The sequence below is a fragment of the Acidovorax sp. GW823-FHT05D11 genome, assembly GCF_058795695.1.
In genome coordinates this window covers 2,131,322-2,574,456 of sequence record NZ_CM179502.1, presented here as the reverse complement: position 1 = coordinate 2,574,456, position 443,135 = coordinate 2,131,322, and the positions used below count along the sequence as shown (strand labels likewise).

The 443,135-nt window shown below is 65.6% G+C and carries 435 protein-coding genes, 14 tRNA genes, 1 other RNA gene and 4 pseudogenes (2 of these 454 running past the window's edge); 209 read left to right on the top strand and 245 right to left on the bottom strand.

The genetic code is table 11. From position 1 onward, the window contains the following. Positions 1-29: the final stretch of a tripartite tricarboxylate transporter substrate binding protein gene (locus tag AC3RCE_RS12050; RefSeq protein ID WP_492255263.1), read on the top strand. Its footprint begins 955 nt before the window's first position; the window shows 29 of its 984 coding nt (coding positions 956-984); the start codon falls outside the window, past its left edge; it ends in the stop codon at positions 27-29. 198 nt (positions 30-227) lie between these two features. On the opposite strand, the gene AC3RCE_RS12045 is transcribed toward AC3RCE_RS12050, so the two are convergent. From AC3RCE_RS12045 to AC3RCE_RS12035, 3 genes are all read right to left on the bottom strand, one after another. Next, complete coding sequence (locus tag AC3RCE_RS12045) at positions 228-665, bottom strand: universal stress protein (protein ID WP_218295244.1); 438 nt, start codon at positions 663-665, stop codon at positions 228-230. 123 nt (positions 666-788) lie between these two features. Beyond that, on the bottom strand, positions 789-1,568 hold the full coding sequence (locus tag AC3RCE_RS12040) for a 2OG-Fe dioxygenase family protein (protein WP_492255262.1): 780 nt from the start codon (positions 1,566-1,568) through the stop codon (positions 789-791). 109 nt (positions 1,569-1,677) lie between these two features. Beyond that, on the bottom strand, positions 1,678-2,172 hold the full coding sequence (locus AC3RCE_RS12035) for a hypothetical protein (RefSeq protein ID WP_218338732.1): 495 nt from the start codon (positions 2,170-2,172) through the stop codon (positions 1,678-1,680). Between the two features lie 266 nt (positions 2,173-2,438). Between AC3RCE_RS12035 and AC3RCE_RS12030 the strand changes: the two genes are divergently transcribed. The 3 genes from AC3RCE_RS12030 (at position 2,439) to AC3RCE_RS12020 (ending at position 4,536) form a co-directional block, all read left to right on the top strand. After that, the gene (locus AC3RCE_RS12030) at positions 2,439-2,813 is read left to right on the top strand and encodes a PilZ domain-containing protein (RefSeq protein ID WP_218295247.1); all 375 of its coding nucleotides are present in this window, start codon (positions 2,439-2,441) and stop codon (positions 2,811-2,813) included. 216 nt (positions 2,814-3,029) lie between these two features. After that, on the top strand, positions 3,030-3,323 hold the full coding sequence (locus AC3RCE_RS12025) for a DUF2249 domain-containing protein (protein ID WP_218295248.1): 294 nt from the start codon (positions 3,030-3,032) through the stop codon (positions 3,321-3,323). 22 nt (positions 3,324-3,345) lie between these two features. Continuing rightward, the gene (locus AC3RCE_RS12020; RefSeq protein WP_218295249.1) at positions 3,346-4,536 is read left to right on the top strand and encodes an NnrS family protein; all 1,191 of its coding nucleotides are present in this window, start codon (positions 3,346-3,348) and stop codon (positions 4,534-4,536) included. Between the two features lie 93 nt (positions 4,537-4,629). Here AC3RCE_RS12020 and AC3RCE_RS12015 read toward each other — a convergent pair whose 3' ends face one another. Next, on the bottom strand, positions 4,630-5,721 hold the full coding sequence (locus AC3RCE_RS12015) for a helix-turn-helix transcriptional regulator (RefSeq protein ID WP_218295250.1): 1,092 nt from the start codon (positions 5,719-5,721) through the stop codon (positions 4,630-4,632). 266 nt (positions 5,722-5,987) lie between these two features. After that, a complete protein-coding gene (locus AC3RCE_RS12010) occupies positions 5,988-6,269 on the bottom strand; it encodes a hypothetical protein (RefSeq protein WP_218295251.1) in 282 nt (93 codons plus the stop codon). 326 nt (positions 6,270-6,595) lie between these two features. Here AC3RCE_RS12010 and AC3RCE_RS12005 point away from each other — a divergent pair, with 326 nt between their 5' ends. Further along, positions 6,596-6,718 carry a hypothetical protein gene (locus tag AC3RCE_RS12005; RefSeq protein ID WP_255590824.1) on the top strand — a complete coding sequence of 41 codons (123 nt, stop codon included), beginning with the start codon at positions 6,596-6,598 and terminating at the stop codon, positions 6,716-6,718. Between the two features lie 229 nt (positions 6,719-6,947). Here AC3RCE_RS12005 and AC3RCE_RS12000 read toward each other — a convergent pair whose 3' ends face one another. Continuing rightward, positions 6,948-8,045, bottom strand: coding sequence for a helix-turn-helix transcriptional regulator (locus AC3RCE_RS12000; protein ID WP_218295252.1), 1,098 nt, complete (start codon positions 8,043-8,045; stop codon positions 6,948-6,950). A 37-nt stretch (positions 8,046-8,082) separates the two neighbouring features. After that, a complete protein-coding gene (locus tag AC3RCE_RS11995; RefSeq protein WP_492245391.1) occupies positions 8,083-9,204 on the bottom strand; it encodes a helix-turn-helix transcriptional regulator in 1,122 nt (373 codons plus the stop codon). Positions 9,205-9,516: 312 nt separating this feature from the next. Between AC3RCE_RS11995 and AC3RCE_RS11990 the strand changes: the two genes are divergently transcribed. The 6 genes from AC3RCE_RS11990 to AC3RCE_RS11965 all read left to right on the top strand — a co-directional run bounded on the left by AC3RCE_RS11990 (position 9,517) and on the right by AC3RCE_RS11965 (position 15,418). Continuing rightward, entirely contained in the window at positions 9,517-9,951 is a 435-nt protein-coding gene (locus tag AC3RCE_RS11990) for a hypothetical protein (protein ID WP_492255261.1), read from the top strand. A gap of 236 nt (positions 9,952-10,187) precedes the next feature. Then, complete coding sequence (locus AC3RCE_RS11985; protein ID WP_492255260.1) at positions 10,188-11,438, top strand: IPTL-CTERM sorting domain-containing protein; 1,251 nt, start codon at positions 10,188-10,190, stop codon at positions 11,436-11,438. 74 nt (positions 11,439-11,512) lie between these two features. Next, on the top strand, positions 11,513-13,060 hold the full coding sequence (locus tag AC3RCE_RS11980; RefSeq protein ID WP_492255259.1) for an IPTL-CTERM sorting domain-containing protein: 1,548 nt from the start codon (positions 11,513-11,515) through the stop codon (positions 13,058-13,060). A gap of 445 nt (positions 13,061-13,505) precedes the next feature. Beyond that, on the top strand, positions 13,506-13,817 hold the full coding sequence (locus AC3RCE_RS11975) for an HU family DNA-binding protein (RefSeq protein ID WP_218295257.1): 312 nt from the start codon (positions 13,506-13,508) through the stop codon (positions 13,815-13,817). 145 nt (positions 13,818-13,962) lie between these two features. Further along, the gene (locus tag AC3RCE_RS11970) at positions 13,963-14,874 is read left to right on the top strand and encodes a DMT family transporter (RefSeq protein WP_492255258.1); all 912 of its coding nucleotides are present in this window, start codon (positions 13,963-13,965) and stop codon (positions 14,872-14,874) included. Between the two features lie 100 nt (positions 14,875-14,974). Continuing rightward, positions 14,975-15,418 carry a helix-turn-helix domain-containing protein gene (locus AC3RCE_RS11965; RefSeq protein ID WP_218295259.1) on the top strand — a complete coding sequence of 148 codons (444 nt, stop codon included), beginning with the start codon at positions 14,975-14,977 and terminating at the stop codon, positions 15,416-15,418. A gap of 19 nt (positions 15,419-15,437) precedes the next feature. Here the strand turns inward: AC3RCE_RS11965 and AC3RCE_RS11960 are convergent, their stop codons facing one another. Then, the gene (locus tag AC3RCE_RS11960) at positions 15,438-16,157 is read right to left on the bottom strand and encodes an META and DUF4377 domain-containing protein (protein WP_255590827.1); all 720 of its coding nucleotides are present in this window, start codon (positions 16,155-16,157) and stop codon (positions 15,438-15,440) included. Between the two features lie 423 nt (positions 16,158-16,580). Here AC3RCE_RS11960 and AC3RCE_RS11955 point away from each other — a divergent pair, with 423 nt between their 5' ends. Next, positions 16,581-17,528, top strand: a complete 948-nt coding sequence (locus tag AC3RCE_RS11955) for a helix-turn-helix domain-containing protein (RefSeq protein WP_492255257.1) — start codon at positions 16,581-16,583, stop codon at positions 17,526-17,528. Positions 17,529-17,674: 146 nt separating this feature from the next. Beyond that, positions 17,675-18,859 carry a serine hydrolase domain-containing protein gene (locus tag AC3RCE_RS11950; protein WP_369644018.1) on the top strand — a complete coding sequence of 395 codons (1,185 nt, stop codon included), beginning with the start codon at positions 17,675-17,677 and terminating at the stop codon, positions 18,857-18,859. Between the two features lie 299 nt (positions 18,860-19,158). Here AC3RCE_RS11950 and AC3RCE_RS11945 read toward each other — a convergent pair whose 3' ends face one another. Next, a complete protein-coding gene (locus AC3RCE_RS11945; RefSeq protein WP_492255256.1) occupies positions 19,159-19,827 on the bottom strand; it encodes a helix-turn-helix transcriptional regulator in 669 nt (222 codons plus the stop codon). Between the two features lie 69 nt (positions 19,828-19,896). Between AC3RCE_RS11945 and AC3RCE_RS11940 the strand changes: the two genes are divergently transcribed. From AC3RCE_RS11940 to AC3RCE_RS11930, 3 genes are all read left to right on the top strand, one after another. Then, positions 19,897-21,348: an MFS transporter gene (locus tag AC3RCE_RS11940; RefSeq protein WP_492255255.1), complete on the top strand. Its 1,452-nt coding sequence runs from the start codon at positions 19,897-19,899 to the stop codon at positions 21,346-21,348. Continuing rightward, on the top strand, positions 21,348-21,833 hold the full coding sequence (locus tag AC3RCE_RS11935) for a DUF2165 family protein (protein ID WP_492246371.1): 486 nt from the start codon (positions 21,348-21,350) through the stop codon (positions 21,831-21,833). The genes AC3RCE_RS11940 and AC3RCE_RS11935 overlap by 1 nt, the downstream gene beginning before the upstream one ends. Positions 21,834-21,953: 120 nt before the next feature. Continuing rightward, positions 21,954-22,145, top strand: coding sequence for a hypothetical protein (locus AC3RCE_RS11930; RefSeq protein WP_492255254.1), 192 nt, complete (start codon positions 21,954-21,956; stop codon positions 22,143-22,145). A gap of 675 nt (positions 22,146-22,820) precedes the next feature. Here the strand turns inward: AC3RCE_RS11930 and AC3RCE_RS11925 are convergent. The 3 genes from AC3RCE_RS11925 to AC3RCE_RS11915 form a co-directional block, all read right to left on the bottom strand. Continuing rightward, a complete protein-coding gene (locus AC3RCE_RS11925) occupies positions 22,821-23,498 on the bottom strand; it encodes an IPTL-CTERM sorting domain-containing protein (RefSeq protein ID WP_369644021.1) in 678 nt (225 codons plus the stop codon). A 71-nt stretch (positions 23,499-23,569) separates the two neighbouring features. Next, entirely contained in the window at positions 23,570-24,193 is a 624-nt protein-coding gene (locus AC3RCE_RS11920) for a hypothetical protein (protein WP_492255253.1), read from the bottom strand. A gap of 65 nt (positions 24,194-24,258) precedes the next feature. Then, the gene (locus AC3RCE_RS11915; RefSeq protein ID WP_492255252.1) at positions 24,259-25,566 is read right to left on the bottom strand and encodes a choice-of-anchor Q domain-containing protein; all 1,308 of its coding nucleotides are present in this window, start codon (positions 25,564-25,566) and stop codon (positions 24,259-24,261) included. Between the two features lie 192 nt (positions 25,567-25,758). Between AC3RCE_RS11915 and AC3RCE_RS11910 the strand changes: the two genes are divergently transcribed. Further along, positions 25,759-26,847 (top strand): helix-turn-helix transcriptional regulator, encoded by a 1,089-nt coding sequence (locus tag AC3RCE_RS11910; protein ID WP_255594678.1) that lies wholly within the window; start codon positions 25,759-25,761, stop codon positions 26,845-26,847. Between the two features lie 464 nt (positions 26,848-27,311). Here the strand turns inward: AC3RCE_RS11910 and AC3RCE_RS11905 are convergent, their stop codons facing one another. The 10 genes from AC3RCE_RS11905 to AC3RCE_RS11860 form a co-directional block, all read right to left on the bottom strand. Further along, positions 27,312-27,617 (bottom strand): Dabb family protein, encoded by a 306-nt coding sequence (locus tag AC3RCE_RS11905; RefSeq protein WP_218295268.1) that lies wholly within the window; start codon positions 27,615-27,617, stop codon positions 27,312-27,314. Positions 27,618-27,690: 73 nt separating this feature from the next. After that, positions 27,691-28,470, bottom strand: a complete 780-nt coding sequence (locus tag AC3RCE_RS11900) for an SDR family NAD(P)-dependent oxidoreductase (RefSeq protein ID WP_218295269.1) — start codon at positions 28,468-28,470, stop codon at positions 27,691-27,693. A gap of 15 nt (positions 28,471-28,485) precedes the next feature. Then, on the bottom strand, positions 28,486-29,262 hold the full coding sequence (locus AC3RCE_RS11895; protein WP_218295270.1) for an SDR family oxidoreductase: 777 nt from the start codon (positions 29,260-29,262) through the stop codon (positions 28,486-28,488). 24 nt (positions 29,263-29,286) lie between these two features. Next, positions 29,287-29,577 (bottom strand): hypothetical protein, encoded by a 291-nt coding sequence (locus tag AC3RCE_RS11890; protein WP_492255251.1) that lies wholly within the window; start codon positions 29,575-29,577, stop codon positions 29,287-29,289. 28 nt (positions 29,578-29,605) lie between these two features. Next, positions 29,606-30,643 carry a TRAP transporter substrate-binding protein gene (locus AC3RCE_RS11885; protein WP_369643921.1) on the bottom strand — a complete coding sequence of 346 codons (1,038 nt, stop codon included), beginning with the start codon at positions 30,641-30,643 and terminating at the stop codon, positions 29,606-29,608. 46 nt (positions 30,644-30,689) lie between these two features. After that, on the bottom strand, positions 30,690-31,091 hold the full coding sequence (locus AC3RCE_RS11880) for a cupin domain-containing protein (RefSeq protein ID WP_218295272.1): 402 nt from the start codon (positions 31,089-31,091) through the stop codon (positions 30,690-30,692). Positions 31,092-31,155: 64 nt separating this feature from the next. Beyond that, positions 31,156-32,070 carry a fumarylacetoacetate hydrolase family protein gene (locus tag AC3RCE_RS11875; RefSeq protein WP_218295273.1) on the bottom strand — a complete coding sequence of 305 codons (915 nt, stop codon included), beginning with the start codon at positions 32,068-32,070 and terminating at the stop codon, positions 31,156-31,158. Continuing rightward, positions 32,067-32,768 carry a GntR family transcriptional regulator gene (locus tag AC3RCE_RS11870; protein WP_218295274.1) on the bottom strand — a complete coding sequence of 234 codons (702 nt, stop codon included), beginning with the start codon at positions 32,766-32,768 and terminating at the stop codon, positions 32,067-32,069. The genes AC3RCE_RS11875 and AC3RCE_RS11870 overlap by 4 nt, the downstream gene beginning before the upstream one ends. Before the next feature lie 16 nt (positions 32,769-32,784). Then, complete coding sequence (locus AC3RCE_RS11865) at positions 32,785-34,065, bottom strand: TRAP transporter large permease subunit (protein WP_218295275.1); 1,281 nt, start codon at positions 34,063-34,065, stop codon at positions 32,785-32,787. A 26-nt stretch (positions 34,066-34,091) separates the two neighbouring features. Next, on the bottom strand, positions 34,092-34,649 hold the full coding sequence (locus AC3RCE_RS11860; protein ID WP_218295276.1) for a TRAP transporter small permease: 558 nt from the start codon (positions 34,647-34,649) through the stop codon (positions 34,092-34,094). A 587-nt stretch (positions 34,650-35,236) separates the two neighbouring features. On the opposite strand from AC3RCE_RS11860, the gene AC3RCE_RS11855 reads away from it, so the two are divergent. Then, entirely contained in the window at positions 35,237-35,476 is a 240-nt protein-coding gene (locus AC3RCE_RS11855; RefSeq protein ID WP_492255250.1) for a M20/M25/M40 family metallo-hydrolase, read from the top strand. Between the two features lie 536 nt (positions 35,477-36,012). On the opposite strand, the gene AC3RCE_RS11850 is transcribed toward AC3RCE_RS11855, so the two are convergent. The 3 genes from AC3RCE_RS11850 to AC3RCE_RS11840 are packed head-to-tail and all read right to left on the bottom strand — an operon-like array spanning position 36,013 to position 42,443. Further along, positions 36,013-37,122 (bottom strand): YVTN family beta-propeller repeat protein, encoded by a 1,110-nt coding sequence (locus AC3RCE_RS11850; RefSeq protein WP_492255249.1) that lies wholly within the window; start codon positions 37,120-37,122, stop codon positions 36,013-36,015. Further along, positions 37,119-40,862 (bottom strand): IPTL-CTERM sorting domain-containing protein, encoded by a 3,744-nt coding sequence (locus AC3RCE_RS11845; protein WP_492255248.1) that lies wholly within the window; start codon positions 40,860-40,862, stop codon positions 37,119-37,121. Before AC3RCE_RS11845 ends, AC3RCE_RS11850 begins: the two co-directional genes overlap by 4 nt. 51 nt (positions 40,863-40,913) lie before the next feature. Next, the gene (locus AC3RCE_RS11840) at positions 40,914-42,443 is read right to left on the bottom strand and encodes a choice-of-anchor Q domain-containing protein (protein ID WP_492255247.1); all 1,530 of its coding nucleotides are present in this window, start codon (positions 42,441-42,443) and stop codon (positions 40,914-40,916) included. 176 nt (positions 42,444-42,619) lie between these two features. Here AC3RCE_RS11840 and AC3RCE_RS11835 point away from each other — a divergent pair, with 176 nt between their 5' ends. The 8 genes from AC3RCE_RS11835 (at position 42,620) to AC3RCE_RS11800 (ending at position 50,513) form a co-directional block, all read left to right on the top strand. Further along, positions 42,620-43,297, top strand: a complete 678-nt coding sequence (locus AC3RCE_RS11835) for a response regulator transcription factor (RefSeq protein WP_492255246.1) — start codon at positions 42,620-42,622, stop codon at positions 43,295-43,297. 11 nt (positions 43,298-43,308) lie between these two features. After that, complete coding sequence (locus AC3RCE_RS11830; protein WP_492255245.1) at positions 43,309-45,285, top strand: sensor histidine kinase; 1,977 nt, start codon at positions 43,309-43,311, stop codon at positions 45,283-45,285. Then, positions 45,282-45,482, top strand: coding sequence for a hypothetical protein (locus AC3RCE_RS11825; RefSeq protein ID WP_492255244.1), 201 nt, complete (start codon positions 45,282-45,284; stop codon positions 45,480-45,482). The genes AC3RCE_RS11830 and AC3RCE_RS11825 overlap by 4 nt, the downstream gene beginning before the upstream one ends. A gap of 504 nt (positions 45,483-45,986) precedes the next feature. Then, positions 45,987-46,430, top strand: a complete 444-nt coding sequence (locus AC3RCE_RS11820; RefSeq protein ID WP_492255243.1) for an ASCH domain-containing protein — start codon at positions 45,987-45,989, stop codon at positions 46,428-46,430. Positions 46,431-46,721: 291 nt separating this feature from the next. After that, a complete protein-coding gene (gene hxsB, locus AC3RCE_RS11815) occupies positions 46,722-48,161 on the top strand; it encodes a His-Xaa-Ser system radical SAM maturase HxsB (protein WP_492255242.1) in 1,440 nt (479 codons plus the stop codon). Then, positions 48,154-49,287, top strand: a complete 1,134-nt coding sequence (gene hxsC, locus AC3RCE_RS11810) for a His-Xaa-Ser system radical SAM maturase HxsC (protein ID WP_492255241.1) — start codon at positions 48,154-48,156, stop codon at positions 49,285-49,287. The genes hxsB and hxsC overlap by 8 nt, the downstream gene beginning before the upstream one ends. Beyond that, positions 49,284-49,970, top strand: coding sequence for a His-Xaa-Ser repeat protein HxsA (gene hxsA / locus AC3RCE_RS11805; RefSeq protein WP_492255240.1), 687 nt, complete (start codon positions 49,284-49,286; stop codon positions 49,968-49,970). The genes hxsC and hxsA overlap by 4 nt, the downstream gene beginning before the upstream one ends. 372 nt (positions 49,971-50,342) lie before the next feature. Further along, a complete protein-coding gene (locus AC3RCE_RS11800) occupies positions 50,343-50,513 on the top strand; it encodes a DUF3363 domain-containing protein (protein ID WP_492255239.1) in 171 nt (56 codons plus the stop codon). 13 nt (positions 50,514-50,526) lie between these two features. On the opposite strand, the gene AC3RCE_RS11795 is transcribed toward AC3RCE_RS11800, so the two are convergent. Beyond that, positions 50,527-51,570, bottom strand: coding sequence for a GlxA family transcriptional regulator (locus tag AC3RCE_RS11795; protein ID WP_492255238.1), 1,044 nt, complete (start codon positions 51,568-51,570; stop codon positions 50,527-50,529). Between the two features lie 693 nt (positions 51,571-52,263). On the opposite strand from AC3RCE_RS11795, the gene AC3RCE_RS11790 reads away from it, so the two are divergent. Beyond that, positions 52,264-54,015, top strand: coding sequence for a methyl-accepting chemotaxis protein (locus AC3RCE_RS11790; protein WP_492255237.1), 1,752 nt, complete (start codon positions 52,264-52,266; stop codon positions 54,013-54,015). Between the two features lie 273 nt (positions 54,016-54,288). On the opposite strand, the gene AC3RCE_RS11785 is transcribed toward AC3RCE_RS11790, so the two are convergent. From AC3RCE_RS11785 to istA (AC3RCE_RS11775), 3 genes are read right to left on the bottom strand one after another with little or no spacing between them, the layout of a single operon-like run. After that, positions 54,289-55,044, bottom strand: a complete 756-nt coding sequence (locus tag AC3RCE_RS11785; RefSeq protein WP_492255236.1) for a bestrophin family protein — start codon at positions 55,042-55,044, stop codon at positions 54,289-54,291. A 2-nt stretch (positions 55,045-55,046) separates the two neighbouring features. Next, on the bottom strand, positions 55,047-55,850 hold the full coding sequence (istB, locus tag AC3RCE_RS11780) for an IS21-like element ISThsp10 family helper ATPase IstB (RefSeq protein ID WP_492253781.1): 804 nt from the start codon (positions 55,848-55,850) through the stop codon (positions 55,047-55,049). Then, a complete protein-coding gene (istA, locus tag AC3RCE_RS11775; RefSeq protein ID WP_492253782.1) occupies positions 55,840-57,366 on the bottom strand; it encodes an IS21 family transposase in 1,527 nt (508 codons plus the stop codon). The genes istB (AC3RCE_RS11780) and istA (AC3RCE_RS11775) overlap by 11 nt, the downstream gene beginning before the upstream one ends. Positions 57,367-57,474: 108 nt before the next feature. On the opposite strand from istA (AC3RCE_RS11775), the pseudogene AC3RCE_RS11770 reads away from it, so the two are divergent. After that, positions 57,475-57,909, top strand: a pseudogene (locus AC3RCE_RS11770) (transposase); the annotation flags it as partial. A gap of 137 nt (positions 57,910-58,046) precedes the next feature. On the opposite strand, the gene AC3RCE_RS11765 reads toward AC3RCE_RS11770, so the two are convergent. From AC3RCE_RS11765 to ompA, 5 genes are all read right to left on the bottom strand, one after another. Continuing rightward, on the bottom strand, positions 58,047-59,288 hold the full coding sequence (locus AC3RCE_RS11765) for a tyrosine-type recombinase/integrase (protein ID WP_492255235.1): 1,242 nt from the start codon (positions 59,286-59,288) through the stop codon (positions 58,047-58,049). A gap of 193 nt (positions 59,289-59,481) precedes the next feature. Beyond that, positions 59,482-59,868, bottom strand: a transfer-messenger RNA (tmRNA) gene (gene ssrA / locus AC3RCE_RS11760). 12 nt (positions 59,869-59,880) lie between these two features. Next, complete coding sequence (locus AC3RCE_RS11755; RefSeq protein ID WP_218338745.1) at positions 59,881-60,546, bottom strand: HAD family hydrolase; 666 nt, start codon at positions 60,544-60,546, stop codon at positions 59,881-59,883. Between the two features lie 10 nt (positions 60,547-60,556). Continuing rightward, entirely contained in the window at positions 60,557-61,267 is a 711-nt protein-coding gene (gene ubiG, locus AC3RCE_RS11750; protein ID WP_218297477.1) for a bifunctional 2-polyprenyl-6-hydroxyphenol methylase/3-demethylubiquinol 3-O-methyltransferase UbiG, read from the bottom strand. Positions 61,268-61,364: 97 nt separating this feature from the next. After that, a complete protein-coding gene (gene ompA, locus AC3RCE_RS11745; RefSeq protein WP_218297478.1) occupies positions 61,365-62,009 on the bottom strand; it encodes an outer membrane protein OmpA in 645 nt (214 codons plus the stop codon). 224 nt (positions 62,010-62,233) lie between these two features. Between ompA and gyrA the strand changes: the two genes are divergently transcribed. From gyrA to mnhG, 16 genes are all read left to right on the top strand, one after another. After that, positions 62,234-64,906 carry a DNA gyrase subunit A gene (gene gyrA / locus AC3RCE_RS11740; protein ID WP_492255234.1) on the top strand — a complete coding sequence of 891 codons (2,673 nt, stop codon included), beginning with the start codon at positions 62,234-62,236 and terminating at the stop codon, positions 64,904-64,906. Positions 64,907-65,012: 106 nt separating this feature from the next. Continuing rightward, positions 65,013-66,122: a 3-phosphoserine/phosphohydroxythreonine transaminase gene (serC, locus tag AC3RCE_RS11735; protein WP_218338748.1), complete on the top strand. Its 1,110-nt coding sequence runs from the start codon at positions 65,013-65,015 to the stop codon at positions 66,120-66,122. Positions 66,123-66,254: 132 nt separating this feature from the next. Then, positions 66,255-67,352 (top strand): prephenate dehydratase, encoded by a 1,098-nt coding sequence (pheA, locus tag AC3RCE_RS11730; RefSeq protein WP_218297481.1) that lies wholly within the window; start codon positions 66,255-66,257, stop codon positions 67,350-67,352. 12 nt (positions 67,353-67,364) lie between these two features. Continuing rightward, complete coding sequence (locus AC3RCE_RS11725) at positions 67,365-68,237, top strand: prephenate dehydrogenase (protein WP_492255233.1); 873 nt, start codon at positions 67,365-67,367, stop codon at positions 68,235-68,237. A gap of 132 nt (positions 68,238-68,369) precedes the next feature. After that, positions 68,370-70,400 carry a bifunctional 3-phosphoshikimate 1-carboxyvinyltransferase/cytidylate kinase gene (locus AC3RCE_RS11720; RefSeq protein ID WP_492255232.1) on the top strand — a complete coding sequence of 677 codons (2,031 nt, stop codon included), beginning with the start codon at positions 68,370-68,372 and terminating at the stop codon, positions 70,398-70,400. A gap of 207 nt (positions 70,401-70,607) precedes the next feature. Next, a complete protein-coding gene (gene rpsA / locus AC3RCE_RS11715; protein WP_056063647.1) occupies positions 70,608-72,293 on the top strand; it encodes a 30S ribosomal protein S1 in 1,686 nt (561 codons plus the stop codon). Between the two features lie 85 nt (positions 72,294-72,378). Continuing rightward, entirely contained in the window at positions 72,379-72,714 is a 336-nt protein-coding gene (locus AC3RCE_RS11710; protein WP_492255377.1) for an integration host factor subunit beta, read from the top strand. Between the two features lie 121 nt (positions 72,715-72,835). After that, complete coding sequence (locus AC3RCE_RS11705) at positions 72,836-73,168, top strand: LapA family protein (protein WP_218297485.1); 333 nt, start codon at positions 72,836-72,838, stop codon at positions 73,166-73,168. Next, positions 73,158-74,315, top strand: coding sequence for a lipopolysaccharide assembly protein LapB (lapB, locus tag AC3RCE_RS11700; protein WP_218297486.1), 1,158 nt, complete (start codon positions 73,158-73,160; stop codon positions 74,313-74,315). Before AC3RCE_RS11705 ends, lapB begins: the two co-directional genes overlap by 11 nt. Before the next feature lie 47 nt (positions 74,316-74,362). After that, positions 74,363-74,782, top strand: a complete 420-nt coding sequence (locus AC3RCE_RS11695; protein WP_492255231.1) for a ComEA family DNA-binding protein — start codon at positions 74,363-74,365, stop codon at positions 74,780-74,782. A 116-nt stretch (positions 74,783-74,898) separates the two neighbouring features. Further along, complete coding sequence (locus AC3RCE_RS11690) at positions 74,899-77,847, top strand: monovalent cation/H+ antiporter subunit A (protein ID WP_492255230.1); 2,949 nt, start codon at positions 74,899-74,901, stop codon at positions 77,845-77,847. Next, positions 77,838-78,203 carry a Na+/H+ antiporter subunit C gene (locus AC3RCE_RS11685; protein ID WP_142146595.1) on the top strand — a complete coding sequence of 122 codons (366 nt, stop codon included), beginning with the start codon at positions 77,838-77,840 and terminating at the stop codon, positions 78,201-78,203. Before AC3RCE_RS11690 ends, AC3RCE_RS11685 begins: the two co-directional genes overlap by 10 nt. Before the next feature lie 159 nt (positions 78,204-78,362). Then, a complete protein-coding gene (locus AC3RCE_RS11680) occupies positions 78,363-80,084 on the top strand; it encodes a monovalent cation/H+ antiporter subunit D (RefSeq protein ID WP_255590832.1) in 1,722 nt (573 codons plus the stop codon). Further along, the gene (locus tag AC3RCE_RS11675; RefSeq protein WP_218297489.1) at positions 80,081-80,602 is read left to right on the top strand and encodes a Na+/H+ antiporter subunit E; all 522 of its coding nucleotides are present in this window, start codon (positions 80,081-80,083) and stop codon (positions 80,600-80,602) included. The genes AC3RCE_RS11680 and AC3RCE_RS11675 overlap by 4 nt, the downstream gene beginning before the upstream one ends. Continuing rightward, positions 80,599-80,877 (top strand): K+/H+ antiporter subunit F, encoded by a 279-nt coding sequence (locus AC3RCE_RS11670; RefSeq protein ID WP_055402533.1) that lies wholly within the window; start codon positions 80,599-80,601, stop codon positions 80,875-80,877. Before AC3RCE_RS11675 ends, AC3RCE_RS11670 begins: the two co-directional genes overlap by 4 nt. Then, on the top strand, positions 80,874-81,260 hold the full coding sequence (mnhG, locus tag AC3RCE_RS11665) for a monovalent cation/H(+) antiporter subunit G (RefSeq protein WP_218338753.1): 387 nt from the start codon (positions 80,874-80,876) through the stop codon (positions 81,258-81,260). Before AC3RCE_RS11670 ends, mnhG begins: the two co-directional genes overlap by 4 nt. Before the next feature lie 51 nt (positions 81,261-81,311). On the opposite strand, the gene AC3RCE_RS11660 is transcribed toward mnhG, so the two are convergent. Next, entirely contained in the window at positions 81,312-84,962 is a 3,651-nt protein-coding gene (locus AC3RCE_RS11660) for a hydantoinase B/oxoprolinase family protein (RefSeq protein ID WP_492255229.1), read from the bottom strand. An 85-nt stretch (positions 84,963-85,047) separates the two neighbouring features. Then, the gene (locus AC3RCE_RS11655) at positions 85,048-85,578 is read right to left on the bottom strand and encodes a winged helix DNA-binding protein (RefSeq protein WP_492255228.1); all 531 of its coding nucleotides are present in this window, start codon (positions 85,576-85,578) and stop codon (positions 85,048-85,050) included. 172 nt (positions 85,579-85,750) lie between these two features. Here AC3RCE_RS11655 and AC3RCE_RS11650 point away from each other — a divergent pair, with 172 nt between their 5' ends. From AC3RCE_RS11650 to AC3RCE_RS11630, 5 genes are all read left to right on the top strand, one after another. Beyond that, positions 85,751-86,767 (top strand): TRAP transporter substrate-binding protein, encoded by a 1,017-nt coding sequence (locus AC3RCE_RS11650; RefSeq protein ID WP_218297493.1) that lies wholly within the window; start codon positions 85,751-85,753, stop codon positions 86,765-86,767. Between the two features lie 9 nt (positions 86,768-86,776). Then, the gene (locus tag AC3RCE_RS11645; RefSeq protein ID WP_218297597.1) at positions 86,777-87,313 is read left to right on the top strand and encodes a TRAP transporter small permease; all 537 of its coding nucleotides are present in this window, start codon (positions 86,777-86,779) and stop codon (positions 87,311-87,313) included. A gap of 193 nt (positions 87,314-87,506) precedes the next feature. Next, positions 87,507-88,817, top strand: a complete 1,311-nt coding sequence (locus AC3RCE_RS11640; RefSeq protein WP_218297494.1) for a TRAP transporter large permease — start codon at positions 87,507-87,509, stop codon at positions 88,815-88,817. 134 nt (positions 88,818-88,951) lie between these two features. Beyond that, on the top strand, positions 88,952-89,338 hold the full coding sequence (gene crcB, locus AC3RCE_RS11635) for a fluoride efflux transporter CrcB (RefSeq protein WP_218297495.1): 387 nt from the start codon (positions 88,952-88,954) through the stop codon (positions 89,336-89,338). A gap of 101 nt (positions 89,339-89,439) precedes the next feature. Beyond that, positions 89,440-90,303 (top strand): LOG family protein, encoded by an 864-nt coding sequence (locus AC3RCE_RS11630; protein ID WP_218297496.1) that lies wholly within the window; start codon positions 89,440-89,442, stop codon positions 90,301-90,303. 74 nt (positions 90,304-90,377) lie between these two features. Here the strand turns inward: AC3RCE_RS11630 and AC3RCE_RS11625 are convergent, their stop codons facing one another. From AC3RCE_RS11625 to AC3RCE_RS11595, 7 genes are all read right to left on the bottom strand, one after another. Next, positions 90,378-91,568: an MFS transporter gene (locus tag AC3RCE_RS11625; protein ID WP_218297497.1), complete on the bottom strand. Its 1,191-nt coding sequence runs from the start codon at positions 91,566-91,568 to the stop codon at positions 90,378-90,380. Then, positions 91,565-93,391, bottom strand: a complete 1,827-nt coding sequence (locus AC3RCE_RS11620) for a DNA recombination protein RmuC (RefSeq protein ID WP_218297498.1) — start codon at positions 93,389-93,391, stop codon at positions 91,565-91,567. Before AC3RCE_RS11620 ends, AC3RCE_RS11625 begins: the two co-directional genes overlap by 4 nt. 80 nt (positions 93,392-93,471) lie before the next feature. After that, positions 93,472-94,467 carry a 2-hydroxyacid dehydrogenase gene (locus tag AC3RCE_RS11615; protein ID WP_492255227.1) on the bottom strand — a complete coding sequence of 332 codons (996 nt, stop codon included), beginning with the start codon at positions 94,465-94,467 and terminating at the stop codon, positions 93,472-93,474. A gap of 172 nt (positions 94,468-94,639) precedes the next feature. Then, complete coding sequence (locus AC3RCE_RS11610; RefSeq protein ID WP_369643898.1) at positions 94,640-96,052, bottom strand: sodium:proton antiporter; 1,413 nt, start codon at positions 96,050-96,052, stop codon at positions 94,640-94,642. Positions 96,053-96,069: 17 nt separating this feature from the next. Next, positions 96,070-97,290 (bottom strand): nicotinate phosphoribosyltransferase, encoded by a 1,221-nt coding sequence (pncB, locus tag AC3RCE_RS11605; protein WP_218297501.1) that lies wholly within the window; start codon positions 97,288-97,290, stop codon positions 96,070-96,072. A gap of 192 nt (positions 97,291-97,482) precedes the next feature. Then, positions 97,483-97,968: an acyl-CoA thioesterase gene (locus tag AC3RCE_RS11600; RefSeq protein WP_369642359.1), complete on the bottom strand. Its 486-nt coding sequence runs from the start codon at positions 97,966-97,968 to the stop codon at positions 97,483-97,485. Further along, positions 97,965-98,909: a histone deacetylase family protein gene (locus AC3RCE_RS11595; protein ID WP_218338759.1), complete on the bottom strand. Its 945-nt coding sequence runs from the start codon at positions 98,907-98,909 to the stop codon at positions 97,965-97,967. Before AC3RCE_RS11595 ends, AC3RCE_RS11600 begins: the two co-directional genes overlap by 4 nt. Positions 98,910-99,108: 199 nt before the next feature. On the opposite strand from AC3RCE_RS11595, the gene AC3RCE_RS11590 reads away from it, so the two are divergent. From AC3RCE_RS11590 to AC3RCE_RS11580, 3 genes are all read left to right on the top strand, one after another. Continuing rightward, positions 99,109-99,657: a phasin family protein gene (locus tag AC3RCE_RS11590; RefSeq protein ID WP_094290910.1), complete on the top strand. Its 549-nt coding sequence runs from the start codon at positions 99,109-99,111 to the stop codon at positions 99,655-99,657. A 317-nt stretch (positions 99,658-99,974) separates the two neighbouring features. Next, entirely contained in the window at positions 99,975-101,027 is a 1,053-nt protein-coding gene (locus tag AC3RCE_RS11585) for an extracellular solute-binding protein (RefSeq protein ID WP_218297504.1), read from the top strand. A gap of 132 nt (positions 101,028-101,159) precedes the next feature. After that, positions 101,160-101,918, top strand: a complete 759-nt coding sequence (locus tag AC3RCE_RS11580; protein WP_218297505.1) for a 3-hydroxyacyl-CoA dehydrogenase — start codon at positions 101,160-101,162, stop codon at positions 101,916-101,918. A 166-nt stretch (positions 101,919-102,084) separates the two neighbouring features. Here AC3RCE_RS11580 and AC3RCE_RS11575 read toward each other — a convergent pair whose 3' ends face one another. Beyond that, positions 102,085-102,744 carry a GNAT family N-acetyltransferase gene (locus AC3RCE_RS11575; protein WP_492246203.1) on the bottom strand — a complete coding sequence of 220 codons (660 nt, stop codon included), beginning with the start codon at positions 102,742-102,744 and terminating at the stop codon, positions 102,085-102,087. A 75-nt stretch (positions 102,745-102,819) separates the two neighbouring features. On the opposite strand from AC3RCE_RS11575, the gene AC3RCE_RS11570 reads away from it, so the two are divergent. Next, positions 102,820-103,698 carry a LysR family transcriptional regulator gene (locus AC3RCE_RS11570; protein WP_492246202.1) on the top strand — a complete coding sequence of 293 codons (879 nt, stop codon included), beginning with the start codon at positions 102,820-102,822 and terminating at the stop codon, positions 103,696-103,698. Between the two features lie 188 nt (positions 103,699-103,886). Here the strand turns inward: AC3RCE_RS11570 and AC3RCE_RS11565 are convergent. The 11 genes from AC3RCE_RS11565 to folC form a co-directional block, all read right to left on the bottom strand. Beyond that, positions 103,887-103,963 (bottom strand) — tRNA-Asp (locus AC3RCE_RS11565). A gap of 52 nt (positions 103,964-104,015) precedes the next feature. Next, a tRNA-Glu gene (locus tag AC3RCE_RS11560) sits at positions 104,016-104,091 on the bottom strand. A gap of 30 nt (positions 104,092-104,121) precedes the next feature. Further along, positions 104,122-104,197: transfer RNA gene (locus AC3RCE_RS11555), tRNA-Ala, on the bottom strand. A 64-nt stretch (positions 104,198-104,261) separates the two neighbouring features. Next, positions 104,262-104,338, bottom strand: a tRNA-Asp gene (locus AC3RCE_RS11550). Between the two features lie 52 nt (positions 104,339-104,390). Further along, positions 104,391-104,466, bottom strand: a tRNA-Glu gene (locus AC3RCE_RS11545). Between the two features lie 30 nt (positions 104,467-104,496). After that, positions 104,497-104,572, bottom strand: a tRNA-Ala gene (locus AC3RCE_RS11540). 65 nt (positions 104,573-104,637) lie between these two features. Further along, positions 104,638-106,065, bottom strand: a complete 1,428-nt coding sequence (gene gltX / locus AC3RCE_RS11535; protein WP_492255226.1) for a glutamate--tRNA ligase — start codon at positions 106,063-106,065, stop codon at positions 104,638-104,640. Between the two features lie 128 nt (positions 106,066-106,193). Next, the gene (purF, locus tag AC3RCE_RS11530) at positions 106,194-107,699 is read right to left on the bottom strand and encodes an amidophosphoribosyltransferase (RefSeq protein ID WP_492255225.1); all 1,506 of its coding nucleotides are present in this window, start codon (positions 107,697-107,699) and stop codon (positions 106,194-106,196) included. Between the two features lie 78 nt (positions 107,700-107,777). After that, a complete protein-coding gene (locus AC3RCE_RS11525) occupies positions 107,778-108,266 on the bottom strand; it encodes a CvpA family protein (RefSeq protein WP_218338765.1) in 489 nt (162 codons plus the stop codon). 24 nt (positions 108,267-108,290) lie between these two features. Next, complete coding sequence (locus AC3RCE_RS11520) at positions 108,291-109,118, bottom strand: SPOR domain-containing protein (protein ID WP_218338766.1); 828 nt, start codon at positions 109,116-109,118, stop codon at positions 108,291-108,293. A gap of 22 nt (positions 109,119-109,140) precedes the next feature. Continuing rightward, positions 109,141-110,466 carry a bifunctional tetrahydrofolate synthase/dihydrofolate synthase gene (gene folC / locus AC3RCE_RS11515; protein WP_218297512.1) on the bottom strand — a complete coding sequence of 442 codons (1,326 nt, stop codon included), beginning with the start codon at positions 110,464-110,466 and terminating at the stop codon, positions 109,141-109,143. Between the two features lie 48 nt (positions 110,467-110,514). Here folC and AC3RCE_RS11510 point away from each other — a divergent pair, with 48 nt between their 5' ends. From AC3RCE_RS11510 to argG, 4 genes are all read left to right on the top strand, one after another. Further along, positions 110,515-110,901 carry an arsenate reductase gene (locus tag AC3RCE_RS11510; protein ID WP_218338767.1) on the top strand — a complete coding sequence of 129 codons (387 nt, stop codon included), beginning with the start codon at positions 110,515-110,517 and terminating at the stop codon, positions 110,899-110,901. 134 nt (positions 110,902-111,035) lie between these two features. Further along, on the top strand, positions 111,036-111,689 hold the full coding sequence (locus AC3RCE_RS11505; protein ID WP_218297514.1) for a glycine zipper 2TM domain-containing protein: 654 nt from the start codon (positions 111,036-111,038) through the stop codon (positions 111,687-111,689). 151 nt (positions 111,690-111,840) lie between these two features. Further along, the gene (gene ppnP, locus AC3RCE_RS11500; RefSeq protein ID WP_218297515.1) at positions 111,841-112,158 is read left to right on the top strand and encodes a pyrimidine/purine nucleoside phosphorylase; all 318 of its coding nucleotides are present in this window, start codon (positions 111,841-111,843) and stop codon (positions 112,156-112,158) included. Between the two features lie 39 nt (positions 112,159-112,197). Next, the gene (argG, locus tag AC3RCE_RS11495; RefSeq protein ID WP_218297516.1) at positions 112,198-113,535 is read left to right on the top strand and encodes an argininosuccinate synthase; all 1,338 of its coding nucleotides are present in this window, start codon (positions 112,198-112,200) and stop codon (positions 113,533-113,535) included. Positions 113,536-113,735: 200 nt separating this feature from the next. Here the strand turns inward: argG and murB are convergent, their stop codons facing one another. After that, entirely contained in the window at positions 113,736-114,809 is a 1,074-nt protein-coding gene (gene murB, locus AC3RCE_RS11490; RefSeq protein WP_492255224.1) for a UDP-N-acetylmuramate dehydrogenase, read from the bottom strand. A gap of 73 nt (positions 114,810-114,882) precedes the next feature. Here murB and AC3RCE_RS11485 point away from each other — a divergent pair, with 73 nt between their 5' ends. The 3 genes from AC3RCE_RS11485 to AC3RCE_RS11475 all read left to right on the top strand — a co-directional run bounded on the left by AC3RCE_RS11485 (position 114,883) and on the right by AC3RCE_RS11475 (position 117,218). After that, positions 114,883-115,368, top strand: coding sequence for a YajQ family cyclic di-GMP-binding protein (locus AC3RCE_RS11485; protein ID WP_218297518.1), 486 nt, complete (start codon positions 114,883-114,885; stop codon positions 115,366-115,368). Between the two features lie 142 nt (positions 115,369-115,510). Next, complete coding sequence (locus tag AC3RCE_RS11480; protein WP_492255223.1) at positions 115,511-116,158, top strand: retropepsin-like aspartic protease family protein; 648 nt, start codon at positions 115,511-115,513, stop codon at positions 116,156-116,158. 19 nt (positions 116,159-116,177) lie between these two features. Beyond that, positions 116,178-117,218 carry an HD-GYP domain-containing protein gene (locus tag AC3RCE_RS11475; RefSeq protein ID WP_492255222.1) on the top strand — a complete coding sequence of 347 codons (1,041 nt, stop codon included), beginning with the start codon at positions 116,178-116,180 and terminating at the stop codon, positions 117,216-117,218. Positions 117,219-117,306: 88 nt separating this feature from the next. Here AC3RCE_RS11475 and plsY read toward each other — a convergent pair whose 3' ends face one another. From plsY to AC3RCE_RS11460, 3 genes are all read right to left on the bottom strand, one after another. Next, entirely contained in the window at positions 117,307-117,969 is a 663-nt protein-coding gene (gene plsY, locus AC3RCE_RS11470; RefSeq protein WP_218297521.1) for a glycerol-3-phosphate 1-O-acyltransferase PlsY, read from the bottom strand. Positions 117,970-118,047: 78 nt separating this feature from the next. Beyond that, entirely contained in the window at positions 118,048-118,539 is a 492-nt protein-coding gene (locus tag AC3RCE_RS11465) for an aminoacyl-tRNA deacylase (RefSeq protein ID WP_492255221.1), read from the bottom strand. 54 nt (positions 118,540-118,593) lie between these two features. Further along, positions 118,594-119,553, bottom strand: a complete 960-nt coding sequence (locus AC3RCE_RS11460; protein ID WP_492255220.1) for a LysR family transcriptional regulator — start codon at positions 119,551-119,553, stop codon at positions 118,594-118,596. 178 nt (positions 119,554-119,731) lie between these two features. Between AC3RCE_RS11460 and AC3RCE_RS11455 the strand changes: the two genes are divergently transcribed. After that, complete coding sequence (locus AC3RCE_RS11455) at positions 119,732-120,718, top strand: Bug family tripartite tricarboxylate transporter substrate binding protein (RefSeq protein ID WP_218297524.1); 987 nt, start codon at positions 119,732-119,734, stop codon at positions 120,716-120,718. 21 nt (positions 120,719-120,739) lie between these two features. Next, positions 120,740-122,170: a M20 family metallopeptidase gene (locus AC3RCE_RS11450; protein WP_492255219.1), complete on the top strand. Its 1,431-nt coding sequence runs from the start codon at positions 120,740-120,742 to the stop codon at positions 122,168-122,170. A 141-nt stretch (positions 122,171-122,311) separates the two neighbouring features. Here AC3RCE_RS11450 and AC3RCE_RS11445 read toward each other — a convergent pair whose 3' ends face one another. Then, entirely contained in the window at positions 122,312-123,373 is a 1,062-nt protein-coding gene (locus AC3RCE_RS11445) for an aldo/keto reductase (protein WP_218297526.1), read from the bottom strand. 340 nt (positions 123,374-123,713) lie between these two features. Between AC3RCE_RS11445 and AC3RCE_RS11440 the strand changes: the two genes are divergently transcribed. The 6 genes from AC3RCE_RS11440 (at position 123,714) to AC3RCE_RS11415 (ending at position 130,446) form a co-directional block, all read left to right on the top strand. After that, positions 123,714-124,622, top strand: coding sequence for an alpha/beta fold hydrolase (locus tag AC3RCE_RS11440; RefSeq protein WP_492255218.1), 909 nt, complete (start codon positions 123,714-123,716; stop codon positions 124,620-124,622). A gap of 201 nt (positions 124,623-124,823) precedes the next feature. Beyond that, positions 124,824-125,928 (top strand): peptide chain release factor 2 gene (prfB, locus tag AC3RCE_RS11435; protein ID WP_218297528.1). Its coding sequence is split into 2 segments (ribosomal slippage): positions 124,824-124,904 and positions 124,906-125,928, totalling 1,104 coding nucleotides; the frame shifts between segments, so codons are not numbered across the junction. Continuing rightward, positions 125,928-126,602 (top strand): HAD family hydrolase, encoded by a 675-nt coding sequence (locus AC3RCE_RS11430; protein ID WP_218297529.1) that lies wholly within the window; start codon positions 125,928-125,930, stop codon positions 126,600-126,602. Before prfB ends, AC3RCE_RS11430 begins: the two co-directional genes overlap by 1 nt. Beyond that, complete coding sequence (gene pepN, locus AC3RCE_RS11425) at positions 126,586-129,327, top strand: aminopeptidase N (protein ID WP_492255217.1); 2,742 nt, start codon at positions 126,586-126,588, stop codon at positions 129,325-129,327. The genes AC3RCE_RS11430 and pepN overlap by 17 nt, the downstream gene beginning before the upstream one ends. 23 nt (positions 129,328-129,350) lie before the next feature. Next, entirely contained in the window at positions 129,351-130,358 is a 1,008-nt protein-coding gene (locus tag AC3RCE_RS11420) for a class 1 fructose-bisphosphatase (RefSeq protein WP_218338775.1), read from the top strand. Positions 130,359-130,370: 12 nt separating this feature from the next. Next, positions 130,371-130,446, top strand: a tRNA-Thr gene (locus AC3RCE_RS11415). Between the two features lie 101 nt (positions 130,447-130,547). Here the strand turns inward: AC3RCE_RS11415 and AC3RCE_RS11410 are convergent. The 5 genes from AC3RCE_RS11410 to nirB form a co-directional block, all read right to left on the bottom strand. Further along, entirely contained in the window at positions 130,548-132,302 is a 1,755-nt protein-coding gene (locus tag AC3RCE_RS11410; RefSeq protein ID WP_492255216.1) for a bifunctional protein-serine/threonine kinase/phosphatase, read from the bottom strand. Between the two features lie 144 nt (positions 132,303-132,446). Then, a complete protein-coding gene (locus AC3RCE_RS11405) occupies positions 132,447-133,259 on the bottom strand; it encodes a formate/nitrite transporter family protein (RefSeq protein WP_218338790.1) in 813 nt (270 codons plus the stop codon). Between the two features lie 390 nt (positions 133,260-133,649). Continuing rightward, a complete protein-coding gene (locus tag AC3RCE_RS11400) occupies positions 133,650-134,960 on the bottom strand; it encodes a nitrate- and nitrite sensing domain-containing protein (protein ID WP_492255215.1) in 1,311 nt (436 codons plus the stop codon). Positions 134,961-135,125: 165 nt separating this feature from the next. Continuing rightward, positions 135,126-135,482 carry a nitrite reductase small subunit NirD gene (gene nirD, locus AC3RCE_RS11395; protein WP_255590835.1) on the bottom strand — a complete coding sequence of 119 codons (357 nt, stop codon included), beginning with the start codon at positions 135,480-135,482 and terminating at the stop codon, positions 135,126-135,128. 206 nt (positions 135,483-135,688) lie between these two features. Then, on the bottom strand, positions 135,689-138,223 hold the full coding sequence (nirB, locus tag AC3RCE_RS11390; protein ID WP_492255214.1) for a nitrite reductase large subunit NirB: 2,535 nt from the start codon (positions 138,221-138,223) through the stop codon (positions 135,689-135,691). 622 nt (positions 138,224-138,845) lie between these two features. Between nirB and AC3RCE_RS11385 the strand changes: the two genes are divergently transcribed. Continuing rightward, positions 138,846-139,049 (top strand): hypothetical protein, encoded by a 204-nt coding sequence (locus AC3RCE_RS11385; RefSeq protein WP_218297537.1) that lies wholly within the window; start codon positions 138,846-138,848, stop codon positions 139,047-139,049. A 180-nt stretch (positions 139,050-139,229) separates the two neighbouring features. On the opposite strand, the gene AC3RCE_RS11380 is transcribed toward AC3RCE_RS11385, so the two are convergent. The 10 genes from AC3RCE_RS11380 to thrS form a co-directional block, all read right to left on the bottom strand. Beyond that, a complete protein-coding gene (locus AC3RCE_RS11380) occupies positions 139,230-139,529 on the bottom strand; it encodes a single-stranded DNA-binding protein (RefSeq protein ID WP_218297538.1) in 300 nt (99 codons plus the stop codon). A gap of 245 nt (positions 139,530-139,774) precedes the next feature. Then, positions 139,775-139,851: transfer RNA gene (locus AC3RCE_RS11375), tRNA-Pro, on the bottom strand. A gap of 30 nt (positions 139,852-139,881) precedes the next feature. Continuing rightward, positions 139,882-140,316, bottom strand: coding sequence for a MerR family transcriptional regulator (locus AC3RCE_RS11370; protein ID WP_218297539.1), 435 nt, complete (start codon positions 140,314-140,316; stop codon positions 139,882-139,884). Positions 140,317-140,413: 97 nt separating this feature from the next. Further along, complete coding sequence (locus tag AC3RCE_RS11365; protein ID WP_218297540.1) at positions 140,414-140,740, bottom strand: integration host factor subunit alpha; 327 nt, start codon at positions 140,738-140,740, stop codon at positions 140,414-140,416. A 23-nt stretch (positions 140,741-140,763) separates the two neighbouring features. Continuing rightward, positions 140,764-143,211 carry a phenylalanine--tRNA ligase subunit beta gene (gene pheT, locus AC3RCE_RS11360; RefSeq protein ID WP_492255213.1) on the bottom strand — a complete coding sequence of 816 codons (2,448 nt, stop codon included), beginning with the start codon at positions 143,209-143,211 and terminating at the stop codon, positions 140,764-140,766. Between the two features lie 128 nt (positions 143,212-143,339). Continuing rightward, positions 143,340-144,392, bottom strand: coding sequence for a phenylalanine--tRNA ligase subunit alpha (gene pheS / locus AC3RCE_RS11355; protein WP_218297542.1), 1,053 nt, complete (start codon positions 144,390-144,392; stop codon positions 143,340-143,342). Between the two features lie 101 nt (positions 144,393-144,493). Then, positions 144,494-144,853 (bottom strand): 50S ribosomal protein L20, encoded by a 360-nt coding sequence (gene rplT / locus AC3RCE_RS11350; RefSeq protein WP_005795139.1) that lies wholly within the window; start codon positions 144,851-144,853, stop codon positions 144,494-144,496. Between the two features lie 24 nt (positions 144,854-144,877). Further along, a complete protein-coding gene (gene rpmI, locus AC3RCE_RS11345) occupies positions 144,878-145,081 on the bottom strand; it encodes a 50S ribosomal protein L35 (protein ID WP_056645539.1) in 204 nt (67 codons plus the stop codon). A 184-nt stretch (positions 145,082-145,265) separates the two neighbouring features. Further along, a complete protein-coding gene (gene infC / locus AC3RCE_RS11340; RefSeq protein ID WP_369642341.1) occupies positions 145,266-145,802 on the bottom strand; it encodes a translation initiation factor IF-3 in 537 nt (178 codons plus the stop codon). Between the two features lie 152 nt (positions 145,803-145,954). Beyond that, positions 145,955-147,874 carry a threonine--tRNA ligase gene (gene thrS, locus AC3RCE_RS11335; RefSeq protein ID WP_492255212.1) on the bottom strand — a complete coding sequence of 640 codons (1,920 nt, stop codon included), beginning with the start codon at positions 147,872-147,874 and terminating at the stop codon, positions 145,955-145,957. A 579-nt stretch (positions 147,875-148,453) separates the two neighbouring features. On the opposite strand from thrS, the gene AC3RCE_RS11330 reads away from it, so the two are divergent. From AC3RCE_RS11330 to AC3RCE_RS11320, 3 genes are all read left to right on the top strand, one after another. Continuing rightward, positions 148,454-149,389 carry a glycosyltransferase family 2 protein gene (locus AC3RCE_RS11330; RefSeq protein ID WP_218297544.1) on the top strand — a complete coding sequence of 312 codons (936 nt, stop codon included), beginning with the start codon at positions 148,454-148,456 and terminating at the stop codon, positions 149,387-149,389. 167 nt (positions 149,390-149,556) lie between these two features. Then, positions 149,557-149,949, top strand: coding sequence for a GtrA family protein (locus AC3RCE_RS11325; protein WP_218297545.1), 393 nt, complete (start codon positions 149,557-149,559; stop codon positions 149,947-149,949). Between the two features lie 189 nt (positions 149,950-150,138). Then, positions 150,139-150,411 (top strand): hypothetical protein, encoded by a 273-nt coding sequence (locus tag AC3RCE_RS11320; protein WP_492255211.1) that lies wholly within the window; start codon positions 150,139-150,141, stop codon positions 150,409-150,411. Between the two features lie 183 nt (positions 150,412-150,594). Here the strand turns inward: AC3RCE_RS11320 and aceA are convergent, their stop codons facing one another. After that, on the bottom strand, positions 150,595-151,926 hold the full coding sequence (gene aceA / locus AC3RCE_RS11315) for an isocitrate lyase (RefSeq protein WP_055402695.1): 1,332 nt from the start codon (positions 151,924-151,926) through the stop codon (positions 150,595-150,597). On the opposite strand from aceA, the gene AC3RCE_RS11310 reads away from it, so the two are divergent. Further along, complete coding sequence (locus tag AC3RCE_RS11310) at positions 151,925-152,182, top strand: hypothetical protein (RefSeq protein ID WP_492255210.1); 258 nt, start codon at positions 151,925-151,927, stop codon at positions 152,180-152,182. The genes aceA and AC3RCE_RS11310 overlap by 2 nt on opposite strands. On the opposite strand, the gene AC3RCE_RS11305 is transcribed toward AC3RCE_RS11310, so the two are convergent. After that, positions 152,183-152,605, bottom strand: coding sequence for a gamma-glutamylcyclotransferase family protein (locus tag AC3RCE_RS11305; protein WP_492255209.1), 423 nt, complete (start codon positions 152,603-152,605; stop codon positions 152,183-152,185). An 88-nt stretch (positions 152,606-152,693) separates the two neighbouring features. On the opposite strand from AC3RCE_RS11305, the gene AC3RCE_RS11300 reads away from it, so the two are divergent. Then, the gene (locus AC3RCE_RS11300; RefSeq protein WP_492255376.1) at positions 152,694-153,596 is read left to right on the top strand and encodes a DMT family transporter; all 903 of its coding nucleotides are present in this window, start codon (positions 152,694-152,696) and stop codon (positions 153,594-153,596) included. Positions 153,597-153,628: 32 nt separating this feature from the next. Here AC3RCE_RS11300 and rraA read toward each other — a convergent pair whose 3' ends face one another. Next, complete coding sequence (gene rraA, locus AC3RCE_RS11295) at positions 153,629-154,144, bottom strand: ribonuclease E activity regulator RraA (protein ID WP_492255208.1); 516 nt, start codon at positions 154,142-154,144, stop codon at positions 153,629-153,631. Between the two features lie 366 nt (positions 154,145-154,510). On the opposite strand from rraA, the gene AC3RCE_RS11290 reads away from it, so the two are divergent. The 9 genes from AC3RCE_RS11290 (at position 154,511) to AC3RCE_RS11250 (ending at position 162,448) form a co-directional block, all read left to right on the top strand. Continuing rightward, on the top strand, positions 154,511-154,831 hold the full coding sequence (locus AC3RCE_RS11290; protein ID WP_055402700.1) for an SWIB/MDM2 domain-containing protein: 321 nt from the start codon (positions 154,511-154,513) through the stop codon (positions 154,829-154,831). 322 nt (positions 154,832-155,153) lie between these two features. After that, positions 155,154-157,304: a TonB-dependent receptor gene (locus AC3RCE_RS11285; RefSeq protein ID WP_492255375.1), complete on the top strand. Its 2,151-nt coding sequence runs from the start codon at positions 155,154-155,156 to the stop codon at positions 157,302-157,304. 105 nt (positions 157,305-157,409) lie between these two features. Then, the gene (locus AC3RCE_RS11280; RefSeq protein ID WP_218297551.1) at positions 157,410-158,102 is read left to right on the top strand and encodes a Fe2+-dependent dioxygenase; all 693 of its coding nucleotides are present in this window, start codon (positions 157,410-157,412) and stop codon (positions 158,100-158,102) included. Between the two features lie 75 nt (positions 158,103-158,177). Continuing rightward, entirely contained in the window at positions 158,178-159,305 is a 1,128-nt protein-coding gene (locus AC3RCE_RS11275) for an alpha-hydroxy acid oxidase (protein ID WP_492255207.1), read from the top strand. 114 nt (positions 159,306-159,419) lie between these two features. Further along, a complete protein-coding gene (locus AC3RCE_RS11270) occupies positions 159,420-159,692 on the top strand; it encodes a (2Fe-2S)-binding protein (RefSeq protein WP_218297553.1) in 273 nt (90 codons plus the stop codon). Between the two features lie 98 nt (positions 159,693-159,790). Further along, entirely contained in the window at positions 159,791-160,480 is a 690-nt protein-coding gene (locus tag AC3RCE_RS11265; protein WP_218297554.1) for an energy transducer TonB, read from the top strand. 39 nt (positions 160,481-160,519) lie between these two features. After that, positions 160,520-161,239, top strand: a complete 720-nt coding sequence (locus AC3RCE_RS11260) for a MotA/TolQ/ExbB proton channel family protein (RefSeq protein ID WP_218297555.1) — start codon at positions 160,520-160,522, stop codon at positions 161,237-161,239. A 3-nt stretch (positions 161,240-161,242) separates the two neighbouring features. Next, on the top strand, positions 161,243-161,653 hold the full coding sequence (locus tag AC3RCE_RS11255; protein ID WP_218297556.1) for an ExbD/TolR family protein: 411 nt from the start codon (positions 161,243-161,245) through the stop codon (positions 161,651-161,653). A 567-nt stretch (positions 161,654-162,220) separates the two neighbouring features. After that, on the top strand, positions 162,221-162,448 hold the full coding sequence (locus AC3RCE_RS11250; protein WP_492255206.1) for a hemin uptake protein HemP: 228 nt from the start codon (positions 162,221-162,223) through the stop codon (positions 162,446-162,448). Between the two features lie 251 nt (positions 162,449-162,699). Here AC3RCE_RS11250 and AC3RCE_RS11245 read toward each other — a convergent pair whose 3' ends face one another. Beyond that, positions 162,700-163,107: a GlcG/HbpS family heme-binding protein gene (locus tag AC3RCE_RS11245; protein ID WP_218297558.1), complete on the bottom strand. Its 408-nt coding sequence runs from the start codon at positions 163,105-163,107 to the stop codon at positions 162,700-162,702. 223 nt (positions 163,108-163,330) lie between these two features. Here AC3RCE_RS11245 and AC3RCE_RS11240 point away from each other — a divergent pair, with 223 nt between their 5' ends. Both AC3RCE_RS11240 and AC3RCE_RS11235 read left to right on the top strand, forming a co-directional pair. Further along, positions 163,331-164,026 (top strand): Bax inhibitor-1/YccA family protein, encoded by a 696-nt coding sequence (locus AC3RCE_RS11240; RefSeq protein ID WP_010458089.1) that lies wholly within the window; start codon positions 163,331-163,333, stop codon positions 164,024-164,026. A 120-nt stretch (positions 164,027-164,146) separates the two neighbouring features. After that, positions 164,147-164,524 (top strand): hypothetical protein, encoded by a 378-nt coding sequence (locus AC3RCE_RS11235; protein WP_492255205.1) that lies wholly within the window; start codon positions 164,147-164,149, stop codon positions 164,522-164,524. Between the two features lie 71 nt (positions 164,525-164,595). Here the strand turns inward: AC3RCE_RS11235 and rlmD are convergent, their stop codons facing one another. The 3 genes from rlmD to AC3RCE_RS11220 all read right to left on the bottom strand — a co-directional run bounded on the left by rlmD (position 164,596) and on the right by AC3RCE_RS11220 (position 167,056). Further along, positions 164,596-166,059 carry a 23S rRNA (uracil(1939)-C(5))-methyltransferase RlmD gene (rlmD, locus tag AC3RCE_RS11230; protein WP_218297560.1) on the bottom strand — a complete coding sequence of 488 codons (1,464 nt, stop codon included), beginning with the start codon at positions 166,057-166,059 and terminating at the stop codon, positions 164,596-164,598. A 68-nt stretch (positions 166,060-166,127) separates the two neighbouring features. Then, a complete protein-coding gene (locus AC3RCE_RS11225) occupies positions 166,128-166,466 on the bottom strand; it encodes a hypothetical protein (protein WP_492255204.1) in 339 nt (112 codons plus the stop codon). A 116-nt stretch (positions 166,467-166,582) separates the two neighbouring features. Further along, the gene (locus tag AC3RCE_RS11220) at positions 166,583-167,056 is read right to left on the bottom strand and encodes an Lrp/AsnC ligand binding domain-containing protein (RefSeq protein WP_492255203.1); all 474 of its coding nucleotides are present in this window, start codon (positions 167,054-167,056) and stop codon (positions 166,583-166,585) included. A 143-nt stretch (positions 167,057-167,199) separates the two neighbouring features. On the opposite strand from AC3RCE_RS11220, the gene putA reads away from it, so the two are divergent. Further along, positions 167,200-170,964, top strand: coding sequence for a trifunctional transcriptional regulator/proline dehydrogenase/L-glutamate gamma-semialdehyde dehydrogenase (gene putA / locus AC3RCE_RS11215; RefSeq protein WP_492255202.1), 3,765 nt, complete (start codon positions 167,200-167,202; stop codon positions 170,962-170,964). Positions 170,965-171,038: 74 nt separating this feature from the next. Here the strand turns inward: putA and AC3RCE_RS11210 are convergent, their stop codons facing one another. Next, positions 171,039-171,749, bottom strand: a complete 711-nt coding sequence (locus tag AC3RCE_RS11210) for a 2'-5' RNA ligase family protein (protein ID WP_492255201.1) — start codon at positions 171,747-171,749, stop codon at positions 171,039-171,041. Between the two features lie 235 nt (positions 171,750-171,984). Between AC3RCE_RS11210 and AC3RCE_RS11205 the strand changes: the two genes are divergently transcribed. From AC3RCE_RS11205 to AC3RCE_RS11175, 7 genes are all read left to right on the top strand, one after another. Further along, on the top strand, positions 171,985-172,872 hold the full coding sequence (locus tag AC3RCE_RS11205) for a hypothetical protein (RefSeq protein WP_492255200.1): 888 nt from the start codon (positions 171,985-171,987) through the stop codon (positions 172,870-172,872). Positions 172,873-173,373: 501 nt separating this feature from the next. Then, positions 173,374-173,652 carry a hypothetical protein gene (locus AC3RCE_RS11200; protein WP_218297565.1) on the top strand — a complete coding sequence of 93 codons (279 nt, stop codon included), beginning with the start codon at positions 173,374-173,376 and terminating at the stop codon, positions 173,650-173,652. 119 nt (positions 173,653-173,771) lie between these two features. Beyond that, positions 173,772-173,945 (top strand): hypothetical protein, encoded by a 174-nt coding sequence (locus AC3RCE_RS11195; protein ID WP_218338810.1) that lies wholly within the window; start codon positions 173,772-173,774, stop codon positions 173,943-173,945. Between the two features lie 174 nt (positions 173,946-174,119). Continuing rightward, entirely contained in the window at positions 174,120-174,296 is a 177-nt protein-coding gene (locus AC3RCE_RS11190; protein WP_218297566.1) for a hypothetical protein, read from the top strand. Between the two features lie 103 nt (positions 174,297-174,399). Further along, positions 174,400-175,155 carry a zinc ABC transporter ATP-binding protein AztA gene (gene aztA / locus AC3RCE_RS11185; protein ID WP_492255199.1) on the top strand — a complete coding sequence of 252 codons (756 nt, stop codon included), beginning with the start codon at positions 174,400-174,402 and terminating at the stop codon, positions 175,153-175,155. Continuing rightward, a complete protein-coding gene (locus AC3RCE_RS11180; RefSeq protein WP_492255198.1) occupies positions 175,152-176,024 on the top strand; it encodes a metal ABC transporter permease in 873 nt (290 codons plus the stop codon). Before aztA ends, AC3RCE_RS11180 begins: the two co-directional genes overlap by 4 nt. 1 nt (position 176,025) lies before the next feature. Then, the gene (locus AC3RCE_RS11175) at positions 176,026-176,940 is read left to right on the top strand and encodes a metal ABC transporter substrate-binding protein (RefSeq protein ID WP_492255197.1); all 915 of its coding nucleotides are present in this window, start codon (positions 176,026-176,028) and stop codon (positions 176,938-176,940) included. A gap of 174 nt (positions 176,941-177,114) precedes the next feature. Here the strand turns inward: AC3RCE_RS11175 and AC3RCE_RS11170 are convergent, their stop codons facing one another. Next, positions 177,115-178,017 carry a LysR family transcriptional regulator gene (locus AC3RCE_RS11170; protein WP_492255196.1) on the bottom strand — a complete coding sequence of 301 codons (903 nt, stop codon included), beginning with the start codon at positions 178,015-178,017 and terminating at the stop codon, positions 177,115-177,117. A 130-nt stretch (positions 178,018-178,147) separates the two neighbouring features. On the opposite strand from AC3RCE_RS11170, the gene AC3RCE_RS11165 reads away from it, so the two are divergent. Both AC3RCE_RS11165 and AC3RCE_RS11160 read left to right on the top strand, forming a co-directional pair. Beyond that, positions 178,148-179,014, top strand: coding sequence for a pirin family protein (locus AC3RCE_RS11165; protein WP_492255195.1), 867 nt, complete (start codon positions 178,148-178,150; stop codon positions 179,012-179,014). Between the two features lie 140 nt (positions 179,015-179,154). Then, complete coding sequence (locus tag AC3RCE_RS11160) at positions 179,155-179,844, top strand: hydrolase (protein ID WP_492255194.1); 690 nt, start codon at positions 179,155-179,157, stop codon at positions 179,842-179,844. 119 nt (positions 179,845-179,963) lie between these two features. Here AC3RCE_RS11160 and AC3RCE_RS11155 read toward each other — a convergent pair whose 3' ends face one another. The 8 genes from AC3RCE_RS11155 to guaB all read right to left on the bottom strand — a co-directional run bounded on the left by AC3RCE_RS11155 (position 179,964) and on the right by guaB (position 186,169). After that, positions 179,964-180,728 carry an SDR family oxidoreductase gene (locus AC3RCE_RS11155; protein ID WP_369643894.1) on the bottom strand — a complete coding sequence of 255 codons (765 nt, stop codon included), beginning with the start codon at positions 180,726-180,728 and terminating at the stop codon, positions 179,964-179,966. Between the two features lie 385 nt (positions 180,729-181,113). Beyond that, entirely contained in the window at positions 181,114-181,485 is a 372-nt protein-coding gene (locus AC3RCE_RS11150) for a hypothetical protein (protein WP_369642321.1), read from the bottom strand. Between the two features lie 136 nt (positions 181,486-181,621). Next, positions 181,622-181,801 carry a helix-turn-helix domain-containing protein gene (locus AC3RCE_RS11145; RefSeq protein ID WP_492255193.1) on the bottom strand — a complete coding sequence of 60 codons (180 nt, stop codon included), beginning with the start codon at positions 181,799-181,801 and terminating at the stop codon, positions 181,622-181,624. Positions 181,802-181,819: 18 nt separating this feature from the next. Continuing rightward, positions 181,820-182,065, bottom strand: a complete 246-nt coding sequence (locus tag AC3RCE_RS11140; protein ID WP_492255192.1) for a hypothetical protein — start codon at positions 182,063-182,065, stop codon at positions 181,820-181,822. A 156-nt stretch (positions 182,066-182,221) separates the two neighbouring features. Further along, on the bottom strand, positions 182,222-183,841 hold the full coding sequence (gene guaA / locus AC3RCE_RS11135; RefSeq protein ID WP_492255191.1) for a glutamine-hydrolyzing GMP synthase: 1,620 nt from the start codon (positions 183,839-183,841) through the stop codon (positions 182,222-182,224). A gap of 43 nt (positions 183,842-183,884) precedes the next feature. Further along, positions 183,885-184,319: a type II toxin-antitoxin system VapC family toxin gene (locus tag AC3RCE_RS11130; RefSeq protein WP_218294367.1), complete on the bottom strand. Its 435-nt coding sequence runs from the start codon at positions 184,317-184,319 to the stop codon at positions 183,885-183,887. Continuing rightward, on the bottom strand, positions 184,316-184,576 hold the full coding sequence (locus AC3RCE_RS11125; RefSeq protein WP_218294366.1) for a type II toxin-antitoxin system Phd/YefM family antitoxin: 261 nt from the start codon (positions 184,574-184,576) through the stop codon (positions 184,316-184,318). The genes AC3RCE_RS11130 and AC3RCE_RS11125 overlap by 4 nt, the downstream gene beginning before the upstream one ends. A gap of 117 nt (positions 184,577-184,693) precedes the next feature. After that, positions 184,694-186,169 (bottom strand): IMP dehydrogenase, encoded by a 1,476-nt coding sequence (gene guaB / locus AC3RCE_RS11120; protein WP_056414478.1) that lies wholly within the window; start codon positions 186,167-186,169, stop codon positions 184,694-184,696. A gap of 110 nt (positions 186,170-186,279) precedes the next feature. Here guaB and AC3RCE_RS11115 point away from each other — a divergent pair, with 110 nt between their 5' ends. Further along, positions 186,280-186,819 (top strand): DUF4124 domain-containing protein, encoded by a 540-nt coding sequence (locus AC3RCE_RS11115; RefSeq protein WP_492246281.1) that lies wholly within the window; start codon positions 186,280-186,282, stop codon positions 186,817-186,819. Positions 186,820-186,882: 63 nt separating this feature from the next. Here the strand turns inward: AC3RCE_RS11115 and AC3RCE_RS11110 are convergent, their stop codons facing one another. Together AC3RCE_RS11110 and AC3RCE_RS11105 are read right to left on the bottom strand one after the other, a co-directional pair. Beyond that, on the bottom strand, positions 186,883-187,254 hold the full coding sequence (locus tag AC3RCE_RS11110) for an RnfH family protein (RefSeq protein ID WP_218294363.1): 372 nt from the start codon (positions 187,252-187,254) through the stop codon (positions 186,883-186,885). Next, the gene (locus tag AC3RCE_RS11105; RefSeq protein ID WP_218294362.1) at positions 187,247-187,687 is read right to left on the bottom strand and encodes a type II toxin-antitoxin system RatA family toxin; all 441 of its coding nucleotides are present in this window, start codon (positions 187,685-187,687) and stop codon (positions 187,247-187,249) included. The genes AC3RCE_RS11110 and AC3RCE_RS11105 overlap by 8 nt, the downstream gene beginning before the upstream one ends. A gap of 296 nt (positions 187,688-187,983) precedes the next feature. On the opposite strand from AC3RCE_RS11105, the gene smpB reads away from it, so the two are divergent. The 4 genes from smpB (at position 187,984) to AC3RCE_RS11085 (ending at position 190,501) form a co-directional block, all read left to right on the top strand. Next, entirely contained in the window at positions 187,984-188,457 is a 474-nt protein-coding gene (smpB, locus tag AC3RCE_RS11100) for an SsrA-binding protein SmpB (protein WP_218294361.1), read from the top strand. A gap of 158 nt (positions 188,458-188,615) precedes the next feature. Further along, complete coding sequence (locus tag AC3RCE_RS11095; RefSeq protein WP_492255190.1) at positions 188,616-188,990, top strand: COG4315 family predicted lipoprotein; 375 nt, start codon at positions 188,616-188,618, stop codon at positions 188,988-188,990. A 27-nt stretch (positions 188,991-189,017) separates the two neighbouring features. After that, positions 189,018-189,572 carry an RNA polymerase sigma factor gene (locus tag AC3RCE_RS11090; protein ID WP_492255189.1) on the top strand — a complete coding sequence of 185 codons (555 nt, stop codon included), beginning with the start codon at positions 189,018-189,020 and terminating at the stop codon, positions 189,570-189,572. Positions 189,573-189,592: 20 nt separating this feature from the next. Then, positions 189,593-190,501 carry an anti-sigma factor family protein gene (locus tag AC3RCE_RS11085; protein ID WP_492255188.1) on the top strand — a complete coding sequence of 303 codons (909 nt, stop codon included), beginning with the start codon at positions 189,593-189,595 and terminating at the stop codon, positions 190,499-190,501. Positions 190,502-190,593: 92 nt separating this feature from the next. On the opposite strand, the gene AC3RCE_RS11080 is transcribed toward AC3RCE_RS11085, so the two are convergent. The 11 genes from AC3RCE_RS11080 to AC3RCE_RS11030 form a co-directional block, all read right to left on the bottom strand. Further along, entirely contained in the window at positions 190,594-191,688 is a 1,095-nt protein-coding gene (locus AC3RCE_RS11080; RefSeq protein ID WP_492255187.1) for an enoyl-CoA hydratase/isomerase family protein, read from the bottom strand. After that, entirely contained in the window at positions 191,685-192,560 is an 876-nt protein-coding gene (locus tag AC3RCE_RS11075; protein ID WP_218294356.1) for a DMT family transporter, read from the bottom strand. Before AC3RCE_RS11075 ends, AC3RCE_RS11080 begins: the two co-directional genes overlap by 4 nt. Before the next feature lie 68 nt (positions 192,561-192,628). Further along, positions 192,629-194,452 carry a translational GTPase TypA gene (typA, locus tag AC3RCE_RS11070; protein WP_492255186.1) on the bottom strand — a complete coding sequence of 608 codons (1,824 nt, stop codon included), beginning with the start codon at positions 194,450-194,452 and terminating at the stop codon, positions 192,629-192,631. Beyond that, positions 194,449-195,453: a tRNA pseudouridine(55) synthase TruB gene (gene truB / locus AC3RCE_RS11065; RefSeq protein ID WP_492255185.1), complete on the bottom strand. Its 1,005-nt coding sequence runs from the start codon at positions 195,451-195,453 to the stop codon at positions 194,449-194,451. The genes typA and truB overlap by 4 nt, the downstream gene beginning before the upstream one ends. Before the next feature lie 2 nt (positions 195,454-195,455). Further along, on the bottom strand, positions 195,456-195,827 hold the full coding sequence (rbfA, locus tag AC3RCE_RS11060; protein ID WP_008904004.1) for a 30S ribosome-binding factor RbfA: 372 nt from the start codon (positions 195,825-195,827) through the stop codon (positions 195,456-195,458). A gap of 18 nt (positions 195,828-195,845) precedes the next feature. Beyond that, positions 195,846-198,713 (bottom strand): translation initiation factor IF-2, encoded by a 2,868-nt coding sequence (gene infB / locus AC3RCE_RS11055; RefSeq protein ID WP_492246275.1) that lies wholly within the window; start codon positions 198,711-198,713, stop codon positions 195,846-195,848. 24 nt (positions 198,714-198,737) lie between these two features. Beyond that, a complete protein-coding gene (gene nusA, locus AC3RCE_RS11050) occupies positions 198,738-200,222 on the bottom strand; it encodes a transcription termination factor NusA (RefSeq protein WP_218294352.1) in 1,485 nt (494 codons plus the stop codon). A 77-nt stretch (positions 200,223-200,299) separates the two neighbouring features. Beyond that, a complete protein-coding gene (gene rimP, locus AC3RCE_RS11045) occupies positions 200,300-200,893 on the bottom strand; it encodes a ribosome maturation factor RimP (protein ID WP_218294351.1) in 594 nt (197 codons plus the stop codon). Positions 200,894-201,291: 398 nt separating this feature from the next. After that, the gene (locus tag AC3RCE_RS11040) at positions 201,292-201,702 is read right to left on the bottom strand and encodes a thioredoxin family protein (RefSeq protein ID WP_218338830.1); all 411 of its coding nucleotides are present in this window, start codon (positions 201,700-201,702) and stop codon (positions 201,292-201,294) included. A gap of 78 nt (positions 201,703-201,780) precedes the next feature. Next, positions 201,781-203,058, bottom strand: coding sequence for a c-type cytochrome (locus AC3RCE_RS11035; RefSeq protein ID WP_492255184.1), 1,278 nt, complete (start codon positions 203,056-203,058; stop codon positions 201,781-201,783). A gap of 14 nt (positions 203,059-203,072) precedes the next feature. Then, the gene (locus AC3RCE_RS11030; protein WP_492255183.1) at positions 203,073-203,867 is read right to left on the bottom strand and encodes a c-type cytochrome; all 795 of its coding nucleotides are present in this window, start codon (positions 203,865-203,867) and stop codon (positions 203,073-203,075) included. 151 nt (positions 203,868-204,018) lie between these two features. Between AC3RCE_RS11030 and AC3RCE_RS11025 the strand changes: the two genes are divergently transcribed. Continuing rightward, a complete protein-coding gene (locus tag AC3RCE_RS11025; protein ID WP_492255182.1) occupies positions 204,019-205,488 on the top strand; it encodes an aminotransferase-like domain-containing protein in 1,470 nt (489 codons plus the stop codon). 270 nt (positions 205,489-205,758) lie between these two features. Beyond that, on the top strand, positions 205,759-206,115 hold the full coding sequence (locus AC3RCE_RS11020; protein ID WP_218294346.1) for a hypothetical protein: 357 nt from the start codon (positions 205,759-205,761) through the stop codon (positions 206,113-206,115). A 39-nt stretch (positions 206,116-206,154) separates the two neighbouring features. Here the strand turns inward: AC3RCE_RS11020 and AC3RCE_RS11015 are convergent, their stop codons facing one another. From AC3RCE_RS11015 to AC3RCE_RS10985, 7 genes are all read right to left on the bottom strand, one after another. After that, positions 206,155-206,724, bottom strand: coding sequence for a sugar O-acetyltransferase (locus AC3RCE_RS11015; protein WP_218294345.1), 570 nt, complete (start codon positions 206,722-206,724; stop codon positions 206,155-206,157). Between the two features lie 49 nt (positions 206,725-206,773). Next, positions 206,774-207,940, bottom strand: a complete 1,167-nt coding sequence (locus AC3RCE_RS11010; protein WP_492255181.1) for a Gfo/Idh/MocA family protein — start codon at positions 207,938-207,940, stop codon at positions 206,774-206,776. A gap of 49 nt (positions 207,941-207,989) precedes the next feature. Next, complete coding sequence (locus tag AC3RCE_RS11005) at positions 207,990-209,000, bottom strand: sugar phosphate isomerase/epimerase family protein (protein ID WP_218294343.1); 1,011 nt, start codon at positions 208,998-209,000, stop codon at positions 207,990-207,992. Between the two features lie 115 nt (positions 209,001-209,115). Next, positions 209,116-210,102: a substrate-binding domain-containing protein gene (locus AC3RCE_RS11000; RefSeq protein WP_492246270.1), complete on the bottom strand. Its 987-nt coding sequence runs from the start codon at positions 210,100-210,102 to the stop codon at positions 209,116-209,118. 132 nt (positions 210,103-210,234) lie between these two features. Then, complete coding sequence (locus tag AC3RCE_RS10995; protein WP_200926955.1) at positions 210,235-211,251, bottom strand: ABC transporter permease; 1,017 nt, start codon at positions 211,249-211,251, stop codon at positions 210,235-210,237. Then, on the bottom strand, positions 211,232-212,722 hold the full coding sequence (locus AC3RCE_RS10990; protein ID WP_492255180.1) for a sugar ABC transporter ATP-binding protein: 1,491 nt from the start codon (positions 212,720-212,722) through the stop codon (positions 211,232-211,234). The genes AC3RCE_RS10995 and AC3RCE_RS10990 overlap by 20 nt, the downstream gene beginning before the upstream one ends. Then, entirely contained in the window at positions 212,719-213,966 is a 1,248-nt protein-coding gene (locus AC3RCE_RS10985) for an ROK family transcriptional regulator (RefSeq protein ID WP_492255179.1), read from the bottom strand. The genes AC3RCE_RS10990 and AC3RCE_RS10985 overlap by 4 nt, the downstream gene beginning before the upstream one ends. Positions 213,967-214,307: 341 nt before the next feature. On the opposite strand from AC3RCE_RS10985, the gene AC3RCE_RS10980 reads away from it, so the two are divergent. Next, the gene (locus tag AC3RCE_RS10980; protein ID WP_492255178.1) at positions 214,308-214,838 is read left to right on the top strand and encodes a hypothetical protein; all 531 of its coding nucleotides are present in this window, start codon (positions 214,308-214,310) and stop codon (positions 214,836-214,838) included. 263 nt (positions 214,839-215,101) lie between these two features. Here the strand turns inward: AC3RCE_RS10980 and AC3RCE_RS10975 are convergent, their stop codons facing one another. Together AC3RCE_RS10975 and AC3RCE_RS10970 are read right to left on the bottom strand one after the other, a co-directional pair. Continuing rightward, on the bottom strand, positions 215,102-215,578 hold the full coding sequence (locus AC3RCE_RS10975; RefSeq protein WP_492255177.1) for a cupin domain-containing protein: 477 nt from the start codon (positions 215,576-215,578) through the stop codon (positions 215,102-215,104). A 44-nt stretch (positions 215,579-215,622) separates the two neighbouring features. Continuing rightward, positions 215,623-216,021, bottom strand: a complete 399-nt coding sequence (locus AC3RCE_RS10970) for a tautomerase family protein (protein ID WP_492255176.1) — start codon at positions 216,019-216,021, stop codon at positions 215,623-215,625. Between the two features lie 119 nt (positions 216,022-216,140). Between AC3RCE_RS10970 and AC3RCE_RS10965 the strand changes: the two genes are divergently transcribed. Further along, positions 216,141-217,079: a LysR family transcriptional regulator gene (locus AC3RCE_RS10965; protein WP_492255175.1), complete on the top strand. Its 939-nt coding sequence runs from the start codon at positions 216,141-216,143 to the stop codon at positions 217,077-217,079. Positions 217,080-217,119: 40 nt separating this feature from the next. Here the strand turns inward: AC3RCE_RS10965 and AC3RCE_RS10960 are convergent, their stop codons facing one another. Beyond that, a complete protein-coding gene (locus AC3RCE_RS10960; protein WP_492255174.1) occupies positions 217,120-217,944 on the bottom strand; it encodes a TetR/AcrR family transcriptional regulator in 825 nt (274 codons plus the stop codon). 78 nt (positions 217,945-218,022) lie between these two features. Here AC3RCE_RS10960 and AC3RCE_RS10955 point away from each other — a divergent pair, with 78 nt between their 5' ends. Continuing rightward, positions 218,023-218,535 carry a DUF6022 family protein gene (locus tag AC3RCE_RS10955; protein WP_218294334.1) on the top strand — a complete coding sequence of 171 codons (513 nt, stop codon included), beginning with the start codon at positions 218,023-218,025 and terminating at the stop codon, positions 218,533-218,535. After that, complete coding sequence (locus AC3RCE_RS10950) at positions 218,532-219,203, top strand: DUF5701 family protein (protein WP_492255173.1); 672 nt, start codon at positions 218,532-218,534, stop codon at positions 219,201-219,203. The genes AC3RCE_RS10955 and AC3RCE_RS10950 overlap by 4 nt, the downstream gene beginning before the upstream one ends. Before the next feature lie 48 nt (positions 219,204-219,251). Here the strand turns inward: AC3RCE_RS10950 and AC3RCE_RS10945 are convergent, their stop codons facing one another. Next, a complete protein-coding gene (locus tag AC3RCE_RS10945; protein WP_492255172.1) occupies positions 219,252-219,971 on the bottom strand; it encodes a class I SAM-dependent methyltransferase in 720 nt (239 codons plus the stop codon). A 249-nt stretch (positions 219,972-220,220) separates the two neighbouring features. Here AC3RCE_RS10945 and AC3RCE_RS10940 point away from each other — a divergent pair, with 249 nt between their 5' ends. The 5 genes from AC3RCE_RS10940 to AC3RCE_RS10920 all read left to right on the top strand — a co-directional run bounded on the left by AC3RCE_RS10940 (position 220,221) and on the right by AC3RCE_RS10920 (position 224,488). After that, the gene (locus tag AC3RCE_RS10940) at positions 220,221-220,709 is read left to right on the top strand and encodes an Rrf2 family transcriptional regulator (protein WP_492255171.1); all 489 of its coding nucleotides are present in this window, start codon (positions 220,221-220,223) and stop codon (positions 220,707-220,709) included. Further along, positions 220,687-221,661, top strand: a complete 975-nt coding sequence (locus AC3RCE_RS10935; RefSeq protein ID WP_492255170.1) for an NAD(P)/FAD-dependent oxidoreductase — start codon at positions 220,687-220,689, stop codon at positions 221,659-221,661. The genes AC3RCE_RS10940 and AC3RCE_RS10935 overlap by 23 nt, the downstream gene beginning before the upstream one ends. Positions 221,662-221,861: 200 nt before the next feature. Further along, positions 221,862-222,728, top strand: a complete 867-nt coding sequence (locus AC3RCE_RS10930; RefSeq protein ID WP_492255169.1) for an AraC family transcriptional regulator — start codon at positions 221,862-221,864, stop codon at positions 222,726-222,728. Further along, positions 222,725-223,711 carry an alpha/beta hydrolase family protein gene (locus AC3RCE_RS10925; RefSeq protein ID WP_492255168.1) on the top strand — a complete coding sequence of 329 codons (987 nt, stop codon included), beginning with the start codon at positions 222,725-222,727 and terminating at the stop codon, positions 223,709-223,711. The genes AC3RCE_RS10930 and AC3RCE_RS10925 overlap by 4 nt, the downstream gene beginning before the upstream one ends. 210 nt (positions 223,712-223,921) lie before the next feature. Next, positions 223,922-224,488: a P-loop nucleotide/nucleoside kinase family protein gene (locus tag AC3RCE_RS10920; RefSeq protein ID WP_492255167.1), complete on the top strand. Its 567-nt coding sequence runs from the start codon at positions 223,922-223,924 to the stop codon at positions 224,486-224,488. A gap of 12 nt (positions 224,489-224,500) precedes the next feature. Here the strand turns inward: AC3RCE_RS10920 and AC3RCE_RS10915 are convergent, their stop codons facing one another. Further along, the gene (locus tag AC3RCE_RS10915) at positions 224,501-225,460 is read right to left on the bottom strand and encodes a DMT family transporter (RefSeq protein WP_492255166.1); all 960 of its coding nucleotides are present in this window, start codon (positions 225,458-225,460) and stop codon (positions 224,501-224,503) included. Positions 225,461-225,589: 129 nt separating this feature from the next. Here AC3RCE_RS10915 and AC3RCE_RS10910 point away from each other — a divergent pair, with 129 nt between their 5' ends. Both AC3RCE_RS10910 and AC3RCE_RS10905 read left to right on the top strand, forming a co-directional pair. After that, positions 225,590-226,456 carry a LysR family transcriptional regulator gene (locus tag AC3RCE_RS10910; RefSeq protein ID WP_492255165.1) on the top strand — a complete coding sequence of 289 codons (867 nt, stop codon included), beginning with the start codon at positions 225,590-225,592 and terminating at the stop codon, positions 226,454-226,456. Between the two features lie 178 nt (positions 226,457-226,634). After that, positions 226,635-227,783 (top strand): zinc-binding dehydrogenase, encoded by a 1,149-nt coding sequence (locus AC3RCE_RS10905; protein WP_492255164.1) that lies wholly within the window; start codon positions 226,635-226,637, stop codon positions 227,781-227,783. A 54-nt stretch (positions 227,784-227,837) separates the two neighbouring features. Here the strand turns inward: AC3RCE_RS10905 and AC3RCE_RS10900 are convergent, their stop codons facing one another. From AC3RCE_RS10900 to AC3RCE_RS10890, 3 genes are all read right to left on the bottom strand, one after another. After that, positions 227,838-228,494, bottom strand: coding sequence for a DsbA family protein (locus AC3RCE_RS10900; RefSeq protein ID WP_492255163.1), 657 nt, complete (start codon positions 228,492-228,494; stop codon positions 227,838-227,840). Positions 228,495-228,497: 3 nt separating this feature from the next. Continuing rightward, positions 228,498-228,773, bottom strand: a complete 276-nt coding sequence (locus AC3RCE_RS10895) for a hypothetical protein (protein WP_492255162.1) — start codon at positions 228,771-228,773, stop codon at positions 228,498-228,500. A 76-nt stretch (positions 228,774-228,849) separates the two neighbouring features. Beyond that, positions 228,850-229,716, bottom strand: a complete 867-nt coding sequence (locus AC3RCE_RS10890; protein WP_218338850.1) for an MBL fold metallo-hydrolase — start codon at positions 229,714-229,716, stop codon at positions 228,850-228,852. Positions 229,717-229,844: 128 nt separating this feature from the next. On the opposite strand from AC3RCE_RS10890, the gene AC3RCE_RS10885 reads away from it, so the two are divergent. Continuing rightward, a complete protein-coding gene (locus AC3RCE_RS10885) occupies positions 229,845-230,753 on the top strand; it encodes a LysR family transcriptional regulator (protein WP_218294323.1) in 909 nt (302 codons plus the stop codon). A 221-nt stretch (positions 230,754-230,974) separates the two neighbouring features. Here the strand turns inward: AC3RCE_RS10885 and AC3RCE_RS10880 are convergent. The 5 genes and pseudogenes from AC3RCE_RS10880 to AC3RCE_RS10860 form a co-directional block, all read right to left on the bottom strand. Then, positions 230,975-232,774 (bottom strand): annotated as a pseudogene (locus AC3RCE_RS10880) (alpha/beta hydrolase domain-containing protein); the annotation flags it as partial. A gap of 272 nt (positions 232,775-233,046) precedes the next feature. Beyond that, a pseudogene (locus AC3RCE_RS10875) lies at positions 233,047-233,364 on the bottom strand (alpha/beta hydrolase domain-containing protein); the annotation flags it as partial. A 183-nt stretch (positions 233,365-233,547) separates the two neighbouring features. Beyond that, positions 233,548-234,540, bottom strand: a complete 993-nt coding sequence (locus AC3RCE_RS10870; RefSeq protein WP_492246250.1) for a Bug family tripartite tricarboxylate transporter substrate binding protein — start codon at positions 234,538-234,540, stop codon at positions 233,548-233,550. 312 nt (positions 234,541-234,852) lie between these two features. Next, positions 234,853-235,215 (bottom strand): AtuA-related protein, encoded by a 363-nt coding sequence (locus AC3RCE_RS10865; RefSeq protein ID WP_369642290.1) that lies wholly within the window; start codon positions 235,213-235,215, stop codon positions 234,853-234,855. Positions 235,216-235,229: 14 nt separating this feature from the next. Then, positions 235,230-236,594, bottom strand: coding sequence for an acyclic terpene utilization AtuA family protein (locus AC3RCE_RS10860; protein ID WP_492255161.1), 1,365 nt, complete (start codon positions 236,592-236,594; stop codon positions 235,230-235,232). A 106-nt stretch (positions 236,595-236,700) separates the two neighbouring features. Here AC3RCE_RS10860 and AC3RCE_RS10855 point away from each other — a divergent pair, with 106 nt between their 5' ends. After that, positions 236,701-237,594, top strand: a complete 894-nt coding sequence (locus tag AC3RCE_RS10855; RefSeq protein ID WP_218294318.1) for a LysR family transcriptional regulator — start codon at positions 236,701-236,703, stop codon at positions 237,592-237,594. A gap of 88 nt (positions 237,595-237,682) precedes the next feature. Here AC3RCE_RS10855 and AC3RCE_RS10850 read toward each other — a convergent pair whose 3' ends face one another. From AC3RCE_RS10850 to AC3RCE_RS10830, 5 genes are all read right to left on the bottom strand, one after another. Next, positions 237,683-238,075 carry a VOC family protein gene (locus tag AC3RCE_RS10850; RefSeq protein ID WP_218294317.1) on the bottom strand — a complete coding sequence of 131 codons (393 nt, stop codon included), beginning with the start codon at positions 238,073-238,075 and terminating at the stop codon, positions 237,683-237,685. 85 nt (positions 238,076-238,160) lie between these two features. Further along, a complete protein-coding gene (locus AC3RCE_RS10845; RefSeq protein ID WP_218294316.1) occupies positions 238,161-240,368 on the bottom strand; it encodes an AAA family ATPase in 2,208 nt (735 codons plus the stop codon). Next, positions 240,365-241,603, bottom strand: a complete 1,239-nt coding sequence (locus AC3RCE_RS10840) for a hypothetical protein (RefSeq protein ID WP_218294315.1) — start codon at positions 241,601-241,603, stop codon at positions 240,365-240,367. The genes AC3RCE_RS10845 and AC3RCE_RS10840 overlap by 4 nt, the downstream gene beginning before the upstream one ends. 154 nt (positions 241,604-241,757) lie before the next feature. Next, the gene (locus tag AC3RCE_RS10835) at positions 241,758-242,237 is read right to left on the bottom strand and encodes a hypothetical protein (RefSeq protein WP_492255160.1); all 480 of its coding nucleotides are present in this window, start codon (positions 242,235-242,237) and stop codon (positions 241,758-241,760) included. Positions 242,238-242,257: 20 nt separating this feature from the next. Then, positions 242,258-243,178, bottom strand: coding sequence for a hypothetical protein (locus tag AC3RCE_RS10830; RefSeq protein WP_218294313.1), 921 nt, complete (start codon positions 243,176-243,178; stop codon positions 242,258-242,260). A gap of 359 nt (positions 243,179-243,537) precedes the next feature. Between AC3RCE_RS10830 and AC3RCE_RS10825 the strand changes: the two genes are divergently transcribed. Further along, a complete protein-coding gene (locus tag AC3RCE_RS10825; protein WP_218294312.1) occupies positions 243,538-244,539 on the top strand; it encodes a PhnD/SsuA/transferrin family substrate-binding protein in 1,002 nt (333 codons plus the stop codon). A 29-nt stretch (positions 244,540-244,568) separates the two neighbouring features. Here AC3RCE_RS10825 and leuD read toward each other — a convergent pair whose 3' ends face one another. The 4 genes from leuD to AC3RCE_RS10805 are packed head-to-tail and all read right to left on the bottom strand — an operon-like array spanning position 244,569 to position 248,630. After that, positions 244,569-245,237, bottom strand: a complete 669-nt coding sequence (gene leuD / locus AC3RCE_RS10820) for a 3-isopropylmalate dehydratase small subunit (RefSeq protein ID WP_492255159.1) — start codon at positions 245,235-245,237, stop codon at positions 244,569-244,571. Continuing rightward, on the bottom strand, positions 245,234-246,652 hold the full coding sequence (leuC, locus tag AC3RCE_RS10815; RefSeq protein ID WP_492255158.1) for a 3-isopropylmalate dehydratase large subunit: 1,419 nt from the start codon (positions 246,650-246,652) through the stop codon (positions 245,234-245,236). The genes leuD and leuC overlap by 4 nt, the downstream gene beginning before the upstream one ends. 33 nt (positions 246,653-246,685) lie before the next feature. Next, positions 246,686-247,591: an alpha/beta fold hydrolase gene (locus tag AC3RCE_RS10810; protein WP_492255157.1), complete on the bottom strand. Its 906-nt coding sequence runs from the start codon at positions 247,589-247,591 to the stop codon at positions 246,686-246,688. Positions 247,592-247,616: 25 nt separating this feature from the next. Next, complete coding sequence (locus AC3RCE_RS10805) at positions 247,617-248,630, bottom strand: tripartite tricarboxylate transporter substrate binding protein (protein ID WP_492255156.1); 1,014 nt, start codon at positions 248,628-248,630, stop codon at positions 247,617-247,619. 112 nt (positions 248,631-248,742) lie between these two features. Between AC3RCE_RS10805 and AC3RCE_RS10800 the strand changes: the two genes are divergently transcribed. Beyond that, positions 248,743-249,669, top strand: a complete 927-nt coding sequence (locus tag AC3RCE_RS10800; RefSeq protein WP_369643891.1) for a LysR family transcriptional regulator — start codon at positions 248,743-248,745, stop codon at positions 249,667-249,669. A gap of 101 nt (positions 249,670-249,770) precedes the next feature. Here the strand turns inward: AC3RCE_RS10800 and AC3RCE_RS10795 are convergent, their stop codons facing one another. The 3 genes from AC3RCE_RS10795 to AC3RCE_RS10785 all read right to left on the bottom strand — a co-directional run bounded on the left by AC3RCE_RS10795 (position 249,771) and on the right by AC3RCE_RS10785 (position 252,421). Beyond that, positions 249,771-250,931 carry a DUF4382 domain-containing protein gene (locus tag AC3RCE_RS10795; RefSeq protein ID WP_369642282.1) on the bottom strand — a complete coding sequence of 387 codons (1,161 nt, stop codon included), beginning with the start codon at positions 250,929-250,931 and terminating at the stop codon, positions 249,771-249,773. 214 nt (positions 250,932-251,145) lie between these two features. Further along, positions 251,146-251,775: a hypothetical protein gene (locus AC3RCE_RS10790; RefSeq protein ID WP_492255155.1), complete on the bottom strand. Its 630-nt coding sequence runs from the start codon at positions 251,773-251,775 to the stop codon at positions 251,146-251,148. A gap of 88 nt (positions 251,776-251,863) precedes the next feature. Then, complete coding sequence (locus AC3RCE_RS10785; protein WP_492255154.1) at positions 251,864-252,421, bottom strand: DUF1003 domain-containing protein; 558 nt, start codon at positions 252,419-252,421, stop codon at positions 251,864-251,866. A gap of 290 nt (positions 252,422-252,711) precedes the next feature. Between AC3RCE_RS10785 and AC3RCE_RS10780 the strand changes: the two genes are divergently transcribed. After that, positions 252,712-253,308 carry a lipocalin family protein gene (locus AC3RCE_RS10780; protein ID WP_218294304.1) on the top strand — a complete coding sequence of 199 codons (597 nt, stop codon included), beginning with the start codon at positions 252,712-252,714 and terminating at the stop codon, positions 253,306-253,308. A gap of 180 nt (positions 253,309-253,488) precedes the next feature. Here the strand turns inward: AC3RCE_RS10780 and AC3RCE_RS10775 are convergent, their stop codons facing one another. The 4 genes from AC3RCE_RS10775 to AC3RCE_RS10760 are packed head-to-tail and all read right to left on the bottom strand — an operon-like array spanning position 253,489 to position 259,139. Further along, a complete protein-coding gene (locus AC3RCE_RS10775; RefSeq protein ID WP_492255153.1) occupies positions 253,489-255,165 on the bottom strand; it encodes an ABC transporter ATP-binding protein in 1,677 nt (558 codons plus the stop codon). Continuing rightward, the gene (locus tag AC3RCE_RS10770) at positions 255,162-256,208 is read right to left on the bottom strand and encodes an ABC transporter permease (protein WP_218294303.1); all 1,047 of its coding nucleotides are present in this window, start codon (positions 256,206-256,208) and stop codon (positions 255,162-255,164) included. Before AC3RCE_RS10770 ends, AC3RCE_RS10775 begins: the two co-directional genes overlap by 4 nt. 48 nt (positions 256,209-256,256) lie before the next feature. After that, positions 256,257-257,288 (bottom strand): microcin C ABC transporter permease YejB, encoded by a 1,032-nt coding sequence (locus tag AC3RCE_RS10765; protein ID WP_218294302.1) that lies wholly within the window; start codon positions 257,286-257,288, stop codon positions 256,257-256,259. A gap of 42 nt (positions 257,289-257,330) precedes the next feature. Beyond that, positions 257,331-259,139: an extracellular solute-binding protein gene (locus tag AC3RCE_RS10760; protein WP_218294301.1), complete on the bottom strand. Its 1,809-nt coding sequence runs from the start codon at positions 259,137-259,139 to the stop codon at positions 257,331-257,333. A gap of 114 nt (positions 259,140-259,253) precedes the next feature. Between AC3RCE_RS10760 and fabI the strand changes: the two genes are divergently transcribed. Further along, positions 259,254-260,054 carry an enoyl-ACP reductase FabI gene (gene fabI / locus AC3RCE_RS10755; RefSeq protein ID WP_218294300.1) on the top strand — a complete coding sequence of 267 codons (801 nt, stop codon included), beginning with the start codon at positions 259,254-259,256 and terminating at the stop codon, positions 260,052-260,054. A gap of 76 nt (positions 260,055-260,130) precedes the next feature. Beyond that, positions 260,131-260,979, top strand: a complete 849-nt coding sequence (locus AC3RCE_RS10750; protein WP_492255152.1) for a DNA ligase — start codon at positions 260,131-260,133, stop codon at positions 260,977-260,979. 106 nt (positions 260,980-261,085) lie between these two features. On the opposite strand, the gene AC3RCE_RS10745 is transcribed toward AC3RCE_RS10750, so the two are convergent. Then, positions 261,086-263,458, bottom strand: coding sequence for an arginine/lysine/ornithine decarboxylase (locus AC3RCE_RS10745; RefSeq protein WP_218294298.1), 2,373 nt, complete (start codon positions 263,456-263,458; stop codon positions 261,086-261,088). Between the two features lie 144 nt (positions 263,459-263,602). Between AC3RCE_RS10745 and AC3RCE_RS10740 the strand changes: the two genes are divergently transcribed. The 4 genes from AC3RCE_RS10740 to AC3RCE_RS10725 all read left to right on the top strand — a co-directional run bounded on the left by AC3RCE_RS10740 (position 263,603) and on the right by AC3RCE_RS10725 (position 266,641). Next, positions 263,603-264,028, top strand: a complete 426-nt coding sequence (locus AC3RCE_RS10740) for an NfeD family protein (protein ID WP_218294297.1) — start codon at positions 263,603-263,605, stop codon at positions 264,026-264,028. Positions 264,029-264,077: 49 nt separating this feature from the next. Continuing rightward, positions 264,078-264,998 carry an SPFH domain-containing protein gene (locus AC3RCE_RS10735; RefSeq protein WP_218294296.1) on the top strand — a complete coding sequence of 307 codons (921 nt, stop codon included), beginning with the start codon at positions 264,078-264,080 and terminating at the stop codon, positions 264,996-264,998. A gap of 266 nt (positions 264,999-265,264) precedes the next feature. After that, a complete protein-coding gene (locus tag AC3RCE_RS10730) occupies positions 265,265-266,485 on the top strand; it encodes a GGDEF domain-containing protein (RefSeq protein ID WP_492255151.1) in 1,221 nt (406 codons plus the stop codon). Between the two features lie 66 nt (positions 266,486-266,551). Continuing rightward, positions 266,552-266,641 (top strand) — tRNA-Ser (locus tag AC3RCE_RS10725). Positions 266,642-266,868: 227 nt separating this feature from the next. On the opposite strand, the gene AC3RCE_RS10720 is transcribed toward AC3RCE_RS10725, so the two are convergent. Further along, a complete protein-coding gene (locus tag AC3RCE_RS10720) occupies positions 266,869-267,873 on the bottom strand; it encodes a dienelactone hydrolase family protein (protein ID WP_492255150.1) in 1,005 nt (334 codons plus the stop codon). A 27-nt stretch (positions 267,874-267,900) separates the two neighbouring features. After that, positions 267,901-269,040 (bottom strand): hypothetical protein, encoded by a 1,140-nt coding sequence (locus AC3RCE_RS10715; protein WP_492255149.1) that lies wholly within the window; start codon positions 269,038-269,040, stop codon positions 267,901-267,903. Between the two features lie 108 nt (positions 269,041-269,148). On the opposite strand from AC3RCE_RS10715, the gene AC3RCE_RS10710 reads away from it, so the two are divergent. Further along, the gene (locus AC3RCE_RS10710) at positions 269,149-269,556 is read left to right on the top strand and encodes a helix-turn-helix domain-containing protein (RefSeq protein WP_492255148.1); all 408 of its coding nucleotides are present in this window, start codon (positions 269,149-269,151) and stop codon (positions 269,554-269,556) included. Between the two features lie 17 nt (positions 269,557-269,573). On the opposite strand, the gene AC3RCE_RS10705 is transcribed toward AC3RCE_RS10710, so the two are convergent. Beyond that, on the bottom strand, positions 269,574-269,903 hold the full coding sequence (locus AC3RCE_RS10705) for a hypothetical protein (RefSeq protein ID WP_492255147.1): 330 nt from the start codon (positions 269,901-269,903) through the stop codon (positions 269,574-269,576). A 116-nt stretch (positions 269,904-270,019) separates the two neighbouring features. Continuing rightward, the gene (locus AC3RCE_RS10700) at positions 270,020-270,490 is read right to left on the bottom strand and encodes a hypothetical protein (RefSeq protein WP_492255146.1); all 471 of its coding nucleotides are present in this window, start codon (positions 270,488-270,490) and stop codon (positions 270,020-270,022) included. Positions 270,491-270,661: 171 nt separating this feature from the next. On the opposite strand from AC3RCE_RS10700, the gene istA (AC3RCE_RS10695) reads away from it, so the two are divergent. Together istA (AC3RCE_RS10695) and istB (AC3RCE_RS10690) are read left to right on the top strand one after the other, a co-directional pair. Further along, positions 270,662-272,188, top strand: a complete 1,527-nt coding sequence (istA, locus tag AC3RCE_RS10695; RefSeq protein WP_492253782.1) for an IS21 family transposase — start codon at positions 270,662-270,664, stop codon at positions 272,186-272,188. Next, complete coding sequence (gene istB / locus AC3RCE_RS10690; RefSeq protein ID WP_492253781.1) at positions 272,178-272,981, top strand: IS21-like element ISThsp10 family helper ATPase IstB; 804 nt, start codon at positions 272,178-272,180, stop codon at positions 272,979-272,981. Before istA (AC3RCE_RS10695) ends, istB (AC3RCE_RS10690) begins: the two co-directional genes overlap by 11 nt. Before the next feature lie 112 nt (positions 272,982-273,093). On the opposite strand, the gene AC3RCE_RS10685 is transcribed toward istB (AC3RCE_RS10690), so the two are convergent. Then, the gene (locus tag AC3RCE_RS10685; RefSeq protein WP_492255145.1) at positions 273,094-274,068 is read right to left on the bottom strand and encodes a DUF932 domain-containing protein; all 975 of its coding nucleotides are present in this window, start codon (positions 274,066-274,068) and stop codon (positions 273,094-273,096) included. A 100-nt stretch (positions 274,069-274,168) separates the two neighbouring features. After that, on the bottom strand, positions 274,169-274,501 hold the full coding sequence (locus AC3RCE_RS10680; protein ID WP_492255144.1) for a hypothetical protein: 333 nt from the start codon (positions 274,499-274,501) through the stop codon (positions 274,169-274,171). Between the two features lie 735 nt (positions 274,502-275,236). Between AC3RCE_RS10680 and AC3RCE_RS10675 the strand changes: the two genes are divergently transcribed. The 4 genes from AC3RCE_RS10675 (at position 275,237) to AC3RCE_RS10660 (ending at position 281,068) form a co-directional block, all read left to right on the top strand. Then, positions 275,237-276,166 (top strand): trypsin-like serine peptidase, encoded by a 930-nt coding sequence (locus AC3RCE_RS10675; protein ID WP_492255143.1) that lies wholly within the window; start codon positions 275,237-275,239, stop codon positions 276,164-276,166. A 20-nt stretch (positions 276,167-276,186) separates the two neighbouring features. Continuing rightward, on the top strand, positions 276,187-278,235 hold the full coding sequence (locus AC3RCE_RS10670; RefSeq protein WP_492255142.1) for a S8 family serine peptidase: 2,049 nt from the start codon (positions 276,187-276,189) through the stop codon (positions 278,233-278,235). 14 nt (positions 278,236-278,249) lie between these two features. After that, positions 278,250-279,995: an amidohydrolase family protein gene (locus tag AC3RCE_RS10665; RefSeq protein ID WP_492255141.1), complete on the top strand. Its 1,746-nt coding sequence runs from the start codon at positions 278,250-278,252 to the stop codon at positions 279,993-279,995. 293 nt (positions 279,996-280,288) lie between these two features. Then, the gene (locus AC3RCE_RS10660) at positions 280,289-281,068 is read left to right on the top strand and encodes an HNH endonuclease (protein ID WP_492255140.1); all 780 of its coding nucleotides are present in this window, start codon (positions 280,289-280,291) and stop codon (positions 281,066-281,068) included. A gap of 33 nt (positions 281,069-281,101) precedes the next feature. Here AC3RCE_RS10660 and AC3RCE_RS10655 read toward each other — a convergent pair whose 3' ends face one another. Next, positions 281,102-282,370 carry a tyrosine-type recombinase/integrase gene (locus AC3RCE_RS10655; protein WP_492255139.1) on the bottom strand — a complete coding sequence of 423 codons (1,269 nt, stop codon included), beginning with the start codon at positions 282,368-282,370 and terminating at the stop codon, positions 281,102-281,104. 502 nt (positions 282,371-282,872) lie between these two features. Between AC3RCE_RS10655 and AC3RCE_RS10650 the strand changes: the two genes are divergently transcribed. The 6 genes from AC3RCE_RS10650 (at position 282,873) to AC3RCE_RS10625 (ending at position 286,533) form a co-directional block, all read left to right on the top strand. Continuing rightward, positions 282,873-283,658 carry a hypothetical protein gene (locus AC3RCE_RS10650; RefSeq protein ID WP_492255138.1) on the top strand — a complete coding sequence of 262 codons (786 nt, stop codon included), beginning with the start codon at positions 282,873-282,875 and terminating at the stop codon, positions 283,656-283,658. An 85-nt stretch (positions 283,659-283,743) separates the two neighbouring features. Next, positions 283,744-284,409, top strand: coding sequence for an SMI1/KNR4 family protein (locus tag AC3RCE_RS10645; RefSeq protein ID WP_492255137.1), 666 nt, complete (start codon positions 283,744-283,746; stop codon positions 284,407-284,409). Positions 284,410-284,466: 57 nt separating this feature from the next. Then, positions 284,467-284,736, top strand: coding sequence for a hypothetical protein (locus tag AC3RCE_RS10640; RefSeq protein ID WP_492255136.1), 270 nt, complete (start codon positions 284,467-284,469; stop codon positions 284,734-284,736). Next, complete coding sequence (locus AC3RCE_RS10635; RefSeq protein ID WP_492255135.1) at positions 284,733-285,206, top strand: hypothetical protein; 474 nt, start codon at positions 284,733-284,735, stop codon at positions 285,204-285,206. The genes AC3RCE_RS10640 and AC3RCE_RS10635 overlap by 4 nt, the downstream gene beginning before the upstream one ends. Then, positions 285,203-285,880: a hypothetical protein gene (locus tag AC3RCE_RS10630; RefSeq protein WP_492255134.1), complete on the top strand. Its 678-nt coding sequence runs from the start codon at positions 285,203-285,205 to the stop codon at positions 285,878-285,880. Before AC3RCE_RS10635 ends, AC3RCE_RS10630 begins: the two co-directional genes overlap by 4 nt. Before the next feature lie 80 nt (positions 285,881-285,960). Then, positions 285,961-286,533, top strand: a complete 573-nt coding sequence (locus tag AC3RCE_RS10625) for a hypothetical protein (RefSeq protein WP_218294290.1) — start codon at positions 285,961-285,963, stop codon at positions 286,531-286,533. A 25-nt stretch (positions 286,534-286,558) separates the two neighbouring features. Here the strand turns inward: AC3RCE_RS10625 and AC3RCE_RS10620 are convergent, their stop codons facing one another. Continuing rightward, a complete protein-coding gene (locus AC3RCE_RS10620; protein WP_492255133.1) occupies positions 286,559-287,014 on the bottom strand; it encodes a hypothetical protein in 456 nt (151 codons plus the stop codon). Between the two features lie 248 nt (positions 287,015-287,262). On the opposite strand from AC3RCE_RS10620, the gene AC3RCE_RS10615 reads away from it, so the two are divergent. Both AC3RCE_RS10615 and AC3RCE_RS10610 read left to right on the top strand, forming a co-directional pair. Continuing rightward, positions 287,263-287,979 carry an SMI1/KNR4 family protein gene (locus AC3RCE_RS10615; protein WP_492255132.1) on the top strand — a complete coding sequence of 239 codons (717 nt, stop codon included), beginning with the start codon at positions 287,263-287,265 and terminating at the stop codon, positions 287,977-287,979. A gap of 245 nt (positions 287,980-288,224) precedes the next feature. Then, positions 288,225-289,379 (top strand): GGDEF domain-containing protein, encoded by a 1,155-nt coding sequence (locus AC3RCE_RS10610; protein ID WP_218294287.1) that lies wholly within the window; start codon positions 288,225-288,227, stop codon positions 289,377-289,379. Positions 289,380-289,478: 99 nt separating this feature from the next. Here AC3RCE_RS10610 and AC3RCE_RS10605 read toward each other — a convergent pair whose 3' ends face one another. Then, positions 289,479-290,342 (bottom strand): LysR substrate-binding domain-containing protein, encoded by an 864-nt coding sequence (locus tag AC3RCE_RS10605; RefSeq protein ID WP_218294286.1) that lies wholly within the window; start codon positions 290,340-290,342, stop codon positions 289,479-289,481. 165 nt (positions 290,343-290,507) lie between these two features. On the opposite strand from AC3RCE_RS10605, the gene phnD reads away from it, so the two are divergent. From phnD to ligD, 8 genes are all read left to right on the top strand, one after another. After that, positions 290,508-291,383 carry a phosphonate ABC transporter substrate-binding protein gene (gene phnD / locus AC3RCE_RS10600; RefSeq protein ID WP_218294285.1) on the top strand — a complete coding sequence of 292 codons (876 nt, stop codon included), beginning with the start codon at positions 290,508-290,510 and terminating at the stop codon, positions 291,381-291,383. Next, positions 291,380-292,204, top strand: a complete 825-nt coding sequence (gene phnC / locus AC3RCE_RS10595; protein WP_369642272.1) for a phosphonate ABC transporter ATP-binding protein — start codon at positions 291,380-291,382, stop codon at positions 292,202-292,204. Before phnD ends, phnC begins: the two co-directional genes overlap by 4 nt. Then, positions 292,201-293,016: a phosphonate ABC transporter, permease protein PhnE gene (gene phnE / locus AC3RCE_RS10590; RefSeq protein WP_492255131.1), complete on the top strand. Its 816-nt coding sequence runs from the start codon at positions 292,201-292,203 to the stop codon at positions 293,014-293,016. The genes phnC and phnE overlap by 4 nt, the downstream gene beginning before the upstream one ends. Further along, the gene (gene phnA / locus AC3RCE_RS10585) at positions 293,016-294,257 is read left to right on the top strand and encodes a phosphonoacetate hydrolase (protein ID WP_492255130.1); all 1,242 of its coding nucleotides are present in this window, start codon (positions 293,016-293,018) and stop codon (positions 294,255-294,257) included. Before phnE ends, phnA begins: the two co-directional genes overlap by 1 nt. 10 nt (positions 294,258-294,267) lie before the next feature. Beyond that, positions 294,268-295,377: an iron-containing alcohol dehydrogenase PsrA gene (psrA, locus tag AC3RCE_RS10580; RefSeq protein ID WP_492255129.1), complete on the top strand. Its 1,110-nt coding sequence runs from the start codon at positions 294,268-294,270 to the stop codon at positions 295,375-295,377. Next, a complete protein-coding gene (gene phnY / locus AC3RCE_RS10575) occupies positions 295,374-296,819 on the top strand; it encodes a phosphonoacetaldehyde dehydrogenase (RefSeq protein ID WP_492255128.1) in 1,446 nt (481 codons plus the stop codon). The genes psrA and phnY overlap by 4 nt, the downstream gene beginning before the upstream one ends. 165 nt (positions 296,820-296,984) lie before the next feature. Further along, the gene (locus tag AC3RCE_RS10570) at positions 296,985-297,140 is read left to right on the top strand and encodes a DUF3606 domain-containing protein (protein ID WP_492255127.1); all 156 of its coding nucleotides are present in this window, start codon (positions 296,985-296,987) and stop codon (positions 297,138-297,140) included. A gap of 77 nt (positions 297,141-297,217) precedes the next feature. Continuing rightward, positions 297,218-299,707 (top strand): DNA ligase D, encoded by a 2,490-nt coding sequence (gene ligD, locus AC3RCE_RS10565; RefSeq protein ID WP_492255126.1) that lies wholly within the window; start codon positions 297,218-297,220, stop codon positions 299,705-299,707. Positions 299,708-299,805: 98 nt separating this feature from the next. Here ligD and AC3RCE_RS10560 read toward each other — a convergent pair whose 3' ends face one another. Then, complete coding sequence (locus AC3RCE_RS10560; RefSeq protein WP_218294277.1) at positions 299,806-300,180, bottom strand: glycosyltransferase family protein; 375 nt, start codon at positions 300,178-300,180, stop codon at positions 299,806-299,808. A gap of 275 nt (positions 300,181-300,455) precedes the next feature. Here AC3RCE_RS10560 and AC3RCE_RS10555 point away from each other — a divergent pair, with 275 nt between their 5' ends. After that, on the top strand, positions 300,456-300,779 hold the full coding sequence (locus AC3RCE_RS10555; protein ID WP_218294276.1) for a hypothetical protein: 324 nt from the start codon (positions 300,456-300,458) through the stop codon (positions 300,777-300,779). Positions 300,780-300,826: 47 nt separating this feature from the next. On the opposite strand, the gene AC3RCE_RS10550 is transcribed toward AC3RCE_RS10555, so the two are convergent. After that, positions 300,827-301,420: a low affinity iron permease family protein gene (locus tag AC3RCE_RS10550; protein WP_218294275.1), complete on the bottom strand. Its 594-nt coding sequence runs from the start codon at positions 301,418-301,420 to the stop codon at positions 300,827-300,829. A 412-nt stretch (positions 301,421-301,832) separates the two neighbouring features. Here AC3RCE_RS10550 and AC3RCE_RS10545 point away from each other — a divergent pair, with 412 nt between their 5' ends. Then, positions 301,833-302,015: a hypothetical protein gene (locus AC3RCE_RS10545; protein WP_218294274.1), complete on the top strand. Its 183-nt coding sequence runs from the start codon at positions 301,833-301,835 to the stop codon at positions 302,013-302,015. A 157-nt stretch (positions 302,016-302,172) separates the two neighbouring features. Further along, positions 302,173-302,556 (top strand): hypothetical protein, encoded by a 384-nt coding sequence (locus AC3RCE_RS10540; protein ID WP_369642265.1) that lies wholly within the window; start codon positions 302,173-302,175, stop codon positions 302,554-302,556. A 25-nt stretch (positions 302,557-302,581) separates the two neighbouring features. Here AC3RCE_RS10540 and AC3RCE_RS10535 read toward each other — a convergent pair whose 3' ends face one another. The 4 genes from AC3RCE_RS10535 to AC3RCE_RS10520 all read right to left on the bottom strand — a co-directional run bounded on the left by AC3RCE_RS10535 (position 302,582) and on the right by AC3RCE_RS10520 (position 305,848). After that, the gene (locus AC3RCE_RS10535) at positions 302,582-303,283 is read right to left on the bottom strand and encodes a hypothetical protein (protein ID WP_492255125.1); all 702 of its coding nucleotides are present in this window, start codon (positions 303,281-303,283) and stop codon (positions 302,582-302,584) included. Then, positions 303,280-304,317, bottom strand: a complete 1,038-nt coding sequence (locus AC3RCE_RS10530) for an MlaD family protein (protein WP_218338889.1) — start codon at positions 304,315-304,317, stop codon at positions 303,280-303,282. The genes AC3RCE_RS10535 and AC3RCE_RS10530 overlap by 4 nt, the downstream gene beginning before the upstream one ends. A gap of 57 nt (positions 304,318-304,374) precedes the next feature. Beyond that, a complete protein-coding gene (locus tag AC3RCE_RS10525) occupies positions 304,375-305,175 on the bottom strand; it encodes an MlaE family ABC transporter permease (protein WP_218294271.1) in 801 nt (266 codons plus the stop codon). A gap of 202 nt (positions 305,176-305,377) precedes the next feature. Then, on the bottom strand, positions 305,378-305,848 hold the full coding sequence (locus AC3RCE_RS10520) for a Cd(II)/Pb(II)-responsive transcriptional regulator (protein WP_218338890.1): 471 nt from the start codon (positions 305,846-305,848) through the stop codon (positions 305,378-305,380). 79 nt (positions 305,849-305,927) lie between these two features. On the opposite strand from AC3RCE_RS10520, the gene AC3RCE_RS10515 reads away from it, so the two are divergent. Next, a complete protein-coding gene (locus AC3RCE_RS10515) occupies positions 305,928-306,587 on the top strand; it encodes a cation efflux transmembrane domain-containing protein (RefSeq protein ID WP_218294269.1) in 660 nt (219 codons plus the stop codon). Positions 306,588-306,590: 3 nt separating this feature from the next. Continuing rightward, positions 306,591-307,475 carry a DUF3703 domain-containing protein gene (locus AC3RCE_RS10510; protein WP_492255124.1) on the top strand — a complete coding sequence of 295 codons (885 nt, stop codon included), beginning with the start codon at positions 306,591-306,593 and terminating at the stop codon, positions 307,473-307,475. 8 nt (positions 307,476-307,483) lie between these two features. On the opposite strand, the gene AC3RCE_RS10505 is transcribed toward AC3RCE_RS10510, so the two are convergent. Next, complete coding sequence (locus AC3RCE_RS10505; RefSeq protein WP_218294267.1) at positions 307,484-307,930, bottom strand: response regulator; 447 nt, start codon at positions 307,928-307,930, stop codon at positions 307,484-307,486. A gap of 122 nt (positions 307,931-308,052) precedes the next feature. Between AC3RCE_RS10505 and AC3RCE_RS10500 the strand changes: the two genes are divergently transcribed. Beyond that, on the top strand, positions 308,053-308,328 hold the full coding sequence (locus tag AC3RCE_RS10500; RefSeq protein ID WP_218294266.1) for a hypothetical protein: 276 nt from the start codon (positions 308,053-308,055) through the stop codon (positions 308,326-308,328). Between the two features lie 90 nt (positions 308,329-308,418). Here AC3RCE_RS10500 and AC3RCE_RS10495 read toward each other — a convergent pair whose 3' ends face one another. Genes AC3RCE_RS10495 through AC3RCE_RS10480 form a run of 4 tightly spaced genes read right to left on the bottom strand, consistent with a single transcriptional unit; the run spans position 308,419 to position 313,109 of the window. Further along, positions 308,419-309,012 (bottom strand): DUF2894 domain-containing protein, encoded by a 594-nt coding sequence (locus AC3RCE_RS10495; RefSeq protein WP_492246465.1) that lies wholly within the window; start codon positions 309,010-309,012, stop codon positions 308,419-308,421. Next, a complete protein-coding gene (locus AC3RCE_RS10490; RefSeq protein WP_218294264.1) occupies positions 309,005-309,664 on the bottom strand; it encodes an OmpA family protein in 660 nt (219 codons plus the stop codon). Before AC3RCE_RS10490 ends, AC3RCE_RS10495 begins: the two co-directional genes overlap by 8 nt. Next, positions 309,661-312,342, bottom strand: coding sequence for a DUF802 domain-containing protein (locus AC3RCE_RS10485; protein ID WP_492255123.1), 2,682 nt, complete (start codon positions 312,340-312,342; stop codon positions 309,661-309,663). Before AC3RCE_RS10485 ends, AC3RCE_RS10490 begins: the two co-directional genes overlap by 4 nt. Further along, positions 312,339-313,109: a DUF3348 family protein gene (locus tag AC3RCE_RS10480; RefSeq protein WP_218294262.1), complete on the bottom strand. Its 771-nt coding sequence runs from the start codon at positions 313,107-313,109 to the stop codon at positions 312,339-312,341. Before AC3RCE_RS10480 ends, AC3RCE_RS10485 begins: the two co-directional genes overlap by 4 nt. 337 nt (positions 313,110-313,446) lie before the next feature. Between AC3RCE_RS10480 and AC3RCE_RS10475 the strand changes: the two genes are divergently transcribed. The 11 genes from AC3RCE_RS10475 (at position 313,447) to AC3RCE_RS10425 (ending at position 322,245) form a co-directional block, all read left to right on the top strand. Then, complete coding sequence (locus AC3RCE_RS10475) at positions 313,447-314,070, top strand: YitT family protein (protein ID WP_492255122.1); 624 nt, start codon at positions 313,447-313,449, stop codon at positions 314,068-314,070. A gap of 114 nt (positions 314,071-314,184) precedes the next feature. Beyond that, positions 314,185-314,619, top strand: a complete 435-nt coding sequence (locus AC3RCE_RS10470; protein WP_492255121.1) for a hypothetical protein — start codon at positions 314,185-314,187, stop codon at positions 314,617-314,619. A 163-nt stretch (positions 314,620-314,782) separates the two neighbouring features. After that, the gene (locus tag AC3RCE_RS10465) at positions 314,783-315,175 is read left to right on the top strand and encodes a hypothetical protein (protein ID WP_492255120.1); all 393 of its coding nucleotides are present in this window, start codon (positions 314,783-314,785) and stop codon (positions 315,173-315,175) included. Beyond that, positions 315,172-316,632: a TolC family protein gene (locus AC3RCE_RS10460; protein WP_492255119.1), complete on the top strand. Its 1,461-nt coding sequence runs from the start codon at positions 315,172-315,174 to the stop codon at positions 316,630-316,632. Before AC3RCE_RS10465 ends, AC3RCE_RS10460 begins: the two co-directional genes overlap by 4 nt. Before the next feature lies 1 nt (position 316,633). Continuing rightward, positions 316,634-318,016, top strand: a complete 1,383-nt coding sequence (locus AC3RCE_RS10455) for a multicopper oxidase family protein (RefSeq protein ID WP_492255118.1) — start codon at positions 316,634-316,636, stop codon at positions 318,014-318,016. A 44-nt stretch (positions 318,017-318,060) separates the two neighbouring features. Continuing rightward, positions 318,061-318,558, top strand: a complete 498-nt coding sequence (locus AC3RCE_RS10450) for a cupredoxin domain-containing protein (RefSeq protein WP_218338899.1) — start codon at positions 318,061-318,063, stop codon at positions 318,556-318,558. A gap of 26 nt (positions 318,559-318,584) precedes the next feature. After that, complete coding sequence (locus tag AC3RCE_RS10445; protein ID WP_492255117.1) at positions 318,585-319,163, top strand: DUF411 domain-containing protein; 579 nt, start codon at positions 318,585-318,587, stop codon at positions 319,161-319,163. Continuing rightward, complete coding sequence (locus tag AC3RCE_RS10440) at positions 319,160-319,528, top strand: copper-binding protein (protein WP_218338901.1); 369 nt, start codon at positions 319,160-319,162, stop codon at positions 319,526-319,528. Before AC3RCE_RS10445 ends, AC3RCE_RS10440 begins: the two co-directional genes overlap by 4 nt. 65 nt (positions 319,529-319,593) lie before the next feature. Further along, positions 319,594-320,604, top strand: a complete 1,011-nt coding sequence (locus AC3RCE_RS10435; protein WP_492255116.1) for a P1 family peptidase — start codon at positions 319,594-319,596, stop codon at positions 320,602-320,604. Positions 320,605-320,933: 329 nt separating this feature from the next. Then, on the top strand, positions 320,934-321,731 hold the full coding sequence (locus tag AC3RCE_RS10430; RefSeq protein ID WP_369642256.1) for a lectin: 798 nt from the start codon (positions 320,934-320,936) through the stop codon (positions 321,729-321,731). Between the two features lie 10 nt (positions 321,732-321,741). Then, positions 321,742-322,245, top strand: a complete 504-nt coding sequence (locus AC3RCE_RS10425; protein ID WP_492255115.1) for an EF-hand domain-containing protein — start codon at positions 321,742-321,744, stop codon at positions 322,243-322,245. 31 nt (positions 322,246-322,276) lie between these two features. Here the strand turns inward: AC3RCE_RS10425 and AC3RCE_RS10420 are convergent, their stop codons facing one another. Continuing rightward, entirely contained in the window at positions 322,277-322,939 is a 663-nt protein-coding gene (locus AC3RCE_RS10420) for a gamma-glutamylcyclotransferase (protein ID WP_218338904.1), read from the bottom strand. Positions 322,940-323,239: 300 nt separating this feature from the next. Between AC3RCE_RS10420 and AC3RCE_RS10415 the strand changes: the two genes are divergently transcribed. Beyond that, the gene (locus tag AC3RCE_RS10415) at positions 323,240-324,562 is read left to right on the top strand and encodes a TAXI family TRAP transporter solute-binding subunit (protein ID WP_218294250.1); all 1,323 of its coding nucleotides are present in this window, start codon (positions 323,240-323,242) and stop codon (positions 324,560-324,562) included. Between the two features lie 101 nt (positions 324,563-324,663). On the opposite strand, the gene AC3RCE_RS10410 is transcribed toward AC3RCE_RS10415, so the two are convergent. Beyond that, the gene (locus AC3RCE_RS10410) at positions 324,664-327,123 is read right to left on the bottom strand and encodes a DUF1631 family protein (RefSeq protein WP_218338905.1); all 2,460 of its coding nucleotides are present in this window, start codon (positions 327,121-327,123) and stop codon (positions 324,664-324,666) included. A gap of 58 nt (positions 327,124-327,181) precedes the next feature. Continuing rightward, positions 327,182-328,843, bottom strand: a complete 1,662-nt coding sequence (gene ettA / locus AC3RCE_RS10405) for an energy-dependent translational throttle protein EttA (RefSeq protein ID WP_010460919.1) — start codon at positions 328,841-328,843, stop codon at positions 327,182-327,184. Between the two features lie 242 nt (positions 328,844-329,085). Between ettA and AC3RCE_RS10400 the strand changes: the two genes are divergently transcribed. The 4 genes from AC3RCE_RS10400 to AC3RCE_RS10385 all read left to right on the top strand — a co-directional run bounded on the left by AC3RCE_RS10400 (position 329,086) and on the right by AC3RCE_RS10385 (position 334,834). Next, positions 329,086-330,906, top strand: a complete 1,821-nt coding sequence (locus AC3RCE_RS10400; RefSeq protein ID WP_492255114.1) for a DEAD/DEAH box helicase — start codon at positions 329,086-329,088, stop codon at positions 330,904-330,906. 37 nt (positions 330,907-330,943) lie between these two features. Then, positions 330,944-331,519, top strand: a complete 576-nt coding sequence (locus AC3RCE_RS10395; RefSeq protein ID WP_492255113.1) for a Rossmann-fold NAD(P)-binding domain-containing protein — start codon at positions 330,944-330,946, stop codon at positions 331,517-331,519. Between the two features lie 54 nt (positions 331,520-331,573). Continuing rightward, positions 331,574-332,683: an endonuclease/exonuclease/phosphatase family protein gene (locus AC3RCE_RS10390; protein WP_218338908.1), complete on the top strand. Its 1,110-nt coding sequence runs from the start codon at positions 331,574-331,576 to the stop codon at positions 332,681-332,683. 279 nt (positions 332,684-332,962) lie between these two features. Continuing rightward, entirely contained in the window at positions 332,963-334,834 is a 1,872-nt protein-coding gene (locus tag AC3RCE_RS10385) for a M14 family metallopeptidase (protein WP_492255112.1), read from the top strand. Between the two features lie 64 nt (positions 334,835-334,898). Here AC3RCE_RS10385 and AC3RCE_RS10380 read toward each other — a convergent pair whose 3' ends face one another. Then, a complete protein-coding gene (locus tag AC3RCE_RS10380) occupies positions 334,899-336,650 on the bottom strand; it encodes a cation:proton antiporter domain-containing protein (RefSeq protein WP_218294245.1) in 1,752 nt (583 codons plus the stop codon). Between the two features lie 215 nt (positions 336,651-336,865). Here AC3RCE_RS10380 and AC3RCE_RS10375 point away from each other — a divergent pair. Then, a tRNA-Arg gene (locus AC3RCE_RS10375) sits at positions 336,866-336,942 on the top strand. A 127-nt stretch (positions 336,943-337,069) separates the two neighbouring features. On the opposite strand, the gene AC3RCE_RS10370 is transcribed toward AC3RCE_RS10375, so the two are convergent. From AC3RCE_RS10370 to AC3RCE_RS10320, 11 genes are all read right to left on the bottom strand, one after another. Next, the gene (locus tag AC3RCE_RS10370) at positions 337,070-337,273 is read right to left on the bottom strand and encodes a hypothetical protein (RefSeq protein ID WP_055400780.1); all 204 of its coding nucleotides are present in this window, start codon (positions 337,271-337,273) and stop codon (positions 337,070-337,072) included. Positions 337,274-337,455: 182 nt separating this feature from the next. Next, positions 337,456-337,531: transfer RNA gene (locus AC3RCE_RS10365), tRNA-His, on the bottom strand. 48 nt (positions 337,532-337,579) lie between these two features. Then, positions 337,580-339,508: a SurA N-terminal domain-containing protein gene (locus AC3RCE_RS10360; RefSeq protein ID WP_492245509.1), complete on the bottom strand. Its 1,929-nt coding sequence runs from the start codon at positions 339,506-339,508 to the stop codon at positions 337,580-337,582. A 60-nt stretch (positions 339,509-339,568) separates the two neighbouring features. After that, positions 339,569-339,644, bottom strand: a tRNA-Val gene (locus AC3RCE_RS10355). A gap of 15 nt (positions 339,645-339,659) precedes the next feature. Next, positions 339,660-339,932, bottom strand: coding sequence for an HU family DNA-binding protein (locus tag AC3RCE_RS10350; RefSeq protein ID WP_008906675.1), 273 nt, complete (start codon positions 339,930-339,932; stop codon positions 339,660-339,662). 475 nt (positions 339,933-340,407) lie between these two features. After that, complete coding sequence (pgsA, locus tag AC3RCE_RS10345; RefSeq protein WP_218294243.1) at positions 340,408-340,974, bottom strand: CDP-diacylglycerol--glycerol-3-phosphate 3-phosphatidyltransferase; 567 nt, start codon at positions 340,972-340,974, stop codon at positions 340,408-340,410. Between the two features lie 60 nt (positions 340,975-341,034). Continuing rightward, a complete protein-coding gene (gene uvrC, locus AC3RCE_RS10340; RefSeq protein ID WP_218338932.1) occupies positions 341,035-343,044 on the bottom strand; it encodes an excinuclease ABC subunit UvrC in 2,010 nt (669 codons plus the stop codon). Positions 343,045-343,156: 112 nt separating this feature from the next. After that, positions 343,157-344,137, bottom strand: coding sequence for a Bug family tripartite tricarboxylate transporter substrate binding protein (locus tag AC3RCE_RS10335; protein WP_218294241.1), 981 nt, complete (start codon positions 344,135-344,137; stop codon positions 343,157-343,159). Positions 344,138-344,220: 83 nt separating this feature from the next. Further along, positions 344,221-345,201: a Bug family tripartite tricarboxylate transporter substrate binding protein gene (locus tag AC3RCE_RS10330; protein WP_492255111.1), complete on the bottom strand. Its 981-nt coding sequence runs from the start codon at positions 345,199-345,201 to the stop codon at positions 344,221-344,223. A 47-nt stretch (positions 345,202-345,248) separates the two neighbouring features. Next, positions 345,249-346,229, bottom strand: a complete 981-nt coding sequence (locus AC3RCE_RS10325) for a hydroxymethylglutaryl-CoA lyase (protein WP_492255110.1) — start codon at positions 346,227-346,229, stop codon at positions 345,249-345,251. Beyond that, entirely contained in the window at positions 346,226-347,431 is a 1,206-nt protein-coding gene (locus tag AC3RCE_RS10320; RefSeq protein ID WP_492255109.1) for a CaiB/BaiF CoA transferase family protein, read from the bottom strand. The genes AC3RCE_RS10325 and AC3RCE_RS10320 overlap by 4 nt, the downstream gene beginning before the upstream one ends. Before the next feature lie 132 nt (positions 347,432-347,563). On the opposite strand from AC3RCE_RS10320, the gene AC3RCE_RS10315 reads away from it, so the two are divergent. From AC3RCE_RS10315 to efp, 3 genes are all read left to right on the top strand, one after another. Then, a complete protein-coding gene (locus tag AC3RCE_RS10315) occupies positions 347,564-348,469 on the top strand; it encodes a LysR family transcriptional regulator (RefSeq protein WP_218338936.1) in 906 nt (301 codons plus the stop codon). Continuing rightward, positions 348,466-349,620 (top strand): elongation factor P maturation arginine rhamnosyltransferase EarP, encoded by a 1,155-nt coding sequence (gene earP / locus AC3RCE_RS10310; RefSeq protein ID WP_218294236.1) that lies wholly within the window; start codon positions 348,466-348,468, stop codon positions 349,618-349,620. Before AC3RCE_RS10315 ends, earP begins: the two co-directional genes overlap by 4 nt. A gap of 155 nt (positions 349,621-349,775) precedes the next feature. Further along, on the top strand, positions 349,776-350,330 hold the full coding sequence (efp, locus tag AC3RCE_RS10305; protein ID WP_057223504.1) for an elongation factor P: 555 nt from the start codon (positions 349,776-349,778) through the stop codon (positions 350,328-350,330). A 179-nt stretch (positions 350,331-350,509) separates the two neighbouring features. On the opposite strand, the gene rimO is transcribed toward efp, so the two are convergent. Both rimO and phaR read right to left on the bottom strand, forming a co-directional pair. Further along, entirely contained in the window at positions 350,510-351,901 is a 1,392-nt protein-coding gene (rimO, locus tag AC3RCE_RS10300; protein WP_492255108.1) for a 30S ribosomal protein S12 methylthiotransferase RimO, read from the bottom strand. 143 nt (positions 351,902-352,044) lie between these two features. Beyond that, positions 352,045-352,578 carry a polyhydroxyalkanoate synthesis repressor PhaR gene (gene phaR / locus AC3RCE_RS10295; protein WP_218294234.1) on the bottom strand — a complete coding sequence of 178 codons (534 nt, stop codon included), beginning with the start codon at positions 352,576-352,578 and terminating at the stop codon, positions 352,045-352,047. 288 nt (positions 352,579-352,866) lie between these two features. On the opposite strand from phaR, the gene AC3RCE_RS10290 reads away from it, so the two are divergent. Then, positions 352,867-353,955: a mechanosensitive ion channel family protein gene (locus AC3RCE_RS10290; protein WP_492255107.1), complete on the top strand. Its 1,089-nt coding sequence runs from the start codon at positions 352,867-352,869 to the stop codon at positions 353,953-353,955. Positions 353,956-354,794: 839 nt separating this feature from the next. Here the strand turns inward: AC3RCE_RS10290 and AC3RCE_RS10285 are convergent. The 8 genes from AC3RCE_RS10285 to AC3RCE_RS10250 all read right to left on the bottom strand — a co-directional run bounded on the left by AC3RCE_RS10285 (position 354,795) and on the right by AC3RCE_RS10250 (position 366,628). Continuing rightward, positions 354,795-354,947 carry a hypothetical protein gene (locus AC3RCE_RS10285; protein WP_218294232.1) on the bottom strand — a complete coding sequence of 51 codons (153 nt, stop codon included), beginning with the start codon at positions 354,945-354,947 and terminating at the stop codon, positions 354,795-354,797. A gap of 834 nt (positions 354,948-355,781) precedes the next feature. Continuing rightward, positions 355,782-356,072 (bottom strand): hypothetical protein, encoded by a 291-nt coding sequence (locus AC3RCE_RS10280; RefSeq protein WP_492255106.1) that lies wholly within the window; start codon positions 356,070-356,072, stop codon positions 355,782-355,784. 36 nt (positions 356,073-356,108) lie between these two features. Further along, the gene (locus tag AC3RCE_RS10275) at positions 356,109-356,579 is read right to left on the bottom strand and encodes a hypothetical protein (protein WP_492255105.1); all 471 of its coding nucleotides are present in this window, start codon (positions 356,577-356,579) and stop codon (positions 356,109-356,111) included. A gap of 118 nt (positions 356,580-356,697) precedes the next feature. Then, positions 356,698-357,228: a lysozyme gene (locus AC3RCE_RS10270; RefSeq protein ID WP_492255104.1), complete on the bottom strand. Its 531-nt coding sequence runs from the start codon at positions 357,226-357,228 to the stop codon at positions 356,698-356,700. Further along, on the bottom strand, positions 357,225-357,539 hold the full coding sequence (locus tag AC3RCE_RS10265) for a hypothetical protein (protein WP_492255103.1): 315 nt from the start codon (positions 357,537-357,539) through the stop codon (positions 357,225-357,227). The genes AC3RCE_RS10270 and AC3RCE_RS10265 overlap by 4 nt, the downstream gene beginning before the upstream one ends. A gap of 180 nt (positions 357,540-357,719) precedes the next feature. Beyond that, positions 357,720-357,998 (bottom strand): hypothetical protein, encoded by a 279-nt coding sequence (locus AC3RCE_RS10260; protein WP_492255102.1) that lies wholly within the window; start codon positions 357,996-357,998, stop codon positions 357,720-357,722. A gap of 8 nt (positions 357,999-358,006) precedes the next feature. Beyond that, the gene (locus AC3RCE_RS10255) at positions 358,007-365,128 is read right to left on the bottom strand and encodes an LPD38 domain-containing protein (protein WP_492255101.1); all 7,122 of its coding nucleotides are present in this window, start codon (positions 365,126-365,128) and stop codon (positions 358,007-358,009) included. Positions 365,129-365,137: 9 nt separating this feature from the next. Beyond that, positions 365,138-366,628, bottom strand: a complete 1,491-nt coding sequence (locus AC3RCE_RS10250) for a hypothetical protein (protein WP_492255100.1) — start codon at positions 366,626-366,628, stop codon at positions 365,138-365,140. A gap of 404 nt (positions 366,629-367,032) precedes the next feature. On the opposite strand from AC3RCE_RS10250, the gene AC3RCE_RS10245 reads away from it, so the two are divergent. Then, positions 367,033-367,563 carry a DUF1353 domain-containing protein gene (locus tag AC3RCE_RS10245; RefSeq protein WP_492255099.1) on the top strand — a complete coding sequence of 177 codons (531 nt, stop codon included), beginning with the start codon at positions 367,033-367,035 and terminating at the stop codon, positions 367,561-367,563. An 85-nt stretch (positions 367,564-367,648) separates the two neighbouring features. Continuing rightward, a complete protein-coding gene (locus AC3RCE_RS10240) occupies positions 367,649-368,524 on the top strand; it encodes a hypothetical protein (RefSeq protein ID WP_492255098.1) in 876 nt (291 codons plus the stop codon). Positions 368,525-368,624: 100 nt separating this feature from the next. Here the strand turns inward: AC3RCE_RS10240 and AC3RCE_RS10235 are convergent, their stop codons facing one another. The 37 genes from AC3RCE_RS10235 to AC3RCE_RS10055 all read right to left on the bottom strand — a co-directional run bounded on the left by AC3RCE_RS10235 (position 368,625) and on the right by AC3RCE_RS10055 (position 398,663). Next, complete coding sequence (locus tag AC3RCE_RS10235; RefSeq protein ID WP_492255097.1) at positions 368,625-369,758, bottom strand: tail fiber domain-containing protein; 1,134 nt, start codon at positions 369,756-369,758, stop codon at positions 368,625-368,627. Positions 369,759-369,767: 9 nt separating this feature from the next. Next, a complete protein-coding gene (locus tag AC3RCE_RS10230; RefSeq protein ID WP_492255096.1) occupies positions 369,768-370,367 on the bottom strand; it encodes a GNAT family N-acetyltransferase in 600 nt (199 codons plus the stop codon). Between the two features lie 63 nt (positions 370,368-370,430). Beyond that, complete coding sequence (locus tag AC3RCE_RS10225) at positions 370,431-370,841, bottom strand: tail fiber assembly protein (RefSeq protein ID WP_492255095.1); 411 nt, start codon at positions 370,839-370,841, stop codon at positions 370,431-370,433. Beyond that, on the bottom strand, positions 370,838-372,607 hold the full coding sequence (locus tag AC3RCE_RS10220) for a phage tail tip fiber protein (protein ID WP_492255094.1): 1,770 nt from the start codon (positions 372,605-372,607) through the stop codon (positions 370,838-370,840). The genes AC3RCE_RS10225 and AC3RCE_RS10220 overlap by 4 nt, the downstream gene beginning before the upstream one ends. Further along, positions 372,604-375,408, bottom strand: coding sequence for a hypothetical protein (locus AC3RCE_RS10215; RefSeq protein WP_492255093.1), 2,805 nt, complete (start codon positions 375,406-375,408; stop codon positions 372,604-372,606). The genes AC3RCE_RS10220 and AC3RCE_RS10215 overlap by 4 nt, the downstream gene beginning before the upstream one ends. Before the next feature lies 1 nt (position 375,409). Further along, positions 375,410-376,012 carry a DUF4376 domain-containing protein gene (locus AC3RCE_RS10210; RefSeq protein WP_492255092.1) on the bottom strand — a complete coding sequence of 201 codons (603 nt, stop codon included), beginning with the start codon at positions 376,010-376,012 and terminating at the stop codon, positions 375,410-375,412. Beyond that, positions 376,012-376,527 carry a hypothetical protein gene (locus AC3RCE_RS10205; protein ID WP_492255091.1) on the bottom strand — a complete coding sequence of 172 codons (516 nt, stop codon included), beginning with the start codon at positions 376,525-376,527 and terminating at the stop codon, positions 376,012-376,014. Before AC3RCE_RS10205 ends, AC3RCE_RS10210 begins: the two co-directional genes overlap by 1 nt. Continuing rightward, a complete protein-coding gene (locus tag AC3RCE_RS10200) occupies positions 376,527-378,023 on the bottom strand; it encodes a hypothetical protein (protein ID WP_492255090.1) in 1,497 nt (498 codons plus the stop codon). The genes AC3RCE_RS10205 and AC3RCE_RS10200 overlap by 1 nt, the downstream gene beginning before the upstream one ends. Before the next feature lies 1 nt (position 378,024). After that, positions 378,025-378,300 (bottom strand): phage fiber-tail adaptor protein, encoded by a 276-nt coding sequence (locus AC3RCE_RS10195; protein ID WP_492255089.1) that lies wholly within the window; start codon positions 378,298-378,300, stop codon positions 378,025-378,027. 4 nt (positions 378,301-378,304) lie between these two features. Next, on the bottom strand, positions 378,305-378,922 hold the full coding sequence (locus tag AC3RCE_RS10190; protein WP_492255088.1) for a hypothetical protein: 618 nt from the start codon (positions 378,920-378,922) through the stop codon (positions 378,305-378,307). 12 nt (positions 378,923-378,934) lie between these two features. After that, positions 378,935-379,351, bottom strand: coding sequence for a phage tail fiber protein (locus AC3RCE_RS10185; protein ID WP_492255087.1), 417 nt, complete (start codon positions 379,349-379,351; stop codon positions 378,935-378,937). 24 nt (positions 379,352-379,375) lie between these two features. After that, on the bottom strand, positions 379,376-380,044 hold the full coding sequence (locus AC3RCE_RS10180) for a phage adaptor protein (RefSeq protein WP_492255086.1): 669 nt from the start codon (positions 380,042-380,044) through the stop codon (positions 379,376-379,378). A gap of 7 nt (positions 380,045-380,051) precedes the next feature. Continuing rightward, positions 380,052-380,618 carry a hypothetical protein gene (locus tag AC3RCE_RS10175; RefSeq protein ID WP_492255085.1) on the bottom strand — a complete coding sequence of 189 codons (567 nt, stop codon included), beginning with the start codon at positions 380,616-380,618 and terminating at the stop codon, positions 380,052-380,054. Between the two features lie 3 nt (positions 380,619-380,621). Beyond that, positions 380,622-381,353, bottom strand: coding sequence for a hypothetical protein (locus tag AC3RCE_RS10170; protein ID WP_492255084.1), 732 nt, complete (start codon positions 381,351-381,353; stop codon positions 380,622-380,624). Between the two features lie 86 nt (positions 381,354-381,439). Beyond that, positions 381,440-381,889 (bottom strand): hypothetical protein, encoded by a 450-nt coding sequence (locus tag AC3RCE_RS10165; protein WP_492255083.1) that lies wholly within the window; start codon positions 381,887-381,889, stop codon positions 381,440-381,442. Between the two features lie 76 nt (positions 381,890-381,965). After that, positions 381,966-383,090, bottom strand: a complete 1,125-nt coding sequence (locus tag AC3RCE_RS10160) for a N4-gp56 family major capsid protein (RefSeq protein WP_492255082.1) — start codon at positions 383,088-383,090, stop codon at positions 381,966-381,968. 111 nt (positions 383,091-383,201) lie between these two features. Then, complete coding sequence (locus tag AC3RCE_RS10155; protein WP_492255081.1) at positions 383,202-383,444, bottom strand: hypothetical protein; 243 nt, start codon at positions 383,442-383,444, stop codon at positions 383,202-383,204. Then, complete coding sequence (locus tag AC3RCE_RS10150) at positions 383,444-384,469, bottom strand: hypothetical protein (protein WP_492255080.1); 1,026 nt, start codon at positions 384,467-384,469, stop codon at positions 383,444-383,446. Before AC3RCE_RS10150 ends, AC3RCE_RS10155 begins: the two co-directional genes overlap by 1 nt. Next, complete coding sequence (locus AC3RCE_RS10145) at positions 384,453-386,756, bottom strand: portal protein (RefSeq protein WP_492255079.1); 2,304 nt, start codon at positions 386,754-386,756, stop codon at positions 384,453-384,455. Before AC3RCE_RS10145 ends, AC3RCE_RS10150 begins: the two co-directional genes overlap by 17 nt. Then, complete coding sequence (locus AC3RCE_RS10140) at positions 386,756-387,238, bottom strand: hypothetical protein (protein WP_492255078.1); 483 nt, start codon at positions 387,236-387,238, stop codon at positions 386,756-386,758. Before AC3RCE_RS10140 ends, AC3RCE_RS10145 begins: the two co-directional genes overlap by 1 nt. Next, positions 387,235-387,909 (bottom strand): Gp49 family protein, encoded by a 675-nt coding sequence (locus tag AC3RCE_RS10135; RefSeq protein ID WP_492255077.1) that lies wholly within the window; start codon positions 387,907-387,909, stop codon positions 387,235-387,237. Before AC3RCE_RS10135 ends, AC3RCE_RS10140 begins: the two co-directional genes overlap by 4 nt. Then, complete coding sequence (locus AC3RCE_RS10130; RefSeq protein WP_492255076.1) at positions 387,906-389,435, bottom strand: terminase large subunit domain-containing protein; 1,530 nt, start codon at positions 389,433-389,435, stop codon at positions 387,906-387,908. The genes AC3RCE_RS10135 and AC3RCE_RS10130 overlap by 4 nt, the downstream gene beginning before the upstream one ends. After that, a complete protein-coding gene (locus AC3RCE_RS10125) occupies positions 389,425-390,162 on the bottom strand; it encodes a terminase small subunit-like protein (RefSeq protein WP_492255075.1) in 738 nt (245 codons plus the stop codon). The genes AC3RCE_RS10130 and AC3RCE_RS10125 overlap by 11 nt, the downstream gene beginning before the upstream one ends. 57 nt (positions 390,163-390,219) lie before the next feature. Then, a tRNA-Ile gene (locus AC3RCE_RS10120) sits at positions 390,220-390,295 on the bottom strand. Positions 390,296-390,408: 113 nt separating this feature from the next. Further along, the gene (locus AC3RCE_RS10115; protein ID WP_492255074.1) at positions 390,409-390,873 is read right to left on the bottom strand and encodes a hypothetical protein; all 465 of its coding nucleotides are present in this window, start codon (positions 390,871-390,873) and stop codon (positions 390,409-390,411) included. Then, positions 390,870-391,169, bottom strand: coding sequence for a PadR family transcriptional regulator (locus AC3RCE_RS10110; RefSeq protein WP_492255073.1), 300 nt, complete (start codon positions 391,167-391,169; stop codon positions 390,870-390,872). Before AC3RCE_RS10110 ends, AC3RCE_RS10115 begins: the two co-directional genes overlap by 4 nt. A 180-nt stretch (positions 391,170-391,349) precedes the next feature. Continuing rightward, entirely contained in the window at positions 391,350-391,898 is a 549-nt protein-coding gene (locus AC3RCE_RS10105) for a hypothetical protein (RefSeq protein WP_492255072.1), read from the bottom strand. Further along, positions 391,895-392,308, bottom strand: a complete 414-nt coding sequence (locus AC3RCE_RS10100) for a hypothetical protein (protein ID WP_492255071.1) — start codon at positions 392,306-392,308, stop codon at positions 391,895-391,897. Before AC3RCE_RS10100 ends, AC3RCE_RS10105 begins: the two co-directional genes overlap by 4 nt. Beyond that, positions 392,305-392,730, bottom strand: coding sequence for an HNH endonuclease (locus AC3RCE_RS10095; RefSeq protein WP_492255070.1), 426 nt, complete (start codon positions 392,728-392,730; stop codon positions 392,305-392,307). Before AC3RCE_RS10095 ends, AC3RCE_RS10100 begins: the two co-directional genes overlap by 4 nt. Beyond that, entirely contained in the window at positions 392,727-393,230 is a 504-nt protein-coding gene (locus AC3RCE_RS10090; protein WP_492255069.1) for a hypothetical protein, read from the bottom strand. The genes AC3RCE_RS10095 and AC3RCE_RS10090 overlap by 4 nt, the downstream gene beginning before the upstream one ends. Next, positions 393,223-393,408, bottom strand: a complete 186-nt coding sequence (locus tag AC3RCE_RS10085; RefSeq protein ID WP_492255068.1) for a hypothetical protein — start codon at positions 393,406-393,408, stop codon at positions 393,223-393,225. The genes AC3RCE_RS10090 and AC3RCE_RS10085 overlap by 8 nt, the downstream gene beginning before the upstream one ends. Before the next feature lie 194 nt (positions 393,409-393,602). Next, positions 393,603-393,833 (bottom strand): hypothetical protein, encoded by a 231-nt coding sequence (locus tag AC3RCE_RS10080; protein WP_492255067.1) that lies wholly within the window; start codon positions 393,831-393,833, stop codon positions 393,603-393,605. Beyond that, complete coding sequence (locus tag AC3RCE_RS10075) at positions 393,830-394,435, bottom strand: hypothetical protein (RefSeq protein WP_492255066.1); 606 nt, start codon at positions 394,433-394,435, stop codon at positions 393,830-393,832. Before AC3RCE_RS10075 ends, AC3RCE_RS10080 begins: the two co-directional genes overlap by 4 nt. Then, entirely contained in the window at positions 394,410-395,309 is a 900-nt protein-coding gene (locus tag AC3RCE_RS10070; protein WP_492255065.1) for a YdaU family protein, read from the bottom strand. Before AC3RCE_RS10070 ends, AC3RCE_RS10075 begins: the two co-directional genes overlap by 26 nt. 43 nt (positions 395,310-395,352) lie before the next feature. Then, entirely contained in the window at positions 395,353-397,995 is a 2,643-nt protein-coding gene (locus tag AC3RCE_RS10065; RefSeq protein ID WP_492255064.1) for a DNA methyltransferase, read from the bottom strand. A 198-nt stretch (positions 397,996-398,193) separates the two neighbouring features. After that, complete coding sequence (locus AC3RCE_RS10060) at positions 398,194-398,355, bottom strand: hypothetical protein (protein ID WP_492255063.1); 162 nt, start codon at positions 398,353-398,355, stop codon at positions 398,194-398,196. Between the two features lie 38 nt (positions 398,356-398,393). Further along, the gene (locus AC3RCE_RS10055) at positions 398,394-398,663 is read right to left on the bottom strand and encodes a hypothetical protein (protein WP_492255062.1); all 270 of its coding nucleotides are present in this window, start codon (positions 398,661-398,663) and stop codon (positions 398,394-398,396) included. Positions 398,664-398,784: 121 nt separating this feature from the next. On the opposite strand from AC3RCE_RS10055, the gene AC3RCE_RS10050 reads away from it, so the two are divergent. Then, positions 398,785-398,961, top strand: coding sequence for a hypothetical protein (locus AC3RCE_RS10050; RefSeq protein WP_492255061.1), 177 nt, complete (start codon positions 398,785-398,787; stop codon positions 398,959-398,961). 137 nt (positions 398,962-399,098) lie between these two features. Here AC3RCE_RS10050 and AC3RCE_RS10045 read toward each other — a convergent pair whose 3' ends face one another. After that, complete coding sequence (locus AC3RCE_RS10045; RefSeq protein ID WP_492255060.1) at positions 399,099-399,362, bottom strand: hypothetical protein; 264 nt, start codon at positions 399,360-399,362, stop codon at positions 399,099-399,101. Between AC3RCE_RS10045 and AC3RCE_RS10040 the strand changes: the two genes are divergently transcribed. Further along, positions 399,361-399,570: a hypothetical protein gene (locus tag AC3RCE_RS10040; RefSeq protein ID WP_492255059.1), complete on the top strand. Its 210-nt coding sequence runs from the start codon at positions 399,361-399,363 to the stop codon at positions 399,568-399,570. The two genes, AC3RCE_RS10045 and AC3RCE_RS10040, sit on opposite strands and share 2 nt — an antisense overlap. A 16-nt stretch (positions 399,571-399,586) precedes the next feature. Here the strand turns inward: AC3RCE_RS10040 and AC3RCE_RS10035 are convergent, their stop codons facing one another. Then, positions 399,587-399,844: a transcriptional regulator gene (locus AC3RCE_RS10035; protein ID WP_492255058.1), complete on the bottom strand. Its 258-nt coding sequence runs from the start codon at positions 399,842-399,844 to the stop codon at positions 399,587-399,589. Positions 399,845-399,919: 75 nt separating this feature from the next. On the opposite strand from AC3RCE_RS10035, the gene AC3RCE_RS10030 reads away from it, so the two are divergent. From AC3RCE_RS10030 to AC3RCE_RS10015, 4 genes are all read left to right on the top strand, one after another. After that, positions 399,920-400,645 (top strand): S24 family peptidase, encoded by a 726-nt coding sequence (locus tag AC3RCE_RS10030; RefSeq protein WP_492255057.1) that lies wholly within the window; start codon positions 399,920-399,922, stop codon positions 400,643-400,645. Continuing rightward, entirely contained in the window at positions 400,624-400,944 is a 321-nt protein-coding gene (locus tag AC3RCE_RS10025) for an HNH endonuclease signature motif containing protein (protein WP_492255056.1), read from the top strand. The genes AC3RCE_RS10030 and AC3RCE_RS10025 overlap by 22 nt, the downstream gene beginning before the upstream one ends. Positions 400,945-401,238: 294 nt before the next feature. After that, positions 401,239-402,972, top strand: a complete 1,734-nt coding sequence (locus tag AC3RCE_RS10020) for an AAA family ATPase (RefSeq protein WP_492255055.1) — start codon at positions 401,239-401,241, stop codon at positions 402,970-402,972. A gap of 11 nt (positions 402,973-402,983) precedes the next feature. Continuing rightward, a complete protein-coding gene (locus AC3RCE_RS10015) occupies positions 402,984-403,865 on the top strand; it encodes a DNA adenine methylase (protein ID WP_492255054.1) in 882 nt (293 codons plus the stop codon). 125 nt (positions 403,866-403,990) lie between these two features. Here AC3RCE_RS10015 and AC3RCE_RS10010 read toward each other — a convergent pair whose 3' ends face one another. After that, entirely contained in the window at positions 403,991-404,125 is a 135-nt protein-coding gene (locus AC3RCE_RS10010; RefSeq protein WP_492255053.1) for a hypothetical protein, read from the bottom strand. Positions 404,126-404,829: 704 nt separating this feature from the next. Here AC3RCE_RS10010 and AC3RCE_RS10005 point away from each other — a divergent pair. From AC3RCE_RS10005 to AC3RCE_RS09950, 12 genes are all read left to right on the top strand, one after another. After that, entirely contained in the window at positions 404,830-405,021 is a 192-nt protein-coding gene (locus AC3RCE_RS10005) for a Com family DNA-binding transcriptional regulator (protein ID WP_492255374.1), read from the top strand. 10 nt (positions 405,022-405,031) lie between these two features. Beyond that, the gene (locus tag AC3RCE_RS10000; RefSeq protein ID WP_492255052.1) at positions 405,032-405,541 is read left to right on the top strand and encodes a hypothetical protein; all 510 of its coding nucleotides are present in this window, start codon (positions 405,032-405,034) and stop codon (positions 405,539-405,541) included. A gap of 815 nt (positions 405,542-406,356) precedes the next feature. Further along, positions 406,357-406,536, top strand: a complete 180-nt coding sequence (locus AC3RCE_RS09995; RefSeq protein ID WP_492255051.1) for a hypothetical protein — start codon at positions 406,357-406,359, stop codon at positions 406,534-406,536. Then, positions 406,533-406,730: a hypothetical protein gene (locus tag AC3RCE_RS09990; protein ID WP_492255050.1), complete on the top strand. Its 198-nt coding sequence runs from the start codon at positions 406,533-406,535 to the stop codon at positions 406,728-406,730. The genes AC3RCE_RS09995 and AC3RCE_RS09990 overlap by 4 nt, the downstream gene beginning before the upstream one ends. After that, complete coding sequence (locus AC3RCE_RS09985) at positions 406,727-406,906, top strand: hypothetical protein (RefSeq protein WP_492255049.1); 180 nt, start codon at positions 406,727-406,729, stop codon at positions 406,904-406,906. The genes AC3RCE_RS09990 and AC3RCE_RS09985 overlap by 4 nt, the downstream gene beginning before the upstream one ends. Positions 406,907-406,912: 6 nt before the next feature. After that, positions 406,913-407,749, top strand: coding sequence for an ERF family protein (locus AC3RCE_RS09980; RefSeq protein ID WP_492255048.1), 837 nt, complete (start codon positions 406,913-406,915; stop codon positions 407,747-407,749). Continuing rightward, a complete protein-coding gene (locus AC3RCE_RS09975; protein WP_492255047.1) occupies positions 407,742-408,482 on the top strand; it encodes a hypothetical protein in 741 nt (246 codons plus the stop codon). The genes AC3RCE_RS09980 and AC3RCE_RS09975 overlap by 8 nt, the downstream gene beginning before the upstream one ends. 9 nt (positions 408,483-408,491) lie before the next feature. After that, entirely contained in the window at positions 408,492-409,613 is a 1,122-nt protein-coding gene (locus AC3RCE_RS09970; RefSeq protein WP_492255046.1) for a hypothetical protein, read from the top strand. Between the two features lie 152 nt (positions 409,614-409,765). Continuing rightward, the gene (locus tag AC3RCE_RS09965) at positions 409,766-410,467 is read left to right on the top strand and encodes a hypothetical protein (protein WP_492255045.1); all 702 of its coding nucleotides are present in this window, start codon (positions 409,766-409,768) and stop codon (positions 410,465-410,467) included. A 74-nt stretch (positions 410,468-410,541) separates the two neighbouring features. Beyond that, complete coding sequence (gene ssb, locus AC3RCE_RS09960; RefSeq protein ID WP_492255044.1) at positions 410,542-411,033, top strand: single-stranded DNA-binding protein; 492 nt, start codon at positions 410,542-410,544, stop codon at positions 411,031-411,033. A gap of 9 nt (positions 411,034-411,042) precedes the next feature. Then, on the top strand, positions 411,043-411,471 hold the full coding sequence (locus AC3RCE_RS09955; protein ID WP_492255043.1) for a hypothetical protein: 429 nt from the start codon (positions 411,043-411,045) through the stop codon (positions 411,469-411,471). Positions 411,472-411,484: 13 nt separating this feature from the next. Further along, a complete protein-coding gene (locus AC3RCE_RS09950) occupies positions 411,485-412,375 on the top strand; it encodes a recombination-associated protein RdgC (RefSeq protein WP_492255042.1) in 891 nt (296 codons plus the stop codon). Positions 412,376-412,406: 31 nt separating this feature from the next. Here AC3RCE_RS09950 and AC3RCE_RS09945 read toward each other — a convergent pair whose 3' ends face one another. After that, a complete protein-coding gene (locus tag AC3RCE_RS09945) occupies positions 412,407-413,069 on the bottom strand; it encodes a hypothetical protein (RefSeq protein WP_492255041.1) in 663 nt (220 codons plus the stop codon). A 948-nt stretch (positions 413,070-414,017) separates the two neighbouring features. On the opposite strand from AC3RCE_RS09945, the pseudogene AC3RCE_RS09940 reads away from it, so the two are divergent. Continuing rightward, a pseudogene (locus tag AC3RCE_RS09940) lies at positions 414,018-414,161 on the top strand (DNA methyltransferase); the annotation flags it as partial. A gap of 13 nt (positions 414,162-414,174) precedes the next feature. Here the strand turns inward: AC3RCE_RS09940 and AC3RCE_RS09935 are convergent. Next, positions 414,175-415,146 carry an HNH endonuclease gene (locus AC3RCE_RS09935; protein WP_492255040.1) on the bottom strand — a complete coding sequence of 324 codons (972 nt, stop codon included), beginning with the start codon at positions 415,144-415,146 and terminating at the stop codon, positions 414,175-414,177. A gap of 121 nt (positions 415,147-415,267) precedes the next feature. Here AC3RCE_RS09935 and AC3RCE_RS09930 point away from each other — a divergent pair, with 121 nt between their 5' ends. The 5 genes from AC3RCE_RS09930 to AC3RCE_RS09910 are packed head-to-tail and all read left to right on the top strand — an operon-like array spanning position 415,268 to position 417,876. After that, positions 415,268-415,474 (top strand): hypothetical protein, encoded by a 207-nt coding sequence (locus tag AC3RCE_RS09930; RefSeq protein ID WP_492255039.1) that lies wholly within the window; start codon positions 415,268-415,270, stop codon positions 415,472-415,474. Then, entirely contained in the window at positions 415,471-416,079 is a 609-nt protein-coding gene (locus AC3RCE_RS09925; protein ID WP_492255038.1) for a hypothetical protein, read from the top strand. The genes AC3RCE_RS09930 and AC3RCE_RS09925 overlap by 4 nt, the downstream gene beginning before the upstream one ends. Continuing rightward, complete coding sequence (locus AC3RCE_RS09920; RefSeq protein ID WP_492255037.1) at positions 416,076-416,426, top strand: hypothetical protein; 351 nt, start codon at positions 416,076-416,078, stop codon at positions 416,424-416,426. The genes AC3RCE_RS09925 and AC3RCE_RS09920 overlap by 4 nt, the downstream gene beginning before the upstream one ends. After that, positions 416,423-416,707 carry an excisionase family protein gene (gene xisR / locus AC3RCE_RS09915; RefSeq protein WP_492255373.1) on the top strand — a complete coding sequence of 95 codons (285 nt, stop codon included), beginning with the start codon at positions 416,423-416,425 and terminating at the stop codon, positions 416,705-416,707. Before AC3RCE_RS09920 ends, xisR begins: the two co-directional genes overlap by 4 nt. Beyond that, the gene (locus AC3RCE_RS09910) at positions 416,683-417,876 is read left to right on the top strand and encodes a tyrosine-type recombinase/integrase (RefSeq protein ID WP_492255036.1); all 1,194 of its coding nucleotides are present in this window, start codon (positions 416,683-416,685) and stop codon (positions 417,874-417,876) included. Before xisR ends, AC3RCE_RS09910 begins: the two co-directional genes overlap by 25 nt. A 66-nt stretch (positions 417,877-417,942) precedes the next feature. On the opposite strand, the gene AC3RCE_RS09905 is transcribed toward AC3RCE_RS09910, so the two are convergent. The 3 genes from AC3RCE_RS09905 to AC3RCE_RS09895 form a co-directional block, all read right to left on the bottom strand. Further along, positions 417,943-418,019 (bottom strand) — tRNA-Val (locus AC3RCE_RS09905). 112 nt (positions 418,020-418,131) lie between these two features. Then, positions 418,132-420,342 carry a RelA/SpoT family protein gene (locus AC3RCE_RS09900; protein WP_218340856.1) on the bottom strand — a complete coding sequence of 737 codons (2,211 nt, stop codon included), beginning with the start codon at positions 420,340-420,342 and terminating at the stop codon, positions 418,132-418,134. Continuing rightward, the gene (locus tag AC3RCE_RS09895) at positions 420,339-421,298 is read right to left on the bottom strand and encodes an alpha/beta fold hydrolase (protein ID WP_492255035.1); all 960 of its coding nucleotides are present in this window, start codon (positions 421,296-421,298) and stop codon (positions 420,339-420,341) included. The genes AC3RCE_RS09900 and AC3RCE_RS09895 overlap by 4 nt, the downstream gene beginning before the upstream one ends. A gap of 228 nt (positions 421,299-421,526) precedes the next feature. On the opposite strand from AC3RCE_RS09895, the gene AC3RCE_RS09890 reads away from it, so the two are divergent. Next, on the top strand, positions 421,527-422,309 hold the full coding sequence (locus tag AC3RCE_RS09890; protein ID WP_218294229.1) for a 3-hydroxybutyrate dehydrogenase: 783 nt from the start codon (positions 421,527-421,529) through the stop codon (positions 422,307-422,309). 156 nt (positions 422,310-422,465) lie between these two features. On the opposite strand, the gene AC3RCE_RS09885 is transcribed toward AC3RCE_RS09890, so the two are convergent. Continuing rightward, a complete protein-coding gene (locus AC3RCE_RS09885) occupies positions 422,466-423,182 on the bottom strand; it encodes an SIMPL domain-containing protein (protein ID WP_492255034.1) in 717 nt (238 codons plus the stop codon). 217 nt (positions 423,183-423,399) lie between these two features. Here AC3RCE_RS09885 and ompR point away from each other — a divergent pair, with 217 nt between their 5' ends. Further along, on the top strand, positions 423,400-424,131 hold the full coding sequence (gene ompR / locus AC3RCE_RS09880) for an osmolarity response regulator transcription factor OmpR (RefSeq protein ID WP_010460834.1): 732 nt from the start codon (positions 423,400-423,402) through the stop codon (positions 424,129-424,131). A 19-nt stretch (positions 424,132-424,150) separates the two neighbouring features. Beyond that, positions 424,151-425,689: an ATP-binding protein gene (locus AC3RCE_RS09875; protein ID WP_218294227.1), complete on the top strand. Its 1,539-nt coding sequence runs from the start codon at positions 424,151-424,153 to the stop codon at positions 425,687-425,689. 33 nt (positions 425,690-425,722) lie between these two features. Here the strand turns inward: AC3RCE_RS09875 and gudD are convergent, their stop codons facing one another. The 8 genes from gudD to AC3RCE_RS09835 form a co-directional block, all read right to left on the bottom strand. Beyond that, positions 425,723-427,075 (bottom strand): glucarate dehydratase, encoded by a 1,353-nt coding sequence (gudD, locus tag AC3RCE_RS09870; protein ID WP_492255033.1) that lies wholly within the window; start codon positions 427,073-427,075, stop codon positions 425,723-425,725. Positions 427,076-427,125: 50 nt separating this feature from the next. After that, entirely contained in the window at positions 427,126-428,103 is a 978-nt protein-coding gene (locus AC3RCE_RS09865; RefSeq protein ID WP_492255032.1) for a Bug family tripartite tricarboxylate transporter substrate binding protein, read from the bottom strand. 88 nt (positions 428,104-428,191) lie between these two features. Next, positions 428,192-429,103 (bottom strand): 5-dehydro-4-deoxyglucarate dehydratase, encoded by a 912-nt coding sequence (gene kdgD, locus AC3RCE_RS09860; protein ID WP_218295311.1) that lies wholly within the window; start codon positions 429,101-429,103, stop codon positions 428,192-428,194. A 349-nt stretch (positions 429,104-429,452) separates the two neighbouring features. Further along, positions 429,453-429,596, bottom strand: coding sequence for a hypothetical protein (locus AC3RCE_RS09855; protein ID WP_218294223.1), 144 nt, complete (start codon positions 429,594-429,596; stop codon positions 429,453-429,455). Continuing rightward, positions 429,590-429,763: a hypothetical protein gene (locus tag AC3RCE_RS09850; RefSeq protein WP_369642238.1), complete on the bottom strand. Its 174-nt coding sequence runs from the start codon at positions 429,761-429,763 to the stop codon at positions 429,590-429,592. The genes AC3RCE_RS09855 and AC3RCE_RS09850 overlap by 7 nt, the downstream gene beginning before the upstream one ends. Positions 429,764-429,951: 188 nt before the next feature. Next, entirely contained in the window at positions 429,952-430,578 is a 627-nt protein-coding gene (locus tag AC3RCE_RS09845) for a DsbA family protein (RefSeq protein WP_492255031.1), read from the bottom strand. Positions 430,579-430,584: 6 nt separating this feature from the next. After that, positions 430,585-431,265, bottom strand: coding sequence for a glutathione S-transferase N-terminal domain-containing protein (locus tag AC3RCE_RS09840; RefSeq protein ID WP_218294220.1), 681 nt, complete (start codon positions 431,263-431,265; stop codon positions 430,585-430,587). A gap of 15 nt (positions 431,266-431,280) precedes the next feature. After that, positions 431,281-432,054, bottom strand: a complete 774-nt coding sequence (locus AC3RCE_RS09835) for an enoyl-CoA hydratase/isomerase family protein (protein ID WP_369642235.1) — start codon at positions 432,052-432,054, stop codon at positions 431,281-431,283. Positions 432,055-432,203: 149 nt separating this feature from the next. Between AC3RCE_RS09835 and AC3RCE_RS09830 the strand changes: the two genes are divergently transcribed. The 4 genes from AC3RCE_RS09830 to AC3RCE_RS09815 all read left to right on the top strand — a co-directional run bounded on the left by AC3RCE_RS09830 (position 432,204) and on the right by AC3RCE_RS09815 (position 435,318). Next, the gene (locus AC3RCE_RS09830) at positions 432,204-432,935 is read left to right on the top strand and encodes an NAD(P)H-dependent oxidoreductase (RefSeq protein ID WP_492255030.1); all 732 of its coding nucleotides are present in this window, start codon (positions 432,204-432,206) and stop codon (positions 432,933-432,935) included. Then, positions 432,928-433,761 carry an amidohydrolase family protein gene (locus tag AC3RCE_RS09825; RefSeq protein WP_492255029.1) on the top strand — a complete coding sequence of 278 codons (834 nt, stop codon included), beginning with the start codon at positions 432,928-432,930 and terminating at the stop codon, positions 433,759-433,761. The genes AC3RCE_RS09830 and AC3RCE_RS09825 overlap by 8 nt, the downstream gene beginning before the upstream one ends. A gap of 38 nt (positions 433,762-433,799) precedes the next feature. Next, entirely contained in the window at positions 433,800-434,558 is a 759-nt protein-coding gene (locus AC3RCE_RS09820; RefSeq protein ID WP_218294216.1) for a Crp/Fnr family transcriptional regulator, read from the top strand. 73 nt (positions 434,559-434,631) lie between these two features. Then, a complete protein-coding gene (locus AC3RCE_RS09815; protein WP_369642232.1) occupies positions 434,632-435,318 on the top strand; it encodes a Crp/Fnr family transcriptional regulator in 687 nt (228 codons plus the stop codon). A gap of 4 nt (positions 435,319-435,322) precedes the next feature. Here AC3RCE_RS09815 and AC3RCE_RS09810 read toward each other — a convergent pair whose 3' ends face one another. Further along, complete coding sequence (locus tag AC3RCE_RS09810; protein ID WP_492255028.1) at positions 435,323-437,011, bottom strand: acyl-CoA synthetase; 1,689 nt, start codon at positions 437,009-437,011, stop codon at positions 435,323-435,325. A 22-nt stretch (positions 437,012-437,033) separates the two neighbouring features. Next, a complete protein-coding gene (locus tag AC3RCE_RS09805; protein ID WP_369642230.1) occupies positions 437,034-437,795 on the bottom strand; it encodes a nitroreductase in 762 nt (253 codons plus the stop codon). 374 nt (positions 437,796-438,169) lie between these two features. Here AC3RCE_RS09805 and AC3RCE_RS09800 point away from each other — a divergent pair, with 374 nt between their 5' ends. Next, positions 438,170-439,207, top strand: coding sequence for a LacI family DNA-binding transcriptional regulator (locus AC3RCE_RS09800; RefSeq protein ID WP_218294212.1), 1,038 nt, complete (start codon positions 438,170-438,172; stop codon positions 439,205-439,207). A 37-nt stretch (positions 439,208-439,244) separates the two neighbouring features. Here AC3RCE_RS09800 and ispF read toward each other — a convergent pair whose 3' ends face one another. Together ispF and AC3RCE_RS09790 are read right to left on the bottom strand one after the other, a co-directional pair. Beyond that, on the bottom strand, positions 439,245-439,724 hold the full coding sequence (gene ispF / locus AC3RCE_RS09795) for a 2-C-methyl-D-erythritol 2,4-cyclodiphosphate synthase (RefSeq protein WP_218340843.1): 480 nt from the start codon (positions 439,722-439,724) through the stop codon (positions 439,245-439,247). 61 nt (positions 439,725-439,785) lie between these two features. After that, complete coding sequence (locus tag AC3RCE_RS09790) at positions 439,786-440,691, bottom strand: IspD/TarI family cytidylyltransferase (RefSeq protein ID WP_218294210.1); 906 nt, start codon at positions 440,689-440,691, stop codon at positions 439,786-439,788. A 96-nt stretch (positions 440,692-440,787) separates the two neighbouring features. Here AC3RCE_RS09790 and mfd point away from each other — a divergent pair, with 96 nt between their 5' ends. Beyond that, a protein-coding gene (gene mfd, locus AC3RCE_RS09785) for a transcription-repair coupling factor (protein ID WP_492255027.1) crosses the window boundary here: on the top strand, positions 440,788-443,135 show its 5' portion. 1,126 nt of this gene lie beyond the right edge of the window; 2,348 of the gene's 3,474 nt are visible here — the first part of the coding sequence; its start codon is at positions 440,788-440,790; the stop codon falls past the right edge of the window.

The window sequence follows — 443,135 nt, the reverse complement described above, 5'->3', positions numbered from 1 at the left end:
TCGAAGCCTCGGGCGCGAAGATTGAGTGACCCCCTGAGGCGCTTCGCGCCTTCCCCCTGAAGGGGGACGCAGCCGGTGGCCTGGCAAAGCCAGATCCACGGGTGCACTGGCGAAGGGCGTGCCTGTTCCACGAGCTGTGGAATGTGGGATGCGCTGGTGCGCGGCGCCATCGAGAACTGAAATGAAGAACGGCTCCTTTCGGAGCCGTTCCTCATGGGGGATGGCGCTCAGTCCCTCACGACCAGCACCGGGATGTGCACCACGCCCAGCACGCGCTGCGTGACGCTGCCCAGCACCAGCTTTTCAAGCCCGCGGCGGCCGTGCGAGCCCATCACGATGAGATCGGCGCCCGTGCTTTCCAGCGCGCGCAGGATGCCTTCATGCACTGCGTGGCCTTCGCCCACCACGGTGGTCACCGGCACGCCAGCCTCGGCCATGGCCTTCTTGGTGGCATCCAGGGCGCTGTTGGCCTCGGCGGTGGCCGCGTTGATGTACTGGGCCTGGCCGTAGGCGAAATCAGCCCCCACGCCCGTGAAGGGATAGGGATCGACCACGTAGACCGCCGTCACGGCGCTGCCAAAGGTCTTGGCCAGGGCCGCGGCCTTGGAGACCGCGAGCATCGAGGTATTGGAACCGTCGACTGGAACCAGAATGTGCTTGAACATGGTGCTTCTCCTTGAGTTGAGTGTGGGACCTGGCTTGTGGCCCGGCCATGGACATCAGTTTGAACGCCCACCATACCGCGCATCTTGATTCGCATCAAATCGGACGCACTCCCTTGCCGGCGTTCAGCGGCCCGCAGGGGCCTGCCCGACCACATCCGCCCCCTGGAAACCACCCCGGCGGCAGGTGACCACGAGGGTGTCGCGATGCCCCCCCTCGCCCAGGGGCTGGATGGGCGTGGATTCATGGATCATGCGCGCATCGTCCAGCAGCAGCAGGGACCACGGCTCGGTCAGCGTGAAGCGCTGGCCGCTGGGGCCCGCCGCCTCGAACACCCGCGTCTCGCCGCCCTTGATGCCCTCGCGCCCCACGAGGAACACGGCCACCAGGTCGACGCCGTCGCGGTGGGCGCCCTCGGGGGTGGGCCGGCCAATGCCGTCGGTGGTGTCGATGCGGAACTGGTGGGCCTCGACGAACCAGGATGCAGGCGCCTCGGAGCGCGCAAACACGGCCTCGGACACCCCGGCCAGCGCTGCCAGCAGCTGCTGCCACACCGGCCGGGCGACGGTGGCGGGCTCCATGGGGGCAAACCAGCGCTCCATGCCGCCATGCAGCGCGTTGTACTCCACAGGCTGCCAGTGCGCGCGGTGCGGCACCTGCCGCACCTGCCCGTCCTGCACCACAAAGCAGGCATGGCGGCGGCGGCGGTAGCGCCCGCCGTCCTTGAGGAAATCATCGGGGGGCAGCCCCGCCCAGTCGCCGTTCAGGCCCAGCAATTCCGGCAGGGCGCAGCCCGTCCAGCGGGCCACGTCCGCCGGCGACAGGACGGCAAAGCCGTTCTGCCGCAGCTGGCTGGCGACATCCTGGGGGGCGGTGAAGGGGGGAGAAAAAGTGACTTGGGCCATAGAGGCCCGAGCTTAACCGCTGGTGCCGGCACCGCGTCTGCGATGGCGCAAACGCGGTGCAGCGCGGCGCGGCCTTGCAGGGAGGTGCGCCGCGCGGTCCGTCAGTCAGTCAGTCGCGGTGGCCATGTCCATGGCCCTTGCCATTGTTGCCGCGGCCCCGGTCATGGTCGCGGTCCTGCTTGCCGCCGTGGCGATGGTCGTCATCCCACCGGCGGTCATCGCGGCCAGGGCCCCGGTGCGGAGGGCCACGGCGTGGTGGCGGCTCCTGCACGAAGTACACCGGCTGGCTGCACGCGTTGTAGCGCGCACAGTGCTTGCCCCAGTTCTTGGCATGGCCGGGCGGCACGTAGAGGTAGATCGGCGAGCGCGGCACCACGACCGCGGGGCGGTGGATGATGACCGGCTCGGCATACAGCAGCGGCGGCGGTGGCGCATTGCCGATGTTGATGCGGCCGTACACGCCGGGGGCCAGCTCGCCGCCCACCGTGGCATTGATGTAGGTCTGCGCATGCGCGCCGCCCGCCGCGGCGAGCAGCAGCGCGGCCGCCGCGCCAGACAGGAGGAGACGGATCGTGGACATCGTGGTCATGGTTGTGGTTTTCATCGGGAACTCCTTGCTTGTACCGCCCGGAACAGCACACGATGTGCGGCTGCGGTGCGCGGACCCTGATTTGTAACAAAGCCCGCCCTACCCTAAACCCGAATCCGCGCAAAAGATGTAAGCAAATGGCGACAGAACCGGGCTGCCCGCCGCCGCCCCACGCCGCCTGAAGCAGGTTCATCCGGCGGCCCGGCGTGCCCGGCAAATGCGTGCAGCCGCCGGGCTTGGAGTAGCATGTGCCACCACCCGCTTCGGTCCAGGAGACAGCGATGCCCCACGAACGCCGCCACTTTGTCCGCGTCGGCTTTGACGCGCCGGCCTTGCTGACCACGTCCACCGACGCCTTCAGCGTCCACGTGCAGGACCTTTCGCTCAAGGGCGCGCTGCTGGTGGCACCGGCGCAGGCGAACCTGCAGACCGGCATGCTGTGCCAGCTCACCATTCCCTTGGCCGAAACCGGCAACCACATCGCCATGTCCACCGAGGTCGCGCACGTGGAGGGGCTGCACACCGGTCTGCTGTGCCGCGGGATCGACCTGGACAGCGTGACCCACCTGCGCCGCCTGATCGAGCTGCAGCTGGGCGACCCCGCACTGCTCGAACGCGACCTGGGCGAGCTGACCGCGGCCTCCTCCCTTTCCTGAACAAGCGACGGCCCCCGGCGCCGAAGCCGGCCGGGCTTGCGGCGGGCGCAGGCACAGGCAGGCCCCGCCCTTGACCGCGCCGTGCCTGCCCGGGCTCGGCATGGCGACGGCATTCATCACGGCATCCCTCACGGCATCCATTCATTGACACTCATCAATTGACGTTCCGGCGGCACGCGCCATAATAGATTCATAAAACATGAATCTTTAAGCACCATGCAAGACCAAGCAACCACCGCAGCCACCATCGACGTGCGCGCAATCGCCCCCCGCGAGCGCCATCCGTCCATTTTTCTCGCCTTTGGCAAGCTGGCTGCCGGGCAGGCCATGGACCTGGTCAACGACCACGATCCCCGGCCGCTGTACTACCAGTTCCAGGAAGAACTGCCGGGCCAGTTCACCTGGAGCTACCTGGAGAACGGGCCCGCACAATGGCGCGTGCGCATCCAGAAACAACGCGCCCCAGGCCACGGCAGCGGGCAATGCTGCGGCGCCTGCGGCGGTGCGTAGCCCGGGCCGGGACCCTACCGCCATGGCACTCCCTATCGGCATGGAAGAACCGCGCCCCGCCCCGTCCCGGCGGTTGGCCCTGTTCGCGCTCGGTTTCCGGCCGTTCTACCTGCTGGCAAGCGTGTTCGCAGCGCTGTCCGTTCCCTTGTGGGCGCTGCAGTTCTCCGGCGCGCTGGGCCGCCCCTATCTGGCGGGCCCGCTCTGGCATGCCCACGAGATGCTGTTCGGCTTCGCGCTGGCGGTCATCGTGGGCTTTCTCTTCACCGCCGGCCGCAACTGGACCAATCTTCCCACCCCGACGGGATGGCGCCTGGGTGCGCTGGCCGCCCTGTGGGTGGCGGGACGGATTCTGGTGCTCACACCCTTCGCAGCCACGGCCGCCGTGGTGAACGTGGCGTTTCCGCTGGCCGCGGCGGCCAGCCTGGGCATTGCGTTCTGGAAGGCGCGGAACCAGCGCAACTATTTCTTTGTGGCGCTGCTCCTGCTGCTGGGCGCCGCCATGCTGCTTTTCCATCTGTCGCAGCTGGGCGTCTTTCCCGTCCCCGCAGGGCTCGGCATCCGGATCGCGCTGGACGTGGTTCTTTTCATCCTGGCCGTCATGGGCGGGCGCGTGATCCCGATGTTCACCAACAACGGCGTGGCGGGTGCGCAAGCAACCCGGCGGCCTGCCGTGGAAAAGGCCGCGCTGGGATCGGTGCTGGCCCTGCTCGCCGCGGACGCCACGGGCCTGGGCGGATGGCCACTGGCCACCATCGCGGCATTCGCCTGTCTGGCTCACACCTGGCGCTGGGCGCTGTGGCAGCCCTGGACGGCGCTGCGCGTGCCGCTGGTCTGGGTGCTGCACATGGCCTATCTCTGGATTCCCGTGCACCTGCTGCTTCGCTGCCTGGGCGACCTGGGCCTGGCGGCCTCCTCCCTGGCCACCCACGCCCTGACGGTGGGCGCGGTGGGTGGGCTCATCATCGGAATGATGACGCGCACCGCGCGCGGCCACACGGGGCGGCCCCTGCGCGCGGACCGCTGCGACACCGCCTGCTACCTGCTGGTGCTGCTGGCCGCCGCCGTGCGTGTGGCGGTGCCGCTCGCCAGCCCCGCGCAGACGGTGCACGCCAGCCTGCTGTCCGCCGCCCTCTGGTCGGCAGGCTTTGCGCTGTACGCCGTGCGCTACTGGCCGGTGCTGTCCCGCCCACGGGCCGACGGCCATCCGGGGTAGCGGCCGTGCGCCGCGCCGCCGTCAGGGCCATCTCCACTCCGGCGCCAGCCCACCGGGTCCATGGTGCGTGCGCGCGGCTGGCCGTGCCCTCCCTCATGCCGGTGCGAAGAGGTAGTCCTGCAGCTCCAGCCGGCTTTGCACGCCCAGCCGTGTGTAGATCTGGCGGCGGTGGTAGGTGGTGGTGTTCTCGCTGATGCCCATCCGCGTGGCGATCTGCGCCTCGGGCAGGCCGCGCGCGAGCCAGTACGCAAGCTCGTGCTGGCGCTGCGGCAGGCCCAGCGCGCGCAACGCGGGCAGCAGCTGCGCCACGCGCGAGACCCGCTGGGTGATGTGGATGCCCGCCGCCCGGCCTTCGCCGGCCGCGGCAGCCATCAGTGTCGCGCGCAGCGAAAACGCGCCGCTGGCGTTGCGCAGGTCCAGCTGCGGCGGCGCGCGGACGCTGCCCCCCTGGCGGGCATGTTCCAGGCGCTGCAGCAGCGCCTGGAGCGCGGGCGGCAGTTCGGCACGCCGGTACCAGCGCGGCCCGAACGCCAGCGCCATCAGCCGGTCGGCCTGGGGCGATGTCCACAGCAGCTGCCCTTGCGGCGAGGCCACCAGCATGGCGCTTTCATGCACCACGCTGTCGTGCGCATCCACTTCGCCGGGCTGCAGGATGCGCGCCAGCCACGGCTCCAGCCGGGCCAGCAGGGCTGCGTCTTCGGCCCCGAAGCGCGGCGCCTGCGGCCTGCGATACAGCTTGAGCGCGCCCACGCCCGCCCCCTGTGGCGTGCGCAGCACCAGGCTCAGGCAGTCCAGCAGTTCCGCAGGGCGCAGCGCCAGGTTGTAGAAGTCGCTGCGCAGCAGCTCGCCCATCGGCACGGTGATCAGCTGCTCCATCACCTGCGGCCCATGGTCGTCGCGCACGGCGGCGGCGAAATCGTGGGCGCTGCGGCGGATCACCTTGTGCTCGCTCGCCCTCACCTGCGGCTCGAAGTACAGGTGCATCAAGTCACGCGCCAGCGATGGCTCGATGTACACATCCAACGCGCCGTCGCTGCCAGGGTGGAAGTAGCCGCTCGTGTCGAAGGCGATCAGGTGGTGCAGCTCATGCAGCAGGGGTTCGATGAGCTGCGGACCGTTGACGTCCAGACAGGCCAGCTGTTGCAGGCGCGCCAGGGCGCGCCGCTGAATACGGGAAAAAGGCATGGAGTAGTTGAGTTATGTGCCACAGCGCATCCAGGCAATGCGTGGAGGCAAAGCTAGCACACCGGCCCCCCACAGCAACCCACCCCCAGGGGTGGGGCGCGGCGCCCCGGGGACGCATGGCCTCTGCTTTTTGGCGCCGGGCCCGTGGTGGCGCGGCGCCCCGGCCGGGCCGCCATGCAAGGTTTCAGCGCGGCCACGAACCGCCGCGTGTCTCTTTGGGGGTACCCGCCCCCCCCCGCAAGCCGCGCAGCATCCTCGCGGTTTCTTTAGAACAGGGATGAGGGTGACTGCCGTTCCCACTGGGGGGAAGGCTGCAGCTCGCCAAAATGGCTTGTCTCGGATTCAATCGCATCCTCGACCAGATGCAGCAGGTGCGCTGCCCGCAACTCATCGTGCGGGTCGCGCACACCGGTGAAGTCGTGCCGCTCCACGCGGATGGACAGGCCTTCGAAGTTGGGATCGGTTTCTGGCAACCCCTGGGCCAGGGCCTCTATTCGCTCGAAGGCCTCGCGGGCGACCGTCGGCGCGACGGTGATGGTGATGGACATACCGCACCTTCCATTCTGGGCGCTGCGGTACTTACGGCGAACTGCCCAGCTCCGGTCGCAACCAAGGTTTGTCCCCATCATGCGCGGACAGGGCGAACAATGGTTTCCCCCATACCCCTGCGGACAGCGTGGTCGGCCTTCCAGAGGCAAGGCATCCACCGTCCGCTGCAAGCGGTCCCGCCCTGCGGACAGGCCCCGCTTGCTCTCGCTGATTGCGCGCCCCACCAAACCCGCTCCCGCCAGGCCTTCCCTTCGCGCCGCTGCGGTACATGTCCAGCCAAATACTGTATATTTACACAGTATTCGTATTTCCCTGGAGCGAAAACATGAAAACCGCCGCGCTCAGCCACGCCCTCCCCTGCTGGCTTTTTGCCGGAGCCACGACGCCCCTGCTCGTGGGCCTGTTCGCCGTTGCCCTCGTGCTGCGCAGGATTTGGAAATGGGCATGACCTCCGCACGCCCTGCCCTCCCAGGTCATGGCTTGTTGTCGGGCGCCTTGGGGTCGTCCTGAGCCTGGTGGACCGGGTTCACGCCCCGACGGACCGCTGAGCCCTGCTGCCGGCTCTGGCCGCCAGCCTGCTGTTGCTGGCATGGCTGGCTGGCTACCGCATGGCCAGAATGCTCCCAATTTGATAGCTTATAGCGCTTGATGCACAAGCGCCAGCGGGCCAAAACACCTCAGACAATATCGCCGACCGCCAGGCACTCGAGCAGCTCCGCCCGGCTCGCCACGCCCAGCGCCGCATAGAGCTGCCGCCGGTGGTAGACCACCGTGTTCGCGCTGATGCCCATGCACCCGGCGATGCGCGATTCGGGCAGGCCGCGCGCAAGCCAGTAGGCCAGTTCGCGCTGGCGCGGAGGCAGGCCGGTGCGGCCGAGCGCCTCCAGCAGGCGGGCCGCGGGGGCCACGCGCTGGGTGATGTGCAGGGCCACGGCCTCGCCGGGGCCGGTGGCCGCGGCCAGGGGTGCGGCGCGCAGGTGGAACGCGCCGTGGGCGTTGCGCAGCGCCATTTCCGGCGCGGGCGCACCGGGCAGGCGCAGGCGCTGGATGAGCAGCTGCAGCGCATGCGGCAGCGGCGCGCGGCCCGCGCCGCGCCAGCGCCAGCCCAGCGCCTGGGCCATGAGCGCCTCGGCCTCGGGCGAGGCCCACAGTGGCTGGCCCAGGGGCGTGGCGACGAGCACGCCCTCGCGCAGCACCTCGCCGCCCGCGTTCACGCCGCCGGGCCACAGCGTGCGCGCCAGCCACGCCTGCAGCCGCGCCAGCATGGCCAGGTCTTCGTCGGCAAAGGGCCGCGCCCCGGGAGGGCGGAACAGGAACAGCATGCCCACACCCTGGCCCATGCCCTGGCCTTGCGGCGCGCGCAGTGGCAGGCTGAGCCAGTCGGCCACGCCGGCGGGGCGCATCACCACGTTGTAGTAGTCGCTGCGCAGCAGCTCGGCGGCGGGCACGCGCAGCATCTGCGCCAGCGACTGCGGGCCGCGCGGGTGGCGGGCGATGTCGTCGCCGTGCTGCAACACGTTGTGAAAGACCCGCGCCTCGCTCGCCAGGATGCGCGGGTCGAAGTGGTCGGGCACGGCGGCCTGCACGGCGGGGTGTTCCATGTGCACGTCCAGCTCGCCGCCCGCACCGGGGTAGAAGTAGCCGCTGGAGTCGAAGCCGATGAGCGCGTGCAGCGAGGCGAGCACGGACGCGATCAGCTCCGGACCGCTCGCATCCAGGCGGGCGAGGTGGCGCAGGTGCGCAATGGCGTTCGTCGCCTGGTGGTGCGTGGGCATGGAGGGCCGAATCTATCGGCCCCGCGCGCCGCGCGGCCTACCCCAGGGGGGTAGTTGTCGATGGGGGTGGCAGCAGCCGCTCGGCCAGCCCCTGGCGGCCCTGCACGCCCAAAGCGTCGTAGAGCTGGCGGCGGTGGTAGGCCACGGTGTTGATGCTCACGCCCATGCGCTCGGCGATCTGCGACTCCTGCGCACCGCGCACGAGCCAGTAGGCCAGCTCGGCCTGGCGCCGGGGCAGGTCCTGCGCGCGCAGGTGGGCGAGCAGCCGGGTGCCGCGCGGCACCCGGCGGGTGATGTGGATGGCGGCCGCCTCGCCCGCCCCCGCCACGCCCGCCAGGCGCGTGGCGCGCAGCGAGAACGCGCCGTGGGCATTGCGCACCGCCACGTCGGGCAGCGGCGCCTCGCCGTCCGTGGCGGGCCAGAACAGGCGCTGCACCAGCAGGCGCACCACGTCCGGCAGATCACTGCCGCCGCCCGCGCGCCAGCGCGTGCCCAGGGCCAGCGCCAGCAGCGCCTGCGCCTCGGGCGACATCCATTGCAGCCGCCCATCGGGCGACACGACGAGCAGGCCCTGGCCGCAGACCTCGCTGTCGCCACCGGCCTCGCCCGGATCCAGCGGCTGCAGCGCGCGCGCCAGCACGGGTTCGAGGCGGCCCAGCGCGGCGGCGTCCTCGGGCGTGAAGCGCCGGTCCGCCTCGCGGCGGTACAGCCACAACATGCCGACACCCTGGCCCGCGCGCGTGTGCAGCGGCAGCTTCAGGCCATCGCCCACGTCGCCGGGGCGCAGCACCGCGTTGAAGAAGTCGCTGCGCACCAGCTCGGACAGGGGCACCTTGGCCATCTGCGGCAGCATCAGCGCGCCGCGTTCCACCCGCAGCGCCTCCTGAAACAAGCGCGCACCCCGGTGCATCACCCGTGCCTCGCTCGCCAGGATGCGCGGGTCGAAATAGTCGGGCATCGCGGCCTGCAACACGGGGCTCTCCACGAACACCTCCATCTCGCCGCCCGCGCCGGGGTGGATGAGGCAGCCCGCGTCGAACCCGATCAGGTGGTGCAGCTCGCCCAGCACGGGCGCGATGGCGTGCGGCCCGGTGGCATCCAGGCAGGCCAGTTGCCGCAGATGGGCGGCGGCTTGGGTGGCGCGGCGGGGCGTGGGCATGGTTTTTTTCACGAAAGCGCGAATGTAGCGCGCCGCGCCGCCGCACGACTACCCCGCCGGGGTGGGGCCGCACGGGCGATGCGCCCCTAGCCTTGCGCGCATCCCCACGGCGGGCCGGCCCGGCTGCCTGGATACATCGACAGGACGTGCGCAAACAAGGATGCCACAGCGGCCTTGCCATGGTGCAAACGTCTTTCCGGAACCCGTTCTTGCGTAAATCCTCATCGAATTTGATAGCTGCCAGCGCTTGCACAGCAAGCGCTTCCGGCCATTTTTACTTCAAACCAAAACCTTGTCCTCGTGAACACTGCCATGCCCCTTGCCATCACCCACACCCTCGCCGCGCTGGCGCTGGTCGCCACCACCGCCAGCGCCTGTGCGGCGGGCGCCGCCGACCCGGCGCACTTTCGCCTCACGCCCGCGCTGCTGGACCGCATGGAAGCGGCGGCGGCCGAGCTGCGCAAGCTGCCGCAGGCGCCCGGGAGCAGCGGCGATGAGGACGACGACGACGCCGAGTCGGTCGAGGACCTCGCCCGCAAGCTCGACGCCCACCCCCAGGTGCGCGCCGCGCTGGCGCGCCAGGGCCTGACCAGCCGCGAATACGCCACCGCCACGCTGGCCGCCCTGCACGCGGGCATGGCGCTGGCCGTGGAGAAGGCGCCCGGCGCCCAGCCCGCGCCAGGCTTCACGCCCGAGCAGCGCGCCAACGTGGAAGTGATGCGCGCGCGCCGCAAGGGGCGGCCTTGAGCGCTCTTTTTCACGTCCTTTTCCCAACGACAGCACATCCAGAGGAATGCTTCTTTCCATGCCCGGCCACAGCCAGCGCTGGTGGCGCGCACCCGACGCCCCGTCACCTACCTCGGCGACGAGGACGAATGCTCCATCGCCGCCAAGGACCAGCGGGCGCGATTGGAATCACTCCTGATTCGATAGCTTCCAACGCTTGACAAATAAGCGCCGGTGGCACTTTTTAACCTCAACCCATGACACACGCCATGCACCACCCCCTGCGCCACTGGCTCGCAGCCGTGCTGGCCACTGCCGCGGCCTGCGCGGCGCAGGCCGCGCCGTTCGCCATCACCAGCACCGGCACCATCGACCAGTCCACCTTCGCCGAAATCCGCGATGGCGAGCGCTACGCCGTCACAATGGTCTACGACAACGGGGGCAATACCGCCCAAAGCCAGACATGGCGGCCCGCCGACCTCAGGTGCGTCATCTGGCGCATGAACAATGCCGCCAACGTGGTCTACACGCAGGCCAGCTTCAACGGGGCGCAGTTCTCGGGCCCCTTTACCGCCACGGATGCCAGCGGAGCGCTGCTGCCCAACGGCTTGAACATCACCAGCCTGGCCAGCAACAACAACCCCTACACCGTCGATGGCTTGGTGCTCGCCACCGCCCCGAGCTGGAATGCCGAGTTCAGTGGGAGCATCAATACTTTCAGCGAGGGCATATCGGGCGGTCGGAGCTTCCGGCAGCTCAATCTGGGCCTGCGCATAGGCACCGCCAACCCCGTCGCCGTCGCCAGCGACTGCGAGGCGCCGCCGCTGCCGCCCGGCGTGCCCACCCAGGCCGCCGCCACGCCCGGCGATGGCGAAGTGGCCGTGCGCTGGCAAGCACCCGTGGGCGGCGCGGTGAGCGCCACGTCGGTGAGCTACACCGTCACCGCCCTGAACCTGAGCGCCGTCAGCGGCACCTGCACCGCGCCGCACCCCGCCACCAATTGCACCGTGAGCGGCCTGAGCAACGGCACCAGCTACCGCTTCCTCGTGAGGGCGGCCGCAGCGGACGGTTCCATCTCCCCTCCTTCATTGGCCTTCGCGACACCCAGCGCCAATCCCGCCCCTGGCGCCCCCACGGGCGTGACGGCCCAGCCCGGCAACGGCCAGATCACACTGAACTGGCTGGCACCCGTGGGCGGCACGCCGCCCGTGAGCTACACCGTCACGGCCAGCCAAGGCGGCGCCAGCTGCACCGTGCCAGCGCCCACCACCCGCTGCACCGTGCCGGGCCTGACCAATGGCACGGCCTACACCCTCTGGGTGACGGCCACCGGAGCCAATGGCAGCGTGTCCGCCAACTCGTTCCCGCTGGTCATCGCCACGCCCCGCGCGATGCCTCCAGGCCCCGGTGGTGTGCAACCCGTGCCCACGCTGTCGCAGTGGGGCGTGCTGCTGCTGAGCGTGCTGGTACTGCTGGCAGTCGTTCGCCGCCGTGCCATCCACTCCTGATTCGATAGCTGCCAGCGCCTTTCCAGAAAAGCGCTGGAGCCACTTTTAACCACAAAAAAGAGGATCTCACCCCCATGCACTCACCCACCCACCACCACCGCAGAGCCCTGCGGCGCCTGCTGCACGCCAGCGCGCTGTGCCTGGGCATGGCCGCCGCCCATGCGGGCTGGACCCCCATCGCGCCCATGGACGAGGCCCGCACGCTGCACACCGCAACCCGGCTGGCCGATTCCACCGTGCTGGTGGCGGGCGGCGACACCGGCAACGTGGATGGCGGAAACAACCCCATCGCCCTCGCCACCACCCGCCTGTACAACCCCGCGGCCAACACCTGGAGCAGCGGCCCCGACCTGCCCAGCCCCCGTTTCGGCCACACCGCCACCCCGCTGCCCGGCGGCAATGTGCTGCTGGTCGGCGGGCGGGAGGCCGGCCCGGTGAACAGCGCCAACGCCAACAGCCTCCTCTACAACCCCCTGACCAACACCTTCGCCGCCAGCACGGGCCAGCTGACGCTGCGCCGCTCCCACCACACCGCCACGCTGCTGCCCAATGGCACCGTGCTCGTGGTGGGCGGCCGGGGCATCGCGGGGCAGGAGGCGCTGTCCTCCGTGGAAATCTTCGACCCCGTCACCGGCACCTGGTCCAGCGGCATCGACCTGCCCGCCCGCAGGCGCGAGCACACCGCCACGCTGCTGCCCGATGGCCGCGTGCTGGTGGTGGGCGGCTACGACAACGGCAACATCGCCACCCAAAGCGCCTACCTGCGCGACCCCGCCACGGGCGCATGGACGGAGGTGCCCGTGCCCGCCCTGAACACCTTCTACCGTGCGCGGCACACCGCCACGCTGTTGCCCGATGGCCGGGTGCTGGTGGCAGGCGGCAACAGCCACGTCACGACCACCCTGGTGTTCAACCCCGCCGACAGCACCTGGGCGGCGGGCCCGAATCTCCCCGCTTTCGAGTTCGGCGGCAACAGCGCCACCCTGCTGCCTGGTGGCCCTGGCAACGTGCTGGTGGCAGGGGGCGACAGCGCGGGTGGCGCCAGCGTCATCGCCTCGACAGTCTCCTTTGCCTCCGGCCCGGGTCAAGCCACCCGGCAGCCCGACTTGGTCACCGCCCGCCGGGGCCACACCGCGACCCTGCTTGCTGGCGGCCAGGTGCTGGTGCTGGGCGGCGAAACCACTGGCAACGCCGTCACGAACACCGGCGAGCTGTACACCCACACCGCCCCCCTGCCACCCGCCAACGTCACCGCCCAGCCCGGCAACACCCAGGTCACCGTGCGCTGGCAACCCCCCGCAGGCACCGGAACCACGCCCGCCCACTACACCGTCACCGCCCAGCCCGGCGGCCGCACCTGCACCGCCAACTACCCCGCGACCAGTTGCACCGTGACGGGGCTGACCAACGGCACGCCCTACACCTTCACCGTTGTCGCTTCCGCCCTGGGCGGCATCGACTCGGCCCCCTCGGCGCCGCCCGCCGCCGCCACGCCCAGCGCGGCGGCCCCCGGCGGGCCGGGCAACGCACAGGCCGTGCCCACGCTGTCGCAGTGGGGCGTGCTGCTGCTCAGCGCGCTGATGCTGCTCGCAGGCGTGCGCCTCCGCGCTGTGGGCTCCTGATTCGATAGCTGCCAGCGCAGCCCCGACAAGCGCCGGCAGGGTTTCACAGGCCAGCAGCAGGGCGCCGGCAATTGCCAGCCCCCCTCACGCACAGGGGCGGCCGTGGCCACCGCGCAGAGCACGCCCGAAGGCTTGGCCAACCACCGCCGGTGTCGAGCAGACCCGCACTGGCCAGGCAGACCGGGCTCCCTGTGGGCTCTCTGTGAGCGCCTTTTCTTTTGCCTGGAGGGAAGCGGGTGTGCAAGCAGCCGCAAATCTGCGCGGATCCCGCTCAAGAGGGCTGGGAGGGAAAGACGGTCAACCAACCGATCAGCGGTCAAGCGCTGGCCGAGAGGACCGGGGTGGAGTGCTTGCCAAAGGTGCCGCCCGGCACCGAGCGACGGCGCTCCGGGTGTCTGCGCTATAACTCGACTTTCCCCATCTCTTTGCATCGAGAGCCACCACCATGAACCGCGCCGAACTCGTTGACATCCTGGCCTCCAGGAACAACCTGTCCAAGACCGCTGCCAATGCGGTGCTGGAAACCCTGATCGAAGCCGTCCAGACTGCGGTCAAGAAGGGCGACGCCGTTCAACTGGTGGGCTTTGGCACTTTCAAGTCCGCCAAGCGCGCTGCGCGCACGGGCAAGAACCCATCGACCGGCGCGGCGCTGAAGATCCCTGCCAGCACGGTGCCCAAGTTCGTGCCCGGCGCCAGGTTCAAGGCGGTGGTGGATCCCAGGGCGGCCCAGCGCAAGGCTGAAAAGGCGGGCAAGTAAGCCTGCGTCCGTCGCGCTGGCCCGGGGCCGGCGCGGTCCTGTCTCTTCAGACGCCAGGAGTTTTGCGCGCAGTGCGCGCAACCCTTGCGCTTCCTTGTGTTGTGCGTCGAGACGACCGGACTCCTTCCATCCTGTGCCCCTTCCCATGAAGCTTTCCGCATTCCAGTCCATCCGGCGCGAGACCGCAGGTCTTTGGCTGGGGGTGCTGGGCGTGGCGTTTTTTGGCATCACGCTGCCCGCCACGCGCCTGGCCACCGGCACGATCGATGCGCCGCAGCTGTCCCCCTGGTTCGTGACGCTGGGGCGCGCCGCGCTTGCGGGCATGCTGTCCGTCCTGTTTCTCGCGCTCACCAGGCCGCCCTTGCCCACCCGGGTTCAGTGGAAGCCGCTCGGGATGGCCGTGCTGGGAAACCTGCTGGGATATCCCTTGCTGCTGGCCTATGCCCTGCGCACCGTGACGGCAGGCCATGCGGCAGTGATCACGGCCCTGCTGCCCCTGGTCACCTCGGTGTGTGCCGCCTTGGTGCTGCGCCAGCGCGCGCGCCCGGGGTTCTGGGTTTGTGCCTTGCTGGGCAGTGCGCTGGTGGTGGCGTTCTCGGCGCTGCGGGCGCACAGTGCTGGCGGCCATGGGTTGGGCTTCGAGGTCGCGGATCTGCTCCTGGTCGGGGGCGTCATTGCCGCCTCCGTGGGATATGTCTACGGGGCGCAGGTGACTCCTGCACTGGGTGCCGAGCGTGTGATCTGCTGGGTGTGCGTGATGGCCCTGCCGGTGACGTTGCCCGCCACTTTCCTGTTGTGGCCCACGCAATCCGTGTCGGCGACTGCGTGGGCGGGATTCGTCTATGTGGGAGTGTTTTCCATGTGGGCCGGGTTCTTTGCCTGGTACCGCGGTTTGGCACTGGGGGGTGCGCTGCGCGTGGGCCAGGTACAGCTCTTGCAGCCGTTCTTTGCCATTGCGGCATCCATACCGCTGCTCGGTGAACCGGTGGATGCCGCCACGCTGGGGTTTGCGCTGGCGGTGGTGGCGACCGTGGTGGTGGGGCGAAGGTTTGCGTGACACGGTCGCTGCCAGATGCGTCCCGGGCCGCCGGTGCAAGCCGGTCATGTCGTCAGTGTCGCGCCCTGCGGGGTGCGTGCAGATCACGTACCATCCGCCCATGAATTCCTTCTCGAACGCATTCCGGGCCGAAGTCGTGCGCATGGCGCGCAAGGAGCTCAAGCCTGAGTTGCAGAGCATGCGCAAGGCGATCACGAACCACCGCTCGGAGATCGCTGCCCTGAAACGCGAAGTCAAGTCGCTCGCTTCGCAGCTCAAGGCTGCGAAGCGTCAGCCCCCCGTGGCGGAAGAAACCCCACCTGTTGCCAAGAAGGCCATCGCACAGGGGTCGAAGGCGGAGTTCCACCCCGAGGTCGTCCGGCAGATGCGCGCCGCATTGGGCATCACCCAGGCGCAGATGGCGCAGTTGCTCGGTGCCTCGCAGTTGTCCGTGAGCCGGTGGGAGTCGGGCAAGGCGCGTCCTCGGGCCGCGCAGCTGGCGCGCATTGACGACCTCCGGAGCATGGGGCCGAAAAACGCCCGGCGAAAACTGGGGCACGCCTGAAGTCAGTCGAGAACCTGCCTCAGCGCACGGTCTCCGTCTCCACCACCATGTCCAGCACGTAGGCGTAGGCCGATGCATCGGCCGGCACGTTCTGGCGCTTGAACCGGTTCACGCGCAGCACCGTGCGGGTGCCGCTCTCGTGGGCAAAGCCCTGGATCTCGTCGTAAAACAGGCTCCATGGGCCTTCCGACTGCTTCACGCCGTCAGCGGAATAGCGGATCTCGCGCACGCGCAGGCATTGAGCGCCCTTCATCACGCCGTGGCTGCAGGCCGCCCGCTGGGGCGCGACCTCCAGGAACAGTCGTTCGCCTGCGCTGCCGTACAGTGTCTGCGGCGTGGGCGTGCCCGCCAGCTCCCAGCGGCTGCCGTCGCCAAAGTGCAGGACCATGCGCGGCTGTGATGCCCCGCCGGGCAGCAGATCCAGGCGCTGGGCACCCGGCAGCTGGGCCAGCACCTGCTGCTCCAGGGCCATCAGCGCGCTGTCGGGGCAGGCGCGCAGCGTGCTGGTGGGACGCGCCAGCTGGATGCGATGGCCGTCGAGCTGGTATGCGGCTCCCACGGCATTGCAGAGGTTGCGCACCAGAAGCTGCCCCTTGTCGAACTGCAGCCGGACGGGCGCGCGGCCGTCCAGGCGCCAGTGGGCGGCCGCCCGCCCCTGGCTGTCCACCGCGGACGTCACATCCCACACATGGGACTGCACTGCGCCCGGCAGGCTGGCAGGCGGAAAAGGCTCTGGCATGGGTGCTTTTGGAGGTGGTGCAACCGTGGCACACGCCGACAGCAGCAGGGCTGCAGCGAAGGTGGTCGCAGCCCGAAGGGGTAGCCAGGGGTGATCAAGTCTCGTTGTCATTGCAAAGGGTTGATTTCTGATGGGTGGAGTGCCCGCACGCAAGCTGCGGGGCCGTGAACAGAGGCCATGCCAAGGGCGGCAAAGTACCTTCGATGCCCGCGCTTCCAATTGGTTCACGCCGGGGGGTGTCACGGCTTGCATGGCTTTGACCTGGTGGGCATCGGGAACACCTTTCGCGCCGCCCTGGCGCTGCTGCCAGCCGCCCGTCGCTTGACGGTCGGCCACGCCGACTCCTGGGCCCCACAACTTGCGTCAGGTGGCCAAGCCGGTGGGTGCCGCGTTATGCTTGCCCATCAATCGCCGAGGTCTGAGATGCGAAGCCTGAGCTCCTGGTCGTCGGAAAATCTGCCTGAATCCATGCGGTTGCGGGGCTGGCGCGATGCGCTGCATGCCGAAGTGCTGGAGATGGACGCCTTGCCGCTGCAGCGAGACGGTTTCTTCGGCAGCATTGAGCGCTGCACGCTTCACTGCATCCTCCCGCACCAAGCACGAGGTGCGCCGCAGAAGGTCCTGCGCTCCGCCGCAGAGATAGCCCGCGGCCCGCGCAATGCCTACTACCTGCTATCGCAGCCCCAGCTTCCATGGCGCGCCGTACACGTGGGCCGCACGAGCATTTTGCAGCCCGGGGATTCCATCCTCATCGACTCTCGCGAACCCTACGAGTTCGACTTTGGCGCTGGCCTGGACGACCTGTCGGTCGAACTGCCCATTGATTGGGTTGAGCGGTGGCTGCCCGAGCCTTCGCGGCTCATTGGACGCCCGCTGCGGGGCGACGCTGGCTGGGGACTGGCGCTGCGTGGCATCAAGGAAGCGTTGGTCCCTCGCGGCCTTGTGGATCGACCCTGCTCCCAGGACGAGTTGATCGAAGACCAGTTGGGAGGACTGCTGTCACTGCTGGACGATGTCGATGGTGCGCAGCGCCCCGCCATGCAGGTGGCCTACGAACGGTCCCTCCAGGTCATGCGCGCCCGTTTCATGCAGCCTGGGCTGACAGCGGCAGAGGTTGCAGCCGATGCCGGCTTGTCGCTGCGCACGCTGCACCGGGCGATGGCCGCGCAAGGCCAGGGATACCTGACCACGCTCATGACCCTGCGCGTGGAGGCCGCAGCGGGCCTGCTCGCTCAGCCGCGGTTTCGCCGGCTGGGGGTGGGCGAGATTGGCCGGCGCTGCGGCTTCACCGATGCGTCGCATTTCGCTCGCCAGTTCCATCGGCAACGCCAGATGACGCCACAGGCTTTCCGGGCGCATGCATTGCGCTGACAAGGCAGGCCGTCGCTGGCACATGGCGGCCAGAGACCTGGCGTGATACGGCCAGCCGCAGCGCACTTCGTTTCCTAGACTTTCCTCGCTGACGCCCGCAATGCTGCGGCGTTGAAGCGAGTGACTAAAAATTCCCAGGAGACAACATGAACATGAAAAATGCGCTCGACGAAATTCTTGCCGACGGCGTGAAACGAGGTCACGCACCGGGCGTACTGGCTCTCGTAGCCGATCGGGACGGCATCCTGTACGAAGGAAGCGCCGGTGAGCGCCAGTTGGGAGGCGGTGCGGCCATGGGCCCCGACACGGTGTTGTGGATTGCTTCAATGACCAAAGCGATTACTTCGGTAGCCGCCATTCAGTGCGTCGAGCGCGGCCTGCTGGACCTCGATGCGCCAGCTTCCCGTGTGGTGCCTGCCATTGGCGCGCTGGGGGTGTTGACCGGTTTTGACGCGCAAGGGCAACCGATCACCCGCCCACCGAAGCGCCCGATCACGCTGCGGCATCTGCTTTCGCACAATTCCGGCTGCAGCTACGAGATCTGGAACCCCGACATGCAAAAAGTGCAGGCGGCGCTCGGCATCCCCGGAACCATCGACTGCCGCTTGAAGGCGCTGGAACTGCCTCTGGTGGCCGACCCGGGCGAGCGTTGGGAGTACGGCATAGGCATCGACTGGGCCGGCCGCATGGTCGAGGCCGTGACCGGCCTCACGCTGGGCGAGTTCATGCACCAGAACCTCTGGGGGCCGCTGGGCATGACCAGCACGGGCTTCCATATCACGCCCGACATGCGCCAGCGCCTTGCCGGCGTACACCTGCGCGGCGAAGACGGCGCCTTTGCCCCCTTCCCTTTCGAGATCACTCAGGAGCCCGAGTTCCACATGGGAGGTGGCGCGCTCTACAGCACCGCAGGCGACTATGCCCGCTTCATGCGCATGGTGCTCAACCTCGGCCAACTAGACGGCGAGCGTGTACTGAAGCCGGAGACGGTGGTCAGCCACCTGATGCTCAACCAGATCGGCAACGCGCGGGTGAGCCTGCTCAAGGCTGCCATCGCGCTGACCGCTGACGCGGAGTTCTTCCCGGGCCTGCGAAAAACCTGGAGCTTGGCATTCCAGATCAATGAAGAGGAAGCCCCTACGGGCCGCCCCGCAGGCAGCCTCTCGTGGGCCGGCCTGGCCAACAGTTTCTTCTGGATCGATCCGCACACCGGCATCGCCGGACTGCTGGCGACCCAGACCTTCCCTTTCGCGGATGCAAGGGTCATGGATCTGTTGTACGCCTACGAGAAAGGCGTCTACGACGCCCTGCGCCGGACAAGGAAGGGATAACGGACAAGGTCGTACCGCCAGCGCCACTCAACCGTGGCGCTGGCCAAGTAGGCAAACAGCAAACAGGAAATGCATGCCGCCGTTGGGAAGGAGCAAGGAGCAGGCGGTATGCACCAGGCCGAAACTGAAAAATCCACCCCTGCCGACGAGCCGCCGAGGCCAAGTCTTCGGCTGTGTTTTTTTTGGGTCAGCCCTCAATGGCAGCCGCCGAGAAAAGCAGCCCGTGGACTGCCGGGCTTTCACGACCGCACCCCACCTGCAGCAGGCCGATCTCACCTTTGCAGGTGTTTTGAAAGCACTCACGACTGGCGGTTGACGGCAACGATGCGGTACACGCAACGCGTCGCGCCCTCCAACAGATGTTGCTCACGACTGACTCGGGCATCCGCACCAGCGACTTCCTGGAATAGCTGCAGTTCCGAACGGCAAAAACCCTGGCAGGTGCGCGCGGCGATGCAGATCGGGCAGTGGTCCTCGATCAACAGCCAGCCGCTCCGGTCACGTTCGACACGCGCCATGTAGCCTTCTTCGGTACGAACGGTGGCGAGCTGTTCAAGCCGCTCCTTCAGGGTCCGGCCTTTGCAGACCTGCAGATACGTGGCCCGCGCCTCGGCTTCGCGCTGCGCGATCAGCCGGTCCATCCCTTCTTCGCCAAACAACGCGCGCACCGACCCGATCATCTGTACGGCCAGCTGCGCATGCGTGTCCGGGAACCGGCCGTTGCCGGCCTCGGTCAGCACCCAGTTCTGGCGCGGGCGCCCCACGCCAGGCAGCGCTTCCTGCCGCCCCTCGATCCATCCCGACGCCACCAGTTTCTGGACTTGCTGCCGGGCCGCCTCCGGCGTCAGGTCCATCGCCGTCGCAAGCATGGAAGTGGATGCGGCGCCCTTGGACTTGATGAAAAAAAGGATGCGATCCGCCGTCGGCAGATCTGCCTTATTTTCAAAGTTTTTACTTGTATAAAGCATGGCACCCACTTAATATGCAAGGAATGACTTGGATTTTAAGCCATCCCGTTTTCCCTTCTCCGTGAATCCATGAGTTCTCCTGTGTCCCCTTCCCTTTCTCCTTCTGTTTCAACGGCCACCTGGAGCGACTTGTTCACCGGCACGAATGGCTGGCTCGCCCTGGCCCTCACCGGTGGCGTGGCGCTGCATGCGGTCAACGTGCACATCGTGACCACTGTATTGCCGTCGGTGGTCCGGGACATCGGAGGGCTGGACTGGTACGCCTGGAGCACCACGCTCTTTGTGGTGGCCTCCATCCTGGGGGCCGTGCTGTCGGTTCGGCTGCTCGGTGTGGCGGGGCCCCGCGACGCCTGCATGGCGGCGTTGGCGGTGTTCGCGCTCGGCTCGGCCATCTGCGCCGGTGCGCCGTCCATGCCGTGGATGCTGGCCGGGCGCAGCGTGCAGGGCCTGGGAGGCGGCACACTGGCCGCGTTGAGCTATGCGCTGATACGGATCGTTTTCGCGCCTGCGCTGTGGCCGCGCGCGGTGGCCCTGGTGTCCGGCATGTGGGGCGTGGCCACCCTGTGCGGGCCGGCCGTGGGCGGCCTGTTCGCGCAGGCGGGACATTGGCGATGGGCGTTCTGGACCCTGTTACCCGTGGCGCTGCTACAGGCGCTGCTGGCCGCCCTGAAGCTGCGTCCTGCACGCACCCAGGCCGCGGCCGTCCCTGCGCAGGCGGGCATCCCTTTGGCCCAGGTCGTGTTGCTGATGGCATCGGTGATGGTAGTCGCCGTGGGCGGCCTCTCGTCGGCACTGATGGTGCAGGGGGCGGGTGTCGCAGCGGGGCTGGCGTTGGGCGCCGCGGCGATTGCATGGGATCGCCGGGCATCCGTGCGCTTGCTGCCTTCGGGCGCCACGCGGCTGCGCTCACCTTTGGGAGCGGTCTATGCGAGCATCGCCTTGCTGCTTATCGGCACCACCACCGAGATCTTCGTGCCCTACTTTCTGCAGGTGCGGCAGGGCCTGACGCCACTGGCCGCGGGCTACCTCACCGCCGCCATGGCAGCCGGCTGGAGTGTGAGCTCGCTGGTGTCTTCGGGATGTACCGGAGCCCGCGCCGAGCGCCTGCTGCGCGCGGGACCGATGCTGTGCGCGGCTGCCCTGCTGGCCCTGGCGGTGCTGGTGCCTGCCGGCGCCGGTCTGCCGGCGAGCGCAGGAATGGCGCTTTGCGGTGTGGCGTTGGCAGGCGTCGGCGCCGGCGTGGGCATGGGCTGGCCGCACCTGGTCACCCGCCTGCTGACACTCGCTCCGCCCGGTGAAACCGACACGGCGTCGGCCGCCATCACGACGGTACAGCTCTATGGCATGGCGATCGGGGCGGCGATGGCAGGGCTTGTAGCCAATGCAGCGGGGCTCACCCGCCCAGGAGGCGCGGCGGGCGCACAGTCTGCCGCGCTGTGGCTGTTCGCTACCTTCGCGCTGCCGCCCGCAGTGGCCATACTGCTGGCGCGCCGGATCACCCGTCGGCAAGGAATTTCGTGATGGGGGCCGGTATGTCACAGGAGCTGTTCCTGGCGGTCCATGCCTTGGGCCTGGCGATCTGGCTGTCCATCAGCGTCATCAACAACTGCCACGCGCTTGGCGGCTCTACAGCTGCCATCGGCGCAACGATGTCGATGGCGCCGCTGAAGCAGCAGCCCGCGATCGACACGCCACTCCTTTCACGGGCCATCGATTCGCCCGCCGTTCACCGACTCGCGCTGCTGTGGGTGCTGGCGCTGCAGACCGTGGCGGCAGCCGCGTGCTGGGCGGGCTGCTGGCAACTGCTCGCCGTGGGCGACCTGGTCACCGCCCGGCCCTGGCTGAACCTGGCCTTGAGCACCTTCGCTGCGTTCTTGTTGTCCATGCATCTCGGGGGGCTGTGGTTCGGCTATTGGATCCGGCAACAGAGCCTGCAACTGACCCACATCGCCCTGCTGGTCTGGGTGGCTGCTGCCTTTGTTGTCTTCAATATGGCGTGGGCATAGGCGGGGCAGTACCACGTGCTCCGCCCATCGGTGCCGGAGAACTGGGAAAGGCTCCCCAACAGAGTACACGTCAGGAGCGGAGGCTGACTGGCGGCCTGAAGGACGTTGAAGCGGTCGGGTGTGCCTTACCTGAACCCCTATCAGGTTCGCCACGCCTCTGCCTCCACCCTGCCGACCTCTGGCCAGAACCCCTGGTACACCGCCCAGCAGTTGGGACATGAAGACGTGGAGGTGTTCCGGACCTGCGGAAAGTTCATCCGCAAGGACTACCAGAAGCCCAAGGCCGAATTGCGCATTGTGGGAAGCACCTGATCGGTGCGATTCGCGTGCGACTTCGGTGCGATTCTCAGCACCCTACGAAGACACTTCGGGGCAAAGAAAACCGCCACAGACTCGCGGTTTCCAGTGTGTGGCGGTGTCTTGGATGGGGCACGGGGTACAAAACGATGGATGAGGGCAGCCGGCGGGGTACAGATTCCCCTATGGCAAACCCCCTTCTACAGAGGGAAGTGGGGGTACAAAAGCCCGATTTCACCAGATTTCTGGGTTTGTACCGCCACTTGTACCCCCACTTTTGCTTGGCTGGGCATGGACGGCTGTAGACGGCCATGGTCTGCAAGTTGTTGATTCAGCAAAGAAAAAGGGCGTCCACTGGATTAGTGTGGACGCCCTTGGGCTGGCATCTACTGAATGATTTATGGAAACAGCTTATATAAGCCAACTTTCACGACAAAAACCCGTCTTGTTCCCCGGCTTGTTCCCCGGTCTTTACATCCTTCATTTGGCTCATATTTCAAGCGTTTTGCGGAATCGAAGTTGATGGCATTTGGTCTGCGCGAAGCCTTGGCGCACTAGGTGAATTTGTTCGGGCGATCTCGAAAGACTCCTGCACAAAAAAAGGCGGGCTGTTGCCCGCAAAAGATGGAGTGAACTCACTAACGACTCAATAGCCGCTTACGCCCGCTGCATAGTTGCTTCAGCCTCTTTTTATGCAGAACGCTGCTTGCGCCACCGCCACGCGCCCACCCCCACCATCAGGGCGGACAGCAGCAGCAGCCCCCATTCGCCCAAGGTGGGCACGGCGTTGACGCCGCCCGGCGTGGGCGGTGTGGCGGAGAGTGCCCAGGTGCCGCCCGGTTCGCCGTCCCATTGGCTCGAATAGGCGTCGCCCGAGTCGATGTTTCCACACATCACGGCGCCCTGCACGGTGAGACCCGGTGGCGCGTTGCACAGTCCATTGTGGGCGCCTCCGTAGTGGATGTTCATGAAGTCGATGTGGTCGCCCTGCGCATGCGGGGCGGGCGTTTGCCAGCGCTGCACGGCGACGGCGAGATCCAGCACCCCGCCCATGGTGGTGGCCGTGATGTAGGCCAGCGACACCTGCGGGTCGCTGCTGGCATAGGTGGTCAGTCCATCGGTAAACGAGAACGAAGTCACCTGCGCCATGATGTCCTGGTTGCTGAGATTGTTCGGCAAAGGCGACGCCGTGGAGAACGAGCCTGCCTGCCCCATGGCCGTGGTGTAGGCGCCGCAATTGCCGGCAAGGCAGTTGGTGAAGTTGTGCAGGGCGGGCGCGGTGTAGGCCGGGCCCGTGTAGGTGTAGGTGGCGGCCCAGGCGCCGGCCTGGAGGAAGGCGGCAGCCAGCAGTGTGAGGGTTTTCTTCATGGAAGCGGGTGAGTTTTAAGAAGTGAGATTGCGCCGCCCGCGCAGGGCCAGGCCCAGCAGGCCGGCGGCGGTCAGCGCCAGGGCGAAGGGGTTGTCCACCGGCACGGACTGCACGCCAGCGGAGGGGCCTGGAGGCGCCAGGGCGCCTGGGTCGGCCCAACTGGTGTGTCGTCCCAGGTGCCGTTGCCCTCGCTCTGGGTGCATGTGTCGCCACCCCCAGGCGCTGGGGCAGTGGTCAGGCAGATCACGTTGTGACGGCTGCGAGAGGTCGTGTTGACGTCGTCCAAGCGCATGTTGGCGCCGTTATGCGGCCCGGATTGCTGCCAACGCGTAGCGAGTATCTGCAGCTTTGTCAGTTGGCCTGCGGCATCGGTGGTGGCTTGGGCGAAGTTCAGCGTGACCAAGGGGTCGCCGCTGGCATAGGCGACCAGGCCGTCAAAAATCGAGAACGCTGTGATATTGCCCAGAGGGATGGAGTCACTCGTCATGTTGGGCGGGAGCGCCACGGTGGTGGTGATCGTGGCCGTCGGCCACATGGCGGTGCTGAAGTTGGCGCAATCGCCCGCGCCGCAAGGGGCGGTGAAGTTGTGCACAGTGGCCGAGTCATACAGGTTGCCGGTGTAGCTATAGGTGGCGGCCCAGGCGCCCGTGTGGGCGAATGCGGCCAGGGTGATGAGGGCTAGTTGTTTTTTCATGGCAAGAGGGTGTGGCAGAAAAAGTGCCACCAGCACTTATCTAGCAAGCGCAGAAAGCTATCTTTTTATGAGTTCTTGCGCCGTCCACGCAAGGCAAGGCCCAGTAGACCGACGGCGGTCAGCGTCAAGGCAAAAGGGTTGTCCACGGGCACGGCCTGCACGTTGCCGCCCCCGGCCCAGATGCCCAGGGCCGATTCATAGGCCCCGATGTCGGCCCGCCCCATCTGCACCCGGGCGGTGCCGGGCTGGTCGGTGGCGGGTATTTGCCCTGTGGTGGGGCCGGCGTTAATGGCAGGGCTGCCCGCTTGCAGTGCGTGGATGGGGGCGATCAGGTTGTTGACGTAGGCCAGCGGCCCCAGCAGCGGGTTGGCGCTGGCGATGTCGCCTGCCGCGCCAAAGCCGCAGGTGGTGCCGCTATCGAGGTTGTTGCCGCCGGACTGCAGTTGGTTCGTCGGGTTCGAGCAATTGATGCCCACCGCCGGGTTGGCCACGATGCTGCCGCTGATCTGGGCGGGACCATCTGCTGCCAGTTGGGCACCGCCCAGTTGGGTGGCGGTGTTGGCGGCGATGGTGGCAAAGCGAACGTCGGCAGTGCCGTTGGCCGTCACGCTGATGCCGCTGCCTTGTGGCGCCGCGTTGCCGGAGACGGTGGAGTTGACGAGGTGCAGCGTGCCGCCGACGCCGATGCCTCCCCCGCTACCGGCAGGGCTGGCCACGGTGTTGTTGTCGATGGTGCTGCCGCTGATGTGCGCGGTGTCTCCGACGCGCACCATGACCCCGCCTCCGGCAATACCAGCGGTGTTGCCGGTCACGACGCTGTCGCTCAGGTGGAGTGTGGCCGTGTCGTGCACATAGATGCCTCCGCCCTGCTTGGTGGTGGAGCTCGCTGAAGTGTTGCCTTGCACCCCCACCCGAGTGAGTGTGGCCGTTCCGCCCTCAACGACCAGGCCGCCCCCAAACGCCGAGCCTGCGCCTGTGCCGCCGATGATGGCGAGGTTGGTCAGGTTGACGGTGTGGTTGCCGGTGATTTGCAGCACCAGGCGGTCGCCGCCACCGTTGATGGCGGTGGCACCCGCGCTCACGCCCATGCCGTTGATGGTGAGGTCGCTGCTGATGGTGAGGAGGTTGTTTGCGGGCGCTTGCGTCAGCTCGTAGTTGCCCGAGTACAGAGTGATGGTGTCGGCGCCGGGCAGCGCGTTGGCCTCCTGTATGGCGGCGCGTAGCGAGCAGGTGCCCGCTACGCCCGTGCCGCAGATGCCGTCCCCTGGGGTGGGGTCGCTCAGGTCAGCGGCGGTATCGGCGACCAGGGTGGCGGCCTGCGTCCAGGCGCAGGCAGTGAGGGCGAGCAAAGCGGCGATGCATTGTTTTTTCATGTGATACGGGAGCAAAAACTTCTATCCCAAGCACTGTAGAAAATCTCATCCCCCCCCGCCACGCCCCTAGGGGGGTGAAGCTCATTGCATGCCAGCACCCCCTTGGGGGGGGGCAAAAAAGTTATCCATGTGCTAAGTTGTTGCGTGCGCAGCGCATTGATACGTTGCGACGTACAACTAGATCGCGGCTCCATGTCTCTTCCCCGCATTCAGCAACAGGCCGTGGCGCGCCTGCAACAAATGGCCTGCCTGGATTTCAGCGGGCCGGAGCTTATCGAACCTGTGCTGCATGAACTGCATCGCTTGATCGGCTTTGATACAGGCGTGTACTTCCACCCCGATACCGACGGGGTGTGGGATGCGTATAGCGAACCCTCGGCCGCGCGCGAGTGGATGCACCTCTATTTCGATCCGCAGCTGAGAGCGTCGGAACTCAAGCTGGTGCGCTACAGCCTGCACGACTTCGCTGCCGCCATGCGCCACGAGCATGGAGTGCTATCGATGGAGCAGATCATCACCGTGCCGCGCCATGAGTTCATGCGCAGCGAGTTCTACAACGAGTTGGCGCGGCCGTGCGAGTGGCAAGACTTTCTGAGCCTGGTGCTGCGCACGCCGCAGAGCCAGGGCGTCGGCTCGCTCAAGCTGTGCCGCAAGCCTGGTGCACCCCGCTTCGCGCCTGAAGACGCCGCCATGCTCGGGCGGCTGGAACCTTGGCTGGCGCGCATCCTGCAGCCTGGCGAACTAGATCCGCAGGGCAGCGTATTGGTTGACAGTGCCATGCTGGTGGCCACGCCACAGGGCCGGCTGCTGTGGACGTCCCCCCAGGCAGACAAGTTGATGGCGTTAGCCTTTGGCTTGCGGTGGTATCAGCGCAACGAGCTGCCATGCGCGCTGCGGGTGTTGCTGGAGCGCCTGCGCTCCGTGGTGAAAGGTGCCGCGCCCGTACTGCCGCAGATGGACCTCCATAACGCCAGCGGCTTGTTCTCGCTGCGCGCCACACAGATGGCCGACGTCAAGGGCGAAGACCGGGCGGTGGGCATCCACATCGCGCAGCGGGTACAGCGCGTGACGCAACTGCTGCCTGCGCTGCGTGCGCTTGGGTTACCGCAGCGCCAGCACGAGTTGGCCTACTGGCTGGCACGCGGCCTGCCCGAAGATCAGATCGCTGCGCACATGGGTATCAGCACCCACACTACTACGTCCTATCGACGCCAGATCTACGACCGACTACGTGTCCACAATCGCCAGGAGCTGCAGGCACTCTTGTTTACGCTGCATTGAAGCCCGGCGAAGGGGGATTTGACCTCACGTTTTTCGGCGCAATGCAGTCATCGAAAGATAGGACCGGGCTCTCCGCCGACGGACCCTCTCGGATGCCGACCACCAGCTCCGCGTGCGGTCCGCAATGCGCTGTCTCTCCCGGACTCCAACGATCAGTTCTAACAGCTTGCGAGATCAATTGAGGCCGCCATGGCGGCCACGTTGCACTAGGATCTCCCGTGCATAGCCAGACCGCGAGAAATCCGACCGAGCAGGCTCTGAAGGATCAGGCCCGCACTGTCGTGCCGAGTCTCGAATTGCTGACTACGCTCCCGTGAACTGAATATCGTCGGCCAAATTATTTGCCTTCGCCCAGAGCTGGGCGTCTTTTTTCTGTGTAAATAGCAGCAGCGGAAACAGGCGTAACTTGCCCTCTATGGCCGCCACAGCTGGGCAGAAGTTCGTATGCCAGGTACTACCTAGGACTATTGCAATTGCAGGGGCGCTGCGCCATCGAAAACCACAAGTCGCTGGATGTATGGCCCCATATAGGTCTTCATTTCCACATGGGCCGGACTGGCCTGGTAAGCGTCGTGCGCGGGGCGGCCCTTGAACGCAGACACCACCGCATGGGTGTAGCCATCGGATCGAGCTGCTTCATTGGCGCCAAAGTGGTAGGTCAGCACATCCGCGCATTCTTGGCGAATCCGCACGGCATAGGCCTCCACTTTGTGGAAAAACTCGGGGCCGGCATCGGGAATGAACTCCATCATGACGAGGTGCATGTACATGGGCAGGGATCTTTCTGATTCGTGGGGATGCACGGTGCATCACACAATGGGTAGAGACAAATGGACTGCGGTCCTACATGCGGGCCAACATTCCTCCGTCGATGGCGAGAACATGCCCATTGACAAACGAGCCGGCATTCGACGCCAGATACACCACGGCAGGTGCGATGTCGTCGGGCTCTGCCCATCGACCTATTGGCACGGCGCTCTGCAGGAAGCTGTCAAAACCTTCGCGCTCCTGCAGACCCTGCGTGAACTGGGTGCGCACGAAGCCCGGAGCCAGCGCATTGCTGTTGACGCCAGCGCTGCCGTACTCCACCGCCAACGCGCGGGTGAATGCGGCGATAGCACCCTTGGCCGAAGCGTAGGCTGCGATACCGGGCATACACGCTTGGCCGGCTACGGAAGACATCAAAATGATCCGGCCAAAGCCCTTGCGCGTCATATGCGGCAACACCGCGTGGGCGCAATTGAAGGCGCCGTTCACATGCACATCGAACAGCGACTGCCACTGCACAAGCGTCATCTCGGTCACCAACTTGCGGTTCTGGTTTCCGGCATTGCTGACCATGATGTCGGGCGCCCAGCCGTCGAAGGCCAGTGTGTCAATGGCCTGGCCCACCGCCTCGGCCTGGGATACGTCGAACACAGCATGACGCGCTTCCACGCCTTCTACCGTCAGCAAGCGCACGGCCTCTTCGCAGCGGCCTGCGTCCAGGTCATTGACCACGATGCGTGCTCCCGCTTGCCCCAGGTGGCGGGCGATGGCCAGGCCCAGGCCCGCAGCACTGCCTGTCACACAGGCCACGCGGCCCTGTAAGCCAAAGTTTTTTTCAAAATAGGTCTTTGCCATGTGGATTGCTTTCTTTCAACGCAAGGATTGGATGCCGGCACAAACGTTCAGGCTCTGGCCGGTAAAACTGCGCCCCGCTGAGGACGCGAGAAAAAGCGCAGTCTGTGCTACGTCAGCCAACTGCACCTTGCGGTGCAAGGCCACGTTCGCCAGGATTTCGGTGAGCATGTCGGCCTCACTGATCTGGCGCGCCTGCGCCTTGGCCGCCGTGACGTTCCGGGAGCGCTCGCTGTCCACGATGCCGGGTAGGATGGCGTTCACGGTGATGTCGTCGCCGCCCAGTTCCAGTGCAAGGCTTTGGGTCAGCCCAACGACTGCCCACTTGGATGCAGCATAGGGCGTACGCAGCGGGTACCCCAGGCGCCCGGCCACCGAACTGAGGTTGATGATGCTGGCGCGATGCGAGGTACGCAGCGCCGGAATCGCGCGGCGCACGCACAGGTACTGGCTGCGCAGATTGACCGCAATGGTCTCGTCCCATTGCTGCGGTTCGATTTCCTCGATACGCGCCGTGGGACCAGCAATGCCGGCATTGTTCACCAGTACATCCAAGCCGCCCAGCGTCGCCAAGGCGTGCGCAAACCAGGCATCCACCGCAGCGGGGTTGGACGCATCCGCAATCCAGCCGCCACCTCCCGGCAGCGAGGGCACGGCAGCTTCAATGGCAGACGCCGAGATGTCGCTGATTTGTACCCGAGCCCCTGCTTGCGCAAAGGCCTGGGCAATGGCCAGGCCAATGCCAGAAGCACCTGCGGTGATCATCACGCGCAGATCTTGAAACTGCATGTCCATATTCTGTTTCTCAGTGGTTGCTCTTCAGCGCATATAGGAACCGCCATTGACATCAAGCCTGGCGCCGCAGACAAAGCTGGCACCTGATGAGCACAGGAAGGCCAGCAGCCAGGCGATCTCGTCCGGCGCGCCAATGCGTGGTGCCGGCACATTCTTCAGCGTGACCGGATCGGCCACTGCTACCACGGGGAGTTGCGACGGCACCCGGTGCCACCGCGTTCGCCTTTGCTTCTGGCGCGGTACGCCGTGCCAGCTCTGGGGCAGGAAAGCGACCGTGTTGAGGTCCGCTCGTCCTGTCAGGAAGCGACCGGGCATGGCCGGTCCGGGAGGCGCTATATCAGGTTCAGGGAGTCCTGCGGGCCTTCTCGATAGTGGCCATGGTCTTGTTGACCAAGTCGACACCCAGTTCCGGCTTGTACTTCTCGATCACTGATGCGGTAGCTTGCACCATGCGGGCGTGTTCGGCGGGCTCGATGGTATTGAACTTCATGCCGGCCTTGATAAGGTCCTTGACCACGTCTGCTTCCATTTTTCGGCTCACTTCACGGTGGTAGGTCTGGGCTTCCTTGCACGAGGATTCCAGTACGCCACGCTCGGCGGTGCTCAGGCGATCCCAAAACTTCTTGCTCACCAATACGACGGCAGGCAGATAGAAGTGGCGGGTTTCGGTCAGGTAGGTCTGGATGTCCTGATAGGAGCTGGACTTGGTGACCAGATAAGCGCTTTCCTGCCCGTCGATGGCCTTGGTTTCCAGCGCGGTGTAGGTTTCTGGGTAAGGCAGAGGCAAGGGCGTGGCACCCAGCGCCTTGAACACGTCGATGTACACGCGGTTCTGCAGTGTGCGCAGCTTCAGGTCACGGAAGTCTTCCAGGCGATTGATGGGATGCTTGCTGTTGGTAACCTGGCGGAAACCGTAGTCCATGTAGCACAGGCCAATGAGGTTCTTTTCTGAGAACTTTTTGAGCAACGACTGGCCGACTTCCCCATCCACGACGGCATCGGCTTCCTTCTCGCTGCGGAAGATGAAAGGCAGGTCGAAAATGGCAAGTTCTTTCACGTTGCCGGCAGCGCCTGCGGTGGAGACCACCGACATCTCCAAGATACCGCCCTGGGCAGACGACATCGACTGGATCTCGTTGCCCAGCGTGGCGCCAGGGTAGCCAGTGACTTTGATCTTGCCCCCGGTCTTGGCGCCGACAATCTGGGCAAACTTGTCCACGGCCAAGCCGATCGGGTTGTCCTTGGCGACGGCGTAGCTGAACTTGATCTTGCGGTCCTGGATGTCCTGCGCATGAACTTGCATGCCGCCCATGGCGATCAGGCCGGTCGTGATGGCCAGGCCCAGGTTGCGGATACGGGGGGAAGTCTTTTGTGCTGTCACGTGTGTCTCCTAAAAAAATGGGGCCATCGAAAGGGGTCTACGTCAATTACTTCAGTTCCTGGCCGTCCAGTTCCCCGCCCAGAAACTTGTTCGGCTTGAGGAAGAAACACAGCACCAGCGCACCCTTGGGCGAGCGGGCGACATGGCGATGGCCTCTGGGGCGCCAGGCGAAATTGCCTGCCATGTAGACACCATCGTCGTCTTCGAACTCACCTTCGAGCACATAGCTCTGCTCGATTTCCACGTGTTCATGCAACGCGAGCACCGTGCCGGGCTGCCAGCGAAACAATGCCGTTAGCAAGCCGGTGTCGTCGTCCTTCACCAGCACCTTCATATCGATGCCCGGCGTCGGGGTGGGCTTCCAGGGCAGGTCGTTCACCGCCACGTTGCGCGAATCAAGGGGGCCGTACTTTTCAGCGTTGGGCAGGAAAGGGGTCATCAAGGCCATGTTGTCTCCTCAGGAATAGCGGAAGTTGAATGGAACAGCTGCGTAGCGCAGCTATTGAGGCGTGCTAGGCGACGACGGTATTGGTCAGCTCGCCAATCCCCTCGATACGTGCTCGCACGGTCTGGCCTACCTGGAGGCACCGCTGCGGGCGCTGGGCAAAACCAACACCTTTGGGGGTGCCGGTAGCGATGACGTCCCCTGGCAACAACGTCATGCCCGCCGACAGCTGCGCGATGACGGTGGCCACGTTGAATATCATGGAGTTGGTGTTGTCGTTCTGACGCTCTTCGCCGTCGACTTCCAGCACCAAGTTCAGGTTGTCTGGATTCTCGACGGCGCTGGCATGCGCGACCACGGGGCCAAGCGGGCAGCTGGTGTCCAAGCTTTTTCCCTTGAACCATTGCCCATGCAGGCGCTGCAGGTCACGCGCTGTTACATCGTTCAGGATGGTGTAGCCGAACACATATTCGTGCGCCTTCTCCACAGGGATGTCGCGCCCCCCCTTGCCGATGACGATGGCCAGCTCTACCTCGTAGTCGAGGCTATTGGTCAACTGGCCGTGGCGCAGTACACAGCCGCGGTGCCCCACCAGGGCGGTGCGTGGTTTGGTGAAGAACTCGATGGCCTGCGGAAAGGCATCGGCCGGGCGGCCATTGGCCAAATTCCCTTCGATGATGTGCTCGCGGTAATTGCGGCCCACGTTGAAGATGTTGCGGCCGGTGAGCGCCACTGGCGGCAGGATGGTCGCGCTCGCATAGAGCACGGTGCTGGCGGTATTGCCGCTGGCAAGGGCATCGCCGGCCGTCTGGATGGCCTGCTGCGCTAGTGCGACTGCAGCGTCACCACCTGCGATGAGTTCATCCACCGATGCGGGCGCCGGCTGGACCGGCCATGCAGCTGTCAAGTCGAGGATGTGGGTATCTGCGATCACGGCGCCGAGTCGGACGCCATCACCGTGGAGGAAATTGAGGAACTTCATGTGGACTGCTTCTGTGGGGAAATACTTTGCACGACTTGCTGCGAGCCTCCTTGTTCAACGGCCACAAGCAGTGCGCGCACATGGGCTCGTGCCAGGGCTTCGGCTAGGTCGGCATCTCGCCGCTCGATGGCATCGATGATTTCAAGGTGCTCGCGCAGAGAATCGGCGCTGCGGTGCAGGCGAGCGATGGTCTGGCGGCGGTAACTGGTCTGAGGGTGGCCGAAAGACGCCCACACACGTTCGAGCAGATGGTTGTTGGCCAGCCGAATGACCTCTACGTGGAAGGCCACATTGGCTTGGGAATACTGGGCCGCCTTGGCTTCGGCCACTCCCGGCTCCAGGAAGGGCTCGAAAATGGCGCGCAGTGCTATCACGTCACGCTGCGATGCGTTCAGCGTTGCCTCGCGCGCGGCGAATCCTTCTAGCTGCTCACGCAGCTGCAGCCATTCGCGGTAGTCACGATCGCTCACCGGTTGCAGCAGCGCACCACGCCCCGGGCGCAGGCTGATGACTCCGGTGCTGTCGAGCCGAATCAGCGCTTCACGCACTGGCGTGCGGCTCACCCCTAGTTGGTTGGCCAGGTCTTCTTCGCGCACGCGGACGGGCTCAGTAATGGCAGAACGCAACTCATTGAGGTGCGCGCTCACGGCCTCGAACACGCCAGCAGTCGTGGACTTTGGGGAAAGCTTGGTATTCATTGCAGATCCCTCAGAATCACTTGGTCAGGAAGTTCAGAGGCACCATCACGATCGAGGGGAACAGCACCAGCAGGAACATGACGATGAACTGGGCGATCATGAATGGCACCACCCCCTTGGCCACATCGTCCAAGCGCATCCTGCCCACACCAGCCACCACGTTCAGCACCGAACCCACCGGCGGGGTGACCAAGCCAATGGCATTGTTCATGATGAAAAGCACACCGAAGTAGACCGGGTCGATACCAGCCTCTTTGATGACGGGCATGAGCACAGGAGTGAGGATCAGGATGGTGGGCATCATGTCCATGGCTGTTCCCACGACCATCACCAGCACCATGATTGCCACCAGCAGCAAAGTGGGGTTGTCCATAAAGGGCTTGAGCATGCCGATCACTTGGTCTGGAATGTCGGCTACGGTGATCAGCCATGCCGAGACCATGGACGCTGCCACCAGGAACATGATCACCGCGGTGATCTTCGATGCCGAGACGAACACCGTGTACATCTGGCGCAGGCTGATCTCTCGATAGACCACTGTAGATACCAGCAACGCATACACCGCAGCCACTACGGCGGCCTCGGTGGGTGTGAACACGCCGAACTTCAGTCCGAAAAGCACGATGACAGGCAGACCCAGGGCCCATAGCGACCCCTTGAGCGCTTGGAGCTTCTCTTGCGTCGTGGACGCAGCGGGGAGATTCACGCTCTCGCGGGACGCCACCAGCCACCAGGCCACGGCGATGGCCACCCCCATCAGCAGGCCGGGCACGATACCCGCCATGAACAGCTTGCCGATGGACACGTTGGCCGCAACCCCGAACACCACGAAGCCGATGGAGGGGGGAATCACCGGCGCAATGATGCCGGCCGATGCGATCAAACCACCGGCCCGCGCCTTGTCGTGGCCTGCCTTGACCATCATAGGCAGTAAAAGAGCGGCCAGTGCTGCCGTATCGGCCACGGCCGAACCAGACAACGCTGCCATCAGGCAGGCCGCGATGATCGCAACGAATCCCAGGCCCCCACGCATGTGCCCGACCAGAGTGATAGCCAAGTGCACGATGCGCTTGGACAGACCGCCCACGTTCATGATCTCACCGGCCAGCATAAAGAACGGAACAGCCAGTAGCGGAAAGCTGTCGGCACCGTTGATCACGTTCTGCGCGAGGATCTGTGCGTCGAACAGATCCAGGTGGAACATCAGGGCCAAGCCCGAGAAGAGCAGCGCATAGGCGATGGGCATACCGATCGCCATGGCCGCCAGCAGCGCGCCTACAAAGATGAGCACCGTCATTTCCGTCTCCGATTTCTTATGAATGCTTACTTGCGCCTATCCACAGCGACGACGGATGGAGGCAGCACGAGATGTGCCGTTTCTTCGGATTCCTGCACCATCACCAGTTCAGCGTCTGAGAGCTTCCCGCTCACTGTCAGCCAGAACTGATGCAGCAAGATGAGCAGCGTGGACACCGCGAACAAGACGCCCGCAAAGTAGAAGATGGAGACCGAGAGGCCACTGACAGGTGCCTCCGTTTCGCGATTCACCACCACCTGGCTCCAACTGCCGGTAAACATCAGCCAAGTGATGTAAAGCATGATGACTTGCACCGCCACCAAACAGAGTCGCTGCGCCCAGGCGGGCAATCGCACGACCACCATGTCCGTGCCCATGTGGCCGCGCTCGCGCATTACGACCACAGCGCCCATGAACACCATCCAGACAAACATCCAGCGGGAGATTTCCTCGGAGATCAGCCAGCCTGTGCTGAAGAAATAGCGCAACACCACGTTTCCGAATACCAGGACAACCATGGCGGCCATCAACAACGCACACACAGCTTCCAAGGCCTGGCAATAGGCATCCAACAAGCGATTCATGACCCATCCTTGGCAATCGGCCCAACACGCGAGGCCTCGACTGCCCGCAGTGCTTTTGAGCCATTCAGTATGCAATTCATAGTTTTGTATGCAAAATATAATTTTCGTGCACGGATTTTCATCGTGGATACATAAAACCGCTCTGGGGTTTACCCCAATGGAGAGCCAATGACCTATGGCGGACCTCGCCAACACAAATTGCTCGCGTCACGGAAGCAGGTTCGGAAACTTTCACTGGGCGTGTGAGCGCATTGAGCGCGGCGGGCGCTGAAGCGAACGCCCTGGGTGCATCTACCCCGCATGGGACGGTGGGGCCAGCGGTCGAGGTCATTGCGCAGCACATACCGGATGCCCCCTCTTGTCGAGGTGGCCTGCGCACGCCTAGCGCTCGAAGAAAACAGTGTGCTTTTCACAAAGCCCGCGCAAACGGAAAAAGATGCGGGCCTCACTACCGCCAAGGCAGCAGAGCAGTGCCTAGCGCTGACCGAGACCATCAATGCCCATCCAACTCAGCGGCCCCAGCTCGCTGATGGGCTTGCCAGTGCACCGTGGTCTGGCGGTGACACGTGCGGTGGCAAAGCTCTCGAATGGCGAAGGGCCGAGCATTGCACTACGCGCAGACCCAGTTGCGCTCAACATGCAGGAGCTTGGCCCCACTACACACATCCCAGTGCGCCGGAAAGATGCATGCCTGCGGACACGACGCCCATACCCCCATGCTGCTGGGCGCAGCAGCCTATCTGGCGCGCCACAAGCCCTTCAAAGGCACGGTCTACTTCAATTTCCCCGGGATGCCACGTGGACATTTTGGTATCCGTAGGCGCTAGCCCGCTTCGCGGCCCTGCTCCGCAAGAGCCTCTAACAACCCCAACTCGCAAAAAGCCGCAGCCAAAAACGCCGCGGCTTTTTTGGTTCGCGTGCTGCTCTGCCTTGCCGTGTTCTGGCATGCATGGACATGCGCAGGCTCCAGAAAAGCCTGGGCGCTAGACCCACTTCGTGCGAACTGTGCTCACCGGCCCGGCTAGCTGCGGCGGTCTGAGACGACAATGGGCAATGGGAAAGTTTCAGCGCACTCAGACGCACGCCGAGCCACCCTCCCACCTGCTCAGCCATCGGGCCTGGAAGATCGATCCGAATACCTTCGCCAGGCCCGCAGCGACCCACAGTGCCAGGTGGCGCAAAAGTACAACGATCGAGCGCATGCCAGTGGATCCTGCTGTCCAAACAAGCAGTACAGCGGCGGGTTTGCCGGTGGCGCTATTGGTGTACACAAGAGGATGTGCCAGTGCTGGCAACATATGCGCTCGAGAGCTGCGGGGACGCAAGCCGCGCCGCCGAATGCCCGCGGGCGCGCCCCGAAGCCTCAGCCCGGTCCGGCAACGCCGGCGCGCCGCGCAGGCCGCAGGTGCTTCAGCCCAAGGCCCCCTAGCCCAGCCGCGAGCAGCAGCAAGGCCCAGGCCTGAAGGCTGGGGATCGCGGCGGGAGAGACTGGTGCTGGCACGGGGCCGCCGACGAACAGGCCCAGTGCTCCGGGACTCCACCCCACGGCCACGGTGGTGGTGACGGTGTTTGTGGCCAGATCGATCACCGAGACATTGTTGGAGCCGCGGTTGACCACGTAGGCGCGGGTGCCGGCGGGGTCTATTGCCACACCAAGAGGACCGTCGCCCACTGACACGGTGGCGACGGCAGTGTCGGTGGTCAAGTCGATTACCGAGACATTGTCGGTGCTGCGGCTGCTCACGTAGGCCCGGGTGCCAGCAGGGTTCACCGCCACCCCCATGGGGCCGTTGCCCACGGGCACGGTGGCTGCGACGATATTTGTAGCCAAGTCGATCACCGAGACATTGTCGGAGGTGAGGTTAGCCACATAGGCACGGGTACCGGCCGGATTCACCGCTATGGCAGAAGGGTTGGAGCCCACTGGCACAGTGGCAATGACGGTGTTGGTGGCCAGGTCGATCACCGAGACAGTGTTGGCGGCGTAGTTGGCCACATAGGCATAAGTGCCAACCGGGTTCACCGCCACACCGTAGGGGCGGCTACTCACAGGCACAACGGCCGTGACGGTGTTGGTGGCCAGATCGATCACCGAGACAGTGTTGATGGCGTAGTTGGCCACATAGGCATAAGTGCCAGCCGGATTGACCGCCACTCCCGTGGGAGTGTTGCCCACAGGCACGGTGGCGACAACAGTGTTGGTGGCCAGGTTGATCACGGAAACATTGCCGGAGCCAGAGTTGGCCACATAAGCGCGGGTGCCGGCCGGGTTCACCTCCACGCCGTAGGGGTTGGTGCCCACGTTCACAGTGGCTGTGACGGTGTCGTTGGCTACGTCGATGACCGAAACAGTGCCGGAGCTGCTGTTGGGAATGTAGGCAAACGGGGCCGCCTGGGCGGGGCCGGCCAGGGCGCAGGCGGCGAGCAACGGCCACAGGAAGCGCGAGCGCCGGCGGAGGCGGGGTTGTGTCATGACAGTCTCCTGGTGTGCAGCACCATCAGGCCCAGCAGCACGGACAGCAGCAGCAGGCCCCAGGCCGAGAGCGTGGGAATGGCCTCGGCCGCCAGGGCCATGGGGCCAGAAGGGTCTGCGATTTCACCGTTGGGCGTCCAGTCGTCGTCACCTTGCGCGCCGTCGGTCAGGGTGAAGCGGGCCGTGTGGCCGCTGATGACAAGGCCGGCAGGCTCGAAGTAGCTGGGCTGAGTGTCGGTGCGGGCGGCCAAGCCGTACTTGGTGTAGCCGGCCACGGGCTCGGGCCAGGTGACCTGCATGGCAACGGCGGTGGTACAGCCCACGAGCTTGATGCGCAGCAGGCCCTGAGGCAGCGTGTGGCCCGGCGGCAGCGCGGCGGGCGCGGCCTCGAAGCGGGTGGCGCCCAGGTTGAACCGGCAGGCGGGGCCGCCACCGGTGAAGGTAGCGCTGCCGGTACCGCCCGGGCCGCTGGCGGGCACGGTGGTGCCTTCGAAGTATGGCGCGCAGGCCACCTGCACATTGCCCACGTTGGCGGCGACGTTGCTGCCACTGGCGTTGGCGATGGTGCAGCGCTGGCCCGTGGGCTGGGCCTGCACGGTGACTGCGTAACTGCCGCCATCCACCACGGGCTGCAAGAAGGTGAAGCCGCCGTTGGCCTGCACCGCCAGGTCTTCGTTGCCGTTGCGCAGCACCAGGCCGCTGCCCGTGAGGCCCGTAGCGGTGCCGCCCAGTGTGTGGGTTTGCTGCGGCAGCGGCGCAAAGGTCGCCGTGATGGTGCAGGCGCTGGTGACCGGCGCGGTGGTGTAGTCGTTGTCGCCCACGCCCGTGGGTGTGCCGTTGCAGCCGCTGATGCTTTGCGTGATCTGGCCCGCAGGCGGCGTGGCGTGGCATGTGACGGTGCCGAGGTAGGCAACCGCATTGGATGTGCAGGCCATAGCGCCAGCAGGCAGGGCGGTGACGGCGTAAGTGGCAGCGACGCAGGCCACCTGCACGCTGATCACATTGGCGGTGGCAGTGCCGCTGCCGCCCGTTACCGTGCAGGTCTGGCCCGTGGGCGGGGTCTTCACGGTGACGGCGTAGCTGCCGCCATCCGCCACCGGTTGCAAGAAGGTGAAGCCGCCGTTGGCCTGCACCGACAGGTCTTCGCCACCGTTGCGCAGCACCAGGCCAATACCCGTAAGGCCAGCTACCGTGCCGCCCAGGGTGTGCGCGATGGGGCCGGAGAACTCGGCGCTCACGGCGCGCGCCTGGTCCATGGTGATGCTGCACGTGCCAGTGCCGGAGCAGGCGCCGCTCCAGCCGGTGAAGGTGTGGCCCATGGCGGGCATGGCAGCGAGGGTAAGGAGCTGCGGGGTGCCCTCGCCAGGGTAGTTGTAGCTGCAGGTGCCAGTGGCGCAGGCCGACGGGGCGCCGTTCACGACGCCCATGCCGGTGACGGTGACCGCCAGTTCCACATGGGTCCGCCGCTCCAGCGCACCGATATCGCAAGGCGTGGCGCCCATGCCCTGCGGGCGGGCGATGCCGCGCTGGTCGGTCGGCAGGGTGCAGGCCACGGCGTCCTGCAGCAGGCTGGTGAGATCGGGCAGGTAGCCGTAGAGGCTGGGGAAGCCATCCATGCCGTTGGCGCCGAACGCGCCCAGCTCGGGGTCGGCGTCCAGCGTCACGCCGTTGCAGGTGGCGGTGCCGCCCATGGGGGCCACGTTGCCGCCCGCGCAGCCGTCCTGGATCAGGCTGTCGGTGATGGTGGTGGAGCCCGTGAAAAAGGTGACGGCCTGAGAGCGCGTGGCCGCGCTACCCCACAGCACGGAGTTGCGCACCCCCACCACGCCGCCCTGGGTGAAGAGCGCGTTGCCGTTGCCACCGGCCATGTTGCCCATGAAGGTGGCGTGCACCGCGTCCACGCGGGCATCCCCGTCCACCCCCACGATGGCGATGGCGCCGCCGGGCCTGCCGGCGGAGGACTGGTTGATGGCGAAGGTGGCGTTGCGCACCTGCATATGGCTGGTGCCGCCGCCCTCCGTCAGGCTGTGGATGGCGCCGCCGGACACACCCGCGCCGTTGCCTGTGAAACTGGCCTGCTCGATCACCGGGCTGCTGACGCCGCCGCTGCCCTTGGCGAGGTTGTACATGGCGCCACCGCTGCCGTTGTAGGCGTCGTTGCCTTCCATAGAAACATTGCGCAGCACGGGGCTGCTGGTGCCGCCCTCGCCCCGGTTGTAGATGGCACCGCCGTGGCCCTCGGCGTGGTTGTTGCTGATGAGGACATTCGTCAGCACCGGGCTGCTGACGCCGCCCCCGCTGGCGTCGTTGAACAGGGCCCCGCCATCGCCGTCGGCGTACGAGGCGCCGATGTGCACCCTGTTTATCCAGGGGCTGCACACGCTGCCCACGCCCGCGCCGTTGCAGTACAGCGCGCCGCCGTTGGCCCCAGGCCCGGCCGCCGCGCCCTGCAGCAGATACACGCTGTCGATCAGCGTGTCATCAAGCGGGATGCCCAGGCTGCCGTCCAGGTACAGCACGCGGCTGTTGTTGTTGGCGTCCAGCACCGTCAGGCCGGGAGACACGGACTGGGGCCGCTCGGCCAGCGCGGCCTCGGTGCCAATGAAGCCGCCGTAGAGCTTGACGTTGCGCTCGATGACGAAGCCCTGCGCGCCGGACGGCACGTAGGGAGTGCCAGCGGATTGCTTCAGCCAGACCTCGCTGCAACTGGGTTCGGCCAGCGCAAAGTCCAGGCTGGCGGCCTGCGGCCAGCTGGTGCCGTCGCCGCTGCCGCTGGGCGTGACGCGGCAGGCGCGCGGCGCGGGCGCAGCGCTGGCATGGAGGGTGAAGAGCATGCTGCTCTCGCGCACCTGGGTGGCTTCGTCGCCGCCGTTCGCGGCGGCGGCAGCGGTGCCGGTGGTATCGCCGCTGCGCAGGCTCAGGGTGGCCGTGGCCTGCTGGCCCGCAGTGGCCGGGGCCGGCAGGCGCACGCGGATCTGGTCGCCGCTGGTCACGATGGCCTCGCGCACCCAGGAGCCTGCGCCATTCACGCGCAGGCGGCCATTGCCGCTGATGCGCACGCCGCCCCACGATGCGCCTGCGCCCGACTGGCTGGCCAGCGGGGTGGTGATGTTGTAGATCACCACCATGCCCGCCGGGACGGTATCGGCGGGCGGGGACGCAGGCAGGTTGGCAAACGGCTGTCCGCCGCGCACCAGGCGCGCTTCTCCGCCGGAGTTGGTGGAGAGCCAGGTGCCCACCTGCGGCTGCTGGTCGAACAAGGTCTGCCAGGCGCTGCCCTGGTTGCCCGGCCGGGGCGATGCCGTCCAGAGCGACCCGTGCAGCCCCCCCTGTCCATGCACGGTGGGCAGCACCTCCCGGTTGAGGCGGAAGTCCGGGTCAGGGCAGCCCGCTGCCAGCGCGCTGTTCTCCAGCTTGTAGGGCAGCCGCCAGACGCCGGTGTGCAGGCGGTCTTGCGCCAGGGCCGCGTTGACGCCCCAGTCCTCCTGCCCGGCGAACGGCGTGGGCAGCCAGTTGTTAATCCAGTCCGTCCAGGGCTTTTGCTGATCGGCTAGCGTGCTGCCCTCGATGGCGCGCGACCAGACCAGCCCCGTCTCCCAGTGCATCGCGCTGGCGCGGCCTTCGGCCTGGCCCACGATGTAGTCACTGGTGGCGTTGGGGCTGGCGCAGGTCTGGGCCAGCCCCACGGCGGGCAGCGCCAGGCAGGCGGCGAGGAGCGTGGGAAGAATGGTTTGCTTCATTTTTTATAGCTTCTTGCGCTTATTGGATAAGGGGTAAAGGCCAAAAACACTTCAAACCCTGCGGCGCAGCGCGAGCAGGCCGAGCAGTGCACCCAGCAGCGCCAGTGCGCCGCCGCCCAGCGTGGGAATGGGCTGCGCGCCGCCGGGGCCGGGGCCCGCGGTGGGGGCAAAACGGGCCGACACACTGCGCGCCCCGTCGATCGCCACGGTGCAGGTGGCGCCCGTGCCAGTGCAGGCGCCGCCCCAGCCCGCGAAGGCCTGGCCCGTGCCGGGCGTGGCGGCCAGGGTGACGTGCAGCGGCGCACCCTCATCCGTGTAGGTGAAGGCGCAGGTGGCGGTGGTGGTGGCCGCGCACGGGGCCGGGCCGCCCGCCACGGTGCCGTGGCCGGTGATGCCGACGTTCAGCGGATAGCTGCCCAGGCGCCGCTCCACCGCGCCGATGTCGCACTGGCTGCCTTGCGGGCGGGCGGCACCGCGCTGGTCGGTGGTGGCGCCGGTGGCAGCGCAGTCCACCGCGTCGATGGCGCTGCCCGTGGCGCCGGGCATGCGGGTGAGCGTGGGGCCGCCGTTGTCTTGCAGCGGGCCGAGTTGCGGGTCCAGGGCCAGGTTGCCCGTGCCGGCGAAGCCGCCCTCCACGATGCTGTGGCTGACGGTGGTGCTGGCCTCGATGATGTCGCTGATCTGCGGTCCCGTGGTGGTGGTGTTGCCCCAGAAGATGCTGGCGATGACCTGGGGCATGCTGATGCCGCCGCCGCCGCCGAGGCTGTAGAGCGCGCCGCCTTCCTGCGCCGTATTGCCGCTGAATGTGCTGTGCGTGATGACCGGGCTGCTGTTGCCCAGGTGGCCGCCGTTGCTGTAGATAGCACCGCCGTGCGTGGCGGCGTGGTTGTCGTGAAAGGTGCTGTGGCTGATGGCGGGGCTGGCGATGGCGCCCGGGGCAAAGTTGGCGATGGCGCCGCCCGAGGAGGCCCGGTTGCCGCTGAAGGTACTGTGGCTGATGGTGGGGCTGGCGGGCGCCATGCTCATGGCGCGGTTGAAGATGGCGCCGCCACCGCCAGCGGCAAAGTTGCCCGAGAAGACGACGTGCGTGATGCGCGGGCTGCAGGGGCCGTGGCACAGCAGGCCGCCGCCAGCGTCCATGGCGGCGTGGCCCCGGGCGATGCTCAGGCCGTCGATCACCGTGCTGGCGGTGATGTGGCCGCCGGGCGTGGTGCCGTCCAGGCGCAGCACGCGGCGCTGGTTCTCGCCGTCGAGCACGGTGGCGCTGGCATTCACGGGCGCGGGCCGCTCGGCCAGGGTGCTTTCGGTGCCCATGAAGCCGCCATAGAGCGCCAGGTTGCGCGCGATGCGAAAGCCCTCGGCATCCGCCGTCTGGCTGTAGCTGCCTTGCGCGAGCCAAATTTCGGTGCAGGCGGCATCCGCCAGCGCGGCGGGCAGCGGCGCGGCCTGCGCCCAGGTGCTGCCGTCGCCCGTGCCGGTGGGGCTGGCGCGGCAGACGGCGGCCTGGGCGCTGGCGCCGGACAAGGACAGCAGCAGCGCGGTGGTGAAGGACAGAAGGCGGTGGAGGGCGAGTTGGGTCATTTTTTGATAGCTGCTGGCGCTTGTCCCGCAGGGCCTGTAGCCCCGGAACACCTGTATCGCCTTGCAACACAAGGCTACGGTTTGACACAGCGCAAGGCTACGCAGCCTCCATGCCCCTGTCTGTCACCCTATAGGACGACAGACGCGCGCCGGAGGCTGTGGCAGCATCCGCGGGCATGGACTTGCCCAACAACCCCATCCGCGTCGCCGTGGTGGAAGATGACGCGGCCTGCCGCATCGCCCTGGCCTATGCGCTGCAAGCCGCGCCCGACATGTGCGTGCAATGGCTGGCGTGCAGCCGGGCCGAGGCGCTGGCCGCCCTGCGGGACGGCCCGCCGCTGGACGTGCTGCTGCTCGACCTGGGCCTGCCCGACGGCAGCGGCCTTGACGTGCTGCCCGCGCTGCAGGCGCGCTGGCCCGCGGCGGCGACCATGGTCAGCACCATGTTCGGCGACGAGGCGCACGTGCTGCACGCCATCGAGGCCGGGGCCATGGGCTACCTGCTCAAGGACCTGCCGCCCCAGGCCGTTCTGGACGAGGTGCGCAGCCTGCACGCGGGCGGCAGCCCCATCAACCCGCTGGTGGCGCGCAAGCTGCTGGTGCGCCAGCGCCTCCACGCCCTGCCCTCCCTGCCGCCGCCCGCCCCGGCGCAGATCGACGCCGCCCCCTCCGCGCGCGAGGTCGAACTGCTGCGCCTGGTGGCGCACGGCCACTCGGTGGACGAAGTGGCCCAGGCCATGGGCGTGTCGCGAAACACGGTGCGCACCTTCGTGCGGCGCGTGTACGTCAAGCTGCAGGTGACGACCCGCGCCGAAGCCGTCACCACCGCGCTGCGTCAAGGTTGGCTGGAGTGACCCGCCAATCCATGAAAAATCGGGCCCTGGCGCTTATCCAGAAAGCGCTGGCAGCTCTCTTTTTGATAGTTTTCTGCCACCTGGCCCAGGCCGCCACCTCCGCCCACCTGGCGGCAGCGCAGACTTGGCAGTCGCCCAGTGCCGCCTGGGCGCCGCCGCCCTCGCTGCACGCGGCAGACGACGCGGTGCTGGCCTCCGGCACGCCCTGGCAGGCGGTCAACCTGCCACACGCAGTGCCGCGATCCCTGCGCGTGTTCGATCCGGCGCTGGCCGGTAGCGCGCCCGTGGTGCAGTGGTGGCGCCTGTCACTGCCCGCCAGCGCGCTCGCCGCCACGGCGCAGGGCACGCGCCTGTACATCCCGCGCTGGCAGACCATCGGCACGCTGGCGGTGTACGTGCAGGGGCGCCTGGTCTGGCAGTCGCGTGGCGACCGGCCCTGGAATAGCTTCAACGACCCCATCTGGATCGGCCTGGGCGGCTTGCCGCAGGAAGCCGCGCACACGGACGGCCTGCAGGTGCACCTGCGCATGGCCAGCCAGCCGGGCGTGGGCGGGGCGCTGTCGTCGCTGTGGGCCGGGCCCACGGCGGAGCTGCTCACCCCCTGGCGCTGGCGCATGTTCTGGCAGACCGGACTGGTGTCGTACTGGCGCGCCGCCTTCCTGCTGATGAGCCTGTTCGCGCTGGCGCTGTGGTTCAAGTACCGGCGCAGCCAGCAGGGCGAGGTGCGCCTGTTCCTGCTGTTCTTCGCCATGGCGGCCTGCCAGTCGGTGGCCGCGCTGCCCTACTTGGTGGACAGCGAGGGGCTGGACATGGACTTCGCCTGGTTCACCTGGATCGCCATGGCCGCGCAGTTGGCCGCGCTGGGCTGCATGGTGTGCTTCCTGTGCCTGGCTCACGGCCAGCGCTGGCCGCGCGGGGGCCGGGCGCTGGCGCTGTACCTGGCGGCGGCGGCCCTCGCCGCGCTGCCGTCGTGGTGGCCCGCCTACACCGCCACGCTGCCGCTGCTGCGCCTGCTGATGGTGCCGCCCACGCTGCTGCTGCTCACGGTGGCCGCCGTGGGGGCCTGGCGGCTGCGCAGCGCCAGCAACCTGCTGCTGGCCGCCTGGGGCGCCATGGTGGCACCCATCAGCCTGCACGACATGGCCATGCAGAACTACTGGGGCAACATCGAAGGCATCTACCTCACGCCCTATGTCAGCGTGGGCCTGTTCACGCTGTTCCTGGTCCTCGCGTTCTCGCGCTACAGCCACGCGCAAGACCAGGCCGCCCGCGCCCGCGCCACCCTGGCCGAACGCCTGGCCGCGCAGGAGCACGAACTGGGCCGCACCCACGAGCGCCTGCGCACCGCCGAGCGCGAGCAGACCCTGATGCTGGAGCGCCAGCGCCTCATGCGCGAGATGCACGACGGCGTCGGCGCGTCGCTGACCAGCGCGCTGCGCCTGGTGCAGCACGGCCAGGCCCGCCACCAGCCGGTAGACGTGGCCCAGGTCCTCAAGGAGTGCATCGACGACCTGAAGATCTCCATCGACTCGCTCGAACCCGTGGACGCCGACCTGCTGGCCCTACTGGCGGGCCTGCGCTTTCGGCTGGAGCAGCGCCTGGGCGAGGCCGGCATCACCCTGTACTGGCGCACCAGCGACGTGCCCGCCCTGCCCTGGCTTGATGCACAGAACGCCCTGCACGTGCTGCGCATCCTTCAGGAGGTGCTGACCAACATCGTCAAGCACAGCGGCGCCACGGCCATCACTGTCTCCACGGCCGAGGCCGCCCAAGGAGTAGATCCCGGTGTGCCCGGCGTGCAGGTGTGTGTGCACGACAATGGCCGCCCTTTCTTGCCTCCCGACGCCCTGCCCCCCGGCCGCCGGGGCCTGGGCAACGTACGCAGCCGCACGCTGGCCCTGGGAGGGCACTGCGGCTGGCAGCCCCTGCAGCCCTCCGCGCAAGGCACGGTGTTCACTCTATGGCTGCCGCTGCGGCGAGGTGGATGAGCGCCGCATGGCAGTATCGCGTTGTCATTTTTTGTACTTTTAGCAATCTGGCCGTCTACGGCATCAGCCAACGGCACGGAATTGATCAGGGAACGGAACATGTCCAAATCGCCCTGCGGGCCCCAAACAAGCTCTTCTCCAACGGGGGCATCAAAGGCTGCCGCTTGCTGGGCAAGCGCGTAGTTGCCAGTGGCTGAAAAGCAGGTCGATGACGAGCGCTAGGTCATGCCTGAGACGATCTCCTGGAGCGTCTGCCTAGGCAGCCGGCCTGCCGCGTCGACGAGCCCTTACCGCACCGGTGGCGCCGGATCGTCGATTGAATGACCGCTCGCCACCGTTGTGAAAGCGGCAACGGGCCCGAAGCCGACGCTGGACCCCATTCCCCTAAGCGGTCATTGATTCGTACCCCAGTTGCTTGCGGCCCAAACGCGACTGTCGAGAGACCTGCCTTAGCAAATTCGCAGGCTATAGTTGGGCCAGATGAAGCCTGCGGGATTTGCGGGAATTTTTACACCTGAATGTTTGAGCAGCCCTGCGCTTGCAAACCCAGGCTGCAAGCCGCTTTCAGGAGGAAAAATTGTCCAGAGTATCCCGAACAATCCAGTCCATTCCCCAGGTTTTGCGGTCTAAGTTACGTTAGGCCGCACACTTTCAGCATTATGGTGATCCCCGCAAATGTCCAATCCATGTGGCGCGAGTACTTGGACATCGTTCGTGATGTCGAGGAAAGTCGCTTCTATGAGGCTTTCTCCTTCGGCGACTCTCCTGCAATGGCAGACGAACTCGGACAGTTGGTTCTAAGTCGCATAAAGCGGGCGACCGCCGGCTCCGTCTGGTCGTATGAAGATGCCGGGAAGCCAATTCCGAAGAAAGGCGATCTCAGTGTTGTCACTGACTCCAGCGGAAAGCCGTTATGCATCATCGAAACCATTCAAGTCGATATAGTTCCCTTTGATCGAGTTACATCTGAGTTCGCGTCCATTGAGGGAGAAGGTGATGGTTCTCTCACGTATTGGCGGGACGCGCACAGAGCTTACTTCACGCGGGAATGCGCTTCTTCCATGCGCGTCTTTTCTGACTCTATTCCCTTGGCCTGTGAGCAGTTCAAGGTGGTTTATCCGCTGCCAGCGCAAAGTGCCGGTTAGCTTAAGCGCTAAGCGTTGAGCGTCCGCTTTTGCTTGCCGCCACCAGCTACTTCTGGCCGTTGGCAGACCGTACAACATCGAATCCGTCCTCAATTCGGATTGAACCTTCAATCTCAACTGCTCACCAAGCCGCACATTTTTCGGTGAGATTTTGCGAATTGTTGTTGCACAATGTTTCTGAATAAGAGATTCAGGAACAGGAGGGGGCATGGCTCGCATCAGTGCACTGTGCGTCTTGATCAAGGTCAAGCATCAAAAATCGACTGACAGGCGATCTACGCAGGTGCTCGGGTGAGGTACGCACCTCGGGCTATACAGTCCAGACACCGCCTACTTCCCGATGGTCACATCGTCGTGACCGGGGCAGCCGGGGACTTTGCGTTCTTTGACAGCGAGGAATTCGATCGATTTCGCGCATCCCCGCAAAGGCTTGACCTTCGAAAACAAGCCGACTTGCGTGCCCGCTTTTTGCTCACCGATGGTGCTATATCAAGGGGCATGCAACGCTTGCTGGCTTCGCGGATTGCAGCGAAGCGAGAGACCGTTACCTCAGGTCCTTCGCTTCATATCATCGTGCCCACCCTGCAATGCGCCCACTCCTGCCAGTATTGCCAGGTCAGCAGGTCCCTTGACGACGAGGGGCATACGATGTCGCTCTCGGATCTGAATGCCGCATGCGACACCATTCTCGAAAGCAAATCCGATCAGCTCACCGTCGAGTTTCAAGGCGGTGATCCGCTGCTGCGATTCGACCTGGTCAAACATGCCATCCTGCGCATCCGCGAGGGAGCTGCGGCGAACCGTCGAATTCGCTTTGTAGTCGCTTCAACGCTCCACCAGCTAGACGACGCGATGTGTGCCTTTTTCAAGGAACACAGCGTCTACATGTCGACCAGCTTGGATGGGCCTCGCGCCCTACACAACGCCAATCGACCGACCCCAGGTCGAAATGCATACGAACGTACCCTGGCTGGCATCCAACTCGCACGAGAAAAAATAGGAGCTGATGCCGTTGCCGCCTTGATGACGACAACCAAAGCGTCTCTGGCTTTCCCTGAAGAGATCGTTGACGAATATGTTAGCCAGGGGTTTCGGGAGATCTTTCTGCGACCGCTCAGCAGCTATGGGTTCGCCAAACGCAATCAAAACCTGCTTGGTTACTCTGTCCAGGATTTCGTGAACTTCTACCGGCGCGGCCTGGATCGCATCATGTATTGGAACCAGCGCGGTGTGGAGCTGCGAGAGGTGTACGCATCGATCTTGCTGAACAAGATGCTTTCCACCTTTGATGCGGGCTACGTGGATCTTCAAAGCCCAACAGGCGCAGGCTCTAGTGTCCTGGTCTACAACTACGACGGGTTCGTTTATCCCAGTGATGAGGCGAGAATGATTGCAGAGACCGGAGATCGATCGCTGCGAATGGGGCGCATTGGTGAATCCTTGGGCGAGCTACTCAACTCCCCGGTGCGGCAGCGATTGGTGGAGGCCAGCGATGTTCGTTCCATGAGCGATTGCCGAGACTGCGCCTACAACTTGTACTGCTCGCCAAACCCCGTCGATGCCCAGGCTCAACACGGAACAATGACTGTCGCGGCGGGGGCAACTGAACACTGCCAGCGGCATATGGCTCTCTTTGATGCCATGTTCACGGCCCTGCGCACTGCTGACGAGGATACCTCTGCGCGAATGCACGATTGGGCACAAGTGCGGGAGTCATGCGCCAATGCGTAAAGTGTCTGCAGATCTCGATGAGAGATGCGGCCCGCGCGTGCGTCGGGTGGTGGATTTCGAGGGCTTTGCGGCCCAATGGGAGCCGTCTCTGTATTTCTTGGTTCGAGTTCAGACTTCCGAGGAGAGACGTTCCATTGAGGACTTGCAGAGTACCGGCCTAGACAACCTCGCTTGGGTCGTAAGCGATCAGCTGGAGATTGGGGACATCGTTGTCGCGCGCCCATTCAAGGGAGAGTTGATTGTCCTACTACGTGAATCTGATACCCACCACGCGCTGTTCCTCACAAATCGGTGCAACAGCAATTGCTTGATGTGCTCCCAACCGCCGACCAAAGAAGACGACGGTTGGCTCGTTGAGGAAGCTCTGGAGGCCGTCCGCCATCTGAACTGGCATCCTCAGACCATTGGCCTGACTGGTGGCGAGCCATTGTTGTTGGGAGCAGGCCTGCGGAGGGTTCTGGATGTCATTGGCAAGCGTCTTCCCCAGACAGCGGTAGAAGTTTTGACCAACGGCCGGTTGTTTGCAGAAGCCTCTGTGGTGCAGGAGGTGTTGTCCGGTCTCACTACGAAGGTCCGTTGGTTGGTGCCTCTGTACGGGCATGCCAACTTTTTGCATGACTTTGTGGTGCAGGCCTCCGGCGCCTTTGACGAGACCATTGATGGATTGCTCGCGCTCCAGGAGTACCAACAAGAGATCCAGTTGCGCTCTGTGCTGATTTCTCCTGTCTTGGAGGTTCTGCCGGAGCTAGCCCTGTTCGTCGCTCGGAACCTCCCATTCATCCGAGAGTGGGCATTGATGGGATGCGAGCCGATCGGGTTTGCTCTTGCCAATCGAGAAGCATGCGAAGTGGACCTGGTCGCTTGGAGCACAACACTGGAGCAAACCCGCAGGGTGCTTCGCACTTACCGGATTCCCCACGTCTGGATGAACACGCCTTTGTGCGCATTGCCTCAGCCTCTTTGGCCTCAGGCGCAGAAGAGCATTTCAGATTGGAAGAACGTCTTCGCACCTGAATGTGAGGGTTGTGCAGCAAGACAGAATTGCTCCGGACTGTTCGCCTGGCATGAGCGAGGCTGGAAACCTGCACCCCTAAGAATAATGGAGACAACCGAGGTTTATTTATGAGCAAGTTCGTTCGAAACCTCTCTCTTTTCGTGGCGGGGTTGCCCTTATTGGTCACAAAGAGCGTGTCAGCTGCACCCGCACCGAGAGCAGAGATGGAGCCGCTCGACACGACCGGTGCCGTGCCGTTGCGCCCATTGAACTTGGAATCGGACAATCTGTTTGCAGGGCATCGCTCGCACTCCAGCCACAGATCGCACTCAAGCCACAGCTCTCACTACTCAGGATCCAGTGGGAGCTCTAGCTACCGTGCCCCCGCATATGTAGCGCCAAGCCCGGCTCCGTCGTACGTAGCACCATCGCCTGCCCCAGTATCTCCTCCTGCGACGAACCGCTATGCCCCCGAGCCAGCACCAGCCCCTGGAGCACCTCGACAGTTTCTGGATTCAAACAACGCATCGGGATCCAATACTTCCGCAAAGAATGGCCTGTCTCAGTCATCGCAGCCTGGCAAGCAGTCGAACGCTTCAGAAGAGTTAACTCATCCGGAGAAACTGAGGCTGCAGATCATGCGGGTTCAGATCAAGCTTCGCAGCCTGGGCCTCTACGAGGGATCGATTGATGGGGTGATGAATGACGGCTTGCGTGCAGGCCTGAGGCACTTCCAGGAGCTGAAGGGTTTTCAAAAGACTGGGACAATGACAACACCTACGCTCAATGCCCTTGGCATACCTGCCGTCAACTGATGGCGCACGCTGAAGGGTGCATTGGTGAACCACCTGCTAGCCATGCCGATTGCGGCCAGACCAGCAACAACAATCGCAAATCATGAAACTCACTTGTCGCAGTTCGATCGCAATTACTGGCTTTTGCACTACGTTCTTTTCCGCATCCGCCACCGGACAATCTAGCGTTGGTGCCGCACCAAAGGTGCGATTGACTGCAACAAATGAAGTTCGTCGGAGCAGGCTCACGCAAGTCATTGATTTTCCAAGACTGACGAGGCGGTCCAAAGTTCGTCGGAGACCATTGGCGAAGTTAACCGGCCTACATCGCTACAAACGAAGTTCGTCGGAACTGTCGACGCGCACTGATCTGCAATCTACCGGCGCAATGTCATGCTCGCCAGCGGGCGCTATGCCACGCTTGACGATCGCAAGGGATCTAGCTTGGTGCCGTGGAAGTCGAAAATTGAGCAGCGGCTGAGCCAACAAAGCCTGCCATTGAATTCCGGTTTTCTCGGTAACCGATCCATTCGGGCTGTTCCCAAGCAAGTCAATGCGCTATAGGCCTCATCTAGGTTCACGATACTACGCTCCGGTTCGTGCTGACCGAGATCAATCCGTCGCTCTTTCGATATTCTCCAGGCGTTACGCCCCAATGCTTCTTGAACCCACGCTGAAGCGTGTCTACCGAATCCAGTCCACACCGATGGGCAATTTGATCAATGCTCCAATCCGTCTCGCGCAGTAGCAATGCGGCATGGCTCAAGCGGGTTGTCAGCACGTACTTCGACGGACTACTCCCGGTAGCCCGCTGAAACAACCGCGTGAGATGCCGCGGACTGAGGGATATATGCTCTGCCATGGTCTCCACGCTCAGGTCGTTGGCCAGGTTCTGGTAAATCCAGGCCAGCAAATCCCTCATTGTGTCGCTGGCTTGCGCCTGGGTGTTCAGGAGCGGACTCATCTGCGGAGACTGGCCAGGGCGCATTCCTGACAGCACCAAGAGACGCGCAATTTGTGATGCGCAGTCCCTACCCAGGTCCTCTTCAACCAACGCAAGCGAAAGATCAATCCCCGTCAGGATTCCGGCGGAGGTCCAGACGTTTCCATCACGCACAAATATCTGGTCGCTGACCACTGTCGTGCCAGGGCACAGACGTTGAAGCAGTCCACAGGCACTCCAATGGGTCGTGCAGCGTCGTTCTTGTAGTACGTTGGAATGCGCAAGCGCAAACGCTCCAGTACACACACTCGTCACTCGGCGAGCACTGGATGCAACTGCCTTTATCCATTCAGAGAGATCACTACGTTGCAGTTCATGGAGCACCACATCCTCATGCCCTCCGGCAATGATGAGCGTATCGATCGATCGAGGATCAATCGCAGCCCAAGGTGCGTCGGGCAGGATCGCAAGTCCAGCATTGGAGTTGACGGCCTTGTCATGCGCCGCGAGCACGCGCAGCGCGTAGCTTCCCGGAAGCCAGACGTTCGCCTTGCTAAAGACGCTCAGGGGACCTGCAATGTCAAGCAATTCCACCCCGTCAAAAACCACCACGGCCACCTGTCTTGCCGACCCAACATTGGCTGATTCTGCGGCAATTTTGTCATTGATATTTCTCATGGCCGACTCTACAAACAAGCTGTTGCTGATGGATTTCTTTGCATAGGACTAGTGCGCATTTCAACACCAAATCGCGTCCTGCCGGTCCAAATCTGATAGATATGAATACGCGTTTTCTGAACGCATTTCCTCCAAGGGGAAAGCAGTGCAAGCGCGATGAGGGTGGTTCAAAATTGGCAGTGCAAACAACGGTTGCACTGCTGTTTCGGAATTCCAAGATATCTACGACAACAGGAAATCCGATGGAAAAACACAGATGTGGGCACGCTGCTGCAAAGGACGGATCGTGCGATGTAGGCAGCCGCCACGGGCAAGAGGCGCGTTGGCACAGCAACTCAATGCCGGACCAAAAAAAGCCAGGCCACTCGTACACACCTCCATGCCGCTGGAAGTGCTGCTCCCCGGCGGTTGCACGTTGGGCACGTATTGGATCGCGCCCGCTCGGCCCGCTACAAGGTTCTGGAAGAAACCTAGGTGCAGATCATCATTTGACACAGAAAAGTCGGTCCGAGGCGCCACCAAAGGCCCTCCCAATCATGCAGTTCAAAGGCAACGGCATGCGAACCAGTGAATCTCCTGCCGGTTTAAGGAGATCGAAGTGCTGGTGAACAGGAACGAGAGTGGACAGGTCAAGGGTGTTCCACCACAGGAACGAATGGCAGCCAAATCCAATAAACAACAATGGAGGGAAGAATGAATCGTCTGAATATTTCCACTCGGCTTGTGGCAGCTTTCTCAGCCATGGTGCTTCTGCTTATTATTCTGGGGGGCGTTGCATTAGCACGATCAGCAAGCCAACACACAGAGCTCAATGACATCGTCACCAGGCGGATTCCCATTACCAAATCCATGGGCGCGCTGGCGGATGGAGTAAACGTTCAAGCCATCCAGTTTCGGAATCTTGCGCTGTCGACATCCGACACCGTCGTCAAGCCATCTCTGGAACGAGTGGCGGGTGCGCGGGCATCGATTGCAAAGGAACTTCCTACACTCACCGACTTGATCCGATCTGAGAAAGGGAAAGAGATCCTGGCTCGCATGCAGCAGCACCGAACGGGCTTCCTGGGGTTGGGCGACGAGTACATCAGCTTGATTCAGAAGGGAGAGAGGGACGAGGCGTTGAAGTTGCTTCAAGATCGACTTCGGCCTGTGCAACTGGAGTACCAGAAGACGATCCAGGAACAGGTCGACTACCAATCCCAGGTCACTGCGGCCGCTGGCGAGCGGGCGGAGGCTGCGGCCAGATCCTTGGAACGCGATGTATGGATCACCGGTGCGATAGCAGTTGGATTGGCGATCTTCTTGGCGATCACCATCATCCGCTCCATCATCCGCCCGCTGGCACAGGCAGTGGAAGCGGCGGACCGTGTCGCGAATGGTGACCTCAGCGGCCATATCAGCGTGAAGACAACGGACGAGACGGGTCAGTTGTTGAGCGCGCTACATCGCATGCAGCAGAGTCTGGTGAATACCGTCAGCGCAGTACGGCAAAACGCTGAAGGCGTGGCATCAGCCAGTTCGCAAATAGCCTCGGGCAACAACGATCTTTCAGCCCGGACGGAACAGCAGGCCAGCGCATTGGAAGAAACCGCCGCATCCATGGAAGAACTGGGTTCCACCGTGCGCCAAAACGCGGACAACGCCCGCGAGGCCAACCAGTTGGCAGTGAATGCATCCACCGTGGCGGTGCAGGGTGGCGACGTAGTGGCTGAAGTAGTCGAAACCATGAAGGGCATCAACGACAGCAGCAAACAGATTGCAGACATCATCAGTGTGATTGACGGCATCGCTTTTCAGACGAACATCCTGGCCTTGAACGCTGCGGTGGAAGCAGCCCGGGCGGGCGAACAAGGCCGTGGCTTTGCCGTGGTGGCCGGTGAAGTCCGCAGCTTGGCTGGCCGCAGCGCCGACGCCGCCAAAGAAATAAAAAGCCTTATCACCGCCAGCGTGGAACGGGTCGAGCAAGGCACCCTTCTGGTAGACAAGGCAGGGACAACGATGACCGAAGTGGTCACATCCATCAGGCGGGTCACAGACATCATGGGTGAGATCAGTGCGGCCAGCAGTGAACAAAGCGCAGGCGTCGGCCAGGTGGGAGAAGCCGTCACGCAGATGGACCAGGTAACTCAGCAAAACGCGGCGCTGGTGGAGGAGATGGCCGCAGCAGCCAGCGCACTGAACGCCCAGGCGGGGGAACTGGTCCGTGCTGTAGCGGTGTTTAAGCTGCCAAACAACGGTAGAAGTGACAGTTCCATCAGTTCCCCAACATCCCCTCAACAGAACAAACCTCCAGCGATGCCGCTGCCAGCCCTGCGTGCGGTACCAACCGCTCCTGTGACTAGTCGCGTGGTCGTGCTAAAAACAGGGCAGCGTGCCTCCGCCATTCCACAGGACCAAGCCGTGAAACATCCTTCAGGCAGAAATGAGGAATGGGAGAATTTTTAGAAGGAGACGGATGATGTCGGCAGAGATTTTCTCCGCGTTGCCTCTCACGCCACTCTTCATCGCATCCTGCTTGCGCCGGATTTTCACTTCCTCCCAGAAGACCGTGCGAAAGCATGCAGAGTTCATCGAAACCAGGGGCGTATCGGAAGCGCTGCCTAGACTCAGGAGAGTGAAAACTCCAGGGACGTCGTGCGCCATGCCGGCATGAAGTTGTACAAGGACAAGAAACGACGCAAGGCCCGGGTCTTCAAAAAAATGTCCCGACAAGCCCGATCAAGTCAAGATGATTTCTGCGGCATCGGGCTTCTCGGGCAACTGCTCACCAAGCATCTCACGAAGAGATTCCTCGATCATGCTGGACATTGCATCCAGAGCAAGGTCGTTCGGAGCCATCCCAAATGGCTCCTCGATCTCCGCCGCCACAGCCTCCAAAGCAAAGAAAGTGTATGCAATGAATCCCGCGACAACGGGAGTCATGGCCCCAATGGAGTCAACCAGACCAAAGGGTAGAAGCAGGCAATAGGTAAAGACTGTTCTATGAATCAGTACGGAATATGTGAACGGAATCGGTGTGTTGGCAATCCTTTCACAGCCGCCGAGTGCATCGCAGAGGTGGGTCATAGAGGATTCCATGACCGGGACGAGCACCGGCGACAGTACACCTTCCTGGCGTTTTTCACGAACCCAACGGCTTGCGTGAAGCAGCAGTGCAGCCGGTTTGTAGCGCAAATTCTGCAAGCGGACACAATCACTGTCCGAGAGCAGGCGCCGAAGATCAGGGGAAGGGTCACTGCCGCGCAACTGATGTCTCAGAGCATGGACAAAGGCAATCAGATACATCGCGAAGTCGCGCGTATGTGATGGATCATCGATGTGTGTAAGGGCTTGCCGAACCAACGAGCGTGTGTCATTCAACAGCACCCCCCACAACATGCGTGCCTCCCAGTAGCGCGCATAGTGTTGATTTCCATCCAACCGTAACCCACCATTTCCATCTCGATCTGACCCACCCTTGTTCGTGAACTTCACGCTCACGTTGTGGATAAGTTCTTGGCTATCTTCTCCTTCTTGGTGGTCTGTGGTGGTTGCTGTGCGGAGCTGTTCTTGAACCGGTAGCTGTCGTTGCCGGTTTCCAGAATATGGCAGTGATGCGTGAGTCGGTCCAGCAGCGCCGTGGTCATCTTGGCATCGCCGAACACGTTGGCCCACTCGCTAAAGCTCAGGTTGGTGGTGATCACGACGCTGGTGCGCTCGTACAGCTTGGACAGCAGGTGGAACAGCAAGGCTCCTCCTGACGTACTGAACGGCAGGTAGCCCAGCTCATCCAGGATCACCAGGTCAGCATAGGCCAGGCGGTGCGCGATCTGCCCCGGCTTGCCCTGGGCCTTCTCCTCTTCCAGTGCATTGACCAGCTCCACCGTGGAGAAGAACCGCACCCTGCGGTGATGGTGCTCAATGGCTTGCACCCCGAGGGCCGTGGCAATGTGGGTCTTGCCCGTACCCGGTCCACCCACCAGCACCACGTTGTTGGCGTTCTCCAAGAATTCGCAGCGGTGCAACTGGCGTACCAGTGCCTCGTTCACCTCGCTGTGGCTGAAGTCAAAGCCCGCCATGTCCCGGTACGCAGGGAACCTGGCCACCTTGAGCTGGTAGGCCACAGAGCGCACTTCGCGCTCGGCGGTCTCGGCCTTGAGCAGTTGGGACAGGATGGGCTGCGCCGCATCGAAGGCCGGTGCACCTTGCTCAGCCAGTTCCGCAACCGCCTGGGCCATGCCGTGCATCTTGAGCTCGCGCAGCATGATCACGATGGAAGCGATGGCAGGGTCATGACGCATAGCGCACCTCCCTCAATTGGTCGTAGCGAAGCACATTGGCCTGGGGTTCCACCGCCAGCTTGAGGGCCTGCGGCGACGTGACCGGTGCTGGAGCGGGCTTGCCGTCCAGCAGGCGGTGCAGCACGTTCAGGATGTGCGTCTTGCTGGCAGCCCCTGACTCCAGTGCCAACTCCACTGCAGCGAGCACAGCCTGTTCATCGTGGTGCAGCACCAGTGCCAGTACCTCCACCATCTCCCGGTCGCCGCCGGTTTGCTTGAGCAAGGTGGCTTGCAGTCGCTTGAAGGCCGCTGGCAGCTCCAGGAATGGGGCGCCGTTGCGCAAAGCTCCTGGTTTGCGCTGCAGCACCGCCAAGTAGTGGCGCCAGTCGTACACGGTCTGTCCCGCACCATGGTGGTTACGCTCGATCAGGCGCTGATGCTCGCACACGATCTGGCCTTCGGCGGCAATCACCAAGCGATCCGCATAGACCCGCAGGCTCACCGGCCGATTGGCATACGGCGCCGGCACGCTGTAGCGATTGCGCTCGAAGTGGACAAGGCAGGTGGGTGAGACGCGCTTGGTGTTCTCCACAAAGCCATCGAAGGGCCGGGGCATTGGCATCAAGGCGGGCTTCTCTTGAGCCCAGACATCCGCGACGGTGCCCGGCAGCTTGCCGTGCTCGATCTCGTGCCACAGCGCCACGCAGCGCTCTTCAAGCCAGGCATTGAGATCGGGCAGGCTTGGGAATGGCGGCACCACTTGCCACAGGCGATGGCGGGCATCGCGCACGTTCTTCTCCACCTGGCCCTTCTCCCAGCCCGACGCGGGATTGCAGAACTCGGCCTCGAACAGGAAGTGGCTGACCATGGCCGCAAAGCGCGCATTGACGTCGCGCTCCTTGCCACGGCGCACCCGGTCTACAGCGGTGCGCATGTTGTCGTAGATGCCACGGCGGGGCACGCCACCCAGGACCACGAACGCATGGTTGTGGGCATCGAACAGCATCTCGTGCGTCTGCAGCGGATAGGCGCGCAGGTAGAACGCTCGGCTGTGGCTGAGCTTGAAGTGGGCTACCTGCAGCTTGGTGCGCACGCCGGCGAGAACAGCCCAGTCCTCGCTCCAGTCGAACTGGAAGGCCTCACCCGGGCCAAAGGTCAGCGGAACGAAGGTACCTCGGCCGGTGGTCTGCTGTGCAACCAGGCGCTGCTCGTGCCAGAGGCGCGCAAAGGCCGCCACACGGTTGTAGGAGCCGCCATAACCGAGCGCCTGCAGATCCACGTACATCTGCTTGACGGTGCGCCGCTGCTTGCGGGATCGGCCAGCCTCCGTCTTGAGCCAGCCGGCGAGCTTCAAGGCGAAGGGATCGAGCTTGGATGGACTGACTCGCTTGGCATAGTGCGGCTCGGCCTCGCCTGCGCGCAGGTACTTGCGGATGGTGTTGCGCGAGAGGCCCGTGCGGCGGGCGATCTCCCTGATGGACAGCTGCTCTCGCAGGGCCCAGCGCCTGATGACACTCAGTGTTGCCACGTCTATCACTCCTGGTCTCCTGCTGCTCAACAAAGCAGCAGGTTAGGGTTAGTACGTGGATCAGATTTGGATGGAAATCCTGGGGGTTAGTGGGTCACTTCTGCGTGGAAATCAACAGACTCGGGCCTGGTACATACGGTGCGAGGCACCAGCGGCAACGTGAACGACGTTGTCGAAGCCAATAGCCTGCTGCACGGGCAGGAGGCAGATGCCTTTGGCGATGCGGGCTACCAAGGAGTGGACAAGCGGCCTGACGCCAGACGTGGCGTACGCTGGCATGTCGCCATGCGCCCTGGATTGCGCCGGGCGTTGGACAAGGACAAGCCTGTGGATGGGCTGATTGACCAATTCGAGCGCACCAAGGCGCGCATCCGAGCCAAAGTGGAACACCCGTTCCGAGTGCTCAAGCAGCAGTTTGGTTATGTGAAGGTGCGCTACCGTGGTTTGAAGAAAAACACGGCGCAGATCGTGACGCTGTTTGCGCCGTCCAACCTGTGGATTGTCAGGTACAAATTGCTGGCCCTGGGGCAGGTGCGTGCGCGAGGGGCGTAATGCCAACGAAATCGGGGAATTGCTTCCCCCAGGAGGCGCTTGGACAGTGTTTGGGCGCCTCCTGGGGCAGGCTTCATCTCACGGACGGGCGTAGCTCACTTCCAAGTGATTCGTGCAGACCTTCCCTAGCTCAACATCTATCTCGGCTTAGTCCGAGCTTTCGATTTCGGAGCGTGGCGCAGGCGATCGAGATAGTCTGCCCATGACTGCATCATCTTTGTCCGCTGAGCAAGGTACTGAGCCCGGTTGTAGGCTCGCCCGTTCGCGTCTTTCACAGCATGGGCAAGCTGGGCTTCAATCACCAGAGGATCGAACTCCAGTTGCTCAGCGAGCATAGTTCTAGCAGTTGCCCGAAAACCGTGCCAAGTGTGGATGTCAGGCGTGTAGCCCATGGATATCAGCGCCGTGCGCACTGAGTTTTCTGAGATAGGCCGATCATGATTTCTTTCACCAGGAAACACCAGCTTGTTCCCTCCGGTCAACTTGTGGAGTTCACGAAAGATTTCGAGGGCTTGCTTCGACAACGGCACCACATGGGGCGGACCGTACTCCTTACCCTCCACGCCCCGCTTCATACGCGCTGCCGGAATCGTCCATAAAGCCACATCCATGTCCACTTCCGACCACGCAGCCGCCCTCAACTCTCCTGGCCGTTGAAATAGCAATGGAGCAAGTCGAAGAGCAGCCTTGACAATCGGTCCACCACGATAGTGGTCGATCGAGAGCAATAACTCTCCCAACTCTGCAGGCTCCGTAATTGCGGCGAAGTGCTTGCCTCGATAGGGCGTCAGCGCATCCTTCAAGTCACCGGTGATGTCCCGGTCAACTTTACCGGTAGCAACGCCATAGCACCAAACCTGACGCGCAAGCATGAGCGCACGATCTGCTGTTTCAAGTGCGCCTCGGCTTTCAATTTTTCGCAATACGGAAAGAAGTTCAACAGGCTTGATCTCTGAGAGATTGCGCCCACCAATCCACGGAAACATGTCGCGCTCAAACTGCCTTTCCATGCGCTGAAAATGACCGGGACTCCAGACGGATTTTTGGCGAGACAGCCAGTCCTGCGCGATCTCCTTGAATGTCTCGCCGAGGGTCGTCTCCTTCACCAATTTGGTGACTCGCCGAGCTTCAATAGGGTTGACACCGTCCGCCTTCTGCAGCTTGACTCGATCTCTGGCCTTACGGGCCTCCGTGAGGCTGACGCTGGGATAGCTTCCCAACGCTATCCGGCTTTCTTTGCCATCAAAGTAGGTCTTCCAAAACCATCGCTTGGAGCCTGTAGGACTCACCTCCAAGTAGAGACCATTTGAATCGGTAAAACGCGCCCTTTTCTTGTCAGATGGGCAGGCGGCATTCTTGCATTCTTTGTCAGTGAGCATGGGGACCTTCTAGGCAGCAACCGGGGAACAATCCTCGTTCCTCGCAACATATCCTACCTTGTTCCCCGATTTGTTCCCCGATCCACATCTAGCTGCAGTTAGACGCCCTTGGACCCATTCAGACGCTAAGTTATTGAAAACACAAAGAAAAAAGGCATCCAATGGGTGCATTGGATGCCTTTAGACGGGTTACTGGTGGAGCTGGCGGGAATTGAACCCGCGTCCGCAAGCCTTCATCGGGCAGATCTACATGTTTAGCGGTCTGATTTGAATCTCGCTGCCTGTGTCGCGCAGTCGCACGCTACACAGGCCGCCAGCACCCTATTTTCTCGCCCCAATCCAAGGTACCCGGATCAGGACCAGCCCATGTAATTATCCTTGCAGCCGGGAGGCACTGATTGCTCAGAACCCCCTTGCCCAGCCCATCGGCCAACTGTTGCAAGGCTCACTGGCAATTAAGCAGCGAGTGCGAAACGTTCGTCGTTTGCAGTTAGTTTTTTAAATCGAGATTTACGAGCGTGACTCAAGCTCGACATGCACCACACCGATTCCGAACCCACGTCGAAACCAGGACAGCCCCAGAGCCTCTATTTTAGGTGCTCCCCAGCAATTGCAAGAGCTCGAAGGGAGATTTAATTGCGGCATGGGCGCCCCACTCCATCGGATTGGTTTTTGCACCCAGGTAGCCATAGGTTGCGGCCACGGTCCCCATTCCTGCGGCCAAACCTGCCACGATGTCACGCTCGTCATCGCCAACATAGATGCACTGCCCGGGCTCCACTTTCAGGCGCGCTGCCGCCTCGAGCAAAGGAGCAGGATGCGGCTTCGCATGGGGAGTGGTGTCCCCGCTGACGACCGCCCGCGCAGTGACGAACAGGGGAATGGAGCGGGTCAGCGGGTCCGTGAAGCGGGCTGCCTTGTTGGTAACCACGCCCCATGCCATGTTGCGTTGCAGTATCTGGGATACGAGTTCTGGAACGCCGTCAAAGATGCTGGTGCGCTCCGTCATGCGCGACTCATAGTTCACAAAGAACTCCTCGCGCATGGTCATGAAATCCGGATGGTCGGGAGCCATACCGAAGGCTTCGCCCAGCATGCCGCGCGCGCCGGCACCCGCCATGGGGCGGTAACGCTCCAGCGGCAGCGACGGCAATCCGCGGTCAGTGCGCATCTTGTCGGCAGCGGCGCCCAAGTCCGGGGCACTGTCGATCAGCGTTCCGTCCAAATCAAACAACACCGCACGAATATTGTGAAACATGGGTGCGCCCTCAGGCAGTGCGCCGCGTGGCCACAAGATAGTTCACGCTGGTGTCCGCACTCAGCCAATAGCGCCGCGTGAGGGGGTTGTATTCCAGGCCCCGGGTATTTTGTACATGCAGGCCCGCGCTTCGGCAACTTGCGGCCAGTTCGCTGGGCCGAATCATCTTGGCGTACTCATGCGTTCCCCGCGGCAGCATGTTCAGCACATATTCAGCCCCTACGATGGCCAGCATGAAAGCCTTGGCATTGCGGTGGATGGTGGAGAAAAACACCCAGCCTCCCGGTTTCACGAGCTCTGAGCATGCCCTCACCACCGATCCTGGATCAGGTACGTGCTCGAGCATTTCCATGCATGTGACGACATCGAAGCTGGCAGGTTGCTCCTTGGCCAAGGCTTCCACGCTGATTTCCCGGTACTGGATATTGGTGGTCTGAGCTTCCAGCGCATGCAATTGCGCCACGCGCAGGGCCTTGGAGGCCAGATCGATGCCCGTCACCTCCGCGCCCTTGCGGGCCATGGAATCGGCCAGGATGCCGCCGCCACAGCCGACATCCAGAACGCGCTTGCCCGACAGGTCGCACTGCCCCTGGATCCAGTCAAGCCGCAAAGGATTGATCTGGTGCAAGGGACGGAATTCACTTTCAGGGTCCCACCAGCGATGGGCCAATTCGGAAAACTTGGCCAGTTCGGCCGGATCTGCATTGACGGTTTCACTCATGCCAGAGATTGTCCATGAAGGAAGGAAAATGGAGGATAAAACCCCCAGACGCAAAAAAGCCCCGTTGCCGGGGCTTTTTTGTGAAGCAATCCGAAGATTACTTGGAAGCGCGGGTACCGACCACTTCGATTTCCACGCGACGGTTCTTCGCACGGCCTTCGGCGGTCTTGTTGTCGGCGACGGGTTGCTTTTCGCCCTTGCCTTCGGTGTAGACGCGGTTCTTTTCGATGCCCTTGGACACCAGATAAGCCTTCACGGCTTCGGAACGGCGAACCGACAGCTTCTGGTTGTATGCATCAGAGCCCACGGAGTCGGTGTGACCCACGGCAATGATCACTTCCAGGTTGATGTCCTTGACCTTGGAAACCAGATCATCCAGCTTGGCCTTGCCTTCTGGCTTCAGCACCGACTTGTCGAAGTCGAAGAATGCGTCAGCGGCATAGGTCACCTTGGTAGCGACAGCAGGTGCTGGAGCTGGTGCGGGTGCTGGAGCGGCAGCGGGTGCTGGGGCGGCGGCTGGAGCAGCAGCGGCAGCTGGAGCGGGGGCGACGATCGCGCCATCGCAGCCAGGAGCAGCAGTGGCAGGCGTCCAGTTGGCATTGCGCCAGCAGTATTCGTTGGTGCCGTTCTTCCAGACCAGTTGGCCAGAAGCATCTCTCCAGTTGTCAACGGTTTGTGCGCCAGCGGCGGTTGCGAGCGCTGCAGAGGCAAACAACATCGCCACTTTGTTCAGTTTCTTCATGGTTCTCCTCTTGGGGAAAAAGCCGCAGCCGCGCTGCGAATCAGGACGCTTGGGGTGACCACCACCCGAAGCGTTCAAACGATTGTGCCATACGTAACAGGGCAAAAGCGGTGGAGGCTACCCAGGGCCCGTAGGACAAAACCGGAATTGCTTCGATATGTTGCGTGGTCGCTACACGGTCTTACCTCTAAAATGGTTCTCCTTCGCCGCCACCGCCGTCCCCAATGACCCAGTTTGCCAAAGAAACCCTGCCGATCAGCCTCGAAGAAGAGATGCGGCGCAGTTACCTCGATTACGCGATGAGCGTGATCGTGGGCCGGGCCCTGCCCGATGCGCGCGATGGGCTGAAGCCTGTACACCGCCGCGTACTTTTTGCGATGCACGAGCTCAACAACGACTGGAACCGGCCTTATAAAAAGTCGGCCCGTATCGTGGGAGACGTGATCGGCAAATACCACCCGCATGGTGATTCCGCCGTTTACGACACCATCGTGCGGATGGCGCAGGATTTTTCGCTGCGCCACATGCTGGTGGATGGCCAGGGCAATTTCGGGTCCGTGGACGGCGATAACGCTGCGGCAATGCGGTATACCGAAATCCGGCTGGCCAAGATCGCCCATGAAATGCTGGGCGACATCGACAAGGAAACCGTCGATTTCGGGCCCAATTACGACGGCAGCGAAAAGGAGCCGCTGGTATTGCCCAGCAAACTCCCCAATCTGCTGGTCAATGGCTCGGCCGGTATTGCCGTGGGCATGGCCACGAATATTCCGCCCCACAACCTCAACGAGGTGGTGGATGCCTGCCTGCACATGCTGCGCAACCCGGACGTGTCCATCGACGAGTTGATGGAGATCATTCCGGCGCCCGACTTCCCCACCGCCGGCATCATTTACGGCATCAATGGCGTGAAGGACGGCTACCGCACAGGGCGCGGGCGCGTGATCATGCGCGCCAAATGCCACTTCGAAGACATCGATCGCGGGCAGCGCCAGGCGATCATCGTGGACGAGCTGCCCTACCAGGTCAACAAGAAGACGCTACAGGAGCGCATGGCCGAGCTGGTGCACGAGAAGAAGATCGAGGGCATCAGCCACATCCAGGACGAATCCGACAAGTCGGGCATGCGCCTGGTGATCGAGCTCAAGCGCGGCGAAGTGCCCGAGGTGGTGCTCAACAACCTGTACAAGCAGACGCAGCTGCAGGACACCTTCGGCATGAACATGGTGGCGCTGATCGACGGCCAGCCCCGCCTGTGCAACCTGCGCGACCTGATCAGCGTCTTTCTGCAGCACCGCCGCGAGGTGGTCACCCGCCGCACGGTGTTCGAGCTGCGCAAGGCGCGCGACCGCGGCCACGTGCTCGAAGGCCTGGCCGTGGCCCTGGCCAACATCGACGACTTCATCGCCATCATCCGCAACGCGCCCACGCCGCCCGTGGCCAAGGCCGAGCTGATGGCCCGCCCCTGGGACAGCAAGCTGGTGCGCGAGATGCTCACCCGCACGCGCGCCGATGGCGGCGTGATCAACGCCGACGACTACCGCCCGGACGGCCTGGAGAAGGAATTCGGCATGGGCCAGGACGGCCTGTACCGCCTGTCGGAAACGCAGGCCCAGGAAATCCTGCAGATGCGCCTGCAGCGCCTGACCGGCCTGGAGCAGGACAAGATCGTGGCCGAGTACAAGGAAGTCATGGCGGTTATCGAAGACCTGCTGGACATCCTGGCCAAGCCCGAGCGCGTATCGGCCATCATCGGCGACGAACTCACCTCCATCAAGCAGGAATTCGGCCAGCACAAGCTGGGCGCACGCCGCAGCATCGTCGAATACAGCGCGCAGGACCTCTCCACCGAGGACCTGATCACCCCCACCGACATGGTGGTCACGCTCAGCCACACCGGCTACATCAAGAGCCAGCCCCTGTCCGAATACCGCGCCCAGAAGCGTGGCGGGCGCGGCAAGCAGGCCACGGCGACCAAGGAAGACGACTGGATCGACCAGCTCTTCATCGCCAACACGCACGACTACATCCTGTGCTTCTCCAACCGCGGCCGCCTGTACTGGCTCAAGGTCTGGGAAGTGCCGGCAGGCTCGCGCGGCTCGCGCGGCCGCCCCATCGTCAACATGTTCCCCCTGCAGGACGGAGAGAAGATCAACGTCGTGCTGCCGCTCACGGGCGACATGCGCACCTTCCCGGCGGACCGCTATGTCTTCATGGGCACCAGCATGGGCACCGTCAAGAAAACGGCGCTGGATGAATTCAGCAACCCGCGCAAGGGCGGCATCATCGCCGTGAACCTGGACGACGGCGACTACCTGATCGGCGCCGCCCTTACCGACGGCCAGCACGACGTGATGCTGTTCAGCGACGGCGGCAAGGCCGTGCGCTTCGACGAGAACGACGTGCGCCCGCTGGGCCGCCAGGCCCGCGGCGTGCGCGGCATGATGCTGGAAGACGGCCAGAGCGTGATCGCCATGCTGGTGGCCGAAGACGAAACGCAAAGCGTGCTCACCGCCACCGAAAACGGCTACGGCAAGCGCACCAGCATCGTCGAATACACGCGCCACGGCCGCGGCACCAAGGGCATGATCGCCATCCAGCAGAGCGAGCGCAACGGCAAGGTCGTCGCCGCGACGCTGGTGCATGCCGACGACGAGATCATGCTGATCACCGACAAGGGCGTTCTGGTGCGCACCCGCGTCTCCGAGATCCGGGAACTGGGCCGCGCCACGCAGGGCGTGACGCTGATCGCTCTGGACGAAGGGTCCAAGCTCAGCGGCCTGCAGCGCATTGTCGAAAACGATGCCAACGTCGCAGATGCCGAGGCCGACGGCGAAGGCCATCCGGACAGCGCAGCCCCCACGGCCCCCGACACCCCGGAAACACCCGACGCCTGACCTCCCGGTGGATGCGGGGCCTGCGGGCCCCCTCCAGGAATGCTATTGAAAGTGAAGCTGCCAGCGCTTACGCCATAAGCGCCAGCAGCCTTTTTGACCAAGAAACATGATGCGCCCCTACAACTTCTCGGCCGGCCCGGCCGCCATACCCACCGAAGTCCTGGAGCAGGCCGCCGCCGAAATGCTGGACTGGCACGGCAGCGGCATGGGCGTGATGGAGATGAGCCATCGCGGCAAGGAGTTCCTGTCCATTTACGAACAGGCGGAAGCCGACCTGCGCGGGCTGCTGGCCGTGCCGGCGAACTTCAAGATCCTGTTCATGCAGGGCGGCGGCCTCGCCGAGAACGCCATCGTCCCGCTCAATCTCTCGCGCGCTGGCGTGGTCGATTTCGTGGTGACTGGCAGCTGGAGCCAGAAGTCGCAAAAGGAGGCGCGCAAGTACGCCAGTGAAGTCAACCTCGTCGCCAATGCCGAAGACACCGGGTTCACCACCCTGCCTGACCCTTCGACCTGGACGGTCAGCCGGGGGGCCAGCTACCTGCACCTCTGCAGCAACGAAACCATCAATGGCATCGAATTCCACCAGTTGCCCGACCTCAAGGCACTGGGCAGCGATGCCCCGCTGGTCATCGATTTCTCGTCGCACGTTGCCTCGCGCCCGGTGGACTGGTCGCGCGTCGGCCTGGCATTCGGCGGCGCGCAGAAGAACCTGGGGCCCGCCGGCCTCACGCTGGTCGTGGTGCGCGAAGACCTGCTCGGCCACGCCCTGCCCGCCTGCCCGAGCGCCTTCGACTACAAGACCGTGGCCGACAACCAGTCGATGTACAACACGCCACCGACCTGGGGCATCTACATCGCAGGCCTGACCTTCCAGTGGCTCAAGCGCCAGACCGAAGGCAGCCTGACCGGCGTGGCCGCCATGGAGCAGCGCAACATCGCCAAGGCCGACCTGCTCTACAGCGCCATCGACAGCTCGCAGTTGTATGTGAACAAGGTCGCCGCCAACTGCCGCTCGCGCATGAACATCCCGTTCTTCCTGCGCGACGAAAGCCGCAACGACGCCTTCCTGGCCGGGGCCAAGGAACGCGGCCTGCTGCAACTCAAGGGCCACAAGTCCGTGGGCGGCATGCGCGCCAGCGTCTACAACGCCATGCCATTGGCCGGCGTGCAGGCGCTGGTGGACTACATGCGAGAATTTGAACAAAAACACGCCTGAGAAGGCGCAAAACGAACCCGGCATGCCCGTACGCCCCACGAAAGCGCCCTCGGACACACCGGATTCCTTTGCACCTTCTGAACGCCGGTGGCACACCGGTTGACGAGCAGCCCCGCACAGACATCCCCATTCATGAACACTCCGCAAGCCTCACCCGACCTCGCCAGCCTGCGCGTGCAGATCGACTCCATCGACCAGCAACTGCTCACGCTGCTGAACCAGCGGGCGCTGGTGGCCGAGCAGGTGGGGGAAGTCAAGAAACGCGAAGGCACACCCTTCTTCCGCCCCGACCGCGTGGCCCAGGTCATCGAGAAGATCCAGACCGCCAACCCCGGCCCGCTCAAGGGCCCGCACGTGGCCGCCATCTGGCGCGAGATCATGTCGGCCTGCCTGGCGCTCGAATCGCCCCAGCGCGTGGCCGTGCTGGGCCCCGAGGGCACGTTCTGCGAACAGGCGGCCATCGAATTCTTCGGCGGCGCGGCCGACCTGATGTACTGCGCCAACTTCGACGAGGTGTTCCACGCCACCGCGGCTGGCAGCGCCCAGTACGGCGTGGTGGGCGTGGAGAACTCCACCGAAGGCGTGGTCACGCGGTCGCTCGACCTGTTCCTGCACACCCCCACCCATGTGGTGGGCGAAGTGAGCCTGCTGGTGCGCCACAACCTGCTGCGCACCACGAACTCGCTCGATGGCATCGAGGTGGTGCTGGCGCATCCGCAGGCGCTGGCCCAATGCCAGGCCTGGCTGACCAAGCACCTGCCCCATGCCGAGCGCCGCCCCGTCTCGAGCAATGCCGAGGGCGCCCGACTGGCCACCACCAACCCGGCCTGGGCCGGCCTGTCGAGCGAACGCGCGGCCCAGCAGTTCGGGCTGCACATCGTGGCCCACGCCATCCAGGACGACGCCTACAACCGCACGCGCTTTGCCATCATCTGCCTGCCGCACACCCTGCAGACGCCACCGCCCTCGGGCAAGGACTGCACCAGCCTGGTGGTCTCGGTGCCCAACCAGCCCGGCGCGGTGCACGACCTGCTGGTGCCGCTCAAGACCCATGGCGTGTCCATGACGCGCTTCGAGTCCCGCCCTGCCCGCACCGGCCAGTGGGAGTATTACTTCTACATCGACCTCGACGGCCATCCCGCCCAGCCCCATGTGGCACGGGCCCTGGAAGAACTGCGCAGCCTGTGCGCGTTCTACAAGGTCCTGGGCACTTACCCCGTGTCGTCCTGAGGAGCCACCGCCATGTTCGAACAATTGGGACTGATCGGCTGCGGACTCATGGGCGGCTCGTTCGCCCTGGCCATGAAGAAGGCCGGCCTCGTCAAGCGCGTGGTGGGCTACAGCAAGTCGCCCTCCACCACCGACCGCGCACGCCAGCTGGGCGTGATCGATGTGGAGGCGCCCTCGGCGCTGCTCGCGGTGGCCGGCGCCGACATCGTGCTGCTGGCCGTGCCCGTGGCCGCCACCGAGGCCACGCTCAAGGCCATCAAACACCTCGTCACGCCCCAGATGCTGATCATGGACGTGGGCTCGACCAAGGCCGATGTGGTCCAGGCCGCACGCCGCGCCCTGCGCGACCAGGTGGGCTCGTTCGTGCCGGCGCACCCGATCACGGGGCGCGAAGTGTCGGGCGTGGAACACGCCGAGGCCGACCTCTACAGTGGCCGCCAGGTCATCCTCACGCCCATCGAGCGCACGCTCACCGTACAGCTGCAAAGGGCCGACGACATCTGGACCGCGCTGGGTTGCCGCGTGACCAGCATGTCGCCCGAGTCGCATGACGCGGCCTTTGCCGCGGTCAGCCACCTGCCCCACGTGCTGGCCTTTGCGATGATGAACAGCATCACGGGCCAGTCGACCGGCGACGAATTCCTGTCGCTGGCGGGCCCGGGGTTCCGGGACTTCACCCGCATCGCGGCCAGCGATCCGAAGGTCTGGCGCGACATCCTGCTGTCCAACCGGGAAGAGCTGATCGCCCAGTCCAAGCTCTTCCAGCAGGCGCTGCGCACCATTGAGCAGGCCATGGAAAAAGGCGACGCCCAGGCGCTGGAAGACATGCTGACGCTGGCCAGCGAGACCCGCGCGCACTGGCGCATGGGCGCGAAGAGAAAATAACCCCCTGAGTCGCCTGCGGCGCCTTCCCCCAAGGGGGACGCCACCCGTGGCCTGGCAACGCCAGTTCCACGGTGGCACTGGCCTAGGACACGCCGGTGCACAGGCCATTGGCCTAACCGACAAGATACACCGATGTACAGCACCGCATTCCTCGACCTGCCTCCCCTGCAAACCGCGGCGGGCGAAGTCCACCTGCCCGGTTCCAAGAGCATCTCCAACCGGGTGCTGCTGCTGGCGGCTCTCAGCAACGGCACCACCACCGTGCACGACCTGCTGGCATCCGACGACACCCGCGTGATGCTCGACGCGCTGCGCCAGATCGGCTGCACCGTCGACGAAAACGGCAGCACCGTGCACATCACGGGCCTGGGCGGGCGGGCGCCCCAATCGCCCGCCAAGCTCTTCATGGGCAATGCCGGCACCGCCATGCGGCCCCTGACGGCTGCGCTGGCACTGCTGGGTGGCGAATTCGAGCTGTCCGGCGTCCCGCGCATGCACGAACGCCCCATCGGCGACCTGGTGGACGCGCTGCGCCAACTGGGCTGCCAGATCGACTACCTGGGCAATGACGGCTACCCGCCGCTGCGCATCGCCCATGCGAACGGCGTGCCTGCCCTGGCGCTGGCGGCGCCCATCCGCGTGCGCGGCGATGTGTCGAGCCAGTTCCTCACCGCCCTGCTCATGGCGCTGCCGCTGGCCGCCGGCGCGCAGGCCATCGTGATCGAGGTCGTGGGCGAATTGATCTCCAGGCCCTACATCGCCATCACGCTGCAGCTGCTGGCGCGGTTCGACATCGTGGTCGAACACCAGGACTGGCAGCGTTTCACCATCCCCGCCGGCAGCCGCTACCAGTCGCCGGGCAGCATCCACGTAGAGGCCGACGCCTCTTCCGCTAGCTATTTCATAGCACTTGGCGCAATCGCAGCAAGCGCCAATGGCCTAAAAGGCATCAAGATCCAGGGCGTGGGGCTGGATTCCATCCAGGGCGACATCCGCTTCGTGGAAGCCGCGCGCGCCATGGGCGCGGTGGTCACGGGCGGCCCCAACTGGCTGGCGATCCAGCGCGGCGCGTGGCCGCTCACGGCCATCGACCTGGACTGCAACCACATCCCCGACGCCGCCATGACGCTGGCCGTGATGGCGCTGTATGCCGAAGGCACCACCACCCTGCGCAACATCGCCAGCTGGCGCGTGAAGGAAACCGACCGCATCGCGGCGATGGCCACCGAGCTGCGCAAGCTCGGCGCCACGGTGGAAGAAGGTGCGGACTTCATCCGCGTCACGCCGCCGGCGCAGGTGCAGGCGTGGAAGGCCGCCAGCATCCACACCTATGACGATCACCGCGTGGCCATGTGCTTTTCACTGGCCGCCTTCAACCCGGCAAGCCTGCCCGTGCGCATCGAAGACCCCAAGTGCGTGGCCAAGACCTTCCCGGACTATTTCGAAGCCCTGTTCTCGGTCACGCAGGCAGCCACGGACCACATCCCGGTGATCTGCATCGACGGTCCCACCGCCTCGGGCAAGGGCACGGTGGCCGCTGCCGTCGCGCAGCGCCTGGGCTACCGCTTCCTGGACTCGGGGGCGATGTACCGCATCACGGCCCTGGCCGCCCTGCGTGCCGGCCTGGCCATCCAGCCGGAGGACGAGCCCCGCATTGCCGCCATGGCCCAGACGCTGCCCGTGCGCTTCGAGGGCGGCCGGGTGTGGCTGGGCAGCGACGACGTGACCGAAGCCATCCGCACCGAAGAGGCCGGCATGAACGCCTCCCGCGTCTCCGCCCTGCCCGCCGTGCGCGCGGCCCTGGTGGACCTGCAGCACAGCTTCCGGCGCCTGCCGGGCCTGGTGGCGGACGGCCGCGACATGGGCACTGTGATCTTCCCGGACGCCCCGCTCAAGGTGTATCTGACGGCCAGCGCCGCCTGCCGCGCCGAGCGCCGTTATAAACAGTTGATTTCAAAGGGTTTTTCAGCTAATATCGAAGACCTTCGCGCGGATCTGGAGGCACGCGACGCCCGGGACAGTTCCCGCAGCGTCGCACCCCTCAAGCCCGCGCAGGACGCTCTGGTCCTGGACAACTCCAACTTGACGATTGATGAAGCCGTCGAGCAGGTGTTGGCCTGGTGGCAGGAGCGTCAGCCCTTCGCAGCCTCTGCGCAGGGCTGACGGCGCGGGGCCCTGGCTAAAATCCGGGTCCCTCAGGCAAAGCCGAAAGGCCTTGCAACAGGCCCACGCAGCCCCTCTCGCGCGCCAGCGCACAGGCTGTGTGGATCGTTAACCTAACCCGCGGTTCTACCGCAAAAAACCACCGCAAGCAGCTATAAAAACAGTAGCAATGGTGCTACTGGAATCCTGTTTGTGGCAAGGAAACACATGTCCGAATCTTTTGCCGCCCTTTTTGAAGAATCCCTGCAGCGTACGGAAATGCGCCCAGGCGAAGTGATCACCGCTGAAGTCGTGCGCGTCGAGCACAACTTCGTCGTGGTCAACGCCGGCCTCAAGTCCGAAGCCTACGTGCCGCTGGAAGAGTTCAAGAACGACAAGGGCGAAGTCGAAGTCCAAGTGGGTGACTTCGTGTCGGTGGCCATTGGCTCCATCGAAAACGGCTACGGCGACACCATCCTGTCGCGCGACACCGCCAAGCGTCTGGCTTCCTGGATGAGCCTGGAAAAGGCCCTGGAATCCGGCGAATTCGTCACCGGCACCACGTCCGGCAAGGTCAAGGGCGGCCTGACTGTCCTGGTCAACGGCATCCGCGCGTTCCTGCCCGGTTCGCTGATCGATACGCGTCCGATCAAGGATCTGACGCCGTACGAAAACAAGACCATGGAATTCAAGGTCATCAAGCTCGACCGCAAGCGCAACAACGTGGTGCTGAGCCGCCGCGCCGTGGTGGAAGCTTCCATGGGCGAAGAGCGCGCCAAGCTGATGGAAACCCTGAAGGAAGGCTCCATCGTTCAAGGCGTGGTCAAGAACATCACCGAATACGGTGCGTTCGTGGACCTGGGCGGCATCGACGGCCTGCTGCACATCACCGACATGGCATGGCGCCGCGTGCGTCACCCATCGGAAGTGGTGACGGCTGGCCAGGAAATCACGGCCAAGATCCTGAAGTTCGACACCGAGAAGAACCGTGTCTCGCTGGGTCTGAAGCAAATGGGCGACGACCCATGGATGGGCGTGAACCGCCGCTACCCACAAGGCACGCGCCTGTTCGGCAAGATCACGAACATCGCCGACTACGGCGCATTCGTGGAACTCGAACCCGGCATCGAAGGCCTGGTGCACGTCTCCGAAATGGACTGGACCAACAAGAACATCGCTCCCGCCAAGCTGGTTTCGCTGGGCGACGAAGTCGAAGTCATGGTCCTGGAAATCGACGAAGACAAGCGCCGCATCAGCCTGGGCATGAAGCAGTGCAAGGCCAACCCATGGCAGGAATTCGCACAGGACACCAAGCGCGGCGACCGCGTCAAGGGTCCGATCAAGTCGATCACCGACTTCGGCGTGTTCGTGGGCCTGGCTGCCGGCATCGACGGCCTGGTGCACCTGTCCGACCTCTCGTGGAACGAACCCGGCGAAGCCGCTGTTCGCAACTACAAGAAGGGCCAGGAAGTGGAAGCCATCGTGCTGGCCGTGGACGTGGACCGCGAGCGCATCTCGCTGGGCATCAAGCAGCTCGACGGCGACCCATTCACGACCTTCGTGACCGTGAACGACAAGGGCCAGACGGTGACCGGCAAGGTCAAGACCGTGGACGCCCGTGGCGCTGAAATCGACCTCGGCGAAGACATCGTGGGCTACCTGCGCGCTTCGGAAATCTCCCGCGATCGCGTGGAAGATGCCCGCAACGTGCTCAAGGAAGGCGACGAAGTCACCGCTGTGGTGGTCAACGTGGATCGCAAGACCCGCAACATCCAGCTGTCGATCAAGCAGAAGGACATGGCCGACGAACAAGGCGCCATGGCCAACCTGAGCCAGCAATCGAGCCGCGAAAGCGCCGGCACGACCAGCCTGGGCGCCCTGCTGCGCGCCAAGCTGGACAACTCGGAAAAGTAAAGCGCTGACCCGTTAAACGGTCAGACAGCGGGCGCCTCGGCGCCCGCTCTTTTTTCAGCCAAGACTGCCTATGTCCCAAGATTCCATGACCCGCTCAGACCTCGTCGAAGAACTGGCCGCCCGTTTCGGCCAGCTGACACACCGCGATGCCGAATACGCCGTCAAGACCATTCTGGACGCCGTGGGCGAGGCCCTGGTGCGTGGGCACCGCATCGAGATCCGGGGCTTTGGCAGCTTCTCGGTGAACCACCGCCCTCCCCGCATGGGCCGCAATCCGCGCAGCGGCGAGGCCGTGGCCATCCCCGAAAAGCGCGTACCCCATTTCAAGCCCGGCAAGGCCCTGCGCGAAGCCGTGGACAAGCGCACCGCCGAAATGGAAGAAAACTCCGGCACGGCAAGCAACGCATCCATTCAAAAATGATAGCTATCAGCGCTTGATGAGCAAGCGCTAAAGACCTTTTTGATCTGGATACCAGCCCTCCGGGAGCCCCGCCGCCCCGCATGCGCAAGCTCTTAGAATCGCCCCACCACTGGGGAGACCGATGAAATACCTCCTGTGGCTGCTCAAGGCAGCCATTTTTTTTACGCTGTTTGCCTTCGCGCTGAACAACCAGCAGGACGCCACCGTGCACTTCTTCTTTGGCACCCAATGGCGCGCCCCCCTGGTGCTGGTGGTGCTGACCGCCTTCTCGGCAGGCCTGGCCGTCGGGGTGCTGGGCATGGTGCCGCGCTGGTGGAGGCACCGCGCCGCCGCGCGCCGCGCCCATGCCGCCGTGGCGTCCCCCGCGCCGGCATCGGCACCCGCCGCCGCGGCCAGCACGGCCCCCCCTGCCCCGCCACCACCGCCCGACCTGCCCTCCGCCCATGGAATTTGACCTGACCTGGATTCTGCTGGGCCTGCCCGTGGCCTTCGTGCTGGGCTGGCTGGCATCGCGCTTCGACCTGCGCCAGCTGCGCGCCGAGAACCGCCGCGCGCCCAAGGCCTACTTCAAGGGCCTGAACTTCCTGCTCAACGAGCAGCAGGACCAGGCCATCGACGCCTTCATCGAGGCGGTGCAGAACGACCCCGACACCTCGGAGCTGCACTTTGCGCTGGGCAACCTGTTCCGCCGCCGGGGCGAATACGACCGTGCCGTGCGCGTGCACGAGCACCTGCTCTCGCGCGGCGACCTCTCCCGCACCGACCGCGAGCGTGCCCAGCACGCGCTGGCGCTCGACTTCCTCAAGGCCGGCCTGCTCGACCGCGCGGAAGAAGCCCTGCACCGCCTGGAGGGGACGCCCTTCGAGGCCCAGGCCCGCCTGGCGCTGCTGGCCATCTATGAACGTTCGCGCGACTGGCCCCATGCCGCCACCATCGCCCGCAAGATGCACGACGCCGATCAGGGAGACTTCAGCACCCGCCAGGCCCACTACCTGTGCGAGCAGGCCCTGGCGCTGAGCACCCAGGGGGACCTGCCCGGTGCCCAGGCCCTGCTGGAGCAGGCCGTGGCCGCCGCCCCGGAGGCCGCCCGCGCGCGAATCGAGCTGGCGCGCCTGCAGCGCCTCATGGGCCAGCCCGCCGCCGTGCTGGCCACCCTGAAAACACTGGGCGAGCGCAACCCCGCCGCCTTGCCCCTGGCCGCCGCGCTGCTCGTCGAGGCCGCCACCGCCACGGGGCGCACACCGGAAGCGCAGGCGCTGCTGCAGGCGCACTACGCGCAGGCACCGTCCCTGGACGTGCTCGAAAGCATCGTGGCCATGGAAGCCGCCGACGACGCCACGCGCGGCACGGCACGGCAGCGCTATGTGCAGCACCTGGACAAGGAACGCTCGCTCGTGGCCGCCGCCAAATGGCTGGCCGCCGAGAAGCTGGAGCACGAGGAGTTCCACCCCCAGATCCAGCGTGCGCTGGAGCATGCCGTCAAGCCGCTCACCCGCTACCGCTGCGCGGCCTGCGGGTTCGAGGCACGCCAGCATTTCTGGCAGTGCCCCGGCTGCCAGACCTGGGACAGCTATCCGGCGCGCCGCGTCGAGGAACTCTGAAAGCCGCCGGGCCAGGCCGCGCCACCCCCACCAGGAGACCATTCGCCATGCTGAAGAAACTGCTTGCCCTCTTCGCCGCGCTGTGTGCCGCCGCGGCATTCGCCGCCGTGGACGTGAACACCGCCACCGAGGCTGAACTCGACGGCATCAAGGGCATCGGTCCCGGCCTGTCGGGCCGGATCCTGGAAGAGCGCAGGAACGCGCCTTTCAAGGACTGGGGCGACTTCATCGGCCGTGTCGGCGGCGTGGGACCCAAGAGCGCGGTGAATTTCTCCAGGGAAGGCCTGACGGTCGGCGGCAAGAAATACAGCGCCGCAGCGGCCGCCAGGGCCGAAGCGAAAAACCACCACGGCAGCAGGAAACAAGCCGTGGACCGCAAGCCCCACGGGGGCACGGGGACCGATGCGGCGCCGCCTGCCGCCACGGCGCCAGGGCCCGCTGCCGCCGCCAGCGCTAGCAAAAGCTAAGCACGCTCTTCAGGCTTCAGGCCCGCCTCGGCGGGCTTGTCTTTTTGTACCCACCGGCTGCACAACGGCAAGGCCCGGGCAGGGGCTTTGGAGCGAACCCCTAAAATTGTTCGCGCATGCCCCTGATCACCCTCATTCTCCTTCCCTTCATCGGCAGCCTTCTGGCGGCCGTGCTGCCCGCCAATGCGCGCAACACCGAGTCCACGCTGGCGGGGCTGATCGCCGTGTTCTGCACCGTGCAGGTCGCGCTGTGTTTTCCCGAGATCGCCGACGGCGGCATATTGCGGCAGGAGATCGAGTGGCTGCCCGCGCTGGGCCTGAACCTGGTCATCCGCATGGACGGTTTCGCGTGGATGTTCTGCATGCTGGTGCTGGGCGTGGGCAGCCTGGTGGTGCTGTATGCGCGCTACTACATGTCGGCGGCCGACCCGGTGCCGCGCTTTTTTGCGTTCTTCCTGGCGTTCATGGGTGCGATGGCGGGCGTGGTGCTGTCGGGCAACATCATCCAGATCGCGTTCTTCTGGGAGCTGACCAGCCTGTTCTCCTTCCTGCTGATCGGCTACTGGCACCACCGCAAGGATGCGCGGCGTGGGGCACGCATGGCGCTCACGGTCACGGGCACGGGCGGCCTGTGCATGCTGGCCGGCATGCTGGTGCTGGGCCACATCGTGGGCAGCTACGACCTCGACCACGTGCTGGCCGCCGGCGCGCTGATCAAGGCGCACCCGCTGTACCTGACCGCGCTGGTGCTGATCCTGCTGGGCGCGCTGACCAAGAGCGCGCAGTTCCCGTTCCACTTCTGGCTGCCCCACGCCATGGCCGCGCCCACGCCTGTGTCGGCGTACCTGCACTCGGCCACCATGGTCAAGGCGGGCGTGTTCTTGCTGGCGCGGATGTGGCCCGCGCTCGCGGGCACCGAGGCATGGTTCTGGCTGGTGGGGGGGGCGGGCCTTTGCACGCTGCTGGTGGGTGGCTACGCGGCCATGTTCCAGAACGACCTCAAGGGCCTGCTGGCCTATTCGACCATCTCGCACCTCGGGCTCATCACCCTGCTGCTCGGCCTGAACAGCCCGCTGGCCGCCGTGGCCGCCGTGTTCCACATCATGAACCACGCCACCTTCAAGGCTTCGCTGTTCATGGCCGTGGGCATCGTGGACCATGAAAGTGGCACGCGCGACATCCGCCGCCTGTCGGGCCTGCGCACGATGATGCCCATCACCGCCACGCTGGCCATGGTGGCCAGCGCGGCGATGGCCGGCGTGCCGCTGCTCAACGGCTTCCTGTCCAAGGAGATGTTCTTTGCCGAAACGGTGTACGTGAACACCACGCCGATGCTGGAATGGCTGCTGCCCGTGGCCGCCACCGTGGCGGGCATGTTCAGCGTGGCGTATTCGCTGCGCTTCACGGTGGATGTGTTCTGGGGCCCGCCCGCCACCGACCTGCCGCGCCCACCCCACGAGCCGCCGCACTGGATGCGGGTGCCGGTGGAACTGCTCGTGCTGGCCTGCCTGGTGGTGGGCACGCTGCCTGCCTGGTCCGTGGGCGCCTACCTGGCCGCGGCCGCGCGGCCGGTGGTGGGGGGCGAGCTGCCCACCTACAGCCTGGCGGTCTGGCACGGGTTCAACACACCGTTCGTGATGAGCCTGGTGGCCCTGGGCGGGGGCATCGCGCTGTATGCCCTGCTGCGCTGGCAGCGCGAAAAAGGCGTGCTGGATGCGCCGCCGGTCATGCACCACATCAGCGGCCAGCGGCTGTTCGAAGGCACCCTGGCGGCCGTCACCCAGTGGGGCCGCCATGGCCGCCGGATGCTGGGCACCGGGCGGCTGCAGTGGCAGATGCTGTGGCTGGTGAGTGCCGCGCTGGTGGCCTGCGTGCTGCCCCTGTGGGCTCGTGGCCTGCCCATTGGCGACCGGGCGCAGCTGCCGCTGTCTCCGGCCTTCGCGCTGCTGTGGCTGCTGGGCGGGCTGTGCGCCATGGCGGCGGCCTGGCAGGCCAAGTACCACCGGCTGGCGGCACTCACGCTGCTGGGTGGCGCGGGGCTGTGCGTGTGCCTGACCTTCCTCTGGTTTTCAGCCCCCGACCTGGCGCTCACGCAGATCGTGGTGGAGGTCGTGACGACCATCCTCATCCTGCTGGGCCTGCGCTGGCTGCCGCGCCGCGACGAAGCCCTGCGCAAGCCCACGCTGGCCGAAGAGCGCCGCACCCAGCTGCGCCGCTACCGCGACATGGCGCTGGCGCTGACCACGGGTGCGGGCATGGCCCTGCTGTCGTTCGCGATGATGAGCCGGCCCTTCCCCGACAGCACCTCCACCTTCTTCCTGGAGCGCGCGCTCAGCGAAGGCGGGGGCACCAATGTCGTCAACGTGATGCTGGTGGACTTCCGGGGCTTCGACACCTTTGGCGAGATCGTGGTGCTGGGCATCGTGGCCCTGACGGTGTATGCGCTGCTGCGGCGCTTTCGGCCCGCGCGCGAGGTGATGGACCTGCCGCCCCAGCAGCGCGCGCTGCCCGCCGATGTGGACACCGACCTGTCCAACCCGCGCCAGACCGCCGACACCGCCGTGGGCTACCTCATGGTGCCCGCCGTGCTGGTGCGGCTGATGCTGCCGTTCGCGACCCTCGTGTCCATGTACCTGTTCATGCGCGGGCACAACGAGCCCGGCGGCGGTTTCGTGGCGGGGCTGGTGTTCTCGGTGGCGCTGCTGCTGCAGTACATCGTCTCGGGCACCTCGTGGGTCGAAGCCCACCTGCCCCTGTACCCGCGCCGCTGGATCGGCGTGGGCCTGCTGGCCGCGCTGGCCACCGGCCTGGGGGCCTGGGCCTGGGGCTACCCCTTCCTGACCAGCCACACGGCCCACCTGCACCTGCCCTGGGTGGGCGAGGTGCACGTGGCCAGCGCGCTGTTCTTCGACATCGGCGTGTTCACGCTGGTGGTGGGCTCGACCATGCTCATCCTCACCGGCATCGCCCACCAGTCGGTGCGCAGCCACCGCTACAACAACGCACGCACGGCCGATGAGGTTCAGGCCGCCGCGGCGACACAGGGAGAAGGCCCATGGAACTGATTCTGGCCCTGGCCATCGGCGTGCTCACCGGCTCGGGCGTGTGGCTGCTGCTGCGCCCCCGCACCTTCCAGATCATCATGGGCCTGTCGCTGCTGTCGTACGCCGTCAACCTCTTCATCTTCAGCATGGGCCGCCTGGGCCTGGCCATCGACAAGGAGCCCGTGCTGCAGCCCGGCCTGCCCCAGGACCTGGCCCACTACGCCGACCCCATGCCCCAGGCGCTCACGCTCACGGCCATCGTGATCGGCTTCGCCATGACCGCCCTCTTCCTCGTGGTGCTGCTGGCATCGCGCGGCATGGCGGGCACCGACCATGTGGACGGCACCAAGGGCAAAGACGTGCAGGAAATGCCATGATGAAGAACACCCCCCTGAGCGGCTTCGCCGCTTCCCCCCGCTCTCGCAGCGCTGTGCGCTGCGGGCAGGGGGACGCAGCCCTCGCGGCGGGGCGGCCCTGGCTCGGCTGCCCTGGCCTGAGGCGCGCCCTTTTCATGCGCAGCGCCATGGAGTCCTGACATGACATCCGTGCACCTCCTACTGGAGCGGCTGATGCCACACCTGATCCTCGCGCCCATCGCGCTGCCCCTGCTCACGGCCGGGCTCATGCTGCTGCTGCGCGAGGAGCGCCAGCGCACCAAGGTCACGCTCAACATCGCCTCGACCTTCCTGGGCCTGGTGGTGGCCGTGCTGCTGCTCGTGCAGGCCAAGGACCCCGCCCTTCACAACAGCCTGGCGGTGTACCTGCCGGGCAACTGGCCGGCGCCGTTCGGCATCGTGCTCGGCATCGACCGGCTCTCCGCCATGATGCTGGTGCTCGCCAGCACCGTGGCGCTGGCCACCGTGCTGTTCTCGGCGGCGCGCTGGCACCGCGCGGGGGTGCACTTCCACCCGCTGTTCCAGTTCCAGCTCATGGGGCTGGCGGGCGCGTTCCTCACGGCCGACCTGTTCAACCTGTTCGTGTTCTTCGAGATCATGCTGGCCGCGTCCTACGGCCTGCTGCTGCACGGCTCGGGCCGCCCGCGCGTGTCGGCGGGGCTGCACTACATCGCCATCAACCTGGCGGCCTCGTCGCTGTTCCTGATCGGCGTGTCCATGCTCTACGGCATCACCGGCACCCTGAACATGGCCGACCTGGCGCAAAACATCGCCGCCGTCGCGCCAGCGGACCGCGGCCTGCTGCACGCCGCTGCGGCGGTCCTCGCGGTGGCCTTTCTCATCAAGGCGGCGGTATGGCCCCTCAACTTCTGGCTGGTACCCGCCTACAGCGCGGCCACGGCCCCCGTGGGGGCGCTGTTCGCGCTGATGACCAAGGTGGGCGTGTACAGCCTGCTGCGGCTGTGGACACTGCTGTTTGGCGCCGAGGCCGGCGAATCGGCCCAGTTCGGCGGCCAGTGGCTCATCGGCGGCGGCATGCTCACGATGGCCTTCGGCGCCATCGGCATGCTGGGCTCGCAGCGCCTGGGGCACCTGGCGGGCTTCAGCGCCATCCTTTCGTCGGGCACGCTGCTGGCGGCGGTCGGCTTCGGGCAGAACCTGCTCACGGCCGGGCTGCTGTACTACCTGCTCAGCTCCACGCTGGCCGTGAGCGCGCTGTTCCTGCTGGCCGACCTGATCGACCGCTGGCGCAACGACGGCTCCAACCTCGCCCCCTACGAGCAGACCGACGACGCCCCGTTCCTGTCCGCCGACCTGGTGCCCACCGAAGGCATGAACCTCGACGACCAGGAGGAGGCACTCATCGGCCAGGTCATCCCTGCGGCGGCGGCGTTCCTGGGGCTGGCGTTCATGGCCTGCACGCTGATCATCGCGGGCCTGCCGCCCCTGCCGGGATTCGTGGGCAAGTTCGCCATGGTCCACGCGCTCTTCAATCCGCTGGGCCTGGGGGCATCCCACGGATTCCAACTGGGCGCCGCGGGCTGGATGCTGGTGGCGCTGCTGGTGGGGTCGGGCCTGCTCGCGCTGCTGGCGCTCACGCGCGCGGGCATCCGCCATTTCTGGGCGGCGCACGACCGCACATCCCCCAAGCTGCTGGTGCTGGAAGGCCTGCCCATCGCCCTGCTGCTGCTGGCCAGCGCGGCCCTGGTATGGCAGGCGGGGGCCGTGATGCGCTACACCCAGGCCACGGCCGACGCGCTGCATGCCCCGTCCACCTATGTGCGCGCCGTGATGACCGCCGCGCCGGTGCCCAACCCGCCCCACGCGGATGCGCCCGCACCCCAAGGAACCACGCCCCCATGAAGCCCCGCAACACCCCCGTACAGCGGCCCTTCAAGCGCCTGGTGCCCGCCCCCGTGCTCTCGCTGGCGCTGCTGGCGCTGTGGCTGCTGCTCAACCGCAGCCTGAGCGCGGGCCACATCGTGCTGGGCACGGTGCTCGCGCTGGCCATCCCGCTGCTCACGGCCGGGCTGCGCCCGTTGCCCGTGCGCATCCGCAAACCCGGTGCCGTGCTGCGCCTGGCATTCACGGTGGTGGCGGACACCACCCGCTCCAACCTGGCCGTGGCGCGCCTGCTGCTCGCGCCGGGCCGCCGGCGGCACCCCTCGGGCTTCGTGCACATTCCGCTGGACGTGCGCGACCCCAATGCCCTGGCCGTGCTGGCCACGATCGTCTGCATCACCCCCGGCACCGCCTGGGCCGAACTCTCGCTGGACCGCAGCATGCTGCTGCTGCACGTGCTGGAGCTGGACGACGCCGAAGCGATGGCCGCCAGCGTCAAGCAGCGCTACGAACGCCCCTTGATGGAGATCTTTGAATGACACCGATCCTGGATTGGGCCCTGCCCATCGCCCTGTTCATGCTGGCCCTGGCCATGGGCTGCGCGCTGATCCGCCTGCTCAAGGGCCCTTCCGCGCAGGACCGCGTGCTGGCGCTCGACTGCATGTACCTCAGCGGCATGCTGGTGATGCTGGTGCTGGGCCTGCTGTACGGCAGCAAGAACTATTTCGAGGCCGCCCTGCTGCTGGCGCTGTTCAGTTTTGTCGGCTCCATGGCCATGGCCAAGTTTTTGCTGCGTGGCGAGGTGATCGAATGACCGAAGCCGCCACCATCGCCGTTCTTCCGCTGTGGCTCGAAATCATCGTGGCCGTGCTGGTGCTGTCGGGTGCGGGGCTGGCGCTGCTGGGCTCCACCGGCCTGCTGCGCCTGCCCACGTTCTTCGAGCGTGTGCATGCGCCCGCCATCATCGCCACGCTGGGCTGCTGGCTGATCATGCATGGCACGGTGCTGTACTTCTCGGTGGCCGACCGCAGCCTGGCGCTGCATGCGCTGTTGATCGCCGTGTTCGTGGCGATCACGGTGCCGATCATGTCGATCTTCTTGATGCGCGCGGCACTGTTCCGCGCGCGGCAGATGGGGCTGAATGTGCCGCCGAGCCTGAGCCAACCCAGGGCAGCACAGGAAACCGAAGACTCCTGAATTAATAGCTGCCAGCGCTTGATGGACAAGCGCCAGCGGCCATTTTCATCACTATTTTTGGCCTGAAGATCCGAATCCGCCGCCGCCCGGCGTGTGGATTTCAAACACGTCGCCCGGTTGCATCTCGGCCTGGCCGATGTGGTCCAGCAGCTCCACCCGGCCATCGCTGCGCACCACCTTGTTGATGCCCACGGCACCCGGCTGGCCGCCCGCCATGCCAAATGCGCCATGGTGGCGGCCGTTCGACAGGATGCTGGCCGTCATGGGCTCCAGGAAACGCACGCGGCGGATGCCACCGTCACCGCCCTTCCACTGCCCGGCGCCGCCCGAGCCCTTGCGGATCTCGTAGCCCTCCAGCCGCACGGGGAAGCGGAACTCCAGCACCTCGGGGTCCGTCAGGCGCGAGTTGGTCATGTGGCACTGCACGACGCTGGTGCCTGCAAAACCACCCGCCAGTTGCCCGTTGGCATCCCACACGCCCCCCGCGCCGCTGCCGCCCGAGATCGTCTCGTAATACTGGTAGCGCGTGCTGCCAAAGGTGAAGTTGTTCATGGTGCACTGCCCCGCCGCCATCAGGCCCAGCGCGCCATACAGTGCGTTGGTGATGCAGGTGGAAGTCTCCACATTGCCCGCCACCACCGAGGCCGGCGGGTTGGGGTTGAGCATGCTGCCGGGCGGGATGATGACATTGAGCGGCTTCAGGCACCCCGCGTTGAGCGGAATGTCGTCATCCACCAGCGTGCGGAACACATACAACACCGCCGCCATGCACACCGCCGTGGGTGCATTGAAGTTGTTCGTCTGCTGCGCGCTGGTGCCGGTGAAGTCGATGGTGGCGCTGCGGTTCTTCGCGTCCACCTTCACGGCCACGCTGATCTGCGCGCCGTTGTCCAGGGGCAGCGTGAACGCACCATCCTTCAGGCGCGTGATGACACGGCGCACCGATTCCTCGGCGTTGTCCTGCACGTGGCGCATGTAGGCCAACACCACATCCAGGCCGAACTCGCCGACCATGCGGCGCAGCTCCTGCTGGCCCTTTTCGTTGGCCGCGATCTGCGCGCGCAAATCGGCCATGTTCTGCTGCGGGTTGCGGCTGGGGTATTCGCCGCTTTCGAGCAGAGCGACCATCTCCGCCTCGCGCAGCACGCCGCGCTCGACCAGCTTCACGTTGTTGATCTGCACGCCCTCTTCCTCGATGCGCGTGGAGAACGGCGGCATGGAGCCGGGGGTGGTGCCGCCCACATCGGCGTGGTGGCCCCGGCTGCCCACGTAGAACGTGGGCGCGGCCTCGTCGGCAAGGTAGACCGGCGTGATGACGGTGATGTCTGGCAAGTGCGTGCCACCGTGGTACGGGTCGTTGAGCACATACACATCACCCGGCTGCATCTTGCCCGCGTTCTTGCGGATCACCGTCTTGATGCTCTCACCCATCGAGCCCAGATGCACCGGCATGTGCGGCGCGTTGGCGATCAGGTTGCCCGCCGTGTCGAACAGCGCGCAACTGAAGTCCAGCCGCTCCTTGATGTTCACCGAATACGCCGTGTTCTGCAGCTGCAGCCCCATCTGCTCGGCGATGTTCATGAACAGGTTGTTGAACACTTCGAGCAGCACCGGGTCCACCGTGGTGCCCACCGCATGCTGCACGGCACGGGCCACGCGGCGGTCGAGCAGCAGATGGTCCAGCTCGGTCAGCCGGGCCTCCCAGCCGGGTTCGACGATGGTGGTGGCGTTTTTCTCGGCAATGATGGCCGGGCCGGGGATCACGTCGCCAGGGCGCAAGTCTTCGCGCACCACGAGCGCGGCGTCATGCCACGCGGCCACGCCGTCGATGCCGCCGGTGTACATGCGCACGGTGCTGCGGCGCGGCACGTCGCGCGCGGGCTGCAGCGTGTGGCGCGGCTCCACGGGCGCGTCGCCGGGCAGCACGGCCTCCACCGACACGGCCTCCACCACCAGGCCCTTGCCCTGCATGAGGAACGCAAAGCGCTGGCGGTAGGCGTTCTCGAACGCGGCGGTGATTTCGGCCAGCGAGCCCAACGGGACGATGAGCGCGGAGTCGCTGCCCTCGTAGCGCACGTGCACGCGGCGGTGCACCACGGCTGTGCCTGCACCCGCCTGCTGGCGCTCCAGCTCGGTGCGCGCGGTGGTGGCCAGTTGTTCCAGCGTGGCCTCAATGCCTGCCAGCGCCTCGGGCGCGAGCTTGGCCTCCACCGCCTGCTCGCGGATCACGTTCTGGTCCGCCAGGCCCATGCCGTAGGCACTGAGCACGCCCGCCAGCGGGTGCACGAACACCCGCGTCATGCCCAGGGCATCGGCCACCAGGCAGGCGTGCTGGCCGCCCGCGCCGCCAAAGCATTGCAGCGTGTAGCGCGTCACGTCGTAGCCGCGCGCCACGCTGATCTTCTTGATCGCGTTGGCCATCTGCTGCACGGCGATCTGGATGAAGCCGTGGGCGACATCCTCGGCCTTGCGCCCGGCCTGCGTGGCAAGGCCATCAAATTTCTGCACCACGGCATCGCCATCCAGCGCCTCGTTGGCGCCGTGGCCAAACACCTTCGGGAAATGCGCGGGCTGGATCTTGCCCACCATCACATTGGCGTCGGTGACGGCCAGCGGGCCGCCCCGGCGGTAGCTGGCGGGGCCGGGGTTGGCGCCCGCGCTCTGGGGGCCCACGCGAAAGCGCGCGCCGTCGAACCCCAGGATGGAACCGCCACCGGCGGCCACGGTGTGAATGCTCATCATCGGGGCGCGCATGCGCACGCCGGCCACCTGGGTCTCGAACTCGCGCTCGAACTCCCCCGCGTAGTGGCTCACGTCGGTGGAGGTGCCGCCCATGTCGAAGCCGATCACCTTGGCGTGCCCCGCCAGCCCGGCGGTGCGCGCCATGCCCACGATGCCGCCCGCGGGGCCACTCAGGATCGCGTCCTTGCCCTGGAACACCTGCGCATCGGTCAGCCCGCCCGACGATTGCATGAAGAACAGCTTGACGCCCGGCATCTCGCTGGCGACCTGCTCCACATAGCGGCGCAGGATGGGCGAGAGGTAGGCGTCCACCACGGTGGTGTCGCCCCGGCTCACGAACTTCATCATGGGGCTGGTGGCGTGCGAGGCGCTCACCTGCGTGAAGCCCACCTCGCGCGCGATGCGCGCGGCGGCCTCTTCGTGCGCGGTGTAGCGGTAGCCGTGCATGAACACGACGGCTGCGCTGCGCAGGCCCGCGTCATAGGCGGCCCACAGGCGTTCCTTGAGGTGCGCCTCATCCAGCGGCTCGATCACCTCGCCGCGCGCGCCCACGCGCTCCTGGGCCTCGACCACGCGCTCGTACAGCAGCTCGGGCAGCACGATGCGCCGGTCGAACAAACGCGGACGGTTCTGGTACGCGATGCGCAGCGCATCCTTGAAGCCCTTGGTGGTGATGAGCAGCGTGGGCTCGCCCTTGCGCTCCAGCAGCGCGTTGGTGGCCACCGTGGTACCCATCTTCACGCACTCCACCAGTGCGGGCGTCACCGGCTCGCCAGGTGCAAGGCCCAGCAGGTGGCGGATGCCCGCCACGGCGGCGTCCTTGTACTGCTCGGGGTTCTCGGACAGCAGCTTGTGCGTGACCAGGCTGCCGTCGGGCCGCTTGCCCACCACGTCGGTGAAGGTGCCCCCCCGGTCGATCCAGAACTGCCAGCGGGACATGTGGGAAGGTTGGTTGGACATCTTTTGCTATGTTATTGATAGCTTTTTGCGCTTGTACACCAAGCGCAGGAGCATTGTTGGATTGAAATACCGTGCGTGCCGCGGGTCACAGGGAGGCGGCCGAGCGCGCCGCCTGGTCGTACATGCCGGAAAGCACACGCAGCAACCGGGCCAGCTCGCCAATGTCGCGGTTGAGCGAATCGTCCGCCTGCAGCGCATCGATCAGGCAGCTCTCGCGGATCTCGCGGTAGCGCTGCACGTAGGCGCGGCCGGATTCGGTGGCGGCATAGGTCACTTCCTTGCCATTCTTCTGTGATGCGACGACCCCCAGGTTCTGCAGCTTCTTGAGCGCGTAGTTCACCAGGTGCGTGTCTTCCACGTTCATGATGAAGCAGATGTCGGCCAGGCGTTTGTCGCGCGCGCGGTGCGTCACGTGGTGCAGCACCACCACATCCAGCGGGGTCAGGTCCTTCAGGCCGGCAGCCGACATGCAATGCACCACCCAGCGGTGAAAGGCATTGCCCGCGACGATGAGCCCGAACTCGAACTCGCTCATCTCCGCGCTCTGCGCCGACACCAGGTGCGCGGACGACACGATCGGACCGGAATCGCCCTTGGCCTTGGCCACTGGTTTCATAAACACCGCCTCCACAACAGTCGAATCTGGCACGGGATATGCATAGGCCATTGTAGGCAACTCGACAATGATTTGTTGGCAATTTGTCAGCGTTTAGGCAAAACACCTATGCCACGGCCGATTGCTTTCTATACAGTGGCTTACCCCCACGATCCACCTTGCGGAGCACTCCATGAAGCGTCGAATCTTCTCCACCACTGCCCTGGGAATGGCCCTGGCACTGGGCATGTCTGCCACCTCGGCCCAGGCCCAGGCCAAATGGGACCTTGCGGCCGCCTACCCGGTGAGCAACTTCCACACGGAGAACCTGATGCAGTTCGCCAAGGACGTGGACACCGCCACCGCCGGCAAGCTCAAGATCACCGTGCATGCCAACGCCTCGCTGTTCAAGGCCAACGAAATCAAGCGCGCCGTGCAGGGCGGCCAGGCGCCGGCGGGCGAAATCCTGCTGGGCAACTTCGAGAACGAAAACCCGCTGTACGGCGTGGACGGCATTCCCTTCCTGGCCACCTCGTATGCCGACTCCAAGCGCCTGTACGACGCGCAGAAGGCCTCGCTGGACAAGCTGCTGGGCACGCAGGGCATGAAGCTGCTGTATGCCGTGGCCTGGCCGCCACAAGGCATCTACTCCAAGAAGGAACTGGCCTCGGTGGCCGACCTGCGCGGCATCAAGTGGCGCGCCTACAGCCCCGCCACCGCCAAGATCGCCGAGCTGATCGGCGCGCAGCCCGTGACCATCCAGGCGGCGGAACTCTCGCAGGCCCTGGCCACGGGCGTGGTGGAAGCCACCATGACCTCCGGCTCCACGGGCTACGACAGCAAGATCTATGAAAGCATCAAGCTCTTTCACGACACCCAGGCCTGGCTGCCCAAGAACGCGGTCATCGTGAACAAGAAGGCCTTCGACGCGCTCGACAAGCCCAGCCAGGACGCCCTGCTCAAGGCCTCGGCCGAGGCCGAGACTCGCGGCTGGAAGGTCAGCGCCGAAAAGACCGAGTGGTACAAGAAGGCCCTCGCTGAAAAGGGCATGAAGATCGTCACCCCCGCGCCCAAGCTCATGGCCGACATGCGCCAGGTGGGCGAGATCATGCTGGCCGACTGGCTCAAGAAAGCCGGCCCGGAAGGCGAAGCGATCATCGCGGCCTACCGCAAGGGTGGCCCGGCCACGGCCGCTGCGGCCAAGAAGTAAGCCGTGACCATGCTGCGCCGCTGGCTCGACCGCATCTACCTCGCCGCCGGCGCACTGGGCGCGGCATTCATCGCGCTCATCTGCGTGCTCATGATCGCGCAGAGCATCATGCGCGAGCTGGGCCTGCGCACCGGTGCCATCAACGACATCGTGGCCTGGTTCTGCGCGGCTGCCGCGTTCCTGGCCATGGCGCATGCCTTCAAGCACGGCGACTTCGTGCGCGTGACGCTGCTGCTGGAAAAGCTGTCCCCGCGCCGCTGCCGCCAGCTCGAGGTGGTGTCGCTGGCCATCGGGTCCGTGGCCGTGGGCTACCTCATGTGGGCGGCCTGCAGCTACACCTACGAGAGCTGGGAGTTCAACGACATCTCCCAGGGCCTCCTGCCCATGCCGCTGTGGATTCCGCAGCTGAGCTTCGCGCTCGGCTCCATCCTGCTGTGGGTGGCCGTGGTCGATGAATTCATCATCGTGCTGCGCGGCGGCGTGCCGACCTTCGTGCGCGCCGTCGAAGAGCGCCATGCCAAGGGCGACTTTTCTTCTGATATCTAGAGAAGCCCCCCTGAGGCGCTGCGCGCCTTCCCCCGAGGGGAATGCCACTGGTGGCCCGGCGAAGCCGGCTCCACGGTGGCACTGGCGTTTGGCAGCGCCAGTTTTTGCGGTGCGCTGGAAGCGCATTGCGGTGTGAGTACCGATAACAACAGGCTGCATCGGGCATAGCGCTCATCGGCCCAGAAAGTTCGATATGGATATCTTGATGGTGGGTGGCGTGTTGCTGCTGCTCATGCTGGTGCTGCTGTCCGGCGGTGTGTGGATCGCCATGACCCTGGCGATCTGCGGCTGGGTCGGGCAGGCGTTCTTCACCTCCACGCAGCCGGCCAAGAATTTGTTCTCGGCGTTCTGGGAGAGCAACGCGAGCTGGGAGCTGGCGGCGCTGCCGCTGTTCATCTGGATGGGCGAGATCCTGTTTCGCACCAAGCTCTCCGAGGAGATGTTCGAGGGGCTGCGCCCCTGGCTCAACCGCGTGCCCGGCCGGCTGATGCACACCACCATCCTGGGCTGCGGCATCTTCGGCTCGGTCTCGGGCTCGTCGGCGGCCACCTGCGCCACCATCAGCAAGGTGGCGCTGCCCGAGCTCATGAAGCGCGGCTACGACGAGAAGCTGGCGCTGGGCGCGCTGGCCACGGCCGGCACGCTGGGCATCCTGATCCCGCCCTCCATCACCATGGTGGTGTACGCCGTGGCCGCCGATGCCTCCATCATCCGCATCTTCCTGGCGGGCTTCCTGCCGGGCATCCTCCTGATGCTGCTGTTCTCGGGCTACATCGGCTGGTGGAGCCTGCGCAACCCCGACAAGGTGCCCGCCGCCGACCCGCCCTCCTCCCTGCGCGAGAAGATCCGCAAGTCGGGCAACCTGATCCCCGTGGGCGTGCTCATCGTGTTCATCGTGGCCGTGCTCGTCACGGGCTACGCCACCGCCACCGAGTGCGCGGCCTACGGCGTGGTGGGATCGCTGGGCCTGGCGCTGTGGAGCCGCTCGCTCACCTGGCAGAACTTCAAGGAAGGCCTGATGGGCACCACGCGCACCAGCTGCATGATCATGTTCATCCTGGCCGGCGCCGCCTTTCTCACCAAGACCATGGCCTTCACCGGCATTCCGCGCGAGCTGGCCCAATGGGTCAATGCCATGCACCTGTCGCCGTTCGCGCTCATCAGCGTGCTGGTGGTCGTGTACCTGGTGCTGGGCACCGCGCTCGACGGCATCAGCATGATCGTGCTCACCAGCGCCGTGGTGCTGCCCATGATCCAGCAGGCCGGGTTCGACCTGATCTGGTTCGGCATCTTCATCGTGCTGCTGGTGGAGATCGCCGAGGTCACGCCGCCCGTGGGTTTCAATCTCTTCGTGCTGCAGAACATGACCGGCAAGGACAGCAACACCATCGCGCGCGCCGCCATTCCTTTCTTCCTGTGCCTGGTGGTGTGCATCGCACTCATCACGATCTTCCCGCAGATCGTGACCATCCTTCCCGACCTGGTCATGGGCGTGGAGAAGTAGCCGCCCTCAGCCGGTCCACGCCGCCGCGCCCGGAAGGCTGCGGCGAGGCCGGCCCCACCGCGGGGCGCAGGCCGTGAACGGCCGGCGTGGGCCACAATAGCGCCCGCATCCAATTTACGGGGAGTGATCGCACCATGCTCGCAGTCGTGGCTATCTGCATCGGCGCCAGTCTGGGCGCGCTGGCGCGCTGGCGGCTGGGCATGTGGCTGAACACCGTGGGAGCGCTCATGCCCTGGGGCACGCTGGCCGCGAACCTCGTTGGGGGCTATCTGGTAGGCGTGTGCGTGGCCGTGTTCCAGGCCCTGCCCCAGCTGGACCCGGTCTGGCGGCTGGCCCTCGTCACAGGCTTTCTCGGCGGCCTCACCACGTTCTCCAGCTTTTCGGCCGAGGTCGTGGGCATGCTGCAGCAGCAGCGCTACCTGCTCGCGCTGGGCACCACCTCCGTGCACCTGCTCGGTTCGCTCACGCTGACCGTGCTGGGCATCCACACTGCTACTCTTTTGCTAGCAGGGCGCGCCTGATCGTGCGTGATAATCGGGCACAACGGCCGCCAACCACCCCCCATTCAACCCACTGCCGACCCGCGCTCGCGCACCGGCCGGCCGCGTTTTCCTGATCTGCCATGGATGCCAACACCCAACTGAATGAACGCCGCCTGGCCGATGCCTGGGCGGAGCTGCAAAGCCACGCCGCCAACGGCAATCCGCTGCACGCCGACGCCTACCGGCTCGCGTTTGCAGACCCCGAATTCCTGTTCCGCCGCGAAACGCGCGGCATCCGCTTCCAGCTGGAGATGCTCAAGCCCGACCTCGGCCAGATCGAGCAGGGCATCGAGAACACCATCGTGGTCTACGGCAGCGCCCGTTTCGTCGCGCCCGACGAGGCCGCGTCCCAGCTGGCCGAAGCCGAGGCCAGCGGCGACGAAGTGCGCCTGCAGCGCGCGCACCAGGCCGTGCGCAACGCCCGCTACTACGACCTGGCCCGCCAGTTCGCTCGCATCGTCGCGGAACACAGCGAGCTGCAGCCGCCCGCCGACCGCATCTACATCTGCACCGGTGGCGGCCCCGGCATCATGGAGGCCGCCAACCGCGGCGCGCATGACGTGGGCGCGCTCAACGTGGGGCTGAACATAGCCCTGCCCCATGAGCAAAGCGGCAACCGCTTCATCTCGCCGACCCTGAGCTTCAAGTTCCACTACTTCGCGCTGCGCAAGATGCATTTCATGATGCGCGCCAAGGCCCTGGTGGCCTTCCCGGGCGGCTTCGGCACGCTGGACGAGCTGTTCGAGGTGCTCACGCTGGTGCAGACGAAAAAGGCCAAGCCCGTGCCCATCGTGCTGTTCGGCACGGACTACTGGAAGCGCCTGATCAACTTCGAGGTGCTGGTCGAACAGGGCACGATCTCGGCACAGGATCTGGGCCTGTTCCACTACACCGACGACCCGCAGGAAGCCTGGGGCCTGATCAAGTCGTTCTACCAGCTGTAGATCCGCGCTGCGTAGCGGCACGGTACGGCACCACCACCTGCCGGCGGCCGCGTGCGGGGGCATGCCCCGCCACGCTATTGCGGCCCGTGCGCTTTCTCCGGCTTCTCCCCGCCGATGCGCCACGCCAGCCGGGCGCCGCCCAGCCCCGTCGCGCCCACGGCCCAGAACAGGCCGCTGACCCCGATCACCGCGCCGGCCGACCCGAACAGCAGCGGCATCAGCACGCTCGATGCGTTGATGGCCATCAGCCGCAGGCCCAGCGCCTCGCCCTGGCGGTGCGATGGCGTGATCTGGTGCAGCAGGCTCATCACCATGGGCTGCCCGGTGCCCAGCGCAAAACCCAGCAGCACCGAGCACACCCCCATGGCGAATGCGCTGTCCAGCAGCGGATAGGCCCCGAACAGCACCGCCGTCACCAGCATGGCCCCCGCCATCACGCCGCGCTCGCGCAGGCGCTCGGCGACAAAGGGCATGAGCACGCGGATCACCGTGGCGGCGATCGCAAACGCGCCGAAGATGGTGCCGATCACCGCGGCCGACAGCCCACGCTCGTGCCCCAGCAGCGGCACCGCAAAAGCGTGTACGTCCCAGCATGAGGAGATCAGCCAGTTCACGATCAGCAGGCGGCGAAACGGCGGGTCGTTCAGCAGGTCCCACGCCCGCTGGGGCGGGCCGCCCGTGGCGGCGGCGACGCTGGGCAGTTCCTGCGTGCCGCGCACACAGAACCAGCTGAGCAGCGGCAGCAGCGCAAGCAGCACGAAGGCCGCGCGGTAGCCCTCCAGGCTGCCCGCCGCGCCACCCGCGTGGTCGATGGCCAGGCCCGCGCAAAAAGGCCCGATGAAGTTGGACACCGCCGGGCCGATGGACAGCCAGCTGAACACCTGCTTGAGTTCGGTGGCGTCATGGACCGCGCGGCCGGCGTGGCGCTGCACCGCTATGGTGGCCAGGCCCGCCGCCGCACCGGTCATCAGCGCGGAGACACACAGCACGGGAAAGGTCGGAAACACCACCGCCAGCCCCGCGCCCACGCAGGCCACGGCCACCGAATAGCCCACGGGGCGCTTGAGGCCGCGGCGGTCCGCGTACCGGCCCGCGGGCAGGGCAAGGAACACCTGGGTGAGCGCGAACAGCGCCACCAGCAGCCCCACCGCCGCCGCGCTGTACCCTTCGCGCAGCGCCAGCAGCGGCGCGGCCAGGCGCATGCCGGCCATGCTGGCATGCACGCAGACCTGCCCTGCGATCAGACGGGCCAGTGCCCGGTTCACAGCGGGTCGTCCTCCGCGTCCAGTCCGGGCAGCGCCGCCGTGCCACCGCCCACGGGCAGCGGCAGGGTGGCGCCGGGGGGCGCCGGCAGGTCCTGCACATCACGCAGCTTGCGCTGGATGGCGCGGGTGCGCACTCCCACCTCGTCGAAACGCTTGGCCGCCGCGTCGATGGACTTCTTGGTGGCCTCCACCACGTCGCCAAACTTGGCGAATTCGGTCTTGACCATGCCCAGCAGGCTCCACACCTCGGACGAGCGCTTCTCGATGGCCAGTGTCTTGAAGCCCATCTGCAGGCTGTTGAGCATGGCGGCCAGGTTGGCGGGGCCGGTGATCATCACGCGGCAGTCGTTCTGGATGGCCTCGACCAGGCCGGGGCGGCGTATCACCTCGGCGAACAGGCCTTCGGTGGGCAGGTACAGCACGGCGAAGTCCGTGGTGTGCGGCGGCGAGACGTACTTGGCGAAGATCTTCTTGGCTTCGAGCTTGATCGAGGCCTCGAACGCGTTGCCGGCCGAGGCGATCAGCCCCTTGTCGGCCGCGTCCTGCGCGTCCATGAGCCGCTGGTACTGCTCCACGGGGTACTTGGAGTCGATGGGCAGCCACACCGGATGCTCGTCGCTCTTGCCCGGCAGGCGGATGGCGAACTCCACCAGCTCATCGCTGCCCGGCACGGTCTTGACGTTGCGCGCGAACTGGTCGGGCGTGAGCACGTTGTCGATGATGGCGCCCAGCTGCATTTCGCCCCAGGTGCCGCGCGACTTCACGTTGGTCATCACACGCTTCAAGTCCCCCACGCTGCCCGCCAGGGTCTGCATTTCGCCCAGGCCCTTGTGCACCTGTTCGAGCCGGTCGCTCACCAGCTTGAAGGATTCGCCCAGGCGCTGCTCCAGCGTGGCGTGGAGTTTTTCGTCCACCGTGCGGCGCATCTCCTCGAGCTTGGTGGAGTTGTCGGCCTGGATCGCGGCCAGCCGCTCGTTGAGCGCGTTGCGCAGCTGCTCCGCGTTTTGCTGGCTGCCCTGCACCAGCCCCGTGAGCTGCTGCGAGACCGCATCCTGCAGCACCGAGAACTGGTTCCTGATCTGGAAGCCATTGGCTTCCAGCTGGTCCTTGAGCGCGCTGGACATCGTGCCCAGCTGGGTCTGGATGTCGCCCTTGAGCGAATCGAGCGTGAGGCGCGTGGCCGCCTGCAGGGCCTCGAAGCGCTCCTGGATGCGCTTTTCGAACAGCGCGGCGCTTTCGCCCATCGCCTCGCGCGACTTGACGCTTTCGGCCGCCAGCGCGGCCGTGGTGGCCGTGAGTTCGGTGCGAAAGCCCACCAGGGTGGCCGACAGCTCGGTGCGCGCGGTGGCGGCATCGGCCTGGCCCTGCGCCAGATGGGCCAGCAGGGCCTTGCTGCTTTCTTCCAGCCGCCCGGCCACGGCATTCTGCAAGGCATCGAAACGCTGGGCCAGGGCCGCATCCTGCGCGGCCTGGCGCTGCTCCAGCCGCCCTTCGAACACGCCGAACGCTGCCAGCAGTTCAGCGCGGCCGTTGCGGGACTCGGCCACGGCCTGGGCCAGGCGCTCGTCCACCGCGTGGCGCAGGGTCTCCAGCGTGGCCTGCGTGGTGTGCGTGAAGCCGCGCAGCTGCTGGCCCATGCCGTCCAGCGCGCCATCGTTCTTGGCCACGGCAATCTGCGTGGCCTGGGCGGTGTGTTCCAGCGCCTGCAGGCGGGCCAGCCACTCGGGCGGCAGATCGACGCGGGGGCGGCGCAGCATGAGCAGCACCAGCAAAACCAGCACGAGAGCCAGCGCGGCCAGCAGGATGAGGGTGTCGGTAGTCAAGGCAGGAATACTATGTTTTTGATAGCTGCTTGCGCATATGAATAAAGCGCCAGCGGCCCTTTTTGCTTAAATTCTCGATGTCACTGCCGGCCACGCGGGCCGGGCACCGGCTGGTTCACCGGCGTGAGCGGCCCACGCCCCCCCAGGAAGGCGATCAGGTTGTCGGCCGCCAGGTTGGCCATGGCACGGCGCGTGGGCACGGTGGCGCTGGCAATGTGGGGCGTGAGCACCACGTTGGGCACGGTGAGCAGATCGGGGTGCACGCCGGGCTCGCCCTCGAACACATCGAGGCCCGCTGCCGCGATGCGGCCTTCCCGCAGCGCCACGGCCAGCGCGGCATCGTCCACGATGCCGCCGCGCGCAATGTTGATGAGCGTGGCCGTGGGCTTCATGAGCGACAGCTCGGCGGCGCCGATGGTGTGGTGCGAGGCAGGCGTGTAAGGCACCACCAGCACCACATGGTCCGCGGTGCGCAGCAGCTCTTCCTTGCCCAGGTAGCTGGCCTTGCATTCGGCCTCCAGCGCGGGCGGCAGGCGCGAGCGGTTGTGGTAGACCACCTTCATGCCAAAGCCGTGCGCGCCACGCCGGGCGATGCCCTGCCCGATGCGCCCCATGCCGATGATGCCCAGCGTGCTGCCGTGGATGTCGCTGCCGGCGAACATGTCGTAGCTCCACTTGGTCCACCGGCCGGCGCGCAGGTAATGCTCGCTCTCGGTCATGCGCCGGGCCGTGGCCATCAGCAGCGCGAAGCCGAAGTCGGCGGTGGTTTCGGTCAGCACGTCGGGCGTGTTGGTGCCCTGCACACCGGCCGCCGTCATGGCGTCCACGTCGAAGTTGTTGTAGCCCACGGCCATGTTGGCCGCGATCCTCAGGCGCGGCGCGGCGGCCAGCAGGGCCGCGTCGATGCGCTGGCTGCCGGTGGTCAGCACGCCATCCTTGTCGGCCAGGCGCGCGGCCAGCTCGGCCGGGGTCCAGATCACGTCGTCCGGGTTGGCCTCGACCTCGAAGTGCGCGCGCAGGCGCTCCACGATGTCGGGGAAGATGGCGCGGGCGACCAGGATGCGGGGTTTGCTCATGAATCTTTAGTCTCCAATGTATCGATACGGTTGCCGTGCCTTGCAACTGGCGCGGCCCGCACCAGCGGCCACCGTGCAAGGGCCGCCCCGCTGCACTCTGGTGGCATCCCCCTTCCCATCGCGCAGCGATGAGAGAAGGGGGAAGCGGCGCAGCCGCTCAGGGGGATGGTCACTACCGGAACCAGATGAAGGTCATGACAATGAACAGCGGCACCAGAATGCCGCCCGACCACAGCATGTAGCCGAAGAAGCTGGGCATCTTCACGCCCCGGTCTTCCGCGATGGCCTTGACCATGAGGTTGGGGGCATTGCCGATGTAGGTGTTGGCGCCCATGAACACGGCCCCCGCGGAAATGGCGGCCAGGGTGGGTGCCAGCGTGGTCATCAGCACCGCCGCGTCGCCACCCGCCGTGTTGAAGAACACGAGGTAGGTGGGCGCATTGTCGAGGAACGAACTCAGCAGGCCGGTGGCCCAGAAATACATGGCCGGGTCGGGCGCGCCGTCCGGCCGGGTCACCGCCGAGATGATGGCGCCGAACGGCCCCTGGTTCCCCGCCTTGAGCATCGCGATGACCGGAATGATCGTGAGGAAGATGCCCGCGAACAGCTTGGCCACCTCCTGCATCGGCGCCCAGCCGAACTGGTTGTCGGCATGCACCTGCCGGGGGGTGAGCCACAGCGATGCGAGCGTCACCAGCACAAGCCCCGCATCGCGCACGATGCCCGGAAGCCCCACCAGGGTGCCCGCGACGTCGAACGCCACGCTCGACTTCCAGAAGCCGCTGAGCAGCACCAGCGCGACCACCGCGCCCAGCAAGGCGAAGTTGATCTTCCCGTCGAAGCCGATGGAGCGGCTGTCGGGCGTCGGGTCGGCGGGCAGCACCTCCTCGCGGTGCCGGCAGTACCAGGTGTCCAGCAGGAAGAAGATCGCCAGCAGCGCACCGACCAGGAACAATGTTTCCGGAAAGATGTGGCCCACCGTCCAGAAGAAATCGACGCCCTTGAGAAAACCGAGGAACAGTGGCGGATCGCCCAGCGGGGTGAGCGAGCCCCCCGCGTTGGACACGATGAAGATGAAGAACACCACCACGTGCGCCACGTGCCGGCGGTTGTCGTTGGCGCGGATCAGCGGACGGATCAGCAGCATCGAGGCCCCCGTCGTGCCCATGAAGCTGGCCAGCAGCGCCCCGATCGCAAGCAGGGCGGTGTTGAGCCCCGGGCTGCCATGCAGGTTGCCGCGGATGTAGATGCCCCCCGCCACGGTGAACAGCGCCGTGAGCAGCACCACGAACGGGATGTACTCGGCCAGCAGCGCATGCACCAGGCTGGCCCCGGCCACGCCAGGGCCGAAGGCGATGGCGAACGGCAGCAGAAACGCCAGGCCCCACGCGGCCGCGACCTTGCCGAAATGGTGGTGCCAGAAAATGGGTGCCAGCAGCGGCATGAGCGCGATCGACAGCAGGATGCCCGCGAAGGGCACGCCCCACAGCACCGACAGGGTGCTGCCGTCCACATCCGCGGCCACGGCCAGACCCGGCAACACGAGCAGGGTGATCAAGAGGCCCAGCGCGCGGGGCGCCGGCATCCGGGTGGCGCGGGCCATCATGCCACCGCGGGGATGTCGAACACCTGGCGCAGGTAGGCCAGGTATTTCTCGTCGTCGCACATGCCCTTGCCCGGCGTGTCGGACAGCTTGGCCACCGGCTGGTCGTTGCAGCGCGTCATCTTGATGACCACCTGCAAAGGCTCGTGTGCGGGCGGGCTGCCCAGGTCGTTGGTCAGGTTGGTGCCGATGCCGAACGCCAGCTGGCAGCGCCCCCGGAACTGCTGGTACAGCTCAATGGTGCGCGGGATGGTGAGCGCATCGCTGAAGATCAGCGTCTTGGTCAGGGGGTCCACCCGGTTCTTGCGGTAGTGGTCCAGGAGGCGCTCGCCCCAGGCGAACGGGTCGCCGCTGTCATGCCGCGCGCCGTCAAAGAGCTTGCAGAAGTACAGGTCGAAATCACGCAGGAAGGCACTCATGCCGTACACGTCGGACAGCGCGATGCCCAGGTCGCCGCGGTATTCCTTGGCCCACATCTCGAAGCCGAACACCTGGCTGTCGCGCAGGCGCGGCCCCAGGGCCTGGCAGGCCTGCAGGTATTCGTGCGCCATGGTTCCCAGCGGCGTCACGCCCAGCTTCATGGCATACAGCACGTTGCTGGTGCCCGCGAACTGGCCGGGGCCCGCGGGTGCGCCGGGGCGGCGGTCGCCCGTGCCCAGGCGGGCCACCAGCACCCGCAGCACCTCTTCGTGCCAGGCGCGGGAAAACCGCCGGCGCGTGCCGTAGTCGGCGATCTTGAGGTCCGACAGGCCCTCGCCCTGCAGCAGCGCGATCTTGGCATCCAGGCGCTTGCGGCCTTCCAGGAAGTCGGGCACCTTTTGCGTGTTGCGAAAGTAAACCTCGTTGACGATGGCCAGCACCGGGATCTCGAAGAGGATGGTGTGCAGCCAGGGCCCGCGAATGGAAATGTCGATCTCGCCGTTGTGCTGTGGCGTAACGGTGATGTACTTCTCGTTGAGCTTGAAGAGGCCCAGGAAGTCCACGAAGTCGCTCTTGATGAAGCGCATGGAACGCAGGTAGGCCAGTTCGGCATCCTGGAACTGCAGGCAACACAGCGAGCGGATCTCGTCGCGGATCTCATTGACGAACGGCGCCAGCTGCACGCCAGGGTTGCGGCACTTGAAGCGGTATTCGACCTGAGCCCCCGGAAACTGGTGCAGCACCACCTGCATCATGGTGAACTTGTACAGGTCGGTGTCGAGCAGGCTGGTGATGATCATGGACAGGGCAGGCCTCAGACCGCGGGCTGGTCAGCAAAGCCTCAAAGTGTAGGCCATCGGGGCATCCCGCACCGTGCAGGGACTCTGCCCCCGCGCCACGGGCATGCGACGCCATGCGCTGGGGAAAAAGGCCCTTCGCGCCCTTGGGAGAAGCGCGAGAAGCTAACGGATCAATAGCAGGCCCGCCGGTGCTCAGCCGGCCACCACCAGCTCTTGCAGGACCTTGCGCAGGGCCTCTGGCACCGGCACGGGCCGGCGGGTCTCGCGGTCCACATACACATGGATGAAATGGCCGGCCGCAGCGGTCAGCGGCTCGCCCTGGGCAAACAGGCCCACCTCATACCGCACGCTGGAGCCGCCCAGCCGTGCCACCCGGATGCCGGCCTCGATCGTCTGCGGGAAGGCCAGTGGCGCGAAGTAGTTGCACTGGGTTTCAATGACCAGGCCTATGGTCTCGCCCGCATGGATATCGAGCACGCCTTGGTCGATCAGGTGGGCATTCACCGCCGTGTCGAACCAGCTGTAGTACACGACGTTGTTCACATGGCCGTACACATCGTTGTCCGCCCAGCGCGTGGTGATGGGGCGAAAGGCCCGGTAGGCGCTGCGCGGCTGCGGGGACGGGCGGGCGGCCGGCGCGGACGCAGCGGCAGGGGTGGTGCTGGCGGCAGAAGTCATGGCCGCACATTCTGCCAGCGCTGGTGGTAGTGCCAGGCCACGCGCCAGGTGTTCAGCTGCGCCAGTACCGTGTCTTCCAGATTGCGGCCATAGCCCCCCGCCATCGCGAAAGCCAGGGGGATGCGGCGCTGCCACGCCCAGTCGAACACGCGCCGGTCGCGCGCCTCCAGGCCATCGTGGGTCACGGCCAGCCGCCCCAGGCGGTCTCCTTCGTGCGGATCGGCACCGGCCAGATAGAAAACGAGCTGGGGCGCGAACCGCTGCTCCAGGGTCTCGAGCGCCTGCTCCAGGGCTTGCAGGTAGTCGGGGTCGGCGCAGCCGTCGGGCAGCTCGACATCCAGGTCGCCGGGCTCCTTGCGGAACGGAAAATTGCGCGCCCCGTGCAGTGACAGCGTGAACACGCTGTGGTCGCCCCGGAAGATGTGCGCCGTGCCGTTGCCCTGGTGCACGTCGAGGTCGATCACCGCCACCCGCAGCGGGCGGGCCACACGCCCCGCGCCCTCCGTGCGCGCCCATTCCACCTGCATGAGCCGCGCGGCCACCGCCACGTCATTGAACACGCAAAAGCCGCTGCCCTTGTCCGCATACGCATGGTGCGTGCCCCCTGCGAGGTTGCCCGCAATGCCCTCGCGCAGCGCCACGCGGGCGGCGGCCACCGTCGCGCCCACGGACCGCCGTGCGCGCTCGGCCATGGCCTCGCTCCAGGGGAAGCCGATCTCGCGCTGGGCGGGAGGTGCCAGCGTGCCGTCGGCAATCGCATCGACGTACTCCGGCGTGTGGGCCAGCGCGAGTTCGCTGTCCGACGCGGGCATGGCCACCTGCAGCGACACGCCGGGCAGGTGCTGCGTGATGCGGTCGCGCAGCAGCCGGTACTTGGCCATCGGGAACCGGTGGCCCTCGGGAAGCGGCAGCACGAAATGGTCTGCGTAATAGGCATGCATGACGCGATTGTGGCAAGCGGCGGATTTCTGGGGCGCCGTCCCTAATTTGCTGCAGCGCAACAAAAACCCCTTGCAATACCACGCCAAGTGCCTAAAATTCATCCCATGCTGCACTGCAACATGACTCACCAGGTCAGGGCCAGCGCAGATGTCCGCGAACCACCTTGGCCCCCGGGCCCCATTTTTTAGGAGATATGACATGACGCTGACCGCTGAACAAATCCTGGCCTCGCACAAAGCCAACATCGAAACCCTGTTCGGTCTGACCACCAAGGCCTTCGAAGGCGTGGAAAAGCTGGTCGAACTGAACGTGACCGCTTCGCGCGCTGCCCTGTCGGAAGCCGCCAACCACACCCAGGCCGTCCTGGGCGTGAAGGACGCGCAAGAGCTGCTGGCCCTGCAAGCCGGCCTGTTCCAGCCACTGGCTGAGAAGACTGCCGCCTACAGCCGCCACCTGTACGACATCGCTTCGGGCACCGGCGCTGAATTCGGCAAGGCTTTCGAGAGCCAGGCCACCGACGCGCAAAAGGCATTCACCAACCTGGTGGACAGCGCCGCCAAGAACGCTCCCGCCGGTTCCGAAACCGCCGTGGCCGTGATGAAGAGCGCCGTCTCTGCCGCCAACAACGCTTTTGAATCGGTGCAGAAGGCCGTCAAGCAAGCGTCCGACGTGGCCGAAGCCAACTTCAACGCCGTGGCCAGCACCGCTGCCAACGCCGCCAAGACCGCTGCACCCCGCAAGCGCTGATTAGCCATCTGCGGTCTGGAGTGCAACCTCTAGGCCGCGTTCAGGGAATACCCTGATAATTCAACCACGCGCTGCGGAAGCCCTCCACAGCGCACCAGTTGTCTCCTTGGATCCTCTCGAAACCCCCGTTTCAGGGATCCTTTTAAAGCCCGGTTCATGACCGGGCTTTTTTTTGCCCGTGTCCTGGCAACACCCTTCCGGCTCTTGCGCTGCGTCAGGAATTCCCTCTGAATTCCTTGGCGCGCCCCAGACATTTATTAAGAATAATTCGCGTTTGTTTTATCATCGCCAGAGTTACAACCTTGAAAGACGCATCCATGTCGAAGACTGTGAAAGCCTTGTTGAGCGCGTGCACGCTGGCCGTTGCCGCCGGCGCCGTTTCCGCCCAGGACCAGGTGGTGAATCTCTACTCGGCCCGCCACTACTCCACCGACGAAGCGCTGTACAGCGGATTCACCAAGGCCACGGGCATCAAGATCAACCGCGTGGATGCGGACGACGCCGGCATCCTGGCACGCCTGAAGGCCGAAGGCACGGCATCTCCGGCGGACGTGATCCTGCTGGTGGATGCCGCCCGCCTCTACAAGGGGGAAGTCGACGGCCTGTTCCAGCCCATCCAGTCCAAGGTGCTCAGCGACGCCATTCCCGCCAATCTGCGCAGCGCGCCAGCGGCAGACGGGGGCATTTCCTGGTTCGGGCTGTCCACGCGCGCACGCGTGATCGTCTACAGCAAGATCAAGGTGCAAAAGTCGGACGTCGACACCTATGAGGAGCTCGGCGACCCCAAGAACAAGGGCAAGCTGTGCATCCGCTCCGGCTCGCATCCCTACAACCTGAGCCTCTTCGGCGCCGTGACCGAGCATCTGGGCGAACAGAAGGCGGAGGCCTGGCTCAAGGGCATGGTGGCCAACCTGGCGCGCCCTCCCAAGGGCGGGGACACCGACCAGATCAAGGCCGTGGCCGCGGGCGAATGCGATATCGCCGTCACCAACAGCTACTACCTCGCGCGCATGATGCGCTCGACCAAGCCCGAGGACGTGGCCGTGGTCAACAAGGTCGGCGTGGTGTTCCCCAACCAGGATTCCTGGGGCACGCACCTGAACATTGCCGGCGGCGCGGTGGCCAAGCACTCCAAGAACCAGGCCAACGCCATCAAGTTCCTCGAGTACCTGGTCAGCCCTGAAGCGCAGAACTACTTTGCCAACGGCAACAACGAATGGCCCGCCGCCAAGGGCGTCAGCATCGACAACCCCGCGCTCAAGGCCATGACCGGCGGTGCGCCCTTCAAGAGCGAGACCATTCCGATCAGCGCGGTGGGCGCTAACACGACCAAGGTGCAGCAGATGCTGGACCGCGTGGGCTTCCAGTAACCCGCCCGTGCGGCCCCGCGGCGCGGGGTTTGCGCCAGGCCCGGCCTCGCCGGGCTTTTTTTCGCCTGTCGGAAACCAGGCGGATGCGCCATAATTGACGTTTACGTTAACGTCACTCACTGGAGACAGAACATGGACATCAAAGGCAAGGTTTTCATCGTGACCGGCGGCGCGTCCGGCCTGGGCGAAGGCACGGCGCGCATGCTGGCCGCCCAGGGCGGCAAGGTGGTCATTGCCGACATGCAGGCGGAAAAAGGCGAGGCCGTGGCCAAGGACATTGGCGGTGCCTTCGTGAAGTGCGATGTGAGCAGCGAGGCCGACGGCCAGGCCGTGGTGGCGAAGGCCGTTTCGATGGGCAAGCTGATGGGCCTGGTGAACTGCGCGGGCATCGCACCCGCGGAAAAGACGGTCGGCAAGAACGGTGCGCACGCGCTGGCCGTCTTCAGCAAGACCGTCACCGTGAACCTCATCGGCAGCTTCAACATGATCCGCCTGGCCGCCGAGGCGATGTGCAAGAACGACCCCGAGCCCACGGGCGAGCGCGGCGCGCTGATCTCCACCGCCAGCGTGGCCGCCTACGACGGCCAGATCGGCCAGGCGGCCTATTCGGCCTCCAAGGGCGGCGTGGTTGGCATGACCCTGCCCATCGCGCGCGACCTGGCCCGCAACGGCATCCGCAACATGACGATTGCGCCCGGCATCTTCGGCACGCCCATGCTCTTTGGCATGCCCCAGGAGGTGCAGGATGCGCTCGCGGCCGGAGTGCCCTTCCCCAGCCGCCTGGGAACGCCGCAGGACTATGCCAAGCTCGTGCAGCACATTTTCGAGAACGACATGCTCAACGGCGAAGTGATCCGCCTGGACGGCGCGATCCGGCTCGCACCCCGCTGATGCTATTCAATTTATAGCATCCAGCGCTTGTTGCGAAAGCGCTGGGACCATTTTCCCCCATGACTCCTGAGCCCTGGACTTGTCCGGGGCTTTTTCATGGAAGAACCAGGGCGGAGGCCGGGCGCTTCCCCCAGGCGCCATGGGGCGCGGCGGTGCGTCCGCCAGCCTAGGCCGCGTGCCGCTGCGGCGCCGGGCGCGGCGGCTGCGCGGCGGGCAGCACCGAATCCCCTGCACCCAGCGGCCGCTGCATCAAAACGGTGTCCAGCCAGCGGCCTTTCTTGAAGCCCACGGAGCGCAGTGCACCAATGCGCTCGAACCCCATGCGGGCATGCAATGCCATCGAGCCGGCGTTGTCATCGCCCTGCCCCACCACCGCGAGCATCTGGCGCCACGGCCCCGCCTCGCAATGCCGGATGAGTTCGCCCAGCAGCGCAGCCCCGAGGCCTCTCCCTGAAAGATCGGGCGCCACGTACACCGAGTCCTCCACCGTGTGGCGGTAGGCCACCCGGGCCCGGTACGGCGCGGCGTAGGCAAACCCGGCCACCATGCCGTCCAGTTCCGCCACCAGATAGGGCAGGCCGGCAGCCACCACGGCAGCGCGCCGTGCGCGCAGTTCATCAACCGTCGGAGGTATTTCCTCGAAAGAAGCCAGCCCGTGCAGCACGTGGTGGGCGTACAGCGCCTGGATGGCGGGCAGGTCGTTCTCGCTGGCGCCGCGCACCACGGGTGCGGAGCGCCCGGCGGCGGCTGCTGCGCGAGTCCGGTTCGGTGGCGCTGGCGGGGTGGATTTCAAGATGGGCAGGGGAATGGTCGTCGAGGTGTGCATGAACGACAGTGTGGCCAGCTTTCAGGCATAAAAGAAGCTTTCTCAAATTATGCAAAGTATGAGAAATTCTTTGCCATGGAACGCATCAATCTCGACCAGCTTCACGGCTTTGCCACGGCCCTTGAACTCGGCAGCTTCTCTGCCGCGGCGCAGCGCCTGGATCTCACCCAACCGGCCGTGAGCCTGCAGGTGCGCCAGCTCGAAAAGCGCCTGGGCACGCCTTTGATCGAGCGCGTCGGCCGGGTGCTGCGCCCCACGGCGGCGGGTGCCGAGTTGCTGGCCCATGTGGGCCGCATCGATGCGGTGGTGGCCGAGGCCCTGGAGGCCGTCTCCCGCCATGCCGACGGTGCCACCGGTCGCGTACGCCTGGGCACCGGCGCGACGGCCTGCATCTACCTGCTGCCACCGGTGCTGCGGTCGCTGCGGCAGTGCTTTCCCGGCCTCGACATCACCGTGCGCACCGGCAACACGGCCGACATTGTCCAGGCGGTGGAGGACAACACGCTGGACCTGGGACTGGTCACGCTGCCCGCCAGCGGGCGCATGCTGGAGGTGTCACCCCTGCTGGACGACCCGTTCGTCGCGATCGCCCCGCGAGGCACCGCGCTGCCGGCGCGGATTGGCGCCAAGGAACTGGCGCGGCATCCCGTGCTGCTGTACGAGCCCGGCGGCCACACCCGCCGGATCGCCGATGCCTGGTTCGCGCGGGCGGGGGTGGCACTGCAGCCGGCCATGTCGCTGGGCAGCGTGGAGGCGATCAAGGAGCTGGTCGCGGCCGGCCTGGGCTGCGCCGTGCTGCCGGGCATGGCCGTACGGGACGGGCACCAGGGCAACCTCGAAGTACGGCCACTGTCGCCACCCCTGCGCCGCACATTGGCCGTCGTCATGCGCCGGGACAAGCGCCTGCACCGGGGCCTGCGCGAAACAATGGCGGCCCTGCAGTCACTGGGATGAGGGAAGAGCAGGAGCCCGCCGCCATGCCGTCAATGCAGGGGTGGGTGGCAGTGACAAGACCGATATCCGCCATGAAACCCACAAAAACAACTGGAAATGGGCAAAGAAAAACGGACTGCAGCAATCAATACTGCAGTCCGTTTATTTGGACCACGACACAACCAGCGACGGGCTGTGCCATGTGAATCTGGCGGAGTGGACGGGACTCGAACCCGCGACCCCCGGCGTGACAGGCCGGTATTCTAACCAACTGAACTACCACTCCTGGCAGGCAGCTTTCGCTTGCATTTCATCAACACAAGCCAAGCGCTACAACTTGGCGACCCTACGGGGATTCGAACCCCGGTACTCACCGTGAAAGGGTGATGTCCTAGGCCTCTAGACGATAGGGTCAAAACCTTGGAACTAACCGATAACAAACCTTGGTGGAGGTAAACGGGATCGAACCGATGACCTCTTGCATGCCATGCAAGCGCTCTCCCAGCTGAGCTATACCCCCACGATTCTCTGGATGACACCAAAGAAAAACCCTTGCATATCAAAGACCTGCAAGGGTTTTTGACTGGCGGAGTGGACGGGACTCGAACCCGCGACCCCCGGCGTGACAGGCCGGTATTCTAACCAACTGAACTACCACTCCTGGCAGGCAGCTTTTCGCTTGCATCTCTCAATACAAGCCAAGCGCTACAACTTGGCGACCCTACGGGGATTCGAACCCCGGTACTCACCGTGAAAGGGTGATGTCCTAGGCCTCTAGACGATAGGGTCAAAACCTTGGAACTAACCGACAACAAACCTTGGTGGAGGTAAACGGGATCGAACCGATGACCTCTTGCATGCCATGCAAGCGCTCTCCCAGCTGAGCTATACCCCCACTGAATGACTCGAAACACACTGTGTTTGTTGTCATCATCTGAGCCTTGAATTATAGACAGATTTTTAGCGGTTTCGCAAACGCGCTACAACTTTTTCACGTCCGACCAATTCCAGCACGGCATCGACCGACGGAGTGTGGGCCGTGCCCACGGTCAGAACCCGCGCAGGCATGGCCAGTTGCGGCATTTTCAGTCCCTGGCTGGCAAGCACCTGCTTGAATGCAGCGCTGATGGAAGCCTTGTCCCATTCGCAGGCGGCCAGCGCATCGGCCAGCGCATCGAGCGCCGGGGCAATGGCTTCGGTGACGTGCTGTGCGCGCTCGGCATCCACCGGGGTCACGTCACCGTAAAACACCTGGGCCCAGTTGGCGAGCGCCACCGTCGTGTCGCACCGGTCCTTGAACAGCGCGCAGATCCGCGCGAGCCGGCCGTCGGCCAGTGCCTGGGCCGCAATACCGCGCTGCTGCAACTGCGGCGCCACCAGGACGGCCAGCGCATCGTCGGCCATGGCCTTCAGGTGCTGGGCGTTCACCCAGCGCAGCTTGGCCTCGTCGAACTGGGCTGCGCTGCGGCCCAGGTGGTCCAGGTTGAACCATTCCAGGAACTGCGCGCGGCTGAATATCTCATCGTCGCCGTGGCTCCAGCCCAGGCGCGCCAGGTAGTTGACCATGGCGTCGGGCAGGTAGCCCTCATCGCGGTACTGCGTGACGGGCTTGGCGCCATTGCGCTTGCTCATCTTCTCGCCCTGCTCGTTCAGCACGGTGGGCAGGTGGGCATACACCGGCGGTTCCTTGCCCAGGGCGCGGAAGATGTTGATCTGGCGCGGCGTGTTGTTCACATGGTCGTCGCCACGGATCACGTGGGTGATCTCCATGTCGATATCGTCCACCACGACGCAGAAGTTATAGGTAGGCGTGCCGTCGGGGCGCGCAATCACCAGGTCGTCGAGCTCGTCGTTGCTGATCTCGATGCGGCCCTTGACCTTGTCGTCCCATGCCACCACGCCGCCTTGCGGGTTCTTGAAGCGCAGCACGGGCTGGACGCCTTGCGGCACGGGCGGCAGGGTCTTGCCGGCCTCGGGGCGCCAGGTGCCGTCATACCGGGGTTTTTCCTTGGCGGCCATCTGCTTCTCGCGCAAGGCATCCAGCTCTGCCACGCTCATGTAGCAGGAATACACATGGCCCGCCGCCTGCAGGTCGGCCAGCACCGCCTTGTAGCGGTCCATGCGCTGCATCTGATAGAACGGCCCCTCGTCGTGGTCCAGGCCCAGCCAGCGCATGCCCTCGATGATCACATCCACGGCGGCCTGGCTGGAACGCTCGAGGTCGGTGTCTTCAATGCGCAGGATGAAATCCCCTCCCGTCGCCCGCGCGAAGGCCCAGGGATAAAGGGCCGAACGGATGTTGCCCAGGTGGATGAAGCCCGTCGGTGACGGGGCGAAGCGGGTGCGCACGCGGCCCGTGCTGGAAGCAATGGTGGATGTTTCAGTCATGTCAATAAGTTCTGGCCCCTCTCGGGGCCAGTTTCAAGATTCAGTCCGTCCGAAGGCAGGGGCGTCAGGCCGCGCCCCTGCCCCGGTACCCGGCAATTCAGGGCAGGGCACGAGGCGCCCGCCCCCGGTCACGCCTCCTGCGCGTTCGGAAGCGCCAGGCGGGAAGTATCCTCCTCGCCCTCTTCCGCGCCCACGCGCCCCTCGTTCAGGCGGGCGATGTCGGCGGCGGTGATATCCCCCGTGACGTACACGCCGTCAAAGCACGATGCATCAAACCCCACGATGGACGCATTGAGCGAGCCCACGGCCTTCTTCATGCCATCCACATCCTGGTAGATCAGCGCATCGCAGCCGATGGCCTGGCGGATCTCTTCGACCGTGCGGCCGTGTGCCACGAGCTCGCTGCTGGTGGGCATGTCGATGCCGTACACGTTCGGGTAGCGCACCGGCGGGGCGGCGCTGGCCAGGTACACCTTGCGGGCGCCAGCGTCGCGCGCCATCTGCACGATTTCGCGGCTGGTGGTGCCGCGCACGATGGAATCATCCACCAGCAGCACATTGCGGCCCTTGAACTCGCTGGCGATCACATTGAGCTTCTGGCGCACGGACTTCTTGCGCACGCCCTGCCCCGGCATGATGAAGGTGCGGCCGACGTAGCGGTTCTTGACGAAACCTTCACGGTACGGAATACCCAAAAGGTGCGCCAGCTGTGTGGCGCTCGGACGGCTCGACTCGGGGATCGGGATGATCACGTCGATCTCATTGGGCGGCACGGTGGACACCACGCGCTTGGCCAGCGCTTCGCCGAGGTTCAGGCGGGCCTGGTAGACCGAAATCCCGTCGAGCACCGAGTCGGGACGCGCGAGGTACACGAACTCGAAGATGCACGGATTGAGCTGCGGGTTTTCCGCGCACTGGCTGGCATGCACCTTGCCATCGAGCGTGATGAAGATCGCCTCGCCAGGATCGATGTTGCGCTCGAACACATGCGAGGTGCCCTCCAGCGCCACCGACTCGCTGCCCACCATCACGGTGCCATCCTGGCTGCGCCCCATGGCCAGCGGGCGGATGCCATGCGGGTCACGAAAGGCCAGCAGGCCATGGCCGGCGATCAACGCGATCACGGCGTAGGAGCCCTTGATGCGCTTGTGCACGGCTCGCACCGCCGTGAAGACGTCCTCGGGCTGCAGCGGCACGCCGCGGGTCGACCGCTCCAGCTCATGCGCGAACACGTTCAGCAGGACCTCGGAGTCGCTTTCGGTGTTCGTGTGCCGGTGGTCGGTCAGGAACAGTTCCGTGCGCAGCTCGCGGGCATTGGTCAGGTTGCCGTTGTGCACCAGCACGATGCCAAAGGGGGCGTTGACGTAGAACGGCTGGGCTTCTTCCTCGCTGTAGGCGTTGCCTGCGGTCGGATAGCGCACCTGGCCCAGGCCCACATTGCCCGGCAGCGCCCGCATGTTGCGGGTGCGAAACACATCGCGCACCATGCCCTTGGCCTTGTGCATGAAGAATTTGCGGCCCTGCTGGGTCACGATGCCCGCTGCGTCCTGGCCGCGGTGCTGCAGGAGCAGCAATGCGTCATAGATCAGCTGATTGACGGGCGCTGGACTGACGACGCCGACGATTCCACACATAGTTGTATTCCATCCGTTTGCGGGAACAGCCCCGCGGCAACCTCGCAGCAACAGCCTCTGGCCACTGCCGCATCGATATCAAGAAGGCAGATGCCTTCCAAATTCTTCCGGCAACGCCGGTTTCAAGCCCTTGAGCACTTCGGCCAGCAACGGTGCCCCCTGCGACTCCTGCCACCACGGCGCTTCTCGCAGGGGCGTGAGTCCGGCCACCACGGCCACCGCCAGCAGCAGCATCGCCCCCCGCAGCACCCCGAAAACGGCCCCCAGCGTGCGGTCCGCCGGACGCAGGCCGATGGAGTCCACCAGCTTCTTGATCAGCCAGGTCACGAACCCGCAGGCAAATACCGACGCGACAAACACCACCACGAAACCCGCCGCATAGCGCAGCGAGCCCGCCGATTCGCCCATGGGCAGCACCGCCGCCATGTCCTCGGCAAACCACTGCGCCACGAAGAACGACACCACCCACCCCAGCAGGGACAGCACCTCGAACACCAGACCGCGCCAGGCGCCAATCAGCATCGATGCCAGCAGCACCACCACGAAAATCCAGTCCAGGGCAGCCACGGATACGCTCAGCCTGCGCGCGCCTTACAGCGACAGCACGGACGCGGACAGATCAAGAGCCTTGATCCGGGCTGCCGCCTTGTCGGCTTCGGCACGGTCGGCGAACGGCCCCACGCGAACCCGCGTGCGTTTTCCGTCCTTGGTATCCACCACCTGGGTATAGGTTTTCATGCCGGCGCGCTCCACCTTGGTGCGCGCTTCCCGGGCCTTGTCCGCGTCCGCGAAGGCACCGACCTGCACGATGAACCGGTTTTCATCGGCCTTGGCGGCAGCACCCACGGATTCCGCCGGACGGCCTTCCAGCAAGGCACGGGCGCGCGCAGCGTCGTCCGGACGCGGTGCTGCGGGCTTGTGTTCAGGCACGGGTTTGGGCTCAGGCCTGGGTTCGGGCTTTGCTTCCGGCTTGGCAGGCGTGACCGCCGCGGCCGGCCTGGATGCCGCGGGGCGCGACCCCTGCACCAGTTCCTCGCCCTCCGTCAGGCCATTGCCGGCCACGTTGCCACGTGCGGGGGGGGCCGGACGCTGGGCAGGCGCCTCCGCAGTCGTGGGTGTCGCAGGCCTGGGCGCTGGCGCTTCGGCCACGGGCCCGGGCACCACCAGGGGAGCGACCTTGTTGCGGTCCGGAATTTCGATGGGAATGTCCACCGGAATCGGGCGGGGCTGCGTGTCGAACAGCATCGGAAATCCGATCACCCCGATCAGCACCAGGACGGCCGCGCCGATCAGCCGGTGGCGGGCACGCCGGCGCATCACTTCGATGCTCTCGGCCTGCGGGGTGCGCGGACGCTTGGACGGCTTTTCGGCCTGAGGTTGCTCACCGTGACCGGGCCACCGAAACTTGAAAAATGCCATGGAGTAACGACTCGTGCGGACCTTATGCGCCCAGATGTTTGGCGTGCAGGCGAGGTGTTCCATTGATCAGCACACCGCCCACCGTGTAAAACGAGCCAAAGACCACGATTCTATCAGCGGGGTCCGCCGCGGCGACTGCCGCCTGCAGGGCATCCATGGGGTCCGGGTGCAAGGTCGAGGTGACGTCGCGGCGCCCGCCCGCCACCATCTGCACGGCATTCCATTTCTGCTGCAGCACGGCGGCCGTCTCGGCCCGGGGCGTGGGCAGATTGGTGAAGTACCAGCGGTCGATCAGCGGCCCTACCTTGGCCAGCATGGGGGCCAGGTCCTTGTCGGCCATGGCCCCGAAGACCGCGTGGGTCGTGGGAAAGAAGCCCATGGCGTCCAGATTGGCCGTGAGCGCGGCCACGGAGTGCGGGTTGTGCGCCACGTCCAGCACCAGCGTGGGCTGGCCAGGCACGATCTGGAACCGTCCCGGCAACTCCACCATGGCCAGGCCATTGCGCACCGCCTGGGCCGTCACCGGCAGGCGTTCGCGCAGGGCTTCCAGCGCGGCCAGCACGCCCGAGGCATTGATCAGCTGGTTCGCGCCACGCAGCGATGGATAGGCCAGCCCCGCGTAGCGGCGACCCCGGCCGGCCCAGTTCCACTGCAGCTTGTCGCCCGAGAAATTGAAATCCTTGCCGAACCGCCACAGATCAGCCCCGATTTCGAGGGCGTGGTCGGCGATGCTCTGCGGCGCCATGGGGTCGCTCACGATCACCGGGCGCCCCGTGCGCATGATGCCGGCCTTTTCCCGGCCGATGCTCTCGCGGTCCGGCCCGAGGAACTCGGTGTGGTCGATGTCGATGCTGGTGATGACGGCGCAATCGGCATCAATGATGTTGGTGGCATCCAGCCGCCCCCCGAGGCCCACTTCAAGGATGGCCACATCCAGCCGGGAATGGCTCATCAGGCGCAGGATGGCCAGCGTGGTGAATTCGAAGTAAGTAAGGGAGACTTCATCGCCATTTTGGGTCCTGGCGCTTTCCACAGCTTCGAAATGCGCTATCAGGTCCGAAGCAGGAATGATCTCGCCATGCACACGGCACCGTTCCTCGAAATGCACGAGGTGGGGCGATGTGTACACCCCGGTGCGGTAGCCCGCCTGCAGGGCCACGGCTTCCAGCATGGCGCAGGTGGAGCCTTTTCCATTGGTGCCCGCCACGGTGACCACGGGGCAGTCGAACCGCAAGGCCATCCGGCGCGCCACTTCACGGACGCGGTCCAGGCCCATCTCGATATTGCGGGGGTGAAGCTGTTCGCAGTGGCGAAGCCAGCCTTCCAGGGTGTGGATTTTGGTATGCATACAGGGCGGGATTGTCGCCCAGGCCGCAATTGGCGGATGATGCGCGGCATGACAACCTCACACATCACCGTCTACGGCATTCCCAACTGCGACACCGTCAAGAAATCCCGCGCCTGGTTCACGGAACAGGGGCTGGACTACGCGTTCCATGATTTCAAGAAACAGGGCGTTCCCGCCGCCCGCCTCCCCGGCTGGATGTTGGCCGTCGGCTGGGAGAAGCTGGTCAATCGCCAGGGAACCACCTGGCGCAAGCTGGACTCGAACGTCCAGGCAGCCGTGCAAGGCGAAGACAGCGCCAGTGCCCTGATGCAGGCCCAGCCCAGCGTGATCAAGCGCCCGGTGGTCGAGTGGCAGCAGGGCGGCAAGACCCACATCTCGGTGGGTTTTGCCCCCGATCTGTGGCAAACCTGGATGGAACGGCCTGCGGCCGCGTGAATCAAGCGCACAGACCGGGGAAATTGCACAAATCTTTACGCAGATTTACGGCGACCAGGCCCTGGATTGACCTTGCCGGCCTAAACTTTTCCACAGTCTGGTGCGTTATGTACCGACCCGAAAGGAGTTTCTCCATGAAAAAGATCGTCATTTTTTCCGCCATGGCGGCCATCGCCACCATGGCCAGCGCGCAGGAGCAGGGCCGCGTGCTCTCCGCCACCCCCGTCGTGCAGCAGGTCGCCACGCCGCAGCAGGTGTGCGGCAATGAAACGGTGTACAGCGGCAACCGCACCAGCGGCGCTGGCGCCGTGATGGGCGCCATTGCCGGTGGCGCCGCCGGCAATGCCATCGGCAAAGGCAGCGGCCGTGCCGCCGCCACCGCCATCGGCGTGCTGGGCGGTGCCGTGCTGGGCAACCAGATCGAAGGCGGACAGCCCCAGTACCAGAACGTGCAGCGTTGCACCACCGAGACGTACTACGAAAATCGCACGGTCGGCTACGACGTGGTCTATGAGTACGCCGGGCGCCAGTACACCACCCGCACCCAGACGGATCCGGGCCGCTGGATTCCCTTGAGCGTGCAGCCCGCGGGCCAGACCTACTCCACGCAGCCCGACCCGTACGCTTCGCAAGGCGTGTACAGCCAGCCTGGCGTGGTGACCTCCACCTATCCCGCGCAACCGGTGTACCAGCAGCCCACCTATGTGACGCCGCCCGTCACCGTGATCGAATACGGCTACGACAGCCGCCCGTACTACCCGCACCACCGCAATCCCTACTGGCGCTGAGCCCCTGGCGCCAGCCATCGCAAAGAGCCCTTCGGGGCTCTTTTGCTTGGGCGATCTGCGGGCGGGGGGTTTTTAGTGGGGCCCCGCCGGCCAGGCCGCCGCCCCCCTGCCCTAAAATCGCGGGTTTCCTCCAACCTTATCCAGCGCACCCATGACCACCGAAAAAATCGACGGCGTGTCCGTCACCACCCAGGCCAATGTGTACTTTGACGGCAAGTGCGTGAGCCACGGCATCACCTTCCCCGATGGCACGAAGAAGTCGGTGGGCGTGGTGCTGCCAGCGACACTCACTTTCAACACCGGCGCGCCGGAAATCATGGAATGCGTGGCGGGCTCGTGCGAGTACAAGCTGGCGGGCACCGACAACTGGGTGAAGTCCTCCGCTGGCGAGAAGTTCAGCGTGCCAGGCAACTCCAAGTTCGACATCCGCGTGACCGAGGCCTACCACTACATCTGCCATTTCGGCTGAACCGGCATTTCCATCGACAAGAACAACGGACGACCGCACATGGCCACCATTCTCCAAAACCTGCCCCTGGGGCAAAAAGTGGGCATCGCCTTCTCGGGCGGCCTGGACACCAGCGCAGCCCTGCACTGGATGAAGCTCAAGGGCGCCGTGCCCTACGCCTACACCGCCAACCTGGGCCAGCCCGACGAACCCGACTACGACGCCATCCCCCGCAAGGCGATGGAGTACGGCGCCGAGAAGGCCCGCCTGGTCGACTGCCGCACGCAGCTGGCCCACGAAGGCATCGCCGCGCTGCAGGCCGGCGCCTTCCACATCTCCACCGGTGGCCTGACCTACTTCAACACCACGCCGCTGGGCCGTGCCGTGACTGGCACCATGCTCGTGGCGGCGATGAAGGAAGACGACGTCAACATCTGGGGCGATGGCTCGACCTTCAAGGGCAACGACATCGAGCGCTTCTACCGCTACGGCCTGCTCACCAACCCCTCGCTCAAGATCTACAAGCCCTGGCTGGACCAGCTGTTCATCGACGAGCTGGGCGGCCGCGCCGAGATGTCGGCGTTCATGACCCAGGCCGGATTCGGCTACAAGATGAGCGCCGAGAAGGCCTACAGCACCGACAGCAACATGCTGGGCGCCACGCACGAGGCCAAGGACCTGGAGTTCCTGTCCAGCGGCATCCGCATCGTCAACCCCATCATGGGTGTGGCGTTCTGGAAGGACGAAGTGACCGTCAAAGCCGAGGAAGTCTCGGTGCGCTTTGAAGAAGGCCAGCCCGTGGCCCTCAACGGCGTGGAGTTCAACGACCCGGTGGAACTGATCCTCGAAGCCAACCGCATCGGCGGGCGCCACGGCCTGGGCATGAGCGACCAGATCGAGAACCGCATCATCGAAGCCAAGAGCCGCGGCATCTACGAGGCCCCGGGCCTGGCGCTGCTGCACATCGCCTACGAGCGCCTGGTGACCGGCATCCACAACGAAGACACCATCGAGCAGTACCGCATGAACGGCCTGAAGCTGGGCCGCCTGCTGTACCAGGGCCGCTGGTTCGACCCGCAGGCCATCATGCTGCGCGAGACCGCCCAGCGCTGGGTGGCGCGCGCCGTGACCGGCACCGTGACGCTGGAGCTGCGCCGTGGCAACGACTACTCGCTGCTCAACACCGAATCGCCCAACCTGACCTACGCACCCGAGCGCCTGTCGATGGAAAAGGTGGAAGACGCGCCGTTCAGCCCGCTGGATCGCATCGGCCAGCTGACCATGCGCAACCTGGACATCTCGGACACCCGCGACAAGCTGGGCGTGTACTCGCGCGCCGGCCTGCTGTCGCTGGGTGGCAATGCCGCACTGGCGCAGTTGGAAAACGACCGCAAGTGATGATGCTGGCAAGGGCGCGGGCGGCCGGGAGCACGCCCGCCCCCCGTACCCTGCCTAACAGGCACAAAAACATGCCCTGCCGCTGGACAGGCAAGCGCGAAAAGCTATCAAATAAATAGCAAATCCACCGATCAGGTGGCTTTTTTTATGCGGCTCCGGCTGCCGGTGTTCTGGCGGACTCCGGGTGCCTGTGCAGAAGGCTATACCACCACGGGCTCGGGCTCCAGCCGGATGCCGAAGCGCTCGTACACGCTGGTCTGGATGGCCTTGGCCAGGGTCATCACCTCGCCGCCGGTCACGCTGTCGGCACCCCGCCCCCGGTTGACCAGCACGAGGGCCTGCTTTTCATACACGCCGGCCTTGCCGATGGACTTGCCCTTCCAGCCGCAGGCATCGATCAGCCAGCCCGCGGCCAGCTTGATGCTGCCGTCGGGCATGGGGTAGTGCACGATGCGCGGCTCGCGCGCGATGATGTCGGCGCACTGGTCCGGCGACACCGTGGGGTTCTTGAAGAAACTGCCCGCATTGCCCACCACGGCCGGATCGGGCAGCTTGGCGCGGCGGATGTCGCAGACCCAGCCGAAGATCTGCCGCGCCGTGGGATGCTCCACGCCCTCTTCCATGCGGCGGCGCTCCAGGTCGAGGTAGCCCAGCACCGGTTTCCAGGGCTTGGGCAGGCGAAAGCGCACATGGATGATCACCGCCCGGCCTTCCAGTCCCATGCCGCGCGGCAACCCGCCCGCATCCAGTGCCTCCGACGGCGCATGCTTGAACACCGAATCCCGGTAGCCAAAGCCGCACTGGGCGGCATCCAGCGTGAACGTCCGGCCCGTGGCCAGGTCCATCGCGTCCAGCGACTCGAAGCGGTCCTGCAGTTCCACGCCATACGCGCCGATGTTCTGCACGGGCGCAGCCCCCACGGTGCCCGGGATCAGCGCCAGATTCTCCAGGCCCGCGTAGCCCTGCTCCAGCGTCCAGGCCACGCAGTCGTGCCAGACCTCGCCCGCGCCCGCCTCCACGATCCAGGCCTTGGGCGTGTCCTCCACCAGGCGCAGGCCCTTGATCTCCATCTTGAGCACGACGGGTTTCACATCGCCCGTCAGGATGATGTTGCTGCCACCGCCCAGGACGAATTTGGGCGCCGCGGCCAAAGCGGAAGCGTTCAGCACGGCCAGCACATCGGCCGCCGAGCGCACGCGCACCAGGGTTTGGGCGCGCGCAGCGATGCCAAAGGTGTTCCAGGGCTGCAAAGGGGCGTTTTTCTCGACTACCATTGGCCCGATTGTCGCACCGGGCCCTTCCGGCCCCCTGCGAATTGCACCGTTTCCCCTGAGATTGAGAGCCACCATGCCATCTTTTGACACCGTCTGCGAAGCCAACCTCGTCGAAGTGAAAAACGCGGTCGAGAACACCGCCAAGGAAATCGCCACCCGCTTCGACTTCAAGGGCACTTCGGCCAGCATCGAGATTAAGGACAAGGACATCACGCTGATCGGCGACGCCGACTTCCAGCTCACCCAGATCGAGGACGTGCTGCGCAACAAGCTCACCAAGCGCAACGTCGATGTGCGCTTTCTCGACCTGGGCGATGTCCAGAAAATGGGTGGCGACAAGGTCAAGCAGGTCATCAAGGTGCGCAACGGCATCGAGAGCGAGCTGGCCAAGAAGATCCAGAAGCTGCTCAAGGAGAGCAAGCTCAAGGTGCAGGGCGCCATCCAGGAAGACAAGGTGCGCGTGACCGGCGCCAAGCGCGACGACCTGCAGGCGGCCATGGCGCTCATCCGCAAGGACGTGACCGACGTGCCCCTGTCCTTCGACAACTTCCGCGACTGAGATGGAGCACCCCCTGAGTCGCTTCGCGCCTTCCCCCTCCAGGGGGACGACGCCCTCGCTGCGGGGCGGCCCTGGCTTGGCGTCCCTCACCTGGGCCGCGCCAGTTCCGAGGTACGGGGGAGGCGCACAGCGCCATCGACGAATGACGATCCACTCCTTTGCCCTGGCCGCGCTGGTTGCTCTGTGCTTGGCCCCGTCCTGGGCCCATGCGCAGGCGGTGGCGCTGGCGGGCATGCTGGGCAGCAAGGCCTTGCTGGTGGTGGATGCCAACCCACCGCGCGCGGTCGGGGCGGGCGATGAATACAAAGGCGTGAAGGTGATCGCCGTCACCGGGGACGAGGCCACCGTCGAAGTCAAGGGAGCGCGCCGCACCCTGCGGCTGGGCGAGGCCCCCGTGAGCGTGGGCAGCCGGGGAGGCAGCGGCAAGCGCATTGTGCTGATGGCCGACAGCCGCGGGCATTTCGTCAACAGCGGCACGATCAACGGCCGCGTGATGCAGTACATGGTCGACACGGGCGCCTCCACCGTGGCCATCGGGCGGCCCGACGCGGAACGGATGGGCCTGAACTACCAGAGCGGCCAACCCGTGCGCATGAGCACCGCGAACGGAGTGGCGCAAGGGTGGCGCATGAAGCTCGACTCGGTGCGCATCGGCGACGTCGAGGTGTTCGGGGTCGAAGCCGTCATCACCTCGCAGGCCATGCCCTACGTGCTGCTGGGCAACAGCTTCCTGACCGAGTTCCAGATGACCCGCATCAACGACCAGATGGTGCTGGAAAAGCGCAACTGAGCCCCCGACGCGCACCGCCATGTCCGTCCACCATCACGCCGGCCACCACCATCACGCCGGCCACCACCACCACGCCGAAGGCGAATACGAGGACCTGCTGAGCCTGTGGGCGGACCTGGAATCCGCGCTGTCGGTGCTGCTGTCCCGCCCGCTGCAGGTGCAGGACTTCGCCGCCAAGGTGCGCCAGTTCGATGGCTGGCTGCAAGACCTGGTGGCGCACGATATCGACGCCGCCCTGTACCTGATGTTCCAGCTGGCCTCCACGTCCACCGTGGGCTACAGCGCCTCCCACGCCCTGGTGTGCGGCACGCTGTGCCACATCATGGCCCATGAGCTGGAGCTGCCCGCGCGCGAGCGCGACAGCCTGGTGCGCGCGGCCTTGACCATGAACATCGGCATGACCGCCCTGCAGGACGAACTGGCCGAGCAGCGCGAGCGCCCCACCACGGCCCAGCAGGAGGCCATCAAGAGCCACCCGCTGGAAAGCCAGGCACTGCTGGAGCGCCTGTTCATCAATGACGCGCTCTGGCTGGACGTGGTCGGGCAGCACCACGCCAGCATTGCCGACCGTGTGCCGCTGGCCCAGCAAGAGCCCGAAGACCGCCTCACCCGCGTCCTGAGCACCATTGACCGCTACGCGGCCATGATCAGCCCGCGCAAGTCGCGCGCCGGCCGCAGCGCGACCGATTCGGTGCGCGCCCTCGTGGGCCAGGAGGTGGACCAGCGCGACGAAGTGAGCTACACCCTGGTGCGCTCCATCGGGCTGTGCCCGCCAGGCACCTTCGTGAAGCTCGACAACGGCGAGACGGCCATCGTGCTGCGCCGCAGCGAAAAGGCCAACCACCCTTTGGTGGCAAGCCTGCTGGACCGCAGCGGCCACCACCACACCCAGCCCAGCCTGTACCAGACAGCCAGCGGAAAACCCCGCATCCAGTCCGCGCTGGCCCGCTCCGCCGTGGGGCTGGAGCTCAACCACCGCACCATGGTGCGCCTGGGACTGTATGCGGCACAGCACAGCGCGGGGCTGCGGGGACTCATCACCGGGCCAGGGTCGCTCTGATCCCGATGAAAAAACCGGGTGGGGCAATGCAAAAAAAAGGCGGCTCCCGGCCGCCTTGGTGCCCGGCAGCGGCCAGCGCCGCCCGGCCTCAGCGCTTGCCGGGTGCCGCCTCGGCTCCCGGCTTGGCCTTCTTGCTGCCCAGGCGCGACTCCTTGCCTTCGATGAGCCGCTGGATGTTCTCCTTGTGGCGCCATGCCAGCAGCACGCCCATCACGACGATGGACGCGGCAATCGTGCCTTCGGCGTACCACACCACGCCATCCACCAGCAGGTAGTACACCGGAGCGAATGCCGCGGCCACCAGCGAGGCAAGCGACGAATACCGGAAGAAGAAGGCGATGATGAGCCAGGTGACGGCCGTGGCCAGCCCCAGCCAGACGCTGATGCCCAGCAGCACGCCCAGCGCCGTGGCCACGCCCTTGCCGCCCTGGAAGCGGAAGAAAACCGGCCACAGGTGGCCCAGGAAGGCGGCCAGACCCACCATGGCCACGGTGCCGTCCTCCAGCCCGTAGGGGCGGCCGAACCACATCACCAGCGCCACGGGCAGCCAGCCCTTCAGGGCGTCGAGCAGCAGCGTCACGATGGCCGCGGCCTTGCTGCCCGACCGCAACACATTGGTCGCCCCCGGATTCTTGCTGCCATAGGTGCGCGGGTCGCTCAGTCCCATCACGCGCGTCACGATGACGGCGAAAGAGAGCGAGCCCAGCAGGTAGGCGGCCACGGCGGCGAGAACGGGATAGACGGCGGTCAAAGCAACTCCTCGGTAATCGGATGGTTCAGCCCTTGGAGGCTGTTCAATGGCTATTCATGGGCTGTTTTTCCCGGCGGCCTATTCTGCCAGCGCGCAATGCACGGGCTTCGCCCCCAGCAGCCGCACACACACCTGCGGGTCCAGCTGCACCAGAAAGCCCCTGCGCCCGCCGTTGATGGCGATGCGGGGCAAGGCGAGGATGGTCTCCTCGATGTACACCGGCATGGCGCGCCGTGTGCCGAACGGCGAAGTGCCACCCACCAGGTAGCCACTGTGGCGGTTGGCCACCTCGGGGGCACAGGGCTCCACCGACTTGGCGCCGATCTGGCGTGCGAGGTTCTTGGTGGAGACCTTGCGGTTGCCATGCATCAGCACCAGCAGCGGCTTGGCATCCTGGTCCTGCATGACCAGCGTCTTGACCACGGTGAAGGGGTCGAGCCCCAGCACCTCGGCGCTGTGCAATGCGCCTCCGTGCTCCAGGTAGTCATAGGGGTGCTCGGTGAAAGCCACCTTGTTGGCCTTGAGCAACTGGGTGGCTTGGGTCTCGGAAACGTGTTCTTTCTTGGCCATGGTGCGGTGTGCGTAGGAAGCGAATGGTATCCAGTTGTGAACGCCCCTCGGCGGTCAGGGTGCGGCGGGCCGCATGGCCACCGCGGTCCTGCGCCGCCCCACCTTGCGCTTGCCGTACTGCTCGATGGCCGCCACCAGCGCCTGCGTGAACTGCTGCACCAGGGCCGACGGGACCCGCCCCTCGGCCGCCAGCACCTGCAGGCGCCGCTGCTGCAGCTGTGTTTCATCGAACGGCCTGGCCGCCAGCAGCCCGGCCTCCACCCAGCGCGCAGCCGTCAGATAGCTGGCCAGGGCCACGTCCTGGCCGCTGAGCAGCGGCAGCAGCGCCGAGGAAAAATTGCTCTCCACGGCAGGCACGTAGCGCAGGCCCTGCACCGCGCAGCTCAGGTCAAACAGCTGCCGCCCGGTGATGCTGCTGGCCCCCAGCAACAGCGGGTAGCGCACCACATCGGCCACCGACACGCTGCGCTGGCGCGCGAGCGGGTGCTGCGCCGGCATGATGGCGTAGATCGGTGCAATGGCCGAGTGCAGCAGCTGCAGCCCCTTCTCGGGAGCGACGCTGTATTTCAGCGCCAGGTCGACCTCGCCGCGCAGCGCCAGGGCCGACACCTCGTGCGGCACGGCCACCTGCAACTGCAGCTGCACCTGCGGGTGCGCCTGCCGGAAGGCCGACATCACCAGGGGCATGAAGGTGGCGGCGAAGCCCTCGGTGCAGGCCACGCGCACGCGCACCGCGCCTTGGGCCGACAGCCCCCGCAACTGCGCCATGAGCTCCACGGACTGCACGTCATGGGCGTTGGCATGCGCCAGCAGGCGGGTGCCCGCCTCGGTCAAGGCCATGCCGCGCGCCTGGCGCTCGAACAGCACCACCCCCAGGCTGTCCTCCAGCTTGCCAAGCTGGCGGCTCACGGCGGACGCGGCCACATGCAGACGCTGCGCCGCCTGGTTGACGGAGCCGGTGCGCGCCACTTCCAGAAAGTAGCGCAGGGGCAGGCTGAGCAGTGAAACGGGCATGGTGGGGCAATGAACAAAAAGAGAATGGTCAATTGCCAAATCTCTATCCATGGCAATGGTAAACCGGCGCCCATCTTGCATGGTTTAAGGCTCCAATTCACCCATGGCCGTGTGCCACAGCGGTGCCGCCTTCAAGGTGGCACCGCCTGCGCCACGGGCCCCACCTTCCGGAGTCCGCATGAAACGCCTTGTTCAAGCCTCTTTGCTGTCCGCCGCCCTGTCCTGCGCCGCCAGCCTCTCCCATGCCCAGGCGGCGCCCGCCGATGCGTGGCCCCAGCGCCCGGTGCGCATGGTCGTGCCCTTTCCGCCCGGCGGCGGCACGGATGCCGTGGCCCGCGCACTGGGCCAGAAGCTGTCGGTGCGCCTGGGCAAGCCCGTGGTCATCGACAACAAGCCAGGGGCGTCCACCATCATCGGGACCGAGGCCGTGGTGCGGGCAGACCCCGACGGCTACACGCTGCTGGTGTCTGGCTCCACCAGCTACACGGTGAACCCGGCCCTGCGCAGCAAGCTGCCCTACGACCCCGCCAGGGACCTGGTGCCCGTGGCCACCGTGGCCCGCGCGCCCCTGGTGCTGGTGGTCAGCGCCACCGCGCCCTACAAGGACCTGAACGCGCTGATCGCCGCAGCCAAGGCCGCGCCCAAGGGCATTCACTACGCCACGTTCGGTTCCGGCTCGGGCCCGCACCTGGCGGGGGCGCTGCTGGAGCAGGCCGCGGGCATCAAGCTGCAGGACGTGCCCTACCGGGGCAGCAGCCAGTCGCTGATGGCCCTCATCGGCGGGGAAATCCAGCTCGGCATCGACACCGTGGCCGCCGCCGCGCCGCAGGTGAAGGCCGGCAAGCTGCGCGCGCTGGCGATTGCGGGCAAATCGCGCTCGAGCATGCTGCCCGGCGTGCCCACGGTGGAAGAACTGAAGCTGCCCGATGCGGTGTTCGACGCCTGGTATGCCATTGCCGCACCCGCCAGGACACCGGCGGCCATCATCAGGAAGCTGGTGGCTGACGTGGAGGCCGTGACCCGCGACAGCGGCATGCAGGAGCAGATGCGCGCCCAGGGCATGGAACCCGTGCACCTGGGGCCCGCGGCCACGCGCGCCGTGATCGACGACGAGATCGGCCGCTACCGTGCGCTGGCCCACCGCGCGCAGATCGTGGTGGAGTGAAGCTGACAAAAGGAGAACACGATGAACCGAGAGCAACTGATCCAGAACGTCCAGCGCTACTTCGACGACGGCCGCTTTGCCGGCGACCTGCGCCGCCGCGTGGCCTGGCGCACCGAGAGCGACACCGGCAAGGTGCCGCCTGAACTGCGCACCTACCTCACCGACGAAATGGTGCCGTGGCTTGCGCCCCTGGGCTTCGAATGCCAGGTGCTGGACAATCCCTCGCCCCTGGGCGGGCCCTTCCTCATCGCCCGGCGCGTGGAAGACCCGGCCCTGCCGACCGTGCTGACCTACGGGCACGGCGACGTGGTCAATGGCCAGGAGAGCAACTGGCGCGAAGGCCTCTCGCCCTGGGAACTGACCATCGAGGGCGAGCGCTGGTATGGCCGTGGCACCGCCGACAACAAGGGCCAGCACACGGTGAGCCTGGCGGCCCTGGCCCACGCCATCGAGGCGCGCGGCGGCCGGCTGGGCTACAACGTGACCTTGATCATGGAGATGGGCGAAGAGGCCGGCTCGCCCGGCCTGGGCGCGTTCTGCGAGCAGCACAGCGACGCGCTGAAGGCCGACCTGTTCGTCGCCAGCGACGGCCCGCGCGTGAACGCGGGCCACCCCACCCTCTTCCTGGGCTCGCGCGGCGCGATCAACTTCTCGCTCACCGTGCGCAGCCGCGACAAGGCCTATCACTCGGGCAACTGGGGTGGCGTGCTGGCCAATCCGGCCACCGTGCTCACGCACGCGCTGGCCACGCTCGTCGATGCCAAAGGCCGCATCCTCGTCAAGGGCCTGCTGCCGCCCGCGGTTCCCGGCAAGCTGCGCACCGCCCTCAAGGATGTGGTGATCGGCGCAGGCGCCGACGACCCCGCGCTCACGCCCGGCTGGGGCGAGCCGGGCCTCACGCCGGCCGAGCAGTTGGTGGGCTGGAACACGCTCGAAGTGCTGGCCCTGGGCGCGGGCTCTCCCCAGCGCCCGGTCAATGCCATTCCGTCCGGTGCGGTGGCGCACTGCCAGCTGCGCTTCGTGGTGGGCACCGACTGGCACAACGTCGAGCGCACGCTGCGCGAACACCTGGACGCCCGTGGCTTCACCGACGTGGCCATCGGCATGGGCATGGTGTGCGGCGCCACGCGGCTGGACCTGCACAACCCCTGGGTGGACTGGACGCTGGCATCGCTGCAGGCCAGCGCGGGCCAGCGCGCCACGCTGCTGCCCAACCTGGCGGGCTCGCTGCCCAACGACATCTTCGCCGACCAGCTGGGCCTGCCCACGCTGTGGGTGCCGCATTCGTACCCGGCCTGTGCCCAGCACGCGCCCAACGAGCATCTGCTGGCCTCCGTGGCGCGCGAAGGGCTGGCGGTGATGGCGGGCTTGTTCTGGGACCTGGGCGAGGCGCAAGGCGTGCCGTGGAAAGCCGGCGCGCTGAGCACACCGGAAGCCCCGGCGGCGGCGTGAGCTACTGGCCGCGACCCATTGCGCGTGGCCTGAAAAACTGGCGCGGCCCCAGGCGAGAGACACCAGGCAAGGGCCGCCCCGCAGCGAGTGTGTCGTCCCCCTTCAAGGGGGAAGGCGCCGCAGGCGACTCAGGGGGGGCCCTTACAGTGCCGGGTCGCGCACTTCCCAGCGGATCGCGTCGATCGCCTGCAGCACCTCGGGCGGCAGCTGGGTGCCCCAGGCGTTCAGGTCTTCGTCAAGCTGCGCCACCGACGTGACGCCGATGATCGTGCTGGCCACCTGCCACTTGGTGTAGCAGAACGCCAGCGCCATCTGGGTGGGCGTGAGGCCGTTGTCGCGGGCCAGCTGGTTGTATCGGCGCGCGGCGGCCAGCGCCTCGGGGCGGCCCCAGCGCTGCTTGCGCACGGATTCGTACGTGGCGATGCGCGCACCCTGCGGGGCACCCGGGCCGGTGAGGCCGCTGCCGTCGTACTTGCCCGTCAGCAGGCCAAAGCCCAGGGGCGAATACGCCAGCAGCCCGACATTCAAGCGATGGCAGGTTTCATCCAGGCCGTTTTCCCAGGTCCGGTTGATCAGGCAATACGGGTTCTGCACCGTGGCCACGCGCGGCAGGCCGTGCTGCTCGGCCAGGCGCACGAACTCGTGCACGCCATAGGGTGTTTCGTTCGACAGGCCGATGTGGCGCACCTTGCCGGCCTTGACCAGGCCCGCCAGCGCGTCGAGCTGCTCGCGGATGGGGTTCTGCGACGTTTCCTTGGCCGGGTCGTAGTACAGGTTGCCAAAGGCAGGCACGTGGCGCTCGGGCCAGTGGATCTGATAGAGATCGATCACGTCGGTCTGCAGGCGGCGCAGGCTGCCCTCGCACGACGCCACGATGTCGGCGGCGGCCATGCCCTTGCCTTCGCGCACCCAGGGCATCCCGCGCGAAGGACCCGCCACCTTGGTGGCCACCACCAGCTTCTGGCGCGCGCCGGGGTTCCGGGCAAACCAGTTGCCGATGATGGTTTCGGTGGCGCCAAAGGTCTCGGCCCTGGCGGGCACCGAGTACATCTCGGCCGTGTCGATGAAGTTCACGCCACGGTCGAGCGAGCGCGCCAGGATGGCGTGCGAATCGGCTTCACCCACCTGCTCGCCAAAGGTCATGGTGCCCAGACAGATGGGAGTGACCTGCAGATCGCTGGTGCCGAGTTGGATTTTTTGCATGGGAAGAAGGAGTACGGGCAAACGAAGGACTGCGCAGAATAATGGATTTCGCCGTGCTCTGCAGGCCGCCTCGCCATGCCCGAAGGCCCCTGCCCCGCCATCCCGCGCGAGCTGGCTGCCGCCCTTGCCGGCGGGGCGATCGAGGGCTCCGACCACAACACGTCCATCGGCAAGGACCGTCCGGGTCCACCCGCAAGTCCACCGCATCGCCGCTGAGCCACCAGCCGCGCAGGCGACACCGAGGGCGGCAGGCATCCGGCCGCCCCATTACCATCCGGGGGCACCCGCAGGCCCTGGGCTTTGCGGGACTTTCCTGCCGCCCCACTTCGCGCCGCCGCCCATGTACACCCCGCTCAAGCCCTCCCGCAGCAGCACGCTGCCCCTGCGCCACCTGAACTACCACGTCCGCCACTGGGGCCCCGAGGACAGCGCGCGGCCCACCCTCGTCCTGCTGCACGGCTGGATGGACGTGAGCGCGTCCTACCAGTTCACGGTGGACGCGCTGCGGCAGGAGCGCCGCATCATCGCGCCCGACTGGCGCGGCTTCGGCCTGACCTCCGCCGCCCAGGCCGACCACTACTTCTTTGCCGACTACCTGGCCGACCTGGACCTGCTGCTGGACCACTGTGCACCCGGCGAAGCCATCGACCTCGTGGGCCACAGCATGGGCGGCAACATCGCCATGATGTACGCGGGCGTGCGGCCCGAGCGCATCCGCCGCCTCGTCAACCTGGAGGGCTTCGGCATGCCCGCCTCGCGGCCCGAGCAGGCGCCCAGGCGCTATGCGCAGTGGATCGACGAGCTCAAGCAGCTGCGCAGCGGCGAACTGGCCCTCAAGACCTACGACAGCCAGGACGGCGTGGCCCGCCGCCTCATGAAGACCAACCCGCGCCTGTCCGAAGACAAGGCCCGGTGGCTGGCCGGCCACTGGGCCCGGCCCAACGCGCAGGGCCAATGGGAAATCCTGGGCGACCCGGCCCACAAGATCACCAGCGCGCAGCTCTACCGGCTGGACGAGGCGCTCGCGCTGTACGGCCGCATCTCCGCGCCCGTGCTGGCCGTGGAGGCCAGCGACGACAGCCTGGGCCAGTGGTGGAAAGGCAAGTACAGCCTGGAGGAATACCACCAGCGCCTGACCCATGTGCGCGACGTGCGCACCGCCGTCGTGCAGGACGCCGGGCACATGCTGCACCACGACCAGCCCGGGCAGGTGGCACAGCTCATCGAGCAGTTTCTCGCCCCCTCCTGAGCAGCCTTCAAGCAAAAATGGCCTCCAGCGCTTATCCATCAAGCGCTGGCAGCTATCATTTTTGAAAGACCCGGCATCCGATGGCGCCACCACGGGCCAAGGCGGCCCGGGCGGGCGGCCCGCCTGGGGGCTTTGCCGGGGCGCGGTGCCGTCCCATGAGAAAATCGCTGGTTATTCCACAGAACACACAGGACAAGAATCATGGACGCAGAACGCATCAACCTCATCGGCACCACCCTCGGCGACCTAGCCCTGCGCACGCAAGAGTTACGGAGGTATCTTTGACTTCGATGCCAAATTCGAACGCCTGCGCACGGTAAACGCGTCGCTGGAAGACCCTTCGGTCTGGAACGATCCCAAGAAGGCCCAGGAGCTGGGCAAGGAACAGAAGTCGCTGAACTCCGTCGTGCTCACGCTCGACAAGCTCACGCGCGAGCTGGCCGATAACACCGAGCTCTATGAAATGAGCAAGGAAGAAGGCGACGAACCCGGCCTCCTGACCATCGAGGCCGAGACGGCCAAGCTGCGCCCGCTCATCGAAGAGCTGGAGTTCCGCCGCATGTTCAGCAACGAGGCCGACCCGCTCAACTGCTTTGTGGACATCCAGGCCGGCGCCGGCGGCACCGAGGCCTGCGACTGGGCCAGCATGCTGCTGCGCCAGTACCTCAAGTACGCCGAGCGCAAGGGCTTCAAGACCACCGTCGAGGAAGAAACCCCGGGCGACGTGGCGGGCATCAAGAGCGCCACGATCAAGGTCGAGGGCGAATACGCCTACGGCCTGCTGCGCACCGAGACCGGCGTGCACCGCCTGGTGCGCAAGAGCCCGTTCGACTCGTCGGGCGGCCGCCACACCAGCTTCGCCAGCCTGTTCGTCTACCCCGAGATCGATGACTCGATCCAGATCGACATCAATCCGGCCGACGTGCGCACCGACACCTACCGCGCCTCCGGCGCGGGTGGGCAGCACATCAACAAGACCGACTCGGCCGTGCGCCTCACGCACATCCCCACCGGGATCGTGGTGCAGTGCCAGGACGGCCGCAGCCAGCACGGCAACCGCGACATCGCGTGGCAGCGACTGCGCTCGCGCCTGTACGACCACGAGATGCGCAAGCGCCAGGAAGAGCAGCAAAAGCTCGAGGACACCAAGACCGACGTGGGCTGGGGCCACCAGATCCGCAGCTACGTGCTGGACAACAGCCGCATCAAGGACCTGCGCACCAACGTCGAGATCTCGGCCACGCAGAAGGTGCTGGACGGCGATCTGGACGCGTTCATCGAAGCCAGCCTGAAGCAGGGCGTGTGATGCACGCCGAGGCCATCATCTTCGACATGGACGGCACCATGATCGACTCCATGCCCTGGCACGCCAAGGCCTGGGTCGAATTCACCCGGCGCCGCGGCATGGACATCGACGTGCCCGATCTCATGGCGCGCACCACGGGCCGCAACGGCACCGAGTGCATCCGCGAGCTGCTGGGCCGCGATGTGCCGCAGGATGAGGCCGACGCGCTCACCCGCGAGAAGGAAGACATCTACCGCGAGCTGTTCGGGCCCCGCTTCACCGAAGTGGCGGGCTTTCGCCGCTTTGCCGCACAGCTCGGCGAACGCGGCCTGAAAGTGGCCGTGGGCACCGCCGGCGATATCCACAACGTGCAGTTCGCGATGACACGCCTGGGCCTGGAGCCCGCGCCCCTGGCCATCGTGCGCGGCGACGAAGGCCTGCCCGGCAAACCCCAGCCCGCGATCTTCCTGGAGGCGGCGCGCCGCATCGGCGCCAGCCCCGCACACTGCATCGTCTTCGAGGATGCGCCTTTCGGCATCGAAGCCGCGCGCCGCGCGGGCATGCGCGCCGTGGCGATCTGCAGCACGCACAGCGCGCAGGAACTGGCCGGGCCCCACGTGCTGGCCGCCGTGCGCGACTACACCGAACTCATGAACACCGACTTTCTGGAGAGCCTCCATGTTGCAACTGCATAAAGCCGACGGAAGCGGAGAAGGCGCCGGCCCGGCCGTCGCCATCCGCCGCGAGGACTACACCGCGCCTGCCTACTGGATCGACAGCGTCGAGCTCACGTTCGACCTGGACCCCGCCAAGACCCGCGTGCTCAACCGCATGCTGCTGCGCCGCAACCCCGAGGTGGCCGAGCAGCCGCTCAAGCTCGACGGCGAGGACCTGAACCTGGCGCGCGTGCTGGTCAACGGCCAGGGCACCTCGTTCAAGATGGAGGGCTCGCGCCTGGTGCTGGAGAACCTGCCCACGGGCACGGACGCCTTCGCGCTCGAGATCTTCACCACCTGCTGCCCCGCCAAGAACACGCACCTGATGGGCCTGTACGTGAGCCAGGGCACGTTCTTCACGCAGTGCGAGGCCGAGGGCTTTCGCCGCATCACCTACTTCCTGGACCGCCCGGACGTGATGGCCAGCTACACCGTCACCCTGCGCGCCGACAAGGCCCAGTACCCGGTGCTGCTGTCCAACGGCAACCTGGTGGACAGCGGCGACCTGGAGGACGGCCGCCACTTCGCCAAGTGGGTGGACCCGCACAAGAAGCCCTGCTACCTGTTCGCCCTGGTGGCGGGCAAGCTGGTGGCCCGCGAGCAGAAGATCAAGAGCCGTTCGGGCACCGAGCACCTGCTGCAGGTGTACGTGCGCCCCGGCGACCTGGGCAAGACCGAACACGCCATGAATTCGCTGATGTACAGCGTGGCCTGGGACGAGGCCCGCTTCGGCCTGCCGCTGGACCTGGAGCGCTTCATGATCGTCGCCACCAGCGACTTCAACATGGGCGCCATGGAGAACAAGGGCCTGAACATCTTCAACACGAAGTACGTTCTGGCCAGCGAGGCCACGGCCACCGACACCGACTTCGCCAACATCGAAAGCGTGGTGGGCCACGAATACTTCCACAACTGGACCGGCAACCGCGTGACCTGCCGCGACTGGTTCCAGCTGAGCCTGAAGGAAGGCCTGACCGTCTTTCGCGACCAGGAATTCAGCCAGGACCTGGCGGGCAGCCCCTCGGCCCGCGCCGTCAAGCGCATCGAGGACGTGCGCGTGCTGCGCACCGCCCAGTTCCCCGAGGACGCGGGCCCCATGGCCCACCCGGTGCGCCCCGACAGCTACGTCGAGATCAACAACTTCTACACCGTCACCATCTACGAAAAGGGTGCCGAGGTGGTGCGCATGATGCACACCCTGGTGGGCCGCGACGGCTTCGCCAGGGGCATGAAGCTGTACTTCGAGCGCCACGACGGCCAGGCCGTGACCTGCGACGACTTCGCCCAGGCCATCGCCGATGCCAACCCCGCGAGCGACCTTGCACGCCTTCTGCCCCAGTTCAAGCGCTGGTACAGCCAGGCAGGCACGCCGCGCGTTCGGGCCACGGGCCGCTACGACGCTGCCACGCGCTGCTATGCGCTCACGCTGTCGCAAAGCTGCGCCCCCACGCCCGGCCAGCCCGCCAAGGAACCCTTCGTCATCCCCGTGGAGCTGGGCCTGCTCGGCGACAGCGGCGCCCCCCTGCCCCTTCACCTGGCGGGCGAAGGCGCCGCGCAGGCAGCCTCGCGCGTGGTGGTGCTGACCGAAGCCTCGCAGACGCTGACCTTCACGGACCTGGACAGTGAACCCGTGCCCTCGCTGCTGCGCAACTTCAGCGCGCCCGTGGTGCTGGACATCGACTACACCGATGCCCAGCTGCTCACCTTGCTGGCGCACGATGCCGACGCCTTCAACCGCTGGGAAGCGGGCCAGCGCCTGGCACTGCGCATTGCTATCAATGCAATAGCTGACAGCGCACAACAGACAAGCGCTGGGGGCCATTTTGATCACCAGATCCTGCCGGCCGCGTTTGTGGAAGCGATGCGCGCGGTGCTGCGCAACCCCCTGCTGGATGCAGCCTTCAAGGAACTCGTGCTCACCCTGCCGTCCGAGACCTACATCGCCGAGCAGCTCGATGTGGTGGACCCGCAGCGCATCCACGCCGTGCGCGAAGCCATGCGCGAACAGCTGGCCCTGTCGCTGCAGGCGGACTGGGAGTCGGCCTGGGAGCAGAACCAGGACACCGGCGGCTACAGCCCCGATCCTGTCTCTTCGGGCCGCCGCGCGCTCAGCGGGCTGGCGCTGCACATGCTGTGCATCGCCGCCCAGAAGACGGGCGATGTGGTCTGGCCCGGCAAGGCCTACCAGCGCTTCAAGGTGGCCAGCAACATGACGGACCGCTTCAACGCACTGACCGCCCTGGTGGCCAGCGGCAGTGAACTGGCGGCCCCTGCCCTGGCACGCTTCCATGCGCTGTTCAAGGACGAACCCCTGGTCATCGACAAGTGGTTCGCGCTGCAGGCCGGCGCGCCGGACCGTGGCGGCAACGTGCTGCCCGCCGTGCGCCAGCTCATGCAGCACCCTGACTTCAGCCTGAAGAACCCGAACCGCGCGCGCAGCGTGATCTTCAGCTACTGCAGCGCCAACCCCGGCGCCTTCCACCGTGCAGACGCGGCGGGCTACGTGTTCTGGAGCGACCGCGTGATCGAGCTGGACGCCATCAATCCCCAGGTGGCCGCACGCCTGGCCCGGGCCCTGGACCGCTGGAAGAAGCTCGCAGACCCCTGGCGCACCTCCGCGCGCGAAGCCATCGCCCGTGTTGCCGCCAGGCCCGCGCTCTCCAACGACGTGCGCGAGGTCGTGACCCGTGCACTCGCCGAATAAACCACGACCAAGAAAGGACTGACATGGCAAAAAGCATCAGCCTGACCCGCTACCTCGTTGAACAGCAACGTGTGGACGGCCTCATCCCCTCGCAACTGCGCCTGCTGCTGGAAGTGGTGGCCCGCGCCTGCAAGAGCATCAGCCACGCCGTGAACAAGGGCGCGCTGGGCGGCGTGCTGGGCACGGCCAGCAGCGAAAACGTGCAGGGCGAGATCCAGAAGAAACTCGACATCATCGCCAACGAGGTGCTGATCGAAGCCAACGAATGGGGCGGCCACCTGGCGGCCATGGCCTCGGAGGAAATGGACGGCATCTACCTGGTGCCCAACCGCTATCCGCAAGGCGAATACCTGCTGCTGTTCGATCCTCTCGATGGCTCCAGCAACATCGATGTGAACGTGAGCATCGGCACCATCTTCAGCGTGCTGAAAAAGCCCGATGGCGACCGTGGCGTGGAGGAAGGCGACTTCCTGCAACCCGGCACCCAGCAGGTGGCCGCGGGCTACTGCATCTACGGCCCGCAGACCACGCTGGTGCTCACCGTGGGCGACGGCGTGGCCATGTTCACGCTCGACCGCGAACAGGGCTCCTTCGTGCTGACCGAAGAAAACGTGCGCATTCCCGAGGACACCAAGGAATTCGCCATCAACATGAGCAACATGCGCCACTGGGACGAGCCCGTGAAGCGCTACATCGACGAATGCCTGCAGGGCAAGGACGGCCCGCGCGGCAAGGACTTCAACATGCGCTGGATCGCCAGCATGGTGGCGGATGTGCACCGCATCCTCACCCGCGGGGGCGTCTTCATGTACCCCTGGGACAAGCGCGAACCCAACAAACCCGGCAAGCTGCGCCTGATGTACGAGGCCAACCCCATGGGCTGGCTGGTGGAGCAGGCCGGCGGCGCCGCCACCAACGGCAAGCAGCGCATCCTGGACATCCAGCCCACCCAGCTGCACGAGCGCGTCAGCGTGATCCTGGGATCAAAAAATGAGGTGGAGCGCGTGACAGCCTACCATTCCACGCTATAATTTGAGGCCTACGCCGGTGTAGCTCAGTCGGTAGAGCAGCTCATTCGTAATGAGAAGGTCGGGTGTTCGATTCATCTCTCCGGCACCAAGTCAGCAAATAAAGCCCCGCCATTGGATAAATGGCGGGGCTTTATTTTTTGCGCATGCCGGGAGGGCCTGCTGCCCGGCAGCACCGCCCTTTCTGGCCGCTCAGCGCCCAAAAACACGCAACCCGGCCAGCAAGAGCACGGCCAGCGCCAGCACCAGCGTGGCGGTCTGCCAGAAAACGACCGGATTGCGCTCCACCAGCGGTGCCGCCCTGCGGCGCTGGAACCGCAGCCCTGGGGACTGCAGGTCGTGGATGAACTCCGACACCGCCTCCTGGCGCCTGGCCGGATCGGGGTGCAAGGCCTTCTGCAGCACGGCATCCAGCCAATCCGGCAGGTCGGCCCGCAAATGGCGGATCGGCACGTACCGCAGCCGTTTCACGTCACCCGCCGAGCGGATGCGCACCACCTGCAGGCCATACGGCAGCTGCCCGGACAGCATCTGGTAGGTGAGCACCGCCAGCGAGAACAGGTCGGAACGCGCGCTGCCCCCCATGCCCGCAAAATACTCCGGCGCGGTGTACTGCAAGGTGCCGGCAATGGATGAGCCCATGTCCAGGCCGTGCGCTTCCTCGGCCAGGCCAGCGACCAGCGTGGAGCCGAAGTCGATGATCCGGGCGGTTCCCGTGCGGTCAATCATCACGTTCTCCGGCCGCAGGTCCTGGTGCAGCATTTCCTTGCCATGGAAGGCCTGCAGTCCCTTCGCCACTTGCGCCACCAGGCTGCGCACCGCGTCGAGATCCGGGCGGGGATGGTCGATCATCCACTGCGCCAGGGTCTGGCCCTCCACGAATTCCATGGCCACGTAGACATGCTGGCGCGGCCGGTCGCTGTTGTGTGGCCGGAGCACATGGGGGCTATGAATACGCCGCGCCACCCACTCTTCCAGCAGGAAGCTGTTGAGATAGCCGGCGTCATCGCGCAACGCCGTCGATGGAGTCTTCAGCACCACCTGCTGCCCCGTCGCGCCGTCCACCGCGAGGTGCACGTGGCTGCGCGCGCTCGCGTGCAGTTCGCGCACCACGGTGTAGCCTTCGAAACGCATCCTGGGCGACAGCGGCGGCGCGAACGCGAGGCCTTCGCGCAGCGCATGCAGGCGGTGGGCTTCAGGATCGGGCAGCGCATCGATGCGCAGGATCTGCAGGGTCATGTCGTCGTCGGCGCCGCGGGCCTGCGCACCCTCCACGATATCTTGCGCGGCCTGATCGAAGTCCCCGGGAAACCGTGCCAGAGCCGCATGCACTGCGGCTGCATCGAAATGCGTGTACGCACCGTCGGTGGCCAGCACGTAGAGGGCCCCCACATCGGCCGGCAGGCAGCAATAGTCGATCTCGACATGGGCACTCGTGCCAAGCGCGCGGCCCAGGAACGATTCGGCCGACGACAGGTGGACACGGTGGTCCTGCGTCAGCTGCTCGAGCGACTGCCCGTGAAGGCGATAGATGCGCGCATCCCCCACATGCAGCACATGGACATCGCGGCCTTTCAGGATCAGCGCGCTGAAGGTGGTCACATAGCCGCGGTCCTTGTCGAAACGCGCGTGGCTGCGCATGGTCTGCGCATGCAGCCACGCATTGGTGGCACTCAGAACGCGCTGGGCCGAGCGGCGCACCGACCAGGCGTCGGAGGTGGCGTAGTAGTCGTCCAGGAAACTGCGCACCGAGGCCGCGCTGGCCTCCTGGCTGACCGTGCTGGACCCTATGCCATCGGCCAGGGCGACGACGATCCCCTTGGAGCCGCGCAGCGGCTCGCCGGGCAACATGGCACCATGGAAGTCCTGGTTGACGCCCTTGCGCCCCGCCCGCGAGTGCTGGCCCAGCGTGACGCGCAGCCCGCCCGGATCCGTGCCGTGGCCCATCAGCGGTCCATGGCGCTGCACGCCACCGCCAGCCCATGCAACCGGCGCGGCCCACCCGCCAGCCGCCGCGCGGGGGTCGCCCCGCCGCGCTGGCGGCGTCCCCATGCCCGCAGCGCGCAGCGGCGAGGTCGCTCAGGGAGAAGCTCAGGCATGGTGGCGCTTGGGCGCGGTCTTGTAGTGCGTGGAATACAGCGTGGCACCGACGAAGGTCAGGCCTCCGACCAGATTGCCGAGCACCGTGGGAAGCTCGTTCCAGATCAGATAGTCCATCAGCGTGAACTTGCCGCCCAGCATCAGGCCGGTGGGAAACAGGAACATGTTGACGATGGAATGCTCGAAACCCATGTAGAAGAAGATCATGACCGGCATCCACATGCCGATGGCCTTGCCCGAGACCGTGGTGGACATCATCGCGGCGACCACGCCGGTGGAGACCATCCAGTTGCACATCACGGCACGCACGAACAGCGTGAGCATGCCGGCAGCGCCATGGGCGGCATAGCCCACCGTGCGGCCCTCGCCGATGTGGCCGAGCTTCTCGCCGACGGCATTGGGCGCCTCGCTGAAGCCGAAGGTGAAGATGATGGCCATGAACACCGCCACCGTCAGTGCGCCCGCGAAGTTGCCCACGAACACCAGGCCCCAGTTGCGCAGCACGCCTGCCCAGGTGGCACCTGGGCGCTTGTCGAACACCGCCAGCGGTGCGAGCGTGAACACGCCCGTCAGCAGGTCGAAACCCATCAGGTACAGCATGATGAAGCCCACGGGGAACAGCATGGCGCCGACCAGCGGGTTGCCGGTGTTGACCGTGACGGTCACGGCAAACGCGGCCGCCAGCGCCAGGATGGCGCCGGCCATGTAGGAGCGGATCAGCGTGTCGCGGGTGGACATCAGGAGCTTGGATTCACCGGAGTCGACCATCTTGGTCACGAACTCGGCAGGGGCAAGGTAGGCCATTGAATTTCCTTTGGGACGGGAGACTATTGACAGCGTCCCGGACGGCGGGCCGGCGGAACGCGCAAGGAGGAAAAAAGAAAACGGCGTCCGCTGCGCCGTCCTCCAGTCATCTGGAGGAGACGCAAGGGACGCCGTTATCCTTGGATGCGCGATTCCTTTGCCCGCGGAAGACCACGGACGGTGGGTTGGCAAGCCGCCTTTAGCCGACAACCACTTCTCTCCATGCAAGTTCCATACCCCTGATGGAATGGTGCATCGGAGCGTGGCCCGTCCCTCTCTGGCGCATGCGCGGCGACCACTGCAAGAAATGAGCCTCCACTCGGTGCGGCACCGGCACCACAGTGGGTCACCAGTGCCTGCCCGCCCCGTTGCGGGGCACCGCGACGCTATCTATGAGGACTTGGCGCCTGACAGCGCAGACTGCGCAAAGGCGAGATCGGGCAGGGACAGCGTGGCCTCCGCCACCTCGAGCAGCCGGCGGTTCTGGTCCATCGAGGTTTTCTGCAACACGCGGAAGGCGACTTCCTCGTTCATGCCCAGGCGGGCCATCAGCACCCCCTTGGCGCGCTCGATCACCTTGCGTTCGTTCAGCGTGCGGCGCGCCGCCTCCAGCTCGGCCTCCATGCTGGCCATGCGCGCCGACTGGGCCTGCAGCAGTTCCAGCAGCGAAGCCGATTCGGCCCCATGTGTGCCGGCCGCCGCCTCCGGCACGGACGTGGGTGCAACCGCGATGTCGAAGAACCGGTCCACCGCGTGCGTGCGCTGCGGCGGGTTGTCGCGCAGGCCGCGCAGCAGGCCCCTGGAGTCCTGCAGGTCCTGCTGCGCTTCGAGGATGCGAGCCTCGCAGTCCTCGCGCAGACGCTGGACCAGTTCGACCTGCAGTTGCCACAGCGCGTTGATGCGCTCCGTGCACACGTCGAACCAGGCGTCGCTCAGGTTGCTGTCCAGGGCGGCGCCGGGGCGCACCACGCACAGCGTGCGCCGCAGCCGCTCCAGCTGGGCCATGCCGGGGGCAAGCTGCTGCTGCTCCCAGCGTCCACGCAGGGCCGGATCGGCAAACTCGGAAAACACGCGCAGGCTGCGCTCCTGCGCGTCGATGAGGTGCAGCACCCGCTGCTGGTGCGCGTCGCTGCCCTGGCCGGAGGCATAGAGCAGCGCGCCCATGGCGCGCTCCTGGCCCGCCTCTTCCTGCGCCTGCACCAGGTGCAGCAAAGCCACCAGCTGGCGCGATACGCTGGGCAGCCCCGCGGCATCGGCCACATGGAAGACCAGCTCGATCAGACCCGCGATCAGGTGGCTGAACGCAGCGATCGAGTCGTGTGCGGTCATCGCCTGCTTGTAAATCTGGCTGCGCAGCGCGGGCAGAGAATCAAGCCCCAGGAGGGCCCACGCCATGAGCGACAAGGCCTTGGCCGTCGCGCCCTGTTCGGGTTCCACATGCTGGGCAAATTCCTGGCGCAGTCGCGCCTCCAGTGGCAGCACCTCCTGGATGATCCGGCTGCGCATGTCGGCAAAACGCTGGGCATTGGACGCCAGGTAGGCGCCCGATGCGCCGCGCTCGCGCTGCAGACCTTCTATCAGCTGGCCGATCGTGTCCACCAGAACGGCCCGGCTGGCGAGGTGGCGCACCGCGTCGATCTCCAGCTGGCGCGAGCGCAGCACAAGGGTCGAAACGGTCAGGGACGCGGCCTGGTCGGGCATGCGGGAACTCCAGAAAATCGATACGAGGGAATGCTAACCCCAGAACCTGCCGCGCGCCCGCCAAGCCTCCAGGGGCCTGCGCGGAACGCGATGCAATGCACTTCCGCACAACCCGGCCCGAAGAGTTGCCGGGACACGGCCTCAAGAGACCTCAAGGGCAGGCCCTCAGGCCATTGCAATGCTGACGCGCCCACCCTCGGCGCGCACGCCGTGCGCCCGCACCGAATGCTCGGGCGCCTCCAGGCATTCGCCCGTGCGCAGGTCGAAATGGTTCTTGTACAGCGGCGAGGCGACGACGACGCGCTCGCCCAGGTTGCCGATCAGCCCGCGCGAGAGCACGCTGGCGCCCGACTTCGGGTCCACGTTGTCGATGGCGAAGAACTGGTCGCTGCCGGTGCGGAACACCGCCACATGGCGGTTGGCCACCAGGGCGCAGACGCCGGTGCTGGGCAGGATGTCGTCGACCGCGCAGATGTCGGTCCAGGCAAGGGGGTCGGTACTGTTCATGGGAAGTGCGCTCATGGGAGTTCTCCGTTATTGATTCATTGCGCTACAGGTTGCCCGCAGCGCGCGCAACTGGCGCAGCCGACACCAGTGCCCCACGCAAGGGCCGCCCCGCCGCGAAGGGGGCGTATCCAGCGCATGCGCTGGGGGCGTCCCCCTCCCGGACTCGCACAGCGCATCGAGAGAAGGGTGAAGGCGCGAAGCGACTCAGGGGGTGCTTCATGTCAGGCGGCCTGGCGGATGGGGATGACCTTGGCGCCGCGCTCCTCCGCGCGGGCCGGGCGGATCTGGCCGCGCTCCTCGACGAAGAGCACGTTCTCGTCGGCCTTGTCGCTGTTCACGAACGAGCGGAAGCGCTTGCGCGTCTCGGGGTCGGTCACGGCGGTCTTCCATTCGCACTGGTAGGTATCGACCACGTTCTGCATCTGCGATTCGAGCTCGGCGCACAGGCCCAGGCTGTCCTTTTGCAAGACATCCTTGAGGTAGTCGAGGCCACCTTCGAGGTTCTCGCGCCAGGTGCTGGTGCGCTGCAGCCGGTCGGCCGTGCGCACGTAGAACATCAGCACCCGGTCGATCATGCGCACCAGGTCTTCCTTGGACAGGTCGGACGCGAACAGCTCGGCATGGCGCGGTTTCATGCCGCCGTTGCCGCAGATGTAGAGGTTCCAGCCCTTTTCGGTGGCGATGATGCCGATGTCCTTGCCCTGCGCCTCGGCGCATTCGCGCGTGCAGCCCGAGACGCCGAACTTGATCTTGTGCGGAGCACGCAGGCCCTTGTAGCGGTTCTCCAGCTCCACGGCCAGGCCCACGCTGTCGCCCACGCCATAGCGGCACCAGGTCGAGCCCACGCAGCTTTTGACCGTGCGCAGGGACTTGCCGTAGGCATGGCCGGACTCGAACCCGGCGGTGATCAGCTCCTCCCAGATCAGGGGCAGCTGTTCCAGGCGCGCACCGAACATATCCACCCGCGCACCGCCGGTGACCTTGGTGTACAGGCCGTACTTCTTGGCCACCTGGCCCACGGCGATCAGGCCGTCGGGCGTGACCTCGCCACCGGGCATGCGCGGCACCACCGAGTAGGTGCCGTCCTTCTGGATGTTGCCCAGGTAGTAGTCATTGCTGTCCTGCAGGCCGGCCAGCTCCTTCTTGAGCACGAACTCGTTCCAGCACGAGGCGAATACGCTGGCCGCCACGGGCTTGCAGATGTCGCAGCCCATGCCCTTGCCGTGCTGGGCCAGCAGTTCGCCGAAGCTCCTGATGTTGCCCACGCGCACCAGGTGGTAGATCTCCTGGCGCGAGTACGCGAAGTGCTCGCAGATGTGGTTGTTCACGGCCATGCCGCGGCGCGCCATCTCGGCTTTCATGACCTGGGTGACCAGGGGCACGCAGCCGCCGCAGGTGGCACCGGCCTTGGTGCAGGCCTTCATCTCTGCGATGGTGCAGGCGCCATTGCCCACGGCTTCGCAGATGCCGGCCTTGGTGACGTTGTTGCACGAGCAGATCTGCGCCGTGTCGGGCAGGGCATCCACGCCCAGGCCGGGTTTGGCCTTGCCATCGCTGGACGGGAAGATCAGGAACTCGGGGTCCTCGGGCAGCGTGATGCCGTTCAGGGCCATCTGCAGCAGCGTGCCGTATTCGGTGGCGTCGCCAATCAGCACGGCGCCCAGCAGTTGCTTGCCGTCTTCGCTGATGACGATCTTCTTGTAGACCTGGCGGCGCTCGTCCACATACTGGCAGGTGCGGCTGTGGGGCGTTTTCGCATGGGCGTCGCCGATGCTGGCCACGTCCACGCCCATGAGCTTGAGCTTGGTGCTCATGTCGGCGCCGACGAAGGCGGCGTCGGTCTCGCCTGCGATGTGGCGGGCGGCCACACGGGCCATGTCGTAGCCGGGGGCTACCAGGCCGAAGGTCTGCTCGTTCCACGACGCGCATTCGCCGATGGCGTAGACGTCGTGGTCGCTGGTACGGCAGGCGCTGTCGATGGCCACGCCACCGCGCGGGCCGATGGCCAGCAGGCTCCGGCGCGCCAGTTCGTCGCGCGGGCGGATGCCGGCGGAGAAGACGATCATGTCGGTCTCCAGCCAGGTGCCGTCGGCAAACACCATGCGGTGGCGCGCACGGGCACCATCGGTGATCTCCTGGGTGTTGCGGCCGGTGTGCACCTGCACGCCCAGCTCCTCGATCTTGGCGCGCAGCACGCGGCCGCCGCCCTCGTCCACCTGCACGGCCATGAGGCGCGGGGCGAACTCGACCACATGGGTTTCGAGGCCCATGTCGCGCAGCGCCTTGGCGCATTCCAGACCCAGCAGGCCGCCGCCCACGACCACGCCGGTCTTGGATTTGGCGCCCGAGGCCTGCATGGCCTCCAGGTCTTCGATGGTGCGGTAGACGAAGCAGTGGTCGCGGTCGCGCCCCGGCACCTGGGGCACGAAGGGGTTGGAGCCAGTGGCCAGCACCAGCTTGTCATAGTGCAGCACCTCGCCGTCGACCGTGGTCACGGTGCGAATGCGGCGGTCCACCGAAGCGGCCCGCGCCGCCAGGCGCAGGGTGAAGCCGGTGCGCTCGAAGAAGCCGGGCTCGACCAGGGAGAGTTGCTCGGCCGTGGTGCCGCTGAAGAAGGCGGAGAGGTGCACCCGGTCGTAGGCGGGGCGTGGCTCCTCGCACAGCACGGTGACCTCGACGCCGGTCATGCCGGTCTCGGCCAGGCTTTCGAGGAACTTGTGGCCGACCATGCCGTGGCCAATGAGAACGATTTTCATGCTAGTGATCCTGCAATGGACCGGGCCGCCCGGAGGGCAAGTGCAGGGATGCTGTGCATCGGCAGCCCCGAGGGAGGCAACCAGTGCACCTCACCCTCCGCAACGGCACGGGTGTGGATTGGAACGACCCCACGAGAGGCTCATAGCCTCGCTCGTCCGGGGGTTCCGCCATCATTAGCGGAGGGTGTTGGTCGGTCCGACGGCAGCTTCACCGGCAGACATGCAACGGTAGATCGCAATATCCATGCCGCCCTTTCAGCCCCTGCGGCCACATAGCGCTCGCCAGGAGCGGGCAAGCGGGTTGGCATCAGCGACCCGGCCGGCACGGAGTCGCATCAATGCGGTGCAAACCATCACCAAATCAGGGCATCGCCTCAGGTTGGGACAAATTGCCGCAGGCAGACCTCGTCGGAATGCCCCAGGGACAGCCAGGAGTTCTGATACCTGGAAGGCGTGCCGTGTGCTGGTTTGTTGCCATTCTTTCTTTTTCAAACGTGCCCGCCTCATGCAGACTGAGACGATGCAGTCCGGCCGGTCAGGACACCTGTTCAGTGCTCCTGAAAGGATGGCCAGCCAGGGCAGGAATCCCAGAGCTTTTTTTTCCTATATGAGGACTACCAACATGAGCGTGGAACGCAGAGGCAGCGCGGACAGGCGCAGCGGAAAGGACCGCCGGCAAGTGGAAAAAGGGCCGCCCACCAACTATGAACGCAGGCGCACGGTCGAAGCGCGGCAACCCGAGCTGACGGAACTGCACCTGAGCGAAGAAGAACTCAAGGCACTGGGATTCGCGCAGGACCAGCCAGCACCCCAAAAACCAACCTGATCGCTGCGACCTGGCAGCAGCCACGTTTTCAATGCTGTTTCGTGCGCGGCAGGGTATCCGTCGCAAGCACCGCCCAGGCAGGCGGCTGGACTCGCCCACCCTCTCCTCTTGCACCGCCCGTTGGCACGTCACGCCGTGGCGAGCGCGAGTCGCAGGATCAGTTTTGCATCGCCTTGTTTTTTATTCGCCGTGCAGCGTGAGCAGGCGGTGCGCGACCATGTCCAGCGCGGGCCGCGTGTTTCCCTGCTTGTCCGTCCAGACTCTTGGCGTGATGCTTCCCGCCAGCGCCACAGAGTCTCCATCGCGCAGGGCGTGCATGGAGGCGCAGACCCCTGCCTCAAATGCAATCACGTTGACGAACAGCGTCTCGCCATCCGCGGTGCTTGCTCGCACCTTGGAGACGGTAAAAGGCTTCCCGGCCTTGTCAGTACGCCGCTCGGCCTCGCCATACAGCCTGCCGGCCACCAGTCCATCGATCATGAGAGTCCTTTGCGGGGCGAGCCGCTACTTTGGTTTTGGCGGGGGCAACCGCAACACGGGCTGACCACATGTCAGCACTACCTCGACAGGGAGCCTGCTGATCAGCGGGGGCTCGGTATCGCCACCATGCCTGCACAGCACGCAGCAGCAAGCCGCCTTTCATTTCACCCCAGGCCGTGTGGCATGTTTTTCCGCGACCAAGCAAAAAAGCCCAGAACCTTTCGGTTCTGGGCTTTTGCTAACAATGGTCGGCGTGGCGGGATTCGAACTCGCGACCCCTTGCACCCCATGCAAGTGCGCTACCAGGCTGCGCTACACGCCGACAAGACTTAGATTATATGCAGAAAAAAGGTCAACCCAGAGAAAGTAGCGCCCGAATTTCAAATAATTCTTTGCGCACCGCATTGGAGTCCAGCGTGATGCCCATCGCATCGATGGAAAGATCGCGTGCGCTGTCCACCAGCATGCTGGGCATCTCGGAATCAAACCCGTTCATCGCGCCGTCGGCCCCTGCCTCATCGCGGGCGGGATGCGCAAGCTCCTGCAGGCGATTGCGCGCGCCACTGATGGTGAACCCCTGGTCATACAGCAGATCCCGGATGCGGCGGATCATGAGCACTTCATGATGCTGGTAGTAGCGCCGGTTGCCACGCCGCTTCATGGGGCGCAGTTGAGTGAACTCCTGCTCCCAGTAACGCAATACGTGGGGCTTGACGCCACAAAGCTCCGCGACCTCACCAATCGTGAAGTAGCGCTTGGCGGGGATCGAAGGAAGGGGGGTGCCCATGGGTGGTGGATTCAAACCGGTCAGCCAGCTAGCGTACTGCAGACGCGCACGGACCGCCAGTCATCGGCAACATTCTGGTCACAAAAACGGCACAAATTCACGATCCGGCAGCCGTCTGGATCTGTTCCTTGAGTTTGCTGCTGGCGTGAAACGTCACCACGCGGCGTGCCTTGATCGGAATGGCCTCGCCCGTGCGCGGGTTGCGCCCGGGCCGTGGTGCCTTGGTGCGAATCTGGAAGTTGCCGAAACCCGATAACTTCACATCCTTGCCCTCCACCAGGCTCTGCGAGATCAGGTCGAAGAATGCGTCGATCATGTCCTTGGACTCGCGCTTGTTCAAGCCAATCTGGTCAAACAGCAGATCGGCCAGTTGTGCCTTGGTCAGCGCTGGCGTTTCCAGGCTTTCGACGGCGAATTCGATCATGGCGTCAGCTCCCTTGAACATCATCAGACACGCAGCCGTGCGCCCATGCGCTGGGCCAATTGCCCCACCACCGCTTGAACAGCGGCATCGATCTCGGCCTCGGTGAGCGTCGCCTCGTCGCTGCCCAGAGTCAGGCGCACCGCCAGGCTCTTCTCCCCGGGAGCCAGGCCACCGGCGGGTGCCTCTTCGCCCGCACGCAGCGCCTTGGGCCGGTACACATCGAACAGCACGGCCGAACGCAGCATTGCGCCGGGCACCGCTTGCTGGACCGCCGCCATGACCTCGGCATGGGTGACCCGCTCAGCGACCACCACCGCCAGATCACGTTCGACGGACTGGTGCTTGGCCACGGACTTGAACTGGGGCACTGCACGCTGCAATACGGCATCCAGTTCGAGTTCAAACATCACCGGCGCTTGCGGGAGCTCCCACGATTGGCGCCACTGCGGGTGCAGCTCGCCCACGAAACCCACGGCCCGCCCGTTGAGGAGCACCCGCGCGCAACGGCCGGGGTGCATCGCAGGATGGACGGCCGGCTCGAACGTGGCTCGCAGCGGCGCCAGCAAGGCCTCGAGATCGCCCTTCACATCGAAGAAGTCGATCGACTGCTCCTTGCGGCCCCACTGGAGCGCATCGTTGGGTCCATAAGCCAGACCGGCCACGCGCATGGGCTGGTGAAAGCCTTCCACCGTGGTGTCGCTGTTGGCCACGCTGGCATCCCGCAGGAACACACGGCCCAGCTCGAACACGCGCACGCGCTCGGCGCGGCGATCCAGGTTGAACTTGAGCACCTGCAGCAGAGAGCCCAGCAGGCTCGAGCGCATCACGCTCATCTGGCTGGCGATGGGGTTGAGCAGCTTGATGGGCTGCGCGTTGGCCGCCAGCTCCCGCTCCCAGCGCTCTTCCACGAAGCTGAAGTTGATGGTTTCCTGGTAACCCAGGCCCGCCAGCGTACGGCGCACGGCGAACGGGCTGCGCGTGGCCTCGGCCGGCAGCTTGGGGGTGATGGGGGCCAGCGGCGGCGTCGTGGGCAGGTTGTTGTAACCCACCATGCGCGCAACCTCTTCGATCAAGTCTTCTTCGATGGTGATGTCGAAGCGGTAGGCCGGTGGCGCCACGGTGAGAGTGCCATTGCCTTCCGTGAACGGCAGGCCCAGGCGCCTGAACACGTCAGCGCACTGCAACTGCGTGAGCGGCATGCCGATGACCTTGGCCGCGCGCGCCACGCGCAGCGTGACGGGCTGGGGCACGGGCAGGTTCACGCGCTGGTCGTCCATCGGGCCGCAGGCCGTCTCGGGCGTGCCGCAGATGTCGATCACCAGCTGGGTGATGCGCTCGATGTGCTCCACCGTCAGCGCAGGGTCCACGCCGCGCTCGAAGCGGTGGCCCGCATCGGTCGAGAAGTTGTAGCGGCGCGAACGCCCGGCCACTGCCTTGGGCCACCAGAAGGCAGCCTCGATGTAGATGTGCTTGGTGTCGTCCGAGACGGCGGTGGCGTCCCCGCCCATGATGCCGGCGAGCGACTCGACCTGCTGGCTGTCGGCGATCACGCCGACCTTTTCGTCGACGGTGATGGTGTTGCCGTTGAGCAGCTTGAGCGACTCGCCCGCCTTGCCCCAGCGCACATCCAGCCCGCCATGGATCTTGTCCAGGTCGAAGATGTGCGAGGGACGGCCCAGCTCGAACATCACGTAGTTGGAGATGTCCACCAGCGGCGACACGCCGCGCTGGCCGCAGCGCGCCAGGCGGTCGAGCATCCACTGCGGCGTGGTGGCGCGGGTGTTCACGTTGCGCACCACGCGGCCGCTGAAACGGCCGCACAGGTCAGTGGCACTGATCTTCACGGCCAGGGTGTCCGGGACTTTGGAGGCCACTGCCGGGAAGGCCGGCTGCGAGAGGGGCACCCCGGTCAGCGCGGAGACTTCGCGGGCGATGCCGTACACGCTCAGGCAGTGCGCCAGGTTGGGCGTGAGCTTGAGCGTGAACAACGTGTCGTCCAGGTTCAGGTGCTCGCGGATGTCCTGGCCCACGGGCGCGGAGGCATCAAGTTCGAGCAGGCCGCCGTGGTCTTCCGACAGCTTGAGCTCGCGCGCCGAGCACAGCATGCCCTGGCTTTCCACACCGCGCAGCTTGCCGACCTTGATCAGGAAAGGCTTGCCGTCGTCGCCCGGCGGCAGCTCGGCGCCCACCAGGGCGCAGGGCACCTTGATGCCCACGCGCGCATTGGGTGCGCCGCACACGATGTTGAGCAGGGCGCCCTGCCCCACGTCCACCTGGCACACGCGCAGGCGGTCGGCATCGGGATGCTGCACGGCTTCCTTGATCTCGCCCACGACGATCTTCGCGAACGGCGGCGCCACGGGGCGCAGCTCCTCCACCTCCAGGCCGGCCATGGTCAGCGTCTCGGCCAGCTCGGCGGTCGAAAGGGGTGGGTTGCAGAACTCACGCAACCAGGATTCAGGGAATTGCATAGTCGAACTCTTGTACGGGGTCGTATACGGAAATTACCCTGCGCGGTCTCTCGGGACACATGCGCCAGGGTGAAAACGGCTGGGCGGACCGCCGGGCTGCCCGAATGGCAGCCGTCCGGCCCTGCTGGTTACTGGAACTGCGACAGAAAACGGATGTCGCCGTCAAAAAACAGGCGCAGGTCGTTCACGCCATAGCGCAGCATGGTCAGGCGGTCGGGGCCCATGCCGAAGGCAAAGCCGATGTATTTTTCGGGGTCCAGACCCATGTTCCGCACCACGTTCGGGTGCACCTGGCCGGAGCCGGCCACTTCCAGCCAGCGGCCGGCGAGCGGGCCGGTCTGGAACTGGATGTCGATCTCGGCGCTGGGCTCCGTGAAAGGAAAAAAGCTCGGGCGAAAGCGCAGAACCAGGTCGTCGCTTTCAAAGAAGGTGCGGCAGAACGCCGTGAAGATCACCTTCAGGTCCTTGAAGCTCACGTTCTCGCCGATCCACAGGCCTTCGCACTGGTGGAACATGGGCGAGTGCGTGGCATCGCTGTCCACGCGGTAGGTGCGTCCCGGCGCGATGACGCGGATCTCGGGCATGGGCTGGCCGGCGTCGAGCAGCGCGCGGTGCTTCTTCACATGCTGCACCGCGTGGCGGATCTGCATGGGGCTGGTGTGCGTGCGCAGCAGGTTGGGCGCCTCGGGGGTGCCGCCTTCCACGTAGAAGGTGTCGTGCATGGAACGCGCGGGGTGGTCTTCCGGCGTGTTCAGTGCGGTGAAGTTGAACCAGTCGGTCTCGATCTCGGGGCCCTGGGCCACGTCGAAACCCATGGAGCCGAAGATGCCCTCGATGCGCTCGAGCGTGAGCGACACGGGGTGCAGGCCGCCCTGCCCGCGCTGGCGCCCTGGCAGGCTCACGTCCAGGGCCTCTGCCTTGAGCTGGACCTGCAGTTCCGCATCGGCCAATGCCTGGCGGCGCGCGGTGAGCGCGGCCTCGATGGCCTGCTTGGCGACGTTGATGGCGGCGCCGCGGGACTTCTTCTCATCCACCGACAGCTGCGCCATGCCCTTCATGAGCTCGGTCACGCGACCCGACTTGCCCAGGAACTGCGCCTTGGCATTTTCCAGATCAGCAGGGGTGGCGCTTTGGGCAAACAGTTGCGTCGCGCTCTCGACCAGGGAATCCAACTCGTTCATATCGACTCTTGAAAATGAACAAGGGCTAGCGCCTTTTCAAGCCCTAGCCCTTGCTGTTATTGCGCAAGCAGCTATCAAAAAGATAGCCACTCATCGTGAACTCAAGCAGCCAGCTTGGCCTTGACTTGCTCCACGATGCTGCCAAAGGCAGCCTTGTCGTGCACTGCGAGGTCGGCCAGCATCTTGCGGTCGATCTCGATGGATGCCTTCTTCAGGCCGTTGGCGAACTGGCTGTAGGTCAGGCCCAGTTCACGGGCAGCGGCGTTGATACGGGCGATCCACAGCTGGCGGAACACGCGCTTCTTGGTGCGGCGGTCACGGTAGGCATATTGCCCAGCCTTCATTACCGCCTGTTTGGCGATGCGGAAGACGTTACCGCGGCGACCACGGAAGCCCTTGGCGAGGGCGAGAACTTTCTTGTGACGGGCACGGGCCGTTACACCACGTTTGACGCGAGGCATGTGAGTACTCCTTGTTCGTCGTTATTAAAGGCCAGCACCGGGCAGCATTTGTGCGATAGAGCCCATGTTGGTCTCATGCACAGCAACTGCACCACGCAGGTGGCGCTTGTTCTTGGTGGTCTTCTTGGTCAAGATGTGACGCTTGAAGGCTTGACCGCGCTTGACGGTGCCACCGGGACGAACGCGGAAACGTTTTTTCGCGCTGCTCTTGGTCTTCATTTTGGGCATGTGAATGCTCCTTTTCGTTGTGCTCGTGAGGCGTTTGCAAACCGATCTGCAAACTTGTTGGCCCCGAGCCACTTTTTCAACCGGTATTCACCGGCTGTGCGGCAGTGCCTTCGCACTGCCTATCGCCGGAAGTGTCCCTTGCGGGCCACCTCTGGCAAATCTCTGTCTCTTCTGCGCGGGCCGCTCAGGCCGCACTGCCCGAAGGCGTGCTTTCAGCGGCTGCCGGCTTGGCTGCAGCAGGCTTCTTCTTGCCCGGCGCGATCATCATGATCATCTGGCGGCCTTCCAGTTTGGGAAACTGCTCGATGATGATGGAATCGGCCAGCTCATCGCGAATGCGGTTGAGCAGCGCCAGACCCAGTTCCTGGTGGGTGATTTCACGGCCGCGGAAACGCAGCGTGATCTTGCACTTGTCACCATCGGCCAGGAAGCGGCGGATGTTGCGCATCTTGATGTTGTAGTCGCCATCGTCCGTGCCCGGACGGAATTTGACTTCCTTGATCTCGATCACCGTCTGCTTGGCCTTCGCCTCCGCAGCGCGCTTTTGCTCCTGGTACTTGAACTTGCCGTAGTCCATCAGGCGGCACACCGGCGGGTTCGCTGTGGCAGCGATTTCCACCAGATCCACATCCAGCTCGCCTGCCATGCGCAGGGCTTCCATGAGGCTGACCACGCCCAAAGGCTCATTCTCTGGCCCGGACAGACGGACTTCCGGGGCCATGATTTCACGGTTCAGGCGGTGCTTGCGCTCTTCACGGTGGCGACGATCACGAAATTCAGTAGCGATGGCTATCTTCCTTCAATCAAAATACTACAAAAAATGTAGCTACAACCGCACAGCTGGCATGCGACAAAGCACGTTTTGAATCAAACTCAGGCTTTGGTGGCGATGTCCTGGGCGATCAGCTCAGCGAACGCTTCGATGGACATCACACCGAGGTCACGATTGCCCCGGCCGCGTACTGCAACGGCGCCTGCGGCCTTTTCCTTGTCGCCCGCGACGAGGATGTATGGCAGCTTTTGCAACGAATGCTCACGTATTTTATACGTAATCTTCTCATTGCGCAGATCGACCGCCACCCTAAGGTCTTGATTCGGCAGCGCTTTTTGCAGCTTTGCAGCAATTTCGCGACAGTAATCGGCCTGCGCATCGGTGATGTTGAGCACCGAAACCTGCACGGGCGCAAGCCACACCGGGAATGCGCCCGCATAGTGCTCGATCAGCATTCCGATGAAGCGCTCCATGCTGCCCACCGTGGCGCGGTGCAGCATCAACGGGCGCTTGCGGCTGCCGTCTTCGGCCACGTATTCCGCATCCAGGCGCTCGGGCAGGTTGGGGTCGATCTGCATCGTGCCGCACTGCCATTGCCGGCCCAGCGCGTCCTTGAGCGTGTACTCGATCTTGGGCCCGTAGAAGGCGCCCTCGCCTTCTGCGATCTCGAACTCGCAGCCCGAATGGCGCAGACCATCCATCAGTGCCTTCTCGGCGCGGTCCCACGATTCATCGGTACCGATGCGCGCCTCGGGCCGCGTAGCCACCTTGTAGATGATGTCTGTGAAGCCGAAGTCCTTGTAGACCTTCTGCACCAGCGCCGTGTAGTTGGCGCACTCTTCCAGCACCTGTTCTTCGGTGCAGAAGATGTGGCCGTCGTCCTGCGTGAAGCCGCGCACGCGCATGATGCCGTGCAGGCCGCCCGTCGGCTCGTTGCGGTGGCAGGCACCGAACTCACCATAGCGCAGCGGCAGGTCGCGGTAGCTCTTGATGCCCTGCTTGTAGATCAGGATGTGGCCGGGGCAGTTCATCGGCTTGAGCGCGTACTCGCGCTTTTCCGATTCGGTGGTGAACATGTTGTCGCGGTACTTGTCCCAGTGGCCCGTTTTCTCCCACAGGCTCTTGTCCAGGATCTGTGGCCCCTTGACCTCCTGGTAGCCGTTGTTGCGGTACACGCGGCGCATGTACTGCTCCACCTCCTGCCACAGCGCCCAGCCCTTGGGGTGCCAGAACACCGTGCCCGGCGAATGCTCGTCCATGTGGAACAGGTCCAGTTCGCGGCCAAGCTTGCGGTGGTCGCGCTTCTCGGCCTCTTCCAGCATCGTGAGGTATTGCTGCAACTCCTCCTTGGAGGTCCAGGCCGTGCCATAGATGCGCTGCAGCATCTCGTTGCGGTGGTCGCCGCGCCAGTAGGCGCCCGCCACCTTCATGAGCTTGAAGAACTTGAGCTTGCCCGTGCTGGGCACGTGGGGGCCACGGCACAGGTCTTCGAAATTGCCTTCGCGGTACAGGCTCACATCTTCATTGCTGGGGATGCTGGCAATGATCTCGGCCTTGTAGTGCTCACTCAGGCCCTTGAAGTAGGCCACGGCTTCGTCGCGCGGCAGCACGCGCCGCACCACGGGCTCGTCCTTGGCGGCCAGCTCGGCCATGCGCTTTTCGATGGCCACCAGGTCTTCAGGCGTGAAAGGACGCTTGTACGAGAAGTCGTAGAAGAAGCCGTTTTCGATCACCGGGCCGATGGTCACCTGCGCCTCGGGGAACAATTCCTTGACGGCATAGGCCAGCAAGTGGGCCGTGGAGTGGCGGATGACTTCCAGCCCATCGGCATCCTTGGCCGTCACGATCGCCAGCGGGCTGTCGGCCGTGATCTGGTAGCTGGTGTCCACCACCTTGTCGCCAATCTTGCCGGCCAGGGCGGCTTTGGCCAGGCCCGAACCAATGGATGCGGCCACTTCGGCCACCGTGACCGGACCCGGGAATTCGCGCTGCGAGCCGTCGGGAAGCGTGATGTGAATCATGGGATAACTCTTTCTTTTCGATCAGTGCAATGGGTGCGGGCACGCGCCAGGCCCAAAAACAAAAAAGCGCGGAACGGGTCCGCGCTTTCTGGAGGAGGTGTGCAATCTCGTGCAGGCGCGAACAGCCAGCCTCAACGGCCGGTCAACATCTCCGATGTAGTTCGCGGTGTCATAACCAGATTGCCTTTCTCGCTCTTGTGCAGTGAATTTGCCTTCATTTTACCCCTGCCGCCCTGGATCCTCCATTTGTGCCGGCGTTTACCCGGGGTTCAATGGTTTTTGCGCCACACAGTTGCGTTGCAAACACACGCCACCGCTCTCGCAAACACCGCGTGATGCCTGGCGGCTCGCCAAAATGTGAGACAGTAATGCGCGCGAGCGCAGGCAGCACTCGAAACGACAGCGATACCACGCCCAGATACCTGGCGAAGATGCCCCTGTGTGTATTGGCGCGTGACTTGACTTGCCTGCAAGGGCCGCCAGTGCTCTTGCCAGGACATGACCGCGCGCTCAGCCCGTGCAACGCACGTCCGCCCTGCAGACCAGCCGCCACGGGCCCATTGGCTTATGAGAACGTTTATGCACCCAGAGATTTCCGTCGTCATCCCGGTCTACTGCGAAGAAAAGGGAATCCACGTCACGCTGCACGAAGTGGATAGATTCCTCAGCGCGACAGCATCCTCCTGGGAAATCGTGGTGGTGGATGACGGGTCTCGCGATGACACCTGGGGCCAGCTCAGCGCCATCTCCCAGAAAATTCCGCAGTTGAGGGCCCTGAAGCTGAGCCGCAACTTTGGAAAGGAGGCCGCTGTCTCCGCGGGAATGGAAGCCGCCAGGGGCAAGGCGGTTGTCATCATGGATGGAGACATGCAGCACCCCCCTTCCCTGCTGCCCCAGATGATCGAAACATGGCGCAGCGGCACGGTCGACATCGTGGAGGCCGTCAAATCGAACAGGGGCGACGAAACCCGCCTGTCTGCGGCACGCGCCAAGCTCTTCTACTTCATATTGAGGGTGTTCTCGGGCCACGACCTCAAGGGTGCCTCAGACTACAAACTGCTGGACCGGCGGGTTGTCGACGCCTATCTCACCATGAAGGAGCGCAACGTTTTCTTCAGGGGCATGGTGAGCTGGATGGGCTTCCGCTCGATCCAGATTCCCTTCGAAGTGGAACCGCGGGTCGCTGGAGACTCCGGCTGGTCCGTCTTCGGATTGATCCGCCTTGCGGCCGTGGCAGTCACCAGTTTCAGCTCCTTCCCCCTGCACCTGATCACGATTTTCGGCGCGGTATTTCTGTGTTTCTCTGTGCTCCTGGGCATGCACACCGTTTACATGAAATTGAGTGGAATGGCGGTTGACGGATTCACCACGGTCATACTGCTGCTGCTGATCATCGGCAGTTTTCTGATGATGGGCCTGGGAATCATTGGCGAATACCTGGCACGCATCTATGACGAAGTGAAGTACCGCCCGCGATACATCGTTTCCACGGAACTGCCCAAGGACGGGCCTTGACCCGATACGCACCGGTGCCGCCAGGGCGGCGCCACCGTGCCTGGCACGGGAACACCATCCATGGCATGCCAGCAGACGGCCGGTGAAAGCAAACCTTTGTGGCAACAGCCCTTCCGCCACCGCCTGCCGCAAGCCCACACTCACAATTACGGATACCCGCCACTGCCATGCCAAAGCTATCAAAGCTCCTTCGCTACGGCGTCGTGGGCGTTATCGGGGCGGTGTCGCACATGTCCACGCTCTTCCTCCTGGTGGAATTCGATTTCGCGGGCCCTGTCGTCGCCACCACCGCCGGGTTTCTGGTGGCGCTGCTGATCTCCTACGCAATGAACAGGATATGGACGTTCGGCTTCACCGGAAGCTATTGGGCATCGCTCGTCAAGTACTGCATCGTCTCGGTGATCGGACTGGGCCTGAACATCCTCATCATCAAGCTGTTCACGGACTATCTGGGCCTGTGGTACGGATGGGGAGCCTTCTTCGCCGTGGGCGCCGTCGCACTCAACAATTTTGTTCTGAACAACGCCTGGACCTTCACCCAGAAAGCCCCGTCCCGTTGATGCCACACGGCAGATAGCTGTCTGCCAAGAACATCCACATGGAAACAGAAGACATGCCGACAGCACCCCCTCCTCCATCTGCCGAGATCGCCGAGTCATTGGATTGCACTGCTCTTCATTGCGCTGCTGGGCGCGATCCAGATCTATTTTTACGACATCACGTTCCACGGCCCGGATCAGATCAGGGACATGGAAATTGCACGGAAGCTGATCCACAACGGCGAATGGCCCTTGCGCGGCCCTCCACTTTTTGGAGAACGCCTGAGCCTGCCCCCCGGGTTTTACTATCTGCTCGCGGCCCCCTTGCTGATCCGGGACAGCGAAGTTTCCGTATTCATCGCCTTCGGCATCCTCTTCGCGTTGTCGGTGTGGTACCTGTGGAGGAACATCAGCGCCTGTTTCGGCCCGCGGTGTGCGCTTGCCTACGCCGTGCTGGCATTCCCGGTCTGTTCATCGCTGTAGCTGCGCCGTGACAGCGGTAGTGCCCACCTTCACCCCGCAGAGCGGGCACCTCGCTGCGGGGCCCGCCAGCTTGCCATTCGAGGAGCGGTGGAAGCTGCGGCGAAACCCCATGAAAAAAGCCACCCCGCAGGGTGGCTTTCTTGTCTTGCTGTCTCCCCATCCCCCTGTGCGGGGGACGCCGGATCAGTGGAACTGCTCTTCTTCGGTCGAACCCGTCAGGGCCTTCACGGAGGACGAGCCACCCTGGATCACCGTGGTCACGTCGTCGAAGTAGCCTGCGCCCACTTCCTGCTGGTGCGACACGAAGGTGTAGCCCTTTTCGCGTGCTGCGAATTCTGGCTCTTGCACCATTTCGGTGTAGTGCTTCATGCCTTCGCCCTGGGCGTATGCATGGGCGAACTGGAAGGTGTTGAACCAGTTGATATGGATGCCGGCCAGCGTGATGAACTGGTACTTGTAGCCCAGTGCCGACAGGTCTTCCTGGAACGAAGCGATCTGCTTGTCGTTGAGGTTCTTCTTCCAGTTGAACGATGGCGAGCAGTTGTACGACAGCAGCTTGCCGGGGCAGGCGGCGTGCACGGCCTGGGCGAATTCACGGGCGAAGCCGATGTCCGGCACGCCGGTTTCGCACCACACCAGGTCGGCGTAGGGGGCGTAGGCCACGCCACGGCTGATGGCTTGCTCCAGGCCGTTCTTGACGCGGTAGAAGCCTTCTTGCGTGCGCTCACCAGTCAGGAAAGGCTTGTCGTTGGCGTCGTGGTCGGACGTGATCAGGTTGGCGGCTTCGGCGTCGGTGCGGGCCAGCACGATGGTGGACACGCCCATCACGTCGGCCGCGAAACGTGCGGAAATCAGCTTCTCGCAGGCTTCCTGCGTGGGCACCAGCACCTTGCCACCCATGTGGCCGCACTTCTTCACGGCCGCCAGCTGGTCTTCGAAGTGAACGCCTGCGGCGCCCGACTGGATCATGTTCTTCATGAGTTCGAAGGCATTCAGCACGCCGCCGAAACCGGCTTCCGCATCGGCCACGATGGGCAGGAAGTAGTCGATGAATTCCTTGTCGCCGGGGTTGATGCCACGGCCCCACTGGATTTCGTCGGCACGCTTGAAGGTGTTGTTGATGCGGCGGACCATGGTCGGCACCGAGTCATATGCGTACAGCGACTGGTCGGGGTACATCGTTTCGCTGGTGTTGCCGTCGGCGGCCACTTGCCAGCCCGACAGGTACACGGCTTCGAGGCCTGCCTTGGCCTGCTGCATGGCCTGGCCGGCGGAGATGGCGCCAAACGCGTTCACGTAGCCCTTCTTGGCGCCGCCGTTGATCTTGTCCCACAGCTTTTCAGCGCCACGCTTGGCCAGCGTGTGCTCGATGGGCAGCGAGCCGCGCAGGCGCACCACGTCAGCGGCGGAGTAGCCGCGCTTCACACCCTTCCAGCGGGGGTTGGTCGCCCAGTCTTTTTCCAGGGCGGCAATTTGCTGTTCGCGGCTCAGTTGTTCGTTGAGGGATTGGGGCATGAGATCACTCCAGGGGTTGGTTGAAAACGCCGGGCTGCTGCGTGCTGCCCTTGGGGACAACTTTAAGTCTTCTATAAGACCTGCGCAAGCTCTTATGTCTTATAGAAGAGATAAATTTTCTTCTTTCAAAACAACAGCTTACACACAACATTTCTCAATACAGAAATTGATTTCTCATATCGAGAAAAATTGCGGCAATGCAACATCTATCGTATTCCAAATTATGAAATCCAATTTCCGCATTGCAAAAGATTGATCAGGAATCGGCTGGCGGCTGCAGAGCCTGCAGCCAATCCCCCCCGGCGATGCGCTGGGCGGACTCCACATACCTCGGGTTGATCTCATAGACCAGGCAGGGAACGCTGCGTCCCTCGACCTCGACCACGATGCCGCGCTTGGCATATTCGTCGCTCGGATTGGCGCCCAGGTCCTCGATATCGTCCAGAACGGATTCCAGCGCCGGCGCGATGGCATAGACCTCGCCGGTCACCCACCGCCCTCCACCCAGCGTCATGCCGGGATACCCCCCGAGGTGATAGAGGCTGCCCGCCACCCGGGCCATCCCGATGAACCTTGGCGCCGGCCGCAGGCGGTTGATGTCGTTGGTGCCGCCGCGCCGCAGCGTTCCATAGACAAAGACATGGCGTGCAGGGGGGACGGGCACGGATTCGTCGGGCATGATGCGCACTCTTTTTCGTTGAACGATCACCAGTCTAGTGAACACCACGCCCAGCCGCCCCTTCGCCTACGTGTGCCTGGCCCTCAGCATGGCGCTGGTCGGCAGCTATGTGGCACTGTCCAAGCCCCTGGCGACGGCACTGCCCGTGTTCCTGCTCGCATGGCTGCGCTTTGGCATTGGCGGCGTGGCGATGCTGCACTGGCTCAGAAAGCCTGTGGAGGAACCCCCGCTCACACGGCAAACCCGGCGGCTGCTGTTTCTGCAATCGTTTCTGGGCAACTTCCTGTTCACCGTCTGCATGCTGTACGGCGTGAGCCTGACCAACGCCGTCTCGGCCGGCGTCACCCTGGCCGCGATACCTGCTGCGGTGGCCGTGATGGGCTGGGTCTTCCTGCGCGAGAAGGTCGCGCCGCGCACCTGGGCGGCCGTGGCCTGCGCAGTGGCCGGCATTGTCTTGTTTTCGCTATCAAAACAAGAGCAATCAGCACACATTGCACAAGCGCCAGATGCCCAAAACATGCAAGATCTGGCATGGCTGGGCCCCTTGCTTCTGGTGGGTGCCGTGGTGTGCGAGGCCGCCTATACGGTGATCGGAAAGAAGCTCACGGGCAGCCTCGGGCCCAAACGCATCACCTCGCTCATCAACCTGTGGGGCTTCGTGCTGTCCACCCCCTTCGGCCTGTATGCGGCCTGGCAATTCGACTTTGCCGCCGTGGGCTGGGGCACGTGGACGCTGCTGGTGTTCTACGCGCTGGCCGCCTGCGTGTGGACGGTCTGGCTGTGGATGACCGGCCTCAAGGCCGTCCCGGCGGCGCAGGGGGGCGTTTTTTCGGTGATGCTGCCTGTCAGCGCGGCCCTCGTGGGCGTGCTGGTGCTCGGCGAATCGCTCACAGGCCTGCAATGGGCGGCATTTGCCATTGCCCTGGCCAGCGTGCTGATGGCCACCCTGCCCTCACGCGCTGCCTTGCGCGTGGGCCGGCGTGCCAGCTGAGGCGCGGCCTACGGCCTGCGGCCTCCCCCCGTTCATGCAGCCAGGGGCCCCGCGCTGACCACGATGCCGTCTGAGTCGGCATACAGCCAGTCGCCCGGCCGCACCCAGACGCCCTGGATCTGCACCGCGACGTCGCGCTGCCCTTCGCCCCGCCGCTCGGTGGGCAGCGGCATCAGCGCCAATGCGCGGATGCCCACGGCGGCCGCATTGAGCTCGGCCAGATCGCGCACGCAGCCATCGACCACCAGGCCCGCCCAGCCATTGCGTGCCGCGGCGGCGGCCAGGTTGCCGCCCACCAGCGCCCGGCGCAGCGAGGCCCCGCCGTCCACCACCAGCACGCGGCCCTCTCCAGGCGACTCCACCGCGGCCTTCACGTGGGTGTTGTCCTCGTGGCACTTGACGGTGCTGACCGCGCCCGCGAACGCAGCCACACCGCCAAAGCTCTGGAAGACCGGGGGCAGCACACGAAAGGCCCCGCCCATGTCCCCCTTGTGCACATCGCAGAAATCGCAGGTGCTGAATGCGTTGACAGGAAGTGCAGCGGTCATTTTCAAAGGCCTTTCAAACAGGAAAAGAAGGAAAGAGACGGGACGGGACCTGCCGCCAGCGGTCCGTTTCCAGCTTCGGGCGGGCCACCGGCGCCGTGGTGCGTCCGGCATTGTCATACAGACCTCCCGGACGCCATCCAGGCCTGCGCTGCCATAGGGAAAACGCGTGCGCACGCACCGCTTTGTCAAGGCAGGAGCGCCGCGCACGCGACTTATTGGCCCGCACGCGGCGCCACGGCTACAAATCGAGGCAAAAAAAGCCGTTTCTCCCTTGGAAACGCGTTTTTTTCCCAGTAGCATCAGCCTGCCAGTGGGACAGCCTAGTTTTCGCTGGTGAAAATTTACTTCCAACAAGGAAAACCCAACATGGCAACTGCAAAAAAAGCTCCGGCAAAAACAGCCCCCGCAGCCAAGACGGCTGCTGCCCCCGCCAAGAAGCGCACCCCCAACGCTGCCTTCATGAAGGCGCTCACGCCCAGCCCCGCGCTGGCCGCCGTGGTGGGCTCGGCACCGCTGCCGCGCACGGAGATCATCAGCAAGCTGTGGGTCTACATCAAGGCCAACAACCTGCAGGACGCCACCAACAAGCGCAACATCAATGCCGACGCCAAGCTCAAGGAATTGTTCGGCAAGCCCCAGGTGTCGATGTTTGAACTCGCCGGCCTCATTGGCAAGCACGTCAAGTAAGCGCTTCGCGCCCCCCCGAAAAAGCCGGCTCTGCCGGCTTTTTTTCGTCCGTACCCAGGCAAAGTGTGGCGTGTAAACATCAATGCAAATGAGAATGACCCTCATTCGATGTAACATAAAGATGCACGAAGAAGCATGACTTTGTGACGTATTTCTCACAAGCGTCATTGCATCCGGCTCGTTTGCGGCGCACATCGGGCGCCGACCTGCACATCCCCCATCGACGGAGTCCATCTTGGCAAAATCACGCGCTCAGCGCCGCAGCACCGCGCTGCGTCAAACCGCATCCCCTGTTTCCACCGCCACCGGCGCATCGTCCGACATGGCCCTGCTGCCCCTGGGCGCCCTGATGCTGGCCGCCTCCATGGGCGCCATGGCCCAGTCCGGCACACCGGAAGCCACCATGTCCACCGTGACGGTACAGGAAGCGGCCGAAGTGCAAGGCAAGGACACCCTGCTGCTCAAGAAGACCACCGTCGGCAAGGGCAACCAGGACATCAAGGACATCCCCCAGTCCGTGACGGTGTTCACCGAAAAGCTCATGAACGACCGCAACCAGGACGACTTCCGCGAGGTGCTGCGCACCACGGCGGGCGTGACCTTCCAGTCGGGCGAAACGGGTGAAGAAGACGTGCGCATGCGCGGCTTCTCGCTGGGCCTGGCCGGTGACATCTATGTGGACGGCATGAAGGACGCTCCACTGATCGAGCGCGACACGTTCAACAACGACCGCATCGAAGTCCTCAAGGGCTCGGCCTCCATGCTGTTCGGCAAGGGCTCGACCGGCGGCATCGTCAACCAGGTCAACAAGTACCCGCTGCTGATCGACCAGCACGAAGCCAGCTACACCTTCGGCACTGGCCAGTTCCACCGCGCCACGGGCGACTTCAACTGGAAGACCGGCGAAAACGCGGCCTTCCGCCTGAACGCCATGGTGCAGGAGTACGACAACTACGGCGCCAAGCAGGACAAGCGCGGCATTGCGCCCACCTTCGCCTGGGGCATCGGCACGCGCGATGAATTCTCCATCGGCCTGTACTACCTCGAATCCAAGGGCCGTCCGCTGTACAACCACCCCTGGCGCGTGGTCGACGGCAAGATCAACACGCCGCTGGATGCCCGCAACTACTACGGCCTGGCCAGCGACCACAACGACACCTCATCGCAGTACGTGACGCTGGGCCACATCCACCGCTTCGACGACAACGGCGAGCTGACCACCCGCCTGCGCTACGGCAAGTACGAGCGCGACCTGCTGGCCAGCACCATCGGCTTTCAGAACGGCAACATCACGCTGGGCCAGATCAATGGCAGCACCGTGCTGACCCGTGGCTCCAAGGGCCGCCTGGGCGAGAGCGAAGTGCTGCAGGTGCAAAGCGACTACAACAACACCTTCAACTGGGGCGGCCGCAAGCACGCGGTGCTGGCCGGCGTCGACTACTACGACGACGATGCCAAGCGCAACCAGAACTACGCCAACACCACGCCGCGCCCCAACACCACCGTGGGCTCGCCCAACGATGGCGCCTGGGTGGCCGACGGCCGCGCACCGGTGCAGTGGAATACCTTCACCTCGCGCAACCTGGGCCTGTACTTCCAGGACACGGTCGCGATCAACGACACCCTGAAGCTGGTGGGCGGCCTGCGCTACGACAACTTCAGGGCTTCCTACAAGAACGCCACCGGCGCGCTGAGCAACTCCCGCTCCGACAGCCTGGTCAGCCCCCGCGTGGGCCTTCTGTTCCAGCCTACCGAGCTGACCTCGTACTACGTGTCGTACGGCACCTCGTACAACACCTCGGGCGACACGTACCAGTTCGGCAACCCCGGCGCCGGCACGGCGCGCACGGCCAACACCGACCCTGAAAAGAGCCGCAACTTCGAGATCGGCAGCAAGTTCGAGCTGTTCGAGCGCCGTGCCCTGCTGGGTGTGGCCGCGTTCTACAGCCAGAAGTACAACGAGCGCAACACCGACCCCGACACCGCAGCCCAGCAAGAGCTGCTGTCCGGCAAGCGCCACGCCACCGGCATGGAATTCAACCTCGCCGGCCGCCTGACGCCCCAGTGGGAACTGTTCGCCAACCACACCTGGATCCCCTCAGCCAAGATCGACCACAGCAATGTGGTGGTGCCCGCCAACGGCGGTGGTGCCCAGGCGCAAGGCGACCGCCCAGGCCTCACGCCCAAGCACAGCGGCAGCGTGTGGACGACCTACGCCGTCACCTCCAAGGTGCGCGTGGGCGCGGGCGTGACCTACCGCGGCAAGCAAAACCCCGAAGGCTCGCGTGCCGTGTACGCCAGCGGCTTCGCGGTGATGGACGCCATGGTCGAATACGCGTTCGACGACAGGACCACGCTGAAGCTCAACGTCAACAACCTGTTCGACCGCACCTATGCGGACGGCCTGTACCGCGGCTTCTACACGCCGGGCACGGCGCGTTCCGTGCAGCTGTCGCTCAAGACGCGCTTCTGATGCGCATGCGATGCGCCTGTGGTGCGTTGCTGACGCACTGAAAGCGCCGATGTTTTGACGAAACGACACCGCCCCTTCATTGGGGCGGAGTCACAATCAGGCCCCATGTTCCTGCACATCAAAGACGTACTGACGGCCGAAGAGGTCGCCCTGTTCCGGCAAAAGCTCTGGGCGGCCGACACCCCCTGGGTGGATGGCGCCCGCAGCGCGGGCAGCCAGGCCGTGCACCAGAAGAACAACCTGCAACTCGCGCAGGGCAGCGAGCTGTCGGCCCAGCTGCAAGGCATCGTCAAGGCCGCGCTGGCCCGCAATGCGCTGTTCTTCTCGGCCGCCCTGCCCCGGCGCATCTACAACCCGCTGTTCAACAACTACGGCGACGGCGCCAACTTCTATGGCCGCCATGTGGACAGCGCCGTCATGCACTCCAAGGCAGACAGCTGCTGGGTGCGCAGCGACCTGTCGTGCACGCTGTTCCTGACCCCGCCGGACGAATACGACGGCGGCGAACTGGTCGCCACCGAAGCCTGGGGCGAAAAACGCATCAAGCTGCCGGCCGGCGACATGATCCTGTACCCCAGCAGCACCGTGCACCAGGTGTCGCCCGTCACCCGCGGCCACCGCATCAGCAGCTTCTTCTGGGTGGAAAGCATGGTGCGCGGACTGGAGCAGCGCCAGCTCTTGTTCGACATGGACATGGCCCTGCTGCGGCTGCGCCAGAGCGTGGGTGAAACGGATCCTTCGGTCATCGCCCTGTCGGGCACGTACCACAACCTGCTGCGCATGTGGGCCGACGTGTGAGCGCCGCCCCTTTCGCTCCTTTATTGATAGCACCTTGCGCGCTCTGAACAAGCGCCAGGTGCTTTTTTCATTGCCATGACCCACGTCCCCGCACGCCAACAGCTTCCTCCGGGCATGGTCAGCCTGGCCGACCACGAGCAGCAGGCCCGGCAGCACCTGGACGACAACGCCTGGGCCTACTTCAGTGGCGGCGCGGCCGATGAGATCAGCCTGCGCAGCAACCGCAGCGCATGGGACGCCCTGCCCCTGTGGCCCCGCGTGCTGCGTCCGCTGGCGGGCGGGCACACCCGCGTCCAGCTGCTGGGCCGCACGCTGGCACACCCCATCCTGCTGGCACCCGTCGCCTTTCAGCGCCTGGCCCACGCCGACGGCGAGTTGGCGATGGCCTACGCGGCTGCGGCCCTGGGCGCGGGGGTGGTGCTGAGCACCCAGGCGAGCGTGTCGCTGGAGAGCATTGCTCAGGCCGTACTGCCCGACCCCGGCCGCGGTCCGCTGTGGTTTCAGCTGTACCTGCAGCCAGACCGTGGCTTGACCCGCGCACTGGCACAGCGCGCCGAGGCCGCAGGGTACGAAGCCCTGGTGCTGACCGTGGACGCGCCCGCCAGCGGCGCACGCGACCGGGAGCGCCGCACGGGCTTTCGCCTGCCGCCCGGCATCGGCCCCGTCAATCTGGCCGGCATGCGGGCGCCGCCCACCCCACCCCTCGGCGCGGACCAGAGCGCGCTGTTCGACGGGCTGCTGCACCACGCCCCCACGTGGGACGACGTGGCGTGGCTGCAGTCCGTGACCCGGCTCCCCGTGCTGCTCAAAGGCGTGCTGCACCCGGCGGATGCGCGCCAGGCCGTGGCGGCCGGCGTTGCGGGCGTCATCGTGTCCAACCACGGCGGGCGCACGCTGGACACCGCCCCGGCCACGGCCACCGCCCTGCCGCGCGTGGTGCAGGCCGTGGGCGGCGCACTGCCGGTGCTGGTGGATGGCGGCATCCGGCGCGGCACCGACGTGCTCAAAGCGATGGCGCTGGGGGCATCCGCCGTGCTGGTGGGGCGCCCGGCCGTCTGGGGGCTGGCCAATGCGGGGGCCACCGGCGTCGCCCACGTGCTGCGCCTGTTGCGCGACGAGCTCGAGATCGCCATGGCGCTCACCGGCTGCGCCACGCTGGCAGACGCCACGCCAGCCTTGCTCACCGCAGGCAGCCCCGGCTGAGGCGGCGGCTTTGCGCCGGTTTCTCCCTCATGGCAGAAATGGCTTATTGCAAATGCGATAGATTCTTATTTATAATGGCGACACCTTCAACAGCCAGCCACACTGCCTGCCGCCATGATCGTCTGTGTTTGCCGCCGGATTTCCGACCGTGAGATTGCCCGCCACGCACGTGCGGGCATGAGCTTTGACGAAATCCAGTTCGAGCTGGGCGTGGCCACCCAATGCGGATGCTGCGAAAGCTGTGCCCGCGACGTGGTGGCACAGTGCAGCGCATCGAATCCGGTGGCGGCCCTGCACAATGAGGCAGCGCCGCAAACGATCCAGCTTGCCAGCTCCATCCTGGAAAGCAAGTCATGGAACTCCTCTCAACGCTCGCTGGCAGCCTGATCCTCGTCGCAGGCTCGGCCTGGTGGATCTTTCGCAAATAATCAAGGTCTTTTAGGGCGCTAGCGCTTGATCCACAAGCGCTAGCTGCTATCATTTTTATGTCTCACCCAGATCGTTTTGCCACCCCCGGGGGGTTCAGCCGCAACACCGTGATCGTGGGCTCCGTCGTCGCACTGCATGTTGCGGGCCTCTGGGCCCTGCAGTCGGGCCTGCTGCGCCGCGCGGCCGAAGTCATCGTGCCGGCGGAATTGCTGACGGAATTCATCGCACCACCCGCGCCCCCCAAGGTCACGCCACCGCCTCCCGCGCCGCCACCCCCTCCCAAGCCGGCCCCGAAGGCCGCCCCGCGCCCCGCACCCATGCCGGTGGCCATCGCGGACCCCACGCCCGCCCCCAATGCCCCCACGGGCATCACCACCCCGCAGCCGCCGGCACCGCCCATCGAGGCGCCCATGGCCCCGCCCGCACCGGCGCCAGCCCCTCCAGCGCCCCCCGCGCCGCCCAAGATCGAACTGCCGTCCAGCGACGCCGCCTACCTGAACAACCCCAAACCCAGCTATCCGGCCATCAGCAAGCGCATGGGCGAGCAGGGAAAGGTGGTGCTGCGGGTACTGATCGGCACCGACGGCCTGCCCCAGAAGGTCGAAATCAACAAGTCCAGCGGCTTCGACCGGCTGGACCGACAGGCCCAGGAAGCCGTCATGCGCTGGCGCTTCGTGCCCGGCAAACGCAACGGCGTGCCCGAGACCATGTGGAACCTGGTCCCTGTCAACTTCGTTCTCGAATAACCAAATCACCGCAAATCACCGCTTTAGGGAGTTTTTCTCATGGAATCGCAATTCGGCATCGCCAACGTCTGGATCCAGGGTGACTTCGTCACCCGCGCCGTCGCCATCCTGCTGCTGGCCATGTCGCTGGCTTCGTGGATCGTCATCCTCATCAAGGCGCTGGACATCATCAAGTTCAAGAAGCACGCACGCACCGCGCAGGACTTCTGGCACAGCGAGGACTTCGCCGCCGGCCTGACCAAGCTGGGCACGGACCCTACCAACCCCTTCCGCCACCTGGCGCTGGAAGGCCGTGAAGCCACCGCCCACCACCGCAACACCAAGGCCCACCTGCACGACACGCTGGACGTGAGCGACTGGGTCACCCGCTGCCTGCGCAACTGCATCGACGAGTTCACCTCGCGCCTGCAGTCGGGCCTGGCCATCCTGGCCTCGGTCGGCTCCACCGCCCCCTTCATCGGCCTGTTCGGCACCGTCTGGGGCATCTACCACGCGCTGCTGGCCATCGGCACCTCGGGCCAGTCCACCATCGACAAGGTGGCCGGCCCCATCGGCGAAGCGCTGATCATGACCGCCCTGGGCCTGGCCGTGGCCATCCCCGCCGTGCTGGGCTACAACGCCCTCGTGCGCGGCAACAAGTCCATCCTGGGCGGCCTCAACAGCTTCGCCCACGACCTGCACGCCTACTTCGTCACCGGCGCCCGCGTGAGCGCGGCGGGCGAACAGGGCAAGGTGCTGCCCATGAAGAAAGGCGGCTGAGCCATGGCTTTCGGAACGCAAGACGATGCCGATGACGTGATGAACGAGATCAACATGACGCCGCTGGTGGACGTCATGCTGGTGCTGCTCATCATCTTCATCATCACCGTGCCCGTCATGAAGCACTCGGTGAACGTGGACCTGCCACGCGCCACCAACCAGCCCGAGAACATCAAGCCCGAGACGGTGCGCCTGTCGGTATCGGCCGACGGCAAGTACTACTGGAACGAGTCGCAGGTCACGGAGGAAGAACTCTTCCCGCGCCTGCAGGTCGAGGCGGCCAAGGAGCCGCAGCCCGACCTGCACATCCGCGGCGACAAGGAAGTGCGCTACGAGCGCGTGGCCCAGGCCATGGCCGCCGCGCAACGCGCTGGCGTGCGCAAGATCGGTTTCGTGACCGACCCCGCGCCCTGACGACAGTCAATCAGTCAGCCAATCCGCCAGCGTCCTGCGCGCCAAAAACCCGCCCGGCCCGGCCGCTGCACCATTGGCTGCAGAGGACGCGCCGGGTTTGTTCGTCTTTGGGTCGTTTTTCCTGCCCAGCCCGATGTCGGCGGGGGGATGTGAAATTCTTCCGTCCCCCAGTGACCCGCTCGGGCGCCGAGAACGCCCTGGCTTCCTTCATCCTCTGAAGCGGCTCGCCCGGCGGTGGAGAGGCGGGTCCCTGCAGAGACCCCACAGTGGTCTCTGCCAAGACTGACCCACAGCGGCGCCGCATCCGGGGTCAGTTCACACCTGGGCGGTTCCCGTCGGAGCGGGGTGACACCCGCCGCCCGAGACGTGACCGTTTCCGTTTCCCCCCGGCTGCTTGACCTACTTTCCCACTTGAGGCTGCGTAAATCGATGCCAAAACCAGCGGCGCACCATTCAAAATCAAATGCCTCACCCAGAAGAACAAAAAGAAACACTCCTGTCGCTTGACTTGTAATTGCGAATCGTTATCATTAGCAAAACGCACTGCAACGCACCAGGAACAACCTCATGCAAGCCACATTGACCGCCGCTTCGATCCTGCGCCCCGCCTCCGCCAGCAAGGGGGTTTCGCACGCCGACGGACTGGCCAGCCAACGCACCGAGCCCAACACCCCTACCGCCGCCGTGGACAGCAGCTCCCTGCTGCAAGGCCAGAAGGCCGTGGCCATCAGCCACAACGGATCGGTGTATCGTCTGCAGGCAACCAAGCTGGGCAAGCTGATCCTGACCAAGTAGTCCCTGGCAGCGGCTCCAAGTTTCATCGTGGGGCGACTCCCGGGCTTGCTACAAGCTCGAAAGGGTCGTTTTTGCCAGCCAACGGGTTCGCCCGCGTAGCCAGGCTTTTTTTGCGGTCCCATCCCCGCCCCAGATTTCTCCATCACGCCATGAAAAAACCGGCCTCGCGGGCCGGTTTTTTCATTGGAGGGCACAGGACCTGAAAGCTCTTCAGCCCCCTGCCCCCTGCGGGCCCACGCCCTGGAATCCCGTCAAAGCCCCAGAGCGGCGATGCCGGCGCGCGCCACCTGCGCGTCCTCGGTGGACTTCACACCGCTCACCCCCACGGCGCCAAGGCACTGGCCGTCCTTGAGGATCGGCACGCCGCCTTCCAGCAGGCCGTCGATGGCGGGCGCGCTCAGGAAGGCCGTGCGGCCGCCGTTGACGATGTCCTCGTACACCTTGCTCTCGCGGCGCCCCAGGGCGGCCGTGCGGGCCTTGGACGGGGCGATGTGGGACGACACCGCGGCGGCGCCATCCAGGCGCTGCAGCCACAGCAGGTGGCCGCCATCGTCCACGATGGCGATGGTCACGGCCCACTGGTTCTTGAGCGCCTCGGCTTCGGCGGCAGCGGCAATGGCCTTCACGTCGGCCAGTTCGAGTTCATGCTTGGTTTTCATTGGTATACCCGCAAAGGAGAAGAATGCCGGGCCGCGAGGGTCCGCGCCGGCGGGGGAAAGACGGCAAGCATAGCGGCATACGCCCACCCCCTCACCCCCATGCAGGGTGAAAGAACCCTTACCAAAAGTAGGTGACCGGACGCGGATATTGGAAGGCCTCCAGCCGCCACCACCTAGAATTTGCACTGTCTGCGTCGTGCAGGCCAACAAGGAGAGACACAAGATGAATGACCAAGTCACCACCCTGGGGCACTCTGCGGGCTATGGCATCTCGCAGGAGGAGCGCCACAAGGTGCTTCGCAATACCTACTGGCTGCTCGCGCTGAGCATGATCCCCACGGTGCTGGGCGCATGGGTCGGCGTCGCCACCGGCATCACCCAGTCGCTGCGCGGCGGCGTGGGCCTGATCGTGTTCCTGGGCGGCGCGTTCGCCTTCATGTTCGCGATCGAAAAGACCAAGCGTTCGGCAGCCGGCGTGCCCGTGCTGCTGGCCTTCACGTTCTTCATGGGCCTCATGCTCTCACGCCTCATCGGCATGGTGCTGGGCTTCAAGAACGGCACCGACCTCATCATGACGGCCTTCGCCGGCACCGCGGGCGTGTTCTTCGTGATGGCCAGCCTGGCCAGCGTGATCAAGCGCGACCTCTCGGGCATGGGCAAGTGGCTGATGGTGGGCGCGCTGGTGCTCATGGTGGGTGCCGTCATCAACGTGTTTGTCGGCTCCTCGGTCGGCATGATGGCGATCTCGGTCGCTGCCATCGGCATCTTCAGCGCCTACATGCTGTATGACTTGAAGCAGATCCTGGACGGCGGCGAAACCAACTACATCAGCGCCACGCTGGCCCTGTACCTGGACATCTTCAACGTGTTCCAGAGCCTGCTGGCCCTGCTGGGCATCATGGGCGGTGAGCGCGACTGACCCCGTGGCGCGCTCCCGGGCGCCACCTCAAGGCAAAAAGGCTCCTTCGGGAGCCTTTTTCTTGCGCTTCGCACCGCCAAGCCCTCAATAGCGCGGCCGGCGTGCCGATAATGCAAGCACATGTATCGCAAAACCCGCTCCACCGCACTGCGCATGCTGGCCCTGTGCAGCATCCTGCTGCTGGCCGCCTGCAACAAGATCCCTGGCCTGGGCCCGGATCCCAGGATCGTCCAGCGCGAGGAAGAAGCCAAGGCCATCGGCGGCGCCTGCCGCCACGCGCTGCGCGGGCTGGAAGACTGCTACACCCTGAACCCCAAGGCCGCCAAGGCCTCGGTGTTCGCCGGGTGGAAGGACATGGACGCCTACATGCGTGAAAACAAGCTGGAAGGCACGCCTTCGGTGCTCGGCAAGGTGGTCGAGAAGCCCGAGCGCGCCGACCGGTCCGGCGATATCGAGACCGAGCCCCGCGACGCGGCTTCGAACCGCAACCGCAGCTAGGGCTAGCGGGCCGCTCTCCCCCCGCGCGCGGCCAGGCCGGCGCACACCGGCTGCGGCGGCCCTTTCTCCCCTCAGGCGCGGTCGAACACCGCCATGCTTTCCACGTGCGCCGTGTGCGGGAACATGTTCACCATGCCGGCCGCCGTGCAGCGGTAGCCCGCCAGATGCACCAGCAACCCGGCATCGCGGGCGAGCGTGGCGGGATTGCAGCTGACATAGACGATGCGTTTGGGCGGGGTCCAGCCTTCGGCCCCGGCGGGCAGCGGGCCCGCGCCCTCGGCGCCGATGCGCGCCTGCTCGATGTCGGCGAGCGCCTTGGCCAGCGCGAACGCGCCTTCGCGGGGCGGATCGACCAGCCACTTGTCAGCCGCGCCGTCGGCCACCAGCATCTCCGGGGTCATCTCGAACAGGTTACGCGCTACAAAATCAGTAGCTGCCAGCGCTTTATGGTCCTGCGCTGCAGCCTGATTCAATGCATAGTTCTCGCGCGAGCGGGCCACCAGGGCCTCGCTGCCCTCGATGCCCAGCACCTCGCGCGCCTGCGTGGCCAGCGGCAGCGTGAAGTTGCCCAGGCCGCAGAACCAGTCGATCACACGCTCGTGGGGCTGCACGTCCAGCAGGCGCAGCGCGCGGGAGACGAGCACGCGGTTGATGTGCGGGTTCACCTGCGTGAAGTCTGTCGGCTTGAACGGCATGGTGATGCCGAAATCCGGCAGCGCATAGGAAAGCTGCTCGCCGCCCTCCTCGAGCAGCTTCACCGTGTCCGGGCCCTTGGGCTGCAGCCACCATTGCACGCCGTGCCCGGCGGCGAAGGCGCGCAGCCGGGCGATGTCGCCGGCGCTCAGCGGCTCCAGATGGCGCAGCACCAGGGCCGTCACGCTGTCGCCGCAGGCCAGCTCGATCTGCGGGCAGGTGTCGCGCGCATCCATGTCGGCGATCAGGGCCCGCAGGGGCATCAGCATGGCGTCTACATGGGGCGGCAACACGGGGCACTGCTGCATGTCCGCCACGTAGCGGCTCTTGCGTTCATGAAAGCCGATCAGCACCTGGCCCTTCTTGATCACATGGCGCACCGACAGCCGCGCACGGTAGCGGTAACCCCAGGCGGGGCCTTCGATGGGGCGCAGCACGGTGCCGGCCTTGACCTTGCCCAGGTGCCACAGGTTGTCTTCCAGCACCCGCTGCTTGACGGCCACCTGGGCGCCCACGTGCAGGTGCTGCATCTTGCAGCCGCCGCAGGCTCCGGCATGCAGGCCAAAGTGCGGGCAGCCGGGGCGCACGCGCTGCGACGATTCGCGGTGGATCGCCGTCAGGCTAGCCTGCTCCCAGTTGTTCTTCTTGCGGTGGGTGTTGGCGGTGACCAGCTCGAACGGCAGGGCACCGTCGATGAAGATGACCTTGCCGTCGGGCTTGCGGGCGACGCCCTGGGCATCCAGGTCCATGGACTGGACCTGCAGCCAGCCCTCGGGCAGATCGCCGTGGGAATCCTGCGCGGTGGGTTCAAACGAGGGGGATAGTTCTTTCGGTTCGCTCATCCCCCGATTGTCTCAGGCCCGGGCCGGTGCCTGCCCGGGGATCGCCGCAGCCTGCCGGCTCGGTCAGGTCAGCCGCGGTCCGCGCGCGCGGGGCGGCCGCCGACGGATCCCATGGATCCCATGGATCCCATGGATCCCGTGGCGCCCTGCGCGGACGCCAGGGGCAGCTTGTTGACGGTGAGGTCGCAGTTGTAATTGTCCGGCGTGAACACCAGGGTGGCGCCCGGCGCCACCAGCGGCAGGGTCTGGTGGATCTGGTAGGACATGTCCACCGGCGGTTCGGGCGCGCGGTACACGATGTCCTTGTCGGGGCCGTAGACCACGTAGCACGAAGCCGCGGCCGACTGGCTGAAAAGGGCGCCCAGCAGCGCGGCGGCAGCGGCAGTGGCGTATGGGAAGCGGGTCATGGTTCTTCTCCTCGATCTGGCATGTCTGCCTGGGATTATGGAGGCTTTGGCGTGCCGAGCCAATGCAGCCGTGGCTCCATGGCAGCGTCGCGCACCGCCGGGCCCCGCGCGCCCCTTCAACGCAGGTGCAGGTGGTTGGTGTGCTTGACCTCTTCCATCACCGCATAGGTGCGTGTCTCGCGCACCCCGGGCAGTTGCCACAGCACCGCGCCCGCGAACACGCGGTAGGCGTTCATGTCGGCCGAGCGCGTCTTGAGCAGGTAGTCGAACCCCCCTGCCACCATGTGGCACTCCATGATCTCGGGATGCACCTGCACCGCCGCCTTGAACTGGTCGAACACATTCGGCGTGGTGCGGTCGAGCAGCACCTCCACGAACACCAGCATGCCCGCCCCCAGCTTCAGCGGGTTGAGCCGCGCCTCGTAGCCCAGGATGAAGCCGTCGCGCGTGAGGCGCTGTACGCGCGCCAGCACCGCGGTGGGCGACAGCGCGACGGCGTCCGCCAGCTTGAGATTGGCAATGCGCCCATCTTCCTGCAGGATTGACAAAATCTTGCGGTCAATACGGTCCAGATCGGTTTCTATCGTCATTTTGGATAGTGATTTATTCTGACAGACCGCCTATTTTCGACCATTTATTCATCCACAGACCAAGGATCATCGCATCCAGCCGCCCCCGGCAGGCCCTGGGGGCCCAACCACCAATACCCTTGATACCCACCGAAAGACACGCCATGACGCAGCCCATCGGCGCCCTGCCCTCTTCCACCAGCCCCGCCGGCTTTGCCCCGCGCTCGCCCCTGGTCAGCCCGTTGCGCGCCGCCATCACCGCGGCCTACCGGCGCCCCGAGCCCGAGGCCCTGGCCCCGCTGCTGGCGCAGGCCCGTTTGCCGCAGGCGATGGCGCAAGCGGCCGGGCAGCTGGCGCTGCGCATTGCGGGCGCCCTGCGCAGCCGCAAGAGCGCCGGGGGCCGCGCGGGCATCGTGCAGGGATTGCTGCAGGAGTTCGCGCTGTCGTCGCAAGAAGGCGTGGCGCTGATGTGCCTGGCCGAGGCGCTCCTGCGCATCCCCGACAAGGCCACGCGCGATGCATTGATCCGCGACAAGATCAGCAACGGCCAGTGGGAACCCCACCTGGGCAAGAGCCCTTCGCTGTTTGTGAATGCGGCCACCTGGGGCCTGCTCATCACGGGCAAGCTGGTGGCCACGCACAGCGAAGGCAGCCTGGGCGCATCGCTCGGCCGCCTGATCGGCAAGGGCGGGGAGCCGCTCATCCGCAAGGGCGTGGACATGGCCATGCGCATGATGGGCGAGCAGTTCGTGACCGGCGAGACCATTGGCGAAGCCCTGGCCAACGCCCGCCAGATGGAAGGCGAGGGCTTCCGCTATTCCTACGACATGCTGGGCGAGGCCGCGCTGACCAGCGAGGACGCCCAGCGCTACTACGCGTCGTACGAGCAAGCCATCCACGCCATCGGCAAGGCATCCGCCGGACGCGGAATCTATGAAGGCCCCGGCATCTCGATCAAGCTGTCGGCCCTGCACCCGCGTTACAGCCGCGCGCAGTTCGCCCGTGTAATGGACGAGCTGTACCCGCTGGTGCTGCGCCTGACCGAGCTCGCGCGCAGCTATGACATCGGCATCAACATCGATGCCGAGGAGGCCGACCGGCTGGAGCTGTCGCTGGACCTGCTCGAACGCCTGTGCCACGAGCCTTCGCTGGCCGGCTGGAACGGCATCGGCTTCGTGATCCAGGCCTACCAGAAGCGCTGCCCCTTCGTCATCGGCTACGTGGTGGACCTGGCGCGCCGCACGCAGCGCCGACTGATGGTGCGCCTGGTCAAGGGTGCCTACTGGGACAGCGAGATCAAGCGCGCCCAGGTCGACGGGCTGGACGACTACCCCGTGTACACCCGCAAGGTGCACACCGACATCTCGTACATCGCCTGCGCAAGGAAATTGCTGGCCGCGCCCGAGGCCATCTACCCGCAGTTCGCCACGCACAACGCGGAAACACTCGCCACCATCTACCACCTGGCGGGCCACAACTACTATGCCGGCCAGTACGAATTCCAGTGCCTGCACGGCATGGGCGAGCCCCTGTACGAGCAGGTGGTGGGCGCCGTCACCGCCGGCAAGCTGGGTCGGCCCTGCCGCATCTACGCCCCCGTCGGCACGCACGAGACCCTGCTGGCCTACCTGGTGCGCCGCCTGCTGGAAAACGGCGCCAACACCTCGTTCGTGAACCGCATCGCCGACGAGACCATCGCGCTGGAGGACCTGGTGAAGAGCCCCGTCGAGGTGGTGGACCAGCAGGCCGCCGCAGAAGGCGGCGCAGGCCTGCCCCACCCGCGCATCGCCACGCCACGGGGCCTGTACGGCCCGCACCGCGCCAACTCGCGCGGGCTCGACCTGTCGAACGAGAACACCCTCGCGCAACTGGACGCGATCCTGCAGGCCACCGCCAGCCAGGGCTGGACCGCCGGCCCCTTGCTCGGCGCCGACGCCGCGCCCGGCGCGCCGATGCCCGTGCGCAACCCCGCGGACCACCGCGACGTGGTGGGCCAGGTGCAGGAGGCCACGGCCGCCGACGTGGATGCGGCCCTGCAACACGCCCTGCGGGCGGCCCCCTTGTGGGCCGCGACGCCCCCGGCCGAGCGCGCCGCCACGCTCGACCGTGCCGCGGGCCTGCTGGAGGACCGCATGCAGCCCCTGCTGGGTCTGCTGATGCGCGAAGCAGGCAAGAGCTGCAGCAACGCGGTCGCCGAGGTGCGCGAGGCGGTGGACTTCCTGCGCTACTACGCCGCGCAGGTCGAATCCACCTTCGACAACACCACCCACCTTCCGCTGGGCCCCGTGGCCTGCATCAGCCCCTGGAACTTCCCGCTCGCCATCTTCATGGGCCAGGTGGCCGCAGCCCTGGCCGCCGGCAACCCCGTGCTGGCCAAGCCGGCCGAACAAACCCCGCTGATCGCCGCCGAGGCCGTGCGCATCCTGTGGCAGGCGGGTGTGCCGCGCGGCGTGGTGCAGCTGCTGCCCGGCCAGGGCGAGACCGTGGGCGCCCGGCTGATCGGCGACCCGCGTGTGATGGGCGTCATGTTCACCGGTTCGACCGACGTGGCGCGCATCCTGCAACGCGCCATCGCAGGCCGCCTGGATGCCGCCGGCCGCCCCATCCCCCTGATCGCAGAGACGGGCGGGCAGAACGCGATGATCGTGGACTCGTCGGCGCTGGTGGAGCAGGTGGTGGCCGACGCGGTCTCCTCCGCGTTCGACAGTGCCGGCCAGCGCTGCTCGGCCCTGCGCGTGCTGTGCGTGCAGGAGGACGCCGCCGACCGCGTGGTGGAAATGCTCAAGGGCGCCATGGGTGAACTGCGCATGGGCAACCCGGGCGCGCTGCAGGTCGATGTGGGCCCGGTCATCGACGCCGAGGCCCAGGCAGGCATCACCGCGCACATCGATGCGCTCAAGGCCAGGGGCCATCGCGTGTTCCAGCAGTGCCGCTGCAGCGCCGATGAAACGGCCCAGGGCACCTTCGTGCCGCCCACGCTGATTGAACTCCACGGCATCCAGGAACTGCAGCGCGAGGTCTTTGGGCCCGTGCTGCACCTGGTGCGCTATGCCCGCAACGACCTGGACCAGCTGCTCGACCAGATCAACGCCACCGGCTACGGCCTCACGCAGGGCGTGCACACCCGCATCGACGAAACCATCGCCCGCGTGGTGAACCGCGCCCATGCGGGCAACGTCTACGTGAACCGCAACATGGTGGGCGCCGTGGTGGGCGTGCAGCCGTTTGGCGGCGAGGGCCTGTCGGGCACGGGCCCGAAGGCGGGCGGGCCGCTGTACCTGCTGCGCCTGCTGTCGCGGCGCCCGGCCGATGCGCTGGCACGCACCTTCGCCGCGGTGGACCGCACGGCGCCACCCGACGTGGCAGCGCGCGAACCCTGGCTGGCGCCCCTGCACGCACTGGAGCAGTGGGCACACACGCAGGGCCGCCCCGCGCTGGCGGACACCTGCCGCGCGTTCGCCTCCGCCACCCAGAGCGGCACGGCGCGCACCCTGCCCGGCCCCACGGGTGAGCGCAACGTCTACACCCTGGCCCCCCGGCCCCGCGTGCTGTGCCTGGCCCAGGCCGAAGGCGACCTGCTCACGCAGACCGCGGCCGTGCTGGCCTCGGGCGGCAAGGCCCTGTGGCCTTCCACCCAGGCGGGCTTGCGTGCACAGCTTGCCCCGGCCGTCCAGGCCAGCATCGCGGTGGCGGATCAGGTGCTGGACGACGGCCGCATCGAACTGTCCGCCGTGCTGCACCATGGCGATGCGGCTTCGCTGCACGCGGTGTGCGAGGCGCTGGCCCGCCGTCCCGGCCCCATCGTGGGCGTGACCGCATTGCCCCCGGGCGCCACCGACGTGCCGCTGGAGCGCCTGCTGATCGAGCGCGCACTGAGCGTGAACACCGCCGCCGCGGGCGGCAACGCGAGCCTGATGACGATTGGCTGAGGCGGCCTTGCCCGCAGGATCTGAATAAAAACTGCCCCCACGGCTTATCCTTCAAGCGCTGGCAGCTACTTTTTTTATAGCATTTGATCTAAACCACCCCGCGGCGGCGGATCTTCGCCGGCCGGCGCGGGTTGCCGGCCCTGCTCCGCCTGAAAAAAGGCCGGCAGGCCCAGGCCCCAGCGCCCCAGCACCTGGTAGGGCCCGGGCGAGCCGCGGCGGTTGTAGAGCAGCTGAAAGGCATCCACCCTCCATTCAAGAGGCTCCACGCCGTGTTCCTCCACGGCAGAAGGGCCGTAGAGCAGCGTCATGTGCGGCGTGAACGATGGCTCGGCACGCGCTGGCGCAGGGCCTGGCACGCACGCCCGCAGGGCTTGGCGCAGCGCCTGGTGCAGCGCCACCATGCCCGCCACGCCGGTTTCGCTGCCGCACAGGACCAGGGGCCGCCTGGACTGGCGCCCCTGAAAGCTCAGGCAGCGGTCCAGCCGCAGCGAAAACGCCGGTGCGCGAACTTGCGCGGCGGCCGCACACGCCCACCAGACCTTGCGCGGGCTGAACTCGGCATCCCATCCGAGCGAGGCCAGCGTCACATGCAACCGCTCGGTGCGCACTCTGTGGCCCTCCTCCACCTGGCGGGCGGCCGTCTCCTGGTCGCACAGCCGGACAGCGCGGGCGGCCACGGCGCCATCCGCCAGCACGGCGAAAAAGAGGTGGTGGTCATGGCGCCGCGCGGCTGGAGACAAGGGCAGGTTCTCCATCCCCGGCAGCCACCGCAGGCCGTCAGACATCCCGTTGGCTCCTGAAAAAAGGTGGCGTCCCCACGGCACGCCGATCCTTGCGGACAAGGGTGGCACCGGTACGGACTCGCCCACCGCAGCCCACTGGCCAAAAAGTACAGTTTTTACGCCTCTTACCGGAGGATTGCCAAGGACGAACTGGGAGACCATCGGAGCAAGGCCCAAAGAACCCTCGCCGGCCCCGTGCCACGCCATGGATCGCCCGCCCCACCGAAGGAGTCGCAAGATGTTCGATATTTCACAAGCCACCAACATGCTGACGTCCCTGGGCGTCTCCAGCACCCTGGCGGCCAAGGCGGCCGAGCGCACAGCCCAAAAGCATGCGGACGCCGATCCCCTCACCTTCCTGAAAGAGTTAAAGACCACGCTGGAAGAACTGTCCGCGGAAGGCTCCCAGGGCAAGACGGCGGGTACGGCGGCGACACCCGCCACCGTGTCGGAGACCCAGCCCTATCAATCAACCGCCGCCCTGTACAACAAGGACTCCGGGGCCACCACACAGGCCTCGGCCAAGGCCCCCTTCAGCAACCTGGAGGAATTCCGCGAGTGGGAAGACGGCCTGGGCGACACCTTCGCAGCAGACTATGAGCCACCAGACTATGTCAAGGTTCTTTCTCTATCACTTTCTGCGGGAGATGAGCGCACCGTCAGCCGCTACATGTTCTTCAAGAACCATCCCGAGTTTGCCGCTGACTACGAAGCCATCCGCAGCGGCAAGTTGTCCAAGTTCCCCACGGACGGTTCCACACTGGTGAAAAGCGACCTGTCGACGATGACCAAGGAGACGGCCACTTTCTACAAGAAGAACCCCGCCCAACTGCTTGCGGCAGAGGGCTTCAATATGGATCCAACGCTCGTCAAGATGCGCATGGACGGAAAGATTGACGCTCCAGAGGGCGTCCAAGTATCCGAATGGCTCATGGACAACAAATGGACCAAGGACGGGGTTGTTTCCCAGAACAATCGCGTGGTTCTTGCCCGATCCGACTACATCGGCCTGGATGGCAAGGGCGCCGGCACCTATCGTCTGGGCAAGTACGATACGGTGACGGGGAACATTATCGATACCGACGGGCGGGCCTACGATCCGCTCACCGGTGAAGTCCAGGCATAGAAACCCACGGACACCTTCCACCAACATTGAGCCACGCGGCGACATTTCCCGCATGCGGGCACCACGGACGCTTCTTTCAGCGCTGCATTGACAGCATGCCTCGATGTCCCGCGCATCCTGCAGGGCGACGCCCAATTCCGGCAAGGCGCTGGCGGGCCTGATCTTCTGCGTGGGCATGCGCCATCGGGCGAGATTCTCCGGCGTGTTGGGCAGCGTCCTTGCGATCGGGCTACAGCCCGCAATGCCCTTGAGCGGCGGCCCCGCGAAAACCGCAGGCCTCGTCGCGGGCCTGCCCTGATGGCCGCAACACGCGTTCAGTTTCTCTGGCGGGGTGGGTGAAGGAGCGTGACGCAGGCGCGGTCCGCATGCGGTTCTGACCCGCGGCTTGGCGCCTTCGCTACGCCTTTCTCCTACATCGCACCGGGAACCCATGGCAACACCCGGGCCCGCATGGGAAGATAGCCTGAGCACCACCGGACAGAAATAGGAAACCGAGTCGCCATGAGTATCGTCGTCTACTGGCAAGAACAGCCCGGGGTGCCTGGGATGGAGATTTTTGACTCCGGAAAACTCCAGGCCGCGCTGGCTCTGTGCGAGATCAAACGCAAGGAAGGAAAGCGCCATGTGTGCATCTCGAGCGAACTGGCGGAGAGCGTGGGGCATGCCGGTGTGAATACGGTGGCAGATCGGCGGCTGCCAGATGGTTCGCCCTACGATTGGACGAAGTCCCACCGCGGCGCGGGCCCCCAAAATCCTGGAGGCAAGACCGGCGGGCAGTGAAATCCCGCTGCGAGGAAGCTTCTGCCCTGGCCTCCCGGTGTGCAGCCGCGTCGCCGCACTGCCGCCCGCCAGCCAAAGCGACCCACTGGATGATTTTTCAACGTACCCAAGGGGCTGCCATGATCAATCCCATCCCCGCAAAACCCCAGACGCACGAGCCCGAAACTCCGGAGAGGCCGAATCCTGTGCCGAGCGAGTCCGAGCCGGAAAGCCGCCCCGTCCCCGCCTCGGTGCCAGAGAAGCCCGGCGAGGTGAAACCCGCGTATCCCGAGCCGGAGATTCCCGGCCAGTAGCGCGGGCTGGACGCCCGCGCGGGCGCCTCCATCGGCAGCACGCAACACAACGCCTGCGTGGCCTGGATCGGCCCGTGATTCCAGTACGCCCCGCCCGCCCAGGCGAGCACCCCGTGTCCAGCGTTCCAGACCCTCTTATTGCAATTGATAATTCATTTGCAATAATATAAACCCATGGAACACCGCCACCATCCCTACTTTCATCGCAAGGCCTGGGAGCGCACGCACCCGATTCGTGCCTGCCGGATCTCCATGGGCGGCATGGTGACGCAAGGCCTGGCCGCGCAGCGCCACGGTATGGTTTTGCAGGGGCGCTGCGCCGACTGCGCGGCCGAAGCGGCGGGCGCATGAGGGGTGTCGCAAGCCTGCTGATGGCCGGCGCCTGGAAACGGGTCGTGGGTGCGCTGGCGCTGATCGCGCTGCTGTGGCTCGCCGTGGCCTGGGCCATCTCCTGATGACAGCCCTCCCCCAACACGCGGCGATCCGCCTGCGCAACCTGACCGTGGCTTACCGCGGCCACCCGGCCGTGCACCACCTGTCGGGCGACTTCGCACCGGGTTCGCTCACCGCCATCGTCGGGCCCAACGGCGCGGGCAAGACCACCTTGCTGGCGGCCATCATGGGGCGCGTCTCGCCGGTCGAAGGGGAGGTGCAGCGCGCAGCCGGCGCCGCCGGCTGCATCGCCTGGCTGCCGCAGCAGGCCGAGATCGACCGCAGCTTTCCGATCCGCGTGTTCGATCTGGTCGCGCTGGGCCACTGGTCGCGCGTCGGAAGCCTGCGCGGACTCGACGCGCCGCAGCGCGAGGCCGTGCACCACGCACTCGATGCGGTTGGCCTGGCCGGCTTCGAACGCCGCGGGATCGCCGAGCTGTCCGCGGGCCAATTCCAGCGCGTGCTGTTCGCGCGCGTGCTGCTGCAGGATGCACCGGTGATCCTGCTCGATGAGCCCTTCAACGCCATCGATGCGCGCACCACCGCCGACCTGCTCGCCGTGGTGGCCCGCTGGCACGCCGAGTCGCGCACCGTCATCGCGGTGCTGCACGACCTGGAGCAGGTACGCCGGCATTTCGACCGCACGCTGTTGATGGCGCGGCGCTGCGTGGCCTGGGGACCGACCGCAGAGGTATTGCACGCCGAGCACCTGTTCCGCGCCCGGCAGATGGCCGAGGCCTGGGACGACGGTGCGGCACTGTGCGAGGAAGCCGCATGACGCTGGCGTCCCTGCTCCTCCAGCCGTTCTCCGAGTACGGCTTCATGCGCCGCGCGCTGGTCGCGACGCTGGCCCTGAGCCTGGGCAGCGCGCCGATGGGCACGCTGCTGGTGCTGCGGCGCATGAGCCTGGTGGGCGATGCCATGGGCCACGCGCTGCTGCCGGGGGCCGCGCTGGGGTTTCTGATCGCCGGCTTCTCGCTGCCGGCCATGAGCCTGGGCGGCTTCTTCGCGGCGCTCGCGGTCGCGCTCGCGGCGGGCTTCGTGACGCGGACCACGTCGCAGCGCGAGGATGCGAGTTTCGCCGCCTTCTACCTCATCGCGCTCGCGCTGGGCGTGCTGATGCTCTCCACGCACGGCAGCAGCGTCGATCTGATGCACCTGCTGTTCGGCACCATCCTGGCCGTGGACGATGCGGCGCTGCTGCTCATCGCCAGCGTCGCCAGCGTGACGCTGGCCGTCCTGGCCGTGATCTATCGGCCGCTGGTGGTGGAGTGCCTGGACCCTGGATTTCTTCGCAATGTCGGCGGCCGCGGCACGCTGGTGCACGCCGTCTTCCTGGTGCTGACCGTGGCGAACCTCGTGGCGGGCTTCCAGGCCCTGGGCACCCTGATGGCCGTCGGCCTGATGATGCTGCCCGCCACGGCGGCGCGCTTCTGGGCGGCGGAAGTCTGGAGCCTGGCGCTGGTGGCCGCCGTCATCGCGGCGCTCTCGGGCTTCATCGGTCTGCTGCTGTCGTACCACGCGCAGTGGCCGTCGGGCCCGGCCATCGTGCTGGTCGCGGGCATCGCCTATCTGCTCTCCGTCGCCGCGGGCCCCCGCGACGGCCTTCTCTGGCGCCACCGGCGCCGTCCACACCGCAAGGCCTGACATGACCCTCTCCCGCCGATCTTCCGTCGCGGCGCTGCTGCTGGCGCTGGCTGCCTCTCCCGCGTTGGCGCAATCCGAACGGCCGCTGCGGGTCGTTGCCAGCTTTTCCATCCTGGCGGACATCGTTCGCGAGGTGGGCGGCGATGCCGTCGACGTCGTCGCCCTGGTGGGCCCCGATGCCGATGCGCACGTGTTCCAGCCCAGCCCGGCGGACGCCCGCCACCTGGCCCGCGCCGACCTGGTCGTGGTCAACGGCCTGGGGTTCGAAGGCTGGATCGACCGCCTGGTGCGGGCCTCGGGCTATCGCGGCAAGGTGGTCACCGCGAGCCAGGGCGTGAAGCTGCGCAAGGATGGGCACGGCCACGGGGGCAAGCCGGGCCACGGCAGCGATCCGCACGCCTGGCAGGACCTCGCGAACGCTGAGCGCTACGTTGCGAATGTGCGCGACGCGCTGGGCGGCCTGCGGCCCGCTTCTGCGGGCGTGTTCGCGCAGCGCACGGCGCGCTACACCGAGCAGATCCGGGCGCTCGACCGCGAGGTGCGTGCGCAGCTCGCGGCCGTTCCGCGCCCCAAGCGCCGGGTGATCACCTCGCACGATGCCTTCGGCTACTTCGGTGCGGCCTATGGCGTCGATTTCCTGTCGCCGCAGGGCGTGAGCACCGACGGCGAGGCTTCGGCCGCCGATGTGGCGAAGCTGATCGACCAGATCCGCCGGCAGGACGTGCGCGCGGTGTTCGTCGAGAACATCACCGATCCGCGCCTGGTGGAGCGCATCGCGAAGGAAGGCGGCGCGGTGCTGGGCGGCAGGCTGTACTCGGACGCGCTCTCGGCGCCGGGCACCGAGGCCGACACCTATCTCAAGCTCTTCGCGCACAACGCCAAGGCGCTGGCTTCCGGCCTGACGGGGACGCGGTGACCGACGGATTGGCAGCCCACCCCGCGGCCTCGGGGCGCGCACCAGACTCCGTCTGTTCCGGCGTTGCCCATGGGCGTACCGCGAACGCGCGGTGCATGAGTTCTTCATCCCGTTGACGGTGACCGGCTGCGCGGCAATGCGGCGGCTTGCCCTTCCAGCGCTGCCCCTGGCAGCTCAGTCCTCGTCCAGCGCCTGAAACCGGTCCGCCAGGAAATCCACCAGCGCCCGCACCGCCGGCAGCAGCCCGCGCCGCGAGGCGAACACCGCGTGGATGATCTCGCGGCGCGGCGCCCAGCCGGGGATTACGTGGACCAGCTGGCCGTGCTCGATCTGCTCGCGCACCATCATGGAGGGCAGCTGCACCACGCCCACGCCTGCGATGGCGGCGGCCCGCAGCGCCAGCATCCCGCGTGTGATCAGGCGCGGCCGGTGGCGAATGGCCGCCCGGGCGTCCTCGGGGCCGACAAGGTTCCACACATGCTCATGCTGCGGCAGGCCCAGGTCCATGCTCGGCAGGCCCGCCAGGTCGGCGGGTGTTTTTGGTATGCCATTGGACAGCAGGCGCGGACATGCCACCAGGCATTGCCCGCGCTCCGCAAGCACGCGCATCACCAGGTCGCTGTCCTCGATCGGCGGCGGACGCACGCGGATGGCCACGTCGATTCCCTCGCCCACCACGTCCACGCGCCGATTGGTTTCCTCCAGATGGATCTCCACGCGCGGATGCGCCACCATGAAAGCCGCCACCATGTCGGCGATGCGCGCATCGAGCAGCGCCACCGGGCAGGTCATGCGCACGATGCCCCGTGGTTCGGCATGCGCCAGCGCAATGGCTTCGTCGGCGGCCTCGGCCTCCACCAGCATCGCCTTGCAATGGCCATAGTAGGTCTGGCCGGTCTCGGTGACGGCAAAACGCCGGGTGGACCGCTGGATCAGGCGCGTCCCCAGGCGCTCCTCCAGCAGCGCGATGCGCCGGCTCAGCTTGGACTTGGGCATGCCCAGCGCGCGACCGGCCGGCGCGAAGCCGCCGTGGTCCACCACCTGCACGTAGTAGTAAAGATCGTTCAGGTCTTTCATCAGGGACAGGCCTTATCGTTCCTTAAATAGAACTCTGATGGCAAATATTGCCAACTACCAGGATCATCGTTCAAACCATATTCTCTATCCATCGGCCAAGACCTTTGTCTGGCGACGCAAGGAGATGCAAATGAAGAAAGTTCTCGGTGTCTACAGCGCTCCCCGTCCACACTGGGTGGGCGATGGTTTCCCTGTCCGCTCGCTGTTTGGCTATGACGGCCTGGGCCAGCACCTGAGCCCGTTCCTGCTGCTCGATCACGCGGCGCCGACGCCCTTCGGGCCGGCCGTGCGCCCTCGCGGCGTCGGCCAGCATCCGCACCGAGGCTTCGAGACCGTGACCATCGTCTACCAGGGTGAACTGGAGCACAAGGACTCCACCGGTGCGGGCGGCCTGATCGGCCCTGGTGACGTGCAGTGGATGACCGCCGGCGGCGGCATCCTGCACGAGGAATTCCACTCGCGCGCCTTCACCGAACGCGGGGGCACCATCGAGATGGTGCAGCTCTGGGTCAACCTGCCCGCGAAGGACAAGATGGCCGCGCCGGGCTACCAGGCCCTGGTGGATGCGCAGATTCCAACCGTGGACCTGCCCGAGGGCGCGGGCCGGGTGCGGGTGATTGCCGGCGAGTTCGACGGGCATCGCGGCCCGGCGCGCACCTTCACGGCGATGGATGTGTGGGACATCCGCATCGGCCAGGGCAGCGTGGGCCGCTTCGACGCGAAGGACGGTCATACGCTGGCGCTGGTCGTGCTGCACGGCACGGTGCTGGTCAACGGCAGTGCGATCGCACGCGAAGGCCAGTTGGTGCACCTCGAGCGCGCCGGCAGCGGCGTGGAGATCGAGGCCCACAGCGATGCGACCGTGCTGTGGCTGTCGGGCGAACCGATCGACGAGCCTGTGGTGGGCTACGGCCCCTTCGTGATGAACAGCGAGGCCGAGATCCGCCAGGCCATGGCCGACTTCAGCAGCGGCCGCTTCGGCCTGATGACGGCCTGAGCACACGAGGCTTTCCAGAAGGAAGGCCTCCCCTCTTTTCCCTTCGGCGCGGTGTTGGCTTTCCGGACTTGCTGGCCGGAGGGGCACGGCTGCGTCCCATCCGCCCGTCCCGGGCAATTTGCAAACTCCAGGAGATGACCATGAACACCCCCAACACCATCGCCAACTTCAGCGGCGCACGACCGATCATCGACCCTGACAACGCGGCGATGCTCCTGATCGACCACCAGAGCGGCCTGTTCCAGACCATCAAGGACATGCCCTTCACCGAGGTACGCAGCAACGCGACGACGCTGGCCAAGGTGGCAACGCTGGCCAAGATGCCGGTCATCACCACGGCCTCGGTGCCACAGGGTCCGAACGGTCCGCTGATCCCCGAGATCCACAAATACGCACCGCACGCGCAGTATGTGGCGCGCAAGGGCGAGATCAACGCCTGGGACAACCCCGAGTTCGTCGCCGCCGTGAAGGCCACGGGGCGCAGGCAGCTCATCATCGCCGGCACCATCACCAGCGTGTGCATGGCCTTTCCGAGCATCGCGGCGGTGCATGAGGGCTACCAGGTGTTCGCCGTCATCGATGCCTCGGGCACCTACTCGAAGATGGCCCAGGAGATCACGCTGGCGCGCATCGTGCAGGCCGGGGTGGTGCCGATGGACACGGCCGCCGTGTGTTCTGAAGTGCAAAAGACCTGGAACCGCGAGGATGCGCTGCAATGGGCCGAGGCCTACAGCGCCGTGTTCCCGCCCTACCAGCTGCTGATCGAAAGCCATGCCATGGCGCAGGAAGTGGCAAGGAGCCACGAGCCACTGGATTCGCAGCGTTCCTGAATCAGGGGCGAAACCCGCCATGGGGGTGAACGCTCCACTTCAGCAGCAGGTGTAGCAATGGTTGCCCCCGCCAGAGCCATGCATCGCACGTCCCGCACAAGCATCGCCCTGAATGGATCTCACCCTCGCCCAACAAACGGCATCCTGGTGGCCATCACCGTGTGAAACAGCACGTTCGCCTCCAGAGGCAGGCTGGCCATGTACAGCACCGACTGCGCCACGATGTCGGCATCCATCAAGGGTTCGATGGCGATTTCCCCATTGGCCTGCGGCACCCCCTTGGCCATGCGCGACGCCAAGTCCGTCATGGCATTGCCAATGTCGATCTGGCCTACCGCGACGTTGTATGCGCGCCCGTCAAGTGCCGCAGTTTTCGTCAGACCCATCACGGCATGTTTTGTCGCGGTGTAGGCGGCCGAGTTGGGCCGGGGCGCGTGTGCAGAAATCGAGCCATTGTTGATGATGCGCCCGCCCTGCGGGGTCTGATCGCGCATGGTCCGAAAGGCCTGCTGCAGGCAATAAAACATGCCGTTCAGGTTCACATCCACCACGTCGCGCCACTGCTGCGGTGTCCAGTCCAAGAAGGAGCCGGGTGGATTGCCTCGTCCCGCATTGTTGAACAGCAAGTCCACGCGCCCGAAGCGGGCGACGGCCTGTGCAAAGAGGCTTTCCACGGCGGCGGGGTCGCACACATCGGTGGGCACGCACAGCATGCGGGCTCCCGCGCCAAAGCTTGCCTGGGCCTGCGCAGCCACTTCTTCCAGGAGTGCGGCGCGTCGCCCTGCCAGCACGACGCAATAGCCGTTGCCCGCCAGGGCGAGTGCAACAGCCTTGCCAATACCGGAACCGGCGCCCGTGACCACGGCAACTTTTTCAGCGTTCATTCTTGGTGTCCATTCAATTTCGGGAAGACTGGCGGGCAAGCGCGCCATGCAGAAAGTCTAGCGGCACCGCGCCGAGGATGTCGGGTCGAAACGGGATCTCCTTGCGCTGGCTTGGCTGGCGGCTCTTCTCACGCAGTTGCGGCACCGCCCTCGGGATTTTTTTGCCGTGTGTGCTCCCGCAGGGTTGCCGTCAACACCTTCTTCGCCACGTCAACGTGGGCGACAGGGGGCACCTTCCACAATGTTCAACAGATCGTCGTCGAGGGTCCGCTCTGGTTGCACAACGTTTGGGTGGGATGCCGAGGGACGCCGCAGGTCTCATCACGCGCCAAGGTGTTCGGCACTGCTGCTGCTCGTCAAAGAGCTGGGAGACGGAAGCGCCCCCTCACGGGGCAGGCGCAGGGGCCGTGGAGCCGTCGGGAAGGCCTTCGCGCCAGACCTTCACGCTGGGGAACTCGCGGGTGCAGCCAGTGCACACCAACCTCTCCGCGTAGCGCATTGCTCCGGCAGCATCCCGCGCGACGACGCGCCGGTAGCTGGTTGCGCCGCAAAAGCTGCAGCGGTTGGTGGAGGTTTGCTTTTGGGGCTGCATGGAGAGGAATTTGTACATCGACTTCAGGGACGCACCGGCCAGCCCGTTGGCCGGGTGCCGGTACAGCTTCTGCGAAAAAAAGGGGGCATGCAGTGTGCCGATGATAGATGCGGACGGCCCGGCCGGTGCGCCGCGCAGGCAGTTGGCGGGAGGGTCATTGGGCATTCCCCGGCGGCACCGCGCGAAAAACCTCCCGATCGGCAGCCAGAGAGAGCGACGCAAGCCCAGGCTTTCAACCTCTGCCCGGGCGCCTGCGGATGATGGGCTTTGACCGTTCGCATCCAGACGGCGCAGAGCGCCTTCAATCCAGTGCGAGCGCTGCCAGCGCCTTGCGCGGCCCCATCTCGCGCACCTCGTCAATCCAAGCCAATTGCGCCGCACGCGGGGTGACGCCGCGCGTCTCCCATTTGTAGACCGACAGCGAAGAAACGCCCAGCAAGATGGCCAGTTGCGCCTGCGTGATGCCCAGCGCCGTGCGCATCTGGCGGAGCACATCGGGCTAAAATTCGCCTTGCGGCTTCGCGGATACGCGCTCTGCAGACGCAGCCTCCAGCTCGGCCGCTTTGGGGGCATGCCGCCGGGTGGCCTTGAGCTGAGACGCCAGCGCTTTGACCTCGCGCTTGAGCGCCGCGATCCCGGACCGGTGGCTGGTGACTGCCTTGCGCATGCCCTGTAGTTCGGGTCTAAGCTCCTTGCGGGCCATGCGGATCACCTCGGCGTGAAAGGCACTGGAAAAAGTACTCATGGCGGGGATCGTATGTGAAAGCCCCTCCCGGTGATGGGAAGAGGCTATGCACTCCGGTGGGCCCCAGTCTGCGCATGCAGCAGGCATCCTGTATGCGGACGGACCGCAACCAGAATGCCTCCCAGAAGAACTGGCGATGGTCCGAAGGACGCCAGTTCACTCCCACTCGATCGTCGCCGGCGGCTTGCTCGACACGTCGTAGGTCACGCGGTTGATGCCGCGCACCTCGTTAATGATGCGCCCCGACACCTTCTTGAGCAGGGCGTACGGCAGTTCGGCCCAGTCGGCGGTCATGAAGTCGCTGGTCTGCACGGCGCGCAGGGCGACCACGTAGTCGTAGGTGCGGCCATCGCCCATCACGCCCACGCTCTTCACTGGCAGGAAGACGGTGAAGGCCTGGCTGGTGAGGTCGTACCAGGTCTTGCCGGTGGCTTCGTCGGTGAAGTTGCGCAGCTCTTCTATGAAGATGGCGTCGGCGCGGCGCAGCAGGTCGGCGTACTCTTTTTTCACCTCGCCCAAAATGCGCACGCCCAGGCCGGGGCCGGGGAAGGGGTGGCGGTAGACCATTTCGGGCGGCAGGCCCAGGGCCACGCCGAGTTCGCGCACTTCGTCCTTGAACAAATCGCGCAGGGGCTCCAAAAGCTTCAGGCCCAGCTGCTCGGGCAGGCCGCCCACATTGTGGTGGCTCTTGATGGTGACGGCCTTCTTGCTCTTGGCGCCGCCGGATTCAATCACGTCGGGGTAGATGGTGCCCTGGGCCAGGAAGGTGGCGCCTTTGTGGCCTCCATCGCCAGCCTTCAGTTTCGCGGCTTCGGCCTTGAACACGTCGACGAACAGGCCGCCGATGATCTTGCGCTTGGCTTCGGGTTCGCTCACGCCGGCCAGCTTGCCCAGGAACAGGTCGCTGGCGTCCACGCGGATCACCTTGGCGTGCAGCTTGCCGACGAACATGTCCATGACCATGTCGCCTTCGTTCAGGCGCAGCAGGCCATGGTCGACGAACACGCAGGTGAGCTGGTCGCCGATGGCGCGGTGGATGAGAGCCGCGGCCACGGACGAATCCACACCGCCGGAGAGGCCCAGGATGACTTCTTCATCACCCACCTGCTGGCGGATCTGCTCCACGGCCTCGGCGATGTGGTCGCGCATGACCCAGTCGGGGTTGGTGCCGCAGATGCCGAGCACGAAGCGCTCCAGCAGCGCCCTGCCCTGCACGGTGTGCGTGACTTCGGGGTGGAACTGCACGGCGTAGAAGCGGCGGTCTTCGTCGGCCATGCCGGCGATGGGGCAGCTGTCGGTGCTGGCCATGAGCTTGAAGCCCGGGGGCAGCTCGGTGACCTTGTCGCCGTGGCTCATCCAGACGTTGAGCATGCCGTGGCCTTCGGGGGTGGTGAAGTCGGCGATGTCCTTGAGCAGCGCGGTGTGGCCGCGGGCGCGCACGGCGGCAAAGCCGAACTCGCGCTTGTGGCCGGTTTCGACCTTGCCACCGAGTTGCTGCGCCATCGTTTGCATGCCGTAGCAGATGCCCAGCACGGGCAGACCCAATTCGAACACGACCTGGGGAGCGCGGTCGGTGGTGTCCTCGGTCACGCTGGCGTGGCTGCCGGAGAGGATGATGCCCTTGAGCGAGCCGTCCTTCGCGTAGTCACGCACCCACTCGTCCGTCACATCGCAGGGGTGCACTTCGCAGTACACGTTGGCTTCGCGCACGCGGCGCGCGATGAGCTGGGTGACTTGCGAGCCGAAATCGAGGATGAGGATTTTCTGGTGTTGCATGGCGGTGGGTGGTCGAGGGGATGACAAGAAACGGGGCGCCTGATCAAAGGCTGGAGAGGTCGAGAAGTGGTACGCCGCTGCGCTGGGCGGCGGCGGCTTGCGCGGCATCGAAGGTGGCCAGGGGCAGGCGCAGGGAGCGGGCCAGCCACAGGTAGGCGGCGTCGAACGTGGGCAGGCCGGTGTCGAGCGCAACGTCTAGCACGGCCTTGTGCTGGGCGGGGGCCAGTTCGTGCAGCTCCACACGGTGGCGAATGGCTTCGAGCACGCCCCACAGGCCTTCGACCGATGCGGGCGGGATGCGGCCGCTGTGAACGCCGCTGGAGATGAGGTTGCTGCACTCCCACTGCCAGAGGTTGGGGGCCTGGGGCTCGACCTCGTCGCGGCGGATCAGGGTGTAGAGGCGGCGCGTGTGCTCGCTGGCCGCATCGGGCAGCAGCCAGGCGGCGGTGACGGAGGCGTCGAGGACGAAGGCAGTCATGCCGCAGCCCTGCCCTTGCGGCGCAAGGTGTCGGGAGTGGCCACTTCGCCTGCGGGCCGGATGCTGGCGTGCAAAGCATCCATCTGGCCCAGCTCGCGAGCGATCTGCTCATCGGTGATGACGGGGCGGCGGCGCACGGGCAGCAGGCGCACAACCTCTTTGCCGTGGCGGGTGATGCGCACCTCTTCGCCCTGCTCGACCAGCTCGATCAGGGCGGAGAACCTGCTTTTGGCTTCGTAGATGCCGACGGACTGCATGGATGCGCGACCCCCCCCCCAAAAAAAAGAAAAAGTCTGGCCTGAATGGTGAATTCAGATCAGACTATATCATTCTGACCAGATATTTTCAATCAGGCCAGATTGGATCGGCGGTGCTCAGTCAGCCCTGTAGTTAGGGGCCTCCTTCGTAATTTGAACGTCGTGCACGTGGCTTTCGCGGATACCGGCAGTGGTGATCTCCACGAACTCGGCCTTGTTGTTCATGTCCTCGATGGTGGCGCAACCGCAGTAGCCCATGGCGGCGCGCACGCCACCGGCCATCTGGAACACGATGGAGACCATGGAGCCCTTGTAGGGCACGCGGCCTTCGATGCCCTCGGGCACGAGCTTGTCGGCGTTGGGATTGCCGGTGGTGGATTCCTGGAAGTAGCGGTCGGCGCTGCCCTGCTGCATGGCACCGATGCTGCCCATGCCGCGGTAGCTCTTGTAGCTGCGGCCCTGGAACAGGATGACTTCGCCGGGAGCTTCTTCGGTGCCCGCGAACATGCCGCCCATCATGATGGTGCTGGCGCCTGCGGCCAGCGCCTTGGCGATGTCACCGCTGTAACGCACGCCGCCATCCGCGATCAGCGGCACGCCCGTGCCCTTGAGGGCGGTGGCCACGCTGTCGATGGCCATGATCTGGGGCACGCCCACACCGGCCACGATGCGCGTGGTGCAGATGGAGCCCGGGCCGATACCGACCTTGACCGCGTCGGCGCCCGCCTCGACCAGCGCCAGCGCGGCCGCGCCGGTGGCGATGTTGCCGCCGATCACGTCGACCTGCGGGTAGTTCTGCTTGACCCAGCGCACGCGCTCGATCACGCCCTTGCTGTGGCCATGGGCGGTGTCGACCACGATGGCGTCCACACCGGCCTTGACCAGGGCTTCCACGCGCTCTTCGGTGCCTTCACCCACGCCGACAGCGGCGCCCACGCGCAGGCGGCCCGAGGGATCGCGGGCGGCGTTGGGGAAGCTGGTTTGCTTGGTGATGTCCTTGACGGTGATCAGGCCCTTGAGCTCGAACGCGTCGTTCACGACCAGGATGCGCTCGAGCTTGTGCTTGTTGAGCAGCGCCTTGGCTTCGGCAGGCGAGGTGCCTTCCTTTTCGTTGACGGTGATGAGCTTCTCGCGCGGGGTCATGATCTGGTGGACCTTGACGTCGTAGCGCGTTTCAAAGCGCAGGTCGCGGCCCGTGACGATGCCCACCACCTTGCCGCCGTCGCACACCGGAAAGCCCGAGATGCCGAGCTGTTCGGACAGCTGCAGCACCTGCAGCACGGTGTGCTCGGGGGTGATGACGACCGGGTCGCGCAGCACGCCGGATTCATAGCGCTTGACCTTGGCCACCTGGGCGGCCTGCTCCTGCGCCGTGAGGTTCTTGTGCACGATGCCGATGCCGCCCTCCTGGGCAATGGCAATGGCCAGGCGCGCCTCGGTCACGGTGTCCATGGCGGCGGACACGAGCGGCAAGTTCAGTTGGATATTGCGGGAGAGTTTCGTCGCGAGGGACGTGTCCTTGGGCAGGACCTGGGAGTACGCTGGCACCAGCAACACATCGTCGAAGGTGAGCGCTTTTCCAAGAAGGCGCATGAGAAAGCTCCAAAAAACGGATTGTACCCGCGTCCGCGGGGCGCCGCAGGGCTCGCGCTCCTTTGCGCACGCACTGGCGGCTGCGTTGCTGCACGGCTAAACTTGCCTGCATGAAATTGCACAAGCTTGTTTTGCTGGCCGTTGCCTGCACCTGGGCCCTGGGTGCCGCTGCCCAATGGCAGTGGATCGACAAGGACGGCCGCAAGGTCTTCAGCGACCGCCCGCCGCCACAGGACATCCCGGAAAAGAGCATCCTCAAGCAGCCAAGCTACGCGGCTGCACGCGTGCCCGCGGCTGCGGCAGCCGCCAGTGCGCCGGAAGCGGCCGATGCCCCCGCCTCGGCTGCTGCGCCTGCGGCCGCATCCCCCCGCGCTCCCGCCAGCGCCGCCGGCAAGGACAAGGAGCTGGAAAAGCGCAAGGCTGAGGCAGAGGCCGCCGAAGCCGCCAAGAAGAAAGCCGAAGACGACAGGATCGCCAAGGCCAAGGCAGAAAACTGCACCCGTGCGCGCGCGGCCAAGGCCACTTTCGAGACCGGCGCGCCGATCAGGCAGAGCAATGCACAGGGCGAGCGCGTCTTCCTGGACGAGGCCCAGCGCAATGCAGAGGTCAAGCGCATCGACACGATCATCGCCTCCGACTGCAAACGCTGACCGGTCATCCGTGGCAAAAAAACGGCGCCTGGGGCGCCGTTTTTGTTTCAATTGGTATCCCGATCAGTAGCCTGACTTGCCGCCCGGCCGCTGCCGCGCGAAGAGGCCCGTGGAACGCGCGCCCTGCCGGGCAAACCGCTCGCGGCGTGCCACCTTGGGGTCCACCTTGAGCTCCCGGTACAACTCCACGCGGTCCCCGTCCTTGAGCAGCGTCGTCTCGGGCATGGCACGGCCCCAGATGCCGCACGCCATGCCCTCGCGCCGCGCAGCCATCTGCCCGGCGGCTTGCAGGGCGTCGGCGAGCGTGCTTCCAGGGTGCAATTGCACAGTGCATTCGCTGACCTGCCGAGGCGCCAGCGAGACCAGCACGGTGATCCGCATCAGAGCGGGTGCGCGCGGGGTTGCGATGTCCGCACCAGCCGGCTCCTCAGCCATACACCTGTTCCGCGCGCTTCACGAAGGCATCGACCATGCTGCCCGCGATGCGGTCGAACACAGGGCCTACCAGCGCCGCCAGGGCCGCGTTGTCAAAACCGTAATTCAGGCTCAACTCCACACGGCAGGCCCGCTGGCTGCCATCGCCCACGGGGTGAAAAAGCCAGTCGCCGTCGAGCTGCGAGAAAGGCCCCTTGACCAGCCGCATCCGCACGCGCCGGCCTGCCTCATGGGTGTTGTGCGTCACGAAGGTCTGGCGGATGCCGCCAAATGAAATGCCTACCTCGGCGGTCATGCCCTCTGCGGTCTGCTCGAGCACGGCGGCATGGTCGCACCATGGCAGGAACTGGGGGTAGTGCTCCACCCCGGTGACCAGGGCAAACATTTCTTCGGGGCTATACCAGATGAGGACGGACTTGTGGACGGTTTTCATGCAGACGGCGCCTGCACCGGTGCGCGCAAGCCAGAGGAAATTAGAATCGCGGGTGCGAGACGACGACAATTGTAGGGAGGCCTTTTATCTCCCGGTTTGCGCCGCATCTTTTAAAGCGTGTCCTGAGCCTCAAGTACCTGCGTCCGGGTCCAACCTTTCGGGAAAGCCGGGGAAAGGCCCGGCCACGTTGTCGCAGTCCGCTTGCAGTATCGATACTTTGGCGCGTCCTGCGCCCATCTGCCGGGCCTTTCTCCGGTTTTCGCGGGCACGTAAAAGTGCAAACACGCTCTCACCCCATGGCCAAAAAACCAGATCCTACGTCCCGCATTGCCGACAACAAAAAAGCGGCCTTCAACTATTTCTTCGAGGAGCGCCACGAGGCGGGCATGGTGTTGCACGGCTGGGAGGTCAAGGCGCTGCGCGAGGGCAAGGTGCAATTGACCGACGGCTATGTGCTGATACGTGATGGAGAGCTGTACCTGCTCGGTTGCCTGATCAACCCGCTCAAGACGGCCTCGACCCACGTCAACCCCGAATCCGCGCGCACCAAGAAACTGCTGCTCAAGAAGGACGACATCAAGCGCCTGATCGGCAAGGTCGAGCAAAAGGGCTACACGCTGGTGCCATTGAACCTGCACTGGAAGAACGGCTTCGTGAAATGCGAGATCGCCTTGGCCAAGGGCAAGGCCGAGCACGACAAGCGCGACACCATCAAGGACCGCGAAGGCAAGCGCGAGGTCGAGCGCGCCATGAAGAGCAGAAACCGCTAGCCTGCGCGCCATCGCACGGCGGGCTCGGGCCGGGAAGCGCCACATCGATGCCAGCCCGGCCGGTTTTTTGCGGCGGCGTGGAATAAACCACGGTGCCCATGTGTTTGTCCCGGTGCAAGGCCGCATTCGCGCCGCCTGCACCCACTCTGGAGAAACCCATGAAGAAATTTGTCTCGATGGCGGCAGCATTCATCGCCGTTGCCGGTATGGCGGGCTGTGCCTCCATGGCCGACGCGCCCGTGAAAACCGTGGACGGCGTGCTCGTCGGCGCGGGCGGCATGACGCTCTACACCTTTGACCGCGACGCGGCAGGCAGCGGCAAATCGGTCTGCAACGGGCCCTGCGCCACCAACTGGCCCCCGCTCATGGCCAGCACGGCGCCGGGCGGCGACTACAGCATCGTGACCCGTGATGACGGCAAGACCCAGCTGGCCTACAAGGGCAAGCCGCTGTACTACTGGCTCAAGGACACCAAACCCGGCGACAGGACCGGCGACGGCGTGAACCAGGTCTGGCGCACTGCCCGCCCCTGAGGGCGAGCGCGCCCATCCCACCGCGCCATGAACCGCACCCAGGTTGTCGAGCAATTGCCAGGCCTGCGCCGCTATGCCCGGGTGCTGACAGGTGACGCCTGGGCGGCCGACGACCTCGTGCAGGACACGCTGGAGCGCGCCTGCAGCAAATGGCTGCTGTGGCGCACCGGCAGCGACCTGCGCGCATGGCTTTTCACGCTCATGCACAACCTCTATCTCAACCAGCGCCGCGCGATGCCCGCGCTGGCGCCGCTGGACATCGAGGACGTCCGCGACCAGTTGCCCGGCGCGCCGGTGCCCTCGGACGACGCGCTGGACCTGGAACGCTGCCTGCAGCGCCTGCCCGCGGACCAGCGGGTCGTGCTGCTGCTGGTGGCCATGGAGGACATGAGCTACGAGGACACGGCCCGCATCCTGGCCGTCCCCGTGGGCACGGTGATGTCACGGCTGTCGCGCGCCCGCGCCCGGCTGCGGGTACTGATGGAGCGCACATCGGTGCCTGCGCCATCCCCCTCACCAGCCACGGTGGCAGCCGCCCCACAGACCCAGTCCCAGCCCCCGGCGCTGCGCCGCCTGAAATGACGACGACCCGCGACACTGCCATGGAACCGCGCTCCCACGCCCCGCCCCTCCCCGAAGACGATCCCGCCTGGCACGCCCTGGCGGACGGCCGCCTCCCGGCCGCGCAGGCCGCAGCCTTGCGCCAGCAACTGGAAGGCAACGAGGCCGCGCGCGATGCCATCGCCCATTGGCAACAGGGGCGCGATCAGCTGCAGGCACTGCACCAGGATCTGCTCCATGCCGCCGTGCCCGATGCGTTGCTGGCCGCTGCGTTGCGCGCCGCGGGACACCAGGAACGGCAGGCACAGTGGTGGCGCTGGGGCGGCCTGGCCGCGTCGGTGCTGCTGGCCTTCGCGCTGGGGTGGGCGGGGCGTGGCCAGTGGGCAGGCGGCCCGGCCCCGGGCCACCAGCCTCTGGCGGGCGATGCGGCAGCGCTGCTGGCCACGGCGCCGGCGCAGCGCTTTGCCCAGCAGGCCGCCGTGGCCCATGCGGTCTACCAGCCGGAGGTCCGCCATCCGGTGGAAGTCACCGCGTCGCAGCAGGAGCATCTGGTGCAGTGGCTCTCCAAGCGGCTGGGCAAGCCGCTGAAGGTGCCCGTGCTCGCCCCGCAAGGCTATGAGCTGGTGGGAGGCCGCCTGCTGCCGGGCGACACCGGGGCGCGTGCGCAGTTCATGTACCAGAATGCTGCGGGCCAGCGCATCACGCTGTACCTGGGCGCACTCGCCCCCACGGCCACCACGGCGCTTTCTCGCCACGGTGCGCCACCGCCGCACGACAACCCGCCCGCCACCACGGCCACGGCGGCAGCGGCCTTCCAGTTCACGCAGGAAGGCCTCGTGCCCGGTTTCTACTGGACCGAGGGAAGCTTTGGCTACGCGCTCAGCGGACAGCTATCGCGCGCCGAATTGCTCGCGCTGGCCACGGCGGTATACAGGCAGCTGCAGCTCTAGTGTCCCGAGTTAGAAATTCGGTTCATAAAGTAACTTCCAACTCGGGACACTAGCGTTCGCACCGGCCTGGGTTCAGGTCAGTTCAATCCAGGTCAGGCCAGGGCCGCCAGCGGGTGCGCGTGCGCGGGCCAGGGGCTGGCGAAGAACGGTGCCACCATCGCGGGCGCCACGTCCTCGATGCGGCCGGGGTTCCACTTCGGCGCATGGTCCTTGTCCACGGCCAGGGCGCGGATGCCCTCCACCGTCTCGCTCTGGCCAGGGCGCAGGAAGAAACAGTGGCGCACCATGTCGCGCTCCATGCGCAGGTCATCGGCCAGGCCCATGCCGCGCGCACGCCGGATCTGCTCGAGCACCACGTGCAGCATCAGCGGCGAGCGCTTGCGCAGCGTGGCCGCCGTGGCACGCGCCCAGTCGGTATCGGCCGCCTCGAGCGCAGCGACGATCTCGCCCACGCTGGGCAACGAGAAATATTGGTCAATCTGGGCTCTAGCGCTTGACTGGTGTGCGCTGACAGCTATGAATTTGGAAGCAACGTAGTCACGGACCGCAGGGCCATCCGCAAATCCCCCGGCCCCCAGCGCCTCCCACACGGCGGATTGCTGGTCCGAGGGCAGGCAGCCATCCGCCAACTGGTTTTCGATGGCATCACCCGCGCCGATGGTGTCGCCCGTGAGGGCCAGCCACTCGCCCACGCGGCCGGGGCAGCGCGAGAGGAAGTAGCCGCCACCCACGTCAGGGAACAGGCCGATGGCCGTCTCGGGCATCGCCATCTTGGTGCGCTCGGTCACCACCCGCAGCGCTGCCCCCTGGCTGATGCCCATGCCGCCGCCCATCACGATGCCGTCCATGAACGCGATGTAGGGCTTGCCGTAGTTGTGGATCAGGTGGTTGAGCGCGTATTCCTCGGTGAAGAAGTCTTCCAGCAGGGGGTTACCCTGGCTGCCCGCCTGGTGCAGGAAGCGGATGTCGCCGCCCGCGCAGAAGGCACCGAACGGGCCCTCCTTGTTGCTGCCGCGAATCGCCACCGCCAGCACCCGCGCATCGTTCTGCCAGGCCAGCAGGATGCCCATCAGGTCACGCACCATGCCCAGCGACAACGCGTTGAGCGCACGCGGGCGGTTCAGGGTAATGAAGCCAACCTGGCCACGCACTTCGCTCAACACTTCAGACACTACCGTCTCCGTCATTTTTGTTCCTTCCAACCCAACAGTTCATTGAAAACCAGCGCACCGATCACCAGTGCGCCCCCCGTCAGCACTGCCGTGCCGGGCTTTTCGCCCGCGCCCAGCCATGCCAGCAAGATGCCAAAGATCACTTCGAGCAAACCGAGCAGCGCCATCTCGGGCGCCTTGAGCACACGCCCACAGCGCACGGCCAGCACACAAGGAATGGCCAATTGCACCACGCCCAGCAGCGCCAGCAGGGCCAGGTCATGGGCCGACGCCTGAAAAGGCAGCGCCAGCGGCAGCGTGGCCACCACCGAGATCACCGCGCCGACCAGCACCGCGGGCACCAGGTCCACCGCGTGGCCGTGGCGCTGCGAGTGTTGCACCACCGTCCAGTTGATGGCTGCCGCCACGGGCACGCACAGCGCCACCAGCGTACCCGCCAAGGGCAGGCCCGCCATCTGCGAACCATACATCCACGCAATGCCCAGCCCCGCCACGGCAATCGCAGCCCATGTGCGCGGGGCGATGTGGTGGCCGATGAACACCCGTGCGAACAGCGCGGTGAGCAGCGGCCCCACGGCCATCGTGACCAGCACGTTGGCCACCGGCATGAGCACCAGGGCCACCATGAACGCCGTGAACATCACGCTCCAGCACACCCCTGAGATCCACAGCGCATGGCCACCATGGCGCATGGAGGCAAACACCGCCCTGCCCTGCAGCGCCGGCAGGATGACCAGCAGGGACAGCAGTGTGAAAAAGCTGCGCCAGAAGGTCACCTCAAAGCTCGCCGCATGTTCCAGGTGGCGCGTGACCACGCCAGCGATGGACCACATCAGGGTCACCGCCACCATCAGCACCACCGCGCGGGAATGTGTGAGTTTCAACATGGGGTTCGGGTTGCAGACGGAAAAAAGGCCACTGCGCAGCAGTGGCCCTTCCGGGGAAGCTCAGCCTATCAGGACCGGGAAGCGCGCTTGCGCTCGTTCTCGGTCAGGTGGCGCTTGCGCAGGCGCACGGACTTGGGCGTGATCTCGACCAGTTCGTCGTCCTCGATGAATTCCACGCCGTATTCCAGCGTGAGGTCGATCGGGGGCGTGATCTTGATCGCGTCTTCCTTGCCGCTCACGCGGAAGTTGGTCAGCTGCTTGGTGCGCGTGGCGTTCACCACCAGGTCGTTGTCGCGGCTGTGGATGCCGACGATCATGCCTTCGTACACGGGGTCGTTCGCCTTCACGAACATGCGGCCACGGTCGTCCAGCTTGCCCAGGGCGTAGGTGAAGATCTCGCCGTCGTCCATAGAGATCAGCACGCCGTTCTTGCGGCCGCCGATGTCGCCCTTGTGCGGCTCATAGCTGTCGAAGATGTTGCTGATGAGGCCGGAGCCGCGCGTCAGGTTCAGGAATTCGTTCGTGAAGCCGATCAGGCCACGCGCCGGAATGCGGTACTCCAGGCGCACGCGGCCGCGGCCGTCCGGCTCCATGTTCACCAGCTCGCCCTTGCGCTCACCCAGGGCCTGCATCACGCCGCCCTGGTGGCCTTCTTCGATGTCAGCCGTCACCAGCTCAATGGGCTCGCACTTCTCGCCGTTGATTTCCTTGAACACCACGCGCGGCTTGGACACGGCGAGCTCGTAGCCTTCACGGCGCATGTTTTCCAAGAGGATGGTCAGGTGCAGTTCGCCCCGGCCCATCACTTCGAAGATGCCTTCCTCGTCGGTCTCGCTCACGCGCAGGGCCACGTTGTGCTGCAGTTCCTTTTGCAGGCGGTCCCAGATCTGGCGGCTGGTCACGAACTTGCCTTCGCGGCCGGCCAGCGGGCTGGTGTTCACGCAGAAATTCATGGTCAGCGTAGGCTCGTCCACCTTCAGCATGGGCAGCGGTGCGGGATTGGTGGGGTCGGTCACGGTCACGCCGATGCCGATGTCCTCGATGCCGTTGATCAGCACGATGTCGCCGGGGCCGGCCATGGGCGTCTGCATGCGGTCCAGGCCCTGGAAGGTCAGCACCTGGTTCACACGGCCCTTGACGGCCTTGCCGTCGGGGCCTTCCATGACGACCACGTCCATCATGGGCTTCAAGGTGCCTTGGCTGATGCGGCCCACGCCGATGCGGCCCACGAAGCTGGAGAAGTCCAGCGCCGAGATCTGCAGTTGCAGCGGGGCAGCCGGGTCGCCCGTGTTCGGGGGCACATGGCTGAGGATGGTGTCGAACAGGGCCGACATGTCGGGGCCCCACTGCTCACCGGGCGCGCCTTCTTCGAGCGACGACCAGCCGTTGATGCCCGAGGCGTACACCACGGGGAAGTCGAGCTGCTCGTCGGTGGCGCCAAGCTTGTCAAACAGGTCGAACGCTGCGTTCACCACCTTGTCGGGGTTGGCACCCGGCTTGTCCACCTTGTTCACGACCAGAATGGGGCGCAGGCCCAGGGCCAGGGCCTTCTTGGTCACGAAACGCGTCTGGGGCATGGGGCCCTCTTGCGCGTCGATCAGCAGCACCACGCTGTCCACCATGGACAGGGCGCGTTCCACTTCGCCGCCGAAGTCCGCGTGGCCGGGGGTGTCCACGATGTTGATGTGCGTGCCCTTCCAGCTCACGGCGCAGTTCTTGGCCAGGATGGTGATGCCGCGCTCTTTTTCGATGGCGTTGTTGTCCATCACGGTATCGACGACCTTTTCGTGGTCGGCGAAGGTGCCGGACTGGCGCAGCAGCTGGTCGACCATGGTGGTTTTGCCATGGTCAACGTGGGCAATGATGGCGATATTGCGGATTTGTTTAGTCATAGTTTTTCCAATATGCCGCTGTGCGCCATGGACGCGGAATGCGGCGTGCTTTCCAAAATTTGTTGAATTTCCAGCGGACTCAGGAGCCTGTCCGGCACCAGCTCCCCGCCCACGATGTGGCCCACCCCCAGCAGCGCCGGGGGATTCTCGCCAAACACCGCCACGGCACTGGCATCGGGCCAGTTGCCACGGCGACGCACGCCCGACAGGAATCGGGCTGCATTCTCACCGTCCAGCGTGACACGCACGTGTTGCGCCAGCAGCGACTCGGGAGCTTCCAGGCTGGCCAGCCGTTCGGCCTCGGGCATGGCTTCCAGCTGTGCCAGCGTGACGCAGCGCTCCACGCCGATCCCGCCGGTATCGATGCGGCGCAGAAAGGTCAGGTGCGCCCCGCAGCCCAGGGCGGCGCCAATGTCTTCCCCCAGGGTACGGATGTAGGTGCCTTTGCTGCAGGTCACTACTATTTTGATAGCGCTTTGCGCTTGATCGGTCTGGACCAGCGTCAATTTCAGTGCGTGAATGACCACGTCGCGCGCCTCGCGCTCCACGGTGATGCCCGCACGGGCGTATTCATACAGCGCCTTGCCATCCTTCTTGAGCGCGCTGTGCATGGGCGGCACCTGGCGGATGGGGCCGGTGAACTGCTGCTGCACCGCCGCCAGACGCTCAGGGGTGAGCTGGGCAGGGTCGACATCGCAGCGCTGCACCACATCGCCCTCGGCATCGCCGGTCGTCGTCGTCGCTCCCAGCAGCGCCAGGGCCTCATAGGTCTTGGGCGCGTCGAGCTGCAGCTGGCTGAACTTGGTGGCCGCGCCAAAACACAGGGGCAGCACGCCGGTGGCCAACGGGTCGAGCGTGCCGGTATGGCCCGCCTTTTCGGCGCGCAGGAGCCATTTCGCCTTTTGCAAGGCGTCGTTGCTCGAAAGGCCGAGCGGTTTGTCGAGCAGCAACACCCCATGCACAGGGCGCCGCTGCACCCTGGTGCGTGGCGCTGGCTGCATGGCTAATCCTCTTTTGCGCGGGAAGAGACAGCCTTGGCAATCAAGGCATTCATGTCGGCCGCCCGCTCGGAGGTGCGGTCGAACACGAAGTGCAGCGTGGGCACCGTGTGGATGTGCAGGCGCTTGAACAAGCCGTTGCGCAGGAAACCCGCAGCCTGGTTGAGCGCCGCCTGTGTCTCCACAGGGTCGCCCGTCAGCAGGCTGAAGAACACCTTGGCATGGGCGTAGTCCGGAGTCACCTCCACGCCCTGCAGCGTCACCATGCCCACGCGCGGGTCTTTCAACTCGCGCGCGATCAGCTCCGTCAGATCGCGCTGGATCTGGTCGGCGACCTTGAAGGCGCGGTTGGGGGTGGAAGATTTCTTCGCAGCCATGTCGTCGTCACCGATGCCTTACAGCGTCCGCGCGATTTCCTTGATGTCAAAGAATTCGAGTTGATCGCCTTCCTTGATGTCGTTGTAGTTCTTGAGCTTGATACCGCACTCGAAGCCTTCCTTGACATCCTTGACATCGTCCTTGAGGCGCTTGATCGAATCGACTTCGCCCGTGTAGACCACCACGTTGTCGCGCAGCAGGCGGAAGCGTGCGTTGCGATGGACCATGCCCGAGGTGATGTACGAACCGGCAATCGTGCCGATCTTGGTGGCAACGAACACCGTGCGGATCTCGGCCGTGCCGATGATCTCCTCGCGCTGCTCGGGGGCCAGCATGCCGGACATGGCCACGCGCAGCTCGTCCACAGCGTCGTAAATGATGCTGTAGTAGTGCAGATCGACGCCATTGCCCTCGGCCAGCTTGCGCGCACCGGCATCGGCCCGCACGTTGAAGCCGATCACGATGGCCTTGGAGGCGATCGCCAGGTTGATGTCCGACTCGCTGATGGCGCCCACTGCGGCGTACACCAGTTGCACCTTGACTTCGTCGGTCGACAGCTTGAGCAGCGACTGCGCCAGCGCTTCCTGCGAACCCTGCACATCGGCCTTGACGATGATGGGCAACATCTTCACTTCGCCTGCCGTCATGTCGGCGAACATGTTCTCCAACTTCGCAGCCTGCTGCTTGGCCAGCTTGGTGTTGCGGAACTTGCCGGCACGGTAGGTGGCGATTTCGCGGGCACGGCGTTCGTCCGTGAGCACCATGAATTCGTCGCCGGCCTGCGGCACTTCCGTCAGGCCCTGGATTTCCACCGGGATCGACGGACCCGCCGTCTTGGCCACCTTGCCGTTTTCGTCCAGCATGGCGCGCACGCGGCCATAGGTCTGGCCTGCCAGCACGATGTCGCCCACCTTGAGGGTACCGGACTGCACCAGCACGGTCGCCACGGGGCCGCGGCCCTTGTCGAGCTGCGCTTCGATCACGAGGCCCTTGGCCAGCGAATCCACCGGTGCCTTGAGTTCCAGCACTTCGGCCTGCAGCAGCACCTGCTCGAGCAGCGTGTCGATGCCCATGCCGGTCTTGGAAGACACCGGCACGAACGGCGAATCGCCACCGTATTCTTCCGGCACCACCTCTTCGACCACCAGCTCCTGCTTGACGCGGTCTGGGTTGGCATCGGGCTTGTCGGCCTTGGTGATGGCCACCACGATAGGAACACCCGCCGCCTTGGCGTGCTTGATGGCTTCCTTGGTCTGGGGCATGACGCCGTCATCGGCCGCCACCACCAGGATCACGATATCCGTGGCCTGGGCACCGCGGGCACGCATGGCCGTGAAGGCCTCGTGACCCGGGGTGTCGAGGAACGACACCATGCCGCGCGGTGTTTCCACGTGGTAGGCACCAATGTGCTGCGTGATGCCGCCGGCTTCGCCCGCAGCGACCTTGGCGCGGCGGATGTAGTCCAGCAGCGAGGTCTTGCCGTGGTCGACGTGGCCCATGACGGTCACGACCGGGGCGCGCGGCAACAACTCTGCGTTCTGCTGCGTCGAATCGTCGTCGGTGAAGGCTTCCGGATCGTCCAGCGCCGCCACCACCGCCTTGTGGCCCAGCTCTTCCACCACGATCATGGCGGTGTCCTGGTCCAGCGGCTGGTTGATGGTGACCATCTGGCCCATCTTCATCAGCGCCTTGATCACTTCGGACGCCTTGATCGACATCTTGTGGGCCAGTTCTGCCACCGTGATGGTCTCGGGCACATGCACTTCAATGATGCGCGCCTCGACCGGTGCGGACTGCTGGTGGTCGTCGCGATGGTCGCGGTTGTCACCACGGCGGCCACGCGGGCCACCACGCCAGTTGTTGCGGCCGACACCGCCGCTGCTGTCGCCGCGGGTCTTGATTTCCTTCTTCTTGGCGGTGTCATTGGCCCAGCTGGAGGACAGCTTGGCCGACTTCACTTCCTTGCCGGCGCCGGGCGCGCCTGCGCCGGCGGCGGCCGGAGCCCCCGCACGCGCCACACCCGTGCCCACGGCCGGCTTGTGCAGCGTGCCCTTCTTGGCATCGCCCACCGCGGCGGGCTTGGCCACGGGCTTGGGTTCCTCGGGCTTCTTGGCCACCATGACCGCCTTCTTGGGCGTGGCCATCATGGAGCGAATGGCCGCGGCCTCGGCTTCGGCCTTGCGGCGGCGGGCATCCAGATCGGCCGCACGCGCGGCTTCCTCGTCGGAGCGGGCCTTGGACTCGGCAGCAGCCTTTTCGCGCGCTTCGGCCTGGGCGGCGCTGCGCGCAGCGGTTTCAGCGGCCTGCTCGCGGGTCGCTTCCTGCTTGACGGCAGAGGCCTGGGCCTTCTTTTCGGCTTCCTGCGCAGCGTAGGCGGCAGCACGCTCCTCGGCTTCGCGTTCGCGCTTTTCACGGGCTTCGCGTTCAGCGCGCTTCTCGGCCAGCTCCGCCTCCTGGCGGCGGATCAGCTCGGCCTGGCGGCGCGCTTCTTCCTCGCGGCGGGACAGCTCGAGATCCTCGCTGGAAACAGCGGCCTCCTGCGCCGCCACGGGCGCATGGGATTCGGCAGATGCCTCGGCACCTTCATCGCGCTGGATGAACGTGCGCTTCTTGCGCACTTCCACCTGGATCGTGCGGGCCTTGCCCGTGGCATCGGCCTGCTTGATCTCGCTGGTGGACTTCTTCACCAGCGTGATCTTCTTGCGGTCGGCCGAAGCCGTGCCATGGCTGGCCTGCAGATAGGCAAGCAGCTTTTGCTTGTCCGACTCGGTCAACGCGTCGGAGGGGGCAGCCTTGCCCACGCCGGCAGCCTTGAGCTGGTCGAGCAGGGTTTCAGGCGATTTTTTGAGTTCGGTTGCAAACTCGGCGACAGTATTACTGGACATATGTGGTTCGTGCCTCCCTGACCTTTACTCTTGCCCCGCGAACCAGTGTTCGCGCGCCTTCATGATCAAGGCTTTGGCTTCTTCTTCAGACTGTCCGGTCAGGTCGGTCAGTTCATCAATGGCCAGATCGGCCAGGTCGTCACGTGTATGCACACCGCCTTCAGCCAACTTGGCAATCAGCTCGGGGGTGAGGCCTTCGAGGTCGCGCAGGTCCTGGGAGACCTCTTCCACGCTTTCCTCGCGGGCGATTTCCATCGTGAGCAGCGCATCCTTGGCGCGGGCGCGCAGCTCGTTGACGGTGTCTTCGTCGAAGCTTTCGATCTCCAGCATTTCCTGCAGCGGCACATAGGCCACTTCTTCGAGGCTGTTGAAGCCTTCGGAGATCAGGATGTCGGCGATTTCCTCGTCCACATCCAGCTTTTCCATGAACAGCTTGCGGGCCGTGTCGGTCTCGTTGGCCTGCTTCTGCGCGCTTTCGGCGGCGTCCATGATGTTGATCTTCCAGCCGGTCAGATCGGACGCCAGGCGCACGTTCTGGCCGCCGCGGCCGATGGCGATGGCGAGGTTTTCCTCGTCCACCACGACGTCCATGGCGTGCTTTTCCTCATCGACCACGATGGAGGACACGTTGGCCGGTGCCAGCGCGCCGATCACGAACTGGGCGGGGTCTTCTGACCACAGCACGATGTCCACGCGCTCGCCGGCGAGTTCGTTGGTCACCGCGTTCACACGGGTGCCGCGCACGCCGACGCAGGTGCCGATGGGGTCCACGCGCTTGTCGTGCGACAGCACGGCGATCTTGGCACGCGAGCCGGGGTCGCGGGCGCAGGACTTGATCTCCAGCAGGCCCTGCTCGATCTCGGGCACTTCCTGGCGGAAGAGCTCGATCATGAACTCGGGGGCCGAGCGCGACAGGATGATGGGCGCGCCGCGCAGGGTCAGGTCCACTTCCATGATCATGGCCCGCACGCGGTCGCCGCTGCGCAGGTTTTCCTTGGGGATCATCTCGCTGCGGCGCAGGCGGCCTTCCACACGGCCGGACTCGACAATGATGTCGCCCTTGTCCATGCGCTTGACGGTGCCGGTGAAGATGCGCTCGCCGCGCGACATGAAGTCGTTGAGCAGCATTTCGCGCTCGGCGTCACGGATCTTCTGCAGGATGACCTGCTTGGCGGCCATGGCGCCGATGCGGCCGATCGGCACGGACTCGACACCCTCTTCGATGTACTCGCCGACTTCGATGTCGGGAATGCGGTCCTTCGCATCCATCAGCAGCTCTTCGGCTTCGGGATTCTGCAGGCCCGCGTCATCGGGCACGACCAGCCAGCGGCGGAAAGTCTCATAGTTGCCGCTGTCGCGATCGACGGACACGCGAATGTCCACCTCGCCCTGGTACAGCTTCTTGGTAGCCTGGGCCAAGGCCGACTCCACGGCGCCCAAGACCACATCACGCTCAACGTTCTTTTCGCGCGAAATGGCCTCAACCAACATCAACAATTCGCGATTCATGCGACGACTCTCCTGTTTCAATCACCCGAGGGCAGGGTCCGCGCGCTGCGGCCACCCACCCCAATTCATTCAGCCACTCAGGCGGACGCCGGCCCGGCCTTGCCTCCACGCCCCTTGAAATCCACGATGGGCGCCAGACGGACGTCCCGCACCTCATCCAGGGTAAAACCCAGCGCCTGCAGCGGCGCCGGAACGCGTTTCTTGCTCACCTTCTGGCCCGGCTTGACCGGCGGCTCGTCGCTCCAGACGATCTGCCAGCCTCCAGCTTCGGCCCGCTCCAGCGTGCCGCGAAATTTCTTGCGGGTGGCATTGACCTGCCCCGCCGCTGCGGCGCCGATGGGCGCCTTCAGGGTGATGTCGATGACCGAGCCCTCGAAGCGCACGAAGTCCTGCTCGTGGCGCAAGGGGCGGTCGATACCGGGGGAAGACACTTCCAGGCGCTTGTACTCGACGCCATCGACCTCCAGCGCAAATTGCAGCTGGCGCGTGACCTTTTCGCAGTCTTCGACGGTGACAAACTGATCCAGCGCCGGGACCGGCGCGTCGGCGGGCGGCTGCACCCAGGGCAAGTCAATGGTGATGCGCAGCAGACCACCGGCAGAGCGTTCGATCTCCACCAGGTCATATCCCAGGCCCGTCACAATTTGTTCAACGACTTGCTGTAATGCCACGTGTTCAGTTCAATCCCGGAAAACAACACGACTGACGCAAATCGGGATCCGGCGAGTCGCCGACCCCATGGTGGGAGCACTTCCTGTGCGCCCTTGTTTGCGTAAGTCCAAAACAAAAAACCCGATAACCCCCGGAGACCTTCCCCGACAGCTTCGAGCTCCAAAAGCATTCGACCAAAAAAAACGGGCGGTTGGTACCCGCCCGTTTGGTCGTGAGATTCATATTGTAGCGTGTAACGCCTTGATTTGCAAAGATGGACTGTGGTCAAACTGCCTTCTGAACCCGCCGGCAGGGGCCCCGCCGGCACAAAAATCCGGCGCCTGCGCGGCCAGCGGCGTTTCCGGCAGAAAGGTGCGCTGCTGCGCCCCGCCTGCCCAGCCGATTTGTCCTCGTCGTCCTAGTCGTCCTGGGCGCCGCGCGCCGCGCGCACGCGCTCGAACACGCCCTGCGCCTCGCCCCCGGCCGCCGAGGCATTGCGCGCGCCCGCCTGCAGGCTGCCCAGCAACCGGGCCAGCACTGGCGCCTGCGGCAGCAGCGGCCCCAGGAAAAGCGCGCTGGTGCCGCGGCCGATCAGCAGTGTGGGAAAAGTCTCCACATCCAGGTCCCCCGCGATCTCGGACTCGTCCTCGATGTCCACCCATTCGAACCGCACCCCGGGGTTCGCCCGGGCCAGTTCGTCGAACAGGGGGCGGTAGTCGCGGCAGGTGCCGCACCAGCCCGCGCACAGGCATACAGCCCACCAACCGCCAGCGGCGGCCTGCGGGGGCGCCCCTGAGGCGGGATCGGGCAACACGGCCGGACTTTCCATCAGCGTAACTCCTGGGTCATTCCGGCCGGGGAACCCCTGCGGCCCTGCGCAGAGGCCCTCCCGGGGCCGGGTCTGGGTCTACATGCCGCGCCGCTCGCGGGCGCGGTAGACCTCGATGGTACCCACACCGGGCGCCTGGTTGCCCCAGCTGTTGCGCACGAAGGTGGCGACCGCCGCCACTTCCTCGTCCGACAGGGTCTGCTGGAACGGGGGCATGCCGTGCGGACGCGGGTTGCCGGCGGTGGCGGGCAGGTAGCCGCCCTGCAGCACCACGCGCACCAGGTTGGTGGGATCGGCCAGCGTGACCGCGCGGTTGCCGGCCAGAGCGGGGAACGCCCCAGGCTCGCCCTGCCCCGCGTCGCCATGGCATTGAGCGCACTGCTGCTCATACACCTTCGCGCCCCGGGACATGGCCGCGGAGGGCGGCGCGGGCGGCGTTGCGGGCGCGGGGCCGCCCTGCTGCGGCAAGGCCTGCAGGTACACCGCCATGGCGCGCGCATCGGCATCGGTCAGGTACTGCGTGCTGCGGAACACCACCTCGGCCATGGGGCCCAGCACCGAGCCGTGCGGGGCCACGCCGGTTTGGAGCAAGGCCACCACGTCCTCGGCGGGCCATTCCTTGACGCCCGCCTCGGCCGCCGCGTTGAGCGCGGGAGCATACCAGTTCTGCACGGGAATCAGCCCGCCTGTGAAGGCCTTGGCATCCGTGGTGGCACCCAGCGCGTTGCGTGGCGTGTGGCAGGCGGTGCAATGGCCCAGGCCGTTGACCAGGTAGGCGCCCCGGTTGTACTCGGCCGTCTGTGCGGGCTCGGGCCGGGGTGTGCCCGGGGTGAAAAACAGCGCGCGCCACACGCCCAGCGCCGCCTGCGTGTTGTACGGGAAACGCAGCGCATGCGCCCGGTTGGCTTCGGCGGCGGCGGGCACGCTTTGCAGATAGGCAAAGATGGCATCGGAATCCTCGCGCGTGACCTGGGTGTAGTTGGGGTACGGGAAGGCGGGGTACAGCAGGCGCCCGTCCTTGCTGCGGCCATGGTGCATGGCGCGCCAGAACTCGGCCGAGGTCCAGCTGCCGATGCCCTGCGCCTTGTCGGGCGTGAGGTTGGAGCTGTGCACCACGCCGAACGGCGTCTCGATGCCGCGCCCGCCCGCGAACGGCGCGCCGCCCTGGGTGGTGTGGCAGGCCATGCAGTTGCCGACACGGGCCAAGTACTCGCCGCGCGCCACCAGCGCGGGCGTGCCCTGCAGCGTCTCGGCGCCGGGCAGCGGCTCTTCGCCGCGCAGGTTCAGGGTGACCAGTGCGGCCGTGATGCCCAGGGCGGCCAGCACGGAAGAAATCGTCCAGAGGATGCGTTTCATGGATGACATCCCTCTCAGCGCGCCGCGCCGGAAGCGGCCGCCACGGGCACCTCGGCCACGCCGCCGCAACGCGCGGGCATGGGGGCGGGCAGCGTGCGGGCGGGTTTGCCGCCCCCTGCCACGGGCTGGGCGGCCAGCCAGGCGGACACGGCGCTCACATCGTCGGGCGTGAGCTGGCGGGCGATGTCGGCCATGCAGTCGGGCGCATGCGCGCGGCGCTGGCCGGTCTTCCAGGCGCCCAGCTGGCTGTTGAGGTAGTCGCGCGGCAGGCCCAGCAGGCCCGGGATGGACGGCGCCACGCCCGTCATGGCGCTGCCGTGGCACGACACGCAGGCCGGAATGCGGCGCGCGGTATCGCCCTGCTGCACCAGCTGGCGCCCCTGCTCCAGCGCGGCGGCCGGCGCCTGGGGTGCGGGCGGCGGCGGGTACGGCAGGTCCTGCGCGGCAAAGTGATCGGCCATTTCACGCAGGTAGTCGTCCGTCAGGTGCTCGATGAGGTAGGTCATCTGCGGATAGCTGCGCCGCCCGTCGCGAAAGTTGAGCAGCTGGTTGGCCAGGTAGCCCGCCGGCTTGCCGGCGATGCGCGGAAAGTAGCCGTCGGGCGTGGCGCGGCCTTCCTTGCCGTGGCAGGCCGTGCAGGCCAGCACGCGCGAGGACATCGACGAGGCGGACACCGTGGCGGACGGGGCCGCCGCAGGGCGAGGCACGGGCTGGGCCCAGGCGCCAGCACTCCACGCCAGCGCCATCGCGGCAGAGGCGCCGGCCAGGCGGGAAACAGAGCGCAGCAGGCTGCGCAGGCAATCGATCATGGGGTTTTATCAGTAGGGAAGTGGCAGGCCCGCACACATCGCGACGGACACCAGCACATGCCGCCACTCTACGCCCCGCCCCAAAAACAGTACAGATTCAGTTTCTAGTTAAAAATACAGATCAGTTTGCCCTGGATCAACCCCAGCCCCCATGAAACGCTACGAACGCCACGCCGACGCCATTGCCCAGCTCATCCACAGCGGCGCGCTGCGCCCGGGCGACCGCGTGCCCTCGGTGCGCGAGGCCAGCCGCACGCGCGGCATCAGCCCGTCCACCGTGTTCGAGGCGTACTACCTGCTGGAGGCCCAGGGCCTGATCCATGCGCGCCCGCGCTCGGGCTACTACGTGAGCGCCCGGCTGCCGGCCGCCGAGTCCCGGCCCGCCGAGCCCCTGCCCTCGCAGCCGGCGCACACCTCCACCGGCGTGGCCATCAGCGACCTGGTGTTCGAGGTGCTGGGCCTGGCGCGCGACCGCGACCTGGTGCCCCTGGGCTCGGCCTTCCCGGGGCTGGAGCTGTTTCCGCTGGAGCGCCTGGCGCGCTGCCTGGGCAGCGGCATGCGCAAGCTCGACCCCTGGAGCATCGTGCAAAGCCTGCCGCCCGGCGACGAGCGCCTGCGCCAGCAGATCGCGCTGCGCTACGGCCTGCACGGCATGGCCGTGGACGCGCAGGAGATCATCATCACCAACGGCGCGATGGAGGCGCTCAACCTCTGCCTGGAGGCCGTCACCCGCCCCGGCGACGTCGTGGTGGTCGAATCGCCCACCTTCTACGCCGCGCTGCAGGCGCTGGAGCGTCTGAACCTGCAGGCGCTGGAGGTGGCCACCCACCCGCGCGACGGCATCGACCTGACCGCGCTGGCCGAAGCCCTGGCGCGCCAGCCCCCGCACCAGCCCGTCAAGGCCTGCTGGCTGATGCCCAGCTTCCAGAACCCGCTGGGCAGCCTGATACCCGAGGACAAGAAGCGCGAACTCGTGGCCCTGCTCGCGCGCCACCAGATCCCGCTGATCGAGGACGACGTGTATGGCGAACTGCACTTCGCCCCCCACCGCCCGCCCCCGGCCAAGGCCTTTGACGGCGAAGGCCTGGTGATGCACTGCAGCTCGTTCAGCAAAAGCCTGGCACCCGGCTACCGCGTGGGCTGGGTGGCGGCGGGCCGCTTTGTCACGGCGGTGCAGCGCCTCAAGCTCATGACCACGCTCTCGGCCGCCACGCCGTCGCAGCAGGCGTTGTCCGAGTACCTGGCCCAGGGCGGCTACGACCGGCACCTGCGCCAGCTGCGCCGCAGCCTGGCGCAGCAGCAGGCGACGGCGCTGGCGGCGGTGGCCCGGCATTTCCCACCGGGTACGCGGGTCGCGCAGCCCGAGGGCGGGTACTTCCTGTGGGTGGAGCTGCCCCCGCAGGTCGATGCCCTGCAACTGCACCGCCAGGCACTGCAGCAGGGCATCAGCCTGGCACCAGGACAGATCTTTTCGGCGGACCGGCGCTTTGCGAACTGTGTGCGCATCAACTACGGGCACCCCGCGCAAAGCCGCTTTGAAGCCGCCCTGGCTACCGTGGGCGCCCTGGCCTCGGCGATGGCACGAGAGGCGTCCGCTCCCAAGAAGCTATCAAAACAGTAGCTGCCAGCGCTTACACATCAGGCGCTTGCGGTCAGTTTCTCCAAAAACTCCCCTTCCCCGGGGTTCCCTGGCCTCCAGGGCACCCGCCTTGCGGCGCATGCCCTTGCTTGCAGCAAACTGACATGCCGCCGCCGCGTTGGAAAGGCCCAACCTCGGGTTCTCCCGCCCTCGGCACAGCTCTTGCAACGGCATACTGGCGGCCGTCCGCAGCCGGGGCAGCGCTACCAGCCTGGCCCCGCGAGGCCTTTTCCACCCCACCCGACGCCCACCATGGCAGCACCCCAGCATGTCCCGTTCCTGACCGTGGAAGATGAAGACGACTGGGTCGTCTCGTTCGCGCTGGGCCCCGTGGGAGCCAGCCGCCTCACGCTCACGCGCACGCCCCACCTGGAATTCATGCTGCGGCCCGAACAGCGCGGCGTCTCCGTGGGCGGCGTGGAGGCGGGCCAGCGCGCCACCCTGCTGGTGGCCGTGCAATGGGGGCACAAGTGCGTGGACGTGGTGTCCACCGCCAGGCGCTACAGCCTGGACATCAGCAAGGTCGATGCCGCCACGCGCACCGCCGCGCTGCGCGTGCTGGGCAAGATGAACTTCGACCAGCGGTTCCAGTTGGCCAACGCCCAGTAAGCCGCCGTGCGGGCGACCGCACGGGTTCGCCGGGTCGCCTCAGGCCACCAGCGGGTCGAGCGGCCGCACTACCCGGCACGGGTTGCCCGCCGCCAGCACCCGCGCCGGCACGTCGCGGGTGACCACGCTGCCCGCGCCGATCACCGCACCATCGCCAATCGTCACGCCGGGGCAGATGATCGCGCCGCCGCCAATCCACACGTCCTCGCCGATGGTCACGGGCAGGCACAGCTCGACGCCGGTCGCGCGCTCTTCGGGCGACAAGGGGTGCGAGGCGGTGTAGATCTGCACGCCCGGCGCGCACAGCGTGCGGGCCCCGATGCGCACCGGCGCGCCGTCGAGCACCACGCAGTTGAAGTTGAAGTACACGCCTTCACCCAGAAAAATGTTGTAGCCGTAGTCGCAATGAAACGGTGGCGTGATCTGCACGCTGCCGGGCTGGCCCGGCAGCAGCTGCGCCTGCAGGGCTTGCAGCGCGGCAGCATCCGCCGCAGGCGCGTGGTGGATGGCGTGGCACAACTGGCGGGCGCGCAGGCGGTCGGCCACCAGCTGCGGGTCGGCGGCCATGTACGGCGCGCCGGAGATCATCTTGTCTTTCTCGGAGGTCATCGGGTGATTCTGCCCTGTGCCATCCCCCTCCACCGGCCTGCCCGCCCGCCTACCCAGCCAGCGCCGTCCACTTGCGCTCGCTCTCGGCAGACTCCACCACCTTCTCGATGAAGCGCACGCCTTCGGCCCCGTCTTCCACGCGCGGGTAATCGGCCTCCAGCGCGCTGGCGGTTCTGCCCGACGCCCGGGCGCGGATGTCGGCCGCCACGCCCAGGTAGACGTTGGCAAACGCTTCGATGAAAGCCTCGGGGTGCCCGGCCGGAATGCGCCCCGCGCGCAGCGCCGATTCGCTCAGCCAGGGCGAGCCGCGCGTGAGGATGCGGCGCGGCCCGTCCACCGGCGAATGCACCAGGTGGTTCGGGTCCTCCTGCCGCCACACCAGCGTGCCCAGCGTGCCGGACACCTGCAGGCGCACATCGTTCTCCAGCCCCGCCGCCACCTGCGACGCGACGATGACGCCGCGTGCGCCGCCCGCATAGCGCAGCAGCAGCTGTGCATCGTCGTCCAGCCGGCGGCCGGCGCCGAAGGTGGTGAGGTCGGCGCACAGCGCCTCCGGCCGCTGGCCGGTGACGGTGGCGGCCAGGTTCTCGGCGTGCGATCCGATGTCGCCCATGGTGCCCACGGCGCCGCTGCGCGCGGGGTCCAGCCGCCAGTCGGCCTGCTTGTTGCCGCCACCCTGCTCCACCGCCGTGGCCAGCCAGCCCTGGTTGTATTCCACGGTGACCTTGCGCAGCGTGCCCAGGGCGCCGCTCTGCACCAGGTGGCGGGCCTCGCGCACCATGGGGTAGCCGGTGTAGTTGTAGGTCACGCCGAACACGGTGCCGGCCTTCTTCACCGCCGCCACCAGCTCATCGGCCTGCGCGCTGGTGTGCACCAGCGGCTTGTCGCACACCACATGAAAGCCCGCCTGCACAAAGGCCAGGGCCACCGGGTGGTGCACATGGTTGGGGGTGACGATGCTCACCAGGTCGACGCGCTCATCGGGGCTGCGGCGCAGCTCGTCAGCCAGCAGGTCCTGCCAGCTGCCGTGGTTGCGGTCGTCCGCCAGGCCCAGCTCGGCGCCGGATGCGCGGGCCCGCTCGGGCGATGACGACAGCGCGCCCGCCACCAGCTCGAACTGGCTGTCGAGCGCCATCGCCTTGCGGTGCACCGCGCCGATGAAGGCGCCGTGGCCGCCGCCGACCATGGCGTAGCGGAGCTTTCTTTCACTGGACATACAAAAAGCCTTTGCTCGCTGTGTGTTGTTGTCGGTTTGAGGAGCGCGGCTAGGCCTGCTTGTCCCGTGCAAAGACGGCATCGAATGCGCCCGCCGCGGGCTTGAAGTCGAGCCGCTTGCAGAACGCCGCGCTCTCCGTGGCGCCATGGACGCGGTCCATGCGGCTGTCTTCCCACTCCACCGAGAGCGGGCCCTGGTAGCCGATGTCGTTGAGCGCGACGATGATGGATTCGAAGTCGATCATCCCGCGCCCCACGCTGCGAAAGTCCCAGTGGCGCCGGGCATCGCCAAAGCTGGTGTGCCCGCCGAAGGTGCCCACCGTGCCGTCGCCCTTGCCCCACCACACGTCCTTCATGTGGGCGTTGTAGATGCGGTCGGCGAACTGGCGGATGAACTTGATGTAGTCCACGCCCTGGTAGGCCAGGTGGCTGGGGTCGTAGTTGAAGCCGAAGCGCTTGTTGCCGCCCACCGCAGCAATCGCCCGCTCGGCCGAGGCGATGTCGAAGGCGATTTCGGTGGGGTGCACCTCCAGCGCAAAGTTGATGTCGTGCGCTTCGAACACATCGAGGATGGGGCCGAAGCGCTTGGCGAAGTCGGCAAAGCCCTTTTCCCAATACGCCTGCGTGGTGGGCGGAAAGGCATAGATCGAATGCCACACTGACGAGCCCGTGAAGCCCGTGACCGTCTTCACGCCAAACCTGGCGGCAGCGCGCGCCGTGTCGGCCAGCTCGGCGGCGGCGCGCTGGCGCACGCCCTCGGGATCGCCGTCGCCCCACACATAGGGCGGCAGGATGGACTGGTGGCGCTCGTCGATCAGGTCGCACACGGCCTGGCCCACCAGGTGGTTGCCGATGGCAAAACACTGCAGGCCGTGCTGGGCCAGCAGTGCGTGTTTGTCCTTGACGTACTGGGGCGTCGACAGCGCCTCCTGCACGTTGAAATGGTCGCCCCAGCAGGCCAGCTCCAGGCCGTCATAGCCCATGCTGCGTGCCAGCGGCGCGAGTTCTGCCAGCGGCAAGTCGGCCCATTGGCCGGTGAAAAGGGTGACGGGTCTTGGCATGGCGGCTCCCAAGGGGCGTGGGGTTGCAGGTGCGAAGCGGCAAGCAGCTATATTTTCGATAGCTGCTTGCGCTTGATGGATAAGCGCTAGAGGCCTATTTGACTCAAAAACACCATCAGAATGGCGAGTCTGGGAAGTAGAAGCTCTTCGCGTTTTCCTTGGTGATGAGCACCGACGGAATGATCGTCGTCGCAGGCAGCTTCTCGCCCTTGATGCGCGCCTCGGCCGTGAGCTTGATCGAGTCGTAAATGAACTTGGGGCTGTACGACACATTGGCCTGGATCAGCGGGTTGCTGCCGTCGGCCAGCGTCTTGATCATGCCCTTGGCACCCGCGCCGCCGAACACCAGCTTGATGTCCTTGCGCTTGGCCTGCTCGATGGCCTTGAGCACGCCCACGGCCATGTCGTCGTCGGCCGCCCACACCGCGTCGATCTGCGGAAAGCGCGTCAGGTAGTCCTGCATCACCTTGAAGGCATCGTCGCGGTTCCAGTTGGCGTACTTGGCGTCCAGCAGCTTGATGTCGGGGTGGTTCTTCAGCACCGCGTTGAACGCGTCCATGCGCTCGTTGTCCAGCGTGGTCGCAATGCCGCGCATGGCCACCACGTTGCCCTTGCCGTTCAGCGCCTTGGCGATGTACTCGGCCGGAATCTTGCCAAACGCCGTGTTGTCACCGGCCACATACGCGTCCTGTGCGCTGGTGTCCGTCAGGCCGCGGTCCACCACCGTCACGTAGACGCCCTTGGCCTTGACCTGGGCCACGGGCTTGGTCAGCGCGGCCGATTCAAACGGGAAGATGACCAATGCGTTGATCTTGTTCACCGTCACCAGGTCCTGCAACTGATTGGCCTGCTCGGGCGCGCCGCCTGCCGTCTTCACGATGACCTGCAGGCCGGGGTGGGCCTTCTCCAGGTCCTTCTTGGCCTGGTTGGCCCAGTACACGATGCCACCGGTGAAGCCGTGCGTGGCCGACGGAATGGCCACGCCCACCACCGTCTTGTTGGCCTGCGCCATCGCCGGGCCTGCCAGCGTCAAGGCGGCTGCGGCAGCCACGGCCGAGAGGGCCAGGCGGCGGGTGAAGGAAGAAGTTGTCTTGCTGTTCATGATGCGTTGTCTCCTGTTGCTATTGCTTTGCTGAAAAATGGCCATGAAAGCCTGGCCGACTGGGGAACACCTTGGAAAAATAAATACGCGCAAAGAGTGGGTGGAAAACTCGAAGTTGTTCCGACCCCTGCGTCACCTCTTGCCGCGCTGCATAAAGGCCACGGCAATGATCACGAAGCCCTGCACCGCCGCATTCAGGTACACGCTGATGATGCTGGTCAGGTTCAAGATATTGCTGATCACCGACAGCAGGATCGCGCCCACCACCGTGCCGGTGATGCTGCCCGCCCCGCCCTTGAGCACCGTGCCGCCCACGATCACCGCAGCGATCGCCTCCAGCTCCCACAGCAGCCCCGTGGTGGGCGATGCGGACCCCAGGCGCGGCACGTACAGCAGCGTGGCAATGCCCACGCACACCCCGAGCAGCATGTAAGTCAGGATCTTGATCTTGTGCACGTCCACCGCCGCGTACTGCGCCACCTGCTCGTTGGAGCCGATGGCCTGCACATAGCGGCCATAGGCCGTGCGGTTCAGGATGACGCCGCCGATGACAGCCACCAGCAAAAAGACCCAGACCGGAATCGGCACCCCCAGCAGGTTGGCGTAGTACACCGGGCTGTAGATATCCGACAGATCGTTCTCCAGCGTGATGGCCCCGCCGTTCGAAAAATACGTGAGGTACGCGCGGAAGATGCCCAGCGTGCCCAGCGTCACGATGAAGGGCTCGATGCGCCCCTTGGTGATCAAGAGGCCATGCACCAGCCCGAACACCGCACCCAGCACCACCGCCAGCAGCATGCCCACCACCACGGCCGCCATGGGTGAGCCCAGCACGGGCGCCATCGCGTTCATGAACAGGATGACCGAGCCCGCGATCAGCGCCGCCATCGACCCCACCGACAGATCAATGCCGCCCGAGATGATCACAAAGCACATGCCCACCGCGATGATGCCGATGAAGGCTGTGCGCGTGAGCACGTTCATCACGTTGTCGTAGGTGGCGAAGTTGCTGTTGAGCAGCGTGCCGGCAATGCACAGCAGCACCAGCCCGATGACCGGGCCCAGCCCGTGCAGCTTGCCCCACCAGGCCGTGGCGCCGCCGTGGCGGCCCGCTGCGGTGGATGCGTTTTCAGCGGGTACCTGTGGCATGTGCGATCAACTCCTCTTCGGTCAAATGTGGTTCTTGCAGCGTGGTCTGCAGCCGCCCGGCGCGCATCACCGCCACGCGGTGGCACAGGCCGATCAGCTCCATCAGTTCGGAAGAAATCACCACCACCGCCAGCCCCTGCTCTGCCAGGCGCTGCACCAGGTGATAGATCTCGCGCTTGGCGCCCACGTCCACGCCGCGCGTGGGCTCGTCCAGCACCACCACGCTGGGGCCGGGGTGCAGCACCTTGGCCAGCGCCAGCTTTTGCTGGTTGCCGCCCGACAGCGACGACGCCCGCACCTCCAGCGAGCCGGTGCGGATGCCGAACTCCTGCACCGCATCGCGCAGCGCAGCCTGCTCGGCCGCCGGGTCGAGCCAGGGCTTGGCGTAGCGCTCCAGCGCCATCAGCGTCAGGTTGGGCCGCAGGCTGAAGTGCACGTGCAGGCCCTTGCCCTTGCGGTCTTCGCTCAGGTACGTGAGGCCGTGGCGCGCCGCATCGCGCGGGCTTTTGAGCTGCACCTGCTTGCCCGCCAGCTCCACCGTGCCGGCCGAGCGCGGGCGCAGGCCCAGCAGGCCCTCGAACAGCTCCGTGCGCCCCGCGCCCACCAGCCCGGCAAAGCCCAGAATCTCGCCGCGCCGCACGTCAAAGCTCACGTCCTCGGCCCAGCCCGGCACCGTGAGACCGCGCACCTGGATGGCCGGCTCGCCACCCGCAGGCGCGGGCAGCTTGGGCGGAAACAAATCCGCCAGCTCGCGGCCCACCATCAGGTTGGCCATCTGCCGCCGTGTCACGCTGGCCGTGGCCTCGCGCGCCACCAGCAGGCCGTCGCGCATCACCACCACCTCGTCGGTGGTGCGCTCCACTTCGTCGAGCTTGTGCGATATGTAGATGATGGTCACGCCCGCGGCCTTGAGCCCGGCCATCAGCGCAAACAGGCGCTCCGTCTCGCCGGGGGTCAGCGTGGCGGTGGGCTCGTCCATGATGAGCAGGCGCGCGTTGCGGGCCAGCGCGCGGGCAATCTCCACCAGCTGCTTTTCGGCCACGATGAGCTTCTTCACCCGCGTGTCAGGGTCGAGCGGCAAACCCACCTGTGCCAGTGCAGCGCGCGTCTTCTCGCGCATCGCCTTGTCGTCGAGGAAGGGGCCCTTCTTGATCTCGTGCCCCAGAAAGATGTTCTGCGCAATCGTCAGGTCGTCCGCCAGATTGAACTCCTGGTGGATGAGCACGATGCCCTGCGCCTCGGCCGCGCGCGAGCCGCCGCCCGGGGCGCGCACCGCGCCGTCCACCACCACCTCGCCGGTGGTGGGGCTCTCGTACCCGGCCAGAATCTTCATCAGCGTGGACTTGCCCGCGCCGTTCTCGCCCAGCAGGCCGTACACACGCCCCGGCTGCAGCGCAAAGCCCACGCCGTGCAGCACGCGCACCGGGCCGAACTCCTTGGTCACATTGCGAAACTCGACAGCGACGCTCATCGTGTGGCCCCCACGGCATTGGCTTTGGTCGCAGAAGAAGAGGCACGCGGCGACAGCGCCAGGCTCTGCTGCATGGCCAGCACGCCCGCGCCCACCACCCCCGCATCGTCGGCCAGCGGCGCGTATTGAATCTCGAGATGCCGCGTGGAGAGCGCCAGCGACCGGTGGTACACGCTCTGCCGCACCGACGCGAGGAACAGCGGCCCCATGTCCGTCACCCGCCCCGCAATGAACACATGCGACGGGTTGAAGAAGTTCACGATGGACGCCAGCATCTGCCCCACCAGACTACCCGCCCGCTGGATGATCGCGTTGGCCGCCACATCGCCCGCTTTGCTGGCCTGGGCCACGTCTTCAGTCGTCAGCGTGCCGGTGGCCTGCAGGCGCTCGGCCAGCATCGCGCTCTCGCCACGCTCCACGGCCTCCATCGCCATGCGCGCCATCGCGGGTGCGGCGGCCATCGCCTCCACACAGCCCTGGTTGCCGCAGTGGCAGCGCGGCCCGCTCTGGTCCACGCAGATGTGGCCCACGTCTCCGGCCGAGCCATTGGCGCCCCGGTACACCTGCCCGTGGCACACGATGCCGCAGCCAATGCCCGTGCCCACTTTGATGACCAAAAAGTTGGGCAGGTTGCGCTGCAGCCGCCACAGCTCGCCCAGCGCCATCAGGTTCACGTCGTTGTCCACAAACACCGGCGCGGCAAACGCCTCGCGCAGGTAGTCGCGGATGGAAAAGCCGTCCCAGTCGGGCATCAGCGGCGGGTTGACGAGCTGCCCGCTTTCAAAATCCACCGGCCCCGGCACGCCCATGCCGATGGCGATGACCTGCGAAGCCTGCATGCCGCAGCGCGCCAGCAACTCGCGCATCAGCCCCCGCACCCGCGCCAGGATCACGCCCGGCCCCTGGCGCACATCGATGGGCTCGCGGTGCCGCGCCAGCACCGTCATGTCGGGCCGCATCACTGCGACTTGCATGCTGGTGGCGCCCAGGTCGGCGCCAATCACCACGCCCAGGGTTTCGCTTAAACGGAGTGTTTCGGCACGGCGGCCGCCAGAGGATTCCTGCAGGCCCACCTCGTCGAGCAGGCCCTCGTCCAGCAGCGCCGCGACCATGGCGTTGGCCTTGCTTTTGGAATAGGCCAGGCGCTGCGCGAGTGCATTGCGCGACGCGCCTGCGGACCAGAAGATGGTCTGCAAGACGCCCAGGTCTTCGGCGCCGCAGTGACTCCAGCGGGTGGATGGCAAGGCTTGTCTCCTGTCATGTTTTTGTGCAGCACCTCATGGGGGTGGGTGCTTGACAGGGATGCTATGCGGTCTACTTTGGCCGGGCAAGACTGAACTTTGACCAAAATTAGGTCTAACAAACAGAGATGGAAGATAGGTGTCCCCCTCTTGAGGGGAAGTCACCGTGTATCCCCGTCGCAGCACCTTTCATAAATCCAAACTCCGGGCATACTGATATCTCCGCATGTAGAGCGTCCCGGCCTCTCTAATAAACTATCGTCAGCGTTTTAAAAACCCATGAGAAATTTGGCCAGTGAGACAAAAGCCAAATCCTGCCTTAACGCCTTGATTCCCTCCAAGATATGACCAAAACTGCTCGCATAGTATTACAAGACGTGAAATTCGCCCTTTCCAAACACACAGACACCCTTCAATCGGAATGGTTTAGGATTAGTTGGTTCGGGATAGTAGGTTTATTAAGGTCGATTGGCCACGTCTTGGACAAAGTTGATTCACAGATCAGCCCAGCAATGGCTTATGCAATTCGAGAAAGCTGGAAACGATTGCAAAGCACCAAACCAGAGCCAGTAATTTTCTGGGGATTCATCGAATCCGAAAGGAATAGAATATTAAAAAATTACGAACACGGAATTAATAGAACACTAACCATTGTCGGACCTTCCGAACCCAATGGAAAAACGCCTGTAATAACGGTGGATTGCGGGAATGCCCGAGGCGGAGAGACAAACCCGGGAACTCCATTACATTCTTACATAGCAAATGGCCCATACTCCGGAAGACATGAAAAGGACGTAGCTTGGGAGGCCTATCGCTGGTGGGTTACTTATCTTGATGAAGTAGACCGTCTCGCGGCCAACACTAACAACATGTAGATAGCGTGTGCATTAATCTCACTACATATTCATAATTTCCAATGACAACAGTAGCTACCACAGTCTTCCTTGCTCTCGAGAGGAACGGGGAAATGACTCTCTAAGAGATTTCAAAAATCATTCCCAAACGACATTGGGATCATCGCTTTTCCAGCAAGCGCCGGGACCCCAATTCGATCTAAATCCTGCGCGAGCAAAATCTGCTTGCCCACACAGCCATCAGCAAGCGGCAACTGCACCGCCCGTCGGGGCTCCGGCACGCCCTAGCAAAGATCACGCGGCGACACACCCACCGCTTCACACCAGCGGCGGTAGTCCGCCCGACGATCCGTCGTGGTAATCCGCTGCAGCACCGTGTGGTGCGGCCCTAGGTATTCCACGCTGCCCTTGACCACCACATGCACCAGTAGCTCCTCCGTACCCGTCGCCTCCCACCAGTCCACGTTACCGGCGGGCTCGTGGATGTAGTCGCCCGGCCGCACCACGCGGCCATCGTTCAGGCGGCGCTCACCCACCAGCGTGAGGGCGTGCACTTCGCCCGTGTGCCGGTGCAGGCCCAGGCGCGTGCCGGGCGACAGGCGCATCAGTTCCACCCAACCGGCATCGTCGGGCAGGAACTGGATGGGCAGGGACCACTTGCCTTCGCCTTCAGGAATCCAGTCGGCCAGGCCCGCGCGCTCCAGCGTCTGGGCCACGATCACGTCGGCGAGAAGGTGGTTGTTCGTTGTTGTCATCGTCATGTCGGTGCTCCTGGGTAGCTGTTGGTGATGGCTTGATTGCTTGCTTATTGCTCTGGATGCTGGTGGCGGTACTCCTGCGTGCGGCCGCCAAAGCCGTACGAGGCGGCGCGCACGTCCTGCACATAGACGTAGCTCTCGGGGTGCAGCGCGCCCAGCAGGCCTTCAAAGGCTGCGAACGCCTCGGCGATGTAGCGCGCTTTTTCGGCCTTGGTGTTGGTCTCATCCACCACCTTGACGTCGAAGTAGAAGCTCGACTGTTTGAGGTCGGCCAGCGACCGGCCGGCGACGTACCAGTCGGCCGGGTCCACAAAGGTGATGACTACGGCGGTGAGGTCGCGCCGCTTGCCGAGCACGCGGGTGGTCAGGTCCAGCAGGGTTTCTGCGATGCGGGCAGACAGCTCGGGCGTGCGTTGGGCAGACACTTTGACGTTGAGGATGGGCATGGAGGGCTCCTGTTGAATGCGTTGGGTTGATAAGGAGCCTTCACTGTAGAAATTGCGCCCCGCCACGGAAACCGCCCGTGGCGATAATGGCTTTTGCTCCGCACGCAAAGGCGCGCACGATGAAACAAGAACCCCGCTCCTTCCTCCCCGACCCGGCCGACCTGCGGTGGCTGGTGCGGTCGCTCGACCTGCGCTCGTTTTCTGCGGCGGCGCGCGAGATGGATGTGGCGGTGTCGGTGGTCGCGCGCGGTGTGGACCGGCTGGAAGCCGGCTACGGCGTGCGCTTGCTGCGCCGGTCCACGCACGGCCTGTCGGCCACGCCCGAGGGTGCAGAACTGGCACAGGAAGCGCGTGCCTTGCTGGCGCAGCTGGAGGACATCGGGGCATCGCTGTCGGACCAGCGCAGCCGCGTGGCGGGCACCTTGCGCCTGGCCTCCAGCCAGGAGATCTGCGAGGCGCTGGTGCTGCCCCACCTGGCCGACCTGCAGGCGCGTTACCCGGCGCTGCGGGTGGAGCTGCTGGCCGATGATCGCGTGGCCGACCTGGTGACGGAGGGCATCGACGTGGCGCTGCGCACCACCGTGGGCCACAGCGACGTGGTGGTGGCGCGCGAGCTGGGCCGGTTCGAGCGGCGCCTGTACGCGGCCCCGGAGTATCTGCGCCTGCACGGCACGCCCGCCGACCCCAGCGATCTGCAGCAGCACCACACCGTCACGCACACCGCGCAGGGGCTGGCGGTGACCTGGGCGTTTCGCAGTGCACAGGGCAAGCCGCTGGAGGTGACCGTGCGCTCGCGCCTGGCCGCCAGCAGTTCGGCCCTGGTGCACCACGCGCTGGTGGGCGGTGCGGGGATCGGCATGCTGTCCTGCCCGCTTGCGGCGGCCGATGCGGCGCAAGGCCGGTTGGTGGAGGTGCTGGCACCTTTTGCCTCACGCACCGTGCACACGCTGTACGCGGTGTCGTCACCGGGCCGGCGCAATGCGGCCAGGGTGAAGGCGGCGATTGATTTTCTGGTGAAGGCGTCGAAGGACCGGTGGGCGCTGGCGCCTGTGCGTTGAAGGTGTATTTACGCAGCCCGCTGGGCGGGGCGTGGGTGCGCTAACGCGATCCGTGCCTTCCCGCACCCCCACCCTGCTCTTTTGCCACCTGCAGAGCAATCCCATCAATCAATCGATCCAGCCCAAACCCAAAGCTGCGCGCGGGGTCCGTAGGGCCGCCGTACGCTGCGCCTGCCGCTGCGCCCACCCGCACGGCCAGCGGGAACAGCTCGGGCTGGAGCAAGCGCTCCAGATGCGCCGCATGGGCGGCCCACCACTGGGCGTCTGATTGGCCGGTTTGCGCTGCGGCGGTGGTGGCTTCGGTGGCGCTGCGGGCGCTGCCGCGCACGTAATCGGACACCACGGCAATGACGAGGTCCATGTCCAGGTCTGACAGGCCCGCGCTTTCAATGGCGCGCAGTTCCCGCTCGTACTTGCGAATGGCGTGGGGGCCCAGAGACGGTCGCTGCAAGGCCACTTGCAGCATCCAGGGGTGGCGGCGGTACAGGTTCCAGGCATCGGTCGCCACCGAGCGCAGGCATGCCTGCCAATCTGCGCCGCTGGGCAGGTCGTCCGGCAGTTGCGCGTAGGCGGCCTCCAGGACCAGTTCCAGCAGGACGTCTTTGTTAGGCAGGTAGCGATACAGCGCCATGGGCGCCACGTCCAACCGGGCACCCAGGGCCCGCATCGAGAGCGCGGCTAGGCCACCTTCGTCGGCCAGTTCCAGCGCAGCAGTTCCGATCAACGTGGCAGACAGGCTGCGTTTGGGGCCGCGCCGCGCGCTCTCGGGGGCGGGGGTGGCGCCCCACAAGAGATTGAGGGTGGTTTCCGGGTCGGCCTGGCCGGGAAACGATACGGGGGATGGGTTGCCGGTTTTCTTGTTCATTTGTTGACAGTGTACGCTGTTCAGTGAATGATATGCGTACATCGTACACACAAAGGAATCAGATTGCGGACCTTGACCATGCCTTCCATTGACACCAGCTCCATTGAGCGGCTGGGCGAAACCTCGGCCGCGTGGCTGGCTTGTGCCTGGCAGCCCACCCAAAACGCCCACGAAGCCCGGTTGCAGCACGCCTTTGCGCGGGCTGGCGAGCGAGCGTATGGCCTGTACCTGCGGCTTTTGTTCAGCCCGCTGGCGCGGGCAATGCGCGCGGCCGGGCTGGCCGTGTACCCGCCCCTGCCGGGTGGCCTGGCCGATTCGCGCGAGTGGGGCCTGGCGGACGACAGCGAGCGGCAGCGCTGGTTTTGGAGCTGCGTGGTGCGAGAGGACGACGAGGCGCCGCTGGGCACGCTGGTGACGGTGCTGCACCACGACCACACGCGCTTTCGGCTGCCGCAGCCGGTGCAGCTGTTTGCATTGCCCGTCGCGCGTGCGGCGGTGGTGGAGCAAGAGCTGGGGCGCATGAACGGGGCCTTCGCCGCTGCAGCGCCCTTGCGGTTGCACGCAGCGTACGGCGCAAAGGCGCAGCCATGAACGCCGCGCTGTCCGCACAGATCGACCGTCTGGTGGCGCTGGGCATTCACCACACGCTGGGGCTGCCTGCGGAGGACTTTCGCCAAGCGCTGGCGCCGCTGCTTGACCACCTGCCGCACGCCCCCGGTGATGCGGGCGTTGGTACGCTAGGCGCTGCAGACATTGATGCCGGCACGGCCGACGCCGTGATCGTGATCAACACCCCCGCCCTGCCCGCCCGGCAACTGCTAACCCTGGTCAGCCGCAACGGCAAGGCGGCCATGGAGCGCCTGCACCCCAGGCAGCCAGAGGACTTTGGCCCCACGCGCGACATTGCGATGCCCGCGGGCGAGGCGTACCTGTTGCTGGGCGTGGACCGTGGCAACGCCACCTTGAATGCCGTGCCCAGCGATGCGCAAAAGCGTCTGGCGGCGCAGCAGCGCTCGCCGATCACTGTGGAGGAAGGCATTTGCCTGCTGCTGCAGTGGCCACAGTTTCTGCAACCCAACCACTGCTTCATGATGCTGGGCTCGCGCTGCGGGGACCGGCGCGTGCCCGCGCTGTGGTTGAGCAACCAGCACCCACGGCTGGGCTGGTGTTGGGAAGGCAACCCGCACACGTGGCTAGGCTTTGCATCCTGCCGGGGCCGCAGCCCGGGGGTAGCGCTGCAGCCTGTTTTTGCTACCTAGCAGCGCGTGGCCGGGCTGCGGAATGCCCCAGGGGGCGACTTGATCAGATCACGCGCGCGCCACCCAACCCCTGAACGCAAACCCCATGTAAAACATCTGCACATCGCTGAACCCGGCCTCGCGCAGAATTGCCTCATCCTCCTCTGGCGTCAGCACCGCCAGCTCTGCAGCAATCTTGTCTCGCGCCCTGGCCGCATGCTCCGGCGGCACGCCGGACGCCACCTGAAACGCGGCATAGCGCGACAGCCACAGGTCGCGCTCCCCTGCCCCGCCCTCGCCAGCGGGGCCTGAACCATCCGTCACGCTCAGATGCGCCACGACTAGCGGCGCGCCGGGCTTTAACCGCCGCCGGATTTCCACGGCCATCGGCACCCGATCCTCGCGTGCCACAAAGTGCAAAGTCAGCAAACACGTCGCGCCATCGAACGGCCCGGCCGGTGCGCCCTGCACATAGCCGTGGTGCAGCGCCACGCGGTCGTTTGACACACCTGCGCTCTGCAGCTGCTGCGCGGCCAGGTCCAGCATGGGCTGGCTCGGGTCCACGCCGTCGAACCGCCAGCCGGGGTGCGCCCGCGCCATGTCCTCCAGCTCCAGCCCGCCGCCCGCGCCTACCACCAGCACCCGGCCGTCGGCGGGCACGCGCTCGGCCAGCAGGATGCGGACCATGGGCAGCAGGCTGTCGTAGCCGGGCACGTTGCGGCGGGGGCCTTCGGCGTAGCGGGCGACGGCGGCGGGGTCGGTGAAGGGGGAGGCGGTGGGATGAGTCATGGTGTGTGGCGTGTGGTGGATACGGCGCTTTTGCGTTGAGCTTGTCCAACGGGATTCCCAGGTCAGCGCAGGGTTTCGACAGGGTCAACCCGAACGGTTAGGTGTGGGCAACGTCTGACAAAAATCAAGCCATATTGGCCTCTATCGCTTATCCATAAAGCGCTGGCAGCTATCAATTCAGTAGTGACCCGTGAGCCCGCCAGCGCTGCTTCTGGGCCCATGCTAACATCACGCAACTTTGAATGTTGCATGAAACGAGATAGCCGCCTTTCCAACGTCCTCCACGCGCTGCTGCACATGGCAGAGATGGATGGCCCCGCCACCTCCGAGTCGCTTGCGCAGGCCATGCAGACCAACCCTGTCGTGGTCCGCCGCCTGATGGCGGGGCTGCGGTACGCGGGTTTTGTCTCGTCGGCCAAGGGACATGGCGGGGGGTGGGTGCTGTCGTGCCCGCTGTCCGAAGTGACCCTGCGCGACATCCACGAAGCGCTGGGCGCGCCCACGCTGCTGGCGGTGGGCAACCGGGTCGAGAGCCCGGGCTGCATCGTCGAGCAGGCCGTCAACCGCGCGCTGACCGACGCTTACCAAGCCGCCGAAGAGGTGCTGCTGGCTCGCCTGGGCGAGGTGACGCTGGCGCAGCTGTCGGCCGAGTTTCATCAACGCATGGTGGCCGGGTGCCACGGTCACAAGGAGATTTCTCATGGCGACAGCAGCAATGACAACCACCCAAGCGTATGAGGTGATCGTGATAGGCGGCAGCTTTGCCGGCCTGTCGGCCGCAATGCAGCTGGCGCGTGCCCGGCGGCGCGTGTGCGTGGTGGATGCGGGCCAGCCGCGCAACCGGTTTGCGGCGGCATCGCACGGCTTCTTCGGGCAGGACGGCGAGCCGCCGCTGGCGATGATCGAGCAGGCGCGGCGCAAGCTGCTGGCCTACCCCACGGTGGCGCTGCGCCAGGGCACTGCCGTGTCCGCCACGGCGCAGCAAAGCGCCGATACCTCGGCTGCTTCGGCTGCGTCGCCCAGCGGTTTTGACGTGGTGCTGGACAACGGCGCCGGTGCACTGACCCCATTGACCACCCGCAAGCTGGTGCTGGCCTTTGGCGTGAAGGATGGTCTGCCCGACATTGCAGGCCTGCGCGAGCGCTGGGGTGCGTCCGTTTTGCACTGCCCGTACTGCCATGGCTACGAGTTTGCGGGCCAGCGGCTGGGCGTGCTGTACCACTCGCCGCAGTCGGGCATGCACGCGCAGCTGATCGCCGACTGGGGCCCGACCACCCTCTTCCTGAACGGCGAAACCACGCTGGAACCGGCCGAGCACGAGCGGCTGCTGGCGCTGGGCATTGCGGTGGAGCCTGCGCGCATTGCCGCGCTGGAGGGGCCTGATCGGGCATTGACCGGCGTGCGCCTGGCGGCCAATGACGGCGCCGCTGGCCGTCTGGTGCCGATTGACGCCTTGTATGTTGCTGCGACGACGAGCCCCGCCAGCCCGCTGGCCGAGCAACTGGGCTGCGAAATGGACGAGGGCCCCATGGGCCCGTACATCCGCACCGATGCGAACAAGATGACCACAGTGCCGGGCGTGTATGCCGCTGGCGACCTGACGCTGATGCGGCACAACGCCACGCTGGCTTCGGCCGAAGGGGTGCTGGCGGGTGTGGGGGCGCACCAGGCACTGGTGTTTGGGCAATAAGAGCAGCTAACAAAACTCTTCTGGCGTTGTTGCCGCGTCTTGTCGTACTGCTCGTACTGCCTGCGACGCAGCGCCTAGCCAGAACCGCTTCGCTGATTTTTGTTAGCCGCTCTAAGTAGCGCAGCGCTGCCGCGGCACCAGGCCACAAAGTAGCAAGATCGGCTAAGTACGGCGCGCAAGCTGCGGCACACTCTGCGGCCATGAGCCTGGACCAGAGCGCCGATAAGCACTACCGCAACCGCGTGGCCCGCGTGATCGCCCACATCGTGGCGCACCCGCTGGCAGCGCATCGGCTGGAAGACCTGGCCGCCATTGCCCACTTTTCCCCTTTCCACTTTCACCGCGTCTACAGCAGCATTGCGGGCGAAACCGTGGCCGCCACGGTGCGCCGCGTGCGCCTGGCGTTGGCCACGCAGCTGCTGGAGCAAGGCGGGCAGAGCATCACCCAGGTGGCGATGGAGGTGGGCTACGACAGCCCGCAGGCCTTCACCCGTGCGTTCAGCCAGTTCACCGGGCAATCGCCACGGGCGTTCCAGCGGGATATGCGCCGCCTCATCCTTGATCCCGGCGCCGCAAACGCGCATGCAAAGGCCGAGCAAACGCTGGCCGTGCAGATCGTCGAGCGCCCGGCGCAGCGCCTGCATGCACTGCGCCACCAGGGGCCGCCATCCACCATACCCCACACGCAGCGGCGGCTGTACCTGCAGTGCGGCCAGCGCGCAGCCCACCGGCTGGGCGCATCTTGCGGTGACCCGCAGGACGTGGAGGGCGGCGGTTTTCGCTACTACGCGGCGGTGGCGCTGCCAGAGCAGACCTCGGTGGCAGATGGCGGGCTGGAACTGCTGGACATCCCGGCAGGCCTGTATGCACGCCACACGCTCACCGGCCCCTACACGCGCATCAACGCGGCACTGGCGGCCATCCACACACGCTGGCTCCCGGCCAGCGGCTACGAACCGGACGACCGCCCCACGCTGGAGCACTACCTCAACTCCCCCCACAACGCCGCGCAGGCGGACCTGCGCACCGACCTGCTGATTCCCATCCGCCCCACCACATCCGTATGACCCGTTTTCGCTGGCTCTTTCGTTCCCTTTTGCCCGCAGCGCTCTGCGGCGCCACCACCCTGGCCCAGGCTGCGGGCTTTGCCTTTGTCGAGGTGCCTGCAGACAAGGACGGGCCCGCGCTGCGCGGCGCCGTGTGGTCGCCCTGCAGCGCGCCGCCGGGCCGCATCGACCTGTCGCCGCTGGTGCTGCAAGGCACGCGGGACTGCCCCGTCACCGGCCAAGGCCTGCCGTTGATCGTCATGTCGCACGGCGCGGGCGGTTCGGCCCTGGGGCACCACGACACGGCGGCCACGCTGGCCGAGGCGGGCTATGTGGTGGCCGCTATCAATCACCCGGGCGACAATTTTCAGGACCTGAGCCGCCAGGGTCACCTGTCGGCCTTTGCCACGCGGCCCGTGGACATGAAGCGGCTGACGGACTACATGCTGGGCGCGTGGCCCCAGCGCGCGCAGCTGGACGCGGGCAAGGTCGGTTTCTTCGGCTTTTCACGCGGCGGCTACACGGGCCTGGTGGCCATCGGCACCGTGCCGGACTGGACGTCACGGCAGGACCTGTGCTCGCCGCTATCCACCCGGCCCTTGTGCGGCGAGATTCGGCGCAAAGAGATCCCCACCACGCCCGCGCCGGACCCGCGCATTCGGGCGGCAGTCATCGTCGACCCCTTGAGCGTGTTCGATGCCAAAGGCCTGGGGCAAGTCAAAACCCCCGTCCAGCTGTGGGCCTCGGCACTGGGCGGCGATGGCGTCACGCTGCAAAGCGTGGAGACCGTGCGCCAGGGCCTGCCCAGCGCGCCCGAGTGGCATCTGGCCGCCAACGCGGGGCACTTCGCCTTTCTGGCGCCCTGCTCGCCAGCGCTGGCCGAGGCAGTGCCGGGCATCTGCCGCGATGGCGCGGGGTTTGACCGCGTGGCCTTTCACCAGGTTTTCAATGCGCAGGTGCTGGCGTTCTTTCAGCGGCACATCGCGGCAGCCAAAGCGCCCTGACGGCAGGCTGGAATTCGTCGCACCCACACGGCCCGTGGGTTGACGCAGCCAGCGCCAGCCACCTACACTGCCAACCTCGCATCTGATCTTTGGAATCGGAGCGAACCGCAAAGCCCTCCACCACCGTCGGGGGCTTTTTTTCGTCCGCCCTATGGAAAGCTCTCCCTGCTTGCAGAGAGGGCTTTTTGCATTTCTGGAGCCTTTCTCATCATGCACACCGCTTCGACACACGCCGCTCCCGCAGCCGTTGCAGGCACCGTCCCCCGCATTCACCTGGTCATTGGGCCGGTGGGCGCGGGCAAGTCCACCTTCGTCCGCCAATTGGTGCAGCAGCACCGCGCCGTGCCGCTGAACCTGGACGACTGGATGGCCACGCTGTTTTCGCCGGACCGGCCCGATACCGCCGATGTGATGGCCTGGTACGTGCCCCGCACCCTGCGCTGCCTGGAGCAGATCTGGAAAACCGCAGAAGCCGTGCTGGCCGCGGGCAACGATGTGGTGCTGGAGGCGGGCCTGATCCAGCAGCACCAGCGCGACGCCTTTTATGCGCGCATGGGGCCGTGGGCTGACGCGATGACGGTGTACGTGCTGGACGCACCGCGCGAGGTGCGGCGCGAGCGCGTGTTGCGGCGCAATGCCGAGCGGGGAGAGACGTTCTCGATGGTGGTGCCCCCGCACATCTTTGAGCTGGCCAGCGACCTGTGGCAGCCGCCCAGTGACGCGGAGTGCGCCGAGCGGTCGGTGGTGTTTGTGCCGATGACAGAGCGGCTGCGCTGAGCTTTCGGGCCATCAGCCCGATTGGGCAACAGCAGCCCGGCCCGGCCGCCGAATCGTCCACAGCGCCGCGGCCATCAGCCCCACGCCCGCCAGTTGCACGGGGCTGAGCGTGCGCCCATACACCGCCCAGTCCACCAGCACCGCCGTGAGCGGGTACACGAACTGCAGCACCGCGATGCGCCCCAGCCCCAGGCGCGCCATGCCGGCAAACAGCACCACGTAGGCCAGGCCGGTGTGCAGCACCCCCAGGCCCAGCAGCCAGCCCCAGGCTGCACCCTGCTGCGGCCAGCCCAGCACGAAGGGGGCCCAGGCCAGCGCCACCGCGCCCACCAGGCACTGCCACAGCGCCATCGCAAAGGGGCTGATGGTCTTTTGCGTGTTGGCAAGCAGCGTGACGCCGGCGTAGCACAGCGAGCCGCCCAGGCACATCAGTACCCCGGCCATGTAGCCGCCACTGCTGCTGGCCGCAGCAGCCGCTGCGGTGCCGTCCAGCAGGCCGGTGGTCAGCACCAGGCCCCCCAGCGCGGCCAGGGTGGCCAGCCACTGCGTGGGCGAGACGGCTTCGCGCAGGAACAGCGCGCCGAACACGATGACCCAGATGGGCTGGATATGAAAGATCACCGTGGCCACGGCGATGGAGGTGCGCGGGATGGCCGCGAAGAACAGCGCCCAGTTCATCACCATGAGCACGCCCGTGGCGCAGGCCACCCAGCGCGCGCGGCCGTTCAGCAGCAATTCGCGCCCCCGGCCCGTGGCGAGGCACCAGGCCAGCAGCGCCAGCGCGCCGAACGCGCAGCGGAACCACACGGTGACCAGCGGGTGCTGGCCCGCCTCTTCCACGAACACGCCGATGGTGCCCAGCAGCACGCCACCGGCGATGAGCAGCCACTGGCCGTCCCGCTCGCGCGCGTTGCCGGGCGTGGGGGCGTTGGCAACAGTGGACGGCGCGGCGATGCTGGCTTTGTGGTTCATGCGGTCGATGCTCGAAGATTGCCGGTTTGGTGTAAAGCGCATAGTTCGAAGAGCTACCATTCGATAAACGAATCACCGCAAAGCCATGGTCTGGCTTGGCGGCATGCCCCACCCACAAGGACACGCCCCATGAACCACCCGGATTTCCAGATCGACTGGCTGCGCGCCTTCGTGGCGGTGGTCGATGCAGGCTCGCTCTCGGGCGCGGCGCCGCTGGTGCACCGGTCGCAGTCGGCGGTCAGCATGCAGATCAAGAAGCTGGAGGCCGCGCTGGGCCGCCCGGTGCTGCTGCGCGGGCCGCGCCACCTGGAGGTGACCCCCGCCGGGGCCGAGCTGCTGTCGTACGCGCGCCGCGTGCTCGACCTGCAGGCCGAGGCGCACACGGCGCTGTTCGGCCCCCAGCTGGCCGGGCGGGTGCGGCTGGGCGTGCCGGACGACTACGCATCGACCTACCTCACGCCGGTGCTGCGCAGCTTTGCGCACCGCTACCACGGGGTGGAGATCGAGCTGACGTGCGAGCAGTCCACCTCGCTGATCCCGCGCCTGGGGCGGGGCGAGCTGGACCTGGCCCTGGTCTCGCGCGACAAGCCGCAGCGCGGGCGCTTCTTGTTCCACGAGCCGCTGGTGTGGGTGGGCTCGCCGCAGCTGGAAGTGTGGCGGCGCGACCCCTTGCCGATTGCGGTGTATGAATCGGCCAGCCTGGCCCGCATGGCGACGATGAAGGCCCTGGCCGCGCGGCGGCGGGCGCACCGCATCGTGTACCACAGCTCCAGCCTGGCGGGGCAGCTGGCCGCCGTGGAAAGCGGCCTGGCCGTGGCGGTGCTCACGCGCTGCAGCGTGCCCGCGCATCTGCAGATACTGCAGGACCTGCCGGCGGAGTTCGACCTGCCGCCGCTCGATTCGATGGACGTGGCGGTGCTGCGCAGCAAGGTGTCGCTGCGCTCGCCGGCGGTGGATGCGATGTACGAGCAGATGGTGCGCACGCTGGGGGGTTGACGGCGCGTGGAGGGACGCGGCCTGCGTGCCGGACTGCACGGCGGTACCCAGAGCAACCCTGCCGCCGCAAGGCACTTGCGCGACCGTGGCTGCGGCGCAATCCAGTTCTAATGTTCGGCACCGGGCCGCGCCCTTGGACGAAGGGCGCGCCCTTCTTCCTTCCCACCGAAAGCCACCCATGACCACCACCGCCACCATCCCCGCGACCGCGCTGCAACTGCGCTCGCTCGTCCAGCCCGACGGCACCTTGCAGATCAGCCTGGAGCCCACGCCCGTGCCCACGCCGGGGCCCGACGAGGTGCTGATCCAGGTGCAGGCCACGCCCATCAACCCGTCGGACATCGGCCTGCTGCTCGGTCCCGCCGACCTGGCCACCGTCCAGGTATCCGGCAGCCCTGACCGGCCGGTGGCGACCGCCCGCATCCCCGAACGCGCCATGCCCGGCATGGCCGCTCGCATCGGCCAGAGCATGCCGGTGGGCAACGAGGGCGCGGGCCTGGTGGTGGCCGCCGGCGCGTCACCCGCCGCGCAGGCGCTGCTGGGCCGCACGGTGGCGGTGATCGGCGGCGCCATGTACGCGCAGTACCGCGCCATGCCAGCGGCGCAATGCCTGCCGTTGCCCGAAGGCACCACGGCGGCCGAAGGCGCATCGTGCTTCGTCAACCCGCTGACCGCGCTGAGCATGGTCGAGGCCATGAAGCGCGAAGGCCATACCGCGCTGGTGCACACCGCCGCGGCCAGCAACCTGGGGCAGATGCTGGTCAGGATCTGCCAGAAGGACGGCATCGGCCTGGTCAACATCGTGCGCAAGCCCGATCAGGCGGCGCTGCTGCGCGGCATGGGCGCGCAACATGTGTGCGACAGCAGCGCGCCCACCTTCATGGCCGACCTGACGGATGCCTTGGCCGCCACGGGCGCCACCATCGCGTTCGACGCCACGGGCGGCGGCACGCTGGCCGGGCAGATCCTGCAGTGCATGGAAGCGGCCATCAACCGCAAGGCGCAGGAGTACAGCCGCTATGGCTCGGCGGTGCACAAGCAGGTGTACCTGTACGGCCACCTGGACACGCGCCCCACCGAGATCCAGCGCACCTTTGGCATGGCCTGGGGCGTGGGCGGCTGGCTGCTGTTTCCCTTCCTGCAGAAAATCGGTGACGCGGCGGCCCAGGCGCTGCGCGCGCGCGTGGCGGCCGAGCTGAAAACCACGTTCGCCAGCCACTACGCGCGCACGGTGTCGCTGGCGGGGGCGCTCAGCGCCGATGCCATCGCCTTCTACGGCGCGCGCAACACGGGCGCCAAGGTGCTGATCGATCCGTCGATGGAGTAAACCGGGGCGCCGTGCGCACGGGGCTGCCCGCCAGCATCAGGCGGGGGGCGGCCATCAGGCCGCGGCAGCCGCCCGCACCAGATCAACCAGCCGCTCACGCGGCCCCAGCAGCGCATCGCCACCCAGCAGGCGCAGCGCACCGCCCTGCCCCGCGACCACCAGTTGCGGCACACCCCGCGCGCCCACGGCGCGCAGCATGGACTGGGCCTGGGCCACGCGCTCGGCCAGCAGCTTGCGCAGTGCCGCCGCATCGGGCCCCCGTGTGAGCGCGGCGGCGTCGCTCAGGCCCAGGGCGGTGAGCACATCGGCCAGCACCCCGGGTTCGGCGGTATCGCGGCCGTCCACGTAGCGGGCGTGCTGCAGCGCGTGCAGTGCCTCCAGCTCGCGCCCGGGCGCGGTCCGGGCCACGGCGGTCAGCGCCAGCGTGGCGGGGCCCGAATCGAAGCGGCCATCCGCCGCGCCCAGAATGTGGTCGCGATAGGCCTGCGTGAAAGGCTGCCCTGTGAGCTGCTGGATGCGCTGGTCGTTGCTCCATGCATAGGCGGCAAATTCCGCGTCCATGGGCCGTGCGCCAGCGCCTGCAAACAGGCCCGTGGGCGCGAGCGAGACCTGGACGCCGTCCACGCCCTGCAGGTGTTTCAGCGCGAGAGCGGCGGCGTAGCACCAGCCGCACAGGGGGTCGAACAGATAGGTCACGGAGATGGCGGACATGGATCAGGGGCTTTCAGAGTAGGTGGGGGGATGTGCGGAGGTGGCGAGCGCGGCCTCGAAAAGCGCCAGCTCTTCAGCCAGCGTGCCCCGGCTGCGGAAATGGCGGCCAGCCCGGTCGTACCAGTTCTCGGCGTCTTCCAGGTCGCCTTCCTGCAGATGCAGGATGCCGTGCAGCCAGGCCGCCAGCATCGAGCCGTCGTGCTGCACCAGGTCGTGCGCCGCGTTCCAGCGGCCGGCGTGCAGGTGCTGCAGGATGGGCTGGAGGGGGTGTGATGTCACGATCTGGTTCCTTTCAAACAAACAGTGGCTGCCTGCATGCCCCCTCAGAGGGTTGCAGGCCAGCCGGTGGGGTGGCTTACCACTTCATCTCGCCCTTGTTGACCTTGGCGCCAATGTCCAGCGACAGGCCCATGGGCGCGGCGGGGTAGGCCTTCTTCATCGCGTCGATGAGTTCGGCGCTGGTCTTGGTGGCCGCGGCATGCTTCTCGAAGGCCTGCAGGTAGCCCTTGGTGTAGGTGATGTTGGCAGCATCGAGCGTGCCGCCTGCGGGCATGTGGCCGGGCACGACCACGGTGGGCTGCAGGGCGGCCATCTCGTCGAGCTGGGCCACCCAGGCGCTGCGCTCGGCCACGGTTTGCGTATCGGCCGTCCACACATGAGTGTTGGTGCCCGACACCGCGATGTTGCCCACGACGGCCTTGATGGACGGGATCCACGCATACGGGCGGTGCGCCAGCAGGCCCGTGGTGCCACGGATCTCGACCGCCTGGCCGTCCACGCTCAGCGTGTTGCCCGCAAGGGCCTTGGGCAGCACGGGCGTGCGCGGTGCGTTGGCGCCCATCTTGGGGCCCCAGAACGAGAGCTTGGTGGCCAGCTTGGCGTTGATCTTCTCCAGCACGGCGGGGGTGGTCACCACGTCGGCCCTGGGGAAGATTTCCTTCAGCGTTTCCACGCCGAAGTAGTAGTCGGGGTCGGCCTGGCTCACGTAGATGGTTTTCAGCTCCTTGCCGGTGTCGAGCACGTTGGCGGCAATGCGCAGCGCGTCGGCGCGGGTGAAGCCGGCGTCGATGACCATGGCTTCCTTCTCGCCGTAGATCAGGGTGGAGTTGACGTTGAAGCTGTTGCCGTCGGCGTTGTAGACCTTGACTTGCAGGGGCTGGGCAGCCTGGGCGCCGGTGAAGGCGACGGCGAGGGTGGCGGCGATGAGGGTGGTGCGGAACATGGCGGTTTCTCCAGTGTGTTGAAGGGGTTGTGAGGGGTTGGCGTTGATGTCGAAGCGAAGTTTATTTGCGCCAATCGATCCAATAAACCCCATAAAATGCGCATATTTGTTGCACCAATAGATCAAATATGGACCGCCTGACCGCCATGCGGGTGTTTGTGGAAGTGGCCACCAGCGGCAGCTTCAGCGCCACGGCCGACCGGCTGGAGATGTCGCGCGCCATGGTCACGCGCTATGTGGGCGAGATGGAGCAGTGGCTGCAGGCGCGGCTGTTGCAGCGCACCACCCGCAGCGTGACGCTGACCGACGCCGGCGAGCACTGCCTGCGCCGTTGCCAGCAGATGCTGGCGCTGTCGCTGGACCTGGAGGAAGAAACCGCCACCACCACCGAGGGCGCGCTGCGCGGGCAGCTGCGCATCACCTGCAGCGTGTCGTTCGCGTTCGCGCAGATGGGCGCGGCGATTGCGGATTTTCTGGCCCAGCACCCGCTGCTCAAGATTGATCTGGACGCGAGCGAGGGCTCGTTGAACCTGGTGGAAAAACGCATCGACCTGGCCATCCGCATCAGCGCCGAGCCCGACCCGCTGCTCATCGGTCGCCCCCTGGCGCGCTGCGATTCGGTGCTGGTGGCATCGCCCACGTACCTGGCCGCGCATGGCACACCGCAGGTGCCCGCCGACCTGGCGCAGCACCGCTGCCTGAGCTATGCCAACTTTGGCAAGAGCGTATGGACGCTGACCCGCGATGGAGAGACGGAGCGCGTGGGCGTCTCAGGCCACTTCAGCGCCAACGAGGCCACCACCCTCATGCGCGCCGCGCTGGCGGGCGGCGGCATCGCGCTGCAGCCCACCTACCTGGTCAACCCCTACCTGCACCGCGGCGAGCTGCAGGCGGTGCTGCCTGCATGGAGCTTGCCGGTGATGACGATCCATGCGCTGTACCCGTCGCGCAGGCACCTGTCGCCCGCGGTGCGGGCGCTGCTGGATTTTTTGGTGCTGCGGTTTGAAGGTGTGCCGTGGCAGCAGTGCGCCGGCTAGATAAAACGCTACTTTTTTGATAGCTATTGACACTGGCGGATCAAGCGCTGCAGGCTGTTTTTGCTTGATTTTCGCGTGGAGCTCGAACGCACGGCGGCATTCTTGCCCCTCGCCCCTCGCCCTTCGCTCTTGCGGGAGAGGGGCTGGGGAGAGGGGGCCATCGCCCAGCAGCATGGCAGCACCAGACCTACCGCCCGCCCCCGCTCCCCGGCCTCATCACCTCACGGCAGCACTGCAGCCGCCTTCGCACGCGCAATCTGCAGGTCCGCATCGCGCTGCAGCAGCAGGCGCTGCGCGACCAGTGTGTTGGCGGCCTCGGTCACGGCCGTCACGTAGCCGTCTTGTGTGCCGTACAGCTCTTCCAGCGACGGCCGCGCATCGCCCGCCGCCAGCCGCGCGGCCCGCGTCTTGTGAAAGGGAATGAAGCTGCCCGTGAGGTTGGCCAGGTCGGTGATGCCGGGCGTGGCGACGTAGTTGAACTCGATGCTGGTACCCAAGGGTGCACGCGCTTCCACGCTGCGGATACCAGCGCGGGTGAGGCCCGTGGACGCATCGACCTGCGGCACCAGGATGGCGTAGTCGCGGCCCAGGTTGCGCGGGGGCAGGATGGTGGCGATGCCCGATTCGTCCTGCGGGATGTACTGCGGCCCGAAGTCGAACAGCGGGAAGTTGTTGTACACGCCCCGGTAGCTGAAGTCAGGAATGGCGGTCTGCACGCCGCCCACCGCCCAGGTCAATCCCTTCATGGCCGGGAAGGCCAGCACTTCGGGCCGCACCAGCGTGCCGTCGGCCAGCTTGGGCACTTGGCTGGCGGGCGGCTGCGTGCCGCGCACCACCCAGTCTTCCAGGTTGAGGAACAGCGCACGGAAGGTGTCGTTGAACTGCACCACCGTGCCCGTGGGGTACGTGGCGCGCGTGGGTGCATAGGCAATGCTGGCCGTGCCCCCTGCCCCGCCGTGCTGGGTGCTGGCGTAGTAGTAAATGCGCGCGTTCTCGGGCTGGACCAGGTCCTTGGTGCCGTTGGCGTCGGTCAGCACGGGCGAGCCCTGCAGCTGCCAGAACTCGGTGCCCGACAGGCCCAGGAAGAACTTGGGACAGGTGTTGGTGGCCGCGCAGCGCTTCATCACCCCGCCCTGGCGGCCGCTGATGTCGTCCTGGTAGTCCTTGTCCAGCCCGCGCGGTGCCGTCTGGCCGAAGGCGGTGTGGTCGGTGCGCAAGCCGCCGCCGCCACCGGGCACGGCAAAGCGGGTGTTGATGTGCGTCTGGCGCGCAGCCACGTGGGCGAACATGCCGTCGAACACCTTGCCGCCATCGAGCGCCTGGTTGAAGCCCAGGTGCAGAAAGGTCTTCATAGCGTTGCCCGACTGCGAGGTGCCCTGCCCCAGCGTGTGCGTGATGCGGCCAGCCAGCGGGTTGGGGGTGCCCGCAGAATCGGCCGCCTTGCTGCGGAAGAAGCTCACCGTGTCGCGCAGCGCAGCCAGGCCCACGCCCATGACCTTGGGGTCTTTGGCGACATAGACCAGCTCGTACAGATAAGCTGGGTCAAACCCGCCCTTCAGGCACACGCTGGTGGGGCTGGGCGTGCCGGGGAAGGCGTTGGTGCCCGTGTCGCAGGTGGCGAACTTCCAGTCGCTGGCGGGCACAGGCACGCGCGCATCCGTCTCGTTGGCACGGCGGGTGAGCGAGTAGCCGGGCTGGGTGTTGTCCAGGCTGGCGGGTTCGTACGGAATCATGGTGCCGTTGAACACGCCGCCGGGCAGCGTCATTGCGGGGCTGGCGGCCGTGGGCACCAGCTCGGCGCGGTAGGGGCCGGTGATGCTGCTGCCGTCCTTGTTCTTGGCCACGGGCACCGTCACCGTCAGGCGCGCGGCAGTGCTCTTGGGCACATCGCCCTGCCAGGCCGAATACAGCATCACATAGCCACGCTCCAGGTACACCGCATCACTGGGCGTGGCCGTGGGGTTGAGCATGGTGAGGATGTTGCTCCGGTTGGGTGCGTCGTAGCGCAGCACGCCGCTGGCCTAGGAACCTGTTCAGTGTCTTTTTGGGGTTGCATTGGAGTGCAATCGGGATGAGTGGATGCTTCGGATGCGCCGCATGGGCTCATGCCCATGCAAGCAGCCGGGGCGTCCAATCGCCCGATTTCACTCCAACCCTTCGGGCAAGTGTCTTTTCGGGCGGTCTGCGGCGTTGCGGCGCTTGCCAATAGCCGAGCTATTGGCTGCACGCCGCGCCTAGCATCCCATCCCGAAAAGAGACTTGTGCAACTTCAAAAAGACACTGAACAGGTTCCATCCATGTTCCTGGGCTTGAGCATGACGAAGTCGGTCTGGTACTCGACCATGCCGTTGGCGTTGGTAGGCGCAAGCGCCAGGTCCTGGATGGTGGCGTTCTTGGGGTCCTTGGGGTCTACCTCGCCGCTGATGGTGCCGGTCACGCGCTCGTATTCGCCCACGGCGCCATAGGTGCCCGGAAAGGCCTCGGTGGCGGTGATGGCCAGCTTGAGCGCGGGGCCCTTGGGCGCATCGTTGCTGGACCCCCCGCAGGCCGTGATGGCGGCTGCAGCGGCGGCCGTGAGCGCGAGTTTTCCGAATGCACGAAAAGGTTTCATGGTGTCTGTCTCCTTGGATGGATGGTGGTGCGGGCCGCTGGAACGGCTCTGGAACAAAACGGCAGCGTCTGTTGCGCCGCGCGCGGGCAAGGCTTCGCCCAGACCTGCCGGCAAAGGCAGGCTGCGAGAAGCAAAAAAGGAATGAAACGGCCCGGTGGGTGGGCCTGTGGGTGGGCCGGTGGCTTATTCGGCCTCGATACCGGCGGCCTTGATCACCTTGCCCCACTTCTGGGTTTCGGCGGCCTGGAACTTGGCGAGTTCATCCGGCGTGGTCGTCCAGGCTTCGGAGCCGGCGTTGTCATAGAAGCTCTTGGCCGCGGCGCTCTTGGTGGCGGCGGTCAGCAGCTCGTTGAGGCGCGCCACCACCGGCGCGGGCGTGCCCGCCGGTACGTAGGCAGCAAACCAGTAGCCCATGTCGTAGCCCTTCACACCGGCTTCGTCCAGCGTGGGCACATCGGGCAATTGGGCGCTGCGCTTTTGGGTGGAGTAGCCCAGGGCCCGCAGCTTGCCCGCCTTGACCTGGGGCACGCCGGTGGAGGTGTCGGTGATCATCAGGTCGATCTGCCCGCCCAGCAGGTCAGTGATGGCCAGCGGATTGCTCTTGTAGGGCACGTGCAGGATGTCCACCGCCGCCAGTTGCTTGAGCATTTCGCCGGCCATGCGGCTCGACGAACTGCCGCTGCCGAAGCTGAGCTTGCCGGGGTTCTTCTTGGCAAAGGCCAGCAGCTCGCCCACGTTCTTGTACGGCGCGCTGGCGTTGACCACCAGCACCTGCCCGCCCTTGCCCAGGCCCGTCACGGGCGCGAAGTCCTTCACCGGGTCGTACGAGAGCTTCTTGTACAGGTGCTCGTTGGCCGCATGCGTGGTGTTGGTGGTGATGAGCACGCTGTAGCCGTCCGCCGCGGCCTTGGCCACTGCCGACGCGGCGATCATGCCGCTGGCGCCGGCCTTGTTGTCGATGACCACCGGCTGCTTGGTGTCGGTGGTGATGGACTGGCCCAGCGCGCGCGCCAGCTGGTCGGTGGCGCTGCCGGCCGCGAATGGCACGACGAAGGTGATGGGCTTGGCGGGGTAGGCACCGGCCGCCTGGGCCAGCGCAGCAGGGGCGTGCAATGCGCACAGCGCCATTACGGCGGCAGTGGCGAGCAGAGCACGGCGGGGGGATGAATGGGTCATGTTGTCTCCTGGTGTTGGTATGGATGAAAAGCGAAACGGGAGGTCTAGGGCCTGTTCACACTATTTTTGCCAGTGCGAAGGCAGCCCCAGCCACGCCAATCTAGGCGCGTGACGACGCCAAGGCCGGGGCCTTGGCTAGGAACGCAACGACGAATGGCGTGGCTGGGGTTGCCTTCCCTTCGGGTTGCGAAGCAAACAGGCCATCCGCTGTGTTGCCAATCCTCGCTGGGGCCGCACCCCAGCTTCGTTTGGCGCCTAGCGCCTGGCCTGTTTGCTTCGCAACGCATCTGGCAAAAATAGTGTGAACAGGCCCTAGGCCGTGGGACCGCCAAAGTGTGGTGCCAGATGTGCGGGCACGGTGACGGGCATATCGAGCAGCAGGTAGCTCAGTGCCTTGCCGTGGCTGTCGAGGTTGAGCGCGTCGTTCACGCCACCGTCGAGCACGTCGTCCAGCACGAGGTTCATGGCCTGCAGCTGGGGCAGCAGGTAGCGCGTGACCTGGCGCGGGCGGCGCTGCGCAAACTGCTGTGCCACGGCGGCCTCGGTGACTTGTTCGACCAGCACATCCCACAGCGCGGGGTGCCAGGCGATGACGCTGATGTTGGAGCGGTTGCCTTTGTCGCCGGTGCGGCTATGAGCAACTCGATAAAGCGGAACGGTGATGGTGGTTGTCATGGTGTGTGTACTCCTCAATCCACCATCTCAAAACGCACGGCCACCGCGTCGCGCGGCACCAGGCACGACACCGTGCCCAGGCGGGGCCGCATGGCGGTGCGCACCCCGCCGCCACCCGCAGGCCCGCAGGTGTAGAGCGCGGTCACCTCGCGCACAAGGCGCTGGGCGCTGGCGTGGTCGCGGTGCTGCAGGGCCACGCGCAGGCGCACATCGGGGGCGTGGGCACCTGCGTCTGCAGGGGCGTCCAGCCACCGGCTGGTGTCGTCGCCGAAGATGCTGGTCACGCCGATCAGGTCGATGCGCAGCGGGCCCAGGCCGCTCAATCGCTCGCGCAGCACCTCGCCCGCCAGGCGCGCGCGGGCTTCGGCGCGCGGGCCGGCGTAGGAGATTTCCCCCTCGGCAAACCAGCCGGATTCAAAGCACACGTTGACCTTGAGCGTGGCGGGCCGGGCATGGCCCTGCACGCCTTCCAGCCGCACGGCGTCGGTGCCCACGGCCTGCACGCGGGCCTGGGTGATATCGGCCACCACGTCGGGCGTGAGATACGCCGCAGGGTCGTGCAGCTCGTACAGCAGTTGCTCCTTGACGGTGCGCTCGTCGATGCGCCCGCCGGTGCCGGACGGCTTGGTGATGGTGCAGTGGCCGTCGGCGTCGATCTCGGCGATGGGGTAGCCCAGTTGCGCCAGGCCCGGCACGTCCTTGTAGCCAGGGTCGGCAAAGTAGCCGCCCGTGACCTGCGCGCCGCATTCGAGCAGGTGCCCGGCCATGGTGGCGCGGGCCAGGCGGTCCCAGTCGTCCGGGGCCCAGCCGTAGTGCGCCAACGCCGGGCCCAGCACGAGCGACGGGTCGGCCACGCGGCCGCAAACCACAATGTCGGCCCCGGCGCGCAGGGCATCGGCAATGGCCTGTGCGCCGATGTAGGCGTTGGCGCTGACGATGGGCTCCGTGGGCATGGCGTCACCCAAGGCGCCTTGCAGCAGCGCGCGGTGCTCGGGTCCGCTCAGGTCGTCGCCCTGCAGTACGGCAATGCGCGGGGAGGCCAGGCCCAGCTCGGCCGCCAGGGCGTGGATGCGGCGCGCGGCGCCGTGCGGGTTGGCGGCGCCAAAGTTGCTGACGATGCGCACGCCGTGCGCCAGGCACTGCGCCAGCACGGGGCGCAGCAGGTCCACCAGCAGGGGTTCATAACCCGCATCGGGGTCTGTGCGGCGCGCGAGCTGCGCCAGGGCCAGTGTGCGCTCGGCCAGGGTCTCGAAGATGAGCACCGCAGGCTGGCCGCTGGCGATGAGCGCCTGCACCACGGGCAAGGCCGCGTCGGTGCGGTCACCCGAGAAGCCGGCGGCGCAGCCCACCAGCAGTTTGGTTTTTTGGTCGTTCGGCATGAATCCGTTGTCTCCTGACCATGAATGTAGGAACATGGCTGTATTCTGTGAAATCGATTGTTCTGATGAATCCATCTGATATGCAGATGAATCATTCAGCCCCACCATGAGCGCCCCTCACCTCTCCAGCCGCCAGTTAGACGCCTTCCTTGCGCTGGCCGAGCAGCGCAGCTTCACCCGCGCCGCCACGTTGTGCCACTTGTCGCAGCCCGCGTTCAGCGCCCTCATCCGCGCACTGGAGGACGACCTGGGCCTGCGCCTGTTCGACCGCAGCACACGGCATGTGGACCTCACGCCCGAGGGGCAGAACTTCCTGGAGTCGGCCCGCCGCATCCGCGCCGAAATCACCAGCGCCCTGGCCGCCGTGCGCGACACGGCCACGCTGCAGCGCGGGCGCGTGGCCGTGGCGCTGCTGCCATCACTGGCCGCGGGTTGGCTGCCGGGCGTGCTGGCGCAGTACCGCGCGGCGCACCCGGGCATCGAGATCGACATTGCCGACGTACTGTCCGAACCCTGCATCGAGCGCGTGGCCAGCGGCCATGCCGACTTTGCACTGGCCGCCATCCGCGCCGACACCCCCGCGCTGCAGGCCGAGCCGTTCTGCAGCGATGACTTCTACCTGGTGTGCCCCGCCGACCACCCGCTGGCGCGCAGGCGCAAGGCCATCACCGCGCAGGACCTGGCCGCCTGGCCCTTCATCCACCTGGCGCGCACCAGCAGCGTGCGCCAGTACCTCGAGGCCGCCCTGCACCCGCAGGCCATGCACACGCTGATGGAGGTGGAGCAACTGGCCACCGTGATGGGCATGGTGCGCGCGGGGCTGGGCATCAGCGTGGTGCCGGCGCTCACGCTGTTCCATTTCGAGCAGCCGGGGCTGGTCACGCGGCCGTTGTCGCTGCCCGGGCTGACACGGCAGATCTACCTGGTGCGGCGGCGCGACGAGAGCCTGTCGGTGGCGGCGCAGGCGCTGTATGCGCTGGTGATGGTGCAGCGGCCTTGAATCAGAGGCGGCAATTACTATTAATTTGATAGCTATCAGCGCTTATCCATTAATAGCTGGTGGCCAACTTGCCTTGAAAATAGACGCCTCAAGCCGCCGCAGCACGCGCATAGCTCAAGGTCAGCATCTCCCACTGGTGCCCATCAGGCTCGTTCCAGTAGACGATGCGGCCGCCGTGGGCCGTGTCCACCTGCCCGTCCACGGGGCCGTGCACGGCGCTGCGGTACGGAATGCCCCCAGCCTGAATGCGCGCGAGGATGGCATCGAACTCTGCATCGCCCACTCGAAAGCAGTAGTGGATGGGCGGTATGGGCTCGGGCCATTCGTCGAAATCGATGGTGAAGCCATCGTTCACGAACACGGGCGCAAACGGCCCCACGCCGGTGTCGGACCAGGGCACGCCCAGCAGGTCGGCCAGCAGCCGGGCGGCCGCGATCCTGTCGCGCGCGGGGACCATCAGGTGATCGAGGTGGATGGGCACGGGATATACCTCCGCGGAAATGCGGCGCACAGGCCGCTGTATCCGCATTTTCTGCCTGATGGAGACTTTCTGGCAGGGCATGGGCCTATGTTCCCCCCGCGTTCGCCTCGCACCGCGCCAGCACGGCCAGCTCCTGGCGCAGCAACAGCTCCACCTCCGTGGGCTCGAACTGGTCTCTCAGCAGCGGGATGGCAAAGCGGTACGCGGCATCCTGCCTGCGCAGCACATAGGCCAGCTGCAGGCGTGCCAGCGACTGGCGCAGCGCCTGCGCGTCGGCCGTGATGCCGTGGCCTTGCAGCAGCTGGGCCAGGGCCACCAGGCTGGTCTGCCCGGCCTGGGCCGTGTGGTAGACCACCACGCGGTCCAGGCGGCAGGCGGCCTCGTCCTGGCTCAGGCGCCCCCAGCCGGCCAGTGCGTCCTGCACGGGCTGCGAGGCAAGGGCCTGCGCGAGGTGGCGCGCCTCGATGGCGCGCTCGCCGGGTTGCAGGGCCTCCAGGCATTCCTGGCACAGGATGGCCACGAGGTTGGCGCGCTGGCCGCTGGCGTCCACGAGCTTTTCCACCAGCGTGTCGCTGCCAAAACCCAGGCGCAGGCGGCGCAGCGGCTCGGTGGCCAGCTCGCGGCAGGCGGCGCGCTCCAGCCCGCCGATGGCCAGCACCTCGCCAAAGTTGCGCAGGGGGCTCTGGTAGTCGAGCACGGCGGTGGCGTACAGGTCCCAGAAGCCCGCCAGCATGAACCAGCAGCGCCCCTCCTCGCTGAGCGCGCGCAGCGTGGACAACTGGGCGTAGCCGCTGTTCGACTCGTCGCGGAAAAAGAGGTCGGCTTCGTCGATCAGCAAATACAGGCGCTTGCCCGCGTACTGCGCCTGGAGGTGGTCCACGATGGCTTCGAGCGGCGTGTCCGCCGGCAGGCCGAACTGCAGCGCCATGCGCGGCGCCAGGCGGTGGTCGCGCAGCGAGACGTAGTGGCACACGGTGTGCGGGTGGCCCTGCAGGCGGCGCTGCACGGCCTTGAGCAGGCTGCTCTTGCCCAGCTGGCGCCCGCCCACCACCAGGTAGTTGGCGGGTTCGCGGTTGACCACGCGGGCCAGCAGCTGGGCGCGGCCGAAGAAGGAGCCCTCCCGCGTCACGCCACCGCGCGTCTGGTATGGCGAGATGCGGGTGATGCGCAGTTGCGCGGCCAGCAGGCGCAGCAGCACCTGCAGGGCCTCGCCGCCCACCAGCCATTCGGTCTGGCTGGCGCTGTCCACCATCACGTGCAGGTTGGCGCGGTCATCGGCATGGGCCTGCAGCAGGGGCATCGGCGCGTCCACGCTGTGCCCGCTCAGGATCAGCAGCACGTCGCTGCCGGTCTGCGCGGCGCGCAGCTGGCGCAGCACGGCGGCCTCGTCCACGCCGGGCGTGGGCACGAAGACCAGGCAGCGGTCCAGCGACACGGGCAGGTCCGGCGGGAACTGCCACTCGAACACCAGCCCCGGCAGCGCCCAGTCGGTGCTGGGCTGGCTGCGGGCGGAAACCCGCTCGGCCATCGCGCGCACGAGGCCCCCCGCACCCTCTGCCGCGCCGGGCTGCGCGCACAGCACCGCGCGGCGCCAGTCCACCGGGCGGATGTCGGCCGCGAGCAGCGTGGACTCCCGCCGCCCGGTCCAGCCCAGCAGCCGGTCCAGACGGGGCAGCCGCGCAAGCGGGGTGCGGCGAAGGCGCGCAGGCTGCAGCTGCGAAGGCCCGAGCAGGGGGTGGCGCGCGACCCAGACCACCGCGCCCACGGCGAAGATGGCGGCGCACCAGTAGATGAGCTTGCGCAGGCCTTCGAACGGGTCGCGCTCGGACGGCGGCACGGGCGTGAAGTCGTCGGCCTGCCCCTCCAGGCAGTTGATGGGCAGATAGCCCAGGGGAATGGGCGGGCGCCCGGGGCGGCAGCTCCAGGTGGTCGTGCCGGGCTTGAGCTCCACCACCACCTGGGTGCCCGCGAGCTTGCCCAGTTCGGGGTTGTGGGCGATGTCGGCCTGCAGCACGTAGGGCCGGGGCGACGTGACGCGCAACTGCGGGTTGCCGATGCGCGGCGCATGTGTGCGGATGTCCTCGGGCCAGGCGTCCAGCTCGTTGTGCGCCTGCATCATCGCCACGCGCCACTGCACCAGCTCGCCCCAGACGATGCCCGCGTTCTCGGCCCCCAGCACGGAGCCGCGCGTGGCCGGGTTGAGCTTGGGCGTGAGCAGCGCGCTGCCCACGAACAGCGTGATGGCCGCGATCACCACCGCGCGGACCACGGACCTGGACAGCAGCGGGCTCATGCGGCCGACGAACACGAGTCCAGCACCATGAGGCCCGCGTCGCGGATGGTGGGGCTGCGCCAGTGCAGCCGCGCGGCCTCGCCCGTGCCGCGCACATGGATGAGGTTGCCCCAGAACAGGCGGCGCAGCTCGTCGTCCTGCAGGTAGGGGCGCGCGCGGCCCAGCTCATCGGCCTGCAGCAGCTGCGCCAGCCGTTGCCGGGTGGCCGGTGCCTGCGCGAGGGGCAGCAGGGTCTGCCACAGGCGCGGGCTGCTGGCCAGGTGGGTGCGCAGCGCGGCGCGGTCTGCCTGCGCGCCCTGCAGGCCGCCGCCCGCTCCCTGGTCCACCAGCCACTGCAGGCCTTCCTCGAACAGCGCGGGGTGTCCACCGCTGATCTCCTGCAGGGCCGCCAGCACCGGCTGGGGCCAGGCCTGCTCGGGCCAGCGGTGGCGCGCCAGCTGGGTGAGGTCTTCCAGCGACGGATCGGGCCAGTGGTTGACCTGCGCGATGTTGAGCAGCGACAGGTCGCCGCTGCGGTATTTGAGGTCGGCCAGCGCCTCGCCGCCGCACAGCAGCAGGTGCAGCCGTCCGCTGTGCATCTCGCTCAGGCTGCGCAGGATGCCCGCCAGGGTTTCGCGCAGTTCGGGGGTGCCCTGCTCGAAACGGCTGACCAGGCAGAACAGGCGCTCGCCCGCCAGCAGGCGGCGCTCCAGCGCGGATTCGAATTCGTAGTCGGACGCCACATCGCCGAGCCCGCACTGGCGGCCAATGGCGGCGAAGTACTCGGCCGGCACGGTGCTCACGCTGTAGGGCGGCTGGATGTGCAGCACCGCGCCTTCGCCGTACTGCGCCTTGGCGCGCTGCAGCAGCTCTTGCCTGAACGGCGGCTGGCCCCAGTGGGCGGGCGACAGCAGCAGCGAGATGGGATACGGCACGGCCTGCGCCAGCTGGGCAAACAGCCGGTCCTGGAAGGCAGCGAAGGGCTGCGCCGCGCCCGCCGACTCGGCCTGCAGCGGAAACTCGGGCTCGAAGCCGGCGGCGCTGAGCAGGCGGTTGGCCTCGGTTTCCGTCAGGCGCAGGTAGCGGGTGCAGGCCACCAGTTTTTCTCGCGAGCGGGGGTTGGGCGCCGACAGGCCGTTGCGCCAGTTGTTCACGGCCTCGCGGCTCAGGCCGATCTCGGTGGCCACGCCGGAGGCGCTGGCGCGAATGCGCCGCATGTAGAGCGAGAGAAGCTCCGGAAAGGAATCGTGGGCCATGGCTGTGGGGGTGGGCACTCTGCGCGCCGCGCGGTGAGAGGGCTTTGGAAAGAACACAAACGAAAAGAAGTCGGTGGCTGGCTGGCACGGATTGTGATGCGTGCCGGTGCCGTCCAGCACCCGGCACCTTCCGGCGTTGCCCGCGCAGGCCGCGCTACCAGAGCGCCTGCACCAGGGGCCAGGCCTTGTGGCAACCCAGGCCACAAGCCGCGAGCACCGGGCTGTAGAGCACCAGGGCCCCCAGCACCGCCGTCAGCCAGCCGGTTTCATCCTCCTCGTTTTCGGTCTGCTTTTTCTTTTCCTCTCCCCCCTCCCCCTTGACTGTGTCGAGCGTGGCGGCCTTCTCCGCATCGTCCCCGGGTGCGTCGCCCGTGATCTCCTGCACCAGCATCACCAGCACCACCAGCAGCGAGACACCCAGCACGCCCAGGTAGCCGTACCGCAGCCACGGGCTGTCCAGCGGATAGAAATACGCGGCCAGCACCACGGCGGGCAGCAGGAAGAAGGCGTGCATCTGAAGCCGGTACCAATGGATGCCATCGTCCTTCTTTTCCAGCGCGCCCATCACGAGCTTGTAGGTGATCGCGCCCAGCACGAAGATCAGCCCGCCCCACCATTCGATCTGTGTCAGCATTTTGTGTGTCTCCCTCGGATTCAATGGCTGGACTTGCCGGCGTTGCCGCCCTGCGGCGCTTCGCCACCACGGCCCTCGCTCTCGCCGCCATCTTCGCTGTCGTCGTCGGCGTCTTTGTCCGGGTCGCCGTCCTCGTCGCCATCCCCGTGGAGGTCCTTGTACTCGCTCAGCATGTAGTACAGCGGCAGCACGATGGCCAGCACCAGGCCCAGCCCCAGCCAGAGCCACAGGCCCTTGAATAGCAGCACGGTGACCACCGTGAACGCGATGGCCTGCAGCAGCCCCTTGAAGCCGGCGCGCAGCAGCAGCACCGCGATCAGTCCCTGAACGGGAGAGGTGCCGGTCTTGTGCATTTCCTTGGCCATGTCGATGAAGGCCTGCGCGGCTTCCTCGCCCTTCTTCCTGCGCTCGGCCTCCTGCTTGCGCAGCTTGGACACTGAGACCGGCTTGCCCGGGTCCTTGGAGTGGGCGTGGGCATCTTCCTCGTCGGGCCCTTCGCCAGCCTCACCGGCAGCCACGGGTTCGTCCACGGGCTCCACCACCGCGCGCCACTGCGGGTTGGCCTCGAAGAACGCCTTGCGCGAGACCCACTGGCCCTTGTCGAAGTGCATGCGCTCGGTTTCGCCCACCTGGTCGTAGAACACCTCCAGCACCGCCGACTGCAGGCCGTGGGCAAACAGTGTTTCGAGCGCCCGCAAGGGAAGGTCGTCGTGCGTGCCGGTGTCAAAGCGCAGCAGCAGGTGGGTGCGTTGGGCCAGGACCTCCTGGTTGAACCACTGTTCGTCCCACAGCGCCGCCAGATCCGCGCCCCCCAGTTTCTGGGCCCAGCGCTGCGCCTGTTCGGTATTGCCGGCGGCCAGGTACTGGTAGACCAGCTGGCCGGTCTTGAGCTTGATCGCGTCTTCGAAGAACAGGTGCAGGGTGTGTGCGTTTTGCGACATGGTGCGGCGGTAGGGAGAGTGGGTTCGCGGTGGAAGTACACGAATTGTTACCGGCTTCGCGGGCACCGTCCCTCTCGGCGTTGTCCATCGTCCGGGCCCTGGCACTTGACGCCATGTCAACCACCGTCCTTCAGCAGCACGGCCGTTGGATGGATGCGGTGGGCACCGCGCGCCTCCACGGTTCCAGCACCCGCCGCTTGCCTTGGCGCGCGGGAGCTTCATGCATACTCGACGGCCAGCCCGCCGCGCGGCCGGGCAGCGCCGCGCGGCACGCCACCGGCAGGCCCGCAACCCGTGCGTGGCCCCGCCAGGTTGGCCTGCGGGCCACCACCATCACAAAACCCCGAGGGAGATTCACCATGCGTTCTCACGCACGCTCTGGCGCGCTTTTGCTCTGCGCCACCTTCACGCTCGGCCCCGTTGCCGCCCAGACGGACACCGCCGCCACACCCCAGGCCCGCGCCGCCGCTGTCCGCGCCGCAGCCACGGCCCCATCCCCCGCCTTCAGCGGGACGCGCGAGAAGCTGGTGGTGGCCATGCCCAAGACCTACGCCAAGAGCGAAACCATGCTGCTGTGGGGCGACTACTTCAATCATCTGGCGCGCTGCGGCAACATCGACCTGCAGAACCTGCAGGGCGAGTCGCTGGAACGCAGCACCAACATCGACGTGCTGGGGGAGAAGGACCTCATCGACAGCCTGGTCGCCGGCAAGGCCCAGCTGGCCCAGGTGAACCCCGGCCTGGTGCCGCAGCTGGTGGCCGCCGGCCAGCCCGCGCCGTTTGGCGTGCCGGGCAACAAGGCCAGCGGGCAGCGCAACTCGTACAAGCTGATCCTGATTGCGCGCGTGGACAGCCCGTTCACCAAGCCGCAGGACCTGGTGGGCAAGAAGATCGCGCACACCACGCCCACATCCAACTCCGGCAACCTGGCGCCGCGCGCGCTGTTCCCGGCCATTGGCCTGGTGCCGGACCAGAACTACGAGGTGGTGTTCTCCAACGGCCACGAGCGCTCGGTGACGGGTGTGATGCACGGCTTCTACCCCGCCGCCGCCGTGGCCAGCGACCTGTACCAGCGCATGGTGGTCAAGGGCGATGTGAAGGGTTCGAGCATCCGCACGCTGTGGGAAAGCCCGCCGTTCATGACCGAAACCTGGACCCTGGGCAAGGACGTGTCGCCCGAGGTGCAGGCGCGCGTGAAGAAATGCTCGTACAGCTACAGCTTCTCGCCCAAGCTGCGCCAGCTGCTGCCGGGCAACGACACCTTCTTGCCCATCAACTTCGAGCGCGACTTCGCCACGGTGATGGAGGTCTACAACAAGACCGCGAAGGCGGCGCAGGCCGGCAAGCCCGCCGCCAAGTAGGTGCCCCGCAGCGCCAAGGCGCTGGCGGTTCAGGCCTGCGCGGAGGCGGCGCCAAGCCGCTCGCGCGTGCGCCGCGCGACATCCTTCACCCAGGGTTGGGCGGCCCAGTGGCGCTGGGCGAACGCATCGATCTGATCCCCGTAGGTGAGCGACGCGCCGATCACATCCAGCCCGTCGAGGAACATGCGCCGGTGCCGCTCGGAGATGGTGAACGGTGCGCTGTGCCCTGCCGTGCGCACCTGGCGCTGTTCCACGTCGATCTCCATGGCCAAGGGACCGGTAGTGGCACGGGCCTCGCGCATGAAGGCCTGGGCATCGGCCTCGGTCACCATGGCCAGCAGCAGGCGGTTGTTCATGGCGTTGGAGTAGAAAATCTCGCCAAAGCTCGACGCCACCACGGCCTGGAAGCCGTACTGCTGCATGCCCCACACGGCATGCTCGCGGCTGGAGCCGCAGCCGTAATTGCTGCCGGCCAGCAGCACATCGGTGCCGGCAAACGCCGGCTGGTTGAGCACGAAGTCTTCGCGCGGCTGCCCGGCGCCGTCAAAGCGCAGGTCGTACAGCAGGCCCGGCGCCAGGCCCGACTTGTCGATGCCGCGCAGGAACTGCTTGGGCATGATCTGATCGGTGTCGAGGTTGGCGATGTCGAGCAGGGCCGCCTGGCCGCGCACGGTGCTGTGGTTGTGGTCGGCGCTCATGCGGTCAACTCCAGGGTTCTTACGTCGGTGATGCAGCCCGTGACGGCGGCGGCGGCGGCCATGGCCGGGCTCATCAGGTGGGTGATGGCGCCACGGCCCTGGCGGCCCTCGAAATTGCGGTTGGTGGTGGAGGCGCAGCGCTGGCCGGGGGGCAGCACGTCGTCGTTCATGGCCAGGCACATGGAGCAGCCGGGCTGGCGCCACTCGAAGCCCGCGGCCACCAGGCGCGCGGCAATGCCCTCGGCCTCGGCCTGGGCCTTCACGGCGCCCGAGCCGGGCACGACCATGGCGCGCACGCCGCTGGCCACGTGGCGGGTGCCGACGATACGGTCCACCTCGCGCAGGTCCTCGATGCGCGCATTGGTGCACGAGCCGATGAACACATGCTGCACCGGCACGCCCGCCAGCGGCTGCCCTGCCGCCAGGGCCGTGTAGCGCAGGGCCTGCTCGGCGCTGCTGCGCTGCACGGCGTCGGTGATGTCCTCGGGCCGGGGCACGGTGGCGTGGATGGCCATGGCCTGGTCGGGGCTGGTGCCCCAGGTGACGAAGGGGGCCACGGCGCTGGCGTCGAACACATGCTCCACGTCGAACACGGCGCCCGCGTCGCTGCCCAGCGTGGCCCAGTGGGCCAGGGCCTGCGTGCGGACCTCGCCGGTGATGTCGGGGGCCTTGGCCAGCACATAGTCGATGGCCGTGGCGTCGGGTGCGATCAGCGCGCCGCGGGCGCCCGCCTCCACCGCCATGTTGCACAGCGTGAAGCGCGCCTCCACCGACAGCGCGCTGATGGCGCTGCCGCAGAACTCCACCACATAGCCCCGTGCGCCCTGCGCGCCGATGCGGCTGATGACCATGAGGATCAGGTCCTTGGCCGTGGTGCCGGTGGGCAGCGTGCCGTCCACGCGGATGCGCATGTCCTTGGCGAGGCGGTAGACCAGGGTCTGGGTGGCCAGCACGTGCTCGACCTCCGACGTGCCGATGCCGAAGCCCAGCGCGCCCAGCGCGCCGTACGTGGTGGTGTGGCTGTCGCCGCAGATGATGACCATGCCCGGGCGCACCATGCCGTGCTCGGGCGCGATCACGTGCTCGATGCCCTGCAGCGGGTCGTTGGTGTCGAACAGCGGGATGCCGTGGCGGTCGCAGTTGGCCTTGAGGTTGCTGGCCTGCAGGGCCGAAGGCGGGTCCTGGATGGTGCGCCAGCGCACCGGGTGCGTGGGGATGATGTGGCTCACCACCGCCACGTTCTGCCCCGGCACGGGCACGCCGCGCCCGGCCTCGTGCAGGCCGGCGAAGGCCTGGGGGCTGGTGTATTCGTTCATCAGGTGCAGGTCGCAGAACAGCAGAACGTTCTGTTCGTCCAGAACGGCCACGGTGTGCGATGCCACCAGCTTTTGGTAGAGCGTTGAGGGAGTGGTCATGGTCAGCGTCGGGGGTTGTCGTTGGGTGCAGCCTTACCGGTCGGCCAGCAGGAAGGGCAGCGCCGCGTCGAGCAGCGCATCCGGCGCCTCCTCGGCGATGTAGTGGCCGCAAAGCAGTGCGTGGCCGCGCACGTCGGCCGCCACGCGCTGCCACTCGGCCAGGGGCTGGAAGCACTGGTGCACCACGCCCTGCTCGCCCCACAGCGCCAGCAAAGGCATGGGCAACTGGCGGCCCGCATCGCGGTCGGCCCGGTCGTGCACCAGGTCGATGCCGGCGGCGGCGCGGTAGTCCTCGCAGATGCCGTGGGCCGTACCGGGCAGGCCCAGGCAGCGCACGTACTCGGCCAGGGCCCGCGGGTCGAACGGGGCCAGGCCGGCGCTGCGCCGGCCCATCACGTCGCGCACATAGGCGGCGGGGTCGGCCTCGATCAGGCGCTCGGGCAGCGGCGCGGGCTGGATCAAAAAGAACCAGTGCCAGTAGGCACGCGCAAAGGCGTTGCTGGTCTGTTCGTACATGGTCAGCGTGGGGGCGATGTCCAGCAGCACCATGCGCAACACGGCGGCCGGGTGGTCGGCCGCCAGGCGGTGCGCCACGCGGGCGCCCCGGTCGTGGGCCAGCACGGTGAAGCGTGGGTGGCCCAGGTGCTGCATCACGGCCAGCATGTCGGCGGCCATGGTGCGCTTGCTGTAGAGGGCATGCTCGGCATCCCCAGCAGGTTTTGCGGAATCGCCATAGCCCCGCAAATCCGCCAGCACCAGCGTGAAGTGCCGGGCCAGCACCGGCGCCACCTTGTGCCAGATGGCCGAGGTCTGCGGGTGGCCGTGCAGCAGCAGCAGGGCCGGGCCCGTGCCGCCCACCAGCGCGTGGATGTGCTGGCCGTCGGGCGTGGGCACACGGTGGGGGGTGAAGCCGGGGAAAAGCGGGGTCGTCGTGGTCATGGTGTCGTTGAAATTGCGGCGGTGCCTATTCGGCGGTGATGCCCCGCTCCCTGATCAATTTGGCCCACTGCGGCATCTCTTTTTCGATCCGTGCGCGGGCCTGCTCGGGCGTCGATGGAATGGGGTCGAAACCGTCCTTGGCCATGCGCTCCTTGAGCGCCGGGGTGTTGAGCGCCTGGTTCAGGGTGGTGTTGAGTTTGTCGACGACCGGCTTGGGCGTGCCGGCCGGCGCGAACACGATGAACCAGGTTTCAAACGCGTAGCCAGGCAGGCCCGCCTCGGCAATGGTGGGCACGTCGGGCATGAGCGCCGAGCGCTTGGTACCGGTGACGCCCAGCGCCCTGAGCTTGCCCGCCTGCACGTGCGGCTGCGCGGCCGACAGCACCGGAAAGCTCAGCGCCACCTGGCCCGACATGGTGTCGATCATGGCCGGGCCGCCGCCGCGGTAGGGTATGTGCACGATGGGCGTGCCCGCCACGGCCTTGAACAACTCGGCCGACATGTGGAAGGTGCTGCCCGCGCCGGCCGAGCCATACGAGTACTTGCCCGGCTGCGCCTTGAGCAGCGCCACCAGTTCCTTGATGTTCTTGGCGGGCAAGGCGTTGTTGACCACCAGCACATGCTGCGAACTGGCCACCATGCCGATGGGCGCCAGGTCCTTCAGGGTGTCGTAGGGCATCTTGGCCGAGAGGCTGGGGTTGATGGCCAGCGAGACGGTCTGCAGGCCGATGGTGTAGCCGTCCGGTGCGGCCTTGGCCACCATGTCCACGCCGATATTGCCGCCCGCGCCGCCCTTGTTCTCGATGAACAGCGAGCCGCCCAGGGCCTTGCCCCATTCATCGGTGATGAGCCGCGCGGCGATGTCGGCGCTGCCGCCCGGCGCATAGGGGACCACGAGCTTGATGGCCTTGTTGGGATAAGCCGCTGGCTGGGCCAGGGCCGCAGCGGGCGACAGCAGTGCCAGCGTGGCGGCGGCCGTTGCCGCCACAGCCAGCCGGCGGGGAAACAGGGACGGTGTCGGGAGGGTGGAATCGGTCATGGGTTGTCTCCTGAGGGTATTTGTTGTGGCTGGATCTTATGAGTGATGTTCAACGCCATAAATACCGTCAAAATCATTTCATTCATAAATTCAACGCACGAATAAGGTACCCATGGACGGCTTTTCGGACCTGCGCTTCTTTGCCTTGCTCATGAAGGAAGGCAGCCTGGCCGCCGCCGCGCAGCAGATGGGCATCACCCCGCCCGCGGTCAGCCGGCGCCTGGCCCAGCTGGAGCACCGGCTGGGCGTGCGCCTTCTGCACCGCACCACGCGGCGCATCCACCTCACGCCCGAGGGCGAGACCTACCTGCTGGATGGTGCCCGCATCCTGGGCGACCTGGAGGCGCTGGAGCGCACGGTGGCCGGCGCGCGCAGCTCGCCGCGCGGGCTCATCAAGCTGGCGGCCACGCTGGGCTTTGGCCGCGTTCACATCGCGCCCGCCCTGTCGGCCTTCTCGCGCGCCTACCCCGAAGTGGAGGTGCAACTGCACCTGACCGACCGGCCCGTGAACCTGGTGGAACAGGGCCTGGATGCCGCCGTGCGCTTTGGCGACCTGCCCGACTCGCGCCTCACGGCCCGCAGGCTGATGGCCAACCGGCGCGTGCTGTGCGCGTCGCCGGCCTACCTGGCCCACGCGGGCGAGCCCGCCCAGCCCGCCGACCTGCTGGCCCACCTGTGCATCGTGATCCGCGAAAGCGATGAAACCTATGGCACCTGGCACCTGCACCAGGGCGGGCGGCAGGAAACGGTGAAGGTGCGCGGCATGCTCAGCACCAACGATGGCGCGGCCGCCACCACCTGGGCCCTGGAAGGCCACGGCGTGCTGATGCGCTCCGAGTGGGACGTGGCAGCCCACCTGGCCGCTGGCCGCCTGCGGCGCGTTCTGCCCGCCTGGGCCTTGCCCGCGGCGGACGTGACGCTGGTGTACCCCACCCGCAGCGACCTGTCGGCCAAGACGCGGGCGCTGGCGGATTTCCTGGCGGCCTGGTTTTCCGGCGACCGGAAGGACCTCGTGGCGCGGCCGGCCGGAGAGCCCTGACATCACCGCCCTGGCCGACAGGTGCCGAGACGCGCCCCCGTCCTGAAAGGCCGCCCCGCTGCCATTCATCGCAGGCGGGGCGGTGCCCTCCGCCCGCGGTGTCAGGGGAAGGTGAAATCCGTGGTTTGCACGGCACCCTCCGTCAGGACAGGCAGTGCCTGCGTCTTGTCGGCAAAACCACCCAGGCGGGCCTGAACAGCGTAGCGCCCCGCCGCCGCGGAGTCCGCGGCAAACACCAGGCTGGTGCCCGGCGCGGCATAGGGGGCGACCCGCGGCGCGAGGGTAGGTACCGTGAAGCCGTAGGCCCCTGTCACCCCGTCAACGCCCCGGCCGGCCACTTCGATCGTGCCCCCTACCGACAAGGGCTGGAGCACCCGCACCATGGTGTCCACCGGGGCGGTGCCCTTCACCGTCGCGACCGGAGATGGCTGCAGGCTCAAAGGCGCGGCGCCCGCGCCCACGGAAGTCACTGTCTCGGCGGCCACCGGTACCCCCGTGACCACCGTGGTGGTGCGCCCCGCACCCACGACGACCAGCGTGTAGTTGCCCGGAGCCACCGGCTGGAGCAGGAACCTCCCCGCGCTGTCGGGGGTGGTGGCGCGCACCAGTTCACCGTTGAACTGCAGGGAGACGCTGGTGCCCGTGCCGGGTTCCACATAGCCCTGCACACCGGAAACGAAGCGCGGGATCACCGACACCACGGGTTTGAGAAGATACTGGCCCGAGGCGCCAGCGGCCACCACCGACTTGCAGGCATCGAAGTCCAGAACGAAGTCGGCCATCTGATTGGCGCCCACGTCGATATTCACATTCGTCTTGACGCCCGATTGCTGCCCGCTCGGCGTTTTCAGCGCGACTTCCGATGCGCCGGTGGGGACCACCGAATTGGCCAGCGGCTGGGCCCCTGTGTTGCTGGCCAGCACGAGCCGCAACTGCGTGTACTTTCCCGCGGGCAGCGGCACCTGCCCCAGTTCCATGAGCACACCGTTCGTCAGCGTCAGCAGGTCCACCCGGCGTGCCGGGTTCAGCACGATCTCTGACCAGCCCGCATCGTTGTCCGAGGCATTGCTGCTCTGGTGGACGCGCACTTTCTCGACCGTGACATTCACGGCGGAATAGCCGCAGCTGGGGGCATCCGTCATCGCCAGGCGCAACGTGCCATTTCCGCTGGTTTCGCCACCTCCACCACCGCCCCCGCAGGCGGCAAGGCTGGCGATGGACAGTGCACACAGGACGGTGCGCAGACAAGGATGTGTTTTCATGGGGTGGCCTCTTTGGTGAGATGTTGGCGGCTGCGGGACCAGGGGAGCATCCCGAAGAATGTGAAAAATTCACACAAACAACCTTAGAGGCATCCCGGCGCGTGTCTGTAGGACAACACCCAGACTTGGCGACGAGCGGCGCACGCTCTCCGCGCCGCTTTCCACCACATGCCCGCACCGTCCAGCGTTGGGCCACCCATCGGCTCACTGCCCCTCAGGCACCGTCCATCAGCGTGAGCGCCCCGAACGGCATGTGGTGCATCAGCTCGCGCAGCACCAGCAGGGTGGCCGCGAACGCAGCGTGGGCGGGCAACCCCTCCTGCGAAGCCGGACGCCCTTGGGATACGGAGACAAGCCGGTTGAACACATGCTCCAGGGCATCGAGAGTGAGCATGCGCCGCGGCCCTGGCGCAATGCCCGCCAGGGTGGCGATCTCGTGCAGCGCCGAGTCTGCGGAACAAGGCGCGACCACCGCACCCTGCGGCACCCAGGGGCGATGGCGGACATGGGCGGCGTAGACCTCGTCCTCCACCCGCGCAATGGCGGTCTCCAGCTCGAAGGGGGTGGGAAGTACCCCGCGGAAAAAATCGCGCGCCGTCTTCTGGCTGCCCAGCGCCAGGGTCAGCACGACGGAGGGCAGCTGAGGATCCAGCCCCGTCGCCACCACGGTGTGCTCCGCCCCCATGTGCAGGGCGGTGGCCAGCTGCCCTGGCACGGCAAGGCCATGGACCCGGCGGTACAGCGACGCGATATCGACGTCCGCATCACCCCCCTGGGGCGACGGCGATGAAGCCACCGGCGGGGCCGGAGGGGGCGAAGGAGATGGCGGGGATGGTGGGGGCATGGACATTCCGCGGTGTGATGGGCAAGGAGCAGGAGGGCATGGCCCGGGCCCGCGTGGATGGCGGGAAGTCGTTCGTGGATCCATCCCGTCACGGCCGCGCGGCCTGCGTGACAAATCGCTGGTGAATCTCCACAGTCAGTGCTTCGACGCGCAGCGTGAGCTGGCGCGTCTGTTCGGTCAACAGGGTGTTTTGCTGCAGCAGCTCCAGCACCTGCGCGGCATTCTGCGCGGCAATGGCCTGGCGTTGTTCGCTGGCGATGGCCAGCGCCTCGCGGTGCTGCGCATCCGCGTCGGCGTGGTGCTTGTCGCGCGCGGCCTGCCGCGTCTGGGCGAGCAGGATGAGCGGCGCGGCGTAGGCCGCCTGCAGGCTGAACGCAAGGTTGAGCAGGATGAACGGATAGGAATCGAACCTGGCGGCACCCAGCACGTTGATCAAGATCCACGCCGCCACGATCAGCGTCTGCGCACCGAGAAACAGCGGCGTGCCAAAGAACCGCGCAAAGGCCTCGGCCTGCAACGCAAACCGGTCCGTGCCGAAGGTAGGGGCCAGGTGCTCATGGCGCCGGTGAAAGCGCAAGGGGTCCACCCGGGGCGGGCCGTCTTCCAGGGGTGGGGCGTTGTGCGCAGGGTGGGGGTGGGCGGTCATGGGTGTTCCTCTCCGATCGGGGCGCATTCGCCAACAGGCAGCAAACAGGCAGAAGGCGCCTGGCCCCACTCTACGCCTGGACGACTGCCGCCGGTCCGTCAACGCCGCGCTGCCGGGCGTTGAGCCCCGCACACAACCCCTGCGCCGCGCCGACAGACGCTGCCAGCCTGCGCCTACACGCCGGGGCAGCCACCGTGCCTACAGTCGAACGCACAGACAACCGCCGCGCAGCGCATGCCCACAAAGCCCTGCAACGCACCCTCGAAAGCCGCCACCGCAGGAGCAATCCCATGCGCATCCACGCCATGCCTCGCCGCCACTCCCCCTGGTCCCTGGTGATCGGAGCCACCGCACTGATGGCGCTGCTGGCGCTCACGGCCTGCTCCACGCCACGCACGCCCGAAGGCATCCAGGCCGTGACCGGCTTCGATGTGGACCGCTACACCGGCCACTGGCACGAGGTGGCGCGCATCGACCACTCGTTCGAGCGCGGCCTCACCCAGACCAGCGCCACCTACAGCCGCAACCCCGACGACACCGTGAAGGTGGTGAACCGCGGGTACGACCCGGTGCGCAAGGAATGGAAGGAGGCCGAGGGCACGGCAAGCTTCGTCGATGCGCCCACGCGCGCGGCGTTGAAGGTGTCGTTCTTCGGGCCGTTCTACGGCGGCTACAACGTGGTGGCGCTGGATGAGAACTACCAGTGGGCCATGGTGGTGGGCTCCAGCAAGGACTACCTGTGGATCCTGTCGCGCACCCCCACCCTGCCCTGGCATGTGCGCGAACACCTGATCGAGCGTGCGCAGTCCATGGGCATCGACGTGGGCCGCATCCTGTGGGCGCCGCCCGCCAGTGAACAGCATGCCAGGCGCGCAGTGATGACCTGAGGCAAGGCCAGGCGCTGCAGGCATGGAGCCCGTGCGCCGGATGCCAGCACCTGGCCGCGGCGAAGCACCGCGATGCGATGTGGTGCGCCGCACCCAACCGGCATGAAGCCTCTTTTTGCTACCAATTAAATAGCGCCACGCGCTTTCACCAAAAGCGCCAGCGGCCATTTCGGCCAGAAACTAGTCCGCCCCGGGCACGGTGGCGGCGGCCACCAGGCGCTGGGTGTAGGGGTGCCGGGGTGCGTCCAGCACCTCGTCCACGCTGCCGCTTTCCAGCACGGAGCCATCCTTCATCACCAGCACCTGGTGCGCCATGGCCCGGATCACGTCCACGTCGTGGGTGATGAGCAGGTAGCTCAGGCCCTTTTCTTTCTGCAGGCGCTGCAGCAGGCCCAGCACCTGCTGCTGGATGGTGACGTCGAGCGCGCTGGTGGGCTCGTCGAGCACGAGCACCTGCGGTTGCACGATGAGGGCGCGCGCGATGGCCAGGCGCTGGCGCTGCCCACCGGAGAATTCATGCGGGTAGCGCTCGAGCAGCCGCGGGTACTGGGCCTCGGCCAGGCCCACCTCGGCCAGCGCGGCCTCGACCCGGGCGCGCCGCTGGGCCACGCCCAGCGCGGGCTCATGCACCTTGAGGCCCTCGCCCACGATCTCTTCGACCGTCAGGCGCGGAGAGAGCGACGAGAACGGGTCCTGGAACACCACCTGCACGCGGCGGCGCAGCTGCTGGTTGGCGGGCGTGTTGCGCGTGGCGGGCTGCTGCCACGCCTGCCCGCCGACCTGCAGCTGGCCGGTGCAGGGCAGCAGGCCCAGGATGGCCTGCGCCAGCGTGGATTTGCCCGACCCGGATTCGCCCACCACGCCCAGCGTCTCTCCGGGCGGCAGCGCGAGCGTGGCGGCCTGCACGGCCACGAACTCGCCTTTCTGGAACCATCCCCGCACGCCGGGGAGCGGCGTGGGGTACACCACGCGCAGGTCCCGCGTCTGGACCACCGGCGGCGTGCCCGCGGGGGAATCGGCGGGTGCCACGTCACGGCGCGGCTGGCTGGCGATCAGGCGGCGGGTGTAGGCATGCTGCGGCGCGCCGAACACCTCGGCCACGGGCCCCTGCTCCACCAGCACGCCCTGCTCCATCACGGCCACGCGGTCCGCGAAGCGGCGCACCAGATTGAGGTCGTGCGTGATCAGCAGCACCGCCATGCCGTTCTGCCGCTGCAGATCGGACAGCAGGTCCAGGATCTGGCCGCGCAGCGTGACGTCGAGCGCGGTGGTGGGTTCGTCGGCCAGCAGCAGCTGCGGCTCGCTGGCCAGGGCCATGGCGATCATGGCGCGCTGGCGCTGGCCGCCCGAGAGCTGGTGGGGAAAGCTGTTGGCTCGGCGCGCGGGCTCGGGAATGCCGGTCTTGGCCAGCAGCGCAACGGCGGCCTGCGCGCATTGCTCGCCCGTCAGGCCTTTCTTGAGCTGCAGGATCTCGGCGATCTGCGTGCCAATGGTCATCAGCGGGTTGAGCGCGGTCATCGGCTCCTGGAAGACCATGGCGATCTCGCCGCCGCGCACGCCCCGCATCTCGCGCTCCGTGAGCGCCAGCAGATCGCGCTGCCCCCGCAGCATGGCCTGGCCGGTGATGGCGGCATTGCCCGCCAGCCGCAGCAGGCTGAGCGCGGTGATGGTCTTGCCGGAGCCGGACTCGCCCACCAGCGCGAGTTTTTCGCCGGCTGCGATGGTGAAGCTGGCCCTGCGCACCACCTCCTTGGCGCCGAAGCGCACGTGCAGATCCCGCACGTCGAGCAGCGGGGCAGCGGGAGCGCCCCCGGGGGGCAGCGAGGACATGCCGGTGCCAGGCGTGGGGGCCATCATTGATCGGCCTTTCGGGGGTCGAGGGCGTCCCGCAGCGCATCGCCCATGAAGGTCAGCAGCAGCAAGGTGGTGACCAGCACGGCGAAGGTGGACAAGGAAATCCACCACGCGTCGATGCTGTTCTTGCCCTGGCTCAGCAGCTCGCCCAGCGACGGCGTGCCGGGCGGCACGCCCAGGCCCAGGAAGTCAAGCGAAGTGAGCGCGAGGATGGCCGCGCTCATGCGAAACGGCAGGAAGGTCACCACCGGGGTGAGGCTGTTGGGCAGGATGTGGCGCCAGATGATCTGCGCATTGCCCACGCCCAGGGCCCGCGCCGCCTTCACGTAGTCGAGCTGGCGGTTGCGCAGGAACTCGGCGCGCACGTAGTCCGACAGGCCCATCCAGCCAAACAGGGAGAGAAGGATGAGCAGCAGCGAGATGCTCGGGGCGAACACGGCGCTGAAGATGATGAGCAGGTACAGCTCGGGCATGGAGCCCCAGATTTCCATGAAGCGCTGGAACGCCAGATCGGTCTTGCCCCCAAAGAACCCCTGGATCGCCCCCGTGACCACCCCCAGCAGCACGCCCGTCACCGTGAGCGCCAGGCCGAACAGCACGCTCACGCGAAAGCCGTAGAGCAGCTGGGCCAGCAGGTCACGCCCCCGGTCGTCGGTGCCCAGCCAGTTGTCGCCGGTGGGCGCCGACGGGTTGGGCGACTTGGCGAAGTAGTTGAGCGTGTTGGGCCCGTACGGATTGAGGGTGTACAGCGCCCAGTTGCTGCCCTGGCTCAGCCGGTTCTTGATGAAGGGGTCCAGGTAGTCGGTGGGGGTCTCGAAGTCTCCGCCGAACGTGGTCTCGGGGTAGTCCTTGAGCATCGGAAAGTAGGTGTGCCCCTCGTAGCGCACGATGAGCGGCCTGTCGTTGCTGACCAGTTCGGCGCACAGGCTCAGCAGCACCAGGGCACTGAAGATCAACAGGCTCCAGTAGCCCAGGCGGTTGCGCCGAAAGCGCAGCCACGCGCGGCGCGCGGGAGAGAGCGAAGGCGATGGAGAGGCAGGGCTCATCAGGGCTGGCTGTTCGTTTGGTTCAAGCTGGCTGGGCGGGCTGGCGGGCTAGTCAAACTTCACGCGGGGGTCCACCCACACGTAGCACAGGTCGCTGACCAGCTTGGTCACCAGGCCGATCAGCGTGAACAGGTACAGCGTGCCCAGCACCACGGGGTAGTCGCGGCGGATGACGCTGTCGTAGCTGAGCAGGCCCAGCCCGTCTAGGGAGAACAGTGTCTCGATCAGGAGCGAGCCCGTGAAGAACGCACCGACGAACGCGGCCGGAAACCCGGTGATGATGGGGATGAGCGCGTTGCGAAACACGTGCTTCCACAGCACCTGCCGCTCCGACAGGCCTTTGGCGCGGGCCGTGAGGACGTACTGCTTGCGAATCTCTTCCAGGAACGCGTTCTTGGTGAGCATGGCCGTCACCGCGAAGCTGCCCAGCACCATGGCCGTAACGGGCAGCGTGATGTGCCACAGGTAGTCCACGATGCGCGCGCCCCAGGAAAGCTCGTCCCAGTTGGCCGAGGTCAGGCCCCTGAGCGGGAACCACTGCAGCTGCCCGCCAAAGATCACCAGCAGCGCCACGCCCAGCACGAAGCCCGGAATGGCATAGCCCACCAGGATGATCAGCGTGGTCACGAGGTCGAACCGCGAGCCCGCTCGCACCGCCTTGGCCACACCCAGCGGCACGGCCACCAGGTAGCTGATGAAGAAGGTCCACAGGCCCAGACTGATGGAGACGGGGAGCTTTTCCTTCACCAGATCCCAGACGGCCTTGTTCTGGAAAAAGCTCTGGCCCAGGTCGAAGCGCGCAAACTGCCCCAGCATCTGCAGGAAACGCTCGTGCGCGGGCTTGTCGAAGCCGTACAGCGCCTTGATCTGCGCAAGCCGCTTGGGGTCCACGCCCTGGTCGCCCCGGTAGGCCATGCCGCCCGATTCCACGCCGCTCTTGCCCGCGGCCGTGCGCGCTTCGGCCAGGTACTGCTCCACCGGCCCCCCCGGCACGAACTGGATCACCGCGAAAGTCACGAGCAGCACCCCCAGCAGGGTGGGCAGCATCAGCAGCAGGCGTTTGGCGATGTAGGCGAGCATGGGATGGAAAGGGTGACTCTCAGGGCTGCGGCGGCTTCGGGGTCATGGCTTGAGGCTCCACCATGAGTACATGAGCCATTCCTCCGCCTTGGCATAGGGCGGCATCGGCTCCTTGTAGGCCAGGCGCTGCTGGTTGTACACCACGCGGTGCGAGGCCAGCGTCCACTGCGGTATGAGGTAGTGGCTGTGCATGATCACGCGGTCCAGCGCGCGGCAGGCGGGCAGCATCTCCGACTGGCTGCGCGCACGGGTCAGCGCCGTCACCAGGGCATCCACCGCAGGGCTCTTCACGCCCGCGTGGTTGCTGGAGCCTTCCACATCGGCCCCCTTGCTGCCGAACAGCTCCTTCATGGCCTGCCCCGGGTTGTAGGTGCCGGGGTAGTTCAGGCTGACCATGTCGTAGTCGAACTTGTCCATGCGCTGCAGGTACAGCGCAAAGTCCACCGACGAGAACCGCAGCGTGATGCCGAGCTTTTCCAGATTGCGCATCCAGGGGGTGACGGTCCGGGCCCCCGCTTCCTTGCTGTCCAGGTATTCGATCTCCATGGGATCGCCCTTGGCGTTGCGCAGGGCGCCGTCGCGGTACGTCCACCCCGCATCGGCCAGCAGCTGGCGGGCGCGGCGCAGGTTATCGCGCAGCGAATGGCCGTCTCCCTCCGTCACGGGCGGCGTGTACATGGGGCCGAACACGGCGTCGGGCACCTTGCCGCGCCAGGGCTCCAGCAGGGCCAGCTCCTCAGGCCCCGGCGTACCCGTGGCTTCGCAGCTGGTGTTTCCGAACAGGTCCTTCACGCGCGGGTAGCCGCCATAGAACATCTGGCGGTTCATCCACTCGTAGTCGATGGCCAGGCCCAGCGCCTCGCGCACGCGGACGTCCTGGAGGATGGGTCGGCGCGTGTTGAGCACGTAGCTCTGGAACCCCGCGGGCAGCCTGTGCGCCATGTCCTTCTTGACCAGCACGCCCTGCTTGAAGAGCTTGCCATCGATGCGGCGGGCCCAGTCGCCCGCCGAATAGATGGTCATGAAGTCGAACTCGCCGGCCTTCATGGCCTCCAGCCGCGCGGTGTTGTCCTTGTAGATCTTGACCGTGATGCGGTCGAAATTGAAGGCGCCGCGGTTGACGTTGAGGTTGCGGCCCCAGTACTGGGGATCGCGCTCGTAGGTGATGTCGCGGCCGAACTTCATCGGCCCGATGCGGTAGGGGCCGCTGCCAATGGGAATGTCGGTCACGATCTCGTCAAAGCGCTTGGCCTTGCCATCGGGCTGGCGCCCCCAGGCGCGGCTGAAGACCGGGATGCCCCCGGCGGTCAACGGCAGTTCGCGGTTGGGCTGCTTGAATCGAAAACGCACGGTGCGCGTGTCCAGCACGTCGACGCCCGCCACCTCCTGCAGCAGCGTGGCGTAGCTGGGCGACGCGTAGGGGCCGATCAGCGTGTCGTAGCTGTACTTGACGTCCGCGGCCTCGACCGGATCGCCGTTGTGAAAGCGCGCCTCGGGGCGCAGGCGGAACGTGGCGCTCAACCGGTCGTCGGCCACCTGCACATCCTCGGCCAGCAGGCCATAGGCAGAGGCCGTCTCGTCCATGGAGCCGGTCAGCAAGGTCTCGAACAACAGGTCGCTCAGGTACGCGGGCACCGAGCCCTTCATGGTGAACGGGTTGTACTTGTCGAACGTGGAATAGCGCAGGTTGCTCACCATGCGCAGCTCGCCGCCCTTGGGGGCCGCGGGGTTCACATAGTCGAAATGCGCAAAACCCGCCGGGTACTTGAGGTCGCCCCACAGCGCGTACCCATGCGCGGCCCACGCCGGGACGGCACACCCCATCAGCAGAAAAGTCAGCCAGAACCGCATGCGACAATTCTGCACTACGCCGAAGGTGCCGCCGCGCAGGCTGTGGAGATTCCCCCGCAGGCCGCCAGGGCGCCACGGCCCACGCCAATTTCCGCATTCCACAGGAGAACAACAATGGGTTTTCTGACCGGCAAGAAGCTGCTCATCACGGGTGTGCTGTCCAACCGTTCCATCGCCTACGGCATCGCCAAGGCCTGCCACGCGCAGGGCGCCGAGCTGGCCTTCAGCTACGTGGGCGACCGCTTCAAGGACCGCATCACCGACTTTGCCGCCGAGTTCGACTCCAAGCTGATCTTTGACTGCGACGTGGGCAGCGACGAGCAGATCGAGCGCATGTTCGCGGACCTGGCCCAGGTGTGGCCCAAGTTCGACGGTTTCGTGCACAGCATCGGCTTCGCCCCCCGCGAGGCGATCGCCGGCAACTTCCTCGAGGGCCTCTCGCGCGAGGGCTTCCGCATCGCCCACGACATCAGCGCCTACAGCTTCCCGGCCATGGCCAAGGCCGCCCTGCCCTACCTGAACGACAAGTCGTCGCTGCTCACATTGAGCTACCTGGGCGCGCTGCGCACCATTCCCAACTACAACACCATGGGCCTGGCCAAGGCCAGCCTGGAAGCCTCCGTGCGCTACCTGGCCGAAGCCGTGGGCCGCACCGAGGACGGCCGCGCCATCCGCGCCAACGGCATCAGCGCCGGCCCCATCAAGACGCTGGCCGCCAGCGGCATCAAGGACTTCGGCAAGCTGCTCAGCCGCGTGGCCGACGCCTCGCCGCTGCGCCGCAATGTGACGATCGAAGACGTGGGCAATGTGGCGGCGTTCCTGCTGTCCGACCTGGCTTCGGGCATGACCGCCGAAATCACCTACGTGGACGGAGGCTTCAGCCAGACGGCCGGGCTGAGCGCCGACCAGGTCTGACCCGCCACGAAATACGAACCAGAATTCGCGCCAGCGCTTGATGGCAAAGCGCAAGCCGCTACACATTCAATAGCATATGCGCCGCAGAAGCTGCTTGGCATGGCTGGCGTGGACCACGGCCCTGCCCGGCGCCCGTGCGGCGGATGCGCCCGCGCTGCTGCTGGCCAATGTGTACCGGCCTGGCATGCCGTTGGCGGACTACTGGGTCAGCGAAAAATACGACGGTGTGCGCGGCTACTGGGACGGCCAGATCTTGCGCACACGCGGCGGCGAGACGATTGCCGCCCCTGCCTGGTTCACCGCCGGGTGGCCCGATACCCCCATGGACGGCGAACTGTGGGCCGGGCGTGGCCGATTCAGCCAGGCGCAGTCCACCGCGCGGCAGCAGCAGCCCGATGACGCCGCCTGGCGCCAGATGCGGTTCATGGTGTTCGACCTGCCCCGGCACGGCGGCACATTCGATGAACGGCTCGCCGCGCTCAACGCCCTGGTCGCGGGCATCGGCCAGCCCTGGGTGCAGGCCGTGCCGCAACAGCGCGTGGCGAGCGACGCTGCCCTGCAGTCGCTGCTGCAGCGCACGGTGCGTGCGGGGGGCGAAGGCCTGATGCTGCACCGGGGCGCCTCGCTGTACCGGTCAGGACGCAGCGACGATCTGGTCAAGGTCAAGACCCACGAAGACACCGAGGCCCGCGTGGTCGCCCACCTGCCCGGCAAGGGCCGTCATGCCGGGCGCATGGGCGCGCTGCTGGTGGAGATGCCTTCGGGCCAGCGCTTCCGGCTGGGCGCAGGATTCACCGAAGCCGACCGCAGCCATCCACCGCCGGTGGGCAGCTGGGTGACCTACCGCTATCGCGGCACGCACGGGGGCGGGCTGCCCCGGTTTGCCAGCTTCGTGCGCGTACGCGAGGACATGCCCGCGCGCTGAGCAGGCACGTCTTGCGCGCATTTGCTATTAAAAATATAGCAATGAGCGTTTGTCATTCAAGCGCTCCTGCCATCTTCATGCCCCAACCAAGAGTCCGCGCGGGCCTTCAGACAATGCGCCCGTAAGGGCCGTCGTCCCCCACCTGCACCAGGTTCTTGGCGGTGGCCAGCGGCTTGGGGTTCTTGCCGGGGGCCTTGTTCGCATCGGCCACGCAATCGGCGTAGTACCGCACCTGGCCGTTCTCGTCCTCCACCTCCACCAGGCCGTGGATGTCGGTCTCGAAGCCCGGGCACAGCTTGGCGAATTCGCGGGCGAACTTGAGGTAGTCCACGATCTTCTTGTTGAACACCTCGCCGGGGATCAAGAGCGGAATGCCCGGCGGGTACGGCGTGACCAGGCCCACGGTGATGCGGCCTTCCAGGTGGTCGATCTCCACCCGCTCGGTCTGGCGGTGCGCGATATGCGCGTACGCGTCCGAGGGCTTCATGGCGGGCGTGAGGTCCGACAGGTACATCTCAGTCGTCAGGCGCGCGATGTCGTACTTGGCATACATCTCGTGCACGTGCTGGCACAGGTCCTTGAGGCCCATGCGCTCGTAGCGCTTGTGCTGCTGGCAGAACTCGGGAAGGATGCGCCACATGGGCTGGTTCTTCTCGTAGTCGTCCTTGAACTGCTGCAGCGCCGTGAGCAGCGTGTTCCAGCGGCCCTTGGTGATGCCGATGGTGAACATGATGAAGAAGCTGTACAGGCCGGTCTTCTCCACCACCACGCCGTGCTCGGCAAGGTACTTGGTCACGATGGACGCGGGAATCCCGGTCTTGTCGAACTTGCCGTCCAGGTTCAGGCCCGGCGTGACGATGGTGGACTTGATCGGGTCCAGCATGTTGAAGCCGTCGGCCAGCTGGCCGAAACCGTGCCACTTGCTGCCGTTCTTCTTGCCCTTGCCATCGCTGCGGATGATCCAGTCCTCGGCCCGGCCCAGCCCTTCGTCCACGAGCTTGTCCGGCCCCCAGACCTTGAACCACCAGTCGTTCTTGCCGAAGTCATCTTCCACCTGGCGCATGGCGCGGCGGAAGTCCAGCGCTTCGAGCAGGCTTTCTTCCACCAGGGCCGTGCCGCCGGGCGGCTCCATCATGGCGGCGGCCACGTCGCAGCTGGCGATGATGCTGTACTGCGGGCTGGTGCTGGTGTGCATCAGGTAGGCCTCATTGAAGAGGTGCCTGTCGAGTTTCGTGGTCTGCGAATCCTGCACCAGCACATGGCTGGCCTGGCTGATGCCCGCCAGCAGCTTGTGGATGGACTGCGTGGCGTAGGTCACCGAATACTTGGGGCGCGTGCGCTTCTTGCCCATGGCATGGTAGCTGCCATAGAACGGGTGGAAGGCCGCGTGCGGCAGCCAGGCCTCGTCGAAGTGCAGGTTGTCCACATAGCCGTCGAGCATGCCCTTGATGGTCTCGGTGTTGTACAGCACGCCGTCGTAGGTGGACTGGGTGAGCGTGAGCACGCGCGGCTTGACCTTCTTGGCATCCACGCCCTTGAGCAGCGGATTGGACTTGATCTTGGCCTCGATGGCCTTGGGCTCGAACTCGCTTTGCGGGATGGGCCCGATGATGCCGAAGTGGTTGCGCGTGGGCTTCATGAACACGGGGATGGCCCCGGTCATGATGATGCTGTGCAGGATGGACTTGTGGCAATTGCGGTCCACCACCACCACGTCGCCCGGGGCCACCGTGTGGTGCCACACCATCTTGTTGGACGTGCTGGTGCCGTTGGTCACGAAGAAGCAGTGGTCGGCATTGAAGATGCGCGCGGCATTGCGCTCGCTTTCGCCGATGGCGCCGTTGTGGTCCAGCAGCTGGCCGAGCTCTTCCACCGCGTTGCAGACATCGGCGCGCAGCATGTTCTCGCCGTAGAACTGGTGGTACATCTGGCCCACGGGGCTTTTCAGGAACGCCACGCCGCCCGAATGGCCGGGGCAGTGCCAGCTGTACGAGCCGTCTTCGGCGTAGTCCAGCAGCGCCTTGAAGAACGGCGGCTGCACGCTCTCCAGGTAGCTCTTGGCTTCGCGGATGATGTGGCGCGCCACGAACTCGGGCGTGTCCTCGAACATATGGATGAAGCCGTGCAGCTCGCGCAGGATGTCGTTGGGCAGGTGGCGGCTGGTCTTGGTCTCGCCGTGCACGTAGATCGGCACCTCGGTGTTCTTGCGCCGCACCTCGCCGATGAAGTTGCGCAGGCTCAGCACGATGGGGTCGAGCCCCTCGCCCACGGTGAATTCTTCATCGTCGATGGACAGGATGAAGGCGCTGGCACGGCTTTGCTGCTGCGCGAACTGCGACAGATCGCCGTAGCTGGTGACCCCCACAACCTCGAAACCCTCGGACTCGATGGCCTGCGCCAGCGCGCGGATACCGAGGCCCGAAGTGTTCTCGGAACGATAGTCTTCATCGATGATGATGATGGGAAAGCGAAACTTCATGCGCAGCCTCCGTGCAACCGTGCCCTGCCCGGCCAAAAAACGAAATAGGCGCGAAGTGTAAGGAATAACGTTGACGCGCCTTTGAACTGCCATGCTTTTGACCCAGAATGTGGTGCACTAAACACAAACAACGAGGAGTCGGCTATGGAGGAATCCACCATCTGGTGGCTGGCCGCGGGCGCTGTGGTCGTCGCGGAATTGCTCACGGGCACTTTCTACCTGCTTATGGTGGCGGTGGGCCTGGTGGCAGCCGCCCTGGCCGCGCACCTGGGCCTGCCGGTCACGGTGCAGATCGTGGCCGCCGCCATCGTGGGCGGTGGGGCGGTGGTGGGCTGGTACTACCTCAAGAAAAAACGTCCCGGAGACCCGTCCGCCCGCGCCGACCGCAGCGTGAACATGGACGTTGGCGAGACCATCCTCATCGAAGGCTGGAACCCGGACGGAACCACCACGGTGAAATACCGCGGCGCCACCTGGACAGCCATTCACCGCCCGGGCGTCACACCCTCTACGGGCATGCACCGCGTGGCCGAACTGGTGGGCAACCGCCTGCTGGTCGATCCGCTGTAGGTAGCGGCCGCCAACGCTTCACTCCCAGAAAAGAAAAGAGAGGTCCTTCATGGAAATTGCCATCGTCATTCTCGTCATTGCCGTGATCTTCATCGCGCGCTCGGTCAAGGTCGTCCCCCAGCAGAACGCCTGGGTCAAGGAACGCCTGGGCAAATATGCCGGCACCCTCACACCGGGACTGAACTTCCTGGTGCCCTTTGTCGACAAGGTCGCCTACAAGCACAGCCTGAAGGAAATCCCGCTCGACGTTCCCAGCCAGATCTGCATCACGCGCGACAACACCCAGCTGCAGGTGGACGGCATCCTCTACTTCCAGGTCACCGACCCCATGCGGGCAAGCTATGGCTCCAGCAACTACATCATGGCGGTGACGCAGCTGGCGCAGACCTCGCTGCGATCGGTCATCGGCAAGCTGGAACTGGACAAGACCTTTGAAGAGCGCGACATCATCAACGCCCAGGTCGTGCAGGCCATCGACGAAGCCGCGTTGAACTGGGGCGTGAAGGTGCTGCGCTACGAAATCAAGGACCTGACCCCCCCGAAGGAAATCCTGCATGCCATGCAGGCCCAGATCACGGCCGAGCGTGAAAAGCGCGCCCTCATCGCCGCCTCCGAAGGCCGCCGCCAGGAGCAGATCAACATCGCCACCGGCGAGCGCGAGGCCTTCATCGCGCGATCCGAGGGCGAAAAGCAGGCCGTCATCAACAAGGCACAGGGCGAGGCCGAATCCATCAAGGCCGTGGCCGAAGCCAATGCCCAGGCCATCGAACGCGTGGCATCGGCCATCCGCCAGCCGGGTGGCGAGCAAGCCGTCCAGCTCAAGGTCGCGGAAAAGGCGGTGGAGGCATACAGCCAGGTGGCTGCGGACTCGAACACCACGCTCATCGTGCCCAGCAACATGACCGAGGTGTCGGCACTGATTGGCTCGGCAATGAAGATGGTGCAAACCACGGGCACGCCACGCAACTGAGACCTCGCGACAGGCCGATGCCGTCGGCCTTGACCGCATCCAATGGGTGAACGGCACACGCTGGAGGGCACAGGCCACCAGCGTCCGGCGCCAGTCTTTACTTGCGATTCCGTGCATGGAGGTTCGTCCAGACCGCCAGCCGTTGCCCTGACCCCTGCACCGAGCCGGCAGCGTCGAGAATGCATCACGGTGCAGCCCACATGGCGTCGGCTAGGATGAGCGGCCATTTCGCCTTCCCACCGAGACACCTTCACGTACAAGAACCCATGGGCGCCACCCTCATCGTCGGCATGCTATGCGTGCATCTGCTGTGCTTTGGCGCCATGTTCCTGCTGATCAGCACGCGCCTGCACGGCAAGAAGATGGGCATGGAAGTGTTCGCCATCGGAAACTTCCTGCTGGGTTCAGCCTACGTGCTGCAACTGGCGGGCGGCCCCCCGGGATGGAACGCGATGAGCGTGGTCAACCATACGCTCACCCTGTGTGCACCAGCCGTCTACGGAGTCGGTGCCATGCGGTTCTTTGGCCGCCCGGCTCCGCTCTGGCGCCCTCTCCTCACACTGGCACTGGCCTACACCGCAGCGCAGGTGGTGGCGCAGTGGACGCTGGGAACAGCGGCCCGTTATGCCATGCTGGCGGGCGCGTCTGCCCTGCTCTTTGCGGCCATGACGGCCACCGTGATCCATGGCGCACGCACGTTTGCCAGGGATCTGCGCGTGGAAATGGTGCTGTTCGCAGCCCTGATCGGCGGCATATTCGCCCTGAATGCGGTGAAGTTCGTGACCGTTCTCCAGAACGGACTGGAGGCACTGGACATGGACAGCCGTTTCCAGACCGTGTTCTATCTGTACATGTCCTTTCTGGCGACCGTGCTGGCACCGTCCATTGTCTGGCTGGTGTTGCGCCGGCTCACCGATGAACTGCGCGCCATGGCGGCCCACGACCCACTGACACGGCTGCTGAACCGGCGCGGCCTGCTCGAAGGGTTGCAGGCGCATTTCCGCTCACGCACTGCAGGTCCTGCGCACCTGCTGATCGTGGACATCGATCATTTCAAACACATCAACGACAGCTACGGCCATCAGGTCGGCGATACCGTTCTGTGCCATGTGGCCGATGTGCTGAGAGAGACTGCCCGCCAGGGAGACCTCGCTTGCCGCCTGGGTGGAGAAGAGTTCGTTGTCATCTGCCTGAACACCGATGCAGAGGGCGCCATGCGCCTGGCGGAACGCACGCGCGCCGCCATCGAAAACACCGAAGTGATGACCGCCGCGGCACCAGGCGGCCCCATCCGCTGCACAGTGACCATCGGCATCTCGCCAGGTTTCGCCGACCCACAGGAACTTGACCGCGCCATGCAGCAAGCCGATGCAGCACTGTACCGTGGCAAGAATGCTGGACGCAACCGCATCGAGAGGAACGATGATGCCGTACAAGCAAGCCCCTCCATGAAAACAGAACCACTCGCAGCGTCGCCAGCCCACTAAGAGCCACCAGTAAAATCAAGTCGACCACAGAAAACACCCAAAATCACTGCTACAATAGAGGGCTTCGGAGAGGTGGATGAGCGGTTTAAGTCGCACGCCTGGAAAGCGTGTGTGGGCTAATCCCCACCGCGGGTTCGAATCCCGCCCTCTCCGCCACAAAAAATTTCTAAGTTATTGATTTAGAAAGCAAAAAGCCACCGCAAGGTGGCTTTTTTGTTTTTTAGCCATCTTTCTAACCATCTTTCATTGGTGGCTTCAGTAGGATTTTGCTATACCACCTTGGACGACCAGCAAAAAGTTCTGATCAATCCGAAGGTTCATTCGCATGAGAGCAATCGGCACATGGAGCGCTATCCAGCATGATTTAGCGCCCACTTGATCGGTCAAGGCGCTTTCGGCAGATGCCTCTCAACAAACGCTTGAATATCGCTCCGCGTAATGTCCGTGAACTTGTTGCTGCTGCAGATGGGGAACGGGTTGTATTTGTTGAGCGCCCGAGTGCACACGTTGTCCTCTGCCCTACGACCAACACCTCGAGTTGGTGAATCCCAAGCGTGCGTGGCGCCCTCAAAGTTTGTCCACTTCTCGACGCCCTTGAATACTTTGTCCACGTTGCACTGAGACAGCGGTGTGGCCGTGTCGGCAGTTCCGGTGAAAGCGATCACAGGTGCCACATAGTTGCCCAGCGGAGGAGCGTCTTCGCGATCTGTACTGCCGCTGGGTGAACGACCAAAAATGGACTCTTTCACGTAGCAGTTGGGGTACAGCGAAACACCACCAGCCAGAAGCGACTTCACTTCGCCACTCAGGTTGTGGTTTGTGAATGCGCGCAGCACCGTCCATCCACCTTGGCTGTCGCCAATCACGAACGTCTTCTTGGGGTCAGCGCCTTCGGATCGCGTGAATCGAGCAGCAGCGATCAGATCAAGCACACGCATGTTTGCCCCAAAGCGAGTCCAACTGAGCCAGTTTTCCGTACGCCCCCGTGACCAATACGAATCGAGAATCAGAATGTTGGCGTCGAGGTTGCGTTTGGCCCACACAGCGGTGTCCAGGTTGCCGGGTGCCACACCATGACCACCATGAACGATGATGATGGTGGGGCGCTCAAACACTCGACCGTTCTGTGCTGTCCAGCTAGAGAACAGCATGCCCTTGCCGTCATAAGACGGAACGTTGGCGGAGAACAGGTTGAGCCCATTGTTCACCAGCGGTCGTTCCATGTTCCAGCCATGGGATGATGCCGGTGGATACTGCTCCACGATGGGTGGTTGGTACTTCTCGATGGGAATCACATCGTCTGAGGCGGCCCAGGATGAGGTCGATGCCACAAATAGCACTGCGGCACCAAGAAGCGAGCAAAAAGCGGTGCGAGGTTGATTTTTCATTTTTTGTTTTGACTCCAACATAGGTGCTCACTGCAGTGGCAGCGTCCGGCTGTCTATGCTCAGCCCCATCTTTTGAAGCTGCGCGGGGTCGAAGCGGGACATAGCATCACCCTGGCAACGCAGATCAGCAATGCGTTTGCCGCCCTGCTCCACCACCACTCCCTTGCGACCATTCTCACCGTCACCGGCATAAACGACATAGCGATAGTTGCCCTTGTCGAATGACAGGAAGCTCACAGCAGTGCCGTTTTGACCAAGCTGTGAGCCACGTTGGAATGCTGAAGCCGCACCAGCGCCACCGCTCGGATACTCCATCTCCACAGCGCCTTCCTGGGGTGCTATCCGGTATGTCAACTGCTCATTGCCACCAGCGCGGCCAGTACAAACCGAGACGCGCTTCTTGCCGGTGGAACACGCAAAGATCGGGGTCTCAACAGGCGTACATAGGTGCGGGACAGTCACAGCCGGAGCAGCAGCCGTCGCGTTAGCTGGCGGAGCGACTGGCGCGCCAGCGGGTGCTGTGTTCGCAGGCGCAGGCGTAGCTACGGCCGACGCAGGCTGGGCGACTGGTGAAACCTCTGCTGGAGTTGGGTCAGTTGGCTTGGCTTCGGTCGCTGGCGGCGCTTCACCGGCAATCTTTGCAATCTCCGCTTCGCTCTTATCGAACACCCGGAGCATCGCCAGATCGTGGAACAACCCCATGAATGCCAAGTGCCCCGTGAGCTTGACCAGTATCTCCTTGCTGTCTTCGGTACGCTGGACGGTGTAGGTCACATTGCCCTTGACCGTATTGCCATCCAACGCTGCCCCTTGAGGCTCGTACGTGCCGCGCAGGTGATTGAGCATCCGTTGATCTGTGGGGATCGCGTCTTGCGGCATCACCGCCGTCAGGATCGCTGAGCAGGTTTTCTTCCCTGTCGATTCGTCGCTGCGAGCAGTGGTGATGGACTCCACCGTGACTTTGGTGTTCTTGCTGGTGATCTGAACGCTGCGCTGACGCTCAGGGCTCATGCTTGCATGCTCTTTGTCAAAGCTCTGCTGGTAAATCTGCTGGACCAGCGACACCGTAGCTGGATCAGCGCAAGTCGGTGCTTTGTCACCGCATGCAGCCAGCAAAACCACGGACGTTGCCGCCAAGATCACGGCGGTAGTTCTTTTTGGGTTCATTTTTTTCCTGTTGGTTGTAAAAATTTGTGCCTCTCAAGGAACATTCTGGCATGCAATGTTCCTTTTAAGACGTTTCCTCAGTAGGCACATTTCGAGAGCCTGTGGAGCATGTCACGGACTGCTCTACAGAAACAAAGCACTGCCAGCGAGACGCCGGTTCAGCGCCGCCGCAAGGTGCGACTCATACCGAATGCCATCACGCTGGCGGTCGGTCAGAACCTGCGGCACTTCCGCGAGCAAAGAGGTATGACGCAGTTGGAATTGGCAATGAGTGCCGAGGTGGAGCGAACTCGGGTGTCCAAACTGGAGTTGGGTCTGGTGAATCCGAGCGTCTTGACACTGGCCACCATCTGCCACGTGCTGAACATCACCCTGGCCGACTTGTTCGGTGGCATTCGGCTGGCACATCCACCCACGACTGAGGGCGGGACACTGCGTCGCGCCAATCAGGCCGTGCTCGACAAAAAGCCAGCAGCCAAGCGCACCAAAGCAACCAAAAGAGCGGCTACCAAGTAGGCGTAGATCGGCTCGTTTCAGCCGCTCACGACCACTGTCAGTCGCAGCTTGTCCACCAAGGCCGGGGCAGGCGCTGCAGCAAACCACAGTTCAGAACAGGCCGGCACAGCACTAAGGAACGAGCTGGATACCACCCTGCACTGATCCAGATACAAGCCGGAGCAGCCGCGTAGCACCACGATGACAGTCGGTGGGCGTTCTGGTGAGACTTGCTGTGCGGTGGCCTCGATGCTGTCATGGAGCATGGTTTGCAGGTCGCAGTGATGGCCGGTAACGACATGGCTCCATGTGGTACGCCCCCAATGCGTCACTACCGCGCTCAGATCTTCCCAGTCCAATGCTGGCATCGCGTCTGGCTCTGTCGCCGCCCATAGATCGTCAAGAACCCTCTCCGAGTACACGACCGAAGGAGTTGGCATGCACACCAGAGCCAGCGTCCGCAAACATTCGCGCCGGTTTAGCGTCATGACGTCCTCCGCACACGTATAGCTGCGAGCAACCGAACTGCCTCGGGCTGCCAAGACTCAGACTCATGCATCCAGATGATCAGCTTCTGCTTGGGCTCTTTATGCCAGCCAGGCTTGGCACGTCGGCTACCGGGACCGACATCTGGCAAACGCAGCCGTGCGTTATGGGCGTGGAAACATGGTTCTGCGCCACCACTGTCCAGTAGCAGGATGCGCTGCGGAAAGTGGCTTTGACCGACCACCAAACCCTCCACGCCCACCGCGAGAGCCCAGTGCTTGGTGCGGTGATGCTTCACGGAGGCAAATGCAATGGCAACCAGATCACCCTGCATGAGCCATTTGACTGCGGGGGCATCTACATCGTGCTCAATGCAGTAGCGTGCCGTGAGTTCGAGTGGCAGTCCGAGGCGATTTACTTCATCCGTCCAATCTTTTGGGTTGATTCCGGTGAAGTAGTACGGGGACATTGCGGTCCAAACTGCGGCTGCCACACCATGCTTGCGCCGTGACATGTCGTGCAGCGCCGAGGCTGTTGATTTCCACGCAGAAGTGACCCACTAACCCCCAGGATTTCCATCCAAATCTGATCCACGTACTAACCCTAACCTGCTGCTTTGTTGAGCAGCAGGAGACCAGGAGTGATAGACGTGGCAACACTGAGTGTCATCAGGCGCTGGGCCCTGCGAGAGCAGCTGTCCATCAGGGAGATCGCCCGCCGCACGGGCCTCTCGCGCAACACCATCCGCAAGTACCTGCGCGCAGGCGAGGCCGAGCCGCACTATGCCAAGCGAGTCAGTCCATCCAAGCTCGATCCCTTCGCCTTGAAGCTCGCCGGCTGGCTCAAGACGGAGGCTGGCCGATCCCGCAAGCAGCGGCGCACCGTCAAGCAGATGTACGTGGATCTGCAGGCGCTCGGTTATGGCGGCTCCTACAACCGTGTGGCGGCCTTTGCGCGCCTCTGGCACGAGCAGCGCCTGGTTGCACAGCAGACCACCGGCCGAGGTACCTTCGTTCCGCTGACCTTTGGCCCGGGTGAGGCCTTCCAGTTCGACTGGAGCGAGGACTGGGCTGTTCTCGCCGGCGTGCGCACCAAGCTGCAGGTAGCCCACTTCAAGCTCAGCCACAGCCGAGCGTTCTACCTGCGCGCCTATCCGCTGCAGACGCACGAGATGCTGTTCGATGCCCACAACCATGCGTTCGTGGTCCTGGGTGGCGTGCCCCGCCGTGGCATCTACGACAACATGCGCACCGCTGTAGACCGGGTGCGCCGTGGCAAGGAGCGCGACGTCAATGCGCGCTTTGCGGCCATGGTCAGCCACTTCCTGTTCGAGGCCGAGTTCTGCAATCCCGCGTCGGGCTGGGAGAAGGGCCAGGTGGAGAAGAACGTGCGCGATGCCCGCCATCGCCTGTGGCAAGTGGTGCCGCCATTCCCAAGCCTGCCCGATCTCAATGCCTGGCTTGAAGAGCGCTGCGTGGCGCTGTGGCACGAGATCGAGCACGGCAAGCTGCCGGGCACCGTCGCGGATGTCTGGGCTCAAGAGAAGCCCGCCTTGATGCCAATGCCCCGGCCCTTCGATGGCTTTGTGGAGAACACCAAGCGCGTCTCACCCACCTGCCTTGTCCACTTCGAGCGCAATCGCTACAGCGTGCCGGCGCCGTATGCCAATCGGCCGGTGAGCCTGCGGGTCTATGCGGATCGCTTGGTGATTGCCGCCGAAGGCCAGATCGTGTGCGAGCATCAGCGCCTGATCGAGCGTAACCACCATGGTGCGGGACAGACCGTGTACGACTGGCGCCACTACTTGGCGGTGCTGCAGCGCAAACCAGGAGCTTTGCGCAACGGCGCCCCATTCCTGGAGCTGCCAGCGGCCTTCAAGCGACTGCAAGCCACCTTGCTCAAGCAAACCGGCGGCGACCGGGAGATGGTGGAGGTACTGGCACTGGTGCTGCACCACGATGAACAGGCTGTGCTCGCTGCAGTGGAGTTGGCACTGGAGTCAGGGGCTGCCAGCAAGACGCACATCCTGAACGTGCTGCACCGCCTGCTGGACGGCAAGCCCGCTCCAGCACCGGTCACGTCGCCGCAGGCCCTCAAGCTGGCGGTGGAACCCCAGGCCAATGTGCTTCGCTACGACCAATTGAGGGAGGTGCGCTATGCGTCATGACCCTGCCATCGCTTCCATCGTGATCATGCTGCGCGAGCTCAAGATGCACGGCATGGCCCAGGCGGTTGCGGAACTGGCTGAGCAAGGTGCACCGGCCTTCGATGCGGCGCAGCCCATCCTGTCCCAACTGCTCAAGGCCGAGACCGCCGAGCGCGAAGTGCGCTCTGTGGCCTACCAGCTCAAGGTGGCCAGGTTCCCTGCGTACCGGGACATGGCGGGCTTTGACTTCAGCCACAGCGAGGTGAACGAGGCACTGGTACGCCAGTTGCACCGCTGCGAATTCTTGGAGAACGCCAACAACGTGGTGCTGGTGGGTGGACCGGGTACGGGCAAGACCCACATTGCCACGGCCCTCGGGGTGCAAGCCATTGAGCACCATCACCGCAGGGTGCGGTTCTTCTCCACGGTGGAGCTGGTCAATGCACTGGAAGAGGAGAAGGCCCAGGGCAAGCCGGGGCAGATCGCGCACCGCCTGGCCTATGCTGACCTGGTGATCCTGGATGAGCTGGGCTACCTGCCGTTCAGTACGTCAGGAGGAGCCTTGCTGTTCCACCTGCTGTCCAAGCTGTACGAGCGCACCAGCGTCGTGATCACCACCAACCTGAGCTTTAGCGAGTGGGCCAACGTGTTCGGCGATGCCAAGATGACCACGGCGCTGCTGGACCGACTCACGCATCACTGCCATATTCTGGAAACCGGCAACGACAGCTACCGGTTCAAGAACAGCTCCGCACAGCAACCACCACAGACCACCAAGAAGGAGAAGATAGCCAAGAACTTATCCACAACGTGAGCGTGAAGTTCACGAACAAGGGTGGGTCAGATCGAGATGGAAATGGTGGGTTACGGTTGGATGGAAATCAACACTCTCTGGCTTCGGCGCTTTGAACCGTTGAACCCGTCACTCAAGAAGCCAACTGCAGCGCCTGTTCCAGCGCACGTTGCTTGAGGGCTGCGCCCTGGCCAAACCAGGCACTGTCAAGCCGGTATTCCTGGCTGCGAGCGCGCCGCTCGTGGTCCACGAACTCGGTGACGGCGCACAGCAGGCCCCAGGCCGTGCCCTTGGCTGCCTGCAGCTCAGCGCCCCGGCCCTGGCCCTCGTACATCGCCTGCACCTTCTTGAGGGCACGCTCGTTCGTGAGGCCCATGGCCTGGTCGGCATGGGCATCCGTCTGGCACAGCACCTTGAGGAAGTAGTTCATGGACTCGTGGCTCTTGACCTTGCGTTCCGAGAGCGTCTTCATGCGGTACATGAAGCTGTCCCATTGGGAGACGGCAATGCCCAATTGCTTCTTCACCGCCTGGGCATCGAAGGTCGTGCTGTGGGGCACCTTGATGGCGCTGGTGGCTCCACTGAGGGCGATGGAGAGCGTGTTGTTGCAGACCACCCGGATCGTGGTGGGCGTGGCGGTGGTGGCCAAACTGCCGTCGCAGGAAGTGGCCAGCAGCAGGTAGCCGTTGACCACATCGTTACCCTTGAGGGCGGAGGTCTTGCCGGTGCGAGCCAGTGCCCAGAACTTGCGCCCGGCCTTGAGAACACCAGCGATTTCCAGTTCGTAGCCGGAGACCTCCGTGAGATCCCGGTAGAACTCCAGCACTTCCTTGGGCTGGACCACTTGGTAGCGGCCCGACACCACGGACAAGGGGGCCTTGGTATCGCTGCGGTACAGCACCTTCTGGTCGGGAAACTCCATGGCTTCGCCGTAGAGGTTGGAGCTGTCGTCGGTGGCAAGGTAGCGCACCGGGGTCTCCCGGATATGCCATTGCATGCCTGCGGCCTGTGCCCAGACGTCGATGGGTTGTTTCTTGGGCAGGGCATTGCCCAGTTGGTGCCAGGGGGTCTGGCCCACATGGGCCATGGTTTCGATGAGGTGGGACATGAAAGGCTTTCGAAATGGGGATGGACAGAGATGGAGATAGATCGAGAGAGAAATGAAGGAAAGAGCAGCTGCCTCCAGCAGAGGCAGCGGGGGAACAGGATCAGGAACGGGAGGAGCCCGTGAACACCGCTCCGCAGTCCTGGCATTCGCAGTTGCCGAGGTAGTGCTCGTCCACCACGTCGCCCAAGCGGCTGCCAGCAACAGAACCCGCCGTGGCGCCGAGCAGACCGCCCAGCAGGGCACCAGCGATGCCGCCGAGAGCGATACCAACGGGTCCAGCGACCGCCCCGAAGGACGCACCGACCTGGGCACCGGACCAGGTGCTGGCAGCGCCGCTGGCCGCTCCAGCGACACCGCCGAGGGTTCTTCCGGTATCGCGACCGACTTGGCGGGTGGTCACGTGGGTGGATTTGCAGATGGGACAAACAGTCATGTAGAGCTCCTTGCGATGGACGCAAAAAAGCCCGGGGCACGCGAACGTGCACCGGGCTTGTGGGCGGGGTGAAATCAGACCAACGAAGGGCTGATTAGGGTGGGGTTACCTGAATGGCAATGCGTATATGTGGAACTCAACAGGATTCAAATGTTGGTACCGGCATCTGTTTTCTACGCCGACTCAGAAAATTACCTTGATAGCGTCATCGGCGACGAACAAAACACATTTGCACTAGCTTCCCGAGGAGCAAGATCCCTGCCGTCGAGATACACCACTTGTTTGCAGCCACAGCGGCGAGGTCTCCTCACATACGGCTCCCAAGGCTCCGCCTAGCCTGAAAACGCCCCCGCTCCTCGCACTTTGCGCACCGGGCCACCGATTGGTCGAAGCCATGTCCATCTTCCGTTGACATTTTTTCCTTGCACACCTTTTCGAAATGCGGATAAAGGCGTCTTGAGCAGAAATAAGTCGTTAACTAGAGTTGACGTGGGAGCTCGGCGGTGTTGACCGTTGCAGCACCTGATCAAACGGGAGGGTGAGATGGCAGGTAAAGTAAGTGTCGGCCACACGATGGCCTTGCCGGGTTCCACCATGGTGCAGTGCATTGTCCGTCGCCGACCACTGAACTGCACTTCGAAATTCTCCCGCCAGATAGTGGCAGCGAGTCTCGCTACCTCACTCGCGGGTTCATTTGCCCAGAGCGCGCCACCGTCTCTTGCGAGCTCCGCATCCATGCCTACTGCCTCGGCATCTACTCCAGCCACGAAGCCGGACCCCGAGAAGGTGATCTTCCGACTTGCGACCGATGTTCTTCCGGCAGGGAGCGTGCAGTTGTCAAGCGGCGTAACCGTAAACATAGGCGACTGGCCAGCCCTCGCCATTGCGCAAATTCCGGTAGGCTCAGCTCTGGCGTCCTGCACGGCAACCTTCGTGGGGCCCACCGTCATGCTGACTGCGGCTCACTGCGTTGATTCAGCTTTCTCATCAAAACCCCGCGAGCTATGGGTGGAGGTAGACGGGCGCAAGCTTCAGTTCAACTGCACGATCAGCCCTGCCTACCTTGAACATCCACCTCAGATTACTTCCCCACGCGGGAGCGAGGATTACGCCCTGTGCATCTGGAGGGGGAAGGAGCCCCCTCCTCCGTCTCTCAAGGCACTCACCAACGAAGTAGTCGAAGTCTCCCAGCCTCTAGTTAAGGGCGAAAAGGTGCTGATGGTTGGCTACGGCTGTACCGACCTCAAGGTTGTTAACGACGAGTTCACTTGGAGGCCGTCAGACAAGACCTTGCGTATCGGCGATCAGCGGATTGAGAAGGCCCAAAAGTACGACCCTGGTAAGCCCGCCTATGCACGATTGCGCTCTGGCCTAGGTGAGGAGCCTGCGTTGTGCCCAGGCGATTCTGGCGGGCCGATGTTCTCCGGTGCCACGACGGCTGACCCCCAGGCTAAGCGGCGCATCCGCGCGGTGAACTCCTCAATCAACATGGAGAAAGCCACCGGCGGTTACGACATTCTGTCGTTCGTCTCTTCGACCTCGTCCATCACCTTCAACAACTGGGCTCGGGAGTGGCTGAAGGACGAGACAAAGCTCAAACCTGCCATTGCCCCAACTATCTGCGGCGTGAACAAGAAGGCGGGCGACTACCCCTGCAGGCAATGAGCTGCCACCACCTTCGGCGAGTGCTTGGCCTCGCTCTCATCAGCTTTTGCGCGGCGACGCATGCTCAACAGGAAGAAGCCCCGGTGGTGCTTCGGGCGGTTGGCCCGCACGTACCCGACGCAACCGTAGCTGCTATCGCGAAAAACGCCGCTCCGTTTGAGGTAGGCGAAGGGATCCGCGCGGAACTCGCAAAGATGCCCGTGGAGGCGGCCATCGCCAAGGTTTGCGGGAGCTACCGAGATGCGTATTTTGAAGCTCTCTCGGCGGCCAATAGCTCCTTGGTCTTGACCAAAGAGCTGATCCTTGGAGACCGCGCCGCAACGATCGTGTTCCCTGCATGCCTTTATGTTGAACGCAGCAACGTGGGCTTCAAGCGCGAGGTAGCTCCAGACGAGAACAGGAAGAAAATTTATCAGGAATTGACCGGTGGCGACGGCAGTCCGATAGCGTTGAAACGATTCTTCGGCACGACCGTGAATCGGGTAAAGGAGGTCGATGCAAAAAAGTTCGTCTATGGGGCTCACCGCACCGCGCCTGTTGCACTCACGCCAGTCAACATGGGCTCGGAGCAGTTCAAGGCCATAGTGGCGCAATCCGTACAACAAGCGGTGCCAAACGTTCCCGTGTCGGCATTTGTTCAGGCACCAACACCGCAGCCAGGAGAAATCATTCTAGGCGGTACGGTGGCAGCCGCAGACACCAAATGCCGCAAGCCTTCCGGAGCCCAATTCGACGCAAAAGAGGTGGCCGCCTTCTATCGTTTTGCAGATGACCGTCGCAACGAGCTCGATCCTTCGCCACCGAATGGACAGACATCTATAACGATTGTCGACAACGGCTTCTTGGGCGCGAACCCGACCAACGGGTTGGAAGCCGCGTTCGCCGGAAGTCCCTTCAATCGCCGCTTTTTTCAGGTAGACCCCAAGACGACGGTCGCGCGGTCGTATCGGATATCAAGCGGGGAAGAGCTCCGTCCGGTCAGTTTCGACACTGAAGTGGCACCCGACGCAATCCGCGGGCACGGAACGCATGTGACGGGGCTAGCCTTAGGCGGGCCGGGCTTCAGCGAATTTCTAAGGCAGTGGCCGGTTGCTGTGAGCCCGTGGGCCTCGGTGAATATCCTAAACGTTGCAAACGGCAAGAAGCACCTGATTGGCGGAGCATACCTCTCCCTGCCATCGCTAATCCCAACGGACGCGCGTCGACACATCATCAACATGAGCCTCACTCACGATGGACGCGCCGATAACGATGCTGGCGAGGCCTATCGTGCTCTCTTCAAGAGGTTCGACGACAGCCTGTTCGTGGTCGCTGCAGGTAACAGCCGCGGTGATGTAACAGATCTCAAGGCCTATCCGGCTGCCTGGGGTGGCCTCAAGGCCAAGAACGTAATCACTGTGGCAGCGTTGGACGGCGATGGTGGACTGGCTCCGTTTTCGAACAAGAGCGGCAAATCGGTAGACATGGCAGCACCTGGTTGCGAAATCGAGTCGTGGATATCCAATCAGCCGACGCCGGTTGCGCTCAGCGGGACATCCCAAGCTGCACCGGCCCTCACCTTCGGCGGGTCACTTCTTTGGTCCCTCGATACCTCTGCCTCCGCAGCTGCGGTCAAGCAACGGTTTATCGTCTCCGGCGACCTCATGGACAACGCCGATGACCTCAGACGACTTGCCTACGGCGTTCGCCTCAACATCCCCAAAGCCCTTCTCTGGTTCCAAGACTACATAGAGGTCACAGGCGAGGAAGGCGGCCGCTACGTTGGAGAAGCACTGAGGCTCTCTGGCGCCAGATGCGTGGACGCTGACCAAAGCAACGGCGATCCGCTGCCCGACGTCTGGGCAATCAAGCGAAGCAAGACCGCTGACCGTTTGTTCACGGGGCGGCTGACTTCAACCTTGGACCAGCCCTGCCCACTGGCCGCGAACACAGATGGTCAGTTGGTCTTTGAAGCCAGTTGGATGGTCACGCCTACCGGTTTCGTAGAGCTGAAGCCTCGGATGACCTTGTCCAAACCACTGGGAGAGGTGGCGGAGCTGATCCTCCGTGCAGTGTCTCGTTCGAACTAAGGAGGGAGCATTTGATGAAAAGACGACTTCTATTGGCCACCGGCGGCGCCCTATTGGGCGGCCTGCCGCTGCCTGGCTGCACAACGAAACCTGCCACCGGTCCAACGGCGCCGAAGGGTACAGGGCTTGTGGACATCCACTGCCACCTCTTCAACAGCAGCGATTTGCCGACAGTCAGGTTCATCAAGATCGTCGTTCTGGAGCACTACCCCAAGGACGCTATCAAGACGCTTTCCATCGAAGACCCCGATGCGCTGGACGGGCTGATTGCACTCTTCACATGGATCGTGGGGCGTACGAAAGCACCGTCGGCTGACGACGAGATAAAGGTCCTAAAGGGCGAACAGGTCAATCTGGTTAACGCGGACGACAAGGTCAACGAGTCGGCGGTCATAAATGCCATCGCGGAGTTCGCCGCATCTGGCGCGATGGGTGTCTCGGACACTCCCGAGGACAGAGGCATCAAGAAGGTGCGCCGCGCGTTGTTACGTGCTGCAGGCGATACCTCAGTCTCGGTCATGAGCGGCCCAATTCCAGACGACGGCGCAAAACTCGTAGCCGAACGGGCCTACAAGTCCACCTTTGACTTGGGCCTGCTACTTCGTTGGTTTGGCTTGTTTACTCGCTACCGCTACGTTCTAGCGGAAAAGCTGGCCGCCGACCATGCGCGCCAAGGCTTCATTCCTTTGCTGCTCTGCCCAGCAATCGTCGACTACGATAACTGGCTCGGCGAGCATGTTGAGAATTCGCCAATGCCTCGTCAGGTGGAGGTAATGGGACGCGTCGCGCTGCGGAAGAAGGGACCGGCTGTACACGGGTATGTCGGCTTCGACCCGCTTCGGCAGGTACTGTTCGACAAAGGTATCCGCAAGGACTACGACCCGCTGCAGGTTGTAACGGACGCGATACGTCTGCACGGCTTTGTTGGGGTCAAGCTGTATCCACCCATGGGCTTCAGAGCCATTGACAACGAGTTGGCCACGTGCCAAACGTACCCTGACACCAAAACCTTCCGGCAGCTGCTCAACGGACAGCCTGTCGATTCGTCGACGGCGAAGTGCGAGATTCGTCCAGCAGATGGTTCGCGCCACCTTGGCGCAGCGTTGGACAAGGCCATGGGCCGCCTGTTCGACACTTGTGTGCGTGAGGGCGGGAGCGTTATCGCTCACGCCAACGACAGTAACAGCGGCGGCAATGACTACTCCAAGCGCGCAGATCCTGAGTTCTGGATTCCGGTCTTCCGCAAGTGGCCGACGTTGAGAGTCTGCTTGGCCCATTTCGGGCATTTCGCAGCCGTGTCGGACTCGCAGAGAGGCAAGCCTCTGCCTGAGTCCAGTTGGGAATGGACGCTGGGCCGCCACTTGAAAGCGAATCCGATGGCGCCCGTGTTCGGTGATATCAGCTATCTCTCGGAGATTTTCGGCAAGACAGATCCTGAGCTGGCTGCATACACGGTGACCTTAAGGCGGTGGATTTCCGAGTTCGACCCCGACTGTCAACACCTAATGTTCGGGACCGATTGGACGATGCTCGGCCTAGACAAGTCCTATGACGTTTTCTCGGGTAGCGTATACGAGTACTTCCGGACCAAAGTGTTCACCATCGGTGATGGAAAGGACGCAGACCGGCTCAAGCGCCTGTTTTCAGGCAATGCAGCAAGGTTCCTCAGCCTGAGGGCGGGTGACCCAGGACGCAATCGCCTGGAGGCCTTCTACGTGAAGAATGGTCTTCCGGCATCTCGCTTGCCTATCTTGGAATAGCCCCATGGCAGCCTCCACAGGACTGGTCTCTCCGCGAGCCATCCGATGATCGCTACGTGCCTTGTCAAAATTGTTGCGTAACCCGATGAATTCGCTCGTCGCGCGACCGCTCGGCTGATTTAAACAGACTCATCCGTGGCGGCGATAAAGCGCGGAATGAGGCCATATTCAATCTGATAGGTCATAGTTTTGAGGCCCGGTGCCAAGCCACACGTTATGGTCAAGGGCATCCCACCAAAGGAGTTCATGTGGCAACAATTGCGGATCTCAGACCAACCAAGCTTCACTTCATCATGGATCTCGTTGCCGAAGCAGGTATTGACGTCTCTGACTGGTCCAACTTCAAGGGTGGGCCAACTAAGGCGCGCGTAAACCCGAAGTACTGCTACGAGTGGGCTTTCGACGACGGGGAAAAAGTAGTGATCACACTTTGGCACCGCGATCTCGAATCCGAGCGTGGCGCAATCCAAAGACGATTCAATCTAGACGTGCACGCTAGAGCCGAACGGGATGGAACGCGCAAAGCGCGGCGTGCGCGATTGCTAGCGGCTCTTTCCCACGCAAGAGAGGCTCAACTACCCATTAGAGTGATCATCGTCGATGGAACAAATGGCGAGCTTGGCAAGACTACGAACAAAGTTAAGGCTCGTCTCCTTGATCCGACTCCATGGGCCATCGTTGATATTCGGGAGGATGGTGAGATTCTTTTGCGCCGTGGTGTACCGGCTGCGCCGACGGTCGATCAGTTTTCGATTAGCGAGCTTGGTAGTGACGAGCCCGAACGTAGAGTGGTGTCCGGTTCGGTCTTTGTCCGAGACGGCGCCGTGCGCCAGGCCGTGCTTAATCGTGCCTTGGGGCTCTGCGAGTATTGCAAGACTCCCGGATTCAGAACTTCCGGTGGGCAGATCTACCTAGAGACACACCACATCATCCCGCTTTCTGAAGGCGGTCTCGATAGGGAGAAAAATGTCATTGCGCTCTGTCCAAACGATCACCGCAAAGCGCACCATGGCGCGAAGCGCGAGGAGTTTCGCACGGTACTGCTCAAGATCATCAATACGCATCCATATTAGGCTCTGTGAATCGCCCCTGAGGCGTTTCAAAACTCATTTCTTCTTAATCAAATCGCCAATCTGGGCATACCTGGAAATTTTGAGGTCAGTGCTGATGCGGGGCGTTGAGCAATACGCCGCCCACGCGTCCATTAATTCTCTTCGCTTTGCCAATTGCGTGCTGCGCGCATAAGCGGCCTCCGCCTTGTCTTTGAGCTGATGCGCCAGTGCGTTTTCAATAACCTCTTTTGGGAAGTGCGTCGTATCCCCTGCCCAGTCACGAAAACTGGAGCGAAAACCGTGCACTGTGATGTCTGTGTGACCCATCCTCCGGAGAATCGAGGTGAGCGTCATATCGGACAAAGGTTTGTTCTCCTTTGTGGCACTCGGAAATATGAGCTCGCAACCTTCCAGTTTTGGAAGGTTGCGAAGCAGATCTAGTGCAGACTTAGAAAGTGGGATGGTGTGCTCCTTGCCCGCCTTCATTCGCCCTGCTGGTATGACCCACTCTTTGCGGTCAATATCGATTTCGGACCAAGTTGCCATCCGAACTTCACCAGAGCGAGCGGCGGTCAGAATCGCAAATTCCAGGGCTTTGACCCCCAGACCCTCTTTTGCGCGGAGTTCCACCATGAAGGATGGCACCGACTGATATGCCAAGGCGCTGAAGTGCTCTACCTTCGCAATCTTCGATGGCTTCGCCAACAGGGTGTCTAAGTGCCCCCGCCAGCGTGCTGGGTTGTCACCCTGCCGGTACTTACTGGTGGTGGCCCAAGCCAGCACTGTTTCAATACGACCTCGCAAGCGGGCTGCCGTCTCTGTCTTGGTGGTCCAAATGGGTTGCAGGCACTTCACCACCAGATCGGTATCAATCGAGTTCACCGGTAGCTTGCCCATTAATGGGTAGGCATAAGTTTCCAGTGTGCTCGTCCACTGCGCGATGTGCTTGGGGTTCTTCCACTCATGGCGCTTGGCATCAATACAGGCCGTCGCGCATTCCTCGAACGTCATTTCGCGGGCCTTTGCCAAGCGACGCTCGTTCACCTGGGCCCGCCGCACAGCAACGGGATCAACTGGCGTTGTTGGATGATGAGCCTGCTGTCTAGCGTCAAGCGCCAACTTCCTGGCTTCCGACAGCCCAACGGCCGCGAGACTACCCAGTCCCATGTTTCGACGCTTGCCATCCGTGCCGGTGTACCGAAAAACCCAGGATCTGGAAGTGCCTCGGACAAACAAGTACAGCCCCCCACCGTCTCCGTGCCAACCATCCTTCAGTTTGGTTAGAACAATTGCCGGCAGTTTGCCGGGCGTGTGCGATCCCACAATGAGCCCTCTGTATACCAATTGCGATGATTTTTAGTATACCTTTTTGTATGCCTTTTTAGCTTGGATAGAGCAATGTTTTGTTGGACATCGATGGACTATCTACGCTGATAAAATCCATTAATTTCAATGACTTACAGAATTCCATAGACCACTATTGGACGTCCTTGGATATGGCGGATGTAGACGCCCTCTCCGCCAGTAAGCTAAAAAATCAAGGACCTGGACAGATTGATCAATCCGTCCCACGAAGTCCCCCACATCCAAAGCCCCTTCTTCACAGATGGGGCTTTTTTTTGACCTGACGGGTTCAACGCTACCCCGTTGAGGCATGGTGCTCCTCGCTCCTGGAGGCCGAACAGGCTCCACGGGGTTGTCTGTTGCCCTGCATCAACGATGATCCCGCTGATCTCGCCAGTGTTGGAGGCGCCATTGTGCAGGCCCTGCATGCCAGATGCGAGAAGAGCGCAAGGGGTTTATGGTGTTGGCATTGAAACGCCTCATGACAGTCTTTTCCGGCCTCGTCCTCATGGGAGCGCATGCCATGGCTCAATCCTTCCAGCCCGTCACGCACCTGGCTTGTCCCGGCGGCGATTTCATCGTCGACGCCCGGCCCTGGGGCGAGAACGAGGCCGGCGGCTCGCGCGCAGAGCTGCGCTACCGCTACCGGGGTGTCGTGCTGGCCGCCATCCACTACGAGGCCTACTACAAGAACCTCGATCCCTGGCTGCGCCAGGCAAGCCCGCGCATCTACAACCTGGGCCTGAACCTGGATACGAGCGGCGCCAGCAAGCGCAGCGGCCACGACCGCGGCGACACCCTGTACCTGCCGCCCTCGGCGTTTACGCAGCAGGAGGTGGAGTCCCTGTCAGATTGCCTAGCCCAGCGCCATGCTGCCGCCTTGCGGCGCGACTTCGAGCGCGCGCAGATCACCAGCAGCGCATTCCTGAACCTGATGAAGACGCGCACCGGCACCGGCCGCAACGGCGTGGCGCGCTTGGTGCATGCCGATGCACCGCTTACCGCCATCTACGGCAGCGGCTGGCTGCTGATCCTGGTGGAGCGCGACGGCCGGGTGCTGTTGCACACCAACATGACGGCCAACAACGCGGCCGAGTCGGCGGTGTGGGGCCAGGCCGCCTCTGGCGCGGACGGCCGGCAGGTGCTGCGCGCGCAGCGCCAGGTGCGCTTCCAGGGCCAGGAGCGAGATGCTGGCAGCTATCTGCCCGAATCCGAAATGAACACCGGGCGGCGGCTGAAAGACGACTATGTGGTGGAGTGGCAGTAAGGCCGGGCCTGGCGGATCCTGATTGCCAGCGAGGAAAATTCCACGTGCAAATCCATGAACAAGCCAGCGAGGGGAGAACGAACGCATGAACGCAGGTAAACCGCCTTTTGCCGGTTTCGACCTTGTCGGGTTCTGGGTAGACAGCGACTACGCGCGCAGGGAGTACGTCGAGCCCGCGCCCTCGCCGGAAACCACTGTGGCGGTCGAGGCTGAACTGGGCTACAAACTCCCGGCCAGCTACATCGCGCTGATGCAGACGCAGAACGGCGGCATTCCCGCTCACGGCCGTTTCCCCACCGACCAGCCCACCTCCTGGGCCGAGGACCATGTGGCGATCAGCGCCTTCAAGGGCATCGGATTCGGCAAGCAGTGGAGCCTGTGCGGCAGCCTCGGCAGCCGTTTCAAGATCGAGGAATGGGACTACCCGGACATCGGCGTGTACTTCGGCGACTGCCCCTCGGCCGGCCACGACATGATCGCGCTGGACTATCGCGCCTGTGGCCCTTCTGGCGAACCTTGCGTGGTACACGTCAACCAGGAGGCGGACTACCGCATCACCCCGCTCGCGGCGGATTTCGAAACCTTCGTGCGGGGTCTCGTGCATGCATCCGAGTACGAAGACGATCCTGAGGACGTGAAGCACGATGCCCTTGCACATGTGCGCAGCGCGCCTTTCAACACGCGGCTGCAGAAACTCTGCGATCAGTGGCCCGATCCGGAGATGCCCGCAAATATTCGCCGCCTGGCCTAGACCATCGTGGAGGACAGGGGCTATTTCACGCTGCATGCGGACGCGAATTCGCACCTGATGTACGCCACCCAGTTCCTGCTGCTGAGCCACAGCCGGCCGGTGCGGTCGAAGGAAGGCTTTATGCAGTCCTACCCAGGAGTCATCGCGATGGTGGGCAGCGCACACTTCGGCACCGGCGCCTGGGCACCCGGGTTCGTGGAAGACTGGTTCCAGGCGCGCGCCATGGCAGGTGATCTGCTGCAAGCCGACAACCAATGGCGTTTGAGCCCGGATTTCAGCGCCAGGGTGCTGCAGAGCCTGCGCAACGGGGACGAGGGAGGAGCATGACCCCTACACACACTGTCGATCGCGTGGCGCAAGCCCTGGAATGCGGGTATGACGAGATGTGCACCCTCGTCACCCACTTCACCACCAGCGACCAACTCGACCGCTTCAGTCGCAGCTACAACGCGAACGACGGTTTCGAGCCTCTGTGTTGCGTGGTGGGTCATCCTGAATGCGGCGCAGGCACGGCCCTCTTCATCTACTGGCAGTTCCATGAATTGCCGGGCGACCCGCAGGCCCGCGCCACCCTGGACGGTGAGCCCGCGCGCTGGAACGCGAATGCACTGCTCTGTGCTATTGAACAACGCTATCCCGACGGCTTTCGACTGCAAGGCATCGCATGCGACCCAATAGCAGACTGCGCCCGGGCGTTTGGCCCGGCCTACGTGGAAAGCATCCGCGCACAGCATAAGGGGTCGCCGCTCATGCAGCCGCCGCCAGCGCCCTCCGATGCAAAAGAGAGTCCCCGATGAAGCCTTCCTTGCGAACAGTACCTGCCTTTGCGTTGCTTGCCACCCTGGGCATGCTCCCTTGCGCTCAAGCCGGCCAACCCACCACGATCCCCGTCGCCGCCTGTGGTCTCGAGTTTGATCTACCCGTGGGCTACAAGACTACCCGCCCCAAGCGGATGGAACTCGCTCCCCACGGGCGCTTGTGCGCAATCAATATCGTCAAGGCCCGGCCCGATCCTGTGCAGCAGGGCGAATGCAAGGACAAGGAAGACGGCGGCCAGCCGCCCTACAACGTGTGCGATTGGGTGATCAACATCGGTACCCCGGGACCGAGTGTGCAGGTGGTGCGCATATGGCCTGGTGGCAGTCCGCTCCTGGATACATTCATGCGCGAGGAAGACGGCCGATGGATGGTGTCGAATGCCCAGGCCGGCGCACAGCCTGCTGAAGCCACCACCTTCTGCGGCAAACCCGCATGGAAGGGCGAAACCACCGTGCGCATGGGCTGGTCGCGTCATCGCGTCAAAAATTACACGGGCATCTATGCGGGCTCGGGCGGCGCCGATGTCACGCTGGTGCAGTTCGCACCCGACCTCTTCGTCCAATTGCAAAACCCACCCATTGATGAGAAAAGCGAGTTCTCGGTGTTCTGCGCCAGCCTCAAGTTGGGCACCCGCGCACAGGACCTTCCGTAGCCTCTTCTTTCTGCTCCACCTCGCCAGCATCCAGCGCTTCGGATGCAGACGCACTGCCCTGCCGCGACACCCCACGCACCATGGCAAACGACAATCCCATCGTATTGTTCCGTCCCGGCTCGCGCATCGGGCATGTGGAGTGCATGACACCGGCCTTCGCCGGCCTCCAAAAACCTTCTCTGGCCCCTCCTCATGGGAGAGGGCAAAACGCCATGTTCGGACATTCCAGCCAGTTGGGCGCGCAAGACCGGGCCATCGATTTGGGCCTTCACGCCCTGCTGGCGCTGGCTTGCGCGCTTGCATCAGCTCTCGCTGGGGCGGCGGACAAGGTACCGGAGGTACCCCAGCGCGAGTGCGCCCGCATTCTCGCCGTGGCGGCATCCCTCTACCCTGGCCAGGCCGGCAAACTGCGCTGTACGCTCCATGAGCGATCGGCGCACTACACCGTGGTCGGTGTGCATAGCCTCTCACCCGCACCGCAGGGGTACGCCGGCACCTGGACGGGCAGCAGCCTGATAGGGTATTTCGGGCTGCACCGCCCTAGCGGCCACGTACAGGAATGGGACATGGGCGAAAACCGGCCGCGTGCCCGCAACAAGCAGCAACTCAGAGCCCAGCCGGGCCCTCTTCACGGGGCGCCAGAACGCCGTTGAGGCCGGGCGCGGTGACATCGGGGTTTCACACCCGCATGGCCGCGGGCGAATCTGCGCTGCCGTAGCGCACCCCGCCACACCCAAAGCCGGTGCGCGGGTCGTACCCCACCCAAACCTCGCCCCAGGCATGGTGCCCAGAAGCCCAGCCCCGCGCGCCCAGCCAGTCGCGCAAAGCCTTGGCGCGCCGGTGCTCCTTGCGTTCGGACCAATCGCTCCAATCCCTGCCATAGCGGCTGTCGTCATCGTGGAAGAGCCAGCATTCGGACAAGGAACCTTGGAAGAACGCCAGCTCGATGCCCACCATGAAACCGCCGTCACTCCAGGCCTTGAGACGATGCCAGGTCCAGTCCGAACCCTGCACCGCCCGGGGTACGCGCGGCACCACGATCAGTGCCGCATGACGGTCCACCAGGACTGCCTCTTGCAGCCCGCACGCGATGTGCAGGCCCTCCGGGTGATGCAATGCAAAGGCAACCGTCATGGCGTTCACAGAGCGCAAGAAGTAGATCGGTACATTATTCTGCATGACGACATGCAGCCGGGCTGCACGCTGACCATGACCTGCTACCACCTCAAGTCCATCGCCAGGAGTCCGGCACCCGCAATCACCGGACCCATGCAAGGGCAGCATGAGCATTCCGGTCTGCTCGCGCTGTCACAGACACAGGCCGCGCTGGCGGCAGCACAAAGGCCCCGCACGCCGTCCAGGAGGCAGCCATGACATCCATCTTGCCGGACGCGGCACGCCAGTTCATCGAAGCCGCCATCGTCGCGGGCGACATGGCCTTGCCTTTCCACTACCCCCAGCCCGGGCAATGGGAGGGTTGGCAAAGCGGCTTTCGCCACCACGGCATCACCGGCGAAAGCCTGGTTGGCATCGCACCGGGCGAATGGCAGCCGGGCTGGTACGTGGTCGCTCTCAATGGGTTCGGCGATCCGTTCTTCATCGATCTCAACCAGGAGGCGAAAGGCTTTCCCGTCTACTATGCGCCGCATGGAGCGGGGCGGTGGGAGGCGGAGCAGGCCGCACCCAGTCTGCAGCAATTGGGTGACATGCTGGCGGTGCTGCGCGGGCTGGAAGACGACGCCACGGCTGCACAGCACGTGGTCGAAGCCGAGGCCAGCCTGGGAACCCGGCTCTGGCGGGAGGTGCTCGAGAACCGCCAGAACCGCGCGGACACGGCAAAGGAACCTGCGTTCCCGCCCGATACCACGGCCTGGCAGCACGGCACCCTGGTCATCTGCGGCATCGGTCCGCAGAAAATGAAGGTCGTGCAATTCCTCAAGCAGACGTTTGGCTTGTCGCCACAAGAAGCGCTGGCCCTGGCGATGCAACCCGAAATTGCCGTTGCGGAGGGCTATCTTGTGCACCTGCGCCGCTCCCAAGACCACTTGCAGGCGCTGGGAGCCACGGTGGAATTTCGACCCCATGGACCCCGTGCCTGAAGGCCTTCCCGCAAGACGCGTTCTTTCGCATCCAAGAGCTCATCGACTTCGTCAGGACGGGGCAGGAGCGCGGCGGCAAGGGCGCGGCAAGCCAACGGCCCTGCGTCCTGTCTCAATGCACCCAGCATGAGACGCGGCGGGCACCTCTTCGCTACCCAGCACTATCCCTAGGGCGCCCACGGATGGGAAGGGATATAACAGCGAACATAAAGTTACAAACGAGCGGTAAGTCACTAGAGGGCATCATGAATCTTGACCTGCTGGACAGAGACACCTTGCGTGTCGTCCTGGCAGTCGCCGAGTTGACGCTCGCTCCTATTGTTGCCTTGATCTGGAAAGGCAACAAGGACGTCAAAGGCGTCAACTGGTGGATTGCTGGGTCGGTATCCACAATGATCGGCTTCTCGATCCCGATATTCGTGGAACTGAAGGCGCCTGCGGCACGCTTCATCAATGACTTCTTCGGCATCATGGCGCTGGCCTTCATGCTCCATGGCACCTTGCATTTTCGCGGCAAAACGAAATTGGCCAGGATCACCTTCCTGGCAATGCCGTGGTTTGCCGTGGTGATGATCGTCACCATGGCAGCTGTCTACGGCAAGGATGCCGCCAGGTACCTCATTCTTGACGCTGTGGTCGTGGCCTTTACCCTGGGCATGGCCTACCACATCGCTCACTGGAACTGGCCGGTGCGCTTCTCCGCACAGAATCTCTCCGCGCTGTATCTCACATCGCTCTCCATCGCATTCTGCTTGCGCTGGAGTTTCATTTTCTTCGCGGAAGACCGCGCGGCGGTCATCCAGAGTCCGTATCACGCGTATCTGTACCTGGTCCTGATCTCGTTCACGATTGCCTGGAACTGCTGCATCATTCTCGTGTGCGAGGAAAGCGCCCACAAGAAAGTGGACAGCATCGCCAATACCGATCCACTGACAAGCCTGCCCAATCGCAGGTCCTTTGACGTCATCCTGAATGAGTCCATCGAGCGTGCGAAACGCGAGACCCACAGGTTCGCATTGGCCTTGATTGATCTCGATGAGTTCAAGCAGATCAATGATCGCCATGGACACTCCGTGGGAGACCAGGTGCTGGTGGAATTCGCGCAGCGCTTGAAGAAGCACGCGAGGAACACGGATTTTGTGGCCAGGCTTGGAGGCGATGAATTCGTGATGATCATTCGCGATGCTGAGAATGCAAAGAACCTGCATTTCATCGTCGACAGGCTGAAGCCGCACCTCAACGGCTTCGCCCTGCTGGGCCACAGCCAGCCCATCGAAATCAAGGTCAGTATCGGAGGCGCCGTCTGGCCCCAGGACGGTGAGAGCTCCAGGGACATCCTGCGCAATGCCGACATGAGGATGTACGAGGACAAGAAGCTGCGCAAGGCCCCCGCCTGCTAGTAGCCAGGCACCCGGCCCAGGAATCGCTCCATGTCAGCCTCGCTGGCGAGCGACACGCAGCCTGTCCCTCCATCCGTACGCAGCTGCGCGACCAAGAGACTAAGAGTCACGCCCGATGATGTTGAAGAACGCCCGGATGAGACGCGTGTCCCTGCGCTCCGCCAGGCACACGACGTGTGCATAGGTCCTGATTTGCGCATCGCTGATTCGCACCGCGTGCAAACCTGAACCGGGCACGTACTCCACCTCCGAGACCGCCGCGACGCCCAGTCCTTGGAGCACGGCCTCCCGGATGATCTCCCGGCTGGCAACCTCCATGACGACTGTCGGCTGCACATCCGCAGCCTTGAGCGCCAGTTCTATGGCCTTGCGTGTGGTGGACCCTTGCTCGCGCAAAATCAATTTTTCGCCTTGCAGCTCTGCGGTGCGGATGCTGCGGCGGCGGGCGAACCGATGGTCTGCATTGCAGAAAATAACGATGGGGTGTTCGCTATACGGAACCGACACGAAACGCTTGTCTTTGAGCACCTGCGCCAGGACACCGACGTCCGCCCGGTAGTCCAGCAGCCGGCTCAACACATCTTCCGAGTTGCCGGTTCCTACCGAAATCTGGATCTCCGGGTATCTCTGGTTAAACGCCGCCAGCATCTTCGTCACGTGTGAAGGGCCCACGGCCGCAACACGCAAATGCCCCGAACGCAGTTCGCCTGCGTCTCGAAGAATTTGCACGGCTTCTTGCTCAAGGTCGAACATCTGGCGCGAAAGCTGGAGCAATCGCTCTCCGATTTCTGTCGGGCGAATGCGGCGCCCCGTTCGGTGAAAAAGTTCAACTTTGTACAGCTCCTCGAGTTGCTGAACCTGCGTGGTCACGGTGGGCTGACTCACGTGCAAGGCCTGCGCTGCGCGGGTAAAGCTCCCTTCGGTCGCCACCGCATGAAAAGACCTCAATTGCGTCAACCGCATGACAGTCGCCTCCGTGTTATCCCGGGCCAACTATAGATTAAATGAATGGATCGGTAAAAAAACTTGAATTTGCAAGATAGTCCCGCACCACCGACAGTTGCCCCATGCACTGTGCTTGGTAGGCAGTGCAAAAAGAGGTTCAAACCCACCAGACAGGAGACATCGATGAAACTCACGCGCCGATCTCTGTTGGCCAGCGCATCCGTGCTGCTAACCCCGCCGCTTGCCGGCCTCAACCCTGCCAGGGCAGCCAACGTCCTCACGGTAGGCCTGATCCCTTCCGAGGATTCGCGGGCCATGATCGCCAACAGCCAGGCCATGATGGACATGCTGTCCAAGTCGCTGGGCATGCCGGTCAAGCCCTTCGTGGCGGCGGACTACAACGGCGTGATCGAGGCCCTGCGTTCCAAGCGGCTGGATGTTGCCTACCTCGGCCCCTTCTCGTACGTGATGGGCACCACCGTGGCGCCCATCGAGGCCTTTGCCGTGGCCGAGACCAAGAAGGCCGGCCGGGCCTTCTACCACTCCCTCATCGTGGCCCACAAGGACAGCGGCATCAAGACCGTGGCCGACCTCAAGGGCAAGACCTTCGCCTTCGTGGACCCGACGTCCACCTCGGGCCACCTGTTCCCCAAGGCCGGCCTGATGAAGGAAGGCTTCAACACCGACAAGGATTTCGGCCGCGTGATCTTCTCCGGCTCGCACGACTCGAATGCCGTGGCGGTGCAGAACAAGAAGATCGAGGCCGTGGCGATTGCCGACCGCATCCTGGATGCCGCCATCGCCAAGGGCCTGGCCAAGCGCGAGGACCTGGTGGTGGTGTGGAAGTCGGACCCGATCCCCGAGTCGCCCACCGTCTGGCGCAAGGACCTGGATGCGGACCTCAAGAGGCGCGTGCAGGCCGCCTTCCTGGACGTGAAGGACATCCCCTGGTCGGACCAGGGCATGCTCAACGGCTTTCATCCCACGAACGACAAGGCCTACGACATCATCCGCGAGACGGCCAAGATCCTGAACCTCGACCTGAGGGCCATGAAATGATCAGGATCCGTGGTCTGAACAAGCGCTACGGCGACTTCGACGCGCTCACGGGCATCGACCTCGACGTGGCACCGGGGGAATTCCTCGTGGTCCTGGGGCCTTCGGGCGCCGGCAAGTCGACGCTGCTGCGCTGCATCAACCGCCTGGCCGAGCCCACGAGCGGCGAGATCCACATCGACGGGCAACTGGCCCAGTCCGGCGGCGCAAGCTTGCGCGGTCTGCGCCGCCAGGTGGCGATGATCTTCCAGCACTACAACGTAGTGCCCCGCCTGTCGGTGCAGAAGAACGTGCTGACGGGCCGCATGGGGGCGGTGCCTGCGGTGCTGTCGTGGCTGCAGATCTTTCCTCGCAAGGACGTGGCGATTGCGCTCGAATGCCTGCGCCGCGTGGAACTGCAGGACAAGGCCGGGTTGCGCACCGACACGCTCTCGGGCGGGCAAAAGCAGCGTGTGGGCATTGCGCGTGCGCTGGCCCAGCAGCCCAAGGTGATCTTGGCCGATGAGCCGGTCGCCAGCCTGGACCCCAAGACCTCGCGCACGGTGCTCAACTACCTCAAGCAGGCCAGCCGCGAACTGGGCATCACCGTAGTCTGCAACCTGCACCAGATCGACTATGCACGCGAGTTCGGCGAACGCATCGTGGGCGTGTCGGGCGGGCGCATCGTCTACGACGGCGGGCCCGAGGGCCTGACGGACGAGGTGCTCAAGCGCATCTACCCCGGACTGGACGAAAACGACGCCCGCAGCCGCAGCGCCCCTGCCGTGGCAGCCGCAGCAGCGCCCGCGCTGCGCCAGTTGAAACTTGAGGAGGCAAGCGCATGAACATCGGTTCCTACACTTTTCTGGTGGCCCGGCCCAGTGGCGGGCTGGGGTGGTGGCCGCGCATCGGAATCGGAGCGCTGTTCGTCGGAGTGCTGTGGTGGGCCGCGCGCGGCGCGCAGGTCAGCTTTGGCGAACTGGCCAAGGGACTGCCGTGGATCGGCGATTTCCTGGGGCGCATGCTGCCGCCCAATTGGGCGTTTCTGGACAAGCTGATCGTCCCGGCGATAGAGACCATCCAGATCGCCGTGTGGGGCACGCTGCTCGCCGTGCTCCTGGCGATACCCGTGTGCTTCTTCGCCGCGCGCAACCTTACGCCCAACATGCTGGTCTACCAGTTCACACGCCAGCTGTTCAACGTGACGCGCGGAGTCAACGAGATCATCCTGGCACTGGTGTTCGTTGCCGCCGTGGGGCTGGGGCCGTTTCCGGGCGTGCTGGCCCTGGCGGTGCATGGAGCGGGCATGCTGGGCAAGTTCTTCGCCGAGTCGATCGAGGAGATAGACCAGGGGCCCATCGAGGCACTGCGCTCGACGGGGGCCGGGCCCATACAGACCATCATCTTTGCCGTGCTGCCCCAGGTGGTGACCGCATGGATCGCCGTGGTCCTCTACCGCTTCGAGACCAACCTGCGCCAGGCCACCGTGCTGGGCATGGTGGGCGCGGGCGGCATCGGATTCGAACTGGTGGGCAGCATGAAGCTGTTCCAGTACCAGGACACCGCCACCTGCATCGCCGTGATTATCGCCATGGTGATGGTGGCCGACACCATCTCGACCCGGCTGCGTGCCTGGATTCAAAAAGGAGCCCGTTGATGAATACCGTTGTTGACACTGTGCAGGCCAACGGCCGGCAGTATGCCCGACCCCAAGCCCCGGTGGTGGTGGTCTGCGTGGATGGTTGCGAGCCCGACTACGTGACGCAGGCCATCCAGGCCGGCGCGGCGCCGTACCTCAAGCGCATGCTGGCCCAGGGCAGTTCGCTGATCGGGGACTGCGTGGTGCCCAGCTTCACCAACCCGAACAACGTGTCCATCGTGACCGGCGTGCCGCCTTCGGTGCACGGCATCTGCGGCAACTACTTCTACGACGTGGCCGCCGACCGCGAGGTCATGATGAACGACCCCGAGTACCTGCGCGCCCCCACGCTCCTGGCCGCCTTTGCCGAGGCCGGTGCGCTGGTGGCGGCCGTGACGGCCAAGGACAAGCTGCGCACCATGCTCGGCCACGGGCTCAAGGGCATCTGCTTTTCGGCCGAGAAGGCCGACAAGGCCACGTTGGCCGAGTGCGGTATCGACAATGTGCTGGAGCTGGTGGGCAGGCCCGTGCCCTCGGTGTACAGCGCCGACCTCAGCGAGTTCGTCTTTGCGGCCGGCGTGCGCCTGATGGAGACCCGCCGGCCGGACCTGATGTACCTGTCGACCACCGACTACGTGCAGCACAAGTGCGCACCGGGCACGCCGGAGGCCAACGCCTTTTACGCGATGATGGACGGCTACCTCGCCCAGCTCGATGCGCTGGGCGCGGTCATCGGCCTCACCGCCGACCATGGCATGAGCCCCAAGACCGACGCCGCGGGCAACCCGCGCGTGGTCTACTTGCAGCAGGAGCTGGATGCACAGCTCGGTGCGGGCAGTACGCGGGTGATCCTGCCCATCACCGATCCCTATGTGGTGCACCACGGAGCACTGGGCTCGTTCGCAACCATCTACGTGAATGCCGGCGCCACGCTGGAGGGTGTGCGCAGTGCGCTACTGGCACTGCCGGGCGTGGAGGTGGTGCTGACGCGCGAGGAGGCGGTGCAACGCTTCGAGCTGGCGGGCGACCGCATCGGCGACCTGGTGGTGGTGTCGGACCACCTCACGGTGCTGGGCACCAGTGCGGCGCGGCACGACCTGAGCGGGCTGACCGTGCCCCTGCGCTCGCACGGCGGCATCTCGGAGCAGAAGGTGCCGCTGCTGTTCAACCGGCCCCTGAAGGGCGTCGCCCCCGGCCGGCGGTTGCGCAATTTCGACGTTTTCGATCTCGCGTTGAACCACGCCCTTTCCTCCGTCTAGAGGTTTCTCCATGCCACATGAATACTTGAACCCCGTACGCAGCGTCTACGGGGCAGGGGAACTGTTGTCCCTGCCAAAGCTGCTGGGCGGCCGGCGGGCGCTGTTGGTCACCTTTCCGGAGGCCCGCCAACTGGGCCTGGTGGCCCGCATCGAGAGCCTGCTGGGCGACCAGTTGGCCGGTGTGATCGACGATGTGCGTCCCAACCCGGACGTTGCGGAGCTTGCGGCGGTCTACGACGCCTTCTGGTCCGGTGGGGCCGCGAGTGCCGAGGTGATCATTGCGGTGGGCGGTGGCAGTGCCATCGATACCGCCAAGGCGCTGATGGTGGCCACGCCCAGCGGGCGCTTCTCTGAACTGGTGGCGCTGCTGGCATCCGGCAAGGCCTTCACGCCAGCGCGGACCAAGACGCTCATCGCCGTGCCGACGACGGCCGGTACCGGCAGCGAAGTGACGCCCTGGGCCACGATATGGGACCGCGGTGCGCAGAAGAAGTACTCGCTGCACCTGCCCGAGACCTGGCCCAGCATCGCGCTGATCGACCCCGAGCTCATGCTGTCGCTGCCCGCCTCGGTCACGCTGCAAAGCGGGCTGGACGCGCTGTCGCACGCGCTGGAGTCGATCTGGAACGTGAATGCCAACCCCGTGTCCGACACCTTCGCGGTGGCGGCGGTGCACGAGATCCTGGAGACCCTGCCGCAGCTGATGGAGCACCTGGACGACGCGGCGCTGCGCGGCCGCATGGCCCTGGCGGCCCTGAAGGCCGGCATGGCCTTCTCGAACACGCGCACGGCGCTGGCGCACTCGATCTCCTACGAGATGACGCTGCGCTATGGGCTGCCGCACGGCATTGCCTGCAGCTTTCCGCTGCCCATGGTGCTGGAGCGCGCCATTGGCCAGAACCCGGAGCGCGACGCCGTGCTGGAAAGCGCGCTGGGAAACCTGGCCGGCGCGCCGACCCGGCTGGCCCGCTTCATCGAGGAACTGGGCGTGAAGACGCGCTTTGCCGACTACGGCGTGAGCGACGCCCAGGCGCAGCAGATGGTGGCCCATGCGCTGACCGGCGCACGCGGCAAGAACTTCATCGGAGCCAACACGGCAGCAATCAAGGAGGCAGCATGAGTTGCATCATGGAAAGCGTGGACTTCCGCGCGGAGGCCCTGCGCATCGGCGGCGCCAGGGTGCGCACGGAGCGCAGCATCGACGTCGTCAACCCCTACAGCGGCGAGCGCGTGGGCACGGTGGGCATGGCCAGCGTGGAGGACGTGCGCCGGGCGATGGACATCGCCCATGCCTATGTGCCCACGCTGTCGCGCTACGAGCGTTCGGCCATCCTGAACCGTGCGGCGGCGCTGCTGCGCGAGCGCACCGACCAGGCGTCGAACATCATCACCGCGGAGTCGGGCCTGTGCAAGAAGGACAGCACCTACGAGATCGGGCGCGTGGCCGACGTGCTCAACTTCGGCGCCAACGAAGCCCTGCGCGACGATGGGCAGGTGTTCTCGTGCGACCTCACGCCGCACGGCAAGAAGCGCAAGGTGATCACCACGCGCGAGCCGCTGCTGGGCGTCATCACGGCCATCACGCCCTTCAACCACCCCATGAACCAGGTGGCGCACAAGGTGGTGCCAGCCGTGGCCACCAACAACCGCATGGTGCTCAAGCCCTCGGAGAAGGTGCCCCTGTCGGCCTACTATTTTGCGGACCTGCTGTACGAGGCCGGGCTGCCCGTGGAGATGCTGCAGGTCGTGACCGGCGACCCGCACGAGATCGCCGATGAGCTGCTGACCCACCGCCATGTGGATCTGGTCACCTTCACGGGCGGGGTGGCCATCGGCAAGTACATTGCGTCGAAGGCCGGCTACCGGCGCATGGTGCTGGAGCTGGGCGGCAACGACCCGCTGATCGTGATGGACGATGCCGACCTGGACAAGGCCAGCGACTTGGCGGTGCAGGGCTCGTACAAGAACTCGGGCCAGCGCTGCACGGCGGTCAAGCGCATGCTGGTGCATGAGAAGGTGGCGGCCGAGTTCACCGAGCGCGTGGTGGCCAAGACGGTGGCATGGCGCTATGGCGACCCGATGGACAAGGCCACCGAGATGGGCACGGTGATCGATGAGGCCGCGGCCCGCCATTTCGAGAAGGTGGTGAACGAGGCCATCGCCCAGGGTGCCCGGCTGCTGGCGGGCAATGTGCGCGAGGGCGCGCTGTACTCCCCCACGGTGCTGGACCGGGTGCGGCCGGAGATGACCGTGGTGCGCGAAGAGACCTTCGGCCCCGTATCGCCCGTCATCACCTTCAGGGACATCGACGAGGCGATCCGCATCTCCAACGGCACGGCCTTCGGCCTGTCGTCGGGCATCTGCACCAACCGCATGGACGACGTGACCCGCTTTGCCAAGGAACTGCAGGTCGGCACCGTGAACCTCTGGGAGGTGCCCGGCTACCGCATCGAGCTGACGCCGTTCGGCGGCATCAAGGACTCGGGCCTGGGCTACAAGGAAGGGGTGCAGGAGGCGATCAAGTCGTTCACCAACTGCAAGACGTTCACCCTGCCTTGGTAGCGGATTGGAAAGCACCCGACAGTGGAAAGCACCCGACAGGCCCACTTCTTCAGTGGATGCCGTTCAGAAGGCCGGGTGTGTCGCGCACCGCTTCATAGAAGTCTTGTCCTACACCGTGCAGCCTAGCCACGTGATAGCTTTGGCCGTTCATTCAAGGAGCCGGCAATGAGCGATGACAAAAGCCAGACGGTACAGGACCGCCGTTTCATCAACCTCAGCGAACCCTGTGAAGTGCGCGACTGGGCCCATAGCCTGGGCGTCGCGGAAGCCCCGGCCGGCCCGTCCGCCGACAAGGTCCGCGAGTACCTGGTTTCGCGGTAGTGGGGCCTGCCATGGCACCCCCAAGGCAACGCGCCCACCCCGGACGCCGTTCTGCGGCATAGTCGCCTCGAGCCACCATGAAGGAGCCCTTGGCCCAGTACAGGAAGAAGCGCAACTTTGCGCTGACGCCGGAGCCCGCGGAAGGCGGTGTGCCGGGCGGCGATGCCCTGCAGTATGTGATCCAGAAGCACTGGGCCAGCCGCCTGCACTATGACTTGCGGCTTGAACTGGACGGCACGATGAAGAGCTGGGCCGTGCCCAAAGGGCCGAGCTACGATCCGGCCGACAAGCGCATGGCGGTGCAGGTGGAAGACCATCCCATCGCCTACAACAGCTTCGAAGGCCAGATTCCGGCGAAGCAGTATGGTGCCGGCCGGGTCATCATCTGGGATCGCGGCTACTGGGTGCCGGTCGGGGACCCCCACGAGGGCTACCGCAAGGGGAAATTGAAGTTCGAGCTTCACGGGCACAAGCTCCAGGGCCATTGGACGCTGGTGCGCATGCACGGCCGCGCAGGGGAGAAGCAGCCACCCTGGCTGCTCATCAAGGAACACGACGGGCTGGAACGCCCCGGCCACGAGTTCAGCGTGGTGGATGAAATGCCCGACAGCGTCGCGGCGGCGCCCGCGGTCTCCGCGCCCCGAAAGGCCCCGGCAAGGCCCGGCGGCGTGGTGCCGTCCGCCAAGCGCCAGACGAGCGCGATGACGGCGCCTACAGCGCCGCTCCCGGAGACGCTGTCGCCCCAGCTCGCCACCTTGGTGGACGGTCCACCCCATGACACCACGGGCTGGATCTGGGAGCTGAAGTTCGACGGCTACCGCCTCCTGGCCCGCGTGGAACGAGGCAAGGCGCGGCTGTTCACCCGCAACGGCAATGACTGGACGGCCAGGATGCCGGACCTGGCGGCGGCCATCGCCAGGCTTGCGTTGAAGTCCGGCTGGATCGACGGTGAAGTGCTCATGCCCGATGCCCATGGCGTCCCAGACTTTCAGGCGCTGCAAAATGCATTCGATGGCCAGTCCACGCAAGCACTGGTTTTCTATGTGTTCGACTTGCCCTACGCGGATGGCCACGACCTTCGTGCGCTTCCTCTCGTGGAGCGGCGGGAGCATCTTCGCAAGGTCGTGGAAGGGGCACCCACCGACCGGGTGCGCTTCAGCGAGGCCTTTGAAGCGCGGCCGGCCGACCTGGTTTCCTCGGCCTGCAAGCTGGGCTTTGAAGGGGTCATCGGAAAACTCAAGGCGGGCGGGTACGCTTCTCGGCGCAGCGCGGAGTGGATCAAGCTCAAGTGCACCCACCGCCAGGAGTTCGTGATCGGCGGCTACACCGACCCGCAGGGATCTCGCACGGGGATTGGGTCCTTGCTGCTCGGTGTCCACGACGACACCGGCACACTGCGCTATGCGGGCAATGTGGGTACGGGGTTCAGTGAACGCGTCCTGGCCGATCTGAGCCGAAGGCTCCGTGCGCTGCGCACCAGCGCGAGCCCGTTCGCCAATCCGCGCGCCATCGGGAAAAAAGCCCACTGGGTCGAGCCGAAGCTCCTCGCCGAAGTCTCGTTTGGAGAATGGACAAAGGAAGGCAGAATCCGGCACTCCGTGTTTCATGGCCTGCGCGATGACAAGCCGCCCCAGGCCATTGTCCAGGAAAGGCCGAAGCAGTGGGCGAAACACCCGGCCGCCGCCGGCTCCGGGATCGGTTCGTTGCGCGTATCGCATCCCGAGCGGGTCATTGACCCATCCACCGGCACCACGAAGATCGACCTCATCCGCTACTACGCCACCGTGGCGCCGCTGCTGATGCCCCACCTGGAAGGCCGCCCGGTTTCCCTCGTCCGAGCACCAGACGGGGTGAGCGGTGAACTGTTCTTTCAGAAGCACCTGGAGACTGGCCGCATGGAGGGCGTGCGGCAGCTCGCGGAGAGCCTTTTTCCCGGGCACCCTGCTCTGCTTGAAATCGCGGGCCCGCAAGGGCTGCTGTCGGCCGCGCAGATGAACACGGTCGAGTTGCATACATGGAATGCCCGCAAGGACAGGATAGGGCGACCGGACCGGATGACCTTTGACCTGGACCCCGGCGAGGGAGTGCCCTGGACCCACGTGCAGGAAGCAGCGACCTTGGTGCGCCTGATGCTCACCGAGCTGGGCCTGCCCGCCTTTCTCAAGACCAGCGGAGGCAAAGGCCTGCACATCGTCGTGCCGATCAAGCGGCTTCATGACTGGGAAACGGTCAAGGGATTCAGCCAGGCGGTGGTGCGGCATCTGGCACAGACGATTCCACAGCGGTTCGTGGCCAAGAGCGGGCCCAAAAACCGCGTGGGCAAGGTCTTCGTGGACTACCTTCGCAATGGTTTCGGAGCGACGACAGCAAGCGCCTGGACGGCCCGCGCACGCCCCGGGATGGGCATATCGGTCCCGGTATCGTGGCCGGAACTGGACATGCTGGGCAGCGGTGCGCACTGGAATATCCAGAACGTAGGGCCACGTTTGCCCGTGGGCAACGGCGCCTGGGAGGGCTATGGGCAGGCTGCGGTGTCGATATCCAGCGCCCTGAAAGCGCTGGACTGAAGCCGCGCCACCCTAAAACTCCATTCGACGAAGACACGCCGCTTCAAAAATCGATGAAAACTCCGCCAGGAACGTCATCGACCGCCCCTGCTTTCGCCTCACGCATCTCTGCGATTGATATAGAAGACGCCGTCCTGTCCCTCGTCCACCTCGAGCTCCATGGGGCTCTTTCCGGTGGCGGCAAACAAGGACCAGGCCGTGTCCGCGATGGCGCCATGGTGGGCCATCACAAGCCCCAGCAGCTTTGCGACATCTTCCTTTGCATGGTGCCGCGGCCAGACCACGTCGACGGCGATGTTCTCCTTGCCATCACTGCAGCTGAAATTGATTTTTGCGTTGACCCCATGCGGGGAATGCGCCTCATCAGGATTTCGGCCCACCATGGCCCTTACCACGTCCAGCGCGGCGCCCGGATCCTCCTCCCCGGCAATGGATTCCCGGACGTGCGCTTGATTCAACAGGTCATTTTGCATCTCAGCCTCGCATTCTCATCACCAGGGGGCCCGTTTCTCGGTGCTGTCTCCAGCGCTGGCAATCGCCCCACGGGCCCGTCATGCAAGCTTCATTGAATGCCCCGCGTTCGTGCGCGGATGTCAGTCATATGCCTGCCCGCCAGTCGGACACGTGGTCGTGGCAACACAACCGAAATTGCAACAAATTGCAGAATTTGTTTCAAAAAGTGCGATCTGTTGTCATGAGAATCTGCTCTATTCACAATAAGTCACTCCACCCCCCTACGGAGTGCAACATGCCCATGGAGCTACTGTTCGCCCTTGCACAGACCGAGTTGCCCAAGACCGTCGAGAAGCCTTGCGACGTGGACAAGCTTCGGGTGCTGGCGGCCGCGCAGCTTGTTGACGTCCGGCTCCCGGATGTGGGGGCCCGCGACCAGGTGGCGGAGGTCTTCGGCATTTCCCAGCAAGGTCGCGCGGCATTGGCAAAAGCCTATCCCCACCACGCCTTCAGGTTCACCTCCACCTTGTCTTCCGGCTCCATCATTCCCGACTGGCTGCCCTCGCTGGACAGCTGCCGCATGGAACGCGATGCGACGCGGACGACATTGGATTCCTAGCACCTGCGGACGTTTTCAAGGTGGGCGTGCAGGATCCACGCCCCCATTCACAAAGCCCCTTCCCGCCCACTGCAGCCTGCGCCGAGAACCGCAACGGCCTCGCGCGCATGGGCGGGGCGATGCGCGTCCATGGCCGAAGCGGACATGCCTTCTTCGTCAATGGAGTGCGCGCACTTGTCCCTGCCGGCCTGTCTGGCCCGTTCGGCCAAGCGCACATAGAAGCTCGCGACCTCGCGCAGGTCCTGTTCGTCCAGGTCCTCGATGCCGATCATGCGGTTGCTCGCATGCCGATTGGCCGCCAGCAGCTCATTGAGCTTGAGGTGAATGGCCACGCTGTCCTTGTTCTGGCTTTGCTGGATGAGAAACACCATCAGGAACGTCACGATGGTGGTTCCCGTGTTGATGACCAGTTGCCAGTTCTCTGAAAAGTGAAAGATCGGACCGGTGACGGCCCAGGCCAGCACCATGAGGAGCGCGGCGCAGAACATGCCGGGAGATCCGGCCCACCGCGTGACATGCGATGCGAAATGGTCAAAGGCCGCCTGCACGGAGGTACGGGTGGCGTAAGACGGGCTGCTGGTCGAAGGCATGGCACCCATCGCATCCGTGCCCTCGCCCTGCTGCAGTAGTGGCTCTTTCATGGGGACTTCCTTTCTCGCTGACTGGTCAAGGGCCGGAGGGCTGCCGCCGCCGATCCGCAGCGCACGGCCTGCAAGCAGCCAAGGGAAAAGCCCGGTCGCGCCAGCCCTCGCCTGAAGGGCCCTGCCGGGCTGCGGTGATTGTGGGAGTGCCTTGCCCGGCCGGCAGGTCGGAAGCCTTGCCCATCCGCCATGGGCCGGGTCCTACAGATTCACCCCTGCGAGCACCCGGACACCCGGGGGCTCTTCTTCATCCCAGCAATTGCAACCAAAGGCAACAGCGTCCAGCCAGCGCCCGGTATCGCAGTTGTCTGACAGACGCACACCGGTTGCTTTGCTGAAATCCCGCTATCAGCCATTGAGGCTGGCCCGGGAGGTCATTGCGACTCCCACCTTTTTTGACAAAGGAACCATCATGAAACGCCACCCTTTGCCCCCCGGAGCCCGCGCACTTGCAGCGTTTGCCGGTACGGTCGTGCTTGCGGTACTTGCAGCGGCATCCTTGTTGATGCCCGATGTGGCGGTGCAGTCGGTGGACTCCATGTCGCTCTTGCCCCATGGGCTGGACCAGCTCCTGCCCACGAGCCTGTTCCAGTAGCGGACTGCCGGCACTGGGTTGCCAGGGCACGTAGATTGCCCACATCCGGTGCGCGCTTCTGCACTTTTTTGGCAAAGTAGAAAAAATCATAGCATCGGAGTACCATCTGGCGCTGCACAACGGCATTTCCGTTGTCATTCAAGAATGGAGGACGATCGTGACCACACGTTTTCGAATCTCTGCAGGCCTGAATTCCTCTTCCTCTCACGCCATCGCATGGCGTTGGTCCGCCCTGGCGCTGATCGCGGGCCTCCTGGGCTGCACGAGCCCGCGCGACAGCTCCCTCGAAGAGTTCGCCCGCTGGCATGATGGCGCCCGCGCCCAGGCCCAGGCGGGGACGCTGAGCTGGAGCGAACTCTACAAACAAAGCTTCGACCGCCTGACGGCCCTGCCCCCTTCATTGCAGCAAGACACACGGCTGGAGAACACCGTGCTTCTGCTTTCCACGGCGCGCAAATACGAGGCAAATGAAATCAGCGCCCAGCAGTTTGCCTCGGAGCGGGACCACATCGAAACACAGCTGCAGGCACGGTTGCGCTGAGAATCGCCCCTGGAGTCCCGGCCCGCTAGCGCAAGCCTGCGGCGCCCTGCTCCACGATGGCAATGCGCCGCCGCAGCGCCGATGCCGACTCCGCGTCTCCTGCAGCGTCAGCGCGCTGCGCCTGCAGCGTCAACCAGGCCATCAAAGGCCGCCGCCAGCCCTGTGTGGACGCGGCATCGATGGCGTTGCCAATCACGGCCGGGCTGGCACGCCCTGCCTGAAACAGCACCCCGGCCGCCACCAGGCGCGAGAGCGGATCCTCGATGGCGGACAAGGCCGCCCCATCCCCCGACACGGCCACCTTGCGCTGCGCTTCGGGCAGCAGGCTTGCCCCTTGCGGCGGCAAGCTGCCGGCCAGGTAGTCGGCATAGGCACGCTCCGGCGCCGCCGCATCCGCGCGCAATGGCTCAAAGCGTTCACACGGGCCAGCCACCAGACTGGCGACCTGCGCCGCGCAGCGCATGAGCTCCAGGCGGGCCAGCAGATCCGGGCGGCCCGTGCGGGCGACCTCCGCGCGGGCGCGGTCCCACTCCAGCCTGTCGACACGGTCATTGCCTGACAGATAGGCTTCCAGCGCCTTTTGCGCGGAGGCCTGGGCGTTCATCTGCCAGTCGGGCACCCGGGGCTTGCCGGAGCAGGCGGACAGCAGCAGCACCGCCGCCAGGAGCGCGGCATGGGTCAGGTGCCGCCGCAGCACAGCAGGGGGCGTGGGGATAAGACGCTTCATGGCAGCTTGAGCTCCGTGTCCCGCGCGAAAGGCCATTTGCGGTTGATCTCATTGACCAGGCTCTCCACCTTGCGCAGGTTGCTTTCCACCTCGGCGCGCAATGCGCCCAGGTCGGTCGTGGCTTCCCGCGCATTGGCACCGATGGCCTGCGCCTCCACCAGCACCGCGTCCACCTTCTGCAGGCTCGCGCGGGTGTCGGCCAGCAGGCCCCCCAGCTGGGCCACCGTGGCCCGCACTTCGGGGACCAGCGCGTCCTTGCTGCCATCGGCCCCAAACACCTGTTTATCGGCACGTGCCGCCATGCCATCCAGGCGCGCGAGCAGTGCGTTGGTGCGTTCCAACGTGGCCACGATCTTCTTCGCATCGGCCTCGTTGCCCATCAGCACGCCCAGCACGCCCCCCGGGCCGTTGATGCGGTCGGTCAGCGCCCGCACGTTGGCCAGGCTGCCGCCCAGGGCCGCGTCCTGCGCGGTGAGGGCATTGAGGTTGGACAGCAGTTCGCGGGCCGAGGCCATGAGCTGCGGGATCTCGGCGGTGGCATCACCGCGCAGCACGGGGCGCACGGAGCCGTCCGGCAGGAGCTTGTCATTCAGCATGCCCGTGTAGGCACGGATGTTGGTGCCCCCCACGATGCCCCGCACCAGTGTGAACACGCTGGATTCGCGCAGCCAGTGGGCGTCCTTGCGCGGCACGTCCACGATGATGCGGGCGTTGCCGGTTTCGGCCAGTTCGATGCGGCGCACGCGGCCAATGGGGAAACCGGAGAAGGTCATGTCCATGCCCACCACCACGCCTTCGGAGTCGTCGGCGGTCAGCACCAGGGTCTGCGTGGGCTCGAACGCACCGCGCGCGTACAGCAGGTACAGGCCCGATCCCACGATGAGCGCCAGCGTGAACAGCAGCAGCGCCGCCGCCTTGAGCTCCAGGTAGGCTACCGGGCGCAAGGTTTCCACCGGCGGCACGTCGGCGGCCGCAGGCGCTGGCGCTGGCCCGGGGGGCGGTGTGGGGCGGTGGTGGGGGTTCTCGTCGTTCATGGATGCCGGGCGTGGGTCGCGGGATGTAAGGGTCTGGCGGATGTCGGCAGGCAGGAGTCAGTAGTAGTTGCCCATGAGCGAGGCGACCTCGATCAGCAGCAGGACGGCGAACATGCGGGCCAGGCCCCCCAGCTCCGAATCGGGCTGGGTGCGGTCGCCAGTGTCGTACAGGCCCGCAGCCATGGGAATGAGCGCCACGGCCAGGCTGAAGAACACCGTCTTGAGCACGAACACCATCGTCACGCTGGGCGTGAACACCTGGCCGAACATGCGCGTGTAGCTGGGCGCCCCCGCCAAGTTGAAACCATACACCCCCAGATAGGCCAACACCAGTGCCACCACGCAGCTGAGCGCGGCGAGCGTGATGCACGCGAATACGCCCGCGATCACCCGCGGCAGAAGCTCGATGCGCACCGGGTCCGAGCCCTGGGCGCGCAGCGCGTCGAACCGGCCGTTCTGCCGCAGGCGGGTGATCTGCGTGCCGTTGGGAATGGTGCAGCGCATCGCCACGAACAGCGCGGCCGTGAGCGGGATCAGCTCGAGCACCAGCACGCGGATCACCATCTCCAGCGCATAGCGCGAAAGGCCATAGCTGAGCGCCGTGACCACGACGATGCGCGTCAGCACCAGGCTGATCAGCGCCGCCAGCACCGTGAACCCCAGCAGCACGGGTGCCGTATCGAGGTACAGATGGCGCGCCAGCGCCCTGCGCGTGCCTTTGCCGTAGCTGGACGGAGACAGCACCAGCACGAGCACGACGGCGCCCAGGTACAGGATGCGCCACCACGCGACCGCCCAGCGCCGCGCGGTGTTCCACACGCGTTCGGGCAGGGAGAGGCCGGGCAAGCGCGAAATCATGGCCGGATCATAGCGGCGTGACCCGGGCCCGTACCGACCACGAGCCGCCCTGGCCATTGCGAGTGTTTTTGGCCTCCAGCGCTTCATTCATAAGCGCCAACAGCTATCCTTTCAGGAGCAAAAGGCTGCAGGGAGGAAACAGCTCTTCACATCCTCGCGGCCACCCGGCATGGCCGTGCCGCCGGCGGGCCGCCCGGCTGGCCTACACATGGCGCTTTCCCACGCCGGCCGAGGCAGCCACGGCAGACTGCTCATCGGCGCGCGCATGCAGGGCCTCGATGATGTGGCAGTGCGTGTCCGACCCGTCGCAGCGGTTGCGCAGCGCGAGCAGGTCGGCCTCCAGCGTGAGCAGTTCCGCCAGGCGGCCACGCACATGCTGAAGGTGCTCATCCAGCGTGTCGCGCGCGGCTTCGCAGTCCTGCTTGCGGGTCCAGTCCAGCGCCAGCAGGGTGCGCACCTCGTCCAGCGACATGTCCATCGCGCGGCACAGGCGGATGAAGCGCAGGCGGTGCACATCGTCCGCGCTGTACAGGCGATAGCTGTTGTCCTCCCGGACACCGGGCGCGAGCAGCCCTTCCTTTTCGTAGTAGCGGATGTTCGCGGCGGACACGCCCGATTGCCGGGCTGCCTCGCCGATGCGGTACTGGGGGGTTTGTGCAACCGGCTGTGCCATCGCTTGACCTTCAAGTGACTTCAAGGTTTCCAATGATGCCATCACATTGAAAACCCTCCCGGGAGAAAGAAGAACCGCCATGTCCGCACATTGCCATCACCATTCCAACGACGGCCACGACCACGGTGCCCCCACCAGCGCGGACCCGCGCTACCGCCGCATCCTGTGGGTGGCGCTCATCGTCAATGCCGCGATGTTCCTGCTCGAAATCGGAGCGGGCCTGCAGTCCGGTTCGGCATCGCTGCTGGCCGACGCCATCGACTTCCTGGGCGACGCGGCCAACTACGCACTCTCGCTGTGGGTGCTGGCCATGGCCCTGGCATGGCGCGCACGCGCTGCGCTGGTCAAGGGGGCCAGCATGCTGGTGTTCGGCCTCGTGGTCGTGGGACGCGTGGCCTGGGGCGCCTGGCAGGGAATTGCGCCCGAACCCCTGACGATGGGCAGCGTGGGCTTGCTGGCCCTGGCCGCGAACCTGGGCGTGGCGGTGCTGCTGTACGCCTACCGCGAAGGCGATGCCAACATGCGCAGCGTGTGGCTGTGCACGCGCAATGACGTGCTGGGCAACCTCGCGGTGATGGGCGCGGCGCTGGGGGTGTTCGGCACGGGCACGGCCTGGCCGGACCTGGCGGTGGCTGCCGTCATGGCATGGCTGGCCATCACCGGGGGCTGGAGCGTGATCCGCCAGGCACGCCAGGAACTGGCGGGTGGTGCTGCCCGCCCGCAGCCGCAAGGGCACTGAGCCATGCGCGTGCACCTGTCCACCCGCTTGAACGCGCCGCCCGAGTGGGTGGCCACGCAGCTGCAAAGCACCGTCGTCTTTCGCCACATCACCGCGCCCCTCATGCGGTTCCGGCCCGTGCAAGGCGCGCGATGGCCCGCGCACTGGGAACAGGGCGAGTTCGCGCTGGACATGCGGCTGCTGGGCGTGCTGCCCATGGGCTCCCAGACCGTGCGCATTTCCATCGAGCCGCCACCGCAGGCTGGCGGCTGGCCCACGCTGCGTGACAACGGCGACGGCCTGCTCATGCGCCGCTGGGACCACCGCATCACGCTCGAGCCCCTGCCGGACGGCACGACCCTGTACACCGACGACGTGAAGGTCGTGGCCCGCCACCTGCCCTGGCTGATGACGCCGTTGAGCACGGCATTCGCCCAGGTGTTCTACCGGCATCGCCAGCGCCGCTGGCGCAAGCTGGCGGAACAGCACGCGGGGCTGCGGGCGGCAGAACATGCAGCGCCCTCCTGTGCGCAACACAAACGCCGAGCGTTCGAGCATCTGCTCGCCGGTTTTGCGGGCCAGCCGGAGGCCCCCCCGGCGGTGCGCTGGCGGTGGTTGGAGGCAGCGCATGTGCTGGGCCAGGCTTCCCTGCCCCTGCACTGGAGATCGCACTGCGCGATGCTGCGCTACGCGCTGCAGCTGCGGGATTCGCACGAGGCCGCCGGCCAGATGGCGCGGCTCGCGCTGGTACCACTGGGCCACCTGCTGGCCCGCCTGCCCGCCGGGAACATCGGACGCGCGCACGTCAGCGCCTTCCGGCCCATGGCACCGGACCCCGCGGTGGCTGCGCTCATCGAACGGGCGCTGGAGGATGGCACAGTCAGCGATCCCGGCCCGGCCGTCCGGTAGCCCGGGGGCTACCGGCGATCCGCTGCGGCGGAACTGCCAGTGCCTGCGCGGCGCGGCAGCTCGCTGCAACGCTCGAAAAAAGCGTCCAGCTCGGTGGACTTGTCGAACACCCCATCGGCGCCCAACTCCTCGCACCGGCGGCGCATGTCCGCCGTCGCATAGTTGGACAACACGTAGACATGCTGTCCGGGCCTGCCCTGCCGCGCGCCAGGCGTTGCGCGCAGCCGGTCCCCGCGCTGCAGGGCCTGCAGCACCTCTATCCCGGAGCCTTCGCGCAGGAACAGGTCCACCACCATGAGCTGCCAGTCTTCCCGCCAGTGCGCGACGGCCTCCGTGGCGTCGCTGGCGGTTTCGGCGATGGCGAGGACGCGCGCGTCCGCCAGTTCCTCCAGCGCGGGCACCAGAGTTTCCTGGATGGTTTTGCTGTCTTCGACAAGGATGGTGTTGAGGGGCATCTGGGAGCTGCGTTTTCTGTTGTGATGCTGCCTACAATGTCGCCTGATCCGACCTCCCGGCCTGTAGGCGATGGCGCCGCGTCCCCGATGGCAGAAGTTGATTTACTCAGCGAGACTTACCTATGCCCAGCGCAACGAAGCAGCCCCAGCCCTCCGAGATCGATGAGGTACTGAACCGCAACCTGGAAACGGCCGAGCAGATCAAGGCCACGGCCAACGAGCTCGATGTCGTGCACGCGGTGCTCACGACACAAATTCCCACCGACGCCCTGCAAGGCGACCTGCAGGCGGCGGTGGAGCGCACGGATCAGCTCGAGCAGCAATTGAGCGACACCGCCGAGGCACTCGACCAGTCCAACGCGCTGCTGCAACGCCACATCGCGGCCAAGCCCCAGTGAGGGGCATGGGCGCAGGCCAGGCAACCCTGGGGCGGCCGGTGCGGCGCCAGGCCCTCCCTGGACAGGCCCGCCGGATTCGACAGGGACTTCTTATGCCCTGGGCCGGCTTCGCCCCCCGCGGGCTGCGGGGCCCAGGTTTCTCGGGCGTGCTGCATTCGCCTGTTCCAGCCACAGGAGCGAGTCCATCTGAGACAGGAAGCGCCGCAGGTAGTCAGGCGAGAGGCCCCGCATCAGGCTGAGCGACCGCAGCATGAGCTTGTGCGGGTTGAGCGGCCCCGCGTTCTCCGGTCCACGGTCCAGCGCCTGCACCACCTGCTGCTCTGCGGCAATGCGGGACCATACCTCGCTGAACTGGCGCACGCTCTTCATGTCCGACGCGCTGGCACCGCCTTCGATGCGCACCCGTTCCGCATCGGCCTGCGCCCGTGCGTCCAGGTCGCGGTTGAGCCGGGCCAGGGGTGATGCCGCCGGTGGCTCGACCGCGCCGGGGGCCGGCCCGCCGGCCGCGCGGGCTCCGTCCGCATAGGCCCCAACGGCCCGCCGCAGCCGCTGTTCCAGTATCTGCTGCACCGCGGGGGGCTGTGCGGGCAGGCGCGCGGCCAGCACCTCCAGGTAGCGGTAGCGCACGGGGTCGTGGCGGTCCGCACCCTCGGCGCGCAGGGATTCGAGCGTGGGTTCACTCATGCCGCGCAGGCTTTGCACCCGATGCCTTGGGCACGGGAGCCATTTCCACGCGGCGGTTCTGCGCGCGGCCTTTTTCATCCGCGTTGGAGGCCACCGGCTGCTCCGCGCCGAACGCTGCGGCGAACACCTGCGACGACGGCATGCCTTCGTCGATCAGCGCCCGCGCCACCGTCAGCGCCCGCTGGGCGGACAGCTCGAGGTTGTCGGCAAAGCGCTGCTGGCTGCCGCGCAGCAGTGTGGTGTTGTCGGTGAACCCGCTCACCATCAGCATCTCGTCGCGTTCGCGCAGGTACACCTGCAGGGGCTGCACGAGGCTTCTGAGAAGCTGGCGGCCTTCGGGCCGCAACTCGTCGGAGCCCGTGGCGAACAGCACGCTGCCGCTGATCCCGATGCGGCCGTCATTCACCGTCACACGGCCGCTGGCCAAGGGGATGGCCAGCGCCTTCTCCAGGGCCATGCGGCGCTGCTCTTCCTGCTGGCGCTTTTCCACCTCCTGCCTGAGGCTGGCCACCAGATCGATCTGCACCACCAGCACGCCCACCAGGATCAGCACGAAGGCGCCCAGCAGGCCGGCCATGAGATCGCCGAACACGGCCCATACCGGCGCGGTCTGCTCGGTTCCCTCGTCGAGGGCGTCGTCCAGGCCCATCATCCGGCCACCTCCGGTTCGGCAGCGGCCACCGCCCTGCCCTTGAGCCGGCGCAGGTCTTCCACAATGCCCTGCTGCGACGCGATGCTCAGGTCGATCACTTCGCGTGCCTGCGCCACGTAGTAGGCCAGTTGCTCGTCACTGCGCGACAGGGACTGGCCGATGGCGCCTTCGATGCGCTGCAGGCTGTCCATGAGCTTTTCGTTGCTGGCGGTGAACAGCCCCACGCCGTGGCCAAAGGCCTCGCCCAGGCTCGACAGCTCCACCGCGCTGGCGGCCACGTGGGTGGCCGCTTCGTCCGCCTTGCCGACCTGGCTGTCCAGCGCCTGTGCAAACTGCGATGCCGCCTGCTCCAGCACCGAAGCGGCCGTTCCCACCAGGGATTCGATGGCACCGCGCTGCTCTACAGCGGCCTCGTTGACGGACTGGAGCAGCGTACCCAGCTGCTCCATCATGGCCGTGCGCTCGGCCAGCGCCACGTTGTCGCGCTCGCTCAGCTGCGTCATCTCATGGCGCAGCTGGGCGATGACCTCCGCAGCCGCCTGCGGCACGTCGGACGCCGTCTGCAGCAGGCGCGTGAGCGGTGCTTCCAGCGCCGACCCCAGCATGGCCAGGTGCTGGGCCACGGCCTCCTGCAAGGCCTCCAGGCGGTCGACCGCCGCACGCCCGCGCTCAGCCTCGGCATCGCGCAGCGCCGCCAGCTCGGTGCGCCACACGCCTGCCAGCGCATCCATGCGGTCGCCCTGCGCCTGCAGCCACTGGGCCTCCGCGTCGGTGCGGGTGCGCAGCAACGCTTCGGACTGGTCCATCAGGCGCGCGGTACCGTCCAGGGTCTTGGCCACCTGCTCGCCCATGCGGCCGGTGAGCCCGGTCACCGCGGTCTCGAGGGCATCGCACACGGCCTGCTGGCGCTCCAGCGTCTGGGTGCTCACGCGTTGCCATTCGGCCGTCAGCGACTGCGCAATACCCTCCATGGACACGTTCCAGCCGGCCAGGCGCGCCTGGTCGGCCGACATCTGTGCGGTGTGGGACTGCGCCACCGTGTCCTGCAACGACGACAGCAGCGCGCTGGAGCGCTGGTCGAACGACTGCGTGGCCGATTGCAGCAACTCGCCCAGCTGCGCGGCAGCACCTGCGAGCGCCTGCGCCACGCCCTGCTGCTGGGCTGCGGCCTGCTCGCCCGCGCGCTCCCATTGGGCGGCGAGTGAGCGGGCTGTGTCTTCCATCGATGCGCGCCAGCCGGCGATGCGCTGCTCGTCGGCCGCTGCCTGGGCCACGTGGGTGTGCGCCACCGTGTCCTGCAGCGACGCGACCAGGGCCGTGGAGCGCTGCTCGAAAGCCTGGGTGGCCGCCAGCAGGGACTGGTCCAGGCGCGCCGTGGCGCCCTCCAGCGCGTCGCGCATGCCCTGCTGCTGCTCCACGGCGCGTGTGCCCGCCCGCTCCCACTGCGCCGCCAGCGTCTGGCCCATGCCCTCCATCGACCGGGTCCACCCGGCCAGGCGCTGTTCGTCGGCCGCCTTCTGGGCGGCGTGCGACTGCGCCGCCGTGTCCTGCAGGGCCGCGTGCAGCGCTGCGGAGCGTTGCTCGAACGCCTGGGTCACAGACTGCAATGCGCCATCAAAGCCTCCCATCAGGCGGTCCTGCACCTGCGTGTGCTTGTTCAGGGCCGATGTCCAGGTGTCCGAGACCTGGCGGGCCGTGCCCTCCCACTGGGCCGACAGCGCCTGCATCTGGGCCGCCGTGGCATCGGTCAGCCGCTGGTGCGCGCGTTGCGATTCCTGCGCCAGTTCGGCCATGGCCTGCTCGACCACGGGCCGCAGCGTTTCGCCGGCCACGCGGGCGCTGGCGCCCAGGCTGTCGTGCAGCGATGCGCCCACGGCGCCCGCCAGCTGGGTGTAGGCCGACGACGCCTCACCATGGAAATCCTTCTGCTGCGCCAGCAATTGCGCGGCCAGCTTGTCGTGGCGGCGTTCCAGCCCTTCCACCAGGCCCTGAAGGCGCTCGGCGATCAGCGGCATGGCCTGTGCCTGGGCCTGCAGCGCCTGGAAGGTCTCCTCGCGGCGATGGCTCGCCGAGAACGGGCGGAACACGGTGGGAATGTGCGCATCGAGCTGCCGCACGGCCACCAGCCGCTCACGACGGGCGATCGCGGACATGAGCCCCAGCATGGCCGAGGCCGCCACGCCCGCCACCGAGGTGCCGAACGACAGGCCCAGGCCCTTGATGGGCTCGGCCAGGGCGGCGCGGATGCCCTCCAGGCTGCCCGAGGTCTCCAGGGCAAACACCGCGCCCTTGAAGGTGACCACCATCCCGAGGAAGGTCCCGAGCATGCCCAGCATGACCAGCAGTCCCACCAGATACGGCGTGAGGGCCGGCCCCGGGAGCACGGCACGCTCCCCCTCGATGCGCTGGCGCACCGGGTGGCGCAGCGCGGCGGGCAGGCGGTCGAGCCAGGAGCCCAGGTCCACCAGGGGCTGCTGCGCGCCATCCGCCAGCGCCGTGGTCAATGCCACGGTGCCGCGGCGAAACTGCACCAGCTCCAGCGCACCCAGCACATAGACCGCGCCGATCACCACCGTCATCGCCAGTGCCAGCGGGCTCGACCCCACGAATCCCCCACCGACCCATCCCACTGCCGCCAGGCCCAGGGCAAATACGGCGGCCATCACACTCTTGTTCATTCGTGTCGTTCCAAGTTCTCGTTGCGGGCTGCTTCCAGCAGGCCCAGGATCGGTTGCAGCCGCACATGCATCTCGGCCAGAAGCAGCGCCTGCATGTCGCGCTCGAACGCGTGCAGCCACCCGCCGGGCAGGCGCCAGCGCTGCGGGTCATCCGGCAGCCCCTGGGCCGAAAGCCGCTCCTGGTGGGCGCGGCGCAATTGCACCAGGCGCCGGTCCAGGTGCGCGGACAGGGATGCCCACAGGCGCTGTTCGCGCACAAAGCTCAGTTGTTCCATCACGGCATCGAGTGCCGCCAGTTGCCTGAGGCCCCGGGAGCCTTGCGACACCCCGTGGCGCACCTGCGCGCGCAAGCCCAGCAACTTCGCATCCATCTGCTTTTGCAGGCCCAGGTAGCGCGGCGCATGAAAGCCGTACTCGGCCTCGGCCTGCGGGTCCGGCGCCTGGGCGCGCGTGTTGTCGGCGCGCTCGCGGGCCGGCTTGGCGGGCGCGGGCTTGGACGACGCCAGCGCCGTCAGCTCTGCCTGGGTGCGCTGAAACAGCGCTTGCAGTGCCTGCAGGTCCGCCCCGTCCGCGCCCGCAACCTCCCCCTGCGGGAAGGCGTCGATGGCATGCAGCGAACGGCTCAGCGTGACGGCGTCCACCGTGCTCAGCCATTGGCCCAGCTCCTGCGCCACGTCGGCGCGCGCGGCCGCACCCGCATCGGCCTGCATCCATTGCTGGAGCAGGACAACCAGTCCTGAGCTGCTGAGTCTGTGGTGCGGATACATCCCTGGAAAACCATTTCACTGCGCTTCTTGCCGCCCTCCCGGAGGGCGGGGGCATCAGGGAACCGGTCCCCAGTGGGCAAAACCAGCTATTTTCGCAGGAACCGCGGGCCGCCCTGCCGCGCCGGGCCCGAGGTTGCAGGTGTTACATCTGGTCCAAGGCAAAAACCTGGCCAGGGGCCCGTGCCGGCGGGAGCGCCTCCCCACCTCCTTCCCCGCGCGCGCAAGCCTTGACGCCGCTCAAGCCGGGCACGGGGATTGCATGGTCCAATCCGGCGGTTGTCCCTCCCCCCACGGCCCGTCGCTGCACACCATGCCGAGTTCTCCCGCTGTTCCTCCCATGCCCTCCATCCCCACGCCCGCTGCCGCCGCAGCGCCCCACACGCTCACGGAAGACGCGGTGGCCATCTTCACGGGGGTGCTGCTGATCTCCGTGGGCGTGGCGTTTTTCACCAATGCGGGATTGCTCACCGGGGGCACGGCAGGCCTTGCCTTCCTGTTGCACTACGCCACGGGCATCGGTTTCGGCAAGATTTTCTTCGTCCTCAACCTGCCCTTCTACTGGCTGGCCCTGCGCAAGCTGGGGCGTGCGTTCACGGTCAAGACCTTTGCCGCCGTGCTGCTGCTGTCGCTGCTGACCGAACTGCAGGCGCAGTTCCTGCAGTTTGCGCAGCTGCAGCCGCCGTATGCGGCCATCGCGGGGGGGCTTATCACGGGCACGGGGTTCCTGGTGCTGTTTCGCCACCGGTGCAGCCTGGGCGGCGTGGGGATCGCCGCGCTCTACCTGCAGGAACGCTACGGCTGGCGCGCGGGCAAGATCCAGATGGCCGTGGATTGCGGCATCGTGCTGCTGGCGCTGTGGACGGTGGAACCCCTTCGCGTCGCCTGGTCCATCGCCGGGGCCGTGGCGCTGAACCTGGTGCTGGCCATGAACCACCGCCCGGGGCGCTACATGGCGGTATGAGCGGCCTGGGCGGCCCGGCGATGGCCGCCAGATGACAATATGGAAAGGCGCCGGGAACCTTGGGGCCCGCCGCCGTATCATTGGTGGATGCGTCGCGGCCTCTATTTCGTGTTGATGTTGGTGCTGGTCCTCCGGGGCCTCACCGGCACGGCCATGGCCGCGGGCGTCTTGCCGCCGCTGCTCCCCGCGGGCACGTCGCACCCGCAGGAACATTCCCATCACCATGCCGCTGGCGGCGACTCCATCGGCACGGCGGGGCAGGAGCACCACCAGGGCCTGCCTGCCGGAGAGGGAGGGGACGGACAGGACCCTGGCCATGCCATGCTGGCCGCTGCCTCCGCCGGGTGCGACGGCACCAGTGCCGGCTGCGCGGCGCACGAGCACCACTCCGCCGCCTGCTCGGCGTGCGAGATCTGCCATTCCGCGATGCTGGATGCGCCCATGGCGCCAGCACCGGATCACCCCCCCACGGGCGCCATGCTGCCCGTCGCCTCCGCGCAGTTTGACAGTGCTCCCGCGGCACTGGCCATCAAGCCACCCATCGCCTGACCTCTGACGCCCGAAGTGCGTCTGCCCGAGCCCCACAGCCACCCGCCATCGGGTGGCGGGGCGGCAGCGCCATGCCCTGTTCGTCTGTTGTCTGGAGATCGCCATGCGCGCCCCCATTTCATTTTTCCTGTCTTTACCGCCGCTCCGGCGAGCAGCCTGCCTGGTGCTGCTCGCACCGGCACTTTCACTCGCCAACGGCACCGCCGCCCCGGGCACGGGATCCCTGCCCTTCCCTGCGGCGGACCCCGATGCGCCCACGGCGGCGCTGGTCCACCGCGCCACCGGGCCCCAGCCTGCACTGGCGGAGGAGGCGCCCGCACCCCATGCATGGCGTGATGCGCACAGGGCGGTGGCCGCCTTCCCCCGCGGCCATGCCGACATCCTGGCCTGGGAGGCCCGGCAGGGCGCCCAGCCTCCCACCCCCAGCGCCCCGACGCCACAGGGGCCCCGCGCCGAACGCGGCGACTCCCACGGCATCCACGGAAGCCAGGGCGGTTCCGCAACCCCGCAACCCTCCCCGCATGGCCACCACCACGCGCCCGGGAGCCGGCCATGAGCGCGCCGCAGTTCCTTTCTTCAACGGCACGCCGCCGTCCCGCACGCCTGTCCGTGCTGGCCGCTGCGGCCGTGCTCGCGGGCTGCGCCAGCGTCTCGCCCGACGGCCTGCGGGGCGACGTGGCCGCGCTCACCGCGGGCCGAACGGGCAGCACGCAGGCCGCGGCCCTGCCCGCCAACGACACGGCAGCCCGGGCCAAGGCGGAGCAGTCCTTGCAGGGGTGGCTGGCCCAGCCCCTCACGCAGGATGCCGCCGTGCGCATCGCCTTGCTCAACAACCCCGGCCTGCAGGCGCGGCTGGCCGCCCTGGGCGTGGCGGATGCCGAACGCGTGCAGGCCATCACGCTGCCCAACCCACACCTGGCCCTGGGGCGCTTCACCAACAGCCAGGAGCGTGAAATCGAGCGCACCCTGGCCTTCAGCCTGCTGGATCTCATCACCCTGCCATGGCGCAGCCAGCGCCAGGAAGAGCGCATGCAGATCGCCACGCTGCAAGCCGCGCAGGAGGTGGTGGCGCTGGCCGCCGACACACGACGCGCCTGGCTGCGCGCCGTGGCTGCCGAACAGGTCAGCGCCACGCACGACCGCATGGTGCAAGCCGCAGAAGCCGGGGCCGAACTGGCCCGCCGCATGGCGCGCGTAGGCAACTGGAGCCGCCTGCAGCACGCCCGTGAACAGGCGGTGCTGCAAGAGGCCATCCGCCTGCGTTCCCGCGCCCGGCTTGCCGCCGCCACCGAGCGCGAACAGCTCAACCGCCGCATGGGCCTGTGGGGACTGCAGGCGCAGTACCGCCTGGCGGACGCGCTTCCACCCCTTCCAGACGGCGCCTTGCCCGCGGACGGCATCGAATCCATCGCATTGCGCGAGCGGCTGGATGTGCAGGCCGCACGCCGCCAGCTCGACACCCAGGCGGTCCGCCAGGGCTGGAGCCGCGCGGGGGCCGTGTTTGGCGACGTGGGCCTGGCCTACAGCCGCAACACCGCCGCCGAGCGCGGCTCCGGCCACCGCGAGATCACGCGCGGCTGGGAGATCGATGCGCCCCTTCCCCTGTTCGACTGGGGCGGTGCCGCCCGCACCCGGGCCCAGGCCCAGGTGGAGCAAAGCGCTGCCCAGCTGCAGGAGACCGCCGTGCGCGCCCGTGGCGAAGTGCGCGCCGCCTGGCTCACCTACCGCACCGCGCTCGACCTGGCGCGCCAGCAGCGCGACGAGGTGGTGCCCCTGCGCCAGCTCATCACCCAGGAGACCACCCTGCGCTACAACGGCATGCTCGCCAGCGTTTGGGAATTGCTGGCCGAGGCGCGCGCCAGCACGCAGTCGGTGGCCAACGCCATCGAAGCCCAGCGCGATTTCTGGCTGGCCGAGACCGACCTGCAGCTCACCCTCACCGGCACGTCGCCGGGCGCGCTGCAAGACCTGGCAGCCAGCGCTGCCCCCTCCTCATCACCACAAGGCCACTGACATGCAAAGACGCCATTTCTTCTCCGGCGCCGCCACGGCCGTGGCCGCCGTTTCCGTCAGCCGCGCGGCCCTGGCCGCCTTGCCCGAGCCCGCCATGCAAAGCAGCGCCGATACGTCCGCGCCGCTGCACCCGCCCACGGGCCGTCCCTACAACCCCGTGGTCACCCTCAACGGCTGGACCACCCCCTGGCGCATGAACGCGGGCGTCAAGGAGTTCCACCTGGTTGCCGAACCCGTGGTGCGCGAGGTCGCGCCGGGCTTCGTCGTCAACATGTGGGGCTACAACGGGCAGAGCCCCGGCCCCACCATCGAGGTGGTGGAGGGCGACCGCGTGCGCATCTTCGTCACCAACCGGCTGCCCGAGCACACCACCATCCACTGGCACGGCCAGCGCCTGCCCAACGGCATGGACGGCGTGGGCGGGCTCAACCAGAACGCCATCCAGCCGGGCAAGACCTTTGTCTACGAATTCACGGCACGCCGCCCGGGCACCTTCATGTACCACCCGCATGCGGACGAAATGGTGCAGATGGCCATGGGCATGATGGGCCTGTGGATCACGCACCCGAAGGCGGCGCACCCGCACATCGCCCCCGTGCAGCGCGACTATGCCTTCCTGCTCAACGCCTTCGACGTGGAGCCTGGCAGCCGCACGCCCAAGGTCAACACCATGCTGAACCACAACATCTGGTGCTGGAACAGCCGGGTGTTCCCCGCCATCAGCCCGCTGGTGGCGCGCCAGGGCGAGCGCGTGCGCATCCGCGTGGGCAACCTCACCATGACCAACCACCCCATCCACCTGCATGGGCACGAGTTCGAGGTGACCGGCACCGACGGCGGCCCCGTGCCCAAAGGCGCGCGCTGGCCCGAGGTGACCACCGACGTGGCCGTGGGCCAGATGCGCCAGATCGAGCTCATCGCCGACGAGCCCGGCGACTGGGCATTGCACTGCCACAAGAGCCACCACACCATGGGTGCCATGGGGCACGACGTGCCCACCATGATCGGCGTTCAGCACGAGGGCCTTGTCGGCAAGATCCAGAAGATCGTGCCCGACTACATGGTGATGGGCGAGCGCGGCATGGCCGACATGGGTGCGATGGAAATGCCCCTGCCCGACAACACCTTCCCCATGATGACCGGCACCGGCCCCTATGGCCCGCTGGAGATGGGCGGCATGTTCACCACCTTCAAGGTGCGCGCCGGCCAGGCGGCGGGCGACTACCGGGACCCGGGCGACTACCAGCAGCCGCCCGGCACCCAGGCCCAGGAATGGAAGGGCCTCGTGGCCAGCACCCCGCACCCGCCCCGCGGCGACACGCCAGGCACAGCAACCGGCGCGGCCTCCGCGCGCAAGCCCGCGGCCAGCGGACATCGGCACTGACATCCACGGCCAGCACCTCCCCCATTGAAAAGGAATCATCCATCATGAAAACTATCAAATTCATAGCAGCCATCGCTTTACTGGCATCCGCAACCAGCAGTTTCTCCCATGAAAACATGCCGCACCCCGGGGCCCGCGCAGCGGCGGTGAAGGAACAGAAGGCATGGGGCATCGCGGGCGACACCCAGGCCGTGGCCCGCACCATCACCCTGCGCATGACGGACGACATGCGCTTTACCCCCAGCCACATCGAAGTGCGCGAGGGTGAAACCGTGCGGCTGCGCGCCGAGAACAAGGGCCAGGTGCTGCACGAGGTCGTGATCGGCACCAAGGCCGACCTGGACGCACACGCCGAGATGATGGCCAAACACCCCGGCATGGAGCACGACGAGCCCTACATGGCCCATGTGGGCGCGGGCAAGAAAGGCGACATCGTGTGGCAGTTCAACCGCGCGGGCCAGTTCGACTTTGCCTGCCTCATCGCGGGCCACTACCAGGCGGGCATGACCGGCACCATCACCGTGCTGCCCCGCAAGCCGTGATACCGCCCCGCACCCCAGGAGAACCCATGAACCGATACACCACGGCCGCGCACGGCGCCGCCCTGCCCCAAGCCACGGGCACGACAACATCCGCAGGCCAGTCCAGCCGCCGCCAGTGGCTGGCCACCACGCTGCCCCTGCTGGGTACCGCGCTGGCAACCGCCACGCTGCCGGGGCTGGCCCGGGCCGCTACGGGCACCGCCACCCCGGTGGAAGTGTGGAAAGACCCCAGTTGCGGCTGCTGCAAGGACTGGGTGGACCACATGCAAGCCAGCGGCTTCAAGGTGACGGTGCACGAGACCGGCAACAACGCCGTGCGCGCCCGCCTCGGCCTGCCGCCAAAGCTGGGCTCGTGCCACACCGCGCTGGTGGGCGGCTACCTCATCGAGGGGCACGTTCCCGCGAGCGATGTCCGCACTTTGCTGCGGCAAAAGCCCCCGGCCCTGGGGCTGGCCGTGCCGGGCATGCCCATCGGCTCGCCCGGCATGGATGGCGCCGCCTATGGCAACCGCCGCGACCCTTACGACGTGCTGCTGGTCGCCCGCGACGGCACCACCCGCGTCTTCAACAGCTACCGCGCCACCACAGCGAAAGGCACCCCATGAAATCCTTGCAAGCCATCACCGCCTCCACCCTCCTTCCGGTCCTGGCCGCGCTCGCGCTGGCTGCAGCGGCGCAGCACGCCGTGGCCCAGGTGCCTGCGGCCGCCCCCGGCCAAGCAGCGTCCGCGCACGCCGGTGGCCAGGATGCGCTCAGCGAAGGCGAGATCACCCGCTGGGACGCGCGCACGCTGCGCGTCACCCTTCGCCACGGAGAGATAAAAAACCTGGACATGCCACCCATGACCATGGTCTTTCGCGTGCAGGACGCCAGCGTGGTGGGCGACCTGAAACCCGGCGACAAGGTGCGTTTCAGGGCCGAACAGGTGGGCGGGGCCTACCACGTCACGCGCCTCGAAAAAGCGCCCTGACAGGATCGCCCGGAGCCCTGACACCGCGCAAGGACAGCGCGGTGCCCGGGCACATAATCAAAGCCATGAGTTCATCCCCCCACGTCCTGGCCGGCAGCGCCGGCAGCATCACCCGCGTGGCCGGCATCGAAGTCGGCCACTTCACAGAAACCCGTCGCCCCACGGGCTGCACCGTCATCATCACCCGCGAGGGCGCGGTGGCAGGCGTGGACGTGCGCGGCGCCGCGCCCGGCACGCGCGAGACGGATCTGCTCGACCCGTCGAATCTGGTGGACAAGGTGCACGCCATCATGCTGGCCGGGGGCAGTGCCTGGGGGCTGGATGCCGCCACCGGCGCCGTGCGCTGGCTCGAAGAGCGCGGCATCGGCTTCGACGTGGCGGTGGGTCGCCTGCCCATCGTGCCCGCCGCCGTGCTGTTCGATCTGCTGGTGGGAGACATGCGCATCCGCCCGGATGCCGAGGCGGGGTATGCGGCGTGCGATGCGGCCTCCACCGCAGACCCCGCGGAAGGCAATGTGGGCGCTGGCACCGGCGCGGCCCTGGGCAAGATCTTCGGCATCCAGCGCGCCATGAAGGGCGGCATCGGCACCGCCTCGGTCACGGTCGATGGCGTGACCGTGGGGGCCCTCATTGCCTGCAATGCGCTGGGCGACGTGGTGGACCCGGACACCGCCCAGGTGATCGCCGGCGCCCGCACCGACGACGGCCTGCGCCTGCGCGACACCCGCCGCGCCCTGCTGCGCGGCGACCCGCCACAGCCGCTGCTGGCGGGCACCAACACCACCATCGGCGTGGTCGCCACCGACGCCGCCATCACCAAGGTCCAGGCCCATCGCCTGGCCGTTGCCGCCCACGACGGGCTGGCCCGCAGCATCAACCCCGTGCACACCATGTCGGATGGCGACACGATCTTCAGCCTGGGCACCGGCCGCGCCAACAAGAGCCTGGGCATGATGGTCCTGGCCACCATGGCCGCGGAAGCCACGGCCATCGCCACGGCGCGGGCGGCACGGGCAGCACGCGCGATCACCACGGCGGAGGGACTGCACCTGCCCTGGGCGGGCGACCTGGGATGACGCTTCCCTGATCCCTGGCCGGCCACGCCTGCCCGGTTGACGCCGATGCAGGCACTGCCGCTGGGGCTTCCCGCGCGGGCCACCGCACGGCAGGCCAGCGCCGAAGAAGGCGTGCGCATTGCCCCCCGCCGGCCCGGCGCAACGGCGCCCCTCGCCAGAGGATTCCAGGCACGGCGGCTGGAACAGCCGACACGGCAAGCCCCCCGGAAGCCCCTATGATGCATACGCCGGACGGCCCCCATGCGCCGGGCTTCCGGCAGCCGTGCAGTGCGGCCCGGCCGCGCGGCGGGCTTCGAGCACCACAGTTCCGATTGCAACGAGGAGAACCCATGAAAGACCCGACCCGTCTACGGCGCGCCTGGCTGCTGTGCCTGCCTCTCCTGGTGAACGCCCAGGCCGCGATGGCCCAGGACCAGTTCGTGGACCTGCAGTCGAACGGAGGCTATGCCTCCTACCGCCTGCCGGACGACACCACCCAGGTGGACCTGAGCGAACAGACGCAAGGCGCCTGCCGCTTCAACAGAACCTGGGGCTATGACCTGACCCGCCGCGAGCTGTGGACCAACGGCGGCTGCGGCGGCCGCTTCAAGGTCACCCGGGCCTACGCGTCCGGCAACAACCAGAGCGGCTCCAATGCCGGCGCGGCCGTGGCTGCCGTCGCCGCCATCGCAGGCATTGCCCTGCTGGCCAACCACAACCGGCATGACGACGACCGGAGGCCCGAGTACCCGGACTATCCCGACTACGGTGGCCGTGGCGGCGAGATCCGTGTGGACGGCCGCCTGTGCCTGGACGTGACCAAGGGCAACATCCGGCCTGGCACCCCGCTGCAGGTGTATGACTGCAACGGCACGGCATCCCAGCGCTTCAGCGTGGGCCGGAGCGGCGAAATCCGCGTGCGTGACCTGTGCGTGGATGTGGACCGTGGCGATCCACGCGACGGCGCGCGCGTGGTGCTGTGGTCGTGCTCCGGCTCCCGCAGCCAGAGCTGGTCCACACGGGGTGGGCAGATCGTGAGCCAGCTCAATGGCAAGTGCCTGGACGTGGAAGACGGCCGGGTCCGCCAGGGAGCGCCCACCATGGTGTGGCCATGCAACCGCAGCCCCAGCCAGCGCTGGTGGTGGTAAGGAGCCCGAGATGACGACGATGACGAATCCCGCCCTTCGCCTTCTTGGCGCTGCCGCCTGCACGCTGGCGCTGGTGGCAGCGGGCCACGCAGCCGACACCCCCGTGTCCTCGCCCGCCACGCCGCCCAGGTCTGCCGCTGCCGGCCAGAAACCCGCACCCAAGCCCCTCGCCAACCGGCTCCAGGCCATCTGCTCCTCCGCCGATCTCAACCACGATGGCAGCGTCTCGCTGGATGAGTTTCACCAGGACATCGTGCGCAGCTGGCACAGCCTGGGCCCTGACGCGGACGGCTATGTCCCGCTCTCCGGCCTGGCGAACGTGCCCCGCATGGGCAAGGGCCGGTTGAAGCGGCTGGCGGCCACCGACAAGGACGGTGACGGCAGGCTTTCGTTCAAGGAGGTTGTGGAAACCCGCATGGCCTACTTCGAAGCCGCGGACACGGACCAGAATGACGAGCTGTCGCTGCAGGAATGCGTGGCCTACGAGCGCCAGCGGCGCAGCAGCAAGCCGTAGATGCCGTGGGAGCCCCGGGATGCGGCGTAGGCTACGGCGCCTCGGACGCTTCCCGCATCCTGGCCATGATCGCCTCGATGTAGGGATCATGCAGCCCGTGCTCCCGCAGCGCACGATCAAGCGCCAGCACGTAGTCAATATTGGGGCCAAACACGCCACGGGCGCGGGCGACCAGCCGTGCCACGGTGGAGGCTGACGCGTCCTGCTCGTGCTGTGGGTGCTCGGTGTTGGCCACGAAAGTAATGGCATGGACCGTACCGCCCCCGGCCAGCTGCACCGGCAACCACCGCGGCACATAGCTGCCGCCCGTCATCTCGCGCGTCCACAGCAGGCGGACTTCGTCGCGGGCCGTGGGTGTGGCAAGCCTCAGCGCCACCCCCTGGACCTCGCCGCCGGACAGCAGGGAGAGCACGCGGCCAGGCTGCCCGGGACTGCCCCGCCCCGAGATGGAGCGCAGGCAGAAGCTGCGGTGCCAGCCCCGCAGCGTGGCCGTGCGCTGTTCTTCGAAGACCATGAGCGGGTTCCAGATGAGCGAGCCATACCCGAAGACCCAGACAGGGCCGCCGGGGCGCTGGGCCCAGGTCTCTGCAAAGGACTGATCGAGCCGTGCATCCGTCCATGAGGCATGTTCCGGCATGGCCAGGTGGCTGCGAAAGCTGCCGTTGCCGAGGTTCTCGCGGGTCAGGATCGTCATGGGAGCGACGGCGCCAGGGTGGGCACGGAAGATGAAGCAGCAGACAGTTTGCCATGCTGCCCCCGTCCTGCGCACGGGGCCGCAGGGGCGGGGCCCGGCACATACCGCACCAACGGATACGTTTGCTCCCCTGGCGCGGCCGCGCATGCACGGATAATCAGCGTGCCCCGGCCCCGCAGGGAGCATCGCCGGCACCGCGGCCGGCCATCCGCCCTGATTCAACCGCCTCCGGCGTGATACCCGTACCCGCTCCCTTCTCGCAGCCCCCGCCGTCCACCCTTTGCACTCCACACCGATCACATGTCCCAGGCCTTTCGCAACACCCTGCTTTCCCTGCGCGACCTGATCGTGTCGGCCGGCCCGCTTGCCTTTCTGGCGGTGGGGCTGCTGATGGTGGCGTACTGGTGGCTCAACCCCAACCCGCCCAAGACGGTGACGCTGGCCACCGGCCCCGGTCAGAGTGCGTATGAAGAGTTTGGCAAGCGTTACCAGAAAGCGCTGGCGGTGGACGGCATCGAGGTCGTGCTGCTGCCCAGCGACGGGTCCTCGCACAACCTCCAGCTGCTGCGCGAGGGGAAGGCCGACGTGGCATTCGTGCAGGGCGGCACGGCCGAACTGCAGCCTGATGATGCGGACGCGCTGGTATCGCTGGGCAGCCTGTTTGTAGAGCCCGTGTGGCTGTTCTACCGGACGGAATCCGCCGAGCGTGCCTACAACGTACCCAGGCTCGACAGCCTGCGCCAGCTGCGCGGCTGGCGTGTGAATGTGGGGTCCGAAGGCAGTGGCGTGCCCAAGCTGATGGAACGCCTGCTCGACGCGAACAAGGTGGAGCCCGGCGCGGTGAAGATGTCGCGGCTGGAGCAGACGCCTGCCACCATGGATTTTCTGGCGGGCAAGCTCGATGCGCTGGTTTTTGCCTCCGCCCCTGAATCGCTGATGGTGCAGATGCTGCTGCAGACGCCCGGCGTGCAACTGCTCGACTTCGCCCAGCATGAGGCCTATGCGAGGCGCTTTCCGTTCCTGACGCCGGTGACCCTGCCACGTGGCGTGGTGGACCTGGCCGCCAATGTGCCCACACGGGACGTGCGCCTGGTCGCCTCCACCACCTCGCTGCTGGCGCGCGAGGGCACGCACCCCGCTTTGCTGACCCTGTTCGCACAGAACGCGCAGAAGCTGCACGGCGGCTCGGGCTGGTTCAACCGCGCACGGGAGTTCCCCAACTCGCGCAGCAGCGAACTGCCCATCGCCAAGGAAGGCGACCGTGCCATGAACGAGCCCGTCCCCATGCTGCAGCGCTACCTGCCGTTCTGGATGGCCAATCTGATTGAGCGCATGTGGCTCGTGCTGGGCATCCTGCTGGCGATCATGCTGCCACTGTCGCGCATCGTGCCGCCGCTGTACCAGTTCCGGGTGCGTTCACGCGTGTTCCGCTGGTATGGCCGGCTTCGCGAGATCGAGAACGACATGGAAGCGGGCAAGGCGGATTCGGCCGAACTCCTCAAGGCCCTGAACACGCTGGAGGCACAGGCCGAAAAGGTGAGCGTGCCGCTGTCCTACGCCGACGAGCTGTACGCGCTGCGCAACCATATTCACCTGGTGCGCAAGAAGCTGCTGCGCGCATGACCCACGGGGCTTGACCCCCATGGCGGGGAAAGGCGCCCCGTCGCAGCCGCTGGACCAGGGCCTGGAATGCCGCCGGAGCCGGGGCCGGGGCCGGTTGGTTTCTAGCGCGTCTTGGAAGAGGAAGACCTGGAGCCCGACGTCGACCCGGATCCGCCCGAACCCTTGCGGGCCGCTCCTGCGGCGACGGCATCCAGGGCACGGGTGGTGGCCGGCAGGGTTGGCACGACGCGCAACGAACCCTCCGCGGCCAGCTTGTCGCGCATGCGCCGCGTCATGGACTGCGTGCTCGCATCGGGCGCCGTGAACAGGAACAGCGTGCCATGCGGACTGGCCCAGGTGAGCTGGGTGCGCACCAGCCGACCATTGGTGATGAGCTCGACCCAGGCACCGATCACGAAATCGGCATAGGGATCGGGGGCTGCCTCGACAGGCGCCTGTGCGCTGTCCTCCGGTACCGGGGCGGAGGACGCGGCTTCGGCAGGCTGCGGCGCCGGCGGCGGAGCATCGGCCTCCGGCTCTGGCTCTGCCTGAGGCGCTGCCGCCACGGGGGCGGGCGCGGGCTTTTCAAAGGCAGACTGGTGCAGGCCCACCAGCCGCTGCAAGAAGGCGCTGGTCTGAACGGCAGGGTAGTTGACGGTCTTGAGACCTTTGCGCAGCTTGGCCAGCAAGCCGGGAATCGCCTCATTCAGGCGGTCAGGCTCCTTGCGCGTCAGGTCTGGCTGCGAACTCCACAGCAGCACTGGAACCAGCGCCAGATAGCCACCAGGATCTTCATCCCGGCTGTCGTCCGCCTTCAATACCTGCGCCAGCGCGATCACATCGGCCCAGGGACCTGCCGCAAAATCGAGCACGTCGGCAGGGACATTCTCCAGATCCGGCAGCTTGCGGATGTCCGCCGCAATCTTCTCGGCCAGCATTTCGCGCTGTTCGGCATGCAACAGGGCTTTCTGCTGCGCCTCCTGGTGGGCCTTGATCTTCTGCTCCTGCGCCTCCCAGGCGGATTGCAGGGCCTTGAGCACCGTGTCGAAGGGCCCCGCATCCTTGATTTCGTTGGTGGTGAGGTGCTCCACCGCCCCATTGAGCAGGCGCATGAAGCGGCTGAACCCGGGCGTGGATTCCGCGGTGAAAGCGAGGCTGCGCTGCGTCAGCTCGTCGAGCAGGCGCCGGGCGGGATGGGTTCCGTCGGAGAAGAACCGCCCATCGTGCCGCACCAGTTGCTTGAGCGCAGGCTCCAGACTCTTCACGGCCTGCTGGACCTGCGGCAGCAGGCGGGAGTCTTGCGCAATGTTCTCCATCATGCGGCCGACCACTTCGATGGCCATGGCCGTGGACTGCGTGGCGGCCTCCATCGGCATGGCCGCATAGACCACCGGCGCCACCCCGGGGCCCCGCCATCCCGACAGCGGGGCCGACAGCGAAGCCGACTGGCTGCCACTTGCAAGGCGGCCCACCAGGCGTTCAAGCTGGGCCATGTCCTCGATGGCCTCCGCCGCGGCGCCCGCAGGGAAATAGCCACCGCCATGGGGCATCGCCTGTGCTCCGGCCACGGCGCCCCCCACTTGAGGCGACGCCACCCACGCAGGCTGCAGCGCCACCGGCTGCGAGGGCATCGCCGCCCCGTACGCACGCGGATCGAAGGGGTCGCCACCCGCCAGCATCTGGCGCAGGATGCCCACGGTCAACAGGGCCTCTTCCGCGGCGGGCGCCATGGGCGACTGCATGGAATCGCCGCTCCAGCCGGTCGACGGGCCGATTCCCCGGCCATAGCCGGTGGTGCCATAGTCTCCCATCGGTGCTGCCATGGAGTTTCCGTAGCCGGAATACCCCCCGCCATAGCCCGTCCCCATGCCGGTGTTCATGCCAGGGCCGCCGTATCCTCCGCCGCGCCCCGAGTTTCCGGAAGGCGTGCCCAGCACCGCATAGCCGACCGGCTGCACGCCGTGCTCTCTCAGGCTCGCAGCGGTTTTCTTGTATTCATCGACCAGGAGCTTGCCCAGCAGATCGCGCATGTGCTGCATCCACAGCTGGCGCACCTCGGGCGAGACACCGGTGTCGCCCACGACCTGCTGGAGGGCGCGGATGTAGCTTTCAGGGCGCAAGGGGTTGCGCTCGGGCTGCACGCTGCGCAGGCCTTGCGCCGAACTGACCAGGGTATTGAGTTCGGCCAGCACCGCGTCGGTGGCGTGCAGTGCCGACTGCTGCGCCTTGGAGAGTTCCACCTGCGCCTGCATCTCGCTCTCATCCATGAGCGAGAGTTCGCCGAAGTCCATGCCCGTGTCTTCCGCCGAACTGCGGCCTTTGGCGATGCCCGGCCCTTCGGCGAAGATCTCCAGCAAGGCCATGGGGTAGCCCTTGACCAGCGCAGCCTCATGCTGGTTCAGCAGCCGCAGGCTGTCGCTGACTAGGTTGCGCTGCTGGATGTTGCGGTTGGCCGACTCTTCCTCCGTCAAGGCCGCCTGCGTGACCTTGACCAGTTGCTGCATCAGCGCCTCGCCCCCGCGCACGGCGTTGACGACACAGGCACGGAAAACGGTTCTCGAGCGAGACGCAGTCTGGGACATGGTGGGGGAAGGAATCGGACGACAAGTTTCCAGATGCAATGCTACTTGACCTGACGCCTTATTTGAGGGCTTTGAAACGCATCCGCTTGGGCTTTGCACCCTCTTCACCCAGGCGTTTCTTCTTGTCCGCCTCGTATTCCTGGTAATTGCCGTCAAAGAACGTCCACTGGCTGTCACCTTCGGCGGCCAGGATGTGCGTGGCGATCCGGTCCAGGAACCAGCGATCGTGGCTGATTACCAACATCGTGCCGGCGAATTCCAGCAGCGCATCTTCCAGAGCCCGCAAAGTTTCCACGTCCAGATCGTTGGACGGCTCATCGAGCATCAGCACGTTGCCGCCAGCAATCAGCGTCTTGGCCAGGTGCAGGCGGCCGCGTTCGCCGCCGGAAAGCATGCCGACCTTCTTTTGCTGGTCGCCGCCATTGAAGTTGAACCGGCCACAGTAGGCGCGGCTCGCCATCTGGAACTTGCCGACATTGAGAATGTCAAGTCCGCCGGACACGTCTTCCCACACCGTCTTGTCGTTGGACAGGTCATCGCGGTGCTGGTCCACGAAGGCCATCTTGACGGTGGAGCCAATGACGACTTCGCCCGAATCCGGCTTTTCCTTGCCAGCAATCAGCTTGAACAGCGTGGATTTACCTGCGCCATTGGGGCCGATGATGCCGACGATGGCGCCCGCGGGAATGTTGAAGCTCAGGTTGTCGATCAGCACCCGGTCGCCAAAGGACTTGGTGACGTTCTTGAACTCGATCACCTGGCTGCCCAGGCGGTCGGCCACGGGAATGAAGATTTCGTTCGTTTCGTTGCGCTTTTGGTATTCGTAGTCGCTCAATTCCTCGAAGCGGGCCAGGCGGGCCTTGCTCTTGGCCTGGCGGGCCTTGGGGTTCTGGCGCGACCATTCCAGTTCCTTCTTCAGGGCCTTGGCACGGGCTTCTTCGCCCTTTTGCTCGGCTTCCAGGCGTGCGCCCTTTTGCGTGAGCCAGTCGGAGTAATTGCCCTTGTAGGGAATGCCGGAGCCACGGTCCAGTTCCAGGATCCACTCGGCCGCGTTGTCCAGGAAGTAGCGATCATGGGTGATGGCCACCACGGTGCCGGAGTAGCGCTGCAGGAACTGCTCCAGCCAGTCCACGGATTCCGCGTCCAAGTGGTTGGTGGGTTCGTCGAGCAGCAGCATGTCGGGCTTGGAGAGCAGCAGGCGGCACAGGGCCACGCGGCGCTTCTCACCACCAGAAAGCACGCCGATGTTGGCATCCCACGGGGGCAGGCGCAGCGCGTCGGCGGCAATTTCAAGCTGGTGCTCGGAGTCGGTGCCGGCGGTGGCGATGATGGCCTCCAGCTCGGCCTGTTCGGCGGCCAGCGCATCAAAGTCGGCGTCTTCGGCGCCGTAGGCGGTGTAGACCTCCTCCAGGCGGGCCTTGGCGGCAAATAGCTTGCCCATGCCCGCTTCCACGCTCTCCCGCACGGTTTGCGTGGGATCCAGCTGGGGCTCCTGGGGCAGATAGCCGATGTTCAGGCCCGCCATGGGAATGGCTTCGCCCTCGATTTCCTTGTCCAGGCCCGCCATGATTTTCAGGAGGGTGGACTTGCCCGAACCGTTGGTTCCCAGCACGCCGATCTTGGCGCCCGGGAAGAAGCTCAGGGAGATGTCTTTCAAGATCTGCCGCTTGGGCGGCACGATCTTGCCGACGCGGTTCATGGAGAAAACGTATTGGGCCATTGAATGTCAAACCTGCAAAAGTGAGCAGAAATTCTGCGTGCAAACCGAGATTATCGGGCCATGCGACAATACCCACCGTAGCGGGCTCCAGTTGCCCGTCACATCAGCACACTGCTGGGGACGAAAGAAGCAACGCTTCCGGGCTCCCAATCCTGAACCTCATCAGCCTGAGACTGGCTCGGCAACCCCCCGGTTGCACGACAGGTTGATACCCAGCGCCCCGGACGGGCGCAATCAACGACATGACATTTGACGAACTGAACCTGGCTCCTGCCATCCTGAAGGCCGTGCACGAAACGGGCTATGAAACCCCCACGCCCATCCAGGCCCAGGCCATCCCCGCCGTTCTGGAAGGCCACGATCTTCTGGCCGGCGCGCAGACTGGCACCGGCAAGACCGCCGCGTTCACCCTGCCCATGCTGCACCGCCTCTCGCAAAGCGCCGCACCCAAGAACAAGTTCGGCGGCAAGGGCATCCGCGCCCTGGTGCTGACCCCCACCCGCGAACTCGCCGCCCAGGTGGAAGAGTCCGTGCGCGAATACGGCAAGTACCTCGACATCAACTCCACCGTGGTCTTCGGCGGCGTGGGCATGAACCCGCAGATCGACCGCATCAAGCGCGGCGTGGACATCCTGGTGGCCACCCCGGGCCGCCTGCTGGACCTGCAGCAGCAGGGTTTCCTGGACCTGTCGACCGTGCAGGTCCTGGTGCTTGATGAAGCCGACCGCATGCTGGACATGGGTTTCATCCACGACGTGAAGAAGGTGCTGGCCCTGGTGCCCAAGGACAAGCAGAGCCTGCTGTTCTCCGCCACGTTCAGCGACGAGATCCGCGAGCTGGCGGGCACGCTGCTCAAGAACCCGCAGAGCATCCAGGTCACGCCGCGCAACACGACCGTGCAGCGCATCTCGCAGGTGATCCACCCCGTGGGCCGCGGCAAGAAGAAGCAGGTGCTGCTGCACATCATCCAGCAGCACAACTGGAGCCAGGTGCTGGTGTTCACGCGCACCAAGTTCGGCGCCAACAACGTGGCCGAGTTCCTGACCAAGAACGGCGTGCAGGCCATGGCCCTGCACGGCAACAAGAGCCAGAGCGCCCGCACGCAGGCCCTGGCCGGCTTCAAGAGCGGTGATATCCGCGCCCTGGTGGCCACCGACATTGCCGCGCGCGGCATCGACATCGACGACCTGCCCCACGTCGTCAACTATGAAATCCCCAACGTCTCGGAAGACTACGTGCACCGCATCGGCCGCACGGGCCGCGCTGGCGCCACCGGCGAAGCCGTGAGCCTGGTCTGCATGGACGAAGAGGGCTTCATGATGGACATCGAGCGCTTCACCAAGCAGCAGATCCCGGTGCAGATCATCGAAGGCTTTGGGCCCGAGCCAGGCGAGAAGGCCGAGCCCATCGCCATGGGCCGCCAGACCATCTGGGGCGGCGCCGGCAAGCCCCCGAGCCGCGAAGTGATGCAGGCCGCCGCCAAGGCGGCGCGCAGCGAAATGATGGAACGCATCCGCACCAACAAGGCAGGCCAGGGTGCTGGCGGCGGTGACCGTGGCCCCCGCCCAGCCGGCGGTGGCAATGGCGGCGGCCGTGGCGGCCGCGCCGGTGGTGGCGCAGCAGCAGGCAGCGGCGGTGGCAGCAACAGCCCGCGCGGCGCCCGTGCCGGCGGTGGTGGCGGCCAGGGCGGCGGCGCACGCGCTGGTGGCCAGGCCCCTGCACGCGGCCGCTCCGGCGGCGGCGGCGGTGGTGGTGGCTACGAAGGCGGCAACCGCTATGACGACTCGCAACCTCCACGCGCCAATGCCCACCTGGGCACGCACATGGGCCACGCCAACCCGGGCCACCGCAGTTCCGGCCATGCCGGCGGCGGCGCGGGCGGCCAGCCTGATCCGATGCGCACCAGCGTGGACAGCATGGGCGGCGGCGGTCGCCGTGGTGGTGGCGGTTATCGTGGCGGCAACGGTGGAGGTGGCGGCTATGGCGGAGGCACGGGTGGTTCTGGTGGCCGGGGCAACGGGTCTCGTGGGCCAGGCGGTTCTCGCGGATCTTTTAACCGCTGAGACGGATGAGGCAGGGGGCGCTCCAGGCGCCCCCCGCGTGGCAGCCGTGCATGTGCTGCACGCCAAGGGACGGCGCGCGCCAGCCACGAGCCACCCCCGCCTGCACTTGCACGCGGTGGACTTTGCCGCCCTGCCCGCCCTGCCGCCCATTGACGAGGTCTACATCACGCTGGGCACGACCATGGCTGCCGCGGGCAGCCAGAGTACTTTTCGCGCCGTGGACCATGACGCCGTGCTGGCCACCGCCCGCGCAGCGCGTGCCGCCGGGGCCACCCGCTGCGGCGTGGTCACCGCCATGGGCGCCAACGCGCAGTCGGGCATCTTCTACAACCGCGTCAAGGGCGAGGTCGAGCGCGACCTTCAGAGCCTGGGCTTTGCCACGCTGGTGATCGCGCGCCCTTCCCTGCTCATCGGGGAACGCCAGGCCCTGCAACAGGCAGCGCGCCCCGCCGAATCCATCTCCATCAAGTTGTTCAGGTGGCTGGATCCGGTCATTCCCGCCAAGTACCGCGCCCGTCCGGGCACCGATGTGGCGCGGGCGCTCGTGCGGGCCGTGCGGTCAGGCCCTGCCGGACTGCATGTGCTGGCGGGCGACGCGCTGCGGGCCTTCTGACCCTGCCAGCCGGTGCGGACCGCAGCCACGGCATCCTTGTGCGATGCTCTGCCCATGCGCCCCAACGACCCACCCCAGCCCCTGGCCACCCTGATGGTGGCCACCTGCAACGTGCTCAACCTGGCCAACCCGGGCCGCCTGTTCTATGAGAACCAGGATCCGTACACCCAGGCCGAGTTTGATCGCAAGCTCACCTGGCTGGGCGACCGCTTCCGCATGCTCAATGCCGATGTGCTGGCGGTGCAGGAGGTATGGGACGACGCGGCCTTCAAGGGGGCCATCGGCCGCAGCGGCCTGCGCTACGACTTCGTGGCCGTGCCCGGGGCGGAGAACGACGCCACGCATGGCGGTGCACAGGGCACGCCACGCGTGGGCATCGCCACGAGGCTCAAGGTGGAAGCCTTGCAGTCGTTCCCGGAATTCCCGCCGGGCTTTCACGTGGATGTACCAGGGCTGGCGGTGCATGCGCGCTTTGAGCGGCCGCCACTGGTCCTGACGCTGCGCATGAAGCATGGTCAGCGCCTGAATGTGCTGACCGCGCACCTCAAGTCCAAGCGCCCCAAATTCCTGCAGGATGCGCAGGGCAACCCGACGGAAGACCGGGACGACCGCAAGGTGATGGCATTGGCCTCCCTGCGTTCCTTGATCATGCGGGGCGCGGAGGCCATGGCGCTGCGCTGCCTGGTGATCGATCTGCTGCACCGCACCAGCGTGCCGCTGGTGGTGATGGGGGATTTCAACGACACGCCCGACAGCGTGACAACGCAGCTCATCTGCGCCACGAACGAGATCGCCTACGACCGCTCCGCCCGCGATGTGGCCCTGTTCAATGCCTACGACCTGCAGGGCGACGCGGCGCTGAAGAAGGATGTGGCGTACTCGCACATCCACCAGGGCTCGCCCAGCGTGCTCGACCAGATCCTGGTGAGCGAGGAGTTCGTGCACAACGGTCGAAACAGCATCGGCGACGTGCGGCGGGTGGACTATTTCAATGACCACCTGCATGAAGGGCGCGACCGCACCCGTTCGGACCACGGGTTCGTGCGCGCGCTGCTGCGGCTGAAAATGATGCCGGCGACCACGGCTGCACCCGGGGCGCCAGCGGCCGCGCATGCGGCGGCGGAGTCTCCATCCAGCCCGCTCGCTTCCGGCCCGGGCATGTAAGCGCGGGCACGGCACGCCGCGGCCCGGCGCGCATTCGGCGGTTGCGGGATGGCACGTGCCCGCTCGCAGGGGGTGGCGCTGAGCCCCCAGGGGCCGCGATCACCCAAGCTTGCGGCAAGGCGCCTTCGAGAGTCGCCGGTGAAACTGCGTGGAAAAGCGGCAATCCGGGTGTCAACCCTGTGTTTGCAACGGGATGTACGCTGACACGGTACTGCGGGGGCGGGCAGGTAACATCACCGTAACAAGCCGCCCGCGAGGCTCCCAATGGCAGAAACCACCATGACCATGCATTCCCCTTTTCTCCGCCACCCAACGGACGCCCCTGCCGCCCTGGTTGCGCCCGCCTTTTCGACAAGGCGGATGCCCTTGCGCGCGTCGGCGCTGCTGGTCGCCGTGCTGCTGACGGCCTGCTCCAGCACGCCCCTGCCCCCCTGGCCGTCCACCCCTGCCGCCAGGACCACCGCACCGGCCCCGCTGCCGCGTGTGCAGCAGGGCACCGTGGTGCCCACGCCGCTGGGCCAGGCATCGCAGGCGCAACGTCAGGGGGCCATCGCCAGCCCCCTGCCACCACCCGCCGCGCTGGTGGTCCAAAACGAAGGCCCCATGGCACCGCCCTATGGCGCAGCCGTGGCAGCCCGCTTCCCCGACCCCGCCGTGGCCTACAGCACGCCTGGCCTGGGCCCGGACCGCCGGGCTTTCACCACCAATGCCGAACTCGGCCAATGGCTGCTCTCGCTGGCTGAACCGGCCCCCCGCGGCCCCACGCGCACCAGGTTGCTCCATCTGGGCACGTCCCAACGCGGGGAGCCCATCCAGGGGCTGCTGGTCACCCGTGCCGCTGGCACCGAGCCCGCCAACCTGGACACGAGTGGCCGGCCGACGGTCGTTCTGGTCGGGCAACAGCATGGCGACGAACCTGCGGGCAGCGAGGCCCTGCTGGTGATCAGCCGCGAACTGGTGCAGGGGCTGCTCGAGCCCCTGCTCGACCGCATCAATGTGGTGGTGGTGCCCCGGGCCAATCCCGACGGCGCGGCCGTGGGTACGCGTGTCACGGCCAATGGCGTGGACTTGAACCGCGACCACCTGCTGCTCAACACCCCGGAGGCCCGCGCGCTGGCCAAGGTGGTCAATGACTACCGCCCCATCCTCGTCGTGGACGCCCACGAATACACCGTGGTGGGCCGCTACCTGCAAAAATTCAATGCCATCCAGCGCTACGACGCACTGCTGCAATACACCACCACCGCCAACTACCCCGAGTTCCTGACCAAGGCCTCCCAGGAGTGGTACCACCAGCCGATGGTGGCAGCGCTCAAGGCGCAGGGCCTCACGAGCGACTGGTACTACACCACCTCGACCAATCCGGAGGACAAGCGCATCTCCATGGGCGGCACACAGCCCGACACGGGCCGCAACGTGAACGGCCTGAAGAACACGGTGAGCCTGCTGATCGAAACACGGGGCGTGGGCATCGGGCGCATGCACATCCAGCGCCGCGTGCATTCGCAGGTCACGGCCATCGCCAGCGCGCTGCGCAGCACGGCCGAGCGCGCCGGCAACCTGGAGCAGGTCCGCTCCTTTGTCGCGCGGGATGTGAGTGCCCTCGCCTGCCGCGACCAGGCCGTGATCGAGGCCGCCGCCACGCCCACCCAGCGGGAGCTGGACTTCCTCGACCCGGAGACAGGGGCAGACCGCCCCATCCGCGTGGACTGGAACTCCTCCCTCACCTTGCGCCCGACCAAGACCCGGGCCCGGCCCTGCGGCTACTGGCTTTCGGCCAGCTCCACCGCCGCCGTCGAGCGCCTGAGGCTGCTGGGCCTGCAGGTCATGCGCGTGGCCGAGCCGGGCTCCGCGCTGGCCGACATCTACCGTGAAACCGCCCGCGAGGCAGGCGACCGCCAGGATGTGATCGGCACCATCGCGGGTGGCACAGGAATCGTGCGTGTACAGGTGTCGCCCGTGCGCAGCGCCATCGACGTGCCCGCAGGCAGCTTCTACGTGCCGCTGAACCAGCCCCGCGCCAACCTGGCCCTTGCCGCGCTGGAGCCGGACACGCAAAACAGCTATTTCGCCAACCACCTGATCGAAGAGCTGGGGAACACGGCGCGCATCATGGCGCCTCCAGCACTGGTATTTGAAGAAACCGACTGATTTGCTATTCAATTCATAGCATTCAGCGCTTTCCACCAAAGCGCTACAGGCCTCAAAGACCAAGCTAGACCCGGCTGTGCAGCGATGCCGGGCTGGTGTGGCGTGCGAGGCGGGCCTCCGTGCGTTCCAGCACATGGCGGGCCATGGCCTGCGCCAGTGCCTCGTCGGCCAGGAACACCGTGCTGTCGCATTCCTGCGCCAGCCTGCGGGCCTCGTCCCCGCTATGGCTGCGCACCACGGTTTCGATGTGGGGATTGAGAGTGCGCGCGGTAGTGATGATCTGGCGCACATTGAGCGTGTCCGGTGTTGCGATCACCAGCATCGCGGCCCGTGCGATGTGGGCCTGGATCAGCACCGCGGGGTCCACGGCGTCGCCAAAGACCGCCGCAATGCCCGCTTCCCGCAATGACTCCACCAGTTCACGGTTCTGCTCCGCCACGACGAATGGAATGTCATTGGCAACCAGCACCTGTGCCACGCGGCGCCCCACCCTGCCATAGCCCACCAGCACCACCTGCCGAGCGAGATACCGGGCGTCGGTGCTCATGGGGAGCTCCGCGAGCGGATCGTCCCGCTGCTCCAGCCGCCGCGCCAGCTCCGAGCGAGCGCGCAGCCAGGTCTGCAAGGGAGCAATGGCGTGGAACAGCATGGGGTTGAGCGCCATCGAAATCAGTGCCCCCGCCAGCACGAGGCTGGCCCCTTCAGGTGGCAGCAGCCCCAGCGAAGAACCCAGCGCCACCAGGATGAAGGAGAACTCCCCGATCTGGGCCAGGCTCGCGGACACCGTGAGGGCGGTATTGAGCGGATAGCGAAATGCCAGGACCAGCGCGGCAGCGGCCAGCGTCTTGCCCAGCATGATGATCGCCACCACCGCCAGCACCTGCACCGGGCGGTCCCACAGCACGGCCGGGTTGAAGAGCATGCCGACGGAGACAAAGAACAGCACGGCAAAAGCGTCGCGCAACGGCAGGGATTCTTGCGCGGCCCGGTGGCTGAACTCTGATTCACGCATCACCATGCCGGCAAAAAAGGCCCCCAGCGCAAACGAAACCCCAAACAGGGCCGCTGAGCCAAAGGCAATGCCCACGGCGGCCGCCACCACGCACAGCGTGAACAACTCCCGCGAGCCCGTGCGTGCCACCTGCCAGAGCACCCACGGAAACAGGCGGCGCCCCACCAGCAGCATCAACGCGACAAAGCCGCCCACCTGCAGCAGCGTCCATCCCAGGGCCTGCCACAGTGCCGCGCCATCCACATCCTTCGCCGCGGCGCCATCGGGTCCGCTGCCGCCCAGCCAGCCGGCAAGCGGCGGCAGCAAGACCAGCACCAGCACCATGGCCAGGTCTTCCACCACGAGCCAGCCCACGGCAATGCGGCCTGTGTGGCTGTCCAGAATACCCAGGCTTTCAAGGGCACGCAAAAGCACCACCGTGCTGGCCACCGACAGCGCGAGGCCAAACACCAGGGCACCGCCCAGCCCCCATCCCCACCAGGTGGCCAGCGCCATGCCGAGCGCGGTGGCCACCATCATCTGCACCACAGCCCCGGGCACGGCGATTTTTCGCACGGCCAGCAGATCCCCCAGGGAGAAATGCAGGCCGACGCCAAACATCAGCAGCATCACACCAATTTCTGCCAGCTGGCTGGCCATCGCTGCATCCGCCACAAAACCGGGTGTAAAAGGTCCGATCACCACCCCCGCCAGCAGATACCCGACCAGTGCGGGCAGCCGCAACCGCGCGGCCACGAAACCCAGCGCCAAAGCAAGCCCCAGCGCAGCAGCAATGGTGTGTATGAGCGTGACGCTGTGGGGCATGGTGTGGCCAGATCGAGGAAATGGATGGCGAGCGCGTGTGGCCTCGTTATAACCGCATCCGCCTTGCCCCTGCTACCACCGCATCAGCGCGGGCGGGTCTGTCCAGGGCAGCACTGGCCACGGGTTATGATCCACGCTCTGCGCAATCGCGCGGTTGCGGAAGATTTCCGCAAGGCAAGTAGGCCCCCGTGCGCCAAAAGCCCATCTCCATCTATCTGCCCGTAGCTCAACTGGATAGAGCAATAGCCTTCTAAGCTATAGGTCGGGGGTTCGAGTCCCTCCGGGCAGGCCAGCTTCCTTTACAGGCCAGGTGCTGTACCAAGCCCCTCTACAAAAAGCAAGGCACAGGCCACAAAGGCATCCATGCGGTTTCGCACCCACCTGCCCGGGCAGCCCCATGCCCCGGACAGCGTGAACCACTATCGGTTGGGCTGAGGAACTGCCGCGTAGTTCATGGCAATGGCCTGCACCACCGCTCCGATCAAGGCGCCATCTCCCGCGCTCTGGGGTAGAACCTCGCGCACGATCTGGACCGCGTACTCCAGTTGCTCCTTGGCAAGGGCTGCGGACATGGCGTTGCCACGCTTTTCACTGGGCGACGCATCGCGGATCACAAGGCTCATGGAAGGCTCCGAAAAGGAATAGAAGGCACAGTATGCGCTGTGCCACAAGATCTGCGGCAACCACTGAGGCCTTCAGCCACCAAGATGCCCCCGCCTGGGGCGAGCTGGTGACCGAGAACTCCGTTGCGGGCCTCAAAAGCAAAAAAAGCGCTGCAACTATCGTTGCAGCGCTTTTGCATGTTTGGGGTGGCTGATGGGGCTCGAACCCACGACAACAGGAATCACAATCCTGGACTCTACCAACTGAGCTACAGCCACCGTAGCTGTGTATTATAGCCTGGGATTTTCATCCCACGGCCAATTTGATCAATTTTCTGCGGTAGCTTGTGCCAGGGCGGACGGACGAGGCGCCTTGATCTCTGCCTTGAAGCGCTTCTTCAGCATCTCGTAGTACGCCTGGCCCTCGGCCGATGCCCACCATTGCAGGTATTGCTGACGTTCTTGCTGGGCACGCTGCGCATCGGGGGCCTGGCGTGGCACCACACGGTTGACCTTCACCACCGCGTAGCCTTCAGCTCCCAGGTCCACGCCAGTCCAGGCCGGCAGGGGTTCCGTGGGTGTGTGCAGCGCTGCATCAATCACCGGCCGGGGCAGGCTCTGCACCTGCTCGCGTGAAATCTGGACAGGGGCGCTCAAGCCACTGGCGCTGGACGGAGTCGCCTTCCACGCTGCCAGCTTGGCTTCACCTTCCTTGCGCGCCAGCTCCGACGCCTTCTGCCCAATGTAAAGCTCCCGCACGCGGGCGCGAACTTCTTCCAGCGGCAGTGTCCTGGCGGGGGTGTACTGCACCACGCGGCCGGCTGCCATCTGGCTGGGCCCGACTTCCACGGCTTCGGTATTGCGCTTGTTCTGCAGCGAGTCCGAAGAAAACAGGGCTTCGAGGAATTTGGCATTGGCCAGCGGGCCAGCCGCACCGGGCGCGGGCGTGCGGGTGATGCCGGATGCCGCCTGCACCTTCAGCTTGAGCTTGTCGGCCACCGGCTTGAGGCTGTCAGCCTGCTCGTACACACCATTGGTGAACGCTTCGGCCACTTCCGCGAACTTGCGCTGGGCCTGCTGCTGCTTGAGCTCCGCCTCCATGGCGGGGCGCAGCTCTTCGAAGGAAGGCTGGCGGGGCGCCTTGATGTCGGTCAGCTGAATGATGTGGTAGCCGAAGTCTGTTTCCACCACATCGCTGATGTCGCCCTTCTTGAGCGCAAAGGCCGCGTCTTCAAACGGTTTGACCATGGCGCCACGCCCAAAGAAATTCAGGTCGCCGCCGCCCGTGGCCGAACCCTTGTCGTCCGAAGCTTTCTTGGCAACCTCCGCGAACGTGGCGGGCGCCTTGCGCACCTGTGCCAGCAGTTCGGTGGCGCGGGCCTTGGCCTTCTCGCGGTCGGTCGAAGAGGCCTCCTTGGGGGCATTGATCAGGATGTGGCTGGCACGGCGCTCTTCCTTGCCTGCCATGCGCGCCACGTTTTCCTTGTAGTAGGTGCGCAGATCATCCTCATTGAGCGTGATGCCGGAACGCACGCTGTCGAGGTCCAGCACCACGTACTCCACCGCGGCCTGCTCCAGTTGCTGGAACTGGGCGGAGTGGGTCTTGTAGTACGCCTCCAGGTCCGCATCCGTGGGCACCACCTTGCCGGCGAAGTCCGTGGACTTGAAACGGGCCACCTGGACTTCGCGCTGCTCGTACAGCGAATCCAGCGCGACCTTGACCTGGGCATTGGTGCCGAACACCGAACCCATCACGCCGCCAAGGACCTGGCTGGTGGAAAGATCACGCCGTACGTTCGCCTCGAAGCCTTCGGGTGTCAGGCCCTGCGTACCCACCAGGGCCCGGTAGGCCTCCGCGTCGAGCGTGCCGTCCGCGCGCTTGAGCCCGGCGATCGCGGGGATCTCCTGCAGGCTGCGAGCCAGGCGCGAGTCGCTCGTCACCAGGTGCATGTCCTTCGCGGCGGCGGCCAGTACCCGGTCGCGCACCAGCCGCTCCAGCGTGGCATAGCGGGCCTGCGGCGAGTCCAGGAGCTTGGGATCGACCGAGGGAGACTGCGCGCGCATGCGGTCAGTCTCCATGCGATGTGCGTTGTCCCAGTCGGTCTGGTTGATCTTGTTGCCATCGACGCGCGCGACCACAGGGCTCTTTTCAGAGAAGTAGTTGCTGTCAATGCCCACCAGCACAAACGATGGAATGATCAGCAAGAACAATAAGACCATGACGATCTTGGAGTGCTTGCGGATGGATTCAAACATGGTCGATCTTTCAGAAGGCAAAAAACAAAAGGCGAACTTGCGTTCGCCTTTGTTCGGTGATGGTGGGTCCTGACGGTCTCGAACCGCCGACCTACTCCGTGTAAAGGAGCCGCTCTACCAACTGAGCTAAGGACCCCACCTAAACTGATCCTCAGTTCAAGGCATCTTTCAATGCCTTGCCAGGACGAAACTTCGGAACTTTAGCAGCTTTGATTTTAATCGTTGCGCCCGTGCGGGGATTGCGGCCCGTGCGGGCAGCGCGCTTGCCGACCGCAAAGGTGCCGAAACCGACGAGCGAAACGGTGCCGCCCTTCTTCAGGGTCTTCTTGACGGCCTCGATCGTGGATTCCAGGGCACGAGCAGCAGCGGCCTTGGAGATGTCGGCGTTGGTAGCGATGTGCTCAATCAGTTCGGTTTTGTTCACAAGAAGCCTCTCGGAAAAGAGTTGATGGAATGTCTCGCGGATATCTGGTCTTCACACGTCCGAAAGCACAGCCAAGGGCTGGTTGAAAACAGACGGGGGAATGACTGGCATACACAGCAGTGGCTGCTGCATCAGATTAAAGCCATCGAGTTTCCGGGTGTCAATACAACACGCTGCTTTGGAGCAGCGTTGCGTCGAATTCTAGTCGTATTTCACGCTGCGACAGGGCTTGTGGGGCGTTTTTGTCTCAAACATGCCGTATGGGCAGCATTCCGTATTGACACCCCAGTTCCAGCACTGCACGGCGGGCTGAAGCACGTTGCCGCGCACCGGAATGCAGGGCGTCGGCGGGATGACAAGAAGTACGCGGCCTCCGCCCCCCAGGGAGCCGGCGCCCCGGCCAGGGCGCGCGCCGAAAGGGGGCGGAAAGTCGGGCCTGGCCCAGCCCATGGCGCCTGCGGCCCACGGTTCCATGTCACTTCACGCGCGCGCGGATCTCGGGCAATGCCTTTTGCAGGTAGTAGACCATGGACCAGACCGTGAGCACGGCGGATGCCCAGATGAGCCAGGTGCCCCACACCCCGGTGTCGATCATTCCGAACAGACGCCCGTCGTACAGCAGGAACGGGATGGCGATCATCTGCACCGTCGTCTTGACCTTGCCGATCATGTGCACGGCCACGCTCTTGCTCGCGCCGATCTGCGCCATCCACTCGCGCAGGGCCGAGATGGCGATCTCGCGCCCGATGATGATGAGCGCCACGAACACATCGGCGCGCTGCAGATGGACCAGCACCAGGAGCGACGCGCAGACCAGGAACTTGTCGGCCACCGGGTCCAGGAAGGCGCCAAAGGACGAGGTCTGGTTCAGCTTGCGGGCCAGATAGCCGTCCAGCCAGTCGGTGGCGGCAAACACCACGAACATCACGGTGGCGATCAGGTTGCGCGTGGCGGGGTCCAGCGGCGCATAGAACACCCCCACGATCAAAGGTATCGCGACGATGCGCGTCCAGGTCATCAAGGTGGGGATAGTCCAGAACATGGCGGCGATTGTGTCACGGCGGCACCGGGAACTCCGGGTGCGCCGCGATCAGCACGGCGTCTAGCGCAATGCGCGGTAGATTTCCTCGGCGAGCTCGCGCGAAATGCCGTCCACCGTGGCCAGGTCTTCCACGCTGGCCGATGCCACGCCCCGCACACCGCCAAAGCGCTGCAGCAGCCGGGCGCGCTTCTTGGGGCCCACTCCGGCGATCTCCTCCAGTTGGCCCCCGCCCACGCGCACCTTGGCGCGCGCCGCGCGCATACCGGTGATCGCGAAGCGGTGGGCCTCGTCGCGGATCTGGGCCACCAGCATCAGCGCGGCCGAGTCCTTGCCCAGGTAGACCTTCTCGCGCCCGTCGGCGAACACCAGCTCCTCCAGCCCCACCTTGCGTCCTTCGCCCTTTTCCACGCCCACGATGCGGGTAAGGTCCAGCCCCAGCGCGGAGAACACCTCGCGCGCCACGCCCACCTGGCCCTTGCCGCCGTCGATCAGCACCAGGTCGGGCAGGCGGGCCACGCCCCGGGGCTGAACGGGCTCGCCGGCCCCTGGCGCCGGGTTGGCCGCAAAGTCGATGCCCCCCGCCTCGCGCGCGGCTTCGGCCACCTTGCTGTAGCGGCGCGTGAGCACCTGCCGCATGGCGGCGTAGTCGTCGCCTCCGGTGATGCCTTCGATCTTGTAGCGGCGGTATTCGCTGCTCTGCATCTTGTGGTGGTGGAACACCACGCACGAGGCCTGGGTGGACTCGCCGGCCGTGTGCGAGATGTCGAAGCACTCGATGGTGAGCTGGTCCAGGTCCTCGGGCGGCAGGTCCAGCGCTTCGGCCAGGGCGCGCGTGCGCGCCTGCTGCGAGCCCTCTTCCGCCAGCAGGCGCGCCAGCTGCAGGTCGGCGTTCTTTTGCGCCATGTCCAGCCAGGCGCGCCGCTGCTCGCGGGGCTGGTGCACGGCGGTCACGCGCAGGCCGCACTGGTCCCCCAGGGCTTCCAGCAGCGCCTTGTCCACCGGCTCGCTGGTCACGAGTACCGGGGGCACGGGCACGCCGATGTAGTGCTGTGCAATGAAGGCCTCGAGCACCAGCACCTCCACGCGGCGGGCGACGCGGTTGGGGGTGGCGTCGTCGGCGCCTTCGCCCCCCTCTTCCTCGAACACGGCCGCGGCGTCCTCCACATGCACGGGGAAGTACGGGCGGTCGCCCAGATGCCGCCCGCCACGCACCATGGCCAGGTTCACGCAGGCACGGCCGCCCAACACCCGCACGGCCAGGATGTCCACGTCCTTGTCATGAGCGGTCTCGATGGACTGCTGGTGCAGCACGCGCGACAGCGCCTGGATCTGGTTGCGCACCTCTGCGGCCTGCTCGAACTCAAGCTGGCCGGAGTGCGCCATCATGCGCGCCTCCATGGCCTGCAGCACCTCCTGCGTCTCGCCGCGCAGCAGGGCCTCGGCATGCGCAACGTCGGCGGCATAGGCTTCGGGCGATATCAGGTTGACACACGGCCCCGTGCAGCGCTTGATCTGGTACAGCAGGCAGGGCCGCGTGCGGTTGGCGAACACCGTGTCCTCGCAGGTGCGCAGGCGGAACACCTTCTGCAGCAGCTGGATGGACTCCTTCACCGCCCAGGCGCTGGGGTACGGGCCGAAGTAGCGGTGCTTCTTGTCCACGGCGCCCCGGTAGTACGCCATGCGCGGAAAAACCTGCGAGGGCGAATCCCCGCGGCCCGCCCCGGCAGCCCCCGGCGTGCCGGTGATCTTGAGATAGGGGTAGCTCTTGTCGTCGCGGAACAGGATGTTGAACTTGGGGTTCAGCGTCTTGATCAGGTTGTTTTCGAGCAGCAGCGCCTCGGCCTCGGAGCGCACCACCGTGGTCTCCATGCGCACGATCTTGCCGACCATGTGGCCGATGCGCGTGCCGCCATGGTTCTTGGTGAAGTAGCTCGAGACGCGGCGCTTGAGGTGGCGCGCCTTGCCCACATACAGCAGCGCGCCCTGGGCGTCGAAATAGCGGTAGACACCGGGCAGCGCGGGCAGCGCAGCCACCTGCGCCAGCAGTTCTTCGGAATGCACATCAGACATGCCGCATATTGTGGCTGCGCGCAGGACAGCGCACAGCCACCTCCACCCGAAATGCTACACAAATAATAGCTACTGGCGCTTTTCAATCAAGCGCCGAAGACCAATTTGATCCTTATTCCGCTTCGATCTTCGAGGTCTTCACCACCGAGGCCCAGTTGGCCAGATCGGCCTTGACCTTCTCGCCCAGCTGCGGGGGCGACTGGTAGTCGGCCGTGGCGCCCTGCTCCTGGGCCTTCTGCTGGAAGGCCGGGTTCTGCACCACGGTGCGGATGTCGGCCGTGAGCTTGTCCACCACGGCCTTGGGCACGGCGGCCGGGGCGAACACCGCGAACCACGAGGTGGCATCGACCTTGGGGTAGCCCGCCTCGGCGGTGGTGGGCACGTCGGGCAGGCTGGGCAGGCGCTGCTTGCCGGTCACGGCCAGCACGCGCAGCTTGCCGCTGGCGATGTGGGGCATGAACGGGGGCGCGGTGCCGAAGGTCAGGTCCACCTGGCCGCCCAGCAGGTCCTGCAGCGCGGGGCCCGTGCCCTTGTAGGGCACGTGCACCATCTTCACGCCGCCCTGCTGCTCCAGCATGGCGCCGGTCACATGCTGCAGCGAGCCATTGCCCGACGAGGCGTAGTTGAGCTTGCCCGGGTTGGCCTTGGCGTAGGCGATGAGCTCGGCCAGCGTCTTCACGGGCAGGTCGTTGCGCACCACGATGATCTGCGGGGCCGAGATCACGTTGGCCACGGGTTGGAAGTCGCCTTGCTCCCACTGCTTTTGCCTGGTGATGTGGGGCGAGATCACGTGGTAGCCGGAGTACTGCATCAGCAGCGTGTAGCCGTCGGCCTCGGCGCGCTTCACGGCGGATGCCGCGATGTTGCCGTTGCCGCCGCCCTTGTTGTCCACCACCACCGACTGGCCGAGCACGGGCGCCAGCGCCTGCGCCAGCATGCGGGCGGACAGGTCCGTGGTGCCGCCGGCGGCGGTGGGCACCACCAGGGTCACGTTCCTGGACGGGTAAGCGCCCTGCGCCCCCACGCTGCCGACACAGCAGGTGCCCAGGGCCGCGAGGGCCAGGATGGTGAATTGTTTGCGGGTTGTGTTCATGAACGCGATGTCTCCGTTGTCGTTGTTGCGAAGGGTTTGACCCCCAAAAAAAGTGAAAAGCCGAAAGGGGCGGCGGCCGCCCCTCAATCGACCGTCGCCCCCGTGTCCTTGACGACACGGCTCCACTTGGGCAGATCGGATTGCACCAGCGCGGCCAGCTGCGCCGCCGTGCCCTTGAAGGGCTCGCAGCCCACGGTGGCCAGCTTGTCCACCACGTCCTTGTGCTCCAGCGCGCGGGCCACCTCGGCCTGCAGCAGCGCCACGATGGGCGCGGGCGTGCCGGCCGGGGCAAACAGCGCGTACCAGGGCGCCTGGCCAAAGCCCTTGATCGTCTCGCCAATGGTGGGGGCATCCGGCAAGGCCGCCACGCGTTTTTCATTGACCACGCCCAGCACCTTGAGCTTGCCCGCCTTGATGAACGCAATGGCCGACGGCAGGCTTTGCACCGACAGCGGCACCTGCCCGCCCACCACGTCGGTGGCTGCAGCGGCGGAACCCTTGTACGGAATGTGCTGCAGCTGGATGCCGGCGGCCTTCTGCAGCATCTCGCCGATCAGGTGGTTCAGCGTGCCATTGCCGGCCGAGGCGATCGAATATTTGCCGGGGCTGGCCTTGGCCAATGCGACCATTTCAGCCACCGTACTGGCGGGGAAGGATGGGTGTGCCACCAACACATAGCCCGCCGTGGCCACGGGCGCCACGGGCGCGAAATCCTTGACGGGATCGAACCCCGGGTTCTTGTATAGCGCGGGGCCGATCACATGGGCGCTGTCGGCCGTGAGCAGCAAGGTATAGCCATCGTTGCGCGCACGGGCCGTGGCGCCCGTGGCCAGCGTGCCGCCCGCGCCGGGGCGGTTGTCCACGATCACGCTCTGGCCCAGTTGCTCGCCGAGCTTTTGCGCCACCACGCGCGCAATGGCGTCGTTGGCGCCGCCCGCCGCCTGGGGCACCACCACGGTGATGGGCTTGGAGGGGTACTTGTCCTGCGCGCCCGCGGCCAAGGCGGCGGAGCACAGCACGGCGACGGTAAAGATGCGGCGGGACAGCGGGGTGTGAAATGTCATGGCGTTTGTCTCCTCGTGTTATTGGGGTAATGCGGGCTCACCCGTGTTCAGCGGGCAAGCGCCCTTTCGCGGATCGCCTCGAAATCGGCAGGCACCGGGTGCAGCGCCAGGCGCGGACCCGCCTTGGCGATCTGGCTGGGAATGTCGTGATCGATGAGCGCAGGCAGTTGCTGCGCCACCGCCACGAGTTGCACCAGATCCACCCCGGTGTCATAACCCATCAGCGCCAGCGCATGCACGATCTCCTCGCTGCACACATTGCCGCTGGCGCCCGGCGCATAGGGGCAGCCGCCCAGGCCGCCCAGCGAGGCATCGAACCGGTCCGCACCCGCGTCAATGGCCGCCAGCACGTTGGCCAGCCCCATGCCACGCGTGTTGTGGAAATGCAGGGTGAACTCCACACCCGGCCAGCGCGCGCGGGCCGCCGCCGTGAGCTCGTGCACCTGCGTGGGATAGGCCATGCCCGTGGTGTCGCACAGCGTGATGCCACGCACGCCCCGATCCACAAAACGCTGCACCCAGCCGAACGCATCGGCCTGGGGCACGTCACCTTCCATGGGGCAGCCAAACACACACGACAGCGACACATTCACCGCCACTTTGGCGCCCTGCGCCAGGGCCACCACCTGCGCCAGCGCCGCGAACGACTGTTCCGGCGTCATGCGCAGGTTAGCCAGGTTGTGCGTGGCACTCACCGACATGACGAGATTCAGCTCGTCCGTGCGCGACTCGATGGCGCGCTCCGCACCGCGCAGATTGGGCACCAGCGCGGTGTAGACCGTGCCAGGGCGGCGCGTGATCTCGCGCATCACGACCTCGGCATCCTTGAGCGCGGGGATGGCGGTGGGCGATGTGAACGAAGTCACCTCGATCTTGGCCAGACCCGCTGCCGACAACGCATTGCACAGCGCGATCTTGTCGGCCGTGGGCACAAAGGCCTTCTCCATCTGCAGGCCGTCGCGCAGGCCGACTTCCTGCATGTGGATGCGGCGGCCTGCGCCCTGCCACACCGTATTGGATGCACTCATTGAATCACCCCCTTGCTGCGCAGCAGCGCAATCTGTTCGGCCGTGAGGCCTGCCTCGGCCAGCACCGCATCGGTGTCGTCGCCCAGGTGCGGAGCGCTGCTGCGGATGCTGCCCGGCGTGGCCGAGAGCTTGGGTACGATGCCGGGCACCTCCACGCTGTAGCCGTCGCGCGTCTGTTGCGTGAGCAGCATGTCGCGGGCGCGGTAGTGCGGGTCTTGCGCAATGTCCTTGGCGGTGTAGACCTTGCCGGCGGGCACGCGGGCAGCGCCCAGGGCGTCCAGCACCTGCTGCACCGTGCGCTGCGCGCTCCAGGCGCCGATGGCGGCGTCGATTTCTTCCACGCGGGCCACGCGGCCGGTGTTGTTGGCCAGGTCGGGCGCGGCGCCCAGGTCGGGCCGACCAATCGCGTCCATCAGGCGCTTGAAGATGCTGTCGCCATTGCCCGCCACCAGCACCCAGCCGTCGGTACAGGGGTAGGCGTTGGACGGCGCGATGCCCGGCAGCGCACTGCCCGCGGCCTCGCGCACGGCACCGAAGGCGCTGTATTCGGGGATCAGGCTTTCCATCACGTTGAACACCGCCTCGTGCAGCGCCACGTCGATCACCTGGCCCTGGCCGCCGTTGACCTTGCGGTGGTACAGCGCCGTGAGCACGCCGATGGTGCCGTGCAGCGCCGCCAGCGTGTCGCCGATCGACACGCCCACGCGCACCGGCACGCGGCCGGGCTCGCCCGTGAGGTGGCGCAGGCCGCCCATGGCCTCGCCAATGGCACCAAAGCCCGGCAGGTCGCGGTACGGCCCCGTCTGGCCGTAGCCCGAAATGCGCAGCATGACCAGGCCGGGGTTGAGCGCGTGCAGCTCCTGGGGCGACATGCCCCAGCCTTCGAGCGTGCCGGGGCGGAAGTTCTCGACGAGCACGTCCGCCTCGGCGATGAGCTGGCGGGCGATGTCCTGGCCTTCCTTCTGGCGCAGGTCGAGTGCCACCGAGCGCTTGTTGCGCGACTGCACTTGCCACCAGACGGAGGTGCCCTCCTTGATGAGGCGCCAGTTGCGCAGGGGGTCGCCTGTCTCGGGGGCCTCGATCTTGATCACGTCGGCGCCGAACTCGCCCAGCGTCTTGCCGCAGAAGGGCCCGGCGATGAGCTGGCCCATTTCGATGACGCGCACGCCTTGCAGCGCGGCGGGGGAAGCAACGGAATCCATGGAAATACAGTCTCCTGCGGCCTCGCTCCGGGCCGGTGTGCGCGAATCATGCGCAGCACGCGCGGCGCCGTAAATCGCTCAAGCACGAAGCTGCCATCGCAAACCAGCATGGCGGGGTACCATCCACGGTCCATGAAACTCGACCCCGTCTCCCTGCGCCTGTTCGTGGCCGTGATGGAAGAAAACACCATCGCCGCCGCCGCCGCGCGCGAGCACCTGGCCGCCTCGGCCGTGAGCCGCCGCCTGGCCGACCTGGAGGCGGCCCTGCGCGTGGAGCTGTTCACCCGCAGCAACAAGGGCACCGAGCCCACCGCCGCCGCGTTTGCGCTGCTGAACATGGCACGGGGCGTGCTCAACGACCTGGACGGCATTGCCACGCAGATGCATGACTACGGCACGGGCGTGCGCGGCCATGTGCGCGTGGTGGCCAACATCTCGGCCATCACGCAGTTCCTGCCGGCCGAGCTGCAGAGCTTCATGGCGCTGCACCCGCAGGTGGATGTGCGCCTGCAGGAGCAGATCAGCAGTGCCATCGCCCATTCCGTGGCCGAGAACGCGGCCGACGTGGGCATCCTCAACGAAGGCCACTACGGCGAGCGCGTGACGCTGCTGCCCTACCGCACCGACGAACTGGTGCTGGTGGTTCCCACCGGCCACGCGCTGGCGCGCCGCAAGGCGGTGCGGCTGGCCGATGCCCTCCCGTTCGACTTCGTGGGTGCCCACCCCAACAGCGCCATCAACAACCAGTTGGCCCGGGCGGCCTCCGCGGCGGGGCTGCCCCTGCGCCTGCGCATCCAGGTGACCAGCTACGACGCGCTGTGCCTCATGGTCAACGCCGGCCTGGGCGTGGGCGTGATGCCGCGCGGCAGCGCCGCGCTGTACCAGGGCAAGCTGGCCGTGCGCACCCTCACGCTGAACGAGCCCTGGGCACACCGGCGGCTGGCGCTGTGCGTGCGCTCGGAAGAGGCGCTCTCCAGCGTCGCCCGGCTGCTGGTCGATCACCTGCGCAGCCCCCCGCCATCCCCCCCCGCCCCATGACCCAGTCTTCCGCCCCCCTGCAGTGGGACGTGTTCTGCCGCGTGATCGACAACTTTGGCGACATTGGCGTGTGCTGGCGCCTAGTGGCGCAGCTGGCCGGCCTGGGCCACCGCGTTCGGCTGTGGGTGGACGACGCCTCGGCCTTGCAATGGATGGCTCCCACAGGCTGCCCCGGCGTGGAGCTGCGCGCCTGGGGCTCGCCACCGCCCGGCCCCGGCGAGCCGCCACCCGATGTGATGGTGGAAGCGTTCGGTTGCGATATTGCTCCTGAATTCATAGCTTACAGCGCTTGCCAATCAAGCGCCATGAGCCCAAAGCACCCAAAACCGGTCTGGATCAATCTGGAATACCTGTCGGCTGAAAGCTATGTGGAGCGCCATCACAGGCTCTCCTCGCTCCTCTCGTCCGGCCCCGCTGCCGGCTGGACACGCTGGTTCTTCTATCCCGGCTTCACCCCCGGCACGGGCGGGCTGCTGCGCGAGCCCGGCCTGATGGCACGGCGCGTGGTGTTTGACCGCAGCGCCTGGCGTGCACGGCACGCGTCGGCGTTCGGCCTGGGCCATGGCGGCCCAGAGCAGCGCTGGGTTTCGCTATTCTGCTACGAACCCGCCGCCCTGCCTGAGCTGCTGCGCCACAGCCAGGCACAGCCCACGCAGTTGCTCGTCACACCCGGTCGCCCCACCGCCGCCGTGCGGGCAGCGCTGGCGGAAGACAGCGCCAAGACGACGAGCCAAATTGACCGCCAGCCCTTGTCCGACAAGCGCGAGCAGCTCTGCATTTCATACCTGCCCCACCGGCCCCAGCCCGCCTTCGACGAGATGCTGTGGGCCTGCGACTTCAACGCCGTGCGGGGCGAGGACTCGCTGGTGCGCGCACTCTGGGCCGGGCAGGCGCTGGTCTGGCAGATCTATCCCCAGCACGACAACGCGCACCACGACAAGCTGCGGGCGTTCCTGGACTGGCTGCAGGCGCCGCCTTCGCTGCGGCGGTTTCATGCCACCTGGAACGGACTGGACCAGGCTGCGCTGCAGTGGCCCGATGACGCCACCCTGGCGGAATGGACCGCGTGCATCCAGGCGGCCCGTGCACGGCTGCTGACGCAGGACAATCTCGTCGCACAGCTTTTGGGCTTTGTCGCTGAAAAACGGTAAAATCCAGGGCTTTGCGCAAAACAGGGGCGGCACACCGGTGTCCAGCCCTGGCGCATTCCCGCCGCGGAACATGCATCGGCAGGGCAAAACCAGCTGGTCCACCCAGCGAATTTGCCGGCCCGCGCGTTGAGCGGCCCCAACCCAAGCAACTTGCTATGAAAATCGCTCAAGAAATCCGCGCCGGCAACGTCATCATGCACGGCAAGGACCCCATGGTGGTCCTGAAGACCGAATACGCCCGCGGCGGCCGCGGTGCCGCCACCGTGCGCATGAAGCTCAAGAGCCTGATCGGCAACTTCGGCACCGAAAACGTGTTCAAGGCCGACGACAAGATCGACAACGTGATCCTGGACAAGAAGGAGTGCACCTACTCCTACTTCGCCGACCCCATGTATGTCTGCATGGACACCGAGTTCAACCAGTACGAAGTCGAAGCCGAGAACATGGGCGACGCACTGAACTACCTGGAAGACGGCATGTCCCTGGAAGTGGTGTTCTACGACGGCAAGGCCATCTCGGTCGAACTGCCCACCAGCGTGGAGCGCGAAATCACCTGGACCGAGCCCGCCGTCAAGGGCGACACGTCCGGCAAGGTGCTCAAGCCCGCCAAGATCGCCACCGGCTTCGAAGTGCCCGTGCCCCTGTTCGTCTCGCAAGGCGACAAGATCGAAATCGACACCCGCACCGGCGAATACCGCAAGCGCGTGTAAGCATCGTGTGGCACCCAGCAAAAAGGCTTCCCTCGGGAAGCCTTTTTTCATGGGGGCCTGCCCCACGGCCCTATCAAAAAATGAGCTGCCGCCGCCTGCTGCCTATAGGTTCCCAGGAGAAAACACCCTGAAACCCGCTACACACCAGCGCTAGCAGCTCACTTTTTTCAATCACCCATTCAGATAGGCTGTGCCACCAGGTCGTGCCCGCGCACGCCCACGATGCGGGCCCTGGTGAACTCGCCCACCTTCATGGTCTTGCTGATCTTCTCGGGCGGCAGCAGCTGCACCGTGCCGTCGATCTCGGGCGCATCGGCGTAGGTGCGGCCCACGCCGCCCTTGCGGCCCAGGCCCGGGGCGGAGTCGACCAGCACCTGCATGGTGGCGCCCACACGGCGCTGCAGGCGGGCGATGGAGACCTCTTCGGCCACGGCCATGAAGCGGGCGCGGCGTTCCTCGCGCACGTCCATGGGCAGCATGCCGGGCAGTTCGTTGGCGGCAGCGCCGTTCACGTCGCTGTAGGCAAAGCAGCCCGCGCGGTCGATCTGCGCCTCGCGCACGAAGTCCAGCAGGTGCGCGAACTCTTCTTCCGTCTCACCGGGGAAGCCGGCGATGAAGGTGCTGCGGATGACCAGCTCCGGGCACACCTCGCGCCAGCGCTGGATGCGCTCCAGGTTGCGCTCGCCGCTGGCCGGGCGCTTCATGCGCTTCAGGACATCGGGGTGGCTGTGCTGCAGCGGCACGTCCAGGTACGGCAGCACCTTGCCCGTGGCCATGAGCGGCAGCACCTCGTCCACGCTCGGGTAGGGGTACACATAGTGCAGCCGCACCCAGGCGCCGTAGGGCTCGGCGATCTCGCCCAGGGTCTGCACCAGCTCCAGCATGCGGGTCTTGACGGGCTTGCCGTCCCAGAAGCCGGTGCGGTACTTCACGTCCACGCCGTAGGCAGACGTGTCCTGGCTGATCACCAAGAGCTCCTTCACGCCGCCTTCGAACAGGGCCTTGGCCTCGCTCAGCACGTCGCCGATGGGGCGCGACACCAGGTCGCCGCGCATCGAGGGGATGATGCAGAAGGTGCAGCGGTGGTTGCAGCCCTCGCTGATCTTGAGGTAGGCGTAGTGCTTGGGCGTGAGCTTGATGCCCGCGATGCCGAAGTTGCCGGGCACCAGGTCGATGAAGGGGTCGTGCGGCTTGGGCAGGTTCAGGTGGACAGCGTCCATCACCTCCTGCGTGGCGTGCGGGCCGGTCACGGCCAGCACGCTGGGGTGCATCTGGCGCACCATGTTGCCGCCATCCTCGCCCGCGCGCGCGCCCAGGCAGCCGGTGACGATCACCCGGCCGTTCTCGGCCAGGGCCTCGCCAATCGTGTCCAGGCTTTCCTTCACGGCATCGTCGATGAAGCCGCAGGTGTTGACGATGACGAGGTCAGCCCCGTGGAAGGTCTTGGAGGTTTCATAACCCTCGGCGCTCAGCTGCGTGAGGATCAGCTCGGAATCCGTGAGGGCCTTGGGGCAGCCAAGGCTCACAAAACCGACTTTGGGTGTTTTCGTGGGGGACAGTACTTCGCTCATATCCCCGTATTGTCCCAGTTCCGGCGTGCAACAGGGTGGGATTGCCCATTTCCCGAACGTTTGCCGTGCCCGGCGGCCCGTGAAACCGGCGCGCCCGGGGCCAGCGGACGCCGTGGAATCCGCGTCGCCAGTGACTCAGGGGGCTATCTTTTGATGCCGAAGGCGCCCAGCATCTGCTCCGTCTGCTTTTGCATCTGCTCCTGCATCTGCGTGAGCATGGACTGCGACTGCTCCACGTAGTTGCCCATCATGCCCTTGAGCATGGGCGACTGCAGGCTCATGAACTGCGCCCACATCTCCGGGGTCACGCTTTGCGACTGCTCGGCCAGCTTGGCCTGGATGTCGGTGAAAGCCTGGACGTTCTTCTCCAGGTAGGCCCCCATGAAGCCCTGCATGGCATGGCCATAGAAACGGATGATGTTGGCCAGCACGGCCTCGGTGAACATGGGTGCGCCGCCGGCCTCCTCCTCCAGGATGATCTGCAGCAGGATGCTGCGCGTGAGGTCCTCGCCCGTCTTGGCGTCGCGCACCACCACGCTCTGGTGGTCCATCACCAGATGGCGCACTTCCGCCAGCGTGATGTAGGTGGAGGTATCCGTGTCGTACAGACGACGGTTGGGGTACTTCTTGATCACGCGCTGGGCCGATTTGGACGCGGCACTTTTCTGTTCGGACACAACGAACTCCTCGGGCTCGGAAACCCATGTATTGCAGTGCAACACATTCTAGGGAGGGAGAGCCCCGGCAATTGCAAAGGAATACCCTGATGGCAACTTGTCCACCGCTGCCGCAGGAGCGCCTGCAACGGGTTGTGCACCCGCTTGCCGGCAGCCCACGGCGGGGCCCACGCGCATGCACGGCGAACAGGCGCGGCGCCCCGTCCGACAGACAGCGCCCGGTGCCGATGCGAGAGTCGCTGTTCCCGCCCATCTGCCGTTCGCGGCCTCGCCCCACCCTGCCCAGCCATGCCCGAAGGACTTCACCTGTCTCCCTGGTCTGCCACCGCCCTCGCCGCCCTCCTGGCCGTGGCCGTCGCCGCCATGGCCCACCGCATCGCCGCGGTGGTGCTGCGCCGTGCCACGGCCCCGGTTCCGGTGGTGCGCGCGGTGGTCATCGCCTGCATTCCCGTCATGCGGGTTCTGCTGCCGCTGATCGCGCTCCAGCTCGTCTGGCAGGCGGCCAGCGACGACTTGAGGTACATCGGCAGCGTGCGGCATCTCAACGGCCTGCTGGTGATCGGCGGAGCGTGCTGGCTGCTGATCGCGGCCATTGGCGGACTTGCCAATGGCATCATCGCGCAGCATCCTGCGGACGTGGAGGACAACCTCACGGCGCGGCGCATCGCCACGCAGGCACGCGTGTTGTCTCGCACCGCGATGACCGGCGTGGTGATGGCCGGCGTGGCCCTCATGCTCATGACCTTTCCAGGGGCGCGGCAGGTGGGCGCCAGCCTGCTGGCATCGGCCGGCGTGGTGGGCATCGTCGCCGGCATCGCAGCGCGCCCGGTGTTCAGCAACATGATCGCGGGCCTGCAGATCGCGCTGGCCCAGCCGCTTCGCATCGACGACGTGCTCATCATCGAGGGCGAATGGGGCCGCGTGGAAGAGATCACCGGCACCTATGTGGTGTTGCGCATCTGGGACGAACGGCGCCTGATCATTCCGCTGCAGTGGTTCATCGAACACCCGTTCCAGAACTGGACGCGCACCAGTTCCGAGATTCTGGGCACCGTGTTCCTCTTCGCCGACTACCGCCTGCCGCTCGATCCCCTGCGCGCCGAATTGCAGCGCGTGCTGGAGGCGGCCCCCGAATGGGACCGGCGCGTCGGCATTCTTCAGTTGACCGACGTGACCGAGCGCACCCTCCAGATACGCGTGCTGGTTTCCGCGCGCTCTTCGGGCCTGGCCTTCGACCTGCGGTGCCGCGTGCGCGAGGCACTGATGACCTTCATCCAGCGCGAGCATCCCGACTGCCTCCCACAGGTGCGCCTGCACGGGCAAGGCAGCCCCCCGGTGCCCGCAGGTGCCGCCTCACCCGCTCCGGACGTGGGCTGACGCCTGCCCGCAGTGGCAGGCGTTGCACCCCAGGGGCAGGCGCGCGGCGCGCGTGGGGAGGCCCCCAGCCCAGGCAAAAAAAAGCCCGCACCAGGCGGGCCGAACTCTCGCATGAAAAAAGCAAGAGGAGGGGAGGTGTCAGGGAGAGAGCCTGACAGAAGCATCGTAGGCCCCTATCGGCGTTACGCGCTGACAACGCAAGCAACTTGCCTGTCGAGACGTAACGGCCCCTGCCCGGGCCTATCGCACGAGGCTGAGGCCGGGTCGGCGTGTTGGCTGGCACAAAGCGCCACGGGAAGGCGATAACGTGAGGCCATTGCCCAGGTCCACTCGAAAGGAAAGACCGCGATGCTTCACACCCACGTACCCGCCCCCTCCCCCGTACCCCCCTTCCCTCCCGTGGACACCCCGCCCCCCTGGACGCCCGAGCCACCCCAGGTCGATCCGCCAGCGCAGCCAGGCACACCCCCGGTGCAAGACCCGCCGCCCCACTTCTAGCTAGCGGGCGGCTTCGGCGAAAGCAGCTCAGGTCGGCCCGCACCGCGTGGCGCCGGTGCTTCGAAGGGGAGGGATGAAGTTTCTTACCGCTCAGGATGGCCGCGCGATCAGGGTCGCGAAGGGCTGCGGCAGAGATGGGCCACGCGGCCTTTGGTGGGCGCAAAGTGCCAGCCATGTCATGCGCCGTGCAGGCTGCTGGTATACAGGGATACGTCAAGAATCAAGACCAGCGGTGCCGCTTGCACTCAAGAGATAGCACCAGCGCGATGAAGCACCGCGCTTGGCGGTGCGGTTGATGGGAGACGGGAACGCCGGCACAGGCGATGGCGGCATCGAACGATTCAATAGCCCATCTTGAAATACGCCACCGCCAGCACCGCCACCGTGGCAACCACTGCGGCAAGCCAGAAGACGCGGGTGTCGTACATGCCCAGTTCTGGATCCGTATCCACGAGAACGTGTTGCATGCGGGAAGAATTGGCTGGTGTGTTCATGGTGGTGACCCTTCTCTCTGGAGCCCCCAAGTTAACGCGGCGAAACATCTCGCCGTGTCAGACAAACGCCAATCTGCGTGCAGCCACCCGCCGATGGGTGTGCGCCAGGCTCCAAATCTCGCCACAAGGCACCATGAGCCACGACATCAATCACCCTTCTTATATGGATGCCTCCGTGGCAAGCGCCTGTGGAGCATTGCACATATGCGATCACGAGTGATTGTGGCGCGGGCCGAGCCACTCACCCGTCGCCCCACAGACAGGCCGCGGGATTGCCCAGTTGCCTTTCAACCGCCATGCGGAATGGGTCAACGGCCTGGGGCCAGGACAGACAGGGCAAAGCTGGACGTGGCGCAGAAACAAAAAAGCCGCCCAGTGGAGGCGGCTTAATTTGATCAGGAACCCAAAAAACAGGGTCCTCAAGAATCCCGAAAACCCGAAGTCTGGTTCACTTCAGAAGGAAACTTGGTAGGCGCGATTGGACTCGAACCTAGTTTTGCGGGGATTCGAGGGGGCTAGAGGGATGTCCTTGCACCTAACTCCCTGGGGATCAATCCCCTACACGCCCCCTAAATCCCCCTATTCGTCCCAAGATTCGCCCCAAATCTTGCTTGGTAGTTACGCAATGGAGAATGCAGGTGCTGTAAATTCATACAGTGCAATTCTTTGTCTTCCGCATGCGCCACAACGGCGCCAGAATCGCCGGCGCCGACCCTGAGCTGCGGCGCGGCGTGCGCGGCTGCCCTGGGCCCGCGGCGGGCAACAGCTGGCCACCGGCCGCGATATCGTCGCCCCGGATCTTCGCCAAGATGCCGTTGTCCGCGCCGAACTCAATCATTTCAGCCTGCTCACTGGAGGAAGCGCCACCGTGGCCACGCCGCCCGGCGAGCGCGGCGCCAGCCAGAACACCCACAGGCCTTTGAGCCAAGCCAGCAGGCAGACGACAGCTACGACGAATACCCCCCACTGCCCGCTATCCCACGTTGCCCAGAACCAGAAGGGCTGGCTCGCCAGCCCCAAGATGCAGGCCCAGCGCTGAAACCGCACGCTGCGGCTCTGCGATAGCCAGATGGCAGTCGGACCCAACAGGGCTATCGCGGTCTGGACGAATTGGTCGAAGGGCATCCCCAGATTGTGCACCACTGGATAAATACACAGCAATCACCTGGGCAGTGCTACCGGCCAGGCTTCCCGATGGGTTCGGACATCACTTGCGTGCCCATCAGCTTTTTCGACCATCCCTCCATACGCGGCGCGGCAGTCTTGGAATACGGCTCCGAGGGCAGTGGCGTACTCAAGGACGGCGGCGGGGGGAGCTGCAGCGAGTCGGCGGGCGGCTTCGGCGGATTGGTCCCGCAGGCCGTCAGAGACAAGGCGCAGATGGTCAATTTCAGTGCGCAAAAGCGTTTCACGAGTACGGGCAGCATTCAGGGACTCCTGGTAGGTGGTGGTGATGGCGCGCTCCTCGGCGCGGGCTTCCTTGACGGCCTGGAGCTTTTCGCCCGCGGCCTGCACCTTGGCGCCGGCCATTTCCAGCCGGACGCTGGCCACGGCGGCATCCATGCGCGCGTCCTGGTAGAACCAGGCGGCCAGGGCCGCGACGATGGCGGCGATCAGATGGGTGTAGATCACTGACTTCTCCCGTCGAGCCAGTCGCGCAGCGCACTGCGACGCCACTTCCCGCGCACGCGCAGACCTGCTTCCCACACGATGAACAGCAAGGTGCCGGCCCACTTCAGGGCCCAGTCCCTCACCGCGCACCCCCGGTGTTCCAGCGCACGGTGCCTTCGATGCACAGCTGGTATTCCTTCCAGCGGCGGTTGAAGAGGCCCTGGCTGTAGGCGCCCCCGGCCCTCACCCACTGCAGCATGGCCAGGCATGCCCCGCCCTCGTCGCCCGCGTTGAAGCGGCGCACCAGGGTGGACTTGCGGCCGGACTTGAGCCAGCACCAGCCATCGGCCTTGCCCGGAGCGCCCAGGCCGGTGTTCACGGCCATGAGCGTCCAGCCGTCGTACTGGCCCTGCGTGGGCTCCCGGTCCAGGCAATCGAGCACGCCCTGGCCGAAAACCTCTGTGTGGCGCTTGAGCGTGACGCGCGCCTCGGGCTCGGTGACCGCCTTGCCGGGCACCACGCCATGGGTGTTGCCGTAGCCGTCGGTCCACACCCCCGCGATGTCCTTGTACGGGAGGGCTATGAAGCCCTCCAAGGCCATCAACAGCACGAACGCCCCGGCGCTCAGCGAGCGGCGGGGGTTGTCGCGGATGTATTGGCCGACCGTCATTCGTCGGCTCCCAGCGCGCCCAGGTCGGTTTCCACGGGCCGGCCGCGGCGACGGTCTTCCTGGCGCTCTTGATCGCGGCGCGCGTCGCGGCGCCACTTCCACACGAGGTAGCCGGCCTGCAGGGCGACGAACGCGATGGAAGCCAACACCAGCCAGTCGCTGAGCGGCAATCCCGCCATCCGGGCCCCGCCGGCTGCAGCCGCCCCGGGCGTGGCCTGATACGCGGCCGTGGCCAGGTCGTGCTTTTGCTCAGCGCTCAGATGCTGGTGGATGCCCAGCAGGGCGAGCAGGGTTGCGAGACGTTTGCTCATGCGCCCCTCCACTCGCGAAGTGGGCGCACCGAACCAAAGGCCGCGAAAGCCCAAGAAATGGATCCGGGTCCGGCCGGTACCGTGGTTTGAGAAGGCATGGGGCTCCTTAATGGAGCCGCGAGCCCAGGTAGGTGTGTGCGGGGGATTGTCTGCGGCGCGCCTTCGGCGCCGCAAGGGGGGTCAGTCCTCGCGCCACGGAGCCGGCGGCGTCAGCTCCTCCCTTTTCCGAGCGCGCACCTTCAGCAGTGAGTACATCCTATCGATGGCAAGCCAAAGCACCTCCTCTCTGGCTTCCTCCATATCTTCTGAAAACCTCTTCGCATTCATGTGCACTGTCACCTCCACATGATCTTCTTCTGGATCGTCTGCCAGCCGCAGCGTCAAAGCACGCTTTTTGGTGGTGCTGTAGGTGACCTTCAAAAGTTCATTGTGCATGCCCGAAGTGTCCAGCATCTTCACCAGTCTCCCTAGTTCTCAATGGCAGCGAATTCCTTGCTCCCCGTGTTCCCACGCAGGCGCTGGGCGATCGTAGGCCGCCTGCCGGACTCCTCAATGTCCTTGATGGCCTCGTTCAGCGTACGCATCTGCTCCAGACGAGCTTGGTCAATCTGCTGAAGGGCCTCTCGATCGTCCACTGTCGTTACAGCCAACTTGTTGAGCTTGGCAATGCTGGCGTGCACTTTGTTGCCCGCCTGGATCGCAGCGACCTCAGGATGATCTTTGAGAATCCGCTCCGCTGTCTCGGCATCCCCCGCTTTCTGCGCTGATTTCAGTGCCCCCTCCAGGCGCTCTAGGCGCCGCGTGGAGTCGAAGTAGCGCGACCGCGCCACCTGGTCCTGGTCCACGCGCCCACCGAAGCGGCTGGCAAGTGGGATCTGTGCAAACTTCACTTCCTCGCCTCTTGCGGCGGCCGTGCTGGCATTGATGATCCTCTCCAGCTCCCGGAGCACACCTCCCCCTGCGGTCTGCGCGATGTAGCGCACACGTTCTGGCGTAGGGCTGACTGCGCCGGCCTCGTGCTCGGACCCACCGCTCATCCGATTCAATGCCTTGCTGATCCCCAAGTAAGCCTGGCCAGTCGTGCTGCGCAGCGTGCTCTCACGGGCCCTTGATGCACCGGGGCGCGGGTCCTTGTCGCCACCGATCGACTCCTTCTCGATCTGGTTTCCTGCGAAATTTTTGTTGAAGCCCAATTCGATGAAGGGGTCGGCGACAGTCGGAGCGATGGTACGCAACGCACCATCCATGGTGAACACGTTGCCACCGCCCAGTGGGTTGAGCGCACCGGCGATCTCTCCAACCGCATCAAAGACCTTCTTCCCAGCATCTTTACGATCGCCGATGACAAGATCCGCGAGCACACGACCGGTGTTTGGCAAGACGTGCAGGCCCAGCGGTAGCGGAATAGCTGCGTACTTCTTTTCGCCGAAGGGCGAAGGGATGATGAGCGCCCGCGCCTTGGTGAACTCCTGTAGCTCATCATCATCGAAACCGGCCATGGCGAGAATCAGCGCCTGGGCCACGCCCAAAGCCAGCCCTCCAGCAACGATCTTGGCGCCATCCGGGCCACGCAAGGCGCGAATGGTGCGTTCCGTCCCCTGCAGACTGGCATTGAGGAATGCATAAAGCGGCCCAAGCTCTCGACCTGTGCGCCCCTTGCGGTTGAAATCCACAGTCAGTTCCCTGGCCAAGCGCGCGGCCTCCGGCCTGCTGATGCCGCGGTCCAGTGCGATCTTGTAGGCAGACAACCGCACGGCGTTCTCCATCACCGTGTTGAAGCCATCGAGCAGCTTCAGCGAAACACGCGCTGCGTTCATGGGCGTTAGCCGCCCCTCCTTCTCCAGAAGAGAGAGTTGCCGCTCCACCTCGGAAGCACGCTCACCCCCATCGCGGAAAAGGTCGCGAAACCCGGTCTGCCCGCCATCGTCCTGAAACTGAGCGAACAACTTGCTCCACTCTGTATCCTGGGTACCACGCAAAGTCTTGCCGATTCCCACAAGAGCCTCCGGCACGTTGCCCAGCAGTTTCATGCTACTGCCCCTGAGGGGCGTGCTAGAGAGATTGACAGCGCCTCCCAGCGTATCGCGCACAAAGTTGACAACGCCAAATGCTGGGTTGTACTGGGTGTTGACCGCCGCAAGCCAGCGCGTGGTCTTCCCGACGATGCTGTTGGCCAGATCAATGTTCGTCAGGCCATCCGCGCCCTTCAGCGACGCGGCCATTCGAACAGCGTTCGGGTCCTGCTCATTCAAGAGCAGCACCCGGTTCTCGCCGTGAACCTTGAGGGTGATCGCAGTCGGCAGGCTGCGGTACATGGGATTGATCCGCTCCACCACCTTGTTCGTAACGGGGTCCACCGTGGTGATCGTGGGCACACCACGCATGCCCGCCTCCGCAACCAATGGATCAACGCCCATTCGCTTCAGGTCTTCTTCGATCTGTGCAGCCTGGCTCGTAGGTCGAATGGTCACCCAAAAATCAGGATTCGGGTTCGACAGCGCAAGCCCATACAGCGCTACTTTGACCCGATTTCCCTCTGCCTTGCCGATCGCTGCCTCTCGCTGCATCAACACATGGGCCAGGATGTTTACTGCCTGCTTCTCGCTCCCTGTTGCGCGCTTGTGCACCGTCATCCGGCCGAACTCGACATCTTCGCGGAACATGGGCACATAGGTCTTGTAGGCAGCCTCCCAAGCAGCGATTGTTTCGGCCTTTTCCAGCCCCTCCGCAACCATCAATGACCGAGTGCCCTTGGTGATCTGGTCGACCTTCTCGGCCAACTGTTCCAGTTGATGGCGGCGGGCTTCAGGTATCTCCGCAATGTACTTTTGCGCCGCGGCCGTGGTGAGCAATAACCCCTGGCTGTTGGCTCCTGCGCCGCCGTCTGGCATATCGGGATTTACCTTGGCAATCTGGTCGTTTCGCTCGGGCGCAGCCCGCGCCTGCAGGTAGTCCCCCAACTCCACCTGACTCACTTTCATGCGCGCCATGACGCGCAGCAGCGGCAGGGCCTCCCGCTCCATGAAGGTCTGAGTTCGCCGCGCCACCCGCCCGGACTGCAGCGTCTCAGCCAGCCGAGCGTCGAATCGCTCATCAATCCGGTTGCCGGCCTGCTCGATGGCTTCCTGAGTCCTCTTGATGTCGATACGACCATCCTGGAACTCGTAGATAGCGCGATCGACCTTCGCCTTGAGATTGCCCAGATCAGGACGCTCCCAGGGTGTGGGGGCGTGCTCGGCCCGTTGTAGGGCCTCCTCGTACTTCTTTTTGGCGAGTGCGCGCGCCGCATCACGAGCAGGCGCGTCCGCCGTGGCCTCATACTCTTCCTGGATTTGCTTCAGGCGATCCTGATAACCGGCGCGCGCCTTCTCAGCCCGGTCAGAGGCGAGCCCTGCAGCGTGCTCTTGCCGGGCCTCGCTCAGGCCGGCGTCGCTGCCTGCCCGGCTGTAGAAGATGCGAGTTTTTCGCTCTTCGCGCGAGCCAATCTGGCCTGTAGATCCGTCACTTCGTAGCCCGGCGCGTGCCGCGCTCGCCAAGTCCAGTACGCTTCCACGCTCGGGAACTCCTGCGCTTCCAACGGGGGATTGGGATTGGAGGTGACGAAATAGTGCAGCTCGCGCAATAGTGCGCCAACCTGCCTGTCCCGTGCTTCCATCGCTGCTATCTTGTCCGCGTTTTTCCCGGATGGATCGAGCCAGTCCGTCAGCCAGTCTTCCCCTTGGTAGGACTCGGCCGTTATTGGCGTTGTAGAAGCTTCCATCTCGGTACTCGATCAGTTTGGACTGTGGAAATGCATTATCCAGCGCCTTTACGCTGGCGGCAATCATCCGCTCCACGTTACCCACGTCATCGCCATACACCCAGCGCAGCGCGGGCACGCCGTGGCCGCCGCGCGTCTGGTCCGGGTGCGGTGCCAGGTGCGCCGTGGTGCCGAACTTGAGCGCACTGGAAATCATCTGCTCCAGCCGACGGCGCAGTGCATCTTTGCTCAGGCCGTAGGGGTCACCAATAAAAATGCGGCCGGTGTTGTGCGCGTAGGTCGCGGCGATGTTGTACATCTTGGCGCCAAAGTCCCCCTTCTTGAAGTCAGCCACATTGATCCACACATCGCCAGTGGGCGGCAAGTCCTCTGGGTTCTCCCCCGGCCGGCCGGCCACCGCTTCTGGCCCCTCGTCGGTATAGATCATGTCGTATACCTGCATGCCGTAGGGGCTCGGGTCGCGCACCGACAAGGTGGCTTCCGACTTGTCCGGCATGGTCAGGGTGTACTCCACGCGGCCAGCCACGCTCTTTGGCTTGCTCACCTTGATCTCTGGGTCGTTGTCCGCCGAGATCCCCTCCACCGTGTCCTTATCGGACTTTGGCAGGGCAAACAGTTCATCGGCCTTGGAGAACTCCGCCAGCGCTTTCTTGCCCGCGTCCTGCTCGATGCTGAAGGCGGGCTGGAACGCCTCGCGCGGAGCGGCCGGTGCCGGGCCCGCGGCGCGGCCGCGCTCCACCCAGCCGCGCGCGGGCAGCAGGTAGTTGGCGATGATCTCGCCGTCCGTCATGCCCAGGTTCTTGAACCCAGGCATGTGGGCGCGCAGCCACTGCCGGATGGCGGCGATGGCGCGGCGCACGTAGCCGATGTCCGGTCGCTTCTGTGCCCACTCGGCCAGCACCTCCTCCGCAGCGATCAGGCGGTCCTCGCGCGAATTCACGTCCAGGCCGTACTCCTCGGCCTTCTCCTTGATCTCAGCGCGGCGCAGCGCGGCGATCTGCTCAAGGATGGGCGTCAGGGCATCGCCAAAGACGCCGCGCAGGCCGGCGTGCCCCAGCGCTTCGTGGAACAGCGTGATGGCCGCGTGAGGCGCTGTTGGAAGCTGATCGGCGATCAGGTACACCGTGCCGTCGTAGAACACACCGCGCGGGGCGCCTCCCTTGGTCTGCGAGTTGCGGCGATCGCGCTCATCCCGCACGCCCGCCGGGACTTCGGGGGAATCGATGCTCTCCACCACCTTGATGCGCGGGGCGTTCTTCCAGCGCGATGTCCACTGGTCAACTTCCTTCTGCACCTGTTCCACGGACAAGCCGCGGCGGGGAGCCTTCGTCTTCGCGGTCGCCGAAAACGCAGGCGCCGTCTCGTGGCCTGTACCTGCCGATTTTGCTATCGAATTTATAGCATTTTGCGCTTGCTCATCAAGCGGTAGAGGCCGTTTTTCATCACCGTGTTTCTGTTGCTCGGAGGCCGGGGGGGAATCAGGGTTGTTCTTCTCCTTGGAAACAGTGTCGAAATCACCGCCAGCGCTTGATGCGTCTGCGTCTGCAGCTACAGTTTCGGTAGTGGACTGTGCGAGGGGCGGAGGCGTGTCGGGCGCATCTTTGTGTTGTTGCACAGAGGCGGCGCTACCGGTCGCGCCCTCCCCCGCCGTGGAACTGGGGAACTCATGCGCCAGCTTCACCAAGTCGGCAATGGGCGCGTCCAGGCGGATCACCTTTACCTCGTCGCTGGCATCTCGTGCCGCGAGCCACTGATGATGGCCGTCCAGCACATGGCCCTCGCGCGAGACCAGGATGGAGCGGTTGCCCCCCTCGAAGGCCTTAGCCCTTTCCACCCGCTCGCCGCTGAACTCCGCCTGCGTGGGCTTCAGGTCCCGGGCCCGCACCGCCTCCTCCTGGTGAGCCACGCCGCGCGCGTTCATGAAGTTCACCATGGCGCCGCGGTGCTCAGCCTTGATCTGGGGCATGCCCGCGCGAGGAATGCCCAGCGTGCCGCTGTCCTTGTGGAACTCGGTCCACCCATCGCCAAGGTCGCGGACGGCCAGATCGGGCTGGGTCGGCGCAGGCGTAGCACGAACCACGAAACCACCCGTCACCGGTGCAACCTCATGTCCGTTACCGGCTTTCTCGGCCGCTTTGATCGCCGCATAGCGCACGGTAAACGGCTTGCCGAGCCGGTTCATGATGTCGCCATCCTGAACCCCTGCATCGGCACGCTCCTTCGCCACACGGCGTTGCCCAATCTCCTCTGCAATCTGCTGCCGAATCGCGGGCACCCGCGACTGCCGGTGTGCATCCTTGAGCGCATGATCAGTCCAACTCTGCAGATCCGCCACACTGGAAATTTCTCCAGTCTCCATGTCTACCTGGGCCTTGGACACGCGGCCGCCACTCGATTCCGCCGCATCCATCGGTGCTCCAGCAGTTTCGGGCAAGGCCTCCGCTTCGCTCGTCAGCTCACTGGGATTTGCAGACGATGCCAATCCCTCATCAGCCGCAGGCTGCTCTGCTGGCAGCAGCGCTTCTTCCACACTTTCAACAGCGGGCGGCTGCACAGCGTCCTGTTGAGCCTCCAGGGCCGCCACGGCATCCATCGCAGGGATCGCACCGCCGTCATCTGCAGCAATCGACTCTGCAGGGCTAGGCTCCACCAACGTCTGCGGCTCCACGATCGATGCCCGCACCTCGGGATTCGCACCTGTCACACTCACTGCCTGCGCGATGGCGCGCGTCAGGGGTCCAGATGGTTCTGGTGGGGGAGCTGCACTCACGGCTTGCCCCACCGCGTTCACGCCGCCGCCAACGACAGCGCCCAACGTCCCGGCCACCGCAGCGCGCTTCGCCGCATGCTGGGCATCAAATGCAGCACCAGTGCCCACCGTCTCCCCGGTGTACTGCCCGGCCTCTTCCCCGATCTCCTGAGCCCCCTCCTTCAGCATAGATTTGGGAATCGCCATAGCGCCCCGTTCGGCTGCAGCGGCGCCTGGCTGGCGCGACAGCAGCTTCGCCACCAGAGCCTCTGCCGCCCCTCCGGTAAGGCGCCCAGCAAGGTATGTCGCAGGCGCGGTGATGGCTGCCCCGAGGTAAGCCTGATCTTGTTCCCCGCCCTTGTCACGGATAGTGCTGTAGGTGTCGGCGGCGTTTTGAGCAACCGTCGTTCCAATCGCCGCTCCTTCACGCGCAGCGTTCGCCCGGGCCAGTAGCTGGGCTTCCGTCATCGCTGCAGCCGCACGCCCCCCTTGAGCCACTCTCCCAGCCGCGCCAGCCGCCGCTGCGGGTAGTGCCATGCTGCCGATGGTGGGGAGTACCTGATCAGCCAAGGCGCCTTTGTTGGCCGCGATGACCTCTGTGGCGGACACATTAGGGTCCGCCATGTCTTGTCCGAACTTCTTGCGTTGAAGCGCCGCACGCTCCGAGCCGACGACATCACGAATCGCACGCATCCCACCTTCGGCGGCATCGCTCAGCCCCTTGCCGACCGTATCTCCAGTTGCGAGCCGCGCAAGATCCACAACTCCCTTCACAGCGGTCGGGCCAATCTGCAGAGCACCTGCCGCGACATCCCGTGCCACGGACCCGACGGATGCGGCCGGGATGTCGGCGTCCTTGACACGGCCGGCATACTCGGTTCGCTTGCTATCCAATGGCTGGGGGGCATCCAACCGCCTCGGATCTCTTGCGCTCCCGCGACCGCCGCCCGCACCGCGCCAAGCGCGCGCGGAAGTAACGGTCTCCTGTGGGGATTCTTCAGCCTGGTCAAGCTCTCCCGTGAAATCTACATAGCCGCCAGACGGCGCGTCCAACTCTCCCGTGAAATCTTCGTATGCCACGGCGTTCCCCTATTTCGACACCACACGACGACCATCCGGCAATTCGTACACCGGCTTGCCACCAGACGTGCCGATCTGTTTGGCGCCATCCGGCAGTTTCTGCAGCGCAGCTGCTCTAGCAGGCGGGCTTTCGGCCCCCTTGCGCGCCACCTGCGCACCACCCCCACCGCCCAGCCGCTTCAACTCGCGCTCCAGGCCATCCACATCCTCTGTGCGGCCGGAGGCACGGGCCTTTTGAAGCTCGCTCTGGATGATGGTGATGCGCTCGTTATGCGTTTGCTCCGAATCCCATGCTGGTCGACTTCCCTGTTCTACGCCATTGGCACCAACGCGCGCTGCAATGGGCTGGGCCGGGGGCTGCGAGTTCGCGAGCAGGCCTTGATAGGCCTTGCGATCCTCCGCGAGCGCCGTGATGGAGTCGCGCAGCGCCTGCATTTCCTCATGCTGCGGCGTCCCAGGCTTTGCGCGTGCATAGGTGATGTCTTTCTGTAGCGCAGACAGCACCTTCTGAGATTCCGTAATGCGACGGCTGGTTTCTCCCAGCAGGCTGGTGTATCGGATGCGCTCTTCACGCCCCACCTTGTCAGCACCAGCGGTGGATGCGGCCATAGCCTTCGCTGCTTGGGCTTCGCGCAATGCAATGCTGGCTTCCACCAGGCGCCCCGAGGCCTCCAGCTGCTTCGCCTTGAGTTCGAGGGCTGCAACGCCCGCGGCGTGCTTCGCTTCCGAGTCGCCACCGCGGCGCGACAGCTCCAGCTGTTTCTCATACGGGAGCATCGCCAACGAAGCTACGTGCGAATTGATGGTGGTAGGCACCTCTTTGCCATCCGCATCCACGCGGTTGAAAGTCAGGTCATACGTCTGCACCTTGCCAACCCCAGGAAGGTCCAGCTCGCGCGGGGACATGGAAACATCGCCTTGGATGTTGTACTGGCCGGAGCCTTTCAAGGCGGCCACTGCCCCGTCCTTGTCACCCGCCCGGAAAAGTCTCAGCCCATCCAGCACCCCGGATTCCTTGAGCTTGCTCGCCTTCTCGGCAAGTTGCATCTGATCCATCTGGACTTGGTTCGCCTTGTCCACCTGGCCTGCATTCCGGTAGGCCGTGACAACGCGCTGATTCATCGCCTCGGGCTTGTTGTACGCATCGGCCACAGCTTGGGCGGCCTCTTTCGAGTCTTGAGCTTGGTTGAAACCACCCAAAGCAACTGTGCGGTACTTCAGCGGTGCGGCTGGTTCGCCGCCTGCCTGCAACGCAATCGGGGCAGGAGGCCCCATGCTCTGGTCGCCAAGCTCGCCCTCCACGACCTGAGCTTGGCCAGCCCCGTTCTTCAACGCATCGTCCAACTTGGCCTGGGTATCCCACTGCTTACGCTGCTGAGCGCGCTGCTCGCGTTGGAACGCCCGCTCCTCATCGCGGGACGTCTTCCCATCGTTGGCGTCCAACTGCTTCATGTAGCCCGCCCCGGCGCCAGCCAAGAATGCAAGTACACCGTTTGCCATAGTGGCTCCTCGTTCGAGCCCTGTTGCGTCTTGCAATGGGCGCCAGCGGCGTCATGCGCTGGCAAATGTTCCCGATGATGCTGTCCGATGAGAGGGAAATAAAGGGGGGTCGAGAAAGCAGAGCTGGCACCGCGCAAGCCCTCCAGGCACTAATGTGCTTGTGTGATTCTCAGCCTCCTTCTACTATGGCTCCAGGAGGAGGAATACAAATGAAAAACTGCCGAAAGTCGTCTCCCATTTGCGCCGCGATGTGCGCGCTTGCTTCCTTATTGGCTTGTCCTGCGCAGGCGCAGGTGGAACCACCTGCCGCCCCCCCGCCATTCGTGCCACCCCCTGCTGCAGCTCCGCCATCTGTCCCTGTGTACCCCGACGCTCACAATCGCTATTGGGTTCTGTTGGAAGACATGCGTTACAGAATCGGCGACACCAACGATTACATCGTTGTGCCTGCGGGATTTGTTACCGACTACGCAAGTATTCCGAGAGGATTGTGGAGTTTTGGCCTCGCCCCGCATGGTCCGTACAGCCGAGCGGCCCTGATCCACGACTATCTGTACTGGAGTCAAGGATGCACAAAGAACCAAGCTGACAACCTTCTTCTGATTGCGATGAAGGAAAGTCATGTCGGCGATTTTGATGAGCTGGTTGTCTTCAAAGGTGTGCAGATTGGCGGGCAGCCCTCGTGGGACGCTAACGCACGCGAACTGCAAGGTGGAATGCCAAGAATCGTACCCAAGAAGATGCGGCATATCCCACCGAACGTCACTTGGACCGACTACCGCGTCGAACTCGCCAAAACTGGAGTGCGAGACCCCTCTTTCCCAAAATCCCCCGCCTACTGCGTCCACGGCAACTCCAAGAATGTGCCTGGGGGTGCAAAGACAAAGCTATTCGCGCAATCTCGAATCGTCCCTGCGGGGAATCCAGAGCGTTGATCAAACCAGAAATTTAATCGACTACCTCAAAGATTTCGAAATTCCCAAGCAAATGTAATATTTTGGCAGTACCAAAAAATTAACATTGACCAGCTGGAACAAGCCTGCAAAAAATTCAGGAGGCTCTCTCATGTTTAGTTCATGCTCAAAGCTGTCACTCATGGCGACGCTTTTATTAACCGTTGTACAAGCGCAGTCGCATGAATGCGACTCGATCCTAAGTCAAGGAATTCGAAATACATATAGAGATCTTCAAAGCTCCGATTTCCGCAATCAGTTCAGCAACAAATATTGCAACCAGAATCAGCAGACACAGAGCAGTGGCAACAGCACTGGAGTTGGCATCGGCTACAAGGTATTTAGTTTCGATTTTGACAACAGCAACAGTTCTTCATCCAGCACCCGGGCGTCAAACTGCGGCGAATCAAACGGGCTCAATTCTGATCAGAAATATGTCAATGCCATGCGAGATGTTGCCGATCCTCGCATCGTTGAGGCATGGCAGACCTGTATGAGCAATACTACAGGATTGCAGATTCTGGGTGAATTGAATGGCAGTTCTATCGTCGTTAAATACGTTTTTAGGTCAGCAGGTGCAGTAGCTCGCACAAGCCTAACAACAGACGTCAGAGTTCGCGGCGCCCATTGTGAAGACCCGATTCGGGCTGGGACCGTCATCAACACGGGTGGCTTAGTTCAATTGTGTACGAGGAACGGCTCCGACGAAGTGACCATCGTCGCGAACAGTGACTTTGCACCCGCTATGCTATTTATTCCGGCACCACGACAAATTAAGGAAAACACAGCAGCGCGTCGTGAATCCGCTCCGGACGAGTTCACGCGGAATTTTTGCGCAAATTGGAGGGGACCGGGAGTTCCCGTGATGTGTGGCGGCACTGATACCCTACCGGGGGCTACGCCATTGCCCGGAAGCGTCACTCCACTTCCAGGCGCTAGGTAGGCACGCTGGGGCGACTCGAAATCTATGTCCAGGACAAGGGTGAATGAAACAGTTTTGTACGCAGACTTGAAACAAGCCTTACATATAGAGCTTTGAATACCTACGCAGCCTGCCCTGCAGCGACAGACTCAAGGCGCTTTACTTTATTGTTTAGTCCTTGTATAGCAGCCATCACTAAGCCAGTTGCATCGCCAATATCGATCTGTTTCCCACCTGGCGCAACAGCGTCACCAGCCGTCTTCTGCAGATCCTGGGCCATGGGGCCCATGTGCTCCCGGCCACCGTCGCTGGCCTGTGATCCGTCCTTGTATCGCCACATGGCCACGGGAGTATTGACGATGGCATCAAGCGCATTGTCCGGGGATGCTGGTTGCACATCCTCTTTCAAATCCCGATCAGACCAGCGGGCGAGCGCCCCGCCCGCGACCGATCCGACCGCGCTCCACAACCCACTGTTGTTGCTCGCCTGCGCCTGGGTGGAGGCGATGTTCGTGTACAGATTCCCCGCCGCCGCACTACCCTGGATCGCCGCGCCGTACCCGGCAGCCATCTGCGCATTGCCCTGGTTCATCGGCGTCAGGCTGTTGATCGCATTGCTCGCGCTCGAGTTACCTGCCTGCAGCGCGATGTTGGCGCTGGTCGCCTGGTTGCTGGCCAGGCCCCGGCCCAAGTTGGCGGCATCCATGCGGCGGGCATAGCCCTGCGTCTCGACGTTGCGGCGCGCGGACGAGTCAGCGCCAGCCAGCAGCGCGGCCTTGCCCAGGGCCATCTGGTTCCCCAGCGCCAGCGCCTTGCCCGAGTTGGGGTTCACGCCCATGCGTTGCTGTCCGCGCACCGCAGCCGCCTGGGACGCATCCACCGCCATCGTCACATCGGCTTTCGCGGCAGCGGACTCCGACGCCCGGCGCTCGGCCGTGTCGTAGTTCTCGGCCTCGGCGACGATCTTCTGCTCCAGCGGGCGGAAGGTGCCACGCTGGTAGTTGTAGTAGTCCTGGGCGATCGCATCGTTCTGCCGCATCGATGCCAGCTGCGCGTCCGACACCGCACCAGCCCGCGCCGCCGCGGCCTCGCGCGCCGGCCGCTCCTGCTCGTAGATCTGCTTGGCCCACTCCAGCTGCTCCTTGGACAGCTCGGCCGTGGACACAGCCGCCGCATTCGCGCCACTCATGTCCGGAGCATCGGCGCATTGCAGCATGTGCCCGCGTGCGCGTTGTTTGAAGCGAAGAAGGTCCATCGGAATCCCCTATTTCAGAAATTTCACCAGCTCTGTCGCCACGGGCGTCCAGCCCAGGAACTCCAGCAGCTTGTCGGTCTTGTTGACCATCTTGGTGGAAGCACGCAGCTCCAGCACCCCCAGTTCTCGCATGCTCTCCTCCATGAACTGCAGCATGCGCACCGCCGCGCGGCCTTTGCGGAATTCGGGCAGCAGGTACAACGTGTCCTCGCTGGCAAACCGCGTCCCCGTGTGCCGGCTCGTGCGCAGGTACATCCGCAGGTTGCCCACCAGCCGGCCCTCATGGCGCGCAGTGAACTGCACCAGGGTGCCGCGGCGCTCCTCCTCCAGCCCTGCCTCGATGTCAGGCGCCAACGGCAATCCGTGGCGGTGCTTTTCGGTTTCCTCGAAATGCGAACGGTGCAACGCGTCCAGCTCGGGAAGAATGTCGGCCAGGCGCTCTGCGCGCAACACCAGGGATCCGCAACGCCGCTCACCGAACCGCGCGGGATCAAACGGACTCCATTGGGCCTCCTCGATGGAGCGCACGTCGCGCACGATCTGGCGCGCGACTTCTACCGTCAGCTCTTTGCCGATGTGCTTGGCCAGTGCGATCGCGAGAACTTGCATTGATGACTCCGTGGGCCGCATGGATGGTAGGCAGGCGCAGTGAATAATTCCAGGGGGGTCCACTCAGGCCGGCGCCACCGGCCAAGCAATCGCAAAGGGGTCGCCCTGCTGGGTGATGTCCCGCAGCGCCTGCCGATAGGCGGCCCAGGTCTCCCTGGTGCCCAGCGGCACGTCCGGTAGCTGCGTCCAGTCAGTGGCCGCAATGCGCGCATCGCGCTCGGCCCGCACCGCCGTCCAGGCCGCGCCCTCGTCACCCACCCACCGGCCGGCCCTGTGGTCGAACTGGTGGTGCGGGCTGGGCCGGGGGGGCAACGGAACCAGTTCGCCCGCGGCGGACCGGTACTGCGTGCGGTAGTCGGCCCGCCCTTCGGCGATGGTGGCGCCCGTCACCGCCTGCAGCTCCAGGTGATCGTCCGGGCAGGTGCCCGTCATCACGATGCGCCCGCTGGGCTCGTAGGCGTAGAAGTGCTTCATCGCTTGACCCCAAGAACCGTGATGCCGCAGGTGCTGTCACCGGTCGGCATGCTGGTGTAAATAGAGAATGTGTGCGTCCCGGCCGGCAGGGACACGAAGCTGGACATAGCCCCCAGCGTGCCCGCGATGGGAGTGGCCACCTGCAGCGCCCCACCGTTGACCACCAGATACCAGGGGAAGGAATTGCGCCCATCCCCCTGCGTGAAGGTGCCGATGACCATGTAGGCCGCAGCAACGCTGGATGACACCGACACGGCCGCCGAATAGGGCCCGCTGGCTCCGCTGGGCACCGTCACCGCATTGCCCGCGATGTTGATGGTGTCCACCGCATTGATGGCGTTGGCCGTGAGCGTGCCGCTGAACGTGCCCGAAGCGGCAAGCAGCGCTCCGGTGAAAGTGCCGGTTGCGGCCTGCAGCGCCCCCCGGAAGCTGCCCGTGGCAGCCTGCAGCGCGCCGCTGAACGTGCCATTGCCGTTCACCGTGAGCTGCAGTCCGTCCCAGGTCAGCGCCGCGCCCAGCGAGAACCGGCCATCGCGCCCCAGGTAGAAGCCCGGCCCCTGCCCGTACTCTCCGGTGCGCAGGCCCTGACCATCGATCAGGATGCCCGCGATCTCGCCATAGGAGGCATACACCCCGCCACGCACCACCACCTGCCGGAATTCAGCCGTGCCATCGCCATTGATGCGCCAGCCCTGATTGCCCCCCACCGAGTAGGTGCTGCTCTGGATGTACTGCCCCACGGCGATGGAGCCCGCGCGGATCTTGTTCGCGCTCAGGAAGGCGATCTTGGCGTCATCGATGGCCGCATTGGCGATCTTGGCATTGGTGATCGTGCCGTTCTTGATGAACCCATCTTCGATGTAGACCCCGGCGGGCACGTTCACGCCATTGATGACCGTGGGCGTGGTCTGCACGATGAAGGGCCGCGTGCTGCTGATCCCGCCATTGGAGGCAGGCGCCCCCACGTAGAAGCGGTTCGCCAGCACTCCGAAATCAATGCTGGGCCCCCGCCCCTCCTCGTTCGAGCCCATGATCCCGTAGCCGCCGATCAGCCTCTTGCCATCGGCGGCCACCTGCACGCGCACGCCGTACTGGGTGGACAGGTAGCTGATGCCCTCCGACGAATCATCGATCTGCTGGGACAGCTCCTTGTTCAGGGCCGACTGGGTGATCTGCCCATTCAGCGCGTCCAGCAGCCGCTGCACATCCTCGCCCGTGCGCGCCTGCAGGCCATTGAGCCCGCCCGCGGGCGTCACCGACTCCACGCCGTCCAGCGTGCGCCAAGTGATCCACATGTGCCAGATCGTGGCCGGGTCGGACGGGTAGGCATACACCTCCCCCTGGAAGTCAGCGAGCTTCACCGCCTCGGCGAAGGTGGGCAGCGGGTCGCCCTCATTGCGCTTGGTGCCGTAGAGCACCGTGCGGTCGTGCCCGCGCCCCTGGGGATAGACGGGCGGATCGTGCTCCACGAAGACATTCGTGATGCCCGCGGCCAGCGCGAACCCGGTGGGCGTGGGCGGCGGCGTCAGGTCCTCGTCCTCCTCGTCGGTGCCCTGCGGGCGCGGAATGCGCGGGCCGGGCTCCAGGATGCGGCCGCCCGAGCCGGGCGCCGTATCGATCAGCCCCAGATCCTTGAGGTGGCGCACCGTGAGGCCCATGTCCAACGGGTCGCCCGTGCGGCCCATGTAGACCTGCATCGTCTCGCGCATGCGGGCCTCGAAATTCGGGCTGCCCGGCGAGGGCAGATCCAGTCGCTTGTCCTTCATAGCTGCGCCAGCTCCTTCATCGTCGTGGCCAGCAGCACCGCCTGCACGCCCACCTCGGCCGCGCCGGCGGGCGTGGCCACCTCCACCTGCCAGTCCATGGACTGGAAACCCGCGGGCAAACGAAACGGCTCCCGGCTGGAGACGGTCTTGGTGAAACGCAGGATGTTCGGCGCGCGCGCCGACAGCTTCCCAGGCTGCGCCGCGACCCGGGCGGCCACCACGTCCTCGGGCAGCCCCACCGCATCCACATGCAGGGTGACCGGGTAGCCGGTAGCCACCACCTCGGCGCACGCGAAGTTCACCGGACGGGTCTGGCGCAGCACCTTGCTACGAAACCGCGCCGCCATCCAGGATGCCCCGGCCTCCCATTTCAGGATCCGGTTGCCGCGCAGCACATAGAGCTGATCCTGCAGGCTGTCGAAGTACGCGGCATCGAACCCCTCGTCCATGAAGAACACACCGCCACCGGCCGGGCTCACCATGAACCCCTGGCGCGGCGCGCCCGGCGCTGGCTCGTAGCTGCCGTGGTACAGGCCCTCGTACATCTGGCCAATGATGGTCTGGGGCCGCAGGGCCAGCCAGTCCTCGCGGGTCATCACGCCCGCCGTCAGGATGCGTGCCCCGCCCTCGCCGTACCAGCACAGCCCGTCGTTGGACGCCCAGGCCACCCCATTGCCCATGCTCACCACCGAGCGCGGCGCGATACAGCCCTGCGGCACCTCCTGCGGCGCCTGGTCCAGCGACTCGGGGGAAGAGCCATAGACCAGCAGCGGCCGCCCTGTGGTCAGCACCAGCAGGTTCTGGCCGAACACCCCCAGCGCCACGGGCGTGCCGTCCGGCGGCACCGCGTCGTACTCAATGGGCCAGGCATAGGGCGTGTAGGCCTCGCAAAAACGCACCGAACGGCCCACGATGCCCGCGAGCATGCCGTTCCACATCGGCGTGAGGCATGACAGGTTGGGCTCCGTGTGGTTGTCCGCGCCCCCGCGGGGCACGCCCGGGGCCGTGATCCAGGTCTTGGTCGCCAGCACTTCAGCCACGTCGCGGCCGTCATCGGTCAACGTGGCCGCCGTGATGGCCGCTTCCAGCAGGAAGAAGAAATCAGCGTTGCCGCTGGTGCCCGCCTGCGTGCGGTACACCCGGATGCGGTTGATGTTGTAGTTGTTCCCGCTGGGCGGCGCCGCGATGTTGCTGATGACGGTCGATTCCTTCACCGTGCGCTCCACGGCATCGCTCACCGGGCTGGGCGCGCTCTCCCAGCCCCAGTCGTTCACATAGGTGTAGACGTAGTAATACTCGAACACCTCCCGCTTCTTGGCCGCATAGAGCGTCGCCACCAGCGGCTCGCTGTAGACATCGGAGGTGGTCGGGATGATCTTCTTGATGGTGATGGCGGAGGTCGTTCCGGCATCGGTGGTCTCGATGCGCAGTTGCGGGGCGCCCCCCGCGTCCACCTCGTCGGTCAGCTTCAGACCCGAGACAGGCGCAAGCGCTCCCTTGAGCGAAGTAGCGGTCACCGCGGGCGGGTAGGTGCCCGACCCCGCCGTCAGCGTGACCAGCACGGGCGCGGCGCTGTTCACGGTCACCTGCCACTTGTCGCCCGGCGCCGCGTTGGCGGCGAGCCAGGCCTTGCCCACCACCAGCGCGGCCGCCTTGGGCGGATTGCGGGTGATGGTGATGGTCTGGGCCGCCGTCGTGGCGCCCATGACGATCCAGATGCCGCTGGCCTGGCCGTAGCTGACCGAGCCCTCCCCTTCGGCGCCACTGTTGCTGCTGGGGGGAACATAGACCTGATCGCTGGACGAGACGCCGGCGGCCGTCAGCGCGGCCACGATGCTGGCCTTGGAATTGCCGGTGAGCTTCACCGACCAGCGCTGCACCCCCGCCACCAGGCCGGCCAGCGTGTCCCCCGCCGCGAGCGTGGCCAGGGACGCCTCCGGCACGAACAGACTGTAGCTGGCCGTCGTCACCGCCTGCACCGAATACAGCGTGGCACCGCCGCCCGCGCCGCTGGCGCCGCCCGCGGCCGACAGCAAGGGGGCCAGCGTGGTCGCGCCGGCGTCGTAGTTCGTCTTGGTGCCGCTCACGCTCACCACATCCCAGGTCACGCCCACGCTATCGCCGATCACCCACACCCCGCCGGGGATCTGATCGTCATCGCTGTCCGCCACATAGGCGCGCAGGCCGTCCATCGCGTTGAACTGGGCCGCGAACGACTCGGGCGTCACATCGCCACCGGCGCCTGCGGCAACCGTGGCCGGCTGGGGAGGCAACCCCTTGACCCGCACCACATAGCGGTGCCCGGCCACCATCGCGCGGATGTTGGCCTCGGGGTAGCCGATCCGGTACTTGCCCACGTCCGGGTCCACCTCGCCCGCGCTCACCGTGAGCGATGGCTTGGTGGTGGGCGCGGGCAACCCCAGCGGCCGGTGCACCGTGGGGTTCAGGGTCGGGCTCGCCGACGACAGCGCCAGGTTGTCGGTCACCTTGGGATAGCCGTCGCCCGTGTACAGCGTGCGCTCGGAGGTGTCCTCGACATCGAAGCCCCGCGCCACATGCACTACCGATGCCCAGGACAACCAGTAGGTGGTGTCGCTCGCGCTGTCGCGCCCCATGCGGTAGATGGTCTGGCGCTGCGTCTGCGAGGGCGTGAGCAACACCTGCAGGGGATCGCGCCAGCCACGCAGGTCCCCGCGGCCGGGCTTCTGGTTGCGCGAAACAACGCCCTGCCCCTCGGGCAGCAGCTTGGGCTCCAGTGCCCGGTTCTCCCCAGCGAACGCGGTGATGGCGATGGCGGTCATGTCAGCCCGCACCCACGGGCCAGCCCGCCTCGATGTCGTAGGCCAGCAGCGCCTGGGCGTCCGCGGCCGCCGCGATGGCGGCGTGGTGCGCACGCTCCGCGCTGAAACACGCCTGCACATGCAGCGCGATCGCGGCTGCGATGGCCTGCAGCTCCTGCAGCGTCAGCGTCACCCATCCGCTCGCGGCCTTGAAGTCCACGGTGGCGACACCTGCCGCCTGGGCGTTGGCTACCACGCTCGTGATGCGGTTCTGGTCATCAATGGCCGTGCCCACGCTCAAGCCGCCCGCGAGGGCGATGCCCCCCGTCTCGTGCTCCCAGCGCAGAGTGGTCACGGCCGCCGTCAGGCTGGCGCGCAGCTCGGCAAGGGGCATGGGCGCCACCACCCAGCGCCGCACCCACACCCCGCCCTGCTGCTCGATGGCGCCCGGCTCCAGGGTGTGGGTGAGGTGGTTGAACGCAGGGCGGTCATCGCCCAGGCTGAACAGCCCGGCAGCGTTGCGCTGGTCCTCGTCCGCCAGATCCCCAAACGAGGTGTTCGGATAGGCTGCGCGAAAGTGCGACAGGGAGGCAAACTCCCGTGCCGTGGTGGGTTCGTAGAACATCAGAAGTTCTCTCCAAAAAAGAGCACGTTGGCGCCGGAGGGCAGAACCCAGTCCACCACCATCGTCGCGTTGTCCAGGAAGTGGGTCACGGCACCAGCCGTCGTCTGGCTGATGCGAACCACCAGCGTGGCCACGTCTGCCATCGAGGCAGCTCCGAGCGGGTTCGTGGGGCCGCCCCAGGAATGCACGGTGTCCGTGGTCAGACCGTTGATGGGCGACTGCCCGCCCCCGCCCATTGCCACGCCCGCGGCGGTGCCCGGCGCACCCATCACATTCGGGCCGAGCGCGGTGGCCGACACCCGATATTCGACCTGCAGCAAGACGCCGACGACGATGGCCCCGACCGGGATCAGGGCCGCCGCATTGGTGTCGTAGGTGAAATACCGGTTCCCCGTCACGCCGGGGGCGACCGAGGCATAGGCGTTGTTCGATACCAGCCCGTTGGCCGGGCTCGTCCAAAGGTTGTTGGAGTAGGCCCCGGTGTTGATCGACAGGGTGAGCGTGGACGATGGCATTACGACCCCACCTTGGAGGCGGCCAGGAACGCGGCGGCGCCGTTCCAGTGGATCGACACCACCGTATAGCTGTTGGCCGTCGTGCTGATCGCCGGCGCGGTGGCGCTCCCGACGTACACCACGGTGACGCCAGCCCAGGTCACCGTGCGCCCGCCCGTGGCGTCCTGGGCCAGCATCAGCTGATAGTTGCCGACCCCGGGAAAGCTCAGGGTGATCGTGGAATTCGCCGTGAGGCCCACGACCTGCTTTTGCCCGTTGGCAAAGTCGATGGAGAAATTGCCACCTTGGTTGCCCGCATGGAACTGGGTGAACGTCACGGCGCGGCCAACGCGCGTCATGCCGCCATTCGGGTTCAACGCCAGATCAAAGTTCGAGGCGTGGTCTGCCGCCAGACGCGGCTGGATGAAACACGCACCGCTGCTGTAGGTGCCGAGATCCAGCGCCACCGACGAGTTCTGGATCCGCGCGCTCACGCCCGTCACGGCGGTACCCGTGGCTGTCGGGTCTCCCGGATTGGTCGCATAGGCGTGCAGCACCGTCAGCGGCGCAATCCCAAGGCCGATGCTGTTGTTGAACCGCTGCGCCGCGCTCCAGGTGTTGGCCACGTTCAGCAAGGGCACGGCATCGCCCGAGGCGCCCGTGTTCTTGTCGGCGGCCGTGCCCAGGGTCTTCCAGCCCAGGTCGAAGTCCGTGAGCGACACCTTGTAGAGCACCTGCCCGACCGCGCCGCCGTCGATGGCTCCCGCCACCGCGCCCAGCACCAGCTTGTCGGCCGCTGCCATGAACCCGGCTGCGGCGGTGGTGGCGTTCGCGTGCGCCGCGCCGCCCGCCCCGAAATGGTCGGTGATCTGCTTTTGCAGCTTGCCCAGGGCGACCAGCACCGTGTCGGCGGCCGCAATGGCCGCGTTCGTGGCGGTGGACAGTCCCGTGAGGGTGGCCGCGCGCACGTCGGTGAAGAAGTCGCGCCAGGTCTTGTCCCCGCGCAGGTACTGCGAGGCGGCGCCCGCGGCAATCGCCGGCTCCTTCTCGCCGTCCAGTTCCTGGAGCGCGGCCTGCACGTCCGTGGCAGCAATGCCGCCCGCCGGCGTGACCTGGATGGCCGAGGCCGGCGTGCCCGAGGCATCGCTGGTCTGGGCGAAGTTCTCCACGCCGCCCTTGGTCAGCCGCAGCGCCAAATGGTCGCCGCTCACGTAGGCCTGTGCGGTCGTGCCTTCCTGCGCGCGCAGCACGGTGATGCGGCATTCGCCCGGCGTGGCGTTGTTCACGCCGGTCACACGCATGATCTCGATGTTGGACTCCACCGTCCCGGAGCGCTTGGACGCCGTGAGCACGTAGAAATCCCCTCCCGCGGGGTTCACCAGCGTCCCCGAGGCGCCATCCGAGATGCGCAGCACCCCATAGTCCAGCTCCGTGGCGGGCGTCCCGGAGGTGGGCGCGTCCTTGACCGGCGCGATGAACCAGGTCTCGAAGTTGTTGAGGAAGAGTTGCTTGGCCATGTCACTTGTCCTTGATCCGTACCGCCAGTTCCACTTCCTTGGCGCGCCCATCGTTGGTATAGGCCACCACGGTGACCTTGTAGGCGGCTCCGTCCACGCCGTCCTGCACCCACACCTTCACGCGCGGGTGCTGGATGGCGTAGTTCACCGTCAGGCCCACGGCGGGCTCCACCGTGACCTGGGCCGAAGTCACCGTGTCATCAGGCGGGAACCACTCGCCGAAGTCGATGTCGTAGTCGCGCACGTCGCGCGGCTGCTGCTCAATGCGATATGCCACCGCGTCACCTCACCAAGAAAACGTTGTTCTCGAACTGGACGATGAAGGTCTGGGCCTCCACCGCCGGCTCATCGAAACGCACGCGCTTGATGACGCTGGTATCGATGTGCACATCCGCGCGGGCCTGCACGTTCAGCGGTGCCCTGCACAGCGCGCGCAGCCGGGCCACCACCTGCGCGGAAGCCGTCATCGCCACGGGCCTGCGCATCAGGGCGCGGCCCTTCACGGTCCCGGTCGCCAAACTCGGCGCCACCACCGGGGACCGGCGCAGGGCCCGCGCCGTATGGGTGATGACGGCCGCTGCCGCCATGTTCACCACCACGCGCACCACCGGCGACTCGAGTGCGATGTCCGCCACGCCCCTCGCTGCCACCAGCGCGCGCGCCACCACGCGGCCCTCGGCCCCCACGATGCCCCGCACCACAGCGTCGATCCGGGCACGGACCACGCCGAACACCCGGGCCTCGATCACCGCGCGGGCTTCGGCATGCGTCACCGACCCACGGATCACGCGCGGCTTCACGGCCGCCATTGCATAGGCGTAGGCACGCACGATCACGCGCACCGTCGGGTCGATGTACGTCCCGTTGAGCGGCGCGACGTTGAGGCCGTTGGTGTTCATTGCCGTGGGGCCTTACACCAGCGTCAGCGTGAAATCGCCCGTGGTGGCGTCGCTGTCCACCTGGTACTTGTCGTTGACCGTGAGGGTCTTGGCCTCCGGCAGCGGCTGGCTGAACAGCAGCGTGGTGGTCGGGTCGGTGGGCGTTGCCCCCTCCACGATGCCGATGTGCGTCACGACCACGGGCGCGCCCACCACGGGAGGAAACTCCACGCGGGTGGCGTTGTAGGTGACGCCATTGGCGGGCGCAGCAAAGTCGCCCGCGGGCTGGCGCTGATACCACGCCGCGTCCACCTCGGTCCCCGCCGTGAAAGCGTCCGTGGGGTCAGCCTTGAACAGCGCGAAATACCGGTTGCGCATGTTGGGCATGGCCTGGCCGCGCAGCACGGCGTTGACGATGGCGTTGGCAAGGGAAGTCGAAAAACCAGACATCGGATACTCCTGTCAAAAATCGGATCAACCCGTGGCCGACGGGTCGGTGCCCACCTTGGGCTTGAAGGCCTGGCGCGCGGCCGCGTCGTCGCCCAGGCAGGCCTTGTAGAGCTTGAAATGGGCTGCCGCCAGATCAGCGTTGCCCACCTCTGCGTCCATGCTGTACGCCCGGAACAGCACGAAATGCAGCAGCGCGTTCTTCATGTCGTCCGGCACGTTGACGTTGCCGCCCACGCTGGCCCAGTCATCGCCGCTAGGCGGGGCCACGTCCTGGGGCAGCGGGGCGTAGTCCACGTCCACGCTGGCACCGACCAGGGCCGGCGGGTACACCCAGAAGACCTTGGGCTCCCGCGGATCGAGCATGAAGTGCTGCAGAGCCTTGGTGCCCTGGCGCGTGTACCAGCTGGGGTCCGAGGCATCTAGCAACTTGCGCGCAACCTGGCGCAGCGGCCGGCCGCCCGTGTTGCGAGGGATGTCGATGAGCCGGCTGCAATCGGCGGGCACCGACTGCCGGGGCCCGGCCACCAGTGCATGCGCCACCGTGGTGACCACGGCATCGGGGCGGAGCACAACAATGTCGCGCTGCCCATCGTTGAGGTGATTCACCAGATCGCGCGCGGACCAGCGGTCCCCGGCAAGATCCTTGAGCTGGTCCTGGGCGGCCCAGATGATGTCTTTTGCGGCAACAGTCATGGCGGCCTCAGAAGTAGTGGGGCCGCGCGCGCGGACGGGTTGCAGCGCTGCCGCGCCAGAGTTGGGTGGCGATCTCGCTGCAGCGATCCTCGAAAGCCTGCAGCTTCAGCCCGTCGTCATTGATCCGCGCCACCGAGCCATCGGCGATCACGTCGGAATACTGGTCGAACAGAAAGTCTTCGATGCCCGCTGCTCCGAGTCCGGGCTTGAGTGTCGCCACCAGCACCAGGGTCTGCCCGGCCGCCGGCGCGCAGCTCAGGTCCACCGTCTTGCGATCGGCGGTCGAGACGTAGCGGCCGCGTGCCCCGCCACCCGGGCGCCACAAGTCGATCGGCGTGCCATCCAGCTGCGCGCCTTCTTCCAGCCGCACCAGCTCTGTCTGTTGTGGCAGCTCCATCTCGTAGTTCGTGACACCGGCCAAGAGGCTGATGGGCTCCAGCGTGACCCTCCAGGCGCGCGTGCGCTCGCAAAAGCGCTGGGCGCTGCGCAGCACCCGGCGCTCGAGCATCGGGTCGGGGATGCCGTCCGCGATGAACGGCAATACCTCCGGAAAGAAGTCACGCCACGCGCGCATGGGTTACTCGCCCCGCAGGCCCTTGGCCAGCAGCAGACGCAGCTCGGCCACGGGGGTGCTGTTGCCGCTGGGCAGCTCGATATTGCTGGCGCTGGCGAACTCGCGCACCTGCTTGGCGGTGAACTTGTTGAGGTCGATCTTTTCGCCCTTGTCGTTCACGAGGACGAGTGGATCCACTTCCGGCTGCGCACCGGCGGCAGCCGCCTTCTGGGCAGCCGCGGCCTCCTCGGAGGCTTTGAGCGCAGCAGCCGCGTCGGCGCGCTCCTGGTCGTCCTGCTCGTCGTCGTCTTCATCGGAGGTCTTCAGCGCCTCGCGGTAGCGCTCCACCTCGGCAGAGATCCGCTCATCGCGATCGGCCTGGGCCAGTGCGTTCCAGCCAGCCAGATCCAGTTCCGAGCGCTCCTGAGCCTCCTGCACCACACGGGCCAGGGTGACAAAGTTCTCATTGCCCAGCTCGATCTCGGCCGGGAAGGCGTCGGAGCCCAGCAGCACGTCCGGTGCGGGGGTGGATGGTGCCGGGCTGGTGGTTTTGGCGCTGGCGGCCACAGGGTCACTGTCGATCGTAGCGCTCGCGTATTCGACGTATCCCTCGCGGATGGAGAGCAGCCGATGGATAGCAGCAGCATGCGTGACTTCAGCCACGCAATGACGATGTTCGTTGGGTTTGAATTCGATCTTGAGGCCAAACAGTTCCACGGTCGTGGGCTCAGTGCGGCGGATGGCGTGAATCAGCATCTTGCTTCCTTCTGGAATGGGTTCAAACGAAAAGGGGCCGCAGCAATGCAGCCCCTACACACACACTTACCGGGGCCTGCGGCTGTTTAGCTGCGCAGGTGCAGGAAGGCGAGGATCTGCTTGCCAGCGGAGGCCGAAGTGGCGGCTGCAGCAGTGACCTTCAGCGAGATGCGGCGCGCGACCGTGCGATCAGCCAGCGCCGCGGCCATGTTCGAGGCGCGAGAGATCGAGCCGCTGGCCGTGCGGCCAAAGGTCAGGTTCGCTTCGTAGACCGTGGCCAGGTCGGTACCGGCCGCGTTCTCCACGCCGATCGAGAAGGCCAGGGTGGGCGCACCGTTGCTGTCCAGCTGGGGCCCGCCCACGTCGTAGTCGGCGAGTTGGATGCCGGGCGGGATGTCGAGCAGCGTGATGATGTCGCCCACAGCCAGCGCCACGGCAGGCAGGGTCACATCGATGGGCACCTTGGTGACCAAGGCATCATTGGGTTGCGGCACGCTCTTCTTAGCGGACGCCACGTCGGAGAGGTATTTGGCCATTTCAGGCTCCTACAGGGTGACGGGGTTGGGATGGGTCAAGCCAGGACAAGCAGCCCGCCGAAGCGGGCCGCGGTCATCAGGCGTTGGGGTCTGCGCAATACGTGTCCATTGCGAACACGCCGAAGTCACGCTGGACGTTGCCGTCCTTGGACTTGTAGGTGGCCTTCTTCACGCCCATGATTGCGTGAGTGCCGATCGCAACGCTGTTCTCGTGGTCCTTCTGCACCTCGGTCCAGCGGTAGCGGGTGCCCGTTTCGTTGTCGCCATAGGCCACGAAGCCAGCCTGCGCACCCAGGAACAGGGCTCGGGCAGCGGGCAGATTGCCACCAGCGCCGAAGTCGTTGAAGCGAATCACGTTGCGGTGCTTGTGCAGGATGGAGTCGTTGTACATCCCCATCGCGCCCGTGAAGATCGGGTTCTTCGCGCCTTCAGCCGCAGCAGCCGCCTTCTGGATGTCCAGCCAGCCACCGGTACCGGCGTCCTGGCGCAGCGCATCCGCCTGGAAGGTGTGCATCAGCGTGACATAGTGGTCGCCGCCCTCGATGGAGATGGGGATCATCGACAGCTCGTCGGAGCCATCGCCGCCCATCGTTTCCGCCTTGGCCACGGCCTTGTCGATCAGGCGCAGCTTCATCGAGTCGCCGCTGGTGACGGTGGCCTTGCTGGTGGCCGCGCCACCATACAGCTGGTGCATGCTGTCCGGCGCCGTGAGCGGGTTCACCTGGAAGAAGGGGTTGTTCGCCGACCAGATGTAGCCGCCGCCGTGGCCGCGCGTGCCCGACAGGTAGATGAAATACAGCTCGTCCATGAGGCGCTTCCACCAGTCGGTGTTCACGCGCTTGGCATCCTGGCGCAGGTTGCGCAGGGTGCGCTTCTTGGTCATCCGCGAGCCCAGGTCCGAACCACCGCGCACCTGGTCGATGCGCATGCGGTCGGTGTAATACTTCAGCGGCTGTTCCTTGCCGTCCAGAGTCTCGTCACCGATCACTGGCTCCATGTTCATGGGCATGAGCAGATCGACGGTCACCTCTTCACCCGCTCCGGATTCGAGGTCATCGATGCGCTGGAAGGGCAGGCGCGCGTCCTTGCCCTCGCCAACGAACTTGCGAGCCCAATAGCTCGCCTTGTTGATGGCAACAGCCATCAGAGAGGCCCACTTTTTGACGGCCTGGGGGTCGTTAACCCCGATCAACGTGCGCATGAAGCGACTCCTAACCCTCTCGGGCATGAGCGCTTCTTGCGCAGTTCCAGGATGCCCCTGGCGGCTTGGTTCGTTCCCAGCGCCTGGCGGCGCGTCTACGAACCGGAACGATCAAAGCGTACGGTGTTTTTTCCGAATTTCAACACCCCTCGCGCCCTGCGGCGTGGTCGGCGCGCAACTGGCATCGTTGGCCGCCACGCGTGGCTTGTCCACCACCACATCCTCCCGCAGCGTGACGTAGAGGCCGACACGCCGGCCGCTGCGCTCCTCCACACGCACAACGATGCGGCCACCGTCGAAAGAGAGCTGTTCGCCGTAGCGCAGCTCGCGCACCAAGGTCGTGGACTTGGACATCAGGCGGCGTCCAGGTAGCGTTCTTGCTGCTCGGGCGTGAGGCGTGCGAGCGCGCGTTCCAGGGAGGACCCTTCCAGCCCCGCGAGGTGCGCGAATTCGCTGGTGATCGCGGCGTCAGCGGCCACCGGCACGCCGGCGAGTGTGGGGGGCAGCGTCGAGCGATCGACAGGCTTGGGCTGGCGCGCAGGGACTGGCGCAGCGGCTGGAGCTGGAGTGGCGGCTGCAGGCGCGGGCGCTGGGGCCGGTGAAGCCGCCCTTGCCTTGCCGTGGCGGCGAAGCGTATAGGCCACGGCCTCGGCGAGCGCGTCCTTCGATGCCGCCAGGTCGCCGGGCTTGTCGTCAAGGCCACGCTCCTGCGCTTCCTTGGCGAACATGCGCACGGCACGGTCAAAGTCCCCAGATACCGCACTGAGGTCCAGGCCCGCGGCCTTCAGCTCACCACGCGCCGTACGCAGCTCCTTGCTGTAGTCGGACATCATGGAGTCGAGCTGGATCTGCTGGCGTGCGGCGTCCGTGGCTTCGGCGCGCACCAGCTTGTCGAGGCCGGTAGAAACGCGCTCGTCCACCGCCTGGAAGTCCTCGCGCGACATCTCGCCGTCGAGCATCTGCTGCAGGGCCTCCGATCGCTCGGAACGCAAAGCCTTGCGCTGCTCCTCGATGTCGTCTGGCGTCACGCGCTGGGGCGTCAGGTCCGCATCTTCGTCATCGTTGTCAGCGGCCGCTGGTGCTGGTGCTGGAGCCTCGCCCGGATCACCCGCAGGTGCGGCAGCAGCAGGCGCAGGCGCGGGCGCGGGCGCGGGCGCGGGAGTAGGCGCGGGCGCTGGTGCAGCAGCGCCGGCCGGGTCGTCGTCATCGTCATCGTCAGATCCGGGCGCCGCGCTGGATCCAGGGGCCGGGGCCGGCGCAGGGCTGGAGCCTGTGCCCAGTGCGGCAAGAACATCCTCGTCTCCCTCTTCGAGCTCGAGCAGGGCGTCACGTTCGACGGCACTCAGGCCGCGCAGGTCTTCATCAGAGATTGGGGGCATCTTGCACTCCTTGATTGATAGCAGGTTGAACAGGCGCAGAAAGCGCTGAATCGGGATTTCCCGGGATTTCTTGTGGCACTTCGGCCGTGGGCAGGTGTGGTGTCGCAGGCGTGCCGCTCGCCAGCCCCGCCTCGGTAGCGATGGCATCAGCCGTGTGGGCAACCAGAGGTGCCGCGGCGACGGCCTGCTGGGCAGTGGTGAGCGTCGCCATAATCGCGTCCACCTTCTTGAGTACTTCCTCGATGTCGAGCTTGCTGATCTGCTTGCGCACCAGGTCGATTTCGGCCTGCAGCTTGCCCAGGCCAGCCTTGGCGGTGTCGGTGGCAAGCTGATCCTGCTCCGCCTGCTTGGCCTGCATCGCCTGCTCGGCCTGCAGTTCCTCGGGCGTGGGCGGCTTGGTGGGGTCGCGCTGGCCGTTGATCTTGCGGATGCGGGACACCCACTCTTCGCGGCCCTGGATCTCGGTGGTTTCCACCACCAGGTCGAGCACCGACACCACCACCTGGGGCGCGAAGGTCGCGATCTTGCCCAGCAGGTCGAACAGTTCCTCCATCGCGGCCTGGGCCATCGAGCTGCGATAGTCCTGCGTGTCCACGATGAAATCCGCCTCGCGCGCCGTGACATCGTTCAGGATCTCGCCCGTGGCCGGGTCGAGCTTGTTGGTCTCCAGCCATTCGATGGGCTTGCGATCACCCACGATGCGGATGGCCTTCGTCTCGGTCCAGAACTGCTCGATGTGCGAGAGCCGCAGTTTCCCCGCCTGCTTGATGGCCAGCAGGAGGTTGTCGAACAGCTCCGAGCTGGTGAGCGAGCCCTGATCCTGCTTCAGGCCGATCGCCTTGCCGGACTGCGCCGACGTGTCGCGGCCCAGGTTCTCATTCGTCACGCCGCCGGCATTCCGCAGCAGTTGGCTATCCTGCTCGGCCAGCTCCAGATTCGCCTGGAAATCGGCGATGTTCTTCTCGAAGGTCAGCTGCTTGTTGGGCTTGCGGACAATGATCCCGTCCGGCCGGGCCGCCTCCTCCCGCAGTTCCTCGATGTCATCGACAGCCCCCTCCTCCATGCTGATGCGGTTCACCGACAGCGCGAACAGGGCTTTGGAGCGGCGCTTGTTCAAGTCGTCCTGGATGTCGCGCATGCCGCGCATGGCGCCGTAGGCCATGCCGTCGCGAGCCCGGCGGTAGCCCCAGATCGGCACCAGCAAGAAGCGGCCGTGGCGATACGGGCTCACCATGTCAATGCAGGGAGCCTCCTTCGTGCACAGCATCACCCGCATGCGGAACTTGACCGACTCGTAGAAGCTGGCCATACGGTCCTGCTTGACTTGCTGGTGCTGCTGATCGGCTGGGTTGAAGATCCGACCTGAGAACGGGCCGCCCTGGAACACCTGCACCACCTCGGGCACGCGGTACCAGGCCTCCAGCATCTCCACGCTGCGGCGGCGGCTGTTGTCGAAATAGCCCTCGCGCCGCATGTACGCCGATCGCCCGCCAAACGACGATAGGGAATTTCCCCATTCGGTCTCGCTGGCCCCGGTCAGCTTCTCGCCCAGGTACCACACGTCATCGCCGTTCTCCACGTCCTCGTGCCGGCCCGCCATGCCAATGAGGTGGAGCTTGCTCTTGGGCAGCAGCGCGCACGCATAGTCGAGATCCAGGATGCGGCGGCGGAACAGGTAACGCGCATCGACGTTGTAGTCCACGTTGCGGCTATGGCTGTCGCGGTAGATATTGCGCCAGTCCTCCATGCCCGAATAGATGATCTCGGCCTCGGGATCGCGGTTGGTGCCTTCCTCCAGCCACGACAGGCCGGCCGTGGCCGCCTGCTTGAACGCCTTGCTGCGGTGCCACTGGGTGTCGTTCACGTCGTCCGTGTACTTCACCAACTTGGTCTTCAGCTCGGCGCCCTGCTCGTCGTTGGGCTCGCGCGGCAGGATCTTGTAGTCCTTGCGCATGCGCTTCTCTGTGCCCGACAGCCAGTCGATGGTCTGGCGCGATTCGTTGAACACCAGGGGCGCCTGGCCACGGTCCAGCATGACGCGGGCATCCTCGGGGCGGTACTGCAGATGGTCGTAGTAGTCCTCATCGATCTGCATCTGCAGGCGCTCCTCGGCCTGGCGCTCCGCCTCGTACTCCAGCAGATCCATGAGCGTGTGGTGCCGATGCCCCAGCAACTCGTCCTCGCTTGCCTCTGGAGGGGCGGCGTCAAGGTCGTTCTGCTGGGAGCGGCTGCCCGAGGCGGGCTGGTCACTAGGTTGGCGCTTCTCGCGTTCGCGGACTTCAAACATCAGATCACCTCGCTGTGCAGGTCACTGCCGCAGGCCCTTGCAGTCACCTCGATACCCATGCGGTGGCGGCGCACCTCCAGGGCCGAAGGCTGCTCCAGCGGCATATCGATCAGGTCAGGGATGCCCTCGCAGATGATGTCCAGCATGCGGGTGATGCTGGCGCGATCGTTCATGTCGAAGCCCATGGTCTCGGCCGCAAGCACCGCAGTCTTCAGGAGCTGCGGCGTGGGGTTGCCCTTGGTGTCCACGTAGGCAAAAGCATTGCGCATGGGGATCGTGTAGGCGCCCGTTTCCATGCGGCGGAACGCGGGAAACAGCACCATGCAGGGCTCGGGCTCGTCACCTGCCGTCACGTCGCCAGCCGAACGCAAGTCCAGCCATTGGTAGCTGCACACGATGTCGCCGATCACGCGCTGGCGCCAGGCGCGCTCGCCGCCCAACTCCACCATGGGGGTTCCGCGTGGGCCCAGGATGCTGGTCATGCCAGTGCTCCAGCGGATGGACGCGGGGTGCCGGCCAAGTCGGCGGCTGCATCGTCATCGGTGAGCACCGGGCGGGCCAGCTCGTCGCGCAGGCGGAAGCCCAGCAGCTCCCAGATCTTCTCGACTGCTGCTTCCCGGGCTGCTTCCCGGCCCTTGCCCGCGTCATGCTGTGCGCGGTCAATTGCGCCGTAATTCACGCCCAGCACCTTCGATCCGTTGCGCAGAACCAGCGTGCAGATCGTGACTTGATCCAGGTTCGTCCAGGCGGCGGGCCGCGTACCCATTTCGGACTGGCCAAGCACGCCATCGGCTGCGGTGAAGTAGAACTCGGCGGCGACTTCAGCCTCGATGTCGGCCGGCGTCACGCGCGGGCCCTTGTTGGCCTTGGCCAGGATCTCGCGCTCCAGGGCGTCAGGGCCCGGGTCCACCACGGACAGCGTGGTCACGACGGGTTTGTAGGTGCGCTCGAACACATGCGCTGGCGACCAACTGATGTATCCCGCGTGCCGCGAGTCGTTGGCCTTGCCGCCGTCCTGATATTCCACCAGATACCCGCCGTCGGCCGGGTTCTCACCTGCGGGGTTCTCCCAGCCCCGGTAGGCGTTGTATTCGCCGCGCGTCATGGGCGTGGCATGCAGGCGTTTCGTGCCTTCGTACAGTTTCGGGCTCATGCTGTTCTCCAGGAAGTTGTGCGCTTCGGTTTGCTCGCGCGGGGTTTGACGCGGGCCAGGGATAGCCCGGTTTTGATGAGGTAGCGCGAGGCGTCCATCAAGTGATCGTTTTGCTTCACGATCTGGCCCTTCTCGTCGCGCCGATAGATGCGGTATTCGTTGATCCAGTCCCGGCAGGAGCGGAACACCTTGAGGCGGCCGGTGGACAGGCGCTCCCACATGTCGTAGATGCCGCTCTCCACGCCGTTATCGGCCGGGTTCACGTCCAGGCCCAGGTCCGTGTAGCTCTGCAGCAGCTGCTCGCCATCCTTTTGGCTGCGGCCACGGGCGGCGGGGTCGATGGCCCCGGCAATCCATTCGCCGCGCGCCCGCACCGCTGCCGCGTGCACAGACGGCTCGGCCTGCCCCCGGTAGTGCTGCGAGTAGAGGTACACGATGTCGTTCTCGCGGTCGTGCGCGCCCCAGATCACCGCCGTGCGGTTCCAGCCCACGTCCATGCCGTAGGCGCGGGGCCAGAAGTCGGGCAGCGGGAAGTCATCCACCAGGATCTCGTCCTCGGGCACCGGATAGATCGCGCCAGAGCCCAGCGCCGGGATACCCTTGGTCCGGGCCGCACGCTGGTGCGGGGCGAGCTTGGCCAAGAGCTTGGCCTTGGCCGCGTCGGACAGGTGGGGAACGTCATCCCATCCGCACGACACGATCAGGCGGTCCGAGGCGGCCAGGCGCTTGAGGCCGTCCGGATCCTCTTCGTCGGTGAAGGCCTCGACCGGCTTGGTCAGCTCCTGCACCAGCGGCGTGAGGCCATTCAGGGGCGTGAACGTGAGGATGGAAATCCCGCTGCGCGTCATCAGGCGCACCAGCGCCTCTTCGTACACGTCCTGCGGGCACTCCTCGTCCGCCCAGAAACCGTCCAGCTCGAAACCCTGGAAGATTTCCCGCCCCTGCTCGTAGCTGCGCAGCCACAGCTCCGACTCGCCACCGGACTTGTGCCGCACCAGGATCTTCTCCACCGCGCCCTTGACGTGGGAGCGCGGCACCACGCCGGTGATGCTGTCGCCAGGAATCAGGCCCGTGCCGTAGTTCTCGGGCTTGTCCGTGGTCGCGCCCAGCATCTTGAGCTGGATGATGTCCCGCGTGGTTTCGTGGGTGTCGCCACTGGCGAGCCAGCGATTGGCCTGCGTGAAGCGGTGCCCATCCCACCAGTCCGGATACTCGCCCGTCAGGTGGTAGGCGATCTCGGTACCGGCGGCCACGGTCTTGCCCACGCGGTTCCCCGCCATGAACACCCGCTCGCTGGCCCGCGCGATCTCCGTGCGTTCACCAGGGGGTGAGCCAGGCGCACGGGATGCGAAGAACTCCATGTGCCGGGGATACAGCTCGCGGCGCAGTGGCCCCGCCGCAGGGAACATCGTCTCCAGCAGCCGCGTGCGCTGGCGCCGCTCCACCTCCGACAGCAAGGAACTCAGCTCCAGCCGCTGGTCGTGCGACAGCGTGGACAGGTCGAGCACGCCGGGATCAGCCAGCATCCTGCCCTCCCTGCGGAACGATGGCGGGCAACACCACACCGAACTTGGCCAGCCGCTTCAGGAGCTCGTCGTCGCTCACCGACTTGTGGTCAATCGTGCCTTCGACCTGTACCTTCTCGCCATAGATGCGCGGCTTCATCTTCGCGGCGATCCACTTGCGGGCGTCCACGCGCAGCTTGTTGCGGGCCACGGCGGTTTTGTCGAAGGCCATGGCCACGGTCTGCCCGGTCGCCATATCCACCACAGGTGCGTAGTCGGCCTCGTCCGCGATCGACACGATCTCATCGGCCAGCTTGTCGGCCCGATCCTCACGCGCGCGCGCATACATCTCGGAGCGACTGTCGTCCTTGCGCACCCAGTCATACATCGTCGTGTACGGGATCTCGCGCGCCTTGCAGAAGTCGGCCATGTGGCCGCCATCCAGGATGAACGCGATCAGCTCTTCAAACGCGCCCTCCTTCTGCGCCCAGCGCTGGAACGCAGTGAGAGGCTTCTCGGCGATGGGAGTTGGAGCGGACGGTACCGGCGCGGGGGCAACCTCCTTGGCGGGGGCTGCAGGCGTGGGGAGCGATGGGGGGGTGGCAGTGCGCCATCCGGACGCCTTGGGCGCGGCTGCGTTCTTCGCAGCGGCGGGCGCGGGCTTCGCGGGATTCTTCGGGGTCGGCTTGACCAGAGGCTTCGTGGCCTTCTTGGCGTTTTCGGCGGGCGACTTGCTCGTCTTGGTCAAGTGTCGGGAGAAAAGACGCCGACACGGGGTCGGCGAAGGATGGCGCTGCGGGAAAGATGGTTGCGGAGGCCGGACTCGAACCGGCGACGGCGGGGTTATGAGCCCCGCGCTCTACCAACTGAGCTACACCGCCCGGCTATGAAAATTTATTGCGCGCGGGAATGCAAGGGGGGTGCATCGAGAGCTCAAAAAACAAAACGGGCCCTAAGGCCCGTTGTTCCACCACCGCTCCAGATCGCTCAACGCCTACTGATCGGTTCCCGCCTTCACCGCCTTGGTGAATGCCCCGAACAAGGTTCCGATAACACCCTTGAGAGCAGTGCAGCCCAGCCACACAGGAATCAAGCATTTGAGTCGCAATACACCCCACTTGTCCCCTGACTCCAGGGCCTGAAAGTACGCCTCAGACGCGTCGCCCATCAGCGCAGCCAATTCCCTCTCCCTGAATTTTGGTGGGCACACACCTTGAATAAAACGCAGCGTCCGATAGCCCGGCGCCCGAGCAATCGGACTCTTTTTGGCAACTTTCAGAGACGCCAGCGGCGCAGTTAGGGTTTCTACTAACTTTATTCTTACTGCCAACTCGGCAGTGCTCAATTTTGCAGCCTCAAGCCTCGCCCTCTCCAGCTCTAGCTCTAGCAACAATAACTCATTGTCTGGAAATTCCAGTTCAATTACATGTACTTCTTCTTTTTTTCCATTGTCCTTCATGCAAATATTCCTTGAACACCCCGCTCATAGACATCCACAGATTCAGCCCATGCTCGGTATACCTTGCTGCCAGCCCCAGTGACCTTGTAAAGCACACGGGGAATGGCCGATGCTGGCTTCTCCTCCCTGCGCGACTCCACAAGTCCCTTGTCTTCTAGACGACCCAACAAAACATAGACAGAACCCATTTTGAGGGTGCCGCCTGAGTTATTTACCATCTGCAACCCATACATCTCGGAGCCGGCGGCAGCGACGAGCTGTTCTAGAATGATTGCTTCGGTTTTCGTAATTTTCATAAAAATGATAATATTGAATTAATGATATTTGATATTCTGTATATTTGAATTTTAGTTAAATTATTGAATTTTATTATTTTCGTATGGGGTTCGTTCTCCTATGCACGTTCGGCACGGAACCTCTCGTACAAGCATAATTATATCTTACAAACCGTAAGAATGCAAGTACCCCCAGGCCGATCACACCCACTTTGCGAGCGACGTAGGCCACACCCCCATCAGTTCGAGCTGTCTCCGGGTCTGTGCGCCATAGCGCGCCTCCAGTTCCCGCCGCACCTCCTTGGGGTAAATCCGCTCCGTTCCGATCAGGTAGTGGCAGCCCTTCTCCCCAGGGCGCGGGCCACACCCCGGCCAGCCTAGGCGGCAGTCGGACTTGATCCCCGCCCCCTTCCCCTCGTCCGCGTGACAGAACTGGGAATAGCCCTCCACCCCGCAATGCGCGCACGGGAGCTGGCGCACCAGGCGCATGTAACCCTCGTGCTGGATCGGCGCCTCCTTCGGGCGCGGGATGACGGGATCGTTCGCGGGGGCTGCGTACCGGGCCCGGGGCAGTGGCTTGGCCACGGGGACAACAGCAGGAGTAGACGATGGGGCCTGCCGCTCTTCACAGCCCACCATCAGGCTCAGGATGCGAGCGTCGCGGAAATCGGCCATCACCTCTTTGGCCGCCTTGCGCGTGTCCGGGGCGGTTTTGAATCCCGTGCGCTGGAGCGGGGTGCGGCGCATCATGTGACCAGCCCCGTGAAAAGCCCGAGCTGCGGCTGCTCTGGCGCTGCTGCAGCGGCATGGGCGCGCACTTGGGCACGCCAGCGCGAGCGGAATGCCTCGGCCTGCAGCCCGGTGATCTCTGTCCGGAGGTCGCCTCGGTCGTGCCCAGGGCAGTAGTCGGTGCTTTCGGTGAAGCTGCCCTGATAGCGCAGGCGCACATGGAAACTCCCGGCATGCACGGCACAGGCCTGGCAGAGCGGCGCGTCACATGTGTGCACCAGCCGGTATCGTATGGGGACGCCCCAGGCCGGGCAGGTCATGAGGTTCGGAGCTTCCTTGGACATTTCCCCGCGCTTGCGCTCCCAGCCTATCCAGGAATCGCACAGCAGCTCGGCCTTGCCGCCGCAAAACAGGCACTTGCGGGCCGTCATCGTGCAGCACCCTCCACCGCCCCGGCATCCGCACGCAGCTGCTCGAAGTAGAAGATCACAGGCTTCGGCTCCAGCAGCACCAGACCATATCGCACAGCCCTGCGGAAGGTGGACACGTCGCGCGCCAGCACCTCGTTGCTGCGCTCTATCATTCCGCGCCACGATTCGAGGCTCATGGCGTGCTTGTCGATGTTGCAGGGCGGGCACGCTGGGTTCATGTTCTCCACCGTGTCACGGTGCGGGTAGTCGGGACCGCGTGAAGGCGTCGTGAATCCTGCGCGCTTGAACCAGTCGTTGCGCACGATGGGTTCGATATGGTCGGCGTGCCACTTCTCGCCCAGCGGATGGCCGCAGTACGCGCACCGGCCGCCAAACTTCTCGCGCAACGCGGCGCGATCTGCCTTGGTGAGCTTCTTCGTCATGGCGCGATGCCCCCAATGATTTCCCCCGTGTCCGGGTCCACCTGCATGCGCTCCCACTGGTCGAAACTGGCCGGAAACGTCACGCCCAGTTCGGTTGCGGCAAAGGCACTCACCCGGTCGATGAGCTGGCTGTAGCCCTTCACGCCCAGGTCCTCGGTGCTCACCCGCTGGCGCCGGCGCACCTTCCTCCCCGTGATCGGGTTCTTGGTCGTGACCGTCTTGTGGCCCAGGTACTCCGCGCGGAAATACTCCTTCCACACCTGCAGCGGGAAATGCGCGCCGTCGGCGCCCACGGCCTGCGCCGCGATGGTCTTGAGCACCACGCCGTGGTAATACTTGCGCTGGCGGTCGGTCTTGGCGTCCTCGTGCAGGCGCACCTCTACCTCCAGGCGGTGGCCCGCCTGCCACTGGGTCATGCACCAGGGCGCCACGCGCTGCAGGAAGCTGGCGCGAGCCTGCTCCTGGGTGGACCAAACGGCGTGCAATGCGATGTCAGCCATTGCGCACCTCCACCTTTACCATGCCGCCCAGTTGGTCGGACTTCACGAGGGTCAGGGCCCAGGTCCTGTCATTCACGCCCAGCACGTCGCCCAGGCCATCGAGCCCGGCCTTCATGCTGGCCAGCATGTTGTCCATGTCCCGGTGGCGCCTGTCCGGCAGGAAGAAGGTGATCGTCATGTGCAGGGAGTCCGCGTCCATACGCTTTGCGCCCTGCGCTTTTGCCTGCCAGGCGCACGCGGCCCGGTAGGCTTTCTTCGCCCGGGCCAACTTCTTCCAGTGCTGCCTAGTGTTGGGGTTCAGCTCCTTGGGCGGCCATGGGAGCGTCAGCGCCAACATGCTTTCTTTGCTACTCATTTTGCAGCACAAGAGTATCAAGCTACGCCAACTGGCAAGCGGGTGTCGTTGGCCGCCTCGAAGCCCGACAGGAACGACTGGGCGCACGCGGCGCGGTTTTGCGTTGTGTGCACCTCGGCATCGAGGTACGCGCGGTCAGCAGCAGTCACCGGCATGCGCTTGGCGGCCACTTCGCGGCCGACCTTGTACAGCTGCTGCAGGTGCTCCTGGCTTGCTGCGAGCGCAGCACACACGTCGTTAATCTTCATGGTTGCTCTCCTTCCGTCGATGGGGTGGATTCAGGATCCGGGGTGCGGGGCGCCAGCAGCTTCTTGATGCGGACGCGCTCCTCAGGGTTCGGTGGGCGCGTGGCGAGGGGCTTGTGCTCAAGCGCTGGGCGGGCATCGGGAATGGGGTCACCCCAGCCTGCGTCCATCTCGCGCTGCAGCGCTATTTCCCAGCGCTTGCGGCAGGCCCCGAACGACAGGGCGCGCAGCTCGTAGTCCATGGCCGATGCGGCGCGGTACACGGCAGGGTGCGTCCACACGCCCTTCTGGCCCACCGCGCGCGCAGCCATCCCGGCCTTGGCTTCCTCCCACGCGTATTCCGGTTCCAGCGATGGGCGGCACAGCACCTTGAATTCGCCCAGCGTGGGCGCGAAACGACGGTTGGAGCAGGCGTTCAGCCCACGCTCCAGCTCGTGGCGGCGGAACCCCGCGAGCCGCTGGGCCCACTCGCCGCGCAGCTCCTCCAGCGGCACGGCGCCAAAGGCGTCCGCGAACTTGGTGCCCAGCTGCGCGCGCAGGCTCAGCATCAGGGCGTCAACGGCGGCTACGGGGAGCGCGTCAACCGACGAAACGGGCTTCGACATCGACAGTGCGCTTGTCAGGCTCTGCATGCTGGTCTCCGGGGGTGAGGGTTGATCCGATGCCTGCGAGCCAGTCATCACGGGCGTCGCGGCGGGGTTGGTTGGCGGCGGGCTGCGAGCGCGCGATGGGCGCCCAGTCGGCCAGGTAGTGCTCGTCGGGTCCGAAGAACGTCGCGGCCTGCTTCACGTACTGCGGCTCGGTTTTGCTGGCCGTGCAGAACGCGGCATAACGCTGCGCTCCGGCCAGCAGCACCTCGGCCGTCACGCCGCCCTTGCGCCGCGCGGCCCAGGCCTTGTGGGCCTTCGTCTTCGAGTCGCCAGGGCGATCGGGGTAGGCCTGCCACGCCGTCTCGAATTCGGGCGGGTACTTCGGCCTTTCGCCGGATGCGCCATTTATGTCTTCACCGATAGGTGAAGAAGGTGATGGTTTAGGGCAATCCTCATGCAATGCTTGTTGCATGCTTGGAGCATTCGCTGTGGCATTGCCAGGAGCATTGCCCGGGGCATTGCTTGAGGGTGTGCCTGATGGTTTGCCCCAGCGTGCTTCGGCTGCGGCCTTGGCCTTTGCTACAGCAGTGCTCTTGCGAATGCCTGCAGCATTCAGCTCCTTGTCGGCACGCGTGTGAATCCACAACCCGTCCCGGACCTCGAAGAACCTAGCCAGGCGTGGGCCCAGCTTCTTCCATTCCGCCGGCGTGGCGCGAGCGATCGCCGCCAGCTCGTCGGCATCGTCGGCCAGCGGTCCTTTGTTGCGCCAGTAGGCGAACAGCAGCAGCAGGTAGCCACCATGCTGGTCGCGCGTCAGCGCCATGGTGTCGGCAAGATATTCACCGATCCACAGGGGCATCCAGGCGTCCACTTTCTCGGAAGTGCTCAAGCGGCCCTCCCCTTCACGCGCAGCGCGAATGGCAGGGTGGATGTCATGCAGCCTCCAGGTCGAGCGTGTCGAAAAGGGAGGGCATCGAGATCTCGCGCTCCATGGCCTGGCAGTAGGAAACGCCATCCAGGAAGTAGTTGGAGCTCAACTCGCATCCAAGGCCCCGCCGTCCCAGCTTCACTGCCCGATACGGAACGGTCATCAGCCCGCCGAACGGGTCATAGACCACATCGCCCTTGTTGCTCCACTGCACGATGGCCCGGTCGGCGATGTCGAATTGCATGGGGCACAGGTGCATTTCCTTGCCCTTGGCAGACTGGGCGCCATTGAGCGTGAGCATGCGCGTGATGTCGCTCCAGACCTCATCGCTCCAGCTCTGGGGCTGCAAAAGCATGAATGCAGATGGCAGCTTGCCTGCGTCCTCCAGGATCTGGGCGGCGCGAACGTGGTTCTCGTAGCTGTAGACCGCCTCCAGGCTGTGTCGCTTGAACAGCTGGAAAATCTCGTCGTAGGGGAGCCCCAGCAGGTGGGCCGGGTCCAACAGCCGATCGCCGCTTGATCGCGCAAAGCCGTGGGCGTCGGTTTGCCAGCGTGCACGGGTGTATGCGGGACCGTGCGCAGCAACAGGCCCGAAACTCCCGTTGGCCGCGTCCTGGAACTCCAGGTCGGGCTCCTTGAACTCGCGGCCATCGACCAGTCGCACCCATGCGACCTTGCTTTTCACCACGGGGATGTCGGCATACGTCTTCTCGGTACTGCTGGGCGGCTTGCGGAAGATCAGCAAATACTCGGGCATGCCCACGCCCATCTTGGTCCCGTCCTTGCATTGCTCGGTCCAACTCAGGCGGTAGGTCTGTGCGTTCTCGCGCACCACGTCGGTGACGATGGTCTTCATGCCCATGTAGCCGAAGCCGTGCTTGCGGAAGCACTGAATCGTGTCCAGGTGGAACGGGTAGACCGTCTGGTAGTGGTGCTCGCCCAGGCCGCTGGGCACGATGCGGTCCTTGACGTGAATGGCCGCGATGCGCCCCGGCTGCAGCACGCGCAGCAGCTCGGGCACCAGATAGTCCATCTGCGCGAAGAAATGCGCGTTGTTGTCGGTGTGGCCGAAATCGGCGTAGTTGGGCGAATACTCGTACTGCGTGCTGAACGGGATGCTGGTGAGCACCAGGCCCACGCTGCTCTCGGCCATGGAAGCGGTTTCGCGCACGCAGTCGTTGTTCACGCAGGTGAAACGGTCGCCCTTCACCTCCACGCGCTCCACGCCCAATTTCCGGGTCAGGGAGTGCACCATGCCGGCCTGGGAAAGGCCGAACTCTCGAATAATTTCTGTCATCTTGGCCACCATCTGGTTGTGCTGGGCCCACTTGCGCTCCAGATCACGGCGGATCTGGCGCTCGGCCTCGGTGTAGATCAGGTCGATGCGCACGGGGCGCGTCTGCAGGAAGCGCTGGATGCGGTGGATCGCCTGGATGAAGTCGTTGAACTTGAAGCCGATGCCCATGAAGACGGCCCAGGCGCAATGCCGCTGGAAGTTGCAGCCGCTGCCCGCGATCACCGGCTTGGCCGCCAGCTCCTGGAACAGCCCATTGCTGAAGTCCACGATCGCCTGCTCGCGCTCGTCCAGGTCCTGGCTGCCGTAGACGCTGACGGCGGATGGAATCGCCTTCTCGATGGCAGCGCGCTCGGCTTCCAGGTCGTGCCATAGGATCCTGTGGGCGCCCGGGTTCTCGGCTCGGATCTCCATCACCTTGGCAATCCGGGCATCCAGGCTGTCGCGCTTCTCGCGCGAGGCCTCGACGATGCCGATCGCCTCCGCCTTGAACATGCGGGCCTGTCCGTAGACCTCATGCCCGGCCTGTGCGTGGTCGGCCGCGATCTCGTGCCAGCGCACGTCCAGCGGCGGCAGCTCATAGCCCTCGTCGCTGAATCCCAGATCGCTGGGGCGCTGGACGAACAGCCCCCAGGACGCGCACCACAGCCAGAACTCGCGCTCTTTGTGTGGGTGAATGGTCAGGTGGTCGGCCTTCTCGCTATTGCGCTTGAAGAAGCGTGTCTTGGCCTGGCCAACATCCATGATTCCCAGGAATGCGCTGTACGCCAGCAACTCGATGAATTCGTTCGGGCTCGGCGTGGCCGTGGCCACGAACCGGTATCGGACACCATCGCTGCGCACGCGGGCATCGATAGTCTTGCGATCGCCCGCAAAAAGCGCCATGAACTCGCGAAAGGTCTTAGTGCCGCCAAAGCCACGAAGGCAGGAGGCCTCGTCCAGGCTCGCGACCGCGAACAATGTGGGGTCCAACTTCCCGTCGCGGATCGTCTCGTAGTTCGTGAGGTAGATGCCCTCGGGGTCATCGCACTCCTCGATGCGGCGGACGAACTTCACGGTGATGCCCAGCATCGCAGCGTCGCGGATGAACTCCTGCCGCACGCCCAGGGGGAGGACGATCAGCGCCATGCCACCGGCCTTGGCGCGGGTGATGCGCACAATCTCCAACTGCATCACGCTCTTCCCTAGGCCGAAAGCAGCGAAGAGCGCGCGGCGTCCGCCACGCACGGCCCAACAAACCATCGCGATCTGGTGGAGCTTCAGCAGCGGGTTCACCTCGTGCGGCTCGCAGGGGACGCCTTCCTCGGCAGGCAGCGTCACCTTGGCGCGCAGGAATTGCTCGTAGGCATGCATCAGGAGGCCCCCTTGGTTCCGGGCAGCACGATGGAAGCGGGCTGCGTCTTGGGGCCGCGCTTCGCTGCGGGCCGGGCCTGCGCTGACGAACCACCGCGCACGAAATACGCAGCTGCGAACGCATTGGCGGAGCTGCGCGGCCTGCCATCGGGCCAGCACCGCGGCATATCCGTAGGGCGATCGAAGTCGGTGGAGCGATCAGACACGGCGCACCTCCCGGCCGTGGGCCAATATGAAACGCAGGCTCAGGTTGAACTCGCCGGGCGAAAGCTCGTCGTCGTCATTGACCTCGCGCACCACCACCTCGGGGTGCGCACCCTCCTCCACCCGCCGTACCTCTAGCAACTTGCCGGAGGGCATGCGGAACCGCCTGTAGAGACACATGGCAGCCGCGCTCATCAGTGCACCTCCGGCAGCGGCTGGCGCGAAATGTCAGACGACTTGCAGACCGCGCGCAGGCGGGATTCGTGCACCATTTGCAGATGCTCAGCGCCGAAGACATCCACCGACAACACGTAGTCCACATACTCGCTTTCCGAGCGGAAGCCCAGCTCAAGCCGGCGGCGCAGCATGCCTTCTTTCAGTTCATCGGACACGCGTGCATCGACCTTGGCGGTCTTCTTGCCGCCGATCACGGCACGGGCAAACAGGACGGACAGTTTGTTCAACATAGGGGACCCTTCTTGGGTGAGGTTTGGTCAGGCGCAGCGCGCCAGAAAGGAGGTGGTGCCCGCCCTCTCTCGGGGCAGAATGGGAGTTCCTACACAACCATTCCCGAGAGGGGCGAACATGCAAGAAGTACTCGCAAAGAACCGGGCCGACGAAATCATCAACTTGCTCCTGGCGAACAATCCGAAGTGCCTCGGGGACTACTCGCTGCTTGGCGAGAAAGAGGCGAAAGAAGCTGCGCAAATACTTGCCACATTCCGGCAGGAATTGATAACGCAGCTAGTGAAGCAGCCGTAGCCCTTTCGTCGCCCGCGTGGTGTTTGGCGGCCTGCGCAGCCAGGTATGCCTGGGCAACTTTGGCGCCGAACTCCACAGGATCGGAGTGCTTGGCTACGTGCGCCTGGGCCCATTGCTGGGCAGCGATCAAAGCGAGGTCATGCATGGGACGCCTCCTCCGCGCTGCTAGGCGCAGCTACCTGCGCGAGCTTCGCCCCCTTCATTTGCATGGCGACCTCACGGACCTCATGCGGCAGCGGAAAGCGATCAGTGCGGCGCATCCAAACGCGCAGTGCTGCGACAGCTCGGGCGGCCTCCATTGGGAAGAGCGCATCACAATAGACGCCCTCCGCCTCAGCAGAAAACGGGGGCAACGCCAGCACTTCACGAGCGGCCCGAACATATTTCAGGAACATTTCCATGTCAGAAAACCTTTTCAAAAATCACTCAATCAACGACATCCAGGCGTGCATTGCCAAGGCGTTGACCGAACTCGCAGGAAGGGAAATTCAGGTGGGCATTTCCGAACTGAAGGTGTCGAACGACACGCTGGGCCTGAGTTACAGCGCTGCGTTCGATGTGTCTGCCAGCTACAAACAAGAGTGGGTCCCGGGCGAAATACCGTTCTGATAGCTCTAGCCATGGGTCAGGCCTCCACCTTTGCGGGCTCGGTAGCCGCCAGTTCGGGCCAGATCAGGTGCCAGTCGTTTGGGCGCAGGTCGCGCCGAGTTACCGCGCCGGAAGTGGCGCGTTCAATGGCTACGCAATGGGTTGGGCCAGGCCTGCGATTCGCATACCCGTGCTGCCACTGCCGTATCTGAGCATCGCTGGGCACGCCAGAGCGCTTGCGCAGTTCACCAACCGTGAGCGCCCCTGGGCTCGCTAAATATTCGGACAAGTTCATGATCCCGAATCTATAGCATTTGCTACCGATATTCAAGTAGCCAATGCTCTTGTAGCGCCTGCTACTGTTCTCGGTATGGACGAACAATCAATTCAGACGTGGCGAATTCAGCGGCTGGCCGCTATGGTCGAGCGAGAGGGAGGGAAGGCCGCCGCGGGGCGGAAGCTCGGCTATCGCGACGGAGCTTTCGTGGGGCAGATGCTGCGCGGCGAACGGCCAATTACGGAGAAAACAGTTCTGGTTGTCCACGGGCTCTTGGGCTACGCCGGGTGGTTCGATCCACCGACAGCCGATGGCCGGATCCCAGTCGCCGCGCCTCACGCCGCTCCTTCGTCAGACCCGTCCGAACCCGCTGACTTTGTTATCACCGAGTACGCCACCGGTGGGGGCATGGATACCCAGGGTCAGCTCTTGCTGGACGATCAACCGGGGATCATCAAGAGTTGGCGGGTGAGCCACGACTGGGTGCGCCTGAACGTCCCCTCACATACAGGCATCAGGAACCTCTGCATCGTGACCGGCTTTGGCCCTTCCATGCGTCCCATGTTCAACCCTGGGGATCCCCTTCTGGTGGATACCGGTGTGAACGTGGTCAACCACGAGGGGGTCTACTTCTTCCGCGTCGGTGAGGAAGGATTCATCAAGCTCATCCAGCGCGTGCCCGAGTTTGACGGACCAGGGTTCAACCTGCGGATCATCTCCAAGAATCCGGATTTCCCGTCCTATGACCTCTCGCCCAAAAACCCTCACTTTCAGGTGCTTGGGAAGGTGCTGACGGTGTGGCGCAGCGAGCAATACTGATTCCTGGCAATCTGGCCGCTCTGTTCGTCGCCATGGCGTGCGCCTGGCCGCAGGCCGCCACCGCTCGCATCGAACGCGACCGCGCACAGGTGCGCTCCTTCCGTGTCGAGCACCCCTGCCCCACTACTGGCCGCACGCGCGGCGCCTGCCCGGGCTGGCATGTCGATCATGTGATTCCGCTATGCGCAGGCGGGACGGACAGGCCCAGCAACATGCAGTGGATTACCCGCGAAGACCACTATTTCAAGACAGTGGTGGATGTGCGGGAATGTAGAAAAACGAAGAAAGAGAAGCTGTGATCCTGACGCTGCACATCAGCAAGATTGAGCCTGGCAACTACCGTGTTGCAGCTATGGACGGAAGAGAGGAACTGGAAGAATGGGGGGCGCCGAGCTATCGGTGACTCCATCAGACAGTGCGGGCAAGCTGAGATGCCGGATCTATCCGGGTTCCACATTTGGTACGAGCACGTTTGCGCTGGAACAGTCTCTATGTCCAACATGCGCATTGATCCAGAGGGCCTAGCGCAGCGGCTGATGTCGCGGCACGGGTAGTTCAAGAGCTAGCGAAAAGCAGGAAACAAGGAGAGAGGGATGACAAAGGAATTTGTTGCGACACGACTGCGTTCTATGGAAATCGTGAAATTCAGGGGACTGGAAAATTTAAGTTTTGAATTGGGAAATCAAGTAACGTTGATCTGCGGAAAAAATGGCACCTCCAAATCATCACTGCTAGGGATCGCAGCCCAGATTTTTAGCTTTGAAAAAGACAATATCGATGGATCCGAACTCGAATATATAACCATTCCCGGAAAACAGTTCAAGTCACTCCCTAGAGAGCATTTCAGATTTTCTGACAAGTATGACGGCCCCTCTTCTATGGCTGTCAATTTCGTAGTGCACGATGGCTACACGGCATCGGATTTCAATTCGAGCTTGGAATTAACGACTAGAACAACTGACAGTGGTACAAAAAAGGGGCGTCCCGTAGTAAGAGGGAATACCTCAATTAAAGGTGTGGACAACACAAGTAGAAACTATACGCATCCCGTAATCTATCTCAGCCTTCGACGACTAATTCCCATCACGAATCGCACCACTTACACCCCTCATGACTATGCATATCTGACAGCAAATAAAAATGCATTCACAAGTCTGAGCAATGAACTGCTAAATAGAACATCAACGGATCTTGCTGGAACCAAAGGAACGATTAATTCTGCAGTCGCGTTTGGCAAGAATTATGACCAAGACTCTGTATCAGCAGGAGAGGATAATGTTGGTCAAATAGTGCTGGCACTCCTGTCATTCCGAAAACTCAAAGAGGAGTATCCCAATTACCACGGCGGACTCTTACTTATAGACGAAGCTGACGCAGGACTGTTCCCCGCTGCCCAAAAAAAGCTTTTGGACGTGCTACACAGAGAATGCAACGATCTGAAAATTCAGGTTATGATGACCTCTCATTCTCCGACCATGATTGAGCACGTCCATGAACTCAGTCAGGTATATAGGAAAAACTATAAAACACTATACCTTACAGATTCCTATGGACCGGTTCAGGCCATGGATAATTTGTCGTGGCCTGAAATTTATGCCGACATTAGCACCGTAACAATTGCCATTTCCGACACAGCTAAAAGCCCAAAAGTGAATGTGTATGTCGAGGATCCGGAAGCACAGGATTTTTACGCACAACTCACCATGCGCCAGCCAATTAAGAAAATTACAAAACCAATTCAAAATGTGACACTGGGATGCGGGAACTATGTAAACCTAATTGATGCTGGAATTGAGGAGTTCTCCAAAAAAAGCATCATCATTCTTGATGCAGATGCAAAAGATAAAGCATCCCATTGCAAGACGGTCGTTTTTTTACCTGGAACCCTACCCCCAGATCAACTAATTTTTGAGTATCTATTCAATCTCGCACCAGAGCACGATATCTGGAAAAATAAGATCAAATTCACCCGAAAAGTTCTCACCCAAACCGCGAGCGCAATCATATCCGAACTCAGCATTACGAGTGACAAGGTGAGTCTCTTGCCAATAATAGAATCGAGAAAAAACAAAGAGCAAAAGAGGAAACTACGGGATATTTTCAAGAAATTCTATAATACAAGAGAGTTTCAGGCGTTCTTGAAAAATGTTAATCCATGGAAGCATTGGATAGTCGCGAATGAATCAGACGCCCAGGCATTCCGAGAGCAATTGAACAAAGTCGCGAGGAATGCCTTGAGTAATGGGTACGGAATGGACACGGCGCTGATTGCAGGTCTGATCCCTGAAGCGCACAAGGCGCTGGCCAAGCCTTCCAAAACTAGGTAAAGTCCACCGCAATGTTCTCCAACAAGCTTTACACCCCACTGCGCTATCCTGGCGGAAAGGCACGTTTCGCACCCTTGGTCGCGCGCGTGATGGAGAAAAACGACCTGTCAGGTGGGCACTACCTAGAGCCGTACGCAGGGGGCGCGGGCGTGGCTTTGGAGCTCCTCTTTCATGGCGCCGCATCTCACATTCACATCAACGACTTCGACACGGCCGTCTACGATTTTTGGGTGGGCATCACCAAAACCCCTGAGGCCATCCTTAAGCTCCTTACGGACACGCCAGTAACCATGGACCAATGGTTTTACTGGCGCTCCGTCCTGAGAGGCGAGGTCGAGGTCGGACAAGTCGAGCGCGGGTTTGCTACGCTGTTTATGAATCGCACCAATCGCTCCGGCGTGCTCAAAGGTGGGGTGATCGGCGGACTTGGCCAAGCTGGCCATTACAAGTTGGACGCGAGGCTGAAGAAGGACGTGCTGACCAAGCGAATTGAACGCATCGCCGCCAGTGCCGACCGCATCACTGTCCACAATCAAGACGCTTTGGCGTTGCTGCGGAACTGCGCTTCCTTTCTCCCAAGCAAGTCGCTCATCTACCTTGATCCCCCCTACTACGTGAAGGGCCAGGGCCTTTACCGAAACTTCTACAGCCACGAGGACCATGTCGCGATTGCCAGGCTCTTAGGCTCCAGCCGTTTCGCTCGCCATTGGATGGTTTCTTATGACAACGTGGCAGAGATACGTGACATGTACCGCCCTATGTCAGCAGCCTACACTTACGGGCTGAACTACACCGCTCAGACGCGATACAAGGGGTTAGAGACGATGTTCTTTTGCCGCCGACTTGAATTACCCGAACAAGAGTTCCAAGCATTTGGGCTCATGGCAGCCTGATCTCCCTGATTCATCATCAGCCACCTCAGGGTGGCTTTTTTACGACCGCAAGAACGTAAACACCCACATAGGGTCGTATGCCCCGTCCGGCCCACTGTGCAAATCCCAGATCATCGCGCCGATCTTCACCAAGCGCTCCATGTCCGCTCGTAGCTGTCTGAGCGCACATCCAGCTCAGCGATCACCGCCGCGACATGGGCGATGGCACTCTCGGGCGGAAGCGCCCCGCCCACCTTCGCCGTCTCAACGATCTTCAACATCACGTCTGTGTGGTTCACATGGCGACTGTGCGCCAGCCTCGTGACCGATGCAAGCCTCCCCACCACAACCGTCCCAGGCGGTTTTTTGTTGCTCGCCCGGATTGAGCGTAGAGGCAGTTTAGAGAAAAAACCTCGATGCGAGTAGCTTTTGCTATTGACTTGATAAGTAGCAATTGCTACAGTACATCCATCGCACCAACAAACGCGAAACGAACCGGCCCAGACGCACACAGGGCCACGCCGACCGGAGACGCGAGGGGTTCCAGGCCTGAGGGCTGCAGCGAGTTGGGAGCGATGGGCACCACGGCATCGACCAGGCCGCCCGGGCTCCTTAAAAAGTCAGCTGCCGATGTTGCTTGCCCCACCTGTGGAGCATTCGTCCGGCACAAGAGCAGACCCGGGCATGGCCGGGCGAGCGCGGGCAGTCCGGCCCGTCACCAGTCCGCCAAAGCGCGGTACACGGTGCTCAAACGGTGAGGCGTAGACAGCCAAGAACAGAAACGGTCACGCCGGTTGGAATGCCGGCATGCCCTTCGCAAGAGGGGCGATCCCAGATGGCTTTGCGCTGAGCCATCTGGGATCGAGAAGATAAGACAGGGCGAGTGCCTGGGGTGCGTCAACACCCCAGGCACCCGCCTCCGCCGTGAGTGCACACGGCATTGGCCAAGACCCTGCCACCTGATCAGGCCGGGGCATTATGGACTATGCCGCATATGCAAGAAGTGAGATGCGCCAGCTGCAATCGCAAGCTGGCAGAAGGACTTTTTCAACAACTGAACATCAAGTGCCCGCGCTGCGGGACGCTGAATTCCATGAGGGTCGAGAACCCCTCCCCTTCGAGAGTCGAGAACTCCGAACCCGAGTGCCAGCGAGCGCCTTCATCAACTTTGACTTAAAGGCAATCAAATGACGCTCTCTCTCAATGTGTCCAAGACTGTTGGCCCCGGCAACCCGGCAGGTTCGTATCTCAAAACGGACAACTACTCGGGCGTTTTCATCGACGTGGCCCCGGGCACGTTCGGAAGTTCGCCGGAGGCCCACTGCGGTGTCGCATTCTTCTGCGATGGGGTCCCGACTAACGCACCCGACAACGTGGCCTGGACGGGCCAGGCCCGTGGCATTACGTTCTACGCGGACCACAGGATCTGCTGGGAGGATTGGACAGGAAACGGCAATGAGAACCACGACCACATCCCTGGCGCTTACTGGGAGGAAGGTGTTATCTACCTCGTCACGGCGACGTACACGGCAACTGACGTGGGGCTGGGGGTATACAAAACCGACAGCACTGGCATTGTCGCTTTGGTTGCCAGTGCGATCCGCACCCGTCCATCCAGCGGCAAGGGCACGCATGCTTGCGTCTTTTCCTCCGATGGCGGAACCATTGGCTGCTGCCCTAAGGCGCTGTACGGCTGATGGATAACTAGCCTCCTGCGCATGGAGGTTTCCCGATGGCGCATGCAGGCCACAGGGATTTAACAAAGGGCCCGCTTCATGCGGGCCTTCTTACGCCCCTCGCACGAGGGCCATCACACAACCGTCGAAGGCTCCTTGAGTAGCCTCCAGCCGAGCGCGATAGGCTGGAACGTGAAACCGTGGGGTTCGATTCCCCGGGCGGTTGTGTGATGGTGAATGCGCAGGCTGATGCGACCTACGTTGGAACATAGCGGGTGGACAGTCCTAGGCCGGATCACCGGCTGCCATGAAAAAGCACGTATCCCGTGTGCCGGCATCAGCGCCGGCGACCATCAAGAGCGGGTTGGGGGTTCCTGGCCGTGTGCGCAGCAGGTGGAAGCCCTGCACCAACTCATAGCGAGGCTGCCCGCGCAGGGCGTGACCGGGGGCGCTGAAACAACCCGGCAGAGTGGTGAAAGCCCATGATGCAAGCGGAAAACCCGCCTCTGCGAGCCGAACCCCGCCGGCGCGTCCGGTGGGTCAAAGGCAGTCCCGTGGAATCCGGGACACCATTTTCGGGGCGGCAAGCTGCAGTCGCCATGCGCTGATCGGGGACCGTGGATTGCCTCGTCAGCTTGGAAACATATCAGCGATGGCGTTTCCAGTCGGTGTTTCTTCCTTTCCACCGAGCCGCCCCATCCTTTTCCCACCGCGCCGGGGAGTCTCCTCCCTCCCTCCCTTCTCAGTTCCCCCGGCACGCCCCGCAAGGGCAGCGGTTCTTTCTTCCCCGTCGGCCGCGCACCCAGGCCGGCATTCCTTCCCCCTCGGAGATTCCCATGAACAACGTCAACGAGACGGTGCAGGCGTTCCTGCGCCCGCACCTTCCCTGGACCGCTGCAGAGCGCGAGGCGGTGGCCCAGGCCGAAGCCCGCCAGCGCGCCGAAGACCAGCGCCGCCAGGATCGCGCGCTGATGGACCAGCAGCAGCACTTCAGTTCCGTGGGGGCGCTGCGATGAAAGTCCTGATCGTCTGGATCTTGGGCCCCTTGATCGCCTTCGGCATGGCCGCAGTCGCAGGCACCACCTACAACGACCGGGCCGAGCTGCAGGCCGCCCACCACTCCCGCGACTTTGCCGCCAACGAGGTGTGCAAGGGCGAGCCCTTCGAGTGGGAAGGCGACGTTCTGATCTGCCACCGGGAGCGGCCATGAAGCACTGCGCCGGCCCGTGCCAGCAGGGCCGTCTGCCCTGCCCCACCCCCACCGACTGCGAATCCGACGACATCGAGCTGACGCACCTGCAGAGCCTGTTGCTCTGGGCCGCGCTGCTGATGGTCTTCGCAGCCGTTTTCGGCTTCGCCGCCGCCTTCATTCCCTTTTCGCCCTGACCTACCATGAACACCACAACCGCCAATGCAGAGGTGCTGACGCTGGCACCCCACCAGTCACCGAACCACCCCCTGGCCGCGCACGACCCCGGCGCCCTGCAGGTGGCCGACACCTCGCCCGCCGCGCTGATGATGACCGCCCTCAGCCGGGGCGCCAATCTGGACCAGATCGAGCGGATGATGGAACTGCAGCAACAGTGGCTGCGCCATGAGGCAGAGAAGGCCTACAACTTGGCCCTGGCCGATTTCAAGGCCGAGAACATCAAGATCACCAAGAACAAGCTGGTGGATTTTGAAACCCGCACCGGCCGCACCACCTACATGCATGCCGAGCTGGCACAGGTCGTTGACGTGGTGGGCCCGGCCCTCTCGCGCCATGGCTTCGGGTGGTCGTGGAAGCCAGAACAGTCGAACGGGACTATCCGGGTGTCGTGCATCCTGCGCCACCGCCTGGGGCACCAGGAATCGGTCACGCTCGAAGCCCGCGCCGACGACTCCGGCGGCAAGAACGCGATCCAGGCGATCGTGTCCACCACCACCTATCTGTCGCGCCACACGCTCAAGCTCATCACGGGCACGGCCGAAAGCGGCGACGACGACGACGGCGCCGAAGGTGGCGGCGATCCCGAGCCCAGTCTGCTGGAGCTGTGGACCGCCAAGGTGAAGGAAACAAAGACCCGCGCCGTGCTCACCGAGGTGATGCGCGCGGGCAAGAAGGTGTTCAAGGACGCGAACGACTTTGATGGATACCAGTCGTTTGCCCACGTAGTGACGGCGCACGGCGGCACCCTGCCGGCCGACACGCCGCCCCCACCTCCGCCTCCGCAGCCCGACCATGCGTGAGATCCTGTTTAGGTGCTCCAGCCTGGGCCACCTGATGACCGAGCCCAAGACCAAGGCCGAGGGCGACCTTTCGTCGGGAGCACGCACCTACCTGCGCCAGCTCGCAAAGCAGGAAATCTTCAGCGTGGACTTCGAGGTCTCCGGCAAGGAAATCGAGAAGGGCCTTGCGGTCGAAAACGACTCCATCGCCCTGCTGAACAAGGTGCGCGGCCTGCGCTTGGCCAAGAACACCGAGCGCCGGAGCAACGGCCTGATTACCGGCGAGTGCGATCTGTTCGACGCACCCAGGCGCCGTGGGCACGACCTCAAGTCGTCCTGGTCCCTCAAGACCTTCCCGGGCTGGCCCGTGGACTGCGTGAACCCGCTCTACGAGTGGCAGATGCGCGGCTACATGATGCTTTGGGACGCCGACGAGTGGGAGGTGAACTACGCCATGGTGAACACCCCCGAGGCGCTGATCCGCAATGAGCCGATGGATCAACACCTTGTGGACCACATCCCGCCGCACCACCGCCTGACCACATGGGTTCTTGAACGCGACTTCCAGAAGGAATCGCTCATCCGCCACCGCTGCGAGGCGGCCCGCTGGTACTACGGCCAGCTGATCCGCGAATTCGACGCCGACCACCGCATGGACGTGATCGACGTGCAAGCCAAGTTTGTCACCCCACCCAGCCGCATCCCAGCCGCCAAGGCTCCGGCCGCGCCGGTGCGGCTACCCAACCTTTTCTGAGGACCACCAATGACCGAAGCAACGACCACCGCAGTCGCCGCCCAGCAAGGAGCTGGAGCGCTCACCATCAAGCCCATGTCCATCAAGGACACCGTGCTCGCCCAGTTCAAGGACACCGAGGTCGGCCTGACGGCCATGGCCGAGAAGTACCGCGATGTCGTCTATGACGTGACCACCACCAAGGGCATGAAAGAAGCCAAGGATGCCCGCGCGGATCTGCGCGACAACGGTCGCCGCATGCTGACCCGCACGGAGGCGTCCGTGAAGGCCGATGTGAACGAACTGAAGAAGGTGATGGGCGACGAAGTGGAGCGCCTCGTCGCCATCGTGAAGCCGGTCGAAGATGCCATCGACGCCCAGATCAAGGTCGAGGAAAAGCGCAAGGCCGACGAGAAGGCCGAGAACGATCGCATCGAAGCCGAGCGTGTGGGTGCGCACCGCGCCAACATCGACCAGCTCAAGGAGTACGCCGAGAAGGCCGAGGGCCAGCCGGTGGAGGTCATCGAGAACGCCATCGCAACGCTGGGCGCCATGACCTTTGGCGAAGAGTGGCAAGAATTCGCGTTGGAGGCCGAAGCCGCCTGCCTTGCCACCGTGCAGCGCCTGCTCACCATGGTGGAGAACGAGAAGCGCCGCATCGAAAACGAGCGCCTGCAGAAAGAGCTGGACGAGGCGCGTGCCGCCCTGGCTGCGCAGGCGCCGGCCCCCACCCCTTCCCCGGCAGCCGCGCCACCCGCAGACCCTGCTCCTGCCCCAGCGGCCAACACCATGGCCTTTGAAGTGGATCCATGGGACGAAACCGAAGAATCCGCGACCGTGACCAAGGCGCCCACCGCCGCGGCCGTCGATGCACTCGCACCGGCCCGCCAGCGCGTGACGGCTTGGGCAGAGGCCCGCCGCGCGCCAGCGGAAAGCGCAATCCCCGTCGTGCAACCGGCCCCATCGCTGAAGCTCGGAGCCATTGAGGACCGCCTGGGCTTCCCCCTGTCCGCCGCCTTCCTGCGCACCCTGGGCTTCGAGCCAGCGGCCAAGGTCGGCGCACACGGCGTGTACGACGAAAGCCAGTACCCGCAGATCCTGGCCGCCCTCGCAGCCCACATCGCGGGCTTGCAGGCCAAAGCCGCAGCCTGACCACTTTCCGGGGCGGCAACGCCGCGCGGACCGCACCTGCGACACCTTGCCAGAGGCCTCGGTGTTCGTTGGCAGAGCCGACTACAGGAACCACCGCGCGCCGGGCCGAGAAGGCCAGGCCGCCCCACCCTCTTCACCCCATCCAGGACACCATGGAAATCACCATCAATCTGGACTTGCCCGGGATCATCGCCCAGGCCGTCACCCCCGAGCGCCTGCAGCCGCTGGTGGACAAAGCAATCTCCGACGCCCTCAAGAGCGCCATCAACGACGCAACGGGCTACCGCAGCCCGTTCAGCGAGGCGGTCAAGAAGCAGCTTGCCGACGCCATGCCCCACGGGCTCTCCATCGATGACATGGCGAAATTTCAGCATGTTCTGAACCACGCACTCCAGAGCGCCGTGCACGGTGCCAACGCGGAGGCAGTGAACACGGCGCTGGCAAAGGCTGTCGAGCACGTCATACCGAATGTGCCCGCACTCATGAAGATTTCGGAGCTGCTGGAAGTGGCGCGCGAACACTTCAACAGAAGCGAAGGCGAGGCATTCTTCGGGCTCTTCGAAGAGAGCGAGTACGGCGGCGGCCACCTGTATCTGCACAGTGATCCCGAGCCAGGTCATGGCTATGGGGCGGGCGGAGGGAAGTACTCCGCCCACTACCAACTCGCCTTCAACAAGGAAGGCGAGGTGTACACGCTCAAGCTCCGGGACAAGCAGGTCACACCGATATCGCGCCCGAACGTGATCACCCGCTTCGACGCCATCCTGATGGCCATGTACGTGGGCCGCACCCGGATCGAGGCGGACATGGACGAAGACGACGTGCGCCGCGCCGCTGGCGAGCGGTACGACTGACCGAGCGGCCCCACCCCATCAACCATTACCGCAGCGCGACCACCTAACCCGCCTGCGGACAAAGGACCAACACCATGGCATCCGTGAACAAAGTCATCATCGTGGGCAACCTGGGCCGCGACCCTGAAATGCGCACTTTCCCCAGCGGCGACCAGACCGCCAGCGTGACGGTGGCCACCACCGACAAGTGGAAAGACAAGCAGACAGGCGAGATGAAAGAGGCCACCGAGTGGCACCGCATCATCTTCAACGGCCGCCTCGCCGAGATCGCCGGCCAGTACCTGCGCAAAGGCTCGCAGGTGTACGTCGAGGGCTCCCTGCGCACGCGCAAGTGGACCGACCAGAGCCGCGTGGAAAAGTACAGCACCGAGATCCGCGCCGACCAGATGCAGATGCTGGGCAGCCGCCAGGGCGGCCAGCAAGGCGGGTACGAGCAAGGGGGCTATCCGTCCTCGCCGGCACCCGCGCCGCGCGGCACGGGCCCACGACCCACAGGCCAGCACGCGGCGCCAGCTCCGCGCGCGGCCTCCGGGTTTGACGACATGGACGATGACATTCCGTTCTGAGAGCGCGCAATGTCATTTGAGCCTGTCAATCGGTCCCAGATCGTTGCGGCGCTGCGCGAAGCCGGGCCTATGTCCCGGCTGGAGCTGGCCGAGTACCTGGGCTGGCCCGTGTCGAAGGTCGGAACCACGATCGCCTCCACCCGCTGGCTGCTGCCCGGGAAAGTCTTTCGGGTGGTGCGCTACGACCCGGTGATCGGGCGCCGAGCCCGCGATGTCGCTGTATTCGCCGCCCAGGCCGGCCCGGACGTGAAGCGCCCCCCCATCGACCAGACGGCGCGCCGCAAGCAAGTCGAGGCCCGCTATCGCAGAAACCATCGGGCACGAATCAATGCCCGAAACCGCGTCAGCAATGCAAACGACGAGCCCATCACCATCAACCCATGGCTGCAACTCGCAGACCCGGCGACCCGCTCGCGAATGACGCGCCGCGCCGCCTGAACCGGAGAACCGCATGTTCAAGAACCTCACCATCTACCGCATCGCCTCGGGCTGGACCGCAGAGCTGCAGGCCATCGAGGAGGCCCTGGCCAAGGCGCCCTTCATCGAATGCGGCGCCACGCAGGAAAAGTCCCTAGGCTGGGTGCCGCCGCGTGGCGAACAGCACGGCCTGCTGGCCGAGTCGGTCGGGGGCCACTGGATCCTGCGCTTCATGGTCGAATCCAAGAACCTCCCCGCCAGCGTGCTCGCCCGCAAGGTCAAGGAGAAGGCGGACCGCATCGAGAAGGAGACCGGGCGCAAGCCGGGCCGCAAGGAATCCAAGGAACTGAAGGACGAGGCCAAGCTGGACCTGCTGCCCATGGCGTTCACCAGCCAGGCCGCCATGTGGGTCTGGATTGACCCAACGGCCCGCACCCTGGTGCTGGACACATCCAGCCAAGGTCGCGCGGATGAAGTCGTCACGCTGCTGGTCGAATCGCTGCCCGGCCTGTCGGTGTCGCTCATCAACACCCAGACCAGCCCGCAGGCGGCCATGGCCCACTGGCTCAAGGAACAGGAGCCGCCAGGGGGCTTCACGGTGGACCGTGAGTGCGAGCTGAAAAGCGCCACGGAAGAGAAGTCGGTTGTGCGCTACGGCCGCCACCCGCTGGACATCGACGAGGTGCAGGCCCACATCGATGCCGGCAAGCTGCCGACTCGCTTGGCTCTGACCTGGGATGACCGCGTTTCGTTCCTGCTGACCGAAGGCGGCAAGGTGCGCAAGGTGCAGTTTCTGGCCACGGTTTTCGAGGGCACGAAGTCCGACGACGGCGTGTTCGGCACCGACGTGGCGATTGCCACGGGCGAGCTAGTGAAGCTCATCCCCGACCTGATCAACGCGCTGAGTGGAGAAGTTGACTGCTAGACGCACGCTAATGCAAGCTGATCGACGTTGCCTAAGCTGGTGGCTTGGAAGACGGCACGGCTTTGTAACCCCTCTTTTCAAGATAGCGGGCCAACTGACTTTCCACCACTCGGAGTGCAGCAAATGCAGTTGCGATCCGATCATGGTAGATCTGCGCTACATGCTGCTCACGCTCTTTCGGTACAGGAACAGTTTCGGACATCTGCAATAGGCTCGCACATTGGTCTAGGTTTGCGCAAGCCTGTGCCAAGCTCGTGGTGATGTTACGTTGCGCAGGAATGAGGGCCGTCATCTCGGAATCGCTCGCGAGTCGGAATCGGAGGTGCTCGACCATGAATCGCCGAACTGCGGCCCCATGCGTGCTATCAAAAAGTGTCTTCAATCCGACGAGGGTTGCAGACTCAGAATCCAAGAAGACACCAACACGCCGCGACACTCCAAGCGCAATCTGATCCGCTACCAGCAGAGATCGACGTCTTTCCCTGTGGCCGCCAAGCCAATGCATCAGAATGGCCGTGAACAAAGCGGCCACGATCGCCACAACGCTGAACACAGCCTGCATCCAGCCAGACCACTCGGCCTTCGTCATACAAGACCACCAGTCTTGCGAAACCCATCGCAAGCAGTACTCCTGGGCCGGCTTAGCTGCCGCTGCCGCATCCCCTAGTGTATTGATCAGCTGATTCGCGTCCATCGACCCTCCTGTGTTTTTTTGGGTCGATGGTATCCGCGAGCCAGCTACTTGCGCCGTCGCCATTGCGCCAACGCGCAAACAAAGGTCGGTATCAGGATGGCCAGATCGGAGGCGGAAAGGCTAAATGCGAAATCAAGCATGGTCGAAATTCCCAGGATTCGCCGCTCGTGGGTGTCGAACTCTTCACCTACTGCCGAGACAGCGACAGCGAAATGATGGCCAGGGTGACTCCGAAATTCTTCTTGCGGGATTTCCTACCACCAGCCACTGCGACCTCGCGTGTACAGTGACTACGACTTCACTTCGGAGAATTGCAATGCCTAGTTTCGAACCACCCATTCGGTATGCGCGCGTGACAGAACGAGGAACGATCTATTGGCTTTCGGGCGACGTTGAGCTGCCAAATGGGGAGCGCTTGCGCAATTCCCCAGAGGTATGGCACGACGGGAGCAAGAACAAAGAGAAGACTCCCGTGTGCATCACTGACAAACAAGGGGAGTCGTTCTACGCAGTGCCGGAGAGCGTCGCCGCCCCGTTTTTAAAGGGCTACGGCACTTTGACGTTCCCCAATCCGTAGCCGCAAACGCCCCGTTTCCAAGCCCCGCCAAGTGCGGGGTTTTCTCCTTCTGGACCGCTCATGCCCTCTCCCCAGCTGGCTAAGGTCGGCCACCTTCATTCTTCGACGACGGCCAGCGCCTGCAGATGACCGCCTAGGCCGCCCGCACATCTCGCTGATCAACGCCGAAGAGGAAGCCCGCATCCGCCAGTTGATTGCGGCTCAGACCTGGCCGGATGGCTGGGATGGAGACGAGCCCGGAGCCGCAACGGTCATGGCCACGATTTACCAGAACGGTGCGGTGCAGCCGCTGCTGTTCTCGGAATGACAGATCAGACACGAAGCGCTACACAAAACATAGCTACCAGCGCTTATGAATTAATCGCTATAGCATCGTGTTGGACCCATTCTTCGGCAGCGGCACCACCGGGCAGGTCGCTCAGCAACTCGACCCGCAGTTCCTCGGCATCGACATCAATATCGCGAACGAGCCTCTGCAGCGCGAAAGGCTGCGCCAGCCCGGTTTGACCTTGTAGCCCTCCTTAGCGCTCACCCCGAGACTTCAATCGATTGGCTGAGGCGGTACGCGCTCCCGAAAACATGCTCACGGTGATATGCCAGGAATGCGCTCTGACGCGTGGAAAAGCGCCCTACAGCGAATCCAGCTCGCGGTAGACCCCATGCTGACAACGCCTCCTCTGCCTCATCGCTTGCTACAAGTAAGCTGCCGCCATCATCAAATGACACCCAGCCGCGATCAAACAGACGGTCTACGTGCGGCGAGAGCATCAGCCCGTTGTGCCCATCCAAGCGCTCTGCATTCGTGCACACAGCCCAGGGCTTGATGTGGCTGGCCACCAAGAACTGTTCCGATGTCAATCCGGTGAGCCTGCATTGCTTTTCGATGGCAAGCACGTTGAGCCGGAATCGCCCCTGCCCGCGTCGAGCTCGCACGATCTGGTCTACCTCAGTGATGGCCAGGTCGGTTTGCTGGCGCAACGAGATCTCCAGCCGGTCCTCGGCCGCCGTGATTGAGCGCACTGCTGCCACTTCAAGGGCATCGCCGTCGGTCTGACAGATGATGGTCTGCAGCACGGCGCCAAGCTCCGTGCTGATCGCGGCTAGGTAGCAACCTTGATTTCCGTCCCCTGTTTCAGCACGGATGGGCGAGTGCCGTTGGGGCAATAGCGGTGCGATCGTGGTCAGATGCTGCTTCGGCGATACCGGCGCTTGAAGCAGTTGCCATTCGATAGGCACGAGCCACCCCGCCGTCCCCCAGGTTGCCCCCGCGCTACCGAACTCTGCAGGTTTGTTCACATCCTGTGCGGCCGCCGTCGCGATGCCCACAGCCTGTATGGCGGCATTCGCGTATGAGAAAACCACATCACCCGGCACCACGCGCGGCAGGTTTAGATAGGTTTCGTTCGCCCCCCCGTTTGCCTTTGTCTTCGGACTCCAGATGTATCCCCCGTCGATTTCGGCGCGATGCGTCTGCTTGTGATTTACCCACCAATAGTTCATGTGGTCTCCTTTGGTGCGAATCTAACTCACACCTGAAACGTACCGAAAACATCCCCACAGTCAGCGACTACATCCGTCTGAGCCCCGCCATCGATCGGGGCTTTTTTCATGGAAACCCGGAATGCAAACCCTGCCCGACTGGAGCGCCGCCGACGATGCCTACCAGCTCCACCACACCACATGCCCACAGTGCCGCGCCGCCGGGCTCAACCCGGGCGGCCTCGAGCGCTGCCCCGGCGGCGCCGAGCTGTGGGCCACCTATCAACAGGCGGGAGATCCGCCGCACTTCACCTGGCTGCGCAAGCGGCAGGGAGGAAAGAAACCATGAGCACACACCTGAAGGCCTATGTTGTGCACGAGGACGACGAGGGGAATTGCGCAGTTGTTTTCGCTACCAACGGGGCAACAGCGCGCCGCGATGGTGCTAACGAACTGAACCTGACCTTTGAAGAAGTCGAATCCTGCTGCCGAGAACCGGCACTCGATCAGTATGCCCCTGGGCCAGTACCAATGCACGCCACCCTGGCGATCGGCTGGTGGCATGAGTGTGGGAACTGCCATTGCCGTTTCGATCAGGACGAGCGCCACGAATGCGACGACGAGCGCGAGGATGCATTTGAACCAGTACAAAGCGAGACCCGCTCCATCTACTGTAGCCCCGCATGCATGATGGCCGACTGGGCTAAGAGCCGGGCAAGGCAAAACATAGAGCATGCGGCCATTGAGGCGGCTCTGACCCGCTGGCCAGCGGCCACCAGCGCCGTCCGCGGTGAGTGCAACAAAGCATGGCCAAGCCGTGAGCGCGAGATTTATGCACAGTTCACCGCGCCGGGCCTGCGGTTCCCAGTGCGCTGGACGCTTGGCGAGAAAGTGGTGCATGTGTCGCCGTGCGATGCCGAGGCGTTCCAACGCCTCGGAGGCATCACCCCATGAAGATCATCCACATCTCCTATGGCGGCCCCGACCGCAAGATCTGCGACGCCAGCGGCAAGGAATGGAAGTTCGAGATGCACCCGCGTTTCGGACCCGCGGCGCTTGACCACCAGGGAGAGCTCGCTGACAGCCAGCCGGCGCCTCGCTCACCCTTCTGGTCTGCAGTCACCCTTTGGGCCCAGCAGGGCGGCGTCATCGGTCCCGATGGTTTCTGCATCTGGAAGCCGGAGCCAGAGCCCGCGCTGGTCCACCTGGGCGGGCGCAACTACGCAGCTGCAGGTTCGGCACTTGCCAAAAAGTACGGCCGAACCGGTGACGAAGACAGCAGGAACACATCATGTCGATGACAGCAGCCAGGGCACAGCGCCCCGAACCGGTCCCCGATTCCATCACTCAGCGCCAGCCGGCCAACGATCCCCGGGGCCCGCAGGCCGTACAGGTGAGCCCGGCCCCCTACGTGACCATTCCCCTCGCAGCAGCCTGTACAGGCCTGACCGAGAAAGCCATCAACCGAAAGATCGAGAGCGGCAAGTGGCTGGAGGGGAAAGAGTATCGGCGCTCACCAGACGGGGGAATTTTCATTTCCATGGAGGGATACACAAAATGGGTCGAAAAGGGACGGGCGTAGAGCCCAGAGACAGCAGCATCCGGATCAAGTTCGTCTACAAGGGCGAAACATTCCGGGAGCGCCTGACGGTGAACGGCAAGGCCCTCGAGCCGACGCCGGCCAATCTGAAATTCGCCACGCGCCTGGCGCTGGAGGTGCGCCGCAAGATCGACCTCGATGCATTCGATTTCACCGAGTTCTTCCCCGACTCCAAGCACGCCTTGAAGCGCACCGAGCCGACCTTCGGGCCGATCGCCGCCGAGTGGCTGCTGTCCAAGGGGCAGTTGGAGAAGGCCACCCTCGACCAGTACACGAACGCGGTTGCCATGTGGAAGCGCATGCTGGGCGCGGACACGCCAATGTCCGACCTGACCCACAAGAGGCTGTCATCCGCCATCGGCGGGCACCCGTGGGCCTCTGCCAAGAGTGCAAACAACTACCTCATCGTCCTGCGTGGCATCTTCGCGTTCGAGTTCCACGGGCCGCGGGCTGGCCTCAATCCAATGATCGGCATTGGAAACCTCAAGGTCGTTAAAAAGCTGCCCGACCCGCTGACGCCCGACGAGCGAGACAGGATTCTGGCGGACTTGGCCAAGTGGTACGACCCCCGCGTGGTGGCCTACTTCACCTTTGCCTTCCTCACGGGCCTACGGCCTGAGGAGATGATCGCGCTGCGCTGGGAGGATGTGGACTTCGGGCACAAGACGGTCCGCATCCAGCGCGTGCGCACCTTCCGGGGGTCAGAGCGCGACGGGTCAAAGACCCACTCCGAACGCGACGTGGACCTGGTGTCCGGGGCCATGGCAGCGCTGCAGATGATGAAGCCCTACACCTTCATGAAGCGAGACGATGATGGGGAGCCCGTGGACATCTTCGAGAACCCGGTCACCGGCAGGCGCTGGCATGATGAACGGAGCCAGCGGGACCACTACTGGGCCCCCACCCTCAAGCGCCTTGGAATCCGGCACCGTAGGGCCTACAACACCCGCCACACCTACGCCACGGCGGCGCTCATGGCGGGAGTCAACCCAGCGTACATTGCGCGTCAGCTCGGGCACACCAACACCAAGATGCTGTTCGAGACCTACTCGCGGTGGATTGACGGGGCAGACAAGGGCGCGGAGCGCAGAGCGCTGGAAGCCGCGATGGGCGGGGCCCAGTCCGCAAAAGTCCCAAATTCGTCCCGGTGACTCTGCGGCACAAAGAAAAAAGCCTTCTAGACCGTTGATCTAGAAGGCTTTTTACCAATGGTAAGTTGGTAGGCGCGATTGGACTCGAACCAACGACCCCCACCATGTCAAGGTGGTGCTCTAACCAGCTGAGCTACGCGCCTGTCGTTGTTTAGACTACGATTATAGCCATAAAAATGAGGGGCTTGCCAAAAAACAGGCAACACTTCGCATAGAACTCACTGGCGCCCTTTGCATGCCTGTCCTGCAAGCCGCTCAACGGCGGCGTGCCGAGCGCACGCCCGGCACGCTGGCCACGATGCCGAGGACCTTGTTGAGGCGGCCTGAATCGGCGACCTCCACCGTGAAGGTCATCCACGCAGTGCCTTTCACCGACTGGGTCTGCACGCCGATCACATTGGTTTTTTCCCGGGCAAAGACTTCAGAGATGTCGCGCAACAGGCCCTGGCGGTCGGCGGCTTCCACGGCCACATCGACGGGATACACGGCTGCAACCGCCGCTGACTTTGGCGCGCCCCATTCCACCTCGATGACACGCTCGACGCTGCGCGCGGCCATCTCGCGAAAGTTGCTGCAATCGGCCCGGTGCACGCTGACCCCCTTGCCGCGCGTCACGAAGCCGCGAATCAAATCGGGCGGTGCCGGCTTGCAGCACTTGGCCAGCTGGGTCATCAGCGAGTCGATGCCGACGACCAGTACGCCGCCCTTCGGAGCGGCATTCGTGCGGGCCTTCTTGAGCAGCAGGTAGTCATCCGGCTGCATCACAGGCTCGGGCGGTCGCAGCACCGTTTCGATGTTGCGCAGCGAGAACTCGTCCTTGCCCACCACCTCAAACAAGGCGTCGGCGGACTTGAAACCCAGTTGCACCGCAAGGTCGTCCAGCTTGACGGCGGTCTTGCCCTCGCGCTGCAGCAGCTTCTCGACCGCCTCGCGGCCCCGCGCCACGGTTTCGTGTGTCGCCTGGGCGTTGAACCAGGCACGCACCTTGGCCTTGGCGCGATGGCTGGTGAGGTAGCCCAGCTCGGCATTGAGCCAGTCGCGCGAGGGGCGGCCCTCCTTGACAGTCGATATCTCCACGGTCTGCCCGTTTTGCAGCGGGGTGTTGAGTGGCACCATGGCGCCGTCCACCCGGGCCCCCCGGCAGCGGTGCCCGAGGCTGGTGTGCACGGCATATGCGAAGTCCACGGGCGTGGCGCCCTGCGGCAACTCCACCACGGCGGCATCGGGCGTCAGCACGTAGATGCGGTCCTCGAACAGCCCCCGATTGGGTACAGCACCCGACAGGTCGCGCTCCCATGCCAGCAGCTGGCGCAGCACCGCGATCTTGGCGTCGTATTCGCCCGAGGCAGAAACCCCCGCATAGCCCTTGCTCCCCGCCTCCTTGTAGGCCCAATGAGCGGCCACGCCGTGTTCGGCATGGTCATGCATGGCCTGGGTTCGGATCTGGATTTCGATGGGCTTGCCGTGGTCGTCGCGCACGATGGTGTGCAGCGACTGGTAGCCGTTGGGCTTGGGCTTGGCGATGTAGTCGTCAAACTCCTCCACGATGGGCTTGAACTGCTCGTGCACCCAGCTCAGGGCGGCGTAGCAATCCTTCACCGTGGGCACGACAACCCGCAGCGCACGGATGTCGAACACCTGGTCGAAGTTGAGCGACTTGCCGCGCATCTTCTTGACGATGCTGTAGATGTGCTTGGGGCGCCCCTGCACGCTGGCGCTGATGCTGCGCGCGCGCAGGTCAGCCTCGAGCCGCGCGCGCAGCTGCTCCATGTACACCTCGCGCTCGCCGCGTTTTTCGTCGAGCAGGCGCGCCACTTCCTTGTAGGTGTCGGGCTCCAGGAAACGAAAGGACAGGTCCTCCAGCTCCCACTTGACCTGCCAGATGCCCAGGCGATTGGCCAGCGGCGCGAATACCTGCAGCGATTCGCGAGCCAAGCTGGGCGACACGGGGCGCTTGGCGGACGCATGAAAGCGCAGCGTCTGCAGGCGCGAGGCCAGGCGCAGCATCACCACGCGCAGGTCGCGCGAGAACGCGAGCAGCATCTTGCGCACGTTCTCCGTCTGGATGGCGGGGTCGTCCAGGTGCTCGGCGGCGCGGGCCTGCTGCTGCACGCGCATGAGCTTGGTGGTCTCCACCGCAAGCGCCGCGAAGTTCTCGCCAAAGGCCTTGGCAATGACCTCTTCGGGCTTGTTGAGGTGAATGCATGCGTGCACCAGGTAGCTGGCCGCCTGCATGGCCTCGGAGCCGCCTATTCCCTTGAGGATGGCGGCCACGGCATCGGCATGGGCCAGCGTGTTTTCGCCCGAGTCCAGGGTCTCGCCCGCCATCAGGGGCTCGGCAAAGGCGCGGGCGCGGGCCAGCGCGTTGACCTGCTCGGGCAGCGTGTGCGCAGTGGCTGCAATGAGCTGGGGGAGAACCTCGGCCTGGGGGGCGAGGGACGCCTGTGCGGGAGGGTAGGTTTTCATCCGACCAAAGCACCTTCCGCCGCCAGCAGGAAACCGGTGACCGCAGCGACCTGGTCGGCCGCCACCAGCGTGGGCGCATGCCCCACGCCTTCGAACTCCACCAAGCGCGCACGGGGGCCTCGCTGCGCCATGGCCTGCGCGGTTTCGCGGGACAGCAGATCCGATTGCGCACCGCGCAGCAGCAGCGTGCGCGCGGCGATATGGTCATATAGCTGCCAGAGCATGGCCTCCCCCGCCGCGGCGGAGTCCTGCGTCAATGCCCGAAACGGCACCGCGATGGCAGGGTCGTAGTGCAGTGTGATGCCGCCCTCCGGCAGCGTGCGCACCATGTGGCGCGAAAGTTCCAGCCACTGTTGCGGCGTGTGCGGGCCAAAGCTCGTCGAAATGGCCCACATGGCATCCGCCGCCTGCTGCAGCGACTCGAACCGTGCCAGCTGTCCCAGATAGAGCCCGATGCGCTGCAGGGCTTCCCACTGGATGACCGGCCCCACGTCGTTGAGCACCAGGCGCCGCACGGGCACGGGCAGCGGCAGCCCTGGCTGCCCCGCGACGCCCATGCCGATGAGCCCTCCCATGCTGGTGCCCACCCAGTCGAGCGTGGCGATGGGGCCCTGCGCCTGCAACTGGGCCACCAGCGCGAGCATGTCGGCCGCATACTGGGGGATCTGGTAGCCCATGGGATCGGCCAGCCAGTCGCTCTGGCCCCGCCCGACCACATCAGGACAGATGACGCGGGCATGCGCGCTCAGCGCGCGCGCGAGGGTGTCGAAGTCCCGCCCCTGGCGCGAGAGGCCGTGCACGCAGAGCACCACGTGCGGATGTGCTGGATTGCCCGTGGCATTCCACTCCCAGTACGCCATGCGGTGGCGAGACTCGGCAACGGAGGCGTTACCAGAAGACACCCCGGTGGCCGCGGGGCCAGGGCACAGTACGTAGTTCAGCGTAGGTTCAATCATGGGGAGCGGAATCGAGGGGCAGCGCTTGATAATGCCGGAAAGGTCGGCACGGATCGCCGCACTGCGTCCATCCGCAGTCCCGGGTGTCTGCCGCGCTGCAAATCCCCGACCGCCGTGGCTGTCGCTGCGATTTGCGCCCTGCATCCATCCTGATCCGGGTGGCCGCGTGCCACGCAATCCGTGCCGCCCTTCCCTTGCGTTCATCGTAATTCATTCGGAGAGACTCTCATGCTGAAAGGCAAAACCGCCCTCGTCACCGGCTCGACCAGTGGCATTGGTCTTGGAATCGCGAAGGCACTGGCCCGCCAAGGCGCCAACATCGTGCTCAATGGCTTCGGAGACGTGGAAGGCCCGCGCGCCGAGGTGCTGGCCGCTGGCGAGGCTGCAGGTGTCCAGGTGGCCTACCACGGCGCCGACATGAGCCGTGTGGCCGACATCGAAGACATGATGAAGTACAGCACCGCGCAGTTCGGGCGCGTGGACATCCTCGTGAACAACGCCGGCATACAGCATGTGGCCAACGTGGAAGACTTCCCCGTGGAACGCTGGGACGCGGTGATCGCCATCAACCTCACGAGCGCCTTTCACACCTCGCGCCTGGCGCTGCCCGCCATGAAGGGCGCCAACTGGGGCCGCATCATCAACGTGGCATCGGTGCACGGCCTGGTGGGCTCGGCACAGAAGGCCGCCTACGTGGCGGCCAAGCACGGCATCGTGGGCCTGACCAAGGTGACCGCGCTGGAAAACGCCACCACCGGCGTGACCTGCAATGCCATCTGCCCCGGCTGGGTGCTGACGCCCCTGGTGCAAAAGCAGGTGGATGCCAAGGCAGCGGAACATGGCCTGTCCAACGAGGACGCCAAGAAGCTGCTGCTGGGCGAAAAAGAGCCCTCCATGCAGTTCACCACGCCGGAAGAACTGGGCGAGCTGGCCGTGTTCTTCTGCTCCCCCGCCGCCAACAACGTGCGCGGGGTGGCCTGGAACATGGACGGCGGCTGGGCGGCGCAGTAAGGGGCTGGGCCCCCGGGGGCACGGGGCCGCCGCCACATGCCCCCGGGCAGATGCTCCATTTTCAACAGCAGGTGCCGCTGCTCAGCCCAGAACAGACGGCACTTTCAGTGCGGGATTTGACTTTCAGCCTTGGCGCTGCGGCCGGGCCGGCCGGTCTCAACGCATCTGCACCGAGCCCGACACGTTGACGACCACCTGGGCCTTGCCCGCTTCCACCGGGACGGCGGAGTCCGCATAGGCCCCGCCCATCTTGGCCTCGGCGGCCATCATGCGTGGGCGGGGACCGGGCGCCATCTCATTGCTGTTCACCGCCACCTCGCGCAGGCTGTAGTTGCTGAAGCCAAACCCCTTGGCCAGCTCGGCCGCGCGGGCCTTGAACTGCTCGATGGCCTGGGTCTGGGCTTCATCCTCCACCTTGGCACGCGCCTCGCGCGACAGGCCGAACGCGACCTGGTGGATGGCCATGGTCTGGATCTTGCCCGCCGTGGTGGTGATGCGGGCGAAGTCGCGGCCTTCCAGCACCAGTTCCGCGCGGCCCTGCCAGCCATTGATCTTGCCGTCCTTGTTGTAGCGCGGGAAAAGGCCGAACGGGCCCGTGCGCACATCCAGCTGGCCGGGCTGGGCATTGCGCTTGGCTTCGGCCAGCGCCGTGTCGAGCGCCTGCTTGAGCTGCGCCTGCACGGTGGCGGCATCCGTGGCCTCCTTGCTGGTGGCGAGGCTGAGCACCAGCAGATCCTGCTGCACTTCGACCGTGCCCGTGGCTGACAGCTGCACCACATTGCGCGGCTCTGCCGCAGGTGCATTCTGAGCAAATGCGGCTCCAGCGCAAGCCAGAAAAGCGCCTGCAGCTATCATTTTGGTAGTCATCTTCATGGCGGAAACATCCTTGGCATCAAAGCGCCGCCCTTCGTTGGGCAGCGCGGGGCACCACGATAACCGCGTGGCATCCCGCCCATGATGAAGCCCCGCCGCGCACTGTGCGAAGCTGGGCAAAACTTGTAACAGTTGGTCAAACCCAAGGCCAAAACCCGAACTTCGGCGTTCCAAGTGGTCAGAATCGGCTCTGTTACAAATTGGACTTGGGATCAAGATGGCCACAACAACCAATCGCACCGACAAAGTTCTGGTGGTGGATGACGATGCACGAATCCGTGATCTGCTGCGCCGCTACCTCACCCAGGAAGGCTTTGAAGTCATGGTCGCCGAAGACGGCAAGGCACTCAACCGCCTGCTGTTGCGCGAGACCGTGGACATCATCGTGCTCGACCTGATGATGCCGGGCGAGGACGGCCTGTCCATCTGCCGCCGCCTGCGTGCGGCCAATGACCGCACGCCCATCATCATGCTCACCGCCAAGGGCGAGGACGTGGACCGCATCGTGGGCCTGGAAGTGGGCGCCGACGACTACCTGGGCAAACCGTTCAACCCCCGCGAACTGCTCGCGCGCATCCACGCCGTGCTGCGCCGCCGCCCCGCGCAGGAAGCCCCCGGTGCGCCTTCGGGCGACAACGAGGTCGTGACCTTCGGCCCCTTTACCTTCGACCTGGGCACCCGCGCACTGCAGCGCAATGGCGAAGAGCTGCCCCTGACCACGGGCGAGTTCGCCATGCTCAAGGCCCTGGTACGCCACCCGCGCCAGCCGCTGTCGCGCGAAAAGCTGGCCTTGCTGGCACGCGGCCGCGAGTTCGAGCCCTTCGACCGCAGCCTGGACGTGCAAGTCTCGCGCCTGCGCAAGCTGGTGGAAGTGGACGCCGCCGCGCCGCGCTACATCCAGACCGTGTGGGGCGTGGGCTACGTTTTCGTGCCGGACGGAACGAGCTGACCCCTTCCTTCTTTCTTGTATGCGCAAATCCGACGGCCATCCGAGGTCGAGATCACCATCGTTCCGGCAGTCCGTGACCGCTCCTTCCGACGCCACCAGCCCCGCCCCCCTCGAGTCCTTGAGACAGGCTCGGGAGCAACGGGCGCGCGTGGGCCTCAATCTCTTCTGGCGCACCTTCTTCCTGCTGGCGCTGCTCCTGGTGGGCAGCATCCTGGCATGGCTGCAGACACTGCGGGCGCTGGAGTTTGAACCGCGCACGCTGCACACCGCGCAGCAGATCGCCTCGCTGGTGAACCTGAGCCGCGCCGCGCTCGTGCACTCCGATGCCATCGCCCGCGTGTCGCTCATCAAGACCATGGCCGATCAGGAAGGCGTGCGCATCCTGCCGCGCGAGCCGCGCGACAAATTCGAACTGCTGGAGGGCACGGCCCTGGGCAACCGCCTGACCGACGAGCTCACCCAGCGCCTGGGCCCCGACACCATCGTGGCGCAAAACGTGAATGGAGAAACAGGCCTGTGGGTCGGCTTCAACATCAACGGCGACCCCAACTGGCTGCTGATGGACCGCTCGCGCTTCAGCCCAGCGGGCGGCCGCACCTGGCTGATCTGGCTGATCACGGCGGGGGCGCTGTCACTGGCGGGCGCCGCGGCCATTGCACGGCTGATCAATCGGCCGCTCAAGCAGCTTTCCTACGCCGCCAACCGCGTCAAGGACGGCGATTTCGCGGCCAGCCATCTCGACGAAGAGGTGGTGACCAGTGAAATCCGCGAGGTGAACATCGGCTTCAACCGCATGGCGCAGAAGCTCGCCAAGCTGGAGCAGGACCGCGCCGTGATGCTGGCCGGCATTTCGCACGACCTGCGCACGCCGCTGGCGCGCCTGCGGCTCGAAACCGAGATGAGCGTGAACGATGAAGTCGCGCGCGAGCACATGGTGGCCGACATCGTGCAGCTCGACGCCACCATCGACAAGTTCCTCGACTACGCGCGGCCTGACCACGTGACGCTGACACCCGTCAACCTGCATGCGGTGGTCTCGTCCTGCGTGTACGCCGTGCAGGACCACCGCGAACTCCAGATCACCATGTCGGTGCCCGAAGACCTGAACGTGCTGGCTGACGAAGTGGAACTGGCGCGCGTGATCTCCAACCTGCTGGAGAACGCCCGGCGCTATGGCAAGACCGAGGACACCGGCATCACCAGCGTGGACATCGTCGCGAAAGGCCGGGAGAACTGGGTGCTGGTCAAACTGCGCGACCATGGCCCGGGCGTGCCGCCCGAGCAGCTGTCCAACCTGACCAAACCCTTCTTCCGGGGGGATTCCGCCCGCACGGCCGCCGCCGGTGCGGGGCTGGGGCTGTCCATCGTCGACAAGACGGTGCAGCGCATGGGCGGCATCTTCGCGCTGGCCAATTCCAGCACGGGCGGCCTGGTGGCCCACCTGCAGTTGCAGCGTGCCACCGACCTGCCCGACGGCGCCGACCCCAAGCAGCGCCTGCAGCGGCCGTCCATCAAGCGCCAGCTGCCAAGACGCCGGGCGGAAGACAAGACCGCCTGACTCAAGCATCCGCTCCCCGGGCCGCAGGCCCGTTCAGCGCAACATGCAGGGCGATTTGTTGTTGAACTTCCAGCCGGGGATCAGGTACTGCATGGCAATCGCATCGTCGCGCGCGCCCAGGCCGTGCTCCAGGTACAGGCGGTGCGCGCGCTCCACCTCGTCCATGTCCAGCTCCACGCCCAGGCCGGGCTTCTTGGGCAACTCGATAAAGCCGTTCTTGATCTGGAACGGCTCCTTCGTCAGCCGCTCACCGTCCTGCCAGATCCAGTGCGTGTCGATGGCCGTCACGCGCCCCGGTGCGGCGGCGCCCACGTGGGTGAACATGGCCAGCGAGACGTCGAAATGGTTGTTGGAATGCGAGCCCCAGGTCAGGCCGAAGGCCTGGCACATCTGCGCCACGCGCACCGAACCGGCCATGGTCCAGAAATGCGGGTCGGCCAGGGGGATGTCCACCGACTGCAGGGCCAGGCTGTGCGCCATTTCGCGCCAGTCGGTGGCCACCATGTTGGTGGCGGTGGGCAGGCCGGTGGCGCGGCGGAACTCCGCCATCACCTCGCGGCCCGAGAACACGCCTTCGGCGCCGCAGGGGTCCTCGGCATAGGCCATCACGCCGTGCAGGTCGCGCGTGATGCGGATGGCGTCCTTGAGCAGCCAGCCGCCGTTGGGGTCCAGCGTCACGCGCGCCTCCGGGAAGCGCTCATGCAGCGCGCGAATCGCCTCGACCTCTTCCTCGCCACGCAGCACGCCGCCCTTGAGCTTGAAGTCGGCAAAGCCATAGCGCTCGTACGCGGCCTCGGCCAGGCGCACGATGCCGTCGGCGGTCATGGCCTTCTCGTTGCGCAGGCGGAACCAGTCGTTGTCGGCGCCGGGCTCGGCGCGGTAGGCCAGGTCGGTCTTTGCGCGGTCGCCCACGTAGAACAAATAGCCCAGCATCTGCACCGCCTCGCGCTGCACGCCATCGCCCAGCAGCGCGGCCACGGGCACGTTCAGGTGCTGGCCCAGCAGGTCCAGGAAGGCCGATTCCACCGCCGTCACCGCGTGGATGGTGATGCGCAGATCGAAGGTCTGCAGCCCGCGCCCGCCCGCATCGCGGTCGGCGAACCGGGCGCGCATGGCGTTGAGCACGGCGTTGTGGTGGCCGATGGGCCGGCCCACGATCAGCGGGCGCGCGTCCTCGATGGTCTGGCGGATCTTCTCGCCGCCGGGCACCTCGCCCACCCCGGTGTTGCCCGCGCTGTCGCGCAGGATGATCAGGTTGCGCGTGAAGAACGGGCCGTGCGCGCCGCTCAGGTTCATGAGCATGCTGTCGTGGCCCGCCACGGACACCACGCGCAGCTCGGTGACGACGGGGGTGCTGGCGGCGGAGGGGATGGATGGGGTGGTCATGGTGGTCCGGAAGCGAAGATGAGGCGCCCGAAGGCGCCTCGGGGTAAATCTCAATCAGCAGTGATTTTTCGGGTTTCGATGACCGTCTTCCAGCGCGCGAATTCGCGTGCCTGGTAGGCGGTGAAAGCCTCGGGCGTGCTGGCCACGATCTCCAGGCCCTGGTCGAGCATGCGCTTCTTCACGGCGGGGTCGTTCATGGCGGCGATGGCGGCATCCGAAAGCTTCTTCTTGAGCGCGGGTGGCAGGCCCTTGGGCGCGGCCATGCCCTGCCACGAGTACACCTCGGCACCGGCCACGCCGGCCTCGGCCAGGGTGGGCACGTCGGGCAGCACGGGGCTGCGCTTGTCGCCGGTGACGGCAATCGCATGCAGCTTGCCGCCGCGGATGTGCTGCAGCACGGCGTTCACGTTCTGGAACGAGAACTCCACCTGCCCGCCCAGCAGGTCGTTGATGGCCGGCGCGCCGCCCTTGTAGGGGATGTGCAGGCCTTCGGTGCCGCTTTGCTGCCAGAAGACCTCGGCCGAGAGGTGGTCCGACGAGCCGTTGCCCGAGCTCGCAAAGCTCACCTTGCCGGGGTTGGCCTTGAGCTGCGCGATCACCTCCTTCACGGTGCGTGCCTTTTGCGCCGGCGAGGCCACCAGCACATTGGGTGCCTGCACGGGCACGGTGATGTAGTCGAAATCCTTGAGCGCGTCGTACGGCACGCTCTTGAGCAGGTGCGGCGCCACCACGAAGGCGCCCAGGGACGACACCAGCAACGTGTAGCCATCGGGCGCGGCGCGTTTGACGGCACCCGCACCCAGCGTGCCCGTGGCACCGGGGCGGTTGTCCACCACGAAGTTCTGGCCCAGCTTGTCGCCCATGTGCTGGGCCATGGCGCGCGCCACCATGTCGGTGGAGCCGCCCGCCGGAAACGGCACAACGATGGTGACGGGCTTTTCGGGCCAGGGCGTGGCGGCCGTCTGGGCCGATGCGGAAAACGCCAGGGTGCAGGCGCTGGCCACGAGCAGCAGTTGATTGACGAACATGGGGGATGTCTCCTGAGGTGGTGGTGGTGGTCGGCGGCCCTCTGCGGGGCCTTGGGTTGAAGGGTTGGCGTGGGACAGGGGGGCGCGCTTACTGCGGGCCGAGCTTGTCGATGAGCGCCTTGAGCTCTTCCATCTCGCTGGGCTTCAAGTCCGTCAGCGGCGCGCGCACCGGCCCACCGTCATGGCCCACGATCCTGGCGCCCGCCTTGATGATGCTCACGCCATAGCCCTCCACCCGGTTGCGGATGGCCAGGTAGGGCATGAAGAACTCCTTGAGCAGCCTGTGCTGCGTGGCCGTGTCGTCGGCCGCCACGGCCTTGTAGAAGTCCATCGCCGTCTTGGGAATGAAGTTGAACACTGCGGACGAATACACCGGCGTGCCCAGCGCCTTGTAGGCCGCCGCATACACCTCGGCCGTGGGCAGGCCGCCCAGGTAGGAGAAGCGGTCACCCATCTTCATGAAGATGGAAGACATGGTCTCGATGTTGCCCACGCCGTCCTTGAAGCCGATCAGGTTGGGGCAGCGGTCGGCCAGGATGGCCAGGGAATCGGCAGTCAGCTTGGTGCGGTCGCGGTTGTAGACGATCACGCCGAACTTCACGCTGTTGCACACGGCGGCCACATGCTCGATCAGGCCCTCCTGGCCGGCTTCGGTCAGGTAGTGGGGCAACAGCAGGATGCCGTGGGCGCCCAGGCGCTCGGCCTCCTGGGCATGGGCGATGGCGGTGCGGGTGGGGCCGCCGGCGCCGGCAATGATGGGCACCTTGCCGCGGCAGGTGTCCACGGCGGTCTTGATGACCTGGCCGTACTCGGGGCCCGAGAGCGAGAAATACTCGCCCGTGCCGCCGGCGGCGAACAGGGCGCTGGCGCCATAGGGGGCGAGCCACTCCAGGCGCTCGATGTAGGTCCTGGGGCGGAATTCACCCTGCTCGTCGAAGTCCGTGATGGGGAAGGACAGCAGGCCGGAGCCCATGATGGATTTGAGGTCTTGCGGGGTCATGGATGGTGGTATCAGGTCTGGTGGGTGGTCAGGGCGTATCAACAGGTCGTACAAGCGGCTTGCAGCACGCTGCCTTCAGCGGTTTCAAGCAGTGTTCAAGGGGGCGAGCCGCCTTTCAGACCGACCAAAGCGGCTTGAAAACCCGCTTCAGACCATGCCTAAACGGCAGCAACGCACGAATGTTAACGTTAACATTTCCACAAACTATAGGGAAAACCCTTTGTTATGCGACATCTTGGGAAATTGCGGAAGGGGTGTGGGCTGACCGGAGCCGGCCCGAACGGCCCCTTCGATGCCCCGAGGACGCCGGGTACGAGACCGTTGTGCCGACGGCGTGACCCCTTCTCGGCTACCGCACCGCAGGCGCGGCCGCAAACACCTCGATGGTTTCGAGCGCCGAGACCGGGCGGCCGGCCTTGCCATCGCCCGCTACCACCAGCCGCGCCATACCGCGTGCCAGTGGCTGGCCGTCCAGCCGACAGGCGATCAGCACGCGCTGGTTGTCCAGCGACACCAGGGCTGGTAGCCGTCGGCCCCGGTGGCTACCAAGTACACGCCCTGCACGTTGGCACCGCCGGCGCTCTCGGCCTCGACGCCGGCCACGCTACTCAGCAACACCCACCGGTCCGCGCCCATGCAGCGGCCCAGGTAGCGCAGCATGTACCAGCCCGAGAGCGGTGGCGGCCAGCACAGCCTTCATCAACAGGGCATTCCAGCGGGGCATGGGGCTTTCCGGTAGTGCTTGGGCAATGGGTCATTCTGGCACCATGGGCCGGGCCAGCCCCACCACCCTCACACCTGCTTGCACATACCGCACCACCCCGTCCTCTGGCTGGTTTCGCCGCACGTCAACTGGCATCTGCACTGTTGCGCAAGGCCTCCAGGCGCCGTGCCAGCAACTCCATGCGGTCGCCGCCCCAGAACAGCTCGCCCTGGCAGACGAACGATGGCGCGCCAAACACCCCCAGCGCTTCGGCCCTGCCCACAGCCATCGCAAAGTCACTCTGTGCGCATTGCTGCAGGTAGCCGCGCCAGTCGCCCGCGCTGAGCCCAGCACCCACGAGGGCCGACTCCACCTGCTCGGGTGACTCGAGGTCGAACTCGCGGCGCCAGAACGCGGCCAGCAGCGGATCGCAGAACTCCCACAGCCTGTGCCGCGACCGCGCGAACAGCAGGGCCTGGCTGGCCAGTGTCGCGTCCCACAGCTTGGTGGTGGCGCGGATGGTGAGGCCTTGCAGCTGCGCCAGGCGGCGGCAGTCCATGTACAGGTACTTGAGCTTGGCCACGTCCCGCGGGGAGCGCTCGCTCACCTCGCCGCCATAAGCCGATTGAAAGTCCGTGATGTATGGCCACCAATCGAAGCGCAACCCGCTGCGCTGCTCCAGATCGCGCGCCTGCCGCAGCGCCAGGTACGAGTACGGGCTGCGCAGATCGATGAAGGCATCCACGCCGGCCGTGCTGCTGTGGTCCGGCATGCCCGGTTACCCGCGCTCGAAGAGGTTGTGCCTGGCGTCGCTGGACGTGGTCACATCCACCCAGCTCCCGCGCAACAGGTCCATCGCTCGCCCCACGGCGGGCCGGCTGCGCACACGGCCATACCAGGCCTGCACGCGCGGAAAATCGTCCAGCGCAACGCCCGTCATCTTGTGGATGCGCACCCACGGAAAACAGGCGATGTCGGCGATGGAATAGGCGCCGCCAATGTACTCGCGGCCTTCGAGCCGCTCATCGAGTACCTTGAGCAGCCGCCGCGTCTCGTTCTGGTAGCGCCCGATGCCGTAGGGAACCGGCTCTGGCGCATAGCGAAAGAAATGCTGCGCCTGCCCCATCATCGGCCCGAGCCCGCCCACCTGCCAGAAAAGCCACTGCAGCACATCGCTTCGTGCACGCAGTTCGGCGGGCACGAAGCGCTGCGCCTTGTCCGCCAGGTACAGCAGGATGGCGCCGGTCTCGAACACCGTGAAGGGCCCGCCCCCATCGGCCGGGGCATGGTCGACGATGGCCGGGATCTTGCCATTGGGGTTGATGGCACGGTAGGCCGGCTGGTGCTGGTCGCCCTGGGTGATATTGATGGGCACCAGGCGGTAGGGAACGCCTAGCTCCTCCACCAGGATGTGCACCTTGTGCCCGTTGGGTGCGGGCCAGCTGTAGAGGTCGATCATGGATACCCCTGTGCTTCAGCGCTTGCGCATGATCTCTTGCCGGCGGCGGTCCTGCGCACGGCGGTTGCCCGCGTCGCCCATGCCGGCAGGCAGGTAGTCGTCCAGGGCCACGGTGCGCTCCTCGATCTGGCGCATCACGCTGTCGTGCAGCGCCTTCTTGGACATCGCGTAGGCGGTGTTGCAGTCGGGTGTGATGCACTTCGCATAGCCGATGGCCGTGGCGAGCAGTTGCTCGGGCTCCACCACCTCGTGGAAGAAACCCAGTCGCTCGGCCTCTTCCAGTGTGTAGAGCTTGCCGCGCAGCGTGGCGAGCGCGCCCACCTGGTCGCCCAGGGCGTATTTGATGATCTCCACGTAGGCCGCCGGCATGGGGATGCCGATGGGCACTTCGTTCAGGCCGAACTTGGCGGGTTTGCGCGCCGCCACGCGGAAGTCGCAGTCCAGCGCCGTGATCAGCCCGCCCGCGATGGCATGGCCGTTGACCGCCGCTACCGTGGGCCGGGAGTACTCGAAGATCCGCAGATTGGTCTCGCGGTAGGCCTTGTACCACTCGCGGACGGCATCCTTGCTCCCGCTGCCGAAGATGCCGAAGCTGTAGTCGAAATCGATCCCGGCCGAGAACGCGTCGCCCTGCCCCGTGAGCACCACCGGCAGTTCACAGAACTCGCGTTCGAGCCGGTCGAAGGCATCGTGCAGGTCGGCAAAAAAAAGCGCGTTCTGCACGTTGACCTTGTTGGTGTTCATGCGGACGACGGCGCAGCCGTCCACCGCCTCGATATGCCATGCCATGGGTGTCTCCTTCGTGGGTCTGCAAAGCTTGCTGATTGCCGGCTTCATGCTAGCCACAAGGGCTCGGCCATGTTGTCTTTGCAACGACAACGCACGCGGCGGTTCCGGGCTACAAACCTGCCAACGAACCCAGCCTGAAAGCGAGCCCCATGCCACGTGCCCACATCGTCTATACCCACCCCGAACCTCGTTCTTTCGTCGCGGCCATGCGCGACACCACCCAGGCGGCATTGGCCAACGCAGGCTGGCAAACCAGCGCGACCGACCTGCATGCTGCGGGCTTTGGCGCCGTGGCCAGTGCCACGGATTTCAGCGAACGGGCAAGCCCCGGACACCTGGTGTATCCGCTGGAGCAGCGGCACGCGTGGGAGCATGGCAGCCTCGCCCCCGAGATCGCGAACGAGGTCCGGGCAGTGATAGACGCAGACCTGCTGGTGCTCGTCTTCCCGGTGTTCTGGTTCTCGGTGCCGGCGCAGATGAAGGGCTGGATAGACCGGGTGTTCCTGTCCGGCGTGTTCTACGGGGGACGGCGGGTGTACGACCGGGGTGGCATGGTGGGCAAACATGCGCTGGTGGTGGCCGCCCTGGGCGGGCGCGAGCGCATGTTCGGCACCGGCGCCCTGCACGGCGAGCTCACTGGAATGATGCGCCACCTGCTGCAGGGCACTCTGGGGTATGCGGGGTTCTCCGTCTACGAACCCTTCTTTGCGCACCACGTGCCTTATGTGGACGATGCCACGCGGGCCGGCATGCTCATGCGCCTGTGGAACGAACTCCAGGCCCTGGGCACCCGGCCTGTGCTGCCCATGCCCAGCCTGCAAGGCTTCGACGACCATTTCAACCCAACCAGCACCACGCCGGGGAGCACCACCAATGCCTGAAATCATCGATGCCTGGATGCAATTGCCGAACCAGCCTTACCTGCTGGACTCCATGTTCGATTCATTGCGCCGCTGGCCCACCCACTGGCGCTCCCTGGCGCAGGAAAACCCCGGCATCACGCACGATGAAGCGCTGGCGACCTTCCGCGCCCAAGGCGTCCAGCGCGTCCTGGCCAGCGCCTGGTGGGGGCCTGCCGGGCCGATGATCACCAACGACGAGGTGGCAGCGGCCACGCAGGCGCATCCCGGCCAGGTGGTGGGCATCGCCTCGGTCGATCTCCACCGGCCCATGGACGCCGTGCGCGAACTGCGCCGCTGCGTGCGGCAGTTCGGCTTCAAGGGCGTGCGCGTGCTGCCCTGGCTCTGGGGCCTGCCGCCCGACGATCGCCGCTACTACCCACTGTATGCCGAATGCGTGGAACTGGACGTCACCTTCTACCTGCAGGTCGGGCATGCAGGCCCCATGCGCCCTTCCGAGCCGGGCCGGCCGATGCCGTACCTGGACCACGTGGCACATGAATTCCCGGATCTGCGCATCGTGGGCGGACACATCGGTTTCCCATGGGTGAACGAGATGGTCTCGCTGATGATGAAGCATCCCAACGTCTATGTGGACACATCGGCCTACAAGGCCTCGCGCTTCCCGCCAGAACTGGTCGCCTACCTGCGCGGCCCGGGCCGGCACAAGGTGCTGTTCGGCACCAACTACCCCATGCTCACACCGGCAGAATGCCTGGCTGGGCTCGATGCCCTGGGCCTGGACGCAGAGACGAGAGCCCTGTACCTGGCGGGCAACGCGCGCCGCGCGTTCAAGCTATCCCCCTGACCGATACTGCAAGCTCTGACCACCCAGGGACTCAAGCCATGCCTTCTCGCACCCCATCGAGCCCGCTTGAAACGCCCGTGCCCTCACGCGGGAAAAGGGCAGCACATGCCCCCGCAGGCACCGGCCTGGTGGACTTCCTGGAGTCGTCGGCCTGGTACCGCGTGCTGTCGCCCGAGTTGCAAGCCGTGGTCCTGCGCACCGCGAGCGAGCGGATCACCGTCCCCGGCGAGCTGGTGGCCCACCGGGGGCAACCCTGCACCCACTGGTACGGGCTGGTGCGCGGCTTCCTGCAGATGTACGTGGTGGCGTCGGACGGTGCCGAAACCACGCTGTATTGTTTGCGCGAGGGCGAATGGGGCGGCGAGGGCTCGCTGCTCAAGAAGGAACTGCGCCAGTACGACCTGCGCTCGCTCACGCCGGCCCACCTGTGCCTGGTGCCGGTGGAGACCTTCGAGACGCTGCGCCAGTCGTCCATCGCGTTCAACCATGTGATCTGCGACATCATGAACGCGCGCATGGGGGTGTTCGTGGGCATGCTGGAGGCATCGCGCCTGCGCGGGCCCGAGACGCGGGTGGCCCGGGCCCTTCTGATGCTGGCCGACAGCCAGGGCGAGGCGGTGCAGGAGCTGCTGATCTCGCAGCAGGAACTGGCCCTGATCTGCGGGCTCTCGCGCCAGCGGGTGAACGTGGCGCTCAGCGTGTTCAAGCCCCGGGGCATCGTGCGCATCGAGCCCAACAAGGGCTCGCTGATCGTGCATGTGCCGCTGCTGCGCGACCATGTGACGGGCATCGCCTGAACCTTCGGGCCGGCCCCATTGGCGCGGAGCGTGATCTCCCGCAGAATCCGGCGGTGCCTGTTTCCACGCCACCATGACCGCAGATCCCCTCGACCTCTTCCTTGCCCAGTCGCCCTGGATGTCCGCCCTCACCGCCGAGGAGGCCGCGCGCGTGCGCCGGGCGATCACGGTGCGCAGCTACCCTGCGGGCGGCGCGGTGTTCTCGAAGGGCACGCCCACCGCGCATTGGGCCGGGGTGATGGAAGGCATGCTCAAGCTGGACAACATCACCGCCGAAGGCCGCACCAGCACTTTCGCGGGCGTGCCCTCGGGCGCCTGGTTTGGCGAGGGCTCGGTGCTCAAGGACGAGCCCCGTCCCTACGCCGTGACGGCGCTGACCGACAGCGTGGTGGCCCTGCTGCCGCGCAGCGAGTTCCTGCGGCTGCTGCAAGAGAGCCACCCTTTTGCGCTGTGGCTGATCGGGCAGCTCAACGCGCGCCTGGCGCACTACGTGGCGCAGGTGCAGACCGACCGGCTGGGCGACACCACGGCGCAGGTGGCCTACAGCCTGTCCGGCCTGTTCAACGACGCGCTGTTCCCCAACACCGCGCGGCGCATCACGCTGTCGCAGGAGGAACTGGGGCGCCTGTCCGGCGTGTCGCGCCAGGTGGCCAACCGGGCATTGCAGGAACTGCAGGACCGGGGTGCGATCCGCCTGGGCTATGGCTCGATCGAGGTGATCGACCTGCAGGTGCTGCAGTCGATTGCCCGCGAAGGCTGAACGCTCAGCCTGCGGGCTCTGCCTGAATCTGTGCCAGCTTGGTGATGGCCTCGCGGCTGCCCGCGATCTCGCGCAGGCGGAACTTCTGGATCTTGCCGGTGGCGGTCTTGGGCAAGACCTCGAACACGACCTGGCGCGGGCACTTGAAGCGCGCCAGATGGCTGCGGCAGAACTCGATCAGCTCCTCGGCACTGACGCTGCCTGCGGCATCGGGCTTGAGCTCCACGAAGGCGCAGGGCACCTCGCCCCAGCGTTCGTCGGGCTGGGCCACCACGGCGGCCAGCAGCACGGCGGGGTGGCGGTGCAGCACGTCTTCCACCTCCACCGAGGAGATGTTCTCGCCGCCCGAGATGATCACGTCCTTGGAGCGGTCGGTGATCTGCACATAGCCGTCGGGGTGCAGCACCGCGATGTCGCCGGTGTGGAACCAGCCGCCGGCAAAGGCCTTGGCCGTGGCGCCGGGGTTCTTGAGGTAGCCCTTCATCACAGTATTGCCGCGCAGCATGATTTCGCCAGCCGTCACGCCATCGGCCGGCACGGGCTCCAGCGTGTCGGGGTCGAGCACGCGCAGGTGCTCCAGCGCCGCGGCGCGCACACCCTGCCGCGCCTGCAGCCGGGCACGCCCGGCTTCGGGCAGGGCCGCCCACCCGGGCTGGCGCACGCAGCTCACCGGCGTGCCCGAGACTTCGGTGATGCCGTACACATGGTCCACGTCGAAGCCCATCGCGGCGATGGCCTGCAGGATGGCGGCGGGCGGCGGCGAGCCCGCCGTGAGCACGCGCACCGGGCGCGGCAGCGCGATGCGCTCGTGCGCCGGTGCATTCGCCAGCATGGCCAGCACGGTGGGCGCGGCACAGAAATGGTCCACACCGTGCTCGGCAATGGCCTCGAAGATGGCCTTGGCCGTGACCTTGCGCAGGCACACATGCGTGCCCGCCGCGGCCGTGACGGCCCAGGTGAAGCACCAGCCGTTGGCGTGGAACATGGGCAGCGTCCACAGATACACCGGGCGGCGCGGCATCGCCCAGTCGGTCATTTGCAACAGGCTCATGAGGTAGGCCCCGCGGTGGCTGGGCACCACGCCCTTGGGGTCGCCGGTGGTGCCCGAGGTGTAGTTCAGTGCGATCGGGTCCCACTCGTCCTCGGGCCACAGGCCTTCGAAGGCCGGATCACCCTCGGCCAGCAGGGCTTCGTAGTCGAGCTCGCCCAGGGCCGGCTGCGCGGGCAGGCCCGCATCGTGGATGGTGATCACCAGCGGCGGCTGCGCCAGGCCCTCGACGGCCCGGGCCGCGAGCGCCGAAAATTCGCTGTCCACCAGCAGCACGCGCGCCTCGCCGTGGCGCAGGATGAAGCGGATGGCCTCGGCGTCGAGCCGGCAGTTGACGGCGTTGATGACCGCACCGCACAGGGGGATGCCCAGGTGCGCCTCCAGCATCGCGGGCGTGTTGGGCGCCAGGATGGCCACGGTGTCGCCGCGCTGCACGCCGCGTTGTGCCAGTGCGCTGGCCAAGCGGTAGGCGCGCTCGCGCGTCTGCGCCCAGGTCTGCGTGGTGCCGCCATGCACCACGGCGATGCCTTCGGGATGCACCTGCGCGCTGCGGTCCAGAAAGCCCAGCGGCGTGAGCGGCAGGTGGTTGGCGGGGGTGCGTTCCAGGCCGTGCTGGTAGGGGCTGTGGTGGGCTGCTTGGCTCATGCTGGTCTCCTGTTTTGCGCGTTCATGGGTGGTAGGTGGTGAACGACTCGACGCTCTCGCGCTCCGTCACCAGCGTGTTCTCGATGCCCGCCGGGTCGGCGTGGCCCAGGCTCATGCCGCAGACCACCATCTCGGTATCGGGGATGCCCAGCTCGGCGGCAATGACCCGGTGGAACCTGGTGAACGCCACCTGCGGGCAGGTGTCGAGCCCGCGCGCGCGGGCCGCCACCATCACGCTCTGCAGGAACATGCCGTAGTCCATCAGGCTGCCGGCCTGCATCACCCGGTTCACCGTGAAGATCAGCCCCACGGGCGCATCGAAGAAGCGGTAGTTGCGGCCGTGCTGGGCGTGCATGCGCGCCTTGTCGCCCCGGGCGATGCCGAGCAGGCCATACAGGTCCCATCCCACCTTGCGGCGCCGGTTGACATAGGGCGATACCCATTCGAGCGGGTAGTAGTGGTAGGGCTCGGTGAGGGTCGCAGCCTCATCCTCATCGTTGTCCACGGCGGCGATGGCGGTGCTCAGCCGCCCCTTCGCGGCCCCCGTGAGCACGTGCACGCGCCAGGGCTGCGTGTTCATGCCCGAGGCCGCATGGCGCGCCACGTCGAGGATGGAATGCACCTCTTCGCGGGAGACCGGCGTGGGCAGGAATGCGCGGATGCTGCGCCGCGAGACGATGGCCCAGTCCACCGCCTGCCGCAGCTCTGGTAGGGAGGTGGGGGCGGCGGAAACCCGGCTTGCCGCTGGCGCGGCTGGGGATGTGCATAGGGGCGAACAGGTCATGGCGGCATGCTAGGCATGGACGCCGTCCGTGACTGTCGATGCAATGACATTTGGCCGCCTCCGCCTGCCATCCGCCGCGACGGGTCTCAGAACCGGCTCAGTCTCTTTTTGGAGGTCGCATCGGAGGGCAATCGGGATGAGTGGGCGCGTCGGGTGCGCCGCGTGGGCTCATGTCCATGCAGGCAGCCTGGGCGTCCAATCGCCCGATTTCACTCCAAACAGAAGGGCAACAGCCTTGCCGGGCGGTCTGCGGCGTTGCGGCGCTTGCCGATAACACGGGCCGTCGGCTGCGCACCGCGCCTGGCATCCCATCCCGGCAAAGCACTTGTGCGACTCCCCAAGGAGACTGAGCAGGTTCTTATAGACTTCCCCGCATGCCAGCCTCCCCGCCCTCCCCCTCCCTTGCGCCCGCCACCCGCGACCGTCCTTCGGTCACGCTGCGCGAGGTGGCCGAGCGGGCCGGGGTCTCGATGATCACCGTCTCGCGCGCCATCAACACACCGCACCAGGTGTCGGAGGCGACGCGGGTGCGCGTACAGGAGGCCGTCTCCAGCATGGGCTACGTGCCCAACCTGGTCGCCGGGGGACTGCGATCGGCGCGCAGCCATGTGGTCACCGCGCTGGTGCCCACGCTCACGGGGCCGCTGTTCGGCGAGATGGTGCAGGCGCTCACCGATGCGCTGGAGCTGCGAGGGTTCCAGGTGATGGTGGGCCAGGTCGGCTATGCACACTCGCGCGAGGACGAGCTGCTCCGCGCCATCGTCGGCCGGCGCCCGGACGGCATCGTGGTCACCGGCATCATGCATTCGCCCGAAGGGCGCCGCATGCTCATGGCATCGGGCATCCCCATCGTGGAGACCTGGGATTTCACCTCCACGCCCATCGACATGCTGGTGGGGCTGCGGCACGAACAGCTGGGCGCTGCCGTGTGCGAGCATCTGTACTCCAGAGGCCGGCGCCGCCTGGCACTGCTCAGTGGCGGCGACGAGCGCGCCGCACGCCGCGCACGGGGCTTCGAATCCGCTGCCGAGCGCCTGGGCCTGCGCGCGCCTGCCGTGCGTCTGGGCAAGTCACCCACCACGCATGCCGATGGGCGCGACGGCCTGGCCGCGCTGCTCGCCGGGCACCCCGACATCGACGCCGTGTTCTGCAGCTCCGACATGCTGGCCCTGGGCGTGCTGACCGAAGCCCGCGTGCGCGGCATGTCCGTGCCGGAACAACTGGCCGTGATGGGTTTTGGCGACATCGATTTCGCGCAGACCGTGAGCCCCAGCCTCTCCACCGTGCGCATCGACGGCACGCGCATGGGCCAGACGGCTGCCCGACTGATCGCCGACCGCGCCGAGGGCCGCCCCGTGGCCGAACCGGTGGTGGACATCGGCTTCGCGATCATCGGGCGCGAAAGCGCCTGACGAAGCGCGCCCCAGGACGCGCTGCCGCCGCAGAGGGTCAGGCCTTGAAAATCAGGGCGGTGGCCCGTGCCTCCATCGCCAGGCCTTGCCCCACGGGCCCCAGGCGTTCGGCGGTCTTGGCTTTCACGTTGACCTGGCCGGGGTCGACCCCCAGGGCCTTCGCAATGCACTCGCACATGCCGGCAATGTGGGCCGCCAGGCGAGGCGCCTGGGCCACCACCGTGCTGTCCACATTGCCGATGGCGTAGCCCGCGGCGCGCACGCGGCGCGCGGCCTCGGCCAGCAGCACGGCCGAATCGGCGCCCCGGAACTGCGCATCGGTATCGGGAAAATGGCGGCCGATGTCCCCCAGGCCCGCGGCCCCCAGGATCGCATCGGTAATGGCGTGCAGCAGCACGTCGGCATCGGAATGGCCCAGCAGGCCCAGGGTGTGCTCGATGGTCACCCCGCCAATCACCAGCGGCCGACCGGGCACCAGTGCGTGCACATCCCAGCCTTCTCCAATCCTGAAGTTCATCCGTTCGTTCGCCTTCTGCCCGCCAGGGGCTCATGGTCGTCCTGCCCTTGCGCGGGCAGGCTCAGAAAATCGTCTTGCGCCCCGTCTCGGTCGCCCCCTGCCCGCGTTCGCCACCAAAGCGGGCCAGCGTGGTGCCATGGCCGCGCTGCGCCAGCACGGCCTCGGCCAGCGCGAAATCGTCGGGGTAGGTGACCTTGAAGTTCTGCGCGCCGCCGGGCACCAGGCGCGGGTGCAGGCCCATGGCTTCCATGGCGCTGGCCTCGTCGGTCACGTTCGATCCCACCTTGTCGAGCGCGTCCATCAGGGGGCCTATGCGGAACATCTGCGGCGTCTGCGCCAGCCACTTGTTGCTGCGGTCCACGGTGGAGGCCACGCGCACGCCCCCGGGGCCGTCGATCGAGGTCTTGAGCGTGTCGGCCAGCTGGTGTGCGAGCAGGCCGCCCACGCTGTCCTGCGCGCACACATCGATCAGGTGGTCGATCTGCGCCGTGGTGACCAGGCAGCGCGCCGCATCGTGCACCAGCACCCAGTCATCCCGCTGCGCGCCCCGCGCGAGCAGCGCCCGCAGGCCGCCCAGCACCGTATCGGCGCGCGTGGGGCCGCCGCATTCGACCGCGAAGTACGCCGGGTGCGCATGCGCATCCAGGAAACGGTCGCCCGGCGCCACGGCCACCAGCGTGCCCAGCAGCCGGCCCACCCCGGCAAAGGCCGCCAGCGTGTGCAGCACCATGGGATGACCTGCCACCAGGTGGTATTGCTTGGGCAACGCAGCGACGGGTGGTGCCGCCGCCTCGGACGCGGAAAAGACCCCCAGCGTGGACCCGGCAGACAGGCCCGGGGCCGGCACCATTGCCGCAGGCGGGGCCGCCACGGCGCGCGACCCCGTTCCCGCGCAGGGCACCAGCGCCCAGAAACGTCCGTGGGCGGACAAGGGAACGAGGGGTGTTGGCAACAGCACAGCAGTCATGGCCCGCCCATTCTAGAATCTCCGGTTGCCCACCCGTGCAGCCTGCGTGCGTTTTGTGCGCCAGGGGATGCCGTGGGCCCAGACGACACAGCGCGCATGGAACTGCCCAAACTCTCCCCCGGAAAACGCTTCACCCTGCCCCGCCCCGTGGGCAGCGCCGATTCGCTGCTGCTGGCCCGCCTGGCCGAGCGCGACAAGGCCGCCGGCCGCACCACCGCCATCGTCACGGCCGATGCCACCGATGCGCAGCGCCTCATCGAGGAAATGGCGTTCTTCGCGCCCACGCTGCGCTGCGCGCTCTTCCCGGACTGGGAGACGCTGCCCTACGACACCTTCTCGCCGCACCAGGACCTGATCAGCGAGCGGCTGGCCACCCTCTGGCGCATCAGCCAGAAGGACAAGGACACCGGGGCCGACGTGGTGCTGGTGCCCGCCACCACGGCGCTGTACCGCCTGGCGCCGCCGTCCTTCCTGGCGGGCTACACCTTCCATTTCAAGGTCAAGCAAAAGCTCGACGAGGCAAAGTTCAAGGCCCAGCTCACGCTGGCGGGCTACAGCCACGTCTCGCAGGTGGTGAGCCCGGGCGAGTACGCGGTGCGCGGCGGGCTGATCGACCTGTTCCCCATGGGCTCGCTGGTGCCGTACCGGGTGGACCTGTTCGACGACGAGATCGACAGCATCCGCACCTTCGACCCCGACAGCCAGCGCAGCCTGTACCCCGTACCCGAGGTGCGCCTGCTGCCAGGCCGCGAGTTCCCCATGGACGACGAGGCGCGCGCCAAGTTCCGCAGCCGCTGGCGCGAAATGCTCGAGGGCGACCCGACCAAGAGCCGCATCTACAAGGACATGGGCGCGGGCGTGGCCACCGCCGGCATCGAGTACTACCTGCCGCTGTTCTTCGATGAGACGGCCACCGTGTTCGACTACCTGGGCGGCGAGGCCACCGTGGTGCTGCACGGCGACCTGGAGCCCGCCTTCCAGCGCTTTTGGCAGGACACGAAAGACCGCTTTCGCCTGGTGCAGGGCGACCCCGAGCGCCCCGTGCTGCCGCCCGAAGAGCTGTTCCTCTCGGCCGACCAGTTCTACACGCGCGCCAAGGAGCATGCGCAGTTGTCCATCCGCCCCGGCGTTGAGGACGTGGATGACAACCCGCACTTCCACAAGCTCGGCGACCTGTCGGTGGTGCGTGGTGCCGAGGACCCGCTGGCCCGTCTGCACGCCCACATCCGCAACACGCAACACCGCGTGCTGCTGCTGGCCGAGAGCGATGGCCGGCGCGAGAGCCTGCTCGACTTTCTGCGCGCCAGCGGGGTGAACCCGCCGGCCTTCGACTCGCTGGCCGAGTTCCAGGGCTCTGCCGACGAGAAGGTGGGCATTGCCACCGCCGGCCTCACGGTGGGCTTCAGCTGGATCGAGGACGGCATCGACTTCGTGACCGAGACCGAGCTGTTTGCCGCCGGCCCCACCACGCGCCGGCGCAAGAAGCAGGAGCAGGTGAGCGACGTCGAGGCGCTGATCAAGGACCTGGCCGAGCTGAACGTGGGCGACCCCGTGGTGCACAGCGCCCACGGCATCGGCCGCTACCGCGGCCTCGTCAACATGGACGTGGGCAACAAGAACCCCGACGGCACGCCCGCCATGCAGGAGTTCCTGCACCTGGAATACGCCGACAAGGCCGTGCTCTACGTGCCCGTGAGCCAGCTGCAGCTGATCAGCCGCTACACCGGCGTGAGTGCCGACGAGGCGCCGCTGCACAAGCTCGGTAGCGGCCAGTGGGAAAAGGCCAAGCGCAAGGCCGCCGAGCAGGTGCGCGACAGCGCGGCGGAGCTGCTCAACATCTATGCCCGCCGCGCGGCGCGTGAAGGCCACGCCTTCCGCTACAGCCCGCAGGACTACGAGACCTTTGCCAACGACTTCGGCTTCGAAGAAACCGCCGACCAGAACGCCGCCATCCACGCGGTGATCCAGGACATGATCAGCCCCCGCCCCATGGACCGCCTGGTCTGCGGCGACGTGGGCTTTGGCAAGACCGAGGTGGCCCTGCGCGCGGCCTTCGTGGCCGTCACGGGGGGCAAGCAGGTGGCCTTTCTTGCGCCCACCACGCTGCTGGCCGAGCAGCACTACCAGACGCTGGTGGACCGCTTCAGCAAGTGGCCGGTGAAGGTGGCCGAGGTGTCGCGCTTTCGCTCGGGCAAGGAGATCACCGCCGCCATCAAGGGCATCGGCGACGGCACGGTGGACATCGTGGTCGGCACGCACAAGCTGCTGTCTGAGTCCACCAAGTTCCACAACCTGGGCCTGCTCATCATCGACGAGGAACACCGCTTCGGCGTGCGCCACAAGGAACAGATGAAGGCCCTGCGCGCCGAGGTGGACGTGCTCACCCTCACGGCCACGCCCATCCCGCGCACCCTGGGCATGGCGCTGGAAGGGCTGCGCGACCT

What these genes read in the sequence shown, in the direction of transcription:
- AC3RCE_RS10910 (WP_492255165.1), top strand. Translation starts at nt 225,590, where the DNA reads ATGAACCACCCGGATTTCCAGATCGACTGGCTGCGCGCCTTCGTGGCG.
- AC3RCE_RS11855 (WP_492255250.1), top strand. Translation starts at nt 35,237, where the DNA reads ATGGCGAAGGGCCGAGCATTGCACTACGCGCAGACCCAGTTGCGCTCA.
- AC3RCE_RS10870 (WP_492246250.1), bottom strand. Translation starts at nt 234,540, where the DNA reads ATGACCCATTCATCCCCCCGCCGTGCTCTGCTCGCCACTGCCGCCGTA.
- AC3RCE_RS10060 (WP_492255063.1), bottom strand. Translation starts at nt 398,355, where the DNA reads ATGCCCTCCGGCAAGTTGCTAGAGGTACGGCGGGTGGAGGAGGGTGCG.
- AC3RCE_RS10905 (WP_492255164.1), top strand. Translation starts at nt 226,635, where the DNA reads ATGACCACCACCGCCACCATCCCCGCGACCGCGCTGCAACTGCGCTCG.
- AC3RCE_RS10960 (WP_492255174.1), bottom strand. Translation starts at nt 217,944, where the DNA reads ATGAACAAGAAAACCGGCAACCCATCCCCCGTATCGTTTCCCGGCCAG.
- AC3RCE_RS09975 (WP_492255047.1), top strand. Translation starts at nt 407,742, where the DNA reads ATGCGTGAGATCCTGTTTAGGTGCTCCAGCCTGGGCCACCTGATGACC.
- AC3RCE_RS10150 (WP_492255080.1), bottom strand. Translation starts at nt 384,469, where the DNA reads ATGCCCCCAATCTCTGATGAAGACCTGCGCGGCCTGAGTGCCGTCGAA.
- phnC (WP_369642272.1), top strand. Translation starts at nt 291,380, where the DNA reads ATGATCAGGATCCGTGGTCTGAACAAGCGCTACGGCGACTTCGACGCG.
- AC3RCE_RS10080 (WP_492255067.1), bottom strand. Translation starts at nt 393,833, where the DNA reads ATGAAGATTAACGACGTGTGTGCTGCGCTCGCAGCAAGCCAGGAGCAC.
- AC3RCE_RS10610 (WP_218294287.1), top strand. Translation starts at nt 288,225, where the DNA reads ATGAATCTTGACCTGCTGGACAGAGACACCTTGCGTGTCGTCCTGGCA.
- AC3RCE_RS10705 (WP_492255147.1), bottom strand. Translation starts at nt 269,903, where the DNA reads ATGCCAGCATTGGACTGGGAAGATCTGAGCGCGGTAGTGACGCATTGG.
- AC3RCE_RS10090 (WP_492255069.1), bottom strand. Translation starts at nt 393,230, where the DNA reads ATGGCTGACATCGCATTGCACGCCGTTTGGTCCACCCAGGAGCAGGCT.
- AC3RCE_RS10750 (WP_492255152.1), top strand. Translation starts at nt 260,131, where the DNA reads ATGCGCCGCAGAAGCTGCTTGGCATGGCTGGCGTGGACCACGGCCCTG.
- AC3RCE_RS09865 (WP_492255032.1), bottom strand. Translation starts at nt 428,103, where the DNA reads ATGTTCGTCAATCAACTGCTGCTCGTGGCCAGCGCCTGCACCCTGGCG.
- AC3RCE_RS10480 (WP_218294262.1), bottom strand. Translation starts at nt 313,109, where the DNA reads ATGTATCCGCACCACAGACTCAGCAGCTCAGGACTGGTTGTCCTGCTC.
- AC3RCE_RS11640 (WP_218297494.1), top strand. Translation starts at nt 87,507, where the DNA reads ATGGATATCTTGATGGTGGGTGGCGTGTTGCTGCTGCTCATGCTGGTG.
- AC3RCE_RS10185 (WP_492255087.1), bottom strand. Translation starts at nt 379,351, where the DNA reads ATGTCTGGTTTTTCGACTTCCCTTGCCAACGCCATCGTCAACGCCGTG.
- AC3RCE_RS10100 (WP_492255071.1), bottom strand. Translation starts at nt 392,308, where the DNA reads ATGACGGCCCGCAAGTGCCTGTTTTGCGGCGGCAAGGCCGAGCTGCTG.
- AC3RCE_RS10095 (WP_492255070.1), bottom strand. Translation starts at nt 392,730, where the DNA reads ATGACGAAGAAGCTCACCAAGGCAGATCGCGCCGCGTTGCGCGAGAAG.
- hxsA (WP_492255240.1), top strand. Translation starts at nt 49,284, where the DNA reads ATGAGCAAGTTCGTTCGAAACCTCTCTCTTTTCGTGGCGGGGTTGCCC.
- AC3RCE_RS10005 (WP_492255374.1), top strand. Translation starts at nt 404,830, where the DNA reads ATGCCGCATATGCAAGAAGTGAGATGCGCCAGCTGCAATCGCAAGCTG.
- AC3RCE_RS10035 (WP_492255058.1), bottom strand. Translation starts at nt 399,844, where the DNA reads ATGAACTTGTCCGAATATTTAGCGAGCCCAGGGGCGCTCACGGTTGGT.
- gltX (WP_492255226.1), bottom strand. Translation starts at nt 106,065, where the DNA reads ATGACTGAAACATCCACCATTGCTTCCAGCACGGGCCGCGTGCGCACC.
- AC3RCE_RS10460 (WP_492255119.1), top strand. Translation starts at nt 315,172, where the DNA reads ATGAGCGCGCCGCAGTTCCTTTCTTCAACGGCACGCCGCCGTCCCGCA.
- AC3RCE_RS10215 (WP_492255093.1), bottom strand. Translation starts at nt 375,408, where the DNA reads ATGACCGCCATCGCCATCACCGCGTTCGCTGGGGAGAACCGGGCACTG.
- AC3RCE_RS09935 (WP_492255040.1), bottom strand. Translation starts at nt 415,146, where the DNA reads ATGAACTATTGGTGGGTAAATCACAAGCAGACGCATCGCGCCGAAATC.
- AC3RCE_RS10280 (WP_492255106.1), bottom strand. Translation starts at nt 356,072, where the DNA reads ATGCCCTTCGACCAATTCGTCCAGACCGCGATAGCCCTGTTGGGTCCG.
- AC3RCE_RS10020 (WP_492255055.1), top strand. Translation starts at nt 401,239, where the DNA reads ATGACAAAGGAATTTGTTGCGACACGACTGCGTTCTATGGAAATCGTG.
- AC3RCE_RS10760 (WP_218294301.1), bottom strand. Translation starts at nt 259,139, where the DNA reads ATGCGGTTCTGGCTGACTTTTCTGCTGATGGGGTGTGCCGTCCCGGCG.
- AC3RCE_RS10950 (WP_492255173.1), top strand. Translation starts at nt 218,532, where the DNA reads ATGAACGCCGCGCTGTCCGCACAGATCGACCGTCTGGTGGCGCTGGGC.
- AC3RCE_RS11310 (WP_492255210.1), top strand. Translation starts at nt 151,925, where the DNA reads ATGAGATCACTCCAGGGGTTGGTTGAAAACGCCGGGCTGCTGCGTGCT.
- AC3RCE_RS11240 (WP_010458089.1), top strand. Translation starts at nt 163,331, where the DNA reads ATGAATGACCAAGTCACCACCCTGGGGCACTCTGCGGGCTATGGCATC.
- AC3RCE_RS11615 (WP_492255227.1), bottom strand. Translation starts at nt 94,467, where the DNA reads ATGAGCAAACCCCGCATCCTGGTCGCCCGCGCCATCTTCCCCGACATC.
- AC3RCE_RS11220 (WP_492255203.1), bottom strand. Translation starts at nt 167,056, where the DNA reads ATGACGATAGAAACCGATCTGGACCGTATTGACCGCAAGATTTTGTCA.
- AC3RCE_RS11420 (WP_218338775.1), top strand. Translation starts at nt 129,351, where the DNA reads ATGGCAAAAAGCATCAGCCTGACCCGCTACCTCGTTGAACAGCAACGT.
- serC (WP_218338748.1), top strand. Translation starts at nt 65,013, where the DNA reads ATGATGCGCCCCTACAACTTCTCGGCCGGCCCGGCCGCCATACCCACC.
- nusA (WP_218294352.1), bottom strand. Translation starts at nt 200,222, where the DNA reads ATGAATCGCGAATTGTTGATGTTGGTTGAGGCCATTTCGCGCGAAAAG.
- AC3RCE_RS10390 (WP_218338908.1), top strand. Translation starts at nt 331,574, where the DNA reads ATGCGCCCCAACGACCCACCCCAGCCCCTGGCCACCCTGATGGTGGCC.
- guaA (WP_492255191.1), bottom strand. Translation starts at nt 183,841, where the DNA reads ATGCAACACCAGAAAATCCTCATCCTCGATTTCGGCTCGCAAGTCACC.
- AC3RCE_RS10420 (WP_218338904.1), bottom strand. Translation starts at nt 322,939, where the DNA reads ATGACGATCCTGACCCGCGAGAACCTCGGCAACGGCAGCTTTCGCAGC.
- AC3RCE_RS11795 (WP_492255238.1), bottom strand. Translation starts at nt 51,570, where the DNA reads ATGAGAAATATCAATGACAAAATTGCCGCAGAATCAGCCAATGTTGGG.
- AC3RCE_RS10845 (WP_218294316.1), bottom strand. Translation starts at nt 240,368, where the DNA reads ATGAGCCCGCTGCTGTCCAGGTCCGTGGTCCGCGCGGTGGTGATCGCG.
- AC3RCE_RS11200 (WP_218297565.1), top strand. Translation starts at nt 173,374, where the DNA reads ATGAGTATCGTCGTCTACTGGCAAGAACAGCCCGGGGTGCCTGGGATG.
- AC3RCE_RS10155 (WP_492255081.1), bottom strand. Translation starts at nt 383,444, where the DNA reads ATGTCCAAGTCCACGACCTTGGTGCGCGAGCTGCGCTACGGCGAACAG.
- AC3RCE_RS10455 (WP_492255118.1), top strand. Translation starts at nt 316,634, where the DNA reads ATGCAAAGACGCCATTTCTTCTCCGGCGCCGCCACGGCCGTGGCCGCC.
- AC3RCE_RS10915 (WP_492255166.1), bottom strand. Translation starts at nt 225,460, where the DNA reads ATGAACCACAAAGCCAGCATCGCCGCGCCGTCCACTGTTGCCAACGCC.
- AC3RCE_RS11935 (WP_492246371.1), top strand. Translation starts at nt 21,348, where the DNA reads ATGGGGGCCGGTATGTCACAGGAGCTGTTCCTGGCGGTCCATGCCTTG.
- pheA (WP_218297481.1), top strand. Translation starts at nt 66,255, where the DNA reads ATGAACACTCCGCAAGCCTCACCCGACCTCGCCAGCCTGCGCGTGCAG.
- crcB (WP_218297495.1), top strand. Translation starts at nt 88,952, where the DNA reads ATGCTCGCAGTCGTGGCTATCTGCATCGGCGCCAGTCTGGGCGCGCTG.
- AC3RCE_RS11710 (WP_492255377.1), top strand. Translation starts at nt 72,379, where the DNA reads ATGACCCGCTCAGACCTCGTCGAAGAACTGGCCGCCCGTTTCGGCCAG.
- AC3RCE_RS12045 (WP_218295244.1), bottom strand. Translation starts at nt 665, where the DNA reads ATGTTCAAGCACATTCTGGTTCCAGTCGACGGTTCCAATACCTCGATG.
- kdgD (WP_218295311.1), bottom strand. Translation starts at nt 429,103, where the DNA reads ATGACCCCGCAAGACCTCAAATCCATCATGGGCTCCGGCCTGCTGTCC.
- AC3RCE_RS11255 (WP_218297556.1), top strand. Translation starts at nt 161,243, where the DNA reads ATGGCTTTCGGAACGCAAGACGATGCCGATGACGTGATGAACGAGATC.
- phnA (WP_492255130.1), top strand. Translation starts at nt 293,016, where the DNA reads ATGAATACCGTTGTTGACACTGTGCAGGCCAACGGCCGGCAGTATGCC.
- AC3RCE_RS10535 (WP_492255125.1), bottom strand. Translation starts at nt 303,283, where the DNA reads ATGAAGCGTCTTATCCCCACGCCCCCTGCTGTGCTGCGGCGGCACCTG.
- AC3RCE_RS09890 (WP_218294229.1), top strand. Translation starts at nt 421,527, where the DNA reads ATGCTGAAAGGCAAAACCGCCCTCGTCACCGGCTCGACCAGTGGCATT.
- AC3RCE_RS09955 (WP_492255043.1), top strand. Translation starts at nt 411,043, where the DNA reads ATGTCATTTGAGCCTGTCAATCGGTCCCAGATCGTTGCGGCGCTGCGC.
- AC3RCE_RS11410 (WP_492255216.1), bottom strand. Translation starts at nt 132,302, where the DNA reads ATGGGCCACGGCACGGATCCGGGCGGGCTGCGCGTCACGCTGGGCCAG.
- AC3RCE_RS10105 (WP_492255072.1), bottom strand. Translation starts at nt 391,898, where the DNA reads ATGATGCGCCGCACCCCGCTCCAGCGCACGGGATTCAAAACCGCCCCG.
- AC3RCE_RS10495 (WP_492246465.1), bottom strand. Translation starts at nt 309,012, where the DNA reads ATGAGTGAACCCACGCTCGAATCCCTGCGCGCCGAGGGTGCGGACCGC.
- AC3RCE_RS11010 (WP_492255181.1), bottom strand. Translation starts at nt 207,940, where the DNA reads ATGTCCAGTGAAAGAAAGCTCCGCTACGCCATGGTCGGCGGCGGCCAC.
- AC3RCE_RS10415 (WP_218294250.1), top strand. Translation starts at nt 323,240, where the DNA reads ATGTCCCAGGCCTTTCGCAACACCCTGCTTTCCCTGCGCGACCTGATC.
- AC3RCE_RS09900 (WP_218340856.1), bottom strand. Translation starts at nt 420,342, where the DNA reads ATGAAAACCTACCCTCCCGCACAGGCGTCCCTCGCCCCCCAGGCCGAG.
- AC3RCE_RS10775 (WP_492255153.1), bottom strand. Translation starts at nt 255,165, where the DNA reads ATGATGGCCCCCACGCCTGGCACCGGCATGTCCTCGCTGCCCCCCGGG.
- AC3RCE_RS11150 (WP_369642321.1), bottom strand. Translation starts at nt 181,485, where the DNA reads ATGCCCAATGACCCTCCCGCCAACTGCCTGCGCGGCGCACCGGCCGGG.
- AC3RCE_RS10435 (WP_492255116.1), top strand. Translation starts at nt 319,594, where the DNA reads ATGAGTTCATCCCCCCACGTCCTGGCCGGCAGCGCCGGCAGCATCACC.
- AC3RCE_RS10625 (WP_218294290.1), top strand. Translation starts at nt 285,961, where the DNA reads ATGGCAAACGACAATCCCATCGTATTGTTCCGTCCCGGCTCGCGCATC.
- AC3RCE_RS10560 (WP_218294277.1), bottom strand. Translation starts at nt 300,180, where the DNA reads ATGCAAAATGACCTGTTGAATCAAGCGCACGTCCGGGAATCCATTGCC.
- istB (WP_492253781.1), bottom strand. Translation starts at nt 55,850, where the DNA reads ATGCGTCATGACCCTGCCATCGCTTCCATCGTGATCATGCTGCGCGAG.
- AC3RCE_RS10490 (WP_218294264.1), bottom strand. Translation starts at nt 309,664, where the DNA reads ATGATGGGCCTGGACGACGCCCTCGACGAGGGAACCGAGCAGACCGCG.
- AC3RCE_RS10360 (WP_492245509.1), bottom strand. Translation starts at nt 339,508, where the DNA reads ATGTTTGAATCCATCCGCAAGCACTCCAAGATCGTCATGGTCTTATTG.
- AC3RCE_RS11850 (WP_492255249.1), bottom strand. Translation starts at nt 37,122, where the DNA reads ATGACACAACCCCGCCTCCGCCGGCGCTCGCGCTTCCTGTGGCCGTTG.
- AC3RCE_RS10440 (WP_218338901.1), top strand. Translation starts at nt 319,160, where the DNA reads ATGAAATCCTTGCAAGCCATCACCGCCTCCACCCTCCTTCCGGTCCTG.
- AC3RCE_RS10990 (WP_492255180.1), bottom strand. Translation starts at nt 212,722, where the DNA reads ATGAGCGTCGCTGTCGAGTTTCGCAATGTGACCAAGGAGTTCGGCCCG.
- earP (WP_218294236.1), top strand. Translation starts at nt 348,466, where the DNA reads ATGACCCAGTCTTCCGCCCCCCTGCAGTGGGACGTGTTCTGCCGCGTG.
- AC3RCE_RS10945 (WP_492255172.1), bottom strand. Translation starts at nt 219,971, where the DNA reads ATGACTCATCCCACCGCCTCCCCCTTCACCGACCCCGCCGCCGTCGCC.
- AC3RCE_RS11190 (WP_218297566.1), top strand. Translation starts at nt 174,120, where the DNA reads ATGGAACACCGCCACCATCCCTACTTTCATCGCAAGGCCTGGGAGCGC.
- AC3RCE_RS11655 (WP_492255228.1), bottom strand. Translation starts at nt 85,578, where the DNA reads ATGAAACCAGTGGCCAAGGCCAAGGGCGATTCCGGTCCGATCGTGTCG.
- AC3RCE_RS11245 (WP_218297558.1), bottom strand. Translation starts at nt 163,107, where the DNA reads ATGAAAACCAAGCATGAACTCGAACTGGCCGACGTGAAGGCCATTGCC.
- infB (WP_492246275.1), bottom strand. Translation starts at nt 198,713, where the DNA reads ATGTCCAGTAATACTGTCGCCGAGTTTGCAACCGAACTCAAAAAATCG.
- AC3RCE_RS10430 (WP_369642256.1), top strand. Translation starts at nt 320,934, where the DNA reads ATGAAAGACCCGACCCGTCTACGGCGCGCCTGGCTGCTGTGCCTGCCT.
- AC3RCE_RS11685 (WP_142146595.1), top strand. Translation starts at nt 77,838, where the DNA reads ATGGAACTGATTCTGGCCCTGGCCATCGGCGTGCTCACCGGCTCGGGC.
- AC3RCE_RS11090 (WP_492255189.1), top strand. Translation starts at nt 189,018, where the DNA reads ATGAACCGCACCCAGGTTGTCGAGCAATTGCCAGGCCTGCGCCGCTAT.
- AC3RCE_RS11430 (WP_218297529.1), top strand. Translation starts at nt 125,928, where the DNA reads ATGCACGCCGAGGCCATCATCTTCGACATGGACGGCACCATGATCGAC.
- AC3RCE_RS10075 (WP_492255066.1), bottom strand. Translation starts at nt 394,435, where the DNA reads ATGTCGAAGCCCGTTTCGTCGGTTGACGCGCTCCCCGTAGCCGCCGTT.
- AC3RCE_RS11570 (WP_492246202.1), top strand. Translation starts at nt 102,820, where the DNA reads ATGGAACGCATCAATCTCGACCAGCTTCACGGCTTTGCCACGGCCCTT.
- gyrA (WP_492255234.1), top strand. Translation starts at nt 62,234, where the DNA reads ATGACCCAGTTTGCCAAAGAAACCCTGCCGATCAGCCTCGAAGAAGAG.
- AC3RCE_RS11015 (WP_218294345.1), bottom strand. Translation starts at nt 206,724, where the DNA reads ATGACCTCCGAGAAAGACAAGATGATCTCCGGCGCGCCGTACATGGCC.
- AC3RCE_RS11035 (WP_492255184.1), bottom strand. Translation starts at nt 203,058, where the DNA reads ATGAAACGCATCCTCTGGACGATTTCTTCCGTGCTGGCCGCCCTGGGC.
- phnY (WP_492255128.1), top strand. Translation starts at nt 295,374, where the DNA reads ATGAGTTGCATCATGGAAAGCGTGGACTTCCGCGCGGAGGCCCTGCGC.
- AC3RCE_RS10485 (WP_492255123.1), bottom strand. Translation starts at nt 312,342, where the DNA reads ATGAACAAGAGTGTGATGGCCGCCGTATTTGCCCTGGGCCTGGCGGCA.
- AC3RCE_RS10640 (WP_492255136.1), top strand. Translation starts at nt 284,467, where the DNA reads ATGTACGCCACCCAGTTCCTGCTGCTGAGCCACAGCCGGCCGGTGCGG.
- pncB (WP_218297501.1), bottom strand. Translation starts at nt 97,290, where the DNA reads ATGATCATCACCAGCCTGCTCGACACCGACCTGTACAAGTTCACCATG.
- AC3RCE_RS11925 (WP_369644021.1), bottom strand. Translation starts at nt 23,498, where the DNA reads ATGAAGAAAACCCTCACACTGCTGGCTGCCGCCTTCCTCCAGGCCGGC.
- AC3RCE_RS09965 (WP_492255045.1), top strand. Translation starts at nt 409,766, where the DNA reads ATGGAAATCACCATCAATCTGGACTTGCCCGGGATCATCGCCCAGGCC.
- AC3RCE_RS10860 (WP_492255161.1), bottom strand. Translation starts at nt 236,594, where the DNA reads ATGCCGAACGACCAAAAAACCAAACTGCTGGTGGGCTGCGCCGCCGGC.
- AC3RCE_RS11225 (WP_492255204.1), bottom strand. Translation starts at nt 166,466, where the DNA reads ATGACCCGCTTCCCATACGCCACTGCCGCTGCCGCCGCGCTGCTGGGC.
- AC3RCE_RS11195 (WP_218338810.1), top strand. Translation starts at nt 173,772, where the DNA reads ATGATCAATCCCATCCCCGCAAAACCCCAGACGCACGAGCCCGAAACT.
- AC3RCE_RS10190 (WP_492255088.1), bottom strand. Translation starts at nt 378,922, where the DNA reads ATGAACACCAACGGCCTCAACGTCGCGCCGCTCAACGGGACGTACATC.
- rimO (WP_492255108.1), bottom strand. Translation starts at nt 351,901, where the DNA reads ATGAGCGAAGTACTGTCCCCCACGAAAACACCCAAAGTCGGTTTTGTG.
- AC3RCE_RS11595 (WP_218338759.1), bottom strand. Translation starts at nt 98,909, where the DNA reads ATGCATGCCTATTACGCAGACCATTTCGTGCTGCCGCTTCCCGAGGGC.
- infC (WP_369642341.1), bottom strand. Translation starts at nt 145,802, where the DNA reads ATGGCCCCGGAAGTCCGTCTGTCCGGGCCAGAGAATGAGCCTTTGGGC.
- AC3RCE_RS11330 (WP_218297544.1), top strand. Translation starts at nt 148,454, where the DNA reads ATGCACCCAGAGATTTCCGTCGTCATCCCGGTCTACTGCGAAGAAAAG.
- AC3RCE_RS09850 (WP_369642238.1), bottom strand. Translation starts at nt 429,763, where the DNA reads ATGCTGCGCTACCTGGGCCGCTGCATGGGCGCGGACCGGTGGGTGTTG.
- AC3RCE_RS09815 (WP_369642232.1), top strand. Translation starts at nt 434,632, where the DNA reads ATGACCGCAGATCCCCTCGACCTCTTCCTTGCCCAGTCGCCCTGGATG.
- AC3RCE_RS11585 (WP_218297504.1), top strand. Translation starts at nt 99,975, where the DNA reads ATGTCGAAGACTGTGAAAGCCTTGTTGAGCGCGTGCACGCTGGCCGTT.
- AC3RCE_RS10180 (WP_492255086.1), bottom strand. Translation starts at nt 380,044, where the DNA reads ATGACTGTTGCCGCAAAAGACATCATCTGGGCCGCCCAGGACCAGCTC.
- AC3RCE_RS12030 (WP_218295247.1), top strand. Translation starts at nt 2,439, where the DNA reads ATGCCCCACGAACGCCGCCACTTTGTCCGCGTCGGCTTTGACGCGCCG.
- rlmD (WP_218297560.1), bottom strand. Translation starts at nt 166,059, where the DNA reads ATGAGCGAACCGAAAGAACTATCCCCCTCGTTTGAACCCACCGCGCAG.
- AC3RCE_RS10530 (WP_218338889.1), bottom strand. Translation starts at nt 304,317, where the DNA reads ATGAACGACGAGAACCCCCACCACCGCCCCACACCGCCCCCCGGGCCA.
- AC3RCE_RS10835 (WP_492255160.1), bottom strand. Translation starts at nt 242,237, where the DNA reads ATGCTGACACAGATCGAATGGTGGGGCGGGCTGATCTTCGTGCTGGGC.
- AC3RCE_RS10270 (WP_492255104.1), bottom strand. Translation starts at nt 357,228, where the DNA reads ATGACGGTCGGCCAATACATCCGCGACAACCCCCGCCGCTCGCTGAGC.
- AC3RCE_RS10785 (WP_492255154.1), bottom strand. Translation starts at nt 252,421, where the DNA reads ATGACCGCCCACCCCCACCCTGCGCACAACGCCCCACCCCTGGAAGAC.
- AC3RCE_RS10570 (WP_492255127.1), top strand. Translation starts at nt 296,985, where the DNA reads ATGAGCGATGACAAAAGCCAGACGGTACAGGACCGCCGTTTCATCAAC.
- AC3RCE_RS11645 (WP_218297597.1), top strand. Translation starts at nt 86,777, where the DNA reads ATGCTGCGCCGCTGGCTCGACCGCATCTACCTCGCCGCCGGCGCACTG.
- AC3RCE_RS10545 (WP_218294274.1), top strand. Translation starts at nt 301,833, where the DNA reads ATGAAACGCCACCCTTTGCCCCCCGGAGCCCGCGCACTTGCAGCGTTT.
- AC3RCE_RS10555 (WP_218294276.1), top strand. Translation starts at nt 300,456, where the DNA reads ATGCCCATGGAGCTACTGTTCGCCCTTGCACAGACCGAGTTGCCCAAG.
- AC3RCE_RS10505 (WP_218294267.1), bottom strand. Translation starts at nt 307,930, where the DNA reads ATGCCCCTCAACACCATCCTTGTCGAAGACAGCAAAACCATCCAGGAA.
- AC3RCE_RS11260 (WP_218297555.1), top strand. Translation starts at nt 160,520, where the DNA reads ATGGAATCGCAATTCGGCATCGCCAACGTCTGGATCCAGGGTGACTTC.
- putA (WP_492255202.1), top strand. Translation starts at nt 167,200, where the DNA reads ATGACGCAGCCCATCGGCGCCCTGCCCTCTTCCACCAGCCCCGCCGGC.
- AC3RCE_RS11575 (WP_492246203.1), bottom strand. Translation starts at nt 102,744, where the DNA reads ATGCACACCTCGACGACCATTCCCCTGCCCATCTTGAAATCCACCCCG.
- AC3RCE_RS10380 (WP_218294245.1), bottom strand. Translation starts at nt 336,650, where the DNA reads ATGCCCCACAGCGTCACGCTCATACACACCATTGCTGCTGCGCTGGGG.
- AC3RCE_RS11020 (WP_218294346.1), top strand. Translation starts at nt 205,759, where the DNA reads ATGGCAGCACCCCAGCATGTCCCGTTCCTGACCGTGGAAGATGAAGAC.
- AC3RCE_RS10605 (WP_218294286.1), bottom strand. Translation starts at nt 290,342, where the DNA reads ATGCGGTTGACGCAATTGAGGTCTTTTCATGCGGTGGCGACCGAAGGG.
- AC3RCE_RS10335 (WP_218294241.1), bottom strand. Translation starts at nt 344,137, where the DNA reads ATGAACACAACCCGCAAACAATTCACCATCCTGGCCCTCGCGGCCCTG.
- AC3RCE_RS11690 (WP_492255230.1), top strand. Translation starts at nt 74,899, where the DNA reads ATGCCCCTGATCACCCTCATTCTCCTTCCCTTCATCGGCAGCCTTCTG.
- AC3RCE_RS10660 (WP_492255140.1), top strand. Translation starts at nt 280,289, where the DNA reads ATGGATCTCGTTGCCGAAGCAGGTATTGACGTCTCTGACTGGTCCAAC.
- AC3RCE_RS11905 (WP_218295268.1), bottom strand. Translation starts at nt 27,617, where the DNA reads ATGTACATGCACCTCGTCATGATGGAGTTCATTCCCGATGCCGGCCCC.
- AC3RCE_RS10765 (WP_218294302.1), bottom strand. Translation starts at nt 257,288, where the DNA reads ATGCTCGCCTACATCGCCAAACGCCTGCTGCTGATGCTGCCCACCCTG.
- AC3RCE_RS11305 (WP_492255209.1), bottom strand. Translation starts at nt 152,605, where the DNA reads ATGCCCGACGAATCCGTGCCCGTCCCCCCTGCACGCCATGTCTTTGTC.
- AC3RCE_RS12035 (WP_218338732.1), bottom strand. Translation starts at nt 2,172, where the DNA reads ATGAAAACCACAACCATGACCACGATGTCCACGATCCGTCTCCTCCTG.
- AC3RCE_RS10920 (WP_492255167.1), top strand. Translation starts at nt 223,922, where the DNA reads ATGCACACCGCTTCGACACACGCCGCTCCCGCAGCCGTTGCAGGCACC.
- AC3RCE_RS11485 (WP_218297518.1), top strand. Translation starts at nt 114,883, where the DNA reads ATGCCATCTTTTGACACCGTCTGCGAAGCCAACCTCGTCGAAGTGAAA.
- AC3RCE_RS11325 (WP_218297545.1), top strand. Translation starts at nt 149,557, where the DNA reads ATGCCAAAGCTATCAAAGCTCCTTCGCTACGGCGTCGTGGGCGTTATC.
- AC3RCE_RS11590 (WP_094290910.1), top strand. Translation starts at nt 99,109, where the DNA reads ATGACGCTGACCGCTGAACAAATCCTGGCCTCGCACAAAGCCAACATC.
- AC3RCE_RS10900 (WP_492255163.1), bottom strand. Translation starts at nt 228,494, where the DNA reads ATGTCCGCCATCTCCGTGACCTATCTGTTCGACCCCCTGTGCGGCTGG.
- folC (WP_218297512.1), bottom strand. Translation starts at nt 110,466, where the DNA reads ATGCATACCAAAATCCACACCCTGGAAGGCTGGCTTCGCCACTGCGAA.
- AC3RCE_RS10330 (WP_492255111.1), bottom strand. Translation starts at nt 345,201, where the DNA reads ATGACATTTCACACCCCGCTGTCCCGCCGCATCTTTACCGTCGCCGTG.
- AC3RCE_RS10520 (WP_218338890.1), bottom strand. Translation starts at nt 305,848, where the DNA reads ATGGCACAGCCGGTTGCACAAACCCCCCAGTACCGCATCGGCGAGGCA.
- AC3RCE_RS10685 (WP_492255145.1), bottom strand. Translation starts at nt 274,068, where the DNA reads ATGTCCCACCTCATCGAAACCATGGCCCATGTGGGCCAGACCCCCTGG.
- AC3RCE_RS11860 (WP_218295276.1), bottom strand. Translation starts at nt 34,649, where the DNA reads ATGAATCGCTTGTTGGATGCCTATTGCCAGGCCTTGGAAGCTGTGTGT.
- lapB (WP_218297486.1), top strand. Translation starts at nt 73,158, where the DNA reads ATGGAATTTGACCTGACCTGGATTCTGCTGGGCCTGCCCGTGGCCTTC.
- AC3RCE_RS10170 (WP_492255084.1), bottom strand. Translation starts at nt 381,353, where the DNA reads ATGCTGATTCACGCCATCCGCCGCACTGAGCCCACGACCGTGGAACTG.
- AC3RCE_RS10200 (WP_492255090.1), bottom strand. Translation starts at nt 378,023, where the DNA reads ATGGCCAAGCAACTCTTCCTCAACAACTTCGAGACCTGGTTCATCGCG.
- AC3RCE_RS11130 (WP_218294367.1), bottom strand. Translation starts at nt 184,319, where the DNA reads ATGACTGCCTTCGTCCTCGACGCCTCCGTCACCGCCGCCTGGCTGCTG.
- AC3RCE_RS11465 (WP_492255221.1), bottom strand. Translation starts at nt 118,539, where the DNA reads ATGGCCAAGAAAGAACACGTTTCCGAGACCCAAGCCACCCAGTTGCTC.
- AC3RCE_RS10740 (WP_218294297.1), top strand. Translation starts at nt 263,603, where the DNA reads ATGGAGGAATCCACCATCTGGTGGCTGGCCGCGGGCGCTGTGGTCGTC.
- AC3RCE_RS11920 (WP_492255253.1), bottom strand. Translation starts at nt 24,193, where the DNA reads ATGAAAAAACAACTAGCCCTCATCACCCTGGCCGCATTCGCCCACACG.
- AC3RCE_RS10650 (WP_492255138.1), top strand. Translation starts at nt 282,873, where the DNA reads ATGACAGTCTTTTCCGGCCTCGTCCTCATGGGAGCGCATGCCATGGCT.
- AC3RCE_RS11705 (WP_218297485.1), top strand. Translation starts at nt 72,836, where the DNA reads ATGAAATACCTCCTGTGGCTGCTCAAGGCAGCCATTTTTTTTACGCTG.
- AC3RCE_RS09950 (WP_492255042.1), top strand. Translation starts at nt 411,485, where the DNA reads ATGTTCAAGAACCTCACCATCTACCGCATCGCCTCGGGCTGGACCGCA.
- AC3RCE_RS10930 (WP_492255169.1), top strand. Translation starts at nt 221,862, where the DNA reads ATGAGCCTGGACCAGAGCGCCGATAAGCACTACCGCAACCGCGTGGCC.
- xisR (WP_492255373.1), top strand. Translation starts at nt 416,423, where the DNA reads ATGACAGCAGCCAGGGCACAGCGCCCCGAACCGGTCCCCGATTCCATC.
- AC3RCE_RS11670 (WP_055402533.1), top strand. Translation starts at nt 80,599, where the DNA reads ATGACACCGATCCTGGATTGGGCCCTGCCCATCGCCCTGTTCATGCTG.
- AC3RCE_RS10830 (WP_218294313.1), bottom strand. Translation starts at nt 243,178, where the DNA reads ATGTCGCAAAACGCACACACCCTGCACCTGTTCTTCGAAGACGCGATC.
- phnE (WP_492255131.1), top strand. Translation starts at nt 292,201, where the DNA reads ATGAACATCGGTTCCTACACTTTTCTGGTGGCCCGGCCCAGTGGCGGG.
- AC3RCE_RS10140 (WP_492255078.1), bottom strand. Translation starts at nt 387,238, where the DNA reads ATGACCAGCATCCTGGGCCCACGCGGAACCCCCATGGTGGAGTTGGGC.
- ompA (WP_218297478.1), bottom strand. Translation starts at nt 62,009, where the DNA reads ATGAAGAAACTGAACAAAGTGGCGATGTTGTTTGCCTCTGCAGCGCTC.
- psrA (WP_492255129.1), top strand. Translation starts at nt 294,268, where the DNA reads ATGCCACATGAATACTTGAACCCCGTACGCAGCGTCTACGGGGCAGGG.
- AC3RCE_RS11830 (WP_492255245.1), top strand. Translation starts at nt 43,309, where the DNA reads ATGAAAAATCGGGCCCTGGCGCTTATCCAGAAAGCGCTGGCAGCTCTC.
- AC3RCE_RS10680 (WP_492255144.1), bottom strand. Translation starts at nt 274,501, where the DNA reads ATGACTGTTTGTCCCATCTGCAAATCCACCCACGTGACCACCCGCCAA.
- AC3RCE_RS10085 (WP_492255068.1), bottom strand. Translation starts at nt 393,408, where the DNA reads ATGACGATCACCTTCTTCCTGCCGGACAGGCGCCACCGGGACATGGAC.
- AC3RCE_RS10855 (WP_218294318.1), top strand. Translation starts at nt 236,701, where the DNA reads ATGAGCGCCCCTCACCTCTCCAGCCGCCAGTTAGACGCCTTCCTTGCG.
- AC3RCE_RS11235 (WP_492255205.1), top strand. Translation starts at nt 164,147, where the DNA reads ATGTATCGCAAAACCCGCTCCACCGCACTGCGCATGCTGGCCCTGTGC.
- AC3RCE_RS11825 (WP_492255244.1), top strand. Translation starts at nt 45,282, where the DNA reads ATGAGCGCCGCATGGCAGTATCGCGTTGTCATTTTTTGTACTTTTAGC.
- AC3RCE_RS11025 (WP_492255182.1), top strand. Translation starts at nt 204,019, where the DNA reads ATGAAACGCTACGAACGCCACGCCGACGCCATTGCCCAGCTCATCCAC.
- AC3RCE_RS10995 (WP_200926955.1), bottom strand. Translation starts at nt 211,251, where the DNA reads ATGCCACAGGTACCCGCTGAAAACGCATCCACCGCAGCGGGCCGCCAC.
- AC3RCE_RS11000 (WP_492246270.1), bottom strand. Translation starts at nt 210,102, where the DNA reads ATGAACAGCAAGACAACTTCTTCCTTCACCCGCCGCCTGGCCCTCTCG.
- AC3RCE_RS10010 (WP_492255053.1), bottom strand. Translation starts at nt 404,125, where the DNA reads ATGTTGAAGATCGTTGAGACGGCGAAGGTGGGCGGGGCGCTTCCGCCC.
- AC3RCE_RS11205 (WP_492255200.1), top strand. Translation starts at nt 171,985, where the DNA reads ATGTTCGATATTTCACAAGCCACCAACATGCTGACGTCCCTGGGCGTC.
- AC3RCE_RS09835 (WP_369642235.1), bottom strand. Translation starts at nt 432,054, where the DNA reads ATGGCATGGCATATCGAGGCGGTGGACGGCTGCGCCGTCGTCCGCATG.
- AC3RCE_RS09995 (WP_492255051.1), top strand. Translation starts at nt 406,357, where the DNA reads ATGAACAACGTCAACGAGACGGTGCAGGCGTTCCTGCGCCCGCACCTT.
- AC3RCE_RS09985 (WP_492255049.1), top strand. Translation starts at nt 406,727, where the DNA reads ATGAAGCACTGCGCCGGCCCGTGCCAGCAGGGCCGTCTGCCCTGCCCC.
- AC3RCE_RS11250 (WP_492255206.1), top strand. Translation starts at nt 162,221, where the DNA reads ATGCAAGCCACATTGACCGCCGCTTCGATCCTGCGCCCCGCCTCCGCC.
- AC3RCE_RS11455 (WP_218297524.1), top strand. Translation starts at nt 119,732, where the DNA reads ATGAAACGCCTTGTTCAAGCCTCTTTGCTGTCCGCCGCCCTGTCCTGC.
- AC3RCE_RS10635 (WP_492255135.1), top strand. Translation starts at nt 284,733, where the DNA reads ATGACCCCTACACACACTGTCGATCGCGTGGCGCAAGCCCTGGAATGC.
- AC3RCE_RS10630 (WP_492255134.1), top strand. Translation starts at nt 285,203, where the DNA reads ATGAAGCCTTCCTTGCGAACAGTACCTGCCTTTGCGTTGCTTGCCACC.
- AC3RCE_RS10770 (WP_218294303.1), bottom strand. Translation starts at nt 256,208, where the DNA reads ATGAGCCCTGCCTCTCCATCGCCTTCGCTCTCTCCCGCGCGCCGCGCG.
- rplT (WP_005795139.1), bottom strand. Translation starts at nt 144,853, where the DNA reads ATGCCTCGCGTCAAACGTGGTGTAACGGCCCGTGCCCGTCACAAGAAA.
- AC3RCE_RS11840 (WP_492255247.1), bottom strand. Translation starts at nt 42,443, where the DNA reads ATGACCCAACTCGCCCTCCACCGCCTTCTGTCCTTCACCACCGCGCTG.
- ppnP (WP_218297515.1), top strand. Translation starts at nt 111,841, where the DNA reads ATGACCACCGAAAAAATCGACGGCGTGTCCGTCACCACCCAGGCCAAT.
- AC3RCE_RS09825 (WP_492255029.1), top strand. Translation starts at nt 432,928, where the DNA reads ATGCCTGAAATCATCGATGCCTGGATGCAATTGCCGAACCAGCCTTAC.
- AC3RCE_RS10165 (WP_492255083.1), bottom strand. Translation starts at nt 381,889, where the DNA reads ATGGCCAAATACCTCTCCGACGTGGCGTCCGCTAAGAAGAGCGTGCCG.
- AC3RCE_RS10510 (WP_492255124.1), top strand. Translation starts at nt 306,591, where the DNA reads ATGCGCGTGCACCTGTCCACCCGCTTGAACGCGCCGCCCGAGTGGGTG.
- AC3RCE_RS11660 (WP_492255229.1), bottom strand. Translation starts at nt 84,962, where the DNA reads ATGTCCAACCAACCTTCCCACATGTCCCGCTGGCAGTTCTGGATCGAC.
- AC3RCE_RS10230 (WP_492255096.1), bottom strand. Translation starts at nt 370,367, where the DNA reads ATGCAAGTTCTCGCGATCGCACTGGCCAAGCACATCGGCAAAGAGCTG.
- AC3RCE_RS11380 (WP_218297538.1), bottom strand. Translation starts at nt 139,529, where the DNA reads ATGATCGATGGACTGGTGGCCGGCAGGCTGTATGGCGAGGCCGAGCGG.
- AC3RCE_RS11755 (WP_218338745.1), bottom strand. Translation starts at nt 60,546, where the DNA reads ATGTTTCACAATATTCGTGCGGTGTTGTTTGATTTGGACGGAACGCTG.
- AC3RCE_RS10710 (WP_492255148.1), top strand. Translation starts at nt 269,149, where the DNA reads ATGTCACGGACTGCTCTACAGAAACAAAGCACTGCCAGCGAGACGCCG.
- hxsC (WP_492255241.1), top strand. Translation starts at nt 48,154, where the DNA reads ATGCGTAAAGTGTCTGCAGATCTCGATGAGAGATGCGGCCCGCGCGTG.
- AC3RCE_RS10720 (WP_492255150.1), bottom strand. Translation starts at nt 267,873, where the DNA reads ATGAAAAATCAACCTCGCACCGCTTTTTGCTCGCTTCTTGGTGCCGCA.
- ompR (WP_010460834.1), top strand. Translation starts at nt 423,400, where the DNA reads ATGGCCACAACAACCAATCGCACCGACAAAGTTCTGGTGGTGGATGAC.
- AC3RCE_RS10665 (WP_492255141.1), top strand. Translation starts at nt 278,250, where the DNA reads ATGAAAAGACGACTTCTATTGGCCACCGGCGGCGCCCTATTGGGCGGC.
- AC3RCE_RS11165 (WP_492255195.1), top strand. Translation starts at nt 178,148, where the DNA reads ATGAAGAAAGTTCTCGGTGTCTACAGCGCTCCCCGTCCACACTGGGTG.
- argG (WP_218297516.1), top strand. Translation starts at nt 112,198, where the DNA reads ATGGCCACCATTCTCCAAAACCTGCCCCTGGGGCAAAAAGTGGGCATC.
- AC3RCE_RS10470 (WP_492255121.1), top strand. Translation starts at nt 314,185, where the DNA reads ATGTTGGTGCTGGTCCTCCGGGGCCTCACCGGCACGGCCATGGCCGCG.
- AC3RCE_RS09820 (WP_218294216.1), top strand. Translation starts at nt 433,800, where the DNA reads ATGCCTTCTCGCACCCCATCGAGCCCGCTTGAAACGCCCGTGCCCTCA.
- mnhG (WP_218338753.1), top strand. Translation starts at nt 80,874, where the DNA reads ATGACCGAAGCCGCCACCATCGCCGTTCTTCCGCTGTGGCTCGAAATC.
- AC3RCE_RS10810 (WP_492255157.1), bottom strand. Translation starts at nt 247,591, where the DNA reads ATGACCACGACGACCCCGCTTTTCCCCGGCTTCACCCCCCACCGTGTG.
- AC3RCE_RS10050 (WP_492255061.1), top strand. Translation starts at nt 398,785, where the DNA reads ATGCAAGAAGTACTCGCAAAGAACCGGGCCGACGAAATCATCAACTTG.
- AC3RCE_RS11650 (WP_218297493.1), top strand. Translation starts at nt 85,751, where the DNA reads ATGAAGCGTCGAATCTTCTCCACCACTGCCCTGGGAATGGCCCTGGCA.
- AC3RCE_RS09830 (WP_492255030.1), top strand. Translation starts at nt 432,204, where the DNA reads ATGCCACGTGCCCACATCGTCTATACCCACCCCGAACCTCGTTCTTTC.
- pheT (WP_492255213.1), bottom strand. Translation starts at nt 143,211, where the DNA reads ATGCAATTCCCTGAATCCTGGTTGCGTGAGTTCTGCAACCCACCCCTT.
- AC3RCE_RS09945 (WP_492255041.1), bottom strand. Translation starts at nt 413,069, where the DNA reads ATGGACGCGAATCAGCTGATCAATACACTAGGGGATGCGGCAGCGGCA.
- AC3RCE_RS10550 (WP_218294275.1), bottom strand. Translation starts at nt 301,420, where the DNA reads ATGAAAGAGCCACTACTGCAGCAGGGCGAGGGCACGGATGCGATGGGT.
- AC3RCE_RS10890 (WP_218338850.1), bottom strand. Translation starts at nt 229,716, where the DNA reads ATGTTCCGCACCACCCTCATCGCCGCCACCCTCGCCGTCGCCTTCACC.
- AC3RCE_RS10265 (WP_492255103.1), bottom strand. Translation starts at nt 357,539, where the DNA reads ATGAGCAAACGTCTCGCAACCCTGCTCGCCCTGCTGGGCATCCACCAG.
- AC3RCE_RS10735 (WP_218294296.1), top strand. Translation starts at nt 264,078, where the DNA reads ATGGAAATTGCCATCGTCATTCTCGTCATTGCCGTGATCTTCATCGCG.
- AC3RCE_RS10730 (WP_492255151.1), top strand. Translation starts at nt 265,265, where the DNA reads ATGGGCGCCACCCTCATCGTCGGCATGCTATGCGTGCATCTGCTGTGC.
- AC3RCE_RS11630 (WP_218297496.1), top strand. Translation starts at nt 89,440, where the DNA reads ATGGATGCCAACACCCAACTGAATGAACGCCGCCTGGCCGATGCCTGG.
- AC3RCE_RS11950 (WP_369644018.1), top strand. Translation starts at nt 17,675, where the DNA reads ATGAACATGAAAAATGCGCTCGACGAAATTCTTGCCGACGGCGTGAAA.
- AC3RCE_RS11995 (WP_492245391.1), bottom strand. Translation starts at nt 9,204, where the DNA reads ATGCCCACGCCCCGCCGCGCCACCCAAGCCGCCGCCCATCTGCGGCAA.
- ligD (WP_492255126.1), top strand. Translation starts at nt 297,218, where the DNA reads ATGAAGGAGCCCTTGGCCCAGTACAGGAAGAAGCGCAACTTTGCGCTG.
- AC3RCE_RS11480 (WP_492255223.1), top strand. Translation starts at nt 115,511, where the DNA reads ATGACGATCCACTCCTTTGCCCTGGCCGCGCTGGTTGCTCTGTGCTTG.
- AC3RCE_RS11870 (WP_218295274.1), bottom strand. Translation starts at nt 32,768, where the DNA reads ATGAATACCAAGCTTTCCCCAAAGTCCACGACTGCTGGCGTGTTCGAG.
- AC3RCE_RS11910 (WP_255594678.1), top strand. Translation starts at nt 25,759, where the DNA reads ATGTCTCTTCCCCGCATTCAGCAACAGGCCGTGGCGCGCCTGCAACAA.
- AC3RCE_RS09930 (WP_492255039.1), top strand. Translation starts at nt 415,268, where the DNA reads ATGCAAACCCTGCCCGACTGGAGCGCCGCCGACGATGCCTACCAGCTC.
- AC3RCE_RS11985 (WP_492255260.1), top strand. Translation starts at nt 10,188, where the DNA reads ATGACACACGCCATGCACCACCCCCTGCGCCACTGGCTCGCAGCCGTG.
- AC3RCE_RS11105 (WP_218294362.1), bottom strand. Translation starts at nt 187,687, where the DNA reads ATGAAAACCGTCCACAAGTCCGTCCTCATCTGGTATAGCCCCGAAGAA.
- AC3RCE_RS11285 (WP_492255375.1), top strand. Translation starts at nt 155,154, where the DNA reads ATGGCCCTGCTGCCCCTGGGCGCCCTGATGCTGGCCGCCTCCATGGGC.
- ubiG (WP_218297477.1), bottom strand. Translation starts at nt 61,267, where the DNA reads ATGAGTGAAACCGTCAATGCAGATCCGGCCGAACTGGCCAAGTTTTCC.
- AC3RCE_RS11955 (WP_492255257.1), top strand. Translation starts at nt 16,581, where the DNA reads ATGCGAAGCCTGAGCTCCTGGTCGTCGGAAAATCTGCCTGAATCCATG.
- istB (WP_492253781.1), top strand. Translation starts at nt 272,178, where the DNA reads ATGCGTCATGACCCTGCCATCGCTTCCATCGTGATCATGCTGCGCGAG.
- AC3RCE_RS11125 (WP_218294366.1), bottom strand. Translation starts at nt 184,576, where the DNA reads ATGCAGTCCGTCGGCATCTACGAAGCCAAAAGCAGGTTCTCCGCCCTG.
- AC3RCE_RS11405 (WP_218338790.1), bottom strand. Translation starts at nt 133,259, where the DNA reads ATGGCCTACCTTGCCCCTGCCGAGTTCGTGACCAAGATGGTCGACTCC.
- pgsA (WP_218294243.1), bottom strand. Translation starts at nt 340,974, where the DNA reads ATGTTCTGGACTATCCCCACCTTGATGACCTGGACGCGCATCGTCGCG.
- AC3RCE_RS11140 (WP_492255192.1), bottom strand. Translation starts at nt 182,065, where the DNA reads ATGAGTACTTTTTCCAGTGCCTTTCACGCCGAGGTGATCCGCATGGCC.
- AC3RCE_RS11520 (WP_218338766.1), bottom strand. Translation starts at nt 109,118, where the DNA reads ATGGCATTTTTCAAGTTTCGGTGGCCCGGTCACGGTGAGCAACCTCAG.
- AC3RCE_RS10290 (WP_492255107.1), top strand. Translation starts at nt 352,867, where the DNA reads ATGCCCGAAGGACTTCACCTGTCTCCCTGGTCTGCCACCGCCCTCGCC.
- AC3RCE_RS11880 (WP_218295272.1), bottom strand. Translation starts at nt 31,091, where the DNA reads ATGGCCTTGATGACCCCTTTCCTGCCCAACGCTGAAAAGTACGGCCCC.
- AC3RCE_RS11980 (WP_492255259.1), top strand. Translation starts at nt 11,513, where the DNA reads ATGCACTCACCCACCCACCACCACCGCAGAGCCCTGCGGCGCCTGCTG.
- AC3RCE_RS10450 (WP_218338899.1), top strand. Translation starts at nt 318,061, where the DNA reads ATGAAAACTATCAAATTCATAGCAGCCATCGCTTTACTGGCATCCGCA.
- AC3RCE_RS11965 (WP_218295259.1), top strand. Translation starts at nt 14,975, where the DNA reads ATGAATTCCTTCTCGAACGCATTCCGGGCCGAAGTCGTGCGCATGGCG.
- AC3RCE_RS11080 (WP_492255187.1), bottom strand. Translation starts at nt 191,688, where the DNA reads ATGACGGAGACGGTAGTGTCTGAAGTGTTGAGCGAAGTGCGTGGCCAG.
- AC3RCE_RS10940 (WP_492255171.1), top strand. Translation starts at nt 220,221, where the DNA reads ATGAAACGAGATAGCCGCCTTTCCAACGTCCTCCACGCGCTGCTGCAC.
- AC3RCE_RS11370 (WP_218297539.1), bottom strand. Translation starts at nt 140,316, where the DNA reads ATGGGCACCCCCCTTCCTTCGATCCCCGCCAAGCGCTACTTCACGATT.
- AC3RCE_RS11175 (WP_492255197.1), top strand. Translation starts at nt 176,026, where the DNA reads ATGACCCTCTCCCGCCGATCTTCCGTCGCGGCGCTGCTGCTGGCGCTG.
- AC3RCE_RS11695 (WP_492255231.1), top strand. Translation starts at nt 74,363, where the DNA reads ATGCTGAAGAAACTGCTTGCCCTCTTCGCCGCGCTGTGTGCCGCCGCG.
- AC3RCE_RS10175 (WP_492255085.1), bottom strand. Translation starts at nt 380,618, where the DNA reads ATGCGCGCGTGGCGTGACTTCTTTCCGGAGGTATTGCCGTTCATCGCG.
- AC3RCE_RS09910 (WP_492255036.1), top strand. Translation starts at nt 416,683, where the DNA reads ATGGGTCGAAAAGGGACGGGCGTAGAGCCCAGAGACAGCAGCATCCGG.
- leuC (WP_492255158.1), bottom strand. Translation starts at nt 246,652, where the DNA reads ATGACCACTCCCTCAACGCTCTACCAAAAGCTGGTGGCATCGCACACC.
- AC3RCE_RS11180 (WP_492255198.1), top strand. Translation starts at nt 175,152, where the DNA reads ATGACGCTGGCGTCCCTGCTCCTCCAGCCGTTCTCCGAGTACGGCTTC.
- AC3RCE_RS11900 (WP_218295269.1), bottom strand. Translation starts at nt 28,470, where the DNA reads ATGGCAAAGACCTATTTTGAAAAAAACTTTGGCTTACAGGGCCGCGTG.
- AC3RCE_RS11280 (WP_218297551.1), top strand. Translation starts at nt 157,410, where the DNA reads ATGTTCCTGCACATCAAAGACGTACTGACGGCCGAAGAGGTCGCCCTG.
- murB (WP_492255224.1), bottom strand. Translation starts at nt 114,809, where the DNA reads ATGGTAGTCGAGAAAAACGCCCCTTTGCAGCCCTGGAACACCTTTGGC.
- purF (WP_492255225.1), bottom strand. Translation starts at nt 107,699, where the DNA reads ATGTGTGGAATCGTCGGCGTCGTCAGTCCAGCGCCCGTCAATCAGCTG.
- AC3RCE_RS11600 (WP_369642359.1), bottom strand. Translation starts at nt 97,968, where the DNA reads ATGACTTCTGCCGCCAGCACCACCCCTGCCGCTGCGTCCGCGCCGGCC.
- efp (WP_057223504.1), top strand. Translation starts at nt 349,776, where the DNA reads ATGAAAATCGCTCAAGAAATCCGCGCCGGCAACGTCATCATGCACGGC.
- AC3RCE_RS10410 (WP_218338905.1), bottom strand. Translation starts at nt 327,123, where the DNA reads ATGTCCCAGACTGCGTCTCGCTCGAGAACCGTTTTCCGTGCCTGTGTC.
- AC3RCE_RS10320 (WP_492255109.1), bottom strand. Translation starts at nt 347,431, where the DNA reads ATGGATTCCGTTGCTTCCCCCGCCGCGCTGCAAGGCGTGCGCGTCATC.
- AC3RCE_RS11155 (WP_369643894.1), bottom strand. Translation starts at nt 180,728, where the DNA reads ATGAACGCTGAAAAAGTTGCCGTGGTCACGGGCGCCGGTTCCGGTATT.
- pheS (WP_218297542.1), bottom strand. Translation starts at nt 144,392, where the DNA reads ATGAACGAGTTGGATTCCCTGGTCGAGAGCGCGACGCAACTGTTTGCC.
- uvrC (WP_218338932.1), bottom strand. Translation starts at nt 343,044, where the DNA reads ATGTCTGATGTGCATTCCGAAGAACTGCTGGCGCAGGTGGCTGCGCTG.
- AC3RCE_RS11990 (WP_492255261.1), top strand. Translation starts at nt 9,517, where the DNA reads ATGCCCCTTGCCATCACCCACACCCTCGCCGCGCTGGCGCTGGTCGCC.
- pepN (WP_492255217.1), top strand. Translation starts at nt 126,586, where the DNA reads ATGTTGCAACTGCATAAAGCCGACGGAAGCGGAGAAGGCGCCGGCCCG.
- fabI (WP_218294300.1), top strand. Translation starts at nt 259,254, where the DNA reads ATGGGTTTTCTGACCGGCAAGAAGCTGCTCATCACGGGTGTGCTGTCC.
- AC3RCE_RS11275 (WP_492255207.1), top strand. Translation starts at nt 158,178, where the DNA reads ATGACCCACGTCCCCGCACGCCAACAGCTTCCTCCGGGCATGGTCAGC.
- AC3RCE_RS10675 (WP_492255143.1), top strand. Translation starts at nt 275,237, where the DNA reads ATGCCTACTGCCTCGGCATCTACTCCAGCCACGAAGCCGGACCCCGAG.
- AC3RCE_RS11865 (WP_218295275.1), bottom strand. Translation starts at nt 34,065, where the DNA reads ATGACGGTGCTCATCTTTGTAGGCGCGCTGCTGGCGGCCATGGCGATC.
- AC3RCE_RS10515 (WP_218294269.1), top strand. Translation starts at nt 305,928, where the DNA reads ATGTCCGCACATTGCCATCACCATTCCAACGACGGCCACGACCACGGT.
- AC3RCE_RS12005 (WP_255590824.1), top strand. Translation starts at nt 6,596, where the DNA reads ATGAAAACCGCCGCGCTCAGCCACGCCCTCCCCTGCTGGCTTTTTGCC.
- AC3RCE_RS10475 (WP_492255122.1), top strand. Translation starts at nt 313,447, where the DNA reads ATGCCCTCCATCCCCACGCCCGCTGCCGCCGCAGCGCCCCACACGCTC.
- AC3RCE_RS10445 (WP_492255117.1), top strand. Translation starts at nt 318,585, where the DNA reads ATGAACCGATACACCACGGCCGCGCACGGCGCCGCCCTGCCCCAAGCC.
- AC3RCE_RS11145 (WP_492255193.1), bottom strand. Translation starts at nt 181,801, where the DNA reads ATGCGCACGGCGCTGGGCATCACGCAGGCGCAACTGGCCATCTTGCTG.
- ispF (WP_218340843.1), bottom strand. Translation starts at nt 439,724, where the DNA reads ATGAACTTCAGGATTGGAGAAGGCTGGGATGTGCACGCACTGGTGCCC.
- AC3RCE_RS10700 (WP_492255146.1), bottom strand. Translation starts at nt 270,490, where the DNA reads ATGTCCCCGTACTACTTCACCGGAATCAACCCAAAAGATTGGACGGAT.
- AC3RCE_RS09840 (WP_218294220.1), bottom strand. Translation starts at nt 431,265, where the DNA reads ATGATCGACCTCTACAGCTGGCCCGCACCCAACGGGCACAAGGTGCAC.
- AC3RCE_RS11440 (WP_492255218.1), top strand. Translation starts at nt 123,714, where the DNA reads ATGTACACCCCGCTCAAGCCCTCCCGCAGCAGCACGCTGCCCCTGCGC.
- AC3RCE_RS11765 (WP_492255235.1), bottom strand. Translation starts at nt 59,288, where the DNA reads ATGCTCACTGACAAAGAATGCAAGAATGCCGCCTGCCCATCTGACAAG.
- AC3RCE_RS11800 (WP_492255239.1), top strand. Translation starts at nt 50,343, where the DNA reads ATGCTCGCCAGCGGGCGCTATGCCACGCTTGACGATCGCAAGGGATCT.
- AC3RCE_RS12000 (WP_218295252.1), bottom strand. Translation starts at nt 8,045, where the DNA reads ATGCCCACGCACCACCAGGCGACGAACGCCATTGCGCACCTGCGCCAC.
- AC3RCE_RS10045 (WP_492255060.1), bottom strand. Translation starts at nt 399,362, where the DNA reads ATGGAAATGTTCCTGAAATATGTTCGGGCCGCTCGTGAAGTGCTGGCG.
- guaB (WP_056414478.1), bottom strand. Translation starts at nt 186,169, where the DNA reads ATGCGCCTTCTTGGAAAAGCGCTCACCTTCGACGATGTGTTGCTGGTG.
- AC3RCE_RS10965 (WP_492255175.1), top strand. Translation starts at nt 216,141, where the DNA reads ATGAAACAAGAACCCCGCTCCTTCCTCCCCGACCCGGCCGACCTGCGG.
- AC3RCE_RS11895 (WP_218295270.1), bottom strand. Translation starts at nt 29,262, where the DNA reads ATGGACATGCAGTTTCAAGATCTGCGCGTGATGATCACCGCAGGTGCT.
- AC3RCE_RS11300 (WP_492255376.1), top strand. Translation starts at nt 152,694, where the DNA reads ATGGCGCTGGTCGGCAGCTATGTGGCACTGTCCAAGCCCCTGGCGACG.
- AC3RCE_RS10790 (WP_492255155.1), bottom strand. Translation starts at nt 251,775, where the DNA reads ATGCCCCCACCATCCCCGCCATCTCCTTCGCCCCCTCCGGCCCCGCCG.
- AC3RCE_RS09980 (WP_492255048.1), top strand. Translation starts at nt 406,913, where the DNA reads ATGAACACCACAACCGCCAATGCAGAGGTGCTGACGCTGGCACCCCAC.
- AC3RCE_RS10370 (WP_055400780.1), bottom strand. Translation starts at nt 337,273, where the DNA reads ATGAGCCTTGTGATCCGCGATGCGTCGCCCAGTGAAAAGCGTGGCAAC.
- AC3RCE_RS11835 (WP_492255246.1), top strand. Translation starts at nt 42,620, where the DNA reads ATGGACTTGCCCAACAACCCCATCCGCGTCGCCGTGGTGGAAGATGAC.
- AC3RCE_RS10205 (WP_492255091.1), bottom strand. Translation starts at nt 376,527, where the DNA reads ATGCCATCGTCCACGCTCACCCTGTCGATCAACACCGGGGCCTACTCC.
- AC3RCE_RS10130 (WP_492255076.1), bottom strand. Translation starts at nt 389,435, where the DNA reads ATGCTGGCTGATCCCGGCGTGCTCGACCTGTCCACGCTGTCGCACGAC.
- AC3RCE_RS10795 (WP_369642282.1), bottom strand. Translation starts at nt 250,931, where the DNA reads ATGAAAACACATCCTTGTCTGCGCACCGTCCTGTGTGCACTGTCCATC.
- AC3RCE_RS09805 (WP_369642230.1), bottom strand. Translation starts at nt 437,795, where the DNA reads ATGACCTGTTCGCCCCTATGCACATCCCCAGCCGCGCCAGCGGCAAGC.
- AC3RCE_RS11170 (WP_492255196.1), bottom strand. Translation starts at nt 178,017, where the DNA reads ATGAAAGACCTGAACGATCTTTACTACTACGTGCAGGTGGTGGACCAC.
- AC3RCE_RS10865 (WP_369642290.1), bottom strand. Translation starts at nt 235,215, where the DNA reads ATGACAACCACCATCACCGTTCCGCTTTATCGAGTTGCTCATAGCCGC.
- AC3RCE_RS11680 (WP_255590832.1), top strand. Translation starts at nt 78,363, where the DNA reads ATGACATCCGTGCACCTCCTACTGGAGCGGCTGATGCCACACCTGATC.
- AC3RCE_RS11610 (WP_369643898.1), bottom strand. Translation starts at nt 96,052, where the DNA reads ATGCCGGCGCCCCGCGCGCTGGGCCTCTTGATCACCCTGCTCGTGTTG.
- AC3RCE_RS11675 (WP_218297489.1), top strand. Translation starts at nt 80,081, where the DNA reads ATGAAGCCCCGCAACACCCCCGTACAGCGGCCCTTCAAGCGCCTGGTG.
- AC3RCE_RS11510 (WP_218338767.1), top strand. Translation starts at nt 110,515, where the DNA reads ATGACAACCTCACACATCACCGTCTACGGCATTCCCAACTGCGACACC.
- AC3RCE_RS11075 (WP_218294356.1), bottom strand. Translation starts at nt 192,560, where the DNA reads ATGTTGAAACTCACACATTCCCGCGCGGTGGTGCTGATGGTGGCGGTG.
- AC3RCE_RS10400 (WP_492255114.1), top strand. Translation starts at nt 329,086, where the DNA reads ATGACATTTGACGAACTGAACCTGGCTCCTGCCATCCTGAAGGCCGTG.
- AC3RCE_RS11960 (WP_255590827.1), bottom strand. Translation starts at nt 16,157, where the DNA reads ATGCCAGAGCCTTTTCCGCCTGCCAGCCTGCCGGGCGCAGTGCAGTCC.
- AC3RCE_RS10715 (WP_492255149.1), bottom strand. Translation starts at nt 269,040, where the DNA reads ATGAACCCAAAAAGAACTACCGCCGTGATCTTGGCGGCAACGTCCGTG.
- AC3RCE_RS10315 (WP_218338936.1), top strand. Translation starts at nt 347,564, where the DNA reads ATGAAACTCGACCCCGTCTCCCTGCGCCTGTTCGTGGCCGTGATGGAA.
- AC3RCE_RS10500 (WP_218294266.1), top strand. Translation starts at nt 308,053, where the DNA reads ATGCCCAGCGCAACGAAGCAGCCCCAGCCCTCCGAGATCGATGAGGTA.
- AC3RCE_RS09800 (WP_218294212.1), top strand. Translation starts at nt 438,170, where the DNA reads ATGCCAGCCTCCCCGCCCTCCCCCTCCCTTGCGCCCGCCACCCGCGAC.
- nirB (WP_492255214.1), bottom strand. Translation starts at nt 138,223, where the DNA reads ATGAAAATCGTTCTCATTGGCCACGGCATGGTCGGCCACAAGTTCCTC.
- rpsA (WP_056063647.1), top strand. Translation starts at nt 70,608, where the DNA reads ATGTCCGAATCTTTTGCCGCCCTTTTTGAAGAATCCCTGCAGCGTACG.
- AC3RCE_RS10325 (WP_492255110.1), bottom strand. Translation starts at nt 346,229, where the DNA reads ATGAGTGCATCCAATACGGTGTGGCAGGGCGCAGGCCGCCGCATCCAC.
- AC3RCE_RS11720 (WP_492255232.1), top strand. Translation starts at nt 68,370, where the DNA reads ATGTACAGCACCGCATTCCTCGACCTGCCTCCCCTGCAAACCGCGGCG.
- AC3RCE_RS12040 (WP_492255262.1), bottom strand. Translation starts at nt 1,568, where the DNA reads ATGGCCCAAGTCACTTTTTCTCCCCCCTTCACCGCCCCCCAGGATGTC.
- rbfA (WP_008904004.1), bottom strand. Translation starts at nt 195,827, where the DNA reads ATGGCTGCGAAGAAATCTTCCACCCCCAACCGCGCCTTCAAGGTCGCC.
- phnD (WP_218294285.1), top strand. Translation starts at nt 290,508, where the DNA reads ATGAAACTCACGCGCCGATCTCTGTTGGCCAGCGCATCCGTGCTGCTA.
- AC3RCE_RS11475 (WP_492255222.1), top strand. Translation starts at nt 116,178, where the DNA reads ATGTCCGTCCACCATCACGCCGGCCACCACCATCACGCCGGCCACCAC.
- AC3RCE_RS11875 (WP_218295273.1), bottom strand. Translation starts at nt 32,070, where the DNA reads ATGAAGTTCCTCAATTTCCTCCACGGTGATGGCGTCCGACTCGGCGCC.
- AC3RCE_RS10145 (WP_492255079.1), bottom strand. Translation starts at nt 386,756, where the DNA reads ATGTTTGAAGTCCGCGAACGCGAGAAGCGCCAACCTAGTGACCAGCCC.
- AC3RCE_RS11115 (WP_492246281.1), top strand. Translation starts at nt 186,280, where the DNA reads ATGAAATTGCACAAGCTTGTTTTGCTGGCCGTTGCCTGCACCTGGGCC.
- AC3RCE_RS10220 (WP_492255094.1), bottom strand. Translation starts at nt 372,607, where the DNA reads ATGAAGGACAAGCGACTGGATCTGCCCTCGCCGGGCAGCCCGAATTTC.
- rpmI (WP_056645539.1), bottom strand. Translation starts at nt 145,081, where the DNA reads ATGCCCAAAATGAAGACCAAGAGCAGCGCGAAAAAACGTTTCCGCGTT.
- AC3RCE_RS10245 (WP_492255099.1), top strand. Translation starts at nt 367,033, where the DNA reads ATGCGTTACAGAATCGGCGACACCAACGATTACATCGTTGTGCCTGCG.
- AC3RCE_RS12020 (WP_218295249.1), top strand. Translation starts at nt 3,346, where the DNA reads ATGGCACTCCCTATCGGCATGGAAGAACCGCGCCCCGCCCCGTCCCGG.
- thrS (WP_492255212.1), bottom strand. Translation starts at nt 147,874, where the DNA reads ATGATTCACATCACGCTTCCCGACGGCTCGCAGCGCGAATTCCCGGGT.
- AC3RCE_RS10975 (WP_492255177.1), bottom strand. Translation starts at nt 215,578, where the DNA reads ATGACGATGACAACAACGAACAACCACCTTCTCGCCGACGTGATCGTG.
- AC3RCE_RS11450 (WP_492255219.1), top strand. Translation starts at nt 120,740, where the DNA reads ATGAACCGAGAGCAACTGATCCAGAACGTCCAGCGCTACTTCGACGAC.
- AC3RCE_RS09970 (WP_492255046.1), top strand. Translation starts at nt 408,492, where the DNA reads ATGACCGAAGCAACGACCACCGCAGTCGCCGCCCAGCAAGGAGCTGGA.
- AC3RCE_RS10745 (WP_218294298.1), bottom strand. Translation starts at nt 263,458, where the DNA reads ATGAAGTTTCGCTTTCCCATCATCATCATCGATGAAGACTATCGTTCC.
- AC3RCE_RS10065 (WP_492255064.1), bottom strand. Translation starts at nt 397,995, where the DNA reads ATGCATGCCTACGAGCAATTCCTGCGCGCCAAGGTGACGCTGCCTGCC.
- AC3RCE_RS11790 (WP_492255237.1), top strand. Translation starts at nt 52,264, where the DNA reads ATGAATCGTCTGAATATTTCCACTCGGCTTGTGGCAGCTTTCTCAGCC.
- AC3RCE_RS10645 (WP_492255137.1), top strand. Translation starts at nt 283,744, where the DNA reads ATGAACGCAGGTAAACCGCCTTTTGCCGGTTTCGACCTTGTCGGGTTC.
- AC3RCE_RS11445 (WP_218297526.1), bottom strand. Translation starts at nt 123,373, where the DNA reads ATGCAAAAAATCCAACTCGGCACCAGCGATCTGCAGGTCACTCCCATC.
- AC3RCE_RS09845 (WP_492255031.1), bottom strand. Translation starts at nt 430,578, where the DNA reads ATGCCGGACCACAGCAGCACGGCCGGCGTGGATGCCTTCATCGATCTG.
- AC3RCE_RS09920 (WP_492255037.1), top strand. Translation starts at nt 416,076, where the DNA reads ATGAAGATCATCCACATCTCCTATGGCGGCCCCGACCGCAAGATCTGC.
- AC3RCE_RS11265 (WP_218297554.1), top strand. Translation starts at nt 159,791, where the DNA reads ATGTCTCACCCAGATCGTTTTGCCACCCCCGGGGGGTTCAGCCGCAAC.
- AC3RCE_RS11005 (WP_218294343.1), bottom strand. Translation starts at nt 209,000, where the DNA reads ATGCCAAGACCCGTCACCCTTTTCACCGGCCAATGGGCCGACTTGCCG.
- AC3RCE_RS10040 (WP_492255059.1), top strand. Translation starts at nt 399,361, where the DNA reads ATGTCAGAAAACCTTTTCAAAAATCACTCAATCAACGACATCCAGGCG.
- AC3RCE_RS11505 (WP_218297514.1), top strand. Translation starts at nt 111,036, where the DNA reads ATGAAAAAGATCGTCATTTTTTCCGCCATGGCGGCCATCGCCACCATG.
- rraA (WP_492255208.1), bottom strand. Translation starts at nt 154,144, where the DNA reads ATGACCGCTGCACTTCCTGTCAACGCATTCAGCACCTGCGATTTCTGC.
- AC3RCE_RS09990 (WP_492255050.1), top strand. Translation starts at nt 406,533, where the DNA reads ATGAAAGTCCTGATCGTCTGGATCTTGGGCCCCTTGATCGCCTTCGGC.
- AC3RCE_RS09810 (WP_492255028.1), bottom strand. Translation starts at nt 437,011, where the DNA reads ATGAGCCAAGCAGCCCACCACAGCCCCTACCAGCACGGCCTGGAACGC.
- gudD (WP_492255033.1), bottom strand. Translation starts at nt 427,075, where the DNA reads ATGACCACCCCATCCATCCCCTCCGCCGCCAGCACCCCCGTCGTCACC.
- AC3RCE_RS10385 (WP_492255112.1), top strand. Translation starts at nt 332,963, where the DNA reads ATGACCATGCATTCCCCTTTTCTCCGCCACCCAACGGACGCCCCTGCC.
- AC3RCE_RS10805 (WP_492255156.1), bottom strand. Translation starts at nt 248,630, where the DNA reads ATGACCGATTCCACCCTCCCGACACCGTCCCTGTTTCCCCGCCGGCTG.
- AC3RCE_RS12025 (WP_218295248.1), top strand. Translation starts at nt 3,030, where the DNA reads ATGCAAGACCAAGCAACCACCGCAGCCACCATCGACGTGCGCGCAATC.
- AC3RCE_RS10925 (WP_492255168.1), top strand. Translation starts at nt 222,725, where the DNA reads ATGACCCGTTTTCGCTGGCTCTTTCGTTCCCTTTTGCCCGCAGCGCTC.
- AC3RCE_RS09895 (WP_492255035.1), bottom strand. Translation starts at nt 421,298, where the DNA reads ATGATTGAACCTACGCTGAACTACGTACTGTGCCCTGGCCCCGCGGCC.
- aztA (WP_492255199.1), top strand. Translation starts at nt 174,400, where the DNA reads ATGACAGCCCTCCCCCAACACGCGGCGATCCGCCTGCGCAACCTGACC.
- AC3RCE_RS11890 (WP_492255251.1), bottom strand. Translation starts at nt 29,577, where the DNA reads ATGCCCGGTCGCTTCCTGACAGGACGAGCGGACCTCAACACGGTCGCT.
- typA (WP_492255186.1), bottom strand. Translation starts at nt 194,452, where the DNA reads ATGACTAAACAAATCCGCAATATCGCCATCATTGCCCACGTTGACCAT.
- AC3RCE_RS10115 (WP_492255074.1), bottom strand. Translation starts at nt 390,873, where the DNA reads ATGAAGGACAATGGAAAAAAAGAAGAAGTACATGTAATTGAACTGGAA.
- AC3RCE_RS11975 (WP_218295257.1), top strand. Translation starts at nt 13,506, where the DNA reads ATGAACCGCGCCGAACTCGTTGACATCCTGGCCTCCAGGAACAACCTG.
- leuD (WP_492255159.1), bottom strand. Translation starts at nt 245,237, where the DNA reads ATGAGCGCCGACCACAACCACAGCACCGTGCGCGGCCAGGCGGCCCTG.
- AC3RCE_RS10800 (WP_369643891.1), top strand. Translation starts at nt 248,743, where the DNA reads ATGGACGGCTTTTCGGACCTGCGCTTCTTTGCCTTGCTCATGAAGGAA.
- aceA (WP_055402695.1), bottom strand. Translation starts at nt 151,926, where the DNA reads ATGCCCCAATCCCTCAACGAACAACTGAGCCGCGAACAGCAAATTGCC.
- AC3RCE_RS09875 (WP_218294227.1), top strand. Translation starts at nt 424,151, where the DNA reads ATGCGCAAATCCGACGGCCATCCGAGGTCGAGATCACCATCGTTCCGG.
- AC3RCE_RS10015 (WP_492255054.1), top strand. Translation starts at nt 402,984, where the DNA reads ATGTTCTCCAACAAGCTTTACACCCCACTGCGCTATCCTGGCGGAAAG.
- AC3RCE_RS11365 (WP_218297540.1), bottom strand. Translation starts at nt 140,740, where the DNA reads ATGATCGAATTCGCCGTCGAAAGCCTGGAAACGCCAGCGCTGACCAAG.
- AC3RCE_RS09925 (WP_492255038.1), top strand. Translation starts at nt 415,471, where the DNA reads ATGAGCACACACCTGAAGGCCTATGTTGTGCACGAGGACGACGAGGGG.
- AC3RCE_RS10285 (WP_218294232.1), bottom strand. Translation starts at nt 354,947, where the DNA reads ATGAACACACCAGCCAATTCTTCCCGCATGCAACACGTTCTCGTGGAT.
- AC3RCE_RS11040 (WP_218338830.1), bottom strand. Translation starts at nt 201,702, where the DNA reads ATGGAAAGTCCGGCCGTGTTGCCCGATCCCGCCTCAGGGGCGCCCCCG.
- AC3RCE_RS10955 (WP_218294334.1), top strand. Translation starts at nt 218,023, where the DNA reads ATGCCTTCCATTGACACCAGCTCCATTGAGCGGCTGGGCGAAACCTCG.
- AC3RCE_RS10425 (WP_492255115.1), top strand. Translation starts at nt 321,742, where the DNA reads ATGACGACGATGACGAATCCCGCCCTTCGCCTTCTTGGCGCTGCCGCC.
- AC3RCE_RS10980 (WP_492255178.1), top strand. Translation starts at nt 214,308, where the DNA reads ATGACCAAAACTGCTCGCATAGTATTACAAGACGTGAAATTCGCCCTT.
- truB (WP_492255185.1), bottom strand. Translation starts at nt 195,453, where the DNA reads ATGCAGCCAGCGCCACGCACCAGGGTGCAGCGGCGCCCTGTGCATGGG.
- smpB (WP_218294361.1), top strand. Translation starts at nt 187,984, where the DNA reads ATGGCCAAAAAACCAGATCCTACGTCCCGCATTGCCGACAACAAAAAA.
- AC3RCE_RS11095 (WP_492255190.1), top strand. Translation starts at nt 188,616, where the DNA reads ATGAAGAAATTTGTCTCGATGGCGGCAGCATTCATCGCCGTTGCCGGT.
- AC3RCE_RS11030 (WP_492255183.1), bottom strand. Translation starts at nt 203,867, where the DNA reads ATGATCGATTGCCTGCGCAGCCTGCTGCGCTCTGTTTCCCGCCTGGCC.
- AC3RCE_RS10225 (WP_492255095.1), bottom strand. Translation starts at nt 370,841, where the DNA reads ATGAAGCACTTCTACGCCTACGAGCCCAGCGGGCGCATCGTGATGACG.
- nirD (WP_255590835.1), bottom strand. Translation starts at nt 135,482, where the DNA reads ATGAGCGCACTTCCCATGAACAGTACCGACCCCCTTGCCTGGACCGAC.
- AC3RCE_RS11085 (WP_492255188.1), top strand. Translation starts at nt 189,593, where the DNA reads ATGGAACCGCGCTCCCACGCCCCGCCCCTCCCCGAAGACGATCCCGCC.
- AC3RCE_RS11725 (WP_492255233.1), top strand. Translation starts at nt 67,365, where the DNA reads ATGTTCGAACAATTGGGACTGATCGGCTGCGGACTCATGGGCGGCTCG.
- AC3RCE_RS11210 (WP_492255201.1), bottom strand. Translation starts at nt 171,749, where the DNA reads ATGTCTGACGGCCTGCGGTGGCTGCCGGGGATGGAGAACCTGCCCTTG.
- AC3RCE_RS10935 (WP_492255170.1), top strand. Translation starts at nt 220,687, where the DNA reads ATGACAACCACCCAAGCGTATGAGGTGATCGTGATAGGCGGCAGCTTT.
- AC3RCE_RS09885 (WP_492255034.1), bottom strand. Translation starts at nt 423,182, where the DNA reads ATGAAGATGACTACCAAAATGATAGCTGCAGGCGCTTTTCTGGCTTGC.
- AC3RCE_RS11970 (WP_492255258.1), top strand. Translation starts at nt 13,963, where the DNA reads ATGAAGCTTTCCGCATTCCAGTCCATCCGGCGCGAGACCGCAGGTCTT.
- AC3RCE_RS12015 (WP_218295250.1), bottom strand. Translation starts at nt 5,721, where the DNA reads ATGCCTTTTTCCCGTATTCAGCGGCGCGCCCTGGCGCGCCTGCAACAG.
- AC3RCE_RS10210 (WP_492255092.1), bottom strand. Translation starts at nt 376,012, where the DNA reads ATGTTCTACGAACCCACCACGGCACGGGAGTTTGCCTCCCTGTCGCAC.
- ssb (WP_492255044.1), top strand. Translation starts at nt 410,542, where the DNA reads ATGGCATCCGTGAACAAAGTCATCATCGTGGGCAACCTGGGCCGCGAC.
- AC3RCE_RS10885 (WP_218294323.1), top strand. Translation starts at nt 229,845, where the DNA reads ATGGACCGCCTGACCGCCATGCGGGTGTTTGTGGAAGTGGCCACCAGC.
- AC3RCE_RS11110 (WP_218294363.1), bottom strand. Translation starts at nt 187,254, where the DNA reads ATGGCTGAGGAGCCGGCTGGTGCGGACATCGCAACCCCGCGCGCACCC.
- AC3RCE_RS10000 (WP_492255052.1), top strand. Translation starts at nt 405,032, where the DNA reads ATGACGCTCTCTCTCAATGTGTCCAAGACTGTTGGCCCCGGCAACCCG.
- AC3RCE_RS11270 (WP_218297553.1), top strand. Translation starts at nt 159,420, where the DNA reads ATGATCGTCTGTGTTTGCCGCCGGATTTCCGACCGTGAGATTGCCCGC.
- ettA (WP_010460919.1), bottom strand. Translation starts at nt 328,843, where the DNA reads ATGGCCCAATACGTTTTCTCCATGAACCGCGTCGGCAAGATCGTGCCG.
- AC3RCE_RS11160 (WP_492255194.1), top strand. Translation starts at nt 179,155, where the DNA reads ATGAACACCCCCAACACCATCGCCAACTTCAGCGGCGCACGACCGATC.
- AC3RCE_RS11385 (WP_218297537.1), top strand. Translation starts at nt 138,846, where the DNA reads ATGAGCGTGGAACGCAGAGGCAGCGCGGACAGGCGCAGCGGAAAGGAC.
- AC3RCE_RS10525 (WP_218294271.1), bottom strand. Translation starts at nt 305,175, where the DNA reads ATGATTTCGCGCTTGCCCGGCCTCTCCCTGCCCGAACGCGTGTGGAAC.
- AC3RCE_RS10250 (WP_492255100.1), bottom strand. Translation starts at nt 366,628, where the DNA reads ATGGCAAACGGTGTACTTGCATTCTTGGCTGGCGCCGGGGCGGGCTAC.
- AC3RCE_RS11400 (WP_492255215.1), bottom strand. Translation starts at nt 134,960, where the DNA reads ATGCCCGACCAGGCCGCGTCCCTGACCGTTTCGACCCTTGTGCTGCGC.
- AC3RCE_RS10235 (WP_492255097.1), bottom strand. Translation starts at nt 369,758, where the DNA reads ATGGACCTTCTTCGCTTCAAACAACGCGCACGCGGGCACATGCTGCAA.
- AC3RCE_RS10110 (WP_492255073.1), bottom strand. Translation starts at nt 391,169, where the DNA reads ATGAAAATTACGAAAACCGAAGCAATCATTCTAGAACAGCTCGTCGCT.
- AC3RCE_RS11320 (WP_492255211.1), top strand. Translation starts at nt 150,139, where the DNA reads ATGGAAATTGCACGGAAGCTGATCCACAACGGCGAATGGCCCTTGCGC.
- AC3RCE_RS10030 (WP_492255057.1), top strand. Translation starts at nt 399,920, where the DNA reads ATGGACGAACAATCAATTCAGACGTGGCGAATTCAGCGGCTGGCCGCT.
- AC3RCE_RS12010 (WP_218295251.1), bottom strand. Translation starts at nt 6,269, where the DNA reads ATGTCCATCACCATCACCGTCGCGCCGACGGTCGCCCGCGAGGCCTTC.
- AC3RCE_RS10160 (WP_492255082.1), bottom strand. Translation starts at nt 383,090, where the DNA reads ATGCGCACGTTGATCGGGGTTAACGACCCCCAGGCCGTCAAAAAGTGG.
- AC3RCE_RS11945 (WP_492255256.1), bottom strand. Translation starts at nt 19,827, where the DNA reads ATGCTTTATACAAGTAAAAACTTTGAAAATAAGGCAGATCTGCCGACG.
- AC3RCE_RS10135 (WP_492255077.1), bottom strand. Translation starts at nt 387,909, where the DNA reads ATGAGCCCGAAACTGTACGAAGGCACGAAACGCCTGCATGCCACGCCC.
- AC3RCE_RS11460 (WP_492255220.1), bottom strand. Translation starts at nt 119,553, where the DNA reads ATGCCCGTTTCACTGCTCAGCCTGCCCCTGCGCTACTTTCTGGAAGTG.
- AC3RCE_RS09790 (WP_218294210.1), bottom strand. Translation starts at nt 440,691, where the DNA reads ATGACTGCTGTGCTGTTGCCAACACCCCTCGTTCCCTTGTCCGCCCAC.
- AC3RCE_RS11580 (WP_218297505.1), top strand. Translation starts at nt 101,160, where the DNA reads ATGGACATCAAAGGCAAGGTTTTCATCGTGACCGGCGGCGCGTCCGGC.
- AC3RCE_RS10825 (WP_218294312.1), top strand. Translation starts at nt 243,538, where the DNA reads ATGCGTTCTCACGCACGCTCTGGCGCGCTTTTGCTCTGCGCCACCTTC.
- AC3RCE_RS10780 (WP_218294304.1), top strand. Translation starts at nt 252,712, where the DNA reads ATGCGCATCCACGCCATGCCTCGCCGCCACTCCCCCTGGTCCCTGGTG.
- AC3RCE_RS10620 (WP_492255133.1), bottom strand. Translation starts at nt 287,014, where the DNA reads ATGACGGTTGCCTTTGCATTGCATCACCCGGAGGGCCTGCACATCGCG.
- AC3RCE_RS10840 (WP_218294315.1), bottom strand. Translation starts at nt 241,603, where the DNA reads ATGGCCCACGATTCCTTTCCGGAGCTTCTCTCGCTCTACATGCGGCGC.
- AC3RCE_RS11915 (WP_492255252.1), bottom strand. Translation starts at nt 25,566, where the DNA reads ATGAAAAAACAATGCATCGCCGCTTTGCTCGCCCTCACTGCCTGCGCC.
- AC3RCE_RS10970 (WP_492255176.1), bottom strand. Translation starts at nt 216,021, where the DNA reads ATGCCCATCCTCAACGTCAAAGTGTCTGCCCAACGCACGCCCGAGCTG.
- AC3RCE_RS11290 (WP_055402700.1), top strand. Translation starts at nt 154,511, where the DNA reads ATGGCAACTGCAAAAAAAGCTCCGGCAAAAACAGCCCCCGCAGCCAAG.
- AC3RCE_RS11845 (WP_492255248.1), bottom strand. Translation starts at nt 40,862, where the DNA reads ATGAAGCAAACCATTCTTCCCACGCTCCTCGCCGCCTGCCTGGCGCTG.
- AC3RCE_RS11940 (WP_492255255.1), top strand. Translation starts at nt 19,897, where the DNA reads ATGAGTTCTCCTGTGTCCCCTTCCCTTTCTCCTTCTGTTTCAACGGCC.